The following is a 455613-nucleotide window of genomic DNA, read 5'->3' as shown; positions in this document are numbered from 1 at the left end:
AACCGGCGCCACTACGCGAGCGAGTGCTGGCCAACATGGTCAATGATCCGAAGCTCAACGGGCCGGAGTGCTTGACCCCGGCTTGAGTTTTGCGGCGATTGTACTGGCCTCATCGCGAGCAGGCTCGCTCCCACAGTGGATTGCTGGTGTACTCAAATTTCCCTTATATCCGCGATCTCTGTGGGAGCGAGCCTGCTCGCGATGGCGTCGTGTCAGTCAACCTCAATGCTGGCTGATCTGTCGTCATCGCGAGCAGGCTCGCTCCCACAATAGATTCGGGGGTTACTCGTGATGCGGTTCACCGAGGAAGGTCAACGAGGTGAATACGCCGCGCGTGGCCACGTCCTTGTCGTCCTTGAGCGCAATTTCCATCTGCGCCGCGATCACGTTCAAGCCTTCGTTGCGCACCAACACCTTGGCCCGGCCTTCCGCGTCAGTTTCCGTCGATACGGTGTTTGGCGCGCTGCGGTAGTCGCCCACCAGCTTCACCCCGGCCGCCGGTTTGCCATCCAGCAGCACCCGTACCGGCAATGACTGGCCCGGCCCGACGGTCAGCGGGTCGACTTCCGGCAGGATCACGAACTTGATCGGTGCAAGCGCCGGCAGTTTTGCCCCCGGCTCATAGATCGCCAGGCTGTACTTGAACGTGTGGGTCGATTCAATCGCTCCGGGCACTTTGCTGCGGCCTTCGTTGATCCACTTCTTGTCGGCGGTCTGCGACCACATGCCGTTGTCCAGCGCCACCGCCAGCACGGCCGGCGGCTTGAGCGGTTGCAGGCGGGCGTGGTCCGGCAGGCGCTCCACGGTGACGGGGATCATCTTGCCGCCCAGGTCATAGGCCCAGGCGCCGCTGACTTTTCGCGCTTTGAAGGCATTGTCTTCGGCACCGTGACCGTAGACCACTTCGATGTTGCCGCGCCGCTGTTCGGTCCACAGGCCATGGGCCGAGGCCTGTGTGGCCAGGAGCAGGCCGAGCAGGGCGAAGGTCTTGGGGTGTTTCATGTCGATTTTCCTTTTATAGCGCGAGGGTGAGACTGACAGTGAAGTTGCGCGGCTCGCCGGGGGTGACCCAGTAGTTGCTGTAGGAGCGCTCGTAGTATTTTTCGTCGAAGACGTTGTTCAGGTTCAGGCCCACGGTGACGTCATCGCTGGCCTTGTAATGGGCCAGCAGGTCGACTGTGTGGTAGGCCGGCAGTTCGAAATCCTTGCCGGCCTCGCCCGAGCGATCCCCAACGTAAGTGAATGCCGCACCGACGTCCGAGCCGCGCAGGTGGCCGTCCTGGAATTCGTAGACCCCCAGCACGCTGCCGCTGTGTTTGGCGACGCCGAGGATCCGGCTGCCGGTGGGAATCTGCTGGTCGCCCTTGGTCACTTCGGCATCGATGTAGGCGAAGGCGCCGATCACCCGTACGGCATCGGTCACTTGCCCGGTGAATTGCAGGTCGATGCCTTGGCTGCGAGCCTTGCCCACGGCCCGGCTGAAGTCGGTCCCGGCGACCGGGCTCAGGACGTTTTCCTTCTCTATATGGAACGCCGCCAGGGTGGTGCTCAGGCGGTCGTCGAACAATTCGCTCTTGATTCCCACTTCATAGCCGACGCCTTCCTCGGGATTGAAAGATTTGCCGTCGGCATCCAGACCGTTATTGGGCTTGAATGAAGTGGAGGCGTTGGCGAACAGACCCACCTGGGGCGTCAGTTGATACAGCAGGCCGGCTCGTTGCGTCAGGGCGTCGTGGCGCTGGCGGCTGGTGCGATCACGGGTGTGGTCGTCGATGCTCTGCTCGAAATGCTCGTAGCGCACGCCGAGCAGGCCCCGCAGTTTGTCGGTGAAGACGATCTGGTCCTGCAGGTTCAGCGCGCGGCTTTGCACATGTTCGAAGAAGTCTGTGCCGGTACGAGCACCATTGGGTTTCGGCTGGTCGTAGATCGGCTGGTAGATGTCGATGGGGTAGGTGCCGCCGCCGATGGTGGTCACGCGCTCGTTCTTGCGGTAGTCCTCATATTCGCTGCCGATCAGCAGTTCGTGCTGCCACGGGCCGAGGTCGAACAGGCCACGCAATTCCAGTTGGGTGATGCTGTCGTGCCAATTGTTGTCACGCTCGCGATAGCGGCGGTTCACCGTATGGCCGTCGGCGTTCAGCGGGCGCGCTTCGGAGGCGAAACCCCAGAGTTCACCCTGTTTGTAATGGCTGGCCAGGCGCAGTTGCCAGGTGTCGTTGAGCTGATGTTCGAGGGCGGCCTGGAGCATGTTGTTGTGATTGTCGATATCGCCGTCGTTGGGTTCGCCTAGAAAGGTCGAGCGGGAAACGCCGCTCCAGCGATTGTCCGGGGCGACGATGCCGCGGTCGAAGGTTGAGCTGTGGCGCACGATTTCGCTTTCCACCAGCAACCGCGTGTCGGGGTTCAACTGCCAACTGATGGAAGGGGCGACGAAGACGCGCTTGCTGTCGACGTGATCGCGAAAGCTGTGATTGTCCTCGACCGCCAGGTTGACCCGCGACAACAAGTGGCCTTCGGTATCCAGTGGCGTGTTGACGTCCAGCGCGGTGCGATAGCGATCCCAACTGCCGGCGCTGGTCTGCAGGGTGGTGAAGGCTTCAGGCTGGGGTTTCTTGGTGACGATGTTTACCGTGCCACCCGGGTCGCCTCGCCCATACAGGCTGGCGGCGGGGCCCTTGAGCACTTCGATGCGTTCGATGTTGGCCGCGTCCGGGGTGCTTGGGTAGCCGCGGTTGGCGCTGAAACCATCCTTGTAGAACTCCGACGTCGTGAAGCCGCGCACGCTGTATTCGTAGAGCGTCAGGCCACCGAAGTTGTTTTGTTTCGACACGCCGCCGGCATATTCCAATGCCCGTTCGACGTTGGTGCTGCCCAGGTCCTTGAGCACGCTTGCGGGAATCACGCTGATCGATTGCGGGATGTCGCGCAGGGCCGTATCGGTTTTGGTGGCACTGGCGGAGCGGGTGGCGCGGTAGCCCGTCACGGGGCCGGTGGGCGATTCGTACTCGGATGTGACGCTGATGGCGTCCAGTTCCACGGGCTGGGTTTCTTCGGCGTAGGCGGGATCGCCGAGCAGACCCAGGGCGAGGCTGGCAACGGAAATCCGTTTCAGGGATGACATGTTATGTTGTTCCAAATTTTAGTATTGAAACAATATAACACTACTAATGAGAATTTATGCTATTCCTGATTTTCAGAAAAAGTAGCGGCAGACGCTGTTTTCGTGGCGAGGGAGCTTGCTCCCGCAGGGCTGCGAAGCAGCCCCAACAGGATTGATGCGATCAGTCTGGGTTTTTGCGGTGGCAGGTTCAGGGCTGCTGTGCAGCCCAGCGGGAGCAAGCTCCCTCGCCACGGGGATGGGGGCTGTTGCGGCTTACTGCTCTTCCTTGACCGCCGCTGGTGCGGGCGGTGGGCGCAGGCCGATTTCAGCGGTGAGCTTGAGCTCCTTGCCGTTGCGCATGACCTGGATGGTCACCTTGTCGGTGGGCTTGATCCGCGCCACCTGGTTCATCGAGCGGCGGCCATCGCCGGCCGGTTCGCCATCGATGCTCAGGATCACATCGCCCAACTGCAGGCCGGCCTTCTGCGCCGGGCCGTCGCGGAAAATCCCCGCCACCACGATACCGGGCCGCCCGGACAAACCGAAGGACTCCGCCAGTTCCTGGGTCAGCGGCTGGACTTCAATCCCCAGCCAGCCGCGAATCACCTGGCCGTGTTCGATGATGGACTTCATCACCTCCATCGCCAGCTTCACCGGAATGGCGAAGCCGATGCCCTGGCTGCCACCGGACTTGGAGAAGATCGCCGTGTTGATCCCGGTAAGGTTGCCGTTGGCATCCACCAGCGCACCGCCGGAGTTGCCGGGGTTGATCGCGGCGTCGGTCTGGATGAAATCCTCGTAGTTGTTCAGGCCCAACTGGTTGCGTCCGGTGGCGCTGATGATGCCCATGGTCACGGTCTGGCCAACGCCGAACGGGTTGCCGATGGCCAGGGTCACGTCGCCGATGCGGATGCTGTCGGAGCGGCCGATGGTAATGGCCGGCAGGTTCTTGAGGTCGATCTTCAGCACCGCGAGATCGGTTTCCGGGTCGCTGCCGATCACCCGGGCCAGGGTCTCACGACCGTCCTTGAGGGCCACCACGATCTGATCGGCACCGCTGGTGACGTGGTTGTTGGTCAAGATATAACCTTCCGGGCTCATGATTACGCCCGACCCCAGGCTCGACTCCATGCGCTTCTGCTTGGGCGAGTTGTCGCCGAAGAAACGCCGGAATTGCGGGTCTTCGAACAGCGGATGGCTGGGTTTGTTGATGACCTTGGTGGTGTACAGGTTCACCACGGCCGGCGCGGCGGTGGTCACGGCATCGGCGTAGGACACCGGCCCCTGTTGCACCGCCTTGCTTTGCGGCGCCTGCTGCAAGTTGACGTCGAGGCTCGGCAGCCCGACCCATTCCGGGTAGCGCTGGATAATCAGTAGAGCGACAAGCACGCCGGCCAACAGCGGCCAGCCGGAAAAACGCAGCGCCTTGAGCATTAAGCACGTCCTACAAAGGTTGCAGGCGGTATGAGACCGCCCATAATGTCGCGCATTATACGAGGCCGCGCGCGCCTCTGAACGGGATATTTAGGAGTCTTTTCATGGCCGTAGCCCTGAGCACCCTGGTCGAAGAAGCGGACCGTTACCTGGCGAGCAGCCGGATTGCCGATTACTGCCCCAATGGCCTGCAGGTCGAAGGCGCGCCCCAGGTGATGCGCATTGTCAGTGGCGTCACCGCCAGCCAGGCTTTGCTCGACGCTGCAGTCGAGGCCGAGGCCGACCTGGTGCTGGTGCATCACGGTTATTTCTGGAAGGGCGAGAACCCCTGTGTCACCGGCATGAAACAACGTCGCCTGAAAACGTTGCTCAAGCATGACATCAGCCTGCTGGCTTATCACTTGCCGTTGGACCTGCACCCCGAGGTGGGCAATAACGTGCAACTGGCCCGTCAGTTGGACATCACCGTCGAGGGACCGCTGGATCCGGACAACCCCAAGATTGTCGGCCTGGTCGGTTCCCTGTCCGAACCGATGACGGCGCGGGACTTTGCGCGCAAGGTCCAGGAAACCATGGGGCGCGAGCCCTTGCTGATCGAAGGCGAGCAGATGATCCGCCGGGTCGGCTGGTGCACCGGCGGCGGCCAGGGCTATATCGACCAGGCCGTGCTGGCAGGCGTCGACCTGTACCTCAGCGGCGAGGCCTCGGAGCAGACATTCCACAGTGCGCGGGAAAACGGCATCAGCTTCATCGCCGCCGGGCACCATGCGACTGAGCGCTATGGTGTGCAGGCGCTGGGCGATTACCTGGCGCGCCGCTTTGCCCTGGAACATATCTTCATCGATTGTCCGAATCCCATCTGACTAACGCTGAACTGAATGTGGAAGCGGGCCTGTGGGAGCAAAGCTTGCTCGCGATAGCGGCGTTGCATGTGCCGACGTCATCGCGAGCAAGCTTTGCTCCCACAGAGTTCACTGGCTCCCACAGAGGGCATTGCAATACCCGAACCACCAGGCATATCCATATGCTGTTTCGATCTAGTTGGCGCCCTGATTAGAAGAGGTCGCTGTGCTAGGATTCCCCGCTCGAACACGGCCCGCTGGCCGTTCATAAGAAAGTTTTCGTGAGTAGCCATGGTCGACAAACTGACGCATCTGAAACAGCTGGAGGCGGAAAGCATCCACATCATCCGCGAGGTGGCCGCCGAGTTCGATAACCCGGTGATGCTGTACTCCATCGGTAAAGACTCCGCCGTGATGCTGCACCTGGCACGCAAGGCGTTCTTCCCCGGCAAGCTGCCGTTTCCGGTGATGCACGTCGACACCCGCTGGAAATTCCAGGAAATGTACAAGTTCCGCGATCGCATGGTCGAGGAGCTGGGCCTGGACCTGATCACTCACGTGAACCCGGATGGCGTGGCCCAGGGCATCAACCCGTTCACCCACGGCAGTGCCAAGCACACCGACATCATGAAGACCGAAGGCCTCAAGCAGGCCTTGGACAAATATGGTTTCGACGCCGCGTTCGGCGGTGCCCGTCGCGATGAAGAGAAATCCCGTGCCAAGGAGCGCGTGTACTCGTTCCGCGACAGCAAGCACCGCTGGGACCCGAAGAACCAGCGTCCGGAGCTGTGGAACGTCTACAACGGCAAGGTCAACAAGGGCGAGTCGATCCGCGTGTTCCCGTTGTCGAACTGGACCGAGCTGGACATCTGGCAGTACATCTACCTCGAAGGCATCCCGATCGTGCCGCTGTACTTCGCCGCCGAGCGTGAAGTGATCGAGAAGAACGGCACGCTGATCATGATCGACGACGAGCGCATCCTTGAGCACCTGTCCGACGAAGACAAGGCCCGCATCGTCAAGAAGAAAGTGCGTTTCCGTACCCTTGGCTGCTACCCGTTGACGGGCGCGGTGGAGTCCGAGGCCGAAAGCCTGACGGACATCATCCAGGAAATGCTCCTGACGCGAACTTCCGAGCGCCAGGGCCGGGTCATCGACCACGATGGCGCAGGCTCGATGGAAGATAAAAAACGTCAAGGTTATTTCTAAGGGGCTGTCATGTCGCATCAATCTGATTTGATCAGCGAGGACATCCTCGCCTACCTGGGCCAGCACGAGCGTAAAGAGCTGCTGCGCTTTTTGACCTGCGGTAACGTCGACGACGGCAAGAGCACCCTGATCGGGCGCCTGCTGCACGACTCCAAGATGATCTACGAAGATCACCTGGAAGCCATCACCCGCGATTCGAAGAAAGTCGGCACCACCGGTGACGACATCGACCTGGCATTGCTGGTCGATGGCCTGCAGGCCGAGCGCGAGCAAGGCATCACCATCGACGTTGCGTACCGTTACTTCTCCACCGCCAAGCGCAAATTCATCATCGCCGATACGCCCGGCCATGAGCAGTACACCCGCAACATGGCCACCGGTGCTTCCACCTGTGACCTGGCGATCATCCTGGTAGACGCCCGCTACGGCGTGCAGACCCAGACCCGTCGCCACAGCTTCATTGCCTCGTTGCTGGGCATCAAGCACATCGTCGTGGCCATCAACAAGATGGACCTCAAGGACTTCGACCAGGGTGTGTTCGAGTCGATCAAGGCTGACTACCTGAAGTTCGCCGAAGGCTTGAAGATGAAGCCCACCAGCATGCACTTCGTGCCGATGTCTGCCCTCAAGGGTGACAACGTGGTGAACAAGTCCGAGCGCTCGCCGTGGTACACCGGCCAGTCGCTGATGGAAATCCTCGAGACCGTGGAAGTGGCGGGTGACCGTAACTTCACCGACCTGCGCTTCCCGGTGCAGTACGTCAACCGTCCGAACCTGAACTTCCGCGGCTTCGCCGGCACCCTCGCCAGCGGCATCGTGCACAAGGGTGACGAAGTGGTGGTGCTGCCGTCGGGCAAGAGCAGCCGCGTGAAGTCCATCGTCACCTTCGAAGGCGAGTTGGAGCACGCCGGTCCTGGTCAAGCGGTGACGCTGACCATGGAAGACGAGATCGACATCTCCCGTGGCGACCTGCTGGTGCATGCCGACAACGTGCCGCCGGTGACCGACAGCTTCGAAGCGATGCTGGTGTGGATGGCCGAAGAACCGATGCTGCCGGGCAAGAAATACGACATCAAGCGCGCCACCAGCTACGTGCCGGGCTCGATTGCCAGCATCGTCAACAAGGTTGACGTGAACACCCTGGAAGAGGGACCGGCCAGCGCGTTGCAGCTCAACGAAATCGGCAAGGTGAAGATCGCCCTCGATGCACCGATCGCCCTGGACGGTTACGAGAGCAACCGCACCACCGGCGCGTTCATCGTCATCGATCGTCTGACCAACGGCACGGTCGGCGCCGGCATGATCGTCGCCCAGCCGCTGGCCCATGGCAGCAGCACGCACCACGGCAAACTGGCTCATGTGTCGGTTGAAGAACGCGCCCAGCGCTTCGGCCAGCAACCGGCCACGGTCTTGTTCAGTGGCCTGTCGGGCGCCGGCAAGAGCACGCTGGCCTATGCGGTGGAACGCAAGTTGTTCGACCTGGGCCGTGCAGTCTTCGTCCTCGATGGCCAGAATCTGCGCCATGACTTGAACAAAGGCCTGCCGCAGGACCGTGCCGGGCGCACCGAGAACTGGCGTCGTGCGGCCCACGTTGCCCGTCAGTTCAACGAGGCCGGCTTGCTGACCCTCGCTGCGTTCGTTGCGCCGAATGCCGAAGGGCGTGAGCAGGCCAAGGACCTGATCGGTCGGGAGCGTTTGCTGACGGTCTATGTCCAGGCCTCGCCAGCGGTCTGCGCCCAGCGTGATCCGCAAGGGCTGTACGCCGCTGCTGGTGACAACATCCCGGGCGAATCCTTCCCGTATGACGTGCCGCTGGATGCCGACCTGGTGATCGACACCCAGTCGCTGACGCTGGAAGAAAGCGTCAAGCAGGTGCTGGATCTGCTGCGCAAGCGTGGAGCGATCTAACCAACGCGGCAGTCAATAAAAAGCCCGCAGGTGAGCAATCATCTGCGGGCTTTTCATTTATCTGGAGCCAACTCGGTTAACTGTGGGAGCGAGCCTGCTCGCGATAGCGGTGGGTCAGTCTCCATTTATCCACGCTGAGACACCGCAATCGCGAGCAGGCTCGCTCCCACAAGGGATTCAGTGGCGGTTCGGATACTCGCGATGCATCTGCGCAAGCAGCGCATCCTTGTCCTGCCACAACTGGTTGATCCAGCCCTGGAACTCCAGGCGGTACACACCGTCCTGATCGTAGTTCTTGCCAATGAACTGCGGCGGGATCTTCAGTTCCTGGAAATGCACCACCACCTCTTCCACGTTGCCGCAGAGCAAATCCCAATACCCTGGACGACCGCTCGGATAATGGATCGTCACGTTGATGATCGACTCCAGTTGCTCACCCATGGCGTCGAGTACAAACGCGATGCCGCCGGCCTTGGGCTTGAGCAGGTAGCGAAACGGTGACTGCTGCTGGGCATGTTTGCCTTCGGTGAAGCGCGTGCCTTCGACGAAGTTGAAGATGCCCACCGGATTGTCGCGAAACTTCGCGCAGGTCTTGCGGGTGGTTTCCAGGTCCTTGCCCTTCTTTTCCGGATGTTTTTCCAGGTACGCCTTGGAATAGCGCTTCATGAACGGGAACCCCAGCGCCCACCAGGCCAGGCCGATCACCGGCACCCAGATCAGCTCCTGCTTGAGGAAAAACTTCAATGGCCGGATGCGCCGGTTCAGCACGTACTGCAACACCATGATGTCGACCCAGCTCTGGTGGTTGCTGGTGACCAGGTATGAGTGCTGGTAGTCCAGCCCTTCCAGGCCGCTGAGGTGCCAGCGGGTGCGGCGTAGCAGGTTCATCCAGGCCTTGTTGTTGCTGATCCAGGTTTCGTGGATGTGGCCCATCAACCAGTCGGTGCAGCGCTGGGCAGCGGGGAAGGGCAGTAGCAGTTTGAAAATCGCCACGATGAACAACGGCGTGCAGCAGGCGATGGTATTGAGCGCCAACAGCAGCGAGGCAATCACGCCCCGCAGTGGGACAGGCAGGAAATCCAGCATTTAAATATCCAGGGGGCGGTTGGCGGCTTGGATCGCAGTCAGGGCGATGGTGTATACGATGTCGTCGACCTGGGCGCCACGCGGCAAGTCGTTCACCGGTTTGCGCAGGCCTTGCAGCATCGGCCCGAGGCTGACGCAATCGGCGCTGCGTTGCACGGCCTTGTGGGTGGTGTTGCCGGTGTTCAGGTCCGGGAAGATGAATACCGTCGCCCGACCGGCCACCTGGCTGTTGGGTGCCAGTTGCCGCGCCACGGTTTCGTTGGCGGCGGCGTCGTATTGCAAGGGGCCGTCGATCAGCAAGCCGTGTTGCGCCTCGTGGGCCAGCAAGGTGGCTTCGCGGACTTTCTCCACTTCCTCGCCACTGGCTGACTCGCCGCTGGAATAGCTGAGCATCGCCACCCGTGGGGTGATGCCGAACGCGGCGGCCGAGTCGGCGCTTTGCAGGGCAATTTCCGCCAGTTCCGCGGCGCTGGGGTGCGGGTTCATCACGCAGTCGCCATACACCAGCACTTCTTCGGGGAACAGCATGAAAAACACCGAAGACACGAGGGAGCAACCCGGCGCGGTCTTGATCAGTTGCAGGGCCGGACGGATGGTGTTGGCAGTGGAGTGGATGACCCCGGACACCAGCCCGTCCACCTCGTCCAGGGCCAGCATCATGGTGCCGATCACCACGGTATCTTCCAACTGCTGCTCGGCCATCGGTGCGTTCAGGCTTTTGCTTTTGCGCAACCTCACCATCGGTTCCACGTAACGCTCGCGAATCGAATCGGGGTCGAGAATCTCCAGCCCTGGCGGCAACTCGATGCCTTGGGCACGGGCCACCGCCTCGACGTCGGCCGGTTTGGCCAGCAACACGCAGCGGGCAATGCCCCGGGCCTGGCAAATGGCGGCGGCCTGGACGGTCAACGGTTCGCTGCCTTCGGGCAGCACGATGCGCTTGTTGGCAGCCTGGGCGCGCTGGATCAGTTGATAGCGGAACACGGCCGGCGACAGACGCATTTCCCGTGGCGTGCCGCAGCGCTGGTGCAGCCAGTTGGCGTCCAGGTGGCTGGCGACAAAATCGGTGATGATCTCCGCACGTTCGCGGTCATCGATAGGAATTTCCTTGTTCAGTCCGTTGAGCAGGTTGGCGGTGTCATAGGAGCCGGTGCTCACCGACAGCACCGGCAGCCCGGCCTGCAAGGCGCCTCGGCACAGGTCCATGATGCGTGGGTCGGGCAGGGTATCGCTGGTCAGCAGCAAGCCGGCCAGCGGCACACCGTTGAGCGCTGCCAGGCTCACCGCGAGGATGATGTCGTCGCGATCGCCGGGAGTCACCACCAGCACGCCGGGCTTGAGCAGCTCCACGGTGTTGCGCATGGTGCGCGCGCAAATGATGATGTTGCTCATGCGCCGGGTTTCGTAGTCGCCGGCATTGAGCACCTGGGCGCCCATCAGGTCGGCCACGTCGCGGGTGCGCGGGGCGTTGAGTTCAGGGCGAAACGGGATGCAACCGAGCAGGCGGAAATCGCCGCTGCGCAACAGCGGCGAGTGCTCCTTGAGGCGTGCGGAAAACGCCTCCATGCTTTCGTCGGCGCGGACCTTGTTCAGGATCACCCCGAGGACTTTCGGATCTTTCGGCCCACCGAACAGTTGCGCCTGCAATTCCACCCGGCCGGACAGCTCGGCCAGCACTTCGTTTTCTGGCGCCGACACCAGGATGACTTCGGCGTCCAGGCTCTTGGCCAGGTGCAGGTTGACCCGGGCGGCGTAGCTGGCGCTGCGGGTCGGGACCATGCCTTCGACCACCAGCACGTCTTTGCCGATGGCGGCCTGTTGGTAAAGGGTGATGATTTCTTCCAGCAACTCATCGAGCTGGCCGTCGCCGAGCATGCGCTCGACATGCGCCAGGCCCAGGGGCTGTGGCGGCTTGAGGCCGTGGGTACGGGCCACCAGTTCAGTGGAGCGCTCCGGCCCGGTATCACCGGGGTGAGGCTGGGCAATGGGTTTGAAAAAGCCGACTTTCAGCCCGGCTCGTTCGAGGGTACGCACCAGCCCGAGGCTGATGGAGGTCAGACCCACACCAAAATCGGTGGGCGCGATAAAAAAAGTTTGCATGCGGATTCTCTAAAGGTGCATGGCAAGGGCGAGGCTATAACTGCCGTCTACCGTCAATTCAGTCGCCAAGGTTATCGCTAACCGGGCCCTGCGCGCACCAGCCGCAATCAAAGGGCTGGCCTATTTTTTCAACGCGTTGCGCCGGATCCAGCACCCAGGCCCGGGACTGCCACGGCGGCTGGTGGCGCAGATGCTGGGTGTGGCCACAGGACAGCTCGGCCACCCAGTGTCCGTCCTCGTCCTGATGCAAACCCGTGACCGTCGGTCTGTTCGAGCAGGCCCGTTTGTCCGGGTTCCGTTCGCTTTCGGGCAAATCCTTGTTTAGACTTGTCCGTTCTTCATTCTTATGCAAAAGGTCTCGCCCCATGCTGATCGCCGCCAATAAGGCTGTCTCCATCGACTATACCCTGACCAACGACGCTGGTGAGGTCATCGACAGCTCTGCCGGCGGCGCTCCGCTGGTCTACCTGCATGGCGCAGGCAACATCATCCAGGGTCTGGAAAAAGCCCTGGAAGGTAAAACGGTCGGTGACGACCTGAACGTTACCGTCGAACCGGAAGACGCCTATGGCGAGTACTCCGCCGAACTGGTCAGCACCCTGAGCCGCAGCATGTTCGAAGGCGTGGATGAGCTGGAAGTGGGCATGCAGTTCCACGCCTCGGCGCCCGATGGCCAGATGCAGATCGTCACCATCCGCGACCTGGAAGGCGACGACGTCACCGTTGACGGCAACCACCCGTTGGCCGGCCAGCGCTTGAACTTCAAAGTCAAGATCGTCGACATCCGTGATGCCAGCCAGGAAGAAATCGCTCATGGTCACGTCCATGGCGAAGGTGGTCATCACCACTGATTTCTGCGCTACGCTCAAGTGACCAGTGAACTGAAAAGGCGCCATGCGGCGCCTTTTTAGTCGGTTGCTGTTAGCATCACCCATGGCTGTTTCGAAAAGATCCGCAAACCTGGAGTTCGTCATGAGTGCTTTTCACGACCTTAAACTCAAAGCCCTGGATGGTCAGGAGCTTGCTCTGGCACCGTTCAAGGGGCAAGTCGTGCTGGTGGTCAACGTCGCCTCCAAATGTGGCCTGACGCCTCAGTACGCGGCGCTGGAAAATCTCTATCAGCAATACAAGGCCAAAGGCTTTACCGTCCTGGGCCTGCCCTGCAATCAGTTCGCCGGGCAAGAGCCCGGGACCGAGCAGGAAATCCAGGAGTTTTGCAGCCTCAACTATGGCGTGACGTTCCCGCTGTCCAGCAAGCTGGACGTGAACGGTCATGATCGTCACCAGTTGTACCGCTTGCTCGCGGGCGAGGGGGCCGAGTTTCCCGGGGACATTACCTGGAACTTCGAAAAATTCCTCCTCGGCAAGGACGGCCGGGTGTTGGCGCGATTCTCACCGCGCACGGCGCCGGATGATCCTGCCGTGATCCAGGCGATCGAAAAAGCGCTGAGCTGAAGCCAGGCACTGGACTTCGTGGCGAGGGAGCTTGCTCCCGCTCGGTTGCGCAGCAACCGCAAAAAAGGGGCCGCTACGCAGCCCAGCGGGAGCAAGCTCCCTCGCCACAGATGTCGCATTGAGCCATCGCCTCACTGCTCCCTTTTGATCCTTAATCATTCAAATCAATAGTGCTACCCAGCGCTGTCCATGCTCCATATTATCGTCGTCATATCCGACCTGTGACTTCGTCCCGTGGAGTGCCTCATGCCTGCAAAAGCCCTGTTCAAACCTTTCCACCTCGGCGCGTTCGAGTTGTCGACCCGGGTGGTGATGGCGCCGATGACCCGTTCCTTTTCGCCCGGTGGCGTACCCAATGCCAAGGTGGTCGAGTATTACCGTCGCCGCGCGGCGGCTGGGGTCGGCCTGATCATCACCGAGGGCACGACGGTCGGGCACAAGGCTTCCAACGGCTACCCGAACGTGCCGCATTTCTATGGCGATGCGGCTTTGGCCGGCTGGAAGAAAGTGGTGGATGCAGTGCACGCCGAAGGCGGCAAGATCGTTCCGCAGTTGTGGCATGTGGGCAACGTGCGCCGCCTTGGCATCGAGCCGGATGCCAGCGTGCCGGGTTATGGCCCGAGCGAGAAACTCAAGGACGGCCAGGTGGTGGTCCACGGCATGACCCAGACCGATATCGACGAGGTCATCGCTGCGTTTGCCCAAGCGGCAAAAGATGCCCAGGGCATCGGCATGGACGGCGTGGAAATCCACGGTGCCCACGGCTACCTGGTGGACCAGTTCTTCTGGGAAGGCAGCAACCAGCGTACCGACGGTTACGGCGGCACCCTGGCCAACCGCTCGCGCTTTGCGATCGAATTGATCCGTGCCGTGCGCGCCGCGGTGGGCGAGGGTTTCCCGATCATTTTCCGGTTCTCCCAATGGAAGCAGCAGGATTACACCGCGCGCCTGGTGCAGAGCCCCGAAGCCCTGGGCGAATTCCTCAAGCCGTTGTCCGACGCCGGCGTGGATATTTTCCATTGCTCGACACGGCGCTTCTGGGAGCCGGAGTTCGACGGTTCCGAACTGAACCTGGCCGGCTGGACCCGCAAACTCACCGGCAAGCCCACCATCACTGTCGGCAGCGTCGGCCTGGATGGCGAGTTCCTGCAGTTCATGGTCAACACCGACAAAGTCGCGCAACCGGCCAGCCTGGAGAAGCTGCTGGAGCGCCTGAACAATGATGAGTTCGACCTGGTGGCGGTGGGGCGCGCGCTGCTGGTGGATCCGGACTGGGCGCAAAAAGTGCGTGAGGGGCGCGAGCAGGAGATCTTGCCATTCAGTCGTGAGGCGTTGATGACCCTGGTTTAAGCGGCGCCTTCCAGGGCCTCATCGCGGGCAAGCCTTGCTCCCACAGGATTATCAGCTGTTCACAAGTAATGTGTTCACTGAAGTCCCATGTGGGAGCAAGGCTTGCCCGCGATGCTTTTCAGCGTGGTGATACTGCTTGTGGCAACGGCAGTTCGCTCTGACAAACCCCGCGCAACTGCGCCTCGAACTGCTCGATCACCGACGCCCAGCCCTGGCGGCTGGCGTGTTGGCGGGCATTGAGCCGCACGCACCGTAAGGCCTCGCGCTCATCCAGCAACCAGCGGGCCGCGTCGCAGAAGGCTTCTTCATCCCCCGGCATTGCAAGTACGCCGTTGTAACCATGACGGATGTGTTGCGCCGCCGCGGCCTGATCGTAGGCCACCACGCCCAGCCCGGACGCCAGCGCCTCCAACACCACGTTGCCGAAGGTTTCGGTCAGGCTCGGAAAGACAAACACATCCCCGGACGCATAATGGCTGGCCAGCGCTTCGCCGCGTTGCGAGCCACAAAAGATCGCTTCAGGCAGTTCCTGCTCCAGCGCGGACCTTTGCGGGCCGTCGCCGACCACCACCAGTTTCATCCGTCGCTGCGGGAAAGCGCTGCACAGTGTGGCGAAACAGCGCTTGAGCAACCCGAGGTTTTTCTCTGGTGCCAGGCGTCCGACATGGATCACGGCGATGTCGTCGTCGCCCAGGCCCCACGCCTCACGCAGGCTCGCTGAACGCTTGATCGGATGGAACAGTTGACTGTCCACGCCGCGAGACAGCAGTGCCACGCGCTCGAAGTGGCGTCGCTCCAGTTCCAGGCGCTGGCTGAGGCTGGGCACCAAGGTCAGGCTGGAGCGGTTGTGAAACCAGCGCAGGTAATGGGTGAGCCCGCGACTCAACAGCCCGAGGCCGTACTGCTGGGTGTATTGCTGGAAGTTGGTGTGGAAACCACTGACCACCGAGATGCCCAGGCGTCGTGCCGCGCGCAGTGCCGACAAACCCAGCGGCCCTTCGGTGGCGATGTACAGTACGTCCGGACGATGGCGTTTCCAGCGCCTGAGCAGTTTGTGCATGGACGCCTGGCCCCATTGCAAACCCGGATAGCCCGGTAGCGGCCAGCCCCGGCACAGCAGCAACTGCTCGTCACTGGCCTGGCGTCGGTCGTCGACCTGGCGAGGCCGTATCAGTTCGACTTGATGCCCACGGGCACGCAGGCCGTCGTACAGGCGGCCCAGGGTATTGGCCACGCCATTGATTTCCGGCGGGAAGGTTTCAGTGATCAGGGTAATGTGCAGGGGTGTGGTCATGACCCCAGTGTCGACCGGGGCCATTTCGTCATTGTGACGCCAGGATGATGGATTTGTGACCGACTCAGCCCTGCCGGGCCAACGCGGTCTCGGCGCCTTGCTCGCGCACCCAGAACAACGTCGCCCCAGCCACCGCCGCCGGCATCATCAGGATGTTCACCACCGGGATCAGCAGCACCAGGTACACGCTGCCGCCAAAGCCCAGGCTCTGCCAGCGTTTTTCCCGCAGCCAGGCGAGCATCTCGTTCCAGCCCAGCTTGTGGTTGTCCGCCGGGTAGTCGATGTACTGGATCGCCATCATCCACACGCCGAACAGCAGCCACAGCGGTGCCGCCACCAGGTTGACCACAGGGATGAACGACAGCACGAACAGCCCCAGGGCACGGGGCAGGAAGTAGCCAAGCTTGCGCGCTTCCCGGCCAAGGGTACGCGGGATCATGGCGATCAACTCGCCCCAACTGAACGCCGGGAAGTCGTCTGTGCCGCGGACGACCACTTCGACTTTCTCCGCGAGAAAACCGTTGAACGGTGCGGCGATGATGTTGGCGAGCATGGTGAAGGTGAAAAACACCATCAGTACGACGAGCACCACGAACAGCGGCCAGAGAATGTAGCTGAGGAAACTCAGCCAGTCCGGCAGCGACGGCATCAGCGTATCGACCCACAGGCTGAACTGATGGCCGGCCAGGTAAATCAAGCCGACGAACAGCACCAGGTTGATCGCCAGGGGCAAGAGCACGAACAGGCGCAGGCCCGGGCTCAAGACCAGCTTGAGGCCTTCTCGCAAATATTGCGGGCCGGACAGGACGGGGGCGGGCATAGGTGGCTCCGAGCGAAGGTGAACGCGCCGACCTTACCGGCTTTGCCCCGCCTGGGAAAGCGGCGACATGGCGTGTAACAACGTTTCTTGCGCTGAAGGCGCCTATTGGAAGGACCGCTGGGCATAGAGCTCACCTATGAGCTGGATTGTTAAACCGTATTTCCTTAATCTTCGCTCCCTCGATACGCTGCACCCATTCTTTTTCAGGACTGTCGAAACCAGCCTTCCCCAAGTGCGTCAACGGTCCTTTTTTATTCACGCCGCTCACCCGGCGTTCCGGCCCTCAAGGTCCGGTCAACAGGAGCAGGTCATGTCTGAAGTGCGTCATTCGCGAGTGATTATTCTCGGTTCCGGCCCTGCCGGTTACAGCGCTGCGGTTTATGCGGCCCGTGCCAACCTCAAGCCGCTGCTGATCACCGGCATGCAGGCCGGCGGTCAATTGACCACCACCACCGAAGTCGACAACTGGCCGGGCGACGTCCACGGCCTGACCGGCCCGGCGCTGATGGAGCGCATGAAAGAACACGCCGAGCGTTTCGAGACCGAAATCGTTTTCGACCACATCAATGCCGTGGATTTCGCCGCCAAGCCCTACACCCTGACCGGCGACAGCGCGACCTACACCTGCGATGCCCTGATCATCGCCACCGGTGCCAGCGCTCGTTACCTGGGCCTGCCGTCGGAAGAAGCCTTCATGGGCAAAGGTGTTTCCGCCTGCGCCACCTGCGACGGTTTCTTCTACCGCAACAAGCCAGTGGCAGTGGTCGGTGGCGGCAACACCGCGGTCGAGGAAGCGCTGTACCTGGCGAACATCGCCAGCACGGTCACCCTGATCCACCGTCGCGAAACCTTCCGCGCCGAGAAGATCCTGATCGACAAGCTCAATGCCCGCGTGGCCGAAGGCAAGATCATCCTCAAGCTCAACGCGACCCTGGACGAAGTGCTGGGCGACAACATGGGCGTGACCGGTGCCCGCCTGAAAAACAACGACGGCAGCTTTGACGAGATCAAGGTTGACGGCGTCTTCATCGCCATCGGCCACACCCCGAACACCTCGCTGTTCGAAGGCCAGCTGGAACTCAAGGACGGCTACCTGGTGGTCAAGGGTGGGCGCGACGGTAACGCTACCGCTACCAGCGTCGAAGGTATCTTCGCGGCCGGCGACGTGGCTGACCACGTCTACCGCCAAGCCATCACCTCGGCCGGCGCCGGCTGCATGGCGGCCCTGGACACCGAGCGCTACCTGGATGGCCTGCAGAACGCTTCGTTCTGATCCATCCGCATAAAAAAACCGGCTTCGGCCGGTTTTTTTACTTAGGCTCCACGCAAACCTGTGGGAGCGGGCTTGCTCGCGAATGCGGTGTGTCAGTCAACACTGTGCTGGCTGATCCCCCGCATTCGCGAGCAAGCCCGCTCCCACAAGTTTTTGGTGTGATCAGAAACACCGCATTTCAGGCCAACTTAGCCAGGCACGCTTCCAGAATATCCAAGCCCTCTTCCAGCACCGCCGCCTCGGTCGTCAACGGCGCCAGCAGCCGAATGATATGCCGCGATTTACCACTGGGCATCAGCAGCAAGCCCGACTCCCGTGCCAGGGCCAGCAACTGCGTCAGTTGTGCCGAGGCCGGTGTGCCGTCGGCGTGGGCCAGTTCTATACCGCGCATCGCGCCGACGCCGGTCAGGCGGCCGAGGTAGGGCGTTAGCCCACGACGCCGCCAGGATTCGTAGCGGCTGACGATCGCCTCTTCCTGTTGCGAGCCCCAGGCGTGCAGGTTGGCGTCGGTCATTTCATCCAGGGTCGCCAGGGCGGCGGCGCAGGCGATGGGGTTGCCGGAATAAGTGCCGCCCAGGCCGCCCTTGGGCAGGTTGTCCAGCAGCGCCTTGCGTCCCACCACAGCCCCCAGAGGCACGCCGCCGGCAATACTTTTGCCCAGCAGAATCAGGTCTGGTTCGATGCCCAGTCGCGAGAACGCAAAGCGTTGGCCGGTGCGGCCGAAGCCGGACTGGATCTCATCGATGATCAGCGCAATGCCCTTCTCGTCGCAGAACTGTCGCAGGGCCTGGGCGAAGGCTATGTCCATCGCCAGGAAGCCGGCTTCGCCCTGCACCGGTTCGACAATGAAACAGGCCACGTCACTCACATCGATCTCGACGCTGAACAGCCGCTCCATGGCCTTCAAGGCCTCTTCGCAGGTTACGCCGTTGTCCTGGCTGGGGTAGGGCAGGTGATACACCGGCCCGGGCAATACGCCGACTTTCTGTTTGTAGGGCGCGACCTTGCCGTTGAGGTTGAGGGTCGCCAGGGTGCGGCCGTGAAAAGCACCGTCAAACGCGATCACAGCGGTACGGCCCGTGGCACCACGCACGATCTTCAAGGCGTTTTCTGCCGCCTCGGCGCCGCTGTTGGTGAGCATGCCGCTGACCGGGTAATCCACCGGGACAAACGTCGCCAGGCGCTCCATCAACTCAATGTAGGGGGCGTGGGGAGCGGCATTGAAGGCGTAGTGAGTCAGCCGGGTCGCTTGTTCACGGATCGCCTCGACGATGCGTGGATGACAATGGCCGAGGTTCAACACACCGATGCCGCCGACGAAATCGATGTAGCGTTTACCGTTGGTGTCCCAGACCTCGGCATTTTTGCCATGGCTGAGGCTGACGGGATGCACGATGGAGATCGACTGGCTGATGGTTTCGCTGCTCATGGATGACGGCTCGGACGGAGGAGAAATTTCCGTTATCTAAGCCGCGAGCAGAGGGGGGCGGCAAACGAAATAAAGTTGCCGGGTCAATCTTAAAAGTCGGGATGTGGTGAGGTGCCACTGACTTGGGATGTGCACTGTGGCGAGGGAGCTTGCTCCCGCTGGGGCGCGAAGCGGTCCCGAAACCTGGCAACCCGGAGTGTCAGGCAAATTGAGTTTGACTGTTTGGGGCTGCTGCGCAGCCCAGCGGGAGCAAGCTCCCTCGCCACAAAAGCGGACCCCGTCACAAAAGCGGGACGATCAGCGCCGTTGCAGCGGCTGCGCCTCGAATTGCACACCCGCCAGCCCATGGACCATCAGCGCGCGGATATTGCCGTGATCACTGCCCTCGGGCGTGGCCAGCACCGACCGGTAGTGTTCGCCAAACGCCAGCAGCGCTTCTTCATCGCTCAGGCCTTCGAGCAGGGCCAGGCCCAGGGTCTTGCACGAGCCTTCGTTCTGCCCGGCGGCGTTGTGCACGCCGCCGTTGTCGAAGGCCTGGGGCTGGTAGTCGTAGTAGGCGGCGATAAAGGCCAGGGTGTCGGCGAAGGCATGTTCGCCGCTCTTGAGGCGGGTACGCAGGGTATTGAGATCAGGCATCGGGTTTTCCTTTGGCGAACGCCGCCTGTTGTTCGGCGCTGGCTTCTTTCTGGTATTGGGCTTTCCACTCGGCGTACGGCATGCCATAGACCACTTCGCGGGCGTCGTCGAGGCTGACCTCGATCTGGCGTTCATCGGCGGCGGCCTTGTACCACTTGGACAGGCAGTTGCGGCAGAAGCCGGCGAGGTTCATCAGGTCGATGTTCTGCACATCCTTGCGGCTGTCCAGGTGGGCAACCAGCCGACGGAAAGCGGCGGCTTCGAGCTCGAGGCGTTGTTGGTCGTTCATGATGGTCTCTGACGAACAGCTTCAAGCGGCGTGCTTCAAGCTGTGGGATGGATTGCAGTGACGACAAGCTTACCGCTTGAGGGCTGCGTCTGAAAACGCGCCGCTCAGCGGCTTGCCGCAAGGGTAATCGACACCGACTCGGCGAATCGCAAGGCGTGGGGCTTGTCGACTTCGACTTCGGCGTACAGCACCGACTCGTTGGCCATGACCAGGTCGAGCAATTCCTGGGTCAGGCGTTCGAGCAGGGCGAAGCGGTTGCCTTCCACGTGGGCGATGATTGCCTTGGTAATGGTGCGGTAGTTCAGCGCATGGTCGATGTCGTTGTCGCGCACCGCCTCCTGGGCGGCGTAGAGGATGGTCAGGTTGATCAACACATCCTGCTTGTTGAGGATTTCATCCTCGTTGATCCCGATGAAGGTGCGCAGACGCAGGTCCTTGACCTTGATGCGTGCCATGGCTGGCTGAAGTTGTGGCATTTACTTGCTCCGTCGAATCAATTGCAGGAACTCCTGGCGCGTGGTGCTGGAATCGCGAAAAGCGCCGAGCATCACCGAGGTGTTCATGGTCGAGTTCTGTTTTTCGACACCGCGCATCATCATGCACATGTGCTGGGCCTCGATCACCACCGCCACGCCAGCGGCCTGGGTGACTTGCTGCACCGCGTCGGCGATTTGCCGGGTCAGGTTCTCCTGGATTTGCAGGCGGCGGGCGAACATGTCCACCAGCCGGGCGATCTTCGACAGCCCCAGGACCTTGCCCGTAGGAATATAAGCCACATGGGCCTTGCCGATGAAGGGCAACAGGTGATGTTCGCAGAGTGAATAGAGTTCGATGTCGGCGACGATGATCATTTCATCGCTGTCAGAGGCGAACAGCGCGCCATTGACGATCTGCTCGACGCTTTGTTCATAACCATGGCAAAGGTACTGCATGGCCTTGGCGGCACGAGCCGGGGTATCGAGCAGCCCCTCGCGCTCGGGGTTTTCCCCCAGGCCGATGAGGATCTCGCGGTAGTTCTGGGGCAGGGATAGCGTCATGGTGCATCCTCGAAACAAGGCTATTTGACGTGCCGCCCGCCGTTGACGGTCAGGGTCGTGCCGGTGACATAAGGGTTGTCCAGCAGATAACGCAGGCTCTGGTAGATCACTTCGCTGCCGGGTTCGATACCCAGCGCGGACTTGGCCAGGGCCTTGGCGCGGTAAGTCGCGTCGTCCTCGGGGTTGAACAGTAGCAGGGCAGGGGCGATGCCGTTGACCTTGATCGCCGGTGCGAACTTCGCCGCGAACGACAGTGTCAGGCTTTCCAGGCCAGCCTTGGTGGCGCAGTAGGCGATATGCCGGGCGCTGCCCTTGCGGGTCACGTCATCGCTGATGTGCACGATATCTGCCGGCGTTGAACGCTGCAGTAGCTCTGCGCTGTGCAGGTTGATCAGGTATGGCGCGAGCATGTGCACGCCGAACATGGCGTTGAGGGCCGCCGCTTCGCTGCCCGGACTTTCGGCCAGCCAGGCCGAGGCGTTGTGCACGATGGCGCGCAGCCGGTCGGTGTGCTGCTTGAGTTGTTCGATAAAGGCCAGGATCCCCGCTTCGCTGGATAAGTCGGCGAACAGCATCACCGCGCCCAGGTCCCGCAGCGTCTGCACGCCCGGGCGTTCGGTGCGATAGGTCGCAATCACCGGTTGCCCGTCTTCCAGCAATCGCCGGGCGCAATGCAGGCCGACGCGCTGGGCTGCGCCAGTGATCAGGATCGGAGCGGTGGCGCTGGACATAGGACGACTCGGTTCGCGGCAAGAGCAAAACTATAACAGCGCCGCAGGGTGTGTCCTATGTACAAAGGTGAATCCAGTGCTGTCTTGTGGGAGCATCAGTGATTCTGAGTCGCCGGCAACCTTCGCTGCGGCGCGCCGTTGAGCCAGTTCGCCAGCAGATGGGTCGACATCGGGATAAACAGGTAGACCATCAGCGGCGTCAGGATCAGCGTGCTGATGAACACGCGGCTCAACAAACCCAGTTCGCCCAGCAGCGGCCCCAACAGGAAATTGAACAACAGCGACACGGGAAAGAACGCGAGCCAGATGGCCACGGCCTGTTTCCAACGGGGCGGACGCTGGCCGATCGTGCCAAACCAGCCATCGATGCCACGTACCCGGTGTTCGGAGGGATGGGCAAACAGATCGCTGCCCCGTCCCAGCCAGGCCGTGCGTGAGGCGGAGTGTTCCCAGGCGTGCAGCGTCTGCTCGTCGGCAAAACGGAAGATAATCTGGAATTCATCGTCCTGGGGCGGTGGCGCGAGTACGCCGGAACCCAGGTAGCCGGGAAAATCGGTGGCCAGTTGTTCGCCTTCGCGCAACCAGGCGATCAGATCCTGATAGCGTCCATTGGCGACGCGGCGGGCAACCATCAGGGTGACGGGTGAGGTAGACATTATGCATCTCCGTAAGACAGGCGCGGCACTCCGGGTAGGAGGTTCGCGGGGGACGCCCCGGGGTGGTGGGTAGCGTCTGGTCGCCAAAAGACAGGCAAGGATTATTCCCGATTGCGCATAAAACAACAAAACCGCGCATTATCCTTGTCATGACATGTCTTGGGGGGAGTAAACTGGGATCCAATTTCCCAGCCGGAATTGTCTCCCCCAATGAGTGTGATTACAGAAGATAGCTTTGTTTTCCAGGCATCAAATGCCTTGAAACGGGAAGATCTGTTCCCCATTCGTGAAGTCGCGCGCATGACCGGCGTGAATCCGGTGACCCTGCGCGCCTGGGAGCGGCGCTACGGTTTGATCCAGCCTACCCGCACCGAAAGCGGGCATCGCCTGTACTCGTTGGGCGATATTGATAAGGTGCGCAGCATTCTGGCGTGGATCGAACGCGGGGTGGCGGTAAGCAAAGTAGGAACGATCCTGGCGAAGACCGAGTCGGTGCAACCCGTCTCCACGCTGATTTCATCCGACCTGGTCAGGGCCGATCATGCCCGTTGGCAACAACAAGTGGCGGACGCGGTGGCCTGCTTTGACGATGTGGAGCTGGATCGCGTCTACGGGCAGGTCTTTTCCACCTACACCGTCCCGGTCGTATTCCAGGACATCCTGATGCCGCTCTGGCGCCAATTGATGCAGCGTCAGCAGGCGTTCGGACAAACCAGTGAATGGGTGTTTTTCGATGGTTTCCTGCGTTCGCGCATCATCCAGCGACTCTTGTTCAAGCGCGAAGGTACGTCGCCGCGTGTCCTGGTCTGCGCCATTGCCGATCATTGCCATGAGCTGGAGTTGCTGGTCACGGGGCTGTTCCTGTCCAAGGCGGAAGTGGGCGTCAGGCTGTTATCGATCGGCCTGCCGTTCGAGGAGCTGACCTTGGTGTGCCAGAAGATCCAGCCTGTGGCATTGGTGCTGGTTTCCAATCATGCGCCGGTCCCGGACTTGCCCAAGCGCCTGGGCAAATTGGCGATGAGCCTGGATTGTCCGCTGATGCTGGCCGGTGATGCATCTGACTTGGCGCAGGAAAGCCTGATGGGCTCGTCAATCGGTTGCCTGGGCAACGAAGGAGCGGTGATGCCCCAGCGCCTGCGTCAATTTCTGGCAGGCAACCTGGATACTTGAGTTAGAGATGCATGGTTGGATGGGTCAGGCGATGTTGCTGCAGGATGTACTGGCGCAGGCGTTCCGTCTCGTCCTGGTCATTCTGGCTCAGATGGTAGGCAAACAGGCCTTGATCGGTTTCCCGTTCGAAGGTGCCTCGTAACGAAATTCTCTCGTAGCCCGATGGGCTGAACCACAAGGCAAACTGCTTCGGCGGCTTGGCACGACTGCGGTTTTCCAGCAATACGCCCTTGCAGGACACTTCGTGGACCCACAGCGGTCCCGGTTGCCCCTTGATATTTTCCAGCGCTACCGGCTCTTCGAGCGCCAGGCGCCATGGGCGAATCTTCGGTCCGTCTTCGTAGATGCTCGGCACACCCAAGCGCAGGTGCATCGCATGGAATTCGTCTTCCACCAGATGCAGCGGAAAGGTCATCTGCTGGTTTTCGAAATTGGCTTGCAGCGTAACCTGCTCATTGGCGGCCAGACGTGTCAGCAAGTCACGGATCTGCGACCCACCGTTTACCAGCAAGCTCGACGTGACATCCCGCTCGTTCAACTGCGGGTTGTGTTGCATGGTGCGGATGAAATCCAGTTCATCCTGCGTCAGGAGGGCATCGCGCTGCATGATCTGCTCGAAATGATAATTTACATTTTCACTGGTGATTGTAGTGACTGACCATTAATTCGTGGTTTTGTTTACACCGTTCGTCGCTTCAAGCCGGGCAATTGTCTCTCGTGCTTCGGCCAGCTCCCGTTCCAGCTGGGCGACGCGTTGTTGAGCCTTGACCTGGGCCGTGACATCTTTTTGCACACCCACGAAATAGGTATGCCCGTCAGTCTGGTTTTTTACCGTGGACAGCGACAACTCATTCCAGAACGGCGTGCCGTCCTTACGGTAGTTGCGCAACACCTCGCGGCAAGCACCGCCCTCTTTCAAGGCCTGGCGAATAGGCTCCAGAGAGGCTTGGTCCCGATCACCCGATTGCAGGAACCGGCAATCCTGATAAAGGATTTCGTCGCGCTGATAGCCGGTCAATCGTTCGAAGGCCGGGTTCACGTAGATCAGGATGTTGTCTTCGCCTTCTTTTTCGGCGATGACAATTCCGTCGTTCGAAGCGTTGATGACCAGTTGCATCAGTTGAGCGTTGATCATGGAGAAAATCCCCTTTGAACGTCCGTGTTGGAGCTGCATTCTAGAAGAAATCGTTAGGCTGTCCACTGGCCATTATGGCTGTCGAGAGCCATTCGCAGCCAGGCAGGTGCAACTGTTACTATCCCGGCTCTTTTTTCAGGTTCAGGATCAGATTGATGAAAGTCGCCATCCTTTCCGGCTCGGTATACGGCACAGCCGAAGAAGTCGCCCGGCACGCCGCCAAACTGCTTCGCGATGCGGGTTTTGACGCCTGGCACGACCCTCGCGCGACCCTGGCGGATGTCCAGGCATTCGCGCCAGAGGCGCTGCTGGCGGTGACTTCCACGACCGGCATGGGTGAGTTGCCGGACAATTTGATGCCGTTGTATTCGACCATCCGCGACCAATTGCCAGGTTTTTTTCGCGGCTTGCCTGGCGCGGTGATCGGCCTGGGCGATGCCAGCTATGGGGATACCTTCTGCGCCGGCGGCGAGCAGATGTGCGAGCTGTTCGCCGAATTGGGCGTGCGTGAAATACTGCCGATGCTGCGTCTGGACGCCAGTGAAAGCGTCACACCGGAAACCGATGCCGAGCCGTGGCTCGCGGAGTTGATCGACACGTTGCGCCCTTGAAGCGCAGGCGCTGACTCGTTCGGCCAGTAAGCTGGCTGCCAATGCAACTACCGCCTCTGAAAGACCTGACTAGACTGATTTTCTTGCGTACGACGTTTCGATCGATACCTATAACAAGAAAACAGGGGCAGAGCCGTGAGCGTAGCGCCTATCCAAACGACACTCAGTATCAAGGAACAGGTCAGTGCGGCCGAATGGCAAACCCGGGTGGATCTTGCCGCCTGTTATCGGCTTGTCGCGCTGCATGGTTGGGATGACCTGATCTTCACCCATATTTCCGCGAAGGTCCCCGGTACCGAAGATTTCCTGATCAACCCGTTCGGGATGATGTTCCATGAGATCACCGCCTCGTGCCTGGTCAAGGTCGATCAGGCCGGCAACAAGCTGATGGACAGCCCCTACGAGATCAACCCGGCCGGTTACACCATTCACAGCGCGGTGCATGAGGTGCGCCATGATGTGGCCTGTGTGCTGCACACTCACACCGCCGCTGGCGTGGCGGTATCGGCACAGAAGCAGGGGGTGCTGCCGATCAGCCAGCAATCGCTGTTCGTGCTCTCGAGCCTGGCCTATCACGCCTACGAAGGGGTGGCCTTGAATCACGAAGAAAAGGCGCGCCTGCAGGCGGACCTGGGCCAGAGCAACTTCCTGATGCTGCACAACCATGGCCTGCTGACCTGTGGCGGGACCATCGCCGATACCTTCCTGATGATGTTCACCTTCCAACGAGCCTGTGACATCCAGGTCCTGGCCCAGAACGGCGGGGCCGAACTGATTGCCATCGAGCCGCAGATCTTGGCCGGTGCCCGGGCGATGATCGCCGGGGTGACCAAAAGCGCCCAGGGCATGGGCGGCGCGTTGGCCTGGCCGGCTTTGCTGCGCAAGCTCGATCAACAAGACGTCGGGTATAGAAGCTGATGCCTCCGGCGCAGATTCCCCTGCGTATCTGGCGCCAGCGCAGCCAGATCTTCATGTTCCGTGGCCATGCCATCCGTTACTGGGTGGCGGGGCAGGGCGAGCCGTTGCTGCTGATCCACGGTTTCCCCACCGCCAGTTGGGATTGGCATTACCTGTGGCAACCGTTGGCGCAACGCTACCGGGTGATCGCTTGTGACATGCTCGGTTTCGGCGACTCCGCCAAGCCGACGGATCACGTCTACAGCCTGCTGGAGCAGGCCGATCTGCAACAGGCCTTGCTGGCGCACCTGAGCGTGAAGGACGAACTGCATGTGCTAGCCCACGATTACGGTGACAGCGTGGCCCAGGAGCTGCTCGCACGGCATTACGAAGCGCGCATCCGTCTTGCCAGTTGTGTCTTTCTCAATGGTGGCCTGTTCCCGGAAACCCATCGTCCGGTCCTGGCCCAGAAACTCTTGCTCAGCCCCCTGGGCTGGCTGTTGGGGCGGGCGTTCTCCCGGGAGAGCCTGGTCAGCAGTTTCCGGCAGATTTTCGGCCCCAAGACCCGCCCCACGGAAAGCGAACTGGATGATTTCTGGAGCCTGGTAGAAGCCCATCACGGTCCGCGGATCATGCATAAACTCATCAGCTATATTCCCGAGCGCCGTGTGCAGCGCGATCGCTGGGTACAGGCGATGCAGCGCGGCGATGTGCCGTTGCGGGTGATCGACGGCGCGGTCGACCCGATTTCCGGTGAGCACATGGTGGCGCGCTACGAGGCCCTGATCCCCAACCCTGACACGGTGCTGTTGCCTGACATCGGGCATTACCCGCACACCGAGGCCCCGGTGCAGGTGCTCAAGCATTACCTGGCGTTTCGCGAAGCCATCGCCGCGCCGCGCAGGCAAATGGCCTATTCCTGACGATACCTTGCGGAATCGAGCCCGGGTGGAAGCAATTGTGAATACGGATTTGTGGGCACCGAAAATCCCTTGTGGGAGCGAGCCTGCTCGCGATAGCGGTGCTGCGGCCAGCAAAAGAATCGAATGTGCCGCAGTGGCTCGGCCCGCATCATCCCCCCGCCTTATCGGCCACCATTCACTCGCAACCGTGTTGATTGTGACCGGCCCACTTGTGCCGGACACTCGTGCCCATTGTCCTGTCCGCCTGCTGGAGTTCTGCCATGAGTGAGTCTGTGCGCTTCGAAGATAAAGTCGTGATCGTCACGGGAGCCGGCGGCGGCCTGGGACGCGCCCATGCGCTGCTGTTCGCCAGGCAAGGCGCGAAAGTGTTGGTCAACGACCTTGGCGGCTCGGCCCAGGGCGAAGGGGCCAACGCCTCGGCAGCAGATCGGGTGGTCGCCGAAATCCGCGAGGCGGGCGGCATCGCCGAGGCCAACCACGATTCGGTGACCGATGGTGACAAGCTTGTACAAAATGCCCTCGACGCATTCGGTCGCGTCGATGTGGTGGTCAATAACGCCGGGATTCTGCGGGACAAGACGTTCCACAAAATGGACGACGCCGATTGGGACCTGGTCTATCGCGTCCACGTCGAGGGCGCCTACAAGGTGACCCGGGCCGCCTGGCCGCATCTGCGTGAGCAAAACTACGGGCGGGTAATCTTCACCGCTTCCACCTCTGGCATCTATGGCAACTTCGGCCAATCCAACTACGGCATGGCCAAGCTCGGTCTTTATGGCCTGACGCGGACCCTGGCCATCGAAGGTCGCAAGAACAATATCCTGGTCAATGCCATCGCCCCCACCGGAGGCACCCGCATGACCGAAGGCCTGATCCCGCCGCAGGTATTCGAACAACTCAAGCCTGAACTCGTCAGCCCGCTGGTGGTGTACCTGGCCAGTGAGAACTGTCAGGAAACTTCCGGCCTGTTCGAAGTGGGCGGCGGCTGGATGGGCAAGGTGCGCTGGGAGCGGAGCCTGGGGGCCGGTTTCGATCCGCGCAAAGGTTTTTCACCCGAAGATGTCGCCGCCCATTGGCAGCAGATCTGCGACTTCGAGCACGCGGTGCATCCGAACGACAACCTGGAAGCCTTGAAAGAAATGATGGCGAACCTGCAACGCCACGCCATTTGAGCTTCATTGCCTGGGCCGGTTGCCGTCAGCGGCGGCAACCGTGCTCATGGAAAATACTTTTTCACCAGGGCCGCCAGGTTCGCGGCGGTCTCGATATCTATCACACCGTCATATTTGGCCGGACGAAAGTGCAGCTGGAAGGCGCGCACCAGGCGCTGGAAGCCCGCGCTTGTCGTGGCCGCCGAGGTGTCATAGCCATATTTTTTGAACAGTGTGAGCAATTGTTCGCGAAGAGGGATTCCGCTGGCTTGGTAAGCCTGCAAAAAAGTCTTTTGAGTAGTGTCATCGAACCAGGCGCCGATACCCTTGAGATACAACGCGTGCCAGGGGAACATCGGACCCGGATCACTCTTTCGCCCGGCGGCGATGTCCGAATGCGCCACCACGTTGACCGGGCTGATGTCGGGGTAGCGCTTGAGAATATCCGCCGCGAGATATTCGATCGCCTCGATTTGCTGTTCCTTATAGGGCGGAAAGGTAAATTGCCCCTGGTTATCGGTCGCCAAATTGACAATTTCCACGCCGATCGAGCTGTCGTTCAGGTTGCTGCGATTCCCCCAACTGCTTACACCTGCATGCCAGGCCCGCTGGTTTTCGTCTACCAGGTTGAAAATCTGCGGTTCCTTGAAACCTGCTTTCAAATAGGTGGGATCGCAAAAGTCGGGAATCAGGTAATGGGCGCTGACCGAAGGGCCAGTCAGTGCATTGATGGACGATGTGAAGTTGCCGGCGGTGTAATGGAAAACCAAAAAACGAACGCGACTATTATGGCCTTTTTTTGAGCGATAGCTTGTATTGTTTATTTGCATTCTCGATAACTCGCTGTTCAATAAATCGAAGCGAAGTGCTGCGATTGATTTCAGCGTAACAGTGGATTTTTTATGTGCACGTAGTTGGGTTCTGGTTTTATTGTAGGAACGGGCGCTAAGAGGCTAAGGATTATTAATGATGGCGATAGAAAACCCTTTTGCTGCGCGGGCTGTCAGCAGCAAAAGGGCGTTGATTTATACAGGGTCAGGGCTGCCTGAAGCCTGGTTTTCCGTTGGCAGTACGCCAGCTTTTTATCTCATTTACTATCGCTTCTGAGCTTTCCTTACCGGGCTCTGGATAGAATAGTAAATCTGACCCGGCGGGATGTTCTGAGATTCTCTCGAATTCTAGTACTGCCTCGATATCGGCTTCTTCTGAAGGATAATTTCCCTCTGAGATTTCTACTACAAAGGCGAGGAATTCTTTCTCAGTTATGTCTGTTATTGATTTTTTAATAGTTTGGGCGCTCTATGAATTTCCATGTGTCTTTTAGGGTAGAAAAGGTGCATCTCGTTTTCTACTGATGGGAAAGGGGCCAAATACTACGGGTTCGGTAGATCAATGCGCGGTATTGTGACCCCTGCTGCTTAATCAGCGGCAGGGAGTGTTCAAATATTAGAGAGTCAGGATTGCTTGAAGCACACGCGGTCGTTCATGGCTATTTGCTTAGTCCCCCATCCTGGGCGACCAAGGAAAACTATAAGTTCGATCTCTAAATGCAGGCAGGTGAGCCTTTCCGACAACACTGTAGGAAACAAGAAATTTTAACTTGGAAATAACCCCACATAAAAAAGGCCGCTGCCAAAAGCAGCGGCCTAAACATGACGTTGCAAAGGAGCTACAAACCAACGTCGCTAAGCACGGGATGATGGACCAATAAGCAATCCATCCGAATGACGGTGCGCCAGGCATGAGGGATGCCATGACGACTTGGGCTTGCAGGCCCGTTGCCCTGCAAGCCCGGCCAGCATAGGCATCGAGCCCGGTGGGAAACAGCCCGGATCCGGACATGCACCGTTGCAGGGCGCGTAACAGTCGCAGGCCGGGCATGAATATGCGCGGCGCTGATGACCCATCATCCAGACCGTCCATGCACGGCGCAAAGGCCCGCCGTGCAAGGGCTGTAATCCTTTTTAGGTACAGCGCGAATACCTCCTTGGTGCGCTTATCGCCCATGGCGTGCGGCAGTAGGGTGAAGCCTCTGTCACTCACCGGGGAAGACGCATGACAACAATAACAATGCGCGCCATCTTCAAGCCGCAGGCGCTGGCCGTCGCGGTGGCCTTGGGTTGCTGTGCCCAGGCGCAGGCCGTTTCATTCAACATTGGCGAGATCGAGGGTCAGTTCGATTCGTCGCTGTCCGTGGGCGCGAGCTGGGGCATGCGCGATGCCGACAAGGACTTGGTCGGCACGGTCAACGGCGGCCGGGGCCAGTCCTCCACCGGTGATGATGGGCGGCTGAATTTCAAGAAAGGCGAGACCTTTTCCAAAATCTTCAAGGGCCTGCACGACCTCGAACTCAAGTATGGCGACACCGGTGTGTTCGTGCGCGGCAAGTACTGGTACGACTTCGAACTCAAGGATGAAGGCCGCGAGTTCAAGGACATCAGCGACAGCAATCGCAAGGAAGGCGCCAAGTCCTCGGGGGCACAGATTCTCGATGCCTTCGTCTATCACAATTATTCCATCGCCGATTTGCCGGGCACCGTGCGCGCCGGCAAGCAGGTGGTCAGTTGGGGGGAGAGTACCTTCATCGGTAACTCCATCAACAGCATCAACCCGGTGGACGTGTCCGCGTTCCGTCGCCCTGGTGCGGAGATCAAGGAAGGCTTGATCCCGGTGAACATGCTGTTTGCTTCCCAGGGCCTGACCGACAAGCTCACTATCGAAGGTTTCTACCAGTTGGAGTGGGACCAGACCGTGGTGGATAACTGCGGCACGTTCTTCGGCAACGATGTGGTGGCCGATGGCTGCACCACTGGCTACACCGTGGGCAGCCCGGCGATTGCGCCGTTCGTGCCGTTGACCCAGGCATTTGGCCAGGAGATCCAGGTCTCCAGCGAAGGGGTGATCATTCCCCGTGGCGGTGACCGCGACGCCCGCGACTCCGGCCAGTGGGGCACGGCGTTGCGCTGGCTCGGCGATGATACCGAGTACGGCCTGTACTTCATGAACTACCACAGCCGTACGCCTACCGTCGGGACGACCACGGCGGGGCTCTCGACGCTGGCGGCGTTGCCGGGCATGGTCGCGATTGCCAACGGCCTGGCGCCTGGCAGCGGTGCGGGTCTGGCGCAGAGTGTGATGCTGGGGCGTGGTGGGTATTATCTTGAATACCCGGAAGACATCCGCCTGTACGGCGCCAGTTTCTCCACGACGTTGCCCACCGGCACCGCGTGGACCGGGGAAGTCAGCTATCGTCCCAACGCGCCGGTTCAGGTCAATACCAACGACCTGACCCTGGCCCTGGTCAACCCGATTGCCGGTGGCGCGGCGTCGCCCATCGCAACCGCACCGGGTGCCGACAACACCGGTTACCGGCGCAAGGAAGTGACCCAGGTCCAGAGCACCCTGACGCACTTCTTCGATCAGGTGCTGGGGGCTGATCGCCTGACCGTGGTCGGCGAGGCGGCGGTGGTGCATGTCGGTGGCCTGGAGTCCAAGGACAAGCTGCGTTATGGCCGTGATTCGGTCTATGGCCAGTATGGCTTCCGGGGTGACACCGATGGCTTCGTCACCTCGACGTCCTGGGGCTATCGCGCCCGGGCGATTCTTGATTATTCCAACGTGATCGGCGGGGTGAACTTCAAGCCCAACGTGTCCTGGTCCCATGACGTGGCCGGCTATGGCCCCAACGGTCTGTTCAACGAAGGCGCCAAGGCGGTCAGCGTTGGTGTCGATGCCGATTACCGCAACACCTACACCGCCAGCTTGAGCTACACCGACTTTTTTGGCGGCGATTACAACGTTCTCGAAGACCGCGACTTCCTCGCGTTGAGCTTCGGCGTGAACTTCTGATCTGGCTGACAAGGAAAACCCAATGCGCAAGATGATCCTGCAATGCGGTGCCCTGGCCTTGAGCCTGCTGGCCGCGAACGTGATGGCGGCGGTCTCGCCGGATGAAGCGAACAAACTGGGCACCAGCCTGACGCCGTTGGGCGCGGAAAAAGCCGGCAATGCCGATGGCTCGATCCCGGCCTGGACTGGCGGTATTCCGAAAAATGCCGGAGCCGTGGACAGCAAGGGCTTTTTGGCCGACCCATTTGCCAATGAAAAACCGCTGTTCACCATCACCGCCGCGACCGTGGACAAGTACAAGGACAAACTGTCCGAAGGCCAGGTCGCGATGTTCAAGCGTTACCCGGAAACCTACAAGATCCCGGTCTACCCGACTCATCGCAGCGTCGGCTTGCCACCGGAAATCTATGAGTCGGCCAAGCGCAGCGCCCTTAACGTGAACGCCATCAACGACGGTAATGGCCTGGCCAATTTCACCGGCAACCGCTACTACGCCTTCCCGATTCCCAAGAATGGTGTGGAAGTGTTGTGGAACCACGTCACCCGCTATCACGGCGGTAACCTGCGGCGCATCATCACCCAGGCCACGCCGCAGACCAATGGCAGCTTCACACCGATCCGCTTTGAAGAAGAAATTGCCGTGCCGTTCCTGATCAAGGACGCCGACCCGGAAAAGGCCAGCAACGTATTGACCTATTTCAAGCAGGAGGTGACTGCTCCGGCACGCCTGGCCGGCAACGTGCTGTTGGTGCATGAAACCCTCGACCAAGTGAAGGAACCACGCCTGGCCTGGATCTACAACGCCGGCCAACGCCGGGTGCGTCGCGCCCCGCAAGTGGCTTACGACGGTCCGGGTACCGCCGCCGATGGTCTGCGTACTTCCGACAACTTTGACCTGTTTTCCGGCGCGCCGGACCGTTACGACTGGAAGCTGATCGGCAAGAAGGAAATGTACATCCCGTACAACAGCTACAAGCTCGATTCGCCAAGCCTCAAGTACGACGACGTGATCAAGGCCGGCCACATCAACCAGGACCTGACCCGCTATGAATTGCACCGGGTCTGGGAAGTGGTCGGCACGGTCAAGCCGAGTGAGCGGCACATCTATGCCAAGCGCCACATGTACTTCGACGAGGACAGCTGGCAGGCGGCGCTGGTGGATCACTACGACGGTCGCGGCCAACTGTGGCGTGTTGCCGAAGGTCATGCCCAGTTCTACTACGACCATCAGAACCCGGGCTACACCCTGGAGGCGCTCTACGACATCATCGCTGGTCGCTACATCGCGCTGGGGATGAAGAACGAAGAGAAACACAGCTACGAGTATGGCTTCGAAGCCAGGGCCGCCGACTACACGCCAGCAGCGCTGCGTTCGACCGGGGTTCGCTAAGGTCTGGCAGCCAACTGTGGCGAGGGGATTTGTCTGTGGGGCAAGCCTTGCTCCCACAGTAAATCCTCTCTTCATCAGGTTGTGCCTGACTTGATGATCATGATCGACCGGCAGCGCTCCTGCCGGTCGTTTTTTTATGGGCGCCAATCAGCGCGCTGAATACTTCTCCAAAGCTTGGCGACACAGGACTAGGGTGGTGAGATAACAATAAACAGGATCTTCCCACATGACCGCCATGACCCCGTGTCCGGACCGTCCAGGATTGCTGCCTCGCCTGTCCTCGACGCATGTGCCGCGGCGGTCCCTGAGCGAGCCGCTGCTGACTTCCGAAGCGCGGGTAAAACTGCTCTGCGCGCCGGCGGGCAGTGGCAAGAGTGCATTGTTCGCCGAATGCTTCCTGCAGGCTCCCCCCGGTTGTCGCTTGCATTGGTTGCCCCTGGGGGGCGCGGCGTTGAGCGCGGTGCAAATGTGCGAGCACTTGGCGCAGACCCTCGGCTTGCCGAGGCTGGATGAAGCGGGGCTACTGGCCCACCTGGCGCGTTTGCAAACCCCCACGTGGTTGTTCCTGGATGATTACTGCCGGGTGCCGAATCCAGAACTGGACCAGTTGCTTGACCGTCTGTTGAATAACAGCAGTCCGGCGTTGCATCTGTGGTTGAATGGCCGCCGTCGGCCCCACTGCAACTGGCCGCGGCTGTTACTCGATGACGAGCTGCACGAGTTCGATGCGCAGGCGTTGTTCTTCACCCCTGACGATGTCCTGCCATTGCTTCGTCACCTGCCCGGTCCTCAGGCTGCCCGCACTGCCCGTGAGGTGATCCAGCGCAGTGGCGGCTGGTGTGCCGGGGTACGCATCGCCCTGCTCGAGCGTTGCGAATGGGCACGCAGTCATGCAACGCCAGGGCGGCCCGGGACCTTGCTCGACTACCTGGAGTACGAACTGTTCAGCACGCTGACCCCGGACCTGGCGCAGGCCTGGCGTGTGCTGGCGCGTTTGCCGCGCTTCAATGCCCGGCTGTGCGAGCATCTGTTCGGCGACACCGTGGGCGCTGAGTGCCTGCCGTTGTTGCTGGACCTGGGGTGTTTCATCGAGCCGTGGGAGCAGACATCGGACTGGTTGCAGATATTCCCGGCCCTGGCTCGGCTGGTCCGTGAAGAGCCCTGGTCGCAGGGGCGTTCCTGGCATCGCCGGGCCTGCCAATGGTTTGCTGCCGAGCAGGACTGGCAAATGGCGTTCGAGCAAGCCCTGTTGGCCGGAGAGTTCGAGACGGCCGTGAGTTTCTTGCAGCATCTGAGCTTCGAGCACGTCTTGCAGCGCCGCAACGTCGTGCTGTTGTTGGGCTTGCATGATCAACAAGGCGAAGCGCTGACCCTTGGTACGCCGCAATCGGTGGGGTTGGTCACCGCTGCGCTGCTGTTCGCCGGCCGTTTCGACCAGGCCTCGGCATGTATTGAACAACTGGCCAGGTTCATGCCCCAGCCTTCAGCCTGTCGGCAGCGACAGGTGCTGGCAAGGTGGCAGGTCTTGCAGGGCTGGTTGCTGCACCTCTCGGGCGATGGCGAGCGGGCGCGTGAGCACTTCCTCCAAGCCCAGGGCAGCCTGGACCCCGATGCCTGGGCCCAACGGGTGCTGTGCCTCGGTGGGCTGACGCAACAGGCGCTGCTTGCCGGCGAACTGGCCTCTGCACAATTGATCAACCGACAGGCATTGTGCCTGGCGCGTGCGCAAGGCTCGCTGGTATTTGAAGGGTTGCTGGAACTGGACCACGCCCAAATCCTGGAGCAACGGGGGGCACCGCACCGGGCCGATCATCTGCTGGCCGCCGTTCAGGCGCTGCTGGATAAACCGGGCCAGGATTTTTCTGCGTTGTTGGGGCGTATTGCCCTGCGGCGTGGGCGCCTGGCCTTGCGCATGGGCTTTGAGGAACGGGCCGCCGAACAGTTTCAAGCGGGCCTGGAAACGGGCCTGCACAGCCAGGACAAACAGGTGCTCTACGGCTTTCTCGGCAAGGCTACCCTGGCCGCCAACCAAGGCGACTATGGCGAAGCCTTCATGCAACTGCGCGATGCCGAGCGGATCATGCAGCAGCGGCACATCCCCGACACCGTTTACCGTGGCGTGTTGTTGCAAACCAGTTGCCAGTTCTGGTTGCAACAGGGACGGGCGCAATTGGCCCATGAAGCCTTGACCCGCGTCTTGCGCCATTTTCGCGGACCGCGGGCCAAGCACGCGCCTCCCGCGACCCTGGAGTTGATTGCGCGACTTGAATACCTGCTGGTGCTGGCCGAGGTCTACTTGCAGCGGGCACATGATCCGCAAACTCGACTCAGGGCAATGATCGCCCAGGCACAGGACAGTGAAATGCACAGCCTGGAAACCGAGCTGCATCTGGTGCTGACGGAGGTTGTCTGGTTGTCCGGTGATCGTGCCCAGGCCCGGACGATGCTGCAGGAGGGGTTTGAACGAGTCACCTGCTGGCGGGCCGAGCAAGCTTTGTGTGAGTTGCGCTTGCGCCAGCCCGAGTTCTTGCGTTGGGCACAAATGACGGAGCAAGTCGAGGAGACGACCGTGCTGGCGGTCGAAGAACCGTTACTCAGTCACCGTGAACTGGAAGTGCTGGAGTTGATTGCACAGGGCTATTCCAACCAGCAAATTGCCGAACGGTTGTTCATATCGTTGCATACCGTAAAAACTCATTCGCGGCGGATACATAGCAAGTTGGGGGTGCAGCGGCGTACTCAAGCGGTAGCAAAAGCCAAGGTCATGGGCATGATGGCTTAGTTTCAATCGAGTTCTTTACGCACTCTTACATTTTGCCTTTTTACAATAAGGGGGGAGGCTGAGGTATAACTGAATTGATCGGCCGAACAGGAAGTTCGTGCCCCTGACATGACAAGGATGTTTATGAATACTCAGTTATTTTCTTCTTATTCCGAAAAACTTCGCGCCCTGAAGAACACTCGCGTGGATTTTGCGGTAAAGGTGCTGTTGGGCGATCGTCTGGATGGCTTGGGCGTCAACCCGTTGAACACCTATCTGAATACATTGGCAGATTTTCCCAACACCGAAGTTGGATCTTCCGAAACCCTGTTCGATGAGGCGCTGGCCTGCGTTGTGGAGCAGCGATTGCCCAATTACACACAAGCCGTCAGTAATGTGTTCAGCAAGCGTTATTCCTTTGCCACGGAAGACCGGGTCAAGGCCCTGGATTTAATCGCTTTTGAAAAAATTGTCGTGGATATCGTTACAAGCCTGGCAGAAAAACCTGCAATGGATTTATCCAAGCGCTCCATCCGGCCGTTGGATGCCATGGATGTTCATGCGGCCTTGAAAGCTCATTTGCCCGGCGTCGACCTGGATAAAGTCTACGTCACCAGTTTTGTGCCCCATGACTCCGGTAAACGGATGGTGTCGTCTTCTGAACTACTGGTTGAATACCTACTGGACCATTTCCACCATAATGATATTCCCTACCACTCCAAGGGCGATCATCAGGGTATTTATATGGTTGCCTTCAGTGGCGAAGAGCGTGATAGCCATCCGCGGCTGGTCCCCGCTCATCTCAATGAACTACTGATCAGGATTGTCCCGGATTTCCTGGGCTGATCCCGGACCTGCTTCATACCCCATCCGCCAACTCACGGCCCGGGTCGCCGCCAACAGGCGTTGCGCCGCCGGGCCGTTTTCGTCGGCGTGGAACAGCGAGGTCGGACCGACGATGGTCATCACCGCCTTCACCTCGCCAACGGCATTGAATACCGGAGCAGACAAGGCATCCACGCCCGGCATCAGCAAGCCATGCACATGGTGCAGGCCGCGATTGCGAATCTGCTCGCACAGGGCGGCGTAGGCGCGGTCGTCGGCGAGGGAGTGATGCTCGCTGCCTTGTACTTCCTGTTCGCGCAAACCGATGGTCTCGCGCTCCGGCAGATAAGCGCTGAACACCAGCCCCGTGGACGAACTGAGCAGCGGCAATACCGAGCCCAGTTGCGTCACCACGGTCACGGCCCGCACGGCGGGTTCGATACGCACCACGGTCGCGCCATGGTTGCCCCATACCGCCAGGAAACAGGTTTCGTTCAAGTCGTCGCGCAACTCGGACAAGGGCAGGGCGGCCACTTGCAGCACGTCCATGCCATTGAGCGCCGCCAGGCCCACGCGCAGGGCCTCGCGGCCCAGGCCATAGTGGTTGGTGGCGGCGTTCTGCTCGGCAAACCCGCTGGCGATCAAGGCCTGCAGGTATCGATGCACCTTGCTCGCCGGCATTTGCACGTGTTCGGCCAGCCGCGATAGCGATGTGGAGGGGGACAGTTCCGCCAGCGCCTTGAGGATGTCGGTGCCGACTTCGGCCGAGCGGACTTTCTGTTTACCGTTGCTGAGCGGGGTTTCCATGGTGGCGCAGGGTCCAGAGGCGAATGGGCGTCTTTATAGCTTGACGGTCGCTGTCGAGCAAATTACGTTATGCGTAATTGAATTACGATAAAAATAACCCGGTGCGCCTCAACCACTCCGTTGAGTGACGGGCCGCATTCCTGGAGGCTCCATGAACCTCGATTCCCCAGTGTCGGACCTGGTCTACCAATCAGGCTTCGGTAACGAATTTGCCAGCGAAGCATTGCCCGGTGCATTGCCGGTGGGCCAGAACTCACCGCAGAAAGCTCCGTACGGTCTCTATACCGAATTGTTCTCCGGCACCGCGTTCACCATGGCCCGCAGCGAAGCGCGGCGTACCTGGATGTATCGTATCCGGCCGTCGGCCAATCACCCGGCCTTCACCAAGCTCGAACGGCAATTGGCGGGCGGACCATTGGGCGAAGTCACGCCCAATCGCCTGCGTTGGAACCCGCTGGAAATTCCCGCCGAGCCCACCGATTTCATCGACGGGCTGGTGTGCATGGCGGCCAACGCCGCTGCGGACAAACCGGCCGGCATCAGCCTTTATCACTACCGGGCCAACCGCTCCATGGAGCGGGTGTTTTTCAACGCCGACGGTGAATGGCTGATCGTGCCGCAACTGGGACGGCTGCGGATCGCCACCGAACTGGGTGTGCTGGAGCTGGCACCGCTGGAAATCGCCGTGCTGCCCCGGGGCCTGAAGTTTCGCGTCGAACTGCTCGATCCGCAGGCCCGTGGTTACCTCGCCGAGAACCACGGCGCGCCGTTGCGCTTGCCGGACCTCGGCCCCATCGGCAGCAACGGCCTGGCGAACCCACGGGATTTCCTGACGCCGGTCGCCCATTACGAGAATCTCGCGCAACCGACCCCGCTGGTGCAGAAATTCCTCGGTGAGTTGTGGGGTTGCGAGTTGGATCATTCGCCCCTCGACGTGGTGGCCTGGCACGGCAACAACGTGCCGTACAAGTATGATCTGCGCCGCTTCAACACCATTGGCACGGTCAGCTTCGATCACCCGGATCCGTCGATTTTCACTGTGTTGACCTCGCCCACCAGCGTCCATGGCCTGGCCAACCTCGATTTCGTGATCTTCCCGCCACGCTGGATGGTGGCGGAAAACACCTTCCGTCCGCCGTGGTTCCACCGCAACCTGATGAACGAATTCATGGGCCTGATCCAGGGCGCCTACGATGCCAAGGCGGAAGGTTTCCTGCCGGGTGGCGCGTCCTTGCACAGTTGCATGAGTGCCCATGGCCCGGACGGCGAAACCTGCACCAAGGCGATCAACGCTGAACTTCAGCCGGCGAAAATCGACAACACCATGGCATTCATGTTCGAGACCAGCCAGGTGTTGCGCCCGAGCCGTTTCGCCCTGGACTGCCCGCAACTGCAAACCGACTACGATGCTTGTTGGGCCTCGCTGCCTGTCACGTTCGACCCGACCCGGAGATAACCCATGACTCAACCTTCCCCTGACCGTAGCTGGGTCACCTCCGCCAACGGCCATGCCGACTTCCCGCTGCAAAACCTGCCGCTGGGCATTTTCAGCACCGACGGCGGCGCCCCTCGTAGCGGCGTGGCCATTGGCGAGTTCATCTTCGATTTGCAGGCCGCTTTGCAGGCGGGCCTGTTTGACGGCGCGGCGCGCGAAGCCATCGAGGCCATGAAGGGCGGCCAGTTGAACGGGTTCTTCGATCTGGGCCGCGGCGCTCGGGTGGCGTTGCGTGAGCGCTTGCTGGAGTTGCTGCGCGAAGACAGCTCGCTGCGGGGCAAGATCGAAGCCCTGGGTGCGAAGCTGCTGATCCGCGCAGCCGACTGCCAGATGCACCTGCCGGCCAGGATCAACGACTACACCGACTTCTATGTAGGTATCGAACACGCGCAAAATGTCGGCAAGCTGTTTCGTCCCGACAATCCCTTGCTGCCCAACTACAAGTACGTGCCCATCGGTTATCACGGCCGCGCCTCGACCATTCGCCCCTCCGGCACCGACGTGCGCCGCCCCAAGGGCCAAACCCTGCCCGCCGGCCAGACCGAGCCGGCTTTCGGCCCGTGTGCGCGGCTGGACTATGAGCTGGAGCTGGGGATCTGGATCGGCAAGGGCAATGCCTTGGGCGAACCTATCGCCATCGGCGATGCCGCCGAGCACATTGGCGGGTTCTGCCTGCTCAACGACTGGTCGGCCCGGGATATCCAGGCTTGGGAATACCAGCCCCTGGGGCCATTTCTGTCGAAGAGTTTCCTGACCAGTATTTCGCCGTGGGTGGTGACCGCTGAGGCCCTGGAACCGTTCCGCCGCCCACAACCGGCGCGCCCGGAAGGCGATCCACAGCCACTGCCGTATCTGCTGGACAAGCGTGACCAGGCCCGCGGTGCCTTCGACATCGAGCTGGAGGTCCTGCTGCTGACCGAGGCCATGGTCGAGCAGAATCTGCCGGCCCAGCGCCTGACCTTGAGCAACACCCAGTACATGTACTGGACCGTGGCGCAAATGGTCGCGCACCACAGCGTCAACGGTTGCCAGTTGCAGGCCGGTGATCTGTTTGGCTCGGGCACCTTGTCGGGGCCTGAAAACCATCAATTCGGCAGCCTGCTGGAAATCACCGAGGGTGGCAAAAAACCGATCGAACTGGCCTCTGGCGAAGTGCGCCGCTTCCTCGAGGACGGTGACGAAATCATCCTGCGGGCCCGTTGCCGCCGCGAGGGTTTCGCTTCCATCGGCTTCGGCGAGTGCCGGGGCAAGATCCTGTCGGCGCGTTGAGGGCCAGGGCATGGAACTCTATACCTACTACCGTTCCACCTCGTCCTACCGGGTGCGCATTGCGCTGGCGCTCAAGGGCCTGGATTACCAGGCCTTGCCAGTCAACCTGATCGCCGCGCCGGGGGGCGAGCATCGCCAGCCGGCCTACCTGGCGATCAACCCCCAGGGCCGGGTGCCGGCGCTGCGTACCGATGAAGGCGCGTTGCTGGTGCAATCGCCCGCCATCATCGAATATCTGGAGGAGCGTTATCCACAGGTGCCGCTGCTCAGCGCCGACCTGGCGGTTCGGGCCCATGAGCGCGGTGTGGCGGCGCTGATCGGTTGCGATATTCACCCCCTGCACAACGTCAGCGTGCTCAACAGATTGCGCCAGTGGGGCCACGATGAAACCCAGGTGACGGAATGGATCGGGCACTGGATCAGCCAGGGGCTGGCGGCTGTGGAGCAGTTGATTGGCGATGACGGCTATTGCTTCGGTGCAGAGCCGGGGTTGGCGGACGTGTTCCTGATTCCGCAGTTGTACGCCGCCGAGCGTTTCAATGTGTCCTTGCAGGCGTATCCGCGGATCCGTCGCGTGGCGGCGTTGGCGGCTGGGCATAGGGCGTTCCAACAGGCGCATCCGGCGAAGCAGCCGGATACCCCTACTTGATATTGATGTTGGCTGGTCTGCCGTCTTCGCGAGCAAGCCCGCTCCCACATTGATTCGGGTGTATGCCGATCAAATGTGTGGGAGCGGGCTTGCTCGCGAAGGCGATTCTACCGTCGACAAAGATGTTCAGCCCCACGACCGCTCAATGCACAACCGAATTCGGTGGCAAATGCCCCAGCCGCTCCGTCAGCCGGATCCGCTGGATCGGGTCGTCGCTGAGCATCAGCGCATGTTCCAGGTCGAAGCGTTCGGCATTCGGACAGTCGAGCCGCTGATACAGGCTGGCGCGTGCCAGGTAGTCGGCGGCGCTGGCGTTGCCCAGTTCCAGTACCCGTTCGGCGTCGATCAGGGCCGCGATGTAGTCGTCGTTGGCCAGATGCAGTTGGCGCAGGTTGCGCGACAGGCGCTGGAGCATCTGTATCGGCTCGGCGTTGAGCAGATGCTCGGCCTTGAGCGGCATGTTCGCGCCGTATTGGCGCTGTAGCAGTTCCCGGCAGTCATTGGGGTATAGCCGGCGGCCACCGCATGGATCGAGCAGATGATCGGCCCCGGGTACTTTCAGCAGGAAATGGCCGGGGAAATTGACACCGACCATCGGAATTTCCAGGCCTCGGGCCAACTCCAGGGCAATCAAGCTCAGCGCCAGGGGTTGCCCGCGCTTGCGGGTGAGCACTTGGTTCAGCAGTGCCGCACGTGGGCGCAGCGGCGTGAAATCGTCCTGAGCGAACCCCAGGTCATTGAGTCGTCGCAACAAAGGTTGACCCAGCTCGCTGACCGGCAACATCGGCAGGCCATGGCTGACCTGCTGTTGCAGCTCCTTGAAATCCTTCAGCAAGGCCGGTACGTCCACATCGCTATCATGTTCGGCAGCGATCCACAGCGCCGCTTCGAACAGCGCCGGTGGTGAACGGTGCAAACAGTCAAAAAAGGCTTGGCGCGGTTTCATCAAACTCTCCGGGCTATGCCTCGTTTTAGCCCTGCCTTGGATTTTCGTCCAGTCTCGGACAGACGCGGTTACAGGTTATGCCGAAAAAGACTGGCAATCCCGGCGGCTTATTCCGGCGTGCTCCAGCAAATTTCGGCCGCACGCCTATACTGGCGAAACAAACAAAAGTGATTCGGGAGCCTTACGATGTTTGCTCTCATGCAAAGCTCCCGCCTTGAATCGCTGCACCTAAGCGTAGACCCGACGACCGGGTTGAAGGCGGTGATTGCCATTCATTGCAGCCGTCCCGGGCCCGCCCTGGGGGGCTGTCGTTATCTTGCCTACCCCGACGACGAAAGTGCCGTGGCTGACGCCGTGCGCCTGGCCCAAGGCATGAGCTACAAGGCGGCGCTGGCCGGCTTGCCCGTGGGCGGCGGGGTCGCGGTAATCATGCGTCCGGCCCATGTCGAGAGTCGGGCGGCGCTCTTCGAGGCCTTCGGTCGTTGTATCGAGCAATTGGACGGGCGCTACATCACCGCCATCGACAGCGGCACGTCGGTGGCCGACATGGATTGCATCGCCCAGCAGACTCGCCATGTCACTAGCACCACCGCCTCGGGAGACCCTGCGCCCCACGCGGCAATGGGCGTATTTGCCGGCATCCGTGCCACCGCCATGGCCCGCCTGGGCAGCGATAATCTCGAAAGCCTGCGGGTGGCGATCCAGGGCTTGGGCAATGTCGGTTATGCCCTGGCCGAACAGCTGCACGCGGCGGGCGCCGAACTGCTGGTCAGCGACATCGACCCAGGCAAGGTGCAATTGGCGATGGAGCAACTGGGCGCTCATCCGATCGCCAACGATGCGTTGCTCAGTACCCCTTGCGACATCCTTGCCCCTTGCGGCCTGGGCGGTGTACTCAACAGCCACAGCGTGGCGCAACTGCGTTGCTCGGCCGTGGCCGGCTCGGCCCATAATCAGTTGAGCAACCTGCAGGTGGCCGACCAGTTGGAAAGACGCGGAATCCTCTATGCGCCGGACTATGTGATCAACTCCGGTGGGCTGATCTACGTCGCGTTGAAGCATCGTGGCGAAGAACTGTCGACGATCACCGCGCATTTGTCGAAGATCGGCGCCCGGCTCACGGAAGTCTTCGCTCACGCCCAGGCGGAGAAGCGCTCACCGGCCCGGGTGGCCGATGAGCTGGCGGAGCGTTTGTTGTACCGCTGAAAATCAAAAGGAAGTAATGGGTAGCAGTGAAGCAGCCGATCTGTGGGAGCAAGGCTTGCCCGCGATGCAGGCGTCGCGACTGTTCAGGCTAACCCAGTCATCGTTCATCGCGAGCAAGCTTTGCTCCCACAGCTGCATCACCTCAACAGATACACCGGAAAGCATTCGCACAAATGCATCACCCGGCGCCGGGTGTTATCCAGGCGCGCGGCGTTGTCCGGTTGTTCCAGCAGGTCGGCGATCAAGTTCGCCACTTCGGCGCATTCCGCTTCGCCAAAGCCGCGTGTGGTCAATGCCGGCGTGCCGATGCGAATGCCGCTGGTGATCGCCGGTTTCTGCGGATCATTGGGGATCGCGTTTTTGTTCAGGGTGATGTGGGCACTTTCCAGCAGGGCCTCGGCGTCTTTGCCAGTGATGTTCATCGAGCGCAGATCGAGCAGGAACATGTGGCAGTCGGTACCACCGGACACTACCCGCAAGCCGCGTCGGGTCAGGACATCGGCCATGACGCGGGCGTTGTCGATCACCCGCTGCTGGTAATGTTTGAACCCGTCGCCCAAGGCTTCGTTGAACGCCACGGCTTTGGCGGCGATGACGTGCATCAGCGGGCCGCCCTGGTACACCGGGAAAATCGTCTTGTCGAGCAGGGCGGCATATTGCGCCTTGGCCAGGATCAAGCCACCGCGCGGGCCGCGCAAGGTCTTGTGGGTGGTGGAGGTGATGAAGTCGGCGATGCCAACCGGCGACGGGTAGACACCGGCGGCGATCAACCCGGCGTAGTGCGCCATGTCCACCATCAGGTAGGCGCCGATTTCATCGCAGATCTTGCGAAAGCGCTGGAAGTCGATGGTCCGCGAATAGGCCGAGGCTCCGGCGATGATCATCTTGGGCCGGTGTTCCCTGGCCAGGGCTTCCATCTCTTCGTAGTCGAGGGTTTCGGTCTCCGTGTCCAGGCCATAGGAAAAGGCCCGGTACATCTTGCCGGAAAAATTCACCGAGGCGCCGTGGGTCAGGTGGCCGCCGTGGGCCAGGGACATGCCCAGGATCGTATCGCCGGGTTCGAGTACCGCCAGGAACACCGCCTGGTTGGCCTGGGAGCCCGAATGCGGTTGCACGTTGACGTATTCGCAGTTGAACAGTTTGCGAGCACGTTCGATGGCCAGGTTCTCGACCTCATCGACGACTTTGCAGCCGCCGTAGTAGCGCCGGCCCGGATAACCTTCGGCATATTTGTTGGTCAGTACCGAGCCCTGGGCCTGGAGCACTTCTTCGCTGACATAGTTTTCCGAAGCGATCAGCTCCAGGTGGGTTTCCTGGCGATTGCGCTCGCGGTCGATCAGGCGGGCAATGGCGGGGTCGAAATTTTGCAGGCTCATGGTGTGATTCCTTAGATAAGCGCTTCGGCCGGTGGCGCAGTCACGTGATGCGGCAACGCCCGTGGATGGCTTTTGGTCGAGCTGGACAGAAAAATGGAGGTGTCTTTCAAACCGCTACCGGTAATCAGGATCACGGCGGTTTGCGCCGTGTCGGGGTGTGTTTCTGCATACTTGAGCAGGCCGGCGAAGGCGCTGGCGGCGCCGGCTTCTGGAAACACGCCGGTGCTGGCGGCCAATCGGGAGGCGGCGGCGACAATGCTCGGGTCGCTGACGCAGATGAACTCACCGCCACTGGCGGTAACCGCGCGCATGGCCTTGAGGCGATCACGTGGCAGCGCCACATTGATGCTGCTGGCCAGGCTGGTGGGCGGCAGGCGTTCGGTCTTCTGCATCGAGCGGTCGTTGCGCCAGGCGCGGTACATGAAGTTGCTGTGCTCGGCCTGCACGCCGATCAGGCGTGGAATGCGTTCGATCCAGCCCAATTGCAGCAAGTCGAAAAAGCCCTTGTAGACCGAACCCAGGATGCAGCCGTTGCCGACGGGTACGAACACCAGATCCGGTACCTGCCAGTTGAGTTGTTCGCACATTTCGAAGGCGACGGTTTTCTTGCCTTCGCTCATGTACGAGTTGATCCCGGTGGTGCGGTTGTACCAGCCGTGGTCTTCGCAGGCGTTGAGGCATTGTTCGAAGGCTTCGTCATATTGCCCATCCACCAGCACGATCTCGGCGCCGTAGCCCTGCATCTGCGCAAGCTTTTCGCGGGGCGCGCTCCTGGGCAGGTAAATGACGTTGTGCAAACCCAGGCTGGCGCTCATCCCGGCCAATGCCGAAGCGGCATTGCCGGTGCTGGCCACCGCCACGGTACGCGCACCGGATTGCATGGCGTGGGCCACCGCCAGGGCGCTGGCGCGATCCTTCAACGACCCGGTCGGTTGCCGCGATTCGTCTTTCACGAAGACTTTGATCCGGGCACCTTTACCGAGCAATTCCGGGCGCGAGTACAGCGGCGTGTTGCCCACCAGTAACGGTGGAATGAATTGCGTCGAGCTCAACGGCATCAAGCGGTCATAGCGCCACATGCCACGAGCGTGGTCATGGGCCAGGCTGTCCCGGGACCATTCGCGCTTGAGTGTCGGGTAATCGTAAAGCGCGTCCAGGGCGCCATCGACTTTGCAATGAGGGCAGTAGTAGCTGACCTCATGGGGCTGGTAGCTTCGATCGCAAACCAGGCACTGCAATACATACTCTCTGTACGAATTTTTCATGGTCACCCTCTGAAAGTACGCTGTGCTGGTGCTTTCCTTGCCAACGTCGGTCCAGCTCACCGGACCGACGGGCACTCCGCTGACAGAAGGTGTTTCAAATCACCATGATGGCGTCGATGGCAACCAGGGTATTGCGTGCCAGCGCACTGGCGCCGGCGGTGGTGCGGGCCGGATACGGCTTGGTGAAGTACTCTTCCATGACGCGGTTGAGGGTCGGGAACTCGCTCAGGTCAGTGATGAATGCCGTGACCTTGACCACATTCGCCAGGGTGCCACCTGCCGCTTCGGCCATTTGCACCAGGTTGTCGAGGGTCTGGCGCAGTTGGCCTTCGAAATCCTTGGCCAGCACTTCGTTGTTCAGCGCCGAGACCGGGGTTTGTGCCGACAGGTAGATGGTCTGCCCGTGATTGACCTTGATGCCTTGGGAATAAGTGCCCAGCGGCAGTGGCGCCTTGTCGGTGAAGATCACGTTTTCTTCGCCCAGGAAAGGTTTGGCGGCGGGCTGGATTTGAGCGGTGGTTTGCATGGTGACGTTCCTTGTTAAGTGGATGGGTTAGTGCAAATCGGCAACCTGCTTGACGGCCAGGCTGGAAAATTCCTCGTCGCGGCAACGGGCCGGAGAAAAGTGCTGGTAGTTGAGTTGCAGCGCCGCCAGGTCGTCCGGCATGGCAATGCCCAGCGCCGCATGGCTGCACAGGCGTGCAATGGCGGGGGCTGCCTGGATGCCGTAGCCACCGAGGGCCGCGAGCCAGATAAAACTCTCTTGCTGTGAGTCTTGGCCGAGCACCGGCGAGCGGTCGGCGACGAAGGTGCGCAGGCCTGCCCATTTATTGATGATCGAGCGCGGGCGCAGGCGCGTGGTGTTTTGCAAGCGATCCATGGTGATGGCCAGGTCAAGCTCTTCCGGTAGCGCGTCACAGGGCAGCGAAGGGCTTTCATCGCACGGGGAGACGATCAGTCGCCCGGCTTCGGGCTTGATGAAAATGTCCTCGTCCACCGTCCCCAGGTAGGGCGTGTGGTGCACATCGCATTGTGGATCGACCGCCAGCACGGTGCGCCGCAATGGGCGGACACCGACCTTGGGCACGCCGCAGCGCTCGGCGAGTTCATCGGCCCAGGCCCCGGCGGCGTTGACCACGATGGCGGCTTGCAGTTGTTGACCATCCTGGGTGTGCAAGCGCCAGTGCCCATCGCGATATTCGCCACGCAGCACTTGGGTTTCACGCTTGATCACCCCTCCGCGGGCACGCAGCCCACCGAGGTAGGCACCGTGGATGCCATGTACGTCCAGGTCGAAGGCGCTGGGCTCGTAGATCCCTGCACTCCAGGCGCCTTCGGCGAGGTAGGGGACCAGCTCCAGCACTTGCTTGTCGTCGAGCAGCTCGGCCGTGGGCACTTGCCCCAGTACGGCGCTGAAACGCGCTTTGAGTTTGTCCACCCGAGCCGCCTGGGCCACGATCAGCGCGCCCCGTGGTGCCCATAGCGGATGTTCGGCCAGGCCCTCGGGCGGGTTTTCGAAGAAGTTGCGGGATGCGCAGGTCAGTGAGCGGATCTGTTGGTTGCCGTAGCTTTCCATCGAGATCGCGGCTGAACGCCCCGTGGTGTGATAGGCCAGTTGCTGTTCCTGTTCGAGCAGGCAGACGCTGCCATGGGCCGCCAATTCATAAGCGACAGACACGCCGGCGATGCCGCCACCGATCACAATGAAGTCGTAACGTGCGGTCATGGTCGGCTGCCCTCGGCGATAACGGCGGCTTTGCTTTCGCGGGTGTAAGTCAGAACAAAGTGCGCCACGAGGCCGAAGATCAACCCCCAGAATGCGGCGGCCAGGCCCAGGAAACTCATGCCCGAAGCCGTCACCAGGAAGGTGATCAAGGCAGCTTCACGTTGCTTCTCGTCAGCCATGGCGCCGCTCAGCCCGGCACTGATCGCGCCAAACAAGGCGAGGCCGGCGAGGGATGCGATCAATTCTTTCGGCAGGGCGGAGAACACCGAGGCCAGGGTGGCGCCAAAGGTGCCCATCAGAATGTAGAACACCCCGCAGGCAATCCCGGCCATGTAGCGTTTGTCGCGGTCCTCGTGGGCTTCGCGGCCGGTGCAGATCGCTGCGGTAATGGCCGCCAGGTTAAAGCCGTGGGAGCCGAATGGAGCCATCAGCACCGAGCCAATCGCAGTGACGGAGATGATCGAGCGCGCAGGCGTGTTGTAGCCCGAGGTGCGCAACACCGCCATGCCAGGCACGTACTGGCCGGTCAAGGTCACCAACGCCAGGGGCAGGCCGATGTTGATGATTGCGTGCCAGTTCCATTCAGGGGCGATGAAGACCGGCTGGGCCACGGCAATGGTGATCGAGCTGCTGTTGAGTTCACCGAACGAGGCGGCCACCGCGCAACCGACGATCAATACCGACAGGATCGCGTAGCGTGGCGAAAAGCGCTTGAAGACCAGGTATGCCGCGATCATCGCCAGCACCAATGCCGGCTGCAGCTTGATCGACGTGAACAGCTCGGCGCCAAAGCGGAACAGGATGCCGGCGAGCATGGCGGCGGCAATGGCCTTGGGCAGGCGACTCATCAGCTTGTCGAACGCCCCGGACAGACCGACCAGCGCGATGATCACCGACGCCACCACATAGGCCCCGATGGCTTGGGGCAGGGTCACGGTGGGCAGCATCGACACCAGCAACGCCGCCCCGGGTGTCGACCACGCGGTGATGACTGGAACACGCAGGCGCCAGCTCAGGAACAGGCCGGTAATCCCGCTGCCGATGGAAATGGCCCAGATCCATGAAGACACCACGTCGTTGGGCAGGTGCGCTTCCTTGGCTGCCTGGAACACGATGATGAGCGGGCCGGCGTAGGAGATGATCACGGCGATGAAGCCCGCAATCACCGCTGAGAGGGATAGATCCTTTCTGAGTGTGTCCATGATGTCTCGACTTGGCGCGACAGGAGCGCGCGGTGGATGATTGAGTCGATTGCTTCGATTCTAGATCAGTGTATTTGAATGGATTGAGTTGATTCAATAGGGGGCGGGATTGTTACGAGATATTTTTCTGCTATTACGGGCTGTTTTTGGTTTTATTTTTTATTAACTATTTGATTTTTATAAATATTATTGCTCGTAAAAATTTCTTCATGCCGTGTTGAAAAAGCATTCAATAATCGAATCAATCGACTCAATGTGTTGGTTGTGTCGAATTATTAGTTGCCTAACCTCCATGTGATATGCTCGGATATTCATCATTTCTACGATGGGCAGTGATCATTCATGTGGGTTCCCCAGCTAAGCGAGTTCAACCAGCCGATGTATCTGTCGATTGCCGATGCGTTGGCGCGCGATATCAACAATGGCGTGTTGAACGAGGGCGATCGCCTGCCGACCTTGCGGGAGCTGGCCACCACCTTGAATGTCACGCCGGGCACCATCAGCCGGGCCTATAGCGAAGCCCACCGGCGTCGGTTGGTGCAGGGGGAAGTGGGGCGTGGCACCTACGTGCTCAACCAGAAGCAGCTGGAACTGCCGGCAAGCAACAGTGCCTCCGCGCCGCTGAACCTGGGGCAATCCGAACTGCTCGATCTTTCGATCATCAAGCCCTACAGCGAAACCCTGGAGTACTGGTTGCGCGGTGCGTTGGTGGGCATGGCCAAAAGCACCGATTTCGCTCGCGCACTGGATTACGCGCCGGATGGCGGTCACCCGGCTCATCGCGAGGCGGGTGCGCAGTGGTTGCGCCATTCATTGCCCGACGCGCAATGGCAGCAAGTGGTGATTACCGCAGGAGCCCAGCATGGCTTGATGGTCGCGATGAGCGCCCTGACCAACGCCGGTGACCTGGTGCTCTGCGAAGCGCTTTGCTACCCCGGCATCATTTCCCTGGCCCATGGCCTTGAGCGCCGCCTGCGTGGCGTGCCGATGGATGACGAAGGCATCATTCCCGAAGCATTGCGCGAACTGTGCCTGCGGGAGAAGCCGGCGATGCTGGTCTGCGTGGCGACGTGCCAGAACCCGACGGCGGCGATCATGTCGCAGAAGCGTCGGGCCCAGATCGCTGCGCTTGCCGAGGAATTCGACTTCATCATCCTGGACGATGACATCTATGGTTTCCTGGCCACCGATCCGTCGATCAAGCCACTGTCGGCCTTTGCGCCGGAGCGGTCGGTGTACCTGACCAGCCTGTCGAAATCGGTCATGCCGGCGCTTCGTGTCGGTTACATCTACAGCCCGCCGAAACTGCTGTCGCGCCTGACCTCGATGGTGCGCAGCAGTGTATGGATGCCGTCGCCGTTGACCGCGCAGTTGGCCAGCAATGTGATTACCGAAGGCCTGGACAAGAAACTGATCCGCATCCAGCGCAACGAGGCGGCGGGGCGACAAGCCATCGCCCGGGAAATCTTTGCCAATTTCGAGCTCAAGACCCAGCCGTATTCCTATCACGTCTGGTTGACACTGCCGGAGCCCTGGACCAGCGACGAATTCACCATGCTCGCCCGGGCCAACGGTGTATTGGTGCTCAGTGGCACCCAGTTCCAGGCTGAGCGTTCGGGGACTACGCGATGTGTACGGTTGGTGTTGATGTCGCCCACCAGCCAGGATGAACTGCGCTTCGCCCTGACCAAGCTGGCCAGCCTGATCGATTCAGATCCACGCCGTTATTATTGAAAAAGATCGCCGCCTTGGGCAGCGCCTACGCGGTGTAGGCGCTGCCCAAGGCGGCGATCTCTTGGTCATTCGTCCGACGGGTTGAGCAGTTCGGACAAGGCGTCCGGCTGGCTCTTGAAAGCCTTGGCGAACACATCACGATTCTTCGCCATGTAGATCCCGGCTTCCTCGACCTGTTGCTCGCTCAGCGATGGAACGGCTTTTTGCAACACCTCCGCCAGCAATTCGGCGAGTTCCAGCATTTTGTCATGACGGTCAGCTTCGGCTTTATCCATGAACAAGCGCTCCAGATCTCGGCTGCTGCGGTATACCACTTCGACGGCCATTCACCACCTCACATGCCTTCACATTGGTTGTCTTTGTGACTACTGTATTTATATACAGGCAAAAGAATAAGCGAATCCTTTTGCTTTGGATAGTGGCTTTTTAATGTAGACCGGTTTCTGCATGTGAGCGCGAAGCTAATGTGAGCAAAGCTTGTGTGGGAGCAAAGCTTGCTCGCGATCCGGCCGCATGAAGCCACCAAAAGTGCCGCATACCAGCCTATCGCCATCTCACTCTCAGTCGCTGGCCTTTTTTCTGCATGCAGAACAACCGTCACGTCCAACCCGCATCATCCGGTCGAGCCGACCTAAGGAAACTACATCGTGAAAATCAACTGGGCCGAGAATTTGCGCCAGAACGTCCATCAACTGGCCGAATCCCTGGGAAACCTGTTCGTCGAGACCTTTCACTACCTGGCGCTGTTCGCCATCGGTGCGGTGACCGCGTGGGCAGCGGTGATGGAGTTCTTGCAGATGATCGAGGCAGGACACATCAAGATCGATGACATCCTGCTGTTGTTCATCTACCTGGAATTGGGGGCGATGGTCGGGATCTACTTCAAGACCAACCACATGCCGGTGCGGTTTCTGATCTACGTGGCGATCACGGCGCTGACACGGCTGCTGATTTCCAATGTTTCCCATCACAGCCCACCAGACCTGGGGATCATTTACCTGTGCGGAGGCATCCTGCTACTGGCGTTTTCGATCCTGGTGGTGCGCTATGCGTCGTCGCAATTCCCTTCGGTCAAGATCGAGCACCCGCACCGCAAGGTTGGCGCGGGCTCCAGTGAGCATGCCGAAGTGGAGAAGGGGGAAATCTAGAGGCCGGTGGCTGCGGAGGCTGGCCCCTGTGCGTGCGGTGGTGGCAGCTTGATGTTGTCACCGCCGGTCATTGCTTCGAGGATGGCCACGGCACTGTGGCCCTGTTCGATGGCGATACCGAATTGAATGCTCTGCACCAGGCGCTTGAGCCGCTCCGGATCGTTGCGCTGCTGGGCGCTGATCATGCGTTTGGCGACGACGCGCCCGCTTTTGGACAGGGTCAGCATAATGCTGCCGTCCAGGCCCTGAATACTCAGGTTGATTTGATAATGCGGCGCAAAGGCGTCGGTAATGATCTGAAAAGGGTTGTCCATGATGCGTCACCGCCTGATTGAACGTGCAGTTGTTGACCGGCCGTGATCGGGATTAGTTCGCAACACCAGACCATCGGCCATTCCATGATCGTGTTCATCTCAAGATTCCGGGGCCGGACAGGCCCAGGATCAAAAGACCGCGGCCTGCGGCAGCTCCTGCATAGAGTTAGCAAGTGGCATGCCGGAAAAACTGTCGGACAATGATCGCGGAGCCTGGGCGCCGAACGCTCTGGAATGCGGCCGTGGCCGCTGCCCGTTTCGGGGCAATAACGCGCGGATGTTCGTTGACGGTGCAGGAGGCAGGGACGATTTGCGCTGGATAGGCAGGGCAGGGCAACTCCCGACATTAACAGCGCTTTTGCTCGTTGTCCGGCTTTATTTGCGTATGAATATTTATCTTTTTCCAGGGGTTGAATTGTTCCTCCTCCAGCCCGACTCTGTATTCAAGGGGCCGTTGCATCAACGTCGATGGCCCCCGGCGAGCTAGCTGAAATAAGGGATGAACTATGCAAATCCAAGTCAACAGCGATAACCATATTCAAAGCAGCATCCGACTGGAGGAGTGGGTACGTACTACCATCGAAAGCACGCTCGAACGTTATGAAGAGGACCTGACACGGGTCGAGGTTCATTTGCGCGATGAGAACGGCGACAAGCCGGGTCCCCATGACCTGCGCTGCCAGCTTGAAGCACGGCCGAAGGGCCATCAGCCGATTTCCGTGACGCACAAGGCCGAATCGCTGGAACTGGCGATCGAAGGTGCGGCCACCAAACTTGAAAATGCCCTGGAGCATTTGTTCGGCAAACTGCGCGGCAAGCGCGCCGCCGTTGACAAGCCGAGCGAATCCGTAGCCTTGGCCGATGCGCTGCTGGAAGAAGAATTCCTCGAGAACGAACGGGCTTCGCTTCACGGCTGAAACCCCGTCCATTTCAATTTCGACTGAACAACGGGCCTGCAATTGCAGGCCCGTTTTGTTTTTGTATGTGAACTGTTATCTGGAGAAGCGCAATCGATGGGGGAGCGAGCCTGCTCGCGATAGTGGTGGGGCAGCTTGCATGGATGTTGGATGTGCCGACGTCATCGCGAGCAGGCTCGCTCCCACACTGGATCTTCAGTGGATTTGAGTTTCATGTTCAGCATAGGACTTCTGTGGGAGCGAGCCTGCTCGCGATAGTGGTGGGGCAGCTTGCATGGATGTTGGATGTGCCGACGTCATCGCGAGCAGGCTCGCTCCCACACTGGATCTTCAGTGGATTTGAGTTTCATGTTCAGCATAGGACTTCTGTGGGAGCGAGCCTGCTCGCGATAGTGGTGGGGCAGCTTGCATGGATGTTGGATGTGCCGACGTCATCGCGAGCAGGCTCGCTCCCACACTGGAGCTTCATTGGGTTTGAGTTTCATGTTCAGCATAGGACTTCTGTGGGAGCGAGCCTGCTCGCGATGGCGATAGCCGGGGCTAGCGCAAAAACGCCTGCCGATACTCTCCGGGCGTCGCGCCCAAGGCCTGGCGGAACCGGTTGGTGAAGTGGCTGGCGCTGGCAAACCCGCAGGCCAGTGCTACGTCGCCCAGCGGTTGTGAAGTGGTGCGCAGCAAGTGTTGCGCGCAGGTCAAGCGTCTAGCCAGTACGTACTGGTGAGGCGGCAGCCCGAAGCTTTCGCGGAACATCCGCGCGAAGTGGTATTCGGACAACGCACACAGCGCCGCCAATTGACCGAGACTGATGGCGTCGGCCAGGTGGCTGTCGACGTAATCCACCAGCAACCGCCGCTGGTGAGCGGCCAGGCCGCCCTTGAGGCGAAGCCCTTGGCGCTGGCCCACCTGGCTGAGCAGCAGGTGGTTGAGCAGATCGTGGGCCAGGCTGGTGGTCAGCAGGCGTTCGCCCGGTTCATCCCAGTTCAGCGCAATCAACTGGCGAAAACGCTGTGCCTGTCGCGGGTCGTCGAGGAATGTCTCCTCGTGCAATTGCACCTGTCGAGGCTCGCGATCCAGCAGCGTGACGCACCCCAGGGCGAATTGTTCAGCGCTGAAATACAGGTGGGCGAGGCGAATGTCGCCGTTGATGACCCAGGCTGACTCATGCCCGGCCGGCAGGATGCAGAGTTTGTCCGGTGCCCCCGTGGTGTCGGGCCGTTCGCGGCGAAACGTGCCGGTGCCGCCGGCGATGTAGCACGACAGCGTATGGTGGGTCGGCGCCTCATAGTCCCGGGCGTCGTGATGATTGCTCCACAAAGCGGCCGCCATGCCGTCCCCGAGCTCGGCACTGTGCTCCAGGCGAGCATTGGGCGAGCTGTTGAGGGCTTGAAAGACTTGCAGGGTTTGCAGTGTGGGCATGATCGGTTCTCTCCAACGCCTTGCATCCTACTCCGTCGATGGGGGCGTGCCAGCCTGTCTGTCGACAAAAACCGCAAGTTTACGCAAGTGCCGCAGGCGCAGTGGCGTGACACTGGCTGTCATTGTCAGGAGTCGTCGCCATGAACCTCTCGTTGTATCTGCTCACCGTGCTCATCTGGGGCACCACCTGGATTGCGCTGAAATTGCAATTGGGCGTGGTCGCCATTCCCGTGTCGATTGTCTATCGCTTCGGTCTCGCGGCTCTGATTCTGTTTGCGATGCTCTTGCTCAGCCGGCGCTTGCAGGTGATGGGGCGGCGCGGCCATTTGATTTGCATTGCCCAGGGCCTGTGTCTGTTCTGCATCAACTTCATGTGCTTTCTGACCGCCAGCCAATGGATTCCCAGTGGTTTGGTCGCCGTGGTGTTTTCCACCGCCACGCTCTGGAATGCCCTCAATGCCCGCGTGTTCTTCGGTCAGCGGATAGCGCGCAACGTGCTGTTGGGTGGTGCCCTGGGTCTGCTGGGGTTGGCGCTGCTGTTCTGGCCGGAGCTGGCCGGCCACAGCGCAAGTCCGCAAACCTTGCTTGGGTTGGCGCTGGCGTTGCTGGGGACCTTGTGTTTCTCGGCGGGCAACATGCTCTCGAGCCTGCAACAGAAAGCCGGCCTCAAGCCGCTGACCACCAATGCCTGGGGCATGGCCTACGGCGCGGCCATGCTGTCGCTGTGGTGCCTGTTCCAGGACATCCCGTTCAACATGGAATGGAACACGCGCTACATCGGTTCGCTGTTGTACCTGGTGATCCCGGGGTCGGTGATCGGCTTTACCGCCTACCTGACGCTGGTGGGGCGCATGGGGCCGGAGCGGGCGGCGTATTGCACGGTGTTGTTCCCGGTGGTGGCGTTGAACGTCTCGGCGTTTGCCGAGGGCTATCAGTGGACCGCGCCGGCATTGGTGGGATTGGTCCTGGTCATGCTGGGCAACGTGCTGGTATTTCGCAAGCCGCGACCAGCGCCAGCAAATGTGGTCTTGGGCGCTCGCTGAATCGAAAGGAATGGCAGGCCCGCCCGACAGGGCCTGCCAGGCGGGTTACTTCCAGACCTGCGGGTTGACCAGGTTCTGCGGACGCTCGCCCAGCAAAGCGCTGCGCAAGTTATCCACAGCAAGATTGGCCATGGCTTCGCGGGTTTCGTGGGTCGCCGAGCCGATATGGGGCAGGGTGACGGCGTTCTTCAACTGGAACAGCGGCGATTCGGCCAACGGTTCTTTCTCGTAGACATCCAGCCCGGCGCCGCGGATGCGATTGTTTTGCAAGGCTTCGATCAGTGCCGGTTCATCCACCACCGGGCCACGGGAAATGTTGACCAGGATGGCGCTCGGTTTCATCAGGCTCAGTTCGCGCTGGCCGATCAGGTGACGGGTCTTCTCGCTCAATGGCACCACGAGGCAGACGAAGTCCGCTTCGGCCAGTAACTGATCCAGCTCGCGAAATTGTGCGCCCAACTGGTTTTCCAGCTCGGTCTTGCGGCTGTTGCCGCTGTAGAGGATCGGCATGTTGAAGCCCAGCCGGCCGCGCCGTGCAATGGCTGCACCGATGTTGCCCATACCGACGATACCCAGGGTCTTGCCATGCACATCGCTGCCGAACAATTGCGGCCCGACTGTCGCCTGCCATTGCCCGGCCTTGGTCCAGGCGTCCAGCTCGGCTACGCGACGGGCGCTGCTCATCAGCAGGGCGAAGGCCAGGTCGGCGGTGCTTTCGGTGAGTACGTCGGGGGTGTTGGTGAGCATGATCCCGCGCTCATTGAAGTAGGCCAGGTCATAGTTGTCGTAGCCCACCGAGACACTGGCGACCACTTGCAGGTTCGCGGCGCCCTGCAACTGCTCGCGCCCGAGCTTGCGACCGACCCCGATCAGCCCATGGACGTGGGGCAGGGCTTCGTTGAACTGTGCGTTGATGTCGCCCTTGGACGGGCTCGGCACGATCACGTCGAAGTCCTGTTGCAGGCGCTCGACTATCTGGGGCGTGATACGGCTGAAGGCAAGTACGGTTTTTTTCATCGTGCAAGGCTCGTCTGGGAGAAGATACCAAGCACGCTAACATTCCTGGCGAGGGTTAGGCGAGGGGGAGCTTGACTGGGGTATCGCAAACTCCACCTGTGGGAGCGGGCTTGCTCGCGAAGGCGTCGGGTCAGCTTGCATTGATTTTGAATGCCAGACCGCTTTCGCGAGCAAGCCCGCTCCCACATTTGATTTGTGGTGGGCTCAGATTTTGTAACCACTAAAAAATCTTATGCCGCCCGCAAGGAAATAAAGGCGTAATTGACCGGCGCTTCAGTAACCACCTGTGCGCCACAGGCCGATACCTGGCTGGCCACGTCGTCGCCAGACAGATGGAACTGCCATTGACTGAAGTGTTGTTGCGCCGGTTGCCGGCGCGCCTCATCGAGGGCTGCCACGAATGCGCTCATGTCCGGCAGGTATGCGGTGAAACCGTCGCCCTTGAGGGCCGTCGTGCGGATGCCGAGGGCGGCGCAGATGCGGTCCTTGATGGCGATCTCTTCACGGTCGGCCTGGCGTGAGCGCTCGATCAACCGAGCCAGTTCCTGGTCGACCAGTTCACCGCCGAGTATCAGTTGTGGCCCGGTTTCCCATGACTCGGGAGGGCATTCCTTGACGGCGATATTGAGGGGAATGTGCGGATTGATTTCCATCGGATAGATACGGCACACCAAGGGGCGACGCTCATAGATGCGACAGAGGTTTTCTTCGTCAAGATTCCGACAGCGGCCGACGTTGTAGGCGGCAAAAGTGATCGCCACAAAGGCCTCGGTGCTGCCGCTGTGGACCACCGCCGAGCGGCGCTCGGCATGCTCGCGTTGTACCGTCGGCAGGCCGAGGCCGTTCGGTAGGAAGGCCTCCACCAGGACAATCACCTGGCCGCCATCGTCCGCCCACATGCGGGCCTCGTCGAGGGTCAGGGGAACGTGGTGATCGGTGCAGCATTTGCCGCACCCTACGCAGGAAAACGTTGTGTTCATTGGGCGACCGATGGGGAAGGCTGAAACACGGCGACGGAAACACGCCTATCAGCTGTTGCGAAGCAAGTTATGCGCCATTCACCGGGCGCTATCGGTCGGACGGATCGAGTCCCACTCGGTGACATAGGCTGTCTTGGTTTTCTTGCGATAGAGGCACAGCTCGGTGCCACTCGCGCCTTTCATGTGCTTTTGCGGGTACTGGCCTTGCAGCAGCAACGCGGTGTAACCGACGCGGTCGTCGAATTGTGCGGCAGTGCCTACCGGTTCGGCGTCTTTCAAACTGCTGGCCTTGAGGCAACTGGCGAGTACGGCTTTATCGTGGGCTGCCCACGCGTCGGGACTGGAGGCGTGGGTCTGGGGGGCCAGGGCAGTGAGGCCAAGGAGGATCAGGGTTTGGGGTTTCATCAGCAATGTCCTTATTCTGGGAGGCCAGGGCAGGAGTATGCCTGAATGGTGCCGGGCGACGATCGATCCCAGGCCGCCCGGGACCGATCGGGTGTGCCTCAGTGACCTTGCTCGGCAACAGCCTTGGCCGCCGTGATCAGGCATTTGGTCAGTTCCGGCGAGGAGAACTTGGTGAGCACGCCGTTGGCGCCGGCCAGCCGGGCCTTTTCGCTGTTCATGGCGCTGTCCAGCGAGGTGTGCAGCAACACGTAGAGGTGGGCGAAGTCCGGCGTTTCGCGCAGGGTCCGGGTGAGGGCGTACCCGTCCATCTCCGACATTTCGATGTCGGAGACGATCAGGTTGATTTGTTCGGCCGTGCCTTGCAGGTCCAGCAGGCACTCGATGGCTTCCTTGGCACTGCGAGCGGTGTGGCATTGCAGGCCCAGGTTGCGCAGGGTGTGCACTGATTGTTGCAGCGCGACCTGGCTGTCATCGACCACCAGGATCCGTGCGTTGCCCAGGACTTCGGCGTCTTCCATGCTCAATTCGGTTGGCGCGGTTTCGATCTGCGCCGGTGCTATACCGTGGATGACCTTTTCGATGTCCAGTACCTGCACCAGCGTACCGTCCACCGAGGTCACGCCGGTGATGAACGAGCGCACGCCGCCGGAACCGTAGGGCGGCGGTTTGATGTCGGTGGTCAGGCAATGCACGATCTTGCTCACCGCCTGCACATGCAGACCCTGTTTGGAGCGGCTGACGTCGGTGACGATCAGGCAGCCGCCATCCGGATCTTCCAGTGGCCGCTCGCCAATGGCGCGGCTCAGGTCGATCACCGACAACGATGTCCCGCGCAGGGTGGCGATGCCTTTGACGTGCGGATGCGACTCCGGCAGCTTGGTCAACGGTGGGCAGGGAATGATCTCACTGACCTTGAGCAGGTTGATCGCCATCAGCTTGCCGCTGCGCAAGGTAAACAGCAGAAGCGAAAGTGAATCTGCGCGGGCTTTGTTGGAAGACATAAAAACCTTCTGTGGAAAAAGGTGGGGCGAGCATACCGATCGCCAGAACAGCTTGTGATATTGGGTTATCGACTTGTCGAGGACAGGCTTTAGGGCAAAAGCTTGTCGATAGCATTGATTGCCGTCATCAGGTCTTTGTGCGGGATAGCTTTTGTGGCGAGGGAGCTTGCTCCCGCTCGGCCGCGTAGCGGTCGTAAGATTCGAAACCGCGCTGCCGTTGATAGGGGCTGCTTCGCAGCCCAGCGGGAGCAAGCTCCCTCGCCACAAAAGCACCTCCAGCCACTATTTCAGGCCAAGCCGTTTTGCCATCCGCCCCAGGTTCGCCCGGTCCAGACCCAGCTCCCGGGCGGCGCTGGCCCAGTTGTGCTGGTGACGCTCCAGGCAGGCCGCGATCAGTTGGCGCTGGAACTCGTCCACCGCTTCGCGCAAGTCCCCCCTCACCTGCGCCATGGCCGGTGCCGGACTGAGGGACGAAGGTGCGGGGTTATCCGCAGGAGCCTGGGGCAAATCCAGATCCTGGGCGCTGAGGCTGAGGATTTTCGGGCGTGTCGTGCACCGACCCAAGGCCTTCAGGGCGCTGCGGCCGATCAGGTGTTCCAGTTCGCGCACGTTGCCCGGCCAGTCGTAGGCCAGCAGTGCCGCCTGGGCGTCGCTGGTCAGGCGCAGGCTGCCCAGGCCCATGCGCGAGCGATTTTGCTCCAGGAAGAACCCGCTGATCAGCAGCACGTCCCGCCCACGATCACGCAGCGCCGGCACCTGCAACGGATACACACTCAAGCGATGGTAGAAGTCGGCCCGATATCGGCCGTTGCGCACTTCTTCGGCAAGGTCGCGATTGGTGGCCGCGATCAGGCGTACGTCGACCCGATGTTCCTTGTCCGAGCCCAGGCGTTGCAGTTGGCCGCTCTGCAGCACTCGCAGCAACTTGGCCTGGACGGTCAGGGACAGCTCACCCACCTCATCGAGGAACAAGGTGCCGCCGTCGGCCAGTTCGAATTTGCCGCGCCGGTCGTTCGTGGCGCCGGTGAAGGCGCCTCGTACATGGCCGAAGAGTTCACTTTCCACCAGCGTATCCGGCAGGGCGGCGCAATTGAGGCTGATGAGTGGCTGCTCGGCGCGTTTTGACGCAGCATGGATGGCCTGGGCGACCAGTTCCTTGCCCACACCGGTTTCGCCTGTGATCAGTACGGTCAAGTCACTGCCGCCCACCAGCGCGATCTCTTCCACCAGGCGCTTGTGGGCCTTGCTCTGGCCGACCATGTCGCGAGGTTGCTGGCCGCTGGCCTGGCGATAGACCTCGGCGCGACGGTGCTCGTCCTCGGCCTTCAAGGCCAGCCGCTCGATGCGCTCGGCGGCGCTGACCGTGGCGGCGGCGAGGCTGGCGAAGGCTTGCAGGGCACTCAGGTCGATGGGCTCGAAGCGCTCCGGGTCCAGGGAGTCGAGGGTCAGCAGGCCCCAGGGGCGCTCGTCGACGAACAGCGGACAGCCCATGCAGTCATGGACCTCCAGATGCTCGGCCAACCCTTCGACCAGCCCGTCATACGGATCGGGCAGGCCGCTGTCGGCGGCGAAGCGGGTGGGCTGCGGGTTGGCCAGCAGTGCTTCGAAGCGCGGATGTTCGCTGACCCGGAACCGCCGGCCCAGTGTATCGGTGCTCAAGCCATCCACGGCGAGCGGCACCAGGCAGTCGCCGTCCAGGCGCAACAACGCCGCCGCATCGCAGGGCAGCAGGGCGCGCAAGGTGCCGAGCAGGCGACGATAGCGTTCGCCTTCAGGCAATTCGCGGGACAGATCGGCCACCAGTGGCAGCAGGGAGGTCAGCAGGGCGGTTGCGGTCATAATGACTCCATGTAGTCGTAACGACTATAAAGCGCGCCGTGTCGTTATGACTACAGTGTTTTTAACTTACTGATATTAAATGGAAAAGTTTATGGCATGGAAACTGATAAGGCTTAGGTAACTGTTATCGATCATATGCCAGGAGTCACCCTATGCTCAGTCGAGAAGAACGCGCCATCATTCGCTCCACCGTTCCGTTGCTGGAAAGCGGGGGTGAAGCGTTGATCACTCACTTCTATCGCATGATGCTGTCCGAATACCCGCAGGTGCGCCCGCTGTTCAACCAGGCTCACCAGGCCAGCGGCGATCAACCGCGCGCCTTGGCCAACGGTGTGTTGATGTATGCACGGCACATTGACCAGCTCGATCAACTGGGCGACCTGGTGGCGAAGATCGTCAACAAGCATGTTGCCCTGCAGATCCTGCCGGAACATTACCCGATTGTCGGTTCATGCCTGTTGCGGGCAATCGCCGAAGTGCTGGGCGCAGAGATCGCCACGCCCGAAGTGATTGCGGCGTGGGGCGCAGCCTACAACCAGTTGGCCGATATCCTGATCGGCGCCGAAGCCGACATGTACGACAAGAAGGCCGAGGCGCCGGGCGGCTGGCGTGGCGAACGAGAGTTCATCCTGACGGCCAAGGTCCAGGAAAGCTCGGAGATCACCTCGTTCTACTTTGAACCTGCGGACAAGGGCCCGATCCTGGTGGCCGAACCGGGCCAGTACATTGGCATGAAGCTGATGCTCGATGGCGAGGAAGTGCGCCGCAACTATTCACTGTCGGCGCTGGCGGACAATGGTCAGTACCGTATCAGCGTCAAGCGCGAGCCGGGTGGGCGGGTGTCCAATCACCTGCATCATCATTTCGATGTCGGTAGTCGCATCCAGTTGTTCCCGCCGTCCGGGGATTTCTACCTGACCGCCAGCGACAAGCCGTTGGTGCTGATCAGTGGCGGCGTCGGCATCACCCCGACCCTGGCCATGTTGCAGGCGGCGCTGCAAACCGAGCGGCCGGTGCATTTCATTCACTGTGCGCGCAACGGCAGTGCCCATGCTTTCCGCGACTGGATCGACGACCTGGCCAAGCGGCATCCGCAGCTCAAGCGCTTCTACTGCTACGACGAAGACGACGGCTTGAGCCCGGCGGCCGACAAGGTGGGGCTGTTGAGCCAGGAGCAACTGGCGCAATGGCTGCCGCAGCAACGTGACCTGGACGCCTATTTCCTCGGGCCGAAGGGTTTCATGGGGGCCGTCAAGCGCCACCTCAAGGCCTTGGGTGTGCCGGACCAGCAGAGCCGTTACGAATTCTTCGGCCCGGCGGCGGCGCTGGAGTAAGGTCACGGCTAATCCGGGGAACCGGGTTGGCCTCATCGCGAGCAGGCTCGCTCCCACAGGGGATTTGTGGTGGACACGATTCCTGTGAACGCCACAAAAAACTGTGGGAGCGAGCCTGCTCGCGATGGCATCGGCACATTCAACATCAATGCAAGCTGACCCACCGCTATCGCGAGCAAGCTCGCTCCCACCCTGGATCTGTGTGGTGACAAAATCCGCATTCGCCCCAAATCCCCCTGTGGGAGCGAGCTTGCTCGCGATAGCGGCGGCAGGTCCGCCCCTGTTCAACGGACCCGCATTAATCTGCTCTTAACCTTCTTGCGGTCTATTCCCCTCCAATGTCGACGCCCGCTGCTCGTTCACTGTCATGGTCTGCGTGTAGACTTCGGGCATCCGAGCGCGCACCCGAGTGTTGCCGTGCTGCGCGTCGATCCATGCAGACAAAGGGAAACGCAATGAGTGAGGAAATGATGCGGTTGGGCCGTGAGCGGCGCTACCTGGTGCTGCTGGGGCTGATCTGCCTGGCACTGATCGGCGGTGCGCTGTACATGCAGGTGGCCCTCGGTGAGGCACCATGCCCGCTGTGCATCCTGCAACGCTATGCGCTGTTGCTGATCGCGATTTTCGCCTTCATCGGCGCAGCCATGCGCACCCGTCGCAGCCTGACGATCTTCGAAGGCCTGGTGGTGCTCAGCGCCCTGGCCGGTGCCGGGGTGGCGGGGCATCACGTGTACACCCAGTTCTTCCCCGCGGTCAGCTGCGGTATCGACGTGTTGCAACCGATTGTCGATGACCTGCCGCTGGCGAAGATCTTCCCGCTGGGCTTCCAGGTCGATGGCTTTTGCTCCACCCCCTACCCACCGATCCTGGGTCTGTCCCTGGCGCAATGGGCGTTGGTGGCCTTCGTGTTGACGGCGGTGCTGGTGCCGTTGCTGGTGTCGCGTAACCGTAAACAGATTCGCTGAACCGCCTTAATGAAACGCCCCGGTTTCTCTCCAGGAGAGCCGGGGCGTTTTGCGTTTCACTCTCGAGCCGGGTCGTCCTTGATCCGAGGCAAGAATGGCCTGCGACAATGTGCGACATGTTGTCACATATCTTGAGGCGCTCTGCCTTTGCGAGGCCGATTAAGCGCTTCTCCCTGTAATAAAAAAACGTCTGCTTTCGCAACAAGCGCATCGCTGGCAGCAGGCATTTTTAACAGCGAAGCGTCAGGCGCCAGAGGCCCCGAAAACTGGGCGCTTGCCGGGCAAAAAAGCGCTTGGCGGTCCTCCCGAGCTGTCTAAATCGGGCGTAGTAGGCCTACGTTTTTTGGGGTTCTTGTTGAGAATGAATTTCGATAACATGCTTGCCCGTTGCAATATTGGCAAGAGATTGTTGCCGGATCGGATAAAAATTATTTCGGGATGAGACATGGTCTACAGCGCGTCAGCTCACTACAATCGCCCGCACCGATTTTCCGACCCGGCTCAAGCTTGAGCACGAGAGTGGTCGAAGGGCGCCAGCGCCCCATGCGACCCCAGGTGTCGGTGCCTCCAACTATCCGCACCAAATGGAATTGGGCTTGAACTAGGCCTTTGACCAACGAATAAGAACTCACTGCTGGCCCAGGATGTGTCGAACAGCCGCTGACGTTCGACGGGCAGCCCTTATTCAATCCAAGAAAATGCCAACCCTTGGCAGGGTGAAGTGTTGGCGATCAAAACCCAACTGCATTGCGCAAGCTGCTTTAGAGGTCGTGAGATGAGTAAAAACAGGTACCCCCGATTACTAGGCTTGCTGCCGCTGCTCGGCACGTTGTTGCTGGGAGGCTGCAACATGACCCTGCTCGATCCCAAGGGCCAGGTCGGCCTGGATGAACGAAACCTGATCATCACCGCCACGTTGCTGATGTTGCTGGTCGTCGTGCCAGTCATCGTCATGACTTTCCTGTTCGCCTGGAAGTACCGCGCGACCAACACCAATGCCACCTACACGCCGAAGTGGTCGCACTCGACCAAGATCGAAGTGGCGGTGTGGACCATTCCGGTGCTGATCATCATTGCCCTGGGTTACGTCACCTACAAGTCGACCCACGCCCTGGACCCGTATCGTCCGCTGGATTCCGACGTCAAGCCGATCACCATTGAAGTGGTCTCGATGGACTGGAAGTGGCTGTTCATCTATCCGGAACAAGGCATCGCCACCGTCAACAAGATCGTGTTCCCGGCCCACACGCCGATCAACTTCAAGGTCACCTCTGACACCGTGATGAACTCGTTCTTCATCCCGGGCCTGGGCGGCCAGATCTACGCGATGGCGGGCATGCAGACCAAGTTGCACCTGATCGCCAACCAGAACGCCGAACTCGACGGTATCTCCGCCAACTACAGCGGCGCGGGTTTCACCGGCATGAAGTTCAAAGCAATCGCCACGACCCAGGAAGATTTCGACGCCTGGGTCAACGATGTGAAGAAGGCACCTAAACAGCTTGAAAAAGCTGAATACGAAGCCCTTTCCAAACCGAGCCAGAACAACCCAGTCGAACTCTACTCGTCGGTTACGCCGAACCTGTTCCAGACCATCATCGACAAATATGAAGGGATGAATCCGGGCAAGCCGATGCACCACGAGAAGAACGAGAAGGAAGTGGCTCACAACATGGAAGGGATGGACATGAGCTCGCATTCAGCTGCCGGGGCAGAGGAGTAAACGATGTTTGGTAAATTAAGTTGGGAAGCGATCCCGTTCCACGAGCCGATTGTCATGGTGACCCTCGCCATCATCGCGCTCGGTGGTCTGGCATTGTTTGCAGGCATCACTTATTTCAAGAAGTGGACCTACCTGTGGACCGAGTGGCTGACGTCGGTCGACCACAAGAAAATCGGCGTGATGTACATCATCGTCGCCATGGTCATGCTACTGCGCGGTTTTGCCGACGCCATCATGATGCGTACCCAGCTGGCCATGGCCACCGAGGGTTCGCCTGGCTACCTGCCGCCTGAACACTATGACCAGATCTTCACCGCCCACGGTGTGATCATGATCATCTTCATGGCGATGCCATTCTTCACCGGCCTGATGAACCTTGCAGTGCCGCTGCAGATCGGCGCCCGCGACGTGGCCTTCCCGTTCCTGAACTCCTTGAGCTTCTGGCTGCTGGTATCGGGCGTGGTGCTGATCAACTTGTCCCTGGGCGTTGGCGAATTTGCCAAGACCGGTTGGGTTGCCTATCCGCCGCTGTCGGGCTTGCAATACAGTCCGGGCGTGGGGATGGATTACTACATCTGGGCGCTACAGCTTTCCGGGTTGGGTACGACGCTGACGGGGGTCAACTTCCTGGCCACCGTGGTGAAAATGCGTACCCCGGGCATGAAGCTGATGGACATGCCGATCTTCACCTGGACCTGCACCTGGGCCAACGTCCTGATCGTCGCCTCCTTCCCGATCCTGACCGCTACCCTGGCTTTGCTGACGCTTGACCGTTACATGGATTTCCACATTTTCACCAATGAACTGGGTGGAAATCCGATGATGTACGTCAACCTGTTCTGGGCCTGGGGTCACCCTGAGGTGTACATCCTGATCCTGCCGGCGTTCGGGATTTTCTCCGAAGTCATCTCGACCTTCTCCGGCAAGAAACTGTTCGGCCACCACTCGATGATCTACGCTTCCGGCGCGATCTCGGTGCTGGGCTTCATGGTCTGGCTGCACCACTTCTTCACCATGGGTTCCGGGGCGAGCGTCAACGCCTTCTTCGGCCTGGCGACGATGCTGATTTCGATCCCGACCGGGGTGAAGCTGTTCAACTGGCTGTTCACCATCTATCAGGGCCGCCTGCGTTTCACCAGCCACGTAATGTGGACCCTGGGCTTCATGGTGACCTTCGCCATCGGCGGCATGACCGGCGTACTGCTGGCCATCCCGGGTGCTGACTTCGTGCTGCACAACAGCCTGTTCGTGATCGCGCACTTCCACAACGTGATCATCGGTGGCGCCGTGTTTGGCTACATCGCCGGTTTCGCCTTCTACTTCCCTAAAGCGTTCGGCTTCAAGCTGCACGAAGGTTGGGGCAAGGCCGCGTTCTGGTTCTGGATCACCGGCTTCTTCGTCGCGTTCATGCCGCTGTATGTACTGGGCTTCATGGGCATGACCCGTCGCCTGAACACCACTACCAACCCTGAGTGGGTGCCGTACCTGTACGTCGCCATGTTCGGTGCGGTGATGATCGCCGTCGGTATCGCCTGCCAGCTGATCCAGTTGTATGTCAGCGTGCGCGATCGCAACAAGCCAGAGAACATGTGCGAACACGGCGACCCGTGGAATGCCCATACCCTGGAATGGTCGACCTCTTCGCCACCGCCGTTCTACAACTTTGCCGTGCTGCCAAAAGCGGACGTCATCGACCCGTTCACCGAAGCCAAGGAAAACGGTACCGCGTACCCGGTTCCGGCCAGGTACGAGCCGATCCACATGCCCAACAACACCGCCACCGGTGTGGTCATGGGGGCGCTGCTGACCGTGTTCGGTTTCGCGATGATCTGGCACATCTGGTGGCTGGCCATCGCCAGCCTGGTCGGCACCGTGGTGTATTTCGCCATCCATGCCGCCCGTGACGATCAGGGCTACATGGTGCCGGTGGATGTCATCGAGCGCATCGAAGCCGAGCAGCACAAACGTCTGGTAGCGGCCGGGAAAGTCCCAGCCACCGCCACCCGTGTTGAAACCTCGTTGGAACAGGCTTAAACCATGTCGAACTTAGTGACCAATGTTGGACACGCCCATGGTCAAGACCATGGGCACGATGACCATCACCACGACTCGGGCGAGATGACCGTATTCGGTTTCTGGCTCTACCTGATGACCGACTGCATTCTGTTTGCGTCGATCTTCGCAGCGTACGCGGTGTTGGTTAACAACGTCGCCGGTGGCCCGTCGGGCCACGACATCTTCGAGCTGCCGTACGTACTGGGCGAAACCGCGCTGCTGCTGTTCAGCTCGATCACCTACGGCTTCGCCATGCTGGCGTTGTTCAAGGGCAAGAAAACCCAGGTCCTGGGCTGGCTGGCCATGACCTTCCTGTTCGGTGCCGGCTTCATCGGCATGGAGATCAACGAGTTCCACATGTTGATCTCCGAGGGCTTCGGCCCTAACCGCAGCGGCTTCCTGTCCGGGTTCTTCACCCTGGTCGGTACCCACGGTCTGCACGTGACCAGCGGCCTGATCTGGATGGCGATCATGATGTACCAGGTCCAGAAAAACGGCCTGACTGCCACCAACAAGACGCGCCTGAGCTGCCTGAGCCTGTTCTGGCACTTCCTGGACGTGGTGTGGATCTGCGTATTCACCGTTGTTTATCTGATGGGGACCCTGTAAATGGCTAACGCTCATTCCCATGATGGCCACGACGCCGGCCACGGCAGCGTCAAGTCCTACGCCATCGGCTTCATCCTGTCGGTGATCCTGACCGTCATTCCGTTCGGCCTGGTGATGTACCCAACGCTGCCGAAAAGCCTGACCCTGTGGATCATCCTGATCTTCGCCGTGGTCCAGGTACTGGTGCACCTGGTGTACTTCCTGCACCTGGACCGCTCCGCCGCCCAACGTAACAACGTGGTCGCGTTTGTCTTTGCCGCGATCGTGATCGTCCTGCTGGTTGGCCTGTCGTTGTGGATCATGTTCAGCATCCATACCAACATGATGGCGCACTGAGGAAAATCCGGATGTCCCTGAAGCACTTTATCCAAATCACCAAGCCGGGGATCATTTTCGGTAACGTGCTTTCTGTGGCAGGCGGTTTTTTCCTGGCCTCCAAAGGGCATGTCGATCTGGCCATCTTCCTGGCGGCGATGATCGGCACGTCCCTGGTGGTGGCGTCCGGTTGCGTGTTCAACAACTGCATCGACCGCGACATCGACATCAAGATGGAGCGCACCAAGAACCGCGCCCTGGTTCAGGGCCTGATCCCGGTGCAACTGGCCTTGGTGTTCGCCACGGTGCTGGGCGTGGCCGGTGTCGCGCTGTTGTACTGGGTCGCCAACCCGTTGGCGGCGTTGTTCGCAGTGATCGGTTTTGTCATCTACGTCGGCCTCTACAGCCTGTACCTCAAGCGCAAGTCGGTCCACGGCACGCTGGTGGGCAGTCTGTCGGGGGCGATGCCGCCGGTGATCGGTTACGTCGCGGTGAGCAACAGCTTCGACATGGCGGCGCTGACGCTGCTGGTGATGTTCAGCCTGTGGCAGATGCCGCATTCCTATGCCATCGCGATCTTCCGCTTCAACGACTACCTGGCGGCCTCGATTCCGGTGCTGCCGGTCAAGCGTGGTATTCGGGTGGCGAAGAAGCACATCCTGCTCTACATCCTGGCCTTCCTCGTGGCGACCTTGATGCTGACCTTCAGCGGCTACGCCGGCATGAGCTACCTCGCCGTCGCCGCCGCCATGGGCATGTACTGGCTGTACATGGCCTGGACCGGCTATAAGGCGGTGGATGACACGGTCTGGGCACGCAAGCTGTTCGTGTTCTCGATCTTCACCATCACCGCCCTGAGCGTCATGATGTCCCTGGACTTCAAAGTGCCGAGTGAGTTGTTGCTGACTTACGCGCCTTAAGCTCCAGACGTTGCACAAAAAAGCCCCGCCTTCGAGAGAAGCGCGGGGCTTTTTTTCTAGATGGGCATGGATGGACTGTCATTCGTCGCAATAGATTTTGGTTTGTTGATCTATGCGCAACTTGCCTATAGTTTCCACCATGCGTACCCTATTTTTTGAAACGACCACATTCACCGCCACGGTTGGCCATTACCTGACTGATGATGAGTATCGTCTGCTTCAGTCCTATATGCTGGAGCATCCAGAGGTCGGTGACGTCATGCCACGTACCGGCGGCTTTCGTAAGCTGCGCTGGTTCGATGAGCGTCGTGGCAAAGGGAAGCGCGGTGGGTTGCGAGTCATTTACTATTGGCTCATGAACGATCGTCAGTTTTGGATGTTCGCGATTTATGACAAGGACGAGTTGGTAAACCTGACCTCCGAGCAAGAGAAGACGCTCAAGCGCGCCATAGAAGCTGAGTTGAAAGTACGAGGTACCTTATGAAAAAGCGCGATCTGTTTGCCGAGATGATGCAAGGCGTCGAGGAGATGGCCGCTCACCGCGAGGGCAAGATTACCCTTCGCCAGATATCGATCGAAGACAAACCGGTTCCCGAGGTGTCGGCCCAGGAAATCGTGGCTTTGCGCGACAAGCTCCACATGTCCCAAGCCGTTTTCGCCAAGAGCATCAGGACCAGTCCAGGTACCCTGAGAAATTGGGAACAGGAAAAATCCAAGCCTAACGCCCAGGCGGCTTTGTTGATCAAACTGGTCGAGAAGTTTCCAGATATGGTCGAACGACTTGGCGCTGTTTGAACAGCTGACACCCATGAAAAAGCCCCGCCTTCGAGAGAAGCGCGGGGCTTTTTCATGGGTATTGCCTTGGACTTCTGTGGGAGCGGGCTTGCTCGCGAAAGCGGTGGGTCAGTTGAACTGATGTTGACTGACACGGTGCATTCGCGAGCAAGCCCGCTCTCACAAGGGGAAAACTCAGCGTGGGCTTATTGCTGGGCGATGCTGTAGCCGTCGAATGCCTTTTGCTGTTGCAGGGCGGTGACGATGCTCTTGCGGGTGACCGGTTGTTCGGTGCCGTCGTTGTCCAGGAAGGTTTCGCTTTCCAGCTCGGCTTCTTCGCCTTCGCCGACAAAATTGAAACCGAGGAATTCGAAGGCTTCACGGTCGACGTTCGGCTTGGAGCGTGGTGTGCGCAAGGGCAGGGTGACGCTGATGCCGTCCTTGCTGATGACAAACACTTCGGCTTCCTTCTTGGCTCGCGAGGCCTTGCCCTTGCTGCCACTTGGATTGCTGATGGCCTGGTGGGTCTGGTTCAGCACTTTCAGGGCCAGGCCGTAGACCAATTCCTGGAACGATGGATCGTCCTTGTAGCTGGAGAGAATGCGGCTGATCGGGAAGCGGCTGCTCAGGTCTTCCAGGGCCGCGAAATCGGCGGCTTCGGCGTCCTTGAGCTGCTTGAGCTGGCCCATCAGTTCGTAGGCCTTGTCGTCGTCGAACGCATCGTGAGCCTGGCGGATGGCGTTGCGCAGTTCGCGGATCTGGTCGCTTTCGCGGTTCGACTGGAACGCATCGAGGACCATTTCACTGATGGTTTTGGCCTGGGGCAGATGCTGTGAAAGATTGATGGAGTTTTCGTATTCCGCTTTGGACGACAGGGTGACTACGGATTCAGCGGTATTGGAATCGGACATTGAAATTTCACTACTTCTGTTAGCGGGATGAGGCGAGAAAGGCATTGAGCTTTTTTCCGGTCGCCTAATCTATTGGACGCGGACGGTGTTGTCACGGTCGGACCGGCGACAGGTTGGCTTTTGTTGCCGGTCCTGGCTTCAATCTCGCATCAGCTCCAACAGTCGCAGGGCATTGGGCGTTGCGGCGCCACTGGCAGTGTTGTCAAAGATGCACCAGGTCGGTGTGTCGGCCCCGGTCTTCAATTGCCGGGCGAGCCGTTCCAGCCAGGGCTCATCGTACGGGGAATAGTAAATTCGCGGCGAACCGTGCAACCGGTAGTAACGAACGCCAGGCCAGCCTGCCGGTCGATCGCAACCGGGCAATGGCGAGGGATCGGCGGCGACGCGGCCGATGTGCTGGGCTTGCAGCAGTGCTTGCGCCGTCGGCGCGAGCCAGCTCGGATGCCGGGGTTCAAGCACGGCATGGCCCTGATAACGGTCGCGCAATGCGGTGAAGAATGCTTCGGCCACTGCGGCATCGAAGGCCAGTGATGGTGGTAACTGGATCAGCAGGCAGCCCAGTTTCTCTCCCAATTGCGAGCATTGCCCCAGAAAATCATCCATAAGCCCTTCGCAATCGAGCAGCCGCCGTTCATGGGTGATCTGTTTTGGCACTTTGACCGAGAAGCGAAAGTCCGAGGTGACGCTATCGGCCCACTTTGCGTAGGTGGCGGGGCGGTGTGGACGGTAGAACGAACTGTTGATCTCCACCGCCGGGAAGCGTGCGCTATAGCGCTGCAAGTGGGTGCCCTCGACGGGAAAGGCCAGCCATTGCTCCCGGGGTAACGACCAACCGGCGCAGCCCAGATAAAGGTTAGAAGGGGAGGGGGATCGAGTCGACAAGTGCCCGGACCTGATTGCAAGCGTTACAACCTATGACCGCTGTAAACGCCGCAAAGATGCATTCATTTTTGCCGCGGACCCTGAGCCCGGTTTCATTTGCAGATCACATTCTTGCCGGCCATCTTTGAGCGATACTGCGCCTGGTCCGCCCGGTCCAGCAGCGCCGCTTGTTGTTCATCGTCGAAGCGCTGCACCACGCCAAAGCTCATGGTGATCTGAAAATCGCCCACCGGCAGCAGGTCGGACAATCCACGGCGAATGGTTTCGGCCATCAGGCAGGCGTCGGTCAGGGAGGTGTTGGGCAAGATCATGATGAACTCGTCGCCGCCCCAGCGCACCAGCAGGTCGCCGTCGCGCTCGCAGCGCTGGACCGCCTGCACCACTTGCACCAATGCCGCATCGCCGAAAGCATGTCCGTAACGGTCGTTGATGTCTTTGAAATCGTCGACATCCATGGCGATCAGCGACAAAGGTTCGCGAAAGCGCTGGGCACGTTCGCAGGCCAGTGGCAGCGCTTGCTCCAGGCGATAGCGGTTGGCGACCAGCGTCAGTGCATCGGTCTCGGCGAGTCGACGGTTTTCCTCGAGTTGAATCTGCAATTGTTGGTTGACCCGGGACAGTTCGCGGGTGCGCTCTTCGATCACTGCTTCCAGGGACTTGTTGCGCCGCTCCAGTTGCTCGAACAAGCGCTTCTTGTCGTCGATACTGCGATGGGCGCCGATCATGCGCGCCACCGTGCCGTCAGGGTTGCGGGCGATCACGTAGCCGCGATCCTCGATCCAGATATAGGAACCGTCGCGCGTGCGACAACGGTATTCGGCCTGGTAGCCGTGGGATCTTTGTTCCAGATAGTCGTCGAACAACGCCATGACCCGTGGATAGTCACCCGGGTGGATCACGCTCTCCCAGGTCAGCACGGTGTTGTCCAGGGAGTGAGGCGGGTAGCCAAGCATCGTGTACCAGCCGGGATTGCGGTAGACGAAGCCGGTGTTGGCATTCCAGTCCCAGATGCCATCGCTGACCAGTTCCAGGATGGTGTGCAGTACGCCTTCGTCCAGATCGGACAAGTCGAACCGCAGCATGTCGATGTTCGAGGCATCTCCCATCGTCGTTTCCTCAATCAGCCTTGATATCAAAATGCTCGTCCAAGGAGGAAGAGTAGCTGATGGGGCGCGGGGTCACTAGCGGGGCAGAGCTTCGGATGAACGCTGAACCGTGGCGAGGGAGCTTGCTCCCGCTGGACTGCGTAGCAGTCCCGAGATGGGCCGCTTCGCGCCCCAGCGGGAGCAAGCTCCCTCGCCACGGGATTTATTTTCATCCAACATTCTTCGGGTCAATCCCTCAGGGTTTGCCCCATTTCTCCAACGCAAACTCGACAAAACTGCGCAGCTTCGGCAAACGGTAGCGATCCTGCGCGTACATCAGGCTCATCGGCCGATGGGGCAGCTGGTAGCCCGGCAGCAACGTCACCAGGTGTCCATCCTTCAGGTCCTGGGCCACCAGCGCATCGGGCAGCATCACCACGCCCATCCCGGCCAGGGCGGCGCGATGCAGGCCCGAGGAGCTGTTGATCAGCATCGGTCCGTTCACCGGGATCTTGATCTCGCCTTGCGGGCCATTGATCGGCCAGTGATCCTGGGCAAAGCGCCATTCGTCTGCTGCCGAATAGGCGAACGACAGGCAGTCGTGCTGTTGCAAGTCCGCGGGTTGTTCCGGCGTGCCTCGCCGGGCCAGGTAAGCAGGGGAGGCGCAGATGGTCAGGGTGTAGTCCATCAACGGACGGGCAATCAGTTTCGGATCGGGATGGCCAAGGCGGATGGCCACGTCGAAGCCATGGTCGAGCAGGTCAAGGCGCTGGTTGGTCAGCACCACGTCGAGCTTGACCTGGGCGAAGCGCTGGCTGAATTCGGCCAGCGCCGGCGAAAGGCGTTCGGTACCAAAGGTCAGCGGTGCGGTGATGCGCAGGGTGCCGGTGGGTTCGCCCTGGGCCTGTTCGGCCAGGCGTTCGGAATCGGCCACCAACCCCAACACTTCCAGGCAACGCTGGTAGTAGGCCGAGCCGAATTCAGTCAGGCGCTGGCGCCGTGTCGTACGGTTGATCAGGCGCACGCCGAGGCGTTGCTCCAGCGCCCGAAGATGATTGCCCACCATGGTGGTGGACATTTCGCAGGCCTGGGCCGCCGCTGTCAGGCTTCCGGTTTCTACCACCTTCACGTAAACGGTCATTGCCTGGAACAGGTCCATTATCAAGCTCAGCTTTTAAATGATTGAAGTAAAGTCGCATTTATCCATTTTGAGTGGCTAACCATACTGGAAAAAACCACCCGATGGAGCCTGAGCCATGACCGCTGCCTGCCTGATGACCACTTACCAACCCCTGGCGCTGAATTTCACCCATGGCTTGGGCACGCGCCTGTGGGACCAGGACGGCCGCGAATACCTCGATGCGGTGGCGGGCGTGGCGGTGACCAATGTCGGCCACTCTCACCCTCGACTGGTGGCCGCCATCAGCGAGCAAGCCGGCCTGCTGTTGCACACATCCAACCTGTACAGCATCGATTGGCAGCAACGCCTGGCGCAAAAGCTCACCCAGCTGTCCGGGCTGGAGCGGGTGTTTTTCAACAACTCGGGCGCCGAGGCCAACGAAACCGCGCTGAAACTGGCGCGCCTCTATGGCTGGCACAGGGGCATCGAGCAGCCGTTGGTGGTGGTCATGGACAACGCGTTCCACGGGCGCACCTTGGGCACCATGTCCGCCAGTGACGGCCCGTCCGTGCGGCTGGGTTTCAATCGGTTGCCGGGGGATTTCATCAAGGTACCGTTTGGCGACCTCGCGGCGTTGGAAGAGGTCCGGCAGGCTCATGCCGAGCGCATCGTTGCTGTACTGGTGGAGCCGATCCAGGGCGAGAGCGGTGTGCAGCTCGCCCCGCCGGGTTACCTCAAGGCCTTGCGGCAACTGTGCAGCCGGCGTGCCTGGCTGTTGATGCTCGACGAGATCCAGACCGGTATCGGTCGCACCGGCCAATGGTTCGCGTTCCAGCATGAAGGCATCGTGCCGGACGTCATGACCCTTGCCAAAGGCCTGGGCAACGGCGTGCCCATCGGTGCTTGCCTGGCGCGGGGCAAGGCTGCCGAGTTGTTTACTCCTGGCAGTCATGGCAGCACCTTTGGCGGCAATCCACTGGCCTGTCGGGTCGGCTGCACGGTGCTGGATATCATTGAGCAACAAGCGCTGGTGGATAACGCCAGGCACCAGGGCGAACAATTGCTGAGTCGGTTGCGGATCGAGTTGGCGGACAACCCCAATGTATTGGCGATTCGCGGTCAGGGCTTGATGATCGGCATCGAACTCAAGCAACCGGTCCGCGACCTGACCCTTCGCGCCGCCCGGGACCACGGGCTGCTGATCAATGTCACCCGGGGCCAGACCATCCGCCTGTTACCGCCGTTGACGATCGATGGGCGCGAAGTGGAGATGATTGTCAGGGGCGTGAGCCGCTGTCTGGCGCAGGGTTGAGGGGCGTTCGCCTGGACGCCGGTTTTTATCGGGCAGCCGGGCGAAACGCGACGCAGCGGGACGGAATTTTTAACGATTGCCGTGTTCCAACGCCTGCCAGAGTCGATTGCCTACGCCCTGGCACTTCAGACTGAAAACCCAGGAGCATTCCATGTTCACCTCGCGTCGCTTGATCGTTGTCGCTACTGCTGTGGCCCTGTTGTCCGGCTGTGCGTCGCCTAACCCCTATGACAACCAGGGCCAGGCCTCTACCGAATCGTCGGGTATGAGCAAAACCGCCAAGTACGGCGGCCTCGGTGCACTGGCGGGGGCGTTGGCCGGTGCGGCCATCGGTCACGATAACCGCGGCAAAGGGGCGTTGATCGGCGCGGCGGTGGTGGGGGCTTCCGCAGCTGGCTACGGCTACTACGCCGACCAGCAGGAAAAGAAACTGCGTGCGAGCATGGCCAATACCGGCGTTGAAGTGCAGCGCCAGGGTGACCAGATCAAGCTGATCATGCCGGGCAACATCACCTTCGCCACCGACTCGGCGAACATCGCCTCCAGCTTCTACCAGCCACTGAACAACCTGGCCAACTCCCTCAAGGAGTTCAACCAGAACCAGATCGAAATCGTCGGTTATACCGACAGCACCGGCAGCCGCCAGCACAACATGGACCTGTCCCAGCGTCGTGCCCAGAGCGTGGCGACCTACCTGACATCCCAGGGCGTGAGCGGTGCCAACCTCTCGGCCCGTGGCGCCGGCCCGGACAACCCGGTGGCGAGCAATGCCGACGTCAATGGTCGTGCGCAGAACCGTCGTGTCGAGGTGAACCTCAAGGCTATTCCGGGCCAGAATTACCAGCAGGCACCGCAGCAGCAGGGCCAGACTTACCAGCAATATCCGTAATCGCTGGGCGATAAATGAAAGGGGGGGGCCATGGAAACATGGCCCCCCCCCTTTTTGTGGCTGCCATTTACCCTTGCCACAATGGATCAACAGTGAAGTGAGTGGGATTTGAGGCAATAAAAAGCCCGCCCGATCATATGATCGGGCGGGCTTTTGGGTGTCGCTTGGAGATTACTTCTTCAAACCGTAATGCTCATCGAGCATGCCGGGTGAATTGGGGGCCTTGGGGGCGTAGTCCCGCGGCGGTTCCTGGATCCCTTTTGGTGGGGTCAGGCGTTCCCGTGGAGTCTGTGCTGCATCGGCTTGCAGAGCAGCCAGCAGACGTTGGCGAGTCTGCTCGTCCAGGGCCAGGCGATTGGCACCTTCGGACAGATGATCCTGGACGTCCTGGTAGCTCTGGGTGAGTTTTTTCACCAGGGACGCGGTGCTGTTGAAGTGGGTGACCACCTCATTCTGATAACTGTCGAAACGTTCCTGAATGTCGTCCAGCTGACGTTGCGTGCTGTTGGGCACCGCGTTGGGCAGCAATCGGGCAAGCAGGAATCCAATGGCGACACCGGCAACCAGGGCAAGAGTCGGCAACAGCCAAACTAAGAGCGAGTGTTCCACGAGTCCTTCCTCTATAAACGGCTTTGCTTTACGTTAACGGCTCGGACCTGCGCTGTATACCGCGAAGAACATCGCAATCATGCCAGGCACAGACTTTAGCTAGACGAGTCGACCCTATTCGAGGTCACGGAGTTCTTTCCCTTGCTTATGCGCGAAACCCCTGTAGTCATCGATGGCCCGGTGGGCCAACTGGAAGCCTTGTACCTGGACAGCGAGGCGCCCCGTGGCCTGGCGCTGATCTGCCACCCGAACCCGGTGCAGGGTGGGACCATGCTCAATAAAGTGGTCTCGACCCTGCAACGCACTGCCCGCGATGCTGGGCTGGTTACGTTGCGTTTCAATTATCGTGGCGTGGGTGCCAGTGCCGGTACGCATGACATGGGCACTGGTGAAGTCGACGACGCCCAGGCCGCCGCCGATTGGCTGCGGGAAAAATACCCGCAACTGCCGCTCACCCTGTTCGGTTTTTCGTTTGGTGGTTTCGTTGCCGCGAGCCTTGGCGGACGCCTGGAAGCCCAGGGGCAACCGCTCAAACACCTGTTCATGGTGGCCCCGGCGGTGATGCGCCTGAATGAACAGTCGCCCTTGCCGATGAGTGGCGAGTTGACCGTGATCCAACCGGAAACCGACGAAGTGGTCGATCCGCAACTGGTTTACGAATGGTCCGACACGCTCCAACGCCCCCATGAGCTGCTGAAAGTGGCAGAATGCGGACACTTTTTTCATGGCAAGCTGACCGATCTCAAGGATCTGATCCTGCCGCGCCTTTCGAATTGACAGCAGTCTGACAAGCGATAACCCATGACGACGCGTACCCGTATCCTGACCGGCATCACCACCACCGGCACCCCGCACCTGGGCAACTATGCCGGCGCTATCCGTCCGGCGATCCTCGCCAGCCGCGACAGTAACGCCGATTCGTTCTACTTCCTGGCCGACTACCACGCCCTGATCAAATGCGATGACCCGCTGCGTATCCAGCGTTCGCGCCTGGAAATCGCCGCCACTTGGCTGGCCGGCGGCCTGGACGTGGACCGCGTGACCTTTTATCGGCAGTCCGACATTCCCGAGATTCCCGAACTGACCTGGCTGCTGACCTGCGTCGCCGCCAAGGGCCTGCTCAACCGTGCCCATGCCTACAAGGCCTCGGTGGACAAGAACGTCGAGGCCGGCGAAGACCCGGACGCCGGCATCACCATGGGCCTGTACAGCTACCCGGTACTGATGGCCGCCGACATCCTGATGTTCAACGCCCATAAGGTGCCGGTCGGTCGTGACCAGATCCAGCACGTGGAAATGGCCCGCGACATCGGCCAGCGCTTCAATCACCTGTTCGGCCAGGGCAAGGAGTTCTTCACCATGCCCGAGGCGCTGATCGAGGAAAGCGTGGCGACGCTGCCGGGCCTCGATGGCCGCAAGATGTCCAAGAGCTACGACAACACCATCCCGTTGTTCAGCAGCGCCAAGGACATGAAGGACGCGATCTCGCGGATCGTTACCGACTCCCGTGCCCCGGGCGAAGCCAAGGATCCGGACAATTCGCACCTGTTCACCCTGTTCCAGGCTTTTGCCACTGCCGAACAGTCCGCCGGCTTCCGCAGCGAACTGCTGCAAGGCCTGGGTTGGGGCGAAGCCAAGAACCGTCTGTTCCAGTTGCTCGACAGTGAGTTGGGTGAAGCGCGTGAGCGTTATCACCAGTTGATCGAGCGTCCGGCGGACCTGGAAGACATCCTGCAGCACGGCGCGAAAAAAGCCCGGGCCGTGGCGACGCCGTTCCTCAATGAACTGCGCGAGGCCGTTGGCCTGCGGTCGTTTGTCAGCCAGGTCCAAGTGGCCGCCAGCACCAAGAAGAAAGCCACCAAGGCTGCACGCTTCGTGAGCTTTCGCGAAGACGACGGCAGTTTCCGCTTCCGTCTGCTGGCCGCCGACGGCGAGCAACTGTTGTTGTCCCGCCACTTTGCCGATGGCAAGGCTGCTGGCCAGGTCACCAAGCAATTGCAGTCCGGTCAGCCATTGGATGTTCGTAACGACGGACAGAGTTTCAGTGTCTGGCTCGACGGCGAATGCGTGGCGGACAGCCCGGTTTTCGCAGACAGCGCCGCTCGCGATGCAGGCATTGATGCGTTGCGTGTTGCCCTGACACCTGCCCAGGACTGATTCCGGCGCGTAACTCCGACCATCGGCCCGAATACGGGCCGATTGCCATTCCTTTGGGCCATCGCTACAGTGACGGCCCGTTTTTGTTGCCTTGCTAACGAATATGACGCCCCTAGAACGATATCAAGCTGATCTGAAACGCCCGGAGTTTTTCCACGACGCAGCCCAGGAAACGGCGGTGCGGCATTTGCAGCGCCTGTACGATGACTTGGTCGCGGCGTCGAACAACAAGCCGGGCCTGTTGGGCAAACTGTTCGGCAAGAAAGACCAGACACCGGTCAAGGGCCTGTATTTCTGGGGGGGTGTGGGCCGTGGCAAGACCTACCTGGTGGACACCTTCTTCGAAGCGCTGCCGTTCAAGGAAAAGACGCGGACGCACTTCCACCGCTTCATGAAGCGTGTGCACGAAGAAATGAAGACCCTGGGTGGCGAGAAGAACCCGCTGACCATCATCGCCAAGCGTTTCTCCGACGAGACCCGGGTGATCTGCTTCGATGAGTTTTTCGTGTCCGACATCACCGACGCCATGATCCTCGGCACCTTGATGGAAGAGCTGTTCAAGAACGGCGTGACCCTGGTCGCCACCTCGAACATCGTGCCGGACGGCCTGTACAAGGACGGCCTGCAGCGGGCGCGTTTCCTGCCGGCGATCGCGCTGATCAAGGAACACACCGAAATCGTCAACGTCGACAGCGGCGTGGATTATCGCCTGCGTCACCTCGAGCAAGCCGAGCTGTTCCACTTTCCCCTGGATGCCGCCGCCGAAGAAAGCTTGCGCAAGAGCTTCCGTGCCTTGACGCCGGAATGCACCCAGGCGGTGGAAAACGATGTATTGATCATCGAGAACCGTGAGATCCGCGCCATCCGCACCTGTGACGACGTGGCCTGGTTCGACTTCCGCGAACTTTGCGACGGCCCTCGCAGCCAGAACGACTACATCGAGCTGGGCAAGATCTTCCACGCCGTGCTGCTCAGCGGCGTCGAACAAATGAGCGTCACCACCGACGACATCGCCCGCCGCTTCATCAACATGGTCGACGAGTTCTACGACCGTAACGTGAAGCTGATCATTTCGGCTGAAGTCGAACTCAAGGACCTTTACACCGGCGGTCGCCTGACGTTCGAATTCCAGCGGACCTTGAGTCGTTTGCTGGAGATGCAATCCCACGAATTCCTGGCGCGGGCGCATAAGCCGTAGGGGATTCGGAACAAAAAAGGCCTGCGATTGCAGGCCTTTTTTGTGCGCGCGAGATTTAGCAGTTCACTGCATAACCCTGTGGGAGCGGGCTTGCTCGCGAAGGGGGCGGTATGTTCAGCATAGATGCAAGCTGACCCACCGCTTTCGCGAGCAAGCCCGCTCCCACATTGGATTGCATTCAGCTCCGGTTCACGCCGCCTGCTGAAACTGCTGCCGATACTGGTTCGGCGACAGGTCGGTATGTTGCCGGAACAACCGGGCGAAAAAGCTCGCATCGTCGTAGCCGACTTCATAGCTGATGGTCTTGATGCTCTTGCGGCTGCCGGAGAGCAGGCCCTTGGCGGTTTCTATCCGCAGTCGTTGCAGGTAATGCAGTGGTTTGTCACCCGTGGCGGTCTGGAAGCGGCGCATGAAATTGCGAATGCTCATGCCGTGTTCGCGGGCGACGTCCTCGAAGCGGAATTTGTCGGCGAAGTGCTCCTCAAGCCAGTGCTGGATCTGCAGGATGATCACATCCTGGTGCAGTTTCTGCCCGCCGAAGCCGATCCGTCCCGGCGAATAGCTGCGTTGCACTTCATACAGGATGTCCCGCGCCACGGCCTGGGCCACATTGGCGCCACAGAAGCGTTCAATGAGGTAAATGTAGAGGTCGCAGGCTGAGGTCGCACCGCCAGCGCAGAACAGGTTGTCGGCGTCGGTCAGGTGCTTGTCCTGGTTCAAGTGCACTTGGGGGAAGCGCTCCTTGAAGGCATTGAAGAAGCGCCAGTAGGTGGTCGCCTCCTTGCCGTCGAGCAGCCCGGACTCGGCCAGCCAGAACACCCCGGTGGCTTCGCCGCAGAGCACCGCACCGCGGGCATGTTGTTCCCGCAGCCAGGGCAGGACCTGAGGATAACGTTGGCAGAGGCTGGCGAAATCATCCCAGAAGGCTGGCAGGATGATGACGTCGGTATTTTCCAGGCCACCGTCCACCGGCATGATCACATCGCTGAAGCTGTTCACCGGTTTGCCATCGGGGCTGACCAGGCGGATTTCAAACGCCGGCGTCAGGCCTAGGCCCAGTTGCTTGCCATAGCGCAGGCTGGCCAGGTGGAAAAAATCCTTGGCTTGCATGAGGGTGAAGGCGAAGACCCGGTCGATTGCCAGGATGCTGACGCGCCGCAAGGGCGTGGAGACGTGCATAGACATAATTCATCTTTATTTTTATAGGGGAAAGTGGTCACCAGACGGCTGGATCGTCTTATTTTTTGTCGGATGTGTCCAGTGTCCTGTCGTACACCGCAGGCTTTAGGCTCTATCGGATAACCACGTCCAACAATAATCAAAGGTGCCTCATGATCCCAAGAACACTGTTCAGTCCCGAGCACGAATTGTTTCGCGACAGCGTACGAACCTTCCTCGAAAAAGAAGCCGTGCCGTACCACAGCCAGTGGGAAAAACAGGGGCATGTCGACCGCCAGCTCTGGAACAAAGCGGGGGAGGCGGGCATGTTGTGCTCGCACCTTCCAGAAGCCTACGGCGGGCTGGACGCGGACTTCCTCTACAGCACGGTGGTGATCGAGGAGATCGGCCGCCTGGGGCTGACGGGGATCGGTTTCTCGCTGCATTCCGACATCGTCGCGCCGTACATCCTGCATTACGGCAGTGAAGCGCTGAAACACAAATACCTGCCGAAACTGGTGTCTGGTGAGATGGTCACGGCCATCGCCATGACCGAGCCGGGCGCCGGTTCCGACCTGCAAGGCGTGAAGACCTCGGCGGTGCTGGACGGCGATGAGTACGTCATCAACGGCTCGAAGACTTTCATTACCAATGGTTTCCTGGCTGACCTGGTGATCGTGGTCGCCAAGACCGATCCGAAGGCTGGGTCCAAGGGCACCAGCCTGTTCCTGGTGGAGGCGGGTACGCCGGGTTTCGAAAAGGGCAAGCGCCTGGAAAAAGTTGGAATGAAGGCCCAGGACACCTCGGAATTGTTCTTCCAGGATGTCCGCGTGCCGAAGGAAAACCTGCTTGGCCAGGCCGGAATGGGCTTCGCCTACTTGATGCAGGAGCTACCTCAGGAGCGCCTGACCGTCGCCATTGGCGGCCTGGCCTCGGCCGAAGCGGCGCTGCAATGGACCCTGGACTACACCCGCGACCGCAAGGCGTTCGGCAAATCCATCGCGGACTTCCAGAACACCCGTTTCAAGCTCGCGGAAATGGCCACCGAAATCCAGATTGGCCGGGTCTTCGTCGACCGCTGCCTGGAACTGCACCTGCAAGGCAAGCTCGATGTACCGACGGCGGCGATGGCCAAGTACTGGGGCACCGACCTGCAATGCAAGGTGCTCGACGAATGCGTGCAGCTACACGGCGGCTACGGCTTCATGTGGGAATACCCGGTTGCCCGGGCGTGGGCGGATGCGCGGGTGCAGCGGATCTATGCCGGGACCAATGAAATCATGAAGGAGATTATTGCGCGGTCGCTTTGATGACGTAGTGACTGTTAGACCGCTATCGCGAGCAGGCTCGCTCCCATAAGGGTGTCTGTCGAATCACAAATTGTGGTCAGACATAAATCCAATGTGGGAGTGAGCCTGCTCGCGATGAGGGCTATGAATCAATCAAGGCGCCGGATTCGGCTGGTCCTTGTGAATCGCCTCGATCCCCGCCAGGACTTCATCCGACAGCTTCAGGTCGAAGCTGGCGATGTTGCTGTCCAGTTGCTCCAGCGTGGTGGCGCCGATGATGTTGCTGGTCACGAACGGCTGCTGGGTGACGAACGCCAGGGCCATCTGTGCGGGGTCCAGGCCATGTTCGCGGGCCAACGCCACATAGCGGCTGCATGCTGCTTCCGACTGCGGATTGAAATAGCGCATGAAGCGGCTATAGAGGGTCAGGCGACCCTTGGCTGGCCGTGCGCCGTTTTCGTATTTGCCCGACAGGAAACCGAACGCCAGGGGCGAGTAGGCCAGCAGGCCGCACTGTTCGCGGATGGCGATTTCCGCGAGGCCGACCTCGAAGCTGCGATTGAGCAGATTGTAAGGGTTCTGGATCGACACCGCCCGCGGCCAGCCACGGGCTTCGGCCAGGGCGAGGAATTTCATGGTGCCCCAAGGCGTTTCGTTGGACAGGCCGATGTGGCGGATCTTGCCGGCGCGGACCTGTTCGTCCAGGGCTTCGAGGGTTTCCTCCAGCGGGGTGAACGTTTCGTCGGCCTTGTGCTGGTAGCCCAGTTGGCCAAAGAAATTGGTGCTGCGCTCCGGCCAGTGCAATTGGTAAAGATCGATCCAGTCGGTCTGCAAGCGCTTGAGGCTGGCATCCACCGCTTCGACGATGTGGCGGCGGTTGTGCTTGAGGTTCTGGTCGCGGATGTAGTCGATGGTGTTGCCGGGACCGGCGATCTTGCTTGCCAGGATCCAGTCGGCACGGTCGCCGCGGCTCTTGAAGTAATTGCCGATGTAGCGCTCGGTGGTGGCGTAGGTCTCGGCCTTCGGTGGCACCGGGTACATCTCGGCGGTGTCCATGAAATTGATGCCGGCACCCTTGGCGCGTTCGATCTGGGCGAAGGCTTCGGCCTCGCTGTTCTGCTCACCCCAGGTCATGGTTCCGAGGCACAGGGCACTCACGTTCAGATCGGTACGGCCTAGCTGGCGATAGTCCATCGGGACCTCCTTGGGCAAAACAATCATAAAAGCAGGTTGAAATATTTTTCGCAATCTGCATAATTGCGCACCTCTTTCTGCAGTGGAAGTGATGCGCCGCCGCCGAAGAATCTTGCCGTTGAACGGACGCGCCGACCCGAGCCCCCGAAAGCGTCTGTATCCGGCTGCCTTTGACTTGTCAAAGTACGCACTATTCAGTAAGATCCGCCGTCTAATTTACAGGGCGGCCCCTGAGGCTATAAAGAATGAAAACTTTTACTGCTAAACCGGAAACAGTAAAGCGCGACTGGTTTGTCGTCGACGCTGCTGGTCAGACCCTGGGTCGTCTGGCCACCGAAATCGCGAGCCGTCTGCGTGGCAAGCACAAGCCTGAGTACACCCCTCACGTTGACACCGGTGACTACATCGTCGTGATCAACGCTGAGCAAGTACGTGTTACTGGCGCTAAAACCACTGACAAAATGTACTACTCCCACTCCGGTTTTCCTGGCGGCATCAAGTCGATCAACTTCGAAAAGCTGATCGCCAAAGCCCCTGAGCGCGTGATCGAGACCGCGGTTAAAGGCATGCTGCCTAAAAACCCACTGGGTCGCGACATGTATCGTAAGCTGAAGGTTTATGCGGGCGCTGCTCACCCTCATACTGCTCAGCAGCCCCAAGAACTGAAGTTTTAACGGAATAGTTCATTATGTCGGCGACTCAAAATTACGGCACTGGCCGTCGCAAGACTGCAACCGCACGCGTTTTCCTGCGTCCGGGCACTGGTAACATCTCCATCAACAACCGCTCCCTGGATAACTTCTTCGGCCGCGAAACTGCCCGCATGGTAGTTCGTCAGCCGCTGGAACTGACCGAGACCGTCGAAAAATTCGACATCTACGTCACCGTTATCGGTGGTGGTGTAAGTGGTCAAGCTGGCGCAATCCGCCACGGCATCACTCGCGCCCTGATGGACTACGACGAGACTCTGCGTAGTGCTCTGCGCAAAGCCGGCTTCGTAACTCGCGATGCTCGCGAAGTTGAACGTAAGAAAGTCGGTCTGCGTAAAGCGCGTAAGCGTCCGCAGTACTCGAAGCGTTAATTCCGCTTCCGCTTTCAAAAGGCGCCCAGTTCCTCACGGAGCTGGGCGTTTTTTTATGGGCAAAAGAATTGCTCTGTGACAACTTGCCACATTCGTAGAGCCCCTATACTACAAGGCTTGGCGGTTTGGCCGCTTGGTAATTACCTTGTCAGAATTGGGGCTTTTCATTACCATTCGGCAAAATTTTTATAAGTTCAGATTTTTACTTAGTAGACGCCTGATCTAACAGGCCACAAAGCTGATGGGAGAGGACTGAATGAGCAATGACGGCGTGAATGCAGGCCGGCGTCGCTTCCTGGTAGCAGCCACATCCGTGGTGGGTGCTGCAGGAGCGGTGGGGGCTGCGGTCCCGTTCGTGGGGTCATGGTTTCCCAGTGCCAAGGCGAAAGCTGCAGGTGCACCGGTGAAAGTGAATGTCAGCAAGATCGAGCCAGGCCAGCAGATGATTGCTGAGTGGCGCGGCCAGCCGGTGTTCATCGTCCGCCGTACAGAGGAAATCCTGGGGAATCTGAAAAAGATCGAGGGGCAGTTGTCCGACCCCACCTCCAAGAACTCGACGCAACCGACCTATGTCGATCCGGAGACACGTTCGATCAAGCCAGAAGTCCTGCTTCTGATCGGGATCTGCACGCACCTGGGTTGCTCGCCAACGTTCCGTCCTGAAGTGGCGCCTGCCGACTTGGGCAAGGACTGGGTTGGTGGTTATTTCTGCCCTTGCCACGGCTCCCACTACGACCTGGCCGGTCGCGTCTACAAGTCGCAGCCTGCACCTCTGAACCTGCCAGTTCCCCCGCATTCCTATGAGTCGGATGACATCATTGTCATCGGCGTCGACACGGAGAAAGCGTGATGAGCAAATTCATGGATTGGGTTGATGCGCGCTTTCCCGCGACCAAAATGTGGGAAGACCATCTCAGCAAATATTACGCTCCAAAAAACTTCAACTTCTTCTACTTCTTTGGCTCTCTGGCATTGCTCGTTCTGGTCAACCAGATCGTTACCGGTGTCTGGCTGACCATGAGCTACACCCCGTCGGCGGAAGAAGCGTTTGCCTCCGTCGAATACATCATGCGCGATGTCGAGTACGGCTCGATCCTGCGTCTGCTGCACTCCACTGGCGCTTCGGCGTTCTTCATCGTGGTCTACCTGCACATGTTCCGTGGTCTGCTCTACGGTTCGTACCAGAAGCCTCGTGAGCTGGTGTGGGTTTTCGGCATGCTGATCTACCTGGCGCTGATGGCCGAAGCCTTCATGGGCTACCTGCTGCCATGGGGCCAGATGTCCTACTGGGGTGCCCAGGTGATCATCTCGTTGTTCGGTGCGATTCCGGTCATCGGCGACGACCTGACCCAGTGGATCCGCGGTGACTACCTGATCTCCGGCATCACCCTGAACCGCTTCTTCGCCCTGCACGTCGTGGCCTTGCCGATCGTGATCCTCGGTCTGGTGGTACTGCACATCCTGGCGCTGCACGAAGTCGGCTCGAACAACCCCGATGGTGTGGACATCAAGAAGCACAAGGACGAGAACGGCGTACCGCTGGATGGCATCGCCTTCCACCCGTACTACACCGTGAAAGATATCGTCGGTGTGGTGGTCTTCCTGTTCATCTTCTGCTCCATCGTGTTCTTCTTCCCGGAAATGGGTGGTTATTTCCTCGAGAAGCCGAACTTCGAGCAAGCGAACGCCTTCAAGACCCCTGAACACATTGCCCCGGTCTGGTACTTCACGCCGTTCTACGCGATCCTGCGGGCGATTCCGGACAAGCTGATGGGCGTTATCGCCATGGGCGCGGCCATCGCCGTGCTGTTCGTCCTGCCGTGGCTGGACCGCAGTCCGGTCAAGTCGATGCGCTACAAAGGCTGGCTGAGCAAGATCTGGCTCGTGGTGTTCTGCATCTCGTTCGTGATCCTGGGCGTGCTGGGTGTACTGGCACCGACACCGGAGCGTACGTTGCTGTCGCAGGTTTGCACCTTCCTGTACTTCGCCTACTTCATTCTGATGCCGTTCTATACCAGGCTCGAGAAGACCAAACCGGTTCCGGAAAGGGTGACTGGCTGATGAAAAAGCTATTTGCTGTACTGATTCTTGCTGCTATGCCTGTATTGTCCTTCGCGGCCGAACACGGTGGTCCAGAGCTGGAAAAAGTCGACATCGACGTTTCCGACAAGGCTGCCATGCAGGACGGCGCACGGACGTTCGCCAACTACTGCATGGGCTGCCACAGTGCCAAGTTCCAGCGCTACGAGCGTGTAGCCGATGACCTGGGCATTCCCCATGAAATGATGCTCGAGAAACTGGTGTTCACCGGTGCCAAGCTGGGCGATCACATGACCATCGGCATGCAGCCTGCGGATGCCAAGACCTGGTTCGGCGCCGCGCCGCCGGATTTGACCCTGGTCGCCCGCGTACGTGGAACTGACTGGCTTTATGGTTACCTGCGTTCGTTCTACGAAGACCCTGCGCGTCCATGGGGCGTGAACAACAAGGTCTTCCCGAACGTCGGCATGCCTAACGTTCTGGTCGGCCTCCAGGGGCGCCAGGTGGTAGGCTGCAAACAGGTTCAGATCGTCGAGGGTGGTAAAAAGCAATTCGATCCGCTGACTGGCACCGCTTTGACGCATGAAGCCTGCGACCAACTGACCGTATTGCCGAACACCGGTAGCCTGACCCCGGAGCAGTTTGACGAGAAGGTCAAGAACCTGGTGACCTTCCTGGCCTACTCGGCCAACCCGGTGAAGCTGGAGCATCAGCGCATCGGTACCTATGTATTGCTGTACCTGGCGTTCTTCTTCGTATTCGCTTACCTGCTCAAGCGTGAATACTGGAAAGACGTGCATTGATAAAGCTGTAAGCCGTTGCTGTTAATCGTGCGCGCCCAAGGGCGTCTCTAGAAATGTAACGAGCCTGGTCAGCCAGGTGTTACGGGAGACGCTCTCTGGGCGCGCTCGTTTTTCCGTTTTTCGATAATTTCAACAAGCGAGGAGGATCGCCATGGGCGTGACCAATCGGTTGGCCTGTTACTCCGACCCCGCCGACCACTATTCCCACCGGGTACGCATCGTACTGGCAGAGAAGGGTGTCAGCGCCGAGATCATTTACGTCGAAGCGGGCCGTCAGCCGCCGAAGCTGATCGAAGTGAACCCTTACGGCAGTCTGCCCACACTGGTCGATCGTGACCTGGCATTGTGGGAGTCGACCGTGGTGATGGAATACTTGGATGAGCGTTATCCGCATCCGCCTTTGCTGCCGGTGTACCCTGTCGCACGCGCCAACAGTCGTTTGCTGATCCATCGCATCCAGCGTGACTGGTGCGGGTTGGTGGATCTGATCCTGGATTCCCGGACCAAGGAACCCGCGCGGGTCGTGGCACGTAAGGAACTGCGTGAAAGCCTGACTGGCGTATCGCCGTTGTTCGTCGACAAGCCGTTTTTCCTCAGTGAGGAACAAAGTCTGGTGGATTGCTGCCTATTGCCCATACTCTGGCGTTTGCCGATTCTGGGTATCGAACTGCCGCGGCCTGCCAAGCCGCTGCTTGATTATATGGAGCGCCAATTCGCGCGTGAGGCTTTCCAGGCGAGTCTGTCTGGTGTCGAACGCGACATGCGCTAAGGCTTAGGGAGCCGCTATGAACTCCAGTCGACCTTATCTGGTCCGCGCGCTCTACGAGTGGATTGTGGACAACGATTGCACCCCGCACATGCTGGTCAACGCCGAGTATCCATCGGTGCAGGTGCCGCAGGGTTTTGCCAACGATGGGCAGATTGTCCTGAACGTATCGCCAGCCGCTGTGCGTCACCTGCACATGGATAATGACGCCGTCAGCTTCGAAGGGCGCTTCGGTGGTGTGCCGCACACGCTGTACGTGCCTATTGCTGCGATCCTGGGAATTTATGCTCGGGAGAATGGCCAGGGCATGGTGTTTGAGCTGGAAGCGCCGCTGGACGGTGAAGAAGAGTTCGAGCCGGATGATGACCTGCCGCCACCGGATGACGAGCCGCCGCGTCCTAGCGGGCGGCCTAGTCTGAAAGTGGTGAAATAGATCTGCTGGCTGGTTTGAAGAAAATGCCTGTGTCGTGAGATGCGGGCATTTTTTTTGTGGTTCCGTGGTTGGTGTGTATATCACGCCAGTCAGCCCTGAAATCGAACCCAAAAAAAGGCGCTTTCCCCGCCTGGGAAAAGCGCCTTTTCTGAGCTCGCGCTGTATCAGTCAATGTACTCAAACAACTTGACGATTTTCTGCACCCCGGACACACCCTGCACCAGATTGGTCGCCTGCGCGGCCTCTTGCTTGGTCAGCAGCCCCAGCAGATAGACAATGCCATTCTCAGTCACGACCTTGATGCGCGAGCCGGGAATGCTGGCGTCGGTGAGCATCTGGGTCTTGATCTTGGTGGTCAGCCAAGCGTCATTCTGGCGTGCCAGCAGCGAGGACGGTTGCAACACCTGCAGTTCGTTATGCACGGTCTTGACCCGCTGCACGGCGCTGGCTTCCTGCTCGGCCTTGGCCTTAAGGTCGGCGCGCGGGGTCTGGCCGGCCAGCAATACGACGCCGTTGAAGCTGGTGACGACGATGTGCGAGTTGTTGTCCAGGTCCGGGTCGGCCTTGGCGATGTTCACTCCCACTTTGGTTTCGATCAGGGAGTCGTCGATCTTGCTGCCGAAGGTGCGGGTGCCGCGGTCGTCTTCAATCGGCTTTTCCCGGCTGGCGTTAACCACCGATGTGCAGCCGCTGATGCCGAGGCACAGGGTCAGGGCCAGAAGGCCTAGGCGATTAGGGGTCATTCTTCACTCCCGAACAGTTGGCTGTCGATCAAGTCGCAAAGGCAGTGGATCGCCAGCAGGTGGACTTCCTGGATACGTGCGGTGACATTGGCCGGTACGCGGATCTCGACGTCTTCAGGCAATAGCAGGGACGCCATGCCGCCGCCGTCACGACCGGTCAATGCTACGACAATCATTTCGCGATCATGTGCGGCCTGGATCGCTTGAATAATATTGGCCGAGTTGCCGCTGGTGGAAATGGCCAGCAGTACATCGCCGGGTTGACCCAGGGCGCGGATCTGTTTGGAGAATACTTCGTTGTAGCTGTAGTCGTTGGCGATCGAGGTGATCGTCGAGCTGTCGGTGGTCAGGGCGATCGCCGGCAGGCTCGGACGCTCGCGTTCGAAGCGGTTGAGCAATTCCGAAGAGAAATGCTGGGCATCGCCGGCCGAGCCGCCATTGCCGCACGAAAGCATCTTGCCCTCGTTGAGCAAGGCGTTGACCATCACTTGGCTGGCTTGCTCGATGTGTGGTGCAAGTACGTCCATCGCCTGTTGCTTGGTGTCGATACTGGCCTGAAAAAGCTGGCGAATTCGCGATTGCATGTCCATCAGTGTGACCTTAAGTAGCGCGGCTTATCGGCACAAACGTGTGCGGCGCGCAAAGCAAAGAGCAAAAAAGTTAGGTGAAGGTGTCCGGCTCGGCATGGGCGCTCAACTGTCGAAGGCGTTCTGCAGCCAATTCAACTGGGCGGCGTTGCTGTCGATGGCAACCACGTCGAAGCGGCAGGGATGATCGGCCCAGCGAGACTCGCTTTGCAGAAAGTACTGCGCGGCGAAAACCAGCTTCTGGCGCTTGCGCTCGTCAATGCTGTCGAGCGCGCCACCCCATTGAGTATTTTTTCTGTAGCGGACTTCGACGAATACTACTGTATCGCCGTCAAGCATGACCAGATCAAGCTCGCCGCGTTTACACAACCAGTTCTGCGCCACCAGCCGCAGGCCTTGCTGCTGGAGATGCGCGAGAGCCTGGCCCTCGGCATCCCGTCCGCGTTGCTGGCGTGATCGGTCAGGCATCAGCGCTGGGTATCCGGCAGGCGCTGTACCTGGCCGTTGACGAACTCGGCCCATGGCAGTTGACGCTGTACGCGCTGGGTTGCGGATACTGCCAGGCTGCCCGACAGGCCTTCGATGCGGCTGTCCGGCAGCGTCTTGAGCTGGCCCAGGCGCGGTGCCAGGCGATAGGCATCTACACCCATCGCGTACAACCGACCCAGGCTGCCACCGGCCTGGGGCCACTGGGCGGTGACCTGCTTGCGCAGTGGGTCATTGGCGTCGAGCAACCACGGGGTTTCGCAGAAGCGGATGCCGCTCATGTCGTTGTACTGGTTCTGGTCGCCGCTGGCGCTGAACACCGAAGACGTCGCGTAGACCGGCACGTCACCGGCGTACTGGAAGTTCAGGGTTGGCTTGATCTGCTGAGCCTGTTGCGGCGTCGAGGCCAGGAAGATGAACTCGATGTCCTGGCGACGGGATGGCTGGGCCGCGACCGTGGTGCCAACGGTGTTTTGCAGGCTTTTGGCGCGGCCCTCGCTCTGGCGCAATTGGAACATGTCGGCGATCTGCTGGGCCAGTTGCACTGGCTGGTCGACCCGTTCGATCGCGATGATGGTGCCGCCATTGGCCTGCCAGTCCTGGCTGAAGGCCTTCAGTACACGATCGCCCCATTCACCCTTCGGTATCATGGCGGCGGCACGATGCAGGCCGTCGGCACGGGCGCGACGGGACACTTCGCGCGCTTCATCCTCGGGCGCCAGGCCAAACTGGAACAGTTGCGGTGGCCCTTGTTCGCCTTCGCTGTAGTTCAGCGCCAGGGTGGTGATTGGCAGTTGCGGGCGAGTGCTGATCTGCTTGACCAGTGGTTTTTCCAGCGGTCCGACCACCAGTTGCACGCCGTCGGCCTGGGCCTTGCGGTAGAACTCGTCCATGGAGGTCAGGCTGGAGCTGTCGTAGAACTGGATGCTTGGTGGCTTCTGCCCGGCCTGCTGGGCCTGGTAGTGCGCGGCCATGAAGCCCTCGCGCAAGGCCTTGGCAACCGCGGCCAACGGGCCATTCTGCGGCAGCAGCAGGGCGATCTTGCTCAGCGGCTGGCTCGCCAGTTCCTTGAGCTTGACCAGGGGTGTCGGTAGTTGCAGGGCGGCGGGGTGCTTCGGGTTCTGTTCGCGCCAGTGGTCGATGGCCGCCTGCTGTTGTTCCAGGGTGCCGGCGGTCTTGACGGCTTGGGCGAGGCTCAGCCAGCCGCCCAGATCGTCGTTGCTGGTCGGTTGCAACTGGTCGGTGGGCAGCGAGGCGATCAGTACCCAGATGGCTTCGTGGTTTTTCGCCGCGGCGTCGTTTTCCAGCAGGGGCGCGATGAAGATGCGCTCCTTGGCGGCGGCCAGGGTCTGGCCATCGGCCTCGAGGGCGCGGGCGCGGACGGTGCCGGTGCGGACCTGCTGCTCTACTGGCATTTCGCTCAGGTGTTGCAGGCTTGGGTGGCTCAGGGCAGTCAGTGCCGCCTTGGGCTGGTTGCGGGTCATCGCCAGTTCGGCCGACAGCGTGCTGGCAAAAATCTGCTGGCCGGGCTTGAGTTGCTCCATCGGCACTTGTTGCAGGATCTGTGCGGACTGGCCGGCGTTGCCCTGGCGGTAGGCCAGGTCGGCAGCGCTCAGGCGCAGTAGGGCGGCTTTTTCCGGGTTTTTGCTTTGGTTGGCCTGTTCGAGCAACTGCTCGATACTGGCATCCGGGGTCCGTGGAAGTTCGCCAAGGCTGGACGAGGGCGAGCTGGCGCAGGCCGCCAGGAGGGCAGCGAGGCAGAGGGCGGAGAGCAGCCGCAGGCAAGCGATCATGTAAGTGTTCCTGATACGAGATCAAATTAGCGTCGAATTGTACCCAAGCACTGGCCGGGGCGCGATGTTAGTGGTGTGAATCGATCAATTTAGGTATTTCAAAGGGTGCGGTGCAGCACAAAAGACGCTGCTCGCTCAGGCGGCGGCACTAACCTGTGGCTGATGTGAACCGCTGAGATGATCTACACACGCTACAATGGCGGTTTTTACCGATCATGAGGTGTGCGCTTTGACTGCTCCAGGTGCTTTGAATTCCGCTGCCGGCTCGCTTTATGTGGTGGCGACGCCCATCGGCAACCTGGACGATATCAGTGCTCGGGCGCTGAAAATCCTGCAGGAGGTTGCGCTGATCGCGGCGGAAGACACGCGCCACTCCCAACGCCTGCTGCAGCATTTCGGTATTTCCACGCCATTGGCGGCCTGCCATGAGCACAATGAGCGCGACGAGGGCAGCCGTTTCATTACCCGGCTATTGGCGGGCGATAACGTCGCGCTGATTTCCGATGCAGGGACGCCGCTGATTTCCGATCCTGGCTATCACCTGGTGCGCCAGGCTCGGGCCGCTGGCATCAATGTGGTTCCGGTGCCGGGCGCCTGCGCATTGATCGCTGCACTGTCGGCGGCGGGCCTGCCGTCGGACCGGTTCATCTTCGAAGGTTTCCTGCCGGCCAAGGCGGTGGGGCGGCGCGCCCGTCTGGATGCTATAAAGGAGGAGCCGCGCACGCTGATCTTCTATGAAGCGCCGCACCGCATTCTGGAATGCCTGCAAGACATGGAGTTGGTGTTTGGTCCCGAGCGTCCGGCACTGTTGGCTCGTGAGCTGACCAAGACGTTTGAAACCCTGAAGGGCCTGCCGCTGGCCGAGTTGCGAGCTTTTGTCGAAAGCGACAGCAACCAGCAGCGCGGCGAGTGCGTCGTGCTAGTGGCCGGGTGGACAGCGCCGGAAAGTGAAGACGCTGTCAGCAGCGAGGCGATGCGCGTCCTGAACCTGTTGCTTGAGGAGATGCCCCTCAAGCGCGCCGCTGCCCTTGCTGCGCAGATCACTGGCGAGCGCAAGAACGTGCTGTATCAGGTCGCGCTGGAAAAACAGAAAGGCCAGTGAAACCGGGATATGGGGCTGGCCCAAGGCTTTTAGCGCTTGTTCTTCGGGCGCTCTACCGTTAACCTTCGCGGCGGAGAGTCGATTGGACAGTCGCTGCCCTCTATGAGAATTAGGGGGGGGAGGAAAGTCCGGGCTCCATAGGGCGAAGTGCCAGGTAATGCCTGGGAGGCGTGAGCCTACGGAAAGTGCCACAGAAAATAACCGCCTAAGCGCTTCGGCGCCGGTAAGGGTGAAAAGGTGCGGTAAGAGCGCACCGCACGTCTGGCAACAGTTCGTGGCTAGGTAAACCCCACTTGGAGCAAGACCAAATAGGGTCCCAAGGCGTGGCCCGCGCTGGGACCGGGTAGGTTGCTAAAGATGTCCAGTGATGGCCATCGTAGACGAATGACTGTTCAAGACAGAACCCGGCTTACAGATCGACTCTCCACCTTTTCCCTCCCTGCCGGAATCACTGGCAGACGCAGTTCCTAATACCAAAAAAATCTTACTCTTAACAAATCACTTTAACTTGTGCGCGCAGCCTCCTGTGCTTCCTCGGGTTGAGGCGAAATTTCCTACGTCAGATTCTTGTTACCCCTCCTGAAACGCTCCTAAATCTCCGATCTATAAGGCTTTTCCTTCAATCCGCGCCTTGACGGTGCGGTGGGCGCATTCCTATAGTGTGCGCAAGTGGCGGAAAGTGGCATGAAGTGGGTTTTTTTGAAGGTAAAACGCCAAAAAGTGGAGAAACGCTGACGTGTTTCGCGGAGCTAACGCTATCAGTCTCGATGCAAAAGGCCGTCTCGCCATGCCGAGCCGGTATCGTGACGAGCTCGTTTCGCGAAGTTCGGGGCAGTTAATCGTCACGATCGACGCTGTTGATCCATGTTTGTGTGTTTACCCTCTGGATGAGTGGGAAATCATCGAAACCAAACTGCGCGCACTGCCTTCGCTGCGTGAAGAAAACCGTCGCCTGCAACGCTTGCTGATTGGTAATGCCGTCGACCTCGAGCTCGATGGCAGCGGTCGTTTCCTGGTGCCGCCGCGCCTGCGCGAATACGCCAAGTTGGACAAGCGCGCGATGCTGGTGGGCCAACTGAACAAGTTCCAGCTGTGGGACGAAGATGCCTGGAATGCGGTTTCTGCCGCCGACCTCGCTGCTATTCAACAACCGGGCGCCATGCCTGATGAACTGCGTGATTTGATCCTGTGACTATTGATAGCGGCTTTAACCACATCACCGTACTGCTTGACGAAGCCGTCGAGGCTCTCGCCGTACGTCCTGATGGCTGCTATCTGGACGGCACGTTCGGACGTGGCGGGCACAGCCGGTTGATTCTCAGCAAGCTGGGGCCGGGCGGCCGGTTGCTTGGATTCGACAAGGATCCTCAAGCGATTGCCACCGGGCAAGCGCTGGCGGCCGAAGACGGCCGCTTTGTCGTTGTGCAGCGCAGCTTTGCCGAGTTGGGTTCGGAAGTCGCCGAGCGTGGCCTGGCCGGCAAGGTCAGTGGCGTGCTGCTCGACCTGGGCGTGTCTTCGCCACAACTGGATGACCCGGAGCGCGGCTTCAGTTTCCTCAATGATGGCCCGCTGGATATGCGCATGGACCCGTCCCGTGGCATCAGCGCTGCCGAATTTGTCAACACTGCCCCGGTGGAAGAAATCGCCCGTGTCTTCAAGGAATACGGTGAGGAGCGTTTCTCCGGCCGTATGGCCCGTGCCGTGGTCGAGCGTCGCGACATCAAGCCTTTCGAGCGCACCGGCGATCTGGCCGAAGTACTGAAAGTTGCCAACCCGGCCTGGGAGAAGGGCAAGAACCCGGCGACCCGTGCTTTCCAGGGCTTGCGTATCCACGTCAATAACGAGCTGGGCGATCTGGAAGTCGGTCTCGAAGCGGCGCTTGAGGCACTGGAGATCGGCGGTCGGCTGGTAGTGATCAGCTTCCATTCCCTGGAAGACCGCATCGTCAAGCTGTTCATGCGCAAACTCACCAAGGGCGAAGCCGATAACCTGCCGCGCAACCTGCCGGTGCGTTTCGAAGCCTTCGTGCCGAAAATCAAGATCCATGGCAAAGCGCAGTTCGCTTCCGAAGCCGAGCTCAAGGCCAACCCACGCGCCCGTAGCGCCGTCATGCGTGTCGCGGAGAAGTTGCGGTGAGCAAGCTCTTCGCCAAGCCCCTGCCCGGCGGCAGCTTTTTCATGCTGCTGCTGTTTATCGGCGTGCTCGTGTCGGCCATCGCCGTGTCCTATAGCGCGCACTGGAACCGGCAGTTGCTCAATACCCTCTACAACGAACTGAGCGTGCGCGATAAAGCGCAGGCCGAGTGGGGCCGGTTGATCCTGGAGCAGAGCACCTGGACCGCCCATAGCCGCATCGAAGTATTGGCCACCGAACAACTGAAAATGCGCATTCCCGGCGCCGCCGAAGTGCAGATGGTGGCGCCATGATGAAACTCGAAGGGGCGCTGTTCCCGTGGCGGTTTCGTCTGGTTTTGGGCCTGCTCGGGATCATGGTGGCGGCGATTTCGTGGCGCATCATCGACCTGCAGGTCGTCGACCGTGATTTCCTCAAGGGGCAGGGCGATGCCCGCAGCGTGCGGCACATTCCGATCCCGGCTCACCGTGGCCTGATCACCGACCGCAATGGCGAACCCCTGGCCGTGAGTACCCCGGTGACCACCCTGTGGGCCAACGCCAAGGAAATGCAACTGGCCAAGGAAAAATGGCCGGCACTGGCCGCCGCTCTCGGGCAGGATCCCAAGGCCCTGGCCGAGCGCCTCGAAGCCCAGGCCAACAAGGAATTCATCTATCTGGTGCGCGGGTTGACCCCCGAGCAGGGCCAGAGCGTGCTCGACCTTAAAGTGCCGGGCGTCTACGGCATCGAAGAGTTCCGGCGTTTCTACCCAGCCGGTGAAGTCACGGCCCACATGGTCGGGTTCACCGACATCGATGATCGAGGTCGGGAAGGTGTCGAACTGGCCTATGACGAATGGCTCGCCGGGGTCGCCGGCAAGCGCCAGGTCATCAAGGACCGGCGCGGACGGCTGATCAAGGATGTCCAGGTTACAAAAAACGCCAAGGCCGGAAAGCCCTTGGCGTTGTCCATTGACCTGCGCCTGCAATACCTGGCCAACCGTGAACTGCGCAATGCCATCGTAGAGAACGGTGCCAAGGCCGGCAGCCTGGTGATCATGGATGTGAAGACCGGCGAGATCCTGGCCATGGTCAACCAGCCGACCTACAACCCGAACAACCGCCGCAACCTGCAACCTGCGATGATGCGCAACCGCGCGATGATCGACGTGTTCGAGCCGGGCTCGACCATGAAAGCCGTGTCCATGGCTGCAGCCCTGGAAACCGGGCGCTGGAAACCGAGCGACACCGTCGAGGTGTATCCGGGCACCTTGCAGATCGGCAAGTACACTATTCGTGACGTGTCCAAGACCGAAGGCCCGGTGCTCGACCTGACCGGCATCCTGATCAATTCCAGTAACGTCGGCATGAGCAAGATCGCCTTCGATATCGGCGGCGAGACGATTTATCGCCTGGCCCAGAAGATCGGCCTCGGCCAGGACACCGGCCTGGGCTTCCCGGGCGAGCGTGTCGGCAACCTGCCGAACTACCGCGACTGGCGCAAGGCTGAAACGGCCACCCTGTCCTACGGCTACGGTGTTTCCGTGACGGCGATCCAACTGGTCCACGCATTTTCCGCGCTGGCCAACAATGGCCGTATCGCTCCGCTGACGCTGATCAAAACCGACAAGGCACCGCAGACCACCCAGGTGATCCCGGAGAACGTCGCCAAGACCATGCAGGGCATGCTGCAACAGGTGATCGAGGCGCCACGCGGCGTCTACCGCGCCCAAGTGCCGGCTTATCATGTGGCAGGTAAATCGGGTACCGCGCGCAAGACCTCCGTGGGCACCAAAGGCTACGCCGAGAACTCCTACCGTTCGCTGTTTGCCGGTTTCGGCCCGATGAGCGACCCGCGCTACGCCATCGTCGTGGTCATTGATGAACCGAGCAAGGCGGGCTACTTCGGTGGCCTGGTTTCGGCACCGGTGTTCAGCAAAGTGATGTCCGGCACCCTGCGCCTGATGAACATTACCCCGGATAACCTGCCGCCGACCCAGCAGGCCAATACCGCACCGGTCGTTCCCTTGAAAGCCGAAGGAGGGCGTGGCTGATGTCCCTGAGCCTGAACAAGATTTTTGCCCATGCCGGTCACGATCTGTTGATTCGCGAGTTGGCCCTGGATAGCCGCAATGTACGTGCCGGAGACCTGTTCCTGGCGGTGCCGGGCGCGCGTTTCGATGGTCGCGCCCACATCGCCGATGCCCTCAAGCGCGGTGCGGCGGCCGTGGCTTATGAAGTGCAAGGCGCGACCGTGCTGCCGATCACTGACGTTCCGCTGATTCCAGTCAAGGGCCTGGCGGCACAGCTGTCGGACATCGCCGGGCGTTTCTATGGCGACCCGAGCCGTCACCTGAACCTGATTGGCGTGACCGGTACCAACGGCAAGACCAGCGTCACCCAACTGGTGGCCCAGGCCCTGGATCTGCTCGGCCAGCATTGCGGCATTGTCGGGACCCTGGGCAATGGTTTCCATGGCGCACTGGAAAGTGGCCTGCACACCACGCCGAACCCGATTGCCGTACAAGCGACCCTGGCGGACTTGAAGAAGGCCGGTGCCAAGGCCATTGCGATGGAAGTCTCTTCCCATGGCCTGGACCAGGGTCGTGTGACCGCGCTGGCATTCGATGTCGCGGTGTTGACCAACCTGTCCCGGGATCACCTGGATTACCACGGCACCATGCAGGCCTACGGCGAAGCCAAGGCCAAGCTGTTCGCCTGGAATGATTTGAAATGCCGGGTCATCAACCTCGATGACGAGTTCGGTCGGCAATTGGCTGCCGAAAAGCGCGAGTCCCGGTTGATTACCTACAGCCTGGAAGATGCCAGCGCCTACCTTTATGTACGCCAGGCGCAGTTCACTGACGAAGGTGTTCGCGCCACGCTGGTCACGCCCCAAGGCGAGCATCATCTGCGCAGCACCTTGCTGGGTCGCTTCAACCTGAGCAACGTATTGGCCGCCATCGGCGCCTTGCTCGGCCTGGACTACGCGTTGGACGAAATCCTCAAGGTCTTGCCGAAGCTCGAAGGCCCGGCCGGTCGCATGCAGCGCTTGGGTGGCGGAACGCAACCGCTGGTGGTGGTCGACTACGCCCATACCCCCGATGCCCTGGAAAAAGTCTTGATGGCCCTGCGGCCTCACGCCAAAGGCAAGTTGCTGTGCCTGTTTGGCTGCGGCGGCGATCGTGATCGCGGCAAGCGCCCGTTGATGGCCGAGGTGGTCGAGCGGCTGGCCGACGGTGTGTTGGTCACCGATGACAATCCACGTACCGAAGACCCACTGCGGATTTTCGACGACATCCGTGCCGGCTTCTCGGCGGTGGATAACGTCACCTTCGTGGCCGGTCGCGGCCAGGCCATCGCCCAGTTGATTGCCAGCGCTTCGGCGGACGACGTCATCGTCCTGGCCGGCAAGGGCCACGAGGACTATCAGGAAATCAACGGCGAACGCCATGCTTTCTCCGATCTGGTGGAAGCCGATCACGCCCTGACCGCATGGGAGGTGGCCCATGCTTAAGGCCCTGAAACTCAGCGAACTGACCAACGCCCTGAATGGGCGCCTGCTTGCTGCGGACGCTTCCTTCGATGGCGTCAGCATCGACAGTCGCGCCATCGCCCCGGGACAACTGTTTGTCGCCCTGGCCGGGCCGCGCTTCGATGGTCACGATTACTTGAACGAGGTCGCGGGCAAAGGTGCGGTCGCGGCGTTGGTCGAGCGGGAAGTGACCAACAGCACGTTGCCGCAGTTGTTGGTCAACGACACCCGCCAGGCCCTGGGCCAGCTCGGTGCGCTGAACCGCGCGGCGTTTGGCAATCCGGTCGCGGCCATCACCGGCTCCAGCGGCAAGACCACGGTCAAGGAAATGCTTGCCAGCATTCTGCGCACCCGCGGTCCGGTGCTGGCGACCCGTGGCAACCTGAACAACGACCTCGGCGTGCCGCTGACCCTGCTGGAACTGGCGCCGGAGCATAGCGCAGCGGTCATTGAACTGGGGGCTTCGCGGCTGGGTGAGATTGCCTACACCGTGGCCATGACCAAGCCCCATGTGGCGGTACTCAACAACGCCGGGACCGCCCATGTCGGCGAGTTCGGCGGCCCGGAAAAAATCGTCGAGGCCAAGGGCGAGATCATCGAAGGGCTGGATGCCGATGGCGTCGCCGTGCTGAATCTCGACGACAAGGCCTTTGAAATCTGGAAGACCCGGGCGGGTGAGCGCAAGGTGTTGACCTTCGCCCTGAGCAACCTCGCCGCGAATTTCTACGCCAGCGACCTGGACCGCGATGCCCGTGGCTGCCCGGCCTTCAACCTGCACAGCCCCGATGGCGCCGAGCGGGTCCAGTTGAATCTGCTCGGCACCCATAACGTGGCCAATGCCCTGGCCGCCGCCGCCGCCGCTCATGCCCTGGGCGTGTCGCTGCCAGGCATCGTCGCCGGGCTGAACGCCGTACAGCCGGTCAAGGGACGCTCCGTCGCGCAACTGGCCAGCAACGGCATGCGCGTGATCGACGACACCTACAACGCCAACCCGACGTCCATGTGCGCGGCGGTGGATATCCTCGCCGGTTTCTCCGGCCGTACCGTGCTGGTGCTGGGGGATATCGGCGAACTGGGCGAGTGGGCGCAACAGGGCCATCACGATGTCGGTGCCTATGCGCGCGGCAAAGTCGATGCGCTGTATGCCGTCGGCCCGATGATGGTCCACGCGGTCGCGGCGTTTGGCGAACACGCACAGCATTTCACCACTCAGGCCGAGCTGATCCAGGCCCTGGGCGCCGAGCAAGACCCGAACACCACCTTATTGATCAAGGGCTCACGCAGTGCAGCGATGGAAAACGTCGTCGCGGCGCTGTGCGGCACCCGTATGGAGAAACATTAATGCTGCTGCTGCTAGCGGAGTACCTGCAACAGTTCCACAAAGGCTTCGCGGTCTTCCAGTACCTGACCCTGCGCGGGATCCTGGGTGTGCTGACCGCGCTGTCGTTGTCGCTGTTCCTGGGCCCGTGGATGATCCGCACCCTGCAGAACCTGCAAATTGGCCAGTCGGTGCGTAACGACGGCCCGCAGTCGCACCTGTCCAAATCCGGCACCCCGACCATGGGCGGCGCGCTGATCCTGTCGTCCATTGGCATCAGTACCGTGCTCTGGGCCGACCTGGCGAACCGTTACGTCTGGGTCGTGCTGTTGGTGACCCTGCTGTTCGGCGCCATCGGTTGGGTCGACGACTATCGCAAGGTCATCGAGAAGAACTCCCGTGGCCTGCCAAGCCGCTGGAAATACTTCTGGCAGTCGGTGTTCGGCCTCGGCGCGGCGATCTTCCTTTATATGACCGCCGCCTCGCCGGTGGAAACCACCCTGATCCTGCCGATGCTCAAGGATTACAGCATCCCGCTGGGCGCCGGTTTCGTCGTGTTGACCTACCTGGTGATCGTCGGTTCGAGCAACGCGGTCAACCTCACCGACGGCCTCGATGGCCTGGCGATCATGCCGACGGTGATGGTCGGCGGTGCGCTGGGGATCTTCTGCTACCTGTCGGGTAACGTGAAGTTCGCCGAATACCTGCTGATCCCTTATGTACCGGGGGCGGGCGAGCTGATCGTGTTCTGCGGTGCGCTGATCGGTGCCGGCCTGGGCTTCCTGTGGTTCAACACCTATCCGGCGCAAGTCTTCATGGGCGACGTCGGCGCGTTGGCGCTGGGCGCGGCCCTGGGCACCATCGCGGTCATCGTTCGCCAGGAAATCGTCCTGTTCATCATGGGCGGTGTGTTCGTGATGGAGACCCTGTCAGTCGTCATTCAGGTTGCTTCCTTTAAATTGACCGGCCGCCGCGTATTCCGCATGGCGCCGATCCACCACCACTTTGAACTCAAGGGCTGGCCCGAGCCGCGTGTGATCGTCCGTTTCTGGATCATCACCGTGATCCTGGTGCTGATCGGCCTTGCCACCCTGAAGCTGAGGTAGAACGAGTGTCCCTGATCGCTTCTGACCACTTCCGCATCGTTGTCGGCCTCGGCAAGAGCGGCATGTCCCTGGTTCGCTTCCTGGCGAACCGGGGCGTGTCGTTTGCCGTGGCCGATACGCGGGAGAATCCGCCTGAGCTGGCCACGCTGCGCCGTGACTATCCCCAGGTGGACGTGCGTTGTGGCGAGCTGGATGTCGAATTCCTGTGCCGCGCCGATGAGCTCTACGTGAGCCCCGGCCTGGCCCTGGCGACGCCGGCCCTGCAGGCGGCGGCTGCCCGTGGCGTGAAACTGTCCGGCGACATCGAGCTGTTCGCGCGTAACGCCAAGGCGCCGATCGTCGCCATCAGCGGTTCCAATGCCAAGAGCACCGTCACCACCCTGGTGGGCGAGATGGCCGCGGCAGCTGGCAAGCGTGTCGCCGTGGGCGGCAACCTCGGTACCCCGGCACTGGACCTGCTCAGTGACGACGTCGAGCTGTACGTGATGGAGCTGTCGAGCTTCCAGCTGGAAACCACTGACCATCTGGGTGCCGAAGTGGCGACCGTGCTCAACATCAGCGAAGACCACATGGACCGCTACAGCGGCCTGCCGGCTTATCACCTGGCCAAGCACCGGATCTTCCGTGGCGCCCGGCAGGTGGTGTTCAACCGCCAGGACGCCCTGACCCGTCCGTTGCTGGGCGAGGGCCTGCCGTGCTGGTCCTTTGGCCTGGGCGTTCCGGATTTCAAAGGCTTCGGGCTGCGCGAAGAGAATGGCGAGAAGTACCTGGCCTTCGAATTCCAGAACCTGATGCCGGTGCGCGAGCTGAAGATTCGCGGCGCCCACAATCAGGCCAATGCCCTGGCGGCTCTGGCCTTGGGACATGCGGTCGGTCTGCCGTTCGACGCCATGCTCTCGGCGCTGCGTACTTTTGCCGGTCTCGAACATCGTTGCCAGTGGGTGCGCGACCTCGATGGCGTGGCCTGGTACAACGATTCCAAGGCCACTAACGTGGGTGCCGCGCTGGCGGCCATCGAAGGGTTGGGCGCGGACATCGAAGGCAAACTGGTGCTGATCGCCGGTGGCGACGGCAAGGGTGCCGACTTCAAGGATCTGCGCGATCCGGTGGCGGCCAACTGCCGTGCCGTGGTGCTGATGGGCCGCGACCGCGAGTTGATCGCCCAGGCGCTTGGCGATGCCGTGCCGCTGGTGCGCGTCGCTTCGCTGGATGAAGCGGTGCAACAGTGCCGCGCCCTCGCGCAACCGGGCGACGCGGTGCTGTTGTCGCCGGCCTGCGCCAGTTTCGACATGTTCAAGAACTACGAAGAGCGCGGGCAGTTGTTCGCCCGGGCGGCGGAGGACTTGGCATGAGCCTGATGAACATCATCAAGCCGTACCCGTCGCCATTGATCACCGGGCGTGGCATCGACCTGGATTTCCCGATGCTCGCCGGTTGCCTGGCATTGCTGGGCCTGGGCCTGGTGATGATCACGTCCGCATCGTCCGAAGTGGCCGCGGTGCAGTCGGGCAATACGCTTTACCACATGATCCGCCACCTGATTTACCTGGTGATCGGCTTGGGCGCGTGCATCGTCACCATGATGGTGCCGATCGCCACCTGGCAGCGCCTGGGCTGGATGATGCTGCTCGGTGCCTTCGGCCTGTTGGTGATGGTGCTGTTGCCGGGGATCGGCCGCGAGGTCAACGGTTCGATGCGCTGGATCGGCTTCAGCTTCTTCAACGTTCAGCCTTCGGAGATCGCCAAGGTCTTCGTGGTGATCTACCTGGCCGGTTACCTGGTGCGTCGCCAGAAAGAAGTGCGCGAGAGCTGGATGGGGTTCTTCAAGCCGTTCATCGTGTTGCTGCCGATGGCGGGCCTGCTGCTGATGGAGCCGGACTTCGGCGCCACGGTGGTGATGATGGGCGCGGCGGCGGCGATGCTGTTTTTGGGTGGCGTCGGGCTGTTCCGTTTCACCCTGATGGTGGCGCTGGCGGTGGCGGCAGTGACCGTGCTGGTCCAGGCGCAACCGTATCGGATGGCGCGTTTGATCACCTTTACCGACCCGTGGGCCGACCAGTTCGGTTCCGGCTATCAATTGACCCAGGCGCTGATCGCCTTCGGTCGTGGCGAATGGCTGGGCGTGGGCCTGGGCAACAGCGTGCAAAAGCAGTTCTACCTGCCCGAAGCGCACACCGACTTCGTGTTCTCGGTGCTGGCCGAAGAGCTGGGCGTCGTGGGCTCGCTGTGCACCGTGGCGCTGTTCGTGTTCGTCTGCGTGCGCGGCATGTACATCGGTTTGTGGGCCGAGAAGGCCAAGCAGTTTTTTGCCGCGTACGTGGCGTATGGCTTGTCGTTCCTGTGGATCGGCCAGTTCCTGATCAACATTGGCGTGAACGTCGGCCTGTTGCCGACCAAGGGCCTGACGTTGCCGTTCCTCAGTTATGGCGGCAGCTCCCTGGTGATCTGCTGCGCCTGTCTCGGCTTGTTGTTGCGTATCGAATGGGAGAGTCGAACCCATTTGGGCAGCGAAGAGATGGAATTCCAGGAGAGCGACTTCGCCGAGGAGCCGACTCATGGGCGCTAACGTGCTGATCATGGCGGGCGGTACCGGCGGGCATGTCTTCCCGGCGCTGGCCTGTGCCCGGGAGTTCCAGGCGCGCGGCTATACCGTGCACTGGCTGGGCACGCCACGGGGGATCGAGAACGAACTGGTGCCAGGTGCCGGCCTCGAACTGCACCGGATCGACGCCAGTGGCCTGCGCGGCAAAGGCAAGCTGTCGTTGCTCAAGGCACCGCTGATGCTGCTCAAGTCGATCTGGCAGGCGCGGGCGATCATCCGTCGGTTGCGGCCCGTGTGCGTGGTCGGGTTCGGTGGTTATGTGACCGGTCCTGGCGGTGTCGCGGCGAAATTGGCCGGTGTGCCGGTGATCGTTCACGAACAAAACGCCGTGGCCGGTACCGCCAATCGGTTACTGGTGCCGTTGGCCGCCCGGGTCTGTGAAGCCTTTCCCGACACCTTTACCCTGTCGGGCAGCCGCCGTACCACCGGTAATCCGGTGCGTACCGAGCTGTTTTTCGATACACCGCGTCCGGCCCTGGCTGGACGCAAGGCGCGTTTGCTGGTCCTGGGCGGAAGCCTGGGGGCAGAACCGTTGAACAAATTGCTGCCTGAAGCCCTGTCGCAGGTCGCCCCCGAACTGCGTCCGGAAGTGTTTCACCAGGCCGGCAAGAACCACGATGAAGTGACCGCCGAGCGCTACCGCGCTGCCGGCGTCGAGGCGCAGGTGCAGCCTTTCATCAAAGACATGGCCCAAGCCTATGGCTGGGCCGACCTGGTGGTCTGCCGCGCAGGCGCGTTGACCATCAGTGAACTGGCTGCCGCCGGTCTGCCCTCGATGCTGGTGCCTTTGCCCCACGCGATCGACGATCACCAGACCCGTAACGCCGATTATTTGGCCCGTGAAGGCGCTGCCTTCCTGATGCCGCAAAGAACGACTGGCGCCGCGGATCTTGCCGCCCGCCTGACAGAGGTTTTGATGCAGCCGCAACGACTTGAAGAGATGGCCCGCGCCGCACGCCGCCTGGCCAAACCCGATGCCACGGCCCAAGTGGTCGATACCTGCCTGGAGGTGGCCCATGGTTGAGAATCGCAAAGCCATGCCACAACCGGAAATGCGCCGTATCCGCCGCATCCACTTCGTCGGAATCGGCGGCGTGGGCATGTGCGGGATCGCCGAAGTGCTGTTGAACCTGGGCTATGAAGTCTCCGGTTCCGACCTGAAAGCGTCCCCGGTGACCGAGCGTCTGGAATCCTTCGGCGCGCAGATCTTTATCGGCCACCGTGCCGAGAACGCCGCCAATGCCGACGTGCTGGTGGTTTCCAGTGCCGTGAACACCTCCAACCCGGAAGTCGCCACCGCCCTGGAACGCCGCATCCCCGTGGTGCCACGGGCCGAGATGCTCGCCGAGCTGATGCGTTATCGCCACGGCATCGCCGTCGCCGGTACCCACGGCAAGACCACCACCACCAGTCTGATCGCTTCGGTGTTCGCCGCCGGTGGCCTGGACCCGACGTTCGTGATCGGTGGGCGGCTGAATGCCGCGGGCACCAATGCCCAGTTGGGCACCAGCCGCTACCTGATCGCGGAAGCCGACGAGAGCGACGCGAGCTTCCTGCACCTGCAACCGCTGGTGGCCGTGGTGACCAACATCGACGCCGACCACATGGCGACCTACGACGGTGACTTCAACAAGCTGAAGAAAACCTTCGTCGAGTTCCTGCACAACCTGCCGTTCTACGGTTTGGCGGTGGTGTGCCTGGACGACCCGGTGGTGCGCGAAATCCTGCCGCTGATCAAGCGTCCGACCGTGACCTACGGTTTTGGTGAAGAGGCCGACGTACGCGCCATCAATGTGCGCCAGCAGGGCATGCAGACGTTCTTCACCGTGCTGCGCCCTGATCGCGAGCCGCTGGATGTGTCGGTGAACATGCCCGGCAACCACAACGTGCTCAACGCCTTGGCCACCATCTGCATCGCCACCGACGAAGGCGTCAGCGATGAAGCCATCGTCCAGGGGCTGTCCGGCTTCCAGGGCGTGGGCCGGCGTTTCCAGGTCTACGGCGAACTGCCGGTGGACGGCGGCAACGTGATGCTGGTGGACGACTACGGCCATCACCCGACCGAAGTCGCCGCGGTGATCAAGGCCGTACGCGGTGGCTGGCCGGAGCGCCGCCTGGTGATGGTCTACCAGCCGCACCGCTACAGCCGCACCCGCGACCTGTATGACGATTTCGTCCAGGTACTGGCCGACGCCAACGTGCTGCTGTTGATGGAAGTCTACCCGGCCGGTGAAGAGCCAATCCCGGGTGCCGACAGCCGCCAGCTGTGCCACAGCATTCGCCAGCGCGGTCAGTTGGACCCGATCTACATCGAACGCGGCGTGGACCTCGCGCCGCTGGTCAAGCCGCTGCTGCGCGCCGGCGACATCCTGCTGTGCCAGGGTGCCGGCGATATCGGTGGCCTGGCCCCGAAACTGTTGAACAGTCCGTTATTCGCCGGGGCCATCGTGGCTTCCAGCGCGGGGAAACTGAAATGACTGCTGCCTACGCTAACCTGGTCTCGACCCTCGATCCGAAAGCTTTCGGTCGTGTGGCCGTGCTGTTCGGTGGCAAGAGCGCCGAGCGCGAGGTGTCCCTCAAGTCCGGCAACGCCGTGCTGCAAGCCTTGCAAAGTGCTGGTGTCGACGCATTCGGCATCGATGTGGGCGACGATTTCCTGCAGCGCCTGCTGAACGAAAAGATCGACCGTGCGTTCATCATCCTGCACGGTCGCGGTGGCGAAGACGGCAGCATGCAAGGCCTGCTCGAATGCCTGGGCATTCCCTACACTGGTAGCGGCATCCTGGCTTCCGCCCTGGCGATGGACAAACTGCGTACCAAGCAGGTCTGGCACAGCCTCGGCATTCCGACGCCGCGTCACGCCGTGCTGGCGTCCGAGGCCGATTGTATTTCGGCGGCCACGGAACTGGGCTTCCCTTTGATCGTCAAACCGGCCCATGAAGGTTCAAGTATCGGCATGGCGAAAGTGAATTCGCTGCCTGAGTTGACCGCGGCATGGAAAGACGCCAGTTCCTACGATTCGCAAGTGTTGGTCGAACAATGGATCACCGGTCCCGAGTTCACCATCGCCACCCTGCGTGACCAGGTGTTGCCCCCGATTGCGCTGGGCACCCCGCACACGTTCTACGACTACGACGCCAAGTACGTCGCCAACGATACCCAGTACCGCATTCCCTGCGGGCTGGACGCCGCCAAGGAAAAAGAACTGATGGACCTCACGGCCAAGGCCTGTGAGGCGCTGGGTATTGCCGGCTGGGGCCGGGCAGACGTGATGCAGGACGCCGATGGGCAGTTCTGGTTCCTGGAAGTCAACACCGCTCCCGGCATGACCGATCACAGCCTGGTACCGATGGCGGCCCGGGCCGCTGGCCTGGATTTCCAGCAACTGGTGCTGTCGATCCTGGCCGCCAGTGTCGGCCAACAAGAGCCAAGAGGTTAAGCCATGCAAGGCGCATCGCTTCGTCATCAGCCATCCGCACCCGGTCGCAAGCCGGTGCCGCGGGGTGCCAGCCGAATGGTGGCCAAGGAGCCGATGTCGGCGCGTCTGCCGAAAGCCAACTTTGGCTTTCTCAAGAGCCTGTTCTGGCCGGTGCTGCTGGTGGCGTTGGGGTTCGGTACTTATGAAGGCGCCCAACGGCTGTTGCCTTACGCCGACCGGCCGATTGCCCGGATCAACGTCCAGGGCGACCTGAGCTACATCAGCCAGCAGGCGGTGCAGCAGCGGATTGCCCCGTTCGTGGCCTCGAGCTTCTTCACCATCGACCTGGCGGGCATGCGCACGGAGCTGGAGCAGATGCCCTGGATCGCCCACGCCGAAGTCCGCCGGGTATGGCCCGACCAGGTGTCGATCCGTCTGGAAGAGCAACTGCCGGTGGCCCGATGGGGCGACGAGTCGTTGTTGAACAACCAGGGCCAGGCGTTTACGCCGCGGGAACTGGCCAACTATGAACATTTGCCACAACTGTTCGGCCCACAGCGGGCCCAGCAGCAAGTGATGCAGCAGTACCAGGTGTTGAGTCAGATGTTGCGGCCACTGGGCTTCTCCATCGCGCGCCTGGAATTGCGTGAGCGCGGCAGCTGGTTCCTGACCACTGGCGCGGGCAGCTCGGGGCCGGGCATCGAGCTGTTGCTCGGTCGCGGCAACCTGGTGGAAAAGATGCGCCGCTTCATTGCCATCTATGACAAGACGCTCAAAGAACAGATTACGAACATTGCGCGCATCGATCTGCGCTACGCCAACGGCCTGGCTGTTGGCTGGCGGGAACCTGTAGCGCCGACGACGGCCGTACCCGCCGTCGCGAAGAATTAAGAAGAGGCAGGACCCATGGCAAACGTGCAAAGCGGGAAAATGATCGTCGGTCTGGATATCGGCACTTCCAAGGTGGTGGCGCTGGTAGGCGAAGTCGCGGACGACGGCACGCTGGTCATCGTCGGGATCGGTACACACCCGTCCCGCGGCTTGAAAAAAGGCGTGGTGGTGAACATCGAGTCCACCGTGCAATCGATCCAGCGCGCCATCGAAGAGGCGCAGTTGATGGCCGGTTGCCGGATCCACTCGGCGTTCGTCGGCGTGGCAGGCAATCACATCCGCAGCCTGAACTCCCACGGCATCGTGGCGATCCGTGATCGCGAAGTCAGCTCCGCCGACCTTGAGCGCGTGCTCGACGCGGCCCAGGCCGTGGCGATCCCGGCCGACCAGCGGGTGTTGCACACCCTGCCGCAGGATTACGTGATCGATAACCAGGAAGGCGTGCGCGAGCCCTTGGGCATGTCTGGCGTTCGCCTGGAAGCCAAGGTCCACGTGGTGACCTGTGCGGTGAACGCTGCGCAGAACATCGAGAAATGTGTGCGCCGCTGCGGCCTGGAAATCGACGACATCATCCTCGAGCAACTGGCTTCGGCCTACTCGGTGCTGACCGACGACGAGAAAGAGCTGGGCGTGTGCCTGGTGGACATCGGCGGCGGCACCACCGACATCGCGATCTTCACCGAAGGCGCCATCCGTCATACGGCGGTGATCCCGATTGCCGGCGACCAGGTGACCAACGACATCGCGATGGCGTTGCGCACCCCGACCCAGTACGCCGAGGAAATCAAGATCCGCTACGCCTGCGCCCTGGCGAAACTCGCCGGTGCCGGTGAAACCATCAAGGTGCCAAGCGTCGGCGACCGCCCACCGCGCGAACTGTCGCGCCAGGCCCTGGCCGAAGTGGTCGAGCCGCGTTACGACGAGCTGTTCACGCTGATCCAGGCCGAATTGCGCCGCAGCGGCTACGAAGACCTGATCCCGGCCGGCATCGTCCTGACCGGCGGTACCTCGAAGATGGAAGGCGCGGTCGAACTGGCCGAAGAGATCTTCCACATGCCGGTGCGCCTGGGCGTGCCCCATGGCGTCAAGGGCCTGGATGACGTGGTTCGCAATCCGATCTATTCCACCGGCGTGGGCCTGTTGATGTACGGCCTGCAGAAGCAGTCCGACGGGATTTCCTTCTCGGGCATCGGCAGCCGTGACAGCTACAGCAACGACGAGCCGAAGGCACCGCTGTTCGAGCGGCTCCAGGCTTGGGTCAAAGGCAACTTTTAAACAGTTTCAAAGCTTCAAGCGACAAGTTTCAGGCTTGGCGCTGGAAGACGCGGCAAACGCAGTAGGCGAAAAAACTAGAGAATGAAAGGAGAGGGAAAATGTTCGAACTCGTAGACAACATCCCCGCTAGCCCGGTTATCAAAGTAATCGGTGTCGGCGGTGGCGGCGGCAACGCTGTCAACCACATGGTCAAGAGCAACATCGAAGGCGTCGAATTCATTTGCGCCAACACCGATGCTCAAGCGCTGAAAAACATCGGCGCGCGGACCATCCTGCAACTGGGTACCGGCGTGACCAAGGGCCTGGGTGCCGGCGCGAATCCCGAGGTTGGCCGTCAGGCTGCCCTGGAAGACCGCGAGCGCATCGCTGAAGTCCTGGCCGGCACCAACATGGTGTTCATCACCACTGGCATGGGCGGCGGTACCGGTACCGGTGCTGCTCCGATCATTGCCGAAGTGGCCAAGGAAATGGGGATCCTCACCGTTGCGGTGGTGACCCGTCCGTTCCCGTTCGAAGGCCGCAAGCGCATGCAGATCGCCGACGAAGGCATCCGCGCGCTGAGCGAAAGCGTCGACTCGTTGATCACCATCCCCAACGAGAAGCTGCTGACCATCCTGGGTAAAGACGCAAGCCTCTTGTCGGCTTTCGCCAAGGCCGATGACGTACTGGCCGGTGCCGTTCGCGGTATCTCCGACATCATCAAGCGTCCAGGCATGATCAACGTCGACTTCGCCGACGTACGCACCGTGATGTCCGAAATGGGCATGGCGATGATGGGCACTGGCTGCGCCAGCGGTCCGAACCGTGCTCGGGAAGCCACCGAAGCGGCCATCCGCAACCCGCTGCTCGAAGATGTGAACCTGCAGGGCGCTCGTGGCATCCTGGTGAACATCACTGCCGGTCCCGACCTGTCCCTGGGCGAGTACTCCGACGTGGGTAGCATCATCGAGGCGTTCGCTTCCGACCACGCGATGGTCAAGGTCGGCACCGTGATCGATCCTGACATGCGTGACGAGCTGCACGTGACTGTAGTTGCCACCGGTCTGGGCGCGAAAATCGAGAAGCCGATGAAGGTGATCGACAACACCGTTCAAACCACCATGGCCTCCCAGCCACAGCAACAAGCGGCCGCTCGTCAGGAACAACCGGCTGTGAACTACCGTGACCTGGACCGTCCGACCGTCATGCGCAACCAGGCCCAGGCCGGTGCTGCGACTGCCGCGAAGATGAATCCGCAAGACGATCTGGATTACCTGGACATCCCGGCATTCCTGCGTCGTCAGGCCGATTGATGAAATGTATCAGGGGGATACGGGTGATTGGTGTTCAGCAAAGGTCTGGTCTGCTATCATCGCCAGCCTTTGTTGATACCAGTTCGCAATTTGCGCTGAAGCGGCCCATGCCATGATTAAACAACGCACCCTGAAGAATATTATCCGTGCCACAGGTGTCGGCTTGCACTCCGGCGAGAAGGTCTATCTGACCCTCAAGCCCGCGCCTGTCGATACCGGCATCGTGTTTTGTCGTGCCGACCTCGACCCTGTGGTGCAGATTCCTGCTCGCGCGGAAAACGTTGGTGAAACCACTATGTCGACCACGTTGGTCAACGGTGACACCAAAGTGGACACGGTGGAGCATTTGCTCTCGGCCATGGCTGGCCTGGGCATCGATAACGCCTACGTCGAGCTCTCCGCGTCCGAAGTCCCGATCATGGATGGCAGTGCCGGACCCTTCGTATTCCTGATTCAATCGGCTGGCCTGGAAGAGCAGGACGCGGCCAAGAAGTTCATCCGCATCCTGCGGGAAGTGACAGTGGAAGACGGCGACAAGCGCGCCACTTTCGTCCCTTTCGAAGGTTTCAAGGTGAGCTTCGAGATCGATTTCGATCACCCGGTTTTCCGTGACCGCACCCAAAGTGCAAGCGTGGATTTTTCCAGCACTTCGTTCGTAAAAGAAGTCAGCCGCGCCCGTACCTTTGGTTTCATGAGTGACATCGAGTACCTGCGCAAGCACAACCTCGCACTCGGCGGCAGTGTTGAAAACGCGATCGTGGTCGATTCCGATGGTGTACTGAACGAAGACGGCCTTCGTTATGAAGACGAATTCGTCAAGCACAAGATCCTCGATGCAATCGGCGACCTCTACCTGCTGGGCAATAGCCTGATTGGTGAGTTCAAGGGCTTCAAGTCCGGCCACGCACTGAACAACCAGCTGCTGCGCAAGTTGATTGAGCAGAAAGATGCTTGGGAAGTCGTGACGTTTGAAGATGCCAGTACCGCACCAATCTCTTACATGCGCCCTGTAGCGGCTGTGTAAGCAAAAAAACCTCTCTAGTTTTTTAAGGGCTGCCTTTGGGTGGCCTTTTTTTATGGCTGTTTCTTGGGTAAGCATCGTGCTGGGCGAGAACGCTTTCTGTGGCAAGGGGAGTGATACCGCCACGTGCGGTATATATGTACCACCCTGTCCCAGTATTCCTTCACTACGTTGTTCCTTCCAAACCCCCTCAGGAAGAGAACATGCTGGAGAATATCCCCTTACACACCGCTATCGCCCTGCTGCTAAGCCGACTCCATGCTTCGCAGCAGCAGATGATCCACTTGAACGACGCCGTTCCACGCGCCTCGAAGGTGGCGGCGCAGCATCTGGACTATTGGTTCACGAGAACCTTCCCCGCGCTCACGGGCAAGATGACGGTAAAAGAAATACGCGTGTGCCGGCTGCAGGGCGGCGCCAACTCCGAGCACACAGCCGATGGGCCAGCGTTAACACGCACGGCAGTGGAAACTGTCCCCCTCGACACGCTGTTCTGGCGCGCGGTCGCCGGCCAAATGAGTGCTCGCGAGTTCTTTCTCGAATTGGGCAACATCGACATCGTCGTCGAAAAAGACAGCGTCACCGATCGGCCGGCCTCCCTGAACAGCCGTGACGCCAAGGAGCAAATCAAGCGACTGATCAGCATCACCCCAGGGTCATATGAACGGCTGTTGGTGCGGGCGCTGGATGACTTCTGGGACCGCCCGCCCGACCGCAGCCAGGACACCCCTGTCAGCGATTGGCTGGTCTATGAGTTCGGTGCGCAGCTCAAGGCACAAGCGGATCTTCACCGGCTGGATCGAACGCTGAGCCTGCCAATGCACAAGGCGATTACCGAGGGTGCGCTGGCGGCACTGGACGCGGCGACTCGCGCCTGGCTCGAGGAACGTGTTCGGCCCGGGGTGTATAGCCTGAGTATCACCCCCGAAGGGTGGGGGTTCGACGTGTTGGTGTCGGGCGTCGTGGTACTGACGCAGCATGACAGTCTCGACAACCCGGGGGGTGCGCTGTTGTACAGGCCGGGCAGGCCGCTGGAGGTGTACAGCGACCTGGCGGCGCTGAAGACTAGCCTGAAAGCTGACAATGACGCGTCGGACGAGGTGGACATCGTCCCCATCGCCGAGGACTTTCTTGCCCGTTTGGTCACGGACCTGCGAACGGCGCAGAAAACAGCCGTGAGCGACGCTTTACTTAGAGGCCCGGCAGCGGGAGAGACCATCACTGCCTGGGTGGCGAGGCTGGATGCCGCGGCGAGCGTCAAGCACAGGCTGGACCTGGCCGCCGCCATGGACGAACGCGAACTACGGCTTAACCTGCAAAGACTCGGCGCCTGGCTGCACGGCAACCCGAACGTTATCGGCAGCGACCGCGTGGCCTGGTGGCGCGCGGTGCAGGATCTGCAAAGCGCCACGGCGGATACACCGCCACCAGACCCGGTGACGCTGGCCACCCCTGAAGCCCTTCACGACCGGACCCGCACACTGCTGGCTGGTTTCATCAGCGAGAAATACCCACCGGTCGATCCGGACGATGTGTCGCTGAATATCAGAAGGCAGTTGATTGACTCACACGCCCCCACAGGCGGGTCGCCGTTTGGCTCCGGGATATCGCAAGGCAGCGTGAGGGGGGTTATCGATGATCGGCGCTCCATGACGCAGTGGGCGATGTCGAACCTGACAGATGACGAACGCAATGCGCCTCAACCTACCGTCGAAGGGCCGCTGAGTTTTGCGCAGATTGTAGAGGTCATTGAGAGGGCCAATATCGGTGCCCGGCTTGCGACCGAGCTGCAGCTCGCAGCCCGGGAGCGCCAGGCAGAATGGATGTCTCTGAAAGCGAAGCAAATGCGGGCCCAAGCATGGGCCGCCCATATCTCGGGCGACTTGAGGCACGACCGCGACAATACCGGGCTGAAACTGGTGCTGGAGGCGCTGGACAACCCAACGGCCGCGGGGCGCGGTAAGGTCAACGGGCACGAAGTGGTCGTTCGTCAGTTGTGCTGGGGCGATAGCGTGTTGAAGGAAGTACTGGCGTTTGGGGTGAAGACGGTGGCGAGCCGACCCTCGCTGACGCTGTACACGCCGGGAGCGCCGGACGGAAAAAACTTCAGGGATGTCGATGCGCAAAACGCTCGTGCATTGGAAACGACCCTGGCGCAGACGCTCACCGCCACCTCGGAAATGACCCGCTGGCTCATTTCGCATCTGCCATTGCAGGAGCAGGCCGAGCAGCTTGACAGCCTGGTACCGAACTCGGAAAACCTGACGTTCGAGCAGAAGATAAAGCAAGTCACCCAGTCCGTGATCGGGTGGGCAAAGGACAGGGCACAGAATGATTTCGCGGTGAAAATTTCGTCGCCCGTGGTTGAAGCGAATCTGTTCAGCGTGCTGCATGAAACGCAAATAGCCCATGCGATTAAAACGGCGGACATGCTGACCGTGACGAATGCCGAGCGCGACAGCGCGTCGGTGAGGGAGGGGCGCCGAAACGGCGTCATGCTGCTGACGGGGGCGATGTCGATGTTCCCGGTAGGTCAACTGGGCGGCATTTTGGGGCGCGCGATCCTGCCGACAATGCTGGGCGGCGCCGCGCTTTCGGCCATAGACGATGCGAGCGGAAGCCTCCGTCAGTGGACGAGTGATTTTATTGGTGGGCTGGGCGAGATCATCGCCGAGGCCGGGCAGGACTTGATCATGGCCCGCGTGGGGCGCCGGGGCCAGGCACGCCCGATGCTATCGTCCTTGCCCCGCATGCCCGATCCAGAGTTGGAGCCCTTTGTTCTCAGAGGGTTTGACGGTAAGGGATTGGTGCCCGAGGGGCGCAACCGGTACAGGGACGCCGGCGGGCAGGGGTATCTGGTGATGCACCAGGGTTTTTACAAAACAGCTGTGCAGGGCGGTGAGCGGATCATTTACGCGCCAGACAACCGATCCAACCAGCGCACGGTGACGTGGGAAAAGGGCGAATGGCGGGTTGAAGAGCGCCAGCGCTTGCGCGGTGGTGGCGCGGTACAAAGCCTGCTCGGTTGGCCCTCCGAGACCCCGCAACAGAGAACCTACAATGCTTTAGTGGAGGGGGTATTGGTCAAGAATCGCAACGCCTCCCCCGAGGCCATCAACACGGCAAAGGGCATTTTTAATTCGATGCCCGAGGTGCTGGCCGAACGCATCCTTAGCGAGAGCATGGCGGATACAGGCGCAGCCGATATAAGTACTTACCGTTCACAGATCCGAGACTTGAGTCGGGGATGGGGCAATATGGCTAGACATAAAGCCGCCCATGGAAAGCTGTTAGACAAGATGAACACTTGGGGCATCGTCGTCCTGAGTTGCATGGACATCGAAGCACAGGTGTCCAACATAGCCCTTACCGACGTCCAGAAAATAAAAATATATGACACGATACTGGCTCATCAGAACATGTTCTTTACCCAAGACACCATCCGGATGAACACGACTATCATCACGGACAATCTTACCGGCGCGGTCTTCATGGCCATCACCCCCAAGACTGGGAAAAAAAGGGCAGCCATCGATAAAATAGCGAAAGACACCCGGGAAATGTTAGTGGCCGTAGAGCGTAAAATGGAGGCCAGGGCAACCGCTCTATTCCCGGGAAATGAGCCGCAAGCAATAGCCGCCAAGCGCAACTACATGGCCTCGACCGACTACTATAACGAACTGATCGATGCACTCAGGGAGGAGAAGCAACGCCGGCATAAACCCGGGCTGCTGACCGAGATAAGGAACCATCGAGTGCCTTACATAATCGCCAATCGGGGCAAGACGCGGCGAAACGTCATGTTGATCACCGAAGAAGAAATCACAAATTTTACGAGTACCCTCTCCAACTACGAGCCGTTCGACATCGACCTTGTTACACAGGCCCGAACTCATCGCGTGACCGCGACCCAGCCAAGCGTCACAACCCCTGTTTTACCTGAGCCATCGCCCGCACCGGACAAGTTCACGGTAGGCACCAGCCTGCTGGCTGAAACGCAGATGGCATACGATAACTTTACCGAGACCGCCAGGACGAAAGTCATGGAGATCATGGACGACATTCGTGCCGGCAGGGTGACCACCAAGAGAATCAACAGGTATTACTGGTATGACATGGCTCGGCTAGACCCAGGCCATGGCAGAGGCGCATGGCGCGCCGCGTTTGAACGCCAGGGCGATACATGGACGCTCCAGGGTTTTTATGATTATCACGCGAACAAACCGGCGACCGTCTGGGGGGGCTGAACAAAGCGAAAGCCGGTGCTTACCTTGATCTGGTTTTACATCGCACAAACTACGCGATTACGCCCACTGGCCTTGGCCTGATACAACGCCTTGTCCGCGGCGAACAGGAGTTGTTCGAGTTCGCCATACGGCCCTTGGACCCAAGTGGCGATGCCGATGCTGACGGTCAGGGGCGCGCCACCGGCGATAGCCGGTGGCAGTTGTTCCACCGCCTCGCGGATGTGCTGGGCCATGGTGAACGCGCCGGCGGTGGTGGTTTCCGGCAGTACTACCGAGAATTCCTCACCGCCGTAGCGCGCTGCCAGGTCGGCCGGTCGGCGGACGTGCCTGCTGATCAACCGCGCGAGGGTTCGCAAGGCCTCGTCACCGCCCTGGTGCCCATGGCGATCATTGAACGCCTTGAAGTGATCGGCATCAATCATCATGACCGACAGCGGCTGGCCCGAGCGCTGTGCCCGTAGCCATTCCTGTTGCAGTGCTTCGTCCAGGGCCCGGCGGTTGGCCAGGCCTGTTAGCGAGTCGACGGACGCCAGTTGGGCCAATTCCCGCTCCGCAGCGTGGCGGCGTCGTAGTTCACGGCGCAGCAGCCAGGTGAGCCAGAGTAAACCGATGCACAGTGCGCCGGTAGCGCCGCTGACCAGCAGTGCTGTACGTTGCCATGAAGCAAAGACCTCCTGGGTCGAGAGCGCGACCACCACGATCAACGGCAAGTTGCCCACTTGGGAAAAGGTGTACAGGCGCGTCGTCTGGTCCTGGCCAGACACGCTGGTGAAACTACCATTGCCTTCGCGCAGGATGCGTACGAAGTTCGGTCGGTTACTGAAGTCCTTGCCTGTCAGGTCTTCGGCCAAGGGCGGTTCTTGCGCCAGGAGAATACCGTCTCGGCTGACCAGATTGACCGTGCCGCCATGACCGATGTTCAGGCTCTTGAACAATTGGTTGAAGTAGTTCAAGCGCATTGCTGCCTCGGCCACGCCTATGAACTCACCCTGTTCATCGCTCAGCCGACGGCTGAAACTGATGCGCCAGTCCTGCGCGTGGCTCCTGGACCGAAACGGGCGGCTGATCATCATGTCCAGGCTCGGGTTCTGGACATGGGATTGGAAATACTCCCGATCGGCATAATTGCCTTTGCGCGGTTCGATCGAGGCGGAGTCAGCGATCACATCGCCGTGTTTGTCGAGCAGCAGGATGTCGCCTTTGTAGGGCGCGGCGGTGGCGCGGTCGAACAGCGCCAGATGGCGAATCGTTGGCGAAACGTCTTTCAGATCATCGCGCTTGGCGGCGGCGACCAGACCTTGCAGCGACAGATCGTAGAGCTCCACGTTGCGCAGCACATCGGCATCGATCAGTTGCACGATATTGGTCGCCGCACGCGTCGCTGCCTGTTGGGCGGCGGCGTGTTCACGAATCAGCAGGAAGGTCACGATGCCCAGAATGGCAACGACAACCAGCGAGCTGGCCAGTACGAGTACCCATTCTGAACGTCTGGAAAGCGGGGTGTTGCCGGGTGTCGCACTGCGCGCGCTCATGGTTCCGATGTCTGCATTGTCATGTGGCTGGGATCCGTCCCAAAGGATTGCAAACCGGCAATGAACCAGATGCTGGCCTTTTGCTGATTGTGCTTGGATCGGTGGAGGCGGGCAATCAGTGTTTGTGCAATAAGCCGGTGGGAGCTGCCGAAGGTTGCGATCTGTTGATTTTGATCGAGCTGGCTTTCGCCCAGCATTCAATTCGGGAAAAGATCGAATCCTATGGAGGGCTTCAGGCCGGCAAGCGGATCCCGAACGTGTTGGCGCCCTGGTCGCTGTGCACGAACACATCCCCACCGTGCATCAGTGCAATCGCCTTGACGATGGCCAATCCCAGCCCATGGTTGGCGCCGCTGTTGCTGCGCGAGGCGTCGACGCGATAGAACCGTTCGAACAGGCGCGGCAGATGCTCGCCGGCAATCGGTTCGCCGGGGTTGGTGACGGCAAGGCAGATCTGGTCGCCAAGGGCTTCGATGCGCACGTCGATCACTTGCCCTGGCGCGGTGTGTTGTACGGCGTTGCTCAACAGGTTGATCAGTGCTCGACGCAGGTGGGCGATCTCGATGTTGGCCTGGGCGTCGCCGCTGACCCGGACCCGGACCTGGGCGTCTTCGAGAATGAAGTCCAGGTAGTCGAGGGTGGTCGCCACTTCGCCGGCCAGGGAGGTGCTGGTCAGCTTGGTGGCCTTGCTACCCTGGTCGGCGCTGGCCAGGAACAGCATGTCGTTGATGATCGAGCGCAGCCGTTCCAATTCTTCGAGGTTTGACTGCAACACTTCGAAGTAATGCTCGGCCGAGCGTCCGCGGGTCAGGGCTACTTGGGTCTGGCCGATCAGGTTGGTCAGGGGCGAGCGCAGTTCATGGGCGACGTCGGCGTTGAACGATTCCAGGCGCGAGTAAGCCTGTTCGACCCGGTCGAGGGTGGCGTTGAAGGAACTGACGAACTGGCTCAGCTCCGGCGGCAAGGGCGATAGCTGCAAGCGTCCGGACAGGCGGGGCGGGGCCAGGCGCCGAGCCTCATCGGACAGCTTGATCAGCGGCTTGAGGCCGATACGCGCGACCCAGTAGCCCAGCAATGAAGCCAGGATCACACCGACGATCGCCAGGCTCACCAGCGCCACCAACAGGCGATGCTGGGTCTGGTAGAAGGTCTCGGTGTCGATGCCGATCATGAAGCGTAGCGATGGGCGCAGGTCCTTGGCCGGGAATTGGCTCACCAGCACTTTCATCGGGTAGTGCCGGTGGGGCAACGTCAGGTCGCGTTTGCCCAGGGGGCCTTGGGCAAAGGTACGGATCTGCGCATCGGGATCGCCGTATTCAAAGCGCGGATCGTCACTGACGATCCAGAAATGGATGCGCTTGTCTTCTTCACCGAGCAATCGCAGCTTGTTGTTGATCTTCACCCAGTGTTCAGGCGTGCCGTAGCGGCCGACCGTGGACTCCAGGACGCTGTAGCGGGCATCGAGTTCGGCTTCGGGCAGCAGCCCCAGGCCCTTGGCGACCTGTTGGTACAAGGCACCCCCGATCAACAGGAACACCAACGCCGCCACCAGCGTGAACATGGCGCTCAGGCGCAGGGCGATGCTGTCAGGGAAGCTCATCACTGCGACTCTCCAGCACATAGCCCATGCCGCGGATGGTGTGCAGCAGTTTCTGCTCGAATGGCCCATCGAGCTTGGCCCGCAAGCGTTTGATCGCCACTTCCACCACGTTGGCATCACTGTCGAAGTTGATGTCCCAGACCATTTCGGCAATGGCGGTTTTCGACAGGATCTCGCCCTGGCGACGGGCCAGGACGCTGAGCAGGGAGAATTCCTTGGCCGTCAGGTCCAGGCGCTGGCCGGCACGGGTGGCCTTGCGGCTGATCAGGTCGATCCACAGGTCGGCGATGCTCACCTGCACCGGTTCATGACCACCGCTGCGGCGGGTCAGGGCTTGCAGGCGAGCGACCAGTTCCAGGAACGAGAAGGGCTTGCCCAGGTAATCATCGGCACCGTCGCGCAGCCCCTTGATGCGGTCCTCGACCCGTTCCCGGGCGGTGAGCATGATCACCGGTGTCTGCTTGCGGGCGCGCAAGGCCCGCAGTACGCCGAAGCCGTCCAGGCCCGGCAGCATCACGTCGAGCACGATCACCGCATAGTCGGTTTCCAGGGCCAGGTGCAGCCCCTCGATGCCGTCCGGCGCCACGTCCACGGTGTAGCCCTGTTCGGTCAGGCCGCGGTGCAGGTAGTCCGCGGTTTTTTCTTCGTCTTCGATAATCAGAACGCGCATGGCCCCGCCTCAGTGGTCTGTGCTCGCCAGTGCCGCCGTCGGCGCCGACCCTGGCTGATGGGCGGGCCGATGGAACAGTCGCTCCAGCCACAAGTATATGACCGGTGTGGTGAACAGCGTCAGCGCCTGGCTCACCAGCAGGCCGCCCACTACCGCGATGCCCAGGGGCTGGCGCAGCTCTGCGCCGGGGCCATAGCCGAGCATCAGCGGCAAGGCACCGAGCAGCGCGGCCAGGGTGGTCATCATGATCGGACGGAAGCGTGTCAGGCACGCCTGGAAAATCGCTTCCTGGGGCGCGAGTCCTCTGTTGCGCTGGGCGTCGAGGGCGAAGTCGATCATCAGGATGCCGTTCTTCTTGACGATCCCGATCAGCAGCACCAGCCCGATCAGCGCCATGATCGAAAAGTCCTGGCCCAGCAGCCAGAGCATGATCAGCGCGCCGAGGCCGGCGGAGGGCAGGGTGGAGATGATCGTCAACGGATGCACGAAACTCTCGTAGAGCACGCCGAGGATGATGTACACGGCCACCAGCGCGGCGAGGATCAGCCATGGCTGGCTGGCCAGGGAGCTCTGGAAGGCCTGGGCTGCGCCCTGGAAGCTGCCGGTGATGGCCGCCGGCATGCCGATTTCGTTCTTCGCCTGGTCGAGCAGGCGCACCGCGTCCCCCAGGGCCACGCCTGGTGCCAGGTTGAATGACAGGTTGGCGGCCGGGAACATGCCGTCGTGAGCAATCGACAGCGGGCCGTTGCTCGGCGCATCGAAGCGGGCCAGGGCCGAGAGCGGCACCATTTCCCCGCTCAGGGGCGAACGCAGGTAGAAATACGCCAGGCTTTCGGCCTTGCCTCGTTGCTGGGCGTCGAGCTCCAGGATCACGTTGTACTGGTTGGTCTCGGTCTGGAATTCATTGATCTGGCGCTGGCCGAAGGCGTCGTATAGAGCCTGGTCGACATCGGTGGCGGTGAGGCCGAAACGTGCCGCCGCGCTGCGGTCAATATTGATGTGGGTGATGCTGCCGCCCAGTTGCAGGTCGTTGGAGATGTCACGAAACGCCGGGTTGCCGCGCAGCTTGTCGGTGAGTTTTTGCGTCCAGGCGTTCAGGCTCGGTCCATCGTTGCTCTTGAGCACGTATTGGTATTGGGCGCGACTGGGGCCGGAACTGAGGTTGATGTCCTGTCCGGCCCTGAGGTACAGCACCACGCCGGGGATTTTCAGTAATTGCGGGCGGATCCGGTCGATGAAGCCGCTGGCCGACACGTCACGCTCGCCCCGGGGCTTGAGGGCGATCCAGAAGCGGCCGTTGGCGATGGTCTGGTTGTTGCCCGAGACGCCGACGGAGTGGGAGAAGGTTTGCACCGCCGGGTCGGCGGCGACGATTTCGGCCAGGGCCTTGTGCTTGGCCACCATGTCCGGGAATGACACATCGGCGGCGGCTTCGCTGGTGCCCAGCACCAGGCCGGTGTCCTGTACCGGGAAGAACCCCTTGGGAATGAACACGTAGCCCACCACCGCCAATGCCAGGGTCAGGCCGAACACACCGATCATCAGTTTTTGATGGGCCAGGGCCCGACGCAGGCCGTGCTCGTACCAGCTCAGCAGGCGCTCGCCGAACCCGATCTTGTTGTGGGCATGATGCACCGGGGCGCGCATGAACAGCGCGGCCAGGGTCGGCGCCAACGTGAGCGACACCACCACTGAAATCAGGATGGTCGAGGTGGCGGTCAGGGCGAACTCCTTGAACAGGCGCCCGACCACGCCGCCCATGAACAGCAACGGAATGAACGCCGCTATCAACGAGAAACTGATGGAGACCACGGTGAAGCCGATTTCGCCAGCGCCCTTGATCGCCGCTTCGCGCATGCCGTCTCCGGCCTCCAGGTGCCGGTGGATGTTCTCCACCACCACGATCGCATCGTCCACCACGAACCCCACCGAAATGACGATCGCCACCAGGGTCAGGTTGTTCAGGCTGAAGCCCATCACGTACATCAACGCGAAGCTGGCGGTCAGCGATACCCCCAGCACCGCCGAGACAATCAGGGTCGCCGAGAGCTGGCGCAGGAACAACGCCATCACCGCGACCACCAGCAGCACCGCGATCAGCAAGGTGATTTCCACTTCATGCAACGAGGCGCGGATGGTCTGGGTGCGGTCGATCAGGACCTTGACCTGCACTGCGGCGGGCAACATGGCTTGCAGGGTGGGCAGGGCCGCCTGGATGCGGTCGACGGTCTCGACGATGTTCGCCCCCGGCTGCCGGAAGATCACCAGGTTGACCCCCGGTTCGTTGTCGGCCCAGGCCTGGACGTAGGCGTTTTCCGAGCCGTTGACGACCTTGGCGATGTCCTTGAGGTGAACCGGTGCGCCGTCCTTGTAGGACACGATCAGCTCACCGTACTCCTCAGGTTGGAACAGCTGGTCGTTGGTGGACAGGGTGGAAACGCTCGATTCGCCGTACAGGGCGCCCTTGGCCAGGTTGAGGCTGGCCTGCTGGAGCGCCAGGCGGATGTCCGCCAGGGTCAGGCCGATGGCGGCGAGTCGGTCAGCCGAGGCCTGGACCCGGATCGCCGGACGTTGTTGGCCGGTAATGTAGATTTGTCCTACACCATCGATCTGGCTGATCTGACGCGAGAGCAGGGTCTCGACGTAGTCGCTCAGCTCGGTGCCGGGCATCAGGGTGGAACTGATGCTGAGGATCAGAACCGGGCTGTCGGCGGGGTTGACCTTGCGCCAGGTCGGCAGGTTCGGCATGTCGTTGGGCAGTTTGCCGGCGGCGGTGTTGATCGCCGCCTGTACTTCCTGGGCGGCGGTGTCGATGCTTTTGTCGAGGCTGAATTGCAGGATCAGGTTGGTCGAGCCCAGGGCGCTGCTGGAGGTCATCTGGGTGATGCCGGGGATGGCACTGAATTGCACTTCCAGCGGTGTGGCCACCGACGAGGCCATGGTTTCGGGACTGGCCCCCGGCAACTGCGCGTTGACCTGGATGGTCGGGAATTCCGCCTCCGGCAACGGCGCGACGGGCAGGCGAGGAAACGCGATCACCCCCAGCAGGACCAGGGCAAACGTCAGCAGCACCGTGGCGATGGGGTGGTCGATGCACCACGCCGAAACCGAGCCGCGGCCCTTCATGGTTGCGGCTCCGCGGTCTTGGCCAGGGCGGGCGGATCACTGAGCACCTGGACGTGACTGCCCGGCTTGAGCCGTGACTGACCGTCGCTCACCAACTGGTCGCCGGCGTTCACGCCCTTGATGATGTGCATGTCGCTGTCCTGGTAAACCATCACCACCGGCACGCTCTCGACCTTGTCGCCCTTGATCCGGTACACGAAGTGTTGCTCCAGCCCGCGCTGGACCACGGTGGGAGGCACCACCAGGGCGTCCTTGTCGAGGGCGGTCTGGATCTTCAGCGTCACCAGTTGCCCGGGCCACAGCCGTTGCGCGGCGTTGTTGAATTCAGCCTTGGCCCGCAGGGTCCCGGTGTTGGCGCTGATCTGGTTGTCGATAAGACTCAGGCGCCCCTCGCCCAGCAGGTCCCCGGTGGCACCATCGGCACCGATATAAGCCTTGACCAAGGCTTGCTCGGGCGCCGCGATCAACCGTTGCAAGGTGGGCAGCATCTGCTGGGGCAGGGAGAACTCCACTGCGATCGGATCGATCTGGGTCACCGTGAACAGGCCTTCGGTGTCGCTGGTGCGCAGGAAGTTGCCTTCATCCACGTTACGAATGCCGACACGACCGCTCACCGGGGAGCGGATCTGGGTGTAGGAAAGTTGCACCTGTGCCGAGTCGATGGCCGCCTGGTTACCCTGGGCGGTGGCCTTGAGCTGGTTGACCAGCGCCTGTTGCTGGTCATAGGTCTGTTTCGATACGCCGTCATCGACGCTGAGTAATTTGTAGCGCTTGAGATTGACCTGGGCCACGGCGAGCTGCGCCTGGCTCTCGCCGAGTTGGGCCCGGGCCTGGTCGAGGCTGGCGCGGATCGAACGATCGTCGATGGTCGCCAACAGGTCCCCCTTCTTGACCAACTGTCCTTCCTTGACCAACAACCGGGTGAGGATGCCGTCGATCTGCGGCCGGATGACCACGCTGTGCAGCGACAGGACCGTGCCGATGCCGCTGGCAAAGCGCGGTACGTCTTTTTGCACCACACTGACGGCCCGTACCGGAACAGCGGCGGGAGCGCTGGGCTTGGTGGTCACGGGCTTGAGCACAAACCAGAGGGCAAGGGCCGCCAGGGCGACCAACAGCACGACGAGCAGGACAGTTTTCTTCTGGGTGTGCATGGATATGAAAGGCCGGTTCGGGACACAGGAGTTGGAGCTTTCTTATATAGCGTTACGAGCCGGTCAGGAAGGTGACGGCTAACTGTCAGGCTTGTCAGTTTTGTCCCGGCTTGCTGTCAGATGAATGGTTGTGCTGGATGAAACTGCCCTGCGCGCTGTGATATCGGCCAGGTATACTGCCGCCTTTCGCGGCTCGCTCTTCGGGCCCGACTGGCATGCATGACCCGGAGCCCTACATGAATTCCCCGACATCTTCGCCTGCGGACGAACTCCCTGGCGGCGAACAGGCCGATTTGTCCCACAGCGATGTTTCCAGCGCCGAGGACGTCAAAGCGCCGATTCCGGCCTTCAAATTCCCGTTCAAACCTGGTGAGCTGGCTGCGGCCAAGGGTGCCGGGCAACAGCCGTGGTACAAGAACGGCGCGAAGAATGGCCATACCAAGACCCCGGGCGCTGCGCCTCCCGGCACGCGTCGTTCGATGGGCAAGCGCTGAAATCATCCTTCTTCACGCACGGGGCGATCTCAGTTCGCGACCCGTGCGCCAGCCAGCTTTCCGCTCAATTCGTAAGCCGCCAGCTCAGACTGGTGCGCCGCGAGGATTTCCGGCAACGAGCCTCGCAGGTACTCGACCCAGGTCTTGATCTTCGCATCCAGGTATTGGCGCGACGGGTAGATGGCATAGAGGTTCAGTTCCTGGGAGCGGTAGTTGGGCATGACCCGCACCAGCGTGCCGTTGCGCAAGCCTTCGATGGCGGCGTACACCGGCAGTACCCCCACGCCCATGCCGCTGGTGATCGCGGTTTTCATCGCGTCGGCGGAATTGACCAGGAACGGTGAGCTGTTGATGGTGACCATCTCCTGGCCTTCCGGGCCGTCGAACACCCATTTTTCCAGCGGAATGACCGGGCTGACCAGGCGCAGGCAGGCGTGGTTGAGCAGGTCGCTGGGTTTTTGCGGGCAGCCGCTGGCTTTCACGTAGGCGGGCGACGCGCAGACGATGCTGTAGGTAATCCCCAGGCGCTGGGAGACAAAACCCGAATCCGGCAGCTCGCTGGCGAGCACGATGGAGACGTCATAGCCCTCGTCGAGGATGTCCGGCACCCGGTTGGCCAGGGTCAGGTCGAAGGTCACATCCGGATGCGTCTTGCGGTAACGGGCGATGGCGTCGATCACGAAATGCTGGCCGATGCCGGTCATCGTGTGGACCTTCAACTGCCCGGCCGGTCGCGCGTGGGCATCGCTGGCCTCGGCTTCCGCCTCTTCGACATAAGCCAGGATCTGCTCGCAACGCAACAGGTAGCGTTTACCCGCCTCGGTCAGGGCGATCCGGCGAGTGGTACGGTTGAGCAGGCGGGTTTGCAGGTGGGCTTCCAGATTGGAAACCGCACGCGAGACGTTGGCTGTGGTGGTATCCAGTTGCACGGCGGCGGCGGTGAAACTGCCGGCTTCGGCAACACAGCTGAACGCGCGCATGTTTTGCAAGGTGTCCATGGAGGGCTCTCTTGGGAGGTGGCAAATTGTGACACGAAGTTACAGAGCTGCGGGACCCGACTAATGGATTATCGCGTTAACGGTAACAAAGATTCACAGAAAGGTCGGCTTATCGCCGGGGAGGGCGATGCCTAGAATTGCCGCCAATCCTGGACCTATTGACTCCTTGTGGGAGCGAGCCTGCTCGCGATGGGGGCACCACATCCACCCTCGATGTGTCTGGCCGGACGCCATCGCGAGCAGGCTCGCTCCCACAAGTGTGTTACCAGGCATGCATCCTCATGATCGCTTCATGCCTCTCCATCTCAGGAATTTTGCGCAAGTGCCGCGTTGCATCAGCAGAGAGCTGAAGACTCTCAGTGTTTGGGTTCTGACATTAACCATCAGCGGTTGCATCGGGACAGGAGGGATTGGGCCGCAAAGCCAGGTGTTACCGGCCAACCAATTGGCTACCGATGCGGCCATCCGCGATGCCGCCCGCGATGCCCACTGGCCTACCCACCAGTGGTGGAACGCCTATGGCGACCCGCAGTTGAATCGCTGGATCGACCTGGCCGTGCACGACAGCCCGAGCCTGGCCATGGCCGCCGCCCGGATACGCCAGGCTAAGGCGATGGCCGGTGTCGTCGAGGCCGCCGAGTCGCTGCAGATCAATGGCCAGGCGACCCTCAAGCGTCACAACTGGCCCACCGATCAGTTCTATGGCCCTGGCGAGCTCGCCGACACCACCACCTGGGACAACAACGCCGGCCTGGGCTTGAGCTACGCCCTGGACCTGTGGGGCCGCGAGCGTAATGCCAGTGAACGGGCGGTTGACCTGGCCCATGCCAGTGTCGCTGAGGCGCGGCAGGCGCAACTGGAATTGCAGAGCAACATCGTGCGCGCCTACATCCAGTTTTCGTTGCACTACGCCCAGCGCGATATCGTCGCCGCGACCCTCCATCAACAAGAGCAGATTCTAGAGCTGGCGCAAAAGCGCCTGGATGGCGGCATCGGCACCCATTTCGAAGTCAGCCAGGCCCAGGCGCCGTTGCCTGAGACCCATCGCCAACTCGACGCCCTCGACGAAGCCATTGCCTTGAGCCGCAATCAATTGGCGGCGCTGGCGGGCAAGGGGCCAGGAGAGGGCGCGCGGCTGCGGCGTCCGACCCTGGTCCTCGGCGCACCTTTGAAGTTGCCGTCGGCCTTGCCCGCCGAGCTGCTCGGCCAGCGTCCGGATGTGGTGGCCGGGCGTTGGCAAGTGGCCGCTCAGGCGCGGGGTATCGATGTGGCTCGCGCCGGCTTTTATCCCAACGTCGACCTGGTGGGCAGTATTGGCTACATGGCCACCGGCGGCGGGGCGCTGGAGTTCTTGACCGGCAAGAAGCTCACCTACAACGTCGGACCGGCGATCACGTTGCCGATCTTCGACGGTGGGCGCTTGCGTTCGCAGTTGGGCGAGGCGGCGGCCGGTTATGACATCGCCGTGGCCCACTACAACCAGACACTGGTGAATGCCCTCAAGGGGATTTCCGATCAGTTGATCCGGCGTGAATCGATGGACAAGCAACAAGCCTTCGCCGCTGAATCGGTGGCGGCCGCCCAGCGCACTTACGATATTGCGCTGGTGGCGTTCCAGCGCGGGCTGACGGATTACCTCAACGTGCTCAACGCCCAAAGCCTCTTGTTCAAGCAGCAACAGGTGCAGCAGCAAGTGGAGGCGGCGCGCTTGAGTGCCCATGCCGACCTGGTGACGGCATTGGGCGGTGGGCTGGAAGCCGGTAACGACTCCTCCGACTTGAGCCATGCAGAGTAGTTCTATTGTGATGTCTTTACTCGCTCCTGCCCGCCGGCTCTATCGCCTCGAGTGGCGCCGTGGTTTCTTCGACTGGGCCCGCAGCGACGGGGTGACCTGGGTCTATATCTTCAAGGTCCTGTTTGCTGCGTTTTTGACCTTGTGGCTGGCGATGCGCCTGGAACTGCCCCAACCGCGCACGGCCATGATCACCGTATTCATTGTCATGCAGCCCCAGAGCGGGCAGGTGTTCGCCAAGAGCTTCTATCGCTTGCTCGGTACCCTGGCCGGCTCGGCGGTGATGGTGGCGTTGATCGCCTTGTTTGCCCAGAACACCGAGCCGTTTCTCGGTTGCCTGGCGATCTGGGTTGGCCTCTGTTCGGCGGGGGCGGCGCGTTACCGCAACTTCCGGGCCTACGGTTTTGTGCTGGCCGGCTACACCGCGGCGATGATCGGCCTGCCAGCCCTGGCCCATCCGGAAGGCGCGTTCATGGCGGCGGTCTGGCGGGTGCTGGAGATATCCCTGGGAATTCTCTGCGCTACCCTGGTCAGCGCCGCGATCCTGCCGCAAACCGCCAGCGCCGCCATGCGCAATGCCTTGTACCAGCGCTTTGGGGTATTTGCCCTGTTCGTGACCGATGGCCTGCGTGGGCGCAGCCAGCGGGAGGCCTTCGAGGCGCGTAACGTGGGCTTCATCGCTGAAGCCGTCGGCCTGGAAAGCCTGCGCAGCGTGACCGTGTTCGAAGACCCGCACATGCGTCGGCGCAATGGCCGGCTCAGTCGCTTGAACAGCGAGTTCATGGGCGTCACCACCCGCTTCAACGCCTTGCACCAATTACTCGAACGCTTGCGCAGCAGTGCGGCGGATCACGTGGTCAACGCCATCAAGCCGGGTTTGCAAACCTTGGCTGAACTGCTCGACGGCTTCAGTGGCCGCGCCCTGACCGACGCCGATGCGGCCCGTCTGGCGGTGGCGCTGGCCGACTATAAGGCCGAACTGCCGGCCCAGGTACGACGGCTGCGAGCGTTGTTCCAGGAAACGGAACCCAGTGATGGGCAGCAGTTGGATTTCCATACCGCCTACGAGCTGCTTTATCGCTTCGTCGACGATCTGCATGGCTATGCCCTGACCCATGCATCCCTGGCCGATCATCGCCACGAACGTGAGCGCTGGGACGAACCATTCGTGCCGCAGACCAACTGGTTGGCTGCCACGGCATCGGGTATTCGTGCCGCCTTCATCCTGTTGGTGCTGGGTAGTTACTGGGTCGCCACGGCTTGGCCGAGCGGCGCGACCATGACGATGATCGCCGCCGCCACGGTGGGCTTGTCGGCCGCGACGCCCAACCCCAAGCGCATGGCGTTCCAGATGGCCTGCGGCACGTTGTTCGGGGCGTTGATCGGCTTCGTCGAGATGTTTTTCATCTTCCCGTTGATCGATGGCTTCCCGTTGCTTTGCGTGATGCTGGCGCCAGTGATCATGCTCGGTTCGTTCCTCAGTTCCAGGCCGCAATACGCCGGAGTCGGACTGGGGCTGCTGATCTTTTTCAGCACCGGTTCGGTGCCGGACAACCTGACGGTCTACAACCCCTACGCGTTCATCAACGACTACATCGCGATGATCCTCGGCATGCTGGTTTGTGCGGCGGCTGGGGCAATCATCCTGCCGCCCAACAGCCGCTGGTTGTGGCGCCGGTTGGAGCAGGACCTGCGCGAGCAAGTGGTGTTTGCCATCAGCGGCAAGCTCAAGGGCCTGGCGTCGAGTTTCGAAAGCGGTACCCGCGACTTGCTGCACCAAGCTTACGGGCTGGCGGCGGGGCAGCCCCAGGTGCAACGGGGATTGCTGCGCTGGATGTTCGTGGTGCTGGAGGTTGGCCACGCGATTATCGAGTTGCGCAAGGAGCAGGCGATTTTGCCCGTGCATCCGGCTTATGCCGAAAGCCAGCCGTGGCGCCAGGCGATCCGCGTGATGGGGCGGGCACTGGTGCGGCTGTTCCGCCAGCCGAGCCAGAGCAATCTGGAGCGTGCCCTGGTGGCAGTGGATCACGCCATCAGCCGTGTGCAGGCCACCGACGAACCCTTCGCTCCGCATTTCGACACCTCGGCCCTGCGTCGGGTGAAAAGCTACCTGCATTTCATCCGTACCTCGCTGCTCGACCCGCAATCGCCATTGGCCGGCTATGCCATGCCGCCTGCCACACCGCTGTCCCAGGAACCTGAACATGCCCCGTGAGATCGCCTTCCATGGCGTGTACATGCCCACCATGACCTTGATGTTCTTCATCGCCGCCGCTCTGGCCTGGGCGCTGGACCGCTTCCTGTCGGGGCTGGACCTGTACCGCTTCTTCTGGCACCCGGCGTTGCTGCGCCTGAGTCTGTTTACCTGCCTGTTCGGCGCGCTGGCGCTGACGGTCTACCGTTGAGATCGATGCGATGAAAAAGTTTTTCAGCCTGCTGGCGACACTGTTGGTGCTGGCCCTGGCCCTGTGGATTGGCCGTACGTTATGGGTGCATTACATGAACACCCCCTGGACCCGCGATGGTCGGGTGCGGGCCGACATCATCAACATCGCCGCCGATGTCAGCGGCGAGGTGGTCGAGGTGCCGGTACGCGACAACCAAATCGTAAAAAAGGGCGACCTGCTGCTGCGCATCGATCCCGAGCATTACCGCATCGCCGTGAAGCAGGCGCGTTCCCTGGTGGCGTCGCGCAAGGCCACCTGGGAGATGCGCAAGGTCAACGCCCATCGCCGCGCCGACCTGGACAGCCTGGTGATCTCCCGGGAAAACCGCGACGACGCCAGCAACATCGCCGACTCGGCCCTGGCCGATTACCAGCAGGCCCAGGCGCAACTGGAGGCGGCCGAGCTGAACCTGGCGCGCACCGAAGTCCGCGCGGCGGTGGATGGCTACGTCACCAACCTCAACGTGCACCGTGGCGACTACGCCCGTATCGGCGAGGCGAAGATGGCCGTGGTGGACATGAATTCGTTCTGGGTCTATGGCTACTTCGAAGAGACCAAACTGCCCAAGGTGCGGGTTGGTGATTCGGCGCAGTTGCAGCTCATGAGCGGCGAAATGCTCAAGGGACACGTGGAAAGCATCTCCCGCGGCATCTACGACCGTGACAACCCTGAAAGCCGCGAATTGATCGCCGACGTCAACCCGACCTTCAACTGGGTGCGCCTGGCCCAGCGGGTGCCGGTGCGGATTCATCTTGATGAAGTGCCGGAGGGTGTGCTGCTGGCGGCGGGAATGACTTGCACGGTGGTGGTCGAGCCCCACGACAAGCGCTGAGGCATCGCATCATTTGTGGGTGATGGTGAGATTTGATACACACCACAGATCCCCTGTGGGAGCGGGCTTGCTCGCGAAAGCGTTGGTTCAGCTTGCACTGAGGTTGGCTGTGCCGGCGCCTTCGCGAGCAAGCCCGCTCCCACACCGGATCTGCGGTGAGCATGAGTTTTGTGTTCGCTCCCAATCCTCTCGCCACAGAAGTAATGCCTGTTACTCCTCCGGTACTTACAACGACCGGCCCAACCCAAACCGCTTCATCAACCCCTTCTCCAGCAGCCCCTTGGGCAGCCACCCGGCCATCAAGGGCAGTGACCGGCTGCCGTTGCCCAGGCGCAGCAGGCGCGGAGGCTTGGGTTGTTGCACGGCCTTGAGCAGGCCGGCGGCGAATTCGTTGGCCGGGGTGGGGTTGTCCTGGGAGGCCTTGGCGCGGGCGCGGATGCCGTCGCGCAGGGGCCACCAGGGCGATTGTTCGCTGATCAGCTGTTCGGCTTCATGGCCGGCATTCTTGGCGAAGCTGGAGGCTATCGCGCCGGGCTGGACTTCCATCACGCGAATGCCGAACGGCGCCAGTTCCATGCGCAAGGCATCGCTCAAGGCGTGCACCGCGGCCTTCGAGGCGCAGTAGGCGCCGGCAAACGGCGTGACCAGCACGCCGGACACGCTGCCGATGTTCACTACCAGCCCCCGAGCGCGGCGCAACACCGGAAACAGCGCGCGCGTCACGCCGACGATGGCGAACACATTGGTTTCGAACTGCCGCTGCATGGCCGGCACGCCACCGTCCAGCAGCGGGCCCATGGCACCGTAGCCGGCATTGTTGACCAGCACATCCAGCCCGCCATGCTGCTGATTGATCCGCTCGTTCAGTTGTTCCAGGGCTGGGCCGTCGTTGACGTCCAGTTGCACGGCGGTGAACCCGGCGGTGGCGAGTGTCGCCACGTCGTCAGTCTTGCGCGCCGTGGCCCAGACCTGATAACCCGCAGCCTTGAAGGCGTCGGCGAGGGCGCGGCCAATGCCGCTGGAACATCCGGTAATCAACGCAACAGGCATGGTGCATTCCTTATGCAAAAAAGTGGGGGGCAGGGCAATCAGTTGGAAAAGCTACCGTGCAATCGCTCGGCGCGAAACTCCAGGGTCTGTGGGCGATACCCTGGGCGCAGGGGCGGCAGCGGCAGGCAGTCTTGCCAATCGGCCCCTGCCTGCAATTCGCCCGGGCCACGGTAGCGCGGTGCGTCGTAGGGGCTGTCGGCGAGGTTGATGGTGTCGCCAGGCGCATAGGCCGCGACCCGCCACTGCAGTTCGATCAGCGGCACGTCATTGGTGTTTTTTATGGTCAGCGACAGCGGCCGGTCGGCGGGGCATTGTCCGGGGGCATAGCTGATGCGCAATTCCAGGCGCTCCAGTTGCCGGGTCTCGCGGTTTTCCTGCCAGAGCACCCACGCGGCGACCAGGCCCAGGCCGATGAACGCCGCCAGGGATACCGGCAAGGCCTTGGCCGGGTAGCGCAGCAGCAGGATGAGCCAGGTGATAACCAGCAAGACGCCGATAAGCATGGTTGAAGCCTCCGATACCGTAGGCCCATCCTACCGAAGAGAGTGGCAGGTGTTGAAGCGATGATGCTGCTCGGCATGTGCGGGCAAAAAAAAGCCCCCACCCAACCCACTGCGGATAGGGGACGCAGTGGGCTGGACGGGGGCTTCTCTTTTGCGAAGGTTTACTGCGCGATGGTTTTCACCGAGACGCCGCGCTCAACCGGGGTGGAACGACCGTAGATGTCCTCGAAACGCTCGATGTCGTCTTCGCCCAGATAGCTGCCGGACTGAACCTCGATGATTTCCAGCGGGATCTTGCCCGGGTTGCGCAGGCGGTGGACCGACGCGATCGGGATATAGGTCGACTGGTTTTCGCAGAGCAGGAACACGTTCTCGTCGCAGGTCACTTCAGCGGTGCCGCTGACCACGATCCAGTGTTCGGCGCGGTGGTGGTGCATCTGCAACGACAGGCACGCGCCCGGCTTGACCGAGATGTGCTTGACCTGGAAACGACCGCCCATGTCCACCGAGTCATAGGAACCCCACGGACGATAGACCTCGCAGTGGTTCTGGGTCTCGGTGCGGCCCTGGGCGTTGAGGGTGTTGACCATCTGCTTGACGCCTTGGACCTTGTCCTTGTGGGCGATCATCATGGCGTCCTTGGTTTCGACCACCACGATGTTGTCCAGGCCAATCACCGACACCAGCTTGCCGTTGCCGTGGATCATGCAGTTGCGGCTGTCCTGGACGACCACGTCGCCCTTGGTGACGTTGCCGTTGGCGTCCTTGGCATTGACTTCCCACAGCGACGACCAGCAGCCGACATCACTCCAACCGGCCGACAGTGGGACCACACAGGCGCGCTGGGTCTTTTCCATCACCGCGTAGTCGATGGAGTTGTCCGGGCAGCAGGCGAAGGTGGCTTCGTCGAAGGTGATGGTATCCGGGGTCTGCTCACTGCGCTCCAGAGTCAGCAGGCAGGTGTCGTAGATGTCCGGATCGTGCTTTTTCAGCTCTTCGAGGAAGCGGCTGGCGCGGAACAGGAACATGCCGCTGTTCCAGAAGTAACCGCCGGCCTCGACGAACTCGGTGGCACGCTTGACGTCGGGTTTTTCGACGAAGTGCGAGACGCGGCTCACGCCCTCGGGCAGCAGCGCGTCGTTGGTCGACTTAATGTAGCCGTAGCCGGTTTCCGGTTTGGTGGCCGGTACGCCGAACAGCACCATTTCGCCACGCTCGGCAGCCACGGTGGCCAGGGCCAGGGCGCGTTGCAGGGCTTTCTGGTCTTCGATCACGTGGTCGGCCGGCAGCACCAGCATCAACTCGTCGCGACCTTCGTTGACCAGCATCATCGCGGTCAGCGCCACGGCCGGTGCGGTGTTGCGCCCGAACGGTTCCATCAGGATGCGCTGGGCTTCGAGCTTACGGTTGCTCAACTGCTCGTTGACGATGAAACGGTGGTCTTTGTTGCAGACCACGATCGGCGTGTCCATGCCTTCGAACACCAGGCGCTCGAGGGTCTGCTGGAACAGGGTGTGTTCACCGGTCAGGGCCAGGAACTGTTTAGGGAATTGCTTGCGCGAAAGCGGCCAAAGACGTGAGCCACTACCACCTGACAAGATCACCGGAATCATGTTTGTTACTCCTTGAAGCGAAATGGTTGTTAGAGCTACTGCGTTCTGTCGTTTCACTCTCTTGTTTTTGTTCCGTACCCGAATGACACCCCGATTCAGGGTGGGAGCGGGCTTGCTCGCGAAAGCGGTGGTTCAGCCAACATCAATGTTGAATGTGAGACCGTATTCGCGAGCAAGCCCGCTCCCACAGGGGTACAGCGTCAATCAGGTGAATTCATCAGCGGGTCGACACTGGGCGTTTCACCCACACTGGCGACAGGCTGCTGCCTGAACCGGTGACGTACAGCACGGCCGCTTCGCCGCGTTCCAGGGCCACGGGCTTGAGGTCGCCGACTTTCTTGTCGCCTTCGAACAGCGCCAGGGTCACCTTGACGGGGTTGATTTCACGCTCGCCACGACCTTTGGCCGCGACGTTCGGCACCACTTCGGTCTTGCCATCGGCGGTCTTGAGGGTCAGAGCCTTGTCGCTGAGGTTCTGCACGCGGACCAGGGACTTCTGCTTGTTCTTGAACGGCGGTTCCTCGATCAGTTGAGGCTGGCCGCTGGCGTTGTTGACCAGGGTGTAATAGTGATCGGAAGCCAGTTTCACCGGCACGGTCTGGCTGCCGACCTTGGCGCTGTAGTCGCCACCGGGCATGAAGCTGAAGTCGCTGCTGGCCAAGGGAGCTACGTCGCTGATGTTGGTGCTGCCGACGGTGGCGCTGACTTCGGCGTTGGCGGCGTTATAGACCCGCACGAAGCTCGAGCCTTTTGGCGCGACCGGGCCGTACAGGGCCGAGTCACCGGCAAAGGCTGACAGGGAAAGGGCGCTCATGCTGGCGACGAGGGCAACGGCCTTGAAGGAGCGAGCAGCGAGACGGCGAGGAGTAGTGTTGAAAGTCATGGTGGACCTCTCTTTCAGTTTTGCGCCCGGTCGGGCGTCTCGGATGGGGTGTTGGCGGCTACGTTCTGTTGGCGCGCACCGGCTTGTTTGAGCTCTGCGACCCACTGTGGGTCGGCGTCGCCGATTTCGTTGTTCACGGGCAGATAACGTTCAGGGAACTCCCAGATCAGCACCTGTGGCGGGCTGTTCTTGAAGGCATCGCTCTTGAGGTAGCTGAGCATCGGCAGAATCGGGCCGTGGCCGTCTTCGGCGTAGTTCACGACGTCGCTGTGCAGGGCTTGCTTGAGTGCACCGACGAAGTTCCAGGTAGGGTTGGCGCTGTAGCTGGTGCCGATCAGGGCCACGGGCACCTGGGCGTCGGCGAACAGCGCGTCGTCGCCGGCCGGCTGGTCGTCGGCTTCGCGGGTATTGCGCTTGACCAGCGGTTCCTGGGCCGGCATCAGGTTTTCGAACAGCGGATCCAGGGGCAGGAACTGACGCAGGTCGCCCTTGTGGGTGATTTTCTCCGCAGGCTCGGTAACGAAGCGTTGCGGCTCGCCGTTGAGCGGTGATTTCTCGGCAATGGCCTTGGCCAGGTTCTCGGCAGCGACCTGGGCACCTTCCGGGGTCCAGTGAGTGTCGGTGCGCAGGAACACTTGCTGGCCGCTTTGCTTGGCCTGTTGCAGCGGGCCGAGCAGGTCAGGGGCGAGGATCTTGTCGGCCGCCACGCGAGCGTGGAAGTCCTGGTAAAGGTTGGCGTGAATGCTCGATGGCTTCACGTCACCCAGGTGCTCCGGATACAGGCGAGCCTTGGCCGGTATGATCGCCATCACCAGGGTGATGCCTTGTTCCTTGAGCTTCTGGCGCACGCCTTCGACCAGTGCGTAGTTGCCTTGCAGGTTCAGCTCTTCGTTGACGATCGGGTTGAACTCTTCGTCGCTGTACAGCCACTGGTCACGGCCCAGGACCACGCCTTTACGGCCTTCGTTGAACAGCTTGTAGTCCAGCGCGGCCCAGATGTTGGTGCCCAGGCGCTTGATCGGGAACTCGTCGTCGTAGTGCGTTTCCACGGCCTTGGCCCAGCGCCCGTTGAGCACGGTCGCGTCGGGGTTGGTGTTGAAGCCGAAGAAGCTGCGCATCGACCACAGGCCCAGCGCTGTCAGGATCAGCATGAACAGTGCGATGTAAAAGATGCGTAATGAGCGGGTCATATTCAGATCCCTCAGAACTGGAAGTAAAGGAACGGCGAGAAGCTTTGCGCCGAGAGTTTGAGAATCGAGGCGATGAACAGCAGCAGTACCAGGGCGCGCATCACGTAGCGTGACCAGTCCACGGTCCAGTAGGCAGGTTGCACCTGGGCTTCGACACCCACGGTGTAGCCCGGTTCATGGATCGTCGATGGGTTGTCACCCGGTACGGCCTTGATCATCCCCGGTTGCGCGGTGGCCGGGCCGTTGGCCTCGGTGTTGACCTCGGGCTTGGTCTTGAGCGGCGGACGGTTGGTGTAGAAGTCCCGCAGGCCGAAGAAGGCGAGGGTGATGTAGGCCACCACCAGCGTCGCGATCTGCAGGCCGGTGAGGTTGGCGCGGGTCAGTTCCGATAGCGACCAGTCGCCGAAGCTGAACATGGCGCCGTACATGCGACCGGCCACGTGCAGGTTCTCGGCACGGAAAATCACCCAGCCCATGACCACCAGCAGGAAGGTCAGCGCCCAGCGGATCGGGTTGATGCTGCGTGGTGTGGTGTTGATGCCCACGGCCTTCTCGATGGCCAGCCAGATACCGTGCCAGGCACCCCAGATCACGTAGGTGATGTTCGCGCCGTGCCACAGACCACCGAGCAGCATGGTCAGGAACAGGTTGCGATAGGTCATCAACGTACCTTTGCGGTTACCGCCCAGGGTGATGTAGAGGTAATCGCGCAGCCAGGTGGAGAGGCTGATATGCCAGCGGCGCCAGAACTCGGTGATCGACTGGCTGATGTAGGGCTGCTTGAAGTTTTCCATGAAACGGAAACCCATCATCAGGCCCAGGCCGATGGCCATGTCGCTGTAGCCGGAGAAGTCGAAGTACAGCTGCGCGGTGTAGGCCAGGGCGCCGAGCCAGGCATCGCCCGTGGTCGGGTTTTGCAAGGCGAAGCAATGGTCGGCCACGACCGCCAGGGTGTCGGCGATGAACACTTTTTTGATGAAGCCCTGCATGAAGCGGGTGCAGCCTTCGGAGAACTTGTCCAGGGTGTGGGTACGGTTGTTGAACTGGTCGGCCAGGTCGCGGAAACGCAGCACGGGGCCGGCGATCAGGTGCGGGAAAATCGCCACGAACGCCGCGAAGTCGATCAGGTTGCGGGTAGCCGGTGTGTCACCGCGATAGACGTCGATGATGTAGCTGATGGACTCGAAGATGTAGAACGAGATCCCGATCGGCAACAGCACGTGGGTCAGGATGAACGGGTTGAGACCGAAGCCGGTGATGATTGCGTTGAGGCTGTCCACGCCGAAGTTGGCGTACTTGAAATAGCCCAGGATGGCCAAGTCCACGCCCACGCCGAGCAACAGCCAGCGCTGGGCCGGTTTGGTGCGCACACCCGCGGCGCCGACTTTCAGGCCGATCCAGTAGTTCCACAGGGTCACGCCGGCGAACAGCGCCAGGAAGTCCACTCGCCACCAGGCATAGAACACGTAACTGGCGATCAGCAGCAGCAGGTTGCGGTAGCGTTGCCCGCTCAAGTAGTACAAGCCGAGAAAGATCGGCAGGAACAGGAACAGGAACACGTTGGATGAAAATACCATCCCGATCTCTCCATGTTGAATCAACAGTCAAGGGCCAGAGCCCCCCCAAACCCCCCCATGAAAACCGGGGGGCTTCATTACATTCGGAACAGACCCAACTCCCCTTGTGGGAGCGAGCCTGCTCGCGATGACGGTGTATCAGTCGACATCCTTGGCGAATGTCAGACCGCTATCGCGAGCAGGCTCGCTCCCACAGGTTTCCCTGTCGGCAGGGTGAGTGGTGTCAGCTTCCCTTTTCGCCTTTCTCCCGTGACGGGTCATACACCTTGGTCAAGTCCCCGCCGAGGCGGAAAGTCTTGAACGGTTGCATCTCGTGCTTGCGCTCCAGCACATCCTCGGAACAGGTGTAGAGGCTGCAGAACGGTTCGAGCCAGGCGAATTTCGAATCGATCTTCAGGTCCTTCATGTCCTGCTCGTCGCCGTTCTTCTCTTCGAAGATGTCCGGGTCTTTCACCCCGGCCAGCACCCGATCACCCAGTCGCTTGAGGGCACCGTTGTTTTCCTGGCGCAGGTCTACGCCGTTGACCTGGGCGAAACTGGCGATCATCGCCAGCGGCGGCAACGCGTAGTTGTGGTAGGACAGGGCCCGTTGCTTGCGCTTGAGTTCGTTGGGCAGGAAACCGTCCGCATCGACCTGGTTGACGCCGACCTTGTATTCCTTGACGGCCCAATCGAACAGGTCGCGGCGGTTGGTTGCCACGGACGTCGCCATCACCGACCAGGCGGCCCAGTAGGAGTGGTTGTTGGTCTTGTCCAGTGGCAGGTTGTCCCAGTCGCTGACCACCTGATCGGCCATCCGGCTGAACCAGCCTTCGATCAGTTGCGCCTGCTCCTGATGATTGGCCAGTGGGCGGGACTCGGAGAACTTCAGGCGTACATAGGCCGAAGCCATGCTGCCCAGCGCCCATTTGCGCATGGACTTGCCGGTGTGGTTGAAGTCCTTGGACATCAGTGCATCGGCCTGGGCCCACGCGGTCAGCCAGTTGAGGGTGCATTCCAATTGTTCGGGACGACCGTCACGCATGAATTGCATCACTTGCTTGCTGACGCCACGCTCGATCTTGGTGATGTCGGCGGTGCTGTCACGGAAGGCTTTTTCCGACTGCACGTTCAGGGTCGCGCGGGCCTTGTCGGAGCCCTCGTACTTGCTGCGAAATTGTAGGGAGCCGGTATAGGGTGTCGGCGTGGCATCGCAGCCTTGGGCGGGTTCGCCCACCTTGACCTTCTCGATCGGTGCGAAGTAACCCTGTGGCGGACGCAGCGGGGCCGCCGCCTGCGTGGCCCCGGCGAACATCGCCAGGGTCAGCAGGGACGGCGCCAGCAGCGTTTTCAACGTTCGGGTGCGCATGGTTCTAGTCATGAGACGAGACCTCATTGTCCGATTTGAGCCGTTTGTTCGGCTTGCGGAGATGCGTTGCGTTTGCAGATTTTCGCTTCCACTTGCTGTGGCTCCTTGCCGGCTTCAGGTCCCTGGACTTCTACAGCCAGCAGGTTCTGGGAAGCCCAGTCGTCATCAGTACGCAATTGGAAGGCGAAACGTCCGTCGGTTTCCGAGGTATCCGGTTTTTCGATCTTGATATCCTCGTGGCGCCCATTCATGTACCAGAGGGTGGCTTGCAAGGTTTTCACCGAGGTGTCGGCGAAGCGGATGTCGACTTGGTGGCTGCTGTTACGCAGATCCATGTTCTTGCTATTGACCATCAATTCGTTCTTGCCTGGCTTGAGCGCGGTCTTGCTGCTCATGAGTGCCGGCTTGCCTTCGCAACCGTTGTTGTCCAGCAGCGCCATCATCTGGCGGTAGATGGTTTCCTGGTCCAGGCGATACAGCGGCGAGAATTCCCAGATGAGGATTTTCGGCGGGTTCTTCTGGAACTCTTCACTGCCCAGGTACTGGATCATCGCGCCCTCCAGACCGCCACCAGGGAAGGCGACGTTGAGGATGTCGGCGCCAATGGCTTCTTCCAGGAAACCGGCAAAGTTGTAGTTCTTGCCGCTGTGACTGGTGCCCACGAGGGTGATCTGCGGGTTGCCGGAATCGCCGAACAGGTCGCCGTCGCCCGCCTCGCCCTTGGGTTCGGTGGTGAACTGGTCCATGTACTGGATCGCATAGCTGGTGCCGCACAGTTGCCCGGCCATGTTGTGCAGGGTGCCGGTCTTGCCCATGCGGCCGGACTTCTTGGTCTCGAACTCACGCTTGGGAATGTCGGCGAAGGCCGGGATCTGCTTGACCTTCTCGGCGACGATCTTGGCCGTGCGCTGGGCGCCGTACGGAGTCCAGTGCTGGTCGCCACGGAAATAGAAATCGTGGGCCGGCAGGGTTTCCGGCAGGTTCTCGTTGGTCAGCGGCGACAGGTCCGGCACCACATAGCCCATCTGGGCGAAACGGCCGAGCATGGATTTGTAGTTGGTCAGGGCTTTCTCATAGTCGAAAGCGGCCTTTTCCTGTGGGTTGAGCTTGTTGCGGTTTACCAGGCCCCGGGTTGGCTGGTAGACGATCACCAGCTCGACGCCTTTGGCCTTGAACGCATCGTGCAACTGCTGCATGCGCTTGTAACCGGCGGGGGTGGTGTTGAATTCGGTACGCAGGTCTTCCTGGGTCCGGAACAGCCAGTCACCCTGGGCTTGTACCAGCGTGGTGAAGTTCTGCTGGTAGCGCGTGGTGTAGTTCTTCGCGTCGTGGGCGGCAGGGCACAGGTTGCAGCACGGTTCGGCCGTGAAGGTCGGGGCCTTGATTTCATCGGCGCGGGCGCCGCTTGCGGCGGCGAGAATGCCGGCAGTCAGGGCGGACAGGCCCAGGAGTTTGATCATTTGTGGGTTCATAAAGGTCATCCTCAGTCCCGCATTTCGGTCTGGCGTTCGACAGGGTCGATCAGCACGGCTTTCTGCTGGCGTACCAGCAGGTCGAGAATTTCATCCTGGCGTTCGCCAAGGATCCCCGTGAAGCTGATGCCGCTGGATTTGGTCGGCGCAAGCATGGACACGCGGTACAGCTCGACGCTCAACGGCGAGTCGATGGACAGCGGGCCGCTGCCGTTGGCAGCCAGTTCGCCGCCGACCACGATCAGCGAGACTTCGGCGTCGAACGGGTCGAGCTTGATGTCCCGGTCGGTATCTGACAGGTCCTTGATGTGACCGTAGATACCGGTCAGGCCGTTGGCCATGGAGACGTTTTCGTAGAGGCGGATGTTCACGCTGTTACGAATACGAATACCGTGGCGTTGGTTGCTGATCACTTTGTTGCCCCACAGCAGGTTGTCAGCACTCTCATAGAGCGTGATGCCATCGGTGTGGTTCTTGTAGATCTCGTTGTAGGCGATCAGGTTGTTCACGCTGTTACGGTCGATCACCAGGCCCGAGAGTTTGTTGTCGTAGCTTCTGTTGTTGATGATGAAGCTGTCGTTGACCTCACGGGAAATAATGATCCCGTGCTTCTTCTTGGTCCCGTAGACGGTGTTGTCGGCGATGATCAGCCGATGGGAACGGTCGTGGGGGTCGATGCCGTAGACGATGTTGTCTTTGTAGGTGTTGCTCTTGACGACAAAGTCGCGGGTCTCGTAGCAGTAGAAGCCGTACCACATGTCCGAGAACTCGGAACCGATGATCCAGCCGGTCGGTTCCGGGCGCTTGAGGACCTTGGCCATGTTCGGCGTGTATTGGGAAATACTCACCCCGTACGACTTACTGTTGGCGTAGCCGAAGCTGGCCATCTTGGTGTTGACGATATAGGTCTCGGTGCCGCCCCAGGCCAGCAGGAACGGTCGGAATTCCTTGGGCGAGCGGAACGTGGCGGGGCCATTGTCCTTTTCACGCCAGCCGGTGACCTTGGTGTCGCGGATGAACATCTGGCCATCGTTGACCAGGAACGCACCGCCCTCCTGGGACAGGCGCAGCTCCTGAGTCTGTTTGTCGATTTCCAGGATGCCTTTCTGGCCGACCACGATCGGAATCTTCGCCAGGTAGACACCCGGCGAAGTCTGGATGATGTACTTGGGCTGTTTCTTGGCCAGTTCCTTGAGGTTCATGTAGCCATCGTCGACGAAGATGGCCTGTGGGATGCCGTGCTGACGCACCACCCACTCGGCCATCTTGTTGTCGCCGCCGATGAAGTCCTTCAAGGCGTTTTCCTGCATCATCCGACGCACGCTGACTTTGCCGGGCTTGGTCCGCACGATTTTTGCCGCGGCCGCTTCGGCGGTGTAGCCGGAGAGGTCGGGCAGGGTCGGCTTGGCCAGTTCCAGTGGCGCGGTCGGCGCACTGTTGACGGTGTAGGTCTTGGCCCGTTGCAGTTCCTTGACCACGTTGCCCGGCTTGACCGCCGGTTCAACGTTGGCGAACGCCGGCGCGCCGGCCAGCAGCATCGCTGCGACCAACAGGCTGATCGAACCTTTCATCGCCTGGCTGTTCCTGAGGTAGCGGTTCATTTCGGGCACTCCCATGGCCATTCGCATCAGAAGCGCCAGATCACGTCGACAAAGGCGCGATGCATGTACGAATCGACCTCTTTGCCGTAGGCGTCGCCTGGCTTGAACACGCCGCCACGAAAGCGCACCAGCGCCGACGGCTCATCAATGGACTGACTCAGCGCGGCCGGCAGCAGGCCTTGCTTGAAGTACTTGGTCACCACCAGGTCGACTTCCTGGCCCAGGTCCTTGTTACCGTCACGCAGCGGCAGGGACGAGGTGGACAGGATCGCGCCGGTCACGTCGTCGGTGTTGTTTTCCACGGCGTTGATGCCGTTGCTGCCCACCGGCTTGTTGCCGTCCACGCGCCAGAACTTGTGGTACACCAGGCTGGCGTCGTATTCGTCACGCAGCTGCCAGGAACCGAACAGGCTGGCGCTCTGGGTGTTGGCCATTTCGCCACGGAACGCTTCGCCGAAACGGTGCACGCGCGAGCGGGTGCCGGTGAAGTTCGAGCGGTTGCTTTGCAGGCCGTTCTGTTCGTAGTCCTCGCTGGCGCGGGCATAGGCCGCACCGACTTGCCATTGCGGGTCCAGACGCAGGCGGATACCCAGGTCGGTGGCCCAGCCGTCGACGTCATCACTGTGCTTGGCTTGCGCCGGACGCGTGCCGTCGGCATTGAGCGGGTTGACGGTGTCACGGTCACCGGTCATGCCGGTCAGGCTTGCCCAGTAGTTGACGGTGTTGGTGTTGCGCCAGTTGTAGGCGTCGCTGTTGGCTTCCAGGCCCAGCCAGGAGATGTCGCCGTTCTGGGTCTTGTCCAGGGTATCGGTAGGTTCGCCCGGGGTCGGATAATCGAGGCTGCCGCTGTCGTGGGAATGGTGGGCACGGATACCGGCCCACTGGCCGGGCATCCACTGGTAACCCACGTCACCGTAGACGTGCAGGCGATCCTTGTCCTTGGGGGACAATTCTTTCAGGTCGGTGCGGTATTCGCTGAACCGCTCGGCGACGCCGAGGTTGGCTCGCAGCAAGGTGGTGTCGAAGGTCCAGTTCAGGGCTTCGATGTTGGTGTCGCGCCATTGGCCGTCGTCATTGCGCAGGCGCTGGCGACCGAACTTCAACTGCTCGCCCGGGTAAGGGGTCAGCCCACGGTAGCCAATCCAGAACTCGCGCATGGCCAGGTAGCTTTTCTTGGCTTCGCGATCGCCGCTGTCGGTTTCCTGGGTGCTGCCATCGGACTGCTGCAGGGTGTCGGTCTCGATGATATCGGAGGACGTCACGGCCTGGGCCATGGCGTAGGCGCTCCAGGCACCGCTTTCGCTTTCGCCGTAGACCCAGGGACGCAGGTCCAGGCCGACGCCGTTGACGTCGCCACCGCTCTGGGTGCCGAGGTCACGGTCGTCTTCGGACTGGCCGGTGATCTTCACTTCCAGGCCGAAGTTCTTGGTGTCGGTCAGGGCCGCCAGGGTCGGGCAGGACCACAGCAGGGCACAGGTCAGGCCAATTCCGGCCTGCACAAAAGGATTGAGCTTCAAAGGCTTCATAGAGGTTCCTCGCCGTCATCTTCTTTTAGGGCTTGCAGTTCCAGCGTATCGGGGCTCATCGAGCCGCGAATGGCCTGCTCTTGTTGTAGCAGGCGTTGGGCTTGTGCAAGTTGTTGCGGCGGTAATTGTGTTTCGAGGGTCTGGGCAAGTTCGGTCGCTTGCGGGGTGTTCTGCGCCTTGGCCAACTGGCTGAAGACATAGGCGTTGACCGGGTTGGGCTTGGTGCCCTTGCCCTGGGAGAACAGCTGGGCAATGGCGAAATCGGCGCTGTTCTGGCCGTTGCGGGCGGCCTTGAGCAGGTGGTCCAGGGCTTTTTGCGGGTACACCTGGCCCAGGTAGCCGCGGCGATAGATCTGGCCGAGGTAGTAGTCGGCAGCCACTTCGCGACCAACAGCTTTCTGGAAATGCGCCTCGGCGACCTTGGCATCGGCCGGGACCCACTTGCCTTCGTAGTAAAGCTTGCCTAGCAACAGCTCGGCGCGAGGCTGGTCGGCGGCGCGGCCGTTTTCCAGGTACTGCATCATCTTGTCGACGTCACCCAGTTCGGGGAAGTCGTAGAGCAATTGCGCCAGGCTGACCCAGGCAGCGGGGTAGCCAGGGGCGATGCCTTCGAGCAACGACTGGGCGGTCTTTTCATCGGTCTTGCCCAGGCTGGCATCGGCCAGGACACGGGCGACGCTGTCCACGCGCTGGGCGGATACGACGCCACGGGCGTGACCGTCCTGCATCTGCTTGAGCAACGCGGCCTGCTGTTCCGGCTGGCCGCGTTTCTGATAGACCGTGGCCAATTCGACGTAGCAAATGTCCGTAGTCGCCAGCGCGGCCTTGCAGACCTTCTCGACTTCATCCAGGTGCTGGTCGTAGGTGCCCTGGGTGCGGTAGAGCAGAATCTGCGCCAGACCTGCTTCCGGGTAGCCGGCGCTGCGCCATTGGCTGATCTGCTGCTGGGCGTTGACGTTCGGGAAACTGTGGGGATATTGCAGGTACAGCATCGCCAGCGGGATCAGGGTATTACCTTCACCGTTGGCGAAAGCTTTTTTCAGCAGACCTTCGGCTTCGTGTTTTTCCGCTTCGGTGGAGCCCGGCTTGGCTACCAGCAGGCGACCCAGGCGCGCCTGGGCCCGGGGCGAGATATCGGCCGCGGCGCGATAGGTCGCCTCGGCTTTTTTCATCTGCTCTGGATCACGGCTGTCCACCTGGATATCGGCCAGGCCGACCTGGGCTTCGCTGTAGCCCAGGTCTGCCAGTTGCTGATAGTTCTGCTGCGCCAGCGCCGTGTCGCCGCGCTTGAGGGCTTCGTTGGCCAGGCGTTGATCGGGCAGGCCGGCGCAACCGGCCAGGCTGACGGCCAATGCCAGGGCACAGAGTGTCCCCATGTGGGAACGAGTTTGCGGCATATCATCCTGACCGCGTTGATCCTTTCGCGAGCAAGCTCGCTCCCACAGGGTCTGTGGGGTGTTAAGGATTTTTATAATGGTCACGGGCATATCCTCGACTTAAAGACCGACGGCCATGGCTTTGTCGATCAGCCAGTTCAGGTTCGGGCCACGGTCGCTGGTGACTTCTACCGGACGGCCGGCCAGCGAGCTGTCCAGGGGTTCGTCAGGTTGGATCAACACACGGATATCGGAAGACAGGTCGGCACTTTTCAGGCTGGTGCTGCTGACGATCTTGCCGGTACGGGTACCTTCTTCGCCGGCGACCTGGAAGTTGACGGGCGTACCTGGGCGCACGTCGCCGAACTGGCGATAGGAGAAACGCGCCTCGACGTTGGCTTCGGTGCCCCGTGGAACCAGTTGGAAGATCACGTCGCCCTTGCTGGCGTACTGGCCGTTGGCGACCAGTTGCTGGGCCACGATGCAGTCGCACGGAGACGTCAGGGTGCCGGTCATTTGCTTGCCGAACAGCTCTTCGACCTTGGCTGGCTGCAACTGGTTGTCGTCCAGGTGACCTTTGAGCACATCGAGCATGCTGGTGCTGAAGGTCGCCAGCGGGGCGCCCTTGGCTGCCACGCCGTCGGCCTTGACCAGGCTTTGCACGGTGCCGTCGCGCGGCATGGTGATGGCCGTGCCCGGTACGTTCACCAGGCCCGCCTGGGCGTGGCTGACGAAGTACATGCCGTACACCGACTTGAAGATGAAACCGAACGCCGCCAGGCCAACGATGAAGACCCCGAGGCTGAAGGTCACGGCGCGCAGGCGACCCAAGGCACTCATGCCGCCGTTTTCGTCTTTCTGCTTGCGAGCCTTGGTGAAGTTATCGCGCTGCAGGGTCGCCAGTACGTCACCGACACCGACGATGTCGCCGGCCAGGTGCGAGGTGATGATGTGACGCAGTGTCGAGATGTCCCGAGGCTCCAGGTTCTGGAACTGGCAACCGGTGCGGCCGGTCTGGCGGTCGTAGGAGCGGATCTGCAATTCCACGTCCATGGCCAGGCCAAGGTTGTCGATGACGAACTGCAGGCGACCCTTGTAGGACTCACCGACCTTGAGGGGCATCTGGCCGGCATTGAAGCTCAGGCCACCGGCGGACAGGTCCAGGACCTTGACTTCCATGGGGGTGCGGTCAGGGCCGAAGAAGCGCAGCTTGGCCGGGATTTTGACCCGGGCGTGTTGGCGCTGGGCTTCGGATTCATGCACTACGTTGACATTCACGGCGGTGTTCATAGGGGCGATTTCCTAGTTAATTCATTCAAGTCCGGTCAGACCATCGTCAGCAGCACGGCGACAAAAATGCTGCCGGCGGAGAAGGTCATGGTCCGAGACGACCAAGTGTTGAACCAACGTTGAAAGCTGGCGAGATCACGGGTCAGGTGGGTGGGCTGGCGGGTCCAGGACTGTTGATCGAGGCGGAAGAACACGTAGATCTTCACCAGGGCACCGACGATCTGGTTGTAATAGAGAATCGCCGGGTAGGCAGGGCCGATCCGGTGTCCGGAGCACGACAGCAGCAGGGTCAGGATCAACCGCGTGATGCCGATCCACAGCAGGTACACCAGGATGAACGCGGTGCCGTACTTGAAGCTGGCGATCAGTGCGACGGTCAGGCCCAGCAGCGAGGTCCACATCGACACGCGCTGGTCGAACAGCACCACCGAAGTGAACAGGCCCAGACGGCGCAGCCCCAGGCCCAGGGCCCGGGAGTTCTGTCGCAGGTTGTTGCCGTACCAGCGGAACATCAGCTTGCGGCTGGCCTTGATGAAGCTTTTCTCCGGGGGATGCTCGACGGTGTTGATCGCCGCATCGGGTACGTAGAAGGTGTCGTAGCCCAGGCGCATCAGGCTGAACCAGCTCGACTTGTCATCACCGGTGAGGAACTTGAAGCGACCCAGGCGCCAGTGTTGCAGCGAGTCACTTTCCACGTCGGCGATGAAGTCCGGGTTGGTCACCACGGTGGCGCGGAACACCGACATACGGCCGGTCATGGTCAGCACGCGCTTGGACAAGGCCATGGAGCACATGTTGATATGCCGTTGGGCGAAGCGCAGCTTGTGCCATTCGCTCATGATGTAGCCGCCGCGCACTTCGCAGAACTCGTTGGTGGTCAGGCCGCCGACGTTGCCGAACAGCTGGAACCACGGCACGGTCTTGCGTACGACGCCTTCGGCGAGCACGGTATCGCCGTCGATCACCGCAACCACGGCGCGGTCGTCCGGCAAGTGGCGGGAGATGGCGCGGAAGCCGTAGGCCAGGCCGTCACGCTTGCCAGTGCCGGGAATGCGCACGAAGTCCAGCTTGACCCGCGCTGGCGGGTTCATGCGGGCCCAGAGGCTCTTGACCAGCAGTTCGTCGGACATTTCCACGATGGAGCAGACCACGGTGGTGGGCAGCTCGCAGTCGATGGCCTCGCGAATCACCGAGCCATAAACCTGGGCAGTGGTCAGCGCATCGATCCGGAAGCTGGTGACCATCAGGTACACGTGGGACGGATCCGCCGCCTTGCCCAGCTTGCGTACCTTGCGGCGCAGGTGCGGGTAGACGATGTAGAGGAAGATCATGCCGCGCACGAAATGCGTTGCTCCCATGGAGTAACGCCAGATGCCCACGGCGCCGATCAGGAAGATGAAATCCTTGGATTCGGAGTCGAACGTGGACGTGGGCAGCGCCATGGCGATGCCCATCAATAAACTCAAGTAAAACAGCCAACCGGCGGCCTGAAGCAGGCCGTGCTTTAGCCTGTGCATAATCTGCATCCGTCTCTATCTCGGGCGGGCCTTGTGGGCGGCCCGATGGGTTAAGGCAGGCGAAAGGCCGGCCGGGGCAAGCCCCGGCCGGCAAACAGACTTACCAGCAGATGCCTTCGGTCCGGCCACTCGGGTTGGTGGCCTTGGACATGAAGCCGACCAGGTCGATGACCTGCTTGCCTTCCGGTACGTTTTCGGTCAGCGCGCGGAACTTCTCGTCGCGGTTACCCAGGATGATGATGTCGGAGCTGTCGATCACCGAGTCGAAGTCGGCGTTGAGCAAGGACGAGACGTGAGGAATCTTCGACTCGATGTAATCCTTGTTCGCACCGTGGACGCGGGCGTATTCGACGTTGCTGTCGTAGATCTTCAGGTCGAAACCCTTGCCGATCAGCATTTCCGCCAGTTCCACCAATGGGCTTTCACGCAGGTCGTCGGTGCCGGCCTTGAAGCTCAGGCCCAGCAGGGCGACTTTGCGCTTGTCGTGGCTGGAAACGATGTCGAAGGCGTTCTGCACCTGGGATTCGTTGCTGCGCATCAGCGAGTTGAGCAGCGGCGCTTCCACGTCCAGGGAACCGGCGCGGTAGGTCAGGGCACGAACGTCCTTGGGCAGGCAGGAACCGCCGAAGGCGAAGCCTGGGCGCATGTAGTACTGGGACAGGTTCAGGGTCTTGTCCTGGCAGACTACGTCCATCACTTCACGGCCATCGACGCCGACTGCCTTGGCGATGTTGCCGATCTCGTTGGCGAAGGTCACCTTGGTGGCGTGCCACACGTTGCAGGTGTACTTGATCATCTCGGCGACGGCGATGTCCTTGCGGATGATCGGTGCGTCGAGCTCTTCGTACAGCGATTGCAGAACGTCGCCAGAGGCTTTGTCGAACTCACCGATAACGGTCATCGGCGGCTGGTCGTAGTCTTTGATTGCGGTGCTTTCGCGCAGGAACTCAGGGTTGACCGCGACACCGAAATCGACGCCGGCTTTCTTGCCGGAGCAGTCTTCCAGGATCGGGATGACAACGTTTGCCACAGTGCCCGGCAATACGGTGCTGCGAACCACGATAGTGTGGCGGGTGGTCTTGTCACGCAGGACAAAACCGATCTCGCGGCACACCGCTTCGATGTAGTTCAGTTCCAGGTCGCCGTTCTTTTTGCTGGGTGTACCGACACAGATCATCGACAGGTCAGTATCGCGAATTGCCTCGGCGAAGTTGGTCGTACCGCGCAGTCGGCCTGTTTGAATGCCTTGCGCCAATAGCTCGCCAAGACCAGGTTCAACGATCGGCGACTTGCCGGCGTTGATCATGTCGATTTTGTCTTTGGCGACATCCACGCCAACTACATCATGGCCCCGTGCAGACAGGCAACCGGCACATACTGCACCGACGTAACCCAAACCAAATATGCTAATGCGCATCGCATTTACCTCTGTTTTTCACGCCATTAAATGGCCGGAGTTAATAGTGTTCAGCGGTCATAGTGCACTCGGAAGTGTGGAATGCAGGCGCCACAATGCCGTGTGCAGGCATACTAAGTTCCGAGTGTCTAAATAATTGCACTCAAGTTGTGCGCAAAGCGGCCTAGTTTGTTATGACCTGCCCTGTTATGCAGCCAGTTCCCGTTTTCAGGAACGCTCGTGCAAAAGTCCTTCACTTCCGATCCCTGGCAAAAAGCCCACAAAATCAGAAGCTTGTGTGCTCGGGTGAGCACGTTGTAGGGGCGCAGCCTTGGCCTTGTAGGGGATAGTAATGGTGCGTTATCTCCTGTCCTTTATAAGATGGATCCAAATAGGCGACCGTTTCGCTAAATTGCCATGACAACTTGGTTACTGGGATCGACGGCCTATGTAAGTCTTCTCTTACACGCTCCGTGAGAATCGTTACGGGTGGTATGAGCCGTGCAATTTCACATAGTTCCGATCCGCTCATCGCGATTTTCGAAATTTTTCGAAATATTATCGAAGATGGCACTGCCCTCAATATGATGGCACTTGCCGTTTCATCCTTTATTAATGGGGAGTTAGGAGGGGGAGATAGTTTTGTGCCACTACCGATAAAAAATTTTGGTGCCACTACGCAAAAAACTGACGAGTGTCGAGTGAAAGAAAAGTTAGCGGGGGAGTGGGCCGATTTATTGACGTCATGAAACTGGCGAAACAGGCGGGTAACTAAGATGACAGATCGGGGCTTGATCGAAGCCCCCGATCAGGGGCGATATAAGGTTATGCCTTATTCGGGGGCGTGATCGCGCAAGAACACCAGTTTGTCCTGGCTCGACTGTTGTGCACTGAAGCGATAACCCTGCACATCGAATTGGCTGAGTGCCGCAGGGTCGTTGATCCGTTCCTGAATCACGAAACGACTCATCAGGCCCCGGGCTTTCTTGGCGTAGAAGCTGATGATCTTGTACTGGCCATTTTTCAGGTCTCGGAACTCGGTATCGATGACGCGCGCTTTCAGTGCGCTGCGCTTGACCGCCGAGAAGTACTCATTGGATGCCAGGTTCAACAGGACGTCATCGCCTTGTTCGGCCAGGGCTTCGTTCAGCCATTCGCTAATGCGTGTACCCCAGAAAGCGTAAAGGTCCTTGCCCCGGGCATTGGCCAGCTTCGTGCCCATTTCCAGGCGATAGGGTTGCATCAGGTCCAGTGGCCGCAGCAGGCCATAGAGGCCGGAGAGCATGCGCAAGTGTTGCTGGGCATAGTCGAAATCGGCTTCGCCAAAGCTTTGCGCATCCAGGCCCGTGTACACGTCGCCCTTGAAGGCCAGCAGCGCCTGCCTGGCGTTGGCCGGGGTGAACGCCGGCGTCCAGCTACCGAATCGAGCGGCATTGAGCCCCCCAATCTTGTCGGAAACGTGCATCAGCTCGCTGATCTGTGCCGGCGAGAGTTCGCGCAACTGTTCGATCAGTTCCTGGGAATGATCCAGGTACTGCGGTTGGGTAAAACGCTCGGTGGCCGGCGGTGTTTCGTAATCGAGGGTCTTGGCGGGGGAAATCACCATCAGCATGAAATCGTCTCCTTGAGGGTGCGGCGATTCTAGGGGGTTGTCCGGGTGGACTCCAGCTATTGGGGTGATAGGTGATCGGTGGTGATGCTTTTGTGGCGAGGGAGCTTGCTCCCGCTCGGTTGCGCAGCGACCGCACAAACTCTGGGGCCGCTTCGCAGCCCAGCGGGAGCAAGCTCCCTCGCCACAAAGGCTAATTAGACCTGTTTGCCAGAAGGTGTCGCACCAGGATCGGCTATGATGCCGCGCGGGTTTCGTTATGGAGACATCCCTTTTGCGTATCGCTCTTCTGTTATCGGCCTGGCTGTTGAGCCTGGGCGCCATTGCCGCGCCCAACGATGTCGCCACCCTGGATCGCAGCACGTGGCCGGAACAGCTCACCAGCCCGACGCTGTTCGATGTGGCCTCGCGGGCCGAAATCCTGATGTTCGCCCGGGTCTTGCTGGACGTCGATGCCATGGACGAAATCGCGCTCAAGCAATACCTGGGGCTGCGCACGGTGAATATGGTCGCGATCGACGCGCTTCGCGCCCGGCTGTGGCAGCGTTTGCTGGCCAACTACAACTTTGCCCAGCGCAGCTGCGATCAGGACGCCTCCTTCTGTTACCTGGTCGAGGACATGGCGACCCTGCGCGAAGAGGCGCGCAGGTTCCATCTGGACGACGACTCCTATTACATCAAGTGGGCCGCGCCGAGCCAGATCTTTCATACCCAATACCGCGATGAATTGCTGCGTAAAGCCGCGCTTTTTCCGCAAACCAGCAGCGAAATCGAACGTTTCGGCGATTACGAGCGCAACGGCGAAGATATGAACGACCGCCTGTTCCTGCTGACCTTCGACAGCGCCGCCAACGTTGCGCCGGACAACACCCCGTGGCTGACCGACTACCTGCGCAAGGCCAACATGAATGGCACCTTCTTCGTGCTGGGCAAGGACATCCAGGCGCGGTTGGAAGAGCGCTCGGTCAACAATCTCCAGGCGTTGTATTCAGGACAATGCGTGGGTGTGCAGGGCTGGGAGTTCCGCTCCCATAGCCATTGGCAGGACTGGCAAGACTCGGTCCGGCGCAGTGTCGAGCTGGTCAAGGGCAAGCTGCCGGAGAATTACGTGCCGCTGTTCCGCCCGCCCCAAGGCCAGCGTCGTGGCGATGCGCAAGCGTTCTTCCGGCAGCAGGGCTTGCAAGTGGCGCTATGGGACATCGACCCCCAGGACAGCAACAGTCGGCTCAAGCCTGAGCAAAGCGCCCAACGCGCGCTGACCCTGATGCTGCTGTGGCGCCACGGGGTGATCAATTTCAATGCCAAGCAGGATGGGGTGAAAACGGCGTTGCCCTGGCTCATGACGCAAACGGCGCAAAGCGGAATCGGTTGGGCGGAGTGTCAGGACGCGTTTCGCTGAAACCGGCGAAGGCCCGGAAACATTGGGGGAGGAGAAAAAAACGGCGCACATTCATGACAACCGGACTTCCGACTTTAACGGCGCAACGGCGGTACGCCAAGGGTTATTCGTCACTCTGAAAAATAAACTTCAAAAAAGCGTCAAAGTGCTTTTTCCTGTCATGGTTTTTGGAGTATCAAGAAGTCAGACCGCCGAAACCTGCAACACAGGTGGCGTCTTCCAAGACCCAGATTGTGTGCAGTTCACCTGAAAATCCTCGCGGGTGAATTCGGTGGCTACCTCGAGGCGCAGCACTGTCACGGTATTGCGTCGAATGGCCCCCACATAGGTGACCGAGTATGGATGACCACGGACGTAGCCTTTCCTCCAACCAGCCAATCCTCTATGTACTCGATACCAACGTATTGATCCACGATCCAAACGCACTCCTGAACTTCGAAGAACACCACGTTGCCATCCCAATGACCGTGCTTGAGGAGCTGGACAAGCTCAAGAGCGGGCACCACAGCGTTGCGGCCGAATGCAGGCAGGCGATCCGCCTGATCGACAAGACCCTGGGCGATGCCTCCCCTGAGGATGTAGAGCTTGGCGTGCCGATCCAGCGTGGCAAAAGTGGTCCCAAGGGCCTGCTTTCGATTCTGATGAGCAAGCGCACCGAACCCAACCTGGTGCTGCCTGAACACCTGAACGACAACATCATCATCAACCAGTTGATCGACCTGCACGCGCGCACCAAGGACCAGGCCGTGGTGCTGGTGACCAAAGACATCAACATGCGCCTCAAGGCCCGCGCCTGCGGGATCGCGGCGGAGGACTACAGCACCGACCAACTGGTCGACGACGTCTCGCTGTTGCCCAACGGCTACCACACCATGACCGGCTCTTTCTGGGACCGTGTGAGCAAGGTCGAGACTCGCCAGGACCATGGTCGCACCTGGCACCAGGTGCAACTGATCGACAACCTGCCGGCCGTGCACATCAACGAATTCATCATCGACGAACAAGGATTCGTCGGCTGGATCAAGGAAATCCAGGTCGACAAGCTGCTGATCCTCGACCTGCACCAGGAACCTTTGCTGCACCAGGAAGCCTGGGGTCTCAAGCCTCGCGACATCTACCAGAGCCTGGCCCTGTTCGCCTTGCTCGACCCGGATATCCACTTGGTCAACCTGTCCGGCGCCGCCGGTTCCGGCAAGACCATCCTGGCCCTGGCCGCAGCCATCGAGCAGACCATGGTCAGCAAACGCTACCGGCGCATCATCGCCACCCGCAGTGTGCAGGGCCTGGACCAGGAAATCGGTTTCCTGCCCGGCACCGAAGCGGAGAAAATGGAGCCGTGGCTGGGGGCGATCACCGACAACCTCGAAGCCTTGCACATGGATGACGAAAGCACCCATGGCAGCGTCGACTACATCCTCAGCAAAGTGCCGTTGCAGTTCAAATCCCTCAACTACATTCGCGGGCGCAGCTTCCAGCAGAGCCTGATCCTGATCGACGAATGCCAGAACCTGACCCCGCACCAGATGAAAACCATCATCACCCGTGCCGGTGCCGGTTCCAAAGTGGTGTGCCTGGGTAACCTGGCGCAGATCGACACCCCTTACCTGTCCGCGACCAGCTCCGGGCTGACCTACCTGACCGAACGCTTCAAGGACTTCCCCAACGGGGTCCACATCACCCTGCAGGGCGTACCGCGCTCGATCCTGGCCGAATACGCCGAATCCCATCTGTAACCCCAGGCAAACCGGGCGACCTCAAGGTCGCCCGGTTTTTTACCCTGTCACCATAAGCGCCTGTGGGAGCGAGCCTGCTCGCGATGACGGTGTGCCAGCCACATATTTTTATCTGATAAACCGCCATCGCGAGCAGGCTCGCTCCCACAAAGGGATCTACGGTGTTCAGCAAATTACAGGCCGCCGTGGGTGCGACAATCAACCCTGCCGGAATCTGACCCACAGGTTTACAATCGACACTCCCGATCAGGAGTAACCCTGTGCTGACTCATCTCGATTCCCAAGGTCGCGCCAACATGGTCGACGTGACCGACAAGGCCGTGACGTTCCGTGAAGCCACGGCTGAAGCCTTTGTGCGCATGTTGCCCGATACCCTGCAGATGATCGTCAGCGGCGGCCATCCCAAGGGCGATGTGTTTGCCGTTGCGCGCATTGCCGGTATTCAAGCGGCGAAAAAAACCAGCGATCTGATCCCGCTCTGCCATCCGCTGATGCTCACCAGCGTCAAGGTTGAGCTCAATGCCGAGGGTGAGGACCGCGTTCGCATCGTTGCCCGTTGCAAACTGTCGGGGCAGACCGGTGTGGAGATGGAAGCACTGACCGCCGCCAGCGTTGCCGCGCTGACCATCTACGACATGTGCAAGGCCGTGGATCGCGGCATGACCATCGAAGGTGTGCGGGTGCTGGAGAAACTCGGCGGCAAGAGCGGCCACTTCCAGGCGGATGCCTCATGAAAATCAACGTGAAGTTCTTTGCCCGTTACCGTGAAGCGCTTGGCGTGGATTCGGTAAAGGTGGAAGGTGATTTTGCCACGGTCGACGATGTGCGCGTGTTGCTCGCCCAGCGTGACGGTGCCGAGGTGCTGAAGGAACAAAACCTGATGTGCGCGCGCAACGAGGACCTGTGTCAGCTCGACGAGCCGCTGCTGGACGGTGACGAAGTGGCGTTCTTCCCCACCGTGACCGGAGGCTGAGCCATGGCGATTCGTGTGCAGGCCGATCCGTTCGACCCGGGCGCCGAAGTCAACGCGATGCACGCGGCCAATGTCGGCGTGGGGGCGGTGGTGAGTTTTGTCGGCTACGTGCGTGATTTCAATGACGGCCTCGATGTGTCCGGGATGTTCCTGGAGCACTATCCGGGCATGACTGAAAAAGCCCTGGGCAAGATCGCCACCGAGGCCGAGCAGCGCTGGCCGCTGCTCAAGCTGGAGGTGCTGCACCGCATCGGTGCCCTGGAGCCGGGCGAGCCGATCGTCTTCGTCGCGGCCGCCAGTGCCCATCGCCAGGCGGCATTCGACGCCTGCGCCTTCGTCATGGACTACCTCAAGACCCGAGCGCCGTTCTGGAAAAAGGAAAACACTGTCGACGGCCCGCGCTGGGTGGAAGGGCGCGACAGTGATCATGCGGCGGCGGATCGCTGGAAGCAGTAGGCAGCCTGTCAGTCGTTTGGAGGCTGTGAGTCCGCCTTCGCGAGCAAGCCCGCTCCCACAGGGAATCTGTGTCGTACACAATATTTGTGCTCAACGCAGGGCCTCTGTGGGAGCGGGCTTGCTCGCGAAGGGGCTATCAGCCTTCCATCATTTTCCCGCTTTCCCCAATTGACGATATGTACATTAAAGTCCAGTATGGATTTATAAGTACAAATAGTCGCATCCACCTTTCTCTGCCAAACCAACAACAACCCGCGAGAGATCGATCATGAAAAAATTCCCCCTCATCACCGGCCTGGCCTTGAGCCTGCTGGCCTCCAGCAGTCTGTTCGCCGCCGAGAAAACCTTGCGCATCGGCATCGAGGCGGCTTATCCGCCGTTTGCTTCCAAGACCTCGGAAGGGAAGATCGAGGGTTTCGACTACGACATCGGCAATGCCCTGTGCGTGCAGATGCAGGTCAAGTGCGAATGGGTCGAGGGTGAGTTCGACGGGCTGATTCCGTCGCTGAAGGTGAAGAAGATCGACCTGGCGCTGTCGTCCATGACCATCACCGAAGAGCGCAAGAAATCGGTGGATTTCACTCACAAGTACTACTTCACCTCATCGCGGCTGGTGATGAAGGAAGGGGCGGTGGTCGATGACCAATACGCCAGCCTCAAGGGCAAGACCGTGGGCGTGCAGCGGGCCACCACCACTGACCGTTATGCCACCGAAGTCCTCGAACCCAAGGGTGTGATCGTCAAGCGCTACAGCAATAACGAAGAAATCTACATGGACCTGGCGTCCGGTCGCCTGGACGCGATTTTCGCCGACACCATCCCGCTGGAAGACTTCCTGTCTATGCCCCGTGGCAAGGGCTACGCGTTTGTCGGGCCGGAGCTCAAGGACCCGAAATACGTCGGTGAGGGCGCTGGTATCGCGGTGCGCAAAGGCAATACCCAACTGGTGGCGGACTTGAACAAGGCCATCGATGGGATTCGGGCCAACGGGGAGTATCAGAAGATCCAGGCCAAGTACTTCAAGTCGGATATCTACGGCGACTGATCGATCGCCATCGCGAGCAGGCTCGCTCCCACATTGGATCTCATTGAACACAAATAGCGTGTTTGATACAGACCCCTTGTGGGAGCGAGCCTGCTCGCGATGAGGCCAGGCCTGGCGACAAAAAACCTCAGCCCTTCAACTCCTTCAAATGCTTGTAAACCGTCGCCCGCCCCATGTTCAGCACATTGGCCACATAGTTGGAAGCGCTCTTGCCCTTGAACGCGCCTTCGGCATGCAGCGCCAGCACCAGCTCGCGTTTGTGGTCGCGGGTCAGCAGGTTCAGGCTCAGTTGCCGTTCGCGCATCCAGGCGTGCAGGAAGGTGTTGATCCGCTCCTGCCAGTCATCGCGAAACAGTGAGTCCGGCTGCGGGATCAATTTCCCCGGCGACAGGAACAGGTCCAATGCGGCCTTGGCATTCTCGAACAGCGAAATATTCAGGTTGATGCACAGCACCGCCAGCGGATGCCCATTGGTGTCACGCAGTACGCTGCTGAGGCTGCGAATCTTCTGCCCGTCCCAGTTCAGTTTTTCGTAGGGCCCGATGTTACGTTCGCTGACGTCCTCGCTGAGCATGTCCTCCAGGGACGAATCGTCGCCAATCTCGCGCTTGGACAGGTTGTTGGCGATGTAGTCGACTTTCTGAGTGCGCAGGTCGTGCAGCACCACTTCGGCGTGGGGGTAGAACAGCGTGGCGATGGCGTCGGCGATGGTGCGGAAGTTTTCCAGCGCCGGATCGGGTTGCGAGGCGGTCATGACAGGGCTCCAGGCAGCGTCAGCGCCCCGTGAGACAGGGGCGCGGGGGAGTGTGCCGCAATCGTGGCGATGCGTCACCTGAGTGGGTTCACCCCAAGCGCTTGGGGGAGAGCATGGCGCTGCTCAGGCCGAAACGGGTCAGCGCCTCGGGCAGCGGTTCGCCACGCACCAGCGCCGCGCTGGCCTGGCCCATCGCCGGGGAGGTCTGGATGCCGTAGCCACCCTGGGCCGCGACCCAGAACAGCCCGGGCACCTGTGGATCGAAACCGGACAACAGGTCGCCGTCGTGAACGAAACTGCGCAACCCGGCCCAGGTCCGGGTCGGACGGCGGATGGTCAGGGTGGTGGCCTCTTCGATCTGGTAGATGCCCATGGCGATGTCCAGCTCTTCAGGCTGTACATCATGGGGCTCCACCGGATCGGCGTTGGCCGGCGAACCAAGGAACATCCCGGCGTCGGGCTTCATGTAGAAGGATTCGTCCAGGCTCACCAGCATTGGCCAGTCATGAATATCCACGCCCTCGGGCCCGGCAAAGATGAAGGCCGCGCGCCGCTTGGGTTGCAGCCCTAGCTTCCGGGCGCCGGCCATTTCGGCCACCTGGTCGGCCCAGGCGCCAGCGGCGTTGATCAGTACCGGCGCGCTGAAGGTCTGGCCGGCGGTTTTCACCTGCCACAATCCCTGGTCGTCGCGGCTCAGGCCCAGCACTTCGCTGTCGGTGTGCACTTGGCCGCCGCTGCGACGAATACCGCGCAAGTAGCCCTGATGCAGCGCATCGGTGTCGATGTCGCAGGCCGTGGGGTCGTAGATTGCCCCGTGGACCTTGTCCCGCCGCAGGATTGGCAGCCGTACGCAGGCTTCTTCGGCGCTGAGCAGTTGCATCTGCGGCACCGTGGCCTTGGCGCTGAGGTACTGGTTGTTCAGCTCGGTCGGGTCACCGGTGAAGTCCACGGTCATTTCGCCCCGTGGGGTCAGCAATGGATGCTCGCAGAAGCCGCTCGGCGGGGCGTCGAAAAAATCCCGACTGGCCTGGGTCAACGCCCGCACCTGAGGCGTGCCATAGGCAGCGGTGTACAGCGCCGCCGAGCGTCCGGTGGAGTGGTAGGCCGGATGGGATTCGCGTTCGAGCACAATGACCCGACCGTGAGGCGCCAGCCAGTAACCGGTGGAAGCACCGGCAATGCCGCCGCCGATGATGATGAAATCTGCTGAGGTCATGTAGCTCTCCTGTCGAGCAACGGTGCCGGGCGTTCGTAGGAACCTGTGGAAGCGAGCCTGCTCGCGATAGCGGTGTGTCAGCCACCTATATTTATCTGATACACCGCCATCGCGAGCAGGCTCGCTCCCACAAGGGAAACTGGGGGGTGTCAGTTGTGAAGTCGGTAAAGCGCATTCGCCAACGCAACGTCTTCCAACCCCAGACCAATGGAACGGAAGAACACGTGGCGTTGATAATCGGGACGGGCCACGTAGTCGCTGAGCAGTTCGGGCAAGTCGCCGACGATTTTCGAAACATCCCAGCCGAACTGTTCGCTGGCTATCAGCATTTCACCGGCTGAACCTGGGGTGGTCTGACGATAATCGCAGAACACATCCATATCGTTGAGGCTCTGCGGCGGCACTTCGTGGGCGCGCGGAGCGTTGGTGCTGATGGAGGTGATCAGTGCCGGTTTGCTCAGGGTCTGTGGGTCGAGTACTGCCTTGGCGGACGAGGTGCAGAGCATCACCACGTCGGCGTCATGCAGCGCCGCTTCGAGGCTGTCAGCGATGTGCAGGCGTGGGTCCAGCTTGGTGATCGGCGCGAGCTCTTGTGCCGTTTTGCCCTTCAGGCTCGGTGAATAGAGACTGATGCCTTGCCAGTCCCGCAGGTCCTTGACGTATTGCACGTGGGCCCGGGCCACCGCACCGCTACCGATGACCGCCAGACGCCTGGCCCTGGGAGGAGCGAGGGCATCGACGGCGACAGCCGTGGTGGCGGCGGTGCGAGCGGTGGTCAACTCGGCGGCGTCGCACAGCAGCAGCGGCTGGCCGGTCTGCATCGACATCAACAAGGTCCACGCGGTTACCAATGGGCCTTGCTCGCGCACGATATAGGGCGAGGTCTTGACCCCGTAGACCTGCTCTTCGGCCAGCACGCCCAGGTAGTTGATGAAGTCCCCGGCACCCTGGGGAAACACCACCAGTTGCTGGGGCGGCTGCACCGCTTGCCCGACGGCGAGATCGCGGAACAGCTTGCGCAGGATCTGCGGCACATCGACTTGCCCGAGCAGTTCTTGGGCCTGGGCTTGAGTCATCACATAGGGCGTGCTGGGCATGGGGCCTCCGGAGTGCTTTTGTAAACTAATTTGTCTATTATGGACTTTTAGTTTTATCGAGCAATATCCCGGGCAAAAAAAAGCGCAGCCTGTCTTGGCTGCGCTGATCGTTCCCAAGCTCTGCGTGGGAATGCCTCAATGGACGCTCTGCGTCCGTCTCGATGCTAAGGTCGCTTGCGCTCTACCGGCCGCAACAGGTGGGTCGGTGGCATTTCACAACTGATCTTGCGACCCAACAACGCCTCGATCGACGGCAACTGATAAGAATCATCCTCCCCCGCGAAGCTGATCGATACACCCGCAGCCCCGGCACGTCCAGTACGCCCGATCCGGTGCACATAGTCATCCGGCACTTCCGGCAGGGTGAAGTTGATCACATGGCTAATCCCGTCGATGTGAATCCCACGGCCTGCCACGTCAGTAGCCACCAGCACACGAATCTTGCCCTCGCGGAAACCTTCCAGTGTCTTGATACGCTTGTGCTGCGGCACATCGCCCGACAGTTGCGCGGCGTTGACGCCATCGCGCACCAGGCGTTCTTCGATGCGGCGTACTTCGTCCTTGCGGTTGGCGAAGACCATCACCCGTTCCCAGCCATTGTCGTTGACCAGGTTGTAGAGCAGCTTGTACTTGTCGGCCCCGGCGACGGCGTAGATGTGTTGCTCGACGTTTTCGCTGGCGACGTTCTCGGCTTCGATCTCGACGATGGCCGGGTCGGTGGTCCACTGCTTGGCCAGGTTCATCACATCTTCGGTGAAGGTGGCGGAAAACAGCAGGGTCTGGCGTTCGCTTTTCGGTGGGGTCTGGCGAATGATCTGGCGCACTTGGGGAATGAAGCCCATGTCGAGCATGCGGTCGGCTTCGTCCAGCACCATCACTTCGACCATGTCCAGATGCACGTCGCCGCGCTGGTTGAAGTCCAGCAGGCGGCCCGGCGTGGCGACCAGGATGTCGCAGTGGCGGGCTTCGAGGTGCTTGAGCTGTTTGTCGAAGTCCATGCCGCCCACGAACGTCATGACGTTCAGGCCGGTGTACTTGGTCAGGTCGGCGGCGTCCTTGGCGATCTGCACCACCAGCTCGCGGGTCGGGGCGATGATCAGCGCCCGTGGCTCGCCCATGTAGCGTTCCTTGGGCGGTGGGGTCTGGAGCAGTTGGGTGATGATGGAGATCAGGAACGCGGCGGTCTTGCCGGTGCCGGTCTGGGCGCGGCCGATGGCGTCTTTGCCGGCGAGGGTGTAGCCGAGCACTTGCGCCTGGATCGGCGTGCAGTACGGGAAGCCCAGGTCCTGGATGGCATGCATCAGTTCCGGGGCAAGCTTGAAATCGTGGAAGCGGGTCTTGCCTTCCTGGGGTTCTACGACGAAGTCTTCGAGTTTCCAGGCGACGACCGGCGGTTTTGGTGCGCGTTCGCGGCGTGGCTTGGGGGCTTCGCTACGTGGTTTTTCCGGTTCAGGGGCGCTGACAGGTTGGGCGGCGGGCTCTTTTTTGGCCTGTGCAACAGGGGCGGCGCGGCGCGGTTGTTGCGCATCGGTACGGCTCGGGCCTTGGGTCGGCGCAGTGGAGCCAGGCGCGAGTTGCTCGGCCTCGCTTTTACCGAACATCTTCTTGAGTGCTTTGAGCACGGTCATCTCATCGATTGGTTAAGGAATGTACGCCGGCCAGTGTAATGCAAGAAACGGGCGCGGCGTAGTGTGATGATCAATGCGTTGACCTGGCAATCAGGCCTTCAGCGCAACCGCTCGGCCAGCCAGGTGCCGATGTCGCGAATCTCCTCGGGTAACACTTCGTGGCCCATTGGGTATTCCTGCCATGTCACGGTGACACCATGCTGCTTTAAATACTCTTTCGCGGTGCGGCCCATCGGGTTGAGTACCACTTCGTCGTATTGCCCGTGCAGCGCCAGGACCGGAATGCGTTGCTGGCTGGCCGACAATTGCAGCTCGTCGCTGAAGGTCGGTGCATAAGTAGACAGCGCGATCACGCCGCCCAGTGGGCCTTCCCATTTCACGAAGGCGGTGTGATAGACCACCGCGCCGCCTTGGGAGAAACCCGCCAGGAAAATCCGCGAGGCGTCTATTCCGCTGGCTCGCTGGCTGTCGATCAAGTCAATGACCCGTTGTGCCGAGGCTTCGAGTTGCTGCTCGTCGATGGCCCGCGCCGGGCTCAGGGCACGGATGTCGTACCAACTGGGCATCTCATAGCCGCCGTTGATCGTTACTGGTTGGGTCGGGGCCTGGGGCAGAACGAAACGTGTGGTGAGCAGTTTTTGCTGCAACATTTCGGCAACCGGCAGGAAATCAAAACGATCGGCGCCCAGGCCGTGGAGCCAGATTACGCACGCGTCGGCAGTGCTGCTGGGCTCGAGAATCAAGGGGTCGGACATGGCTGTGCTCCAAATCTGTGCGGGTGCGCTTAATCAGTGCGTGATTACAGTGCGTTCCCGGTGCCTCAGTTAATTAGATGTCGCAAAGTTGAAAGTTTTTGTCTTGACGTGTTTTACAAGGGCTAAGCGCAGCGGTCTGGTACGGGCTTTGCTATGGGGTAGCTGAGTGATGATTCTCACGCTACGCGGTAACACTATCAGTTAGACGCGCCGCATGGGATATCGGAAATCCGGTGATGGATGTTCGCCAATAGCCGCTACGGGGCTTCGCGAACGTGAAGGGCTACAGCCCGTTCGGCCGATTGGTGAGAAGTGGGCATGAACACTGATTGTGGACGTTCTCATTAATAGACTCATAGCGAAGGTCCAGACGTCGGTTGACCCTAAAAAAAGCCAACAAGGGTCGGCAATGCCTCAAAAGGGTGCGACAGGACCCAAGCTCCGACACAACAAGAGCAAAACTGGAGGTTTGAATGAAGTTACTGAAATCCACCCTGGCTGTCGTGACTGCCGCAGCTGTGCTCGGTGTCAGCGGGTTCGCTCAGGCGGGTGCAACCCTGGATGCCGTGCAGAAGAAAGGCTTTGTGCAGTGCGGTGTGAGTGATGGCCTGCCGGGTTTCTCGGTGCCTGATTCGACCGGCAAGATCGTTGGTATCGACGCTGACTTCTGCCGCGCCGTTGCCGCTGCGGTATTTGGCGATGCGACCAAGGTCAAGTTCAGCCAGTTGAACGCCAAGGAGCGCTTCACCGCGCTGCAATCGGGCGAAATCGACATGCTCTCGCGCAACTCCACCATGACCAGTTCCCGTGACGCGGGCATGGGCCTGAAATTCCCAGGCTTCATCACCTACTACGATGGCATCGGCTTCCTGGCCAACAACAAGCTGGGCGTCAAGAGCGCCAAGGAACTGGACGGTGCAACTATCTGCATCCAGGCCGGTACCACCACCGAGCTGAACGTTTCCGACTACTTCCGCGCCAACGGCCTGAAGTACACCCCGATCACGTTCGACACCTCCGATGAAAGCGCCAAGTCGCTGGAATCCGGTCGTTGCGACGTGCTGACCTCCGACAAGTCCCAGCTGTTCGCCCAGCGCAGCAAGCTGGCTTCGCCGAAGGACTACGTGGTTCTGCCGGAAACCATTTCCAAGGAACCCCTGGGCCCGGTCGTACGTAACGGTGACGACGAGTGGCTGGCCATCGTGCGCTGGACTGGCTACGCCCTGCTCAACGCGGAAGAAGCCGGCGTAACTTCGAAAAACGTCGAAGCTGAAGCCAAGTCCACCAAGAACCCTGACGTCGCTCGTATGCTGGGCGCCGACGGTGAGTACGGCAAGGACCTGAAACTGCCGAAAGACTGGGTCGTGCAGATCGTCAAGCAAGTCGGCAACTACGGTGAAATGTTCGAGCGCAACCTCGGCAAGAGCACTCCGCTGGAAATCGACCGCGGCCTGAACGCTCTGTGGAACGCTGGCGGCATTCAATACGCACCACCAGTGCGCTGATGGTTCTATCACCCGGTGGGCCAACCACCGGGTGATGTTCTGTTCCATTCTTTGCGGGGCACTTCATGCAAAATTCAATCGGCGCACCTAAGCAGAGGCTCAGCCTCAGCGATCCACGAGTGCGTGCGTGGGTATTTCAGATCGTCACGGTCGTGGCGGTTATTTCGCTGGGCTGGTTTCTGTTCGATAACACGCAGACCAACCTCGCGCACCGGGGCATCACCTCCGGTTTCGGCTTCCTGGAACGCAGTGCCGGGTTCGGCATTGCCCAACACCTGATCGACTACACCGAAGCGGACAGCTATGCCCGTGTCTTTGTCATCGGGTTGCTCAATACGCTGCTGGTGACGTTCATCGGCGTGATCCTGGCGACCATCCTCGGCTTCATCATCGGCGTGGCGCGGCTGTCGCCGAACTGGATCATCGCCAAGCTGGCGACCGTTTATGTGGAGGTTTTCCGCAACATCCCGCCGCTGCTGCAAATCCTGTTCTGGTACTTTGCCGTGTTCCTGAGCATGCCGGGACCGCGGGCCGCCCATAACTTCGGCGACACCTTCTTCGTCAGCAGCCGGGGCCTGAACATGCCCGCCGCGCTAGTGGCCGAAGGGTTCTGGCCGTTTGTGATCAGCATCGTACTGGCGATTGTCGCCATCGTGCTGATGACTCGCTGGGCCAACAAGCGTTTCGAGGCGACCGGTGAGCCGTTCCATAAATTCTGGGTCGGCCTGGCGCTGTTCCTGGTGATCCCGGCCTTGAGCTCGCTGCTCTTTGGTGCGCCGGTGCATTGGGAAATGCCGGAGCTCAAGGGCTTCAACTTCGTCGGCGGTTGGGTACTGATTCCCGAACTGCTGGCCTTGACCCTGGCCTTGACCGTGTACACCGCGGCGTTCATCGCCGAGATCGTGCGTTCGGGCATCAAGTCGGTCAGCCACGGCCAGACCGAAGCGGCCCGTTCCCTGGGGCTGCGCAACGGTCCGACCTTGCGCAAGGTGATCATCCCGCAAGCCCTGCGCGTGATCATTCCGCCGTTGACCAGCCAATACCTGAACCTGGCGAAAAACTCGTCCCTGGCCGCCGGTATCGGTTACCCGGAAATGGTTTCGCTGTTTGCCGGCACGGTGTTGAACCAGACCGGCCAGGCCATTGAGGTGATCGCGATCACCATGAGTGTGTACCTGGCGATCAGTATCAGCATTTCCCTGCTGATGAACTGGTACAACAAGCGCATTGCGCTGATCGAGCGGTGAGGAAACGCGCATGACGACTCATACTTTCAAACCTGACATGCCCCCGCCGGGCAGCAGCATCGGCGTGGTGGCGTGGATGCGCGCCAACATGTTCTCCAGCTGGATCAACACGCTGCTGACGTTGTTTGCGTTCTACCTGATCTACCTGATCGTTCCACCGCTGTTGCAGTGGGCGATCCTCGATGCCAACTGGGTCGGTACTACCCGCGCCGACTGCACCAAGGAAGGCGCCTGCTGGGTGTTCATCCAGCAGCGTTTCGGTCAGTTCATGTACGGCTACTACCCGGCGGATCTGCGCTGGCGCGTAGACCTGACCGTGTGGCTGGCGGTCATCGGCGTGGCACCACTGTTCATCTCGCGCTTTCCGCGCAAGGCGATCTATGGCCTGAGCTTCCTGGTGCTGTACCCGATCATTGCCTGGTGCCTGTTGCACGGTGGCGTGTTCGGCCTGGACGCCGTGGCGACCAGCCAGTGGGGCGGCCTGATGCTGACCCTGGTGATCGCCACCGTGGGTATCGTCGGCGCACTGCCGCTGGGTATTGTCCTGGCCTTGGGCCGGCGCTCGAACATGCCGGCGATTCGTGTGGTCTGCGTGACCTTCATCGAGTTCTGGCGCGGCGTGCCGTTGATCACGGTGCTGTTCATGTCCTCGGTGATGCTGCCGCTGTTCCTGCCCGAAGGCATGAACTTCGACAAGCTGCTGCGGGCGCTGATCGGGGTGATCCTGTTCCAGTCGGCCTACATTGCCGAAGTGGTGCGTGGTGGCCTGCAAGCCATTCCCAAGGGGCAATACGAAGCGGCCGCGGCGATGGGCCTGGGCTACTGGCGCAGCATGGGCCTGGTGATTTTGCCGCAAGCCCTGAAGCTGGTGATCCCGGGTATCGTCAACACCTTCATTGCGTTGTTCAAGGACACCAGCCTGGTGATCATCATCGGCCTGTTCGACCTGCTCAACAGCGTGAAACAAGCTGCCGCCGACCCGAAATGGCTGGGCATGGCCACTGAAGGCTATGTGTTCGCCGCCCTGGTGTTCTGGATTTTCTGTTTTGGTATGTCCCGCTATTCCATGCATTTGGAACGCAAGCTGGACACTGGCCACAAGCGTTAGGAGTTGACTCATGAGTGAAGCGATCAAACAGCCTGTGAGCCCTGAAGGCATTATTCAGATGCAGGGCGTAAACAAGTGGTACGGCCAGTTCCACGTGTTGAAAGACATCAACCTGAACGTCAAGCAGGGCGAGCGTATCGTGCTGTGCGGCCCGTCGGGCTCCGGCAAGTCCACCACCATCCGCTGCCTCAACCGCCTGGAAGAGCACCAGCAGGGTCGCATTGTGGTCGACGGCGTGGAACTGACCAACGATCTCAAGCAGATCGAAGCGATCCGCCGTGAAGTCGGCATGGTGTTCCAGCACTTCAACCTGTTCCCGCACCTGACCATCCTGCAGAACTGCACCCTGGCGCCAATGTGGGTACGCAAGATGCCCAAGCGCAAAGCCGAGGAAATCGCCATGCACTACCTGGAGCGCGTACGCATTCCAGAGCAGGCGCACAAGTACCCGGGCCAGCTCTCCGGCGGTCAGCAACAGCGTGTGGCCATTGCCCGTGCCCTGTGCATGAAGCCGAAAATCATGCTGTTCGACGAGCCGACCTCGGCCCTCGACCCGGAGATGGTGAAAGAGGTACTGGACACCATGATCGGCCTGGCAGAAGACGGCATGACCATGCTCTGCGTGACCCACGAAATGGGCTTCGCCCGCACCGTGGCCAACCGCGTGATCTTCATGGACAAGGGTGAAATCGTCGAACAGGCCGCGCCGAACGACTTCTTCGACAACCCGCAGAACGACCGCACCAAGCTGTTCCTGAGCCAGATCCTGCATTGATCCAGCCTTAGGCAGCGAAATGAACCCGGACTTGTCCGGGTTTATTTTTTCTGCTTCGGCTGCTCAGGAAGCCGTGAGGGTTTCGTGCTCCTTGTGCACCGTCGTCTTGAAACCTCTCAAGTCCGCGTCTTCGGCCAGGGCTCGCGCATCTGCAAGCAAATGCGGGTAACGGTCAAGCAGACGCATCAGCAAGATCAACGCCTTGGGTGGTACTACCTCGCCGCGCTCGTAGCGGGAAAACGCATTGTGTCCACCGCCCGATAGCAGCAGTACCGCTTCCTTTTGCGATAGATGCAGTTTGCGCCGGACACGTTTGATCTCTTCGCCGATCATTCGCCTGGCCGCGTTGACCAGCTCATCACCTGCGTGGTCGTAGCGATCCGAGCAGCTTGAATCGAGCTCGACTTCGCCGCACATCTGACATTCCCAGCCAGACAAGTCATCGACCCGGCGTTCCAGTCCCTTGACGCTCATGGTTTCGCCGCGACCTTCGAAATGCAACATGCCCTCCGGGGCACCACAGCTGAAGCATTGCTGGTGTTTCATGAGTTTTTCTCCTTGAAGGAAATTACCGGTGGGCCTCCGCTGGGGCGGTACGTCACCTTCAGGTAAATCTGCAGACCGTGTGAATTGGCGTGGTAGACGTCATGCCAGACCCGATGATCGTCATAGGTGGTCATCGATTTGTAGAACTGTTTTCGCTCAAGCCTGTGGATGACCTGCTGCATGTCCGAGACGTTTAAACCAAGTGTTCGAGCAGTGTTCTTCGCAGTGCTGGTGAAAGCTTTCCCTTCAAGCCGTCTGACATCCGCCTGTATCGCCACCAAGGCGTAATGGGGTGTGTTCTTTTCCATGGAACGGTGTGCCTTGTCCTTAAAATTACCCTTAAAGGGTAATGTTGGCTAATCGAAAATTTCGCTCCTTTTCCGTCCCATTGACCCTAGGCGGTTGCCGTCCTACATGAAGCTGACTAACATGTCAGAAAATTCATCCTATGATTGGATGAAAAGGCGAATCCAATGTCAGATAGCTCTCCGTTAATAAAGCGCTCCCTGGTCGATCAGGCCCTGGAGCAATTGCGTCGGCGCATCAGCGATGGCGTGTGGGCCGTCGGCCAGCGCCTGCCTACCGAGCCGGAGCTGGTGGCCGAGCTGGGTATCAGCCGCAACACCGTGCGCGAAGCCATGCGCGTGCTGGCGTTTTCCGGGTTGATCGAGATCCGTCAGGGCGACGGCAGCTACGTGCGGGCAGTGGTCGATCCGCTGGATACCCTCAAGGTGCTGTCGCGCTGTTCGCTGGAGCAGGCCCGGGAAACCCGGCATATCCTGGAAGTCGAGGCCATCGGCCTGGCCGCGTTGCGACGCACCGATGAAGACTTGATTGCCTTGCGCCAGGCGCTGCAAGACAGCGGTGAGCATTACCACGGCGACCTGGAGCACTACATCGCCTGCGACCTGGTGTTCCATCGCCTCCTGGTGGATGCCGCGCACAACCCCGCGTTGAGCGAGCTCTATCGCTACTTTTCCAGCGTCATCGGTGCACAGTTGCGCCAGAGCCTCAACATCACCCCGCGCCATCAACATGTGTTCGACCTGCACGTCGAAATCCTTGAAGCCGTCGAGCAACAGGATCCGCAACGGGCCAAGTCCCTGTGCCGCCAGTTGATCAATGAACCCTGAATCCGAGCTTTCCATGTCCCGCGATCTGCTTGACCCTGCCACCTCGACGGCGCCCAAACGCGCCGCCGAACTTGAAGAACTGTTGATCGACGCCGAGGCCGACGATGAGCAGGCCCAGCAGCGTCCTCTGTTGGTGCGTCGTCCCTGGTTGTTGTTGCTGGGGTTGATCCTGGTGGCGCTGAATCTGCGTCCGGCGTTGTCGAGCATGGCGCCGCTGCTCAGCGAAGTGTCACGAAGCCTTGGCCTGTCGGCTGCCCAAGCCGGTTTGCTGACCACATTGCCTGTGCTTTGCCTGGGCCTGTTCGCGCCGCTGGCGCCGGTGCTGGCACGGCGCTTCGGTGCCGAGCGCGTGGTGCTGGGAATCTTGTTGACACTGGCGGGTGGGATTGTCCTGCGCAGTGCGTTCGGTCAGGTCGGGCTGTTCGCCGGCAGTATCCTGGCCGGTGCGAGTATCGGCGTGATCGGTGTGCTGCTGCCGGGCATCGTCAAGCGCGACTTCGCCAAGCAGGCCGGCGCCATGACCGGTGTCTACACCATGGCGCTGTGCCTGGGCGCGGCGATGGCGGCCGGGGCGACAGTGCCGTTGAGCGAACACCTGGGTCATAGCTGGGCCTTGGGCCTGGGGTTCTGGGTGGTCCCGGCGCTGTTGGCCGCGGTGTTCTGGTTGCCGCAAGTGGGCGAGAAACACGGTGCTCATCAAGTGGCGTACCGGGTCCGAGGCTTGCTGCGCGATCCCCTGGCTTGGCAAGTGACCTTGTACATGGGGTTGCAATCGTCCCTGGCCTACATCGTCTTTGGTTGGCTGCCTTCAATTCTTATTGGGCGTGGCCTGACCCCGACCCAGGCCGGGCTGGTGCTGTCCGGTTCGGTCATCGTGCAATTGATCAGTTCCCTCGCAGCTCCGTGGCTGGCAACGCGTGGCAAAGACCAGCGCCTGGCCATCGTGATCGTCATGCTCATGACCCTGGGGGGGCTGTTTGGTTGCCTCTACGCTCCGCTCGATGGGTTGTGGGGCTGGGCGATCCTGCTGGGTTTGGGGCAGGGCGCGACGTTCAGCCTGGCGCTCACGCTGATCGTGTTGCGTTCGCGGGACGCCCACGTGGCCGCCAACCTGTCCAGCATGGCCCAGGGCTTTGGTTATACGCTGGCGTCGCTGGGACCGTTCGCGGTGGGCGTGGTCCACGACTTGACTGGCGGTTGGAATGCACTGGGCTGGATCTTCGGCCTGGTTGGCCTGGGTGCGATCATCGCGGGCATCGGCGCAGGCCGGGCGTTGTACGTGGGGGTCAGTAGCGAAAAAGTCACCGATCTTCGTTGATGTCATTTTCATGGCGAATGACGATAGTCTTCGCCGCTGTGACAGATTATCGTGCAGGTTTATTGAAGCGAATTTCGGAGCCTGTCCATGAGTGATGCCCACAACGCCTTGATCACCCACTTTTACCAGACCTTCCAGCGCCTGGACGCCGAAGCGATGAGTGCTTGCTACACCGACGATGTGGTGTTCAGCGATCCGGCGTTTGGTGAATTGCGCGGACGTGATGCCGGCGACATGTGGCGCATGCTCACCACCCGGGCCAAGGACTTCTCCCTGACCTTCGATAACGTACGTAGCGATGAGCGTACCGGCGGAGCGCATTGGGTGGCGACCTACCTGTTCAGCCAGACGGGTAACGTCGTGATCAATGACATCCAGGCGCGGTTCGTTTTTCGCGACGGCAAGATCTGCGAGCACCACGACAACTTTGATCTGTGGCGTTGGTCCCGTCAGGCATTGGGCGCCAAGGGCCTGTTGTTGGGCTGGACACCGCTGGTGCGCAACGCCGTCAGGGCCCAGGCGCTCAAGGGGTTGCGGGCGTTCCAGGCCAGTCGCTGATAAGATCTCGGCTTGTCTGTGCCGACCTGTTGAACATCTTTGTGACGAACGCCACCCCATCTCCCGATCTGCCTGCACAAGGCCCGGCCGAACCGGACAAACCCTGGTTCGTCTACCTGGTGCGGGCCGCCAATGGCTCGCTGTACTGCGGCATCAGTGATGACCCGGTGCGCCGTTTCGCCAAGCATCAAAGCGGCAAGGGCGCACGCTTCTTCCTTTCCAGCCCGGCGGTGGCCCTGGTGTATACCGAGGCTTGTCGCGACAAGGGCGAAGCCCTGCGCCAGGAGCGGCTGATCAAAAAGCTCAGGAAAAGCGCCAAGGAATGCCTGGTGGCCAGTGCGCTGTCGCTTCATCAGCCGGACTGATAGGCCTTTATCAGGCCGGTAGGCTGCTCCGGTCAGGCGCGCTAAGCTGCAAGACTTCATTCCTGCAGTGGCGAATCCCATGTCAGAGCTGATCCTTCATCATTACCCGACGTCTCCTTTCGCGGAAAAGGCCCGGCTGTTGCTGGGCTTCAAGGGCCTGTCCTGGCGTTCGGTGAGCATCCCGCCAATGATGCCCAAGCCTGACCTGACGTCGCTGACAGGCGGCTACCGCAAGACCCCGGTATTGCAGATTGGCGCGGACATCTATTGCGATACGTCCCTGATCGCTCGTCGGCTGGAGCAGGAAAAAGCCTCGCCGGCCCTGTTCCCCGAAGGCCGGGAAATGCTGGCCGCGTCCTTTGCTGCCTGGGCCGATTCGGTGGTGTTCCAGCATGCCGTGAGTCTGGTGTTCCAGCCTGAATCGGTGGCGGTGCGTTTCGCCAAGCTGTCGCCTGAAGCTATCAAGGCGTTCATCAGCGACCGCGCCGGGCTGTTCAGTGGCGGCACGACCACGCGCTTGCCCGCTGACCAGGCCAAGCACCAGTGGCCGACGATCATGGCGCGCCTTGAGCAACAGTTGCAGCGCGAGGAAGGCGACTTCCTGTTGGGAGATCCCTCGATTGCCGACTTCGCCATGGCTCACCCGCTGTGGTTTCTCAAGGGCACGCCGGTGACCTCGCCGCTGGTGGATGCGTATCCGGCGGTGTCGGCCTGGTTGGCACGGGTGCTGGGTTTCGGCCACGGCGCGCCGAACGAGATGAGTTCCGAAGAAGCCCTGGAAATTGCCCGCAATGCCACACCGGCAGCGCTGCCGGATGAGGTGTTCGAAGAGCCGAATGGGTTTGCGCCGGGCCAACAAGTGAGCATCGCTGCGACTGACTACGGCGTCGATCCCGTGGTCGGGGAGTTGCTGTTTGCCGGTCGCGAAGAACTGATCCTGCGCCGTGAAGACGCGCGTGGCGGGGTGGTGCATGTGCACTTTCCGCGGTTCGGGTTTCGAATCGAGCCTCGATGAACGACCAATGACCCTGTGGGAGCGAGCCTGCTCGCGATGGCGGTGTGACAGTCAACATCACTATTGAATGTGCCGTCGCTATCGCGAGCAGGCTCGCTCCCACAATGATTCACGGCGGACACGAATCCTGTGGCCACCACAACTCCACTGTGGGAGCGAGCCTGCTCGCGATGAGGACATCAGATCCAACATCGCCGTTAGCGAACAACCCTATGTCGCGGACAACGCCTTGAGAATATTCTCCGGCTCAAACCCACGAATCAACGTGCCATTCACATCGAGGATCGGAATCCCCCGGCCACCCAGTGCCTCATAGGCCTTGCGCGCCTCGGTGTCCTTCTCGATGTCAAACTCGCGAAACGGCACGCCTTTCTCATCCAGGAACCGTCGGGTGGCCTTGCAGTAGCCGCACCAATCAGTGGCGTACAGCGCGACGCGGGCGTTGCTGCGAATCTGCTCGGAAACCATCTGCGAGGGATTGAACACCCGTTCGATCTTGCCCCAGTTCTGGTACGCCACCACCACCAGCAAAATCAGCAGAAACTTCTTCAGCACCCCACCGAGCATCAGTTGCGGCGCTTGAGCTGGTCGGTCAGCGATGTGGGCAGCCCCTTGATGATCAACGTGCCGGCCTCTTCGTCATATTCGATCTTGGAGCCCAGCAAGTGCGCCTCGAAGCTGATGGACAAACCTTCGGCGCGGCCGGTGAAGCGGCGGAACTGGTTGAGGGTACGTTTATCCGCCGGGATTTCCGGCGACAACCCGTAGTCCTTGTTGCGGATGTGATCGTAGAAGGCTTTCGGGCGATCTTCATCGATCAGCTCGGACAGTTCTTCCAGGCCCATCGGCTCGCCGAGCTTGGCCTGGCTGCTGGCGTAATCCACCAGGGTCTTGGTTTTTTCCCGGGCATCGTCTTCCGGCAGGTCTTCGCTTTCGACGAAGTCACTGAAGGCCTTGAGCAGGGTGCGGGTCTCGCCGGGGCCGTCGACGCCTTCCTGGCAGCCGATGAAGTCGCGGAAGTACTCCGAAACCTTCTTGCCGTTCTTGCCCTTGATGAACGAGATGTACTGCTTGGATTGTTTGTTGTTCTGCCATTCCGACACGTTGATCCGCGCCGCCAGGTGCAATTGGCCCAGGTCCAGGTGACGGGACGGGGTCACGTCCAGTTCATCGGTCACGGCCACGCCTTCGCTGTGGTGCAGCAGGGCGATGGCCAGGTAGTCGGTCATGCCTTGCTGGTAATGAGCGAACAGCACGTGGCCGCCTACGGACAGGTTGGACTCTTCCATCAGCTTTTGCAGGTGTTCCACCGCCACGCGACTGAACGCGGTGAAATCCTTGCCGCCGTCCAGGTACTCCTTCAGCCAGCCGCTGAACGGATGCGCCCCGGACTCGGCATGGAAAAAGCCCCAGGCCTTGCCTTGCTTGGCGTTATAGCTCTCGTTGAGGTCGGCGAGCATGTTCTCGATGGCCGTGGACTCTGCCAGTTCGGAGTCGCGGGCATGGAGCACGGCAGGGGTGCCGTCGGGTTTTTTGTCGATCAGGTGGACGATGCAATGACGGATCGGCATGGATTTCTCGGCTGATGAAAGAGAGGAGGGCGCGCTCCCCGAAAAAGGGCCCAGTGTACCGCAATCACTGGTTTTGCAACCCAGCAAAGGCCCTTTCAGCCCCGTCCGACGCCCTATATGCATTTTTTTAACGTTTTAGCGCAAGAAAGCTGACCAAATGGGTAGCTAGAGGCGGATATTTCAGAGGCGTTGTGCTAGTTTTGCCCGGTCTTACGCGAAGTCACTGCGTTAAGCGTGCATTCAGCATCTGTCAGGTCGAACCAAACCCGGTTTTCGGCATCTATTACCCCGATCCGTCGCGGTGATTGCCGAGGGTGCCTGATCAAGAGAGATCGGGCTCGATGGCTGACACTGCACTCTGCAATCCATATGAATTTGATAGGGAAGGAACACTACATGGCTCTTACTAAAGACCAACTGATCGCTGATTTGGCTGAATCTGTAGACGCACCAAAAGCTACCGTGCGTGCTCTGCTGGACCAACTGGGCCAAGTCGTTGCCGATCAGCTGGAAAATGGCGGCGAAATCACTCTGCCAGGCGTTGGCAAGCTGAAAGTCACCGAGCGTCCTGCCCGTACCGGCCGCAACCCTTCGACTGGCGCTGCCATCGAAATCGCTGCCAAGAAAGTGATCAAGCTGGTTGTGGCCAAAGGCCTGACCGACGCGGTCAACAAGTAAGACCGCTGTAAAAAAAAACCGTGCCTCGGAGCGATCCGGGCACGGTTTTTTATTGCCTTGGAAAAAGTTGTGGGAGCAAGGTAGCTCCCTCAGTCCTTGCGCACCCAGCGGGCCTGGCGCCAGGCTTGCTGCTGTGCCTCGGTCTGGAAGGTCCAGGCCACGAAACGACTCTGCTTCTGGCCCTGAGACATCTCCACCACCTGGCTGTGCAGCGCCCCGGCCTTTTTCAGTGCGGCTTGAATCGCCGGCAGGTTCGACGCCTTCGACACCAGGGTGCTGAACCACAGCACTTGCCCAGCCACCTGCGCGCTTTCGCTGATAAGTTGCGTCACGAACCGCGCTTCTCCACCCTCACACCATAGCTCGGCGGCCTGACCGCCGAAATTCAGCACCGGCAGCTTGCGCTTCGGATCGGCCTTGCCCAGCGCGCGCCACTTGCGCTGGCTGCCCTTGGTGGCTTCCTCCAGGGACGCATGGAACGGCGGGTTGCACAGGGTCAGGTCGAACTGCTCGGCATCCTCCAGTAAGCCCAGCAGGATCTGCTTGCGGTTGGTTTGTTGGCGCAACTGGATGGCCTTGTTCAACCCGTTGGACTGGATAATCGCCTTGGCCGAGGCGATGGCCGTCGGGTCGATCTCCGAACCGAGGAAGTGCCAGCGGTAGTCGCTGTAGCCGATCAGCGGATAGACGCAGTTGGCGCCGGTGCCGATGTCCAGCACCTTGACTGCCGCTCCGCGGGGGATTTCACCGTCGTTGTGGCTGGCGAGCAAGTCGGCGAGGAAGTGCACATAGTCCGCACGACCTGGCACCGGAGGGCACAGGTAGTCGGCCGGGATATCCCAGTGTGCGATACCGTAGAAGGATTTGAGCAGCGCCCGGTTGAACACCCGCACGGCTTCGGGGCTGGCGAAATCGATGCTTTCCTTGCCGTAGGGGTTGATGATCACGAACTTGGCCAACTCAGGCGTGGACTTGATCAATGCCGGGAAGTCATAGCGGCCCTGATGGCGGTTACGTGGGTGCAGGCTGGCCTTCTCCCGTGGCGCCACGGGTTTGGTCTCAGTGGCGGACTTGGGCTTCTGGCGGGCAGGTTTGGGTGTGCGGGGGGCAGTCATGGGCGGGTCGATTCGGGGATGGGTTCAAAAAAGTGGCGGGCATTGTCCCACATCCAGCCCGTGTGAACCCAACTGCAACGACCGGCGCGACCCCGTGTGGGAGCGAGCCTGCTCGCGATAGTGGTGGGTCAGCTTGCATCAATGTTGAATGTACCTCCGTCATCGCGAGCAGGCTCGCTCCCACAGGGGGTATCCAGTGTTCGTAAGAAGTGATGGCATGAAAAAGGAGGCCACCAGGGCCTCCTTTTTCAGTAGCGAACCGCCGTTACAGGCTGGAGATCCGCCCATGCTGCTCGGCCAGCTTGCCCAAGGCCTGTTCGGCCTCGGCCAGTTTGGCCCGTTCCTTCTCGATGACTTCGGCTGGTGCCTTGTCGACGAAGCCAGCGTTGGACAGCTTGCCGCCGACCCGCTGCACTTCGCCCTTGAGGCGCAGGATTTCCTTGTCCAGGCGCGCCAGTTCAGCGGCCTTGTCGATCAGGCCGGCCATTGGCACCAGTACTTCCATCTCGCCGACCAGGGCGGTGGCCGACAGTGGCGCTTCTTCGCCGGCTGCCAGGACCGTCACCGATTCAAGCTTCGCCAGTTTCTTGAGCAGCGCCTCGTTTTCGTTGAGGCGACGCAGGTCTTCGGCGCTGGCGTTCTTCAGGAACAAGGTCAGCGGTTTGCCCGGACCGATGTTCATTTCGGCGCGGATGTTACGCAGGCCCAGCATGAAGGTCTTGAGCCATTCGATGTCGTCTTCGGCCGCCGGATCGATGCGGGTTTCGTTGGCCACCGGCCAAGGTTGCAGCATGATCGTCTTGCCTTGGATGCCCGCCAGCGGTGCGATGCGCTGCCAGATTTCCTCCGTGATGAACGGCATGAACGGATGCGCCAGGCGCAGGGCCACTTCCAGCACGCGTACAAGGGTGCGACGGGTGCCGCGCTGGCGCTCGACCGGTGCGTTTTCGTCCCACAGCACAGGCTTGGAGAGTTCCAGGTACCAGTCGCAGTACTGGTTCCAGATGAACTCGTACAAGGCTTGTGCGGCCAGGTCGAAACGGAACTGGTCCAGTTGACGGGTCACTTCGGCTTCGGTGCGTTGCAGCTGCGAAATGATCCAGCGATCGGCCAGGGTCAGCTCATAGGCTTCGCCGTTCTGACCGCAGTCTTCGCCTTTATCCAGCACGTAGCGCGCGGCGTTCCAGATCTTGTTGCAGAAGTTGCGGTAGCCTTCGACGCGGCCCATGTCGAACTTGATGTCGCGACCGGTGGACGCCAGCGAGCAGAAGGTGAAACGCAGGGCATCGGTGCCATAGCTGGCGATGCCCTCGGCGAATTCTTCGCGGGTGGCTTTCTCGATCTTCTTCGCCAGTTTGGGCTGCATCAGGCCGGAGGTGCGTTTCTGCACCAGGGTTTCCAGGTCGATGCCGTCGATGATGTCCAGCGGATCGAGGACGTTGCCCTTGGACTTGGACATCTTCTGGCCCTGGCCATCGCGCACCAGGCCGTGGACGTAGACGGTCTTGAACGGGACTTGCGGCGTGCCGTCTTCGTTCTTCACCAGATGCATGGTCAGCATGATCATCCGGGCGACCCAGAAGAAAATGATGTCGAAACCGGTGACCAGTACGTCGGTGGAGTGGAATTTCTTCAGGAATTCGGTCTGCTCCGGCCAGCCGAGCGTGGAGAAAGTCCACAGGCCCGAACTGAACCAGGTGTCGAGAACGTCGTTGTCCTGTTGCAGCGCCACGTCGGCGCCGAGGTTGTTCTTGGCACGCACTTCGGCTTCATCGCGGCCGACATAAACCTTGCCCGACTCGTCGTACCAGGCCGGGATGCGATGGCCCCACCACAGTTGGCGACTGATGCACCAATCCTGGATATCGCGCATCCACGAGAAGTACATGTTTTCGTATTGCTTGGGCACGAACTGGATACGGCCATCTTCCACGGCGGCAATCGCCGGCTCGGCCAGCGGTTTGGTGGAGACGTACCACTGGTCGGTCAGCCACGGCTCGATGATGGTGCCGGAACGGTCGCCTTTCGGGACTTTCAGGGCGTGATCGTCGACGCTGACCAGCAGGCCGGCGGCCTCGAACGCCGCGACGATCTGCTTGCGTGCCTCGAAGCGGTCCAGGCCGGCGAACTGCGCCGGGATCTGGCCGTCGACGCTTTCGTTCAGCGTGCCGTCGAGGTTGAATGCCTGGGCTGCCGGCAATACGTGGGCGTTCTTGTCGAAGATGTTCAGCAGCGGCAGGTTGTGGCGCTTGCCGACTTCGTAGTCGTTGAAATCGTGGGCCGGGGTGATTTTCACGCAGCCGGTGCCGAATTCCGGGTCGCAGTAATCATCGCCGATGATCGGGATACGCCGGCCAACCAGGGGCAGCTCGACGAACTTGCCGATCAGGGCCTGGTAGCGCTCATCGTTCGGGTTCACCGCCACGGCGGCGTCACCCAGCATGGTTTCCGGACGCGTGGTGGCGACGATCAGGTAATCCTTGCCTTCGGCGGTCTTGGCGCCGTCGGCCAGCGGGTATTTCAGGTTCCACAGGAAACCTTTCTCGTCGTGGTTCTCCACTTCGAGGTCGGAAATGGCTGTGTGCAACTTGGTGTCCCAGTTGACCAGGCGCTTGCCGCGATAGATCAGGCCGTCTTCATGCAGGCGCACGAAAGCTTCTTTCACTGCTTCCGAGAGGCCGTCGTCCATGGTGAAGCGCTCGCGGCTCCAGTCCACGGACGAGCCGAGGCGACGGATCTGCCGGCTGATGTTGCCACCGGACTCGTCTTTCCATTCCCAGACTTTCTCGAGGAATTTCTCGCGACCCAGGTCATGGCGACTCTGGCCCTGGGCTTCGAGGCGACGTTCCACCAGCATCTGCGTGGCGATCCCGGCGTGGTCGGTACCCGGCTGCCACAAGGTGTTGCGACCTTGCATGCGACGGAAACGGATCAGTGCGTCCATGATCGCATTGTTGAAACCGTGGCCCATGTGCAGGCTGCCGGTGACGTTCGGCGGCGGGATCATGATGGTGTAGGAATCGCCCGCGCCTTGCGGAGCGAAATAATTCTCGGACTCCCAGGTGTTGTACCAGGAAGTTTCAATGGCGTGCGGCTGGTAGGTCTTATCCATGCGCGGCGGGACCCTATTGGCATTTATTCAGGAAAAGCCGGGAAGTATAGCGGGGCGTGGGGCGCAGGGCGAGTCGGGGTGGTCGTGATCGCTTCATTCAAACTGAGAAACATTGTGGCGAGGGAGCTTGCTCCCGTTGGGCCGCGAAGCGGCCCCAAAACCAGGCGGCGCCATTGCGACTGCTTCGCAGCCGAGCGGGAGCAAGCTCCCTCGCCACAAAAAGCCTAAGCAACCGGGTCGCAGTGTTATTCGTACTGACTCAACAACCGTTCCATCCGCGCATCCAGCCGGCGCTTGATCTCGGTTTCGATGTGCGGGGCGAAGTCGTCGATGACGTCTTGCAGGATCAACTGGGCCGCAGCGCGCAATTCGCGGTCCAGGTGCAGCAGGGCGTCGGGCCCCTTGGCTTCGGCCTTGGCAGCCGGCTTGGGTTCAGGCTGGCCGTTGATCGGCTCGAACAGCAGGGGGATCTGTTCGTCATGCACCACCTCGTGCACGACCGTATCGGTCAGCAGCGGCGGTTGCAGGTTGTCGTCACCGAGCAACTGGCGGATCGATTCGAGGTCATCCAGCAGGTGCGCGGGCTTTTGTGGCGGTTTTGGAGTGTCCATCGTAGGGCTCAGAGTCGCTGTAAACGGTGGTCTTGCAGAGGATAGCCCTGTTCGCGGTAGAAACGGAAACTCTCCCGCGCGGCTTGTCGGATGGCCGGGTCTTCGACCACCACTTCCGCCACGCGGGCGAAGCGCTGGGCAAAGGCCGGTACTTTCAGGTCGAGGTTGACCAGCAGGTCCTGGTGCGGGCCGCAGTCATTCCCCATCCCCAGCACGATCAACCCTTCGGGTTCGTTTTCGGCCGGGCCGTGGGGCACGAAGCTCTCGCCCTTGAATGCCCACAGGCGTGCGTCCAGGTCCTCGCGCTGGGCGGCATCGCTGCAATGCAGGTAGATGCTGTGCCCCATGCGCCAGGCCTTTTCGACGAGCTTGCAGGCGAAATCCAGCCGCGCCGACGGATCGGCGCTGGGCAGGATATAGAAATCGACTTTGGTCATTGCGGTTCCTGAGCCGTCGCTGATGTCACCCGAGGGCGACACCAACGACGGTCATTGGTGTCAGGCCTTGGCGCGGTCCAGCAGGTACTGGGTCAGCAGGGGCACCGGACGACCGGTGGCACCCTTGTCCTTGCCGCCGCTGGTCCACGCCGTGCCGGCGATGTCCAGGTGCGCCCAGTTCAGGTTCTTGGTGAAGCGCGACAGGAAGCACGCCGCCGTGATGGTCCCGGCTTTCGGGCCGCCGATGTTGGCAATGTCGGCGAACGGGCTGTCCAGCTGTTCCTGGTACTCGTCGAACAGTGGCAACTGCCAGGCGCGGTCGTCGGCCTGTTGGCCGGCACTGAGCAATTGGCCGATCAGTTCGTCGTTGTTGCCCAGCAGGCCCGAGGTGTGGGAGCCGAGGGCGACGATGCAGGCGCCGGTCAGGGTCGCGATGTCGATCACCGCTTGTGGCTTGAAGCGCTCGGAATAGGTGAGGGCGTCACACAGCACCAGGCGGCCTTCGGCGTCGGTGTTGAGGATTTCCACGGTCTGGCCGCTCATGGTGGTGACGATGTCGCCCGGACGCGAGGCCGTGCCGCTGGGCATGTTCTCGGCGCAGGCCAGGATGCACACCAGGTTGATCGGCAGTTGCAGTTCGAGCACGGCGCGCAGGGTGCCGAACACGCTGGCGGCACCGCCCATGTCGTACTTCATCTCATCCATGTTGGCGCCCGGCTTGAGGCTGATGCCGCCGGTGTCGAAGGTGATGCCTTTGCCGACCAGTGCGTACGGCTTCTCGGATTTCTTGCCGCCGTTATATTGCATGACGATCAGGCGCGGCGGCTGGGCGCTGCCCTGGCCGACGGCATAGAACGAGCCCATGCCCAGGTCCTTGATCTTCTTCTCGTCGAAGACTTCGACCTTCAGGCCCTTGAACTCCTTGCCCAGTGCCTTGGCCTGTTCGCCGAGGAATGTCGGATGGCAGATGTTTGGCGGCAGGTTGCCCAGGTCGCGGGTGAACGCCATGCCATTGGCAATCGCGGTGGCGTGGGTCACGGCACGCTGGACCTCAACCTGGGCGGCCTTGATGGTCAGCAGGGTGATTTTTTTCAGGGCGCGGGGTTCGGCCTTCTGGCTCTTGAACTGGTCGAACTGGTATCCGCCGTCCACCAGGGTCTCGGCCAACAGGCGGTTCTTGCCGTAGCTGTCGCGGCCCTTGATCACCAACTCGTCCAATGCCAGTGCCGCATCACTGCCGCCCAAGCCCTTGAGTGTGCCCAGTACGCCGGCGATGATTTTACGGAACGGACGGTCGCCCAGTTCGGCGTCCTTGCCCACGCCCACCAGCAGCACGCGATCGGCCTTGAGGTTGGGCAGGTTGTGCAGTAGCAGGCTCTGACCGACTTTGCCGGCCAGGTCGCCGCGCTTGAGCACGGCACTGATGGCACCACCGCTAAGGGTATCGAGCTGGGTGGCGGCCACGCCGAGCTTGCGGTTTTCACCGACGGCGACTACCAGCGTGGCGGTTTTCAACGTTTCTGGGCTGACGCTTTTTACAACCAGTTCCATTTCCGGATCCCTGAGTCAATGGTCAAGAGGCCAGGCGCCGAGGCAATGGCGCGCTGAGCAAGCTTCTTCTATATAAAAGAAGCGCCGGTTTTTGCCGGCGACAAAGGCCGCAGTTTGAACCCCGGCGCCCGAGCCTGACAACCCTCGGCACCCTTAAGTTTTTTGGCTTTAAGTGCCGGCTTAAAGCGTGCGAAGTGACAGGCGCCTCCAATCACAGGATAATGCGGCTCTTTTTTCGGCGGCTCGCGTTGGCGGGCCGACTCGATACGTTTGCTTGTTTGGCCGCCTTAGCCTGACAACCCTGGAGTGTCTGGTTTGATCGTCTTTCGTTATCTATCCCGCGAAGTATTGCTGACCCTGAGCGCCGTGAGCGCCGTGCTGCTGGTCATCATCATGAGCGGACGCTTCATCAAATACCTTGCCCAGGCGGCCTCCGGTGCCCTGGATCCGGGCTCGCTGTTCCTGATCATGGGGTTCCGCCTGCCGGGCTTCTTGCAGTTGATCCTGCCGTTGGGGTTGTTCCTCGGCATCCTGCTGGCCTACGGGCGCTTGTACCTGGACAGCGAAATGACCGTGCTGTCGGCCACTGGCATGAGCCAGCAACGGCTGTTTCGCATGACCCTGTTCCCGGCCACGTTGGTGGCACTGGTGGTGGCCTGGCTGAGCCTGAGCCTGGCCCCCCAGGGCGCCAACCAGTTCCAATTGCTGATCAACCAGCAGGACGCCATGACCGAGTTCGACACCCTGGTGCCGGGGCGTTTCCAGGCCTTGCGCGACGGTACGCGTGTGACCTACACCGAACAGCTCTCAGACGACCGGATCGACCTGAGCGGTGTCTTCATTACGCAAAAGAACCTGTCTTCGGACACCAAGAAGGACCGTGGCATTTCCGTGCTGGTGGCCGAGAAGGGCCGCCAGGAAATCAATCCCGACGGCAACCGCTACCTGATCCTGCAGAATGGCTATCGCTATGACGGCAAGCCCGGGCAGGCCGATTACCGGGCCATCAAGTACGACACCTATGGCGTGCTGTTGCCCAAGCCCGAGGTCAGCAACGAAGTCACCGACCGCGACGCGATGACCACCGCCAGCCTGCTGGGCAACAAAGACATTCGCGCCCGTACCGAGCTGCAATGGCGCCTGTCCTTGCCGCTACTGGTGTTCATCGTGACTCTCATGGCGGTCCCGCTGTCGCGGGTCAATCCGCGCCAAGGGCGTTTCCTCAAGCTGCTGCCGGCGATTCTTTTGTATATGGCTTACCTGACCATCCTGATTTCCGCCCGTGGCGCCCTGGAAAAGGGCAAGATTTCGCCGACGCTGGGCTTGTGGTGGGTGCATGGCATCTTCCTGGCCATCGGCCTGGGGCTGCTCTATTGGGAACCACTGCGCCTGAAGCTGGCCAGTCGCCGCAGCGCGCTGGAGGTGGCCCGTGGTTAAACTCGATCGCTACATCGGCAGCAGTGTGTTCATGGCGATCCTCGCGGTGCTGGGGATCATCCTAGGCCTGGCGACCCTGTTTGCCTTCATCGATGAAATGAGTGACGTCAGCGACACCTACACGCTGACGGACGTGGCGAGCTACGTGCTGCTGACCGCGCCGCGGCGTTTGTATGACATGTTGCCGATGGCCGCGCTGATCGGCTGCCTGATCGGCCTGGGCAGCCTGGCCAGCAACAGTGAGCTGACCATCATGCGCGCCGCCGGCGTGTCCATTGGTCGGATCGTCTGGGCGGTGATGAAGCCCATGCTGGTGCTGATGCTGGTGGGCGTGCTGATTGGCGAATACATCGCCCCGGCCACCGAAAATACCGCTCAGGCCAACCGTTCCCTGGCCCAGGGCGGCGGTGATGCGCAAAGTGCCAAGCACGGCCTGTGGCACCGCCAGGGCGACGAGTTCATCCACATCAACTCGGTCCAACCCAACGGCATCCTCTATGGCGTGACCCGCTATCGTTTCGACGACCAACGGCACATGCTCTCGTCGAGCTTCGCCAAGCGCGCCAACTTTGCCGAGGATCACTGGCAATTGAGCGATGTCACCACCACCCTGTTCCATGACAAGCGCACCGAAGTGGTCGCCGCCGCGCAAGAGCGTTGGGACGTGTCGATCAGCCCGCAGTTGCTCAGCACCGTGGTGATGGCGCCAGAATCCCTGTCGATTACCGGTTTGTGGGGCTATATCCACTATCTGGCGGACCAGGGCCTGAACAACGGCCGCTATTGGCTGGCTTTTTGGGTCAAGGTGTTGCAACCGCTGGTCACCGCCGCGCTGGTGCTCATGGCGATTTCCTTCATCTTCGGCCCGCTGCGTTCGGTGACCCTGGGGCAGCGGGTGTTCACCGGCGTGCTGGTGGGCTTCACCTTCCGTATCGCCCAGGATCTGCTGGGGCCTTCGAGCCTGGTGTTCGGCTTCTCGCCGCTGTTCGCGGTGCTGGTGCCGGCCGGCGTCTGTGCGTTGGCAGGGCTCTGGCTGCTGCGTCGGGCCGGTTGAACATGCACCTGTAGCACGGGGCTGTGGGAGCAGGGCTATGTGGGAGCAAGCTGTGGGAGCAAGGCTTGCCCGCGATGAAGCCCCTGCGGTCTTCCATAGATCGGGGGCGGCTGTTTCGCGGGCAAGCTTTGCTCCCACTTGCGCGCTGTATCAGGTACAATTCCCGGCTATTTTTCGGCGGGCCATGCCTGCAGCCTTTTTGAGTGTTGATCCGTGAGTGATTTGAGTCATATCCGCAATTTCTCCATCATCGCCCACATTGACCATGGCAAGTCGACGCTGGCTGATCGCTTCATCCAGATGTGCGGCGGCTTGGCCGAGCGTGAAATGGAGGCCCAGGTCCTGGACTCCATGGATCTGGAGCGTGAGCGCGGGATCACCATCAAGGCCCACAGCGTTACCCTCTACTACAAGGCCCGCGACGGCATCACCTATCAGCTGAACTTCATCGATACCCCGGGCCACGTCGACTTCACCTATGAAGTCAGCCGGTCGCTGGCGGCCTGTGAAGGTGCGTTGCTGGTGGTCGATGCCGGCCAGGGCGTCGAGGCCCAGTCGGTCGCCAACTGCTACACGGCCATCGAGCAGGGCCTGGAAGTCATGCCGGTACTGAACAAGATCGACCTGCCTCAGGCCGATCCGGACCGCGTGAAGGAAGAAATCGAGAAAATCATCGGCATCGACGCCACCGATGCGGTCACTTGCAGCGCCAAGACCGGCCTGGGCGTGGATGAAGTGCTCGAACGCCTGGTCACCACCATTCCCGCGCCAACCGGCAACATCGAAGATCCGCTGCAAGCGTTGATCATCGACTCCTGGTTCGACAACTACCTGGGCGTGGTCTCCCTGGTTCGCGTGCGCCATGGCCGCGTGAAGAAGGGCGACAAGATCCTGGTCAAGTCCACCGGCAAGATCCACCTGGTGGACAGCGTCGGTGTGTTCAACCCGAAACACACCGCCACCGTTGACCTGAAGGCCGGTGAAGTGGGCTTCATCATCGCCGGTATCAAGGACATCCACGGGGCGCCGGTCGGCGACACCCTGACCTTGAGCTCCACCCCCGACGTCGATGTGCTGCCAGGTTTCAAACGCATTCAGCCGCAGGTCTATGCCGGCCTGTTCCCGGTCAGCTCCGACGACTTCGAGGATTTCCGCGAAGCCCTGCAAAAGCTGACCCTGAACGACTCGTCCCTGCAATACACCCCGGAAAGCTCCGATGCCCTGGGCTTCGGCTTCCGTTGCGGATTCCTGGGCATGTTGCACATGGAAATCATCCAGGAGCGCCTGGAGCGCGAGTACGACCTGGACCTGATCACCACGGCGCCGACGGTAATCTTCGAGCTGCTGCTCAAGAACGGCGAAACCCTCTACGTCGACAACCCGTCCAAGCTGCCGGACCTGTCGGCCATCGAGGACATGCGCGAACCGATCGTGCGGGCCAACATCCTTGTGCCTCAGGAGCACCTGGGCAACGTCATTACCCTGTGCATCGAGAAGCGCGGCGTGCAGCACGATATGCTGTTCCTCGGCTCGCAGGTCCAGGTGACCTACGACCTGCCGATGAACGAAGTGGTGCTGGACTTCTTCGACCGCCTCAAATCCACCAGTCGCGGCTATGCTTCGCTGGACTATCATTTCGATCGTTACCAATCGGCTAATCTGGTGAAGCTGGATGTGCTGATCAACGGTGAGAAAGTCGATGCCCTGGCATTGATCGTGCACCGTGACAACGCGCACTACAAAGGTCGTGCATTGACCGAGAAGATGAAGGAACTGATTCCGCGGCAGATGTTCGATGTGGCAATCCAGGCCGCCATTGGTGGGCAGATTGTGGCGCGTACAACCGTCAAGGCGCTCAGAAAGAACGTATTGGCCAAATGCTACGGCGGCGACGTCAGCCGTAAGCGCAAGCTGTTGGAAAAGCAGAAGGCCGGTAAAAAACGCATGAAGCAGGTCGGTAACGTGGAAATTCCACAGGAAGCCTTCCTTGCGGTGCTCAGGTTGGATAGTTAGGTCCTATGTCGCTAAATTTCCCGCTGTTGCTGGTTATCGCCGTGTTTGTCTGCGGCTTGTTGGCGTTGCTTGATCTGTTGTTCCTGGCGCCTCGGCGCCGGGCGGCCATTGCCTCTTATCAGGGCAGCGTCAGCCAGCCTGATGGTGTGGTGATCGAAAAGCTCAACAAGGAACCGTTGCTGGTCGAGTACGGCAAGTCGTTCTTCCCGGTGCTGTTCATCGTGCTGGTGCTGCGTTCGTTCCTGGTGGAACCGTTCCAGATCCCGTCCGGCTCGATGAAGCCGACCCTGGACGTGGGCGATTTCATCCTGGTGAACAAGTTTTCCTACGGGATCCGTCTGCCGGTGATCGACAAGAAAGTCATCGAGGTCGGTGACCCGCAACGCGGCGATGTGATGGTGTTCCGCTTCCCGAGCGACCCGAACGTCAACTACATCAAGCGTGTCGTCGGCCTGCCGGGCGACACGGTCCGCTACACCGCCGACAAGCGTCTGTTCGTCAATGGCGAATCGGTGGCCGAACAGTTGCTTGGCTCCGAGCCTGGTACGCTGGGCAGTGCCGAGCTCTACCGGGAAAAACTCGGCGAGGCCGAGCACCTGATCCGCAAGGAAATGAGCCGCTACCGCGCCACGCCGGACCATTCGTGGACCGTGCCGGCGGGGCACTACTTCATGATGGGCGACAACCGCGACAACTCCAACGACAGCCGTTACTGGGATGATCCGAACATTCCCAAGGACATGCTGGGCATGGTCCCCGACCGGAATATCGTCGGCAAGGCCTTTGCGGTCTGGATGAGCTGGCCGGAACCCAAACTCAGTCACCTGCCGAATTTCTCGCGGGTTGGCCTGATCAAGTAATCACACACGGCGCTGTTGAACACAGCGCCGAATGCTTTTCTGGAGCCTGCACAAGGTTGCCCGAAGGCATGAAGCCAACGATAGTCAGGACGTCATTTTTGAACACAGCGTTAATTGTCCCAAGCCAACGGCGCCTCGCCGCCGTAGCGGTGGAATCCAGCCACGAACTCAGCGTGGGTAAACCGTGAGCGTTTCTCTAAGCCGTCTCGAGCGCCAGCTCGGCTACACCTTCAAGGACCAGGACCTGATGCTCCTGGCCCTCACTCACCGCAGTTTTGCCGGGCGCAACAACGAACGCCTGGAATTCCTCGGTGATGCCATCCTCAACTTCGTGGCGGGCGAAGCGCTGTTCGAGCGTTTCCCGTTGGCTCGCGAAGGCCAGTTGTCGCGTTTACGCGCGCGCTTGGTAAAAGGTGAGACCCTGGCCGTACTGGCTCGTGGTTTTGACCTGGGCGAATACCTGCGCCTGGGCTCCGGTGAACTGAAAAGCGGCGGTTTCCGTCGTGAGTCGATTCTGGCCGACGCCCTGGAAGCATTGATTGGCGCGATCTACCTGGATTCAGGCATGGAAATGGCGCGCGAACGCGTGCTGGCCTGGCTGACCTCCGAGATCGACAGCCTGACGCTGGTGGACACCAACAAGGACCCGAAGACCCGTTTGCAGGAATTTTTGCAATCGCGCAGTTGCGAGTTGCCGCGCTACGAAGTCGTGGATATCCAGGGTGAGCCGCATTGCCGTACCTTCTTCGTCGAATGCGAAGTTGTCCTATTGAATGAAAAAAGCCGGGGTCAGGGTGTGAGTCGTCGTATTGCCGAACAGGTAGCGGCCGCCGCAGCACTGATTGCCCTGGGTGTGGAGAATGGCAATGACTGATACAACCGTCACCCGCTGCGGCTACGTCGCCATTGTCGGTCGGCCGAACGTGGGCAAGTCCACGTTGCTGAACCACATCCTGGGCCAAAAGCTGGCGATCACTTCGCGCAAGCCCCAGACCACTCGCCACAATATGCTTGGCATCAAGACCGAAGGCGCCGTGCAGGCGATCTACGTTGACACCCCTGGCATGCACAAGGGTGGCGAGAAGGCCCTGAACCGTTACATGAACAAGACCGCTTCGGCGGCGTTGAAAGACGTCGACGTGGTGATCTTCGTGGTCGACCGCACCAAGTGGACCGAAGAAGACCAGATGGTCCTCGAGCGTGTCCAGTACGTCACCGGTCCGCTGATCGTGGCGCTGAACAAGACCGACCGCATCGAAGACAAGGCAGAGCTGATGCCGCACCTGTCCTGGTTGCAGGAACAGTTGCCGAACGCCCAGATCATCCCGATCTCCGCCCAGCACGGCCATAACCTCGACGCGCTGGAGCGGGTGATTGCCGAGCACCTGCCGGAAAACGATCACTTCTTCCCCGAAGACCAGATCACCGACCGCAGCAGCCGTTTCCTCGCCGCCGAGTTGGTGCGCGAGAAAATCATGCGCCAGATGGGCGCCGAGCTGCCGTACCAGATCACCGTCGAGATCGAAGAGTTCAAGCAGCAGGGCAGGACCCTGCACATCCATGCGTTGATCCTCGTCGAACGTGACGGCCAGAAGAAAATCATCATTGGCGACAAGGGCGAGCGCATCAAGCGCATCGGCACCGAGGCGCGCAAGGACATGGAACTGCTGTTCGACTCCAAGATCATGCTCAACCTGTGGGTCAAGGTGAAGGGCGGCTGGTCCGACGACGAGCGGGCATTGCGTTCGTTGGGTTACGGCGACCTGTAATCCTTCTGGGATACATGAATTCCATTGTGGGAGCGAGCCTGCTCGCGATAACGGTCTGTCAGTCAACATCTTTGTTGAATATCAGTCCCTCATCGCGAGCAGGCTCGCTCCCACAGTGGTTTGTGGTTGTCAGTAAAATTGTGCTTGCTCATTGAGAACCGCGATCCCCATGCCCCCAACCCAACCCATCGCCCAACCCGCCTACGTCCTGCACTCGCGCGCCTACCGCGAAAGCAGCGCCCTGGTGGATTTCCTCACGCCGCAAGGGCGGCTGCGGGCGGTGTTGCGTGGGGCGCGGGGCAAGGCCGGGACGCTGGCGCGGCCATTCGTGCCGCTGGAAGTCGAATTCCGCGGACGAGGCGAGTTGAAGAATGTCGGGCGCATGGAAAGCAACGGCGTGGCGGCGTGGCTCAACGGCGAGGCACTGTTCAGCGGTTTGTACCTCAACGAACTGCTGATCCGCCTGCTGCCCGCCGAAGATCCCCACCCGGCCGTCTTCGACCACTACGCCGCCACGCTGCTGGCCCTGGCCGAAGGCCGTCCTCTGGAGCCGCTGTTGCGCTCGTTCGAATGGCGGCTGCTGGATGACTTGGGCTATGGCTTCGCGCTGAACACAGACCTGCACGGCGACCCCATCGCGGCCGACGGTCTGTACCGTTTGCAGGTGGATGCCGGCCTGGAGCGGGTCTACCTGTTGCAACCGGGGCTGTTCAATGGTGCTGAGCTTCTGGCCATGGCCGAGGCCGACTGGAGTGCGCCAGGCGCCTTGTCGGCGGCCAAGCGCCTGATGCGCCAGGCCCTGGCCGTGCATCTGGGCGGTCGGCCGCTGGTCAGTCGCGAGCTGTTTCGCAAGCCCTGATCTACCCGTATGCTGTGGGCCGAATACTTGTCCCTTCAGGAGCCTTTTCGTGAGCACCAGCAATCGCATTCTTCTCGGCGTGAACATCGACCATGTCGCCACCCTGCGCCAGGCCCGCGGTACGCGCTACCCGGATCCGGTCAAGGCCGCACTGGACGCCGAAGAGGCGGGCGCCGACGGCATCACCGTGCATTTGCGTGAAGACCGTCGCCACATCCAGGAGCGCGACGTGCTGCTGCTCAAGGATGTGCTGCAAACCCGCATGAACTTCGAAATGGGTGTGACCGAAGAAATGATGGCGTTCGCCGAGCGCATCCGCCCGGCGCACATCTGCCTGGTACCGGAGACGCGCCAGGAACTGACCACCGAAGGCGGCCTCGACGTAGCGGGGCAGGAGTCGCGGATCAGCTTGGCAGTGGAACGCCTGTCGAAGATTGGTGCCGAGGTGTCGCTGTTCATCGATGCCGACGAACGGCAGATAGAAGCTTCCAAACGTGTCGGCGCGCCCGCCATCGAACTGCACACCGGCCGTTATGCCGATGCCGAAACCCCCACGGACGTGGCCGATGAGCTGCAGCGCGTGGCCGACGGTGTCGCCTTCGGCCTGGCCCAGGGCCTGATCGTCAACGCCGGCCATGGCTTGCACTACCACAACGTCGAAGCCGTCGCGGCGATCAAGGGCATCAACGAACTGAACATCGGCCACGCGCTGGTGGCCCATGCGTTGTTCGTCGGGTTCAAGTCGGCTGTGTCGGAAATGAAAGCGCTGATCCTGGCTGCCGCCAGATCCTGAACCCATCCCATAACCCCATGTGCCGGCTCACTTGGGCTTGCCTGATCCACTGTGGCGAGGGGATTTATCCCCGCTGGGCTGCGCAGCAGCCCTAAAACCCGGCGCCTCGATGTGTCAGGCAGATTGAGTTGACCTGTCCTGGGGCCGCTTCGCGCCCCAGCGGGGATAAATCCCCTCGCCACAGGTTCATCACAGCATCAGGAGTTGTGTACAGCTTATAGCGGCGGGGTTTCCTGGTTCGGCTTGCTCTTGTCCACACCCGGCACGTGAAGATTGCCCTCGGCCACCTGATTGCCTTCGAGCTGCGGCTGCGTCACCCAGGTCAGGATGTCGTAGTAGCGACGGATGTTCGCCACGAAATGAACTGGCTCGCCGCCCCGGGCGTAGCCATAGCGGGTCTTGCTGTACCACTGTTTCTGCGACAGGCGCGGCAGGATTTTTTTCACGTCCAGCCACTTGTTCGGGTTCAGCCCTTCCTTGGCCGCCAGTTTGCGGGCGTCGTCCAGGTGACCGCTGCCCACGTTGTAGGCGGCGAGGGCGAACCAGGTGCGGTCCGGCTCCTCGATGCTTTCGTCCAGTTGATCCTTCATGTAGGCCAGGTACTTGGCGCCGCCCATGATGCTTTGCTTCGGATCCAGGCGGTTGGACACGCCCATGGCTTGGGCGGTGTTCTGGGTCAGCATCATCAGGCCGCGCACGCCGGTTTTGGACGTCACCGCCGGTTGCCACAGCGATTCCTGGTAGCCGATCGCGGCCAGCAGGCGCCAATCGACTTTCTCCTGCTTGGCGTAAGCCTTGAAATGCTGTTCGTATTTGGGCAGCCGCTGCTGCAGATGCTGGGCGAACGTGGTGGCGCCCATGTAGCCGAGGACATCGACGTGCCCGTAATAACGGTCCTTGAGGCGTTGCAGCGTGCCGTTCTTCTGCACCTTGTCGAGGTAGCTGTTGATTTCGTTGAGCAGGCTGTTGTCTTCGCCGGGGGCCACTGCCCAGCTCTGGCTACGAGCGTCGCCCAGGTCGAAGGCCACGCGCACGTTGGGGAAGTACACCTGGTTCATCGCCACTTCGTTGGAGTCCACCAGGGTCAGGTCGATCTGGCCTTCGTCGACCATGCGCAACAGGTCGACCACTTCAACCGCGTCGGACTCTTCGTATTCGATGCCCGGATACTGCTGCTTCAACTGCGCCAGCTGTTCGGCGTGGCTGCTGCCCTTGAGCACCATGATCTTCTTGCCGGCCAGGGCGGCGGCATCGGTGGGGCGCGACTGGCCGTTGCGGTAGATGACCTGCGGGGTGACTTCCAGGTAGGGATGGGAAAACCGCACCTGCTTTTTGCGTTGCTCGCTGCTGACCAGGCCGGCGGCGGCCAATACCGGGCCGTTGGGCTTGCCGATCTGGCTGAACAGGTCGTCGAGGTTGTCGGCGGTCTCTATCTTCAGTTCCACCCCCAAATCGTCGGCGAAGCGCTTCACCAGCTCGTATTCGAAGCCGGTTTCACCGTTACGATCCTCAAAGTAGGTGGCGGGGCTGTTTCGGGTGACCACCCGCAGCACGCCATCCTCCTTTACGCGCTCCAGTGTGTTGGGTTTCTCAACACAACCACTGAGCACCAGGAAGAGTCCGGTTGCGATCAGCCATCTGGCATATCGCGGACGCAAAGCCGTTGGGGAAAACATCTGCGCAGTATACGCAAACGGCCCCTACCGCCATATCTCGACAGCAAAAGGCCAGTCTGCTAGCCGTTGCAAAACATGTCCGCAGCGCAGGCCGGCCGGCGCGCGGCGGGCTTTGCGTCGCTGAAAAATATCTCTTCGCGAGCATGGGTACCGCTGTCCAATAGCGCCGTGCAAGCAAAGACCGACATTCGGCTCGCACCGCGCGTGCCGTTTCGGGTGCCGTTGCCGGCGGTTTAGGCTAGAATGCACGGCCTCAAAGCACACCCCCTTCCCGAGGCTGTCCCGAAGATGTTGATCCTGCGCGGCGCTCCTGCCCTTTCTGCCTTTCGCCACAGCAAACTCCTTGAGCAACTGAGCCAGAAGGTTCCGGCTGTCAGTGGCTTGTATGCTGAATTCGCTCACTTCGCCGAAGTCACCGGCGGTTTGACCGGCGACGAACAGCAGGTGCTCGCGCGCCTTCTGAAGTACGGTCCCAGTGTTCCCGTCCAGGAGCCGGCCGGTCGTCTGTTCCTGGTACTGCCGCGTTTCGGCACCATTTCGCCATGGTCGAGCAAGGCCAGCGACATCGCCCGCAACTGCGGCCTGGCGAAAATCCAGCGCCTGGAGCGCGGCATTGCGTTTTATGTCGCCGGTGAGTTCAGCGAGGCCGAGGCCCAGTTGATCGCCGATGGCCTGCATGACCGCATGACCCAGGTCGTGCTGGGTAACCTGGAGCAGGCTGCCGGCCTGTTCAGCCACGCCGAACCCAAGCCGCTGACCGCTATCGACGTGCTGGGCGGCGGTCGTGCCGCGCTGGAAAAAGCCAACGCCGAACTGGGCCTGGCCCTGGCCGAAGACGAGATCGATTACCTGGTCAATGCCTTCCAGGGCTTGAAGCGCAACCCCCATGACATCGAACTGATGATGTTCGCCCAGGCCAACTCCGAGCACTGCCGCCACAAGATCTTCAACGCCAGTTGGGACATTGATGGCCAGAGCCAGGAAAAAAGCCTGTTCGGCATGATCAAGAACACCTACCAGATGCACAACGAAGGTGTGCTCTCGGCCTATAAGGACAACGCCGCGGTGATCGTCGGCAACGTCGCCGGGCGTTTCTACCCGAACCCTGAGACCCGCCAGTACGGTGCGGTCCAGGAGCCGGTGCACATCCTGATGAAGGTCGAGACCCACAACCACCCGACCGCCATCGCCCCATTCCCGGGCGCGTCCACCGGTTCCGGTGGCGAGATCCGTGACGAAGGCGCCACCGGTCGCGGTGCCAAGCCCAAGGCAGGCCTGACCGGCTTCACCGTATCGAACCTGCAGATCCCAGGCTTCGAACAGCCGTGGGAAAAGCCTTACGGCAAGCCTGAGCGCATCGTCAACGCCCTCGACATCATGATCGAAGGTCCCCTGGGGGGCGCGGCGTTCAACAACGAATTCGGCCGTCCGGCCCTGACTGGCTATTTCCGTACTTTCGAACAGTCCATCAGCACCCCGCGTGGTGAAGAAGTTCGTGGTTACCACAAGCCGATCATGCTTGCCGGCGGCATGGGCAACATCCGCGCCGAACACGTGCAGAAAGGCGAAATCGTGGTCGGCTCCAAGCTGATCGTCCTCGGTGGCCCGGCCATGCTGATCGGCCTGGGCGGCGGCGCCGCTTCCTCCATGGCCACCGGCACCAGCTCGGCGGACCTGGACTTCGCTTCGGTCCAGCGGGAAAACCCGGAAATGGAACGCCGTTGCCAGGAGGTCATCGACCGTTGCTGGCAGTTGGGCGAACACAACCCTATCAGCTTCATCCACGACGTCGGCGCCGGCGGCCTGTCCAACGCCTTCCCGGAACTGGTCAACGACGGTGGCCGTGGTGGCCGCTTCGAACTGCGCAACATTCCGAACGACGAGCCGGGCATGGCCCCGCACGAAATCTGGAGCAACGAATCCCAGGAACGTTACGTCCTGGCGGTCGGCCCGGCTGACTTCGAGCGCTTCCAGGCCATCTGCGAACGCGAGCGCTGCCCGTTCGCCGTGGTGGGTGAGGCCACCGCCGAGCCACAACTGACCGTCACCGACAGCCACTTCGGCAACAGCCCGGTGGACATGCCGCTGGAAGTGCTGCTGGGCAAAGCCCCGCGCATGCACCGTTCGGCCGTTCGTGAAACCGAGTTGGGCGACGATTTCGATCCGTCCACCCTCGACCTTGCCGAGTCCATCGAGCGCGTGCTGCATCACCCGGCCGTGGCGAGCAAAAGCTTCCTGATCACCATCGGCGACCGCACCATCACCGGCCTCGTGGCCCGCGACCAGATGGTCGGCCCGTGGCAAGTGCCGGTGGCCGACGTGGCCGTGACCGCCACCAGCTTCGACGTCTACACCGGCGAAGCCATGGCGATGGGCGAGCGCACGCCGCTGGCGCTGCTCGACGCCCCGGCGTCGGGCCGCATGGCGATTGGCGAGACCCTCACCAACATCGCGGCTTCGCGCATCGGCAAGATTTCCGACATCAAGCTGTCGGCCAACTGGATGTCCGCCGCCGGCCACCCGGGTGAAGACGCCCGCTTGTACGACACCGTCAAGGCTGTCGGCATGGAGCTGTGCCCGGAGCTGGGCATCACCATTCCGGTGGGCAAGGACTCCATGTCCATGGCCACGCGCTGGAACGACGAAGGCGTGGACAAGAGCGTGACCTCGCCGCTGTCGCTGATCGTGACCGGTTTCGCGCCAGTCACCGATATCCGCCAGACCCTGACTCCGCAACTGCGCATGGACAAGGGCACCACCGACCTGATCCTGATCGACCTGGGCCGTGGCCAGAACCGCATGGGCGCCTCGATCCTGGCCCAGGTACACGGCAAGCTCGGCTCGCAAGCACCGGACGTCGACGATGCCGAAGACCTGAAGGCGTTCTTCGCCGTGATCCAGGGCCTCAACGCCGACGGTCACCTGCTGGCCTACCACGACCGTTCCGATGGCGGTTTGCTGACCACCGTGGTGGAAATGGCCTTTGCCGGCCACTGCGGCCTGAGCCTGACCCTCGACAGCGTCGCCGAATCCACCGCTGAAATCCCGGCCATCCTGTTCAACGAAGAGTTGGGCGCGGTGATCCAGGTTCGCCAGGACGCCACCCCGGACATCCTCGCTCAGTTCAGCGCCGCTGGTTTGGCCGACTGCGTCTCGGTGATCGGCCAGCCGATCAATAACGCCCACATCAATATCACCTTCAACGGCGATACCGTCTTCGAAGGCCAGCGCAGCCTGTTGCAGCGCCAGTGGGCGGAAACCAGCTACCAGATCCAGCGTCTGCGCGACAACGCCGACTGCGCCGAGCAGGAGTTCGACGCGCTGCTGGAAGAAGACAACCCGGGTTTGAGCGCCAAGCTCAGCTACGACGTCAACCTCGACGTGGCCGCGCCTTACATCAAGAAAGGCATTCGCCCACAAGTGGCGGTCCTGCGCGAGCAGGGCGTCAACGGCCAGGTGGAAATGGCGGCGGCGTTCGACCGTGCCGGTTTCAGCGCGATCGACGTGCACATGAGCGACATCCTCGCCGGTCGTGTCGACCTGAACGACTTCAAGGGCATGGTCGCCTGTGGCGGTTTCTCCTACGGTGACGTGCTGGGTGCCGGTGAGGGCTGGGCCAAGTCGGCACTGTTCAACAGCCGCGCTCGCGATGCGTTCCAGGGTTTCTTCGAACGTACCGACAGCTTCACCCTCGGCGTGTGCAACGGTTGCCAGATGATGTCCAACCTGCACGAACTGATCCCGGGCAGCGAGTTCTGGCCGCACTTCGTGCGCAACCGTTCCGAGCAGTTCGAAGCGCGCGTGGCGATGGTCCAGGTCCAGGAATCGAACTCGATCTTCCTGCAGGGCATGGCCGGTTCGCGCATGCCGATCGCCATTGCCCACGGCGAAGGCCATGCCGAATTCGAAAGCGAAGAAGCGCTGCTCGAAGCCGACCTGTCCGGTTGTGTGTCGCTGCGTTTCGTCGACAACCACGGCAAGGTCACCGAAACCTACCCGGCCAACCCGAACGGCTCGCCGCGCGGAATCACCGGCCTGACCAGCCGCGACGGTCGCGTCACGATCATGATGCCGCACCCCGAGCGCGTATTCCGCGCGGTGCAGAACTCGTGGCGTTCGGACGACTGGAACGAAGACGCGCCATGGATGCGCATGTTCCGCAACGCCCGCGTCTGGGTGAACTGAGGCGGTGTACAAGCTCTGCTTCTTCGTCCCGGCCAGCCACCTGGACGTGGTCAAAAGCGCCGTATTCGCCGCCGGTGGCGGGCGGATCGGCGACTACGACCACTGCGCCTGGCAAGTGCTGGGCCTGGGCCAGTTCCGCCCGTTGGACGGCAGCCAGCCGTTCATTGGCGAAGCGGGCCAGGTCGAGCAGGTCGAGGAGTGGAAGGTGGAGCTTGTCGTTGCCGATGAGTTGATCCGTGCGGTGGTGGTGGCGTTGAAGCAGAGCCATCCCTACGAGACACCGGCGTATGAAGTGTGGCGGTTGGAGGATTTCTGATCTTCCGGCCGTTGAATGAGAAACCCGCTGATTGATTCAGCGGGTTTTTTATTGGCGGGATTAGTGCTGAACACGTTACCGCTGGCGCACACGGACCCGTGGCGAGGGAGCTTGCTCCCGCTGGGCTGCGTAGCGGCCCCACGCTTTTTGGCGGTTGCTGCGCAACCGAGCGGGAGCAAGCTCCCTCGCCACGGGGATGGTGTGTATCAGATGTTTGATGTTGCTTGTGCAGGCCTCATCGCGAGCAGGCTATCAGGCAACGAAAATTCAGGCTTTGACACCCGCCTGACGGCTCAGCACCACCGCCTCCAACGCCCGCCACAACCCCGGTGCTTTCTCCCCCAGCAGCAAGTGCCAGACTCCACCGTCCAACGGGCTCACTCCCTGGCAACCCAGTGTTTTGAGCTGGCTCTCCGACAGCCCTTGGCCATCGGCCAGTCGCACCCGTAACCGGCTCGTCGCCACGCAATCGAACTGCAACACATTGTCAGCGCCACCCAGCGCATCCAGCCATTGTTGCGCTTCGGCCCCGGACACGGCGGTCGGTTCAGCAGGTTCAGCCAGCGCAACCACGGGCGCAGTGGCTGGACGCTCGGAAGAGGGCAACGCCAAGCGGATTTCATCGGCAATGCTGTCGGCCATCGGCCCGACCACTACCTGCAAGCTCCCACCATTGCCGGGACGCACCACGGCCATGGCGCCAAGGGCTTTGAGTTGCGTGTCGGACGCTTTGTTGCGATCGACCATGTCCAGGCGCAGCCGTGTGGTACAGGCGCCGACGGTGATCAGATTGTCCGCACCACCCAAGGCCTGGATGTAGGCCTTGGCGCGCTGGTTCTGGGCGATGACCGGTTTGTCCCCGGCCGGCACGTCTTCACGCCCCGGGGTCTTCAGGTCGAAGCGGCGAATGCAGAAGTCGAATACAACGTAATAGATCACCGCATAGACCAGGCCCACCGGTACCACCAACCAACCGTTACTGGACTTGCCCCACCCCAGGACCATGTCGATGAAACCGCCGGAGAAGGTGAAGCCCAGGCGAATGTTCAGCCAATCGGTGATCGCCATCGACAGCCCGGTGAGCAAGGCATGCAACAGGAACAACAGCGGCGCGAGAAACATGAAGGCGAATTCCACCGGCTCGGTGACCCCGGTAAGAAACGACGTCAGCGCCATGGACAGCAAAATACCGCCCATGACTTTGCGCCGCTGGGGCAGGGCATTGCGGTACATCGCCAGGCACGCGGCGGGCAGGCCGAAGAGCATTACCGGGAACATGCCGGTCATGAACTGGCCGCCATTGGGGTCGCCGGCAAAGTAGCGAGTCAGATCGCCCGTGACCACCGCGCCGGTTTGCGGATCGGTGAAGCTGCCGAAGATGAACCAGGCCATGTTGTTGAGGATGTGGTGCAAACCGGTGACGATCAGCAACCGATTGAATACACCGAAGACGAACGCGCCGAAGCTGCCACTGGCCATCAGCAGTTCGCCGAAGCTGTTGATGCCCTGCTGGATCGGTGGCCAGATCAGGCCGAACACCACGCCAAGGCCGACGGCGCTGAAACCCGTGACAATCGGCACGAAGCGCCGGCCACCAAAGAACGCCAGGTACTCCGGCAGCTTGATGTCCTTGAAGCGGTTGTACAGCGCACCGGCCAGCAGGCCACTGATGATCCCGGCGAGCATGCCCATGTTGATGCTGGCATCGAGCACTTTCAGGGTAGCGATCATCACCAGATAACCAATGGCCCCGGCCAACCCCGCCGTACCGTTATTGTCCCGGGCGAAACCCACGGCGATGCCGATGGCGAAGATCATTGCCAGGTTGGCGAAAATCGCCTGCCCGGCATCGTGAATGATGGCGATGTTCAAAAGATCGGTGTCGCCCAGGCGCAGCAACAGGCCAGCAATCGGCAGGATCGCGATCGGCAGCATCAGCGCACGGCCGAGGCGTTGCAGCCCTTCGATGAAATGCTGGTACATGGCGTCTCTCCTTTTATTGTTCTTCGACGTGGCTCAGCCCAGGGGCCAGTGTTGATGACAGGCGCGGCGCACGGCGGCGGCACTGCCCAGGTTCAGCAGCTCGGCGCTGAGGCAAGCGCACTTGACGGTGTCGAGCTGGCGCACGCGTGCCTTGATTTCAGCGATCTGCGGTGGGCTGACCGATAGCTCGCGTACGCCCAGCCCGATCAGCACGGGCGTGGCCAACGGATCGCAGGCCAAGGCGCCGCACACGCCGACCCAGCGTCCATGCTTCGCCGCGCCAGCGCAGGTCTGGGCGATCAGCCGCAGCAGTGCCGGATGCAAGGCATCGACCCGGGCGGCGAGGCCGGCGTGGTCGCGGTCCATGGCGAGGGTGTATTGCGAGAGGTCGTTGGTGCCAATGGAGAGGAAGTCGGCGTGCTCGGCCAATTGTTCGGCCAGCAACGCGGCGGCCGGCACTTCGATCATCACCCCTAGTTGCGGGCGTTCGCTCAGGCCCAGCTCGCTGGCCAAGGTATCGAGGCGCTGGCGGATGTGCAGCAGTTCGTCGACCTCGGTCACCATCGGCAGCAGGATTCGGCAGCGCTGCAGCGGACGGGTTTGCAGCAAGGCCCGCAATTGCTGGTCGAGCAGTTCCGGTCGCAACTGGGCCAGGCGAATGCCGCGCAGGCCCAGCACCGGGTTGGCTTCGGCCGGCAGCGGCAGGTAATCCAACTGCTTGTCGCCGCCGACGTCGATGGTGCGGATGATCACCGGCTTGTCGCCCATGGCATCGAGTACGGCTTGATAGGCCTGGCGTTGCTCTTCTTCGTCGGGTGCGGTGTGACGGTCGACGAAGAGGAATTCAGTGCGCAACAAGCCAACCCCGTCGGCACCGCTTGCCAGTGCCTGGGCCGCATCGCTACGGGAGGCGACATTGGCCGCCACTTCTATATTCACGCCGTCACGGGTATGCGCCGATGTGTGGGCGAGGGCCTCTTGTTGGGCGTGTTGGGTCGCTCGCCGCCGTTGTTCTTGCTGCACCTGGGCCAGGCGCTCGGCGGTTGGCGCGAGTTCGAGGCGGCCGCCGTCGGCATCCAGCACCACCGATTGCCCCGGCGTCTGTACCAGCAGTGCATCGCCCAGCGCCACCAGGCACGGCAGGCCTTTGCCTCGGGCCAGGATCGCCACATGGGAGGTTGCCCCGCCCTCAACCATGCACACACCGGCCACGCCTTGAGCGCAGAGTTGCAGCAGCTCCGACGGAGTCAGTTCCTGCGCGGCAACGATGGCGCCCGCGGGCACGTCGAATTGCCAGGCCTCGCCCAACAGCACGCGCAAGACCCGCTGGTGCAGATCGCGTAAATCATTGGCGCGCTCGGCCAGCAGCGTGCTGCCCAGTTGCTGCAGCACCTTGCACTGCACGTCGATGGAGCGGCTCCAGGCGTGGCTCGCGGCACTGCCCTGGTCGATGGCAAGGTGCGCGGCGTCGAGCAAGATCGGGTCTTCCAGCAGCGCCAGATGGGCGCTGAAAATCGCTTCTTCGTCGCGATGGCGACGGGCCTTGGCGTTTTCCAGGGTGAGCTGGATTTCGCGACGAACGTGCCCCAAGGCACTGTTCAACTGCTGCCGTTGTTCTTCGACGTTGTGGCGGCCAGCGTCCTCGGGCAATTGAATGCCATCGAGCCGAACCAACGGCCCGGCCACCAGACCGGGGGCCGCACACACACCATGCAGCACGCCGGCTTCGGCGCTACGGTGCTGGGCTTTTACCGCAGGCGCCACGGCGTGGGCTTCTTCAGCCAGGGCTGTGGATAACGTGCTCAGCAGGGCGTGCAACGCCGCCTCGGCATCGCTGCCCCGGCAACTGACGTGCACCTCTGCCTGCTCGGTAATGGCCAGGCCCATCATTCCCATCACGCTGTCGCAGGATGCCGTTTTGCCTTGGAAATGCAGCTGCGAACGGCTCTTGAAACCCTGGGCGGTCTGACGAATCAACGCCGCCGGGCGGGCGTGCAGGCCGCCGCGATGGGCGATGCGCACCTGACCGAAAACTTCGATGCCAACGGCCTGTTCTTCGTCTTGCGTCTCAGCCGGGGTCTTGGCGACGACGTGCAACAGCGGCTCGCCGACCTTCACCCCTTTGAGGGTGATAGGCCGCGCCTGGAAGTGCTCGCCGTTGGTGATGACCAACAGGCTGACCAGGCTCTTGCAGCGCAGTGCCACCTTGTCTACGTCGTAACGCAGCAGCGGCTGGCCGTTGCTGACCCGCGCGCCTTCCTTGACCAGCATGGAAAACCCCTCGCCTTGCAGCTCGACCGTGTCCAGGCCCAGGTGCAGCAGCAGTTCGGCGCCGTTGTCGGCGCGCAGGGTCACGGCGTGGCGGCTGCGGGCGACGTGGATCACTTCGCCGGCACAGGGCGCGTAGAGGGTGTCGTTCAGCGGGTCGATGGCGATTCCGTCGCCCATCGCGCCGCTGGCGAACACCGCGTCCGGGACATTGGCGAGGGTGAGCACCGGGCCGCTGAGCGGGGCGCTGAGGATCAGCTCTTTATTATTGTTGGGCATGGGGCGCTCTCATCAGACTCTTTTATTGAAAGAAAGCCGTTGGCTCAGTGCGTACGGGTGACCTTGCTCAAGTGCCTTGGTTGGTCCGGGTCCAGTCCTCGGGCCACGGCCAGGCTCGCGGCCATGCCGTAGAAGCTCTGGATGGCCAGAATCGGGTCCAGGGCCGGGTGTCCGGCGCGGGTCAGCGTCAGGTCGCGTTCGGCGATGTCATCAGGCGCCGCCAGCAGTACCCGGGCGCCGCGCTGGCGCATGTCCGCGGCCAGGCTCAACACCCCGGCCTGCTCGGCACCGCGCGGGGCGAACACCAGCAGCGGGTAGTCGGCATCGATCAGCGCCATCGGCCCGTGGCGGACTTCGGCGCTGCTGAAGGCTTCGGCCTGGATCGCCGAGGTTTCCTTGAACTTGAGCGCCGCTTCCTGGGCGATGGCGAACCCGGCGCCCCGGCCGATCACCATCAACCGCTGGCAGTTGCGCAGGGCTTCGACGGCAACGTTCCAGTCCTGACGGGCGGCATCGCGCAAACCTTCGGGCAGGGCATTGCCCGCTTCGAGCAACTCGGCGTCGTCCTTCCAATGGGCTACCAGTCGCGCACTGGCGCTGAGGGTGGCGATGAAACTCTTGGTGGCGGCGACGCTGCTTTCGACGCCGGCGCACAACGGCACGCTGAATTCACACGCCGCTTCCAGCGGTGAGTCGGCAGCATTGACCAAGGCCACGCTCAAGGCGCCGCGCTTGCGCAGCAGACGCAGGCTGTCGACCAGGTCCGGGCTCTGTCCCGACTGGGAAAATGCAAAGGCCACCTGGCCGCTGACCTTGAGCGGCGCCTGCTGCATGGTCACCACCGACATTGGCAGCGAGGCCACCGGGATGCCCAATAGCTGCATGGTCAGGTAGGCGAAGTAGCTGGCGGCGTGGTCGGAACTGCCCCGCGCCACAGTCATCGCCACTTGCGGCGGTTGACGGCGCAGGCGACCGGCGATTTCCATCAGCGCCGGGTCCAATTGTTGCAACTGACGCTCGACAGCTTCGAACGAGCTCAGGGCCTCTTCAAGCATTTTGCAAGTCAATGGCTTCTCCTTCGACCATCACGTCGGTCAGCGTCAGGGAACGGTCCAGGCGCACGCAGTCGGCCCAGGCACCGGGTTGCAGGCGTCCGCGCTCGGGCAGGCCGAGGTAGTCGGCAGGGAATTGGGACAGGCGTTGCGAGGCTTCGCCGATGGGCAGGCCAATCTTCACCAGGTTGCGCAAGGCCTGGTCCATGGTCAGGGTGCTGCCGGCCAGGGTGCCGTCGGCCAGCCGAACGCCGCCCAGGCACTTGGTCACGGTGTGGCTGCCCAGCTTGTACTCGCCATCGGGCATGCCGGCGGCGGCGGTGGAGTCGGTCACGCAATACAGGCACGGGATCGAACGCAGGGCCACGCGCATGGCGCCAGGGTGCACATGCAGCAAGTCCGGGATCAGCTCGGCGTATTGCGCATGGGCCAGCGCCGCGCCGACGATGCCCGGTTCGCGGTGGTGCAGCGGGCTCATGGCGTTATATAGATGGGTGAAACTGCTGGCCCCGGCGGCCAGCGCGGCGACGCCTTCCTCGTAGCTGCCCAGGGTGTGGCCGATCTGCATGCGCACACCTCGGGCGCTGAGCGTACGAATCAGGGCGTCGTGGCCGGCGATTTCCGGGGCAATGGTGATCACCCTGATCGATGCCAGGGCCAGGTAACTCTCCACCTCGGCCAGCAGCGCGGTGTGGGCGAAATTCGGTTGGGCGCCCAGTTTGCCCGGGTTGATGTAAGGGCCTTCCAGGTGTACGCCGAGAACCCGGGCGTTGCCGCGCTGGCGCTGCTCACAAAACTCGCCGAGGGCCTTGAGCACGCTGGCGATCTCGTCGCTGGGCGCGGTCATGGTGGTCGCCAGCAGCGACGTCGTGCCGAAACGCACATGGGTGCGGGCGATGGTTTCGAACGCCAGGGCGCCTTGCATGATGTCCATGCCGCCACCGCCATGGACGTGCAGGTCGATGAAGCCGGGCAGCAAATAGGGCAGGTCATTGCTCGCCGGATCGCAGGGTTGGCCATCGATGGCCACGATCTTGCCGTGTTCATGGATCAGGTGGCCGCGAACCCAGCCGTTGGGGGTGAGGATGTTGTCTTCGGACATGGGCACTCTCTAGTCGTCTAACGCCGCAGCTCTGCGACAAAGTCGTAGTAGTCGTTGCGGCAATAGGTGTCGGTGACTTCGATGGGGGTGTTGTCTTCCAGGTAGCCGACCCGGGTCATCAGCAACATCGCGGTGCCGGGGGCGATGCCCACCAGGGCGGCGAATTCGTCCGAGGCGTTGATGGCCTGGATGTGTTGCAGCGCGCGCACCACCGGCTTGCCGATGCCGTCGAGGAATTCATAGAGCGAATCGCCCACCGCTTGTGGCTTGGGGATGATGCTGGCGGGCAGGGTGCTCATTTCGATGGCCATGACCGTGTCGTCAGCCTTGCGCAGGCGCTTGAGCCGCACAACCTTGTCGGTGGGTGACAGGCCCAGGCGGATCAGTTCTTCGTGGGTTGGCGGGGTGATTTCCCGCTCCAGCCATTGCGAACCCGGCACGAAGCCCTTGAGCCGCAGCATCTCGCTGAAGCCGCTGAGGCGTGACAGCGGTTGTTCCAGGCGTGGGGTAATGAACGTGCCCGAGCCCTGGTTGCGGCGGATCAGGCCTTGTTCGAACAGCACTTCCAGCGCTTTGCGGGCGGTGACTCGGGAAATGCCCAATTGCTCACTTAAGCTGCGTTCGGATGGCATCGCCTGTTCGGCTTTCCACTGGCCAGCGTGGATGGCGGCTTCCAGGTTGCGTGCCAGTTGCAGGTAGAGCGGGGTGGGTTGGGTGTCGTCGGGGCGTAGGGCCAGGATGTCGTTCATTTGTTTGTCCGATGCGGTTTTGTATGGGCGTTGTCGCTCGGTGATTGGGGTTGAAGCTAATACCACTTGAATACCATGTCAACGCTGGTTCTGGTGGGTTACGAGTGTTTATGGGGTGTTTTTAGAGGGGTTGTTTGAAGTGGTATTAGGGTGGTGGGGATAGTGCGTGAAATTACTTGCTTTGGGCTGGGGGGTTAGAGGTCAGTGGTATGCATGGGGCGCGGGTTTTGAAATTTGATATTTATTTTTGTGGTGACCGGCGGTGGTTTGTTTTGTGTGTATATCCGTTGCTGCGGTAACGGCCACTTAGGGTTCCGCCCTTACGGCGGGTCACTTTTGAGAAGCGCAAAAGTAACCAAAACGCTTTTGCCCCACCACTCGGTGCCTCGCCTAGGCTCGGCATGCCCGAACGCAGGCATTGCTCCGTGGGCCCGCCGCGAAGGGCCATCCATGGCCCAGCGCGGCTACCTCGGCATCCATGCCGAGGTGCCCACTCCGCAATACCTGCGTTCGGCCAGCGTGGTTAACGGGGCGCCGAGATCAACGTCCACCCCACCACGAGGCGGCCTGATAGCCGACCTGGCGCACCCAGTCGTACACCCGTCAGATCTGTGGGAGCAAAGCTTGCTCGCGAGGCGGCCTGACTGCCGACCTGGCTCTCCCGGTCGTACTCCGATTCCCCTGTGGGAGCGGGCTTGCTCGCGAAGGCGGCATAACAGCCAACGAGGATGTTGAATGTACTGGCCTCTTCGCGAGCAAGCCCGCTCCCACAAGGTGTTTGCGGCGTATATGAGTGTTGTGGCTGCTGAAAATCCAATGTGGGAGCGAGCTTGCTCGCGATGGCGGCGGTTCAGTCACATGGATATTGGGTTTGCTGGCCTCATCGCGAGCAAGCTCGCTCCCACAGGAGAAACGCGGTCCCACCAAGAACCAGGTCGGCTGTCAGGCCGCCTCGCGGCGGACGTAGATTTTGGCGCCCCGTTAACCACGATGGCCGAACGCAGGCATTGTGGAGTGGGCATCCCGGCATGGATGCCGGGATAGCCGCGCTGGACCATGGATGGTCCTTCGCGGCGGGCCCACGGAGCAATGCCTGCGTTCGGGCATGCCGAGCCTAAGCGAGGCACCGAGTGGTGGGGCAGAAGCGCTTTGGTTACTTTCGCGCTTTTCGAAAGTGACCCGCCGTCAGGGCGGAACCCTAAGTGGCCGTTACCGCAGCAATGGATATGTACCCAATTCAAACCAAAAAAAGCCTATCTGGGATTTTGTCTGAAACATCCTTGATCAAGTGGACGGTCTGTCAGACGCACCGAAGTTTCCGACATGTTTTTAAGGTTGTCCCTCGGAAGCGAGGGCTCTAGCCTTTGGGTGTCGCTGCCAATTCAGCGACCGGATTTGACCGTCCGAACTCACAAGACGCACCAGCGTACCAGGACCTATTTCAGGCGTTTTTCTTTCGTCTGAGGTATCGTGTCGCGGCGGCTGTGCGCGGGACGTCTTCGGACGTGCCGGTTTCCTTGTGAATCGGTCGGTCAACCCGCGTACAGCTGCCACTTTTTTGTTTGACCGCGAAATGGTGGTGGCTCCATCAACACAAGGAGCTGCACATGATCAAAGAAACCCCCAACCCTCCAAAACCCGCATCCACCTTCCCCTACGGCGACTACGCCCCCGACAAGCTGAAAGAAGCCGCCGACCGTGCGATGGACCATTACCTCAAGCCCGACGACAGCGAACCAGAACCCCAACCCTCGACGCAATTGTTCACCGTCTCGGACAACGTCGATACCGAAGCCCTGCTAGCCAACCTCAGCGAAACCCTGGCCTCGGCCAATGCGATGCTCAGCGATCTGGCCTTCGATCTGGAAGGTTCTCGGCGGCATGTGGCGTTGGGAGTGGCGCAGATGATCGAGCTGGGAGCGCTATTGGCAAACAAGGCTTTGGATCGGGCAGAGCTTCGGACCTGATGCAATAAGTGCCGGCCTCATCGCGAGCAGGCTCGCTCCCACAAGGGACGGGTGTCGACCACAAGTTCTGTGAACACCACAAATCCACTGTGGGAGCGAGCCTGCTCGCGATAAATCGAAAGACGAATACAAAAAAACCGGCAGAGCACTGAAACTGTGGCGAGGGGGACATACAAGCCCCAAGTGACAGCATCAGCCACCCTGCACGGCAGATGGCATGGGCTTGAAAACTATTGATGGCGGTTCTCGAGGCGGCAAACCTCTTTTTCTATGCCGATGCATTCGACCGGTTCGCCCACGCCTTTCTCGAAACGACGGGCGTTCATCAGCAGGCCTCCTTTGATGCCACCGATGAACGCGAAGGCGCCTTCACGTCCGCCTGTGTTACGTCCTGACAAGTCCACGGCCACGCTGTTGGGCCTGACTTCATATACCCAGCCGCCGTTTTGCGCTTGGGCGATGGCCCAGATCTTGGCATCGGTATAGTCGCGAAACGCGACAACGGCCGAGTTGGTAAAAACGGACGACTCTGGATCACTCGCCAATCTCAAGTTCGGTACTTGCGAATTCCAGGCCCGTAATCCTTGGGCAAGTGCATCCGCCCCTTGTACGGAGTTGATTATTGAAGAGCCGACTGCCCAGAGGGATTGCTTACTCGTTACCCAGGCCAGACCCTCTGGGGGCGTGATCCGGCTCCAATCGATGTTCACCGCCGCGACCTCCAATGGGCTTTCATGGCCCGTCGGTTCGCGGTAGTTCGGGTTCGGCTCACAATCGGCAAGGTTGTCTTTCTTGCATGCTTGCTTGATGAACTGGCGCTTGACGCCTCCCGGAAAGCTGATTTCCTGCTCACTGACAGGTCCTCCCGACACATCCTGATCGATACCATGGGGGGCTTTGATCTCATACACCCACTCCTTGGCGAAACGTTGGGCGAGCCCCTGGTCGCGGGTTGTACTGCTGTAGACCGATTTACCTGCGCCAGCCCCGTGGCTCCACCAGTCATACATCCACTCGATGACGGGGGAGCCTACGGCTTTGGGTAAAATCCCGTCCTGGAAGGCCCCGAGTCCCTGATCCGTCGTGTCCCCTCGATAGAGCGTGTTCATGTCGGTACGCCAATGCAACGATGGCTTGGTATCGCGGATCGGCACACTCGAATCCGCGGTAACCTGAAGCCAGGCGGTATACCACGGCTCCTCTTTTCCATCGGCTCCCCACGCGTCTGCGCTCGGTTGCCACACACCCGCCAACACCACCACCGCGACAGCTGTCGCCCGTATGAAATTGTTATTGGTTGTCATGATTTGATGTCTCATCTGGAACGGTGAAGCCCTGTCGAATCACATACGTCATGACTGCCTATGCTTCGACGTGACACATCTCACTTTGGATTCTGCGGGGGGCTGCTGGGCAGAGCCTCGACCTACCGCATCAGTTCTGAGAGTAGATCAAGGCTGGGGGAGGGATTGCGTTGCGGTGCCTGGACTTGTAACAAAAGGCTGATAGCCACCGACTTTTGTGGCGAGGGGATTTATCCCCGTTGGGCTGCGAAGCAGCCCTCAAGCCAGGTAATTCGGTGTGTCAGGCAGATTGAGTTGTTGGCTTAGGGGACTGCTGCGCAGTCCAGCGGGGATAAATCCCCTCGCCACAGGGAACTCATGTGTGGTCGAGTTCTACGGTCGGATTTCGATCATCGTCCCATCCGGCACCAGGTTCCAGACTTCGCGCATGTCCACGTTGCGCATGGCGATGCAGCCGTCGGTCCAGTCCAGCGTATGGAACAACTGTTCAGGGTTCTCTTCCGAATCCGGCGTGCCGTGGATCATGATCATGCCCCCCGGCTCCACGCCTTCGCGTCGGGCGCGGGCGGCGTCGCTGATGTTGGGGTAGGAAATGTGCATCGACAGGTAGAAACGGTCGCTGGTCTTGCGCCAGTCGATCCAGTAGAAACCCTCGGGGGTGCGCTTGTCGCCTTCGATCAGTTTGGGGCCTTTCTTGGCGCCCTTGCCCAGGGAAATACGATAGGTCTTGAGCGGCTTGCCGTCGTTGATCAATTGCAATTGATGGGCAGACTTGAGCACCAGCACTTTTTCGATGACTTTGCCGTTGTAGGTTCCCACGGCGGCGGCCTGGGACACAGCGGTGAACGACAAGCAGAACAGGACAAGCAACCAGCGCATTGAAACGATATCCCTAGAGGTGTCGCGGCTATATTGATTGGTATTTTCAGGTGTTGGCGGGCTGGGCCAGCGGTGGGATCGATTCGGATCGCACCGGGTAATCCTCGGCCCGGCGGTCAGCGTAGAAATATTCCAGGGTACGGCCCACCGTGCGGAAAGCCAGCTCGTCCCAGGGAATATCCGCTTCTTCGAACAATTTCACTTCCAGGCTCTCGGGCCCGGCGGCGAAATCCTCATCCACCAGTTCGGCGCGGAAGAATACATGTACCTGGCTGATATGCGGTACGTCAATCAGCGTATAGATGCTCAAGTTTCGCACCCGGGCGCAGGCCTCTTCGGCGGTTTCGCGCACGGCGGCCTGTTCGATGGTTTCTCCGTTTTCCATGAAGCCTGCCGGTAGCGTCCAATAACCGCGCCGCGGCTCGATGGCGCGCCGGCACAACAGGACTTTACTGCCCCAGGTCGGTACGCAGCCGGCCACTATGTTGGGGTTCTGGTAATGGATGGTATGGCAGGTGTCGCAAACGAAGCGTAGGCGCGAGTCGCCTTCGGGTATGCGCTGGGTCACCGGGTTACCGCACTGGCTGCAGAATTTCATGCTTGGGTTCCTGAATGCTGCGCCTATCTTGGCGTGCGTGGGCCGGTGCGGCAAGTTGTCGTTTCGCGACACGACGCGGTGCGGGGCTTGGGCCGCTTGAATGATTGGTGCATGATGCAAGGTAGCGAATAAATCGAGAAGTCTCATGCTGGACGAGCTACTGCATCGAGTAAGCAACCATACCCCGCAAGACCTGCAGGCCGACCGACGTTTCCCTGAAGCCGCAGTGCTGGTGCCGATCACCCGCAGCGATGAACCGGAGTTGGTCCTGACCCTGCGCGCCAGCGGGCTCTCGACCCATGGCGGCGAGGTGGCCTTTCCTGGCGGGCGCCGCGACCCGGAAGACCCCGACCTGATCTTCACCGCCCTGCGCGAGGCCGAGGAAGAAATCGGCCTGCCTCCCGGCCTGGTGGAAGTGATCGGCCCCCTCAGCCCGTTGATTTCGCTGCATGGCATCAAGGTCACGCCCTATGTCGGGGTGATTCCGGACTACGTCGAATACCAGGCCAACGATGCCGAGATCGCCGCGGTGTTCAGCGTGCCGCTGGAGTTTTTTCGCAAGGACCCGCGCGAACACACGCATCGTATCGATTACCAGGGCCGCAGTTGGTACGTACCCAGCTATCGTTTTGGCGAATACAAGATCTGGGGCCTGACAGCGATCATGATCGTCGAACTGGTCAACCTGTTGTATGACGCCGATATCGACCTGCACACGCCACCCAAAAGCTACATCAATACCTGATGACCCGAGGATCCTCATGAAATACCGCCTGGGCGATGCCCGTGTCGAAACCCACCCACAGAGCTGGGTCGCGCCCAACGCCACGCTGGTGGGCAAGGTTCGCCTCGAAGAGGGCGCCAATGTCTGGTTCAACGCCGTCCTGCGCGGCGACAACGAACTGATCCTGATCGGCAAGCACAGCAACGTGCAGGACGGCACGGTGATGCACACTGACATGGGCTATCCGCTGACCATCGGCACCGGCGTGACCATCGGCCACAACGCCATGCTCCATGGCTGTACGGTGGGCGACTACAGCCTTATCGGCATCAACGCGGTGATTCTCAACGGCGCGAAGATCGGCAAGAACTGCATCATTGGCGCCAACTCGCTGATTGGTGAGGGCAAGGAGATCCCCGACGGCTCGCTGGTGATGGGCTCGCCTGGCAAGGTCGTGCGGGAATTGACCGAGGCCCAGAAGAAAATGCTCGAAGCCAGCGCGGCTCACTATGTCCACAACGCGCAGCGCTACGCCCGCGACCTCGCCGAGCAAGAACAATGACCCCGTCCGAACGCCCGGTTCGCTCGCCCTGTGTGAACGTCTGCGCGCTGGACGATGACGACGTCTGCACCGGTTGCCAGCGCACCGTGGCGGAAATCACCCGATGGAGCCGGATGGATAACGAGGAACGGCGCAGTGTCTTGGCGTTGTGTCATGAGCGGGCCAAGAGCAGTGGGCTGGTGTGGATGTTGCCGGCCAGGCGCTGATGCCGGATATGGAACATAACCCCCTTGTGGCAGAGGATTTATCTGTGGCGAGGGGATTTATCCCCGCTGGGCTGCGTAGCAGCCCCCAAATCCGGCGCCTCGGTGTGTCAGGCAGAGTAAGTTGACAGCTTTGGGGCTGCTGCGCAGCCCAGCGGGGATAAATCCCCTCGCCACAAGAGCATATTCACCAGGCTTCAATGTGTTCGCCCCAACCACCGATCCACCCCCACCACCGCCAACGCAATCCCGACAAACCCCGCCAAGATCCCCCCGGCATTGATGAACACCTGTGGATAACCCAGGTTCGCCACATCAATGAAAGGGTAGGGGTAGGCCGCCAACAGATCCCCGCGCAGCAGGACATAGGCGAAATACACCAAGGGATAGATCATCCACAGCCCGATGTGGCCCAGGCGCAAGGTGCCTTTGGGCACATACAGCCACCAATAGACGATGTACAGCAGCGGCATCACGTCGTGCAGCAACTCGTCGGCCACGAACTGCCAGCCTTCGGGCTGCCATAGATGCCGCAACAGCAGGTTATAGGCCAGGCTGACCAGGGCGATGCTCGCGGCGATACCACTGCGCACGCTGGGCCACAGGAACCAGCGACGGGCTGGGGATTGGCGCGGGTTCAGTTCCCAGGTCAATACCACTGCCACCAAGGTGTTGGTCAGCACCGTGAAAAAACTGAAGAAGTTCACCAACCCGCCCAGCAGGCTCGCGTCCAGCTCCCATCGGCCGAGCAGGATCAGGTACAACTGGATGCTCAAACCCGTCCAGCCGAGCACTGCCGCCACCGCCACGAGCCGCGCGGGACGACGCAGATCGATATCCACGGTTCAGACCGGCCGCTTGGTACGCATCAACTTGATGTACAGGCGCTCGACCTTCTCCCGCGCCCACGGCGTCTTGCGCAGGAAGGTCAGGCTCGACTTGATGCTCGGGTCGCTCTTGAAACAGCGGATGTCGATGCGTTCAGCCAGGCCCGACCATTCGTAATGCTGCACGAGGGCGTTGAGGATCTGCTCCAGCGTCACGCCGTGCAGCGGGTTGTTGTTGGGTTCGGTCATGGAAGGCCTTCGCATGCAAAAGATGTAAAGCCGCGCACCTTAGCCGAGGTGCCCTTGTGGTGGAAGCATAGCCTTCAACATGGCCGCCAGAGCCCGGCGCGCACTGTTACCGAATCCGAGATGATTCATGTCAACAAAAGCCCTTTCTCTATTGATAACAGGACATTATCCTTGCGCCGCCTGCTGAAACGCTTCTGCGCTGTTGGGTGAAGCCTCTGCGTCCGGCTCCTGCTGGAAGATCAAAGATTTTTTATACCTGATGTCCAGGCTCTGAAAGACAGCGCTGTCTTTACCGGCGAGACCTGTGGGAGCGAGCCTGCTCGCGATTGCGATTTCACATCCAGCCACGATGTCGACTGCCAGACCGCAATCGCGAGCAGGCTCGCTCCCACAGGGATTTGCAATAACCGAATACCTTTGACTGAACCATGCCCCCTCAAGATCGTCATCTACAGTGACTACTTGCGCGGGACTCCTTAAAACGTCACGGAGAATCACACTATGAGCACTGAGGGTGCTTTGAGTCGAAGCCGTCTGCTACCGAGCCTGCTCGGCATTCTGCTTCTATTGATGGGCCTGGCCCTGTTGGCCGGGGGAGTCAAGCTGAGCACGCTTGGCGGCTCGTGGTATTACCTGCTGGCCGGTATCGGCCTGGCGCTGACCGGCGTACTGCTGATCATGGCCCGTCGCGCGGCCCTGGGCCTGTACGCGCTGGTATTGTTCGCCAGCACCGTGTGGGCGTTGTGGGAAGTGGGCCTGGATTGGTGGCAACTGGTGCCGCGCCTGGCGCTGTTGTTCGCCCTGGGCATCGTCATGTTGCTGCCATGGTTCCGTCGCCCGCTGTTGAGCGCTGATGCCCCGGCCACGGGAACCCGCGCATTGGGCGCCGCCGTGGTCATCGCCGGTATCGCCGCACTGGCCAGCCAGTTCACCAACCCGGGCGAGATCAAGGGCCAACTGGACCGCGACAGCGTGCCGGGCATGACCAACACCGCCCCGGCCATGCCCGATGGCGACTGGAACTCCTACGGCCGTAGCGCCCATGGCGACCGTTATTCGCCGCTGGCGCAGATCACCCCCGAGAACGTCAGCAAACTGGTGCCGGCCTGGACCTATCGCACCGGCGACCTGCCGGGGCCGAACGACCCGGGCGAGACCACCGCGGAAAACACCCCGCTGAAGGTCAACGGCATGCTCTACGTGTGCACGCCCCACAGCCAGGTGATTGCCCTGGAGCCGGAAACCGGCAAGGAAATCTGGCGTTTCGATCCGAAGCTTTCCACCCAAAAAGCGGAAAACTTCAAGGGCTGGGCCCATATGACCTGCCGTGGCGTGACCTATCACGATGACGCGGTGTACGCCTCGGCCGAACAGAGCCCCACCGGCACCGCCAGCGCCACGCCGGCCAGCACCTCGTGCCCGCGGCGGATCTTCCTGCCGACCGCCGACACCCGTCTGATCGCCCTGAACGCCGACACCGGCAAGATGTGTGAAGACTTCGGCGACAAAGGCCAGGTCGACCTGACCGCCAACATCGGCGGCTTCACGGCCGGCGGTTACTACTCCACCTCGCCACCGGCGGTGACCCAGAACCTGGTAGTGATCGGCGGTCACGTCACCGATAACGTCTCCACCGACGAGCCAAGCGGTGTGATCCGCGCCTACGACGTCCACACCGGCAAGCTGGTGTGGAACTGGGACAGCGGCAACCCGGACGACACCACGCCGATTGCCGAGGGCAAGACCTACACCCGCAACTCGCCGAACATGTGGTCCATGTTCAGCGTCGATGAAAAACTCGGCATGCTCTACCTGCCGATGGGCAACCAGACTCCCGACCAGTTCGGTGGCAATCGCACGCCTGAGTCGGAAAAATATTCCGCCGGCCTGACCGCCCTGGACATCGCCACCGGCAAGGTGCGCTGGTACTTCCAGTTCACCCACCACGACCTGTGGGACATGGACGTCGGCGGTCAACCGACCCTGATGGACATGAAGACCGCCGACGGCGTGAAGCCGGCTGTGTTGGCTTCCACCAAGCAAGGCAGCCTCTACGTGCTCGACCGCAGCAACGGCCAGCCGATCATCCCGATCAAGGAAATCCCGGTGCCGCAAGGCGCGGTGGAAGGCGACCACACTTCGCCGACCCAACCGATGTCCGACCTGAACTTCGTGCCGCCGGTCCTCAAGGAGCGGGACATGTGGGGCGTGACCCCGTTCGACCAGATGCTGTGCCGGATCGACTTCAAGTCGCTGCGTTATGACGGCATGTTCACCCCACCGTCGCTGCAAGGCTCGATCGTCTACCCGGGCAACTTCGGCGTGTTCGACTGGGGCGGCATTTCGGTTGACCCAGTGCGGCAGATCGCCTTCGTCAACCCGAGCTACATGGCGTTCAAGTCGAAACTGGTACCGGCGGCCGAAGTGGCTGGCGGCCCGGGTCGCAAGAGCGAAACCGAAGGCGTGCAGCCGAACAAGGGCGCACCGTATGGCGTGATCCTCGAAGCGCTGCTCTCGCCAATGGGCCTGCCTTGCCAGGCGCCTGCGTGGGGTTATGTCGCGGCAGTGGACCTGACCAACAACAAGACCCTGTGGAAGCACAAGAACGGCACCGTGCGTGACAGCTCGCCGGTACCGATCCCGCTGAGCATGGGCGTACCGAGCCTGGGCGGCACCTTTACCACCGCCAGTGGCCTGGCGTTCCTGAGCGGTACCCTCGACCAGTACCTGCGTGCCTATGACGTGAAAAACGGCAAGCAACTGTGGGAAGGCCGCCTGCCCGCCGGCGCCCAGACCACGCCGATGACCTATACCGGCAAGGACGGCAAGCAGTACGTGCTGGTTGTTGCCGGTGGTCATGGTTCCCTGGGCACCAAGCAGGGCGACTATGTGATCGCCTACAAGCTGCCGGATTAAGCACAACCGGCGCTCATGAAAAAGGCGACACCTTTGCGGGTGTCGCCTTTTTCTTTAGCCCGATGTCATCCCAAGTTAACTGTGGGAGCAAAGCTTGCTCGCGATGCTGGCGCCCTGGTCTTCAGGTGGACCGCGTTATCGTTCATCGCGGGCAAGTCTTGCTCCCACAGATCACCATGAGGCAAACGATACTGCTTACAACTCGATCTTCACCGCCTGGGAAGCCCGGGTCGCCTTGGCGCGGGCGGCTTCGATGGATTCGTCGCGGGCCAGGGCTACGCCCAGGCGGCGCTGGCCGTTGACTTCCGGTTTGCCGAACAGGCGCAGGGCGGTGTCCGGTTCGCTCAGGGCGGCGCCGAGGTTGGCGAAAGCGGTCTGGGTCGACTGGCCTTCCACCAGGATCACCGCCGACGCCGAGGGGCCGAACTGGCGGATCAATGGGATCGGCAAGCCGAGGATCGCGCGGGCGTGCAGGGCGAACTGCGACAGGTCCTGGGAAATCAGCGTCACCAGGCCGGTGTCGTGGGGGCGCGGCGAGACTTCGCTGAACCACACCTGGTCACCCTTGATGAACAGCTCGACGCCAAACAGACCGCGACCACCCAGGGCCTCGGTCACTGCCTTGGCCACGCGCTCGGATTCGGCCAGGGCCACCGGGCTCATGGCCTGGGGTTGCCAGGATTCCTGATAGTCGCCCTTTTCCTGACGGTGGCCGACCGGTGCGCAGAAGGTGGTGCCGCCGACGTGGCGCACGGTGAGCAAGGTGATTTCATAATCGAAATCGATGAAACCTTCGATGATCACCCGACCCTTGCCGGCACGGCCGCCTTCCTGGGCGTAGTCCCAGGCTTTCTGCACGTCATCGGCACTGCGCAGCAGGCTCTGGCCCTTGCCCGAGGAACTCATCACCGGCTTGACCACGCAGGGGAAACCCAGGGTTTCCACGGCCTTGCGGTAGTCTTCCACGGTATCGGCGAAGAAGTATGGCGAGGTCGGCAGGCCCAACTCTTCGGCGGCCAGGCGCCGGATGCCTTCGCGGTTCATGGTCAGTTGCGCGGCGCGGGCGGTAGGGATCACGGTGAAGCCTTCGGCTTCCAGTTCCACCAGGGTGGCGGTGGCGATGGCTTCGATTTCCGGCACGATGAAATGCGGCTTCTCGGCCTCGATGACCGCGCGCAGGGCAGCGCCGTCGAGCATGTTGATCACATGGCTGCGGTGGGCCACTTGCATGGCCGGCGCGTTGGCGTAGCGATCCACGGCAATCACCTCGACGCCCAGGCGCTGCAGTTCGATTACCACTTCCTTGCCCAGCTCACCGCTGCCACACAACAAAACGCGGGTCGCGGTGGGCGACAATGGGGTTCCGATACGGGTCATCTGAAGGTCCTCAAACAGGAGCGGATCATCGCGGGTTGCGCGCCGGGCGAGCTTCCCATGGGAGAAAGCGCGGCATTTTACATGAACCGCGGGGTTTGGCTTCAGCCGGCGACGGTTTGCTTGCGTAAACGCCAGGCCATGATCAACCAGACGACCGTGACTCCGGCGAATTTCGAGGCCAGGGCGGTGATCACCACGGGCGGTGTCAGGGCGTCGATCAGGCCGAAGAAGATAAAGGTGTCCAGGGGGATACTCAGGGCCGAACTGATCCACAGTCGATCATGCAGCGGACGCTTGGTAATGGTGAACACCAGCCAGTCGATGCACTCGGACACCGCAAACGCGGTGGCGCTGGCCAGGGCGATGGTCGGGTCCGAGGTGACATAGGACAACACCAGCGCCACCAGCATCGCCACGATGGCGCCATGGCCGAAACGGGTCTGCACCATGTCCCGCAGGATAAACACCAGCCCGCCCCAGGCCGACCAGATGATGTCCAGGTGCGGTGCGGCAGAGAACGCGAAGTTGATCAGCACGACGCTGGCGATGTAGGCGAGCAGGTAAAGCATGGGGCGGGTACCTGGTGATGACGGATAAGGTATTAAAGGACAGCGATACTCCCTGTGGTGAGGGGATGTATCTGTGGCGAGGGGATTTATCCCCGCTGGGCTGCGCAGCGGCCCCCAGAACAGTCACCCCAATCTTTCTGATCCACCGAGTTGCCTGGTTTTAGGACTGCTGCGCAGCCCAGCGGGGATAAATCCCCTCGCCACAGGAGGTTGACGGTGTCAGTGGATGAAGGGTACTTCAGCCATAAGCCATCCCTCAATCCTCCTCACTGCCCTCCAGCTTCCAATACCCCACCGCTTTCACAAAGTCCTGGTCCAAGCCTTTCTCCTCCAACAACACCTTGCGAATCTGCCGCGATACCTTGCTCTCGGTCGCGACCCAGGCGTACAGCTTGCCACTGGGCATTTCCAATTGCTGCACGGTGGTCAACAGGCTGTCCCGGCGACCTTCGCGCAGTACCCAGATCACATGCACTTGCGCCGGGCTCTGGAGGATCTGCTGTTCGGCGCCGTTTTCCACTTCCACGACTACCAGCGCGCGCCGGTTGGGCGCCAGGCCTTCGAGGCGGCGGGCGATGGCGGGCAGGGCGGTTTCGTCGCCGATCAGCAGATAGCTGTCGAAGATGTCCGGCACGATCATCGAGCCCCGTGGCCCGCCGATATTGAGGTATTGCCCGGGCGCCGCCTGGGCCGCCCAGGTCGCGGCAGGGCCGTCGCCGTGGAGCACGAAATCGATGTCCAGCTCCAGGGTGTCCAGGTCGTAGCGGCGCGGGGTGTAGTCGCGCATCTCGGGCATCGGGCCCTGGGCTTTACCTGCGCCGGGGTTGAAGTTTTCCAGGGCGGCGTGTTCCTCGGCGTTCTGCGGGAACATCAACTTCACGTGATCGTCCGTGCCCAGGCTGACAAAACCGGCCAGTTCCGGCCCGCCGACGGTGATGCGGCGCATGCGTGGGGTCAGGTCCTGTACCCGCAACACTTGCAAGCGACGGCGTTTGATCTCGTGGGTGACGCGGTGAATGGTGTTTGGATCGACTTCGGTCATTGGCTTGACTCCGAGACAGGTGGACGGTCAGGGCCGTCGGTGATGGCTTTGGCGGTGGCGTCGAGCAGATCGCGCACCCGCTGGATTTCTTCCGGGCTCCAGTGGCCATGGTGCTTTTGCAGCGCATGGCGCAGGTTATACACCGCTTCATGGATTTCCGGGGGACGATTGTGGCCGCGCAATGTGCGCTTGCTGATTTCAATGCGTGTACGCACCTCATCCAGCGTTTCGGCCTGGTCCTCAAGGGATAGACGTCCGGCATCGGTCACGCTGTAGCACTTTTTTCCGTCTTCGAGGCCGCAACTGATCATTGCGTTCATTTCCAGGAAGGTCAGGGTCGGATAGATCACCCCGGGGCTGGGGCTGTAGGCGCCGTCGAACATGTTCTCGATCCGGCGGATCAGGTCATAGCCGTGGCACGGTTGTTCGGCAATCAGCGCCAGCAGCAACACCTTCAAATCACCGGGGGCGAAGACCCGGGGGGCCCGGCTGCCACGCGAGCCTGTAGGGCGTCGTTCGAAACCGTCATATTCACGTTTGGAGGAAGAATCGGAATGAGAATAAAGGGCGTTCATATGCTGTCTCCGTTCTGCATATAGATAGCACTCAGATATATCTTGAATAAAAGATATATCTTTTGACTTGATGGTTTTTTGCAAACTAAGATATATCTTTATTTCGCGGCGGGTTATTTGGGTTCAGGGAAAGACCTTACATGAATACTCAATGTATGCGAGGTGTGGTTGCATACATTTGTAATGATTAAAAGCGTGTCAGCTTAAAATGTGGGCTGTTTCTGACAGCTGAACTTAAGTTTTATCGATATCGGGGTATTTTTCGCTCTTCTGCGTGCTGGCTTTACTACAAGCCTATAGGAAATTGCCTGCTTTTTTTTAGTTAAAGAGCGCCGATCATGCTCGGCGTTGGAGGGACAGGCCAAGTTGCTGTTGGTCTGCAATTTCAATCATTTCTCTTTATTGCTAAGAACAGGTGTTAACAACATGCTCAAACAACTTGTATCCGTTACTGCTCTGGCCGTCGCTGCCGTGAGTTCTTCGCTGGCCTTCGCTGCCGACGATGCACGCTCGTCCATCCACATCACGGCGAACATCCCGACCCAGCAGTTCCATGTGCAGCCGCGCAACCCGGACTTCGGTAAAGATGAAACCATGAGCTACAACACGGTCAGCGGTACTTTGACTTCGTTGCGCCAGACCTATGATGTGAAAAACACCGAAGGTTCGGTAAACGCTTATATCGAAGGCGGCCCGGCTGCACTGTACAACGGTAGCGACGCCATCGCCCTGACCACCGCCTTCAACGGCGTCACCCTGACCGCCACGCCTCAGGAAGTGGTGGACGATGCAACCTCCACCCCGGGCACCCAGGCTGACATGACCATCGTCGCGGCCAAGCCTCTGGCTACCCAGAACGGCCTGTACACCGCCGACATGACCGTCATCTTCGACGCCGTGCCTCGCCCGTAAGGCCATTCGTTGCCCGGTGAGTTTCACCTCACCTCCACGGGCATGCCGCAGGCCGACCTGTTCTCCCCCAACGGGTCGGCCCGCACCTGAACGCCCTGATAGCTCGCTGATTAGAGAGTCCGTTGATGTTTTCGATAACACCCATCGCGGGTGCGCTCGCGCTGTTGTTGTGCGCGAACGCATTGGCCGCCCCGGCCGCCCCCGGTACCACTCCCAGAAGCCTGTTGTCCCAGGCCAAGGGCCTGCCGGCGGAGTTTGAAGCGCACTTCTTCGATGTTCCCCTTGCGGTTCGTGTTGAACTCAACCAACAGTACCTGGGTGAAGCCATGGTGGTCTTGACCCGCGATGATCGCATTACCCTTCTGGAGTTTACCGACACGCAAGACAGTTCGATAAAGGCCATTGACCGGGAGCAATGGGAGCAACGACTCAAGCAAGGCCAAGCGCTGGGCGCTTGTGAAACCAATTGCACCGCGGGGCTGCTCGCCGTGCATTACAGTCTCGAGAACTCCTTGGTGTCGATCCTCACTAAAGACGTCGAGCGCACCACCGAAACCAAGCGTTATCACGATCAGCCGGAAGGCGGCAGCCTCGGTCTGATCTTCAATAACCAACTCAATCTAAACGGTGGCCAGGAGCAGGATACCGGCGGGCGCTATGGCCTCAACGCCAGTTCCAGCCTGGGCAACTGGAGCCAGTCGCTGGACCTTCAGCTTTCGCGTCTTGGCGGGCCGGACGACAAGCTCTACCACGCCGTCCATGAGCTCTATACCCAGCGCGAGTTGGAAGGCCATTTCTTTCGCCTGGGTTATTTCACGCCCAGTTCCGATGGTTTGAATCGTCAGATCCGTTCGTTCGGCGCCAACCCGGACACCGCCCTTGGGGTGATGTTTGGCAGCTCCGACAGCCTGGCGATCGACAATCCAAAACCCAGCGTATACCCCATTTATGTCACCGCGAGCCGTCAGGCTTCGGTGGAGATTTATCGCAGCGGCCTGTTGATCAACACACAGGCGGTCAGCGCCGGTTTGCAGAGCCTGGACACCCGGCCCTTGCCCGGCGGTATCTATGAGGTAGAAGTGCGGCTGATCGAGGACGGCCAAACTACCGCCACCAGCCAGGAACTGGTCTACAAACCGAACAATTGGAGCAGCACCGAGGACCGCTGGCGCTACAACCTGTTCGCCGGTCGCGAAACCCGCCTGTGGAGCAACTGGGAAGACCAGCCCTCGGGTTTCAACACCGCGGGGCTCGGCGTCAACTACCTGCTGCACCCACGGGTGATCCTCGGTGCCTCCACGCGCCAAGTGCAGGACAAGCTGCAAGTCGGCACCTCGATCGACTGGACGCTCGCCAGCAGCACCAGCCTGTACGCCAACGTCTACCAGACCCAGCAGTACGGCACCGGCATGGACCTGCAAGGCCTGTACAGCTATGGCCATGGCAGCATCGTCGCCAGCCACAACCGCAGCTGGCTCGACACCCGCAATACCTACGAGACCTTGCCGGACGGCACCCGTGTCCGTCAGCGCAACGTGTTCGTCGGCCATACCAGCAACTCGTCGCTGTCGGTCAACCATCGCTTGAGCAACAAGACCTCCGTCAACGCACGCTTGGCTTACAGCGAAGGCAATGTCCAAGGCACGGGCCTGGACCTGGGCTTGACCCAGCGCGGCAAGCTGCGTGGCAGCGACGCCAACTGGCGGGTGTCGCTGTTCGACCGCCCCGGCACGTCGAGCACCAACGACCGGCGCAATCGCGGCGTGGACCTGAGCCTCAACGTGGCTTTGGGCGGGCCGGGCGAATACTGGTCGGGCACCATCGGCACCCGGACATCCCGGGAGGGCACGCGGGACAACAATGGGTCGCTGACCTATCGCCGCGACCTGGAGGATCACGTGTTGCAAAGCGTCTCCGCCACGGCGCTGGCCGATACCTACGGCGTAGGCCTGTCGGGCATCGCCAGCTTCATGACCGAGTCGATGTATGGCGATGGCTTCGTCCAGCGCTCGTCCTATAACGACAACCTCACCGGCGGCCTGAACCTGAGCAGCACCGTAGCCGTAGGCGGCCAGAAAGCGGCTTTCACCGGCCTGCCCCAGGGGCGCGGCGCGGGCATGATCGTCGACGTGGACACCGACCTGGACGACGTCGTTTTGCGCGCCGACGACCTGACCGGCGGCAGCACCACCTTGCACCCGGGCCGCAACTTCGTGCCCATCACCGCCTACAGGAACAGCCTGGTGACCTTTGACTTCGAGGGCGTGCATCCACCGGCGGCGAACATCGAGCCTTCGCGCACCCGTTATCACCTGAACAAGGGCGGGGTGGACTACCGCAAGATCAGCGTGATGAAAACCGTGACCGTGCTCGGGCGCTTGCTGGACGAGCAGGGGCAACCGCTCAAAGGCCACCACGTGATCAACCACGCCAGCCGCGGTATCAGCGAAGTGGACGGGTTCTTTTCCATGGAGATGAACGCCGCTTCCCCGACCCTGGAAGTGCGTTACGGCAACGAGTTGTTCTGTCGGTTCCGCCTCGATCCGGACAACGCCAGCGTCGAGGGCGATGTGCTGATGATCGGTGACTTGCGGTGCACGCCGGACACCCTGGCCGATACCACGGGGGCCGAGTCTGACAAGGCGAAACAGCGTTCGTGAAGCCCCCTTACTGGCTAATGCCGTTTTATCCAAGAAATACGATGACCCTGTGGCGAGGGAGCTTGCTCCCGCTGGACGCGCGAGCGTCCCCCTACGGTGTGATGGCTGAGATACAGGGGGCTGCTTCGCACCCCAGCGGGAGCAAGCTCCCTCGCCACGGGTGTTCCGACGTTCTTAAGGCAGCGTTACACCCTTATTTGCAGTGATTTGTCTTGATGTATGAGGTTGTATCAATGAAACCCTTTTCGGTTGCAGTGCGCAGCGTGGTCTCGGTGTTGCTGCTTGCGTGTGTACCTATGGCCAATGCCTTGGAGCGGGATATCTCCGCTGTATTCAGACCAGACGCCTCGAAACCCCAGGAGAATGCATTTCTCAATACCACCCCAACCAGTGGTTACTGTGCGCAATATCCGGCGGAATGCAGAGCCGCAAAGATGTTCAGCATTCGGTTACCGCTGACTGCCGCTTCGGCCGGCCCGATTCAAGCCCAGCATGCAGATTATCGGCAAGGTGCGATGTTTAAAGTGCCTGCCAATTGGCGAGCGCTACAGGTCACCCATGCCGAGACGGGGGAGACGGAAACCGTTGAAGTGCGCTGGTCCGGTTTCGGTTCGCAATACGAGCTCTCCCATAACGCAATCGAGCTGGTGGGTGGCGGTGTGAGTCTCCTGAGGGCTCATCAGTTGTTATGGAGTTCCAGCTGGGTGTATGCCGCCTCTCCCTGCCAATACAGCGGCGTAGGGTCATATGGCTCGAAGATCTATACATTTTTCTGGAAGGCGCCGGTAGAAAGCTCATGCGCCAAAAAGGCCCAGTTCTTGATTCCAGGGCTCAGTTTTTCCTACCTGGATTTTGCTTATGAGCTACGCACCCCCAACCCTTTGAAAATGTCGTCCGGGCAATACACGGGGTCGCTGACGTATAGCGCCGGGCCAGGGCGGGACATCGACCTGGGCGATGTCATGCTGCCCAGCGATTCCGCGCTCACCCTCAATTTCAAGTTGACTGTCGAACACACCCTCAAGGTCGAAGTCCCCCCCGGTGGCAACCGCGTCGAACTGGTGCCTCAAGAGGGCTGGCAATCCTGGCTCAACAGCGGTCGCAAACCCACGCGACTGTTCCGCGACCAGCGCTTCCATATCTCCGCTTCTTCCCGCTTCAAGATGGCACTCGAATGCCAGTACATCAGCGGCAATACCTGCGCCATCGCCGAGACCGGCAGCGGCCATGCCGTGCCGGTGGACGTCAGCGTGACCCTGCCCGATGGCTTGACGGACGGTGCCGGCCAGCCGGTCAACCGCCGCCGACTGCTGCGCGATGGCAGTGGCACCGAGCTTTTCCAGCCAGGTTTGTACGTTGATCGGCGCTCGGGAGCGCTGCATTTCGAGATTGCCCGGGGCAGCGTCGAAGCGATGCTCGACGGCGGCGCCACGACCTATACCGGTGACGTCACGGTGATCTGGGATTCGCAAGTTTAAAAGGCGTGGCTTGACCCGTTCGAGCCGATTAGAGGGTGGGTATAGATGAAGCAGTTACCAGTGGCAGTGCAAGGCATGGTTCCAGTGATGTTGTGGGTCTGTGCATCGACGGCCAACGCCGTGAGCCAGGATGTCACAGCTATATTCAGGCCTGACCCGTCGAAGCCCGATGAGAATACTTTTCGCAATACCACGCCGGTCACGGGTTATTGCCAACTGTTTCCGGCGGTCTGCAACAGGGAAAAACTCTCCAGCATTCAACTGCCCATCGTCTCCGAGTCGGTCGGTCCGATTCAGGCGAATCATGGAAGTACCCGGCAAGGTGCGATGTTCGATGTGCCTGCTCAATGGCGTTTGGCGCAGGTGATTCATTCCGGTACGGGTGAAACTGAAATCGTCCAGGTGCGCATTGCCGGTATCGGTACGCGCTACCAAATTCCTGGGGGCGTCGTGGACTTGGTCGGTGGCGGTGTGGGGGCCGAGGCTGCACATGGCATGTTATGGGGCGGTTCCAGCTTTCTTTATGCGCCCTCGCCCTGCCGAGCCACCGGGTTGGCGAGCTATAGCAACCTGACCTTCAACTTTTTCTGGAAGACGCCGACCGAAGGCGTATGCGCCAAACGGTCCAGCTATCTCATCCCCAGCATGTCTTATCGACACCTGGACTTTGCTTATGAGCTGCGTACCCCTAACCCTTTGAAAATGTCGAGCGGCCTGTACACCGGTTCGTTGACCTATGGCGTCGGCCCAGGGCAGGACTTCGACTTGGGCGACGTCATGCTCCCGAACGATTCGGTGATCACCCTCAATCTCAAGCTGACGGTCGAACATACGCTCAAGGTCGAAGTGCCCCCCGGCGGCAACCGCGTCGAGCTGGTGCCCCCGGAAGGCTGGCAAGCCTGGCTGAACAGCGGGCGCAAACCGACGCGGCTGTTTCGCGACCAGCGCTTCCATATATCGGCCTCTTCGCGTTTCAAGATGGGTCTTGAGTGCCAGCACATCAGTGGCAACACCTGCGCGATCAGCGAAACCGGTACAGGCCACGCCGTGCCGGTGGACGTCAGCGTGACCCTGCCCGAGGGGTTGGCGGACGCCGGCGGGCAGCCAGTCAACCGCCGCCGACTGCTGCGCGATGGCAGTGGCACCGAGCTGTTCCAGCCGGGTTTTTATGTCGATCGCAGGCCCGGGACACTGCACTTCGAGGTGGCCCAGGGCAGTGTCGAGCAGATGCTGGACACGGGCGCCAAGGCCTATAGCGGCAATGTCACGGTGATTTGGGATTCGGAAGTTTAGAAAGGCTGGCTCGGCCTGTTCCGAGCCGATTTGATGGTGAGAAATAGATGAAACATTTATCCATGACAGTGCGCGGTGTGGTTTGCGCGTTGTTGTTTACATGCACACCTGCGGTCAATGCGTTGAGCCGGGACATCAGTGCGATATTCAGGCCTGACGCTTCGAAACCGCAGGAGAATATCTTTCTCAATACCACTCCAGTGAGTGGTTACTGTGAAAGTCATTCGGCGGAGTGCCGAACGGCAAAGATGTTCAGCATTCGGTTGCCCATTATCTCCAACGCCATCAGCCCCATTCAGGCCAATCATGGAGACACTCGGCAAGGTGCGATGTTTAAAGTGCCTGCCAACTGGCGCACGGCTCAGATCACCCATACAGGCACGGGCGAAACCGAAGTGGTCGAAGTGCGTTTTTCTGGTATCGGTTCGAGATATCGAATTCCCGCCGGCGTCGTCAATGTGGTAGGTGGCGGTGTGAATCTGCTCACCGCCCACCAGAGGTTATGGCGTGGTTCTTCCTGGGTAAATCCCCCAACGCCCTGTCAGTACAGTGGTATGGGCTTTTACAGCCCTACCGATTATGAGTTTTTCTGGAAGACTCCGACACAAGGGGTATGCGCCAAACCAGCCCTTTATCTGATTCCCGCCATGAGCTACACCCACTTGGACTTCGCCTACGAACTGCGCACCCCCAACCCGTTGAAGATGTCCTCCGGCCAATACACGGGGACGCTGACTTATACCGTTGGTCCTGGGCAGGACCTCGACCTGGGTGACGTCATGATCCCCAACGACTCGGCGATCACCCTCAATTTCAAACTCGACGTCGAACACACCCTCAAGGTCGAAGTTCCCCCCGGCGGTAACCGCGTCGAACTGGTGCCCCAGGAAGGTTGGCAAGCCTGGCTGAACAGCGGGCGTAAACCGGCGCGGCTGTTCCGCGACCAGCGCTTCCATATCTCCGCTTCTTCGCGTTTCAAGATGGCCCTCGAGTGCGAGCGCATCAGCGGCAATACCTGTGCGATCGCCGAAGCCGGCACCGGCCATGCCGTCCCGGTGGACGTCAGCGTGACCCTGCCCGATGGCTTGACGGATGCCGGCGGGCAGCCGGTCAACCGCCGCCGATTGCTGCGTGATGGCAGTGGCACCGAGCTGTTCCAGCCGGGTTTGTACGTCGACCGCCGGCTCGGGATGCTGCATTTCGAGGTGGCCCAAAGCAGTGTCGAGCAGATGCTCGACAGTGGCGCCAAAGCCTATACCGGCAACGTCACGGTGATCTGGGATTCGGAAGTCTGAGTGGCCGACTGGCCGGCAAAATTCAATGAGTTGTGTTTACTGCATGAGGTTGGAACAGCGATGAAACATCTATTGGCATGGGTTGGGATCTATCTGTTTTGCGGCGTGGCCCAGGCTGGGCCGCAGATTGGCGTGGGGGTGGTGTACGACTACCTGGACGGCGACAAAACGACTTACATGAAACGGGTGTTCAACGGCGGGACGTCCACGGCGTTCGTCAAGGTCAACATCCTGGAAATCATCTACAACGAGGACGGTACCTATCAGGAAGTGCCCCTGAAAAACCAGGACAGTGCCCAGGCCAAAGATGGCCTGATGGCCAGCCCGGCGCGGCTGATCGTGCCGGCCAACGGCGTGCAGGGCACACGGTTGGTGTTCATGGGCAACCGCGACAAGGAGCGTTACTTCCGCGTGCGTTTCGTGCCGGTGGTGCCGGAAGCCGAAGACGAGTTCGCCATCAGCGCCGAAGAACGCGAGGAATATAAAAAGGAACGCGTGGAGGCGGGGGTCAAGGTCTTGGCCGGCTACGGCACGGTGTTTTTCGTGCGGCCCAAGGACACCCGTTACGAGACCGTGATCGATAACAGCGCCAGCCGTTACCTCTTGCGCAATAACGGCAACACGGTGTTGGTGATCGATGAGTTCAAGGACTGTGTGGCGCAGAAAGAGAACGACTGCAAGCCAACCACCAAGCATCACGTCAAGAGCGGCCAGAGCTTTTCGTTCGACAAGGAAGCGGGGCGTGAATACCGCTTCACACTGGTCGAAGGCAGCAAGACAAAAAACGTCGAGATCAAAGGTTGATGGCCGCCGTCGCCGAACCGTCGTCGCCAGAGGTAATCAGAATGTTCAAGACCCTATTGTTCAAGGCGTTGTTGTTCAAGTCATTGTTGTTCAAGGCATTGTTACGCCCCCTCGCATTGAGCGCATTGATATTGCCTGGGGCCTCGGCCTGGGGCGCGGTGGAGCGGGAAACGTTCGAACTCTACGTGACCATCCCGACAGTCGACTTCTATGTGTTGCCCCTCGACCCGCAACTGGTCCAGCGCGAACAACGCTTACCCTTCAGCACCATCACCACCAACCTCAGCCCCTTGCGGGCGACCTACGAGGTGAAGAACAGCAACGGCTCCATCGGCGCGCGCCTGGGGGAAGAGGCGTATTTGTCCAATGGCCGTGATCGCATTGACTTGCGAGTGACCTTCAACAACGTGGTGTTGACCCTGGACTCGACCCCGGTGGTCTCGGCCATCGACGCCCGGCCCGGGCGCCAGGTGCCCCTGGAAATCGCCGCCATCAAGCCTGATGACGGCTACACGCCTGGCGACTACTACGGCACGGTGCACATGGTGTTCGATGCCACTGCGCCGTAGGGCCGTCGATGCAAGAGCGTGGAGTGGTGAGGCTCAGGGAGTCGAGCATTTGCACCAAACCCCGTGGCGAGGACACTTGAGCAAGCGCCCTCGCCAGGGGTTTTACTTACTATAAAAAAAGGAGCTACACATGTTGAAAAAAATGGTTTTCGTTACTGCTCTAGGTGCTGCCCTGGGCCCTGCGCCAGGCTTTGCGGCCGACGATGCACGCTCGTCGATTCACATCACGGCGAACATTCCGAACAAGCAGTTTCATGTGCAGCCACGGGATCCGGAATTCGGCAAGGACGAGGTCATGCATTACAACCCGGTGACCAGAAAATTGTCCCCGGTGCGCCAGATCTTCGATGTGAAGAACACCGAGGGTTCGGTCCATGCCCACCTTGATGGGGACTCCTGGCTGAGCAATGGCTCGAATCAGATTGTCATTGGCGTCAGGTTCAACAACGTTGAGCTGTTCAACTCCTTGTCGCAGGAAGTGGTGGATGACGCAACGTCCACGCCAGGTACACAGGCCGAGATGTATATCTACGCACCGTTCCCGACTTCTCGCAGCCAGGCAGGTCTGTACACCGGGCTTGTCACCGTGATTTTCGACGCGGTGCCTCGGGTTAGCCTGTAACTCACCGCGCCACGGGGAGTCTGTACTTCGTTTATTAATCAGAAGAAGAGCAAGTATGTTTAAAAAAATAGTATCCGTAACGGCCCTGGTTATTGCAGCCCTGAGCCCTTCATTAGTGTTGGCTGCTGATGATGCTCGCGCAGCCATCCATATCACCGCGAACATTCCGAACAAACAGTTCCATGTGCAGCCACGGGATCCGGAGTTCGGTAGGGACGAATACATGTATTACGACCCGATAAAAAATGATCTGGGCACCTTGCGCCAGACTTTCGATGTGAAGAATACCGAGGGTTCGATCCACGCCTACCTGCCGGAGGGCCAGCCCGATTTGAGCAATGGTGCGCAAGCTTTTCCCCTGCGTGTCATGTTCAACAATGTGCGCCTCAACACTGCGCCTGTGGAAGTGGTGGACGACGCTTCGTCCACGCCAGGCACCCAGGCAGAGCTGGTTATAAGAGCTGATGCTGTACCTACTCGCCTCCAAGGAGGCTTATACACCACCAGCTTCACCATCATTTTCGACGCAGTGCCTCGGATTAACTTGTAACTCCCTGCATCGCGCCGTGTCTTATTGCCTCGCCACCAACGGCTTGCACTGGGTATGACTCCCCGGTTGCAAGTACGGCGAGAGAAACGGTGCCATACCCTTGAGCACTTGCACCGGCAGGGCTGAGGTGAACTTGAAGTTCTGCGCCGAAGCCCCCGGGACGAAGGCGGTGAGGGTGCCGAAGTGGCTGTCGCCGATATAGAACACGAAGGTGGCGGTGCGGTTGATCGATTTGGAGCTGATCACCCGTCCACCGGAACCGACGGCTTCGATACGGTTGTCGCCGGTACCGGTCTTGCCGCCCATGGCCAGCGGCGTACCGTCGGCCAGTTTGAAACTGCCGGCCACGCGTTTCGCGGTGCCGGCGTCCACCACCTGGGACAGCGCACCGCGCAGGGCCTGGGCCACTTCCACCGGCATCACGCGCTTGCCGTTGTCCGGGTTGTTGACCAACCGCGTTTCGTAGGGCGTATTGACGGCAAAGTCCAGGCTGTCGATGCGCAGCGCCGGCTGCCGGATGCCGTCGTTGAGGATGGTGCCCACCAGTTCCGCCAGGGCAGCGGGGCGGTCGCCGGAGCTGCCGATGGCGGTGGCCAGCGACGGCACCAGATGGTCGAACGGATAGCCGACTTGTTGCCAGCGCTGGTGGATATCCAGGAACGCTTCGATCTCCAGCATGGTGCGGATGCGACTGTCCCGGGCGCTCTTGTGCCGGCTCTTGAACAGCCAGCTGTAGACCTCCTGACGCTCGAACTCACTGGCCTTGACGATCTGGCTGAACTTGGCCTCGGGATTGTTCAGCAGGTAGCCCATCAACCACAGATCCAGCGGGTGGACCTTGGCGATGAAACCCTGGTCCGGCAGGTCATAGGCGCCGGGGCCGTAGCTCTGGTAGAGCCGCTCCAGGCGTTCGTCGGTGAGTTTTTCGGCGCTCTTGGCCGACTTCAAGTGCGCGCGCACGAAGCGGTTGAAGCTCTCCTGGCTGTCGTTGGGAAAGAAATAGCGGTGCACGGCGGCCAGGCGGATCGCCGTAGGACGCATGCCGTCGAGGAAGGTTTCCAGGCGCTGGCCGGTGTCCTTTTTCTGGTACTTCTTCCAGAACCTGAGCAGGAACGAAGTGCCTTCGCGGTCGGCGAACTGGGCCAGGTATTCCTGGCGGCGCGGGTCCTTGTCGTCCTTGAGCAGCTCGGAGCTGTTATTGGGGCCGGCATAGGTGGCGTAGCGCACCAGGTCGCGCATCAGGCGGATGAAGGGCAGGTTGATCGATTCGCGCAAGGAGTCACGCAGCGTGGGCATGCGACCGTCGTCTTCCTTGCGGAAGTTGTGGAAGGTATGCAGCCCGCCGCCAGTGAAGAACGCCTCGCCAGGGCTGGCGGAATACGTGCGATCCAGCGCCGCCTCGAGCATTTTCGGCAGGCTGCGGTCGCTGTTCTGGACCAGGTAGTCGACGGCCCAGCGGGAAAGGCGGTCCTGTTCGGCGATCTCGGTTTTCTTCAACGCCGCCGGGGTCTGCTGGGCATAACGTTCGTGCAGTTCGGCGATGATTTGCAGGTAGGTGGTGAGCACCCGCAGCTTGGCGGTGGAACCCAGCTCCAGTTTGCTGCCTTCGTTGATGTCGAAGGGCTGGTCGGTGCTGTCGGTCTGCACCCGCACGCGCGAGCCATCGGGGGTCAGTTCCAGCAGGGTGAAGCTGTAGCGCACCTGGGTGGTGCTGGTGGGAGTCAGCAGGCGTTCGCCCATCAGGCCGATCTCGGTCGCGAAGGCCGGGTCGGCCAAGCGCTTGAGGTACTCGGTGGCCTGGGCCTGCAAGTCGCTTTGCAAGGTGCTGGTGGCCGAGAGGTCCAGACGATCGAGGTCGTACAGCGGGCGATTGAGCAGCGTGGCGAGGCGACTGCGGGCGGCGCTGATGCCCTTGTTGGTTTCGTTGGGCTGGACCGTCGGGTCCTGGACCCAATCGCGATAACTGACCTTGCTCGCCAGGGCTGCCTCGGACAGCGCCGCATCGATCACGCCGTTCTGCGCCAGTAGCCGGATGTGGCTGTCGGTCAGGCGCGCCAGTTCATCGTGGCCCTTGGACAGGTAATGGGACGGGCGGCGCTGGGCGATCATCAACGACAGCATTTCCCGCAGGGCCAGGCCTTTTTCCGCCAGGCTCTTGGGGTCGTTGGCGGTACTGAACAGGCGTTCATTGGCCCGCTTGAAATCGGCGCCGTACCAGACTCGCAAGCCTTCCGCCATGCCATGGACTTCACCGTGCCCCGGCACGGCGGAGAGCGGCACGCTGTTGAGGTAGTCGCGGATGATCCGTTGCCGCGCCTCGAGGGTTTGCGGGCCGGCCTGGTAGGCCCGCACGCTGGCGGAAATCATCTGGCGGATTTTCTCCCCGCCCGACACCGTGAGGCCCTCGGGAGAGTGACGGTATTTTTCCAGCTGTGTCGCCAGCGTGCTGCCGCCGGCGGACTGCCCCGGCAGGCTCAACAGCTTGGCGACTTGCGACCAGGCCGCCATGGCGAAACGTGGCCAGTCCACTGCCGGGTTTGCCAGCGGTTGCTTGGGGTCGAGCAGAAAGCGGTTCTCGATAAACAACAGGCTCTGCACCACCACGGGCGGGATCGCCTCGAAGTTCGCATACAGTTGCTGCGGGTACTTGAACTGATAGACCGGTGCGGCGCGGCAATCGGTGATGGTCAGCCCGGCCTGGATCTTTTCCGCATAGGGCACGAACAGGCCTTTTTCGACGTAGCCCATCAGCGCCGGCGAAAACCGCGCCTGGGCCTGGATCACGTAGTCGCGCTTGAGCAAGCGCGGCAGGAATTCCCCCAGCGCGCTGTAGCCCAGGCGTCGGTCGAACGGGCCCGCGCCAGGGTAGACGATGGCATCGCTGGGCCCTGGCTGCACCGCATAGTTCAGGGACGCGGCGTACTTGCTGAGCTCCCGGGCCTGAAACCGCGACGTGCGCATCTCCTTGGCCACCGCCAGGCCGACCACCACCACGATAATCAGCAACAACAACCAGAATGCCCGCCAGCCATGCCGTGCGCGGCGTTTTTTTTGAGGTAAAGGCGCTTCTTCCATACGTTCAGTCGGGACCATAGGTTCATTCGAATCGGTTTGCCACAAAGCGCCCATAGTCGACTGATCCATTCACGCAGATTGATCGGACTTGCTTGAAGCTTAGACGGTGGTTGGCGTGGGGGGAGGGGAAATTGTTGGCAGCCAATCCACAAGGGCTCGTTGACGTCATTGTCCAATGGGCTTCTGTGGCGAGGGAGCTTGCTCCCGCTCGGCTGCGCGGCAGACGCAACTGTCGCAGGGCTGAAACACTTTCAGTGGTTGGAAAAACGGGGGCGGTTGCGCCACCCAGCGGGAGCAAGCTCCCTCGCCACAAGAGCTCAATGGCCTTCCAGAGTGGGTAGTCGCCTGCCTTGTGCAGACATCCAATGCATGGGCGTTCGCCAATGTCATGGGCTAACGGGCTTCTGTGGCGAGGGAGCTTGCTCCCGCTCGGCTGCGCGGCAGACGCAACTGTCGCAGGGCTGAAACACTTTCAGTGGTTGGAAAAACGGGGGCGGCTGCGCCACCCAGCGGGAGCAAGCTCCCTCGCCACAAGAGCTCAATGGCCTTCCAGAGTGGGTAGTCGCCTGCCTTGTGCAGACATCCAATGCATGGGCGTTCGCCAATGTCATGGGCTAACGGGCTTCTGTGGCGAGGGAGCTTGCTCCCGCTCGGCTGCGCGGCAGACGCAACTGTCGCAGGGCTGAAACACTTTCAGGGGTTGGAAAAACGGGGGCGGTTGCGCCACCCAACGGGAGCAAGCTCCCTCGCCACGGTACTACGTCGTTTTCGGAAAAGTCGTTCAAGCATCATGGCGTCGGATCGTCGCGGACGAAGCTAACGTAAGTAGGTACCCCAACTACAGGAAGCCAAGGAATGCATCCTCCACGCCCAAACTCTCATCGCCTGCGTCGCGGACGCTTTTCGGAGCGGGGGCGAGGTTACCTCGTCACCACGGTCGTTCATCAACGTGCACCTATCTTTAACGACTGGCACCTGGGCCGCTTAGTGGTTGCAGAAATGCGCCTGGCTCATGAGCGAGGCCAGGTCAATTCGCTGGCCTGGGTTGTAATGCCGGACCATCTGCATTGGCTGGTGCAACTGGAGCAAGCCCAGCTCACTCATGTGATGCAAGCGGTCAAATCCCGCAGCACCCTTACAATCAATCGAGCAAGAAACAGAAAGGGTGCCTTCTGGCAAAGCGGCTTCCATGACCGTGCGATTCGCGATGATGAAGACCTGCTGCCCTTCGCCCGCTACATCATTGCCAACCCGCTTCGCGCAGGGCTGGTGGATCGCATTGGTGATTACCCGCTTTGGGATGCTGCATGGCTCTAGCTGGTCTAGCAGCTCTGTGGCGAGGGAGCTTACTCCCGCTGGGGGGCGAAGCCGCCCTCGCTTTTCCAACTGTTGCGCCATGCCACGGTTGCGGTTGCTGCGCAGTCGAGCGGGAGCAAGCTCCCTCGCCACAGGCTCAGCTGTGTCAAAGAGCCTTGTGCTAGAGCCATCGGTTGCCAAACGCCGTCGTTGTGCCACGGCATGACGCTGCACCATAGCTGTGCAATACTCGTCTGCGTTTACACAACTGAATTATCTGTAATCTCAGGCAATGCATCTCCAGAAACCCAGTTTTTACGGCGGCTTATCCCTGAATTTCCCTGGTTTTACAGTGAAACTCTCTATCCCTGGCTTTTTATACTGCACGGCCCGCTGACCCTGAGGGCGTTGTTCTACAGGGCGGTCTGTCCACGAAGCAGACCGGTTTCGGCAAGGTGGCAGGTTTACCAACCTGCGGCTTTGGAGACTCGGTGGTCAAACCAATAACAAGACGAGGTTGTATCCTATGCCTGTCGGCAATCATCTGCCCCATGGCGAGACCGCCCAGGGCGGTCCGCTCAAACGTGAACTCGGTGAGCGGCATATCCGCCTGATGGCGCTTGGCGCCTGCATCGGTGTCGGGCTGTTCCTCGGCTCGGCCAAGGCCATCGAAATGGCCGGTCCGGCGATCATGCTGTCCTACATCATTGGTGGCCTGGCGATCCTGGTGATCATGCGCGCCCTCGGTGAGATGGCCGTGCATAACCCGGTGGCCGGATCGTTCAGCCGCTATGCCCAGGACTATCTTGGTCCGTTGGCGGGCTTTCTCACCGGTTGGAACTACTGGTTCCTCTGGCTGGTGACCTGCGTGGCAGAGATCACCGCCGTGGCGGTGTACATGGGCATCTGGTTTCCCGACGTGCCCCGCTGGATCTGGGCCCTGGCTGCGCTGGTCAGCATGGGTTCGATCAACCTGATCGCGGTCAAGGCCTTCGGTGAATTCGAATTCTGGTTCGCCCTGATCAAGATCGTCACCATCATCGCCATGGTCATCGGCGGCGTCGGTATCATCGCCTTCGGGTTCGGCAACGACGGCGTGGCCCTGGGTATTTCCAACCTCTGGACCCACGGCGGCTTCATGCCCAACGGCGTGCAGGGCGTGTTGATGTCCCTGCAAATGGTGATGTTCGCCTACCTGGGCGTGGAGATGATCGGCCTGACCGCCGGTGAAGCGAAGAACCCGCAGAAAACCATCCCCAACGCCATCGCCGCGCTGCTGCTGGGCGTGCTGCTCAATTATCTGGTACCGGAAAAAGTCTTCGTCTGGGTCACCTCCATCGCCACCTTCGGCGCGATCTGGACCTGGGTGATGATCCTGCTGGCCCAGCTCAAATTCCGCAAAGGCTTGAGCGCTTCAGAGCGTGCGGCCTTGAAATACCGCATGTGGCTGTACCCGGTCAGCTCGTACCTGGCGCTGGCGTTCCTGGTTCTGGTGGTGGGTCTGATGGCGTACTTCCCGGACACCCGCGTGGCCTTGTACGTGGGCCCGGCGTTCCTGGTGCTGCTGACGGCGCTGTTCTATACCTTCAAGTTGCAACCGACGGATGATGTAGCGGGTTCGGTGCGTTCGGCTTCGTAGGTTTATTGCGATGTATGAGAAAGCCCCGGTCGGATGATCGGGGCTTTTTCTTAGAGTCGAGGACCTGTTAGTTCTTACAGTAGACGTTTTGCTACGAGGAGCCGAGATTGAGTGGTGCCAGCCAAATGCCGGCAGGGTCAGCACCGCCCGTGAAAAACGATATGGGATGATTTTTTCTGCTAATCAATGATTGGGCGGGTCAATAGAGTATTCATTGGCAGATATCCGGCTTGATGTCGCTCCGGTTCGTAGCGTTTCGAGGGCGTTGCGCATGAACGTTCCGCTGATTGTTTACCGCGAACTCAACCGCCGCCAAGTCGTGTGCTTTTTTCTGGCGGCGACTCTACTGTACGTTCTGCCGTTGAACCTCGCGGATTTTCGTTATATCGACGATAGCTGGCGGACACTGGAGGCTGGCAATGGTTGGGCTGGCCAGGGGCGCTGGTTTACTGACCTGTTGTACCAGGTGCTCTCTTTCACCAGCGCCGCGCCGGACCTTTTCCCGCTGCCTTTGTTGTTTGCCGTATTGGCGATGTCCTTGGCCCTGACCCGCCTGACTTACCACTATTTCCCCGAGCCGACGCTAGCCTGCTGTTTCGTGCCCTTGCCCCTCTGGTACAACCCTTTCCTGTTGCAGAACCTGTCGTATCAATACGACGGGCCCGGTATGGCGCTGAGTCTGGTGGCGGTTATTTACGCAACGACTTTGCGTAGCACATCGCCAATGCGCCAGTGGTGGGTACCGGTGGCATTGCTGGTGTTGGCGTTCGGGCTCTATCAGATCAGTTTCAATGTGTTCCTGGGGTTGGTTTGCCTGGACCTGTTCAGGGCCGCATGCAGACCGCTGCCATGGCGCCAGTGGTGGGCCATGCTGGGTAGCAGGTTGGCTCAACTTGGCTTGGCCATTTTTATTTACTTCGTCATGACCCTCTCGTCCATAAGGACGGAGCGGACCGCATTGCTGAACTGGAAAGCTGATCCACTCGGACAGATTGGCTTCAATATCGAAATAGTCCTGGAGAAAATTGCGCTGTTGTTCCACGGTGGATACGCCTGGATTTTTGCCGTGTTGGCGTTGTGTTCGCTAATCGGCGCCTTACGCTTGGGACGGCGAATACTCAATCGTGAAGAGCCGTGGTGGAAAACAGTCGTCTTGAGTCTTTCCTGCTTACTGACACTGTGCCTGTTGGTTTTATTGGTACCTGGTATCACCTTGCTTTTTCGCGATTTCAATGAAGGCGCCCGCACCCTGATGGGGTTCGGGGTGCTATTGATATTGCTGTTTTATCTGGCTTACGTGGCACTGGCTCCGATTCACCGTCGACTGCCGCTGCTGCTGGTCATTCCGATTCTGGCAACGCTTTCGTTGTCCTTCGCCTACGGCCGGGTCCTGACCTTGGAAAAAACCTTCGTCAACGGTGCGCTCTACAGTTTGAGCTATGACATTACTTCGCGCCGAGAGCTGTACAAAGCCAAGCGGATCTATATGTCGCTTACCTATTCATCCCACTGGCTGGTCAGCGCTTGCGGCTCGTTCGAACAGCTGCCGGTTCTGCATTACCTGCTTAACATCGACTACTTCATTCTTCCGGAAAGCCCACCGTTCATGGGCATCACTAACGTGGTGATCGAACGCGAGCGGCGCAACGCGACCCGTGTCGGTTACCAGGGATACACCCCTCTTGTGGACAACCAGTATTACCGGATCTATCTGCTCGGCGATTATGGCTTCATCGTCATGAAGGAACCGTCGCGGCTCAGACCCCCCAGCTGCAATGAGCACGATGTGAAGCGATAGAACACCTGTTAGTTCTTACAGTAGACCCCGTATCGATGGGTCCCTAGATTAAGTATCGCCTGAAGCACCGACCCGGTTGGGGGCAAGGTATGAACGCGATATGGAAAAGTTTTTTTACCTACTCACTGGTTGGGCTGGCCAATACGCTGATCCATTGGCAGATCTTTTTCGTCCTGCGCGTGGGCGTCGGCCTTGATCAGGCGACGAGCAATTTTTTTGCGTTTTGCGTGGCGGCTTCATTCTCTTTTTATGTCAATGCGCTCTATACCTTCGAGGCGAAGCATTCAGCGTCGCGCCATGTGCTTTTTCTCAGCATGATGGGCGTGCTCAGTTTTATCGTGGGTCATCTGGGGGATCACTGGCAGCTCCACGGCCTCCTGACCGTCGCGGTCTTTTCGTTGATGAGTTTGGTGATTGGTTTTCTGTTTTCACGGTTTGTGATGTTTCGCGGGCATCGTGAATGAAGGCTTTGCGCGCTGACTTACTCAAACCTCCTAGCCGGTTTATTGACTGCTCCGCTTTGGTAGTCGTGACTGTCTTTGCGCTGGTCATACGTTTTCATGGAATCACAGTGCCTGCAGTTTGGCTTGACGAGGCTTTCAGCATTTTGCTCGCAAGGTACGAGCCTTGGGATATTTGGTCCGTTACGGCACGCGATGTTCATCCACCTCTTTATTATCTTGTGTTGCATTACTGGATCACTATGTTCGGTGATGGTGTCTTGGCCGTAAGGTCGCTCAGTGCGATCGCTGACGTTGGCACAATCTTGCTGAGCATAAGATTGATGAGTTTGGTTGCCTCCCGAAGAGCAACCTGGATCGCTGCACTATTATTGGCGCTGCTCCCTATTTCTGTTCGTTACAGTCAGGAAGTGCGTATGTACTCGTTACTTGGGTTTTGGTTGATGGGCGCAACCGTAGCCCTGATGTATTGGGTCAAGGAGCGAGAGAAAGTACGGTTTCAGGTCACTTATGTATTATTGATGACAGCAGCTTTCTATACTCATTATTTGGCAGCGCTGTGTGTGCTTGTTCATTGGTTCTATTGATGGTGGGGGCGTTTGGGCGTTTCTCAGACTGCCCTGCTGGTGCGGGCCTGGCTTTTGGTCAACGTTGCAATCGTCATATTGTTCGTACCTTGGCTCCCTAATTTTATTGAGCATTGGACAGTTAAGCCGGGGTGGATCCCACCTGTCACGGAGCAGGCCGTGTTGAGTCTCGTTTGGCAGTTAATTGCCATGGGTGCATGGCGGGCACAGTCGATATTTTTGCGCGTGGTTCCCTTGGGAATAGTTATTACGTGCGCGGTAGGAGTGATTTGGAAAGATAGCAGCCAGCATCGTTACAGTGGTTTATTGGTCGGTTATTTTTTTATCCCTGCTATCGTTCTTGGTCTGATCTCACTGGCAGTTCCGTTGTTTGTTCCTCGCTATCTGGTATTCGCAGCAGTCGGACTTCCTATCGTTGTAGCCGTTGCTCTGGATAAATGGGTGCGACGTCCCGTCGTTCTGGCCTTGGCTATAATGGCAATTGAAATGCAGGGGGTACAGTCGGTATATCGACAAACGGATGATTTGAATGGAACCGATTTACGCCGGGATTTTAGGCTCGACGTGCTGGCACGAGAGCTGGAGCGATGGGTGCGGCCAGGTGACGAAATCGTATTTGAGTCGTTATTTTGGTACCTGCCATTCGAATATTACAATCGGACAGCGATACAGCCGAGACTTCAAATACGTTCGCCGCTTGATACTTTTCTGGCAGTTGCTGATCGCGGTGGTTATGCCGTGATTCCCGAAAGTCTGAAGTGGATCTATTTTGACGATCCAGAGATTCTGAAATGTTATGCGCACAGGGTTTGGTGGGTGACGGTTAAGTCTTCGTCGAACGCCAAGGGTTTATCCGCAGAAGATTGGGAGCAAACATTCACTTTTATTAAGGGAGAGATGGCCGTTTCTCTGTTTACTCTAAAAGTAAAAGCTGCACCGACTCATACCTGTCCACCCGTGAAATCTTAACCGAACAACCCCTGCGCAACCTGTGGCGAGGAGCAAGCCTCCACGCCACAAAAGCCAGTGCGTGCCAGCAAGTACCAACGGTTACGCAGCCACCATTTCCCCCGGCTCAAAACTGTCCGCCCGCGCCATCTGCCACATCCGCGAATAAAACGCCCCATTGACCTCACCCGTCAGCAATTCCCCCGGCTTCAGAAACACATGCAACTGAGAAAACAACTTCACCTCGGTGGCCGACATCCGCCGCACCAGATGCTTGGGCTGCAATTGCGACGGATGCTCGAGCCCGGCGGCGGCGAGCATTTCGGCCAGGGCCTTGAGGGTGTTGCGGTGGAAGTTGTAGACCCGCTGGGCCTTGTCCGGGACGACCAGGGCGCGTTGGCGCAGGGTGTCCTGGGTGGCGACGCCGGTGGGGCATTTGTTGGTGTGGCAGCTTTGGGACTGGATGCAGCCGATGGCAAACATGAAGCCGCGCGCGGCGTTGGCCCAGTCGGCGCCGATGGCCAGGACGCTGGCGATGTCGAAGGCGCTGACGATCTTGCCGCTGGCGCCGAGCTTGATCTTGTCCCGCAGGTTCAGGCCCACCAGGGTGTTGTGTACGAACAGCAGGCCTTCGCGCAGCGGCACGCCGATGTGGTCGGTGAACTCCACCGGCGCTGCGCCCGTGCCGCCTTCCTTGCCGTCGACCACGATGAAGTCTGGCAGGATCCCGGTTTCCAGCATGGCCTTGGCGATACCCATGAATTCCCAGGGATGGCCCAGGCAGAACTTGAAGCCCACCGGTTTGCCGCCGGACAGCTCACGCAGTTGCTGGACGAACTGCATCAGTTCGATCGGCGTGGAAAACGCGCTATGGCGAGACGGTGAAACACAATCCTCGCCCATGAGGATGCCACGGGTCTCGGCGATTTCCCGGGTGACCTTGTGCTTGGGCAGGATGCCGCCGTGGCCGGGTTTGGCGCCCTGGCTCATCTTGATTTCGATCATCCGCACCTGCGGGTTCTGCGCCTGGGCGGCGAAGCGCTCCGGGTCGAAGCGCCCGTCGCTGGTGCGGCAGCCGAAGTAGCCGCTGCCCAGCTCCCAGGTCAGGTCGCCGCCGTGTTCACGGTGGTAGGGGCTGATGCTGCCTTCACCGGTGTCGTGGGCGAAGTTGCCCAGCTTGGCGCCCTGGTTCAGTGCCCGGATCGCGTTGGCGCTCAGGGAGCCGAAGCTCATGGCCGAGATGTTGAATACCGACGCCGAGTACGGCTGGGTGCACTGCGGGCCGCCGACCGTTACGCGAAAACCGCTGGGGTCGCTCAACGGGGCCGGGCGCATGGAATGGCCGATGAATTCGAAGCCGGTCTGGTAGACGTCGATCAAGGTGCCGAATGGTTTATCGGCGCTTTCGTTCTTGGCCCGGGAATACACCAGCGAACGCTGGGCCCGGGAGAAGGGCAGGGCGTCGCTGTCGGATTCGAGCAGGTATTGGCGGATCTCCGGGCGGATGCCTTCCACCAGGTAACGGATATTGCCCAGGATCGGATAGTTGCGCCGCACGGCGTGACGGCTTTGCAACAGGTCGAACAACCCCAGCAGGCTCAACAGCCCGGTCACCAGCGTGATCGGCCAGAGCCAGTCGTGTTGCAGGAACGGCAGGCTGGCGAGGGTGAAGATGACACAGCCAGCAAAGAAGGCGTAACGACTCAGCAGAGACAGGCTCATACGGTTTCCTTGGGGGTGAGCGATGGGCGAGGCGGTGGAGGCATTCTGCGCTGACAGCGAAACGGCGGGCAACCCTATGGCGAGGGGATTGTCATGGGAGCAAGGCTGTGGGAGCAAAGCTTGCTCGCGATACAGGCGCCTCGGTTTCTGAAGTACCGAGTCGTCCCCATCGCGGGCAAGCCTTGCTCCCACAGCTTCTACAGTGTTCTCACCCCAGGTGTGGCTCAGCTCGCCTGCTTCATCTGCCGCACCGGCAATTCCACGCGGAAGGTGGTGCCGACGCCGACTTCACTGCGTACCGTGATCTCGCCGTTGTGTTTTTTCACGATGCCGTAGGACAACGACAGCCCCAGCCCTGTGCCCTGGCCGATGGGTTTGGTGGTGAAGAACGGGTCGAAGATTTTCTGCAAGGTTTCGGGGGGGATGCCCGAGCCATTGTCGGCCACCTCGATCCACACGGTGTCACCTTCCACGCCGTTGCGCAGGGTGATGGTGCCGCGTTCGGGGCCGATGGCCTGGGCGGCGTTGACGATCAGGTTCATGATCACCTGGTTGATCTGCGAGGGCAGGCATTCCACTTCCGGCAGCGGCGTGTACTCCTTGACCACGTCGGCCTTGTACTTGATTTCATTGGCGACGATGTTCAACGTCGAATCCATGCCCTGCTGTAAATTGGCCATCTGCCATTCCTGGCTGGAATCGACGCGGGAGAAGTCCTTCAGGTCCTTGACGATCTGCCCGACGCGGCCGATGCCATCCTTGGATTCCTTGATCAGCAAGGGAATGTCCTCGACCAGGAAATCCAGCTCCACCTGTTCGCGCAGCTTTCTCAAGTTCACCACCAGTTCCGGCGAGGCGATGGCTTCCTCGGCACTGCCGTAGGCGCTGAGCATTTCCTGGAGTTTGCCGAAGTAGCCGTCCAAGGCCCCCAGGTTGGAAGAAATGAAGCCGATCGGGTTGTTGATTTCGTGGGCCACCCCGGCTGCCAACTGACCCAGCGAGGCAAGTTTTTCCGACTGCACCAGTTGGGTTTCCAGCATCTTGCGTTCGTCGATTTCCATTTGCAGCAGCTCGCTGGCCTGTTTGAACGCCAGGGTCCGTTGTTCCACCAGGTCTTCGAGCTTGTTCATTTTCAATTGGGCGCGAGAGGTCATTTCCCATTTGGTGGTCAGGGTATTGGCCATCTGCTGGACTTCGATGTTATCGAAGGGTTTTTTCAGGATCAGCAACCGGTCGTGGCCGTTGAGACGGTCGAGCAGTTCATCCCAGGAATAATCCGAATACGCCGTGCAGACCACCACCTGCAACTGCGGGTCGCGCTTCCAGAGTTCTTCGATGGTCTTGGCGCCATCCCAGCCTTCGGGCATACGCATGTCGACAAACGCCAGGGCATAAGGGCGCTCTTTCGCTGCCGCCTCCAGCAATTTGTTCAGGCCTTCCTGCCCGCCATAGGCCGAGTCGAGTTCGAACACGGTGGCGGCAGGTTTCGGTGCTTCGCCGAACAATGCGCTTTCCATGTCCAGCAAGTCGGCGTTGCTGTCATCCTCCGGGGTGAGGATCTTGCGGAAATCTTCATGAATGGCGGGCGTATCGTCGATCAGCAGGATGCGGCGGTTACTCATGCTATTCATGGCTCACCTTCTGCGAGTTTCAGGGGCACCTGGAGTTGGAACGTTGCCCCCTTTCCAGGCCCCTCACTGTGGGCGGTGAGGTGGCCGTTCATTTCAATGGCCGCCAGTGCGCAGCTGTGCAGGCCAAAACCGTGGCCTTCCTTACGCGTGGTAAAACCGTGGGCGAAGATGCGCGTCATGTTTTCCTCCGGGATACCTTCGCCTTCGTCCTTGACGCTGATTTGCAAGGTCTCGCCATCGATGACGGCGGCCTTCAGGGTCATGTTCCGCGCATGATTGGAAACCCCAGCCATGGCGTATTTGGCATTACTGATCAGGTTGATCAGGATCAACAGCAAGCGGTGTTTGTCGCCCATGATCCGCGGCACCTCGCCGTATTCCTTGATCACCGTAACATGGTGGCGGGTCAGGGCGCCCGAGTTCATGCGCAAGGCATCTTCGAGCAGTTCACTGACCAACAAGGGTTCCAGCAGGCTGTTGGCCCCGGCATAGGATTGCTGGGTGGAGACGATGTCCTTGATGTGGTCCACGCTCTTGCTCAACTGGGCCAGTTCGTCGGTCAGGCCCTGCTGCTCGAGGGCGATAGCCTCGACCAGTTGGTTGAGGTAGCCGGGCAGCAACTTGCCTTTCTCGTCCTGGGTGAGGAAGTGGCCGAGGTCATCGGCGTGTTCGTTGATCAGTTGCATCGCCTTGCCCAGCCCCAAGGCCTTGCTGCTGCGCAGTTTGCGGCTGACCAGGTCGGCGGAGATGTTCACGCTGTTGAGGACGTTGCCGACGTTGTGCAGCACGTTGGTGGCGATTTCCGCCATGCCGGCCTGGCGGGCGGTGTCCATCAATTCGCTCTGGGTGTCCTTGAGCTGGCGGGTGCGTTCTTCGACCCGTTGTTCCAGCTCATCGTTGGCGGTTTGCAGGGCATTGTTGACCCTTTTGATCTCGGCGAAGCTGCGTACCAGGCGGATCGCCAGCCAGATCAGTATCAATACCAGGACCGTGGCGAACACCAGCAGGTAGACGTGGTTACGCTCGTACTTGGCCGCGGCTTTGCTCTGGTCCTTCTCCAGCAGGTCGGTAATGGTGTCCAGGCGATTGGCCAAGGGGACCGCTTCGATGCCCTGCAACAACTCATTGACCCGTGGTTGTTCGCGCAGGATCAGCGCGATGTGCCTGCTCAGGATGTCAACGGGGCCTTGCAGCCCCTGCGGCATGCGTTCCTTGTTGACGTCCAGCCTGTTCAGGCCCAGCAGCACCTCGGCAGCCACCTCCGGGGTGCTGAGCTGGGCGAATTCCATGCTGCTGAGCAACAGGTCGTAGGTGTCGATGGCGACGCTTTGCAGCTGCAGCCGCTCGGTGTCGTTCAGCCGGGCGAATTGCGCCTGGATGTCGTCCTCTGCCGTGGGCAGGAAGGCCATGGAGTTGCGCAGCACCGCGTTGTGGGATTTGAACTGCTCCACCAGTCGGGTTTTTTCCTTGATCGCCTTGAGGTACTCGTCACGTTGGGCTTCCCATAGGGACGACTTGTGGCGCCCGGGCTCCGATTCGATGGCGTCGAGACGCTGCCACAGGCGTGTCATTTCATGCAGGGGCGAAACCAGGGGATCGTAGTCGTGGGTCAGGGCGATCCGCGACTTGAGCACCTCGTTGTCCCAGATGGCGTCTTGCTGCTTGAGCTGGCGGATCAGGTCCCGGGACTCAATGTACGAGGCGGCCTGCTGGGCTCCTGAATTGATGTACATGAACAGCAGGACTGAAGCCAGCAACAGGCCGATGAACGCAAGACCGAGGCGACGGAGAGTTGTCATAGAGGCTTGCCCCCCGATTCACCGGTCAGCGTCTTGAGAAACTCGACGATCAGGGTCGTATCGTTCTTGAGCGGCTCACGCCCCAGTTGGTACTTGAACATCACCTCCACCGCATGTTCCAGGGTCGGCGCCGACGCATCGTGGAAATACGGCGCGGTGACGGCCACGTTGCGCAGGCTGGGCACCTTGAAAACCTGGCGGTCCGCTTCATCGCCAGTGATGTTGAAGCGTCCTTCGTCGGCTCGGGTGGGGTTGCCCCGGTCCTTGATGTAGTCGCCCATGACCCCGAACTTCTGGAACATGTTGCCGCCGATGTTCACGCCTTGATGGCAAGCGATACAGCCGTACTCCTTGAAACGCTGGTAACCGAACTTCTCCCGGGGCGTGAGGATGTCGGTATTGCCCAGCAGGTATTGGTCGAAGCGCGAATTGGGCGTCTGCAAGGTGCGCTCGTAATCCGCCAGCGCGCCTTGGATATTGGGTTTGGTCACGCCGTCGGGGTAAGCGTCCTTGAAGTCCTTGGCATAGCCTGGGTCATCGGCGATGCGCTTGACGACGGATTCCCAGGTGCTGCCCATTTCCACCGGGCTGGTCACGACCGCATGGACCTGTTCTTCCAAGGTGTCGACGCGGCCATCCCAGAACTGGTGGAAGTTCAGGCCGGCATTGAACACGGTGGGCGTATTGACTTCCACGGGCTTGCCGTCGAAGCCCAGGGAAAACGGTTTGTCGTCGGCGCCACCCTTGTCCAGGCGATGGCAACTGGCGCAGGACAGGGTGTTGTTCACCGACAGCCGTGGGTCGTTGAACAGCCGCAGCCCCAACTGGACGCGCTTGGGGTCCAGGGTCGGAATCGGGGGCAGGGGCTTGAGGGGTTCGTCCAGTGGTTCGGCGTGAGCGGTCACGCTTGATCCCACGAGCAGGCCGAGAGCCAGAATCAGTCCATGTGACGCCATGGGGATGCTTTCCTTGAAACTTTGGTTGATGACACTCAGGTGTTCACGAAAACGGGTTCTGGCGTTTTTCCCACTCGATCATCCAGTCGGCGAAGGCCTGCGGTTCCACGGCCTTGCTGAAGTAATAACCCTGGACCTCCTCGCATTGGTGTTTCTTGAGAAACTCCAATTGCTCGAGGGTCTCCACACCTTCGGCAATGATGTGCAGGTTCAGGCTCTTGCCCAGGCTGATGATGGTGCTCACCAGCTTGGCGTCGTTGCTGTCGATGCTCAGGTCACCGACGAACGACTGGTCGATCTTCAACACATCCACCGGAAATTTCTGCAGGTAGCTCAGGCTCGAATAGCCGGTGCCGAAGTCGTCGATGGCCAGGCGTATCCCCAGTTGCTTGATGGCCTTGAGGATGGCGACCGTGGTATCGACGTTCTGCATCAGTACGCTTTCAGTGATCTCCAGTTCTAACTGTGTCGGGTCCAGGCCGGTTTCCTTGAGGGTGCGGGCAATGCCGTCGACGAAGCCGCGCTGGCGAAAATCGATGGCCGAGATGTTCACCGACAAGTACAGCGGCCGCATTCCCTGGGCTTGCCAACGGCAGGCCTGTTGGCAGGCTTCCTGAAGCACCCATTGGCTCAGCGGAACGATCAGGCCACTGTCCTCGGCGACCGGAATGAAATCCGACGGATAGACCAGGCCATGATCCGGCCTGTTCCAGCGTACCAGTGCCTCGACCCCCACCACCTTGCCGCTCTTGAGGTCGAGCTTGGGTTGGTAATGCAACACGAATTCCTTGCGTTGCAGGCCCAGGCGCAGGCCGGATTCGATGGTCTGCTGCTGCCGCGCCCGGCGGTTCATGTCTTCGGTGAAGAAACGGTAGTCGTTGGGCCCGGTTTCCTTGACGTTGCGCATCGCCGTCTCGGCTTTCTTGATCAGCGCCACGGCGTCGAAACCGTCGGTTGGGTACACGCTGATGCCCAGGCTGGCGGTGACGCTCAGGTCATGGCCGTCAATGGGCTGCGGGGTGCTGATGGCCGCCAGCAGTTTTTCGGCCACGCCTTTGGTTTGCTGCGCGTCGACGATGTCCCCCGCGATTACCACGAATTCATCCGAGCCGTAGCGGAACACCGAATCGGATTCACGCACCACGGTTGCCAGCCCCCGGGCCACCCGCTTGAGCATTTCGTCGCCCACCGGATGTCCCAGCGCGTTATTGACGCGCTTGAAACGGTCCAGGCCGATGAACATCACCGCCAGTTGCCGGTCATGTCGGCGACACTGCGCCATTGCCTGGGTCAGGCGATCGCCGAGCAACATGCTGTTGGGCAGCTCGGTGAGCACGTCGTACTGCAACAAGTGAGACACCTTGAGCAGTTCCTGGACCCGCTCTTCAATCGTGCGCTCCAGGCTGCGCATTTTCCTCGCGGCATCCTGGGCCAGTTGCCATTTCCAGGTCATGGCGCTGGCCATCTGACGGATTTCCAGGGTGTCGAAGGGTTTCTTGAGGATCAGCAGTTGGTCGTCGAACTCGATCCGTTCGGACATGGTTTCCCAGGAATAATCCGAGAACGCCGTGCACAGGGCGATTTGCAGGCGCGGGTCGGCTTTCCACAGTTGCTCGATGGTTTGCAGGCCGTCCCAGCCCGGGGGCATGCGCATGTCGGCGAACACCAGCGCATAGGGCTGGCCTTCGGCCTGGGCGCGCTTGACCAGTTCCAGCGCTTCTTCACCCTGATAGGCCGAGTCGATCTGGAATTGCAGCCGGTTGACCTGCGGGGTGCCGAACAGCAGGCTCTCGGTGTCGTCCAGTGAGTCATCGCTGCCGGCGCTGGGGCTGAGGATCTTGCGAAAGTCCTGATGGATTGCCGGCGTATCGTCCACCACCAGGATCCGCCGGTTGGCAGGGACCGACATGGGGTTCATGGATTGCTCTCCGATAGCTGGCTCGCAGGTCGAGTCCAGTGGTCCGTCGCCGGAACGATGGTGCCGGCTTTGAGCAGTTCGGCGGCCTGGCCGCTGTCGACCACGGTACTGAAGTAATGCCCCTGGGCCTGCATCGCTCCGCCACTGGACATCAGCGTAGTGCGCTGGTCCTGGGTCTCGACGCCCTCGGCGATGATTCCGATGCCCACGTCCCGGGCGAAGTTGATGATCGCCCGCAGCGTCGTGGCGTTCTCGGGGTCGGCGTTGGCGCTGTCGAGGAAACGCTGGGCGAGCTTGAGGTGGTTGACCCGGTAGGTCTTGAGGTAATCGAACGAGGAGTACTCGGTGCCGAAGTCATCGATGGCGATCTGCACGCCCAATTCGCAGAGGCGTGGCAAGACGTCGTTGTGGGTCCACTTGGTCTGGGCGAGGGTGGCTTCGGTGACGTCGAAGCGCAGGTCCCAGGGCGCCAGTTCCCAGCGCGCGGTGGTGCGCAGCACATCGTAGATCAGTTCCGGGCCGGTCTTGAGTTGGGTCAGGGACAGGTCGATGGCGATCACCGGGGGCGCCATGCCCTGGTCGCGCCACTGGCGCATCTGTTGGCAGGCCTGGTCCAGCACCCAATGCCCCAGGCCAATGATGATCCCGGTCTTCTCGGCGGCCGGCATGAAGGCCGCCGGCTCCAGCCAGCCACGTTCGGGGTGGTTCCAGCGCACTTGCACGCCCATGCCGAGGATCTTGCCGGTGCCAAGGTCGACTTCCGGCAGATAGTGCAGGTGCAGCTCGTTGTTTTCGACCGCTTGGCGCAGGTCGTTGGCGAGGGCGACCCGGTCGGTAACCTCCTGATTGATCTCCTCGTTATGGAAATGGTACTGGTTGCGGCCCTTTTCCTTGGAACGGTACAGGGCCATGTCGGACTGCGCCATCAGGCTGTCGGCACTCAGGCTCTGCGGGGTGTACAGGGCGATGCCAATGCTCACCGAGATCCGCACATCGTTGCCGTCCAGGGAGTACGGCGCCACGAGGGCATCGCGGATCTTGGCCGCCAGCGCGGCGCAGTGGGTCGCTTCATGGACGTCCAGTTGCAGCAGGGCGAATTCATCGCCGCCCAGGCGCGCCACCACGTCGTTTTCCCGGGTACAGGCCTTGATCCGGGCGGCGACTTCCTGCAACAGCAGGTCACCGATGGGGTGGCCCAAGGTATCGTTGATCCGTTTGAAGTGGTCCAGGTCCAGGTAGAACATGGCAAACGGCGCCGCTCCCCGACGAGCGGCGGCGAAGGCCTGGTGCAGGCGCTCGATCACCGTGGCACGGTTGGCCAGCCCGGTCAGGCCGTCGGTGCGGGCCAGCAGGGCGATCTTCTCTTCGGCCAGCTTGCGCTCGGTGATGTCGAGGATGATGCCTTCCACTTCCAGCAACAGGCCCTGATCGTTGCGCACCGGTATGTAGCGGTTCTCCACCCAGCGGAACGTGTCGTCGCCGGTGCGCATGCGAAACTCGATGGAAGCCCCCGCGGTGTCGCGGTCCAGGACGCGGACCATGGCCTCATGGACTTTGTCCTGGTCGTCGGGGTGGATCAGGGTTTGCGCCCAATCCGGCGCGTTGGTCAGTTGCGCCGCGGAATGACCGAACTTGGTGATGTTGTGGGAGATGTACATCAATGGAAACGGCGGCTCGCCCCGCAGGCGATAGAGAATGGTCGGGCTGTTTTGCACGATGATGTTGGCGTCGGCCAGTTCCCGGGTGCGCTCCTCGACCGCGCGTTCGAGCATGTCCATTTTCAGCGCCGCGTCCTCGGTCATCTGCCATTTGACGGTCAAGGTACTGGCCATCTGGCGGATCTCGATGGCGTCGAAGGGCTTTTTCAGGATGAGCAAGCGGTCGCCCAGGTCCAGGCGATCGGCGATGTCTTCCCAGGAATAATCCGAGTAAGCCGTGCACAGGGCCACTTGCAGCTTGGGGTCGGCGCGCCACAGCCGTTCGATGGTTTCCAGGCCGTCCCAGCCCGGCGGCATGCGCATGTCGATGAACGCCATGGCGAAGGGCTGCCCCTGGGCCAGTGCCGTTTCGACCTTGTTCAAGGCTTCCATGCCCTGGAACGCCGATTCGAGCACGAAACTGGTGCTGGCGACGGCCACCGGCGCGCCGAACAGGGCCTCTTCAGCGCTGCTCAGGTTGTCTTCGGCGTTCATCTGGGGGCTGAGGATCTTGCGAAAATCCTCATGGATGGTCGGGGTGTCATCGACGATCAGGATCCGCCGATTGGTTTTATCCAACGGCAGGCTCATGGCCGTGCACCGTCTTGATGCGGACTATAGAACCCTGGAAACATCTGATATCCCTTTCGCTGGCATGAGTATTCGGCCTGTACATGGCCCTTCATGGGGTACAGCATAGCTGTCTGATCGGGATGCGCTCGTGCACTGATGGCAAATGTGTCTAAATTTTCGCAATCTACTAGCCTGTATTTTGGGGCTAAGGTAGAACGGTTGTCGTGAATTAGGAGGGGGTTTCAAATGGAAGATCAATCGCCGGACGTTCCGGTAAAGAAGCCGACGGTGCTGCTGGTCGATGACGAAGAGTCGATTCTCAATAGCCTGCGTCGGCTATTGCGCAGTCAGCCATACGAAATCCTGCTGGCCGACAGTGGTGCCAAGGCCCTGGAAATCCTCAAGGAACGGCCGGTCGACCTGGTGATGACCGACGCGCGTATGCCGAACATGGATGGCGCCACGCTGCTGGCCGAGATCCGCAAGTTGTATCCATCGACCTTGCGCATCCTGCTCACCGGTTATGCCGATGTGGACATGATGACCAAGGCCATCAACGAGGGGCAGCTTTATCGCTACCTCAGCAAGCCCTGGAACGATGAGGAATTGGTGCAGGCCCTGCGCCAGGCCCTGGCTCACCAGCATTCCGAAAGCGAGCGCCAGCGCCTCGAAGCGCTGAATCGCGAGCAGAACCAGCAACTCAAGACCCTTAACGCCACCCTGGAAAAACGCGTGGCGTCGCGCACCTCCGAGTTGCAGCAGACCGCCGACATGCTCGACCTGGCCTATGACGAGCTCAAGCGCAGTTATGTGACCAGCACCGAGGTGTTTTCGCTGATCGCCAACCTGCGCCTGCCCAAGGCCAAGCAGACCAACCGGCAGATCATCGAGTTGATCAGGGTCTACAGCCGGCTGCATTTCCTCGATGAGTCCACCGACCGCGACCTGACCATGGCCGCGGCGCTCTACAACATCGGTAAGCTGAGCTGGACCGACAACATGATGGTCACGCCCGCCGACATGCTGCACCACACTGAGCTCGAGCTGTTCCGCGCCTATCCGAAGCAGAGCGAATCGCTGCTGATGACCCTGGACCCTATGAAGGACGCAGCGCGGATCATTCGCCACCACCAGGAGCGTTGGGACGGCAGCGGTTTTCCCGAGCACCTAAAGGGCGATGCCATTCCGTTCGGTTCGCGGCTGTTGAAACTGGCGGTGGACTTCATCGAGCTGCAACGTGGCTTGATCCTCGAACGGCAGATGAACAGTGACGAAGCGCTGGTCTACATCCGCAAATACGCCGGCAAGCTATACGACCCGGACATGATCGAGGACTTCATCAAGGCCTGTGGCGAATACCTGGAAGACGTGACCTTGTCGGACCCGACGGTGAAGGTCATGAATACCCGGGAACTGGCGGCGGGCATGATCCTGGCGCGTAACCTCAACGCCGACAACGGCATGCTGTTGCTCAACGCCGGCAAGGTCCTGAGCGCTCCACTGGTGGAAAAACTCATCGCCTTCGAAGCGATGGAGGGGGCCCGGTACAGCGTGTTCGTCAAAATCCCCGAGGAGGCCGACCCTTCGGTGCCGAAGCCGATTTTGGGGTGACAGACCTCTAGCGGTCACTGCGATTCCTTGTGGGAGCGAGCCTGCTCGCGATGGCGGCGTATCAGTTAAAAAAGAAATCGACTGACACTCCGTCATCGCGAGCAGGCTCGCTCCCACAGGGGGCTGTGCCTGTGCCGAAACGGGTGCCAGGCTTTTCTCCCTCCGTCCTGGTCTGTAATCTCCCCGCCATTTCCCCGCCCAAGGCTTTGATCTCCCATGACCACTCCCCTCATCCGTATCGCCGCCGCCCTGCTGCTCGGGTCGGACGGGCGAACCTTGCTGGTGCGCAAGCGCGGCACCCGGGCCTTCATGCAGCCGGGCGGCAAGATCGAGGCCCATGAGCAGCCGGTGCAGGCGCTGGCCCGTGAATTGGAAGAGGAGCTTGGCTTACAGATCGACCCGGCACAGGCCCGACACCTGGGTGTGTTCAGCGCTCCGGCGGCCAACGAACCGGGGTTCGTCGTGCAGGCCGAGGTGTTTTTGCTACGCATCGACGCGCCGGTTTCGCCGGCTGCCGAGATTGAAGAGATTTGCTGGATCGACCCGGCCGGTGACAATGATCTTGTGCTGGCACCGTTGACAGGCGAGGTGATCCTGCCGTTTTATCGAGCGACACATCTCGCCACCTGCTGATTCACGCCTCAAGGACTGATGCTCATGATTCCACTGCCGGACCTGTTGATTTTCGCCGCCGCCGCGTTGCTGATGGTACTGACGCCTGGCCCGAACATGATTTACCTGATCTCCCGTTCGATCTGCCAGGGCCGCAAGGCCGGCGTCACCTCCCTGCTGGGAGTGGTGGCGGGGTTCTTCGTGCACATGTTCGCCGCCGCCGCCGGGTTGACGGCGGTGTTCCTGGCGGTGCCCGTGGCCTATGAGTTGTTGAAATGGGCCGGTGCGCTGTACCTGTTGTGGCTGGCCTGGCAGGCCGTGAAGCCCGGCGCGCGTTCGCCCTTCGAGGCCCAGCAATTGCCCGCGGACTCGACGCGCAAGTTGATCACCATGGGGTTTCTCACCAGCGCGCTGAATCCCAAGATCGCGGTGTTCTATCTGTCGGTGTTCCCGCAGTTCATCAGCCCGGAACACGGTTCACTGTTCACCCAGAGCATTGTCCTGGGGCTGACCCAGATCAGCGTCAGTTTCAGCGTCAACCTGTTGATTGCCCTGTTCGCTGCCGGCATTGCCTCGTGGTTCGTCCACAACCCGACCTGGCTGGCGGCGCAGCGTTACTTCATGGGGTTTGTGCTCGGTGCGCTGGCGTTGCGCCTGATGTTTGAGCAACGGCGTTCGGCGTGAGCATCCGACGGTTGCGGGCCGGCGATGCCCAGGTGTATCGCCAACTGATGCTCCAGGCGTACGCCCTGCATCCGCAGGCCTTCACCTCCAGCGTCAACGAGCGGGCGAAGTTGCCCATCAACTGGTGGGAATCGCGCCTGGGCAGCCGGTTCGATGTGCTGCTGGGGGCGTTTGTCGAGCAAGCGTTGGTCGGCATCGTCGGCCTGGCCCTGGAGCCCCGGGAAAAAGCCCGGCACAAGGCGTTGCTGTTCGGCATGTACGTCGCCGATGAGCATCGCCATCGCGGGCTCGGCTACCAACTGGTGCAGGCCGCCCTCGACGAAGCCCGGCGCTATCCCTTTCTGCGCCTGGTGCAACTGACCGTCACCGCCGGCAACGACCCGGCGGTCAAGCTCTACCAGCGCTGCGGCTTCGTCCTGTACGGCCTCGAGCCAATGGCGATCCGCGTGGACGACCAATACCTGGACAAAATCCACATGTGGCTCGAACTTTGAGCTGACCACTGATTTGAGGGATGGAGCTTTTGTGGCGAGGGAGCTTGCTCCCGCTGGGCTGCGCAGCAGACCCGTTTTGTGGCCGCTTCGCGCCCAAGCGGGAGCAAGCTCCCTCGCCACAAAAGCAGTCAGCGCACGGCACTGACCCCATCCAATGTCGAAAACGAGGTGTCCTTGGCCGTCAGCAGAAAATCGCGCATGTACGGCGCGTCGAGCATGTCGGTTCGCACCGCCGCGTACAGCGTGGCGAACAAGCCTTTTTCCCCCAACCGCTTGGCCTTCACGTAACCCCTTGAGCTGTATTCATGCAAGGCCCAGTGCGGCATGCCGCACACGCCACGGCCGCTGGCCACCAGTTGCATCATCATCACCGTCAATTCAGAGGTGCGGACCTGGGCCGGTTCGATGTCGGCCGGTTCCAGGAAACGGGTGAAGATGTCCAGCCGGTCGCGCTCCACCGGGTAGGTGATCAGGGTTTCGCTGATCAGGTCCTCGGGCACGATATAGGGCTTGCTCGCCAGCCGATGCTGGTTGGCGACGGCGAGCATCGCTTCGTAGGTGAACAGCGGCACGTACGTGATGCCGGCCAGCTCCAGCGGGTCGGAGGTCACCACCAGGTCGAGGTCGCCCCGGGCCAGGGCCGGCAATGGAGCGAAGGCGAAGCCCGAGGCCAGGTCCAGTTCGACTTCCGGCCAGGCATCGCGGAACTGGTCGATGGTCGGCATCAACCACTGGAAGCAGCTATGGCACTCGATGGCCATGTGCAGGCGCCCGGCGGTGCCGCCAGCCAAGCGGGCGATGTCCCGTTCAGCACTGCGCAGCAACGGCAGGGCGGCATCGGCCAGTTGCAACAGGCGCAGGCCGGCGCTGGTGAAGCGCACGGGCTTGGTCTTGCGCACGAACAACTGCATGCCCAGGCGCTCTTCCAGTTCCTTGAACTGGTGGGAGAGGGCGGACTGGGTCAGGTGCAGGCGTTCGGCGGCTTCGACCAGGCTGTCGGCTTCGCGCAAGGCGTGCAGGGTCTTGAGGTGACGGAGTTCAAGCACCGTGGGCTCCATGAGTAAAACTTGTGATCAACACGAAAAGGTTGAGTTTGTCTCATGTGGGCCGTGCTGTCGACAATAGCGCCATCTTTTATAGGAGGACGCACACCATGGCCCTGGCCCACACCCTCGGTTTTCCCCGCATCGGCGCCGACCGCGAACTGAAAAAAGCCCTCGAAGCCTACTGGAAGGGCGACCTGGCCCCGGCCGCGCTGCAAGCGGTGGGACGCGAACTGCGGGCCCGGCACTGGCAATTGCAGAAAGACGCCGGCATTGACCTGCTGCCCGTCGGCGACTTTGCCTGGTACGACCAGGTGTTGGGCCATACCTTGACCCTGGGCGCCGTCCCACAACGTTTCCACGGCACCTTGAATGCCCAGGGCCGACCGACCCTCGACACCCTGTTCGCCATGGCCCGTGGCGCCACGGCCAGTTGCTGCAATGCCGACCACGGCCAGGCGCAATACGCCCAGGAGCTGACCAAGTGGTTCGACACTAACTACCACTACCTGGTCCCGGAATTTTCCGCCGACCAGACCTTCGCCCTGAGCTGGGAGCAGTTGTTCGATGAAGTGGACGAGGCCCATGCCTTGGGCCATCAGGTCAAACCGGTAATCATCGGCCCGTTGACCTACTTGTGGCTGGGCAAGGCCAAGGGTGCGGATTTCGACAAGCTCGGCCTGCTGGAGCGTCTGTTGCCGGTCTACGGGGAAATCCTCAATCGGCTCAAGGCTCAGGGCGTGGAGTGGGTGCAGATCGACGAACCGGTCCTCACCCTCGACCTGCCCCAGGCCTGGAAAAGCGCGTTCGAGCGTGCCTATCACATCCTCCAGTATTCGCCGCTGAAAAAACTGGTGGCGACTTATTTCAGTGGCCTGGAAGACAACCTCGGCCTGGCGGTGAGCCTGCCGGTGGACGGCTTGCACATCGACGCGGTGCGCGCCCCGGAACAATTGGGCCAGGTGCTGGACCGCCTGCCGACCTACAAGATTCTCTCGGTGGGCCTGGTCAATGGTCGCAACATTTGGCGCTGCGAGCTGGAACAGGCGCTGGCGCAACTGCAACCGGCCCAGGAGCGCTTTGGCGACAACCTCTGGGTCAGCACTTCGTGCTCGCTGTTGCACAGCCCGGTGGACCTGGAGCGCGAAGACCGGCTCGATCCGGAACTCAAAAGCTGGCTGGCCTTTGCCGTGCAGAAGTGCGGTGAGGTGGCGGTGTTGCGCGATGCGCTCAACGATCCACAGGCCCCGGGTGTACAGCAGGCCCTGGCCGTCAGCCGTGACGTGCAGACCGGTCGCGCCAGCTCGACGCGCATTCATAAAGCCGAGGTTCAGGCGCGCCTGGCGGCCATCGGGCCACAGGACAGCCAGCGGTGTTCGCCGTTTGCCAAGCGCATCGAGGAGCAGCGTGCCCGACTGAAACTGCCCCCTTTTCCCACCACCACCATCGGCTCCTTCCCGCAGACCCCGGCGATCCGCCTGGCGCGTCAGGCTTATAAGCAAGGCAAGCTGTCGGCCAACGATTATCAGGATGCCATGCATACCGAGATCCGCCATGCCGTGCAGATCCAGGAACGCCTGGGCCTGGATGTGCTGGTGCACGGTGAAGCCGAGCGCAACGACATGGTGGAATACTTCGCCGAGCAACTGGACGGCTACGCCTTCACCCGTTTCGGCTGGGTGCAGAGCTATGGCTCGCGTTGCGTGAAGCCGGCGATCATTTATGGAGACGTCAGCCGACCGAATGCCATGACCGTCGACTGGATCCGCTACGCGCAAAGCCTGACCGACAAGGTCATGAAAGGCATGCTCACCGGTCCCGTGACCATGCTGATGTGGTCGTTCCCCCGCGAAGACGTGTCGCGCCAGGTCCAGGCCCGACAACTGGCCCTGGCCCTGCGCGACGAAGTGCTGGACCTGGAAAAGGCCGGGATCAAGATCGTGCAGATCGACGAGGCGGCGTTCCGCGAAGGTCTGCCTTTGCGTCGCGGGCAATGGCAGGCGTACCTGGACTGGGCCGTGGAGGCCTTCCGCTTGAGCGCATCGGGCGTGGGCGACGAAACCCAGATCCATACCCACATGTGCTATAGCGAATTCAACGACGTGATCCAGGCCATCGCCGACATGGACGCCGATGTCATCACCATCGAAACCTCGCGCTCGGACATGGAACTGCTCGACGCGTTCGAGGCCTTCGACTACCCCAATGACATCGGTCCGGGCGTCTACGACATCCACTCGCCACGGGTGCCGGACACCGCCGAGATGATCGCGCTGATGAGCAAGGCAGTGAAACGAATCGCGCCTGAGCGGCTGTGGGTCAACCCTGACTGCGGGCTGAAAACCCGGGGTTGGCCGGAGACGGAAGCGGCGTTGGTGAACATGGTGGCGGCGGCGCGGCAGTTGCGTAGCCAGTTGGCCTGAAACCGGTACCTTGAGCCGGGACTTGTGGGAGCAAAGCTTGCTCGCGATGAAGCCAACGCGATCTCTCTGGAATCGAGGTGCCTGTATCGCGAGCAAGCTTTGCCCCCACAGATACATCCTTTCCCACAGATACATCCTTTGCGCAGGCAACCACTCGGCAATCTTCATCAAACTGTCACGCAACTGTGGCAGCGCGCTTGAACAAACTTCATCAGACTCGCGCTCTACTGGGGTTCTGCGTTTCGGTGTTTCTTCATGCGTGTATTCATTTTCCTGGCCGCGTTGTTTTTCGGCCTGCCGTCGATGGCGGCGTCTCGTTGTGATGTCAATGTTGCGACCCAACGGGTCGATCTGGATCAGGTGAGCCTGGCCTACCAGAGCGTTGGCCGTGCTTCCGATCCGGCATTGCTGCTGGTGATGGGCCTGGGCGGGCAGTTGATCCATTGGCCGGATGAAGTGGTGGTCGCCTTGTGCGAGCAAGGTTTCCGGGTGATCCGCTACGACAACCGCGACGTCGGCCTGTCCACCTGGCGCCAAGCGCCCGGCAGCGCCAACCTGACCTTCGAAGCCCTGCGTTACAAGCTCGGCTTGCCCGTGGCCGCGCCTTATACCTTGACCGATATGGCTGACGACGGGCTGGGGTTGATGGACGCCTTGCAGGTGCAAAGCTTCCACGTGTTGGGTGTGAGCATGGGCGGGATGATCGCCCAGCACATGGCCGCCATGGCGCCGCAGCGGGTCGAAAGCCTGACCCTGATCATGACCAGTTCCGGTGCCGAAGGCCTGCCCGCACCCAGCGCCGCGCTGGTGCAGTTGCTATCGCGACGCAGTGCGCCGAATCGCGAAGCGGCATTGCAACAACAGGCCGACCTGCTGGCCGCGCTGGGCAGTCCGATGGTGGTGGATGATCGCCAGGTATTGCTGCATCAGGCTGCCGTGGCCTATGACCGGGCCTTCAATCCCGAAGGCGTGAAGCGCCAGATCATGGCGATCATGGCCGAGCCGAGCCGGGTGGCGCTGCTCAACCAACTGCGGGTGCCGACCCTGGTGGTCCACGGCACCGCCGACCCGTTGCTGCCGGTGATGCACGGCGTGCACTTGGCGGCGCACATCCAAGGCAGTCAATTGAAACTGATCCCGGGCCTGGCCCATCGCTTCCAGGATGCATTCAAGGCACCGTTGCTGGGGGCGGTTTTGCCGTACCTGCAGCAGCACCGCGAAGACACTTCGCACTGGGCGCAGATCGAGCCGGTGCAGGCGCCGAATCTGCTCTGATAGCACCTTCTTTTTAAAGGACTGGGCTTTTGTGGCGAGGGAGCTTGCTCCCGCTGGGCTGCGCAGCAGCCCCTAGGGTTCAGCCCGAGGCATCAAGGTGGCTGGGTAGATTATGGGGTTGCTTTGCAACCCAGCGGGAGCAAGCTCCCTCGCCACAGTTTCATTCACCTTTGAAGGGGGAGGGTCAGCCTCTACCGCGCTTGAGCCTGCTCCACCAACCACCCCATCAATTCCTGCAACGGCCCCGATGACTCGGGCTTGCGCGGGTGCACCAGGTGATAGCCCAGCCCGGTCTGGACCTTCAGCTCGAACGGCATCACCAGCCTGCCGGCGCTCAGGTCGTCGCCGATCAACGACCAGTCGCCAATCGCCACGCCTGTGCCCTGGGAGGCCATGGACATCGCCAGGTCCAGGGTTTCGAAGTGCTGGCCCTTGCTGACATTGCTCAAGTGCACATCGGCCGCTTCCAGCCAGGCGTTCCAGTCGCGCTCGTCACGGGTGGGGTGCAACAGCAGGTGTTGTTGCAGGTCGGCGGGTTCACGCAGAGGTACGGAGCCTTCCAGGACCGGGCGAGAACAGACAGGCGTCAGTTGTTCATCGAACAGGTGCAGGCACGCCAATGAGGCATCGGGTGGCGGACCATAGATCACCGCGGCGTCGAAGGCTTCACGCTGGAAATCCACACCGTGCCTGACCGTGGTGGTCAGCTCCACCGGTACGTCCGGCCGTTCCTTCTGCCATTGCAACAGGCGTGGCAGCAGCCAGCGCATCACACAGGTCGGGGCCTTGAGTTGCAGGGTCTGGCGCTTTTCGCCGATCTGCTCCACCGCTTCGCCGATCAGGCTGAACACCTGCTGCACCCGTGGCAGCCACGCCAGGCCCTCGGCGGTCAGGCTCAGGCCGCGCGCCTGGCGCTGGAACAGCGCATAACCCAAATGATCTTCCAGCCCGGCGATCTGTCGGCTCACCGCGCCCTGGGTGATGTGCAACTGCTCGGCGGCCCGGGTGAAGTTGCAGCACTGGGCCGTGATCAGAAACGTATGGAGCGCCGGCAGCGGGGGAAGTCGTTTCATTTCGGATCCAAGCCATGACGTGAGGACATGGCTAGTATGACTTTTTATCCATTGTTGCCGCTATGGTCGGACCGTTCCAATAACGCCATTCCCCAAACAAAAAGGGACCCGCCGCGTGCTGTGCGGAGCCCTTTACAAGAAAAAGGCAATGGCAATGGCGACGTGTGGCGAAGTACTGGTCAAGTTACTCGAAGGTTATGGCGTGGAGCAGGTGTTCGGCATCCCCGGCGTGCACACCGTCGAGTTGTACCGCGGGCTGGCCCGTTCCAGCATCCGCCATGTGACCCCGCGTCACGAACAGGGCGCCGGCTTCATGGCTGACGGCTACGCGCGGGTCAGCGGCAAGCCCGGCGTGTGCTTCATCATCACCGGCCCCGGCATGACCAACATCACCACCGCCATGGGCCAGGCCTACGCCGATTCGATCCCGATGCTGGTGATCTCCAGCGTGCAGTCGCGCAACCAGTTGGGTGGCGGGCGCGGCAAGTTGCATGAATTGCCGAACCAGAGCGCGCTGGTGGGCGGGGTGGCGGCGTTTTCCCACACGCTGATGTCCGCTGCTGAATTGCCCGGCGTGCTGGCCCGGGCTTTTGCCTTGTTCCAGGCCGGGCGGCCGCGACCGGTGCATATCGAAATTCCGTTGGATGTTTTGGTCGAAGACGCTGACGCTTTGCTCGCCAGCACACCGGTGAGCATCAGCCGTGCGGGCGCTGCACCGAGTGCCGTGGAGCAAATGACGGCTATGCTGGCGTCGGCCAAACGGCCCTTGATCCTGGCCGGCGGCGGCGCTCTCGACGCGGCGACCGAATTGACCGAACTGGCCGAACGCCTCGGCGCGCCCGTGGCGTTGACCATCAACGCCAAGGGGATGCTACCGTCCCGGCATCCCCTGCTGATCGGCTCCACCCAGAGCCTGGTCGCTACCCGCGCCCTGGTGGCCGAGGCGGATGTGGTGCTGGCGATCGGCACCGAGCTGGCCGAAACCGACTACGACATCACCTTTGCTGGCGGCTTCGAGATCCCCGGCGCGTTGCTGCGTATCGACATCGACCCGGACCAGACCGTGCGCAACTATCCACCGCGCTTGGCCCTGGTGGCCGACGCACGCACGGCTGCCCGGGCTCTGCTCGACGAGTTGAACGCGCAGCCCTTGGCCGAGCGCTGCGGCGATTGGGGCCCTGCACGCGCCGCGCGGTTGCGGGCCGATCTGGAGGGCGGCTGGGACGCTGCGACCCGCGCCCAGACGCTGTTTCTCGACAGCGTTTTGCAGGCGTTGCCCGACGCGGTATTCGTCGGCGACTCCACCCAGCCGGTGTACACCGGCAACCTGACCTTCAACCTGGAGCGGCCACGTCGCTGGTTCAACTCGTCAACCGGCTACGGCACCCTCGGCTACGCCTTGCCGGCGGCTATCGGCGCCTGGCTCGGCGGCAAGGACCTGGGCCACGGTCGCCCGGCGGTGGTGTGCCTGATTGGCGACGGCGGCTTGCAATTCACCCTGCCGGAGCTGGCCAGCGCCGTGGAGGCGCGCACACCGGTGATCGTGCTGCTGTGGAATAACCAGGGCTACGAAGAGATCAAGAAATACATGGTCAACCGCGCCATCGAACCGGTGGGCGTGGACATCTACACCCCGGACTTCATCGGTGTCGCCAAGGCGTTGGGCTGCGCGGCCGAAGCCATCGACGGCGTAGCGCAACTGCATACCGCATTGCTCGCCGCTTGCGATCGGCAGGGGCCGACGTTGATCGAAATCGACCAGGCAACCTGGATGACGCAGGTGTCGAAATGAATTTCCCTACCACGCAAGACGGGCTCTACATCAACGGTGAGTGGTTGGCCGGCGATCAACCGTTGCGGGTGATCAACCCGGCGACCGAGGCGCTGCTGACCACTGTTTATGGCGGCGACGAACACGCCGTCGATCAGGCCTTGGACGCCGCTACCCAGGCTTTCGGCCCATGGTCGAACACTTCTGGCAGCGAGCGCGGCGCGCTTCTGCGCCGTATCGCCGCTGGCGTGCGGGAAGCCCGTGAGCGGTTGATGCACCTGCAATCGAGCAACAACGGCAAACCGTTGTTCGAAGCGGCCATCGATGTCGACGACGTGGTCGCCACCTTCGAGTATTACGCCGAACTGGCCGAAGGCCTCGACGCCCGCCAGGACAGTCCGCTGGCCTTGCCCAGCGCTGATTTCAGCGCACGCCTGCGCCGCGAACCCTGCGGTGTGGTCGGCTTGATCGTGCCGTGGAATTTCCCGATGGTCACCACCGCCTGGAAACTCGCCCCGGCCCTGGCTGCCGGCTGTTGCGTGGTGCTCAAGCCCTCGGAAGTCACGCCGCTGCCGGAGCTGGAACTGGCATCGATCATCGCCGGCTGCGGTTTGCCCGACGGGGTGTTCAACCTGGTCTGTGGCACCGGCCTGGCAGTCGGGGCGCCGCTGGCGGCGGACCCGCGGGTGGCGAAGATTTCCTTCACCGGCAGCAATGCGGTGGGTGTGCAGGTGATGCAGCGAGCGGCGGAAACGGTCAAGGGCGTGAGCCTGGAGTTGGGCGGCAAATCGTCCTTGCTGGTGCTGGCCGATGCCGATCTGGACCTGGCGGTGGAACTGGCCTGCGGTGGCGGTTTCTTCAATGCCGGGCAGATGTGTTCGGCCACCAGCCGCGTGCTGGTCGCCGATGAACTGGCCGATGAATTCCTGCAACGGCTCAAGACCCGCGCCGAGGCGATCCGCGTGGCCGACCCGTTCGACCCGGACGTGGAGATGGGCGCGCTGGTCAACCAGACGCAATACCAGCGGGTGCTGGGGCACATCGACCGAGGCTTGAGCGTCGGGGCGACGCTGGTGTGCGGTGGACAGCGTCCCGCGCATCTGTCGCGCGGCTTTTTTTTACAGCCGACCATCTTCACTGACGTGCCCCTGGACAGTGCGTTGTGGTGCGAGGAGATCTTCGGGCCAGTGCTGTGCGTACGCCGTTTCAGCACCCAGGCGCAGGCCATCGCCCTGGCGAACGACAGCCGTTTCGGCCTGGTAGCCAGCGTGGTCAGCCGTGATACGACGACTGCCGAGCAGGTGGCCAACGCGTTACAGGCAGGGCTGGTGTGGATTAACGCACCCCAGGTGATTTTCCCCCAGGCGGCGTGGGGGGGTTACAAGCAGAGCAGTCTCGGCCGTGAATTGGGACCTTGGGGCTTGGCGGCGTTCCAGGAAATCAAGCATGTGGTCCGGGCGGTCTGACGGCACGTTATCAGGTCACGCATGCCTCGAAAAAAGGCATGCGCGGGGAACATGGCTTCAATGAGTTTTTTTCGATAGTCAGGGATTTTGCACAACCTCAGGATGGCCGCAGGCGGCGGCAAAGCCCAAGCAATACGGGGGTTTGGTCGACGTCGAACGGTGCGGGCGCAACGGTTTTACCCACCTCATACTTAAAAAAATAAAGGGAGTCCTCCATGGGCGAGCATGATCTGAACAGACGTCAATTCATCAAGACTGCAAGTGTGGTTTCGGTAGCGGCGGCCGCCATGAGCGTGCCCTTCATCAGCGCCCGGGCCAGTGACACGCGGTTCGTTGGCAAGACCCTGCGTTTGCTCACCTGGTCCGATGACACCGGGCTGGCGGCGTTGCGCAACATCGCGGCGACCTTCGAGGCCAAGACCGGCGCCAAGGTCATCGCCGACCGCACCGGCAGCACATCGGAAATGGTCGCCAAGCTCAAGGCCGGAGGCGACCGGCCGCAGTACGACATCATCACCCTGGCAGGCGTCGGGGCCGAGGGCCTGGCTGCTGCCGGGCTGCTGGAAAAACCCGACCTCAATCGCATTCCCAACCTGGCCGACGTACCGGCGCAATACCGCACTGGCGCCGGCGGCCATGGCATCGGTTATCTGCTGTGGTGCAACAGCCTGGTCTACAGCACCCGGACCTTGAAACAGGCGCCGGACAGTTACGCCGCCCTGTGGGACGCGGACCTGGCGCCGAACATTTTCCTGCCGCCGCCGAACTGGACCGAGGCCATGGACCTGATCATCATCGCGGCCAAGCTGGCCGGTGGTGACGAGCACAACATCGAACCCGGCTTCAAGAAACTCGCCGAGCTAAAGGACCGGGTGGTGACCCTGGGGGAAAACCCGAACCAGATCGCCGAATTGTTCCGCACCGGTTCCCTGGACATGGGCGGGTTATACGCGCCGGCGTTTTTTCCCAAGCAGATCCGCGATCCGGCCTACAGCCTGGGGGCGACGTTTGGCATGAAGGAAGGTTTCTACACCGACCTGATGCTCTCGGTCATGCCGAAAAACCGCCCGGGCGACACCGACCTGGCCTACGCCTTCATCGACCACTCCCTCGACCCGCTAGTACAAGGCAAGATGGCCGAAGACATCTTCAACGGCCCGGTCAACGCCAAGGCCATCATCTCCGCCGAAGCGCGCAAGAGCCCGTACATCCTCACCCCGGAGCAAATCGCCGACAAGGCGATCATGCACGACAACGCCTTCCTGGCGACGGTGCATGACCAGTGGATTCGCCGGTACACGGAAATTTTCTCTTCCTGATTCGAACGCCACTGTGTGAGCGGGCTGCTCGCGATAGCGGTGGTTCAGTTGATGGCGATGTTGCCTGTGCCGCCGCTTTCGCGAGCAAGCCCGCTCCCACAGGGAATGGGAGGTGTTCACCGATTTTGTGAGCACCTGAAATCCAGTGTGGGAGCGGGCTTGCTCGCGAAGGCGGTAAAGCAGTCGATGGAGATATTGACTGTGCCTTGCCCTCATCGGAAATGAGTGGATTTGAAATTGTGTTTGTTCTGTCGTTTTCCACTGACGAGACCTTGTTATGGAACACCAACCGTTAACCCATCCCCAAAGTGTTGCGCCGATACGTGCAACCCGGGGCATTTCGCCCACCCGCCGAGCCTGGCTTTTCCTGTCGCCGTCGATGTTGTTTCTCGGCGTGCTGATCGCCGCCAGCCTGTTGGTGCTGCGCATGAGCATCGGCACCAAGGGCGCTGAGTGGAGTGGGTTCAGCCTCGCCAGTTACGGGCAGTTGCTGGAGCCCTATTACCTCAAGTCCCTGCTGCTGACTTTGCGCCTGGCATTGATTAGCGCAGTGATCGCCGTGCTGCTGGCGATCCCCGTGGCCTACACCATGTCGCGTCTCGCTTCGCCGTTGTTGCGACGGGTGTTCCTGGCGGCGGTGCTGTTGCCGCTGTTGGTCAACCTGCTGCTGCAAAGCTATGGCTGGCTGGTGATCCTCGGTCCGGCCGGCATGCTCAACCAGGCGCTCATGGGCCTGGGCCTGATCAAGCGACCGATCATGTTGCTGTACAACCAGAATGGCGTGCTGATGGGCTTGGTCCAGACCGCGTTCCCCCTGGCTGTGCTGCCCATCGCCAGTGCGATGCGTGGCGTGGCCCGCAGTTATGAAGAGGCCGCAGCCACCCTTGGCGCCAGCCGCTTCCAGGTGTTTCGCCAAGTGGTGCTGCCCATGAGCCTGCCGGGGATCATCACCGGCGCGACGCTGGTGTTTGCCTACAACGCCAGCAGCTTTGTCGTACCGCTGCTGTTGGGCGGTCGACGAGTGCCAATGCTGGCCGTGATGGTTCACGACCAGATCGCCCCGTTGATGAACTGGCCCGCCGCATCCGCCGCCGGGGTGGTGCTGATTGTCACCACGCTGATGATCATGACTCTGTCTGAATATTTCACCGGCCGTCGTCGGCGGATGCTGGAGGCTTCTCAATGAGCGCGTTGAGTAAAAAGCGCCAGTCGCTGTTGCCCGGCGAAACCGGGCGCGCCGTCGGGCTGCTGTCGGGTTTCATCCTGTTGCTGGCGGTGCTGCCGATCCTGACCATGATCGTCATGTCCTTCAGCGGTGCGGCGAACCTGGACTTTCCGCCGAGCAGCTACAGCCTGCAATGGTATCGGGCCGCCTGGCACACCTTTGTGTCGCCGGATGCCAGCGATGTGCTGAGCCTGGGCCAGGCCATGGCGACCAGCCTGTTGGTGGCCTGCCTGACCATGGTGTTCGCCACACTGATCGCGGTGCCGGCGGCCTACGCGCTGACCCGTTGCGAGTTCCGTGGCAAGGCCGTGGCGCTGCAACTGATGTCGCTGCCGCTGGTGTTTCCCATGGTGGTGCTGGGCTTGGCACTGCTGCTGGTGTTCGACAGCCTGCCGTTCCAGATGACCACCTCGCGGCTGGTCATTGCCCACGTCATTTTGGCCTTGCCGTTCGTGGTGAAGAACTGCACCGCCGCCATGCTCGGCATCGGCAGTGAAGTGGAAGAGGCCGCGCGCATGCTGGGGGCCACACCGCAGCGGGCCATCGTCGATGTGGTGGTGCCCTTGATGAAGTCGGGGATTCTCGCCGGGATGCTGTTGGCGTTCATCGTCTCGTTCAACGAGTTCACCGTGACCTATTTCCTCTACACCATCGATGTCATGACCGTGCCGATCTGGATGTACAGCCGCACCGTGTCGTCGCTGGACCCCACCGTTTTTTCGTTTGCCGTACTCATCGTGCTGATCGACTTCGTGTTGATCTGGGCGTTGGAGAAACTGGTAGGCGAGGGCGGCGTTTCCTTTTGATTTCGAGGTGAAGACATGACTGGACTGATACTGGAAAACGTCGAGAAACACTACGGCTCGGCCTGCGCGGTAACGGACGTGAACCTGCATTTGCCCGAGGGCAAGCTGGTGTGTTTCCTCGGACCTTCGGGCTGTGGCAAGACCACGCTGCTGCGCATGATTGCCGGCCTGGAAAGCCTCAGCGGCGGTGAAATTCGCCTGGATGGCCAAGACATCGGCCATACCCCGGCGCACCTGCGCAATTTCGGCATGGTGTTTCAATCGTTGGCGTTGTTTCCCCACATGACCGTCGGCGAGAACATCGCCTATCCACTGAAACTGCGCGGCGTGAGCAAGGTCGAGCAACAGGCGCGGGTGGTGGAGTTGCTGGAACTGATCCAGCTCCAGGCGATGATCGACCGGCCAGTGGCGAAGCTTTCCGGCGGCCAGCGCCAGCGCGTGGCGATTGCCCGGGCCATTGCCGCCCGGCCGAAAATCCTGCTGTTGGACGAACCGCTGTCGGCCCTGGACGCCAAGTTGCGCGAGTCGATGCAAGTGGAAATCCGCCAACTGCAACAGCGCTTGAACATCACCACCATTTTGGTGACCCACGATCAGCGCGAAGCCATGACCATGGCCGACATCGTGGTGGTGTTGGGTGAGCACCGGGTGCAACAGGTCGGTACGCCGATCGAGATCTACCGGCACCCGGCCAATGAATTCGTCGCCGATTTCATTGGCTCAGGCAACATCTTTCCGGCGACCACCCTGGGTAACGGCCAGGTCGGGCTGCCGGGTGGGGACACGCTGGACGTGCCGGCCAGCCATAGCGTCAGCGCTGGCGAGAAGATCAAGCTGCTGGTACGTCCCGAAGATTTGCAACTGTCCTCGCCCCAGGTCACGGCGGGCAACCGGTTGCTGGGCAAGGTGACGTTCGTGCGGGACATCGGCGCCACCGTCGAGACCACGGTGGAGTGTTCCGGAATTTCGTTCACGGCGCTGAGCACGCCTTGCCAGGGCATGGACCTGGGCATTGGGCATGCGGTGTCGGTGACCATACCGGCGCAGGCGTGTCGGTTGCTGGGTGCCTGATCTCTAAAGATGTGGTGCTGCGGCTGGCCCCATCGCGAGCAGGCTCGCTCCCACAGGGGATCTTCAGTGAACACAAACTCTATGTTCACCGCAGTTCCAATGTGGGAGCGAGCCTGCTCGCGATGAGGCCGGTACAGACAACTCAAGAATCAGCTCAGACGGTCATCCGCAACCGCGCCAGATCCCGCAGCGGCGGCGCGCCGAACAACCGACTGTACTCGCGGCTGAACTGCGAAGGGCTTTCGTAACCCACCCGATAGCCCGCCGCCGAAGCTTCCAGCCCTTCGGCCAGCATCAGCCGGCGGGCTTCCTGCAAGCGCAGTTGCTTCTGATACTGCAATGGGCTCATGGCGGTCATGGCCTTGAAGCGGTGATGCAAGGTCGAGACGCTGAGGTTCACTTCCCGGGCCAGGTCATCGATGCGCAACGGTTTTTCGAAATGGCCATTGAGCCATTTGATCGCCTGGCTGATGCGATGGCTCTGACTGTTGGCGATGGCGATTTCGTAGAGCCGATAGCCCTGTGGACTGCGCAGCAAACGGTAGAGAATTTCCCGACGTACCAGGGGCGCGAGCATGGCGATGTCTTTCGGGCTGTCCAGCAACCGCGCCAGGCGCAGCACGGCGTCGAGCGTCGGCGTGTCCAGGCGTTCGACATACAGCCCGCGCCCGGCGGGACGGGTCGGTACACCCAAGGGGCCGGCGTCGGCGATCAACGCGGTGATTTCCGCCGGGTCGATGTCCAGGCGCAAGGCCAGGATCGGCTCCTCGGGCGAGACGTTAGCGATGCAGCCACTCAACGGCATCGACACCGAGACCACCAGGTAATGCAGCGGGTCGTAGTTGAAAAATTCGTCGGCCAGGCGCACCTGCTTGCTGCCCTGGGCCATGATGCACAGCGCCGGCTGCGCCAGCACCGGGGCGAACTTCTGGGGCTTGCTGTGGCGCGACAGATTCAGCGAGCCGATGGCCGTGGCGTAGCTGCCGTCCTCGCTGGTATTGCGGTCGATGATCGACGCCAGTTCGGCGCGCTGTTGTTCCAGGTAGGGGTCCAGCGGGACGTGGGCGTGGTCGAGTGGCGACATGCCAGGATCCTCAGGCATAGGGGCGATGGACAAAGCTTATGTTTGTGCAAGGCGCAGCGGTAGCAACATCCTGTTGAAAGCTTGCCTGATCCTGCACGGCGCGAGGGGCCATAACGGTGCAATGCGCTGGAAACTTGCTTGAAACCTTTTGTTTCAACTTTCCGGGCCGTAAGCGAATCGATGGCGGATTTCGTGCTACCGATGCGCAGGATCGTGCAAGGGGTCGGCAGGAATCGACTAACGAAGCTGGCGTCGTGGCGCTTAACCTTTGATCCTGTCGCAGCCTGTCCCCGGCTGCACAACGGATTACCTGGGAGGGTTGAACATGACTACACAGATCCCCGTCAGCCACATGGCTTTTGTCCGCGCCCGCGGCGGTTGCTCCAAGCAACTGGGGGCGCGCCTGAGTACGTTGATCGCGCCTTCGCGCCAGGCTCCCGGTTGCTTGCACTTCGCCTTGCAGCAATCGCAATGCGATGCTGATCTGTGGTTGGTGTCCGGGCTCTGGGTCAACCAACCGTCGATGGACGCCTACTTCAATTCACCGGCCATGGCGATTTTCGCCGAGCTGGTGCAGCACCTGGTGGTGAGCAGCCTGGATTTCCACACGTTCCGCGAAGTCTCCGCCGCCCAGGCGACTGAAGGGTGCCTGGCGCAGGTACACAAACTGGCCGGTTGAGGGTTTAATGAGCGTCATTTTCCACCGCCAGGATGCACGAGATATGGCACGTAAAGCCTTTGAAACCTTTGAAGCTGTTTCCGCGGTCGTTCCCAATGAAGGCGGCGGCTACCATGCCGCCATTGCCACCAAGGCTATTGGCGGCTCCGGTGCGCCGCGTTTCAACAAGGTGCTTGAGGAGCAGACCTTCAAGACAGCTACCGAGGCCGACGATGCGGCCGCCGTGCAGTTGACCCATCTCAAGGGGGTCGACGACGAGGGTGGGTTGGTCTGGTAATCAGTATTTTGGGAGTTGCTTTTGTGGCGAGGGAGCTTGCTCCCGCTTGGGTGCGAAGCACCCACCAAAAAAAGGGGCCGCTTCTCAGCCCAGCGGGAGCAAGCTCCCTCGCCACAGGGGGGCGCGCTGCTCCTACTTTGGGCGGTGCATCTTGAACAAGGCCTCAGGCCCCAACTGGAAGTAATCCGCCGGCCCGCCACCGCGCAAGATCGGCTCGGCGGCGGCAGTGTCGTACACCCCATCCTTCAACAGCCACTTGGCGATATGCACGGCGACCACTTCGCCGAGGATCAGCCAGCTCGGCACCAGCCCCTTGTCCGCTCGCTGCAATTGAATGATCTGCGTGACCTTGCATTCGAAGGACACCGGGCTTTCGGCGACGCGCGGTATCTGGATCACCCGTGACGGGGCGGTCGTCAAACCCGCCAGTTCGAACTCATTGACCTCCGGCGCGACCATCGCGCAACTCTGGTTCATCTGCTCGGCCAGCGGGCGCGTGGCCAGGTTCCAGGCGAACTCGCCGGTCTGTTCGATGTTGTTCAGGCTGTCTTTGCGCCCGACGCTGGAAAAACCAATGATCGGCGGGATGTAGTTGAAGGCGTTGAAGAAGCTGTAGGGCGCCAGGTTCAGGCGGCCCTCGGCATCCTGGGACGAAATCCAGCCGATGGGGCGCGGGCCGACGATGGCGTTGAACGGATCGTGGGGCAGGCCGTGACCGTTGGCAGGTTCGTAGAAATGGATGTCGTCGGGCATGGCGAGTGTTTCCTGGAAGGGCATTCGTAGGCGGCCAATAGTGCAAGGCCGGGCCTTTTATTTCCAGATTTGGTTGATGCAAAAAGATCGCAGCTTTCGGCAGCTTCTACAGATTGAATACGGTCCTGTAGGAACTGCCGAAGGTTGCGATCTTTTGACGTTCAATCATTAACCAATCGCTTCGGCGGTACCGGTCTTGTCGAAACCATCAGCGGCGATGGCGTCGGCGGTACCGGTCTTGTCGAACCCGTCAGCGGCGATGGCGTCGGCGGTACCAGTCTTGTCGAACCCATCAGCGGCGATGGCGTCGGCGGTACCGGTCTTGTCGAACCCGTCAGCGGCGATGGCGTCGGCGGTACCGGTCTTGTCGAACCCGTCAGCGGCGATGGCATCGGCGGTGCCGGTTTTGTCAAAGCCATCGGCGGCGTAGCTACCAGCATGGCTGCGTTCGATGGCAGCGCTGGCGCCCGAACTGAAGGAAGCGGTACCAGTCTTGTCGAAACCGTCGGCGGCGAAGGTGTTGGCAGCCAGTACGGACAGGGTCAGGGCGAGAATCAGTTTGGTTTTCATGGTGGTCACTCCAGGTTCGTTGGCGATGTGTCTTGCATGGGTTGAATGCTACGCCAGTTAAATTGATTAAAAAGCGCAAAATAATGCTAAAAGCTATCGATTAAATCGATGTTAAGGGCGGCACATATAATCCGCTTCAGCAGTCGGAGCGAACCTTGCGCAGGTCATCGATTCAATGAGTTCAGGGTGTGGCAAGTGCATTAACGGGTGATTAATCGCCGTTCAATGACGGATTTTTCATACGTTGCCGACCTGTTTTTCACCGCTGCGATGTCAACTTGCTCCCACGGTTAGCCCCAAGAGTTGGCCGCCATCCTCTGGAGCCTGCGATGAATAAACTGCCTCAAATCACCTTGGCCTTTTGGGTCATGAAGATCTGCGCGACGACCCTGGGCGAAACCGCAGGGGATTTGTTATCGATGACCCTCAATGTCGGTTACGCCATCAGCTCGCTGATTCTGATCAGCGTGTTCGTCCTGACGCTGGTTACACAGCTGATGGCCAAGACCTACAAGCCGCTGCTGTACTGGATCGTGATCCTGTCCACCAGCACGGCGGGCACCACAATGTCCGATTTCATGGATCGCACCCTTGAATTGGGTTACGCCACCGGGTCGATGATCCTGATTGCGATTCTGTTGGCGATTTTCGCAGCCTGGCGCCTGAGCGGTGATTCGCTCAACGTCACCAAGGTGCAGACCTTTCGCGGCGAGATGTTCTACTGGATGGCGATTCTGTTTTCCAACACCTTGGGCACCGCGCTCGGTGATTACCTGGCCGACGACTCGGGGCTGGGATTTGCTGGCGGCGCATTGCTGATCAGCTCGACCATTGCCGTAGTCGTGCTGCTCAAGTACTTCACCAGGATTTCGTCGGTGGTGTTGTTCTGGATAGCCTTCGTGCTGACACGCCCCCTTGGCGCGACGCTGGGCGACTTGATGACCAAGCCTCATGAGAAAGGGGGGCTGGACTTCGGCACCGTCGGCTCATCGGCGGTGTTGGCGGGGATACTGATCGTGATGGTCGCCGGCGCGGCGTATGCGCAGAACCGTTATGGCAACAGGCAGCGTGCGGCTGAGTTGAGCTGATTACCGCGCCGCCGCTCCCACAGGTTCGGCGCAAATCCTGTGGGAGCGAGCCTGCTCGCGATGGGGCCATCACAGCCACCGTTGCAGTGACTGTGGAACCCTGTCAGTCGGTGACGATCCGCGAGTGCTTGCGGGTGTCTTTCATGGTGATGTACACCAGCAGCGACACGGCGATGCACGCCGTCACGTACCAGTAGTAGCCGGTTTCCATGCCGATGCTCTTGAACCACAGCGCGATGTATTCAGCGGTGCCGCCGAAGATCGACACGGTCAGCGCGTAGGGCAGGCCGACGCCCAGGGCGCGGATTTCGGTGGGGAACAACTCGGCTTTTACCACGGCGTTGATCGAGGTGTAGCCGCTGACGATGATCAGTGCGGCCATGATCAGGAAGAACGCGCCCCACCAGGTCTGGATGGTGTGCAGAGTGGTGAGGATTGGCACGGTGCACAGCGTGCCGAGGATGCCGAAGGCAATCAGGATCGGCCGGCGTCCGATCTTGTCCGACAGCCCGCCGATTACCGGCTGCAGGCACATGAACAGGAACAGTGTGGCGGCGGAAATGGTGGTGGAGTCGGAGATGCTCATGCCGACGGTGTTCACCAGGTATTTCTGCATGTAGGTGGTGTAGGTGTAGAACGCCAGGGTGCCGCCCATGGTCAGGCCGACCACGGTCATCAGTTCCTTGGGATGGCGCAGCAAGGTGCGCATGGCGCTTTCCTTGGACTTCTCTTTCTTGGTGAACGACTCGGTTTCCTCCATGCCGCGACGCAGGTACAGCGCCACGATTGCGCACAGGGCACCGATGGCGAACGGGATGCGCCAGCCCCAGGCATACAGTTGTTCGGTGGTGAGGAACTGTTGCAGCACGATCAGCACGCCCAGGGCGATGAGCTGGCCGGAGATCAGGGTCACGTACTGGAAACTGGAGAAGAAGCCGCGACGTTCCTTGGTCGCCATCTCACTCAGATAGGTCGCCGAGGTACCGTACTCGCCACCCACCGACAGGCCTTGGAGCAAGCGGGCAAACACCAGCAGAATCGGCGCGCCGACGCCGATGGTTTCGTAGCTCGGGCTCAGGGCGATGATCAGCGAGCCGAAGCACATCAGGTATACCGACGCCATCAACGCCCGCTTGCGTCCGGCGCGGTCGGCGTACAAGCCCATCAACCAGCCGCCAATCGGGCGCATCAGGAAGCCTACAGCGAAGATCGCGGCGGTGTTGAGCAATTGGGCGGTGGTGTCGCCCTTGGGGAAGAAGACTTTGGCGAAGTACAACGAGAATGCGGCGTAGACGTACCAGTCATACCACTCGACCATGTTGCCGACCGAACCGCTGAAGATCGATTTGATCCGGCTGGCGGTGGTTCTTTCACGGGCGGGCACGGCAGCCGACCCAAGGGGCAGGGCGTTGGAGTTGTCCATTGAAGGATCCTTCGTTTAATTGTTTTTGTGGAGCGCGTGGGAACGCAGCCTGACAGGGCTATAGCAGGAGCTGTGCCAGCGGCTGGAGGGCCGGGCTAGAGGGGGTTGCGGCGTTGGGTGAGCGGAAATCCGCTCATTGTGGCTGGGGGTGTGGGCGGGAATCCGCTTATTCGGGCATGGATGTGTTGTCTGTACCGGCCTCATCGCGAGCAGGCTCGCTCCCACATTTTGGCCGGTGTTCAGATAACCCTGTGGGAGCGGGCTTGCTCGCGAAAGCGGTGTGTCAGCCCATTCAATACCGACTGACTCGACGCCTTCGCGAGCAAGCCCGCTCCCACATTTGTCCGGCGTACACATCACCCTGTGGGAGCGAGCCTGCTCGCGATGGGCCGGTACAGACACAGCAAATTCAGCGGCCCTACAAAAACATCTCCCGACTCAACCCATGCCGCTGCATCTTTTCATTGAAGGTGCGGCGTGGCAGTTGCAGTTCTTCGAGCACCGCTTTCACATCCCCTCTGTGCCGCGTCAGGGCGGCGCGCAGGCATTGGGCTTCGAAGGCTTCCTGTTGGGCGGCGAGGGACTGGCCGGGTTCGGTGTCCAGGGCCTGCGGTTGATCCAGCCCCAACACCTGGCGTTCGGCGACGTTGGCCAGTTCGCGCACGTTGCCCGGCCAGTCGTGGCTGAGCAGGTGGCTCAATTGCGGGCCGCTCAGGGGGGCGGCGGCGCGGCCCAGGCGTTCGGCGGCGTTGTGGGTGAAGTGCTCGAACAGCAGGGGAATGTCCTCGCGTCGTTCCCGCAGCGGTGGCAGGCGCAGCTCGGCGATGTTCAGGCGATAGGCCAGGTCTTCGCGAAACCGCCCGGCCCGGGCTTCGTCCAGCAGGTCGGGCTTGGTGGCGGCGATGATGCGCAGGTCTACTTGAATGCTTTGGTTGGAACCCAGGCGTTCGAGCTTCTGTTCCTGCAATACCCGCAGCAGCTTGACCTGCTGGGCCAGGGGCATGCTCTCTATTTCGTCGAGAAACAGTGTGCCGCCGTCGGCGTATTCGAGTTTGCCGATGCGTTTGCCTTGGGCGCCGGTGAAGGCCCCGCTTTCATGGCCGAACAGCTCGGCCTCGAACAGCGCTTCGGGAATGGCCGCGCAGTTCAACGCGACGAAGGGTTTGCTCGCCCTCGGGCCAAAGTCGTGCAGGCAACGGGCGACCAATTCCTTGCCGCTGCCGGTTTCGCCACGGATCAACACGTTGACCGGCAGCGCTGCCAAGTCCAGCACCTGGCGTCGCAGGTTTTGCAGTGCCCGCGACACACCCAGCAGCGTCCCGTCGAGCCGGGCCCGAGCGTCGGCCTGCTCATGCAGGCGTCGGTTCTCCAGGACCAGGGTGCGCTTGTCCAGGGCCCGGCGCAGGCTGCCGAGCAAGGCTTCGGGGCTGAAGGGTTTTTCCAGGAAATCGTAGGCGCCGTCGCGCATGGCCTCCACGGCCATCGGTACATCGCCATGGCCGGTGAGCAGAATCACTGGCAGGTCCGGATCGCGTCGCTGCACTTCGGCCAGCAGTTCCAGGCCGCTGAGGCCGGGCATGCGCACGTCGCTGAGGATCACCCCGGGGAAATGTTCCGGCAACTTTGCCAGGCATTCATCGGCGCGGCTGAACAGCTGCACCTGGAATCCCGACAGGCTCAACCATTGCTCGACAGCACTGCGAATGCTGCCTTCGTCATCAACGACCATGACTGAATCAAGCATGCAGTTGAGCCTCCTGATCGATGGGCAAGGTCACGCAGAATACCGCGCCGTGCTCATGGTTGTCCGCGCTCAGGCGGCCACCGGATTCATGAATGATCGCAAACGAAACCGCCAGGCCCAAGCCCAGGCCATCTCCCACGGCCTTGGTGGTGAAAAACGGATCGAATACCTGGGCCAGGTGTTCCTCGGCGATGCCGGTGCCGCTGTCACTGACGGTCAGGCGCCACAATTGATCATCGGCTTCCAGGCGCACTTCCAGGCGTTTGAGGGGGTGGCCGGCCATGGCGTCGAGGGCGTTGCGCAGCAGGTTGATCAACACCTGTTCGAGGCGGATCGCATCGCCGCGCACCCACGCCGGGCGGGTCAGGTGCAGCACGGTGCTGACCTGTTCGTCGCGCAGGCGCGTGTCCAGCAGTTGCAGTGCCTGGTCCACCACTGCCGCCAGGTCCAGGCGTTCGCGCAGGCCGCTGGGGCTTTTGCGGGCGAACGTCTTCAGGTGGCCGGTGAGGGCGGCCATGCGGGTCAGCATGTCGTCCACCGGTTTGAGGGCCTTGTAGGCATCGTCGATCCGACCGTGATCCAGTAGTAAGCGCAGGGTTGCCAATTGCATGCGCTGGGCGGTCAAGGGCTGGTTGATTTCATGGGCCAGGGCCGCCGACATCTGCCCCAGTGCCGCCAGCTTGGCCGATTGCACCAGCCCGTCCTGGGCGGTGCGCAGATCCCGGGTCCGCTCCTCCACCAGCCGTTCCAGCTCTTCGCGGCTGCGCTGGCGCAATCTTGCCAGGCGCCAGCGCTGGTTGAGAAACAGCAGCAGAAACACCAGCGCCAACCACAACCCGGCGGCGGCAAGCCCGGCGTTGCGACGGTCTTCGAAAGCGATCTGCGGACGGCGCAGCAAATGCAGCGTCCAGCCTTCGGCGGTCAACGGCAAGGATTCCCACAGGTAGTCCGTCGAGCCGTCGAGGGACTCGACACGGGCCAGATGGCTATTGTCATCGAAGCGCCGCAGCGACTCATAGGCCAGCGGTTGCAAGGGCTGTTTGTCGTATTGACGGGTGGCCTTGAGTTCGGCGCGGTCGCTGTCGCTCAATGGCTGCAAGTGGCGATAACGCCAGCCCGGGCGGTTGGCGATGAAGATGATGCCTCGGGCATCGCTGACCAACAGGGTGTCGCTGCCTTGGCGCCATTCACGCTCGATCTCGGGAAACTCCAGTTTCACGACCATGGCACCAAGAAATTCGCCGTTGTCGCCCGTCACTGCGCTGGAAAGGAAATACCCCGGGATGCCGCTGGTCACGCCCACCGCGTAAAACCGCCCGGTGCCTTGGGTGCGGGTCTGGAGGAAATAGGGACGAAAACCATAGTTGTGCCCGACGTAGCTGCTGGGCAGGCGCCAGTTGCTGGCCGCGACGGCCAGGCCGGTGTGGTCGAGCAGTTCCAGGGTGGATGACTGGGCGGCGCCATTGATCTGTTCCAACTTGCGGTTCAGCGCGTCCTGCTGCGCTGCACTGACGGGGCCCTTGAGGGCCGAACGCAATTCCGGGTCCAGCGCCAGCACGGCGGGCAGGGCGCGGTAACGTTCGATCAGGGTGTGCAGCGAAGTGGCGTACAGCGCCAGTTGCTGGTTTGCGCGGCTGGCATCCTCTTCCAGGGCCGCGCGTTCGGCATGGCGTATGGCGAAGGTGGCGGCAACCGCCGCGCCGGTGAGGATCAGCAAGGTGTACAACGACAGACGCAAGGTACGGGTAGTTGGCAGCATGCTGGCGTAAACCAGTGGAAAGTCGGGCGGGCACGATAGCATGGCAGATCCAACAGAGATGCAAGCTGACCCACCGCTATCGCGAGCAGGCTCGCTCCCACAAGGGATCGGTGGGGGATATCAACTGTTGTGAACAACCCAAAACCACTGTGGGAGCGAGCCTGCTCGCGATGGCTCTGGTACATCCAACAGGGATGCAAGCTGACACACCTCTATCGCGAGCGGGCTCGTTCCCACAAGGGATCTGTGGTGAAGATTAACCGGAGGGGTTGTGGAAAAAAAAAGGCCGGTGAGCTTGTCGCCCACCGGCCGTTTTCGCCGCGCCAAAATGCCTGTTACTGCACTTCGACCGCCAGGTTTTCACTGATCTTCTTCTGCCAGATGGCGGGACCGGTGATGTGCACCGACTCGCCTTGGCTATCGACCGCGACCGTCACCGGCATGTCCTTGACCTCGAACTCGTAGATCGCTTCCATGCCCAGTTCGGCGAACGCCAGGACCTTGGATTTCTTGATCGCCTGGGCCACCAGGTAAGCGGCACCGCCGACAGCCATCAGGTAGACAGCCTTGTTGTCCTTGATCGCTTCGATAGCGGTCGGGCCGCGCTCGGATTTGCCGATCATGCCCAGCAGGCCGGTCTGCTCGAGGATCTGGCGGGTGAACTTGTCCATCCGCGTAGCCGTGGTCGGGCCGGCCGGGCCGACGACTTCGTCACCCACCGGATCGACTGGGCCGACGTAATAGATGAAGCGGCCCTTGAGGTCCACCGGCAAGGTTTCACCCTTGTTCAGCATCTCGACCATGCGCTTGTGCGCGGCGTCGCGACCGGTGAGCATCTTGCCGTTGAGCAGTACGGTTTCGCCCGGTTTCCAGCTCTGTACTTCTTCCGGGGTCAGGGTGTCGAGGTTGACGCGACGGGCCGACGGGCCGGCTTCCCAGACGATTTCCGGGTAGGCGTCCAAGGGCGGTGCTTCCAGCGATGCCGGGCCGGAACCGTCGAGCACGAAGTGGGCGTGACGAGTGGCGGCGCAGTTGGGGATCATGCACACCGGCAGGGAGGCGGCGTGGGTCGGGTAGTCCATGATCTTCACGTCGAGCACGGTGGTCAGGCCACCCAGGCCCTGGGCGCCGATGCCCAGTTGGTTGACCTTCTCGAACAGCTCCAGGCGCATCTCTTCGATACGGTTCTGTGGGCCGCGGGCCTTGAGCTCGTGGATGTCGATGGACTCCATCAACACTTCCTTGGCCATGACCGCGGCTTTCTCGGCGGTGCCGCCGATGCCGATGCCGAGCATGCCCGGTGGGCACCAGCCGGCGCCCATGGTCGGAACGGTCTTCAGCACCCAGTCAACGATGGAATCGGACGGGTTGAGCATGGCCATCTTCGACTTGTTCTCGGAGCCGCCGCCCTTGGCCGCCACGTCCACTTCCACGGTGTTGCCCGGGACGATGGAGTAGTGGATGACCGCCGGGGTGTTGTCCTTGGTGTTTTTGCGTGCGCCTGCCGGGTCGGCGAGGATGGAGGCACGCAGGACGTTTTCCGGCAGGTTGTAGGCGCGACGCACGCCCTCGTTGATCATGTCGTCCAGGCTCATGGTCGCGCCATCCCAACGCACGTCCATGCCCACGCGCACGAACACGGTCACGATGCCGGTGTCCTGGCAGATCGGCCGATGGCCAGTGGCGCACATGCGCGAGTTGATCAGGATCTGCGCCATGGAGTCACGGGCCGCCGGCGATTCTTCGCGCAGGTAGGCTTCGTGCATCGCCTGGATGAAATCCACGGGGTGGTAGTAGGAAATGAACTGCAGGGCGTCGGCAACGCTCTGTATCAGGTCGTCTTGCTTGATCACGGTCATGAGTCGCGCTCCTCTCTAAAGACGGGAACATTCAATAAGGTGCCGGCCGCTTGGGTGCATCGGTCGACGGGCGGCACCTCTATAAGGCACGCCGGGCATGCTGGCGCGACGCTAAAAAGGCGCGGCAGTATATCGCAGGCCGGCACCCTGTGGGAGCGAGCTTGCTCGCGATAGCGACGGATTGAACAGGTGGGAGGTGAAAGCCTGTGGCGAGGGAGCTTGCTGTGGCGAGGGAGCTTGCTCCCGCTGGAGCGCGAAGCGGTCCCGTTTCCGGTGGGCGCTTCGCACCCAAGCGGGAGCAAGCTCCCTCGCCACAGGTAAGTGCTCGCCAGGGACATCAGACAACTGCGTCATTTTGGGCCATTGCTTTGACGCCATTTTTCTGCTCCAGAATTGAATGGTCATTTGTCCTACACGCCACTAAAGTGGCGTCTGGCCTGTAGCGTAGGACGCCTCCTGTCAGTTTCCTTTCCCATGGTGAGTCAACGATTGACCCATAACGCCATTCAACGTCTTTTGCTGAAACGCTTCGCTTTGGCGGCCGCGACTTACGCGCTGGCATTGGTGTTGTTGTGGCTGGCATTTTTCAGTGGTCATTACCTCGATTCGTTGCGCGGTGTCATCATCGGCAGCGTGTTGGTCGTGCTGTGCCAGGCCGGGTTGTTCGCGCTGTTTATCACCGACCGCAACCTGCGCTTCGCCGACCCCAGCCTGACCGAAATACAAGTGTTGATCGGTCTTGGCTGGCAGACCTGGATGATGGCGCACCTGGACCAGGCTCGAGGCGTGTTCCTGGTGTTCTATGTGCTGATCCTGCTGTTCGGGCTGTTCCACCTGTCGCGCCGGGCCTTTGTGCGCTGCGCGTCGCTGGTATTCATCAGTTTCACTGCGATTACCCTCTGGGACGGGTACTTCTTCAGACTTCCCGATCCTACCTTGGCCGGGTTGCAGGTGGCCGTGCTGTTTCTCGTGCTGGTGTGGCTGGTGTTTTATGCCCGCTACGTCCAGACCTCACGCCAGCGCATGCGCCAGCGACGGTTTGCCTTGCAGGCGCACCAGGACACCTTGCGCGGGATGATGCGTCAGCTCGAAGACCTGGTGGCCACCGATGAACTGACCGGGCTGTTCAATCGCCGGCACTTCCTGCGCCTGGCTTCCCGCGAACTCAATACCCTCAGGCCTGGCATCGCCCATGGCCTGGCCTTGATCGACCTCGACCATTTCAAGCGCATCAACGACCTGCACGGCCACGCCGCTGGCGACCAGGTGCTCCAGGCGTTTGCCGCGGTCGCCACGGCGTGCCTGCGCGAAGGCGATGTGCTGGCCCGCTATGGCGGTGAGGAGTTCGTCATGCTGCTGCCTGCCTGCGATCCCTCGCGCCTGACGGCCTGTTGCGAGCGGCTGCGGCTGGCGTTCACCGAAGTCGAGCTGATCGGTCTGCAGGTCGGTGCCCTCAGCCTGTCGGCGGGCATGACGATGCTGGAAATGGGCGATGACCTGGACAACGCGTTGCAGCGTGCCGACCAGGCCCTGTACCGTGCCAAGCGAGATGGCCGCAATCGTTGTGCCGCCGCCTGGGAGAACGTCGATGCCTGAACTGACAGTCGCCGGTCGGCAATGGACGGTGGCGGCGGGCAGTAACCTGCTGGATGCGTTGAACGGAGCCGGCGTGCCGGTGCCTTACAGTTGTCGTGCCGGTAGCTGCCATGCGTGCCTGGTGCAGTGTGTGGGCGGCGATGTACGCGACAGCCGGCCCGACGCCTTGAGCCCGGCACAGCGGGACCAGGGCTGGCGGCTGGCTTGCCAATGCCAGGTGGTCGAGGATGTGCGGATCCACACCTTCGACCCGCAACGCGATGGCCAGGCCGCCCACGTGGCGGCGGTGGATTGGCTGGGTGGCGAGGTGCTGCGCTTGCGCGTCACCCCTGAGCGGCCGTTGCGGTATCGGGCCGGGCAGCATCTGGTGCTGTGGGCCGGCGACGTAGCCCGGCCGTATTCCCTGGCGAGCCTGCCCGAGGAGGACCGCTTCCTGGAATTCCATCTCGATTGCCGCGAGCCGGGGCAATTCATCGATGCGGCCAGGCAGATGAAGGCCGGCGACCCGATCCGCCTTGGCGAGCTGCGTGGCGGTGCCCTGCATTACGACCCCGACTGGCACGACAGGCCGCTGTGGCTGCTCGCTGCCGGCACCGGCCTGGCTCCGCTGTTCGGTCTTCTGCGCGAAGCCTTGCGTCAGCATCACCAAGGCGCGATTCGCCTTATTCACGTGGCCCATGATGCCGCCGGGCATTACCTGGCCAAACCCCTGGCGGCGCTGGCGGCCAAGCATCAGAACCTCAGTGTCGAGCTGCTGACCGCGGCCGAGGCGCCGCCTGCCTTGGCGCAACTGCGGCTTGTTTCCCGGCAAACCCAAGCCTTACTCTGCGGCCATCCCGACCGGGTCGAGGCCTTCGCCAAACGCTTGTACCTGGCTGGCTTGCCGCGCAATCAACTGCTGGCCGACGTCTTCCTGCCCCGTGGTTGAGCGCTGATTTCCAGACGCGAGACCGACCATGACTGAAACCCTGCTGCTGGACCGTGAACGCGGTCTGCTGACCGTGCGCTTGAACCGCCCGGGCAAGAAAAACGCCCTGACCCGGGCCATGTACAGTCAATTGGCCCAAGCCCTGGCGACGGCCGATACCGACCCGCAGATTCGCGCGGTACTGCTCACCGGCTCCAGCGACTGCTTCACCGCCGGCAACGACATCATCGACTTCCTCGAACAGCCGCCGAACGACCTCGATAACCCGGTGTTCCAGTTCATGCTCAGCCTGCTCGATTGCCGCAAACCGGTGATCGCCGCCGTGGCCGGGCCGGCGGTGGGTATCGGCACTACATTGCTGCTGCATTGCGATCTGGTCTACGTCAGCCGGGACGCGCGGTTGCGTATGCCGTTCGTCAACCTGGGGTTGTGCCCGGAATTCGGCTCCAGCCTGATCCTGCCGCGGCTGCTGGGCCAGGCCAGGGCTGCGCAACTGTTGCTGTTGGGCGAGGGGTTCAGTGGTGAACAGGCGGTCGCGTGGGGCATTGCCACCGAGGCGTTGGACAGTGGCGAGGCGGCATTGGCCAAGGCCCGGGAGGTGGCGTTGCGCTTCGAATCGCTGCCGCCTGACGCGGTGCACATCAGCAAGCAACTGATGAAAGCGTCGGATCGGGAACAGCTGCGCAAGGTGATTGAAGAAGAGGGCAAGCTGTTCACCCAACGCTTGCGCTCGCCCGAGGCGGTGGCGGCGTTGTCGGGGTTTATCAACAGGCATTGAGTTCTGTAGTGCAGGGGCTGGCCTTATCGCGAGCAGGCTCGCTCCCACAAGGTTTTCCGGATGCTTACAAATCCATATCCGCTCCCACAGGGGATCTGCGGTGTGAATGAACCTGCGTCCAACACCCACTGTGGGAGCGAGCCTGCTCGCGATGGGGCCGGTCCAGGCAACCTATTTATCAGAAGGTGAAAACCAAAAAGCCCCGCCATTCACATGGCAGGGCTTTTGTTTTTCAGCATTCGGTCACTCAGACCATCGGGTCGCCAACATGCAGGATTTTCATCCCGTTGGTGCCACCGATGGTGTGGTAGCTGTCGCCTTTGGTCAGGATCACCCAGTCGCCGGTCTGCACCACGCCACGCTTGACCAGCTCATCCACCGCCGCCTGGCTGACTTCGCCCGGTTGCAGGGCGGCCGGGTCAAACGGCACGGTGTAGACGCCACGGAACATGGCGGCGCGAGCCTGGGTTTCGCGGTGCGGGGAGAACGCGTAGATCGGCACCGAAGAGCGGATGCGCGACATGATCAGCGGCGTGTAGCCACTTTCGGTCAGGGCGATGATCGCCTTTACGCCCGGGAAGTGGTTGGCGGTGTACATCGTCGCCAGGGCGATGCTCTCGTCGCAACGCTCGAAGGTCTTGCCGATGCGGTGGCTGGAAGTCTTGCTGGTCGGGTGCTTTTCAGCGCCGATGCAGATACGTGCCATGGCTTGCACCGCTTCGAGCGGGTACAGGCCGGCGGCGCTTTCGGCCGAGAGCATCACGGCGTCGGTGTAGTCGAGCACAGCGTTGGCTACGTCGGACACTTCGGCGCGGGTCGGCATCGGGTTCTGGATCATCGACTCCATCATCTGGGTCGCGACGATTACCGCTTTATTGTGGCGGCGTGCGTGCAGAATGATCTTCTTCTGGATGCCCACCAGCTCGGCATCGCCGATTTCCACGCCCAGGTCGCCACGGGCCACCATTACGGCGTCGGAGGCCTTGATCAGGCCATCGAGGGTTTCATCGTCGGCCACTGCTTCGGCGCGTTCGATCTTGGCCACCAGCCAGGCAGTACCGCCGGCTTCGTCGCGCAGTTGACGGGCGTATTCCATATCAGCGGCGTCACGCGGGAAGGACACGGCCAGGTAGTCGACTTCCATTTCCGCGGCCAGCTTGATGTCGGCCTTGTCTTTGTCGGTCAAGGCCGGTGCCGTCAGGCCACCACCGCGACGGTTGATGCCTTTGTGGTCCGACAGCGGGCCGCCGATGGTCACGATGCAGTTCAGTTCGGTGGCGGTGGCGGTTTCGACGCGCATCACCACGCGACCGTCATCGAGCAGCAACTCGTCGCCCACGCCGCAGTCCTTGACCAGGTCCGGGTAATCGATACCCACCACTTGCTGGTTGCCCTCGGTCAGCGGATGGCTGGTGGAGAAGGTGAACTTGTCACCGATCTTCAGCTCGATGCGCTTGTTGGCGAATTTGGCGATACGGATCTTCGGGCCTTGCAGGTCACCCAGCAGGGCAACGAAGCGGCCGTGCTTGGCGGCGAGGTCGCGCACCAGCTTGGCACGGGCCTTGTGCTCGTCGGGGGTGCCGTGGGAGAAATTCAGACGGGCAACGTCCAGGCCAGCCAGAATCAGCTGTTCGAGAACTTCCGGCGAATTACTGGCCGGGCCAAGGGTAGCGACGATTTTGGTGCGACGGACGGACATGCAAGACTCCTCAAGTTCAAGCGCCAGCGAAGGCTACTATGCTCTTTGGGTGTAGTCATTGTTCATATGCACTACTTTTTCGTTTGTTTTTCGAAATGAACATTCCTGAAAATTTTTGCGCTTATATGGTTTTCACATTTCCCCTGTGGCGAGGGGATAAATCCCCTCGCCACAAGAGCAGTCCCCGGCGCCATTTGCAGGCTGAAGATTTTCCCAACCAGGTCGATATAGAGCTCAAGACAGGAGAACCTCCCATGCGATTCGTGCTTTTTGTTGCCCTGGCCCTGAGCGTCACGGGCTGCACCCGTTGGTCGATGAACCATCACATGAACCTGGCCTACAAGGCCTATGAGCGCGGCAATTGCGAGCAGGTCATGCTCGAGCTGTCCCAGGTCGACCGCGCCAGCCGTGCCCGCCGCTATATGCAGCCGGAAGTCTCGATGCTGCGTGGCCAGTGCCTGGAGCGGCAGAAGCTGTTCGTCGATGCGGCGCAGACCTACCAGTTCATCATCACGCAATACCCTAACAGCGAATACGCCTTCCGTGCCCGGGCCCGGCTCGAGACCCTGCAGAGCCTGGGCCATTATCCGACCCGCAGCGCATCGGCGATCCGCCCGACGGCGTCCTGACAGCCCTCCCAAGCCATGGCCGGGGGCGATCCCTGGCCACCAGAGCAACGTATATTTTGTTTATGAAAGGTTTGCGGATGTACTGGCCGCCACACAGCCTTGAGCTATATTTGTACAAATCGTCATTAGAGCTGGGTCTCTAACTTCAAGCGGCACCTGTGACCGGCAGCAGTAGGGCCAAGACGCTTGTAAGCGTCTGGCACCGGGATCGGGGAGAGCGAGCTGGCGTTTGCTCGTTCCGAAGTATTCGGTTGCCCCTGTTTGGGGTCGTCCAAAAAGCGATACAAGACATGTACAAAAAACGGCGAATCGAGCGGCAGCAGCTGCCGTATTTTTTGAGAGTGTTTAATGAAGTCAACGGCAAGCCCATCGGTTTTCTGGGCAATGTTTCTGCAGATGGTCTGATGCTGATCAGCCATTTGCCGTTGATGGTCGGCGCGGACTTTGACTTGCACCTGAAAATCCCCGCCGATGAGGGACCGCAGCAGAACATTGTGCTCCGAGCCAATTGCCTGTGGTGCCGTGAAGATGTGACGCCGCAGCATTTCGACGCCGGTTTCAGCCTGCAGTCTGCACCGCCGGAGTACGCGCAACTGGTCAGTGCGTTGCGGCAGTATTTCAGTTTTCATTCGTTGCCGGCATCGGCCTGAGCCCCGACGCCTTTTAGTGGGATACCACCCTGTGGGAGCGAGCCTGCTCGCGATGGCGCACTTGAAATCGCCATCGCGAGCAGGCTCGCTCCCACAGGTGTTTCACAGTTTCTAAATATTATTCAGTTGCCAGTGCCGGTGCGGTTCTCAGCGCTGAATCTTCGCTTCGTTATCCAGCAGCCGTTCCAGCAACAACACCCCCATCTCGCCCATCTGGTGAATCGCCAGGGCCAGGTTGCGCGGGGCGCCTTCGAGGTCTTCCGATAAATCCAGGATCAGCGTGCTCACCGAGCAGAAGGTTTCGTAGCTGTGGGCAAGCATGCCTTCGGGGTCGGCGTCGGGGGCGACGATGAAGTAGTCCAGTTGTTTGTCGGTTTTCTTGTCGGGTTGGCCGTGGTTGGGCTTGAGGTAGTAGTCCAGGGCTCTTTGGGCGGCTTCGTCGAGCTTTTCGGAGTCGAGGGTTTCGTGGGGGGATAGCGGGTCGGTGTGGGGCGGGTTAGGTGTAGCTTTGAACATGATTAGGTCTCCTTAATGGGCCACCAACCGGTTCGCGACTAAACGAATGTAGGGTGGCGGCTGGACGCAGGTTAGTCGACCGGCGGAGACACGAAATCCGGCGCGCCCGAGGGCGCCCTGCGTACAGCCACCATCAAGTAAGGGATAGGGAAACCCCACTGGATGACGCTTGTGCACATCGTGTCAAACCGCCGGGCGACTAAACCCGATCACTGGATATCAGCGATGCGAATCAAGTTACGGGGCAGAACCAAGGCGCACAAGCCGGCGGATTCTGGCGGATCTGTAGTCCGTTGCGCAAGGCGCTGTAGTTAGCCGGACCTTTGCTGGCTCGCTGTAGGACCTAGGCGGTCCCGGCCTTTTTCCAGGCCAGGTATTGGGTCACCAGGTCCGCGCCTAACTCACTGGGGCGCGAGTCCAGGGCCGGGACGCCGTGGGCGGCCAGCTGCTTGTGCAGCTCGGCCCGGGCGTTCAAATAGTCCACCGTCCCGCAGTAGGCCAGGGCCTCGGGCACGGTTTGCACGGGTTCCTGGCGCAAGCGGTCGAGGGCCTCTTCCCGCAGGCTGGCCACCAACACCCGATGCTGTTGGCCCAGACGTTTCACCGCGGCGAGCAGGTCCGCGTCGTCCTCATCCCGCAGGTTGGTCACCAGCACCACCAGGGCCCGGCGTTTTTGCCGGGCCAGCAGTTGGGTCACGGCCGCCTGGTAATCGGCGGGGCGTTGGCTGCTGTCGAGGTCGTACACGGTGTTGAGCAGGACGTTGAGTTGGCCCGTGCCTTTGACCGGGGCGAGGTAGCGGGTTTGCTCGCTGGCGAAAGTGCTCAGGCCCACGGCATCGCCCTGGCGCAGTGCGGTGTAGCTGAGCAGCAGGCAGGCGTTGAGGGCGTGGTCGAAGTGCGACAACTCGCCGTCCTGGCTGCGCATGCGCCGGCCGCAATCGAGCATGAAGATGATCTGCTGGTCGCGTTCGTCTTCGTACTCCCGGGCAATTGGCGTGCGATGACGGGCGGTGGCCTTCCAGTCGATCTGGCGCAGGCTGTCGCCCTCGCGAAATTCGCGCAGTTGATGAAATTCCTGCCCTTGGCCGCGCCGTTGCCGCTGGCGGATGCCGAGCTGGCTGAGCCAGTTGTCCACCGCCAATAGCTGGCCTTCGTAGAGCCTGGCGAAATCCGGGTACACCCGAGTCTCATCGACCACGTCCAGCCGGCGCTTGCCGGTCCACAGGCCCAATGGGCTCGGCAGGTTGGTTTCGCACTGGGCGAAGGTGAAGTGGCCGCGCTTGAGCGGGCGCACGCGGTAGCCGACCTGGCTGTGCTGGCCGGGTTGAAGCTCGACCGACAGCGGCAGGTTTTCGAAGTCCAGGCCCTGGGGGATGTGGTCGAACATTTCGATGCTCAAGGGCTGGGCGAATTCATGCTGGATTTGCAGGTGCACTTCGCTCCAGCGCCCCAGGGCCAGGCTTCCCGGCATCTGCCGTTGCACCCGGGGCGAGGGCAAGCGCCTGAGGCGCGCCGCGTCGAGTATGGCCAGGACCAACAGGGCCAGCAGCAAGCCCCAGTTGATCGACAGCAACGTCGATGGCACCGCGATGCCCAATGCCCGCAGTGCGCCGAGCGCGATACTCACGGCCAGCAACAGGGCGAGCCAGGTCAGTAGCAGGCGTGAGGGTTTCATCGCAACATTCCCTTTGGAGGAAATGCAGAGCGGGCTTTTGTGCAGAGGGGACTCATGTGGGAGCAAAGCTTGCTCGCGAAACAGGCACCTCGATTTCTGCGAGACCGCGTCGCTTCCATCGCGGGCAAGCCTTGCTCCCACATAAATCCCCTTATCATGCTGGTGTTATTCACAACCGCGGCGCCGGCACTTGATCGAGCAGTTGCCCCAGCACCTGGTCCACCGTCAGCCCTTCGATGTCCAGCTCCGGCGCCAGTCGCACCCGATGGCGCAGCACGGCCAGGGCGCAGCCCTTGATGTCATCCGGCACGACGAACTCGCCGCCGCGCAACAACGCCCGTGCCCGGGCGCAACGCACCAGGGCAATCGAGGCACGCGGGCCGGCGCCGAGGGTCAAGCCCGGCCAACTGCGGGTGGTGCGGGCCAGGCGCACGGCGTAGTCGAGCACCTGGTCGTCCATTGGCAGATCGCTGGCGATGCGTTGCAGCGCTTGCACGTCCTTGGCTTGCAACACCGTGCGCAACGGCTGCACGTCGAGCATGTCGGCGCGGGTCGAGCGACTGACCTGGCGCACCATGTCCAGCTCCTGGTCGGCGTCGGGGTAGTCCATGCGCACCTTGAGCATGAAGCGGTCGAGCTCGGCTTCCGGCAGCGGGTAGGTGCCTTCCTGTTCGATGGGGTTCTGGGTGGCGAGGACCATGAACGGCTGGCTGATGGGCAGGGCCCGGCCTTCGAGGGTGACCTGGCGTTCCTGCATGGCTTCGAGCAGCGCGGCCTGGGTCTTGGCCGGTGCGCGGTTGATCTCGTCGGCCAGCAGCAGGTTGGTGAACACCGGGCCTTTGCGCAGCTTGAACTGCTCGGTCTGCAAGTCGTACACCGCATGCCCGGTGACGTCGCTGGGCATCAGGTCGGGGGTGAACTGGATGCGCGCGAACTCGCCGTTGAAACAGCGAGCCAGGGCCCGCACCAGCAAGGTCTTGCCCAACCCGGGAACACCTTCGAGCAGCACGTGCCCGCCGGCGATCAGTGCTGTGAGCACATCGTCGATCACGCTGGCCTGACCGACCACCGCCTTGCCCAGCTCGGTGCGAATGGCCTGGGCCAACTGACTGGCGCGCTGGCGCTGTTGGGCGGCATGGGCCTGGGCGTCGACAGGTTCGTTCTGTTCAGTCATAAGGCATTCCTGAGAGTTTGCAAATGGGCGACCTGGCGGCAGAACTCTGCGCTGGACATACGCTGTTTCGGTCGTGGGCTCAACGCCTGGCTGATGGCTCGGGTGGGTTGCCGGGTCAGGCGGGCGAGGACCTGCCATTGTTCGGCGACGGCCAGTTGTTCGAAGCCTGGATGAAGGTAGCGCGCCCGGCGCAGCAGGTCTTGTTGCAAGGCGTGCAACAAGTGTTGCTGGCCGTTGTGGCGCAGGTGGAAGCCGGCGCTGGCCTGCACGTGTTCTTCCAACTGACGTCGCGCCTTGGGGGCCGGTTGTTGCAGTGGGCCATGACGCACCGCCGAACGCCAGAACCACAGGGCAATCAAGGCGAGTAGCGCCACCAGCGCCTGGGGAAAGTAGCGCAGCAGCAGGGTCAGCAGGTTGTCATGGTCGGTGTTGTACAGCAGCGTGACGTCGGTGTCGGCACTCAAATACCAGAGCAACCAGGCGTTGTCGTACTGCTCGATGTTCTCGTTCTTCCACAGCTCGGCGTCGGTAATCACGGTGATCGAGCCCAGGCCGAGGTTCAGTTGCATCATGTGGGTCGACAGCGCGCTGTTGGCCCAGGCCTGGGCCAGGTTATGCGGGTCTTCGAGGTGAAAGTCGGTGTCGAAGCCGACATACGCCGGCGCCTCTTCGTCCTCCAGGTAGAGCTTGGTCAGCTCGGGATAACGGTCCTTGATCAGTTCGGGCGCCGGCTCCTTGAGGTCCTTGCTCAACAGTTGATGCAGGCGCACGCGGTCGAGCAGCAAGTCGCCGCTGCTACCGGTGGTCTCGTCCCACAAGGCTTCGGCAACCAAGAGCAAGCGCCCGCCGGCCCGGGTCCAGTTCATCAACTGTTCGACCTCCCGTGGCGTCATGTGGGTTCGCTCGCCCAGCAATAGCAGGCTGTGCTGGCGAGGCTCCAGGGTGGGCAGTACGTTCAGGTTGTTGGCGTGCTCGACGTTGATACCCTGCTGGCGCAGGAAAAGTTCGGCGGCCAGGTAAGGATTGGCCTGGGCTTGCGGGGAGGGGCCGTGCTCGATGGTTTCCTCGTAGGGGACGGCCTTGGCGTAGAGATAGAAGGCCAATGCGCCCACCAGCGCGGCCAGCACGGCGCCGATCAGCCAGCCTGCGTGCCGACTCATCGGGCCGCTCCCGGACCGAACAGTCCGCGCCAGCCGTCACACAGTTCCTGTTGCAGGTGTGCCGGCGGAGGGCGATGCCCGTAGGCAATGTTCTGCCAATGCAAGGTCAGGTTTTTGCTGAAGCCCAGCAGGTTTTCCTGCTTGAGCTGTTCGACGCGTTGCAGCACCTGGCCTTCGGTGTCGGCCGGTTTCAGGGGGATCTTGAAGTCGTGATGCAATCGGCTGAGCAGCGCCCGGTACAGCAGGCCCAGGGCTTCACGGGGCTCTGTGGCCCACAGTTGTTCGACGCTGGCGGCCACGTCGGCGGGCAGGCTCTCTTCGCGAATATCCAGGCCGAACATGCGCGCAGGTGTTGCTCGTTCCGTTGGCGGGCGCTTCGTCGGTCGGCGATTGGCCAGGGTCTTGAATCTTTCACGGTAACGCCAGGCCAGCCAGGCGATCGCCCCCAACAGGCAAGCCCACAGCACCACCTGGATCAGTGCCGCGGCGATGTCGAAGCGTTGGCTGCCGAGCCATTTGAACAGGGCCTTGAGCCAGCTCGGTTTGGCCTCGTTCTCGGTCTCGGTCTCTGGGGATTCGGCGGTTTCTTCGCCGAAACGATAGCGGGTGACGGTCTCGGGGTTCTTGAACGGCGGGGCGTCGAGGATCGCCTTGATGCCGTCCCGGGAGGCTTCGCTGGTGAGGGGCTGGTTGAGTAGTCTTGGGCTGTCGGGGCCGCTGCTGTCCTCGGCGGCAAACGCCGGGGGCGCCAGCGGCAGTAGCATGAGCGCCAGCAGCATCAACACCGTGGCCACGCCGTTCAGGCGCTGACGCAGGCGCCGGAACACCAGCTCGATGTCCCACGCTTCGAGGATCGTGCGTCGGTTCAGGTAGAGGCTGAAGCCGCAGGCGACATACACCGGCTCCCACAGGATCAGCAGCAGCGGGTAGAGGAAGTTGACCAGGTGTTCGAACCACAACCAGTCCCGCTCCGCCGCCGACACCAACATCTCCCAATCCCATTGCAGTTCGACTTGTTGCGGCACGAACAGATAGAACAAGGCCATCAGGCCGAACCACAAGGCGGTTTCCAGATGCGCGCCGATGATGGTCAACCATTGCGCCGCGCCGCGGTTGCGTTGCAGCAATACCCGCAAGCGCTGCGTCCGCGCTTCGCCGGAAAGCCCCTCGAGTTGCACCACCGGCATCAGGAAGCTGCGGCTCAGGCTCAGCCTGCGCCAGGTCAGGCTGGCCAGCAACTGGGGCTTGAGCAGCGCCGGCCACTGGAGCAAGGCCTGCCTCAAGGTGGGGGTTTCGCCGAACAGCGCCTTGGACAGGATGTACAGCGGCAGACGCTCAAAGGCCGGCTTCAACCACCAGAACAGCATCACCACCAGCGACGGTGAATCCCACAGCAGCAGGGATAACAACAGGTACACCGGCAGCGTGATGATCGCCCAACTGGTCATCAGCAGACGTCGATGCTGCTGGCTCATCAGCACGCCCAGGTCCATGGCTTCCCAGGTGGTGCGGGGGCGGATAACGACGGTGGCGTCACTCAGGCGCATGGCGCACCCGTCCGGCAAGCGACAGATAACTGATCACCAACAGCCACAACAAGGTGCCCACCGTGTATTTGGTGGCGGGCGTCACGGCGCTGGAAGACCAGTAGGCCTCGATGAACGCGGCAATGAGCAGGAACAGCATCACGCCGCCGATCATCAGCACGCTTTTGCCCGCGGCGAGCCGCAAGGCCTCGCCCCGGGTCAGGCGCCCCGGCGCGATCAAGGCCCAGCCCAATTGCAGGCCCGCGGCCCCGGCCAGGGCGATGGCGGTGAGTTCGAAGGCGCCGTGGCCGATCACGAACGACCAGAACGTTCCCCCGGAGCCGATCTGGGTCAGGTGCCCGGCCACCGCGCCGATGGTCAGCCCATTGAAAAACAGGAAGAACGCGCTGCCCAGCCCAAACATCAAGCCACTGGCAAAGGTCTGAAAGGCAATGCCGATGTTGTGCATGATGTAGTAGCCGAACATGACCCAGTCCTCGCTGGCGGCCCGTTCGACCGAGCGACCCAGGTGCCCGGAGGCCGGGTCATACATGCTGCGGATCTGGCTGATTTCGTCGGCGCCGAGCACGCTGTAGACCAGTTCCGGGAACAGATAGACCAGTAGCCCGATGCCGACCAGGCTGCCCAGGAACATCAGGCTGGCGACCAGCACGAATCGCCATTGTTCACGCACCAATCGAGGGAAACCGACCAGGATAAAGGCCGAGAGGCTGGCCGATGGTCGGCTGCGGTCCCGGTAGAGTTGCTGGTGACCGCGCAGCGCCAGTTGTTGCAACGTGTCGACCAGCAAGCTGCTGTAACCCCGGGCCTGGGCCAGTGCCAAATGATGGCAAAGCCGTCGGTAGGTGGCAGGGAAGTCGCTGCTCTGGGGCACACTGCGGCTGCGCTCCAGTTGGTCGAGTTGCCGGGACAGCTGCGCCCATTCCCCTTGGTAACGGCTTTCGAACAGGCTTTGCTTCATGTTGGCCCCAACAAGCCGCGGGCGACGCCATTGAGTTCGGCGACGGCGTGCGGCACCTGGACGTTCAGTGGCGCGGCCAGGATGGCCGCCAGTTCGTTGACCCGCGCCTGGGACAGTTCTGCCTGGCGTTCGGCGAAGCCCAGCACTGCGCGTTGTTCCTGCAGGCTCAGGGTGAAAGGCGTTCGTATCGGGGCCGCCATTGGCAATGCGGGGCGTTTGACCGGCTGCTCGCGATACACCACCAGCGTGCCGGCCGCGAGGTCGCCCAGGCGCTTGAATGCCGGGTGTTGCAGGCAACTGATGGCGCCGAAGGTGTAGCCGAAGGGCAGCATGTCGACGAAACGCAGGAGGTTGCGGATCAACGACGCCGACCAACCGATGGGCCGGCCGTCGTCCTGTACCACGCGCAGGCCCATGATCTGTTTGCCGGGAGAGCGCCCCTGGTTGAGCACCTCGAACAGCACCATGTACCACCAACTGACGACAAACAGCAGGATCGATCCCAGGCCGATCCCCAGCTCGCCGAAAAACGCCAGCACCAGGAAGAAAAGCCCCAGGACCAACCCGCGTATGCCCAGGTCGATGGCGAAGGCGATTGCACGCGGCATCAATCCCGCCGGGCGCAGCGGCAGGTCGATGCCTTCGGGCGTTTCAACCTGATAGCGCGTGTCCAGGGGCGCGGGCAGCGTCGCGTTCCTTTGCAGTGCTGGTGTCTCGAGCATGGGCAACCTGTGATGGGCCAGACCGAATGTTCAATCTCGGCCCAGATGCTAGCAGTCTTCGTGCGGGCAAACGATACAACTGTGTATGTCATTTCATGGTTAGCAACGGAATTGAGAGGGCGAGCACTGTCTGTTCCTGACCTACCGCCATCGCGAGCAGGCTCGCTCCCATAGGGGGGCGGTGGGCAGTGCATTCGAGGGCGCCATAGATCAACTGTGGGAGCGAGCCTGCTCGCGATGACGGCGTTACATTCAACATCAATACAAGCTGACTCACCGCCATTGCGAGCAGGCTCGCTCCCACAAGGGGGGGGTGTGGCCCCGCGCATTGGCATTCAAAAGTTACAGGACTGCTGGTCGCCGGCGGGTTCGAACGCCTAGACTTCGCCAGTCTTCAGTTCAGGAACAGCCCGTGACTTCCATTTTCTGGTACGACTACGAAACCACCGGCATCAACCCGCGTTGTGACCGGCCCTTGCAGGTGGCGGGTATCCGAACCGATTTCGAACTCAATGAAATCGACGAGCCGGTGAACCTGTATTGCCGGCCCAGCGATGACATCCTGCCCCATCCGGCAGCCTGTGCGATTACCGGTATCACCCCGGCATGCCTGGTCGAGAAAGGCTTGAGCGAAGCCGATTTCATGACCCGTGTCCACGGACAACTGGCAGCGCCCGGCACCTGTGGCGCCGGCTACAACACCCTGCGCTTCGACGATGAAATGACCCGCTACAGCCTCTATCGGAATTTCTTCGACCCGTACGCGCGGGAATGGCAGGGCGGCAACAGTCGTTGGGACCTGATCGATGTGGTGCGCGCCGCTTATGCGCTGCGCCCCGATGGCATTGTCTGGCCGCAAGAGGATGGTCGCGTTACCCTCAAGCTCGAGCGCCTGACCGCCGCCAATGGCATCGATCATGGCCAGGCCCACGACGCGTTGTCGGACGTGCGCGCGACCATCGCCCTGGCGCGCCTGATCCGGCAGAAGCAGCCCAGGCTCTACGATTGGTTGTTCCAGTTGCGCAGTAAACAGAAGGTGATGGACCAGATCCGCCTGTTGCAGCCCATGGTGCATATTTCCGGTCGCTTCTCGGCGGCGCGCAACTACATCGGTGTGGTCTTGCCGCTGGCCTGGCATCCGAAAAACCGCAACGCCCTGATTGTCTGTGACCTGCACCTGGACCCCCAGGGCCTGCTGGACCTCGATGCCGAAAGCCTGCGCCAGCGCTTGTATACCCGCCGGGAAGCATTGCTCGAAGGAGAGTTGCCGGTGCCGCTCAAGCTTATCCATATCAACAAGTGTCCGGTGATCGCGCCGTTGTCGGTGCTGCGTGCCGAGGACCAGCAGCGATTGGAACTGGACATGGAGGGCTATCAGCAGCGGGCATTGCGGCTAACTGACGCACAGAAAGTTTGGCAGGATAAACTTCAGGCTATTTATGCTCGCGAGGATTTCAGCGCCAGCGAGGATCCCGAGCAACAGTTATACGCAGGCTTCTTGGGCGATCGTGATCGGCGTTTATGTGAACAAGTGCGCATGGCTGATCCGGCGCAATTGGCTCAAGAACGCTGGCCGTTCGATGATGAGCGTTTGCCGGAACTATTGTTCCGATACCGCGCACGTAACTTTCCGGACACGTTGAATCCTGAAGAGCAGGGGCGTTGGAGACTTTTCTGCCAACAACGTCTGTCATCCCCGGAATGGGGCGCGCCTAATACCTTGGAAAGTTTTGATGAAGCGATGGCAGACTGGATGACGCTGTCTACACCAATGCAGCGAGAAGTACTCGCGGAGTGGCAGGGCTATAGCCAGCAATTGCGCAAACGTTTAAGCCTTGAGCCGCGATGAAATAAAAAGATGGCAGGCATAAAAAACGCCAGCAATCGCTGGCGTTTTTTGTTCGCAAAGAACGGTGCGAAGCGCTAAGGCTTAGCCCAGCAGGGTTGCCCAGCCTTCAACCACGTCACCGCCCCACTTGGCTTTCCACTCTTTCAGAGTCTTGTGGTTGCCACCTTTGGTTTCGATGACTTCACCGTTGTGCGGGTTCTTGTATTGCTTAACTTTGCGAGCGCGTTTGGTGCCGGTAGTTTTGACGGCGCCACGTGGTGCTTTGCTCGACTTGGCTTCTGGATCCAGCAGGGCAATGATGTCGCGCAGCGACTTGGAGTATTCGCCCATCAGAGTGCGCAGTTTGCCTTCGAATTCAAGCTCGGTTTGCAGTTTGTCGTCTTGGGACAGATTTTTCAGGCGAGCTTGCAGTTCTTTGATGGCTTCTTCTGTGGCGCGGTATTCATTGATCAAGGACATGTGGACTACCTTATGTAGGACGCGGGTGACAAGGAGACAGTGCGGCAATAGTAATCAGACAGTTTCATCAAGTAAACATTTAACCGGTGTTTTATTTAATTAATTAGTGCTGTGCCACAAAAATGCCTGTTGCAGTTAAATACCGCGACAGATGCCTTCACATCTGTTCACACATATAGCCTGCTTGCCCAGACCGCGCAGGTCGTGACCCGGGGCCGTCGCTGAGAAGGTGGCGTGTCATCGATACTGCAGTTTTGCCGCGCAATGGCTAGAATGGCCGCCTTTGCGAAGTTCTGGAGTTTCCCTAATGCGCACTTTTCGTCTGGTGATTGCTTGCCCGGACCGCGTCGGTATCGTTGCTAAAGTCAGTAACTTTCTGGCGTCCCATAACGGCTGGATCACCGAAGCGAGCCATCACTCGGACAATCAAAGTGGTTGGTTTTTCATGCGTCACGAGATTCGTGCCGACTCGCTGCCCTTCGGTATCGAAGCCTTTCGTGAAGCGTTCGCCCCCATTGCCGAAGAGTTCTCGATGGACTGGCGTATCACCGACACCGCGCAGAAAAAACGCGTGGTGTTGATGGCCAGCCGTGAGTCTCACTGCCTGGCCGACCTGCTGCACCGCTGGCACAGCGATGAGCTCGATTGCGACATCGCCTGTGTGATTTCCAACCATGACGACTTGCGCAGCATGGTGGAATGGCACGGTATCCCGTACTACCACGTACCGGTCAACCCGCAGGACAAGCAGCCGGCGTTTGCCGAGGTTTCGCGGCTGGTCAAGCAGCACGATGCCGAGGTGGTGGTGCTGGCGCGCTACATGCAAATCCTGCCGCCAGCCTTATGCAGCGAATATGCCCATAAGGTCATTAACATCCACCACAGCTTCCTGCCGTCATTCGTCGGTGCCAAGCCGTACCACCAGGCGTCGATGCGCGGTGTGAAGCTGATTGGCGCCACCTGCCACTACGTGACCGAAGAGCTGGATGCCGGCCCGATCATCGAGCAGGATGTAGTGCGCGTCAGCCACAGCGACAGCATCGAAGACATGGTGCGTTTCGGCCGTGACGTAGAGAAGATGGTGTTGGCCCGTGGCCTGCGTTATCACCTGGAAGACCGGGTGCTGGTGCACGGCAACAAGACCGTGGTCTTCTGACTACACTGCAAAGGGCCTGGACGAGCGATCGCCAGGCCTTTTTACTGAAGAACAACGATGTCCGTGGCGAGGGAGCTTGCTCCCGCTGGGCTGCGAAGCAGACCAAAAAATTCAACACCGTGCATCGGGAAAGTAGAGTAGGCAGGTTTTACGACTGCTGCGCAGCCGAGCGGGAGCAAGCTCCCTCGCCACGGTGATTTTCATGCCACCTCACGGAGGAACGCGCCATGACCGATCCATTGGACAAAGCCACTTCCAAAGCGCCGGCGACCCTGGGCGAGGGCTGCCTCAGCCGCTACGACCCCGACGCGTTGGGCCCGGAGGACGGCACTGAGTTTCCCGATGCCGCGCAATTGTGGGAGCAGTTGCATCCCCAGGACGATTCTGAACAGAAACCTTGATCTGTCAGGCTTGCCTGAGCCGGATCAGTTTCTTGATCAACGGCCGCCCGACCATCAGGAAGAACACCGGCCCACCGGCCACCAGATAAAAGTAATAGGTCACCGCCCGCCAGATCAGAATCGCCGCCGCCGCGGTGGATTTGCCCACCATGGGCGCCAGCAGCGCCGCCGAGGTCAACTCCGCCGCTCCGGCACCGCCCGGCAACAGGCTGAACTGCCCCGCGCTCAAGGACAGCATCTGGATCAGGAAACACCAGGCCCATTGCAAATCCGCCCCCAGCCCCCTCAATGCCAGGTACAACACGCTGTAGCGCAACGCCCAGTGCAGGCAGGTCAGGCCGAAGACCTGGAACAGTGTCTGTCGTGGCAACTTCAAGGTGTCGGTGAACGCCGCCAGAAAGCTCAGGATCTTGCGTGCCCAGCGTCGGCGGGTGAGGGGCTTCACACGCAAGTGACGCAGCAATCGAGCGCCCAGCAGAATCAGCTTGCGGTGATAACGGGCCACCAGTACGCAGCCGAACAGCCCGCCGAACAATGAAATCGCGCTCAACACCAGCATCCATTCCATGCGCTGGCTGAGGTTCTGGAACAGCGCGTAAAACAGAATGCCCACCAGGGCGCAGAGGAAGAACAGCAAGTCGCTCAACTGATCCATGGCAAACACCGCGCTGCCATGGGCCGGGCGCACGCCGTTGCGCGCCAGCAGGGCCATCAGCGTCAGCGGGCCGCCACTGCCTCCGGGCGTCGCGCACATGGCGAACTCGGTGGACATCACCACGCCGACGCTTTTCAGTCCGCTGATGCGACCACGATGTTCGCCTAGCAACAGGCGCAAGCGCACGGAGTTCAAGCCCCAGCACAGCACGATCATGCCGAGCATGGCCAGCAGCAGCGACAAGGGAAAACGCTGCACCCGCGACCACATTTCCCCGCCGCCCACCAGCAGCGGAACCAGCAGCGCCGTGAGCAGCGCGGCGCCCAGCCAGATCAGCCGTTTCATGCGGCGCTGCGGGCCCGCAGCCCCTGGGTCGCCAGCCAGTCGAGCTTGGTCATCGGCACGCGGCCGTCGTTGAGCAGGCGTTCGAGGGTGCGCAGCCAATAGTCCCGGGAAAACGTGTGGCGCATGTCCACCGGGTGCAGGCCCAGGCGAATTACCGGTGCCTGGCGCCAGCGTTGTTCACGCTGGTCGCTGATAACTTTCGACAGGCCACGGCGCCAGGCGCTGCGGGCACTCCAGACCAGCCCCGGCGCGTCGATGGCGGTGAAATCGGGCAAGCGATAAAGGTGTTGGGTGTCGCTGGTGTAGCTCAGCGGTAACTGACGCAAGGCCTGGCGCGTACCTTCGCTCATCAGCCAGGCCGGGGCGACGAAACCTTCCAGCGGCCAGTGGTAGCGCTCGAAGGTTTGGATACCGGCGCGCAGGCGGGCGAGGGCCTGCGCCTCGGACAGATGGTAGAACTCCCCCTCATGGGTATAGACCCGGCGCATGAACCAGTCCTTGGGATGAAGGGCGACAGGGCCGTCGTCGCAATGGTAGTAGCCATGCAACACCAGTTCGTCGCCGCGCTCGACCCGGCTGTCGAGCAGGCGCCGAAAGCCGGGGTGAGCCTCCAGGTCATTGGTGCGGTGAAAGTCCGGCACCACCAGCCAGGTCATTGGCACTTGGCCGAGGGCATCCACGGCCTCGACGAAGGGCTGGTAGTCGGGCCAGGTTTGCGGTGCTACGTCGTGCAGCACCAATAGCACGCTGGGCGGTTGATTCATCGACACGGACCTCGCCTCAACCATTGGCCAGCAGCGGCATCTGTTCGCCGAGCACGGCGTAGTAATGCCCCAGCAAGCTGTTGACCACGGAGTCCCAGGCGTAACGGCGCTCCACATGCTGACGCGCCAGAACCCCACGGCGTTGGCAACCTTCGGAGAAAAGCTGCCGCACGGCGTTGGCCATGGCCTGCGGGTTGTTGGGCGTGCACAGCAGCCCGCAGTCTTCATGGACGATTTCGGTGAAGGCCCCGGCCGCCACCGCCACCACGGGAATACCGCTGGCCATGGCTTCGAGGATCACCAGGCCGAAGGTCTCCTGGTCGCCAGCGTGCAACAGGGCGTCGGCGCTGGCCATGAGCCGGGCGACTTGCGGCGCCGGGCAGAACTCATCGATCACCGTGACGTTGTCCGGCACCACGGCGGGCATCGACGAGCCCACCAACAACAGGTGGTAGCGTTCGCCCAGGCGCTTCATGCACTTGAGCAGCACCGGCAGGTTTTTTTCCTTGGAGCCACGACCGGCGAAAATCAGCAGGCGCGTGTCTTCGGCGATACCCAGCTCAGCCCGCAGCTCCGGGTCGCGGGCGGCCGGGTTGAAGGTCTGCAGGTCGACGCCCAGCGGTTGCACGTAGACGTTCTTGACCCCCAACCCGGTCAGTTTGTCGGCCATGACCTGGCTGGGTGCCAGGACCCGGTCGAAATTGCCGTACAACTTGCTGACATAGGCTTCGATGTTGGGGGTGAACCAGTTGCCCATGCGATTGCTCACCAACAGTGGCAGGTCGGAGTGATAAAAGCCGATAACGGGCACGTCGAGCTGACGCCGTGCGTCCAGGGCCGCCCATGCGGTGAGGTAGGGGTCGCCGACTTCAATCAGATCCGGCTGCAGATCACGCAGGACATTGCGCCAGGGGGCCAGGCGAAGTGGGAAACGATAGCCCTTGCCGAAAGGCAGGGCGGGGGCCGGAACCTTGTAGATCCCATCGTGCTCGCTCAAATGCGCGCCGGGGATCAGCAGGCTGTGGCGAATCCCGGGCCGATCGCCCAGGCGTCGGTGCTTGGCATCCAGATAAGTGCGCACGCCTCCGCTGGCGGGGGCGTAGAACATGGTGATGTCCGCTATGTGCACGATGAACGTCCCTCCGGTCTGTGTTCTCCTGTGTTGACCTTTAGTAAGAATAGATGTTCGGTTGGGGTTGTGGTGACGTAGTGGCTATGCCAATGAATATGTGGCGAGGGAGCTTGCTCCCGCTGGAGTGCGAAGCGCTCCCAAGATTTTGGGGCCGCTTCGCAGCCCAGCGGGAGCAAGCTCCCTCGCCACATGAGTGCGGTCAAATGCGGTTTTTATTTCCAGTGCCAGGGCCTTGATGCGCCAGGCATGCTTTTATATAAGCGTGCAAAATGGCGTCATATCGCAAACACCACGGGTGACCATATGCCTGACTCATCGCAACTCATTATTGGCGCCGACCTCAGTGGCCAGCCCATCGCCCAGGCCATGCGCCTGGCGAACCGTCATGGTCTGGTGGCGGGTGCCACCGGTACCGGCAAGACCGTCACCTTGCAGCGCCTGGCCGAAATGTTCAGCGATGCCGGCGTGGCGGTGTTCGCCGCGGATATCAAAGGTGACCTGTGTGGCCTCGGCGCTGCCGGCAATCCCCAGGGCAAAATCGCCGAGCGCATCGCCGGCATGCCTTGGCTCAATCACCGACCCCAGGCTTATCCGGTGACCTTGTGGGATATCCACGGCCAGTCCGGTCATCCGCTGCGCACCACTCTGAGTGAAATGGGCCCGTTGTTGATCGGTAGCCTGCTGGAACTGACGGACAGCCAGCAGTCGGCGCTTTACGCGGCGTTCAAGGTGGCCGACCGCGAAGGCCTGTTGCTGCTCGACCTCAAGGACCTCAAGGCGCTGCTCAATTACCTCAAGGACAACCCCGAGTTGCTGGGGGACGACGCGGCCCTGATGACCACCGGCTCCAGCCAGGCCTTGTTGCGACGCTTGTCCACCCTGGAACAGCAGGGCGCGGACGCGTTGTTCGGCGAGCCAGCCCTGCAATTGGAAGACATCCTGCAACCGGCCAGCGATGGCCGCGGTCGCATCCACTTGCTGGACGCCAGCCGCCTGGTCCATGAAGCGCCGAAGGTCTACGCGACGTTCCTGCTGTGGCTGCTGGCCGAGCTATTCGAGCAGTTGCCCGAGCGCGGTGATGCGGACAAGCCGCTGTTGGCGCTGTTCTTCGATGAAGCGCACTTGCTGTTTGCCGGCACCCCCAAGGCGTTGCAGGAACGTTTGGAGCAAGTGGTACGGCTGATCCGTTCAAAAGGCGTTGGGGTGTATTTCGTGACCCAGTCGCCGGGGGATCTACCAGACGACGTGTTGGCGCAGTTGGGGTTGCGTATCCAGCATGGCTTGCGGGCCTTTACCGCCAAGGAGCAGAAGTCGTTGCGGGCGGTGGCGGACGGTTTTCGGCCGAATCCGCAATTCGATGCCCTGGCGGTGCTCACTGAGCTGGGCATCGGTGAAGCCCTGGTGGGCACCTTGCAGGAAAAAGGTACGCCGGAAATGGTCCAGCGCGTGCTGGTCGCGCCACCGCAGTCGCGCATCGGGCCGCTGAGCGAGGCCGAACGCGCCGGGCTGATCGCCAGCTCGCCGTTGCAAGGGCGTTATGACAAACCTATTGATCGCGAATCGGCCTATGAAGTGCTGATGGGGCGCAAGGGGCTGGAGCCGCAGGCCGAAGTGGCCCCGGGCAAGCCGACGGCCGAAGAGCCGAGCTTCACGGAAAAGGCCGGGGAGTTTCTCGGTACGGCGGCCGGCCAGGCGCTTAAATCGGCGATGCGCCAGGCGGCCAATCAACTGGGCCGGCAGTTGGTGCGCGGATTGATGGGGTCGTTACTGGGGGGCAGCAAGCGCCGGTAGTCAAGACCGAGTCGCCCCCTTCGCGAGCAGGCTCGCTCCCACAGTAGATTTCTGCCAGGCATAAAATGTGTGCCTGCCGCAGATCTATTGTGGGAGCGAGCCTGCTCGCGATGGCGGTTTAGCAGGCGAAGAATAGGCCGACTGACCTGGCGCTATCGCGAGCAGGCTCGCTCCCACAGGGGGAATCTGTAGGGTGAAGGAAATGGTATTCACACCGAAGGTCCATCGTGGGAGCGAGCCTGCTCGCGATAGCGATTGAACAGGCGACGAAAATCTCAGTCCTTGGGCCGCGCATGGGCCGCCAATCGCTCCAGCGCCGCTCGCAGGTTGGGGTCGGTGATGCCGTCCGCCGTGGCCTGAATGGTCGCGGCGGCATCGGTGGACAAATCCAGCGTATGCCCCTTGGCGCCGACCTGGACGGTGGGCGGCTGGACCTTGAACAGGATTCGCGTCAGGTTGGCGAACTCTTCGAATGCCTGCAATTGGCGCAGCAGGCGTTTTTGCTGGTAGCGCAGGCGGGTGGCCCAGTGGCCGTCGGTGACGATCAGCAGCAGGCTGCCTTCGCGCCAGGACGCCACGTGGCAATGCTCGCGGGCGGCCGGCTGCAACTGGCTGTCGAGCAAGCGCTGCAAGTGACCCAGGCGTCTGGCGTGGCCAAAGATGGCTTTCAGCGGCTTGGCTTCGCGCAGCAGAACGGCGGGCGCCTTGGCTGGAAGAGGGCGAAAGGCCATGAATGAATACCGCAAGTGACAGAGGCGCCATGGTAGCAGAAAGCGTCGGATGCGCCTCGACCCTCTCGCCCTGCGGCTTTTGGCTGCACAATCAATGAGTAACTTCTGCGCTTTGTGGGTTGAAGTTCGTGCAAAAGCCCTTATTTTAGGGAGGCCCCGTCACAGCGCTGTGCCAGCATCGTGGAATAACGCCACTTTCCTCTCCATCGTTTCCGGGTAGAATGCTCGTTCGCATGCGGCCATGAGGGCTGCACGGGCGACTCACGGGGCCGCCCTCCATCCCTTTAGTGTGGAAGATCCTGCCGATATGTTTGCGCCTTTGTTAAAGAAACTTTTTGGAAGCAAGAACGAGCGTGAAATCAAGCGCATGCTCAAGACGGTACAGACTGTCAATGCCTTCGAAGAGCAAATGGTGGCCCTTTCGGACGATCAGTTACGCGCCAAGACTGCCGAATTCAAGGACCGCATCGCCAAGGGGGAAACCCTTGACCAGATCCTGCCCGAAGCCTTTGCGGTTGCCCGTGAAGCCGGCAAGCGGATCATGGGCATGCGCCACTTCGACGTTCAGTTGATTGGTGGCATGACCTTGCACGAAGGCAAGATCGCCGAAATGCGTACCGGTGAGGGCAAGACCCTCGTGGCGACCCTGGGCGTGTACCTCAATGCACTGTCCGGCAAGGGCGTGCACGTGGTGACGGTCAACGACTACCTGGCCCGCCGCGACGCCAACTGGATGCGCCCGCTCTACGAATTCCTCGGCCTGACCGTCGGCGTCGTCACGCCGTTCCAGCCGCCGGAAGAGAAGCGCGCCGCCTACGCTGCCGACATTACCTACGGCACCAACAACGAATTCGGTTTCGACTACCTGCGCGACAACATGGCGTTCAGCATGGAAGAAAAATTCCAGCGTGAACTCAACTTTGCCGTGATCGACGAAGTCGACTCCATCCTCATCGACGAAGCGCGTACCCCGCTGATCATTTCCGGTCAGGCCGAGGACAGCTCCAAGCTGTACATCGAGATCAACAAGCTGATCCCGCAGCTCAAGTTGCACGTCGAGGAAGTCGAAGGCGAAGTGACCCAGCCGGGGCACTACACCATCGACGAGAAGACCCGCCAGGTCGAGCTCAACGAGGCCGGTCACCAGTTCATCGAGGAAATGCTCGCCCGCGTCGGCTTGCTGGCCGAAGGCGAGAGCCTCTACTCGGCCCATAACCTGGGCCTGCTGACCCACGTCTATGCTGGCCTGCGCGCCCACAAGCTGTTCCATCGCAACGTCGAATACATCGTCCAGGACGGCCAGGTCGTGCTGGTGGACGAACACACCGGCCGTACCATGCCGGGTCGTCGCTTGTCCGAAGGCCTGCACCAGGCCATCGAAGCCAAGGAAAACCTGAACATCCAGGCCGAGAGCCAGACCCTGGCTTCCACCACCTTCCAGAACTACTTCCGCCTGTACAACAAGCTGTCCGGCATGACCGGTACCGCTGACACCGAAGCGTTCGAATTCCACCAGATCTACGGCCTGCAAGTGGTGGTGATTCCACCGAACAAGCCGCTGGCTCGTAAAGACTACAACGACCTGGTGTTCCTGACCGCCGAAGAGAAGTACGCGGCGATCATCAACGACATCAAGGAAGGCATGGCCCAGGGCCGGCCGATCCTGGTGGGTACCGCCACCATCGAGACCTCCGAGCACATGTCCGCCTTGCTCAACAAGGAAGGCATCGAGCACAAGGTCCTCAACGCCAAGTTCCACGAGAAGGAAGCCGAGATCATCGCCCAGGCCGGTCGCCCGGGTGCGCTGACCATCGCCACCAACATGGCCGGTCGTGGTACCGATATCCTGCTGGGCGGCAACTGGGAAGTGGAAGTCGCCAGCCTGGAAAACCCGACCCCCGAGCAGATCGCGCAGATCAAGGCCGATTGGCAGAAGCGTCACCAGCAGGTACTGGAGTCCGGTGGCTTGCAGGTAATCGCTTCCGAGCGTCACGAATCGCGGCGTATCGACAACCAGCTGCGTGGCCGTGCCGGTCGCCAGGGTGACGCCGGTTCCAGCCGCTTCTACCTGTCCCTGGAAGACAGCCTGATGCGCATCTTCGCCTCTGACCGGGTGAAGAACTTCATGAAGGCCCTGGGCATGCAGCCAGGCGAGGCGATCGAGCACCGCATGGTGACCAACGCCATCGAGAAGGCCCAGCGCAAGGTCGAGGGCCGCAACTTCGATATCCGCAAGCAATTGCTCGAGTTCGACGACGTCAACAACGAACAGCGTAAAGTGATCTATCACATGCGTAACAGTTTGTTGGCCGCCGACAACATTGGCGAAACCATCGCCGACTTCCGCCAGGACGTGCTCAACGCCACCGTCAGCGCCCATATCCCGCCGCAGTCGCTGCCGGAACAGTGGGACGTCGCCGGCCTGGAAGCCGCCTTGCAGAGCGATTTCGGCGTGGCATTGCCGATCCAGCAGTGGCTCGACGAAGACGATCACCTGTACGAAGAAACCCTGCGCGAGAAGCTGCTGGCCGAATTGATCGCCGCGTACAACGAGAAAGAAGACCAGGCCGGCGAAGAAGCGCTGCGCTCCTTCGAGAAGCAGATTGTATTGCGCGTACTGGACGACTTGTGGAAAGACCACCTGTCGACCATGGACCACCTGCGTCATGGTATCCATTTGCGCGGTTATGCCCAGAAGAACCCGAAGCAGGAGTACAAGCGCGAGTCCTACACGCTGTTCTCCGAATTGCTCGATTCGATCAAGCGCGATTCGATCCGCGTGCTGTCCCACGTTCAGGTTCGCCGCGAAGACCCGGCCGAAGAAGAAGCTCGCCTGCGCCAGGAAGCCGAAGCCCTGGCTGCGCGCATGCAGTTCGAACACGCCGAAGCCCCGGGCCTGGAAGTGGTCGCCGAAGAGGGTGTCGATGTCGATGTCGCCCTGGCCACCGCGCCGGTGCGCAACGAGCAGAAGCTGGGCCGTAACGAACTGTGCTACTGCGGTTCGGGCAAGAAATACAAGCATTGCCACGGGCAGATCCAATAAACCCGTTTCAACGCTGAACCACCCGCGCCGCGACCGGCTTCCAGCCGTCGCGGCGTTTTGCCATTTGATTCGCCGTTTCGATGAGGACGGCGTCGATATACATCTAATTTAGGAGCGCATTCATGGCTGTTGGTCTTGGTCCGTTGCCAACGTTGCACCCGGTTGCCGGTTTTGAACTCGGTATCGCTTCGGCGGGCATCAAGCGCCCCGGGCGCAAGGACGTCGTGGTCATGCGTTGCGCCGAAGGTTCGACGGTCGCTGGGGTGTTCACCCTCAACGCCTTTTGCGCAGCTCCGGTCATCCTGGCCAAGCAGCGCGTACAGGGGCCGGTGCGTTACTTGCTGACCAACACCGGTAACGCCAACGCCGGCACCGGCGCGCCAGGCCTGGCCGCCGCCGAGCGCACCTGCGCCAAGCTGGCGGAGCTGACCGGCGTCGATGCCAGCCAGGTGCTGCCATATTCCACCGGCGTGATCGGCGAACCGCTGCCGGTCGAGAAGATCGAGGGCGCGCTGCAGGCGGCACTCGATGACCTGTCGGAAAACAACTGGGCCGCGGCCGCCACCGGCATCATGACCACCGACACCCTGCCCAAGGGCGCGAGTCGTCAGTTCCAGCACGACGGCGTGACCGTCACCGTCACCGGCATCAGCAAAGGCGCCGGCATGATCCGCCCGAACATGGCGACCATGCTCGGCTACATCGCCACCGACGCCAAGGTTTCCCGGCAGGTGCTGCAAGACCTGATGCTCGACGGCGCCAACAAGTCGTTCAACCGCATCACCATCGACGGCGACACCTCCACCAACGACTGCTGCATGCTGATCGCCACCGGCAAGGCCAACCTGCCGGAGATCACCGAGGCCAGTGGGCCGCTGTTCGCCGCCCTGAAGCAGGCAGTGTTCGAAGTGTGCATGGAAGTGGCCCAGGCCATCGTGCGTGACGGCGAAGGCGCGACCAAGTTCGTGACCGTGCAGGTCAATGGTGGTGGCAATCACCAGGAATGCCTGGATGTCGGCTACACCGTGGCCCACTCGCCGCTGATCAAGACCGCGCTGTTCGCCTCTGACCCGAACTGGGGCCGGATCCTCGCCGCCGTTGGCCGTGCCGGCGTGCCGGAGCTGGACGTGAGCAAGATCGACGTGTTCCTCGGTGAAGTCTGTATCGCCAGCCAGGGTGCTCGCGCTGCGACCTATACCGAAGCCCAGGGGGCGGCGGTGATGCAACAGGAAGAGATCACCATCCGTATCGAGCTGGGGCGTGGTGCTTGCAGCGAAACGATCTGGACTACCGACCTGTCCCACGAGTATGTGAAGATCAACGCTGAGTACCGGACTTAATACGCTCGGGTCTGAGTCGCTCCTATCGCGAGCAGGCTCGCTCCCACAGGGGAATTGTTGGGTGACATAGAAAGTGTTCACACCACCAATCTACCTGTGGGAGCGAGCCTGCTCGCGATGGTGCCAGTACAGACACCCCAGAACCATAAGAAAGGAATCCACATGAGCCTGCACCTGATCATCGGCGATAAAGATCTATCCTCCTGGTCCATGCGCGGCGCGCTCGCCCTGGCACTGACCGGCGCGAAGTACACCGAAGAGCTGGTCAGGCTCGACCAACCCGACACCCGTGAGAAACTGCTCAAGTATTCGGCCACGGCCAAGGTCCCGTTGCTCAAGACCGAATTTGGCGTGATCGCCGATTCCCTGGCGATTGCCGAATACCTGGCCGAGCAGTTTCCGGATGCCGGTCTCTGGCCCAAGGATTTGGCCGCCCGGGCCCAGGCACGCTCGGCCTGTGCGCAAATGCACAGCGGTTTTTTCGCTATCCGCAGCAACATGCCGTTTGACCTGTTGCGCGATGCGCCATTGTCGCCCGTGCCGGCTGACGTCCAGGCGGAAATCGAGCGGCTGCTGGCGCTGTGGGCCGAATGCCGTGCCGCGGCAACCGAAGCTGGTCCCTACCTGTTTGGTCGCGTCAGTCTGGCCGATGCGTTTTTTGCCCCTATTGCCGTGCGCTTGCGCACTTATCAGGTGGCCCTGTCGGAGGTCGATGCGGCCTACGTCGAAACCCTTTATCAATGGCCGGCGTTCAAGGCGTGGCAACAGGCTGGCCTGGAGGAAACTGCGCGGTGAAACGAGTTCATGTGGCGGCGGCGGTCATTCGCGATGCCGCCGGCAAAATCCTGATCGCCCGACGGGCCGACACCCAGCACCAGGGCGGCCTGTGGGAATTCCCTGGTGGCAAGGTCGAGGCCGATGAGTCCGTCGAAACCGCCCTGGCCCGTGAACTTCATGAGGAGCTGGGCATTGTCGTCGATGCCGCCCGGCCGTTGATCAAGGTGCGCCACGATTACCCGGACAAACAGGTGTTGCTGGATGTCTGGGAAGTCTCGGCGTTCACCGGCGAGCCCCACGGTGCCGAAGGGCAGCCGTTGGCCTGGGTGACGGCCCGCGACCTGACGAACCATGAGTTCCCGGCGGCCAATCAGCCGATCGTCGCGGCGGCTCGTTTGCCGGGTGAATACCTGATCACCCCTGAAGGCCTTGAGACGCCGGCCTTGCTGCGCGGCATGCAGAAGGCGATCGCTGGCGGGATCAAGTTGGTCCAGCTACGTGCCCCCAACGGCTACGACCCGCAATACCGCGACCTGGCGGTGGATGCGGCGGGGTTGTGCGCCGGCAAGGCCCAACTGATGCTCAAGGGGCCGTTCGAATGGCTGGGGGACTTTCCCTCCGCAGGTTGGCATATCACCGCAGCACAATTGCGCAAGCATGCAGCGGCCGGTCGACCGTTCGGCAAGGATCGCTGGCTGGCGGCCTCCTGTCATAACGCCGAGGAATTGGCTTTGGCGCAGCAGATGGACGTGGATTTCGTGACGCTCTCGCCGGTGCAACCGACCCAGACTCACCCTGATGCCCAGCCCTTGGGATGGGCAGAGGCCGCTCGGTTGATCGACGGTTTCAACAAGCCGGTCTATCTGTTGGGTGGGGTAGGGCCTGGCGAACGGCAAAAAGCCTGGGAAGCCGGGGCGCAGGGTGTGGCGGGGATTCGGGCGTTTTGGCCTGAAGCTTGATTCTGTGGTGAATGGGCAGGCCTCATCGCGAGCAGGCTCGCTCCCACAGGGCGAACTCCGCAGAGCCAGTGTGGGAGCGAGCCTGCTCGCGATGGGGCCCTGACAGGCGACTCATTCAGCTCCCAGGCTTGACCGCCGCCTCCCACAACACCTCCGCCACTCCCTGGCGCCGGGCAATCACCCGCGCCGCGACAAACAGCAGGTCCGACAAGCGATTGATATAGGCCAACCCCGGTCCAGCCAATGGCTCCACGGCGTTCAAGTGCTGGCAACGGCGCTCGGCGCTGCGGGCCAGGCTGCGGCAGACGTGGGCCTGGGCTATCAACGTCGAGCCACCGGGCAGGATGAAGTTTTCCAGGGGGCCCAGTTCCTCGTTCCACACATCGATCGCCGCTTCCAGCCGCTCGATTTCCGCCGCGTTCAAGGCCTGGTAGGCCGGCATCGCCAGTTCGCCACCCAAGTCGAACAGTCGATGCTGGCAAGGCCCCAGCACATCGCTGACCTCCTTCAGGCCCGGGTACCGGGCCGTTTCAGCGGCGAGCCCGGCCAGCAACAACCCCAGCTGACTGTTCAGCGTATCCACTTCACCGATGGCCTCGACCCGTGGGTGGTCCTTTGCCACGCGGCGACCATCGCCCAACCCGGTTTCACCTTTGTCGCCGGTGCGGGTGTAAATCTTCGACAGGCGAAAGCCCATGCTCAGCGCTCCAGTTGTTTGTTTTCCTGCGCCACCATCGAGGTGCCCGCCAGGGGCAGGCGCAAGGTGAAGCAGGTGCCTTGGCCCGGCGCCGACTGCACTTCCATCTGGCCCTTGTGGTTATTGGTGATGATGAAGTACGAGACCGACAACCCAAGGCCCGTGCCCTGGCCGATCTCCTTGGTGGTGAAGAATGGCTCGAAGGTGCGCTTGCGCACGTTCTCGCTCATGCCGATGCCGTTGTCCTCGACCTGGATTTCCGCCCACGGCGGATTCAACCGCGTACGCAGGATGATGCGCCCCGGCTCGCTGTCGTCCTGGCGTTGGTGGATCGCCTGGGCGGCGTTTTTCAGCAGGTTGAGCAGCACCTGTTCCAGCTCGTTGGCGGTGCCGGGCACCGGGCCCAGGTTCGGATCGAACTGACGGATGATCGCCTGGCCCTTGAAGTCGAAGCCGATCGCCAGGTCGAAGTCGTTACCGGCGATTTCCACCGCCTGGTCGATCAGCGCCGGTAGGTCACAGGGCGCCATCTGCCGTGTGCTGCGGCGGCTGAAGCTGAGCATGTGGGTGACGATTTTCGCGGCCCGGGCGCCGGCCTGCTGGATGCCGTCGAGCAACTGCGGGATCTCCCGACCCTGGAGATAGCGATTGACCTCCTGCAACTCGATACCCAATTGCTCGGCCTGTTCAAGGTTCTTGGGCAATTCCGGCGACAGGCGTCGACGGATATTTTGCACGTTATGCAGGATGGCGCCCAAAGGGTTGTTGATCTCATGGGCCATGCCCGCCGCGAGGCCGCCGACCGAGAGCATTTTCTCCGATTGCACCATCATTTCTTCCAGCGACAGGCGTTGGGTAATGTCATCGATGCGGATCACCACGCCCCGTCCGGCGCCGCCCATCAGTGGGTAGAACGTGAGGGCGTAATGCCGGGCTTCGTCGTCCTTGGTCCAGGTGACGCGCTCGATCTTGGCGACCGTATGTTGCTCGACGGTCTGCTTGAGCTGGGGCAAATACGGCTTGAGCGGTTCGAAAGCGAGGAAAATCGGCTGGTTCAAGGCCTCGTCCAGACGCGTGCCGGAGAGGGCGCTGGCCTCCTGGTTCCATTGGGTAACGTAGAGCTGTTCGTCGAGGGCGATCAGCGCTGACGGCATGGAGTCGATGATGCTGTTGAGGTAGTTCTGGAAACCGGTGAGTTTTTTCTCGATCTTGCTGCGCACCTGGACTTCCAGTTCCAGCTTGCGATTGGTATGGCGGGTTTCTTCCGCCAGGCCCTGGGCCTGGTCGTAGGCGGCCTGGGAGTCGTCTCGCGCGCGCTTGAGTTGCTGCTCGCGGGCTTCGATCCGCGACAACATGGTGTTGAACGCCTCGGCCAGGCTACCGATCTCATCGTGATTGCCGCGTGCGGCGCGCAGGGAATAGTTCTCCTCGCGAGTGACCTGGCGCGAGAGTTCTTCGAGTTGATGAATCGGCTGGGTGATCAGGCGTTTGATCTGCTGGGCAATGATCAGCCACAGCAATACGCTGAAAATCAGGATGCCGAGGCTGGCGGTCAGGGTGCCGGTGTAGAACGCGGTTGGCAGTTCGCTGCTGGCCACCAGTAACAGATGGCCCGGCAGCATGCCGGGACGGGGCAGGGTGATGACCTGGTTGCTGCGAAATTCGTTCGCCTGCCAGGCTTGTATATTGCGGTAATGCTCCGGCAGCTTGAGCTTTTCGCCTTGTTGCAGTTGGGCCAGGCGTTCACCTTGGCCATCGTACAGCGCCGCCGCCCGGAGCGGTGCGTAGCTGTTGAGCTCATCGAGCAGGCGCTGGGCACTTTGCGGCGATTGCAGGGCGTCGGAGATCAGGCTCGGGTTGGCCACCAGCCGGCCAATGGTCTGCAGGGCCTGGGGCGCCATGCTTTCCTGGGATATGTAGTAGGCGGCGCTGATAAAGGTCAGGTTGGCCACCAACAGGACAGTGGTCAACAACACCAACAGAGCGGCCAGCAGTTTCTGGCCGACCGGGAGGTTTTCAAGGCGCTGGCGCAATGGCATCAGACTCGTCGCTTAGAAGGAACACGAGGGCCAGCGTAGCCGCTGCTCAGTCGCTGGGCAATCCGAGGTTGTGCAAGTGGACAATCAGTCGCTGGCGCAGTTGTTCCAGGTGCGGCACGGTCAGCTCGTGGCGTTGGGCGACCTTGCAGGCGTAACCGAGCAGGTAGCTGATTTCGGTGCGACGCCGATTGCTGACGTCCTGGTACATCGATGAGTAGTTGGCGGCGGTGGCCTGGATCACCCGTTCGACTTCCGGCTGCAAGTCTTCGGCCGCCGCGGGCTGGCCGCAACGTTCGAGCAGGTCCGTGAGCTCCGCGCACAGGGTCGCCACTTCGCAGCGGTGTTCCTGCAAGCCGCCGTTCTTGCAGTGGTGCAGCACGGTCAGCGGATTGATTGCACAGTTGAGCGCCAGTTTGCGCCAGAGCCGGGTGAGGATGTCGGCGCTCCATGCGTGGGGAATGCCGGCGGCGGCCAGGTCGTCCAGCCAGAACGGCGCCACTGGATGGGCAGGGTCGCCGAGCCAGGTGTAGCCGTGGCCGGCGAATACCACGCGCCAGTCACCGTCGCGGAACGCGCCTTCGGTGCTGGAGGCGCTGATGCACCGGGCCTGGGGCATACAATTGGCCACTGCGTCCTGGCTGCCGAGGCCATTCTGCAACAGGATCAGTTCCGATTCGTCGCCCAGGCGATGGGCCACCGAGCTCACGGCCGCTTCCGCGTCGTAGGCCTTGCAGGCCAGCAGCAGGCGCTTGATCGGCTCCGGGCTGTCTGCCGTTTCACCTGGTATCGGGTAACACTGCGCCTGTCCCTGTTCCACCAGCGTCAGGCCACCGGCGTTTCGGTACGCCTGCAAGCGGGCGTCGTTGCGCAGCACCAGCCGTACCGGCAACCCGGCCCGGGCCAGGCGCGTGGCCCACAATGTGCCGAGACTGCCGGCACCCAGGACATGCCAGGTGGTGGACATCAGTTTTTTACTCGGATTGGCGCAGGCATCTGAGGGCTCGCAGTGTCGGCAGGAAAAGAGCCGTTATAATGAGCCCGATTTTAACCACAAGCCAAGCGCGCGCCGTTGTCACTGGCGCGCCTTTTTATTTGGAGAACACTACATGCCGTCATTCGACGTGGTATCCGAACTGGACAAACACGAAGTCACCAACGCGGTTGAAAACGCCGTCAAGGAACTCGACCGTCGTTATGACCTCAAGGGTAAGGGCAGTTTCGAGTTCAAGGAAAAGGACCTGACCGTGAACCTGACCGCCGAGGCCGAGTTCCAGCTGGAGGCGATGATCGAAATCCTCAAACTGGCGCTGGTCAAGCGCAAGATCGACGTGCAGTGCCTTGAGGTCAAGGACGCCTACGCCTCGGGCAAGCTGATGAAGCAGGAAGCCGTACTCAAGGAAGGCATCGACAAGGAGCTGGCGAAGAAAATCGTCGCTCACATCAAAGATGCCAAGCTCAAGGTGCAAGCCGCCATCCAGGGCGAGCAGGTGCGCGTTACGGGCAAGAAGCGTGACGACTTGCAGGAAGCCATCGCGGCACTGCGCGGCAAGGAATTCGGCATGCCACTGCAGTTCAATAACTTCCGCGATTGACCCACATTTGTTGTGTATAGCCGTGGCGAGGGGATTTATCCCCGCTGGGCTGCGTAGCAGCCCCAGAACAGTCACCTCAATTTGCCTGATCCAACGAGTTGTCTGGTTTCAGGGCTGCTTCGCAGCCCGGCGGGGATAAATCCCCTCGCCACAATGTGTTTCGATTGGTCTTTTTCGCGGTAACAGGAATAAGGAGAGGTAGATGGACTTGAACGCTGAAGTGGACAACCTGGTCAAGGCTTCCCAGACCTGGATCCCCATGATCATGGAATATGGCAGCCGTGTGCTGCTGGCGGTCATCACCCTGGCCATCGGCTGGTGGTTGATCAACAAGGTGACGCAGAAACTGGGTGCGTTGCTGGCCTTGCGTAACGCCGACCTGGCACTGCAAGGGTTTATCAGTACCCTGGCCAACATCATCCTGAAGATATTGCTGATCGTCAGTGTCGCCTCGATGATCGGTGTGGAAACCACTTCGTTCGTCGCGGCCATTGGTGCGGCCGGCCTGGCGATTGGCCTGGCCTTGCAAGGCAGCCTGGCGAACTTCGCCGGCGGCGTGCTGATCCTGCTGTTCCGCCCGTTCCGTATCGGTGACTGGATCGAAGCCCAGGGCGTGGCCGGTACGGTCGACAGCATCCAGATCTTCCATACGGTATTGCGTACCGGTGACAACAAGACCGTCATTGTGCCGAACGGCAATCTGTCGAACGGCATCATCACCAACACCAATCGCCAGCCGACCCGCAAGGTCGTGTTCGATGTAGGCGTGGATTACCAGGCCGACTTGCAAAAGGCCCGGGAGGTGTTGCTGGAATTGGCCAAGGATGAGCGCGTGCTGACTGATCCGGCACCTGAAGCGGTGATTTCCACCTTGGGTGACAGTTCCATCACGGTGTCGCTGCGCATTTGGGTCAAGACCGCGGACTACTGGAACGTAATGTTCATGCTCAATGAGCAGGCGCGGGATCGTTTGAAGGATGCGGGGATTGATATTCCGTTTCCACAACGAGTGATTCGGGTAGTTCAGGAATCGACCTCGGCGTAATGTTCGAAGGGTTGTTGTTTGACCTTTAGGTCAGGCCTTGTGTAAAAAGTTGATCCAATAAAAAAGGCCCATCCGAAGATGGGCCTTTTTTTGATTACCGCAAACTGACTTTCGGCAATTACAGAACCGAAATCGGGTAGTCGACGATCAGGCGGAACTCTTTGACGTCGCCTTCACCTTCGTCAGCGTTAGCGTAGTGCCAGGCTTGACGAACACGGAAGGAAAGATCTTTGGCCGGGCCAGACTGAACAACGTACTTGGCTTCGAAGTTGGTTTCGTTGTGCTTGCCATCGGAACCGTACAGAGGGTTGCCCAGGCTATCACGATACGCGCTGTTGGCAGACAGGTTGGTGCCGTCGATGTCCCAACCTTTTACGTAACGGGTCATGAAGCTCAGACCTGGAACGCCGTACTCAGCCATTTTCAGGTCGTAACGGATCTGGGCAGATTTCTCGCCTGGGCCGTTGAAGTCAGAGTACTGGATGGAGTTGGCGAGGAAGATCGAGTCGCCGCCGCGGTTGTTAGTACCCACACCGATGTAGTCGAACGGAGTGTCGCCGTTGATTTTCTGGAAGGCAACGGTGATGGTGTGTGCCTTCAAGAACGAGAAAGCAGCTGCCAGAGAGTACGCGGTGTTGCTGATGTCGCCGGCCTTGGAGCTACCGGTGTCAGTAGTGCGGTAGATGTTACCGTCCAGGTTCAGCGACTGATCGCCACCCATTGGGATGGTGTAGTTCAGGTTGCCGTAGTACTGGTTCCAGATGTCTTCCAGCTGGGCGCCGTAGATCGATGCGCTCAGGTTGTCGCTGAATGCATATTTGCCGCCAGCGTAGTCGATAGTGTTGGCTTCTACGCCAGCATAGGTTGCGAACAGGCCGCCATTACGGGCGTTGCGATCCTGGCTGGTACCCGAGTAGAAGTGACCGGCTTCGAGGTCCAGGTCTTTGACTTCGCTGCTCTGCAGTTGGAAACCGCTGGCAGTTTGAGGCAAGACGCGGGAGCCACCTACAGCGAACACTGGAGCAGTGCTTGGCTGTTGGTCGCCGATTTTCAGCTCGGTTTTAGAGACGCGGAACTTGATGGCTGCGCCAGCTTTGCCTTGGCTGTCGTTGACGTCGCCATCGGCATCGCGGCTCATGTTACCAGTGCCGCCAGTGCCGTCGCCGCCGTCCAGCTTGAGTGCCAGGTAGCCGAACGCATCAACGCCGACGCCTACAGTACCTTGGGTGTAACCGGAGTTGAAGTTACCCCAGATGCCTTGGGTCCAGTCTTTCTGGTCAGTAGCACCGTCTTTCCGGTCACGGTTGAAGTAGTAGTTGCGCAGCAACAGTTTAGCGCTGGCGTCTTCAACAAAACCTTTGGCTTCAGCCTGGTCACTTACGAAAGGTGCGGCCGAGGCCATTTGAGTACTGGCTGCTGCTGCAACGGCCAGTGCGATCATGCTCCACTTCATCACGCGCATCGTGATTTGCTCCTTTGGTTTTAGAAGAGTACTGCCGTCCCACCTGTTTTATTATCTGGGCGGCTCTTTCTTTTTGTGTCGGCGCAAACTTATATCACGCCGACCCTATTGGCGATACTTGCCCATGTAACCTTTCAGCTTCTTTACGACCATGTCGCCAGTGGCTCGATCCATGTCGCATTTCAGCTGATCCGACGCAACCGTATTCACAACTTTAATGTTGTTTTTCTTTTCCGGCATCGGTGTAAAGAGTCCGTCATTACCGCGCTTGAAGCTCCTGAGGGCAGCCTTGCCACTTTAATTTGTATGTCTGAAAGGTCTCGCTTCCGGCGAGGCCTTTCAGGCGATATGGGGATGAATGCAACAAGCATGCTCAAACCCGAATTTCGTTTACATTTTTTTCACATTTTACCGCTTGTCGTGGTGAAACCTCATGAAACCGGGCTCCAAAGGCCTTGTTTTAAATAGGGTTGACTGCCGTGCGGCTCTCGTGTTTGGCATCGGCAAACGTCGCGAGACAACCCAAAACGTTACCGGTTCACCCTACCCAGTGAGTAAATCACGGATACTTTGTGCACTGAGCGTAGACGCACTGTGCTGTTTTGGTGCAAAAATTTTTCAAGCTGTACGAAAATCTTACAGCTGCGCCGCTTTGCCCGAGCCCTGGCGCGGTCCTGTCAGGGCTGTGTCGTGCCGCTTGCGCTGTGTTGGTGCGCCAGCTTGCACGGGTTGATGCCAGGCGTTGAAAAAAACATTCGAAGTGCGCCATCGAGGCGCTACGCAGTGATCGATCCGGCGTTCGGGGTTATGCTGCTAGCCTGTGTCCGGTACAGGCCTGCGGGTCGTTGCGCCGGGCAGAATCAATAACGAGGAGTACGCGCGGTGTTTGCCTTAGATCCACGACTGCAACAAGACACATTGCCCATCGGCGATTTCCCGTTGTGCCGGTTGCTCTTGTCCAATGACTCCAACTACCCGTGGTTCATCCTCGTACCGCGGCGAGAAAATATCAGTGAATTGTTTCAATTGGATGACGCCGATCAATTGCAGTTGTGGAAAGAAACCACGGCATTGGCCGAAACCCTCAAGGATTCGTTCGATGCCGACAAGATGAACGTTGCAACCTTGGGTAACGTTGTCAGTCAATTGCATATGCATGTCATCGTGCGCAAGCGTGATGATGCCGCCTGGCCTGCGCCGGTCTGGGGCAAGCACCCGGCCCAGCCTTATAATGAAGAGCAGGTGATTGCCATTCGTGAGCGCTTGCGCGTGGCCCTGGCCGATGATTTCAAGTTTCTGGAGGGCTGAACCATGAACCTCGAAGAACGAGTAACCGATCTGGAAAGCCGCCTGGCCTTTCAGGATGACACCATCCAGGCGTTGAATGACGTGCTGGTGGAGCAACAGCGAATTGTCGAGCGTTTGCAGCTGCAAATGGCGGCGCTGCTCAAGCGTCAGGAAGAAATGGCCGGGCAGTTCGAGTCTTTCGAAGAAGAGGCGCCGCCCCCTCATTACTGACCTGGCCGATTGGCAGGCAATAAAAAACCGCGAGCAGCCAGGCTGCATCGCGGTTTTTTTACGCTTGGATCAGCGGCGCGGCAGCGCGGCGATCACATCTTCGGCCTGCAGGCCCTTGTCACGGTTCATGACGGAGAACTCCACGCGCTGGCCTTCCACCAGGACGCGATGGCCTTCGCCACGAATGGCCCGGAAATGCACGAAAATGTCATCGCCGGAGTCGCGGGAGATGAAGCCGAACCCTTTGGAGGTGTTGAACCACTTCACCGTACCGGTATCGCGGTTGGACATGTCGTAGTTCTGCGCTGCGGCGGCCGGCGAGGACTTCTTGTAGAAGCTGACGGCCAGGTGCAGTGCCACGGCGAGCAGTGCTGCGCCCAGGCTGAACAGAATGGCCGGTTGACCGCCGATTTCCGGCATAGGCGCCAGCAGGGCCAGGGTTTGCAGGGCAACGGCCAGCACCAGCAGGGCGCTGACCAGGTTTTGCAGTTGATGACGTGGACCTTTGTTCCAGTAAGGGATAACCGGTGCGAGGGTCAGGTTGAGCAGGCCGAAGAAGGCCAGGTACAGTGCGTCGGGGTGTTGCAGGTAAGGTGTGGCTTCGGAACCCAGGCTAGGGATGAAGGACAGCAGCAGGGCAGCTGCGCCCATTAGCAAGTGGACGATTTTCAACATTTTGATTGGCTCACGGTTAAGACAGATCACAAGGAAGAGCTGGTCGGGGGCGGTTCGCTTCGAAACAATGAGAGGCGTTGGACACGTACCCGAATCAGCCTATGCGCTACGCCCGGGAAAATAAGCGTAGCGACACACTGCCTATTTAACAGCAAAGCCCCGGCCTTCTCAAACTCGTTACGGGCGCGTACCGCGCTGTTCGTCGGCCAGGAAAGACCGCAGGTGCTTGAAGGTGCCAGGCAAACGGCGTTGAATTCCCTGGGGGGGGCGGAACCGCCCGCTGTCCCTGCTTGTCGGTTCAGGAGGGCTGGCGATCTGTCGCAGGCCATAGGCGGCCAAAACCACTAGAGTTTGGGGCGTTGTCGAATTCATCACCGTCAGGAGATCAACCAACATGGCAATTGATATCGGTATCAGTGAAGAAGACCGCAAATCCATCGTCGACGGGCTTTCGCGCCTGCTGTCGGACACCTATGTGCTGTATCTCAAGACCCACAATTTCCACTGGAACGTCACGGGGCCGATGTTTCGGACGCTGCACCTGATGTTCGAGGAGCAATACAACGAGCTGGCCCTGGCGGTGGACCTGATCGCCGAGCGAATCCGCGCCCTGGGCTTTCCGGCCCCGGGTGCCTACTCGGTGTACGCGCGCTTGTCTTCCATCAAGGAAGAGGAAGGCGTGCCTGGCGCCGAAGACATGATCCGGCAACTGGTCGAGGGCCAGGAAGCGGTGACGCGTACGGCTCGTGGCATCTTTCCTTTATTGGACAAGGTCAGTGATGAGCCCACCGCCGACCTGCTGACCCAGCGCATGCAGGTTCACGAAAAGACCGCGTGGATGTTGCGCGCGCTGCTGGAGGGCTAATAAACCCCAGGCAGGTGATGACGCGGTGTGGGCAGTATTCCCTGCCCGTGGCGTGTAGGACGGCGTAATTCGTCGCCTGCCTGCTGTTGGCTTGTCCTACGTCCATGGTCATAAAGTCGTCTGGAACTGGCCATGCCGTTGAGCTTCCATAGAGCCACAGATGGGTTGTCCCAACTGAAAGGCTCGTATGGCAAAGGAGTGTCAACGGTATGATTCAAGGAAAAGAACCGGGGGAGGGTGTGCATGGACGATTGCAGTCCATCAGCGTCGATCCATTCGTCAGGGGATTCGATATGCAGTTGGCCCGTCCCCTGGCCCGATCCATTCGTCTGAACGGGTTCGCCACCTGTCTGCGGCTGGAGCAGGTCTATTGGGATATCCTCGGCGACATGGCCCAGCTCAACAGCTGTTCCATCAGTGCGTTGCTGTCCCATGTGGACAGGGAGGTGCACCTGCGCCATGGCGGCGTGCGCAATTTCAGCGCGCTGGTGCGTGTGGTTTGCGTGGTGCACAGTTTGAAGGACACCGCGTTGGAGGTCGCGGGCAATCATTGACGGGGTACCTGCCCGGTTGATGGCTGGGCCGGACCGCAAACGGCCTGTGCGCTTACGGCTGCACAGGCCGCATTTAATGGATATAATCCCGCTCTTTGCCGCAAAGCCCAGCCTTTGCGCGAGTAACCTGATCGCCGAGACAACCCCATGCCGATGTACGACTATCAATGTGCTTCCTGTGGTCATCAGATGGAAGCCATTCAAAAGATCAGCGCGGCACCGCTGGTCGACTGCCCTGCCTGCCAGGCGCCGGAACTGAAAAAGATGCTGTCCATGCCTGGTTTCCGCCTCGGTGGCACGGGCTGGTACGAAACCGACTTCAAGACCGGCGCCAAGAAAAACCTGGCCGGTGGCGACAAAGCTGATTGAGTTGAACACGCGCGAGTTCTTGCACGGGCAGGGCCTCCAACCGAATTTCGAATTACGAGAAGTGAAACCACTACCATGATGCGCAGCCATTATTGCGGCCAACTGAACGAAAGCCTGGAAGGTCAGGAAGTTACTCTTTGCGGATGGGTCCATCGTCGCCGTGACCATGGCGGGGTGATTTTCCTCGATATCCGTGATCGTGAAGGCCTGGCCCAGGTGGTGTTCGATCCGGATCGCGCTGAAACCTTCGCCGTCGCCGACCGCGTGCGCAGCGAATACGTGGTCAAGATCACCGGCAAGGTGCGCCTGCGCCCGGCCGGCGCCAGCAACGCCAACATGGCGTCTGGCATGATCGAAGTGCTGGGCTACGAGCTGGAAGTACTCAACGAAGCGGAAACCCCGCCGTTCCCACTCAACGAATACTCCGATGTAGGCGAAGAAACCCGCCTGCGCTACCGCTTCATCGACCTGCGTCGCCCGGAAATGGCCGAGAAGCTGCGTCTGCGTTCGCGCATGACCACCAGCATCCGCCGTTACCTGGACGAGAACGGCTTCCTCGACGTCGAGACGCCGATCCTGACCCGCGCCACGCCGGAAGGCGCCCGCGACTACCTGGTGCCGAGCCGTACCCACCCCGGCAGCTTCTTTGCCTTGCCGCAATCGCCACAGCTGTTCAAGCAACTGCTGATGGTGGCCGGGTTCGATCGCTACTACCAGATCGCCAAGTGCTTCCGCGACGAGGACCTGCGTGCCGACCGTCAGCCTGAGTTCACTCAGATCGACATCGAGACCAGCTTCCTCGACGAAAAAGACATCATGGGCCTGACCGAAGGCATGATCCGCAACCTGTTCAAGGAAGTGCTGGGCCTGGAATTCGGCGAGTTCCCGCACATGACCTTCGAAGAGGCCATGCGCCGCTACGGTTCCGACAAGCCGGACCTGCGTAACCCGTTGGAACTGGTGGACGTGGCCGATCAGCTCAAGGATGTCGAGTTCAAAGTGTTCAGCGGCCCGGCCAACGACCCGAAATGCCGTATCGCGGCCCTGCGTGTTCCAGGCGGCGCCAGCATGCCGCGCAAGCAGATCGACGACTACACCAAGTTCGTCGGCATCTACGGTGCCAAGGGCCTGGCGTACATCAAGGTCAACGAGCGCGCCGCCGGTGTGGATGGCCTGCAATCGCCAATCGTGAAGAACATCCCTGAAGCCAACCTCAATGTGATCCTCGATCGCGTGGGTGCGGTTGACGGCGACATCGTGTTCTTCGGTGCCGACAAGGCCAAGATCGTCAGCGAAGCCCTGGGCGCGCTGCGTATCAAGCTGGGTCACGACCTGAAGCTGCTGACCTGCGAGTGGGCGCCAATGTGGGTCGTTGACTTCCCGATGTTCGAAGAAAACGACGACGGCAGCTTCTCCGCGCTGCACCACCCGTTCACCGCGCCGAAGTGCTCGCCGCAAGAGTTGGAGGCCAACCCGGCTACCGCTCTGTCGCGCGCCTACGACATGGTCCTGAACGGCACTGAATTGGGTGGCGGTTCGATCCGCATCCATCGCAAGGAAATGCAGCAGGCAGTGTTCCGCCTGCTGGGCATCAGCGAAGCGGAACAGGAAGAAAAGTTCGGCTTCCTGCTCGATGCCCTGAAGTACGGTGCGCCGCCCCACGGTGGCCTGGCCTTCGGCCTGGACCGCCTGGTGATGCTGATGACCGGCGCCCAGTCGATCCGTGAAGTGATCGCATTCCCGAAAACCCAGAGCGCGGCCGATGTCATGACCCAGGCGCCGGGTGTAGTGGATGCCAAGGCGCTACGCGAGTTGCACATCCGTCTGCGTGAACAGCCAAAGGCTGAGTAAGGCTGGCACCTGAGAGGGCGCATCTTCGGATGCGCCTTTTCATTGGGGTCGATATTTCTGATTGTCGGCCACTGCGTACGCGCAGAGGCGGGCAATGTTCCAAAGAGAAACCGGAGCGAGTTATGGCAGGTCATTCCAAGTGGGCGAATATCAAGCACCGCAAAGAACGTCAGGATGCCAAGAGAGGCAAGATCTTCACCAAGTGGATCCGTGAGCTGACGGTCGCGGCCCGCCAGGGTGGCGGCGATCCGGGTTCCAACCCGCGCTTGCGCCTGGCCCTGGACAAGGCGCTGGGTGCGAACATGAGCCGCGACATCATCGACCGGGCCATCGCCCGTGGCGCCGGTGCGACCGAGGCCGACAACGTTGAAGAGCTGACCTACGAAGGTTATGGCCCAGGCGGCGTGGCGGTGATGGTCGAATGCATGACCGACAATCGCAACCGTACTGCGGCCGCTGTGCGTCACGCCTTCAGCAAATGCGGCGGCAACCTGGGTACCGATGGCTCGGTGGCCTATCTGTTCGAGCGCAAGGGGCAGATCAGCTTCGCGCCGGGCCTCGACGAAGATGCCCTGACGGAGGCGGCCCTGGAGGCCGACGCCGATGATGTGGTCAGCCATGAAGACGGTTCGTTCGACGTGTTCACTTCGTTCGCCAGCTTCTACGCCGTGCGTAATGCCCTGGAAGCGGCTGGGTTCAAGCCGGCCGACGCGGAAATCGTCATGCAACCGACCACCAGCGCCGAGCTGGACCTGGAAGGTGCCGAGAAGGTGCTCAAGCTGATCGATATGCTTGAAGACCTGGACGATGTGCAGAACGTTTATTCCAACGCCGATATTCCGGAGTCGGTGGCTGAACAGCTGGGCTGATAGGTGTAATGCTGCTCACTTAAAGTTTGGTTTGAAATCATCGTGGCGAGGGAGCTTGCTCCCGCTGGAGTGCGAAGCGCTCCCAAAAAAGGTCTGCTGCGCAGCCCAGCGGGAGCAAGCTCCCTCGCCACGGATTCACTGCAAGCCTTTGATGAGCTGTATCCTCTTGCAACCGCATTACCTTTCGCAGGCGCTATGACTTTAATCCTTGGCATCGACCCCGGTTCGCGCATCACCGGCTACGGCGTGGTTCGCGACACCGGGCGCGGCTGCGTGTATGTGGCGTCTGGCTGCATCCGCACCGGTGCGGGTGAGCTGCACGAGCGCCTGCAGATTGTTTATCGCGGCGTGCGTGAGGTTATCCAGACCTACGGCCCAGTCACCATGGGCATCGAAAAGGTCTTCATGGCGCGCAACGCCGACTCGGCCTTGAAGCTGGGACAGGCCCGGGGCGCGGCAATCGTGGCCGGTGCCGAGGAGGCCCTGGAGATTGCCGAATACACCGCGACCCAGGTCAAGCAGGCGGTCGTTGGAACAGGGGCGGCGAACAAGGAACAGGTGCAAATGATGGTCATGCATCTGCTGAAGCTGGTCAGCAAGCCGCAGATCGATGCCTCCGACGCCCTGGCCATCGCCATTTGCCATGCCCATACCCGTTCCAGTCTGTTGCCTCACGGCCTGGGAGCCGCACGCAGTCGTGGCGGGCGCCTGCGTCTCTGATAGCATCAGCGCTTCATTCATGAACCCGAGTAAGTTGTGCCTGTGTCGTCGGCCTTTATGCTCGTGTTGATATTCGCCAGCCTGCGGGCTGGCCAGCACCCAAGGATCTGAAACGTGATTGGACGCTTGCGCGGCACCCTGGCTGAAAAACAGCCGCCGCACCTGATTCTGGATGTAAACGGCCTGGGCTATGAGCTGGAAGTGCCCATGACCACGCTGTATCGCTTGCCGTCGGTCGGCGAGCCACTGACCCTGCACACCCATTTGGTCGTGCGCGAGGATGCGCAGTTACTCTATGGCTTCGTCGGCAAGCGCGAGCGGGATTTCTTCCGCGAGCTGATCCGTCTCAATGGCGTCGGCCCGAAACTGGCCCTGGCCTTGATGTCGAGTCTGGAAGTCGACGAACTGGTGCGCTGCGTGCAGTCCCAGGACACCTCGGCCCTGACCAAGGTGCCGGGTGTGGGCAAGAAAACCGCCGAGCGCCTGCTGGTTGAACTCAAGGATCGCTTCAAGGCCTGGGAGGCCGTGCCGGCGATGTTCGCCCTGGTGCCGAACCAGCCCGACGCGCCTATGCCTGCGGTCAGCGCCGAAAACGATGCGGTCACCGCACTGATCTCCCTGGGTTACAAGCCGCAGGAAGCCAGCAAGGCGATTTCCGCCATCAAGGAAAAAGGCCTGAGTACGGAAGACATGATTCGTCGTGCCCTGAAGGGAATGATTTAAGTGATTGAAGCTGACCGTCTGATCGCCGCCACGGGCGCCCCCCGTGACCGCGAGGAAATCCAGGACCGCGCGATTCGTCCTGTCAGCCTGGCCGATTACATCGGTCAACCGACTGTGCGCGAACAGATGGAGCTGTTCATCCAGGCGGCCCGGGGGCGCAGCGAGTCCCTGGACCACACCTTGATCTTCGGCCCGCCGGGCCTGGGCAAGACCACCCTGGCCAACATCATTGCCCAGGAAATGGGGGTGTCGATCAAGAGCACGTCCGGCCCGGTCCTTGAACGGCCGGGTGACCTGGCGGCGCTGCTGACCAATCTCGAACCCCATGACGTGCTGTTCATCGACGAAATCCATCGGCTGTCGCCCATCGTCGAGGAAGTGCTGTACCCGGCCATGGAAGATTTCCAGCTCGACATCATGATTGGCGAGGGGCCGGCCGCGCGCTCCATCAAGCTCGACCTGCCGCCTTTCACCCTGGTGGGTGCCACCACCCGTGCCGGCATGCTGACCAATCCGTTGCGCGACCGTTTCGGTATCGTCCAGCGCCTGGAGTTCTACAGCAACGCCGACCTGGCGACGATTGTCAGCCGCTCGGCGGGTATCCTCGGGCTGCCGCTGGACCCGGACGGTGCCTATGAAATCGCCCGGCGTGCCCGGGGAACGCCGCGGATCGCCAACCGGCTGTTGCGTCGGGTCCGGGATTTTGCCGAAGTCCGGGCCAAGGGCCACATCACCAAGCCGATTGCCGACCTGGCGCTGAACCTGCTGGACATCGACGAGCGTGGCTTCGATCACCAGGACCGGCGCCTGCTGCTGACCATGATCGAGAAGTTCGACGGTGGCCCGGTAGGCGTGGACAGCCTGGCGGCGGCCATCAGCGAAGAGCGCCACACCATTGAAGATGTGCTGGAGCCGTACCTGATCCAGCAGGGCTACATCATGCGTACCCCTCGTGGGCGCGTGGTGACCCGTCATGCTTATCTGCATTTTGGCTTAAACATCCCGACACGAATGGGTGAGATGCCGGTGGTAGACGAATTCCTCGATGCCGTGGACGATTGAACGAGCTCTGTACGCCGACTTTTTTCCGGTTCGTGCTGTCCCAGACGACGCCTGGAGCGTCAATGCGTTCGAGAATGAAAAAACAGTTGCCTGGCCGATTGGCAACCTGAGGAGTAAGCACTAGAGTATGCGCGCGCAAAACGGGCTGGAGTCGTTCGCACATCGCTGTCGCGTTTATTACGAGGACACCGATGCTGGCGGCATCGTCTACTACGTCAATTACCTCAAGTTTATGGAACGGGCTCGAACCGAACGGCTGCGGGAACTGGGTTTCGCCCAATCCGCGCTGGCAGGGGAGGACCTGTTATTCGTCGTGCATTCCAGCGAAGCGCGCTACCACGCGCCGGCGCGACTGGACGACGAACTGGTGGTAAGTGCCGATGTCATCGAATTGAACCGTGTCAGCCTGCGCTTCAAGCAGCAGGTCAGGCGGGCTACGGATAACGTGCTGCTCTGTGAAGGGCAGTTTTTGGTGGCCTGTGTGCGCACCCATAGTTTGAAACCCCGGGCCATTCCCGAAGCTCTACGTGCGGCCTTTGCCGGCGTGAGCGGCGCGGGTACACACTCAGAGCAGGAGATAAAGCGTGGAAGCTAACGTCGTCGACCATTCCTCCATGTGGAGCCTGGTCAGCAATGCCAGCGTCGTGGTGCAACTGGTAATGCTGACCCTGGTAGCCGCATCGGTGACCTCATGGATCATGATCTTTCAGCGCAGCAACATGCTGCGCGCCGGTCGCCGTGCCCTGGAGAGCTTCGAAGAGCGCTTCTGGTCCGGTATCGACCTGTCCAAGCTCTATCGCCAGGCCGGCAGCAACCCGGACCCGGATTCAGGCGTCGAGCAGATCTTCCGTGCCGGCTTCAAGGAGTTCTCCCGCTTGCGCCAGCAGCCGGGCGTCGATCCTGAAGCGGTGATGGAAGGCGTGGCCCGTGCCATGCGCGTGGCCATTTCCCGCGAAGAAGAAAAGCTCGAGCAGGGCCTGTCGTTCCTCGCCACCGTCGGTTCGGTCAGCCCGTACATCGGTCTGTTCGGTACCGTGTGGGGGATCATGAACTCCTTCCGTGGCCTGGCTTCCGCCCAGCAAGCGACCCTGGCCACCGTGGCCCCGGGCATCGCCGAGGCACTGATCGCCACCGCCATCGGCCTGTTCGCGGCCATCCCGGCCGTTATCGCCTACAACCGCTTCGCTGCCCGCAGCGAAATGCTGACCGGCCGTTACTACACCTTCGCCGATGAATTCCAGGCGATCCTGCACCGCAAAGTGCACACCAGCGAAGAATAAGCAGGTATTTCCCAATGGCTTTAATCGCTCGAGCCCGAAAAAAGCGCAAGCCGGTTGCCGAGATGAACGTGGTGCCCTACATCGACGTGATGTTGGTGCTGCTGGTCATCTTCATGGTGACCGCGCCGATGCTCAATCAGGGCGTGAAGGTCGATCTGCCCAAGGTTTCCAGCGAAGCCTTGCCGCAGGACAACAACACCCAGGTACTGACCATTTCGATCAAGGCTGACAAGACCTACTACTGGAACCTTGGCAGCGAAGTCGATACCGAGAAGCAGCAGGACCGCGCCATGACCTTGCCGCAGATGACTGATGCGGTGACCAAGATCATTCGTGTCGGCAACGATGCCGGCAAGCGCACCCAGGTTTTCATTCGCGGCGACAAGACCGTCGACTACGGTGCGGTGATGGGCGCCATGGGCGGTTTGCAGAAAGCCGGGGTCGGTAACGTTGGCTTGATCACTGAGGCGCCCTGATGCAGCAACAGCGAGAGCCGTCCGCCTCGGAAAGCTACTTCTGGCCCAGTGTCCTGGCAATCGGCCTGCATGTGCTGGTGTTCGGCATGCTGTTCGTCAGTTTTGCCATGACTCCGGAGCTGCCGCCGGCCAAGCCGATCGTGCAGGCGACGTTGTACCAGCTCAAATCGAAAAGCCAGGCTACGACCCAGACGAACCAGAAGCTTGCGGGTGAGGCGAAGAAGTCCGCCGCGCGCCAGACTGAAGTCGAGCAGATGGAACAGAAGAAGGTCGAGCAGGAAGCGATAAAGGCAGCGGAACAAAAGAAAGAGGAAGCGGCTCAAAAGGCCGAGGAAGCCAAGAAGGCCGATGAGGCGAAGAAAGCGGAAGAGGCGAAAAAGGCTGACGAAGCCAAGAAAGCCGATGACGCCAAGAAAGCCGCCGAGGCGAAAAAGGCAGAAGAGAAACAATTGGCTGATATAGCCAAGAAGAAAGCCGAAGAAGAAGCCAAGAAAGCCGCTGAAGAAGAGGCCAAGAAAGCGGCCGCTGAAGAAGCGAAGAAAAAGATCGTCGAGGACGCGAAGAAAAAAGCGGCCGAAGACGCCAAGAAGAAAGCTGAAGCCGAAGAGGCGAAAAAGAAAGTCGCCGAAGACGCGAAGAAGAAAGCCGCCGCCGACGCCGCCAAGAAAAAGGCCCAGGACGCAGCGCGTAAATCCGCCGAAGACAAAAAGGCCCAGGCCTTGGCAGATTTGCTTTCCGACACGCCAGAGCGCCAGCAGGCATTGGCCGACGAGCAGGGCGATGAAGTCGCCGGCAGTTTCGATGATTTGATTCGCGCACGAGCGGCAGAAGGCTGGGCTCGTCCACCTTCGGCGCGCAAAGGCATGACGGTAGTATTGCAAATCGGCATGTTGCCCGACGGTACGGTTACCTCGGTCAGCGTCGCCAAGTCCAGTGGTGACGGTCCGTTCGACGCTTCGGCGGTCGCAGCGGTCAAGAACATTGGGCGATTGACGGAAATGCAAGGAATGAAACCGAGCGACTTCGCTCCCTATCGTTCATTCAAGATGACATTCACACCTGAGGATCTAGCCTTGTGAGAAACCTTCTTCGAGGAATGCTTGTCGTTATCTGCTGCCTGGCAGGGATAGCGGTAGCAGAGGAAAAGAACATCCTGGTCACCAGCGGCAGCGACCGGGCGACCCCGATCGCCGTCGTACCGTTCGGCTGGCAGGGCGGTAGCGTCCTGCCGGATGACATGGCGGAGATCATCGGCAACGACCTGCGCAACTCGGGTTACTACGCGCCGATCCCCAAGCAGAACATGATCAGCCTGCCGACCCAGGCCAGCGAAGTCATCTACCGTGACTGGAAGGCCCTGGGCGCCCAGTACATCATGGTCGGCAGCATCGTTCCGGCCGGCGGTCGCCTGCAGGTGCAGTACGCCCTGTTCAACGTCGCCACCGAGCAGCAAGTGCTGACCGGCAGCGTGTCGGGCAGCGTCGATCAGTTGCGCGACATGGCGCACTACATCTCCGACCAGTCGTTCGAGAAACTCACCGGCATCAAGGGCGCATTCTCTACCCGCATGCTCTACGTGACGGCCGAGCGCTTCTCCGAGAACAACACCCGCTACACCCTGCAGCGCTCCGACTATGACGGCGCCCGTGCGGTGACCCTGCTTCAATCGCGCGAGCCGATCCTGTCGCCGCGTTTCGCTCCAGATGGCAAGCGCATCGCCTATGTCTCGTTCGAGCAGAAGCGTCCACGTATCTTCATGCAGCACATCGACACCGGTCGCCGCGAGCAGATCACCAACTTCGAAGGTCTGAACGGCGCGCCAGCCTGGTCGCCGGACGGCTCGCGCCTGGCGTTCGTGCTGTCCAAGGACGGTAACCCGGACGTCTACGTGATGAACCTGGCTTCGCGTTCGATCTCCCGCGTCACCAATGGCCCGGGCATCAACACCGAACCGTTCTGGGGCAAGGATGGCTCGACCATCTACTTTACCTCCGACCGTGGCGGCAAGCCGCAGATCTACAAGACCAGTGCTGGTGGTGGCGGTGCCGAACGCGTGACGTTCGTGGGTAACTACAACGCCAACCCTAAACTGTCGGCGGACGAAAAGACCCTGGTGATGATCCATCGCCAGGACGGTTTCACTAATTTCAAGGTGGCGGCCCAGGATTTGCAGCGCGGAAGTGTAAAAATCCTCACTGATAGCACTCTGGACGAGTCACCTACTGTTGCGCCCAACGGCACCATGGTAATCTACGCCACCCGCCAGCAGGGCCGGGGAGTCTTGATGCTCGTGTCCATTAATGGACGCGTGAGGCTCCCGCTTCCTACCGCTCAAGGCGAAGTCAGAGAACCGTCCTGGTCCCCTTACCTGAACTGACGCGGCGCTATACGTTTTACTTAACACACTGGGGTTCATTAGGAGTTTCACGATGGAAATGCTGAAGTTTGGTAAATTTGCTGCGCTGGCTCTGGCCATGGCTGTAGCTGTAGGTTGCTCGTCCAAAGGCGGCGACAATGCCGGTGAAGGCGCTGTTGATCCAAACGCTGGTTACGGCGCTAACACTGGTGCAGTTGACGGCTCCCTGAGCGAAGAAGCTGCTCTGCGCGCAATCACCACCTTCTACTTCGAATACGACAGCTCGGACCTGAAGCCAGAAGCCATGCGCGCTCTGGACGTTCACGCCAAGGACCTGAAAGCAAACGGCGCTCGCGTTGTTCTGGAAGGCAACACCGACGAACGTGGTACTCGTGAGTACAACATGGCACTGGGCGAGCGTCGTGCGAAAGCCGTTCAACGCTACCTGGTACTGCAAGGTGTTTCCCCAGCTCAGCTGGAACTGGTTTCCTACGGCGAAGAGCGTCCAGTTGCTACCGGCAACGACGAGCAGTCCTGGGCTCAAAACCGTCGCGTCGAACTGCGTAAGTAATTCGTCATGCGAACGTGCCGTCGTGCTGTAACTGTTCTGGCTCTCAGCCTCGCGCCGCTTGCGGCGTGGGCTGCGGTTCCTGTGGTCGATAACGATGCCGGCTATAACAATAGCGGGAGCAGTTATCCGCCTGCAGGTTACGGTACGAACGGCGCCTATGCCGGGGGAGGGGTTTCGGCCCCTGTCTCGGCACAGGGCCAGCTGTTCAACCAACTGCAGCAAATGCAGGATCAGATATCGCGCCAACAGGGTGTGATCGAAGAACTGCAAAATGATATTTCGCGCATGAAGCAGGAAAACCTGGAGCGATACCAGGATCTTGATCGGCGCATAGGATCCGGCGTTGCACCTGCCGCGACTCCCGAGAATTCTCCTGCCGGTGGCGACTTGAACGCCCCCGGTGCAGCCGCTGGCGCTGGCGCGGGGGCTGCTGCTCCAGCAGCACCTGCCGCCGGTGGCGAGCCCGCTGATCCGGCGAAGGAAAAGCTCTATTACGACGCGGCCTTCGACCTGATCAAGGCCAAGGATTTCGACAAGGCCAGCCAGGCCTTTGCCGCTTTCCTGCGCAAATACCCAAACAGCCAGTACGCGGGCAATGCCCAATATTGGCTGGGCGAAGTGAACCTGGCCAAGGGCGACCTGCAAGGCGCTGGCCAGGCGTTCGCCAAGGTTTCGCAGTTGTATCCCAAGCACGCCAAGGTGCCGGATTCGCTGTACAAGCTGGCTGACGTAGAGCGCCGCCTTGGTCATACCGACAAGGTGAAAGGCATTCTGCAGCAGGTGGTGGCCCAATATCCGGGTACGTCGGCTGCCCAGTTGGCCCAGCGTGATCTGCAACGCATGTAAGCCAGCTTGACCTGTTTTTGAAGAAACCCGCGCCTGTCGCGGGTTTTTTCGTTAGAATTCACGCCCTTTTTATGAAACACGCTTTTTGGGATCTGCGCGTTGGCGGGGTTCCTTGAAGTGCCTGACGGAGGCGGACAGCCTGTTTAGCTGTTACGCCCGTGGCGACTATGCAAGACACATTGAGAATCACCGAAGTTTTTTACTCGTTGCAGGGTGAAACGCGCACGGCTGGGCTGCCCACGGTATTTGTGCGCCTCACCGGTTGCCCGTTGCGTTGCCAATACTGTGACAGCGCCTACGCTTTCAGCGGCGGCACCTTGCGAACCCTCGACGATATCCTGGAACAAGTGGCCAGTTATCGTCCGCGTTATGTCTGCGTCACGGGCGGTGAGCCATTGGCGCAACCCAACGCCATCCCTTTGCTCAAGCAGTTGTGTGATGCCGGTTACGAGGTTTCGCTGGAGACCAGCGGCGCCCTGGATATCTCGGCCGTCGACCCGCGCGTCAGTCGCGTCGTGGACCTGAAGACTCCAGGCTCCAAGGAAGCGCACCGCAACCGTTACGAGAATATCGAACTGCTGACACCTAACGATCAGGTCAAGTTCGTGATCTGTTCGCGGGAAGATTACGACTGGGCCGTGTCCAAGCTGATCCAGTACGGACTCGACCAGCGGGCCGGCGAAGTGTTGTTGTCGCCGAGCCATCACGATTTGAGCGCCCGGGAGCTGGCGGACTGGGTGGTGGCGGATAACCTGCCGGTGCGCCTGCAATTGCAGCTGCATAAATATCTTTGGAACGACGAGCCGGGGCGCTGATATGACTGATTCGAACATTGCGGAAAAACGTGCGGTCATCCTGCTGTCCGGTGGCCTGGATTCGGCCACTGTCGTGGCCATGGCCCGTGCCGAGGGTTACCGCTGCTACACCATGAGTTTCGACTATGGCCAGCGCCACCGAGCTGAACTGCACGCCGCCGAACGAGTTGCCCGGGACCAGGGTGTGGTGGAGCACAAAGTGATCGGCCTGAACCTCAATGGCATCGGCGGCTCGGCCTTGACCGACAGTTCCATCGACGTGCCCGAGGCGCCTGGCGAAGGTATTCCGGTGACGTATGTGCCGGCGCGCAACACCGTGTTCCTGTCATTGGCATTGGGCTGGGCCGAAGTGCTGGGTGCCCGTGACATTTTCATTGGCGTCAATGCCGTGGATTATTCCGGTTACCCGGATTGCCGTCCGGAGTTCGTCGAAGCCTTCGAGCGCATGGCCAACCTGGCGACCAAGGCCGGCGTGGAAGGGCAGGGCTTTCGCATCCAGGCGCCGCTGCAGAATCTCAGCAAGGCCGACATCGTCAAGGCCGGTGTGAAGCTTGGCGTGGACTACGGGCTCACTGTTTCCTGCTATCAGGCCGACGATCAGGGCCGTGCTTGCGGCAAGTGCGACAGCTGCCGCCTGCGTGCGGAAGGCTTCGCGGCCGCGGGTGTAAGCGATCCAACTCGTTATTTTTGATTTATTTCAAATTAAGTGTTGAATAGTCCTTAGAAATCAGTATTATACGCGCCACCACACAGCGGGTCGTTAGCTCAGTTGGTAGAGCAGTTGGCTTTTAACCAATTGGTCGTAGGTTCGAATCCCACACGACCCACCATTTTTTGCAGTTTTAAAAGTCTGGAAGGCCCACGAAAGTGAGGATTTCCGGATTTTTTTTTGCCTGCGAGAAAGTGGCCGGACGAATCCCGAATCTGGCCGGTGTCATGGCAGTCCTTGGGGGACTACGCCATTAACCTGGAAAAAATGGTCTCAGCTCCTAGACTGTTGAAGCCCGCTCCCTGTTCAAGCGCAGCGCGCATCTCGTTCATAAAGTGCGCGAGGTTCGATCAAGGAGGATTCGACATGAAGCTGCGAATTACCCAGTTTGCTCCCTTCGATCAGGTCAAGGATATCAAGGCTGATATCAAGGGCGGATGGTGCGCCGGGGTAACCGCCATGGTCGGCGCTGCCGTGGGTGCTTATGACGTGGAAGGCCAACCCGATTTTGGGCATTGGGTCGAACATGTCGCTTTTGTAAGAGCCAAGGCGGCGTTGCTGAAGATCAATTCCAGCCTCAATACGGCCGAAACGCTGCAGGCCGTCCTGGGCCGATACCAGAAAACCCGCGACGTCTGCGGTGACCTGCATAAACCCGAATATGAAGCGCGAGGTTGCAAAGTTCTCCTGAGCTTATCGGGATGGTTTCCAGTGCTGGGTTATGCGTCCTACCTGAAAAATTCCAAATGGCTGACCAATCATATCGGCTACATCATCCGAGGCGGGGACAAGCTGGTGTTGTTCGACCCCAATTACGGTATCGGTTTGTTTACCATTGAGGATGCGCTGCCGCTGAACCTGAACGAGCTGACCAAGGCGATCGGCATCCTCGCCTGGAAGAGTGGCCTTTCCAGTTACCTGCTGTCCTACACGGCGGCCACTTCCGTTGTTGACGAAGATCCCTTGCAACTGCGCTTGTCGAACGATATCGAGGAGAAAGCCCGGGCCTTGAGAGAGCTCAGCGGTCGTTTTTTTACCGGGACAAAGTAGCAGCGTTAGCGGATGTGTCGCCCATAACCCTTTGGGTCAAACCGCAATACCATCACCATCATCAACGCCATGATCGCCGTGAGCGACCACCAGGCCCACTCGAAACTGCCCAATTGATCGCGGATCATCCCGGCAATCAAAGGCGAGAGCCCGGCGATGAGATAGCCCACACCCTGCACGAACGCCGTAAGACCGCCGGCCCGGCGTGGGTTGTCCAGGTGGTCGAGGGACACGATCAGGCTCATGGGGAACAGGCCGCCGATACCCAGTCCCAGCAGGCAGGGCCAGAGCAGGCTGAAGCGTTCCGGGCTGAGGATCAGGCCGCAGAAGCCGCCGATGATCAGGGCCAGCAGGACGCCCAGGACCAGGCGTTTATCCCGGCTGCTGTTGGCTATCGCCGGAACGACCAGGCCGGACAACACTTCCATGGCCGTAAGCAATCCCAGCAGCAGGCCCGCGTGCTGTTCGCTCCAGCCCTTTTCCACGTAGTACGGCGCCAGCCAGGCCAGCACGCAAGTGTAGGAGGCGGTGCCCAGGCCAAAGAAAATCGCCAGCAGCCAGGCCCGCGCGTTGCTGGAAAACGTTTCGTGATGCCGGGACGCTTCTTCGGGCAAGGAGGTGATGCTCGAGCGTTGGCCGTACCAGCTGCCGAGGGCGATCAGCGCCAGCAATGCCCAGATTGCCAGGCCGAGGCGCCAGCTACCGGTCTGTGCCAGGACAAAAGGTGAAAACGAAGCGGCAATCGCCGCACCGCCCATGATGGACGTGACGTACAAGCCCATGAGCAGCGAGACGTTGTCGGCGAAGCGCGACTTGATCAGTGCCGGCATCACGGCCTGGATCAAGGCGATCCCGAGCCCGGCCACGATCGCACTGGCAATCAGTCCGGCGGCGCTGTCCAGATACAAGCGCGACGCCGTGGCGAGCCCAATGATCAACAGCGACAGCACAATGGTGCGGTGTTCACCGATGCGCAGGGCGATGCGCATGCCCAGGAACATTGCCAGGCCCATCGACATGACGGGCAACATGGTCAACAGCGAGGCGGTGCTGAAATTCAGGGGGACCTCGCCACGAATGGCGGACAGCAGCGGTCCGACCGCCGCCATCGAGGGCCGTAGGTTCAGCGCCACCAACACGATGCTGACCAGCAGCCAGGCGGCGTGGGTGCTTGAGGTTCGAACGTTTTCCATGACAGGGCCTTGGTTGGACAAGGCCCCATTTAGGCCTGGGCGTCTTGCGGCGGGCAAACTGAAAACTGGCTGGTGGTATTGAAAAATTAAATACCGCCCTCGGTTATTCCATCTCCGGGCTCAGCGTCCCCAACCACGCCACCAAGCCGAGAATGACCACTGCCACAGAGAACTCCAGGACCATGCTGCGCCGCAGGGCATTCACCGCGACCCGGTGCTCACCGGTCTGTCGGGCGTTCTCCAGGAGTGGGCTCAGGTGAAAACGGTTCAGCGCGGCGAACACCAGCATGACCGCGAACAAGGTGAGTTTGAGCGCCAGCAACTGACCATAGGTGCTGTCGAGTAGCCCCGTGATACTTGGGCCGACGATGAACAGGTAATTGATCACCCCTGTCACGCTGATGACCACCACGATCACCGCCCCGGCGGTTTCAAACCCGGTCAATGTCCGGGCCAGTACCGCCAAGCGAGGCTCGGACTGGCGAAGCAGCAGGGCGAACGCGGCCAAGGCGCCGACCCAGCCACCCGCCGCCCATAGGTGCAGGAAGTCGGTGATGAAGTGCCAACTGCGGCGTGCGCCTTCGTCCATCGCACCGTGCCCTGCCCAGGCCAGCGTCGCCAAAGCCACGGCTCCGCCCAGCAGGACCAGGCCCAGGCTGGCGGTCGGCCAGCGTTTATTGAGCATCACGGCGAAACCGGCCAGCAGCAGCGCCGCCATGCGCAGGGTCCAACTCAAGCCGACGTCGGTTTCCCATACCATCATTTCAATGTGCGGCCACAGCTCGATCCAGTCCGAAACGCCGCTCATGGCCCAGGTCATGCACACCATGGCGGCGAGGGAGAGCAACCCACCCAGCACCGCCGTGGTCGCCAGCAGCGGCGCGAAAGGCAACTGCGCACCCGACACCCGCTCCTGGCCTCGCAGGCTATAAAGACCGAACGCGGCCAGGCCGAACAGCAACATCAAATCCAGGTACAGGGCAAAGCGCAGCACAATGTTGATCGAATCGCTCATCAACTCACTTCACCTTGAACGTGACGTTGCCGGTGATCGGGTGAGTGTCGGACGATACCGCGCGCCACTGGACCTGATAGGTGCCAGCGGTGAGAGGCGTATTCGGGGTAATGACCATGGTTTTCGGGTCATCGCTGCCGGAGACCTTGGCTGGCATGGGCATCGGCGCATGGGCCGCCATGCCGGGCATCTCGGTCATCATCAGCTTGGCACCGGAGAGTTTGGTCATCAGGTTCTCGGAGAAGTGCAGTTCTATTTTTGCCGGCGCCGCCCCATCGGCGCCTTCGGCGGGGGTGGAGGACAGCAGTTTCGGATGGGCCTGGGCCAGGCCACTGAGCAACAGGCCAGTGGACAAGGCGACGGCAACGACAGCGTTTTTGATGAGTGACATGCAAGGACTCCTACAGCTCGGTTTTTAGTTTTTAGTGAAAAAGGTCAGCGGGTCAGAACCACATGCGCAGGCCCAGTACCAGGCGTGCCTCGCTGCGGTCTTCGCCTTCTTCCCGGGCGTAATCGGCAGTGTTGCCGTAGACGCGGTTCCAGGTGACGCCAATGTAGGGCGCGAATTCGCGGCGTATTTCATAACGCAGCCGCACGCCGAGTTCGCTGTCTGACAACCCTGAGCCGATGCCTCGGGCGGGATCGTTCTTGCCATAGAAGTTGACCTCGGCGGTGGGCTGAAGGATCAACCGATTGGTCAGCAAGATGTCGTAGTCGCCTTCCAGGCGCGCCGCGCTCTGGCCGCCTTCACCGATGAACGCGGTGGCCTCGGCTTCGAAGTTGTACAGCGCCATGCCTTGCACGCCCAGGGCAGCCCAGGTTTGCGGATCGCCTGGCTTGAAGTCCTGGCGCACGCCGGCCACCACGTCCCACCAGGGACTGATGGCGTGGCCCCACAAGGCCTGGAGCTCGGCTTCTTCAGTCTTGCCGTTGAGGCGTTCGCCTTCGGAACGCAGCCACAGACGGTCGATGTCACCGCCGATCCAGCCCGAGGCATCCCAGCTCAGGGCGCTGCCATCGTCGGCGTCCTGCCACTCCAGTTGGTCGATGAGAAAGAACGAGTTGATGGCGCTGTCATGTACCGCGTGTCCGCCGTGATCCTCGTAGACAGCGGCGCGGTCGGCGGCGGTCAGTTCCGGGATCGGCGTGCGACTGGTGGCAGGTGCCGATTGCATGGACTCCATGCCCTGCATCGAGTCCATGCCTTGCATCTGGCTATGGTCCATTCCCGGCATCTGGCTGTGATCCATGCCCGGCATGTCGTTGCTCGCTGCCCAGGCCGAGATGCTGCTGCCAAGGGCAAGGATGGCCATGGGCAGGGCGGGGTACTTCACAATCATGGTCATGGTCGCTTCCTCATTCCTGCACCCGAACTTCACGAAACATCCCCATCTCCATGTGAAACAGCAGATGGCAGTGATACGCCCAGCGCCCGAGGGCATCGGCGGTGACCCGGTAGCTGCGCCGGGAGCCCGGTGGCACGTCGATGGTGTGCTTGCGGACCATGAACTGGCCGTTCTCATCCTCCAGGTCGCTCCACATGCCGTGCAGGTGGATGGGGTGTGTCATCATGGTGTCGTTGATCAACACGATGCGCAGTCGTTCGCCGTACTTGAGCAGCAGCGGTGCGGCGTCGGCAAACTTCACGCCGTTGAACGACCAGACGAATTTCTCCATGTGCCCGGTCAGGTGCAGCTCGATCGTGCGACCAGGCTCGCGGCCGTCGGGGTCGGGAAAAGTGCTGCGCAGGTCTGAGTAGGTCAGCACTTTGCGGCCGTTGTTGCGCAGCCCCATGCCCGGGTCGTCGAGCTTGGGCTTGACGCTCATGGCCTGCATGTCCACCAGGGGGTTGTCTTTCTCGGTGTCGGGGTGCGAGAGCATGCCGTCCATGCCCTGCATGGCACCGTGATCCATACCGGCCATGCCCTGCATCGAGCCATGGTCCATGCCACTCATTTGCCCCATGCTGCCGTGGTCCATGCCTCCCATGCCCATGTCGTCCATGGTCACCAATGGCCGCGGGTCCAGTGGCGGCACTGGCGCTGACAGCCCGGCCCTGGCCGCGAGGGTGCCACGGGCGTACCCGGTGCGGTCCATGGACTGGGCGAACAGGGTGTAGGCCTCTTGGGTCGGTTCGATGATGACGTCATAGGTCTCGGCCACGGCGATCCGGAACTCATCGACGCTCACCGGTTTGACGTATTGGCCGTCAGACGCCACCACCGTCATCTTCAAGCCGGGAATGCGCACATCGAAATAGCTCATGGACGAGCCGTTGATAAAGCGCAGGCGAAGACGTTCGCCTGGCTTGAACAGGCCGGTCCAGTTCATGTCCGGCGCCTGTCCGTTCATGAGGTAGGTGTAGGTGGCGCCGCTGACGTCGGCCAGGTCAGTGGGATTCATCTTCATCTCGGCCCACATCTTGCGATCGGCCACGGTGCTGGCCCAGCCGTTCTTGCCCACATCGTCTATGAAGTCGCCGACGGTGCGCTTGTTGTAGTTGTAGTAGTCCGACTGTTTCTTGAGCTTGCGAAGGATGTCGCCGGGCTCTTCATCGGTCCAGTCGGTGAGCATCACGACGTAATCGCGTTCGTACTGGAAAGGCTCGGGTTCCCTGGCGTCAATCACCAGCGGGCCGTAGACCCCGGACTGTTCCTGGAAACCGGAATGGCTGTGGTACCAGTAGGTGCCGTTCTGTCGGACCTTGAACTGATACACGTACATGCCGTCGGGTTCGATGCCTTTGAAGCTCAGTCCCGGAACGCCATCCATGTTGGCCGGCAGCAAAATACCGTGCCAGTGGATGGAGGTGGTGTCCTTCAAGCGGTTGCGCACCCGCAGGGTCACGGTGTCGCCTTCACGCCAGCGCAGCAGGGGGCCGGGGATGCCGCCGTTGATGGTCTGGGCGGTGCGTGGGCTACCGGTGAAGTTGACCGGGCTTTCGCCGATGAACAGGTCGAATTCGGTGCCTGTCAGCACGTTGGGCTGGCCGGGGCTGGTGACTGCCCAGACGGGCGCGCGCCATAACCCCAGGCCACCCAGGATGCCACCGGCGGTCAGGCCTTTGACGAAGGTTCGCCGGGAAGTTTTTGTTTGCATCGATGGAAGTCCGTCAGTCGATTCGCAGCGAGCACAGGAACAGTTCCCTGTGCAGGTTTGAAAAGAAGATGACATAAGCCAGCGCGACAAGTGATTACATTTCAGTCAGCTTGGCAGGGGCAGAAGTCAGCCATTGCCTTGGTGAATACAAAACTTGTGGCGAGGGGATTTATCCCCGTCGGGCTGCGAAGCAGCCCCGGAAAAAGGTGAATGCAACTGCCCTGATACAGCGCGCTGATTGGGTTTAGGACCGCTTCGCGGCCCAGCGGGGATAAATCCCCTCGCCACAGTTTTTGTGTTCGACCTTATAGCCTTGATGCGTCTGCCAGGACGCAGGTCAGAATGATCTTTTGCAACGGCGGGATATTCTGTAGCCTTGCCGGCTTCACGCTGTCCCGTGCCTGATTGATACCCACTTTCCCGGCGGTACCCGAGTGGTCCGGAGCCGGGTGTATACTCGACTTTCGCGCTAAACGCGCTTGCAGGTCTTGCGAACATGACGCAAATTTCCGAACGCCTTCTGGTCCAGGCCCATCTCGACGCCAAGCAGCCCAAGCCGCTGAGCGCCGAGCAAGAGGCCTGGTACCGCGCCGCCATCGCTGCCGAGCTCAAGGCTCAGGACGCAGTGCTGGTCGCGCACTTCTATTGCGACCCGGTCATCCAGGCCCTGGCCGAGGAGACCGGTGGTTGTGTGTCCGACTCCCTGGAAATGGCCCGCTTCGGCAATGCCCACCCGGCCAAGACCGTGGTGGTGGCGGGGGTCAAGTTCATGGGCGAGACCGCCAAGATCCTCAACCCCGAAAAACGTGTGCTGATGCCGACCCTGGAAGCCACCTGCTCCCTGGACCTGGGCTGCCCGGTGGACGAGTTCTCGGCGTTCTGCGACCAGCATCCGGAGCGCACCGTGGTGGTGTATGCCAATACCTCGGCGGCAGTCAAAGCCCGGGCCGACTGGGTAGTGACCTCCAGTTGTGCGCTGGAAATCGTCGAGAGCCTGATGGACAACGGCGAAACCATCATCTGGGGCCCGGACAAGCATCTGGGGACTTACATCCAGCGCCAGACCGGTGCCGACATGCTGCTCTGGGACGGTGCCTGTATCGTCCACGAAGAGTTCAAGTCCAAGCAGTTGGAGGACATGAAGGCGCTATACCCGGATGCCGCGATCCTGGTGCACCCGGAGTCGCCGACATCGGTGATTGAACTGGCCGATGCCGTGGGCTCCACCAGCCAGTTGATCGCCGCGGCCCAGACCCTGCCGAACAAGACGCTGATCGTCGCCACCGACCGGGGTATCTTCTACAAGATGCAGCAGCTGTGCCCGGACAAGGTCTTCATCGAGGCTCCTACCGCTGGCAACGGCGCGGCGTGCCGCAGTTGCGCACACTGCCCGTGGATGGCGATGAACACCCTGGAGCGCACGCTCAAGAGCCTGCAGGAAGGCGCCAATGAGATATTCGTCGACCCGGCTTTGATTCCCCAGGCCATTCGCCCGCTCAAGCGCATGCTGGACTTTACCCAGGCGGCGCGGATGAAGCTGGCGGGGAATGCTTGAGGCTGAATAAGATTTTCAGGCGCGTAGGGCTTTCTGTGGCGAGGGGATTTATCCCCGCTGGGCTGCGAAGCGGCCCTAAAACCTGACACCGCGGAGTGTCAGAATGAACAAATGGGGCCGCTACGCGCCCCAACGGGGATAAATCCCCTCGCCACAATGTAATCCGCTTACCTGCTTTGGCGGTATCATTTGGTCTTCTTGGGAATCCGCACCAACTGCGTTTCCGAGTAGATGTCATGCCAGCTGCGTTTGCGCTTGTCGAACAGCGCCCAGATGAAGCCCAGCCCCACCAGCAGCAATGACGCAATCGACACCACGAACCGCAACAGCGCCTGCCACAGGCTGATGGCTGTGCCATCGGCATTCTGTACACGGATGCACCACACCTGCATGCCCAGGGTCTGGCCGTTGTGGGTCCAGAACTTGGCGAAAAAACCGAACAACACGAACAGCAGCACAGTGGACAGCAGCGGGTCACCGTCCAGTGCCCCGGCTTCGGTCAGGGCGCGCATTTTTTCTTCGCCGATGATCGCCATCTGGATCATCTTGTAGGCGCCGCTGGTGACGATCAGCAGCGCCGTGCACAGCAGGAAGTCATAAAACATCGCAGCCAGGCGACGACCCAGGCCGGCGGGAGGAAAGTCCCCCTGGGGAGTGAGCAGGTGTTTCGGCATGACGGCCTCGGACAGAAAAAGAAGCCATTTTACGGATTTACGCCCATAAAAAAGCCCCTGATATCAATCAGGGGCTTTTTCGTGTGGGAAAGCTTCAGGCTTCGGCGATAACTTCGTCAGCCTGCATGCCTTTCTGGCCTTGGACGGCAACGAAAGTGACCTTCTGGCCTTCTTTCAGGCTCTTGAAGCCGTTGCCCTGGATGGCGCGGAAATGCACGAACAGATCCGGACCGCTTTCAGGCGTGATAAAACCAAAACCCTTCTCGTCGTTGAACCACTTGACGGTACCGCTCTGACGTTGAGACATTTTCTTATTTCCTTTGACGCTAAAATTGATGACAGCCTCTTTCGCATGAAAGAGTACTGGGGCTGGGTTGCAGGAAAGTAAGAGACGTCGAACGGGATGTAGCGAACTTCATAAGCTACTGCCCAGGTCACGATTCCAAGCGACCCATGCAAACACAGTGACCAAACTCTACGCCAACTACGAATGAAAAAACAACCCCCCGGGGAAGCCCGTATTTACTCAGCTTGCAGGCATTTACATGCCCCGTCGGGGGCGCTTATTCGATAGGCTAGTTCAATTGTTTGCCGCCGTTATAAGCGCTGTTGAGTGCCTAAAAGATATGCACCTTTTTATGGCGGTTGCGTTACACATTAGTGCACGTATAACGCAATCGCGTTACTTATAGAAACAGTCAATCAACCGCGGTAGTAGCGTTGTGGAACAAATGGCATTTTGCTTACAAGCAAAGGCACTTTTTTCCCACGCACGATGGCCCAGACTGGCGTATCCAGTGCGACATAGGCGCTATCCAGGTAACCCATTGCCAACGGCCCGCCCAGGGTCGGGCCGAAACCGCCGCTGCACACCGTACCGATAATCTCGCCCGCCTCGTTGACGATCTCTGCACCTTCGCGCACGGGTGTGCGTTCCTGGGGCAGCAGGCCCACGCGTTTGCGCTTCACGCCGCCCTGTTGTTGGGCGAACACGGTTTCAGCCCCGGGGAAACCACCGGCCCGGGCGCCATCGGCGCGGCGGACTTTGGAGATCGCCCACAGCAGGCTGGCTTCGACCGGCGTCGTCTCGGTGTTCATGTCATGGCCATAAAGACACAGGCCGGCTTCCAGTCGCAGGGAGTCGCGGGCGCCGAGGCCGATGGCCGCGACTTCCGGTTCGGCCAGCAGGGCGCGGGCGAGTTTTTCCGCGTCGGTGGCGGGTACCGAGATTTCGAAACCGTCTTCACCGGTGTAGCCCGAACGACTGACGAAGCAATCCACGCCCAGCAGTGTGACGCGCTGGAACTGCATGAAGGTCATTTTCGCCACCTCTGGTGCCAGGCGGGCGAGCACGGTGACGGCTGCCGGGCCTTGCAGGGCGAGCAGGGCCCGGGCTTCGAACAGCGGCTCGATGCTGCACTGCGCGCCAATGTGGGCCCGCAGATGGGCCAGGTCCTGGTCCTTGCAGGCGGCGTTGACCACCAGGAACAGTTCGTCGTTGCCCAGGTTGGCGACCATCAGGTCGTCGAGGATGCCGCCGTTGTCGTTGGTGAACATGGCGTAGCGCTGCATGCCCACTGGCAGGTCGATGATGTCCACCGGCACCAGGGTTTCCAAGGCCTTGGCGGCACCTGCGCCAATGAGGCGGATCTGGCCCATGTGGGACACGTCGAACAGCCCGGCCTGATCGCGAGTGTGCTGGTGTTCCTTCATCACGCCCAGTGGGTATTGCACCGGCATGTCGTACCCGGCGAACGGCACCATGCGGGCGCCGAGTTCGAGGTGCAGCGCATGCAGCGGGGTTTTCAGCAGTTGTTCGGTGGACATATCAGCTCCTGGAAAAATGTAGAGGGCAGGCAAGTGCGCGTCAGCATTCGATGATGTTGACCGCCAGACCGCCGCGGGCGGTCTCCTTGTATTTGCTTTTCATGTCGGCGCCCGTCTGGCGCATGGTGCGGATGACTTTGTCGAGGGAGACGAAGTGATGCCCATCGCCGCGCATGGCCATGCGCACCGCGTTGATGGCTTTCACCGAGCCCATGGCGTTGCGTTCGATGCACGGCACCTGCACCAGGCCGCCGATCGGGTCGCAGGTCAGGCCGAGGTTGTGTTCCATGCCGATCTCGGCGGCGTTTTCCACTTGCTGCACGCTGCCACCGAGCACTTCGCACAGGGCTCCGGCGGCCATGGAGCAGGCCACGCCGACTTCACCCTGGCAGCCGACTTCGGCACCGGAGATGGAGGCGTTTTCCTTGTACAGGATGCCAATGGCGGCGGCGGTCAGCAGGAACCGCACCACGCCATCTTCGCTGGCACCAGGGATAAAGCGCATGTAGTAATGCAGCACTGCCGGGATGATGCCTGCCGCCCCATTGGTAGGGGCGGTGACAACGCGCCCGCCATAGGCGTTTTCTTCGTTGACTGCCAAGGCGTACAGGTTGACCCAGTCCAGTACCGACAGCGGGTCGCGCAGGGCGGCTTCGGGGTTCTTGCACAATTGGCGATGCAGCGCCGCGGCCCGGCGCTTGACCTTCAGCCCGCCCGGCAGAATCCCTTCGTTGCGACAGCCCGCCGCCACGCAGTCCTGCATCACCTGCCAGATCTTCAGCAGGCCGGCGCGGGTTTCGGCTTCGGGGCGCCAGGCGCTTTCGTTGGTCAGCATCACCTGGCTGATGGACAGGCCATAGGTGGTGCAATGGCCCAGCAGGTCCTTGGCGCTCTTGAACGGGAAGGTCAGGGGCGTGGCGTCTTCGACGATACGGTCGGCGCCGGCCGCGCCTTCGTCGACGACAAAACCGCCACCCACCGAGTAGTACTCGCGGCTGCGCACTTGCAGGCCTGCGGCATCGAAGGCGCGGAAGATCATGCCATTGGGGTGAAAAGCCAGCGGCTTGCGGATCATCGCCAGGTGCAGTTTTTCATTGAATTCGATGGAGTGCTCGCCGAGCAGGTTCAGCCGACCGCTGCTGCGAATCGCTTGCAGGCGACTGTCGACGGTCTCGGTGTCCACGGTATCGGGGTGTTCACCTTCCAGGCCCAGCAGCACGGCCTTGTCACTGCCGTGACCCTTGCCGGTGGCGCCGAGCGAGCCGTAGAGCTCGACTTTGACGCTGGTGGTGACATTGAGCAGGTCATCACGACGCAACCCTTCGGCGAAACGGGCGGCGGCACGCATCGGGCCGACCGTATGGGAGCTGGAAGGGCCGATGCCGATCTTGAACAGGTCGAACACGCTTAACGACATGGTGTTTCTCCGGTTTCTTTTTATGGGGATCGACGGTTTAAGGTCTGACATGGATCCTGTGGGAGCGAGCCTGCTCGCGATAGCGGATTGTCAGGCAACATCTATTGGCTGTTACGCCGCTATCGCGAGCAGGCTCGCTCCCACAGGAGATTTGGAGGGCTGGTAGATCGCCCTCCATTCAGGTCAAGCGTAGCTTTCGATCGACGGGCAGGCGCAGACCAGGTTGCGGTCGCCGAACACGTTGTCGACCCGGCCCACCGGCGGCCAGTATTTGCCATCGACCAACGACGCCACTGGGTACACCGCCTGTTCGCGGGTGTAAGGGTGGGTCCACTCGCCGACGATTTCCGCTGCAGTGTGCGGGGCGTTTTTCAGCGGGTTGTCGTCTTTGTCCAGGCTGCCGTTTTCCACCGCGCGGATTTCTTCGCGGATGCAGATCATGGCCTCGCAGAAGCGGTCCAGTTCTTCCTTGGATTCGCTTTCGGTCGGCTCGATCATCAGCGTGCCGGCCACCGGGAACGACATGGTCGGGGCGTGGAAACCGAAGTCGATCAGGCGCTTGGCCACGTCATCGACGCTGATACCGCTGCTGTCCTTGAGCGGGCGCAGGTCGAGGATGCATTCGTGGGCGACCAGGCCGTTGCTGCCGGAGTAGAGCACCGGGTAATGCTCTTCCAGGCGTCGGGCGATGTAGTTGGCGTTGAGGATCGCCAGTTGCGAGGCACGCTTGAGACCCGCGCCACCCATCATGCGGATGTACATCCAGGTGATCGGCAGGATGCTCGCGCTGCCGAACGGCGCCGCGCACACCGCGCCTTCCTTGCGCGTCATGTTGGCATGACCCGGCAGGAACGGTGCCAGGTGCGATTTGACGCCAATCGGGCCAACGCCCGGGCCGCCACCGCCATGGGGGATGCAGAAGGTCTTGTGCAGGTTCAGGTGCGACACGTCGCCGCCGAACTTGCCCGGGGCGCAGAGGCCGACCATGGCGTTCATGTTGGCACCGTCGATGTACACCTGGCCGCCGTTGTCATGGATGATGCCGCAGATTTCGCGGATGCCTTCTTCGAACACACCGTGGGTGGACGGGTAGGTGATCATCAGCGCCGCGAGGTGTTCGCGGTGCTCGATTGCCTTGGCCCGCAGGTCTTCGATGTCGACGTTGCCGCGGGCATCGCAGGCGGTCACGACCACGCGCATGCCGGCCATGTTCGCGGTGGCCGGGTTGGTGCCGTGGGCCGAGGACGGGATCAGGCAGATGTCGCGACGTTCTTCGCCACGGCTCTGGTGATAGGCGCGGATCGCCAGCAAACCGGCGTATTCGCCCTGGGAACCAGCGTTGGGCTGCAGCGACACCGCGTCATAGCCAGTGGCGGCGCAGAGCATGGCTTCCAGCTCGTCGGTCAGTTGCTGGTAGCCGGCGCTTTGCTCGGCTGGAGCGAACGGGTGCAGGGCGCCGAACTCGGCCCAGGTCACCGGGATCATTTCGCTGGCGGCGTTGAGTTTCATGGTGCAGGAACCCAGCGGGATCATGGTGCGATCCAGGGCCAGGTCCTTGTCGGCGAGCTTGCGCAGGTAGCGCATCAGCTCGGTTTCGGAGTGGTAGCGATTGAACACCGGGTGGCTGAGGATCGCCGACTGGCGCACCAGTTCGGCCGGGATGCAGCTTTGCACGCTGGAGGCCAGTGCGGCGAAGTCTGGCAGCGGCTTGCCGTCGGCCAACAGGTTCCACAGCGCTTCGACGTCGGCCTGGCTGGTGGTCTCGTCCAGGGACAGGCCCAGGCGTTCAGCGTCTACTACGCGCAGGTTGATGCGTTGGGCGCGGGCCTTGTCGTGCAGGGCGGCGGTTTGCGCACCAGTGCGCAAGGTGAGGGTGTCGAAGAAGCTCACTTGCTCGACGCTCAGGCCCAGCGCGCCGAGGCCCTTGGCGAGGATCGCGGTCAGGTGATGGATGCGGTTGGCGATTTGCACCAGGCCCTTGGGACCGTGGTACACGGCGTACATGCTGGCGATGTTGGCCAGCAGCACCTGGGCGGTGCAGATGTTGCTCGTGGCTTTCTCGCGGCGGATGTGTTGCTCGCGGGTCTGCATCGCCAGGCGCAGGGCCGGCTTGCCGAAACGGTCCACGGAAACACCGACCAGACGGCCCGGCATGTCGCGCTTGAAGGCGTCCTTGGTGGAGAAATACGCCGCGTGCGGGCCACCGAAGCCCAGTGGTACGCCGAAGCGCTGGGCGCTGCCGATGGCGACGTCGGCACCGAACTCACCGGGTGGGGTCAACAGGGTCAGGGCTAGCAGGTCAGCGGCAACGGCCACCAGGGCGTTGGCGGCGTGGAAGCGCTCGGTCAGTTCGCGGTAGTCGAACAGGTCGCCGTTACTGGCCGGGTACTGCAACAGTGCGCCGAAGAAACCGCTGACATCGCTCAGTTCGCGCTCATCGCCCACCACCACGTCGATGCCCAGGGGCTCGGCACGGGTGCGCAGCACGTCGAGGGTTTGCGGGTGGCTGTGTACGGAGGCGAAGAAGGCGTTGCTGCCCTTGTTCTTGCTCAGGCGCTTGCAGAAGGTCATGGCTTCGGCGGCGGCGGTGGCTTCGTCGAGCAAGGAAGCGTTGGCGATCGGCAGGCCAGTGAGGTCGCTGATCAGGGTCTGGAAGTTCAGCAGCGCTTCGAGACGGCCCTGGGAGATTTCCGGCTGATACGGCGTGTAGGCGGTGTACCAGGCCGGGTTTTCCAGCAGGTTGCGCAGGATCGGTGCCGGCGTGTGGCAGTTGTAGTAGCCCTGGCCGATGTAGGTCTTGAACAGTTGGTTCTTGGCGGCAATGGCTTTGATCGAGGCCAGTGCATCGGCTTCACTCTGGCCGTCGCCCATGTCCAGCACGCTGGTGCCCTTGATGCTTTCCGGGATGACACTGGCGCTCAACGCTTCCAGTGAGTCGTAGCCCAGGCGCTCGAGCATGGCTTGCTCGTCGCTGGCACGCGGGCCGATGTGGCGGGCGATGAATTCGTTGGCGGTGCCGAGATTAACGGTCATGTTGCGCTCCTCAGGCTTCGGCGTTGGCTTTGATCAGACGGTCGTAGGCGTCCTGGTCCAGCAGTTGGCCAACTTGAGCGGGGTCGGCGGGCTTGAAGCGGAAAAACCAGCCTTCGCCCAGCGGATCTTCGTTGACCAGTTCCGGATTGCTTTCCAGGGCCGGGTTCACTTCGAGCACTTCACCGTCCAATGGCATGTAGACGCCGCTGGCCGCTTTCACCGATTCCACGGTGGAGGCCTCGGCACCCTTGTCGTAGCTTTGCAGTTCCGGTAACTGAACATAGACCACATCGCCCAAGGCGTTCTGCGCAAACGCGGTAATACCGACGGTAACGCTGCCGTCGGCTTCGGTGCGCAGCCATTCGTGATCTTCAGTGAAACGCAACTCGCTCATGGAAACTCCTGGGGCCAGATTCGTCTGGTGGACGCGAAGAAGGCACGGGACTTGGCCCGGCCGAATGGCAATACCCATAGCAAGAATGCGGCCAATGTTGCTAATGGCTTATAGATCAATGAGTTGAGTCGTTTCGTTGAGGCATGGATCGACTTGACTGTAGCGAAATCGCTACAGCTGAGCGCCTGGAAAAAATCGTTGTGGGATCAAAGCCTTAGTTTGCGCTGTTTGGCAGCGGCTGTAGCGATATCGTTCCGCTGTAGCGCTTTCAGTACAGGTGGAGGTCGTTTTTGGCTCGGTTTCAAATATGCCGCTGGCCAAATGTGGGAGGGTGGGCTTATGGCTTGTTGGAAATGCCGTACTTGCGCAGCCGATGGGCAATCGCAGTGTGGGAGGTTTGCAGGCGGCTGGCGAGTTGGCGGGTGGAGGGGTAGTTGACGTAGAGGCTTTCGAGCAGGTGCTTCTCGAAGCTTTCCACGGCCTGCTCCAGGCTTTCGACTTCCACATCGCCCTGGCGCGCCACGGAGGTGCCGGCAATGTCCAGGTCGCCGATATCCACCAGGCTGCTTTCGCAGATGGCGGCGGCGCGGAAGATCACGTTCTGCAATTGCCGCACGTTACCCGGCCAGCGGTTGCCCAGCAGCGCCGGGTAAGTGCCTGGGGCCAGGCGGCAGACCGGGCGCTGGATCTGCGCGCAGGCCTGTTGCATGAAGTAACGCGCCAGCAGCAGGATGTCCTGGCCGCGTTCACGCAGCGGCGGGACTTCGACATTGAGCACGTTCAGCCGATAGAACAAGTCCTCGCGAAACGAGCCTTCGCTGACCATTTTCTCCAGGTTGCGATGGGTGGCGCTGAGGATGCGCACGTTGACCTTGATCTCCCGATCGCCGCCGACCCGACGGAAGCTGCCATCGTTCAGGAAGCGCAGCAGCTTGGCTTGCAGGTACGGCGACATCTCGCCGATTTCATCGAGAAACACCGTGCCCTGGTTCGCCAGCTCCATCAGCCCTGGCTTGCCGCCCCGTTGCGCGCCGGTGAAGGCGCCGGGGGCGTAGCCGAACAGTTCACTTTCGGCCAGGTTCTCCGGCAACGCCGCGCAGTTCAGGGCCAGGAACGGCGCGCTGTGACGGGCGCTGATGGCGTGGCAGGCCCGGGCCACCAGTTCCTTGCCAGTGCCGGTTTCGCCCTGGATCAGCAGCGGTGCATCAAGCGCTGCGACCCGCTGGGCCCGGGTCTTGAGGGTGCGGATCGCCGGAGATTCGCCCAACAGCGCGTCGAAGCCCTCGGCGTGGTCGTGGTGCAGCGCCGACAGGCGTTCGCCGATGCGGTTCGGCTGATAAAGCGTCAGCAAAGCGCCAGCGTCGGTGATGGGCGTGGCATCGAGCAGAAAGGTCTGGCCGTTGAGGGTGATTTCCCGCAGTGGCAGGCGGAAACCATTCTCCAGCAGAGCGCCCAAAAGGGTCTCGTCCCCGAACAGCTCGGCGACGCTTTCCCCGGCCGGTTCGCGCCCGTACAGGGCGATCAGCGCCGGGTTGGCCAGCAATATGTTGCCAGCGCTGTCCAGGGCCAGCACCGGGTCGGTCATGGCGGCGAGCAGGGCATCGAGCTGCAAGTGTCGACGTTGTCCGGGCAGGATGTCCACCACGGTGACCGCTTGCACGCCGCGCACGCTGAACAGTGCTTCGCGCAACTCGTCGAGCACTTGCGGGCTGAGGGTCGGGGCGTCGATGTAGACGTTGGGCGGCACCATCTCCACCGCATCCAGATTGAGATTGCGCCCACCGAGCAGGGCCAGGACTTCCTGGGTGATGCCGACGCGGTCGATGAAACTGACGTGGATACGCATGGGGCGGTTTTGGGTTCTGGACTGCGGAGGGTGGCAAGTATGCCTTGGGGCGGGCTATTGGTGAAATCCTGGCGCAAAGCTTGAGGCCATAACAGATTCCCTGATGTGGGAGCGAGCCTGCTCGCGATAGCGGAGGTTCGGTCACCTTTTATTGATTGAGACACCGCTATCGCGAGCAGGCTCGCTCCCACAGGGGGCATTGTGGCAAATATCGGTTACAACCCAACATCCCACTCCGGCGTCTCGGGAAACTTCAGCACCAGGAAATCCAGCAGGCTACGCAGCGCCGAGGGCATGTGCTTGCGTGACGCATACACCGCGTACATGTTCATCCGACGGGGTTCGGCGTGGGCCAGCAGGCGGATCAGTTCGCCGTTCTTGATGTGGGCGCCGGCCTGATAGCTGGGCAGCATCGCCACGCCGGCACCGGCCATGGTGGCCCGCAGCAGCGTGCTGGCCTCGTTGGCGCTGATGTTGCCCTGCACCGGCACCGAAACCTGCTCGCCGTCCTGCTCGAAATGCCACAGGCTCTTGCCGACGTAGGAGTGGGTCAGGCAGTTGTGCCGACTCAACTCCTCGACCCGCTGCGGTGTCGGGTGGTCGCGCAGGTAACCGGGCGAGGCACAGATCACCGAACGGCAGACCGTGAGGCGGCGGGCGATCAGGTTCGGGTCCAGGTCGTTGCTCATGCGGATCGCCAGGTCGATGCGCTCGTCCACCAGGTTCACGGTGCGGTCGAGCATCTGCAGGTCGACGCTCACCCCAGGGTAGCGCTTGACGTATTCGGCCATGGCACTGGCCAGTTGGGCCTGGCCGAACGAGGTGCTGGCACTGATGCGCAGCATGCCTCGTGGCGCGTCGTCCGGGGTGCTGACCGCCGCTTGCATGTCACCGCACAGCTCCAGCATCTGTCGGCAACGTGGCAGGGTTTCCAGGCCGGCGGCGGTCAGGCTCAGCTTGCGGGTGGTGCGGTGCATCAGCCGGGCGCCGACCCAGTCTTCCAGCTCCGCCAGGTACCGCGATACCACCGGCCGCGACAGGTCCAGGTGGTCAGCGGCTGCCGACTGGCTGCCCAGGTCCACCACCGTGACGAATACCCGCATTGCTTGTAGACGATCCATGATTTGCCCGATTTCAGAAACAAACTATGTTGGATCATCGCATTTTTCGAAATGAACTGGGCCACTAAGCTCCGTCTCATGCCCTTCCGGGCTTTGGACAATGGAGCAAGCATGACCGTATTCACCCCATTCAAGCACCTGCTGCTGGCGACCGCATCGATGGCATTCGCTGCCCACAGCTGGGCGGCCAGCTTGACGCTGGATGTCTACAACCCTGGCGCGGCGGCGATCTTCCCGGTGACCTCGGTACTGGTCAGCGGTGAGAAAGAAGCGATCCTGGTGGATGCCCAGTTCGGCAAGTCCCAGGCGGCCCAAGTCGTGGAAAAAATTCGCGCCAGTGGTAAACGACTGACCACTATCTACATCAGCCACGGCGATCCAGACTACTATTTTGGTCTGGAAACCCTCACCGCCGCGTTCCCTGAGGCCAAGGTGCTGGCGTCCGCGCCGACCGTCGAGCACATCAAGCAAACCGTCGACGGCAAGCTGAAATATTGGGGGCCGATCCTGAAGGCCGATGCACCGGCCAAGGCTGTCGTGCCACAGGTACTCAAGGGCGACAGCCTCACCCTGGAAGGCCAGCGCTTGCAGATCGTCGGCCTCGATGGCCCGCAGCCGGACCGCAGTTTCGTGTGGATTCCATCGATCAAGGCGGTGGTTGGCGGCGTGGTGGTGGCCGAGAACATTCATGTCTGGATGGCCGACACCCAGACGCCACAGTCCCATAAGGATTGGCTGACGACGCTGGCAGGCATTGAAAAGCTGCAACCGGACACTGTGATCCCCGGCCATTACCTGGGTGAAAGTGCCCGGTCCCTGTCCCCGGTGCGCTTCACCGCCGGCTACATCAAGGCCTTCGATGAAGAAACCGCCAAGGCCAAGGATTCCGCTGCGCTGATCGCCGCCATGAAGCAACGCTACCCGAGCCTGGGTGAGGACAGTTCCCTGGAGCTCAGTGCCAAGGTGGCGAAGGGGGAGATGAAGTGGTGACAACCTGATTGTGTGGTGGGGCCTTTAGCCAATGCATCTGCATTGCTGAAGCGCTTTTGTGGCGAGGGAGCTTGCTCCCGCTGGGCTGCGAAGCGGCCCCAACCAGCAAATGGGTTGCACCTGGCACACCGCATGAACCGTATTGCGGCTGCTGCGCAGCCGAGCGGGAGCAAGCTCCCTCGCCACGACGGTGTTCATGTCAAAAGACTTGTCATGTCCGTTTCGAGCAAACGCATCTATGTGTAATCACAGGAGAACATCATGAGCAAAATCGCAATCATCGGCGCCACCGGGCGTGCCGGTAGCCAACTGTTGGAAGAGGCCCTGCGCCGTGGCCACAGCGTGACAGCCATCGCTCGCAATACCGCGAAAATCGGCGAAAGGGCCGGGGTGGTCAGCAAGCAACTGGACGTATTGGACAGCGAGGCGTTGATCGCGGCCATCGATGGGCATGATGTGGTGATCAGTGCCGCTCACTTTGCCAGCGTACCGGCCGACAAGCTCATCGCGCCGGTGAAGGCCGCCGGGGTCAAGCGTTTGCTGGTGGTCGGCGGGGCCGGCTCGTTGCTGCTGCCGGACGGCACTCGTGTGATCGACAGCGATGGCTTCCCGGAAGAATACCTGGCAGAAGCCAGCGCCGGTGCGTTGTTCCTGGATGTACTGCGCCAGGAACAGGATCTGGATTGGACCTTTCTTTCGCCTTCGGCGGAATTCGTCGAAACCGCACGCACCGGCCAATTCCGCCTCGGCAAGGACCACCTGCTGTTCGACGATGCCGGGCGCAGCTGGATCAGCTTTGCCGACTACGCCATCGCGATGATCGATGAAGTGGAAACGCCACAGTTTTCGCGCACGCGGTTTACTGTCGGTTATTGAGCCACAGGCATCAGCCGTGAACCCGCACCCAAACGGTGACCAGCACCGTCGCCGCCATCAGCCAGGCGACGGCGGCGACGGCCAATGAGGCTTCGAGGCGCATGCGGTCGACCATCACGTACAGCGTTGCGAGATAGACGAAATACGGAATGATCGACCACATGCCGAACACAATGGTGGTCTTCAGGTCGTCCACCGAGCGGCCCTTGCCGACGATGTAGTGGGCGATCAGGGCAAAGGTCGGGAACAGCGGCACCAGCCCGGCGATGTAATAGTTCCTGGTCTTGGCCAGCATCGCCAGAATGACCACCACGGCTGCGCCTAGCGCCGCCTTGAAAATCAGGTCCACACGTTCACCGTTAGGTTAATGGCTCAGGCCATATTTTTTGACTTTGTCGAACAGCGTGGTCTTGGCCATGCCCAGTTCCTGGCTGGCCTGGGTCAGGTTGCCACCGCTGCGTTGCAGGGCGTCCACCAGCAGGTTGCGCTCGAAGGCTTCCACTGCTTCGGCAAAGGCCAGGCCCTGGCTGGCGCCACTGGCGCCGGACCTCTTGAACGCCGGCAGGCCCAGGGCATAGCGCTCGGCGACGTTGCGCAGCTCGCGCACGTTGCCCGGCCAGTCGTGGCTCATCAGGTTCGACAGGGTCTGGTTGTCCAGCTCCGGCACCGTACGGTCGAAGCGCAGGGACGACTGCTGGAGGAAGTGTTCGAACAGTTGCAGGATGTCTTCGCGCCGCTCGCGCAGGGGCGGCAGTTCCAGGGTCACTACGTTTAGGCGGTAATACAGGTCGCTGCGAAACTGCCCATTCCGGCCCATTTCGTCCAGGTCGGACTTGGTGGCGGCGATCACCCGGCAATCCACGGCCACGCTCTGGTTCGAACCCAGGCGCTCGAGGGTGCGTTCCTGCAACACGCGCAGCAACTTGATCTGCAAGGGCAGGGGCATGCTTTCCACTTCGTCGAGAAACAGCGTGCCGCCATCGGCGTGCTCGATCTTGCCGATCCGGCGTTTGCCGGCGCCGGTGAAGGCATTGGCTTCGTGGCCGAAAATCTCGCTTTCGAACAGGTTCTCCGGCAGACCGCCGCAGTTCAGCGCGACGAACTGTTTGTCGTGGCGGCGGCTGAAGTCATGCAGGCAGCGGGCGACCAGTTCCTTGCCGGTGCCGGTTTCGCCTTCGATCAGCACGTTGGCCGAGGTGTCGGCGACGTTGGCGATCAGCGCCCGCAGGTGCTGCATGGCCGGCGAGCGGCCAATGATCCGGCCTTCCAGGGAGTCGCGCTCGGCCAATTGCCGACGCAGCGATGACACCTCTCGGGCCAGGCTGCGCTGCTCCAGGGCGCGGCGAGCGACGTCCACCAGGCGTTCCGGAGAGAAGGGTTTCTCCATGAAGTCATAGGCGCCTTTTTGCATGGCGCCCACGGCCATGGAGATGTCGCCGTGGCCGGTGATCAGCACCACCGGCAGGCTGCGGTCCCGCGCCTTGAGGCGGGTCAGCAGCTCCAGGCCGTCGATGCCCGGCAGGCGAATGTCGCTGATGACGATACCGGCAAAGTTATCGTCGACGCGCTCCAGGGCCTCTTCGGCGCTGCCCACGCCGATGCAGGGAATGTCTTCCAGGCTCAGGGCCTGCTGGCAGCCCAGCAGGACGTGGGGGTCGTCTTCGACGATCAGTACGCTCAGGTCGTGGTTCATAGCGGCTCGGCAGGTGAAAGGCTTACCAACGGTAAACTGAGGACAAATGTGGTGCCACGTTCAAGCGGATACTCGACGCCCAGGTGCCCGCCAGCGGCGGCGGCCAGGCTCGCCGAGAGCGTCAGGCCCAGGCCCAGCCCCTGTTCGCCAGGTTTGGTGGTGAAGAACGGTTCGAACAAATGCTTGCGGGCCTCTGGATCGATGCCATGGCCATTGTCCCGCACCCGCAGGCGATATTTGCCATCGGCGGCCTGGCCTTCGAGCCACAGTTTCGGCTCGGGTTGCGTCTGCATGGCGTCCAGGGCATTGCCGATCAGGTTCACCAGGATCTGCTCCAGGCGGGTCTGGTCGATTTGCAATTGGACGTCATCGAAGCCGCTGTGGATTTGGATGTCCAGGCTTTCCAGGCGCCCGGCCAGCAGTTGCAGCGCCGCCTCGACGGCCTTGCCCAGGCTCGCCCGGCCCTGGTCATCGCCGCGCCGGGCGAAGGCGCGCAGGCTGGCGGTGATCCGGCCCATGCGGTCGATCAAATCGTTGATGGTATTGAGGTTGGTGCTGGCGATGTCCAACTGACCGCGCTCCAGGAAGCGCACGGTATTGCCGGACAAGGTGCGCAGCGCCGCCAGCGGCTGGTTGAGTTCATGGGCAATACTGGTGGACATCTGGCCGATGGCCGCCAGTTTACCGGCCTGGACCAGTTCGTCCTGGGCTCGGCGCAACGTCTCTTCGGCCTGGCGCCGCTCGCGGATCTGGCCCTTGAGTCGTTCGTTGCTGGCACGCAGGTCGGTGGTGCGTTCGGTAATCCGACGTTCAAGTTGGTTGTTGGCCTCCTGCAAGGCTTCCCGGGCGGCGAGGCGGGTGGCGATGACCTTGCGCCGCTCGTTCCAGGCGATCAGCAGGAACGCCACCAGGGCGAACGCCACGGCCACCAGGATGCCTTGGTTGATCGCCTGGCGCCGCAGGTCTTCGAGGGGCGTCAGCAGGGTGAAATTCCACGGGGTATCGCTCAAGGGCCGCGTCTGCGACAAATAGCTGATGGCGCGCTCGTCGGACACCAGTTCGCTGTTGGCCGGGAAGGTCAGCTTCTCCATGCCTTCGGCCAGGCGCTCCCGGGCCAGGGGCACCAGTTCATTGAGCGGAAACCAGTAATATTGCAGGCTTCGGGCCAGGCGTTCCTTGGTGTCGTCGCTCAGCGGGCGTACCGACTTGAGCCGTCGCGCCGGGTCGCTGGACAGGATGATGATGCCGTTCTCATCACTGACGAAGGCCTCCAGTCGTGCTCGTTGCCAGCGCTCTTCCATGGCTTCGAGGCGCACCTTGACCACGGCCACGCCGATGATCTTGCCTTGTTGTTCCAGACCATGGGCCAGGTAATAGCCGGGTTCGCCATTGGTGCTGCCGATGCCGTAGAACCGCCCCGGCTGGCCGCGTACTGCGTTCTGGAAATAGGCGCGAAACGACAGGTCCTCGCCCAGGTAACTGTCGACGTCGCGCCAGTTGCTGGTGGCCATCACCCGGCCGGTGGTGTCCATCACGTAGATAGCTCGGCTGCGGCTGCGGCGGTTCAGGCCTTCGAGGTATTCGTTGACGGTCTTGCGATGTTCGGGCGTAGGGTCGTCGAGCAGTTGCGAGACGCTCGATTCAAGCTCCAGCAGGCTGGGCAGGTAGGTGTACTTGCTGATCTCGCTCTCGACCGCACGGGCGTGCAGCTCCAACTGGCGCTCGCCATTCTCGGCGAGGCCACGTACGCCATAGTGTTCGCTGATCCAGAAGCCGAGGTAACCCAGGCCGATCATCAGTGCAATGACCAGGGGCGGCAGGAACAGATGGCGAATCAGGCGGGGTTTCACGGCGAGTGATGGCGGCGCGGCGCGATAGAGGGTGGGGTCGCATTTCATCACAGATGCCTTGGGTCAACCACAACACAAATCCTTATGCCGACATCGATCCCCTTGTGGGAGCGAGCCTGCTCGCGATAGCGGACTTACATTCAACATCGATGTTGACGTGTCGGCGTCATCGCGAGCAGGCTCGCTCCCACAGGGTTTTGCGCAAACGTGCTTTTAGTGCTGCAGGATTTTCTCGAGGAAATGCTGCGCGCGTTCGGAGCGGGCGCTGATGTCGCCGAAGAACTCTTCTTTCTTGCAGTCTTCGATGATCTGGCCCTGGTCCATGAAGATCACCCGGTTCGCCACTTTGCGGGCGAAACCCATTTCGTGGGTCACGCACATCATGGTCATGCCTTCGTGAGCCAGTTGCACCATCACGTCGAGCACTTCGTTGACCATTTCCGGGTCAAGGGCCGAGGTCGGTTCGTCGAACAGCATCACCACCGGGTCCATCGCCAGCGCACGGGCAATCGCCACGCGCTGTTGCTGGCCGCCGGAGAGTTGGCCCGGGTGCTTGTGGGCGTGGGCCGAGAGACCGACTCGCTCAAGCAGTTGCAGGCCTTTCTTGGTGGCTTCTTCCTTGCTGCGCCCCAACACCTTGATCTGCGCGATGGTCAGGTTTTCGGTGATGGTCAGGTGCGGGAACAGTTCGAAATGCTGGAACACCATGCCCACCCGCGAACGCAGTTTCGGCAGGTTGGTCTTCGGGTCGGCGATGGACGTGCCATCGACCACGATGTCGCCTTTCTGGAACGGTTCCAGGGCGTTCACGCATTTGATCAGCGTGGATTTGCCCGAGCCCGATGGCCCGCACACCACCACAACCTCACCCTTGCTGACCTCGGTGCTGCAATTGGTCAGTACCTGGAAGTCCCCATACCACTTGTTGATGTTCTTGATAGAGATCATACGGCGAACCTTTTTTGCAGACGCTTGACCAGCAGCGAGGCGGCAAAGCTGATTGTGAAGTACACGAGACCTGCGATGATCAGGAACTCATTGGAGCGGCCGATGATGTCGCCATTGGCCCGCGAAGCATTGAGGAAGTCCACCAGGCCGACCGTGTAGACCAGCGAGGTGTCCTGAAACAGGATGATGCTCTGTTGCAGCAGCAGCGGGGTCATCTTGCGAAACGCCTGGGGCAGGATGATCAGGCGCATGGTCTGGCCGTAATTCATCCCCAGCGCCTGGGCGGCACCCATCTGGCCCTTGGGGATCGACTGCACGCCGGCCCGGACGATTTCGCAGAAGTACGCCGCCTCGAACATCATGAATGCCACGACGCAGGAGCCGAACGCGCCGATGGGCGTGTCTTCGCCGGTGATCCAGCGCAGCACGAACGGCACCGCCAGGTAGAACCAGGTGATGACCAGCAGCAGCGGAATCGAGCGGAAATAGTTGACGTAGGCGCCCGCGATATTGGAGACCAGCTTGTTGTGGGACAGGCGCATCAGCGCCAGGATCGTCCCCAGAATGATCCCGCCGACGACGCCCAGGGCCATCAGCTTGAGGGTCATCACCATGCCGTTCCACAAACCGGGAATGGCCGGGATGATGCCAGTGAAGTCGAATTCCATTATTTACCCCCCACGGAGATCAGGCCGGGCACCGCGACTTTCTTCTCGACCATGCGCATGAGCAGCATCAGGCTCATGTTCAAGGTGAAATAGATCAGCGTCGCCAGGGTAAAGGCTTCGAACAGGTTGGCGGAGAACTCGGCGGTCTGCTTGGTCTGCGCGAGCAGTTCCATGAGGCCGATCAGCGAGGCCACGGAGGAGTTCTTGAAGACGTTGAGGAATTCCGAGGTAAGCGGCGGAATGATGATCCGGTAGGCCTGGGGCAGCAGCACGTTCCAGTAGATCTGCGGCAGCTTGAAGCCCATGGCGCGGGCGGCGGATTCCTGGCCGCGCGGCAGCGCCTGGATGCCGGTACGCACCTGTTCGCAGACCCGGGCGGCGGTGAACAGGCCCAGGCACACGACGACGCTCAGGTAGGCCGAGGTGGTCGGGTTCAGGTCCTGTTTGTACCACTCCTGCATATCGGCGGGCAGCAGGTCCGGCACCAGGAAGTACCAGATGAACAGCTGAACCAACAGCGGCACGTTACGGAAAAGCTCCACGTAGCACGTGGCGATACCCGACACCAGCCGGTTCGGCACGGTACGCATCACACCCAGAATCGAGCCCAGCAGCAGGGCAATGATCCAGGCCACGACGGCGATGGCGATGGTCCAGCCCAGGCCGGCCACGTACCAGTCGAGATAGGTCTCGCTGCCCACGCCGGTGGACTTGAAGAACACGCCCCAGTCCCAGTTGTAATTCATTAGGGTCTCCCCTCAGATCGTTCGATGTACAAGTGCCCGCCTGGGGAAACTCCGTTCCCGCCCGGCTTGGAGGCCAGGCACACGCGATCGGCTCGACAGCCACCGGTTCGAGTGTTTCCAGATTTGCCAGCAGGGAGTGACCATCCCCTGAAAGGGCCGGGCCCCTTCAGGAGATAAGGTTAGTCAGAAATCAGGACTTCTTGTCGTCAGCCGCTTTGTCGGTCGGGTTGGCGATCAATTTCTTGAGCTCTTCGCTCATCGGGAAGTTCAGGTTCAGGCCTTTTGGCGGGATAGGTTGCATGAACCACTTCTCGTAGATCTTGTTGATCTCGCCCGAAGCGTAGGTCGCCTTGATGGCGTCATCGACAGCTTTTTTGAACGGCTCGTCGCCCTTGCGCATCATGCAGCCGTAGATTTCGTAGGACTGTGGCGTACCGGTCACGGCCCAGTCATCGGCTTTCTTGGCCTTGGCGGCTTCGCCAGCCAGCAGGGCGTCGTCCATCATGAACGCGACGGCACGGCCCGATTCCAGCATCTGGAAGGATTCGCCATGGTCCTTGGCGGAGATGACGTTCATGCCCATCTGCTTGTCGGCGTTCATCGCCTTGAGCAGGCGCTCGGACGTGGTGCCGGCGGTGGTCACGACGTTCTTGCCTTTGAGGTCGTCGAAATCCTTGTACTTGGAATCTTTCTTGGACAGCAGCTTGGTGCCGATCTCGAAGATGCCAACGGAGAAGTCAACCTGCTGCTGACGCTCGACGTTGTTGGTGGTGGAGCCGCATTCCAGGTCCACGGTGCCGTTTTGCACCAGCGGGATACGGGTTTGCGAGGTGACCAGGTTGTACTTGACCTGCAGGTTGGGCAGGTCCAGGTCTTTCTTGATCGCTTCGACGACTTTGAGCTGGATGTCGTGGGAGTAGCCGACAGGCTTGCCGGAAGCGTCTGCGATGTAGGAGAACGGAATGGAAGCGTCGCGATGGCCAAGCGTGATAACGCCGGACTCTTTGATCTTTTTCAGTGTGCCGGTCAGTTCGGCTGCGAAAACCGGAGTGCTGATCAGAGCGGCAGCAATGGCTGCGCCCAGGAGATGGGGAACGATACGCATCGATGTTTCCTCGACATTGTTTTTTTTATTTCGGCCGGTTCGTCGGCCCTGAGTACTTCGAAGTGCCTGGTAGCTCCTGTTGTGTTGGCGAACAGGCATTCGTCTCCAGGAGTGTAGAGCATGACTCGTGCCAGGCCAGGGCGGTCTGTTTAACTTGTTGTTTTATTTAGTAATTAATGTTTTGTTTCAGGTTTCATGCGGGCTGCTTCATCCGGTTAGCCGAACTGACTGGCGGGTCGTGTTCGGAAAACCGAATGGCTCTGGCACCCAACATCAAACCACTGTGGGAGCGAGCCTGCTCGCGATGAGGCATTAGCATCTACATCTAAGGGGCTGACATACCGCTATCGCGAGCAGGCTCGCTCCCACAAGGGATAAGTGATGTATGCCAGAGAGCAAAAAGCCCCTGAATCGCAGGATTCAGGGGCTTTTGGTATCGCGGTCTATTGTTCAGGCCGCTTCGATCTTGCGACGGTTGTGCTCGACCTTGTCCAGGTACTGTTGCAGCTTCTCCTGTTCGACCGCAGTGGTGAACAAGCCCAGTTTGCTGCGGCGCCACAGGATGTCCTGGGCATCGACGGCCCACTCGTCGCTGCACAGATAATCGACTTCGCGGGTATAGAGGCCGGCGCCGATGTGTTCGCCCAGGTCGCCCAGGTTGTGCACGCCTTCGAGCATGCGCCAGGTGCGGCTACCGTAGGTGGTGGCCCAGCGGCGGGCAATCTCGGTTGGCAACCAGTCGAACTTGTCGCGGATCGCCGAGCACAGTGCCTGCGGGGTGGTCATGTTTTCGCCGCCGGGGAGGGCTTCCACGGCGGTCCAGCTCGGACGCATTTGCGTGAAATAGGGGCTCAGTTGCGCCATCGCCGATTCGGCCAGTTTGCGGTAGGTGGTCAGCTTGCCACCGAATACCGACAACAAGGGGGCCTCTTCACCGCCACCCGACAGTGCCAGGGTGTAGTCCCGGGTCACGGCCGATGGGTTGTCGGATTCGTCGTTGCACAGCGGACGCACGCCGGAATAGCTGTGCAGGATATCGTCGCGGCTGATCTGTTTCTTGAAGTGGGCGTTGACCACCTTCAGCAGGTAATCGGTTTCGCCTTCGGTGATCGCCACTTTGGCCGGGTCACCGGTGTATTCGCGATCAGTCGTGCCGATCAGGGTGAACTGGTTCAGGTACGGAATGGTGAATACGATGCGCTGGTCTTCGTTTTGAAGAATGTGCGCATGCTCGCCTTCGTAGAGTTTCGGCACGATCAGGTGGCTGCCCTGGATCAGGCGAATGCCGTAGGGCGATTCCAGCTTCAGGTCATCGCGAATGAACTTGGCGACCCACGGGCCGGCGGCGTTGACCAGTGCCTTGGCGCGGATCGAAAACAGGCTGCCGTCGGCGCGCTCCAGGTGCAAGTGCCACAGGCCTTTGCTGCGGCGGGCGTTCACGCAGCGGGTGCGGGTGTGGACATGCGCACCTTTTTCCCGGGCGGCCATGGCGTTGAGCACCACCAGCCGCGCGTCGTCGACCCAGCAGTCGGAGTATTCGAAACCTTTGGTGATCTCGCTTTTCAGCGCACTGTCGGCACCGAATTTCAAACTCTTGGAGCCAGCGAGCTGTTCGCGTTTGCCCAGGTGATCGTAGAGAAACAGGCCTGCGCGAATCATCCACGCCGGACGCAGGTGCGGACGGTGAGGCAGCACGAAGCGCATTTGCTTGACGATATGCGGAGCCTTGGCCAGCAGCACTTCGCGCTCGGCCAGCGCTTCACGCACCAGGCGAAATTCATAATGTTCGAGGTAGCGCAGACCGCCGTGGATCAGCTTGCTGCTGGCCGATGAGGTGTGGCTGGCCAGGTCGTCCTTTTCGCAAAGGAACACCGAAAGACCGCGACCGGCAGCGTCCGCGGCAATCCCCACGCCGTTGATACCACCGCCAATGACGGCGATGTCGTAGATCTCGGCGAGAGGGGGCGTAGGCAAGGTAGAAGTGGGCATCGGCTGGCCTCGGGCTCTTTTCGTAATATTTGAATTCGAACATAAATGTTCATTTGCGAAAATACTAGCCCATAAAGACGGCAACAGCCAGTCAACTTCGATTGAAAATACTGATCAAGAGAAGCTGAAAGGAAAATTTTCGAACATGGAAGGAAGGGAGAAGGTGCCTGGGCACGCTTTTGTGGCGAGAGGGATTTGTGGGAAAAAGCTTGCTCGCGAAACAGGCGCCTCGTTCTATGTAGAAACTGTGTCGCCTTCATCGCGGGCAAGCCATGCTCCCACAGCACCCTTGCCACAGGGTATTGAGGAGGTCGTCAGACCACTTCCAACCGAATCTTGTGTTGGCTCAGCAATTGCGCCAAAGCCGGCACCGGTTGCTGGTCGGTCACCAAGCAATCGATCAGGCTGATGGGGCCCAAGCGGACCATGGCGTTACGCCCGAATTTGCTGGAATCCGCGGCCAATATAACTTGCCGGGCGTTGGCGATGATGGCTTGGGAGACTCGTACTTCCTGATAGTCGAAGTCCAGCAGGCTGCCGTCTTCATCGATCCCGCTGATGCCCACCAGGGCGAAGTCGACCTTGAACTGGTTGATGAAGTCGACGCTGGCCTGGCCCACCACGCCGCCGTCACGCCGTACGTTGCCGCCGGCGATCAGGACTTCGAAGTCGTCCTTGGCACTGAGGATCGAAGCCACGTGCAGGTTATTGGTGATGACTTTCAGATGGTTGTGATTAAGCAGCGCACGGGCGATGGATTCGGTGGTGGTACCGATGTTGATGAACAGCGAGGCATGATCGGGGATCTGGGCGGCGATGGCTTCGGCGATGCGTTGCTTTTCATCGCGCATCTGATCGGCGCGCATGGCGTAGGCGGTGTTTTCCACGCTTGAGTCGTAGGCGGCGCCGCCGTGGTAGCGGCGCAGCAGGTTGACTTCCGCCAGTTGGTTGATATCACGGCGGATGGTTTGCGGGGTAACGACGAATAGCTGCGCCATTTCCTCGATGCTGACATAGCCGCGTTCGCGGACCAGTTCGAGAATTTGCTGCTGGCGGGGAGGCAGATTCATGGGGCTTCCTTTGGGCTGCCGTACAAAATTTGCCCATGATGCCGCAGGAATCCACTCCCGACCAGTTTCAGAACCTTATCGGGTTTTATTCAGCGTCTTCATGGGGCTCCCAATCACGGGTGCGACTGACCGCCTTCTGCCAGCCGGCGTAGAGTTTTTCCTTCGCCTGTTCGTCCAGTTGCGGTTCGAATTCGCGCTCGATCACCGCTTTGCCGCGCAGTTCTTCCAGGCTGCCCCAGAAGCCACATGCCAGGCCGGCCAGGTAGGCAGCACCCAAGGCCGTGGTTTCACGCATTTTCGGCCGCTCGACCTGGGTGCCCAGGATGTCGGCCTGGAATTGCATCAGGAAGTTGTTCGCCACCGCGCCGCCGTCGACGCGCAGGGCCCTGAGGCGTTCACCCGAATCCTGCTGCATGGCGTCGAGTACGTCGCGGGTCTGGTAGGCAATCGACTCCAGTGCCGCGCGAATGATGTGATCGACCCGTACGCCGCGGGTCAGGCCAAACAACGCGCCGCGGGCATAAGGGTCCCAATACGGCGCGCCGAGGCCGGTGAAGGCGGGCACCAGGTACACGCCGTTGCTGTCCTTGACCTTGTTGGCAAAGTATTCGGTATCCAGCGCGTCGTTGATGATCTTCAGTTCATCGCGCAGCCATTGGACCGTGGAGCCGCCATTGAATACCGCGCCTTCCAAGGCATAGGCCACTTCGCCGCGGGGACCGCAGGCGATGGTGGTGAGCATGCCGTGATTGGATTTGACGGCTTTTTCGCCGGTGTTCATCAGCAGGAAGCAGCCGGTGCCGTAGGTGTTTTTCGCTTGGCCCGGCTCCACGCACATCTGGCCGAAAAGAGCGGCCTGCTGGTCACCAGCGATGCCGCCAATAGCGATGCCGCTTTTGGTGCGGCCGTAAATCTCCGAGGACGATTTCACTTCCGGGAGCATTTCGCGGGGGATGTCGAGGATGTCGAGCATCTTCGCGTCCCACTCCAGTGAGTGAATGTTGAAGAGCATGGTGCGCGAGGCGTTGGTGTAGTCGGTGACGTGGACCTTGCCGCCGGTGAATTTCCAGATCAGCCAGCTGTCGACGGTGCCGAACAGCAGTTCTCCGTTGCGTGCACGCTCGCGGCTGCCTTCGACGTTGTCCAGGATCCACTTGAGCTTGGTGCCGGAGAAGTATGGGTCGGTGACCAGGCCGGTGGTTTCGCTGATGTATTGCTCGTGGCCGTCGCGCTTGAGCTGTTGGCAGATCTCGGTACTGCGGCGGCATTGCCAGACGATGGCGTTGTAGATCGGCCGGCCGGTGGTCTTGTCCCAGACGACGGTGGTTTCGCGCTGGTTGGTGATACCGATGGCGGCCACCTGGTCATGGTGCAGGCCAGCCTGGGCCAGGGCTTCGACCATGACCGCGCTCTGGGTGGCGAAGATTTCCATCGGGTCGTGTTCGACCCAGCCGGCCTGCGGATAATGCTGGGCGAATTCGCGCTGGGCGGTGCAGACCACGTTGGCGTCACGGTCGAAAATGATCGCGCGCGAGCTGGTCGTACCCTGGTCGAGGGCAATGATGTAGTTCTTGTTCTGTATGTCGGTCATGTCGATTGCCTTGGGACGTAAAAAAAGGGAGAGACCATGGCGCACGCTTGAAGGGGCAGGAGCATGCGCCCACTGTATTCAGGACGTTCTGGGCTTACCGTCAATGGAAGGTGTTGCATCCTTTGTAGCAGTTATGGCGCTGGGCAGGTGGCGGGCAATCAAGCCGCGATAGGCCGCGGCACCGAGGCACGCACCCACGATCGGTGCAAAAATCGGCACCAGGAAATACGGGATGTCGCGTCCACCCGTGAGGGAAATTTCACCCCAGCCGGCGAAGAAAGTCATCAGTTTAGGACCGAAGTCCCGCGCCGGGTTCATCGCAAAGCCTGTCAGTGGTCCCATGGAGCTGCCGATCACCGCGATCAGCAGGCCGATCAGCAGCGGCGCCAATGGGCCACGGGGCAAGCCATTGTTGTCATCGGTCAGGGACATGATTACCCCCATCAGGATGGCCGTGATGATCACTTCCACGAGAAAGGCTTGGCCGGTGGACAGCGCTGCGTGCGGGTAGGTGGAAAACACCGAGGCCAGTTCGAGGCTCGCTTCAGTGCCGCGAATCATGTGGCGGGACTGTTCGAAATCGAAGAATAGATTGCTGTACAGCGTGTAGACCAAGAGGGCGCCGCAAAAAGCGCCGGCCACTTGGGAAACCATGTAGAGAGGCAGTTTGCGCTTCTCGAAGTCAGTGAAAATGCACAGGGCAATGCTGACCGCGGGGTTGAGATGGGCGCCGGAAATGCCTGCGCTCAGATAGATCGCCATGCTGACGCCGACGCCCCAGATGATGCTGATTTCCCACAGGCCGAAACTCGCACCCGCGACCTTGAGCGCCGCGACGCAGCCGGTGCCGAAAAAAATCAGCAGGGCAGTGCCCAGGAATTCGGCCAGGCATTGGCTGGGCAGGGACGGCTGTTGTAAAGCAATTGTCATTCAAACCTCGGTTTTTTGTTGTTTTGCTGCGCCTTCGACAAAGCTCGATTGCGCCATCTGCGCCGAGGCAGGATCCCCATCCTGATCTCGGGTTGCTGCTTGAGACCTGCGATATTACTTTCAGTTTCGAAAAAATATAGACAAGAAACGCTGGTGTCAAAGGTCGAAAGTGAACCATCGGTCACATTTCAACTATTCGCGGCGTGAATGACTCTCCCACTGGCGGCGTGTCACCGTGACGGTCGCGGTGTGCCAAGCCTTTTCGTGGGCGATGGCTTAGAATCCGGCCACTCTTTTTTGATTTCCTTGTCAGGAGCGGTCATGACACCCGCGTTGGATTTGCTTAAGAAAGTGCGCGCCGAACATCGCATCCACAGTTATGAGCACGATCCCAAGGCCGCGTCGTACGGCTTGGAAGCGGCGGAAAAGCTCGGCCTGGATCCGGCGCAAGTGTTCAAGACGTTGTTGGCGGCGAGCGAAAAAGGTGAATTGCTGGTGGCGGTGGTGCCAGTGGCCGGGACCCTGGATTTGAAAGGCCTGGCCCATGCCGCCGGGGTGAAGAAAGTCGAAATGGCCGACCCGGCCGCCGCGCAGCGTTCGACCGGTTATCTGCTCGGCGGTATCAGTCCGCTGGGGCAGAAGAAGCGCCTGCGCACTTTTATCGACAGCTCCGCACAGCCGCTCGCCACTATGTTTGTCAGTGCGGGGAGGCGCGGGTTGGAAGTCGAGTTGGCGCCTTCGGTATTGAAGGAGCACACCGGGGCGGCATTCGCTGATATCGGGCGTGCTTGAATAGAGTCGGTGCCTGCTGCGCAGCCAGGCGCAAACAAGTGCCCTCGCCACAAGGGTGTGAAAGGCTAAGCTTGGCGTCAGATCTTCTATCCCCAGGCTGTAGGGTGAAAATTCTGCTGATCTGTCACTGGATAAGCCGTGCCGCTGCGTCGCATGCTGGCGCATAAAAAAGGAGAAGTGCCATGCAGCTTGCGTTTCATCAGGTCGATGCGTTCAGTGATCGGCCGTTCGGCGGTAACCCGGCGATGGTCTATCGGCTCGACGGCTGGCTGGCCGACGACTTGATGCAGAAGATCGCCGCCGAACACAACCTGGCTGAAACCGCGTTTCTGGTGCGTGAAGGCCAGCATTGGCATATTCGCTGGTTCACGCCCACCACCGAAGTGCCGCTGTGTGGGCACGCCACGTTGGCCAGCGCTTATGTGCTGTTCGAGGTCTATCACGAAACGGTCGAGCGCCTGGATTTCATCTGCCGGTCCGGTTCGTTGAGCGTGACGCGTGAGGGTGATCGGCTGTGGCTGGATTTTCCGGCCATCGTGCCTGCCGAATTGGGCGCCTCCCTGGCCGTGCAGAGTGCCTTGGGCGTCGAAGCGGTGGATGTGCTGAGTTCCAACGAACTGTTCGTGGTGCTGGAATCGGAGCAAGCGGTGCTCGATTGCAAACCGGACATGGCGGCCCTGGCGAAACTGCCCTGGCCTGGCGCTATCGTCACCGCACCGGGGAGCAAGCATGATTTTGTCTCGCGCTACTTTGCCCCGGCGATTGGCATCAACGAAGACCCGGTGACGGGTTCGACCCACTGCAGCCTGATTCCATACTGGTCCAAGCGTTTGGGTAAGCACGGGCTGACGGCTTATCAGTGCTCGGCCAGGGGTGGGGCTTTGTTTTGCCGGCTGGAAGGTGAGCGGGTGAAGATTGGCGGGAATGCGACGTTGGTGGCCAGTGGAACGTTGATGCTGGGTTGACTCTGCACTCCAGCCAATGAGATCGAATGTGGGAGCGAGCCTGCTCGCGATGGCGGCGGCTCAGCTTGCATCGATGCTGAATGTGCCTACGTCATCGCGAGCAGGCTCGCTCACACAGAATTTTGCATTTCTTCAGGTTTTAGCTGGAGGTGCTGTGACGCCGCACGCCGCTTTCCACCGGTGGTAGATGCGCCGCCGTGCTGCCCGAGGCCTGGAACAACACCAGGTGTTCAGCCGCGACGCGGATGCCCACACTGGCCTCGACCTGATGGTCGGCATGGCTGGGGAAGATCGATTCCAATTGCGCGCCTGTCGGTAATTGCAGGCGATACAAGGTTGACGCACCCAGGAAAGTCTTGCCGACGATTTTGGCGGTGAGCGGGCTGCCCGGTGCGTAGACGATATCGTCCGGGCGCAGCAACACATCCACCGCACCGCCGATGGGCCAGGTATAGGCACGGTTGCCACGCAGGATGCCCAGCTCGGTCTGCACCGATTCCGGGCTCTCGAGTCGGCCGCGAATGAAGTAGCCCTGGCCAATGAAACTGGCGACGAACGGTGTCAGTGGTTCGTGATACAGGTTGTAGGGCGTGTCCCACTGTTCCAGTCGACCTTCCTTGAACACCCCGACATGGTCACTTACGGCGAAGGCTTCTTCCTGGTCGTGGGTGACCAGGATCGCGCTGGTGCCGCGGGCCTTGAGAATGTCCCGCACTTCATGGCTGAGCTTGCGGCGCAGCTCGCCATCGAGATTGGAAAACGGTTCATCGAGCAACAGCAGCTGTGGTGCTGGTGCCAGCGCGCGGGCCAGGGCCACGCGCTGTTGCTGGCCACCGGAAAGTTCATGGGGAAAACGCTTGCCCAGGTGCTTGAGGTTGACCAGTTCCAGCAATTCTTCGACGACACGATCCTTGTCCGGATGTTTGCGAATGCCAAAGGCGATGTTCTCGGCCACGCTCAGGTGGGGAAACAGGGCGTAGTCCTGGAACACCATGCCGATGCGGCGTTTCTCCGGGGCGAGGGTGAAGCCGGCGCGGGAAATGGTTTCCCCGGCCAGTTGGATTTCACCCTCGTGCACCGGTTCGAAGCCGGCGATGGCGCGCAACGTCGTGGTCTTGCCGCACCCGGACGAACCGAGCAGGCAACCGATATCACCGGCATTGAGGTGCAGGTTGAGGTTCTGGACCACCCGTTGGTCTTGATAACCGCAGGCCAGGTTGTGCAAGTTCAGCAGCAGGGGGTGACTCATGCGTGGTGATACGCCGGCTCGACCAGGAACTCGAGCAGGGCCTTTTGCGCATGGAGGCGATTCTCTGCCTGGTCCCATGCCACCGAGCGTGGATCATCCAGCAGGTCGAAGCTGATTTCCTCGCCACGGTGGGCAGGCAGGCAGTGCATGAACAACACGTCGGCATCCGCCAGGTCGAGCAATGCCCGGTTGACCTGGAGCGGTGCGAACAGCTTGAGGCGCTTGGCGGTTTCCTCTTCCTGGCCCATGGAGGTCCAGACGTCGGTGCTTACCAGATGCGCGCCGGCCACGGCCTGTTTCGGATCGCGGACGATGGACACCCGGTCCGCGGCCTTGGCGAGCAGCTCGGCATTGGGGTCATAACCTTCAGGGCAGGCAATGCGCAGCTGGAAGTCGAATTGAAGCGCCGCTTCTATATAGCTGTTGCACATGTTGTTGCCGTCGCCGATCCAGGCCACGGTCTTGCCCTGGATCGAGCCACGGTGTTCGAGGAAGGTCTGCATGTCGGCCAGTAACTGGCAGGGGTGCAGGTCATCGGACAGGCCATTGATGACGGGTACGCGGGAGTGGGCCGCGAACTCGGTCAGGGTGCTGTGGGCAAAGGTACGGATCATCATCGCGTCCAACATGCTCGACATGACGATGGCGCAATCGCTGATGGGTTCGCCACGGCCCAGCTGGGTGTCGCGCGGCGACAGGAAGATCGCCTGGCCGCCCAGTTGGATCATGCCGGCTTCGAAAGAGATGCGCGTGCGGGTCGATGATTTCTCGAAGATCATCCCCAACACACGGTTTTTCAAGGGCTCGAACAGTACGCCGCGGTTACGCAGGTCCTTGAGCTCCACGCCTCGACGGATCACACCGAGCAACTCATCGGGCGTGAAATCCATCAGGGAGAGAAAGTGCCTTGCGCTCATGATTGACTACCTTTTTGTAACTGACCGCAGATGCTCAAAGCCTTGTTTATTCAAAAAACGGGCGAGACCTGCGGCAAAAGCCGCACGGGGCGACGAAATAGGGGAAGGCGCGATCTTATAATTAAATGTCGCGTCTTACCAATAGGGCTACGGTTTTTGGGGATTTCAGCGAGGCCATCGCAAGACTGCGATGGCGAATTTGTGGCCGGTTTCCTGACAGCAGCGACCCATTTGTACACTGGCGTTGCTCGGCTTGGCAATCAAGCACGGCGGGCGCGCCATGGATGAGGGGCGGTTTGCGCCGTGGCATCCCATCTTTCGCCTGTCTGCCGCTGGTTGTGAAACATTTCCTAATGCAAAGGCCTGGGTTATAAATGAACCACAGTGGCACAGGAGCCCGAAATGGATTCGAAAGAGCAACAATTGATGGAATTGCTGGGGCTGACTGCACGCTCGCTGACGCACCTGACGGCTTCGGTGACCTCGATGTCATTCGAATTGCTGCGCAGCGACGATGAGGTGACCAAGGCCGCGGGTCGTCGAATGATCGATCGCATGGCCACTATCAGTAACGGGCTCGACGAGCATTGGCGGCTGATCGGCGAGCTGACAGGTGTGCCCATCGCCCAGGAGCAGGTGGAAACCGTCGAAGAAATCCAACTGCTGGCGCCGCCTCCCGACCAGCCTTGACGCCATGTCATCGGTTGGCCTGATGCCCGGCAATTCACAGGACGAACGTCGCTGGCGCTGCCGGGAATCACGCGCCATAGTTTTGTTCCCGCGGCCGAAAGCGCCCGCCACGAATAAAACAGAGACTGGCCATGACCAAGACTCTCCACCACCGTGCGTGCCATCTGTGTGAAGCCATCTGTGGCTTGACCCTCGAAACCACCGAGACCGACGGCCAGGGCCTGGCGATCACTTCGATCAAGGGCGATGCGCTGGACACCTTCAGCCGGGGTCACATCTGTCCCAAGGCCGTGGCCCTGCAAGATATCCAGAACGATCCGGATCGGCTGCGCCAGCCCATGCAGCGCATCGGCAATGAATGGCACCCCATCGCCTGGGACGATGCCTTCGCGTTGGTGGCCGAACGTCTGGCGGATATCCAGGCGCGCCACGGCCAGAACGCGGTGGCGGTCTATCAGGGCAACCCCAGTGTGCATAACTATGGGTTGATGACCCACAGCAACTATTTCCTGGGCCTGTTGAAAACCCGCAGCCGTTTCTCGGCGACCTCGGTGGATCAACTGCCCCATCACCTGACCAGTCACCTGATGTACGGCCATGGCCTGTTGCTACCGATTCCGGACATCGATCACACGGACTTCATGTTGATCCTGGGCGGCAATCCGCTGGCCTCAAACGGCAGCATCATGACCGTGCCGGACGTGGAAAAGCGCCTCAAGGCGATCCAGGCCCGTGGCGGCAAAGTGGTGGTGGTCGATCCGCGCCGCAGCGAAACGGCGGCCATTGCCAACCAGCATGTCTTCGTCCGCCCTGGCGGCGATGCCGCGTTGCTGTTTGGCTTGCTCAATACATTGTTCAGCGAAGGCCTGACCCGTGACAGCCATTTGCCTGTGGATGGTCTGGACGAGGTGCGTGAGGCTGTCGCTACTTTTACGGCTGAAGCGATGAGCCCGCTCTGTGCGGTGCCGGCAGCGCAGATCCGCCAGTTGGCGCGGGACTTCGCCGCCGCGCCGTCAGCGGTGTGTTACGGGCGGATGGGGGTTTCGACCCAAGCGTTCGGTACGTTGTGCCATTGGTTGATCCAGGTGATCAACCTGGTCACCGGCAATCTCGATCGGGTGGGCGGGGCGCTGTGCACCGAGCCGGCGGTGGATCTGGTGGCCACCACTTCGGGCGGGCATTTCAATCGTTGGCAGAGCCGGGTGTCCGGGCGCCCCGAATATGCGGGGGAGTTGCCGGTATCGGCCCTGGCCGAGGAAATGCTCACCGAGGGCGAGGGCCAGATCCGTGCGTTGGTCACTGTGGCCGGCAACCCGGTGCTGTCCACGCCCAACGGGCGGCAACTGGAGCAGGCCCTGGACGGGTTGGAGTTCATGGTCAGCGTCGATTTGTACGTCAACGAAACCACGCGCTACGCTGATCTGATCCTGCCCTCGACCTCGGCCCTGGAAAACGATCATTACGACACCACGTTCAACCTGTTCGCGGTGCGCAACGTGACCCGTTTCAACCGGGCCATCCTGCCCAAGCCCGAGGGGGCGCTGCACGACTGGGAAATCTTTGTCGGCCTGGCCAAGGCCTTTGCTGCCCGGACCGGCAAAGAGCTCAAGCCGACCATGCCGCCGGCGCAGATGATCGATTTTGGCCTGCGCAACGGGGCGTATGGCGACGCCTCGCCGCACAAGTTGTCCCTGGCGACCCTGTTCGACCATCCCCATGGCATCGATCTTGGCGCACTCAAGCCTAACCTGGCCCCGCGCTTGAAAACCGAAAACCAGCGGGTGCAGGCCGCGCCGGCGGTGATTCTCGCCGACCTTGCACGCTTTGCCGCGTTGCAGGCGCCAGAACCGGATGAGTTGCTGATGATTGGCCGCCGCCATGTGCGCAGCAACAACTCCTGGATGCATAACTTCCATCGACTGGTGAAGGGCAAGCCGCGTCATCAATTGCTGATGCACCCGGATGACCTCGCCTCTCGCGGCCTTGCCGACGGGCAGCGCGTGACGGTCAGTTCGCGAGTGGGGGCCATCGAAGTCGAGGTGCTGGGCAGCCTGGACATGATGAAAGGTGTGGTCAGCCTGCCTCACGGCTGGGGCCATGCCCGGCCGGGCGTGCAGATGACCATTGCCAGCGCACAGCCAGGCTCCAGCGCCAATGACCTGACCGATGATTGCCAGCTCGATGAGTTGTCCGGCAACGCGGCGCTCAACGGTGTACCGGTGAAGGTGGCGGCTGCGTAAAATTGTCTCTGGAGCACGTTCGGCTTTCCGTTACAATGCGTCACCGTGTCGACAACTTACGTCGCAAAGTTTTAAGCCGAGGTGCTCCATGGATATCATCGAAACGATTAAAGACCAGATTGCCAACAACACCATCCTGCTTTACATGAAAGGCTCGCCGAACGCGCCACAGTGCGGTTTCTCGGCCAAGGCCGCTCAGGCTGTGATGGCGTGTGGCGAGAAGTTTGCCTACGTGGACATCCTGCAGAACCCGGAAATCCGCGCCAACCTGCCCAAGTACGCCAACTGGCCAACCTTCCCACAACTATGGGTTGGCGGTGAGCTGATCGGCGGTAGCGACATCATGACCGAGATGGCCGCTGATGGCTCGTTGCAAGCCACGATCAAGGAAGCGGTAGAAAAAGCGGCGGCGAACAAGACCGAAGCCTGATCCATGGAAGTCGGTTCACCACACCGGTTGTGATGAACACGAAACCTTGTGGGAGCGAGCCTGCTCGCGATAGCGGTGTGTCAGTCAGCAGTTTTTTACCTGAACCACCGCTATCGCGAGCAGGCTCGCTCCCACAGTGGTTTTGGGTAGGCCTGGAATCCAGGCAATAAAAAGCCCCGCCTCTCGAAAGAGGGCGGGGCTTTTTAGTGGTTTGCTTTCGGGGAAGCTTATTCTTCACCCATCTGCGATTGCAGGTAATTCTCAAGACCGACTTTGTCGATCAGGCCCAGTTGGGTTTCCAGCCAGTCGATATGCTCTTCCTCGGATTCGAGGATATCTTCCAGCAGTTCACGGCTACCGAAATCGCCAACGCTTTCGCAATGGGCGATGGCGGCCTTCAGGTCGGCGTGGCCGGTGCGCTCGATACGCAGGTCGCACTCCAGCATTTCCCGGGTGTGTTCGCCGATGTGCAACTTGCCCAGATCCTGGACGTTCGGCAGGCCTTCGAGGAACAGGATGCGCTTGATCAGTTTGTCCGCGTGTTTCATCTCGTCGATGGATTCGTGGTACTCGTGCTTGCCCAGCTTGTTCAGGCCCCAATCCTCGTACATGCGCGCATGCAGGAAGTACTGGTTGATCGCGACCAGCTCATTGCCGAGGATCTTGTTGAGATGCTGGATGACTGTAATGTCGCCTTTCATGATGAGACCTGCCCTGTAATAGCTGTATATAGGGCAGAGTTTGAGCCGCACATTTACGGGTGTCAAACCTAAGTTATTGAATAATAAATGAAAATTAATCGGAATAAGAATGTTTGTGTTCCGCGTCTGGACGCTAAGCAATTGATTTACAGGCATAAAAAAACCGGACATTGAGTCCGGCTCCTTGAAAACTGTTTTTTACGCGGCGGTAAATTCTACCGGGTAGGGGATCGAGGCCTGTGCCGTTTGCACCTTGGCGAGGGTTTCGCGAACCACTTCCTTGGCCAGGCACGCACATTTACCGCATTGGCTGGCTACGCCGGTGGCCTGACGGACTTCGCGATAGCTGCAGCAACCTTCGTAGATCGCTTCGCGGATTTGTCCGTCGGTGACGCCAGTGCAGAGGCATACATACATAAGTTAGAACCGTCGCTGGTTGTGACTCAATTGAGACGGATCTTAATGTTAACGAGAATGATTGTCAAAGTGGTTTCTGAAAACCTTTTGCCAGAGCGACGCCTGGCTGACGAACGGTTTGTACCCCGGCCAGTGACGTGTCATGAAATGCTACAGCGATTTTTCAATACCGCCGAAAAACCGTTGAAGACAGCCCAAATTCGCGGTGTATGATGGTCGGCCCTTGCAAGCGGGTTCGTGTCACAGGGCTGTCGCCTGAGGGTGGCAGGCTGGCCCGGACCTTGTTTTCACGCTATTACATCAGGAGATATCCAATGAGCGTACTCGTAGGCAAACAAGCCCCAGACTTTACCGTTCCAGCCGTGCTCGGCAACGGCGAAATCGTCGACAGCTTCACCCTGTCCTCGGCCATCAAAGGCAAATACGGCCTGGTGTTCTTCTATCCGCTGGACTTCACCTTCGTCTGCCCGTCCGAACTGATCGCACTGGATCACCGCATGGACGACTTCAAGGCCCGCAACGTTGAAGTGGTTGCCGTTTCGATCGACTCGCACTTCACCCACAACGCCTGGCGCAACACCCCGATCAACAATGGCGGTATCGGCCAGGTGAAATACACCATGGCTGCCGACATGAAGCACGAAATCGCCAAGGCCTACGACGTTGAGTCCGAAGGTGGCGTGGCTTTCCGTGGCGCGTTCCTGATTGACGACAAAGGTGTTGTCCGTTCGCAGATCATCAACGACCTGCCGCTGGGCCGTAACATGGAAGAGCTGATCCGTCTGGTCGACGCGCTGCAATTCCACGAAGAGCACGGCGAAGTGTGCCCGGCCAACTGGAAAAAAGGCGACAAGGGCATGAACGCATCGCCTGAAGGCGTGGCTGCTTACCTGAGCGAGAACGGCGACAAGCTGTAAGCGCACCCAGGCATAAAAAAACCGGCCCTCGATAGGGCCGGTTTTTTTATGGGTGTTTCTAGTTGGAGCATGGATCCCGTGGCGAGGGAGCTTGCTCCCGCTCGATTGCGCAGCAATCGCAAAAAAGGGCCGTTTCGCAGCCCAGCGGGAGCAAGCTCCCTCGCCACAAGAGCCACAAGCTTGGATCTGGCGCCGATGTCAGTCGTCGAAATCCTGCCAGCCACCCATCTGTTTCCAGCGGTTGACGATGCCGCAGAACAGCTCGGCGGTCTTCTCGGTGTCATAGCGGGCCGAGTGGGCTTCGCGGCCATCGAAATCGATGTCGGCCGCCTGGCACGCCTTGGCCAGGACGGTCTGGCCGTATGCCAGGCCAGCCAGGGTCGCGGTGTCGAAGCTGGAGAACGGGTGGAACGGGTTGCGCTTCATGTCCAGGCGCGCGACAGCGGCGTTGAGGAAGCCCAGGTCGAAGCTGCTGTTGTGGCCGACCAGGATCGCTCGCTTGCAACCGTTGGCCTTCAGCGCCTTGCGCACGCCACGGAAGATGTCGGTCAGGGCCGTTTCTTCGCTGACCGCCATGCGCAGCGGGTGATCGAGCTTGATCCCGGTAAACTCCAGGGCCGCCGCTTCGATGTTGGCGCCTTCGAACGGTTCGACACGGAAGAAATAGGTGTGGTCAGGGAACACGAAGCCTTTTTCGTCCATGCCAATGGTGGTCGCGGCGATTTCCAGCAAGGCGTCGGTGGCGGAGTTGAAACCGCCGGTTTCTACATCGACGACGACCGGCAGATAACCCCGGAAGCGGGCTGCCATGGGATGACGGGCGCCGCCCGAACCACCATTGCCGTCCAGTTCGTCGTCGAAATGATCTTCACTCACGCGTTTTCCTCCAGCAGGCGCCAGCGCAGTTTTTCACCGGCGCGCAGCGGGATGACAGTCAGCTCGCCGAAAGGCAGGCTGGCGGGGGCGGTCCATTCGTCGCGGACCAGGGTAATACTGTCGGTGTTCACCGGCAGGCCATAGAAACGCGGGCCATGCAGGCTGGCGAAGCCTTCGAGTTTGTCCAGCGCATTGCGCTGTTCGAACGCCTCGGCATACATCTCGATGGCGGCATAGGCGGTGTAGCAGCCGGCGCAACCGCAGGCCGCTTCCTTGGCGTGACGGGCGTGGGGCGCCGAGTCGGTGCCGAGGAAAAACTTGGTGCTGCCGCTGGTGGCGGCGTCGAGCAAGGCTTCCTGGTGGGTATTGCGCTTGAGGATCGGCAGGCAATAGAAGTGCGGCCGGATCCCGCCCACCAGCATGTGGTTGCGGTTGTACAGCAGGTGATGGGCAGTAATGGTCGCGCCAACGTTGGCCGGAGCCTCGTTGACGAACTGCACGGCATCGCCGGTGGTGATGTGTTCGAACACCACCTTGAGGGTCGGGAAGCGCTCCACGACGCGGCGCATGTGCTCGTCGATGAAGATTTTCTCGCGGTCGAACACGTCGACGTCGCCCCGGGTGACTTCACCGTGGATCAACAACGGCATGCCGACTTCGGCCATGGCCTCCAGCGCCGGGAAGATCTTGTCGATGCTGGTGACGCCGGAATCGGAGTTGGTGGTCGCGCCGGCAGGGTACAGCTTGGCGGCGTGGACGAAGCCGCTGGCCTTGGCGTCGCGAATCTCTTCGGGCTGGGTGCGGTCGGTGAGGTACAGCACCATCAGCGGTTCGAAGCGGCTGCCAGCCGGGCGTGCGTCGAGGATGCGCTGGCGATAGCCGTCGGCCTCGGCGGCGTTGCGCACGGGCGGAACCAGGTTCGGCATGATGATTGCGCGCCCGAAGGTGCGCGCGACATCGGCGACGGTATGGGTCAACACAGCACCATCGCGAAGATGAATATGCCAGTCGTCGGGACGCAGCAGGGTCAGGCGGTCAGACATTGGGGGGCTTCCAGGCGGGTCAAACTCTGGGGAATGCTACCGGAAAAGACCGATTCAGGCACCCGCTATCAAGTTCTGCCGCAACTTACCGATAGCTCCTACAGGTGTGCCACGAATCCGTGCAGTGCCCCGGACAGGCGTCATGCCCCAGGCATGCGTCGATCTTTGTATAAAAGTCAGTGGAGCCTCCCGTGCGCCAGCGTTATCTAGCCTTGCTCAGTGTGTTTGCCAGCCTTCCCGCCATGGCGCTCACTTTCCAGACCCGTCTGGAGAGCATTGAGTGGACGGTCGAAGGCGACAAGTTCGAGTGCCGGCTGAGCCAGCCGATCACCGATTTCGGCAGCGGCGAGTTCGTGCGTCGGGCGGGCGAGCAGGCCACGTTCCGCCTCAAGACCTACAACCCGATGCTTGGCGGCGGTTCGGCAACCTTGCTGGCGGCCGCCGCGCCGTGGCAACCGGGGCGAGGCGATATCAACCTGGGTTCGGTCAGGATCGGCAGCGGCGATGTGCTGTTCAACAGCTCCCAGGTCCAGGCCGGCCGGTTGATCAGTGGCCTGATGGAAGGTCGCAGCCCCGTGGTGCGCCGCAACACCGAGGACGGACGGGTCTCGGAAGTGCGCCTGCTGCCGGTGCGTTTCAGCAAGGCTTTCAATGACTATCAAGGTTGCGTGGCGAAACTGTTGCCAAAGAATTTCGAGCAGGTGAAGCAGACCCAGATCGGCTTCCCCGGCGAAGAAGTCGAACTCGATGCCCATGCCAAGGCACAGTTGCAGGTGATGCTCGACTTCATCAAGGCTGATCCAAGCGTTAATCATGTAGAGCTTGACGGCCACTCCGACAACAGCGGCAATCGCCTGACCAACCGTGAGCTGTCGCGCCGCCGCGCCCTGGCAGTTCAGGATTTCTTCAAGGCCAATGGCTTCCAGGAATCGCAGATTACCCTGCGCTTCCACGGCGAGCGTTATCCCCTGGTACCCAATACCAACGCCGCCAACCGCGCCAAGAATCGTCGCGTGGTCGTGCGCCTGGAGCGTGTGGCGCCGACTGAAGTACCGGCACCCCAGGCCCCGGCGGCGCAGCCGGCGGCTCCTGCGGCGCCCGCCAAGGTTCCGGCGCCGGTCGCCGCACCAGCCAAGGCGCCCGCTCCGGCGACTGCGCGCACGTCCTGATTCGATTTTGACCGTCGCGCTCTCGACATAATCTGTCGCTTCGTCGTCATAAGCTGTCGCGCCTCTGTAAATTATCCGCGCTGGACGTTAGACTTCCCGGCTTTCCGTACAACCCGTGGAGTGATGGCATGGCGGACGTAAACAAGGTCGTTCTGGCGTATTCCGGCGGCCTGGACACTTCGGTGATCCTCAAGTGGCTGCAGGACACTTATAACTGCGAAGTGGTGACCTTCACCGCTGACCTGGGACAGGGCGAGGAAGTCGAGCCTGCACGCGCCAAGGCCCAGGCCATGGGCGTCAAAGAGATCTACATCGATGACCTGCGCGAAGAGTTCGTCCGCGACTTCGTGTTCCCGATGTTCCGCGCCAATACCGTTTACGAAGGTGAGTACCTGCTGGGTACCTCCATCGCCCGTCCGTTGATCGCCAAGCGCCTGATCGAAATCGCCAACGAAACCGGCGCCGACGCCATTTCCCATGGCGCCACCGGCAAGGGCAACGACCAGGTGCGTTTCGAGCTGGGTGCCTATGCCCTCAAGCCTGGCGTTAAAGTCATTGCCCCATGGCGTGAGTGGGACTTGCTGTCCCGTGAAAAACTGATGGACTACGCCGAGAAGCACGCGATTCCGATCGAGCGCCACGGCAAGAAGAAATCCCCGTACTCGATGGACGCCAACCTGCTGCACATCTCCTATGAAGGCGGCGTGCTGGAAGACACCTGGACCGAGCACGAAGAAGACATGTGGCGCTGGACCGTCTCCCCGGAGAAGGCCCCCGATACCCCGCAGTACCTGGAGCTGACCTATCGCAACGGCGATATCGTCGCACTGGACGGCGTTGAGATGAGCCCGGCCACCGTGCTGGCGACCCTGAACCGCATCGGTGGCGAACACGGCATCGGTCGCCTGGACATCGTCGAGAACCGCTATGTGGGCATGAAGTCCCGTGGCTGCTACGAAACTCCCGGCGGCACCATCATGCTGCGCGCCCACCGGGCGATCGAATCGATCACCCTGGACCGCGAAGTGGCTCACCTCAAAGACGAGTTGATGCCCAAGTATGCAAGCCTGATCTACACCGGCTACTGGTGGAGCCCTGAGCGTCTGATGCTGCAACAGATGATCGACGCCTCCCAGACCAACGTGAACGGTGTCGTGCGCCTGAAGTTGTACAAGGGCAACGTGATCGTGACCGGGCGCAAGTCCGACGACTCGCTGTTCGATGCCAACATCGCGACCTTCGAAGAAGACGGCGGTGCCTACAACCAGGCCGACGCGGCCGGCTTCATCAAGCTCAACGCCCTGCGCATGCGCATCGCGGCGAACAAGGGTCGCAAGCTGTTCTGACCCTGGCGAGATGAAAAAGCGGCCTGCCATGAGCAGGCCGTTTTTTTGCCCCTTTTTGGCGTGTGCGGGCTTTGCTGCTGCGCGGCCCTTGATCGTTCATTCATCCTGCCCGTGGGCTGCCGGGTCTGCGTTGCTGTAGATGACGTATACGACGATGCGGGTGTGCTTCAAATGTCTTGATCGACAGGTCTCGCTCAGGCGTTCCGATTGGCCGCATAGGAGACAAGGGGAGGCTGGTTCGCGCCTGCGTCGATGAAGGCGTTTTAGCAGCTCTTTGATTTTATCCGCCCGACGTAGCAGTCGTTTGTGCCGGCAGGGCGAGTCAACCATGGTCTTTAAAAAGTGTTTGTTCTTGCGAAAATCCGAGGGTGAATACAGGGAGCGATAATTGAAGTTGAGCGTTATGAAAAAAAGCAGCAATAGATAAAAAGGGAAGCTGATCAGGAACCAGAGGTAATACTCACGATCCTGGTCATCCAGGAATGGCAAGGAAATCGCCGCGGAAGTTTCGGACAAAGTAGCGAATATGGCGATGAGGGTCATAGGGTTGGTTATGGTCTTCGAAGGTTTGTTCATGGTTAATGCTCATGGAATATTTATGCTCGGTGAATAGGCTGGAAAGTGGTTATTAAGATATAGGCGCAATCGCAGCGGCTGCCGATGATGGATGTCGGATGCCAAGCTATTTTATATATGAATTTTTCTTCTTGAAGTGAGCGAGAGGCAGTTTTAACAGTAAATAATTCAGTTACTCTTTATGATTGAAAAGCTTTTTAATGGGCTGCCTGTCGGTGGGCGTCACGGTAAAAGAGCGAATTGTTCACAGGGTTACCGGATTGTTAAGAAAGGTCCATTCTTCTCTGTAGAAAAATTCACGACACATTTTTTCCTGGAGAATTTGTAGGATTTTTCTGTATAGCTTGTAGGTTCTGTCTCTCGGTGCGAGCGTTCAGGGGGGGGCGGCATGCCAAGGTAGAAATGACTAGGCTATTGTGCGTGCTCTAAAAATTCGAACAGCGAAGTTGGATTTGCCCATGAATAAAGTGCTGATCGTGGATGATCATCCCGTCATTCGTCTTGCTGTACGTTTGCTGATGGAGCGTCATGGTTATGAAGTCGTTGCCGAAACCGATAATGGCGTCGATGCGTTACAACTTGCTCGCGAACTTATGCCCGATATCGTCATTCTCGATATCGGTATTCCCAAGCTGGACGGATTGGAGGTCATTGCCCGTCTGGCGGCTATTCCTTCATCGATGAAGGTGCTGGTGCTGACTTCCCAGGCACCGGGACATTTTTCGATGCGCTGCATGCAGACGGGGGCGGCCGGGTATGTATGCAAGCAACAGGATCTTACTGAGTTACTGAGTGCAATCAAGGCAGTACTGTCCGGTTACAGTTACTTCCCCAACCAGGCCTTGCATACGGTACGGTCGAGTCTGGGCAATGCCAGTGAGTCGGATATGGTCGACCGATTATCGGGGCGGGAAATGATGGTCTTGCAACAACTGGCTCGCGGTAAGACCAACAAGGAGATTGCCGATGGAATGTTCTTGAGCAACAAGACCGTCAGTACCTACAAGACACGCTTATTGTTGAAGCTCAATGCCCGTTCCCTGGTCGACCTGATCGAACTGGCGCAGCGTAATGGGTTGGTGTGAGTTTTCGGGTCACGCGTACTCAGTAAAAAGCCTCCATCAGGGAGGCTTTTACGTGTCAGAGGTCAAAGTCGTAATCGGCCAGTTGCTTCTGCAGACGGCGCTCTTCCAGCAGGTTATCAATGGTGCGGCGCTTGCTCAGGTTGGTTTTCGCCACTTCCACGACCACAGGTTCAACGTCGTCGGCCTCAACGGCGATGAATTCGTCTTCTACATCCAGTTGTTCTTTGCCAGTACTCATGGGTTCGACTCCAGGCTAAGACTGCCATTGGCGCTCCTTATATCGATAAACCACGGGCGGGTAAAAAAGATTTTTTCAATCGGTTGATCGATAAAATCAATAGCGCCTCAATCGTCGGAGGTCTTGTGCTTGTATTCGCATAAGTCTTCGATTCGACAGCTGCCACAGCGGGGCTTGCGCGCCAGGCAGACGTAGCGTCCGTGAAGGATGAGCCAGTGATGGGAGTCCAGCAGGAATTCCTTGGGGACGAATTTCATCAATTTCTTCTCGACCTCCACCACGTTTTTGCCGGGGGCCAGCCCGGTGCGGTTGCTGACACGGAAAATGTGGGTGTCGACCGCCATGGTCAACTGCCGAAACGCGGTGTTGAGTACGACGTTGGCGGTTTTGCGGCCCACGCCCGGAAGGGCTTCGAGCGCTTCACGGGTCTGTGGGACCTCACTGGCGTGGCGCTCGATCAACAGGCGGCAGGTCTCGATTACGTTTTTGGCCTTGCTGTTGAATAGCCCGATGGTCTTGATGTACTCGGACAGTCCCTCGACGCCCAGGGCATAGATCGCCTCTGGCGTATTGGCCACCGGGAAAAGTTTGGCCGTGGCTTTGTTGACGCCGACGTCGGTGGACTGGGCCGAGAGGATGACCGCGATCAGCAACTCGAACGGCGAGGAATAGGCCAGTTCGGTCTTTGGTTCCGGGTTGTCCTCGTGAAAGCGACGAAATATTTCCAGGCGTTTTGCGGCGTTCATGGGCGCGGCGTTTCCTCGATAGTTGAAGGGGGAGTGTCAGCCGTCCAAGCCTGTCGGGCCGCCAACAGCAGCCCAAGCAGAATGAACCCGCCTGGGGCGAGCAAGGCCAGGGGAAGGCTGCTGCCGATCAGCCCACGCACGGCGCCCAGGCTGATCATCAAGAGACCGAACAGCCCAACCAGCCTCAGGCGCCCAAGCCAGCGAGACTCAACGAAGAATCCCTCATGCTCCAGCGCCACGCAGCTCAGGGCGATCCAGCCAACGTAAAGGCTCAACGGACGGTACAGTTCCAGCGCCCAGGCCTGGACGATAAAGCCCGTGCAGGTGGTCAGGGTCGCGGCCAGCACGATGGAGGCGAGCAGCCGTTGACGGGTTGTCAGGCGCTGCCGGACAAGCCCCATCGTCAAACCATGGCTGAAGAGAATCAAGGCCCAGGCCAGCCACAACCCCAGCGCGCCGACCAGCGAATGACTCGCGCCGATCAATGGGACGAGCAGCAGGCCGTGTGTCAGCCCCCATGGTTTATTCATTCGCCGCCACCCCCGTCAACTGAGCCTTGTGCTCGTCGAAGTAACGCAGCGCATCGTGCACAGCCTGCAGGACCGCCCGGGATGTCACTGTCGCGCCTGCCAGTTGATCAAATTGCCCCTGGTCCTTTTTCAAGGCCCAGCCGCTGTCTTCAGGCGCTTGACGTGATTTACCGGTGAAAGTCTGCAGCCAGGCGTTCGGCCAACCGGCAATCGCCGCGCCCAACCCGCGTGTTTCGGATTGGCGCAGGGTCTTGACGCCCAGCAACCGGCCCTGTGGATCGATGGCGATCAGCAATTCGATGCTGCCTTCATAGCCCTGCGCCTGGCTACGTAGCAGCACGGCGCTGGGCTGGCCGCTGCGGGTCGCCAGGTAGCCGCCCAGCAGCGTGCTGTGAGCCAAGGTCACCGAGGCTGGGACAATGGGGTGCGCCAACGGCTGGTTGTCATAGCGGTCAGTGGGCAGCACCTCGAGCAAGGCTCTGTTCGCCAACGCTTGCCGCTGGGCCTCGATGCGCCCGGCCGTGCCGAGGTGAGTGAGGTAAGTGGCACCAACGCCCAGGCCGATCACCAGGATCAGGATTGCCACGCCGCCGCGATTATTCATGTCAGTGGCCGCCGTTGTCGCGCTTCGGCAAACCGGTCCAGTGCCGGTACTCCGAGGTTCATCAGCAACACCGCGAACGCCACGCCGTCCGGGTAACCAGCCCAGGTACGGATCAGATAGACCAGCAACCCCATACCTGCGCCAAACAGCAGGCGAGCGAGAGGGGCCTTGGCCCCCGAGACCGGTTCGGTCGCGATAAAAAACGCGCCGAGCATGGTTGCGCCGGTGAACAGGTGAAACAGCGGCGAGCCATGGGAGTCGGAACCCGAACCGTTCCAGCACAACAGGCTGACGATGGACAGGCTCGCCAGCATGCCCACCGGGGCATGCCAACTGAACACCCGCTGTTGCAGCAGAAACAGACCGCCCGCCAGGAAGGCCAGGTTGATCCATTCGACACCACTGCCACCGAAACGCCCGAAGGCCGGATCGTTGGCGAACAGTTCATCGATGGTCAGGCTCGTGTTGGTCCGCAGGCTGTCCAGCGCGGTTGCTCCGGCCCAGGCATCGGGCGTCGGGTGAGTGCCGAATACCTGCTGCAAGCCTTCAAGCAGGCCCATGGCATGGAGCGCCGGCCATTGGCTCATATGGGAGGGAAACGCCACCAACACCACGGCGTACCCAAGCATCGCCGGGTTGAACGGGTTGCTGCCGACGCCGCCCCACAGGTGCTTGCCGAACAGCAAGGCGCAGGCGGCCGCAGTCACGGTCAGCCACCAGGGGCAATAGGCCGGCAAGGCCAGGGCCAGCAGTGTGGCGCTAACCAGCGCGCTGCCATCGTTCAGCTCAGGTTTGAAGGGTCTGCCCCGTAAACGCAGTACCAACGCTTCGACTGCCAGCGCAGTGAGACCGGACAACAGCAGGTTGAGCAGCACGCCCCAGCCATGGAACCACAGCAATGCCAGCAGGCCGGGCAGTGTCGCCAGCAACACACGCGTCATCGCTTGGCGCAGCCGTTCATCCACGGGCTCAGGAAGCGGCATGGGCGTCCACCTGGCGTTCGGCATCCTTCACCGCTTGTTCCAATGCCCGCAGTTGTTCATCCGATACCGTAGCCGCCCGGGCCTTGCTGAGTTCGGCGCGGCGCATCGCCAGTTGGATCTTGGCTCGCTTCAGCTCGGCGCTGTTCGCCGGTGCAGGAGCTGGAGCGGTCGAGGGGGTGGCGTTTTCCAGTTGGCTCAGGGCCTGCTCGGCTGCTTCGAACTGACGTTGCAGCACGATCAGTTGCGACTGTTGCTCGAAGGTTGGCGGATGGCCGAACGCTTTCAAGGATTTGTTCAATTGCGCCCGGCTCATGGCCAGGTCGACCTTGGCTTTTTTCAAGGCAGCATCGGCGGTGGCGGCTTTTTGCGCGCGCACGCGCTCCAGTGCGGCTTGTACGGGGTCGAGTGCCTGGCCCTGTTCCTGGGGTTGAGTCTGGGCTGCGCGTTGGTTGCGAGCCAGGCGTTCGGCCTGGCGCTGTTCTTCTTCGCGGCGTAGACGCGTATTGCGCTGTTCGAAGCGGCGCCGGGCGTGGTTGCGCTTGGCGGTTCGCGCCTGTTGCTCTGCGGCGCTGAAGGCCAGGCCGCCGACGATCGGCAGGGTCGCCGTCGGCAGAGGACGCATTTCAATGCAATCGACCGGACAGGGCGCCACGCAAAGATCGCAGCCGGTGCATTCGTCGATGAGGACGGTGTGCATCAGCTTCGCCGCGCCGACAATCGCGTCCACCGGGCAGGCCTGGATGCACTTGGTACAACCGATGCATTCGGCTTCGCGGATAAAGGCAATCTGCGCCGGGGCACTGCCGCGGCTGGTGTCCAGTTCCAATACTGGCACTTTCATCAGCTCGGCCAGGGCGGCGATGGTTTCGCGTCCACCGGGCGGGCATTTGTTGATCGGCTCACCCTGGGCAATGCCTTCGGCGTAGGGCTTGCACCCGGGATGGCCGCACTTGCCGCACTGAGTCTGCGGCAGCAAGGCGTCGATACGTTGAATCAGGCTCATGTTTTGACCAGCCCGCGCAATCCGAGAAAGGCCACCGCCATCAGTCCGGCACTGATCAACTGAATCGGCAGGCCCCGAAAGGGCAGGGGAATATCGTTATTGAAGACGCGTTGGCGCAAATCATCGAACAGGCTCAGCACCAGCCAGAATCCCAGCCCGGCGCCCAGGCTCGTGGCGATGGCATGGCCCAGGCCCCGATCATCCTGGCTGTTGAGTAGCGTGAGGCCGAGGATACCGGCATTTGCGAGCAACAGCGGCCACAGCCCCTCGAACGGCAATGCCGGCAGCCAGCGCGCCAGCCAGTGCAGCAATGGGCCGATCAACAGCACGCTCAAGGACAACCAGGCAAACAGGCGCAGCGATGTCAGGTTTGCCGGGACCAGCAGCCAGTGGTCCAGCAGATAGCCCAAGGCGCCAACCATCAGCATCAGGAACGCCGTCGCCAGGCCCAAGGCGTGCACCTGCTTTCGACCATTGGCCGCCAGCAGCGGATCGACGCCCAGCGGCCAATGCAACACGAGGTTGTTGATCAGTGCAGCGCTGAACAGCGTGAGGACGATTTCGGTCATGGGCGTGTTGGCAACAAAGGGCCTGTTACAAGATTAGGCATTATCCGGCACGCCGGGAGGGCGGGCCAGATATGAAAATCCCACAGCCGCCTGCGAAGCGACTGTGGGATCGGTGCAACAAGCGGTCGCGTTACTTGATCCGCTGGCCCGGCTTGGCGCCGCTGTCGGGGCTCAACAGGTAGATTTCCTCACCACCGGGGCCTGCCGCCATCACCATGCCTTCGGAGATACCGAAGCGCATTTTGCGTGGCTTGAGGTTGGCGATCATCATCGTCAAGCGGCCTTCAAGCTTGGCGGGGTCCGGGTAGGCACTCTTGATGCCGGAGAACACGTTGCGTTGCTCATCGCCAATGTCCAGGGTCAGGCGCAACAGCTTGTCGGCGCCTTCGACGGCCTCGGCCTTGACGATCAGCGCCACGCGCAGGTCAACGGCGGCGAAGGCGTCGAAGTCGATTTCCGGCGACAGCGGGTCCTTGGCCAGTTCGCCGTTCCCGGCCGGCGCGCCGGTATCGGTCTGGCTGGCGGCCAGGTCTTCCTTGGAGGCGTCGGTCATGGCTTGCACCTTGGTGGCGTCGATGCGAGTCATCAACGGCTTGAACTCGTTCAGCTGATGGTTGCTCAGCAGCGTCTGGTGATCGTTCCAGGTCAGCGGCGCGACGTTGAGGAACGCCTCGGCATCGGCGGCCAGCAGCGGCAGCACCGGCTTGAGGAAAATCACCAACTGGCGGAACAGGTTGATGCCCAGGGCGCAGATCGCCTGGACTTCGTCCTGCTTGCCTTCCTGCTTGGCCAGCGACCAGGGCGCCTTGTCGGCGATCCAGGCATTGGCGCGATCGGCCAGGGCCATGATTTCGCGCATGGCGCGGGCAAAGTCGCGGCTCTCATAGGCTTCGGCGATGCTTGGCGCGGCGGCGAGGAAGGCGTCGGTCAACTCCGGCGCGGCATTGCCCGCAACCAGGACACCGGCGTTGCCTTTGTGGATAAAACCGGCGCAACGGCTGGCAATGTTGACTACCTTGCCTACCAGGTCGGAGTTGACCTTCTGCACGAAGTCTTCGAGGTTCAGGTCCAGGTCATCGACGCCACGGCCGAGCTTGGCCGCGTAGTAGTAGCGCAGGTATTCCGGCGACAGGTGGTCCAGGTAGGTCCGGGCCTTGATGAAGGTGCCGCGGGACTTGGACATTTTCTGGCCGTTGACGGTCAGGTAGCCGTGGACATTGATGCCGGTCGGTTTACGGAAGCCCGCGCCTTCGAGCATGGCGGGCCAGAACAGCGCATGGAAGTTGACGATGTCCTTGCCGATGAAGTGGTACAGCTCGGCGGTGGAGTCCTTGCCCCAGAACGCATCGAAGTCCAGCTCCGGCGTGCGGTTGCAGAGGTTCTTGAAACTCGCCATGTAGCCGATCGGTGCGTCCAGCCACACGTAGAAATACTTGCCGGGCTCGTCGGGGATCTCGAAACCGAAGTACGGCGCATCGCGGGAGATGTCCCACTGTTGCAGGCCGGCGTCGAGCCATTCGGCGATCTTGTTGGCCACGGCGTCCTGCAGGGTGCCGCTGCGGGTCCAGGTTTGCAGCATCTGCTGGAAGTCCGGCAGCTTGAAGAAGAAATGCTGGGAGTCCTTGAGCACCGGTGTGGCCCCGGAAATCGCCGATTTCGGGTCCTTCAGGTCGGTCGGTGCGTAGGTGGCGCCACATTTTTCGCAGTTGTCGCCGTACTGGTCCTCGGTGCCGCATTTCGGGCAGGTGCCCTTGATGAAGCGGTCGGCCAGGAACATTTTCTTTTCCGGGTCGAAATACTGGGTGATCGAACGGGTGGCAATGTGCCCGGCGTCACGCAGCTTCAGGTAGATCTGGCTCGACAGCTCACGGTTTTCTTCGGCGTGGGTGGAGTGGAAGTTGTCGAAATCCACCAGGAACTCGGCAAAGTCGGCGCTGTGTTCAGCCTGGACGTTGGCGATCAGTTGTTCCGGGGTGATGCCTTCCTTTTCCGCGCGCAGCATGATGGCCGAACCGTGGGCGTCGTCGGCGCAGACATAAATGCATTGGTTGCCGCGATGCTTCTGGAAGCGCACCCACATATCGGTCTGGATGTATTCCAGCATATGGCCGAGGTGAATCGAACCATTGGCATAGGGCAGGGCGCTGGTGACGAGGATCTTGCGTGGCTCGGACATGGGGCTCGGCTACTTGATGAAACGGAGGTCGGCCACTATAAAGCGCCGGGAAATATATTTCACCCCACTGGCCTGTTTCCGGATGCGTTGTTGGGAGCGGTATAGACACAACCTGTGGCGAGGGGATTTATCCCCGCTGGACTGCGCAGCAGTCCCAAAACATTCGAACCTGACCAGTCTGATTCACCGAAGCGCCAGGTTTTGGGGTCGCTTCGCAACCCAGCGGGGATAAATCCCCTCGCCACAAAAGGTGTTCGCACCGCGGTAATCGGGTCGCCACAACAGCATGCGCGGCGTAGGATAGCGGCCTGTTTTCAAGTCTTGCTATCGGAGTTGCCCATGAGCGCCGTCAATCGCGCAGCGGTGGAAGCCGTCCTTCGCCAGTACACCGACCCCTACCTGAATCAGGACCCGGTCAGCGCCGGATGCGTGCGCACCATCGACATTCAGGGCGATCGCGTCAGCGTCCAGCTGGAAATCGGCTACGCCGCCGATCTGTTCAAGAGCGGTTGGGCGCAGATGCTGCAAATGGCGATCGAGTCCCTGGACGGTGTAGCCAGCGCCAAAGTCGACATCACCAGCGTGATCGCTGCTCACAAGGCCCAGGCGCAGGTACCGGGGCTGGCGAACGTCAAGAATGTCATCGCCGTGGCCTCGGGCAAGGGCGGCGTGGGCAAGTCCACCACCGCCGCCAACCTGGCCCTGGCCCTGGCCCGTGAAGGGGCCAAGGTCGGGATTCTCGACGCGGACATCTACGGCCCGAGCCAGGGCATCATGTTCGGCGTGGCCGAGGGCACCCGGCCCCAGGTCAAGGACCAGAAGTGGTTCGTGCCGATCCAGTCCCATGGCGTGGAAGTCATGTCCATGGCCTTCCTGACCGACGACAACACGCCGATGGTCTGGCGCGGGCCGATGGTTTCCGGTGCCCTGCTGCAACTGGTGACGCAAACCGCCTGGGGTGACCTGGATTACCTGGTGATCGACATGCCGCCAGGAACTGGCGATATCCAGCTGACGCTGGCGCAGAAAGTCCCGGTGGCCGGGGCGGTGATCGTCACCACCCCTCAAGACCTGGCCCTGCTGGACGCGCGCAAGGGCGTGGAAATGTTCCGCAAAGTGAACATCCCGGTGCTGGGCGTGGTGGAAAACATGGCCGTGCACATCTGCTCGAACTGCGGGCATGCCGAGCATCTGTTCGGCGAAGGTGGCGGGGAAAAACTGGCGAGCCAGTACGGCGTCGAACTGCTGGCCTCGCTGCCGTTGTCGATGCTGATCCGCGAACAGGCCGACGGCGGCAAACCCACGGTCATCGCCGAGCCGGACAGCCAGATCGCCATGGTCTATCAGGAGCTGGCCCGCCATGTGGGCGCGCGGATCGTGTTGCAAGAGGCCGCATCACCGGCGATGCCGAACATCACTGTCAGCGACGATTGATGCTGCACAGCAATTTGAGCAGCTAACCAGGCTGCTCCTTTGAAATGCAATCCCTTGTGGGAGCGAGCCTGCTCGCGATAGCGGTATATCAGCCACATCAAGGCTGACTGACCTGACGCGATCGCGAGCAGGCTCGCTCCCACATTGTCCCACATTGATTGTGTGCAGGTTCTTAGATCCGCAACCCGCCATCCATCTCCAGGATCCGACCGGTGTAATAGTCGTTCTCGAAGATGTACGCCGCCGAATGAGCAATCTCCTCGGGCTTGCCCATGCGCTTGAGCGGAATCCCCGAGGTCATTTTTTCCAGGGCTTCGGGCTTCATGCCCAGGGTCATCTCGGTTTCAATGAAGCCCGGTGCGATACCGGCGACACGGATGCCGTAGCGTGCCAGCTCCTTGGCCCAGGTCACGGTGGCGGCGGCCACGCCGGCCTTGGCGGCCGAGTAGTTGGTCTGGCCGACATTGCCGGCGCGGGAAATCGACGAGATATTGATGATGGCGCCACTGTTTTTCAGCTCGACCATTTTCGCCGCCACTTCACGGGTGCACAGGAATACACCGGTCAGGTTGACGTCGATCACGGCCTGCCACTGGGCCAGGCTCATCTTGGTCATTTCGCCGTCCTTGACCTTGAGCAGCAGGCCGTCGCGCAGGATCCCTGCGTTGTTGATCAGGCCGTGGATCGCGCCGAAATCCTCGGCCACCCGAGCAACCATGTCGGTCACTTGTTCTTCATTGGCGACGTTGCACAGGTAGGCACGCGCCTCGACACCCTTGGCTGTGCAGGCGGCAACGGCCTGGTCGAGTTTTTCCTGGTTGAGGTCCACCAAGGCGAGTTTCGCGCCTTTCCCCGCCAGATACTCGGCCATGGAGCGGCCCAAACCCTGGCAACCGCCGGTGATAATGATTACTTTGTCGGTGAGTTGCATTCTCATGTCCAGATGGCGCAGCGGTGAAGGGGACCTTTTGGGAGGCCTCTCGATTTGCGACGGAGTAGCCCGGCTGCACACGAGAACTGTCCCATAGGCGTACCGGAACATTACTCCAGTCGCCTGACCGTTTTCTAGACGGATTTCATAAAAGGAGTCATAAATTGAGCGTTGAAGCTGCCAAGAATGCCCGGGAACTGCTGCTCAAGGAATACCGTGGAGTGCTCGCCACTCATTCCAAATCCATGCCCGGCTTTCCGTTCGGTTCCGTCGTGCCCTATTGCCTGGACGAACAAGGCCGGCCCCTGATCCTGATCAGCCGCATCGCCCAGCACACGCACAATCTGCAAAAAGACCCCAAGTGTTCGATGCTGGTAGGCGAGCGCGGTGCCGAGGATGTGCAGGCCGTGGGGCGCCTGACCTATCTGGCCGAGGCCCGGAAACTCGAAGACGGCGCCGCCATCGAGGCTGCCGCCGAGCGTTACTACCGCTATTTCCCTGACTCGCAGAACTACCACAAGGCCCATGATTTCGATTTCTGGGTGCTCGACCCGGTGCGCCATCGCTACATCGGCGGCTTTGGTGCCATCCACTGGATCGACCAGCTCACCCTGGCCAATCCCTTCGCCGGCAAAGCCGAAGCCAGCATGATCGAGCACATGAACGCCGATCACGCCAAGGCCATTGCTCATTACGTGGAGTTGGCCGGCCTGCCGAAAAGCGAACCGGCGCAATTGGTAGGCATCGACAGCGAAGGCATGCACCTGCGTATCGGCCAGGGCCTGCATTGGCTGGCGTTTGCGACGCCTTGCAACACGCCGACACAAGTGCGCGAAGCCTTGGTTTATCTGGCTCACGCCGAGCAATGGCCGAAAAATGCGCAAGTCGACGCTTGAATTCACGAAAGAACGACGTCATTTAGGTTTTCATAGCAAGGCATTCTTGCGTTGAGGAACCATTTGATGCGCCCTTTTTTGTTGCTCTTTCTGCTGTTCCCGGTGTTGGAGCTGTTCGTATTCGTCAAGGTCAGCGGTGCGATCGGGTTTTTCCCGGCGCTGCTGCTGGTCATTCTCGGCTCGATGCTCGGCGTGTTCGTGCTGCGCATTGCCGGCCTCGCCACAGCGTTGCGGGCTCGTGAAAGCCTGAACCGTGGCGAGCTGCCAGCCCAGACCATGCTCGAAGGCCTGATGCTGGCCTTGGGTGGCGGCCTGTTGATCCTGCCAGGCTTTATCAGCGACGTAGTGGGCCTGGTCATGCTGTTGCCATTCACCCGTCGGATGCTGGCCAATAAAATGCGCCAGCGCGCCGAAGAGCAGGCGATGCGTCAGCGGGCCTTTGCCGATGACCTGCAACCCCGTGGTGGTCCGGCCCCGCGCCAGCCTGTAGGGCGCGAGCCCAATGTGATCGAAGGCGAGTTCGAACACCGGGATTCCAAGTAAAACCCTCGATACGGCGCCTTCGGGCGCCGTGTTCGTTTTGGCTGCGCGAAGTAAAAAAATTTCTCCCCCCGCCCTTGTAATCCACTTGTACGCCCTTATGTAACGGTCACCGCAAGGTTTCCGGTGGTGACACCGGACAGACTTCCGCGGTTCGACTGACGAACCGCACCCGGCTCTGCCGGCTTTGTTAAACCCGCCGGGACTACACCGGCCGATGAAAACCACAATTAGGAGAGATCGACAATGAAGCTTCGTCCTCTGCATGACCGCGTCGTCGTCCGTCGCAGCGAAGAAGAAAAGAAAACCGCTGGCGGTATCGTCCTGCCAGGTTCGGCTGCTGAAAAGCCAAACCAGGGTGAAGTCCTCGCTGTAGGCCCAGGCAAAGCACTGGAAAACGGTGAAGTACGTGCGCTGTCCGTGAAAGTGGGTGACAAGGTTGTTTTCGGCCCTTACTCCGGTAGCAACACTGTGAAAGTTGATGGCGAAGACCTGCTGGTTATCGGCGAGAGCGAAATCCTCGCTGTTATCGAAGGCTGATTCCCCGCTCATTTTTCCGCGACTACAAAGTATTTAAGGAATATCGATCATGGCTGCTAAAGAAGTTAAATTCGGCGATTCCGCCCGCAAGAAAATGCTCGCCGGTGTCAACGTCCTGGCTGACGCAGTAAAAGCGACCCTGGGCCCGAAAGGCCGTAACGTGATCATCGAGAAGAGCTTCGGCGCTCCGACCATCACCAAGGACGGCGTTTCCGTAGCCAAGGAAATCGAGCTCAAGGACCGCTTCGAAAACATGGGCGCGCAACTGGTCAAGGACGTTGCCTCCCGTGCCAACGACGACGCCGGTGACGGCACCACCACCGCTACCGTCCTGGCTCAATCGATCGTCAACGAAGGCCTGAAAGCCGTCGCTGCCGGCATGAACCCGATGGACCTCAAGCGCGGCATCGACAAGGCGACCATCGCCATCGTCAAGGAACTCAAAGGCCTGTCCAAGCCGTGCGCTGACACCAAGGCAATCGCCCAGGTCGGCACCATCTCCGCCAACTCCGACAGCTCCATCGGCGACATCATTGCCGAAGCCATGGAAAAAGTCGGTAAAGAAGGCGTGATCACCGTTGAAGAAGGCTCGGGCCTGGAAAACGAACTGTCGGTTGTAGAAGGCATGCAGTTCGACCGTGGCTACCTGTCCCCGTACTTCGTCAACAAGCCGGACACCATGACCGCCGAGCTCGACGGCCCGCTGATCCTGCTGGTCGACAAGAAGATCTCCAACATCCGCGAAATGCTGCCAGTGCTGGAAGCCGTTGCCAAAGCCGGCCGCCCACTGCTGATCGTGGCCGAAGACGTCGAAGGCGAAGCCTTGGCGACTCTGGTTGTGAACAACATGCGTGGCATCGTTAAAGTCGCAGCCGTCAAGGCTCCTGGCTTCGGCGATCGTCGCAAGGCCATGCTGCAGGACATCGCCGTACTGACCGGCGGTACCGTTATCTCCGAAGAGATCGGCCTGAGCCTGGAAAGCACCACCCTGGAGCACCTGGGTAACGCCAAGCGCGTGATCCTGTCCAAGGAAAACACCACCGTGATCGACGGTGCCGGCGTCGAGGCTGACATCCAGGCTCGCGTTACCCAGATCCGCGCCCAAGTGGCCGAGACTTCGTCCGACTACGACCGTGAAAAACTGCAAGAGCGCCTGGCCAAGCTGTCCGGCGGCGTTGCAGTGATCAAGGTTGGCGCCGGTTCCGAAGTTGAAATGAAAGAGAAGAAAGCCCGCGTTGAAGACGCCCTGCACGCTACTCGCGCAGCCGTTGAAGAAGGCGTGGTACCTGGCGGCGGCGTGGCACTGGTTCGTGCCCTGCAAGCCATCAGCGAACTCAAGGGCGACAACGATGACCAGAACGTGGGCATCCAGTTGCTGCGTCGCGCTGTAGAAGCTCCACTGCGCCAGATCGTTGCCAACTCCGGCGATGAGCCAAGCGTTGTGGTCGACAAGGTCAAGCAGGGTTCGGGTAACTACGGTTACAACGCTGCCACCGGCGAATACGGCGACATGATCGAAATGGGTATCCTGGACCCAGCCAAAGTGACTCGTTCGGCTCTGCAAGCGGCTTCGTCGATTGCCAGCCTGATGATCACCACCGAGGCGATGATCGCTGAAATCAAGGAAGACGCTCCAGCTGGCGGCGGCATGCCAGACATGGGCGGCATGGGTGGCATGGGCGGCATGATGTAAGCCAGCCTTACCCCTGTAGCGAAAAGCCCCGCCTGCGAAAGCAAGCGGGGTTTTTTATTGCCTTGGATTTATCTCAGGCTTGAAGTTGCACCCATCTGTCTCTGTGGGAGCAAAGCTTGCTCGCGATCGCAGTGGGTCAGCTTGCCAGGATGCTGACGCTGCCCTCGCAATCGCGAGCAAGCTTTGCTCCCACAGGGTTTGTCCGGGGGCTTTCAGGCATTGACCGGATGAGTGACGGCCACACGCTCAGATGTAGAGGCCGGTCGGTACAGGATGTAGTAGTAACACCCCAGGCAAATCAGCCAACAGAACACCGCAGTCCACACGTTGTGGGAAAAGAAATGCGCCCCTTGCATCATCCGACCCAGGGAAAACACCGTTCCCAGCGTGAAGGCGAGTACCAGGGCCCGGCGGGCCAGGCGCGGGCGGCGGTCGCGCAGCACGAAAAACAGCGCAAACAAGGTGAACCCGGTGGCGGCATGACCGCCGGGCCAGCATCGGCCGGGTTTGTCCGTGGCCGGGCGTGGGCTTAGCAGCTCACTGTAGGTTTCCTTGCCTCCGAACTCCTTCAAACTCCAGGGGCATTGCACCGCCGTCACCGCTTTCATCGGTGTGACGAAGGACGTCGCCAGGGCCAGGGACAGCACCAGGCAACCCAGTTCGCGTTTGAATGGCTTGAGCCGAGCGATGAAAAACGTACCGATGAACCCGAGGATCGCCACCATGGAGAATGCGATAACCACCTCTTTGGCTCGGTCGTGCAGGATGTCCTCCAGAAAATAACTGTGCCGACCGATAAATCCACCCGCCATCGGGTCGTAAAACAGTTTGGCCAGGTCCATGTCCAACGTGGTCAGTTCCAGCAACACCAGAATCGCTGCGACAACGGCTGGCAGGCCCAGGGCAATCCAGAAATTCAGGGGCCTGGAAGCGGGGCGGATGGCGGTGGAGACCATGGCAGTACCTTTGATGGGAGTTTTCGTAAGCAGCGCGTTGCGCAGTCTGGCCCGCGTGGCGTCGGGACGGTGTGAATGTTGGGTGAAAAACTCGTCAATGCCCACACAATGCTGCCGTGGGCTCACTCGATCTTTGTGGGAGCGGACTTACTCGCTAGCGCCACCTATACAACTCTAGCCGTGAGCCAGACTTGGCCGTAAGCTGCGCGGGCCAAGATGGCCGTTAACTGTGTACGCAGAGGTGCCCATGCGAATTCTACTGGTCGAAGACAACCGCGATATTCTCGCAAACCTGGCCGATTACCTGGGGCTCAAGGGTTATACCGTCGATTGTGCCCAGGACGGTCTGTCGGGCTTGCACCTGGCCGCTACCGAACACTACGACCTGATCGTGCTCGACATCATGCTGCCGGGCATCGACGGCTACACCTTGTGCAAGCGCCTGCGCGAAGACGCCCGGCGCGACACCCCGGTGATCATGCTCACCGCCCGGGATCAGTTGGACGATCGTTTGCAGGGCTTCAAGTCCGGGGCCGATGACTACCTGATCAAACCGTTTGCCCTGTCAGAGCTGGCCGCGCGAATCGAAGCCGTCATGCGTCGAGCCCAAGGCGGTGGCCGCCGTGCCTTGCAGGTTGGCGACCTGAGCTACGACCTTGACACCCTGGAAGTGACCCGCGAAGGCAAGCTGCTCAAGCTCAACCCCGTAGGCCTCAAGCTGCTGGCGGTACTGATGCAGAAAAGCCCCCACGTGCTGCGCCGCGAAATCCTCGAAGAAGCCTTGTGGGGCGATGACTGCCCGGACAGCGACAGCCTGCGCAGCCACGTCCATCAACTGCGCCAGGTGATCGACAAACCGTTCGACAAACCGCTGTTGCACACCGTACACGGCGTCGGCTATCGCTTGGCCGAGGGCCGCGATGGAGTTTAAGCAAAGCCTTGCCCAACGGATCATCATCGCCTTTGCGCTGATGAGCGCGTTGGTGGCTGGCGCTTTCGCCATGGGCATCGTGGCGACAGTCCATCTGGTCGAAGAGAAACTGATTTCTGCCGGGCTTGGCGGCGATCTGCAACGCTTGCTGTTGATGGACAGTGTCTCGGACTGGAACCATCGGCCGGAACCCGACCAACTGTTTTATTTCAGCGGCGGCCCAGGTGATTTCGAGCTGCCCAAGGACCTGCGCCATCTGGAGCGTGGTTTCCACGAGGTGTTTCGCGAACAGTTGTCGTATCACGCCATGGTCGAGATCGTGGACGGTCGGCACTACGTGTTGCTGCAAGACCAGAGCGACTTCGAAGAGCGCGAACGGGTGTTGTTCGCCGTGGTGCTGGTGGGCTTTGTGCTCAGCCTGGCACTAGCGGTATTTCTGGGCTGGGTCCTGGCACGCCGGGTGATGGCGCCGGTGGTTCGCCTGGCCCGGCAAGTGCGTCATCGCGATCAGCTCCTCGGCCTCGCTCCGCCGCTGGCCCCGGATTATGCCGCCGATGAAGTGGGTGAACTGGCCGTGGCGTTCGACGCAACCCTGGGGCGCTTGCGCCAGGCCCTGACTCGCGAACGATTGTTTACCAGCGATGTGAGCCACGAATTGCGCACACCGCTGATGGTCCTGGCGACCTCCTGTGAGTTGCTGCTGGAAAACCCGGCACTGGACCAGCGCGGTCGGACCCAGGTCGAGCGTATCAACAGGGCCAGTGAAGAGATGCGCGAACTGGTGCAGACCTTCCTGATGCTCGCCAGGGCCCAGCGCGAAGACGGCGGGTCGCCTCGGCTGACCCTGGGGCAGGTGGCCGAGAACCTCCTTGGAGTATGGCGCGGGCCCATCGAGTCCAAAGGCCTGACGCTGATTTTCGAGCCCGGGCAAACCGCCGATACCCTGTACAACGCCACGTTCCTGACTGCCGTGATGGGCAATTTGCTACGCAACGCCCTGCACTACACCGATCAGGGGTTCATTCGCCTTTCGCTGAGCGCTACCGGGTTTGTGGTCGAGGACAGCGGTGTGGGCATCCCGGAGGAGAAGCGCGAGGCGATGTTCGAGCCGTTCGTGCGTGGTAATGAAAAGCGCGGCGAGGGATTGGGATTGGGCTTGTCCCTGGTGCAGCGCATTTGCGAGAACCAGGGCTGGACAGTGAGCCTCAGTACGATGGAGCCCAACGGTTGCCACTTCGAGGTGCAATTGAATCCAAAGGGCTAAGCGTATGCCTTGAAAAGTCTTGTAAACATTGGGGCGCTTATGTGACTTTATTTTCACAAAGGCATGACATTCCGATTCATAAGGTGGGGTCGATCAGTCATGGAGACCCCCTTTATGTCCAAACCTATCAAGCTGGACTTTTCCGAAAAATACGACGAGCAGCACGCCCAGCAATATTTTCACAAGCATCGCAGTGGTTTGAGTCGCCGTCTTTCCAACCAGCGAGACCAGCAACTGGCCCGGCGCGCGTTGGCGCTGGTCGGTGACCCCGGCCTGGTGTTGGACCTACCCTGCGGTGCCGGACGCTTCTGGTCCCTGTTGGCCGAAAAACCGAACCGGGTCATCATCGGTGCGGACAACTCCGAGGCCATGCTCAAGACCGCATTGAAGTCTCAACCGGCCGATGTCGTAAAACGGGTACGACCCTTGCACACTTCTGCGTTCGACATCGCCTTGCCTGATAACGCCGTCGACAGCATTTTTTGCATGCGTTTGCTGCATCACATCGGCGAACCCGCGCATCGACTGGCGATTCTGAAGGAATTCGAGCGTGTCAGCCGTGACAGCGTGATCGTTTCATTGTGGGTCGATGGCAATTTCAAGGCCTGGAAACGCAAGCGTCTGGAGCGTACTCGTGGGCAGAAAGACTACCAGAATCGATTTGTGTTACCGACTGATACAGTAGAAGAGGAGTTTCGGCAGGCTGGGTTTCGCATTCAGGAACGACTGGATTTCCTACCGCTCTATGCCATGTGGCGAGTTTATGTATTACGCAAGAGGTAACAGCATGGTTGTGCAGGCAGTAGAGACAACTGGCATTTCCCGCAACAGCTTCGAACACTTCTGGAACCAGCAAGGTGAGTGGGTAGAAGAACCCAATGTACGACGTGGTGGTGAAAGCGGCGTGCAGCGGATCAACAGCAAGGACGGCGAGCTGCTTTATGCCAAGCGTCAGACCGGACACATTTATCGCAGTTGGCTGCATCCGTTCGGTCGACCGACCGTGTTGCGCGAGCAAGACGCACTGCTGGCCTTGACTCGGCTGGATGTCCGCGTTCCCCAGCTCATTTTTTGTGGTGCCCAGCGTGACCCCGTCCACAAGTGGCGTGCGCTGTTGGTGACCCATGCCTTGGAAGGCTTTGAGGAAATCGAGCACTGGTATGCCGAAGGCGGACGTGAGCGCCATGGCGAAGCGGTGCATGATCGAATCCTCCAGGCATTGGCCGAGAATCTGGCGCGCATGCACAAAGGCCGTTGGCAACACGGCTGCCTCTACATCAAGCATGTCTTTGTGCGTGTGACGGGGGAGGGCGAAGCGGCCAAGGTCGAAGTGGCCCTGCTGGACCTGGAGAAGTGTCGCCAGCGCCTGACTACCCGGCGTGCGGCCGCCCATGACATGAAACAGCTGCGGCGCCATTCGTCGTTCAGCGATGCCGATTGGAAAAAACTCGTCTACTTTTATGAGGCGGCGTTTGGCAGCGCTATCAAAGGTTTATAGCGATGAAACTAGAAATTGCTAGAGGTTTGTTTTTAGTCGGAGCCCTGGCAGTTGCATCGATGGCGGTGGCTGTGTGGGAACAGCCACGCTCGCAGATCCTCAGTGCTTCGAATGCTGATGCGCATTGCCCTTTGCCGCGCGTGGCAAAGGCCAGCGAGGCGATCCGACCGGACAATGATCTGCTGCTGTTCATGTTCAGCCTTTCCCAGGGGATGAGGCCGCAAAGTTGAGAGACATGAAGCCAAAATAAAGGCCTCGCTTGTGCGAGGCCTTTATTTTTGGACTTGTACAAGTGTTCAGTCGAACACAACTGCCTCAGGTTTTGTCCGGCTTGGCCAGCAGCGTGTAGACGCAGGGCAACACGAACAGCGTGAACAGGGTGCCAATCGACATCCCGGTAGCGATCACCGTACCGATGTCGAAACGGCTCACAGCCCCGGCGCCCGTGGCGAGGATCAGCGGCACCATGCCGAACACCATTGCCGCAGTGGTCATCAGCACCGGTCGCAGACGAATCGACGCGGCTTGTTCCACGGCTTCGCGCGGCGTCAGGTTCTGCTCCCTGCGCAACTGGTTGGCGAATTCGACAATCAGGATCCCGTGCTTGCTGATCAGGCCAATCAGCGTCACCAGGCCCACCTGGGTGTAGATGTTCATGCTCGACCAGCCGAGGAACAGCGGAATCAAGGCGCCGCAAATCGACAGCGGCACCGTCACCAGGATCACCAGCGGGTCCCGGAAGCTTTCGAACTGCGCGGCCAGCACCAGGAAGATGATTGCCAGGGCCAGGGCAAAGGTCACCCACAACGCGCTGCCCTCCTGTACGAATTGGCGCGAAGCCCCGGCGTAATCGAAGGCGAACCCTACCGGGGCCTCCTCCCGGGCTATCTGGCGGACGGTCTCGATGGCCTCGCCCATGCTCACGATGGGGAAGCCTGAAATCGTCACCGCATTGAGTTGCTGGAACTGGTTCAGTTGTCGCGGTCGCGCCCGGTCGCTGACCTTGATCAGGGTCGACAGCGGTAGCGATTCACCCTTGGCATTTTTCACGTAGTAGTTGTTCAACCAATCCGGGTTGTCCCGGAAAGGACGCTCGACCTGGGCAATGACCTTGTAGCTGCGCCCCTCGAGGGTGAAGCGGTTGATCTCGGCTTCACCCAACAGTGTCGCCAGGGTGCCACCCAGGTCCTGCATCGAAACGCCCATCTGGGCAGCCTTGGCGCGATCGATATCCACCACGACTTCTGGCTTGTCGAACGCAAGGTCAATGTCCATGAAGGCGAACTTGCCGGATTCCAATGCACGCTTTTTGACCCGGTCGGCAATCTCCAGCAGCGTCGCGTAGTCCTTCGGCGAGTTGATGACGAACGCGAACGGCAAGCCTTCGCCGGTGCCTGGCAGCGAAGGCAGGTTGAAACCGAAGATCTGCAAGCCAGGCACGCTTTCCAGCTTGGCCTGGACCTCTGGCAGGATTTCCATCTGGGTGCGGCTGCGTTCGTTCCAGGGTTTGAGCAGGAAACCGCCGATACCCGACTGCACGCCGTTGTAGCCATTGATCTGGAACGAGGAGTAGTACTCCGGGAACTCCTTGAAGATGGTAATGAAGTGATCGGTGTATGTGTTCAGGTAGTCGAGGTTGGTTGGCTGCGGGGCGTTGGCCATCATGAAAATGATGCCCTGGTCCTCGTCGGGGGCCAGTTCGGACTTGGTGAACATGATCAGCACCGGAATCAGCAGCAGGACGATCACCGCGAACACCAGCACCACCGGCCGGGTGTTGAGAGTGCCGTGAAGCATGCGCTGGTAACGGCTCTTCAAGCGTTCGAAGACCGTGTCCAGCCGATGAGCCAGGCCCGAGGGGTTCTCGTCGTGGCGCAGGAGCATGGCGCACATCATCGGCGACAGGGTCAGGGCGACGATCCCGGAGATCACCACCGCCCCGGCCAGGGTCAATGCGAACTCCTTGAACAAAGCGCCCGTCAGGCCCTGGAGCAGGCCGATCGGTGCATACACCGCCGCCAGGGTGATGGTCATCGAGACCACCGGCATGGCAATTTCCCGGGCACCTTCTATCGCGGCGTCGAACGGGGTCTTGCCTTCCTCGATGTGCCGGTGAATGTTCTCCACCACCACGATGGCGTCGTCCACCACCAGGCCGATGGCGAGCACCATGGCCAGCAGTGTCAGGAGGTTCATCGAGTAGCCCATCAACTGCATGAAGAACATCACGCCGATCATCGACAGCGGGATGGTCACCACCGGGATGACCACCGAACGCAGGGCCCCGAGGAACAGGAACACCACGACGATGACGATCAGCACCGCCTCGAACAGGGTTTTCACCACTTCGTCGATGGAGGCCTGGATGAACAGGGTGGCGTCGTAGGCGATCTCGGCCTTGAGGTTGGTCGGGAGCTGGGCCTCCATGTCCGGCATGATCTTGCGCACTTCCTTGATCACATCCAGTGGGTTCGCGCCGGGCGTGGCCTTGATCCCGATGTACACCGAAGGCGTGCCACCAAAGGAACTGATGGTGTCGTAGTTCTCGGCGCCCATTTCCACGCGGGCCACGTCTCGCAGCAACACGCGGCTGTCGCCGTCGGTCTTGAGCGGGATCGCGGCGAAGGCCTCGGCGGACTTGAGTTCGGTATTGGCGTTGATGCTGGTGACCACATACTCGCCTTTCACTTCACCGGCAGCGGAGAGGAAGTTGTGCTGGCGCACGGCATTGGTCACGTCGGCGGCGGTCAGGCCGAAGCCGGCGAGCTTGACCGGGTCCAGCCACAGGCGCATGGCGAAGACCTGGTTGCCGAGGATCTCCGCCTCGGCCATGCCCGGCAGCGTCGCCAGTTTGGGCTGGACCACCCGTGACAGGTAGTCGGTGATCTGCGGGTTGTTCAGTTCCTTGCTGAAGAAGCTGATGTACATCAGCGCCGAGGCATCGGCGGCCTCGCGGCTGAGAACGGGGTCCTCGGCGTCCTGGGGCAACTGGTTCTTGACCTCGTTGGCCTTGGCCAGCAGTTCGGTAAAGAGCCGGTCGCTGTTGGAGCCGATACGGGCGTAGACCGAAATCACCGAGAAGTTCTGGCGACTGACCGAGGTCATGTAGTCGATGCCCTCGGCGCTGGCCAGGCTCTGCTGCATCGGCTGGGTAATGTAGCCCTGGATGGTTTCGGCGTTGGCCCCGGGGTAGGCGGTGGTCACCGTGATCAGGGCGTTCTCCATTTGCGGATACTGGCGCAAGGGCAACTTGCTCCAGGCCTGGAAGCCCAGCAGCACGATCAACAGGCTGACCACGGTGGCGAGCACCGGACGGCGGATGAATGGATCGGTAAAAGCCATGAGGGTTCCTTGATCAGTCCGCGCGCGGCGGGCTGTTCTGTTCGGTCAGGGTCTTGTCGTCGCTGATGGCGATGGGCGTACCGTTGTCGAGTTTGATCTGGCCGGCGATCACGACTTGTTCGCCACTCTGCACGCCTTTGGAAACCAGCACTTGGCCGTCACGTCGCTCGCCGGTTTCGACGAAGCGCCGTTCGGCGATCAGGACCGGCTGGCCCTTGTCGTCTTTCTCGATATTGCCGTCGGCGGCTTTCTTCTGGCTCACCACGTACATGGAGTTGCCGTAGAGGGTGTAGGTCACGGCGCTTTCCGGCACGACGATTCCGGCGGCCACCTCCGGCAGGATCACCTGCAGGTTGGCGAACATGCCGGGCAGCAGCTTGCCGTCGGGGTTGGCCAGGGTGGCGCGCACCAATACGTTGCGGGTGCTGTCCTCGACCTTGGGGTTGATCGCGCTGATGGTGCCGACGAAGTTCTGCCCGGGATAGGCCGAGACGCTGACGTTGACCGGTTGGGCAACGGCGAGCCTGGGCACGGTTTGCTCAGGGACGTAGAAGTCCACATAAAGGCTGCTGAGGTCTTGCAGGGTGGCGATCACCGTGCCGCTGGCCAGGTAGTCGCCGACGTCCACCTGGCGAATGCCGATGGTGCCGCTGAACGGCGCCAGGATGTGTTTCTTGGCCAGTGACGCCTTGAGTTGATTGACCGTGGCCTGGTTTTTTTTCAGTTGCGCCGAGAGCCGGTCGAACTCGCCCTTGGAGATCGCCTGGCTGCCCACCAGTTGTCGGCCGCGACCGAAATCCAGTTGCGACAGGCCAAGGTCGGCCTCGGCGGTTTCCAGCAGGGCGCTTTCGACGTCGCTGTCCAGTTGCAGGAGTGGCTGGCCGGCCTTGACCTTCTGCCCGGACTGGAATTGCACCTTCTGCACGGTCCCGGCAGTTTCCAGGCTCAGGTCCACGCCTTGCAGCGCCTTGAGGCTGCCAACGGTGGGCAGGCGAGCCTCCCAGGGTTGCTGGGCGGCCGTGGCTACGGCAACGCTGACCGGTGGTTTGGGGGCAGAAAACATCTGGATCTGCTGGTAGACGGAGAAGGCCTTGTAGCCGGCGAGCAACAGCACCACCAGCAGGACAACACCCAACATGATCAGCATGCGGCGTCGCAGCATGTTCCACTTCCTTGGAAAAGAGCTGAGGGAAAATACAGATAGGCGGGCACATTACTCCGAGTGTGCGGGGTATTCCAGATGCTGGCGGGCTGGCAATGCGTGGGATTTTTCCGAAAAATCAGGGAGCTCGGCGCCGATAGGCTTCGCTCCCATGCTCAGGCCAGATGCAAATGGTTGTCCCAGAGCCCTGCCGGTAGATCCAGTGGTTTTGCAACCAGTGGTGTCTGCCGGCAATCGTAATAGCGGCAGCGTCCTTGGCCCGACGTCACGACGAAACCATCGGCCACCGCGCCTACGCCGGCGCAGTCCGGCAGCGGTGCGTCCAGGCGTACGTCGCCACTGTCCAGGTCCCAGATGAAGAAGCGGTTGCCACGAGGGGCGGTCAGGGCCACCAGGCGCAAGTCGCTGTGCACGGCGACGCTGGCGGTGTAGTGCCCCATGGCCTGCAATTGCTCTTCAGGCACCGGGAACGCCTGGAACGGTTGGCCCGGCCGCTTGATCGCCACCAGTTCCGACGACTCGTGGGCAGCGCCCATGAACTGCTGGCCGGAGACGATGGTGCCGTCGCTGGCTATGCCCAGGTGGCGCACGCTGTTCATCGACTGGGCGAGGGTTTCCTTGCTCAGCAGGGTGCCATCGCGTTGCATCAGCACCAGGCTCGGCTCCATGGCGTCGAGGTTCATTTCGACCCGGCTTTCGGCCTCGGTGCGAATGCCGCCGTTGGCGATCACCAGCGTTTCTCCATCGGGCATCCATGACACCTGGTGAGGACCGATGCCATGGGTGGAAATCTCGCCGCTGTGTACCAGCCGCTCGCCTTCGAAACGGTATACGCCCAACAGCCCGCGTCCCGGGTCGGTGGTGTCGTTCTCGGTGGCATACAGCCACTCGCCGCTTTTGTGGATCACCGCGTGGCCATAGAAATGCCGGTTCGGCAACGAGGTGATGGTTTGCAGCAGCGACCCGTCGCGCAGGTCGATCAGATAGCTTTCGGTGCCTGGACGACGGGCGACGAACAGCGCAATCGGCAGTGTTGGATGGTTGATGATGTCATGGCAACGCTGGCCGACCTGGGTGGCGAACACCCGCGTGCCGTCCAGTCGATAGCCGACGGCGTAGTGCTTGCCGTCGCCATCGTCCCGTGCCGAAAGCAGTAGCGGACTCTTGTCCTTTTGCTTGAACAGCGTCCAGCCGCCCAGGGTAACGGCGCCGAGCAGCAAGCTGCCCAGTGCCAGGACCTGACGTCGAAACATGATCAGTCACCGTCGTTGGCGTTGAAGCCCAGTTGAATGCCCAGCGCCTTGGCCAGTTCGCCTTCGTGCAGGCGATGGACGACGTTGAGGCTGTCATACAAATCGTTGAGTTGCTGGCGCCCGGCATCGTCGTTGAGCATTTCGGTCAACGAGCGCTGGCTGCTGGCGAACAATTTCAACGAGGCATCGTAGGCGGCATCGATCTTGTCGGCCAGTGGCTTCTGGTCGCTTGGCAGCAGGCCGCGCAGGCCCTTGTTGTCCACGCCGGCCCAGACGGTCCTGGCCGCGCTCAGGCTGGCCTCCAGGCCTTGCAACGACGACTGGCTGCGCCAGGCATCGGCCTGGAACGGTTGGGGTACGCCTTTGCTCTGGCGGCCCATCGGCGTGCCGAGCTTCTTCTTCAGCGTGTCCAGGGCGGTGACCTGCACACGCAGCAGGTCGGCGATGGCCTCGTGAGAATCGGCGTAGCGCTGGTTGGGGAACTTGCTCATCTGGGCGAGCATGCCGTCGTTGGTGTTCCAGCGCGACAGGATCTCTTCGGCCAGTTGTTTCTGGCGTTCGCCGATGGCGGTGAGCAGTGGGCAGTACTTGGCTTTTTGCGCACTGTCGGCCATGTCGATCTTGGCGTCGAACAGCAGGTATTCATAGGCCGAGAGGCCCTGGACCACGACGCTGGACTTGGCCAGGCCGGCGGCGTCGATCTGTGGCTCGCTGTTGACCAGTTGCTCGACCTGGCGGCCCACCAGGTTTTTCTTGTCCGGCCAGAACTGCACCTGCCAGGCGCGGTTGCCCTCGGCCAGCGGACCGATCAGCAGTGGTTGCAGCTCGGCCCAGGCTTTTTGCGCCTTGAGGAAGTCGGCGCGGGCAGTTTCCAGGTTTTCCTTGCCTTGGCAGAACGCCAGGGCGCTGCTCGCCAGTTGCCGGTCGGCATCGACCCAGCGGCTGTAGGTCGGCAGGATCACTTGCTTGGCGATGGCGGCCGAGGTGACGGCTTGCGGATCCTGGGGCGAGCAGGCGCCAAGGGCGATGGCGGCGAGGCTGGTGAACAACAGCTTGGGACGGAACATGTCGTGCTCCCACTTCTGGAAAAGGCGTTTAAAGGGAATTCAGAAAGGCCAGCAACGCGGCGCGCTGCTCGGCATTGAACGATAAAACCTGGCGCTGCGCCGCTTGTGCTTCGCCGCCATGCCATAGCACGGCTTCGAGCAAGTCACGGGCGCGACCGTCATGCAGGAACTGGGTGTGGCCGTTGACGGTTTCGGTCAGGCCGATGCCCCATAGCGGCGGGGTTCGCCAGTCACGGCCGCTGGCCTTGAATTCGCTGCGGTTGTCGGCCAGGCCTTCGCCCATGTCGTGCAGCAGCAGGTCGGTGTAGGGGCGGATGACCTGGCTTGCCAGCTCCGGTTCGGCAGCGTTGGCGGAGGTGGTGTATTTCGGTGTGTGGCAGGACTGGCAACCGGCCTGGAAAAACAGATTCTTGCCCGCCAGCACCTGGGGCGAGTTCACCTCGCGGCGTGCCGGTACGGCGAGGTTGCGGCTATAGAACAGCACCAGTCGCAGGATGTTGTCGCTGACTTCCGGTTCGCCGTCCGGGCCGTTGCCGCTGGGCGCCCGCTTGCAGTCGACTTGGCTCTCGGTGCAATCGTCGAACGGTCGCAGGCTGGTGGTCAGGCCCATGTCGCCGGAGAACGCGTGGACGTTCTGTTGGTTGAGATTGGGCTGTCCGGCCTTCCAGCCGAACCGTCCCAGGACGGTTTTTTGCTGGGCATCGTCCCAGACCTGGTTGGGACGTCCGGCGATGCCGTTTTTCTCCCGGGCCTGGGCCTCGGCGTTGGCCAGGATGGCTTCGTCGGGAATGGCCTCGAGCAACCCCAGGCCGATCATCGGCGGGGCGACGCGGGCGGAAAAACGTGTGTCCGGGTGCATTGGCCCATAGGCCAGTTGGGTGATCTGCAGGTTCGGCTTGCGCAGTTCCACGACGGTGCCGTCCTTGAAGCGCACCGGGACCGGCGTGTAATCGACCCGCACCTTGCCTTCGGGGGCGACGCCGGGCACGGACATGTCCTGCAACTGCCCACCGTAGACCGGTTCCGGCACCACGCCCAATTGTTCGATGAGCTTGGCGTAAGGCGGCGCATCGGGAATCGACAGGCGTACCAGCATCGATACCGCGCTGGTCGCGTCCGGCGCTGGCGGGTGGCCGCGACCGTCCTTGATATGGCAGTTCTGGCAGGCGTTGGTGTTGAACAAGGGCCCGAGGCCGTCCCGGGCGGTGGTGGTCGAGGGGGCGATCACCCAGGGGCTGCGGAAGAAACTGTTGCCGACGCTGAAGTCCACGCGTCGTGAGGGCGGCAGGTTGGCCGAGGGCAGGGAGAAGGCGTTCTGATCGCTCTTGCGTACCGTCGCGGCGCCACCGGAGCGGGCTTCACCCGGTTCGGCCTGGGTAAAACGCGGGGCATCATCGCAGGCACTCAGGCCCAGGGCCATGAACAGTGCACATAAACGAAGAGGCAACGACGGCATCGGGCGACCTGGGAAATGAGTGAAAACGAGGGCGCAAAGTCTAACAGGGCGGGGCTGTTTGAATAAGAGGAATTATCGTTTGGTTGGTTGGAGAGCCGCTTCGATGTGAGAGAGGAAAGTACTGCTCACTCAAGGATCCGTTGTGATGAGCAAAGTTATACCGCTATGTTGGGAGCAAGGCTTGCCGCGATGAAGGCGATGCGGTCTATCAGAAATTGAGGCGCCTGTTTCGCGAGCAAGCTTTGCTCCCACAGTGGGACTGGCTTTCATCTGCGGAGTTATGGTTGGACAACCGCTCCCGGTACCAACGGCAACTCCAGTGTCGCAATGAAACCGCCTTGGGAATGATTGTCCAGCACCAGCGCGCCGCCATGACGTTCGGCGGCACGGCGGGCGATCGCCAGGCCCAGGCCATGGCCGGCGGCGGTCTGGCCGGGGGCGCGGAAGAACGGTTCGCCCAATTGCCCCAGGTGCGCGGCCTCCACGCCAGGGCCGTGGTCGCGCACGCTGATCAGGATCCGTTCGCCCTGGCGCAGCGCGCGCATCTCGATGGGTTGCCCGGCGGGATTGAAGCGCTGGGCGTTGCGCAGCAGGTTGTCCACCGCCCGCTCAATCATGGTCGGCCAGCCCTTGAGGGTCAGGTCTGCCTCGGTTTCGAGGTGCACGGTTTGTTCCGGTGAAGCCAGTTGCGCATCTTTTTGCAGGGTAACCAGCAAGCCGTTGAGTTCCACCTCTTCGGCGCTGGCGTTGTCGGCATCGACCCGGGCCAACACCAGGATTTCGCTGATCAGCGCTTCCAGGCGATCGCATTCGCGGGTCAGACGCGGCCAGAGTTTCTCGCGCTCCTCGGGGCTGGCCCGTTCAGCCAATGCCAGGGCAATGCGCAGCCGGGCCAGGGGGGAGCGCAGTTCGTGGGACACGTCTCGCAGCAGTTGCCGTTGGCTCCCGATCAAGCTTTGCAGGCGTGCGCCCATGCGGTTGAAGTCGGTGGCCAGTACGCCGAACTCGTCCCGCCGATTGGCCAGTTTGGCGAGGCTGTTCTGCTGATAGGCGGCTTGGCCCAGGTCATGCACCGCGCCGCGCAGACGGCTCAGCGGGCGAGTGATGGAGAGCGTCACCAGCAGACTGAACAGGGTCAGTACCACCAGCGCGATCCCCAGTGCACTGAGGGGCCAGAGCAGGCTGTCGCGGTGCCAGGCGTCCAGTTCGGGATGGGGAATGCGGTAGATGAACAGGTAAGTGTCGCCGGTTTTGGCGCTGGTGAATTCGTCGGTCAGTCGCCGCCAGGGCAGGCGTCGGTCGTTGTCATTCTGTCGAGCTTCGAAGGCCGCGGCGCGATGGGGGAAGGTGCCGCGTACCACCGGGTCGCCGCTTTCGTTGAACACCTGGACATCGATGTGATACTGGCGCTTGCGCTGTTGCAGGATGTCCTGCGCCGCGTCCTCGCCCTGGCTTTCGTAGGTTTGTGTCCACTCTTCGGGCAGGGTATTGAGGCCCGGGTGGCGGCTGAGGATCCAGGCGTCCTGGTTCAACATGTGGCCCATCAGGATCGAAAGTCCTGCAACCAGGGCGATGGCCAGCCAGAAACTGGCCAGGATGCGCCAGAACAATGAACGCACGGTCAATCCTCGAAAACAAAGAAAGCCCAACGGCGATCTGCCGTTGGGCTGGGGAGCTTCAGTGCATTATTGCGCTTTTTGCGGCTGTTGCGCTTTCCAGGCCTTGAACTCGGCCCACTCGGCGCGACGCTCGGCTTGCTTCTTCTGGATCGCGTCGAACTCTTTTTGCTGTTCAGGCTTGAGCAAGCTGCGGATCTGGGCGTCGACTTTCTGGTGCCGCGCTTCCATTTCATCTTGCATGGCTTTCTGGTCGGCTGGTGACAGTTTGGCCAGGTATTTCTCTACCAACTCGCGGCGTTCGTGGCGCTGTTCGCCCATGATCTGGCGGATCTGCTGGCGTTGTTCACGGCTCAGGTTCAGTTCGCTGAACGGACCTTTGTCGTGCATCATGCCGCCGTGACGCGGGCCATCCATCGGACCCATCGGGCCGGCGTCTCCAGGCATGGCCATGGCGACGGTGGGCAGGGCGGCAGCGAACATCAGAGCGATAAGGGTCTTGCGCATGGGGTATCTCCTTGTCTCATTCCCGGTCAGTTCCGGATGTGTGCAGATTACGGAGATCAAGGTCAGCGGCGGTCAGGGGTGGGTAAAGCTTGGGTAAAGACGATTTGGTGTGGAGCTGACAAATCTGCAGGGGGACACAACACCCTGTGGCGAGGGAGCTTGCTCCCGCTGGGCTGCGCAGCGGCCCCAAGCTTTTGCGGTTGCTGCGCAACCGAGCGGGAGCAAGCTCCCTCGCCACAAAAGCCTCTAGGGGCTGTAACAGTGCTCACAGCCTCTAGGGCTGTAATAGCAGCCACAATCTCTAGAGGCTGTAGTAATAGCCACGGCTACGCAGGGCCACGATGCGCGGGCGGCCGTCGGGGTGGGGGCCGATTTTCTTGCGCAGGTTGCTCACGTGCATGTCGAGGCTGCGGTCGTACAGGGTCAGCTTGCGGCCCAGGGCGATCTGCGCCAGTTCCTGCTTGTCCAGGGGTTCGCCCGGCTGCTTGAGCAACGCTTCGAGCAGGCGGCTTTCGGACACGGTGAGGGTCTGTTCCTGTTCATCGATGCTGACCACACCACGCACCGGGCTGAAGGTCAGGTCACCCAGTTCGATCTGGCTGGACACCGCCGCCGGGTGGCTGCGGCGCAACACGGCGCGCAGGCGGGCGGTCAGTTCTCGTGGGTCGCAGGGTTTGGCCAGGTAATCGTCGGCCCCCAGTTCGAGGCCAAGGATGCGGTCCAGCGGTTCGCCACGGGCCGAGAGCATCAGCACCGGCAGCTCCGGGTGATCGTTGCGCAGTTGCTTGAGCAGTTCCAGGCCGCTGCCGTCGGGCAGCATCACATCCAATACCACCGCCGCCGGGGCGGTTTCGGCCAGGGCCTTGCGGGCACTCTGGCCGTCGTGGCAGGCGCGAACCTGAAAACCTTCCTGGCTCAACCAACTTACGAGGAGCTCGCACAGCTCCTGGTCATCGTCTATCAGTAACAGCTCGCTCATGACTCACTCAATTTAGCCATTGCCGACGTTGTCTACGTCCACCGCTGGCAAAGATACCGCAGAGCAGGGCCAATAGCGCTACCCCGGCGCCAATGACAAACCATTGCTGTTGATCGGTCAACAGGCGAGGCAGGGGGCTTGCCTGGGCTTCCTTGAGTTGCAGCTTCAGGCGCTGGTTCTCCTGGCGCAGCCGGGCCAGCAATGCGCTCTCGCGTTCGCTGTCGGCGCTTTGCAATTGTTTGCTCAGTTCTTCGCGCTGGCGTTCGCTGTCTTTCAAGCGTTGCTGCAGTTCGGCGATCTGGCCGCCGGCGCTCAGGGACAAGGGGGTCGAATGATTGGCATCGGTGCTCTCCTCGCCATGGGCGGGTGCCCCGACCGCCAATGTGACCAATAACAGGCACAACGGACCTTTGCGCATTGCAACTCCTGAATTCCAATCGAGATTGGACAGGTTGTCGGCAGGCAAACGAGAAAAATGAGCAATTGAGCGCAATGAGCCGCGAAGGCTCATCGCGTCAGGGGGTTACGGCATGGACTGCTTGAATGGCTTGACCACGACATTGGCGTAGACGCCGGCTGCAACGAACGGGTCGGCCTCGGCCCAGGCTTGTGCCGCAGCCAGGGAGTCGAACTCGACTACCATCAGGCTGCCACTGAAACCTGCGGCGCCCGGGTCATTGCTGTCCACCGCCGGGTGCGGGCCGGCCAGCACGACGCGGCCTTCGGCCTGGAGTTTTTGCAGGCGCTCCAAGTGCGCGGGACGAGCGGCCTGGCGTTTTTCCAGGGAGTTGGCGACGTCGGTAGCAATGATTGCATAGAGCATGTCAGTCCTCGGTTTTTGGCGTGGTGGGGTCTGCATCGTGCAGGTGACGGGACAGGTAGATACCCTGGCCAATCAGGAACAACAGCGTCATGCCCAGGCTACCGAAGACCTTGAAGTCGACCCAGTAGTCCTGGAACGTGAACGCCACGAACAGGTTGGCAGCGCCGCAGAACAGGAAAAAAGCGATCCAGGCGATGTTCAGCCGGGTCCAGATCAGGTCCGGCAGGCTCACGGCATGGCCCATGATGCGCTTGATCAGCAGGCGGTCACCGACGAAGTGGCTGCCGATAAAGGCCAGGGCGAACAGCCAGTTGACCACCGGAGCTTTCCATTTGAGGAAGGTTTCGCTGTGGAAGGCCAGGGTCAGACTGCCGAATACAAGGCAGGCGATCAGCGTCAGCCACTGGCTCTTCTCCAGTTTGCGCTGGGATACGAACAATGCACCGTAGACCACCAGGGAACTGATGATCAGCACCGCGGTGGCGCTGTAAATACCGCCTACAGTCAAGGAATGACCGGCGAAGTCGACGGTCCGGGGATCAAGTTTGTAGACGATGAAAAACAGCAGGAGCGGGATGAAGTCGATGAATTGTTTCACAGTGGCAGCCAGAAGCAGGATGTGGCGGCATAATAACAAACATCCTTGGCCGCGATAGGGCCAGCTGATTTGAGGTAACAAACTCTCGTGAATGTTGATTTGCACTGCCATAGCACGGCCTCCGATGGCGCCCTGGCGCCTGCGGTTCTGGTGGCGCGGGCGTTCGAGCACGGCGTGCGAGTCCTGGCCCTGACCGATCACGACACCCTCGAAGGCCTCGACGAGGCCCGCAGCGCCGCCACGGCGCTGGGCATGCAGCTGGTCAATGGGGTCGAGCTGTCCTGCACCTGGGGTGGGGCGACCATCCATGTGCTGGGCTACGGTTTCGATGTGAATGCGCCAGCGTTGGTCCAGGCCATCGCACAACTGCGCGACGGGCGCTGGCTGCGTTCCGAGGAGATCAGCCGCAAGCTGGCCCTCAAGGGCATGCCCGGTGCGCTGGACGGCGCCCGACAGATCCAGCAGGAACTGGGCGATAGCGGCAACGCACCGGCCCGGCCACACTTTGCCGACTGGATGGTGCGCGAAGGCTTCGTCAAGGATCGCGCCGAAGCGTTCCGCAAATGGTTGGGCGCCGGCAAGCTGGGGGACGTCAAGCAGCACTGGCCGACCCTGGAAGAAACCGTCGAGACCCTGCGGGCCGCTGGCGCCTGGGTCAGCCTGGCACATCCTTGGCACTATGATTTCACCCGCAGCAAGCGCCGTCGCCTGGTCGCCGACTATATTCAAGCAGGGGGCCATGCCATCGAGGTGGTCAACGGCCATCAGCCTGCCGAGCAGGTCGGCAGCCTGGCGATCCTGGCCCGTGAGTTCGGTCTGCTGGTCACCGCCGGCAGTGATTTCCATGGCCCTGGGGGCTGGTCCGAGATTGGCGAATACCGCCCGTTGCCGGAAGATCTGCCACCACTATGGTGTAGATTCAAACATGATCCCGTTACCGCCGCCGTCTGAACAGGTAGAACACGTGAGTCAATTTTTCCAGATTCATCCGGAAAACCCGCAAGCGCGCCTGATCAAACAGGCTGTGGAAATCATCCGTGGCGGAGGTGTGGTGATCTATCCCACCGATTCCGCCTACGCCATTGGTTGCCAGATCGGTGACAAGAATGCCGTGGAGCGAGTAAGACGCCTGCGTCAACTGGACGACAAGCACAACTTTGCGTTGATCTGCAGCGACCTGTCGCAGTTGGGCCTGTTCGCCAAGATCGACACCGGCACCTTCCGCCTGCTCAAGGCCCATTTGCCAGGGCCGTATACCTTCATTCTCAACGCCACCCGGGAAGTCCCGCGGCTGTTGCTGCACCCGAAAAAGCGCACCATCGGCCTGCGGGTGCCTAGCCATCCCATCGCCCTGGCGCTGCTGGCGGAGCTGGGCGAGCCGCTGATGAGCGTGACGTTGATCATGCCTGGCGAGACCGAGCCGTTGACCGATCCCTATGAGATGCGCCAGATACTCGAGCACCAGGTGGACCTGATCATCGACGGTGGTTTCGGCGGCATGTCGGCGTCCACGGTGATCAACCTGGCCGATGGCGAGCCCCAGGTGGTGCGCGTTGGTTGTGGCGATCCGACGCCGTTCATGGTCGAGGCCTGAATGTCCGCCGTGGAAACCGTCGTGGACAGTGCAGACAGCCAGGCCGGCGCGCAGCAGGAACTGCCGTTCGCCATGGTCTACGGCCAGGCGGTCATGGAAATGCCCCTGGACCTGTACATTCCGCCGGATGCGCTGGAAGTGTTCCTCGAAGCCTTCGAGGGCCCGCTCGACCTGCTGCTGTACCTGATCCGCAAACAGAACATCAATATCCTCGACATCCCCGTGGCGGAAATCACCCGCCAGTACATGGGCTACGTCGAGTTGATGCAGTCGGTGCGCCTGGAACTGGCGGCGGAGTACCTGGTGATGGCGGCCATGCTGGCCGAGATCAAGTCGCGGATGCTGCTGCCACGTTCGGCCGAGGTCGAAGCGGAAGAAGACGACCCGCGCGCCGAGCTGATCCGTCGCTTGCAGGAGTACGAGCGCTTCAAGGTCGCCGCCGAAGGCCTTGATGGTTTGAACCGGGTCGGGCGCGATGTGGTGGTGCCCAAGCTCGATGCCCCCGAGGCGCGGGCGCGCAAGTTGCTACCGGATGTGAGCCTGGAAGAGTTGCTGATGTCCATGGCCGAGGTCCTGCGCCGGGGCGATATGTTTGAAAGTCATCAGGTCAGCCGTGAAGCGCTGTCCACCCGCGAGCGCATGAGCGATGTGCTGGAGCGGCTCAAGGGCGGCGGCTTCGTGCCGTTCGTCGAGTTGTTCACCGCCGAGGAAGGGCGCTTGGGGGTGGTGGTGACGTTTATGGCGGTCCTGGAATTGGTCAAGGAATCCTTGGTCGAGCTGGTGCAGAATGAGCCGTTCGCAGCGATCCACGTGCGGGCACGAGCCGAATAACGAGCAAATCAATGAATCTGACTGAACCCCGCGAGCTGGCCCCCTTGCTTGAAGCTTTCCTGTTGGCCTCGGGAAAGCCGCAATCGATGGAAAAGCTGTTCGAACTCTTCGAAGAAGGCGAGCGGCCTGATCCGGCCGTGTTCAAGAAAGCCCTGACACTCTTGGGTAAATCCTGCGAGGGGCGGGCTTTCGAGCTCAAGGAAGTGGCGTCCGGTTATCGCCTGCAGATCCGCGAGAAGTTCGCGCCCTGGGTCGGGCGCCTGTGGGAAGAGCGGCCGCAGCGTTATTCTCGCGCCATGCTCGAAACCATGGCATTGATTGCCTATCGCCAGCCGATCACTCGGGGCGAGATCGAAGATGTGCGGGGCGTGGCGGTCAACAGTCATATCGTCAAGACGCTGCTGGAGCGCGAGTGGATCCGCGTCGTCGGCTATCGTGATGTACCGGGCAAACCGGCGATGTTCGCCACCACCAAGGCTTTTCTCGACCACTTCAACCTGAAGAACCTGGACGACTTGCCGCCGCTGGCCGAACTGCGGGAGCTGGAGCCCGAACCGATGCTGGAGTTCGACGACGTCCCGGTACCCCAGGGCCTACAGGAGCTGGCCGACGCCAGTGCGGAGCCGGAGGAGCCCAAGGAAGAGACCAGTTTCCACTCATTGTTGCTGGAGCTGGACACCATGGAGGAGGGGCTCAAGACCGATTTCGACGACTTGCTGCGTGAAGGTCCTGGCCTCGAGGGCGAGTCGGATGAGTTGGCGGAGCCCGATAGCCCGGCGGGGCCTGCACCAGAGCCAGAAGCGGAATCGGAACCGGAACCGGAACCGGAACCGGAAGAAGACATCCTCGGCGTCGCCGAAGCTCGGGAAAAACTGCTGGCCGCTGTCGCCGCCCTCCAGCCGCCGGAACCCGAACTGAGCGACGAAGAGGCCGAAGCTCGCGCCCTGGCTGAAGCGATCGAAAACGAACGGCGCCAGTTCGACGACTGATTCAACTGGTTTGGAAACGCTGGCTGATCCACCTCCGTTCCCTGTGGGAGCTGAGCTTGCTCGCGATGACGGAGTAACATTCAGCATCAATGCAGGCTGACCCGCCGCCATCGCGAGCAAGCTCGGCTCCACAGGGGGCTTCATTAAGTCCCCACCAAACGGGAAGCCACCGGTCGGCGGAAAAACGCTGAGCGCGCGTCGATCAACTAGTCTTTGATGCGCAATCGCCGCAACGAGCGTATGATTCGCGACCCTTTGGCGATCCCTTCGTCGAAGACCCGTTTTCAAAGTGTCAGGCCGCGTGCCTGGCCCGACCACACCGGGAGGTGCCCAGAATGAAAGACCAAGACCAGAACGACAGCCAGGAAATCGGCCCAGCAGGCGAGAAGCTGCAAAAAGTCCTCGCCCGTATCGGCGTCGGTTCGCGCCGCGACGTGGAAGCCTGGATCACCCAGGGCCGGATCAAGGTCAACGGCAAAGATGCCACCTTGGGCCTGCGTGTCGACATGCACGATGCCATCACCATCGATGGCAAGGTGATCAAGCGTGAAGAGGCCGCCGAAACGGTGCGCCGCGTGATCATGTACAACAAGCCCGACGGCGAGATCTGCACCCGTGACGACCCGGAAGGCCGTCCGACCGTGTTCGACAAGATGCCACGTCCGAAAGAAGGCCGCTGGATCAACATCGGTCGCCTGGACATCAACACCACCGGTTTGCTGATGTTCACCACCGACGGTGAGCTGGCCAACCGTTTGATGCACCCATCCTACGAGATGGACCGCGAATACGCCGTGCGCGTACGTGGCGAAGTCGACGACGAGATGATCGAGCGCCTCAAGGCCGGCGTCGTGCTGGAAGATGGCCCGGCGCGTTTCACCGACATCAAGCAGGCGCCCGGCGGTGAAGGTTTCAACCACTGGTACCACTGCGTGGTGATGGAAGGCCGTAACCGTGAAGTGCGTCGCCTGTGGGAATCCCAGGGGTTGGTGGTCAGCCGTTTGAAGCGCGTGCGTTTCGGCCCGGTGTTCCTCAACTCCGACCTGCCGATGGGCCGCTGGCGTGAAATGAGCCAGTACGAAGTCGACATCCTGGCCGCCGAAGTGGGCCTCAAGCCGGTGGCGATGCCGCAGATGACCGCCAAGAGCAAGGACAAGCTGGAGCGGATGCAGCGTAAGTCTTCGCGTCCGATGGGCAAGACCGAGCGCGTGCGTACGCTGCGTCCGGCTGCTGAAGGTGCGCCGACCGGCCCGCGTCCTTCCCGCGAGCCGCAGATCGAAGGTGAACGCCCGGCCCGCAAGCCGGCGCCACGTCAGGACGGCGAACGCGGCCCGCGCACGCCACGCCCGGCCAATGGCCGGACTGAACGCGGTGAAGGTCGCGGTGCTCCAGCCGGTCGTGGTACGCCAGTGGCCGATCGCCCGGCCGACACCAAGCGCCCGGCCAAGCCGGCGCCGAAAAAGCGCCCGGGTATCGTCCTGGTCGACCGCGACGCGCCATCGGGCAAGCGCCGCGGGGCACCGGCGGGTTCGGGGCAACGTCCGGGGTTTGGGCGTCGCAAGCCTGAGTGAGGCAGCGGTAAGTTTCTAGCTGCTCGCGGCAAGAAAAAACGGCAACCATTGGGTTGCCGTTTTTTTTACCTGACTTTTAGTGATGCGGTATTAATAAGTCCGCCATCGCGAGCAGGCTCGCTCCCACAATGAGACGGCGCCGAGCTCGTATCCCCATTCACTGAAGATCAACTGTGGGAGCGAGCCTGCTCGCGATGGCGTCAGTAGCACCACCATTAAACTCAGCCTACAACACAAACCGCCCATCAAACATCGGCTCATTATCCAGGGCCAACACGCCAGCCTCGAAAATCAGATCCAGGTGATGGCTACCCTTGGCCCCGCCACCAAGCCCCAGGTGCAGGCCGCAATGGCGCTCCTCGAAGCCGGCATTGCGGGCGTACAGGCTCTTGACCCCTTCGTTGGTGCCGATTCCCAGTTCTTCGATGCGACGGTTGGATGGATTGGCGTCCAGGTACTTGTTGAAGTCGTGCTCCAAACCCGGAACGTCGGTGGCGATTTTCTGGATGGTGGAGTCTTCGATCCACAGCTCCAGCGGCGATTGCAGCACACCGTATTTGCGTGCGAACGGGATGGTGCTCAGGAATGTGCCGACGAATTTCACCCGGCCATTGATGGTGTCGCTGTGGGTGGCGATTTCGCCGGGGGCCAGGTCGTAGTTGCCGAGGCCGTTGATGTCGGTCCATTTCTTCACGCTGCCCAGGGCTGTGTCGAAATACGAACCGAGGTCATCCTGGAAGCTCAGGGTCGTCGCTTGGGACATGCGCCGGATCAGGTGACTGTTGAGCCCGGCGATACGCTGGGGAATCACGCTGAAAGTGTCGTAGAAATAGTCGCCGTAATCCTTGAACAGTAGCGATTTCTTCCAGTTTTCGGCCATCACGCCTTGCAGTGCGCGGACAAAGTCCGGGCCGTCGGGTCGAGGGTTGGGCAGGGTGGAGGAGTCGTAGAAGAAAATATACAGATCGCTGTCGGCAATGGCCTTGGACAGGCGTTCCGTGGATTCAAGGTCCAGGCGCATGGCACTGAACCGGAAGGGCGAACAGCTGCCAGCCTGTTCGGCGATGGCGCCGGTCAGCACTTCGTAGTCAGCTGTATGGCCGAGCAGCACCTTGGCGGGCTGGATGCCGGCCAGTGCGGGATGGTGTTCGAGGTAGTAAAGGAAATGTGAGATGGCTCGTTGTGTGTCCATGCTTATTCTTCCCTGACAAGTTCATTTAACTTCCCTGACAACCGGCAAATAGTGGCGGAGTCGACCGGCCGGATCGCCTCCGCCGGGCGATGCCTACAGAGGCCACATCGCCGTGCCGAATGGAACGACGGCGTCGGCTTGCATCATTTCAACGGCGGCTTCATGGGTTGGGGCTTCAAACCATTCGTCCAGTTGCAGTTCGGTTTCCAAGTCTTTGTCCAGTGCTTGCATAGTGAATCTCCTAGATGACTTTTACGGAAATTAGCGGCTCGATTCGGCGAGTGGAAACAGGCCGGCAACGGCACCGCAGAACTTGTCGGCACGATGCCTTGGCAAGTCGCTGAAAACCTAGTCGAGGGTTTTTTGGATTGCAAAAAAATAATTTTATTTTTTCGTTTGAACTTTTTGTTCCATTTTCGCCGTAAAAATTACTCATTCAAAAACAGTTGGCTGTGTAGTTTTTTGCTTAGGTAGCTAGCTACCGTCAATTTGCAGTCGGCTTACAGAAAAATCCCACATGGAAAGTTTGCGTTACGTCTTGTAAAGAAATGCTGACGATTTTTGCCTATCAAGCCGGGTTGAACCGGAGTTTGGCTGCGCTGTAAGAAAAAGCTGCCAAAGAGGTCGGTTTGACGGGGTTTCCGACACTTCGCAGCGCTTGTTTCAAACCAGCGGGACGGGTCAGATGCGCGGCAGACCTGAAGTACGGGATGCGCGGGTGTCTGGTCGCAGTGGGGCAGCGGTGTACAATGCGCCGCGTTTTACTGTGACCCTTCGCGTACCCACGCATTTTCAAGGTTATCCGCCTTGTTCACTCCGCCACGCCACGAGCGTGTCGGGTTCGATTTCGTCACAGATAAAAACAAATAGGTGACGCATGACCGTTGTAGAAAATACGCATTCAGGCGAGCTGAAGCGCGGCCTGAAAAATCGCCACATTCAACTGATCGCCCTCGGCGGCGCGATCGGTACCGGCCTGTTCCTCGGTTCGGCGGGCGTACTGAAATCGGCCGGCCCATCGATGATCCTCGGCTACGCCATTTGTGGTCTCATCGCTTTCATGATCATGCGCCAGCTGGGTGAAATGATCGTCGAAGAGCCCGTGGCCGGTTCCTTCAGTCACTTTGCCCACAAGTACTGGGGTGGTTTCGCCGGTTTCCTGTCGGGCTGGAACTGCTGGATCCTCTACATCCTGGTGGGCATGTCCGAGCTGACGGCGGTCGGCAAGTACATCCACTACTGGGCGCCGGACATTCCGACCTGGGCCTCGGCTGCCGCGTTTTTCGTGCTGATCAACGCCATCAACCTGGCCAACGTCAAAGTCTTTGGCGAAGCCGAATTCTGGTTCGCGATCATCAAGGTCGTGGCGATTGTCGGCATGATTGCCCTGGGCAGCTACCTGCTGGTCAGTGGCCATGGCGGCCCGCAAGCGTCGGTGACCAACCTGTGGTCCCACGGTGGATTCTTCCCCAACGGCGTGAGCGGGTTGGTGATGGCCATGGCGATCATCATGTTCTCCTTCGGTGGCCTGGAAATGCTCGGTTTCACCGCCGCCGAGGCCGACAAGCCGAAAACCGTGATCCCCAAGGCCATCAACCAGGTGATCTACCGGATCCTGATTTTCTATATCGGCGCACTCGTGGTGCTGCTGTCCCTGACCCCTTGGGACAGCCTGCTGACCACCCTCAACGCTTCCGGCGATGCCTACAGCGGCAGCCCGTTCGTGCAGGTGTTCTCGATGCTGGGCAGCAACACCGCCGCGCACATCCTCAACTTCGTCGTGCTGACCGCCGCGCTGTCGGTGTACAACAGCGGCACCTATTGCAACAGCCGCATGCTGCTGGGCATGGCCGAGCAGGGCGATGCGCCCAAGGCCTTGGCCAAGATCGACAAGCGCGGCGTGCCAGTGCGTTCGATCCTCGCCTCGGCGGCCGTGACGCTGGTGGCGGTGTTGCTGAACTACCTGATCCCGCAACATGCGTTGGAGTTGCTGATGTCGCTGGTGGTCGCGACCCTGGTGATCAACTGGGCGATGATCAGCTACTCGCACTTCAAGTTCCGCCAGCACATGAACCAGACCCGCCAGACACCGCTGTTCAAGGCGCTGTGGTATCCGTACGGCAACTTCATTTGCCTGGCGTTCGTGGTGTTCATCCTCGGCGTAATGTTGCTGATCCCCGGCATCCAGATTTCGGTCTATGCGATTCCGGTGTGGGTGGTGTTCATGTGGGGGTGCTACGTCATCAAGAACAAGCGCAGTGCCCGGCATGAACTGGCTGTGGTGGCTGCCGCCAAGTAAGCGACCCCCTAAAACAACAAACCCGGCCGAGCGCCGGGTTTGTTGTTTTAGGGGAAGGTGTTGTCCGGGGGATTCGCGGTATCCTGTGGGGCCTGATACCGGACGCTTTCCATGCTGGCGATTTCCAACACCGTGCACATCCCCGACGCCGAGATCGAGCTGACGGCCATCCGTGCCCAGGGTGCAGGTGGGCAGAACGTCAACAAGGTTTCCAGCGCCGTGCACTTGCGCTTCGACATTCCGGCCTCGTCGCTGCCTGAATTCTACAAGGAGCGGCTGCTGGCCCTGCGCGACAGCCGCATCACCAGCGACGGTGTGCTGATCATCAAGGCACAGCAATATCGCACGCAGGAACAGAACCGGGCCGATGCCCTGGAGCGTCTGGTCGAACTGATCCTCAGCGCCACCAAGGTCGAAAAGAAACGCCGCCCGACCAAGCCGACCCTGGGTTCGAAAAAGCGTCGCCTGGAATCCAAGACCAAGCGCGGTTCGATCAAGGCCGGGCGCGGCAAAGTGGATTTCTAGTTTCTTTCCCGCTCCTGGCGATGCTTTGGCGCCTGTCGGTACAGGTAGATGCTCAATGCCAGGCCACCCAGGGCCGCCAGTGCGGCGAACAAGAAGATCGAGGCAAAGCCAAAACCTGCTGCAATCGCGCCAGCCAATGGCCCGGTGATCCCCAACGACAAGTCAATGAACAGCGAATAAGCGCCCACCGCCGCGCCACGGCTGGAGGCCGGCACCAGGTTGACCGCTTCCACGCCCAGCGCCGGAAACACCAGGGAAAAACCGAAGCCGCTCAACGCCGCGCCCGCCAAGGCCCAATGGGCATCCGGAGCGAGCCACAGCAGCAACAACCCCAGGGTTTCCACCGACAGGCAGGCAATCGCCACGCGAAAGCCGCCCAGGCGGTTGATCAGGTTGCCAAAGAGCAAACGCGCGCCGATGAAGCTGGCGCCGAACAGGCTCAGGCACAGCACCGCGTTGTCCCAGTGCTGCGTTGCGTAATACAGGGTGATGAACGTGGCGATGGTGCCAAATCCGATGGAGCCCAGGGCCAGGCCACAGCCGTGGGGCAGGACGCGTCCCAGCACGTGCATGAACGGCAGGCGCTCGCCTGCGACGATGGGCGCGGCGGTTTTGCGCCAGGCAAGTGCCAAGCCCAGCAAGCCCAACAAGATAATACTGACGCCCATGCTCCACAGTCCCAACGCATTGACCAGCCACACACCCAGCGGCGCGCCAATTGCCAGCGCGCCGTAGCTGGCGATGCCGTTCCAGGAAATCACCTTCGCGGTATTCGCCGCGCCGACCCGGCCAATGCCCCAGCCAATCGAACCGGAGCCCACCAGGCTTTCCGCGCTGCCCAGCACCAGGCGACCGATCAACAGGCTGATCAGGCTGAACACTGGCAGATGGGGCGTCCAGGCAGACACCAGCATGAACACACCGCTCAGACCGCAGCCGGCGAGGCCGAACATGACCGCACGCTTGCTCCCCAGGTTGTCGATGATCTTTCCTGCATAAGGACGGCTGAGCAGGGTGGCCAGGTACTGCACGCTGATCACCAGCCCGGCGATCACCGCGCCGAAACCCAGCTCGCCGTGGACATATCCAGGTAACACGGCCAGGGGAATACCGATGTTCAGGTAGCCAATGAATGTGAACAGGACGATGGAGACGACTTGCAGCGTGACCGCCAGGGGGCGCTGGGAATCTGACATGAGGAAAAGGTCCACGGAGCAGCAGGATAGATAGGCTGCTTATGATAACGGCGAGCGTGGTGGCTGGTCTTGGAAAAGTAAAACTATTTGCCCAATGGTTGCTCAGCGATCGTTTTGTCCGGCGACCAGGTGCGTGGTGACCAGCGCGGCGAGGGCGTTTTCTTCGGTGCCGAAACGAGCCAGCAGGGCAGCTTGTTTCTCGGGAGAAAGGCGTGTCCAGATCTCGACCATTTTCTCGGCGGTGCCGATCAGTACGCTGGCCTGGGCTTCGCTGAAGGTCGGGGTGTCATCGGTCATGGTGCGGGGGCTCGGGATTCAGGCAGTGTGGAAAGCGCATATTAGCGCTTTCCACACGGTCTGGTGGTGCGGGTGAATCAGTCTTCGCTGTCGGCCTGGCGGCGTTCAGTGGCTTCTTTCGGCTCGGGTTGCTGGGCGTCTGGTTGCCCCCCGGCTTGTAGCGTGGTCGTCTGCTCAGTGTCGTGCAGGCTTGGGAAGGGGAGATTAGGGATCTCGTGCATATCGCGCTCCTCGCAAAGTCTGTTGATAGATCTGGTAGATCCGCGCTTTTAAAAAGCCTGGGCAGGATACCCCAGGAGAAATGACAAAAAGACTTTTAAATCCCGTTGTGCCGACAAAAGGGGTTGTCTGGACAGGTCATGTTCAATAGTCGCGGCGCTTGCGAAAGGCCCAGCGGCCAGCAATCAACGTGAAGGTCGCCACCAGCGCCACCAGGATCCAGAAGCCTTCGGGATCACCGGCAAGCGGCACGCCACCGACGTTCATGCCAAAGAACCCGGCAATGATGTTGATGGGCAACGCCAACACTGTGACCACTGTCAGGGTGAACAGGGTGCGGTTGCTTTGTTCGTTGAGGTTGGCGGCGATTTCTTCCTGCAACAGCTTGATCCGTTCGCTCAACGCGGTGAGGTCGTTGATGATCAGGGCGAATTCCTCGGTGGATTTGCGCAGTTCCTTGACGTCTTCTTTCTGCAACCATTGCGGCGGGCGGTTGAGCAGGCGCAGCAACGAACCCGGCTCCAGGGCCAGCAAGCGTTGCAGGCGCACCAGTACCCGGCGGTTGCTGCCCAGCTCGGCGCGGTTGGTGGACAGCCGCGAGGACAGCAACTGATCTTCGACCAGGTCGACGCTGAGGCTGGTCTTGCGCACGATCTGGGTCAGCACCTCGCCCTGGTCGCGCAGCAAGTGCACGAGTAACTCCACGGGCGAGCGAAAGCGCTCTCCGGCCTTGACCGACGAGCGCAGCTTGTCGACCGAGTGCAGGGGCTGCAAGCGTGCGCTGACAAGCAATCGGCTGTGCACGCACACCCACAATGTGGAGACATCCGAGGACACCAGGTTGCTGAGGTTGAACACGACGTCGTTCACCACGGCCAGCAACGCCGAGTCGACATGCTCGATGCGGGTCGAGCGTGAACCTTCGTGCAAGGCTTCGAAAAACTCCTGAGGCAGGGCCAGGTGATTTTTCATCCAACGCTCGCATGCGGCATGAGCCAGGTTCAGGTGCAGCCAGAGGAATTCATCGGCGTCTTGCGGGTGTTGCAGGCTTTGCAGGGCCTGGGCCGAATCGATCTCCCGGCCACGTTCGCCAGGTCGAAAACGAAACCCGTAAAGCAGGCCGAACAGGTCCGGATCGCGATGGCTTTGGTCGATGCTGTGGTTCATGAAGTCTCGCTGGCGGGAAGTGCCTGTCGCAGCGGCCACAGGTTCACTTGTAGGCATCATCGCAAGCTTTCTTGAAAGTTTTGTGACGATTCCATGGGCACCGCCCAACTGGCCCTACCGGTGGTCGCCAAGGCTCAAGCGTGCCCCAGACAGGCCGATGGCTTGTACATATCCCCCCGTATTCGGGTTGCGACGCGGTGTGTTGCGGACATGGAGGTCGGGACATCGTTCCTGTTCTTTTCGCTGCTTAGAGATTGCTCCCCATGTTTTTACAGAAATCCCTCAGAGCCCAGATCCTTGCCCTGTTGAGCGGCAGCCTGTTGGCGATGTTGCTGATCGCCCTGGCGTCCTTTCATTTCCTTTCCAACGGTGTCCAGAACTATCACAACTTGATCGAGGGTCCGTTGCGTGCCTCGCAGTTGATCGATGAGGCCAACCTGCAGTTCAAGGTGCAGGTGCAGGAATGGAAAAACGTCCTGCTGCGCGGCAAGCAACCGGCGGATCTGGATAAATACTGGAAGCAGTTCGAGGAGCGTCAGCGTGATGTCCAAGGCATCCTCGGCGAATTGATCGGGCGTGCTGGTGTGCCGGCACCCGTCAAGACGCGTATCGAGGCCCTGCGCGATGAGCATCGTCAGTTGGGCGCGGCTTACCAAAAGGGCCGTGATGCCTTTGTCGCCTCCGGTGGCGATCCAGCGGCGGGCGATGCGGCGGTCAAGGGCGTGGACCGTGCGGCCAGTGAGCAAATGAGTGCGCTGGTGGTGGAGCTGCGCAAGCTGGGCACCGAGCAATCGATGCTGATCAGCGCCGGTGCCGATCGCACGATCATGCTCGGCACGGTGATCATGCTGGTGTCGGGCATGTTGATTGGGTTGTTCAGCCTGTGGTTGGTCAATCGCAACCTGGTTCAACCGATCCGTAACCTGATCGAATACGTGACCCGACTCAGTCATGGGCGTTTCGCCGAACGTGTGACGAGCAACCGTCAGGACGAACTGGGCAATCTGGCGGTAGCGGCCAACACACTGCGTGATTTCCTTGCCGAAACCTTTACCCGCCTGCAACGCAGTGCCACGGAACTGGACAGTGCCAGCGGTGAGCTCAATGCCATCGCCAGCCTGATGAGCCAGGGCACCAGCGAGCAATTCGAACGCACCGATCAGGTGGCGACGGCGATGAACGAAATGTCCGCCACGGCCCAGGAAGTGGCCCGCCATGCCGCCGACGCGGCGCGGGCGGCCGATGATGCCGATCAATCGGCGCAACAGGGCGAGCAGGTCATGCAAGGGACCATTCGCACTATTACCCAAATGCGCGGTGAGATCGCCAACACGGCTACGGTCATCCGTCAGTTGGAAACCGACAGCGGGCGCATCGGCAAGGTGCTGGAGGTGATCCGCGGGATTGCCGAGCAGACCAACCTGCTGGCCCTCAACGCTGCCATTGAAGCGGCGCGGGCCGGGGAGGCGGGACGCGGTTTCGCGGTGGTTGCCGATGAGGTGCGTAGCCTGGCCCAGCGCACTGCGTCGTCGATCATCGAGATCAACCAGATCATCCAGACTGTACAAACCGGTGCGGTGGACGCGGCCCACGCCATTGAGAGTGGACAGTCCCGCAGCGAAGAAAGCGTGGAGCAAGTGACCCAGGCCGGTGCGATGCTCGAGCGCATCACCCAGGCAGTCGAAGCCATTCGCGACATGAACCGCCAGATCGCCACCGCTGCCGAGGAGCAGACTTCCGTGGCCGAAGACATTTCGCGCAACCTGACTGAAATCACCTGCATAGCCAGCACTAACCTGGACAATGTGCAACGCACCGAAGCCGCCAGTCGGGATCTGCATGGCTTGTCGGGGCAGTTGAATGAAGTGACGGCACGGTTGAGTGCCTGACGGTAGTTCGCGTTAGTTATCGATAAACGCAAAAGAGCCGCGCAACCCCAAGGTTACGCGGCTCTTTTCTACTGATGGATCAAGTGTCTTGCTTGTTGCTCAAGACCTTGCCGGTCGTGGCATCAAAGTCCACGTCGAATTCTTTACCGTCGGCGGTTTTCAATTCGACTTCATACTCATAACCGTTGAAATGATTGTCCAGGTCGGTGTCGGTGATGGTCGCGCCCGGGTGCAACTTCAGGGCTTCTTCGTTCATCGATTCAAGGGACTTGATCTTGCCTTCCTTGACCAGTTGTGGGATCTGGTCGATGCGTACATCGGCCTGGGCCAGGCCCGCGGTGAGGGTCAGGGCGGCAGCGGTGAACAGGGCAGTCAAAGTTTTCATAAGTTCTTTCCTTGGTGTCATTAAGGGGGGAGTCGTTTAAGTGGTGCCAGATTATCTGTGGCAACTTAATTCACCCTTAATTCGAAAAAACTTCTGAAGTGCCGAGTGGGGGCCTATGGGGCAAAGTCCTCCCCCATAGGCGTGTTCGGGTTCAGTAGCCGTTCTTTTCCAGTAACTGCGCGACGCTGCCAGTCTCGGGGCGCTTGAAGTAGTTGAGCAGTTCACTGGCGCGGTTGGTGAAGATGCCATCGACGCCGGCATCCATCACTTTCTTGAAGTCCACCGCTTCATCCACGGTGTAGACATGCACCAGCAGACCCTGGTCATGGGTGTACTGGTTCATCCACGGTTGCACCAGGTCCGAGTAACTCTGGCTACCGCCGTGGGTCAAGGCGGCGGACGGTCCGGTGCCTATCGCACCCTGAGCCTTGGCGTACTGGACCCACTTTTCGAATTCGGCCTTGTCCTTGGGTTCCTGCTTGGCGTAATAGACCGCCTTGTCCGTTTCACCGGATTGGGCAAAAGGCACCTTGGACTTGGGCTCGATGTTGCCTTCGCCCACCCACAACAGCAGGATCTTCGGCACTTTCGGCATCTCTTTGTGCAGCAGTTCGAGGCTGCTCTTTTCAAAGGTCTGCAAGACCACCTTGCCCTTGCCCTGGCCGACCCCGGTGGCGCGTTTGGCCAGTTTCGACCCGGCTGGGCTCAGCCAGCCGCGGTCCTGCAATTTGTCCTTCAGATCACGTTCGATGCCGGGGAACAGCTTCGGCTCCTTGGTCTCGATGTACAGCCCTGGTTTGTGCAGCGGGTTGCCCTCGGCGATGTCGATCACTTCATCCAGGGTGAGGATTTTCAGGCCGGCGAATGAAGGGCGGGCACGGTCCGGGTAGGCGGTGTTGAACCAGCTGCCGGCATCGAGAGTCTTGAGTTCCGCCATGGTGAACTGGTTGGCGGTGCTGTCCTTGCGTTCGGGAAACTTGGCCGCGACATCCGTGGTGCGCAGCAGGCTGTCGTCATGCAGGACGAACAACACACCGTCCTTGCTGCGTTGCAGGTCCAGTTCCAGATAGTCGGCGCCCAGGTCTCGGGCCAGTTTGTAGGCCGCGGCAGTGGATTCCGGCGCGTCGAACGAAGCGCCACGGTGGGCGATGACCGCCGGGTGCGGAATGCCCTGGAGGGCTGCCAGCGCCTTGGGTGACGAGGCCTCGGAGGCTTGTGTCTGGCCGAAGCCGAGCAACAGGCTCAGCACCAAGGCGCTGCGGGTAAAAGTGACAGGCATGCTCGAAATCCTTTCGTGGGTGTGTGCAAAAACCTATCTTTTAGCAACTGAACGCTGTCGGCGCTATCGCCATACCGACATAAACGTGTGCAAAGCAGAATTTTCCCACGCATTTCCAGGATGCTTTGCAGTACCCTTGGCAGCACCAGTTTCCCCGGCAGAGGGAAACCCGAAACCATCGTTCACTTGCCCTGCGTGTAAACCATCGATCAGACGTCCCGAGGGACGCATCCATGAGGTTTACCATGCGCACCACTTCGACATTCATCTGCCAGGCCGCCGACCAGCTCAAGGGGTTTGTCGGTCTGAACCGCAAGACCGGCCACTACATCGTACGTTTCAGCGAAGACGCCTTTGGCATGGACGTGGCCGACGACGGCATCATTCCCGCCAGCGAGTTTGTCTGGGCTGAGGTGGCAGACGGCACCATGGCCCTCAAGCGCGAGCGCATCCAGTTGTTGCTGGACCAGCACATCGACGACCGCATCAACCTCACCGAACCTTTACGGGTGTACATGGCCCGCAGCGACCTGCCGGAAATCGTGGCGGTGCGGCAGTTGGTGACAGGCTGAAGCCGGGATCTCGAGTTGAACAAGGAACACTGTGGGAGCAAGCTCAGCTCCCACAGTGGATTTGTGGTGAAGGAAGGCTCTGTGAACACCCGAGATTCAGTGTGGGAGTGGGCTTGCTCGCGAAGACGGTGGAACATTCAGCACCGATTCAAGCATCAGGTTTGGCGTTGGAACGCATAATCGCGTTCAACCTTGCACACCCGCGTGTGGCAGTAGGCATACCAGGTGGAGCGGCCACGCTCGCGGATCGCGCTATGCTCGGGATGCTGCTTCCAGGCCAGGATCGCCGCTTCGCTGCTCCAGTAGGACACGGTGATGCCCAAGCCATCTTCACCGCGGGCCGATTCGACGCCGAGAAACCCTGGCTGCTCTCGAGCCAAGGCCAACATGCGCTCGGCGGCTTCGGCGTAGCCTTGGTCACCCTCGGTGCGCAGGGAGGTGAAGATCACCGCATAGTAATGGGCACTCATCGTGTTGCCCTGGCGCATGCTTCGACAAACGCGTTGACCAGCGGTGGCATGCGCCCCTCCAGCGCAGCACGCTCAGGTTGGAATAGCGTCGCGACAAAGAATGGATGATCGCGCAGCTCTACCGCCCGCAGGTCGCCAGCCGAATCCCGGGCCACGGCGTGCAGACGCTGGCTCAGCAAGTCTTTTTCAAAATCCGGATTGACCCCAAAACGGCAATGATAGCCCTCGAAAATCGTCTGGCGACCATAGGCCCTGGCGATCAGGGAACCCACTTCGAGCTGGAGGCTGTCGATGGTTTCGACCAAGGCGCAGCTCAGCGGCGTCAACAGGGCCCGCTCAGCCTCGGGAGCGGTTTCGCCATGGGCGGCATCGGCCCAGCCCATCACGTTACGGGCGTATTCCAGCAAGGCATGCTGAAAGCCGCCGCAGGTGCCCAGGAAAGGGCGACGCTGTTCCCGAGCAAAACGAATCGCGTGCAAGGCGCCGCCTTCGCTTCGGTAAGGACTGCCGGGCACGCACCAGACGCCATCGAAGTCATCCAGAACGTTGTTGTCGGCGATGGCGTCGGTTGCCAACCACTGGCAGCTACTCTCTTGTCCGGTTTGCCTGGCGATGAGCTCAAGGGCGCGGGGGATCGCCCGATGGGCCGTTATCTGTGGGTCATAGTCGCCGACCAGAGCGATGTGTAAAGAACGCTGGTTTTCCATGGGATGTTCGCCGCTTGTTGATTGCTGGTCGCCACTATAGATTGGCGTTCACGCAATCAATATTGGCGTTTATCCAAGTGTTCAATGCATCGACGCACTATCGTCTGGACTACCCGGATCTGTCCCTGATCCTCGCGCTGGTCCGTGGTGGCTCACTGGCTCGGGCTGCGCGACTGCTGCAAGTGGATGTGTCCACGGTATTCCGCTCGGTACGCCGACTCGAGGCGGCCCTGGGCCAACCCTTGTTCGAAAAAAGTCGTTCTGGATACCTGCCCACGAGCCTGGCCCAAGCATTGGCTGAGCAGGCCGAGCGCGCGGAGCAGGCTTTGGAGGCAGCGCGGATCGGTGTGGAGCAGGGGGGCGAGGTCGTCAGCGGCACGGTACGACTGACGTGCACCGACTCGGTCCTGCAAGCATTGCTGCTGCCGGCGTTGGCGAGGTTCATGCCCGACTACCCGGCATTGACCCTTGAGCTGAGCACCTCGAACGACTTCGCCAACCTGAGCCGCCGTGATGCCGACATTGCGTTGCGTTTGACCCGTACGCCGCCGGAACACCTGGTTGGGCGAAATCTGGGGCGCGTGACTTACCGGGTATGTGTCGGCGCCACGTACCTGCGCTCGGCGAGTCCGGATGATTTGGCCTCCATGACCTGGATCGCGCCGGACGACTTCCTTCCCGATCACCCCACCGTGGCCTGGCGCCGCCAATCGCTACCCGGCGTGGTGCCTGCTTATCGCTGCAACAGCATGCTTTCGGTCACCGAGCTGGTGCGAGCCGGCTTGGGCGTTGCGGCGCTGCCGGACTTTCTGATCGATGAACGCCAGGGCCTGAGGCCCCTTGGCGAACCGCTGGAGGGGTATGACACGGCCCTGTGGCTCCTGACTCGTCCGGACTGCCGGGCCTTGCGTTCGGTGGTGACCTTGTTCGATGAGCTGGGGCGCAATCTGCGCTGGCGCTGACTTTCAACGGGGCAGGGTGCGCATGACTCTGGATGACGGTCCCCCAACGGTTATAGTGCGTTGAGCACCAGCCCTTGGCAGAGAACATCACGATGACGAAGTCTTCCCAACCCACCCCCCCCGCGCCCGTTGACCACTTGCGTTTTCATCGCCCTCACGCTCATCTGGCGCCGACCTTTGGCAATGATCGCTTTGCGTTGAGAGCGGAGGCGTTCGCGCGTTTTTTCGGGACTCCGATGTTCCTCGGCGCGCAAACCTTGATCGTGCTGATATGGGTCAGCCTGAACCTGTTGGGCGTCGTTCATTTCGATGCTTACCCGTTCATCTTGCTGAACCTGGCATTCAGCCTGCAGTCGGCCTATGCCGCGCCGCTGATTTTGCTGGCGCAGACCCGCCAGGCAGCTCGGGACAAAGCCCAGGCGGAAGCCGATGCGCAACATCGCGAAGCCTTGGCCATCGCCAACAGCGAGCGCCAGGCCCAGGCCGCGCAGAATACGGCGCAGTTGCTCGAATTGTTGGAACAGAACACCCGCCTGACGGAAATGACCAAGGCATTGACCGAGCGTATCGACAGCTTGACTACCGAACTGCATCAGAAGGTCATGCACAACCCATCGATGCAGTAGTCCTCCATTGGCTGATCAGGCTTGGTAACGGCTCAGGAACATGTCGAGGGCCGACTCGATCACCTGGGTCTGCTCATCCAGGGTCAGGCTTGGTTGTCCCATCGAAACCTGCGGCCAAAAGGCGAACGTCTTGAGTAGCCCATGCATTTGTTGGGCGGCAAATGCCGGTTCCACGGGCTTCAAGCGGCCATCGGCCTGGGCCATGCGAATCCAGGCAGTCAAGCCTTCCTCACGTTGTCCCATGCGCGCAACCATGTCTTGGGCGCGCTCGGGGGAGTGGATAGTCGCGGCGATGGCGATGCGCGCCAGGTCGAGGAAGTTCTCGTCTGCGAGCATGTGCAGTTTGGCTTGCAGCAACGTTTGGAGCTGATCCCGTAGCGGCTTTTGCGGGCTGTAGGGCATGTCCTGTTCTGCGGTAATGCTGTTCCATAACCGATTCAGAATTTCGGCAAACAACTCTTCCTTGCTCGGGAAATGGTTGTACACCGTACGTTTCGATACGCCGGCTGTCGCTGCGATCTTGTCCATGCTGGTGATCTCGAAACCGCTGCTACGGAATTCAGCAATCGCGGCCTGGAGGATGGCTTCGCGTTTTCGCTCGGTAAGGCGCTGCGGTGCGGTCATGGGCAATTCGTCGGTTGAGATGATAGAAATTACACTCGGAAGTTTACTTGCTCTCGGGATTCATGCAATCTAGAAACTACACCGAGTGGTGTAGTTTTGAGTCAGACGGCTGAGCGTGCATGCAACGGCCATCCAGCGTCCCACAACGGCGAAGCGCAATTGCGACGACGTCCTTGGAGTTATCGCACCATGACCATTCCCTCTTTTTCCACCGACAGCCCGTCTGCCTTCCCTTCATCCCGGCAGGAACAGGGCAAGTATCGCAACCACGCCTTCACTCCTCGGGAAGGCTTTGGTACCACCCTACGCATCATCTGGAACATGATCTTCCACAAGCCGCGCACCACCCGGCCTGCGGGCGCCATCGAGGTTCAACCGTTGACGCGCGCCGCGCTGTTGGCCGCGCCTAACAACAGCGTCTGGCGCCTCGGCCATTCCACTGTTCTGCTCAAGCTGCGGGACAAATTCTGGCTGACTGACCCGGTTTTTTCCGAACGCGCCTCGCCCGTGCAATGGGTCGGCCCCAAGCGTTTTCATCAGCCGCCCATCAGCCTTGAAGAGCTGCCGCCGATCGAAGCAGTGATCCTTTCCCATGATCATTACGACCACCTCGATCATCAGGCCATCCTCAAGCTGGCGACCAAGACTCGCCACTTCCTGACGCCTCTTGGCGTGGGTGACACCCTGATCAAATGGGGCATCGACGCCGACAAGGTGCAGCAGTTGGACTGGTGGCAAGGTACCGAGGTGGACGGTATCGAGTTCATCGCTACGCCGTCCCAGCACTTTTCCGGACGCGGCCTGTTCGATAGCAACAGCACCTTGTGGGCCTCGTGGGTGATGATCGACGGCGCCAGCCGAATTTTCTTCAGCGGCGATACCGGCTATTTCGACGGTTTCAAACGCATCGGCGCGCAATACGGGCCCTTTGACCTGACGCTGATGGAAACCGGCGCCTACAACGTCGATTGGCCCCATGTGCACATGCAACCGGAGCAGACACTGCAGGCTCATATCGATCTCAAGGGCCGTTGGTTGCTGCCGATCCACAACGGCACGTTCGACCTGGCGATGCATGCCTGGTACGAACCCTTCGACCGCATCCTGGCCCTGGCCTGGGAGCGCAACGTCTGCATCACCACGCCGCAAATGGGCGAGGCATTCACCCTGACGCAGCCGCAACGTGGCCGGGCCTGGTGGCTGGACGTGGAGCCCTCGGCGTATCAGGACCAGGCAGGCATCGCGTAGCGCACGCGGAGCCTGCGCTATTCAATCATTGCGTAATCGGGTCGCCCCATGGGATCCGGCGTCGCGCCCTTGATATTCATGCCGCGACCCGGTGCGAAGCCGGGGAAGAACACCAGGCCCTCGGCTTCCAGGCGAAACGCCAGGGCCAGGCGAGTCACATCGAGCAACTCGCCGCCGGCCTCGAAGCGGCGGATGGCCTGGACCGAGACACCGGATTGGCGGGACAGCTCCTCGACACTCCAGCCCAGCATAGCTCGGGCCTGTGCACTGTGGGCGGGGGTGAATTGATAGACAGCGATGCGTTCCAGAGTGGTTTTGATTGCGAGAGAGGCCATGGGAGTTCTCCAAAGCTGTGGATTCAAAAATACTGTGTTTTTGTACAGTTGTTTTGAGCCCGGATCAATCTCATTTTTTTGATCGGTGACCAGTGGTCTTTTCTAACCAGGCACTCGGGGCGTGGCCCAGGACCCGACGGAACATGGTGGAGAACGCAGCGGGGCTGTCGTAGCCCAGATCAAGGGCTATTCGCGTCACTGCATCACCTTCGGCCAGGCGGGCCAACGCCGCCATGACACACGCTTGCTGCCGCCACTGGCTGAAACTCAGCGTGGTTTGCCGGCTGAACAGACGATTGAACGACCGTAGGCTGATATGCAATTGCGCCGCCCATTCCACGGGCGAGACATGGGCATCGGGATGCTTGAGGAACGCTTGGCACAGGCCGAGCAGGCGTGAATCCTTGGGCAGTGGAAGGTGCAGCGGCAGATGTGCGCTGCGCAGCAGTTCGTGCAGCAACAGATTGATCAGCGCACCGTCCCGCCCAGCCTCGTCGTAATCAGGCGCAAGCTCCACGGCTTCCAACAGCAGCTGGCGCATCAGGGGCGACACATTGATGACCTGGCAGCGGGCATCCATGGCCGTCACCGCCGCCGGCTCGATGTACAGACTGCGGGTGCTGACGCCCAGCATCAGCACTTCATGGGCCACCTCTGGCGGAATCCACACCGCCCGTTGCGGCGGCACCACCCAATTGCCGTCCTCGGTGCTGACCTGCATCACGCCAGTGGCGCCATACAGTAACTGGGCCCGGCGATGGTGGTGCAGCGGCAACAAATGTCCGTGGGGATAATCGGTGCCAATGGCGACGACAACCCTGGGTGTCGCATCCAATAAATCGATCGAGGTGTTGCGCATCGATGAGCCATTCGTGATTGGCGTAAATGCGAACATTATTGGCTGGTTTGCTACAGCAGGCCAGGCTTCGCTTACCTATCGTGGGCGCCTCCCTTTTCATGGATTCGCCTCGATGTTCTATGTATTGCTCGCGTGCTTCGGTTGCCTGAGTGGCGTGACGGCGGTGCTGTTTGGTTTCGGTGGTGGCTTCGTCGTGGTGCCCTTGATGTATCGCATGCTTACAGCTAGCCACGGTGTTGACGACCCCATCGGCCAATCGGCGATGCACATTGCTGTGGCCACCTCCACCTGCGTGATGGTGGTCAACGGGCTGATCGCCACCGCAAAGCATCACCGCGCCGGTAACCTCCTTCGCCGCTACCTTTGGCCGTTGGCCGGCTATATCGGCCTGGGCGCAGTCGTTGGAGCCGTGGCAGCGATTTGGGCGAGCGGCGAAGTGATTCGCTATGGTTTCATCGTTTATCTGGGAATCACGATTCTGGACTGCCTGTTCAGACGCGGTTTTCTTACACACTCTGACGCTGTAGCCCCACGTCCATTGGGCAGGGCAGAAGTATGGGGAGGTGGAGTCGTCATCGGCGCCATTGCTACGTTTTTGGGCGTAGGAGGTAGCGTCATGACTGTGCCGTTGCTGCGTCGTCGTGGGCTGAGTATGTCCCAGGCAACATCTATGGCGAACCCATTGAGTTTGCCGGTCGCGGTGGTCGGAACGCTGACTTACATGGCCATGGCGGGGATTACCAGGGATTTGGGGCCCTGGTTTGTCGGGTATCTGGATTTGCAGGCGTTCGCGGTTTTGACGATAGGATCGTTAGTGGGGATTCGCTTTGCTACGCCTTGGATCGGGCGCATACCGGATCGACTTCACGCTTGGGTCTATCTCGGGTTGCTAGTGGTCGTGATGCTGGGCATATCGGTACAGTAACTCGCTACGCGGCGTTGTTTGAAATCCCATGATAAGGAGTGAAATATCGATTCCGGAGTTCAGATTCGCCATACTCCGCGCCACTCTTTTCCCAAGCGAGCACTCGCTTCTTTCCAGGAAGATTCCATGTTCAAAGGACTGTTACTCCTCGCATCCAGCGCCACGTGCCTGCTCGCGCTCTGTTCGACAGCCAGTGCCGAAGGAAGCAGCCGCGTCTTTACCGGAACCTTGGGCAAGATGCCGATTGTGCTGGGACTCAACACCGCTCAAGAGGACGAAGTCATCGGTCGCTATTTCTATGAGAAATACCATCGTGACTTGGGGTTGAGCGGTTCGCTGCAAGAAAAGACCCTGACGCTGGTCGAGGGCGGTACCCGTTACGACGACGGCCAATCACTGCCAACCCTGACGTTAAAAAAAACGGCCAACGGCTGGCAGGGTGAATGGAAAAGCCCCAAGGGCAAAGTTCTGCCCGTGCAGGTGACCGAAGCCAGGCTCCCGGCTCCTGGGGCCGATCTTCCCCCCGTTATCGCCGAGCTGCAAAAAAGTGACCCTTATGAGTATCTCCGTCTGCAAGGCTTGAAACTCAAACCGGGCAAGAAAGAATCTTTCATGGGCCATGACTTGCAATGGTGGACGGAGCCACAATCCGGTATTTCCATGTTCAGCGTCGAGTCCGGCTACTCGAAAGATGAGCTGCAGCGGGTCAATCGGCAATTGTTGGGGCGCCTCTGGACCGAAGTCATCAGCTACTACGGTTGTTTGTTGCAGGGGGCCGATAATGCCGAGTTCGACCAAGGCGTCGCGCCCAAATACCTATCGCCCGATGTGATCAGCCTGAACATTTCCACCAGCTATTACTGCGGCGGCGTCCACCCGGATTTTGGCAATTCGCCGCTCACGCTCGACGCGCACACCGGCCACACTCTGTCGCTGGAAGACGTGCTCTGGGTTGGCACAGACAAGCCACCGCTGCACGCCGGCCACGACGACGCGGGTGATGCCCCTTTGACCGATGAAGAGAGCAGGGCGCGATACACTTACCAACGCGAAGTATTCGCGCCATGGCTGATCAGGCAATTCACCACGCTGTACCCCGACGAGATGCTGAAACCAACGGATGAGGACAGCTGCGACTACACCGATGAGGGCGTCTGGGGCTATTCCAATTGGTACTTCACCGAAAAAGGTTTGTACCTGGGACCGTTCTTCGCCCGCGCGCAACGCGTCTGTGATGACCCAGGCTGGTCGGTGCTGCCGTATGCTGTCGTAAAACAACACCCCGGTGCGGTCAAACTTCAATTGCCCCAGGATGAGTGACTAGCCCTCAGCCAACCCCGGCGCTTCTCGAATAATGAAGTGATCCAGGTTCTCGATGTTGGCGCTGAACACCCCGAATGTCTGTTCGGGGTTTTTCTTGCTCGGCACCTGTTTCAACTCCGGCGTCACGCCATAAAAGAAGCAATACAACGGCGCATTACTGTCGACAGCATGCTTGATCTCTTCCAGAAACGCTTTGCGCTTGCGGTAGTTGTCGATCAGCTTCTTGCTCAGGTAAACGTTGACCGAGTAAGGCTTCTTCTTCGCCTCGTCCGGTTGCTTGAACCAGACCTTGGCTTCGAAGTCGATGCGAAAGCTCTGGGTGTAATCCTTGATCTCCTTGATCTTGCCCCAGTAAATCAATCCCTTGTTGTCCAGCAGGTAATCGATCTTCTTGAAGAACGAGGCATAGGGCGCCGTGTGCTCGCCAATCTTCAGCGGCATGCGCTTGAGCAGGTCCTTGTTATCGAAGTTCGAGATGAAACACTCCACTGGATGGGCGAAGACGCTGGTCTTGTCGGGTGTCGAATCATGGGCGGAACGAGTGTCATCACCGTGGGACGATAGATTGGGCGACGTAGGCTGATTCGCTTCGACGTCCTTCAACTGATTGAGCGGTTTACGCACGTACTGACGCCGAGTCAGCAACAGCTCCGACGGAAAATGTTCCTCACGGTCGTCATCCGATTCCGCTTCGCCACTCTCCGCACCCAACCCCGGCGTTTTCGGACTGACATAAGGGCAGCCCTCGATATGCTGGGTCGTTGGCTGATTCTTGAAATGCGGCGTGCGGATGTAATTGACGTTCTTGGCGTTGAATGTCGTTAGCCGATTGTCCTCATCAAACGCCGCCCGACAGGCGTCGTTGGGGCACTGAAAGCGCTCCTTGGCCGAATCGAATGCCATGGTCTCGTCGAAATTCAGATCCCGAACGTCATAGATCGAAAGCTTGGCATCGAGGCTGAGGCAGTAGGCGGTGTCGAATTTCATCGGGGCTCGGGTCCGTGAGAGGAAGTGTATTAATACCGAAGGGCGCGGCGGGCTGCACCCCTTGTTTGAATCCACCACAAACCCTGTGGGAGCGAGCCTGCTCGCGATTCCCAATGACACAACACAACCATCAGCCTGGCCCCGACTGGTGGCGAGGGAGCTTGCTCCCGCTGGGCCCTGAGATAACCCACAAGTCACCCATATCGAATAATCTCGACCCAATAAAAAGCCCCGATCGGATCGGGGCTTTTATTTACGTTTCGACGCAGGTAACCATCGTCAAATCGTTATGAGCTCAGGTATCAATCCCAGCTCAAAGCCCCACCCGTCTGATACTCAATCACCCGAGTCTCAAAGAAGTTCTTCTCTTTCTTCAAGTCCATGATCTCGCTCATCCAAGGGAACGGGTTAGTCGTCCCTGGGTACTCTTCCTTCAGACCAATCTGCGACAGGCGACGGTTAGCGATGAACTTCAGATAGTCTTCCATCATCGCCGCGTTCATGCCCAGCACGCCGCGAGGCATGGTGTCGCGGGCGTATTCGATCTCCAGTTGAGTCCCTTGCAGGATCATCTGGGTCGCTTCTTCCTTCATCTCGGCATCCCACAAGTGCGGGTTTTCGATTTTGATCTGGTTGATCACGTCGATGCCGAAGTTCAGGTGCATGGATTCGTCGCGCAGGATGTATTGGAACTGCTCGGCGACGCCGGTCATTTTGTTGCGGCGGCCCATGGACAGGATCTGGGTGAAGCCGCAGTAGAAGAAGATGCCTTCCAGGACGCAGTAGTAGGCGATCAGGTTGCGCAGCAGTTCTTTGTCGGTTTCCGGGGTGCCGGTTTCGAACTTCGGATCGGAGATCGAACGGGTGTATTTCAGGCCCCAGGCGGCTTTTTTCGCGACCGATGGGATCTCGTGGTACATGTTGAAGATCTCGCCTTCATCCATGGCCAGCGATTCGATGCAGTACTGGTAGGCGTGGGTGTGGATCGCCTCTTCGAAAGCCTGGCGCAGGATGTACTGGCGGCATTCCGGGTTGGTGATCAGGCGGTACACGGCCAGGACCAGGTTGTTGGCAACCAGGGAGTCGGCGGTGGAGAAGAAGCCCAGGTTGCGCATCACGATGCGGCGCTCGTCGTCGGTCAGGCCTTCCGGGTTTTTCCAGAGGGCGATGTCGGCGGTCATGTTGACTTCTTGCGGCATCCAGTGGTTTGCGCAGCCGTCCAGGTACTTCTGCCAGGCCCAGTCGTATTTGAACGGCACGAGCTGGTTGAGGTCGGCGCGGCAGTTGATCATGCGTTTTTCATCGACGGCGACACGGGCGGAGGCGCCTTCGAGTTCAGCGAGGCCTTCGGCGACGTCGAGTTTGTCGAGGGCGGCCTTGGCGCGAATGATCGCGGCCGAGTCGCTGGCCGTCACGGCCCGGGCTTCGAGGGCGGCGGCACCGCCGGCGCTGTCGAGGCGGTCCATGTTGGCTTCAGAAGCGTGGCCGGCGTTGGCGCCTTTGACAGCGACTTCGCCGTCTTCTTTGTCGAATTCGTCCCAGCTCAGCATGACGTGTCGTCTCCTGCGTGAGGGCCAGATGCCCGATGAAGGCCTACTGGCCGCGGTGGATCTTGAAAAATCGTTTGTTGCAGCAGCTGACGCAGGCAATAAACAGAAAAATGTACGGGTCATTCTGAAGCGGCGGTGAACGCAAGGAGGTGAATTGGTCCTGGCGTGGGCTTCAGGCTGGCTTGATTCCCTGTAAGGGAATATTGCAGGCCCGTTTGAGGCGGCATTATAAGGACTTTTTTGCCTACGTGCTGCGGCGAAATGGCTCACAGAAGGGACAGCGAAGGGCATACCCGCTTGGGAGCGAGTGTTTACAAGGCTTTGGCCGCCGAAGATTTTTTTTGCATGGATCGGATGGCGGTTTTTTTTGATCAAAAAACGAGCGTTTTTTGCGGTTTTACACTACATGTTGTGTTTGTGGAGGGTTTTCGGCGGTTGCAGACACAACCAGGCCCGATCGAAATCGGGCCATGGAAAATGCCAGTAATGATCAATCGGTATGGGCGGAACCGGTGTGATCGCTGCCATCTGAGGCGACAGTGGTTGGTGTCGTGGTGGTGTAGTCGTCAGTCGCGATGATGGCGGAATCCGCCACGTCGTACCGACTGATCGCGGCGGCTGAACCGGTGCGATCGAACCCGTCGGCAGCGAAGGTGTTGGTGGCCAGTACGGATAGGGTCAAGGCGAGGATCAGTGGGGCTTTCATGGTGGTTGCTCCTGATTCGTTCAAAGATTGATCAGCCGTTGGAGCAACCGTTGCCCATGACGCTGTAGCGCAGGATGTGGCGCTGGCCCTTGGAGTCGTCGTATTCCATTTTCGCCGGGACCACTTCGCAGACATTGGGGATTTCGCTCATGGAGATGACTTTGGCGATGTCCAGGTGGGTGGAGTAGGTGTACTCCTCAATGGCCGGTTTTTGCTGTGCGACGTCGGTCGGGGCCTCGTCTGCCATCGCGGTGGCGCAAAGGCTGCCGAGGACCAGAACCCATAAAGCTTTCATCTAATTCACCTTTCTTGAGGTCGAGTGGGGTCACGCAACCTTTTTGGGGTTGCGTGTGGAGCAAGTTTTGGAAGTTGGATTAACGGCCTTCGTGGGGGCTGTGTTGCGTTAATCGTGTTTGCCGGTTGGCGAGATGGATTTTAGGGGGAGGGGGTGATCGCAAAAAGACCGGGTTTTGATAAACACTGTTGGTTGATCTGGTAATAATCGCTGCAGGTGGCGGGTGTTGTCTGTTGCATCTATGTTGGATTTGCCGCCGCCATCGCGAGCAGGCTCGCTCCCACACAGGAAAACCCCCGCAGGCAGAGCCTTGCACGTTAGTACCGACATTTTGTAGGGACTTGTTACTACCATCGTCGAATGGTTCTATAGGCCCGCCCCGGGCTACAACGGGACCATACAAAAACAACTATGTCTCCGAGGTAAGAAAGATGAGTGCGGCTTCTGTGTATCCCGTTCGCCCCGAGGTTGCGGCTAATACGCTGACTGACGAGGCGACCTACAAGGCTATGTACCAGCAGTCGGTCGTCAACCCGGACGGCTTCTGGCGTGAGCAGGCCAAGCGCCTCGATTGGATCAAGCCTTTCACCACGGTGAAGCAGACGTCCTTCGATGATCACCATGTCGACATCAAGTGGTTCGCCGACGGCACCTTGAACGTTTCCTACAACTGCCTCGACCGTCATCTGGCCGAGCGCGGTGATCAGGTTGCGATTATCTGGGAGGGCGATGACCCGTCCGAGAGCCGCAACATTACCTATCGCGAGCTGCATGAAGAAGTCTGCAAGTTCGCCAACGCTTTGCGTGGCCAGGACGTGCATCGCGGCGACGTGGTGACGATCTACATGCCGATGATCCCTGAAGCCGTGGTCGCCATGCTGGCCTGTGCCCGGATTGGTGCGATCCACTCGGTGGTGTTCGGCGGTTTCTCGCCTGAAGCGCTGGCCGGCCGGATCATCGACTGCAAATCCAAAGTAGTCATCACTGCCGACGAAGGTATTCGCGCCGGCAAGAAGATTCCACTCAAGGCCAACGTCGATGACGCATTGACCAACCCGGAAACCAGCAGCATCCAGAAAGTCATTGTGTGCAAGCGCACCGCTGGCAACATCAAGTGGAACCAGCACCGCGACATCTGGTACGAAGACCTGATGAAAGTGGCCGGCACCGTTTGCGCGCCGAAGGAAATGGGCGCTGAAGAAGCGCTGTTCATCCTCTACACCTCCGGTTCCACCGGAAAGCCCAAGGGGGTGCAGCACACCACGGCCGGCTATTTGCTGTACGCGGCGCTGACCCATGAGCGAGTGTTCGACTACAAGCCGGGCGAAGTCTACTGGTGCACCGCCGACGTCGGTTGGGTCACCGGCCACAGCTATATCGTCTACGGCCCGCTGGCCAATGGCGCGACCACGCTGCTGTTCGAAGGCGTGCCGAACTACCCGGATATCACTCGGGTGGCCAAGGTCGTCGACAAGCATAAGGTCAGCATCCTCTACACCGCGCCGACCGCCATCCGCGCGATGATGGCCTCGGGCACCGCCGCTGTCGAAGGCGCCGATGGCAGCAGCCTGCGCCTGTTGGGCTCAGTGGGCGAGCCGATCAATCCGGAAGCCTGGGACTGGTACTACAAGAATGTCGGCAAGGAACGTTGCCCGATCGTCGACACCTGGTGGCAGACCGAAACCGGTGGCGTGCTGATCAGCCCACTGCCGGGCGCCACGGCGTTGAAACCAGGCTCGGCCACGCGTCCGTTCTTCGGTGTGGTGCCGGCGCTGGTGGACAACCTCGGCAACCTGATCGAAGGCCCGGCCGAAGGCAACCTGGTCATCCTCGATTCGTGGCCAGGCCAGGCACGTACGCTGTACGGCGACCACGACCGTTTTGTCGACACCTACTTCAAGACCTTCAGCGGCATGTACTTTACCGGTGACGGTGCGCGTCGCGACGAGGACGGCTACTACTGGATCACCGGTCGGGTGGATGACGTGCTCAACGTGTCCGGTCACCGCATGGGTACCGCCGAGATCGAAAGCGCCATGGTCGCCCACCCGAAAGTCGCCGAAGCGGCGGTGGTGGGTGTGCCGCACGACATCAAGGGGCAGGGGATCTATGTCTACGTGACCCTCAATGCTGGCGAGGAAACCAGCGAAGCCCTGCGCCTGGAGCTGAAGAACTGGGTGCGCAAGGAGATCGGTCCGATTGCTTCGCCGGACGTTATCCAGTGGGCCCCGGGCCTGCCGAAAACCCGTTCCGGCAAGATCATGCGCCGCATCCTGCGCAAGATCGCCACGGCGGAGTACGACGGCTTGGGTGATATTTCCACCCTGGCCGATCCGGGCGTGGTGGCGCATCTGATCGAGACGCACAAGACCATGAACGTGGCCTGACGGTCGCCAGTAACACCGAAAAGCCCCGCCCGGTATTTGCCGGGTGGGGCTTTTTTATGGTCGCTAGCGCTAGGAGGGCTTGAAGTGTGGTGCCTTTGTGGCGAGGGAGCTTGCTCCCGCTCGGCTGCGCAGCAGTCGTAAACCGGCCAACGCGGTATGACTGAACGACCGCGCTGCCTGGCTTTGGGGCTGCTTCGAAGCCCAGCGGGAGCAAGCTCCCTCGCCACGGGGTCGGTGGATGAATAAATATCGGCGTTTAAAGTAAGAGCTGTCTGAACGTTACCGGTGTTTCGAAATGTGTAACCAAAGGCGCCACAACGGGGCGATGTGAAACGCCAAGCCCCGTCATAGGGCGGCTCCAGGCGTCTTGAAAAATAAGCCGACACGCTGTGCTTGCCGGATTAGAAGGGTTTGCGAATAATGGGCCCGCTATTTGCAGCATAGATCGGTTTCCCTTCTTTTGCTCTTGCATGAATTTGCGAGGCTGTCAATGAGCCTGAACCGCTTTCTCGGTGCTTCTGTAATTTGTTGTCGCATTGAAGAAATATCGGCTTCGGGCCTGTCGTTAGAATGCCGATCACTCGCTCGTCGTGGCTCGCGTTGAATAAACGTGAGCTTCCTAGGACGCAGCACCAAAGTTCGTTCCACCATTCGCATATTGGGCTGTTGCTCACTCTGCCGTTTTCGCCCTTTACCGATGGAGTTCCAAGATGAAGAAACTTGTGCTGCTTGGCGCCCTGGCACTGTCCGTGCTGTCCCTGCCTACCTTCGCTGATGAGAAGCCCCTGAAGATTGGTATCGAAGCGGCTTACCCTCCGTTCGCCTCGAAAGCTCCGGATGGCAGTATCGTCGGTTTCGACTACGACATCGGCAACGCGCTGTGCGAAGAGATGAAGGTCAAGTGCGTGTGGGTCGAGCAAGAGTTCGACGGTCTGATCCCGGCGCTCAAGGTGCGCAAGATCGATGCGATCCTGTCGTCCATGTCGATTACTGAAGACCGCAAGAAGTCCGTTGATTTCACCAACAAGTACTACAACACCCCGGCCCGTCTGGTGATGAAGGCTGGCACCCAGGTCGGCGACAACCTGGCCGAGCTCAAGGGCAAGAACATTGGCGTACAGCGCGGTTCGATCCACGAGCGTTTCGCCCGTGAAGTCCTGGCCCCGCTGGGTGCCGAGATCAAGCCGTACGGTTCGCAGAACGAGATCTACCTGGACGTGGCTGCCGGCCGTCTCGACGGTACCGTGGCAGACGCCACGCTGTTGGATGACGGTTTCCTGAAAACCGACGCCGGCAAAGGCTTTGCGTTCGTCGGCCCGGCCTTCACCGATGAGAAATACTTCGGCGACGGTATTGGAATCGCGGTTCGCAAGGGCGATGCGCTGAAAGACAAGATCAATGGCGCGATCACCGCCATCCGCGAGAACGGCAAATACAAGCAAATCCAGGACAAGTACTTCGCTTTCGACATCTACGGCAAGTAACGACGTCCCGCCACTCGTGCGAAATGGCGCAAGCAACAGGATCTCTGCGGTTTGCGCCATTTTTTCATCCTACTTTCGAGGACCTGAATCATGTTGAAAGGCTACGGGGCTGTCATCCTCGATGGCGCATGGTTGACGCTTCAGCTCGCCTTGTCGTCCATGGCCCTGGCCATCGTCCTGGGGCTGATCGGGGTCGCATTGCGCCTCTCGCCGGTGCGTTGGCTGGCGTGGCTGGGCGACCTGTATGCCACGGTCATTCGCGGTATTCCGGACCTGGTGCTGATCCTGCTGATTTTCTACGGTGGTCAGGACTTGCTCAATCGCTTGGCGCCGATGCTCGGCTATGACGACTACATCGACCTGAACCCGCTGGCGGCCGGTATCGGCACCCTGGGCTTCATCTTCGGTGCCTATCTGTCGGAAACCTTTCGCGGTGCATTCATGGCGATCCCCAAGGGCCAGGCCGAGGCGGGCATGGCGTACGGCATGAACGGGTTCCAGGTGTTCTTCCGGGTGCTGGTGCCGCAGATGATTCGCCTGGCGATCCCGGGCTTCACCAACAACTGGTTGGTATTGACCAAGGCCACCGCGCTGATTTCCGTGGTGGGCCTGCAAGACATGATGTTCAAGGCCAAGCAGGCGGCGGATGCCACTCGCGAGCCTTTCACCTTCTTCCTCGCAGTGGCGGCGATGTACCTGGTGATTACCAGTGTCTCGTTGCTGGCATTGCGTCACCTCGAGAAGCGCTACTCGGTAGGCGTAAGGGCGGCTGATCTATGATCTTCGACTACAACGTCATCTACGAAGCCTTGCCGCTGTACTTCAGTGGCCTGCTGACCACCTTGAAGCTGCTGGCGCTGTCGCTGTTCTTCGGCTTGCTGGCGGCGCTGCCCCTGGGGCTGATGCGCGTCTCGAAGCAGCCGCTCGTCAACATGACGGCGTGGCTCTACACCTACGTGATTCGCGGCACGCCGATGCTGGTGCAGCTGTTCCTGATCTATTACGGGTTGGCGCAGTTCGCGATCGTGCGTGAAAGCTTCCTCTGGCCGTGGCTGTCCAGCGCGACCTTCTGTGCATGCCTGGCGTTCGCGATCAACACCAGTGCCTACACCGCCGAAATCATCGCCGGCAGCCTGCGGGCCACGCCTAACGGTGAGATCGAAGCGGCCAAGGCCATGGGCATGTCGCGCTATAAGTTGTATCGCCGGATCTTGCTGCCGTCGGCCTTGCGTCGGGCGCTGCCGCAATACAGCAACGAAGTGATCATGATGTTGCAGACCACCAGCCTGGCGTCCATCGTGACCCTGATCGACATCACCGGTGCCGCGCGCACGGTGAATGCGCAGTACTACTTGCCGTTCGAGGCTTACATCACGGCCGGCGTTTTCTACCTGTGCCTGACCTTCATCCTGGTGCGCCTGTTCAAACTGGCCGAACGCCGCTGGCTGGGTTACCTGGCCCCGCGCAAGCACTGATAACGCATCGATCCGATCGACTGCTCAACGACTGACGTTTTGTGAGAACCGACCGCATGTACAAGCTTGAAGTCCAAGACCTGCATAAACGCTATGGCAGTCACGAAGTGCTCAAGGGCGTGTCCCTGAAAGCCGCCGCCGGCGATGTGATCAGCATCATCGGTTCCAGTGGTTCCGGCAAAAGTACCTTCCTGCGCTGTATCAACCTGCTTGAGCAACCCCACGCCGGCAAGATTCTGCTCAACAACGAAGAGCTGAAGCTGGTGGCCGGCAAGGACGGCGCCTTGAAGGCTGCGGACGCCAAGCAGTTGCAGCGCATGCGTTCGCGACTATCGATGGTGTTCCAGCATTTCAACCTGTGGTCCCACATGACCGCGCTGGAAAACATCATGGAAGCGCCGGTGCATGTGTTGGGCGTGGCCAAGGCCGAGGCTCGCGAAAAAGCTGAGTATTACCTGAACAAGGTTGGCGTGGCGCATCGCAAGGACGCTTACCCGGGCCATATGTCCGGTGGCGAACAGCAGCGCGTGGCGATTGCCCGTGCGCTGGCGGTGGAGCCAGAGGTGATGCTGTTCGATGAGCCGACCTCGGCCCTCGACCCGGAACTGGTGGGCGACGTGCTCAAAGTGATGCAGTCCCTGGCCCTGGAAGGCCGGACCATGGTGGTGGTGACCCACGAAATGGGTTTTGCCCGTGAAGTGTCGAACCAGTTGGTATTCCTGCACAAAGGTCTCGTCGAAGAAAGCGGCAACCCGCGCGAAGTGCTGGTCAATCCGCAATCGGAGCGCTTGCAACAATTTCTTTCGGGCAGCCTCAAGTAATCGCTCCCGTTACGCACCTGATTTGGGTCATGCTGCGCACCGCGCGCCAGATGGTCTAATTTGGTTGCAGCCGCTTTTGGCTTTAACACTGTTTTCGCTTCGGATTGCCCGCCATGACTGCCCATCGAATAGGTTTCCTGATTTGGCCCAGCACTAAAGCCTTGACGCTGGCGCTGGCCGAGGAGGCCTTGCGTGTCGCGCAGCGGGTGCATCCGGACGTGGTCTACGAATTGTCGTTCTTGCAGGCCGAGCCGCCGGTCGACGGCGCCTGGCAACTGCCGGGCGAGCCCTGGGCCGGCAAGCTCGAGGGTTTCCAGAAGCTGTTCCTGCTGGCCGATGAGCCGCCGACCGCCCTGGCCTCGCCCCTGAGCAGCGCCCTCAAGCAACTGGTGCGCGCCGGTTGTGTGATCGGTGGTTTGTCCGCGGGCGTCTATCCCTTGGCTCAGCTGGGTTTGCTCGACGGTTACCGTGCCGCCGTGCACTGGCGCTGGCAGGATGACTTCTCCGAGCGCTTCCCCAAGGTCATCGCCACCAGTCATCTGTTCGACTGGGATCGCGATCGTCTGAGCGCTTGCGGCGGCATGTCGGTGCTGGACCTGTTGCTGGCGGTGTTGGCTCGCGATCATGGCGCGGAACTGGCCGGTGCGGTGTCGGAAGAATTGGTGGTCGAGCGCATTCGCGAGGGCGGCGAGCGCCAGCGCATCCCGCTGCAGAACCGCCTCGGCTCCAGCCATCCAAAGCTCACCCAGGCCGTGCTGCTGATGGAGGCCAATATCGAAGAGCCGCTAACCACCGACGAAATCGCCCAGCATGTGTGCGTGTCCCGTCGACAACTGGAGCGGATCTTCAAGCAATACCTCAACCGCGTGCCAAGCCAGTACTACCTGGAACTGCGCCTGAACAAGGCCCGGCAGATGCTGATGCAGACCAGCAAGTCCATCATCCAGATCGGCCTGTCCTGCGGGTTCTCTTCAGGGCCGCATTTCTCCAGCGCCTACCGCAACTTCTTCGGCGCCACGCCCCGGGAAGATCGGAACCAGCGGCGCAGCAGCAGCCCGTTCGAACTGTCGTCGGTGCCGTCCGAGCGGGGCTAGGGTTGACACAGCCGCCTTGTGGTGAGTGGGTCTGTGGGAGCAAGGCTTGCCCGCGATGCAGGCGCCACGTTTGTGCAGGCTAACCGAGTTATCGTTCATCGCGAGCAAGCTTTGCTCCCACAGATAAATCCCCTCGCCACAAGTGTTGTGCCTGGCAAGGGGGAAGCGTCTGAATCAAATCTCGAGGCGGGCGCCTCAAATCCGCTGCCAACGTTTAAACTGCGCCTTTGCGACGCTATTTGTCGCATTGCCGTAAACCCGCGAAAAACGTGGGTTGGCGCTATAAGAAGTTGTCGCTTGGCGGCAAGGCCGGGCTGAAAACTGTCCTTACAATCCTTACCAAGCCCGCCAGTTCCAGGCGGGTGTTCCTCATCAGGAGACTCCGATGTCCGTTGAGCAAGCCGCGGTACAACGCGCCGATTTCGACCAGGTTATGGTTCCCAACTATGCACCTGCTGCCTTCATACCTGTGCGTGGTGCCGGTTCCCGCGTATGGGATCAGTCCGGTCGCGAGTTGATCGACTTTGCTGGCGGTATCGCAGTCAACGTACTGGGCCATGCCCACCCGGCACTGGTCGGCGCACTGACCGAACAGGCCAACAAGCTGTGGCACGTGTCCAATGTCTTCACCAATGAGCCGGCCCTGCGCCTGGCCCATAAACTGGTCGACGCAACCTTTGCCGAGCGCGCGTTCTTCTGTAACTCCGGCGCCGAAGCCAACGAGGCCGCCTTCAAGCTGGCCCGTCGTGTCGCGTTCGATCGTTTCGGCAGCGAGAAGTACGAAATCATCGCCGCGCTCAACAGCTTCCACGGTCGGACCCTGTTTACCGTCAACGTCGGCGGACAGTCGAAGTACTCCGACGGTTTCGGGCCTAAAATTACTGGCATCACCCACGTTCCTTACAACGACCTGGCCGCTTTGAAAGCGGCTGTTTCGGACAAGACCTGCGCCGTGGTGCTGGAACCGATCCAGGGCGAGGGCGGTGTGCTGCCGGCTGAACTGGCTTATCTGCAAGGTGCTCGTGACCTGTGCGATGCGCACGACGCGCTGCTGGTCTTCGACGAAGTGCAGACCGGCATGGGCCGCACTGGCGAGCTGTTCGCCTACATGCACTACGGCGTGATCCCGGACATCCTCACCAGTGCCAAGAGCCTGGGCGGTGGTTTCCCGATCGCGGCGATGCTCACCACCGAAGCACTGGCCAAGCACCTGGTGGTTGGCACCCACGGCACCACCTACGGCGGCAACCCGCTGGCTTGTGCGGTGGCCGAAGCGGTGATCGATGTGGTCAATACCCCTGAAGTGCTCGCCGGCGTCAAGGCCAAGCACGATAAGTTCAAGACGCGCCTGGAGCAGATCGGCACGAAATACGGCCTGTTCACTCAAGTGCGCGGCCTGGGCCTGTTGATCGGTTGTGTGTTGAATGATGCCTGGAAAGGCAAGGCCAAGGACATTTTCAACGCCGCCGAACAGGAAGGCCTGATGATCCTGCAAGCCGGCCCGGACGTGATTCGCTTCGCCCCGAGCCTGGTGGTGGAAGACGCCGACATCGATGCCGGCCTGGACCGTTTCGAGCGGGCTGCGGCGAAGCTGACGCAAGCCTGATTGTTTACAGACTGTACCGGCTCCAATGTGGAGCCGGGCTTTTGTGGGAGCAAAGCTTGCTCGCGACGGATCGCCTCGGCCTTGCAGGTAGAACTCATTGCCTGCATCGCGAGCAAGCTTTGCTCCCACAAACCTGCTCCCACTTTTGAGTCAATAGGGAGGCAGGTCCGGTATTTTTTCTCTTTGTCGACCCAACGGTCGAACCCTTTATTTCAAGTTAAGGAGTGACACCATGCTGGTGATGCGCCCCGCGCAAATGGCTGATCTGGGCGAGGTACAGCGTCTGGCTGCGGACAGTCCGATCGGTGTCACTTCCTTGCCGGATGACGTGGAACGCCTGAGCGACAAGATCGCCGCAAGCGAGGCCTCGTTTGCCGCCGAAGTCAGCTTCAACGGCGAAGAAAGCTATTTCTTTGTCCTCGAAGACACCGCGACCGGCAAACTGGCGGGCTGTTCGGCCATCGTCGCTTCGGCCGGTTATTCCGAACCGTTCTACAGCTTTCGCAACGAGACCTTCGTCCACGCCTCCCGTGAGCTGAAGATCCACAACAAGATCCACGTGCTCTCCCAGTGCCACGACCTGACCGGTAACAGCCTGCTGACCAGCTTCTATGTGGTGCCGGAGTTGGTCGGTTCGCCATGGTCGGAACTCAACTCCCGCGGGCGCCTGCTGTTCGTCGCCAGCCATCCGGAGCGGTTTGCCGATTCGGTGGTGACCGAGATCGTCGGCTACAGCGATGAGAATGGCGACTCGCCGTTCTGGGACGCCATCGGTCGCAACTTCTTCGACCTGAACTATGCCGCCGCCGAGCGTTTGTGCGGGCTGAAAAGCCGCACCTTCCTCGCCGAGCTGATGCCCCATTACCCGATCTACGTGCCGCTGTTGCCGGACGCGGCCCAGGAAGCCATGGGCCAGGTCCATCCGCGGGCGCAGATCACCTTCGACATCCTGATGCGCGAGGGTTTCGAAACCGATCACTACATCGACATCTTCGACGGTGGCCCGACCCTGCATGCCCGTGTCTCGGGGATCCGCTCGATTGCCCAGAGCCGCGTGGTGCCGGTCAAGCTCGGTGAGCCGGTCAAGGGGGCGGGCCGGCAATACCTGGTGGCCAACGCCCAGTTGCAGGATTACCGCGCCGTATTACTGGAGCTCGACTACGCGCCGGGCAAGCCGGTGACCCTGGACATGGAAGCGGCCGAAGCCCTGGGCGTTGGCGAGGGTGCCAGCGTGCGCCTGGTAGCGGTTTAACGCCTTACGGCTGAGTTTCGCGGGTGGCGTGAGCGACCCGTTTGAGGAGATAGCATGATCGTTCGTCCCGTACGCAGCAGCGATTTACCCGCTCTGATCGCCCTGGCCCGCAGCACTGGCACCGGCCTGACCACCTTGCCGGCCAATGAAGAGCGCCTGGCCCATCGGGTCGGCTGGGCCGAGAAGACCTTTCGCGGCGAAGCCGGGCGCGGTGACGCGGACTACCTGTTCGTGCTCGAAGACGATGACGGTCGCGTGGTCGGTATTTCCGCCATCGCAGGTGCTGTGGGGCTGCGTGAGCCCTGGTACAACTTCAGGGTAGGCCTGACGGTCAGCGCGTCCCAGGAATTGAACATCTATCGGGAAATCCCGACCCTGTTCCTGGCCAACGACCTGACTGGCAATTCCGAGCTGTGCTCGTTGTTCCTCCATGCCGATTTCCGCAGTGGCCTCAATGGTCGGATGCTGGCCAAGGCGCGGCTGCTGTTCATTGCTGAGTTCCCACAACTGTTCGGCAACAAGATCATCGCCGAGATGCGTGGCATGTCCGACGACAACGGTCGTTCGCCGTTCTGGGAAAGCCTGGGCCGGCACTTCTTCAAGATGGAATTCAGCCAGGCCGATTACCTGACCGGCGTGGGCAACAAGGCGTTCATCGCCGAGCTGATGCCCAAGTTCCCGCTGTACACCTGTTTCTTGTCCGAAGATGCCCGGGCCGTGATCGGCCAGGTTCACCCTGACACCGAGCCTGCGCTGTCGATGCTCAAGAGCGAAGGTTTCAGTTACCAGGGGTACGTCGACATCTTCGACGCCGGCCCAGCGGTGGAGTGTGAAACCGGCAAGATCCGCGCGATTCGCGACAGCCAGGCGCTGGTCCTGGCCATCGGCACGCCGGGCGATGACGCCACGCCGTTCCTCATCCATAACCGCAAGCGCGAAGACTGCCGCATCACCGCCGCACCGGCGCGCTTGGCCGCTGGTACGCTGGTGGTCGATCCGCTGACCGCCAAACGTCTTCAACTCAACGCCGGCGATCAGGTGCGTGCCGTCGCGTTGTCCGCTGCACGGGAGTCGAAATGATGAAGTCGCTGTATATCGCAGGAAGCTGGCTGGAAGGTCAGGGCGACCTCTTTGAGTCGTTGAACCCGGTGACTCAACAGGTGTTGTGGTCGGGCAACGGCGCCACGGCGGCGCAAGTGGAGTCGGCGGTGCAGGCCGCGCGCCAGGCGTTCCCGGACTGGGCACGACGTACTTTGGACGAGCGCATTCAGGTGCTGGAAGCCTTTGCCGCGAGCCTGAAAAAACACGCTGACGAACTGGCCCATTGCATCGGTGAAGAAACTGGCAAACCGTTGTGGGAAGCGGCTACCGAAGTGACCAGCATGGTCAACAAAGTCGCCATTTCGGTGCAAAGCTACCGTGAGCGGACTGGCGAGAAGAGCGGCCCGCTGGGCGACGCCACCGCCGTGTTGCGCCACAAGCCTCACGGCGTGGTAGCGGTGTTCGGCCCCTACAACTTCCCCGGCCATTTGCCCAACGGCCACATCGTGCCAGCCCTGCTGGCCGGCAACAGCGTATTGTTCAAGCCGAGCGAGCTGACGCCGAAAGTCGCCGAGCTGACGGTCAAGTGCTGGGTCGAGGCCGGGCTGCCGGCGGGCGTGCTGAACCTGCTGCAAGGCGCCCGGGAAACCGGCATCGCCCTGGCGGCCAATCCGGGCATCGATGGGCTGTTTTTCACCGGCTCCAGCCGTACCGGCAATCTGTTGCACCAACAATTTTCCGGGCGCCCGGACAAGATCCTCGCGCTGGAAATGGGCGGTAACAATCCACTGGTGGTGGATGAGGTGGCGGACGTCGATGCGGCGGTCTACACCATTATCCAGTCCGCTTTCATTTCCGCCGGGCAGCGTTGCACCTGTGCGCGCCGCCTGCTGGTGCCGGAAGGCGCCTGGGGCGATGCCTTGCTGGCGCGCCTGGTGGCGGTCAGCTCGACCATCGAAGTGGGGGCCTTTGACCAGCAGCCAGCGCCGTTCATGGGCTCGGTGATTTCCCTGGGCGCGGCGAAGGCGCTGATGGATGCGCAAAACCATTTGCTGGGCAAGGGCGCCGTGCCCCTGTTGAGCATGACCCAGCCGCAGGCCCAGGCTGCATTGCTGACGCCGGGTATCCTGGACGTGACGGCAGTGGCCGAGCGACCTGATGAAGAACTGTTCGGGCCGTTGTTGCAAGTGATCCGCTACAAGGATTTCGCCGCGGCAATCACCGAGGCCAACAATACGCAATATGGCTTGGCCGCCGGCTTGCTGTCCGATTCCCAGGAGCGTTACCAGCAGTTCTGGCTGCAAAGCCGTGCCGGTATCGTCAACTGGAACAAACAGCTGACGGGAGCTGCCAGTAGCGCACCGTTCGGCGGTGTCGGCGCTTCGGGCAACCATCGCGCCAGCGCTTACTACGCAGCCGATTATTGCGCCTACCCGGTGGCGTCCCTGGAAACCCCGAGCCTTGTCATGCCGGCTGCCCTGACCCCCGGCGTGCGCATGTCTTGAGACCGCCATCGCGGGCAAGCCTTGCTCCCACAGGAGTTATGAAAACCAGTGGGAGTAGAGCTTGCTCCCACAGGAGCTATGCAAAACCTGTGGGAGCAAGGCTTGCCCGCGATAGTCGCGACTCGGTTGTTATTGATGCCTATAAAAAACAGATTCTCGTGGAGCCTCGCTGATGAAATCCTATGAAGTCAACTTTGACGGTCTAGTGGGGCCGACCCATAACTACGGCGGGCTCTCGTACGGCAACGTCGCGTCCCAGAGCAACAGCCAGCAGTCCTCCAACCCCAAGGAAGCGGCGTTGCAGGGCCTGGCGAAAATGAAAGCGCTGATGGACATGGGTTTCCAGCAAGGTGTGCTGGCGCCGCAGGAGCGCCCGGACGTGGCGGCCTTGCGCCGCTTGGGCTTTGCCGGCAGCGATGCCCAGGTCATCCAGCAGGCCGCGAAAGAAGCGATGCCGCTGCTGGTTGCCAGTTGCTCGGCCTCCAGCATGTGGGTGGCCAACGCCGCCACGGTCAGCCCGAGCGCCGACACCGCTGACGGTCGCGTGCATTTCACCGCCGCCAACCTGAACTGCAAGTACCACCGCAGCATCGAACACCCGACCACCAGTCGCGTGCTGGGGGCGATGTTTGCCAATCAGCAGCACTTCGCCCATCACGCCGCGTTGCCGGCGGTGGCGCAGTTCGGTGACGAAGGCGCGGCCAACCACACCCGTTTCTGCCGCGCCTACGGCGAGGCCGGTGTCGAATTCTTCGTGTTCGGTCGCAGTGCCTTTGATACCCGCTATCCCGCGCCGCAGAAATACCCGGCGCGCCAGACCCTGGAAGCTTCCCAGGCCGTTGCCCGCCTGCACGGGCTGAGGGAGGAGGGCGTGGTGTACGCCCAACAGAATCCATCGGTGATCGACCAGGGTGTATTCCACAACGACGTGATCGCGGTGGGCAATGGCGAAGTTCTGTTCTATCACGAGGACGCGTTTCTCGAGACCGACAAGATGCTGGCCGAATTGAGCAGCAAACTCGCCAAGGTCGGTGGGACATTTCAGTCGGTGTGTGTACCGCGTTCAGCGGTGACGGTCGATGACGCCGTGCGTTCCTACCTGTTCAATAGCCAGTTGCTGTCGCGTCCCGACGGTTCGATGCTGTTGATCGTGCCGGAAGAATGCCGCAGCAACGAACGCGTCTGGCAGTATCTGCAAGGCCTGACGGGCACTGGCGGGGTGATTCGCGAGGTGAAAGTCTTCGATCTCAAGCAAAGCATGCAGAACGGCGGCGGCCCAGCCTGCCTGCGGTTGCGCGTGGCCCTCAATGAAACCGAGCTGGCAGCCGTCAACCCAGGGGTTATCATGACCGCGCCGTTGTACGATTCGCTGACCCAATGGGTCGAGCGGCACTACCGCGACCGCATGACCGAAAACGACCTGGCAGACCCGCAGTTGCTGCTCGAATGCCGTGCGGCGCTGGATGAACTGACACAAATCCTTAAACTTGGCGCGGTTTATCCTTTCCAGATCAATTGAAAGCGCGCGTGACCTGACTACAGTCAAAGCAGGGCGCGTTGCCTTATCCCCAGACGAGAACGTAAAGACATGAGCGATACCCTGCAGCTGATCCTTGAAGACACCGACGGCACCCAACTGGAAACCTCCTGCACCCGCGTCGCGGTAATGTGGCAAGGCAAGGAGTTGTGGATCCAGCAGGACGGTCGCGGCCAGTTGCTGATCGGCGTGGACGTCGAGGAAGGGGACGAGGAATACGCCAACCTGTTGTTGCGTCCATTGGCGACCAACCTGGTCAGCCTGCAACTGGAAATGGAACCGGCGGACGTCGGCGACGATGACCATGTCCATGGCCCGGATTGCGGCCACGACCATTAAGGAAACCGCGCTATGCTCGCCCTCGGCAAACTGCTTGAACTGACCCTCGCCGGCCGTGAACCGGCGGAGAAGACTCAACTGACTGTCGAAGGCGTACGGATGCGCTGGTTGAGCGAGGGCGCGCTGGAGGTCAAGCCGCCCGAAGCCCGGGATAACGGCCTGGACCTGCTGCTGTCGGCCGGTATCCACGGCAACGAAACCGCGCCGATCGAATTGCTCGACCGCTTGCTGCATGACATTGCTCGTGGCGACCTGAAGCCACGGGCACGCATTCTGTTCCTGTTCGGCAACCCCGAGGCCATCCGGCGCGGTGAGCGCTTTGTCGAACAAGACGTCAACCGATTGTTCAATGGTCGCCATGAGCTGAGCGGTGGACCTGAAGCGCTACGGGCTTGTGAGCTGGAGCGGCTGGCTGCGAGTTTCTTCAGTCGGCCAGAACGCAGTCGCCTGCACTACGACCTGCATACGGCCATTCGCGGTTCGAAGATCGAGCAGTTCGCCTTGTACCCGTGGAAGGACGGTCGCCAGCACTCACGCCGTGAATTGGCTCGCCTGCGTGCCGCGGGCATGGAGGCGGTGTTGCTGCAGAACAAGCCGTCCATCGTGTTCAGTGCCTACACCTACGATCAGCTCGGCGCCGAGTCTTTTACCCTGGAACTGGGCAAGGCCCGGCCATTCGGGCAAAACGACGGCGTCAACGTCAGCCTGTTGGAAACCCGCCTGCAACAGATCATCGAGGGCAACGAGCCGGAGCTGGATGAAGGGCTCGATGGCTTGCAGCTGTTCAGCGTGGCCCGGGAAATCATCAAGCACAGCGACAGTTTCCGCCTGAACCTACCGGCGGACATCGAGAACTTTTCGGAACTGGGCAAAGGCTATGTGCTAGCCGAGGACATCGCCCAGACGCGCTGGGTGATCGAAGAAGAGGGCGCGCGGATCATCTTCCCCAACCCCAAGGTCAAGAATGGCTTGCGGGCGGGAATCCTGATTGTGCCGGCGACAGATGAAAACCTGGCCTGACTCAGTTTCAAACTGACCCAAGACCCCTGTGGGAGCGAGCCTGCTCGCGATAGCGGTATATCAGCCGACATCTATAGCGACTGACACTCCGTCATCGCGAGCAGGCTCGCTCCCACATTTGGATCTGCGTCCAGCCTTAGACCGCTACCGCCCGCTGTTCACTGCGCCGCAACACCCGGGTCTTGTGCAACGTATCGGCACAGGTCTTTGCTGCTTCCTGGCCCTTGTGCACGAAATGCTCGAAGAAGAATTTCTGATGCTCTTCCCCAGCATGGAAGTGATGCGGCGTAAGCACGACCGAGAATACCGGCACTTCGGTTTCCAGCTGGACCTGCATCAGGCCGCTGATCACCGATTGGGCGACGAACTCGTGGCGGTAGATGCCGCCATCCACCACCAGGCCGGCGGCGACGATGCCGGCGTAACGGCCTGACTTGGCCAGCAGCTTGGCGTGCAGCGGGATCTCGAAGGCGCCGCCGACTTCGAAGAAGTCGATATCGCTTTCCTGATAACCCTGGTTGATCATTTCAGCGACGAAGCCTTTACGGCTCTGGTCGACGATTTCCTTGTGCCAGCAGGCCTGGATGAACGCGACGCGCTCACCTGGATGACTTTTGCTTTTGCTATCGATTGCAGTGGGTTGCATGTTCTGGTTCCTGTTTGTGTGAAAAACAGGGCGTCATGAATCGAAGGGGATTCGAGGGTACGCCGCGTACAAGACAGTCGCAGTCGGCCCTTGGGTGCCAATCCCGTTCTCTCTTCATCCGGACTATGACCGTCGGCCCCGGAATCACACCGGGTCTGCTGACCTTGTCGCTACACCGTAAAACCGTGTATCGCCAAGCGCTCGCGGGCTATGCACGTTGCGTGCAATTACCGCCGGTGGGGAATTGCACCCCGCCCTGAGAACGTTTTGCCGCCATGGTTTGTGGCAGCGGAGGATTTTTAACACATAACCCCTTGTGGGAGCGAGCCGTGGGAGCAAAGCTTGCTCGCGATGGCGTCGGGTCAGGCAGTATTGATATTGACTGACCCACCGCCATCGCGAGCAAGCTTTGCTCCCACGGCTCGCACACAAGGAGGTTGTTGCCCTTTCCGTCGACCAGACTTGATTATTCCTCGCCATGCCCGCAGTAATTGCCCTTCGAAAGGGAATTCCCCCACCAGCAACCGAGGCCAGATTCATGAGTGTTATCGATCTTCGCAGCGACACGGTCACCCAACCTACCGCCGGCATGCTCGATGCCATGGCCAGTGCGCCGACCGGCGACGATGTGTATGGCGAAGACCCGACCGTCAATCGCCTCGAAGCCGAACTGGCCGCGCGCCTGGGGTTCGCCGCCGCGCTGTTCGTGCCTACGGGCACCATGAGCAACCTGTTGGGGTTGATGGCCCACTGCGAACGTGGCGATGAATACATCGTCGGCCAGCAGGCCCACACCTATAAGTACGAAGGGGGTGGTGCGGCGGTACTCGGTTCGATCCAGCCTCAACCCCTCGAGGTACAAGCGGACGGCTCCCTGGACCTGGCGCAAGTCGCCGCGGCGATCAAGCCTGATGACTTCCACTTTGCCCGCACCCGTCTGTTGGCCCTGGAAAACACCATGCAGGGCAAGGTCCTGCCGCTGGAATACCTGGCCCGGGCCCGGCAGTTCACCCGGGAGCATGGCCTGGCCCTGCACCTGGACGGCGCGCGGCTGTACAACGCGGCGGTCAAGTTGAATGTCGATGCCCGGCAGATCACGCAGTACTTCGATTCAGTATCGGTGTGCCTGTCCAAAGGCCTCGGCGCGCCAGTGGGCTCGGTCCTGTGCGGCAGCGTCGAGTTGATCGGCAAGGCGCGCCGTCTGCGCAAAATGGTGGGCGGCGGTATGCGCCAGGCCGGGATTCTCGCGGCGGCGGGGCTGTATGCCCTGGAGCATCAGGTCCAGCGCCTGGCCGATGACCACGCCAATGCCCAGCGGCTCGCCGAGGGCTTGCGTGCGGCGGGTTATCAGGTCGAGCCGGTGCAGACCAACATGGTCTACGTGCAAATGGGCGAGCGGGCCGAGGCGATCAAGGCATTTGCCGATGAACGGGGCGTCAAGCTCAGCGCGGCACCACGCTTGCGAATGGTGACGCACATGGACGTGAGCGCGGCGCAAATCGACCAGGTGGTCGCCACTTTCGTCGAATTTTCCCGCCACTGACCCGTCAACCGGGCCAATTGACAGTTTCTATCGCATAAACACGCTGTACCCCACGCGCAGGGCCGATATAATGCGGCCCTTTGCCGTTGCTTCGTCTGTTGACGTTTTGCACAGGCCTTTGGCCGCAGCCTCCGTGGAAGAACCTAATGAAAAGCGCAGAAATCCGTGAAGCCTTCCTTCGCTTCTTCGAAGAGCAAGGCCACACCCGAGTAGCCTCCAGCTCTTTGATTCCGGGCAACGACCCGACCCTGCTGTTCACCAACGCGGGGATGAACCAGTTCAAGGACTGCTTCCTGGGCCAGGAAAAACGTGCCTATACCCGTGCGGTAAGCAGCCAGAAATGCGTGCGTGCCGGCGGCAAGCACAACGACCTGGAAAACGTCGGCTATACCGCACGTCACCACACTTTCTTCGAAATGCTGGGTAACTTCAGCTTCGGTGACTATTTCAAGCGCGACGCCATCACCTTCGCCTGGACCTTCCTGACCTCCGACAAGTGGCTGAACCTGCCCAAGGAGAAGCTCTGGGTAACGGTCTACGCCACCGACGACGAAGCCTATGACATCTGGACCAAAGAGGTCGGTGTCCCGGCTGAGCGCATGGTGCGCATTGGCGATAACAAGGGCGCGCCGTACGCCTCCGACAACTTCTGGACCATGGGCGACACTGGCCCATGCGGCCCTTGCACGGAGATTTTCTACGATCACGGTGCCGACATCTGGGGCGGCCCGCCCGGCTCGCCGGAAGAAGATGGCGACCGCTACATCGAGATCTGGAACAACGTGTTCATGCAGTTCAACCGCACCGCCGATGGCGTGTTGCATCCGCTGCCAGCGCCGTCGGTCGACACCGGCATGGGCCTGGAGCGGATCAGTGCGGTGTTGCAGCACGTTCATTCCAACTATGAAATCGACCTGTTCCAGAGCCTGCTGAGCGCGTCGGCCAAGGCCATCGGTTGCACCAACGACAACCAGGCTTCGCTGAAAGTGGTGGCCGACCACATCCGTTCCTGCGGTTTCCTGATTGCCGACGGTGTTCTGCCGTCCAACGAAGGTCGCGGCTATGTACTGCGCCGGATCATCCGTCGCGCCTGCCGTCACGGCAACAAACTGGGCGCCAAGGGCAGCTTCTTCTATCAGATCGTTGCGGCACTGGCGGCCGAGATGGGCGACGCCTTCCCCGAGCTCAAGTCCCAGCAGGCGCACATCGAGCGCGTACTCAAGGCTGAAGAAGAACAATTCGCCAAGACCCTGGAGCAAGGCCTGAAGATCCTCGAGCAGGACCTGGCCGAACTCAAGGGCAACGTGGTTCCGGGCGATGTGGTGTTCAAACTGTACGACACCTACGGTTTCCCGATGGACCTGACCGGTGACATCGCCCGCGAACGCAACCTGACCCTCGACGAGGAAGGCTTCGAACGCGAGATGGAAGCCCAGCGGGTCCGCGCGCGTTCCGCCAGCTCTTTCGGCATGGACTACAACAGCCTGGTCAAGGTTGACGTGGCCACCGAGTTCACCGGTTATGCCGGTACCACCGGCTCGGCCAAGATCGTTGCCATCTATAAGGACGGGCAGTCGGTCGATATCCTGAGCGAAGGCCAGGAAGGCGTGATCGTGCTGGACAAGACCCCGTTCTACGCCGAGTCCGGCGGCCAGATCGGCGACAGCGGTTACTTGCAGGCCGGCAACTCGCGTTTCGACGTGCGTGATACCACCAAGACCGGCGGCGCCTTCCTGCACCACGGCGTGCTGGCTTCCGGCAGCCTGATGATCGCGGCCCCGGTGGCCGCTCATGTCGATGCCGAAGTTCGTCACGCCACGTCGCTGAACCACTCCGCCACGCATTTGCTGCACGCAGCGTTGCGCCAGGTACTGGGCGAGCATGTCCAGCAGAAGGGCTCGTTGGTGGACAGTCAGCGCCTGCGCTTTGACTTCAGCCATTTCGAAGCCATCAAGCCTGAGCAACTCAAGGCGCTGGAAGACATCGTCAACGCCGAGATTCGCAAGAACTCTCCGGTGGAAACCGAAGAAACCGACATCGAGACCGCCAAGCGCAAGGGCGCCATGGCATTGTTCGGCGAGAAGTACGGCGACAGCGTGCGTGTGCTGAGCATGGGCGACTTCTCGGTCGAGCTGTGCGGCGGCATCCACGCCAACCGGACCGGCGACATCGGCCTGATGAAAATCATCAGCGAAGGTGGCGTGGCCTCCGGCGTGCGCCGGATCGAGGCGGTTACCGGCGCTGCGGCCCTGGCGTACCTCAACGCGGCCGAAGAACAACTCAAGGAAGCGGCAACCCTGATCAAGGGCAGTCGTGACAACCTGATCGACAAGCTGTCGGCCGTGCTGGAGCGCAACCGCTTGCTGGAAAAGCAACTCGAGCAGTTGCAGGCCAAGGCTGCCAGCGCCGCGGGCGACGATCTGTCGGCCCAGGCCGTGGACGTCAAGGGCGTGAAAGTACTGGCCGTGCGTCTGGATGGCCAGGATGGCAAGGCGCTGTTGGCGCTGGTCGATCAGCTGAAAAACAAACTCGGCCGCGCAGTGATCCTGCTCGGCAGTGTCCATGAGGAAAAGGTCGTTCTCGTCGCAGGCGTGACCAAAGACCTGACTGGCCAACTCAAAGCCGGTGATTTGATGAAGCAAGCCGCTGCGGCAGTGGGCGGCAAGGGCGGCGGTCGCCCGGACATGGCGCAAGGCGGTGGTACCGACGTCGGCGCACTGGACGCGGCACTGGCCCAGACCGTTGCATTCGTAGAGCAGGGTATTTAAGGCAGCGCTGCGGGCTCGTGGTCTAGTCACGAGCCTGATCGCTGTTGAGTGATTATTGGGCGCCCTTCATGGGCAGAGGCGGCTTTGAAATGGCTTTGATCGTACAGAAATTTGGAGGCACCTCGGTCGGCAGTGTCGAGAGAATCGAACAGGTCGCCGACAAGGTTAAGAAATTCCGTGATGCGGGCGATGACCTGGTGGTTGTGCTGTCGGCAATGAGCGGCGAGACCAACCGTCTGATCGATCTGGCCAAGCAAATCAGCGGCGACCAGCAACCGGTCCCGCGTGAGCTGGACGTGATCGTTTCCACCGGCGAGCAGGTGACCATCGCCTTGCTGGCCATGGCGCTGATCAAGCGTGGCGTGCCGGCGGTGTCCTACACCGGCAACCAGGTGCGTATCCTGACGGACAGCGCGCACAACAAAGCGCGTATTCTGCAGATCGACGACCAGAAGATTCGCAGCGACCTGAAGGCTGGCCGTGTAGTGGTCGTCGCCGGTTTCCAGGGCGTGGACGAGCACGGCAACATCACCACCCTTGGCCGTGGCGGTTCCGATACCACTGGCGTGGCACTGGCGGCGGCCCTCAAGGCCGACGAATGCCAGATCTACACCGATGTGGATGGTGTCTACACCACTGACCCGCGGGTAGTGCCTGTGGCTCAGCGCCTGGACAAGATCACCTTCGAAGAGATGCTGGAAATGGCCAGTCTCGGTTCCAAGGTGCTGCAGATCCGGGCGGTCGAATTCGCTGGCAAGTACAACGTTCCGCTGCGCGTTCTGCACAGCTTCAAAGAGGGTCCGGGCACCCTCATTACTATCGATGAAGAGGAATCCATGGAACAGCCGATCATTTCCGGCATCGCTTTCAACCGCGATGAAGCCAAGCTGACCATCCGTGGCGTGCCAGACACCCCCGGCGTGGCGTTCAAGATTCTCGGCCCGATCAGTGCCGCGAACATCGAAGTCGACATGATCGTGCAGAACGTCGCGCACGATAACACCACTGACTTTACCTTCACCGTGCACCGCAACGACTACCAGTCTGCCGAAGCGATCCTGAAAAAAACCGCTGGCGAGATCGGTGCTCGGGAAGTGGTGGGCGATACCAAGATCGCCAAGGTTTCGATCGTTGGTGTCGGCATGCGCTCCCACGCAGGCGTGGCCAGCCGTATGTTCGAATCCCTGGCCAAGGAAAGCATCAACATCCAGATGATCTCTACCTCGGAAATCAAGGTTTCCGTGGTGATCGAAGAGAAGTACCTGGAACTGGCCGTGCGCGCCCTGCACACGGCTTTCGAGCTCGACGCAGCCGCCCGACAGGGCGAGTAAAGCGTTGTCTTGAGGGCGCGGCTGGACCGCGCCCTTTGTTTT

General features: G+C 60.9%; 417 protein-coding genes, 1 tRNA gene, 1 other RNA gene, 1 pseudogene and 1 riboswitch (1 of these 421 only partly in view). Of the genes and pseudogenes, 221 read left to right on the top strand and 199 right to left on the bottom strand.

The window, feature by feature from the left end:
- On the top strand, nt 1-86 hold the 3' end of the coding sequence (locus PSH86_RS25405) for an SOS response-associated peptidase (RefSeq protein ID WP_109754889.1). It extends 538 nt beyond the left edge of the window; only the last 86 of its 624 coding nucleotides appear in the window; its start codon lies beyond the left edge, outside the window; the stop codon is at nt 84-86.
- Nucleotides 87-282: 196 nt separating this feature from the next.
- On the opposite strand, the gene PSH86_RS25400 is transcribed toward PSH86_RS25405, so the two are convergent.
- The 3 genes from PSH86_RS25400 to algW form a co-directional block, all read right to left on the bottom strand.
- Entirely contained in the window at nt 283-1002 is a 720-nt protein-coding gene (locus tag PSH86_RS25400) for a DUF4198 domain-containing protein (protein ID WP_109754888.1), read from the bottom strand.
- A gap of 13 nt (nt 1003-1015) precedes the next feature.
- On the bottom strand, nt 1016-3121 hold the full coding sequence (locus PSH86_RS25395) for a TonB-dependent siderophore receptor (protein ID WP_305485706.1): 2106 nt from the start codon (nt 3119-3121) through the stop codon (nt 1016-1018).
- A 252-nt stretch (nt 3122-3373) separates the two neighbouring features.
- On the bottom strand, nt 3374-4534 hold the full coding sequence (gene algW, locus PSH86_RS25390) for a Do family serine endopeptidase AlgW (RefSeq protein ID WP_109754886.1): 1161 nt from the start codon (nt 4532-4534) through the stop codon (nt 3374-3376).
- Nucleotides 4535-4638: 104 nt separating this feature from the next.
- On the opposite strand from algW, the gene PSH86_RS25385 reads away from it, so the two are divergent.
- The 3 genes from PSH86_RS25385 (at nt 4639) to cysN (ending at nt 8493) form a co-directional block, all read left to right on the top strand.
- Entirely contained in the window at nt 4639-5397 is a 759-nt protein-coding gene (locus PSH86_RS25385; RefSeq protein WP_109754885.1) for a Nif3-like dinuclear metal center hexameric protein, read from the top strand.
- A gap of 270 nt (nt 5398-5667) precedes the next feature.
- Nucleotides 5668-6585 carry a sulfate adenylyltransferase subunit CysD gene (gene cysD, locus PSH86_RS25380; protein WP_003178041.1) on the top strand — a complete coding sequence of 306 codons (918 nt, stop codon included), beginning with the start codon at nt 5668-5670 and terminating at the stop codon, nt 6583-6585.
- 9 nt (nt 6586-6594) lie between these two features.
- Nucleotides 6595-8493 (top strand): sulfate adenylyltransferase subunit CysN, encoded by a 1899-nt coding sequence (gene cysN, locus PSH86_RS25375; protein ID WP_109754883.1) that lies wholly within the window; start codon nt 6595-6597, stop codon nt 8491-8493.
- A gap of 177 nt (nt 8494-8670) precedes the next feature.
- Here the strand turns inward: cysN and PSH86_RS25370 are convergent, their stop codons facing one another.
- From PSH86_RS25370 to PSH86_RS25360, 3 genes are read right to left on the bottom strand one after another with little or no spacing between them, the layout of a single operon-like run.
- On the bottom strand, nt 8671-9579 hold the full coding sequence (locus PSH86_RS25370) for an acyltransferase (RefSeq protein WP_163856736.1): 909 nt from the start codon (nt 9577-9579) through the stop codon (nt 8671-8673).
- Nucleotides 9580-11679, bottom strand: a complete 2100-nt coding sequence (pta, locus tag PSH86_RS25365; protein ID WP_109754881.1) for a phosphate acetyltransferase — start codon at nt 11677-11679, stop codon at nt 9580-9582. It abuts the gene before it with no gap.
- Nucleotides 11680-11737: 58 nt separating this feature from the next.
- The gene (locus tag PSH86_RS25360; protein WP_109754940.1) at nt 11738-12076 is read right to left on the bottom strand and encodes a DUF3565 domain-containing protein; all 339 of its coding nucleotides are present in this window, start codon (nt 12074-12076) and stop codon (nt 11738-11740) included.
- Here PSH86_RS25360 and PSH86_RS25355 point away from each other — a divergent pair.
- The 3 genes from PSH86_RS25355 (at nt 12045) to PSH86_RS25345 (ending at nt 14484) form a co-directional block, all read left to right on the top strand.
- Entirely contained in the window at nt 12045-12530 is a 486-nt protein-coding gene (locus tag PSH86_RS25355) for a peptidylprolyl isomerase (protein WP_003205467.1), read from the top strand. The two genes, PSH86_RS25360 and PSH86_RS25355, sit on opposite strands and share 32 nt — an antisense overlap.
- A gap of 121 nt (nt 12531-12651) precedes the next feature.
- Nucleotides 12652-13134 carry a glutathione peroxidase gene (locus tag PSH86_RS25350; protein WP_109754880.1) on the top strand — a complete coding sequence of 161 codons (483 nt, stop codon included), beginning with the start codon at nt 12652-12654 and terminating at the stop codon, nt 13132-13134.
- Between the two features lie 246 nt (nt 13135-13380).
- Nucleotides 13381-14484 (top strand): NADH:flavin oxidoreductase, encoded by a 1104-nt coding sequence (locus tag PSH86_RS25345; protein ID WP_305485695.1) that lies wholly within the window; start codon nt 13381-13383, stop codon nt 14482-14484.
- A 118-nt stretch (nt 14485-14602) separates the two neighbouring features.
- Here PSH86_RS25345 and PSH86_RS25340 read toward each other — a convergent pair whose 3' ends face one another.
- Both PSH86_RS25340 and cysZ read right to left on the bottom strand, forming a co-directional pair.
- Nucleotides 14603-15802, bottom strand: a complete 1200-nt coding sequence (locus PSH86_RS25340) for a glycosyltransferase family 1 protein (RefSeq protein WP_116833429.1) — start codon at nt 15800-15802, stop codon at nt 14603-14605.
- A gap of 40 nt (nt 15803-15842) precedes the next feature.
- Complete coding sequence (gene cysZ / locus PSH86_RS25335; protein ID WP_109754877.1) at nt 15843-16598, bottom strand: sulfate transporter CysZ; 756 nt, start codon at nt 16596-16598, stop codon at nt 15843-15845.
- 310 nt (nt 16599-16908) lie between these two features.
- Here cysZ and trxB point away from each other — a divergent pair, with 310 nt between their 5' ends.
- Complete coding sequence (trxB, locus tag PSH86_RS25330) at nt 16909-17871, top strand: thioredoxin-disulfide reductase (RefSeq protein WP_003205459.1); 963 nt, start codon at nt 16909-16911, stop codon at nt 17869-17871.
- 178 nt (nt 17872-18049) lie between these two features.
- Here trxB and PSH86_RS25325 read toward each other — a convergent pair whose 3' ends face one another.
- The 7 genes from PSH86_RS25325 to PSH86_RS25295 all read right to left on the bottom strand — a co-directional run bounded on the left by PSH86_RS25325 (nt 18050) and on the right by PSH86_RS25295 (nt 22649).
- Entirely contained in the window at nt 18050-19300 is a 1251-nt protein-coding gene (locus PSH86_RS25325; protein WP_305485691.1) for an aspartate aminotransferase family protein, read from the bottom strand.
- A 297-nt stretch (nt 19301-19597) separates the two neighbouring features.
- A complete protein-coding gene (locus tag PSH86_RS25320) occupies nt 19598-19936 on the bottom strand; it encodes a HopJ type III effector protein (RefSeq protein WP_305485688.1) in 339 nt (112 codons plus the stop codon).
- On the bottom strand, nt 19929-20225 hold the full coding sequence (locus PSH86_RS25315) for a DUF1244 domain-containing protein (protein ID WP_063324421.1): 297 nt from the start codon (nt 20223-20225) through the stop codon (nt 19929-19931). The genes PSH86_RS25320 and PSH86_RS25315 overlap by 8 nt, the downstream gene beginning before the upstream one ends.
- 104 nt (nt 20226-20329) lie before the next feature.
- A complete protein-coding gene (gene folX / locus PSH86_RS25310) occupies nt 20330-20701 on the bottom strand; it encodes a dihydroneopterin triphosphate 2'-epimerase (RefSeq protein WP_003178065.1) in 372 nt (123 codons plus the stop codon).
- Nucleotides 20702-21262: a GTP cyclohydrolase I FolE gene (folE, locus tag PSH86_RS25305; RefSeq protein WP_109754874.1), complete on the bottom strand. Its 561-nt coding sequence runs from the start codon at nt 21260-21262 to the stop codon at nt 20702-20704.
- A 20-nt stretch (nt 21263-21282) separates the two neighbouring features.
- Nucleotides 21283-21993, bottom strand: a complete 711-nt coding sequence (gene folM / locus PSH86_RS25300; protein WP_116833426.1) for a dihydromonapterin reductase — start codon at nt 21991-21993, stop codon at nt 21283-21285.
- 95 nt (nt 21994-22088) lie between these two features.
- Nucleotides 22089-22649: an antibiotic biosynthesis monooxygenase gene (locus tag PSH86_RS25295; RefSeq protein WP_116833425.1), complete on the bottom strand. Its 561-nt coding sequence runs from the start codon at nt 22647-22649 to the stop codon at nt 22089-22091.
- Nucleotides 22650-22859: 210 nt separating this feature from the next.
- On the opposite strand from PSH86_RS25295, the gene PSH86_RS25290 reads away from it, so the two are divergent.
- Nucleotides 22860-23819 (top strand): MerR family transcriptional regulator, encoded by a 960-nt coding sequence (locus tag PSH86_RS25290; protein ID WP_163856757.1) that lies wholly within the window; start codon nt 22860-22862, stop codon nt 23817-23819.
- Nucleotide 23820: 1 nt separating this feature from the next.
- On the opposite strand, the gene PSH86_RS25285 is transcribed toward PSH86_RS25290, so the two are convergent.
- On the bottom strand, nt 23821-24426 hold the full coding sequence (locus PSH86_RS25285; protein ID WP_109754870.1) for a hypothetical protein: 606 nt from the start codon (nt 24424-24426) through the stop codon (nt 23821-23823).
- A gap of 54 nt (nt 24427-24480) precedes the next feature.
- Nucleotides 24481-24954 carry a PAS domain-containing protein gene (locus PSH86_RS25280; protein ID WP_212801435.1) on the bottom strand — a complete coding sequence of 158 codons (474 nt, stop codon included), beginning with the start codon at nt 24952-24954 and terminating at the stop codon, nt 24481-24483.
- A 155-nt stretch (nt 24955-25109) separates the two neighbouring features.
- Between PSH86_RS25280 and PSH86_RS25275 the strand changes: the two genes are divergently transcribed.
- From PSH86_RS25275 to PSH86_RS25260, 4 genes are all read left to right on the top strand, one after another.
- Nucleotides 25110-25565, top strand: coding sequence for a flavodoxin (locus PSH86_RS25275; protein ID WP_109754868.1), 456 nt, complete (start codon nt 25110-25112; stop codon nt 25563-25565).
- Nucleotides 25566-25700: 135 nt separating this feature from the next.
- Nucleotides 25701-26483 carry a class II aldolase/adducin family protein gene (locus PSH86_RS25270; protein ID WP_163856760.1) on the top strand — a complete coding sequence of 261 codons (783 nt, stop codon included), beginning with the start codon at nt 25701-25703 and terminating at the stop codon, nt 26481-26483.
- Nucleotides 26483-27385 (top strand): alpha/beta fold hydrolase, encoded by a 903-nt coding sequence (locus tag PSH86_RS25265; protein ID WP_305485674.1) that lies wholly within the window; start codon nt 26483-26485, stop codon nt 27383-27385. The genes PSH86_RS25270 and PSH86_RS25265 overlap by 1 nt, the downstream gene beginning before the upstream one ends.
- A gap of 260 nt (nt 27386-27645) precedes the next feature.
- The gene (locus PSH86_RS25260) at nt 27646-28557 is read left to right on the top strand and encodes an SDR family oxidoreductase (RefSeq protein WP_109754865.1); all 912 of its coding nucleotides are present in this window, start codon (nt 27646-27648) and stop codon (nt 28555-28557) included.
- A 44-nt stretch (nt 28558-28601) separates the two neighbouring features.
- Here PSH86_RS25260 and PSH86_RS25255 read toward each other — a convergent pair whose 3' ends face one another.
- Nucleotides 28602-29366, bottom strand: a complete 765-nt coding sequence (locus PSH86_RS25255) for an N-acetylmuramoyl-L-alanine amidase (RefSeq protein WP_163856762.1) — start codon at nt 29364-29366, stop codon at nt 28602-28604.
- A gap of 205 nt (nt 29367-29571) precedes the next feature.
- Nucleotides 29572-29766: a bacteriocin immunity protein gene (locus PSH86_RS25250; protein ID WP_370873832.1), complete on the bottom strand. Its 195-nt coding sequence runs from the start codon at nt 29764-29766 to the stop codon at nt 29572-29574.
- A gap of 825 nt (nt 29767-30591) precedes the next feature.
- Here PSH86_RS25250 and PSH86_RS25245 point away from each other — a divergent pair.
- The 4 genes from PSH86_RS25245 (at nt 30592) to PSH86_RS25230 (ending at nt 37382) form a co-directional block, all read left to right on the top strand.
- A complete protein-coding gene (locus PSH86_RS25245) occupies nt 30592-32385 on the top strand; it encodes a DUF1302 domain-containing protein (protein WP_109754863.1) in 1794 nt (597 codons plus the stop codon).
- Nucleotides 32386-32407: 22 nt separating this feature from the next.
- Nucleotides 32408-33775 (top strand): DUF1329 domain-containing protein, encoded by a 1368-nt coding sequence (locus PSH86_RS25240; protein ID WP_109754862.1) that lies wholly within the window; start codon nt 32408-32410, stop codon nt 33773-33775.
- Nucleotides 33776-34001: 226 nt separating this feature from the next.
- Nucleotides 34002-36557: a LuxR C-terminal-related transcriptional regulator gene (locus PSH86_RS25235; protein WP_305485666.1), complete on the top strand. Its 2556-nt coding sequence runs from the start codon at nt 34002-34004 to the stop codon at nt 36555-36557.
- Between the two features lie 123 nt (nt 36558-36680).
- Entirely contained in the window at nt 36681-37382 is a 702-nt protein-coding gene (locus PSH86_RS25230) for a hypothetical protein (RefSeq protein WP_176689156.1), read from the top strand.
- On the opposite strand, the gene PSH86_RS25225 is transcribed toward PSH86_RS25230, so the two are convergent.
- Nucleotides 37347-38168, bottom strand: a complete 822-nt coding sequence (locus PSH86_RS25225) for an IclR family transcriptional regulator (protein ID WP_176689157.1) — start codon at nt 38166-38168, stop codon at nt 37347-37349. The genes PSH86_RS25230 and PSH86_RS25225 overlap by 36 nt on opposite strands.
- Nucleotides 38169-38319: 151 nt before the next feature.
- On the opposite strand from PSH86_RS25225, the gene hmgA reads away from it, so the two are divergent.
- The 3 genes from hmgA to maiA are packed head-to-tail and all read left to right on the top strand — an operon-like array spanning nt 38320 to nt 41581.
- On the top strand, nt 38320-39624 hold the full coding sequence (gene hmgA, locus PSH86_RS25220) for a homogentisate 1,2-dioxygenase (RefSeq protein ID WP_109754858.1): 1305 nt from the start codon (nt 38320-38322) through the stop codon (nt 39622-39624).
- Between the two features lie 3 nt (nt 39625-39627).
- Complete coding sequence (gene fahA / locus PSH86_RS25215; protein ID WP_305485660.1) at nt 39628-40932, top strand: fumarylacetoacetase; 1305 nt, start codon at nt 39628-39630, stop codon at nt 40930-40932.
- Nucleotides 40933-40942: 10 nt separating this feature from the next.
- Entirely contained in the window at nt 40943-41581 is a 639-nt protein-coding gene (gene maiA / locus PSH86_RS25210) for a maleylacetoacetate isomerase (RefSeq protein ID WP_305485657.1), read from the top strand.
- Between the two features lie 142 nt (nt 41582-41723).
- On the opposite strand, the gene PSH86_RS25205 is transcribed toward maiA, so the two are convergent.
- A complete protein-coding gene (locus tag PSH86_RS25205) occupies nt 41724-42527 on the bottom strand; it encodes a SirB1 family protein (RefSeq protein WP_109754855.1) in 804 nt (267 codons plus the stop codon).
- 186 nt (nt 42528-42713) lie between these two features.
- On the opposite strand from PSH86_RS25205, the gene PSH86_RS25200 reads away from it, so the two are divergent.
- Complete coding sequence (locus tag PSH86_RS25200; protein WP_109754854.1) at nt 42714-43733, top strand: Glu/Leu/Phe/Val dehydrogenase dimerization domain-containing protein; 1020 nt, start codon at nt 42714-42716, stop codon at nt 43731-43733.
- Nucleotides 43734-43870: 137 nt separating this feature from the next.
- Here PSH86_RS25200 and glyA read toward each other — a convergent pair whose 3' ends face one another.
- The 5 genes from glyA to PSH86_RS25175 all read right to left on the bottom strand — a co-directional run bounded on the left by glyA (nt 43871) and on the right by PSH86_RS25175 (nt 49302).
- Nucleotides 43871-45109: a serine hydroxymethyltransferase gene (gene glyA / locus PSH86_RS25195; protein WP_116833415.1), complete on the bottom strand. Its 1239-nt coding sequence runs from the start codon at nt 45107-45109 to the stop codon at nt 43871-43873.
- Nucleotides 45110-45120: 11 nt separating this feature from the next.
- Entirely contained in the window at nt 45121-46374 is a 1254-nt protein-coding gene (gene thrC, locus PSH86_RS25190; protein ID WP_116833414.1) for a threonine synthase, read from the bottom strand.
- Between the two features lie 94 nt (nt 46375-46468).
- A complete protein-coding gene (locus PSH86_RS25185; RefSeq protein WP_109754851.1) occupies nt 46469-46900 on the bottom strand; it encodes a Rid family detoxifying hydrolase in 432 nt (143 codons plus the stop codon).
- Between the two features lie 27 nt (nt 46901-46927).
- The gene (locus PSH86_RS25180; RefSeq protein WP_305485647.1) at nt 46928-48100 is read right to left on the bottom strand and encodes an FAD-binding oxidoreductase; all 1173 of its coding nucleotides are present in this window, start codon (nt 48098-48100) and stop codon (nt 46928-46930) included.
- On the bottom strand, nt 48097-49302 hold the full coding sequence (locus PSH86_RS25175; protein WP_176689162.1) for a benzoate/H(+) symporter BenE family transporter: 1206 nt from the start codon (nt 49300-49302) through the stop codon (nt 48097-48099). Before PSH86_RS25175 ends, PSH86_RS25180 begins: the two co-directional genes overlap by 4 nt.
- A gap of 342 nt (nt 49303-49644) precedes the next feature.
- Here PSH86_RS25175 and PSH86_RS25170 point away from each other — a divergent pair, with 342 nt between their 5' ends.
- Nucleotides 49645-51036 carry a PLP-dependent aminotransferase family protein gene (locus PSH86_RS25170; RefSeq protein ID WP_109754848.1) on the top strand — a complete coding sequence of 464 codons (1392 nt, stop codon included), beginning with the start codon at nt 49645-49647 and terminating at the stop codon, nt 51034-51036.
- Between the two features lie 65 nt (nt 51037-51101).
- On the opposite strand, the gene PSH86_RS25165 is transcribed toward PSH86_RS25170, so the two are convergent.
- Nucleotides 51102-51362: a YebG family protein gene (locus PSH86_RS25165; protein WP_003205410.1), complete on the bottom strand. Its 261-nt coding sequence runs from the start codon at nt 51360-51362 to the stop codon at nt 51102-51104.
- Nucleotides 51363-51683: 321 nt separating this feature from the next.
- On the opposite strand from PSH86_RS25165, the gene PSH86_RS25160 reads away from it, so the two are divergent.
- The gene (locus PSH86_RS25160) at nt 51684-52184 is read left to right on the top strand and encodes a phosphate-starvation-inducible protein PsiE (protein WP_047699631.1); all 501 of its coding nucleotides are present in this window, start codon (nt 51684-51686) and stop codon (nt 52182-52184) included.
- Here PSH86_RS25160 and PSH86_RS25155 read toward each other — a convergent pair.
- A complete protein-coding gene (locus PSH86_RS25155; RefSeq protein WP_109754847.1) occupies nt 52181-52498 on the bottom strand; it encodes a DUF3509 domain-containing protein in 318 nt (105 codons plus the stop codon). The two genes, PSH86_RS25160 and PSH86_RS25155, sit on opposite strands and share 4 nt — an antisense overlap.
- Nucleotides 52499-53004: 506 nt before the next feature.
- Between PSH86_RS25155 and PSH86_RS25150 the strand changes: the two genes are divergently transcribed.
- Nucleotides 53005-53415 (top strand): HPF/RaiA family ribosome-associated protein, encoded by a 411-nt coding sequence (locus tag PSH86_RS25150; RefSeq protein WP_109754846.1) that lies wholly within the window; start codon nt 53005-53007, stop codon nt 53413-53415.
- A gap of 540 nt (nt 53416-53955) precedes the next feature.
- Here the strand turns inward: PSH86_RS25150 and PSH86_RS25145 are convergent.
- Complete coding sequence (locus PSH86_RS25145; protein ID WP_109754845.1) at nt 53956-54831, bottom strand: helix-turn-helix domain-containing protein; 876 nt, start codon at nt 54829-54831, stop codon at nt 53956-53958.
- Nucleotides 54832-54971: 140 nt separating this feature from the next.
- Between PSH86_RS25145 and PSH86_RS25140 the strand changes: the two genes are divergently transcribed.
- A complete protein-coding gene (locus PSH86_RS25140) occupies nt 54972-55874 on the top strand; it encodes a DMT family transporter (RefSeq protein ID WP_305485639.1) in 903 nt (300 codons plus the stop codon).
- A gap of 45 nt (nt 55875-55919) precedes the next feature.
- On the opposite strand, the gene PSH86_RS25135 is transcribed toward PSH86_RS25140, so the two are convergent.
- The 5 genes from PSH86_RS25135 to norR all read right to left on the bottom strand — a co-directional run bounded on the left by PSH86_RS25135 (nt 55920) and on the right by norR (nt 61116).
- On the bottom strand, nt 55920-56891 hold the full coding sequence (locus tag PSH86_RS25135) for a D-glycerate dehydrogenase (protein ID WP_305485637.1): 972 nt from the start codon (nt 56889-56891) through the stop codon (nt 55920-55922).
- A 230-nt stretch (nt 56892-57121) separates the two neighbouring features.
- Entirely contained in the window at nt 57122-57871 is a 750-nt protein-coding gene (locus PSH86_RS25130) for a YkgJ family cysteine cluster protein (RefSeq protein ID WP_109754842.1), read from the bottom strand.
- 78 nt (nt 57872-57949) lie between these two features.
- Nucleotides 57950-58276 carry a hypothetical protein gene (locus PSH86_RS25125; protein ID WP_116833410.1) on the bottom strand — a complete coding sequence of 109 codons (327 nt, stop codon included), beginning with the start codon at nt 58274-58276 and terminating at the stop codon, nt 57950-57952.
- Between the two features lie 98 nt (nt 58277-58374).
- Nucleotides 58375-59277, bottom strand: a complete 903-nt coding sequence (locus PSH86_RS25120; protein WP_109754840.1) for a chemotaxis protein CheV — start codon at nt 59275-59277, stop codon at nt 58375-58377.
- 282 nt (nt 59278-59559) lie between these two features.
- Complete coding sequence (gene norR / locus PSH86_RS25115) at nt 59560-61116, bottom strand: nitric oxide reductase transcriptional regulator NorR (protein ID WP_163856784.1); 1557 nt, start codon at nt 61114-61116, stop codon at nt 59560-59562.
- A 152-nt stretch (nt 61117-61268) separates the two neighbouring features.
- Between norR and hmpA the strand changes: the two genes are divergently transcribed.
- The 9 genes from hmpA (at nt 61269) to PSH86_RS25070 (ending at nt 69832) form a co-directional block, all read left to right on the top strand.
- Entirely contained in the window at nt 61269-62450 is a 1182-nt protein-coding gene (gene hmpA / locus PSH86_RS25110) for an NO-inducible flavohemoprotein (RefSeq protein ID WP_305485632.1), read from the top strand.
- Between the two features lie 455 nt (nt 62451-62905).
- Nucleotides 62906-63415 (top strand): disulfide bond formation protein B, encoded by a 510-nt coding sequence (locus PSH86_RS25105; RefSeq protein WP_109754837.1) that lies wholly within the window; start codon nt 62906-62908, stop codon nt 63413-63415.
- A gap of 775 nt (nt 63416-64190) precedes the next feature.
- The gene (cyoA, locus tag PSH86_RS25100) at nt 64191-65138 is read left to right on the top strand and encodes a ubiquinol oxidase subunit II (RefSeq protein WP_003205397.1); all 948 of its coding nucleotides are present in this window, start codon (nt 64191-64193) and stop codon (nt 65136-65138) included.
- 3 nt (nt 65139-65141) lie between these two features.
- Nucleotides 65142-67172, top strand: coding sequence for a cytochrome o ubiquinol oxidase subunit I (cyoB, locus tag PSH86_RS25095; RefSeq protein ID WP_109754836.1), 2031 nt, complete (start codon nt 65142-65144; stop codon nt 67170-67172).
- Nucleotides 67173-67175: 3 nt separating this feature from the next.
- On the top strand, nt 67176-67802 hold the full coding sequence (locus PSH86_RS25090) for a cytochrome o ubiquinol oxidase subunit III (RefSeq protein ID WP_163856792.1): 627 nt from the start codon (nt 67176-67178) through the stop codon (nt 67800-67802).
- The gene (gene cyoD, locus PSH86_RS25085; RefSeq protein WP_025211927.1) at nt 67803-68138 is read left to right on the top strand and encodes a cytochrome o ubiquinol oxidase subunit IV; all 336 of its coding nucleotides are present in this window, start codon (nt 67803-67805) and stop codon (nt 68136-68138) included.
- Nucleotides 68139-68149: 11 nt separating this feature from the next.
- Nucleotides 68150-69037: a heme o synthase gene (gene cyoE / locus PSH86_RS25080; RefSeq protein WP_109754834.1), complete on the top strand. Its 888-nt coding sequence runs from the start codon at nt 68150-68152 to the stop codon at nt 69035-69037.
- A 139-nt stretch (nt 69038-69176) separates the two neighbouring features.
- Nucleotides 69177-69521 carry a toxin gene (locus PSH86_RS25075; RefSeq protein WP_109754833.1) on the top strand — a complete coding sequence of 115 codons (345 nt, stop codon included), beginning with the start codon at nt 69177-69179 and terminating at the stop codon, nt 69519-69521.
- Entirely contained in the window at nt 69518-69832 is a 315-nt protein-coding gene (locus PSH86_RS25070) for a DNA-binding transcriptional regulator (RefSeq protein ID WP_003205391.1), read from the top strand. The genes PSH86_RS25075 and PSH86_RS25070 overlap by 4 nt, the downstream gene beginning before the upstream one ends.
- Before the next feature lie 185 nt (nt 69833-70017).
- On the opposite strand, the gene PSH86_RS25065 is transcribed toward PSH86_RS25070, so the two are convergent.
- The 4 genes from PSH86_RS25065 to PSH86_RS25050 form a co-directional block, all read right to left on the bottom strand.
- Nucleotides 70018-70722, bottom strand: a complete 705-nt coding sequence (locus PSH86_RS25065; protein ID WP_212801428.1) for a hypothetical protein — start codon at nt 70720-70722, stop codon at nt 70018-70020.
- A 138-nt stretch (nt 70723-70860) separates the two neighbouring features.
- Nucleotides 70861-71604, bottom strand: coding sequence for a DUF72 domain-containing protein (locus tag PSH86_RS25060; RefSeq protein WP_305485618.1), 744 nt, complete (start codon nt 71602-71604; stop codon nt 70861-70863).
- Nucleotides 71605-71696: 92 nt separating this feature from the next.
- Complete coding sequence (locus PSH86_RS25055; protein ID WP_305485614.1) at nt 71697-72710, bottom strand: diguanylate cyclase domain-containing protein; 1014 nt, start codon at nt 72708-72710, stop codon at nt 71697-71699.
- A 235-nt stretch (nt 72711-72945) separates the two neighbouring features.
- Nucleotides 72946-73848, bottom strand: a complete 903-nt coding sequence (locus PSH86_RS25050) for a LysR family transcriptional regulator (RefSeq protein ID WP_163856801.1) — start codon at nt 73846-73848, stop codon at nt 72946-72948.
- A 97-nt stretch (nt 73849-73945) separates the two neighbouring features.
- On the opposite strand from PSH86_RS25050, the gene PSH86_RS25045 reads away from it, so the two are divergent.
- On the top strand, nt 73946-75121 hold the full coding sequence (locus PSH86_RS25045; protein ID WP_305485609.1) for an aspartate aminotransferase family protein: 1176 nt from the start codon (nt 73946-73948) through the stop codon (nt 75119-75121).
- A 151-nt stretch (nt 75122-75272) separates the two neighbouring features.
- Nucleotides 75273-76010 carry an OmpA family protein gene (locus PSH86_RS25040; protein WP_109754827.1) on the top strand — a complete coding sequence of 246 codons (738 nt, stop codon included), beginning with the start codon at nt 75273-75275 and terminating at the stop codon, nt 76008-76010.
- Nucleotides 76011-76181: 171 nt separating this feature from the next.
- Here the strand turns inward: PSH86_RS25040 and PSH86_RS25035 are convergent, their stop codons facing one another.
- Nucleotides 76182-76619: a YhcB family protein gene (locus PSH86_RS25035; protein WP_003205372.1), complete on the bottom strand. Its 438-nt coding sequence runs from the start codon at nt 76617-76619 to the stop codon at nt 76182-76184.
- 147 nt (nt 76620-76766) lie between these two features.
- Here PSH86_RS25035 and PSH86_RS25030 point away from each other — a divergent pair, with 147 nt between their 5' ends.
- From PSH86_RS25030 to zapE, 3 genes are all read left to right on the top strand, one after another.
- On the top strand, nt 76767-77396 hold the full coding sequence (locus tag PSH86_RS25030; protein ID WP_109754826.1) for an alpha/beta hydrolase: 630 nt from the start codon (nt 76767-76769) through the stop codon (nt 77394-77396).
- Nucleotides 77397-77420: 24 nt separating this feature from the next.
- The gene (locus PSH86_RS25025) at nt 77421-78776 is read left to right on the top strand and encodes a tryptophan--tRNA ligase (protein ID WP_116833404.1); all 1356 of its coding nucleotides are present in this window, start codon (nt 77421-77423) and stop codon (nt 78774-78776) included.
- A gap of 103 nt (nt 78777-78879) precedes the next feature.
- The gene (gene zapE, locus PSH86_RS25020) at nt 78880-79974 is read left to right on the top strand and encodes a cell division protein ZapE (RefSeq protein ID WP_163856812.1); all 1095 of its coding nucleotides are present in this window, start codon (nt 78880-78882) and stop codon (nt 79972-79974) included.
- Nucleotides 79975-80163: 189 nt separating this feature from the next.
- Here zapE and PSH86_RS25015 read toward each other — a convergent pair whose 3' ends face one another.
- Nucleotides 80164-81060, bottom strand: a complete 897-nt coding sequence (locus PSH86_RS25015) for a GlxA family transcriptional regulator (RefSeq protein WP_178082494.1) — start codon at nt 81058-81060, stop codon at nt 80164-80166.
- A 245-nt stretch (nt 81061-81305) separates the two neighbouring features.
- Here PSH86_RS25015 and PSH86_RS25010 point away from each other — a divergent pair, with 245 nt between their 5' ends.
- On the top strand, nt 81306-82442 hold the full coding sequence (locus PSH86_RS25010; RefSeq protein ID WP_116833403.1) for an acyl-CoA dehydrogenase family protein: 1137 nt from the start codon (nt 81306-81308) through the stop codon (nt 82440-82442).
- A 132-nt stretch (nt 82443-82574) separates the two neighbouring features.
- Here the strand turns inward: PSH86_RS25010 and PSH86_RS25005 are convergent, their stop codons facing one another.
- Nucleotides 82575-83615 carry an NADP(H)-dependent aldo-keto reductase gene (locus tag PSH86_RS25005; protein ID WP_116833402.1) on the bottom strand — a complete coding sequence of 347 codons (1041 nt, stop codon included), beginning with the start codon at nt 83613-83615 and terminating at the stop codon, nt 82575-82577.
- Nucleotides 83616-83860: 245 nt separating this feature from the next.
- Between PSH86_RS25005 and rplM the strand changes: the two genes are divergently transcribed.
- The 7 genes from rplM (at nt 83861) to PSH86_RS24970 (ending at nt 88738) form a co-directional block, all read left to right on the top strand.
- Nucleotides 83861-84289 carry a 50S ribosomal protein L13 gene (rplM, locus tag PSH86_RS25000; RefSeq protein WP_003205365.1) on the top strand — a complete coding sequence of 143 codons (429 nt, stop codon included), beginning with the start codon at nt 83861-83863 and terminating at the stop codon, nt 84287-84289.
- Between the two features lie 14 nt (nt 84290-84303).
- On the top strand, nt 84304-84696 hold the full coding sequence (rpsI, locus tag PSH86_RS24995; RefSeq protein WP_003228056.1) for a 30S ribosomal protein S9: 393 nt from the start codon (nt 84304-84306) through the stop codon (nt 84694-84696).
- A 256-nt stretch (nt 84697-84952) separates the two neighbouring features.
- A complete protein-coding gene (petA, locus tag PSH86_RS24990; RefSeq protein ID WP_109754820.1) occupies nt 84953-85546 on the top strand; it encodes a ubiquinol-cytochrome c reductase iron-sulfur subunit in 594 nt (197 codons plus the stop codon).
- Entirely contained in the window at nt 85546-86757 is a 1212-nt protein-coding gene (locus tag PSH86_RS24985; RefSeq protein ID WP_003205362.1) for a cytochrome bc complex cytochrome b subunit, read from the top strand. Before petA ends, PSH86_RS24985 begins: the two co-directional genes overlap by 1 nt.
- Nucleotides 86757-87539: a cytochrome c1 gene (locus PSH86_RS24980; RefSeq protein ID WP_109754819.1), complete on the top strand. Its 783-nt coding sequence runs from the start codon at nt 86757-86759 to the stop codon at nt 87537-87539. The genes PSH86_RS24985 and PSH86_RS24980 overlap by 1 nt, the downstream gene beginning before the upstream one ends.
- A gap of 151 nt (nt 87540-87690) precedes the next feature.
- Nucleotides 87691-88308, top strand: coding sequence for a glutathione S-transferase N-terminal domain-containing protein (locus PSH86_RS24975; protein WP_003178195.1), 618 nt, complete (start codon nt 87691-87693; stop codon nt 88306-88308).
- A gap of 16 nt (nt 88309-88324) precedes the next feature.
- On the top strand, nt 88325-88738 hold the full coding sequence (locus PSH86_RS24970) for a ClpXP protease specificity-enhancing factor (RefSeq protein ID WP_058545586.1): 414 nt from the start codon (nt 88325-88327) through the stop codon (nt 88736-88738).
- Between the two features lie 164 nt (nt 88739-88902).
- Here PSH86_RS24970 and PSH86_RS24965 read toward each other — a convergent pair whose 3' ends face one another.
- From PSH86_RS24965 to PSH86_RS24950, 4 genes are all read right to left on the bottom strand, one after another.
- Complete coding sequence (locus PSH86_RS24965) at nt 88903-89481, bottom strand: BON domain-containing protein (RefSeq protein ID WP_030139689.1); 579 nt, start codon at nt 89479-89481, stop codon at nt 88903-88905.
- Nucleotides 89478-90071, bottom strand: coding sequence for a phosphoheptose isomerase (locus tag PSH86_RS24960; protein WP_007928463.1), 594 nt, complete (start codon nt 90069-90071; stop codon nt 89478-89480). Before PSH86_RS24960 ends, PSH86_RS24965 begins: the two co-directional genes overlap by 4 nt.
- Nucleotides 90072-90173: 102 nt before the next feature.
- Complete coding sequence (locus tag PSH86_RS24955; RefSeq protein WP_109754818.1) at nt 90174-90536, bottom strand: YraN family protein; 363 nt, start codon at nt 90534-90536, stop codon at nt 90174-90176.
- Nucleotides 90536-92347, bottom strand: coding sequence for a penicillin-binding protein activator (locus tag PSH86_RS24950; protein ID WP_109754817.1), 1812 nt, complete (start codon nt 92345-92347; stop codon nt 90536-90538). Before PSH86_RS24950 ends, PSH86_RS24955 begins: the two co-directional genes overlap by 1 nt.
- 196 nt (nt 92348-92543) lie before the next feature.
- On the opposite strand from PSH86_RS24950, the gene rsmI reads away from it, so the two are divergent.
- From rsmI to PSH86_RS24855, 19 genes are all read left to right on the top strand, one after another.
- A complete protein-coding gene (gene rsmI / locus PSH86_RS24945; protein ID WP_109754816.1) occupies nt 92544-93449 on the top strand; it encodes a 16S rRNA (cytidine(1402)-2'-O)-methyltransferase in 906 nt (301 codons plus the stop codon).
- Between the two features lie 74 nt (nt 93450-93523).
- Nucleotides 93524-93877: RNase P RNA component class A (rnpB, locus tag PSH86_RS24940), an RNA gene on the top strand.
- A 308-nt stretch (nt 93878-94185) separates the two neighbouring features.
- Nucleotides 94186-94641 (top strand): division/cell wall cluster transcriptional repressor MraZ, encoded by a 456-nt coding sequence (gene mraZ, locus PSH86_RS24935; RefSeq protein WP_003205355.1) that lies wholly within the window; start codon nt 94186-94188, stop codon nt 94639-94641.
- On the top strand, nt 94638-95585 hold the full coding sequence (gene rsmH / locus PSH86_RS24930) for a 16S rRNA (cytosine(1402)-N(4))-methyltransferase RsmH (protein ID WP_162893864.1): 948 nt from the start codon (nt 94638-94640) through the stop codon (nt 95583-95585). Before mraZ ends, rsmH begins: the two co-directional genes overlap by 4 nt.
- The gene (gene ftsL, locus PSH86_RS24925) at nt 95582-95875 is read left to right on the top strand and encodes a cell division protein FtsL (protein ID WP_003178214.1); all 294 of its coding nucleotides are present in this window, start codon (nt 95582-95584) and stop codon (nt 95873-95875) included. Before rsmH ends, ftsL begins: the two co-directional genes overlap by 4 nt.
- Nucleotides 95875-97614 (top strand): penicillin-binding protein 2, encoded by a 1740-nt coding sequence (locus PSH86_RS24920; RefSeq protein ID WP_162893922.1) that lies wholly within the window; start codon nt 95875-95877, stop codon nt 97612-97614. Before ftsL ends, PSH86_RS24920 begins: the two co-directional genes overlap by 1 nt.
- The gene (locus tag PSH86_RS24915) at nt 97614-99077 is read left to right on the top strand and encodes a UDP-N-acetylmuramoyl-L-alanyl-D-glutamate--2,6-diaminopimelate ligase (RefSeq protein ID WP_109754815.1); all 1464 of its coding nucleotides are present in this window, start codon (nt 97614-97616) and stop codon (nt 99075-99077) included. The genes PSH86_RS24920 and PSH86_RS24915 overlap by 1 nt, the downstream gene beginning before the upstream one ends.
- On the top strand, nt 99070-100437 hold the full coding sequence (gene murF / locus PSH86_RS24910; protein ID WP_163856821.1) for a UDP-N-acetylmuramoyl-tripeptide--D-alanyl-D-alanine ligase: 1368 nt from the start codon (nt 99070-99072) through the stop codon (nt 100435-100437). The genes PSH86_RS24915 and murF overlap by 8 nt, the downstream gene beginning before the upstream one ends.
- Nucleotides 100437-101519, top strand: coding sequence for a phospho-N-acetylmuramoyl-pentapeptide-transferase (gene mraY, locus PSH86_RS24905; RefSeq protein ID WP_109754813.1), 1083 nt, complete (start codon nt 100437-100439; stop codon nt 101517-101519). The genes murF and mraY overlap by 1 nt, the downstream gene beginning before the upstream one ends.
- 5 nt (nt 101520-101524) lie before the next feature.
- Nucleotides 101525-102871 (top strand): UDP-N-acetylmuramoyl-L-alanine--D-glutamate ligase, encoded by a 1347-nt coding sequence (gene murD, locus PSH86_RS24900; protein ID WP_109754812.1) that lies wholly within the window; start codon nt 101525-101527, stop codon nt 102869-102871.
- On the top strand, nt 102868-104085 hold the full coding sequence (gene ftsW, locus PSH86_RS24895) for a putative lipid II flippase FtsW (RefSeq protein WP_109754811.1): 1218 nt from the start codon (nt 102868-102870) through the stop codon (nt 104083-104085). Before murD ends, ftsW begins: the two co-directional genes overlap by 4 nt.
- On the top strand, nt 104075-105145 hold the full coding sequence (gene murG, locus PSH86_RS24890; protein WP_109754810.1) for an undecaprenyldiphospho-muramoylpentapeptide beta-N-acetylglucosaminyltransferase: 1071 nt from the start codon (nt 104075-104077) through the stop codon (nt 105143-105145). Before ftsW ends, murG begins: the two co-directional genes overlap by 11 nt.
- Nucleotides 105138-106598 (top strand): UDP-N-acetylmuramate--L-alanine ligase, encoded by a 1461-nt coding sequence (gene murC, locus PSH86_RS24885; protein WP_109754809.1) that lies wholly within the window; start codon nt 105138-105140, stop codon nt 106596-106598. Before murG ends, murC begins: the two co-directional genes overlap by 8 nt.
- Complete coding sequence (locus tag PSH86_RS24880) at nt 106595-107560, top strand: D-alanine--D-alanine ligase (protein ID WP_109754808.1); 966 nt, start codon at nt 106595-106597, stop codon at nt 107558-107560. The genes murC and PSH86_RS24880 overlap by 4 nt, the downstream gene beginning before the upstream one ends.
- A 3-nt stretch (nt 107561-107563) precedes the next feature.
- Nucleotides 107564-108430: a cell division protein FtsQ/DivIB gene (locus tag PSH86_RS24875; protein ID WP_030139675.1), complete on the top strand. Its 867-nt coding sequence runs from the start codon at nt 107564-107566 to the stop codon at nt 108428-108430.
- A gap of 15 nt (nt 108431-108445) precedes the next feature.
- Nucleotides 108446-109705: a cell division protein FtsA gene (gene ftsA / locus PSH86_RS24870; protein WP_003178237.1), complete on the top strand. Its 1260-nt coding sequence runs from the start codon at nt 108446-108448 to the stop codon at nt 109703-109705.
- A 98-nt stretch (nt 109706-109803) separates the two neighbouring features.
- Nucleotides 109804-110997, top strand: coding sequence for a cell division protein FtsZ (gene ftsZ, locus PSH86_RS24865; RefSeq protein WP_109754807.1), 1194 nt, complete (start codon nt 109804-109806; stop codon nt 110995-110997).
- 112 nt (nt 110998-111109) lie between these two features.
- Nucleotides 111110-112021, top strand: a complete 912-nt coding sequence (lpxC, locus tag PSH86_RS24860; RefSeq protein WP_030139673.1) for a UDP-3-O-acyl-N-acetylglucosamine deacetylase — start codon at nt 111110-111112, stop codon at nt 112019-112021.
- A gap of 200 nt (nt 112022-112221) precedes the next feature.
- Entirely contained in the window at nt 112222-116265 is a 4044-nt protein-coding gene (locus tag PSH86_RS24855) for a dermonecrotic toxin domain-containing protein (RefSeq protein ID WP_305485575.1), read from the top strand.
- A gap of 35 nt (nt 116266-116300) precedes the next feature.
- Here the strand turns inward: PSH86_RS24855 and PSH86_RS24850 are convergent, their stop codons facing one another.
- The 5 genes from PSH86_RS24850 to PSH86_RS24830 form a co-directional block, all read right to left on the bottom strand.
- Nucleotides 116301-117797, bottom strand: coding sequence for a sensor domain-containing diguanylate cyclase (locus PSH86_RS24850; RefSeq protein ID WP_109754805.1), 1497 nt, complete (start codon nt 117795-117797; stop codon nt 116301-116303).
- Between the two features lie 232 nt (nt 117798-118029).
- The gene (locus PSH86_RS24845) at nt 118030-119397 is read right to left on the bottom strand and encodes a heavy metal sensor histidine kinase (RefSeq protein ID WP_163856831.1); all 1368 of its coding nucleotides are present in this window, start codon (nt 119395-119397) and stop codon (nt 118030-118032) included.
- A complete protein-coding gene (locus tag PSH86_RS24840) occupies nt 119384-120067 on the bottom strand; it encodes a heavy metal response regulator transcription factor (RefSeq protein ID WP_109754802.1) in 684 nt (227 codons plus the stop codon). Before PSH86_RS24840 ends, PSH86_RS24845 begins: the two co-directional genes overlap by 14 nt.
- Nucleotides 120068-120076: 9 nt before the next feature.
- Nucleotides 120077-123193 (bottom strand): multidrug efflux RND transporter permease subunit, encoded by a 3117-nt coding sequence (locus PSH86_RS24835; RefSeq protein WP_163856834.1) that lies wholly within the window; start codon nt 123191-123193, stop codon nt 120077-120079.
- On the bottom strand, nt 123190-124347 hold the full coding sequence (locus tag PSH86_RS24830; RefSeq protein ID WP_305485565.1) for an efflux RND transporter periplasmic adaptor subunit: 1158 nt from the start codon (nt 124345-124347) through the stop codon (nt 123190-123192). Before PSH86_RS24830 ends, PSH86_RS24835 begins: the two co-directional genes overlap by 4 nt.
- 236 nt (nt 124348-124583) lie before the next feature.
- Here PSH86_RS24830 and PSH86_RS24825 point away from each other — a divergent pair, with 236 nt between their 5' ends.
- On the top strand, nt 124584-124841 hold the full coding sequence (locus tag PSH86_RS24825; RefSeq protein WP_109754799.1) for a hypothetical protein: 258 nt from the start codon (nt 124584-124586) through the stop codon (nt 124839-124841).
- A 29-nt stretch (nt 124842-124870) separates the two neighbouring features.
- On the opposite strand, the gene PSH86_RS24820 is transcribed toward PSH86_RS24825, so the two are convergent.
- The gene (locus PSH86_RS24820; RefSeq protein ID WP_109754798.1) at nt 124871-125839 is read right to left on the bottom strand and encodes a LysR family transcriptional regulator; all 969 of its coding nucleotides are present in this window, start codon (nt 125837-125839) and stop codon (nt 124871-124873) included.
- A gap of 322 nt (nt 125840-126161) precedes the next feature.
- Between PSH86_RS24820 and PSH86_RS24815 the strand changes: the two genes are divergently transcribed.
- The 4 genes from PSH86_RS24815 to PSH86_RS24800 are packed head-to-tail and all read left to right on the top strand — an operon-like array spanning nt 126162 to nt 130910.
- Nucleotides 126162-127634, top strand: coding sequence for an efflux transporter outer membrane subunit (locus PSH86_RS24815; RefSeq protein WP_305490388.1), 1473 nt, complete (start codon nt 126162-126164; stop codon nt 127632-127634).
- Nucleotides 127635-127641: 7 nt separating this feature from the next.
- Nucleotides 127642-129846 (top strand): FUSC family protein, encoded by a 2205-nt coding sequence (locus PSH86_RS24810; protein ID WP_305490387.1) that lies wholly within the window; start codon nt 127642-127644, stop codon nt 129844-129846.
- On the top strand, nt 129836-130036 hold the full coding sequence (locus PSH86_RS24805) for a DUF1656 domain-containing protein (protein ID WP_024617598.1): 201 nt from the start codon (nt 129836-129838) through the stop codon (nt 130034-130036). Before PSH86_RS24810 ends, PSH86_RS24805 begins: the two co-directional genes overlap by 11 nt.
- Before the next feature lie 10 nt (nt 130037-130046).
- Entirely contained in the window at nt 130047-130910 is an 864-nt protein-coding gene (locus PSH86_RS24800) for an HlyD family secretion protein (RefSeq protein WP_305485560.1), read from the top strand.
- Between the two features lie 225 nt (nt 130911-131135).
- Here PSH86_RS24800 and PSH86_RS24795 read toward each other — a convergent pair whose 3' ends face one another.
- The 14 genes from PSH86_RS24795 to PSH86_RS24730 form a co-directional block, all read right to left on the bottom strand.
- Nucleotides 131136-131960 (bottom strand): SDR family oxidoreductase, encoded by an 825-nt coding sequence (locus PSH86_RS24795; RefSeq protein ID WP_109754795.1) that lies wholly within the window; start codon nt 131958-131960, stop codon nt 131136-131138.
- A gap of 38 nt (nt 131961-131998) precedes the next feature.
- Nucleotides 131999-132463 carry a multidrug transporter gene (locus tag PSH86_RS24790; protein ID WP_109754794.1) on the bottom strand — a complete coding sequence of 155 codons (465 nt, stop codon included), beginning with the start codon at nt 132461-132463 and terminating at the stop codon, nt 131999-132001.
- A 161-nt stretch (nt 132464-132624) separates the two neighbouring features.
- Entirely contained in the window at nt 132625-134076 is a 1452-nt protein-coding gene (locus tag PSH86_RS24785; RefSeq protein ID WP_109754793.1) for a mannose-1-phosphate guanylyltransferase/mannose-6-phosphate isomerase, read from the bottom strand.
- Between the two features lie 217 nt (nt 134077-134293).
- Entirely contained in the window at nt 134294-134959 is a 666-nt protein-coding gene (locus tag PSH86_RS24780; RefSeq protein WP_109754792.1) for an alginate O-acetyltransferase AlgF, read from the bottom strand.
- Between the two features lie 14 nt (nt 134960-134973).
- Nucleotides 134974-136149: an alginate O-acetyltransferase gene (locus PSH86_RS24775; RefSeq protein ID WP_116833391.1), complete on the bottom strand. Its 1176-nt coding sequence runs from the start codon at nt 136147-136149 to the stop codon at nt 134974-134976.
- An 11-nt stretch (nt 136150-136160) separates the two neighbouring features.
- Nucleotides 136161-137726, bottom strand: a complete 1566-nt coding sequence (locus tag PSH86_RS24770) for an MBOAT family protein (RefSeq protein WP_109754790.1) — start codon at nt 137724-137726, stop codon at nt 136161-136163.
- Nucleotides 137727-137949: 223 nt separating this feature from the next.
- Nucleotides 137950-139074: a mannuronate-specific alginate lyase gene (locus PSH86_RS24765; protein ID WP_109754788.1), complete on the bottom strand. Its 1125-nt coding sequence runs from the start codon at nt 139072-139074 to the stop codon at nt 137950-137952.
- Between the two features lie 23 nt (nt 139075-139097).
- A complete protein-coding gene (locus tag PSH86_RS24760) occupies nt 139098-140546 on the bottom strand; it encodes an alginate O-acetyltransferase (RefSeq protein ID WP_109754787.1) in 1449 nt (482 codons plus the stop codon).
- Nucleotides 140547-140557: 11 nt separating this feature from the next.
- Entirely contained in the window at nt 140558-142147 is a 1590-nt protein-coding gene (gene algG / locus PSH86_RS24755) for a mannuronan 5-epimerase AlgG (RefSeq protein ID WP_109754937.1), read from the bottom strand.
- Nucleotides 142148-142173: 26 nt separating this feature from the next.
- On the bottom strand, nt 142174-143664 hold the full coding sequence (locus tag PSH86_RS24750) for an alginate export family protein (protein ID WP_176689627.1): 1491 nt from the start codon (nt 143662-143664) through the stop codon (nt 142174-142176).
- Nucleotides 143665-143669: 5 nt separating this feature from the next.
- On the bottom strand, nt 143670-145154 hold the full coding sequence (gene algK / locus PSH86_RS24745) for an alginate biosynthesis TPR repeat lipoprotein AlgK (RefSeq protein WP_305485548.1): 1485 nt from the start codon (nt 145152-145154) through the stop codon (nt 143670-143672).
- Nucleotides 145155-145169: 15 nt separating this feature from the next.
- Nucleotides 145170-146339, bottom strand: a complete 1170-nt coding sequence (locus tag PSH86_RS24740; RefSeq protein ID WP_109754785.1) for an alginate biosynthesis protein Alg44 — start codon at nt 146337-146339, stop codon at nt 145170-145172.
- A gap of 35 nt (nt 146340-146374) precedes the next feature.
- Nucleotides 146375-147856, bottom strand: a complete 1482-nt coding sequence (alg8, locus tag PSH86_RS24735; protein WP_370873689.1) for a mannuronan synthase — start codon at nt 147854-147856, stop codon at nt 146375-146377.
- A gap of 100 nt (nt 147857-147956) precedes the next feature.
- Nucleotides 147957-149273 (bottom strand): nucleotide sugar dehydrogenase, encoded by a 1317-nt coding sequence (locus tag PSH86_RS24730; RefSeq protein WP_057448969.1) that lies wholly within the window; start codon nt 149271-149273, stop codon nt 147957-147959.
- 473 nt (nt 149274-149746) lie between these two features.
- Here PSH86_RS24730 and PSH86_RS24725 point away from each other — a divergent pair, with 473 nt between their 5' ends.
- Nucleotides 149747-150001 (top strand): hypothetical protein, encoded by a 255-nt coding sequence (locus PSH86_RS24725; RefSeq protein ID WP_146206871.1) that lies wholly within the window; start codon nt 149747-149749, stop codon nt 149999-150001.
- Between the two features lie 83 nt (nt 150002-150084).
- Here the strand turns inward: PSH86_RS24725 and yaaA are convergent, their stop codons facing one another.
- Nucleotides 150085-150864, bottom strand: coding sequence for a peroxide stress protein YaaA (gene yaaA, locus PSH86_RS24720; protein WP_249015525.1), 780 nt, complete (start codon nt 150862-150864; stop codon nt 150085-150087).
- A gap of 271 nt (nt 150865-151135) precedes the next feature.
- On the opposite strand from yaaA, the gene PSH86_RS24715 reads away from it, so the two are divergent.
- From PSH86_RS24715 to PSH86_RS24690, 6 genes are all read left to right on the top strand, one after another.
- Nucleotides 151136-152260, top strand: coding sequence for a polysaccharide deacetylase family protein (locus PSH86_RS24715; protein WP_116833390.1), 1125 nt, complete (start codon nt 151136-151138; stop codon nt 152258-152260).
- Between the two features lie 338 nt (nt 152261-152598).
- A complete protein-coding gene (locus tag PSH86_RS24710) occupies nt 152599-153993 on the top strand; it encodes a PhoH family protein (RefSeq protein ID WP_109754781.1) in 1395 nt (464 codons plus the stop codon).
- 260 nt (nt 153994-154253) lie between these two features.
- Nucleotides 154254-154727, top strand: a complete 474-nt coding sequence (gene moaC, locus PSH86_RS24705; RefSeq protein ID WP_030139643.1) for a cyclic pyranopterin monophosphate synthase MoaC — start codon at nt 154254-154256, stop codon at nt 154725-154727.
- Complete coding sequence (locus PSH86_RS24700) at nt 154724-154966, top strand: MoaD/ThiS family protein (protein WP_109754780.1); 243 nt, start codon at nt 154724-154726, stop codon at nt 154964-154966. The genes moaC and PSH86_RS24700 overlap by 4 nt, the downstream gene beginning before the upstream one ends.
- Before the next feature lie 3 nt (nt 154967-154969).
- Nucleotides 154970-155422 (top strand): molybdopterin synthase catalytic subunit MoaE, encoded by a 453-nt coding sequence (gene moaE / locus PSH86_RS24695; RefSeq protein WP_109754779.1) that lies wholly within the window; start codon nt 154970-154972, stop codon nt 155420-155422.
- A 268-nt stretch (nt 155423-155690) separates the two neighbouring features.
- The gene (locus tag PSH86_RS24690; RefSeq protein WP_109754778.1) at nt 155691-156467 is read left to right on the top strand and encodes an ABC transporter substrate-binding protein; all 777 of its coding nucleotides are present in this window, start codon (nt 155691-155693) and stop codon (nt 156465-156467) included.
- A gap of 127 nt (nt 156468-156594) precedes the next feature.
- Here PSH86_RS24690 and PSH86_RS24685 read toward each other — a convergent pair whose 3' ends face one another.
- The 5 genes from PSH86_RS24685 to PSH86_RS24665 all read right to left on the bottom strand — a co-directional run bounded on the left by PSH86_RS24685 (nt 156595) and on the right by PSH86_RS24665 (nt 161917).
- The gene (locus tag PSH86_RS24685) at nt 156595-157221 is read right to left on the bottom strand and encodes a transcriptional regulator (protein ID WP_109754777.1); all 627 of its coding nucleotides are present in this window, start codon (nt 157219-157221) and stop codon (nt 156595-156597) included.
- A gap of 88 nt (nt 157222-157309) precedes the next feature.
- Nucleotides 157310-158437, bottom strand: coding sequence for an FAD-binding oxidoreductase (locus PSH86_RS24680; protein ID WP_305485531.1), 1128 nt, complete (start codon nt 158435-158437; stop codon nt 157310-157312).
- Nucleotides 158438-158586: 149 nt separating this feature from the next.
- A complete protein-coding gene (locus PSH86_RS24675; RefSeq protein ID WP_109754775.1) occupies nt 158587-159534 on the bottom strand; it encodes an ornithine cyclodeaminase family protein in 948 nt (315 codons plus the stop codon).
- Nucleotides 159535-159698: 164 nt separating this feature from the next.
- On the bottom strand, nt 159699-161162 hold the full coding sequence (gene rhlB, locus PSH86_RS24670) for an ATP-dependent RNA helicase RhlB (protein ID WP_109754774.1): 1464 nt from the start codon (nt 161160-161162) through the stop codon (nt 159699-159701).
- A 98-nt stretch (nt 161163-161260) separates the two neighbouring features.
- Nucleotides 161261-161917 (bottom strand): alpha/beta hydrolase, encoded by a 657-nt coding sequence (locus PSH86_RS24665; protein WP_109754773.1) that lies wholly within the window; start codon nt 161915-161917, stop codon nt 161261-161263.
- 473 nt (nt 161918-162390) lie between these two features.
- On the opposite strand from PSH86_RS24665, the gene PSH86_RS24660 reads away from it, so the two are divergent.
- From PSH86_RS24660 to PSH86_RS24645, 4 genes are all read left to right on the top strand, one after another.
- Complete coding sequence (locus PSH86_RS24660; RefSeq protein WP_060740792.1) at nt 162391-163422, top strand: amino acid ABC transporter substrate-binding protein; 1032 nt, start codon at nt 162391-162393, stop codon at nt 163420-163422.
- Nucleotides 163423-163487: 65 nt separating this feature from the next.
- The gene (locus tag PSH86_RS24655) at nt 163488-164669 is read left to right on the top strand and encodes an amino acid ABC transporter permease (RefSeq protein ID WP_249015522.1); all 1182 of its coding nucleotides are present in this window, start codon (nt 163488-163490) and stop codon (nt 164667-164669) included.
- Between the two features lie 10 nt (nt 164670-164679).
- Nucleotides 164680-165777, top strand: a complete 1098-nt coding sequence (locus PSH86_RS24650; RefSeq protein WP_109754771.1) for an amino acid ABC transporter permease — start codon at nt 164680-164682, stop codon at nt 165775-165777.
- A 10-nt stretch (nt 165778-165787) separates the two neighbouring features.
- Nucleotides 165788-166552, top strand: coding sequence for an amino acid ABC transporter ATP-binding protein (locus tag PSH86_RS24645; protein ID WP_003178331.1), 765 nt, complete (start codon nt 165788-165790; stop codon nt 166550-166552).
- A 63-nt stretch (nt 166553-166615) separates the two neighbouring features.
- Here the strand turns inward: PSH86_RS24645 and PSH86_RS24640 are convergent, their stop codons facing one another.
- Nucleotides 166616-167098 carry a type II toxin-antitoxin system MqsA family antitoxin gene (locus PSH86_RS24640; RefSeq protein WP_232201142.1) on the bottom strand — a complete coding sequence of 161 codons (483 nt, stop codon included), beginning with the start codon at nt 167096-167098 and terminating at the stop codon, nt 166616-166618.
- Nucleotides 167095-167406, bottom strand: a complete 312-nt coding sequence (locus tag PSH86_RS24635) for a type II toxin-antitoxin system MqsR family toxin (RefSeq protein ID WP_212801416.1) — start codon at nt 167404-167406, stop codon at nt 167095-167097. Before PSH86_RS24635 ends, PSH86_RS24640 begins: the two co-directional genes overlap by 4 nt.
- A 165-nt stretch (nt 167407-167571) precedes the next feature.
- Here PSH86_RS24635 and PSH86_RS24630 point away from each other — a divergent pair, with 165 nt between their 5' ends.
- The 5 genes from PSH86_RS24630 (at nt 167572) to PSH86_RS24610 (ending at nt 171487) form a co-directional block, all read left to right on the top strand.
- Nucleotides 167572-168231 carry a FadR/GntR family transcriptional regulator gene (locus tag PSH86_RS24630; RefSeq protein ID WP_109754768.1) on the top strand — a complete coding sequence of 220 codons (660 nt, stop codon included), beginning with the start codon at nt 167572-167574 and terminating at the stop codon, nt 168229-168231.
- Nucleotides 168221-169549, top strand: a complete 1329-nt coding sequence (locus PSH86_RS24625) for a CynX/NimT family MFS transporter (RefSeq protein ID WP_176689178.1) — start codon at nt 168221-168223, stop codon at nt 169547-169549. Before PSH86_RS24630 ends, PSH86_RS24625 begins: the two co-directional genes overlap by 11 nt.
- A gap of 87 nt (nt 169550-169636) precedes the next feature.
- Nucleotides 169637-170107, top strand: coding sequence for a nuclear transport factor 2 family protein (locus PSH86_RS24620; RefSeq protein WP_305485522.1), 471 nt, complete (start codon nt 169637-169639; stop codon nt 170105-170107).
- A gap of 41 nt (nt 170108-170148) precedes the next feature.
- Nucleotides 170149-170472, top strand: a complete 324-nt coding sequence (locus tag PSH86_RS24615) for a GIY-YIG nuclease family protein (RefSeq protein WP_109754765.1) — start codon at nt 170149-170151, stop codon at nt 170470-170472.
- A 79-nt stretch (nt 170473-170551) separates the two neighbouring features.
- Nucleotides 170552-171487: a glutathione S-transferase family protein gene (locus PSH86_RS24610; RefSeq protein ID WP_116833388.1), complete on the top strand. Its 936-nt coding sequence runs from the start codon at nt 170552-170554 to the stop codon at nt 171485-171487.
- A 210-nt stretch (nt 171488-171697) separates the two neighbouring features.
- Here the strand turns inward: PSH86_RS24610 and PSH86_RS24605 are convergent, their stop codons facing one another.
- Together PSH86_RS24605 and yejK are read right to left on the bottom strand one after the other, a co-directional pair.
- Nucleotides 171698-172054 (bottom strand): glutaredoxin family protein, encoded by a 357-nt coding sequence (locus PSH86_RS24605; RefSeq protein ID WP_109754763.1) that lies wholly within the window; start codon nt 172052-172054, stop codon nt 171698-171700.
- Entirely contained in the window at nt 172054-173058 is a 1005-nt protein-coding gene (yejK, locus tag PSH86_RS24600) for a nucleoid-associated protein YejK (protein ID WP_014340016.1), read from the bottom strand. The genes PSH86_RS24605 and yejK overlap by 1 nt, the downstream gene beginning before the upstream one ends.
- A gap of 396 nt (nt 173059-173454) precedes the next feature.
- Between yejK and PSH86_RS24595 the strand changes: the two genes are divergently transcribed.
- Nucleotides 173455-173736, top strand: coding sequence for an HU family DNA-binding protein (locus PSH86_RS24595; RefSeq protein WP_058544106.1), 282 nt, complete (start codon nt 173455-173457; stop codon nt 173734-173736).
- 89 nt (nt 173737-173825) lie between these two features.
- Here PSH86_RS24595 and rlmF read toward each other — a convergent pair whose 3' ends face one another.
- The 5 genes from rlmF to PSH86_RS24570 form a co-directional block, all read right to left on the bottom strand.
- Nucleotides 173826-174851, bottom strand: coding sequence for a 23S rRNA (adenine(1618)-N(6))-methyltransferase RlmF (rlmF, locus tag PSH86_RS24590; RefSeq protein ID WP_305485516.1), 1026 nt, complete (start codon nt 174849-174851; stop codon nt 173826-173828).
- Nucleotides 174852-175116: 265 nt separating this feature from the next.
- The gene (locus tag PSH86_RS24585) at nt 175117-177963 is read right to left on the bottom strand and encodes a valine--tRNA ligase (protein WP_232201138.1); all 2847 of its coding nucleotides are present in this window, start codon (nt 177961-177963) and stop codon (nt 175117-175119) included.
- A 245-nt stretch (nt 177964-178208) separates the two neighbouring features.
- On the bottom strand, nt 178209-178574 hold the full coding sequence (locus PSH86_RS24580) for a DNA polymerase III subunit chi (protein ID WP_109754759.1): 366 nt from the start codon (nt 178572-178574) through the stop codon (nt 178209-178211).
- 8 nt (nt 178575-178582) lie between these two features.
- On the bottom strand, nt 178583-179011 hold the full coding sequence (locus PSH86_RS24575; RefSeq protein ID WP_305485513.1) for a DNA polymerase III subunit chi: 429 nt from the start codon (nt 179009-179011) through the stop codon (nt 178583-178585).
- Nucleotides 179012-179071: 60 nt separating this feature from the next.
- Entirely contained in the window at nt 179072-180562 is a 1491-nt protein-coding gene (locus PSH86_RS24570; RefSeq protein WP_305485511.1) for a leucyl aminopeptidase, read from the bottom strand.
- Between the two features lie 315 nt (nt 180563-180877).
- On the opposite strand from PSH86_RS24570, the gene lptF reads away from it, so the two are divergent.
- The 8 genes from lptF to pdxJ all read left to right on the top strand — a co-directional run bounded on the left by lptF (nt 180878) and on the right by pdxJ (nt 189347).
- Complete coding sequence (gene lptF / locus PSH86_RS24565) at nt 180878-181999, top strand: LPS export ABC transporter permease LptF (RefSeq protein WP_305485509.1); 1122 nt, start codon at nt 180878-180880, stop codon at nt 181997-181999.
- Nucleotides 181992-183053, top strand: a complete 1062-nt coding sequence (gene lptG, locus PSH86_RS24560) for an LPS export ABC transporter permease LptG (RefSeq protein ID WP_109754755.1) — start codon at nt 181992-181994, stop codon at nt 183051-183053. Before lptF ends, lptG begins: the two co-directional genes overlap by 8 nt.
- A gap of 213 nt (nt 183054-183266) precedes the next feature.
- Nucleotides 183267-185066, top strand: a complete 1800-nt coding sequence (lepA, locus tag PSH86_RS24555) for a translation elongation factor 4 (RefSeq protein WP_109754754.1) — start codon at nt 183267-183269, stop codon at nt 185064-185066.
- A gap of 5 nt (nt 185067-185071) precedes the next feature.
- Complete coding sequence (gene lepB, locus PSH86_RS24550; RefSeq protein ID WP_109754753.1) at nt 185072-185926, top strand: signal peptidase I; 855 nt, start codon at nt 185072-185074, stop codon at nt 185924-185926.
- A 184-nt stretch (nt 185927-186110) separates the two neighbouring features.
- Nucleotides 186111-186800, top strand: coding sequence for a ribonuclease III (gene rnc, locus PSH86_RS24545; RefSeq protein ID WP_109754752.1), 690 nt, complete (start codon nt 186111-186113; stop codon nt 186798-186800).
- The gene (era, locus tag PSH86_RS24540; protein ID WP_109754751.1) at nt 186793-187695 is read left to right on the top strand and encodes a GTPase Era; all 903 of its coding nucleotides are present in this window, start codon (nt 186793-186795) and stop codon (nt 187693-187695) included. The genes rnc and era overlap by 8 nt, the downstream gene beginning before the upstream one ends.
- 169 nt (nt 187696-187864) lie before the next feature.
- Nucleotides 187865-188554, top strand: coding sequence for a DNA repair protein RecO (gene recO / locus PSH86_RS24535; protein WP_116833386.1), 690 nt, complete (start codon nt 187865-187867; stop codon nt 188552-188554).
- A gap of 49 nt (nt 188555-188603) precedes the next feature.
- Nucleotides 188604-189347 carry a pyridoxine 5'-phosphate synthase gene (pdxJ, locus tag PSH86_RS24530; protein WP_109754749.1) on the top strand — a complete coding sequence of 248 codons (744 nt, stop codon included), beginning with the start codon at nt 188604-188606 and terminating at the stop codon, nt 189345-189347.
- 215 nt (nt 189348-189562) lie between these two features.
- On the opposite strand, the gene mltF is transcribed toward pdxJ, so the two are convergent.
- The gene (gene mltF, locus PSH86_RS24525; RefSeq protein ID WP_212801411.1) at nt 189563-191023 is read right to left on the bottom strand and encodes a membrane-bound lytic murein transglycosylase MltF; all 1461 of its coding nucleotides are present in this window, start codon (nt 191021-191023) and stop codon (nt 189563-189565) included.
- Between the two features lie 288 nt (nt 191024-191311).
- On the opposite strand from mltF, the gene purL reads away from it, so the two are divergent.
- Both purL and PSH86_RS24515 read left to right on the top strand, forming a co-directional pair.
- The gene (gene purL, locus PSH86_RS24520; RefSeq protein ID WP_109754747.1) at nt 191312-195208 is read left to right on the top strand and encodes a phosphoribosylformylglycinamidine synthase; all 3897 of its coding nucleotides are present in this window, start codon (nt 191312-191314) and stop codon (nt 195206-195208) included.
- Between the two features lie 4 nt (nt 195209-195212).
- Nucleotides 195213-195524, top strand: a complete 312-nt coding sequence (locus PSH86_RS24515) for a YqfO family protein (RefSeq protein ID WP_109754746.1) — start codon at nt 195213-195215, stop codon at nt 195522-195524.
- A 267-nt stretch (nt 195525-195791) separates the two neighbouring features.
- Here the strand turns inward: PSH86_RS24515 and nagE are convergent, their stop codons facing one another.
- From nagE to PSH86_RS24490, 5 genes are read right to left on the bottom strand one after another with little or no spacing between them, the layout of a single operon-like run.
- On the bottom strand, nt 195792-197507 hold the full coding sequence (gene nagE, locus PSH86_RS24510; RefSeq protein ID WP_163856875.1) for an N-acetylglucosamine-specific PTS transporter subunit IIBC: 1716 nt from the start codon (nt 197505-197507) through the stop codon (nt 195792-195794).
- Between the two features lie 33 nt (nt 197508-197540).
- On the bottom strand, nt 197541-200054 hold the full coding sequence (gene ptsP, locus PSH86_RS24505) for a phosphoenolpyruvate--protein phosphotransferase (protein ID WP_305485486.1): 2514 nt from the start codon (nt 200052-200054) through the stop codon (nt 197541-197543).
- Between the two features lie 44 nt (nt 200055-200098).
- Nucleotides 200099-201121, bottom strand: coding sequence for an SIS domain-containing protein (locus PSH86_RS24500; RefSeq protein ID WP_212801408.1), 1023 nt, complete (start codon nt 201119-201121; stop codon nt 200099-200101).
- Nucleotides 201102-202208 carry an N-acetylglucosamine-6-phosphate deacetylase gene (nagA, locus tag PSH86_RS24495; protein WP_305485479.1) on the bottom strand — a complete coding sequence of 369 codons (1107 nt, stop codon included), beginning with the start codon at nt 202206-202208 and terminating at the stop codon, nt 201102-201104. Before nagA ends, PSH86_RS24500 begins: the two co-directional genes overlap by 20 nt.
- Before the next feature lie 17 nt (nt 202209-202225).
- Nucleotides 202226-202957 carry a GntR family transcriptional regulator gene (locus tag PSH86_RS24490; RefSeq protein ID WP_305485476.1) on the bottom strand — a complete coding sequence of 244 codons (732 nt, stop codon included), beginning with the start codon at nt 202955-202957 and terminating at the stop codon, nt 202226-202228.
- 1607 nt (nt 202958-204564) lie between these two features.
- On the opposite strand from PSH86_RS24490, the gene PSH86_RS24485 reads away from it, so the two are divergent.
- Nucleotides 204565-204924: a DUF6124 family protein gene (locus PSH86_RS24485; RefSeq protein ID WP_305485473.1), complete on the top strand. Its 360-nt coding sequence runs from the start codon at nt 204565-204567 to the stop codon at nt 204922-204924.
- A 230-nt stretch (nt 204925-205154) separates the two neighbouring features.
- Here PSH86_RS24485 and PSH86_RS24480 read toward each other — a convergent pair whose 3' ends face one another.
- From PSH86_RS24480 to PSH86_RS24470, 3 genes are all read right to left on the bottom strand, one after another.
- Nucleotides 205155-206228 (bottom strand): hypothetical protein, encoded by a 1074-nt coding sequence (locus PSH86_RS24480; RefSeq protein WP_305485470.1) that lies wholly within the window; start codon nt 206226-206228, stop codon nt 205155-205157.
- 372 nt (nt 206229-206600) lie between these two features.
- Nucleotides 206601-207107 (bottom strand): murein L,D-transpeptidase family protein, encoded by a 507-nt coding sequence (locus tag PSH86_RS24475; protein ID WP_072409000.1) that lies wholly within the window; start codon nt 207105-207107, stop codon nt 206601-206603.
- Nucleotides 207108-207153: 46 nt separating this feature from the next.
- Nucleotides 207154-207705: an NUDIX hydrolase gene (locus PSH86_RS24470; protein ID WP_092166299.1), complete on the bottom strand. Its 552-nt coding sequence runs from the start codon at nt 207703-207705 to the stop codon at nt 207154-207156.
- Between the two features lie 145 nt (nt 207706-207850).
- Between PSH86_RS24470 and PSH86_RS24465 the strand changes: the two genes are divergently transcribed.
- The 3 genes from PSH86_RS24465 to PSH86_RS24455 are packed head-to-tail and all read left to right on the top strand — an operon-like array spanning nt 207851 to nt 209197.
- Nucleotides 207851-208450: a CoA pyrophosphatase gene (locus tag PSH86_RS24465; RefSeq protein ID WP_109753727.1), complete on the top strand. Its 600-nt coding sequence runs from the start codon at nt 207851-207853 to the stop codon at nt 208448-208450.
- A gap of 16 nt (nt 208451-208466) precedes the next feature.
- Nucleotides 208467-208991 (top strand): gamma carbonic anhydrase family protein, encoded by a 525-nt coding sequence (locus PSH86_RS24460; protein WP_109753728.1) that lies wholly within the window; start codon nt 208467-208469, stop codon nt 208989-208991.
- Nucleotides 208988-209197 carry a DUF1289 domain-containing protein gene (locus tag PSH86_RS24455; protein ID WP_109753729.1) on the top strand — a complete coding sequence of 70 codons (210 nt, stop codon included), beginning with the start codon at nt 208988-208990 and terminating at the stop codon, nt 209195-209197. Before PSH86_RS24460 ends, PSH86_RS24455 begins: the two co-directional genes overlap by 4 nt.
- Nucleotides 209198-209391: 194 nt before the next feature.
- On the opposite strand, the gene PSH86_RS24450 is transcribed toward PSH86_RS24455, so the two are convergent.
- Both PSH86_RS24450 and PSH86_RS24445 read right to left on the bottom strand, forming a co-directional pair.
- Nucleotides 209392-210003: a Pr6Pr family membrane protein gene (locus PSH86_RS24450; protein WP_305490386.1), complete on the bottom strand. Its 612-nt coding sequence runs from the start codon at nt 210001-210003 to the stop codon at nt 209392-209394.
- Between the two features lie 36 nt (nt 210004-210039).
- Nucleotides 210040-210270, bottom strand: coding sequence for a VF530 family DNA-binding protein (locus tag PSH86_RS24445; RefSeq protein ID WP_003205228.1), 231 nt, complete (start codon nt 210268-210270; stop codon nt 210040-210042).
- A gap of 501 nt (nt 210271-210771) precedes the next feature.
- On the opposite strand from PSH86_RS24445, the gene PSH86_RS24440 reads away from it, so the two are divergent.
- A complete protein-coding gene (locus PSH86_RS24440; RefSeq protein WP_163856891.1) occupies nt 210772-213186 on the top strand; it encodes a glucose/quinate/shikimate family membrane-bound PQQ-dependent dehydrogenase in 2415 nt (804 codons plus the stop codon).
- Between the two features lie 195 nt (nt 213187-213381).
- Here PSH86_RS24440 and purT read toward each other — a convergent pair whose 3' ends face one another.
- The 4 genes from purT to PSH86_RS24420 form a co-directional block, all read right to left on the bottom strand.
- On the bottom strand, nt 213382-214563 hold the full coding sequence (gene purT / locus PSH86_RS24435) for a formate-dependent phosphoribosylglycinamide formyltransferase (protein WP_063324546.1): 1182 nt from the start codon (nt 214561-214563) through the stop codon (nt 213382-213384).
- 101 nt (nt 214564-214664) lie between these two features.
- Nucleotides 214665-215132, bottom strand: coding sequence for a preQ0 transporter (locus PSH86_RS24430; RefSeq protein WP_134925639.1), 468 nt, complete (start codon nt 215130-215132; stop codon nt 214665-214667).
- 256 nt (nt 215133-215388) lie between these two features.
- Complete coding sequence (locus tag PSH86_RS24425; RefSeq protein ID WP_163856894.1) at nt 215389-216174, bottom strand: siderophore-interacting protein; 786 nt, start codon at nt 216172-216174, stop codon at nt 215389-215391.
- A complete protein-coding gene (locus PSH86_RS24420) occupies nt 216171-216749 on the bottom strand; it encodes a helix-turn-helix transcriptional regulator (protein ID WP_116833372.1) in 579 nt (192 codons plus the stop codon). The genes PSH86_RS24425 and PSH86_RS24420 overlap by 4 nt, the downstream gene beginning before the upstream one ends.
- A gap of 426 nt (nt 216750-217175) precedes the next feature.
- On the opposite strand from PSH86_RS24420, the gene PSH86_RS24415 reads away from it, so the two are divergent.
- The 9 genes from PSH86_RS24415 (at nt 217176) to PSH86_RS24375 (ending at nt 226932) form a co-directional block, all read left to right on the top strand.
- Nucleotides 217176-217661: a CS1 type fimbrial major subunit gene (locus PSH86_RS24415; protein WP_232201128.1), complete on the top strand. Its 486-nt coding sequence runs from the start codon at nt 217176-217178 to the stop codon at nt 217659-217661.
- Between the two features lie 125 nt (nt 217662-217786).
- Nucleotides 217787-220321, top strand: coding sequence for a CS1-pili formation C-terminal domain-containing protein (locus tag PSH86_RS24410; RefSeq protein WP_305485453.1), 2535 nt, complete (start codon nt 217787-217789; stop codon nt 220319-220321).
- 233 nt (nt 220322-220554) lie between these two features.
- Nucleotides 220555-221799 carry a hypothetical protein gene (locus PSH86_RS24405; RefSeq protein WP_305485451.1) on the top strand — a complete coding sequence of 415 codons (1245 nt, stop codon included), beginning with the start codon at nt 220555-220557 and terminating at the stop codon, nt 221797-221799.
- Nucleotides 221800-221844: 45 nt separating this feature from the next.
- Entirely contained in the window at nt 221845-223092 is a 1248-nt protein-coding gene (locus tag PSH86_RS24400) for a hypothetical protein (protein WP_305485449.1), read from the top strand.
- Between the two features lie 47 nt (nt 223093-223139).
- Complete coding sequence (locus PSH86_RS30720; protein WP_370873688.1) at nt 223140-224387, top strand: hypothetical protein; 1248 nt, start codon at nt 223140-223142, stop codon at nt 224385-224387.
- Nucleotides 224388-224447: 60 nt separating this feature from the next.
- The gene (locus PSH86_RS24390) at nt 224448-225191 is read left to right on the top strand and encodes a molecular chaperone (protein ID WP_305485445.1); all 744 of its coding nucleotides are present in this window, start codon (nt 224448-224450) and stop codon (nt 225189-225191) included.
- Nucleotides 225192-225277: 86 nt separating this feature from the next.
- Nucleotides 225278-225760, top strand: a complete 483-nt coding sequence (locus PSH86_RS24385; RefSeq protein WP_305490385.1) for a CS1 type fimbrial major subunit — start codon at nt 225278-225280, stop codon at nt 225758-225760.
- A gap of 130 nt (nt 225761-225890) precedes the next feature.
- Entirely contained in the window at nt 225891-226382 is a 492-nt protein-coding gene (locus PSH86_RS24380) for a CS1 type fimbrial major subunit (RefSeq protein ID WP_232201124.1), read from the top strand.
- Between the two features lie 55 nt (nt 226383-226437).
- Nucleotides 226438-226932, top strand: a complete 495-nt coding sequence (locus PSH86_RS24375; protein WP_305485441.1) for a CS1 type fimbrial major subunit — start codon at nt 226438-226440, stop codon at nt 226930-226932.
- 21 nt (nt 226933-226953) lie between these two features.
- Here the strand turns inward: PSH86_RS24375 and PSH86_RS24370 are convergent, their stop codons facing one another.
- Nucleotides 226954-230061: a transglycosylase domain-containing protein gene (locus PSH86_RS24370; protein ID WP_305485439.1), complete on the bottom strand. Its 3108-nt coding sequence runs from the start codon at nt 230059-230061 to the stop codon at nt 226954-226956.
- Nucleotides 230062-230862: 801 nt separating this feature from the next.
- Between PSH86_RS24370 and PSH86_RS24365 the strand changes: the two genes are divergently transcribed.
- From PSH86_RS24365 to PSH86_RS24340, 6 genes are all read left to right on the top strand, one after another.
- On the top strand, nt 230863-231324 hold the full coding sequence (locus tag PSH86_RS24365) for a transposase (protein ID WP_163856915.1): 462 nt from the start codon (nt 230863-230865) through the stop codon (nt 231322-231324).
- Between the two features lie 505 nt (nt 231325-231829).
- Nucleotides 231830-232942: an amino acid permease gene (locus tag PSH86_RS24360; RefSeq protein WP_305485437.1), complete on the top strand. Its 1113-nt coding sequence runs from the start codon at nt 231830-231832 to the stop codon at nt 232940-232942.
- Between the two features lie 271 nt (nt 232943-233213).
- A complete protein-coding gene (locus PSH86_RS24355; protein ID WP_249015507.1) occupies nt 233214-234740 on the top strand; it encodes a glucosyltransferase domain-containing protein in 1527 nt (508 codons plus the stop codon).
- An 89-nt stretch (nt 234741-234829) separates the two neighbouring features.
- On the top strand, nt 234830-235204 hold the full coding sequence (locus PSH86_RS24350; protein WP_249015506.1) for a GtrA family protein: 375 nt from the start codon (nt 234830-234832) through the stop codon (nt 235202-235204).
- A complete protein-coding gene (locus PSH86_RS24345) occupies nt 235201-235788 on the top strand; it encodes a glycosyltransferase family 39 protein (RefSeq protein ID WP_305485435.1) in 588 nt (195 codons plus the stop codon). Before PSH86_RS24350 ends, PSH86_RS24345 begins: the two co-directional genes overlap by 4 nt.
- Before the next feature lie 12 nt (nt 235789-235800).
- Entirely contained in the window at nt 235801-236757 is a 957-nt protein-coding gene (locus PSH86_RS24340; RefSeq protein ID WP_305485433.1) for a hypothetical protein, read from the top strand.
- An 81-nt stretch (nt 236758-236838) separates the two neighbouring features.
- Here the strand turns inward: PSH86_RS24340 and PSH86_RS24335 are convergent, their stop codons facing one another.
- The 6 genes from PSH86_RS24335 to PSH86_RS24310 all read right to left on the bottom strand — a co-directional run bounded on the left by PSH86_RS24335 (nt 236839) and on the right by PSH86_RS24310 (nt 247050).
- Nucleotides 236839-238458, bottom strand: coding sequence for an FMN-binding glutamate synthase family protein (locus PSH86_RS24335; RefSeq protein ID WP_249015503.1), 1620 nt, complete (start codon nt 238456-238458; stop codon nt 236839-236841).
- 224 nt (nt 238459-238682) lie between these two features.
- Nucleotides 238683-240089, bottom strand: coding sequence for an ATP-binding protein (locus PSH86_RS24330; protein ID WP_163856923.1), 1407 nt, complete (start codon nt 240087-240089; stop codon nt 238683-238685).
- Nucleotides 240086-241888 (bottom strand): DAHL domain-containing protein, encoded by a 1803-nt coding sequence (locus tag PSH86_RS24325; RefSeq protein ID WP_305485431.1) that lies wholly within the window; start codon nt 241886-241888, stop codon nt 240086-240088. Before PSH86_RS24325 ends, PSH86_RS24330 begins: the two co-directional genes overlap by 4 nt.
- Nucleotides 241885-242844, bottom strand: coding sequence for a cytochrome-c peroxidase (locus tag PSH86_RS24320; RefSeq protein ID WP_109753750.1), 960 nt, complete (start codon nt 242842-242844; stop codon nt 241885-241887). Before PSH86_RS24320 ends, PSH86_RS24325 begins: the two co-directional genes overlap by 4 nt.
- Before the next feature lie 43 nt (nt 242845-242887).
- Nucleotides 242888-244762, bottom strand: coding sequence for an EAL domain-containing protein (locus PSH86_RS24315; protein ID WP_116833357.1), 1875 nt, complete (start codon nt 244760-244762; stop codon nt 242888-242890).
- Nucleotides 244759-247050, bottom strand: coding sequence for an EAL domain-containing protein (locus tag PSH86_RS24310; protein WP_305485429.1), 2292 nt, complete (start codon nt 247048-247050; stop codon nt 244759-244761). The genes PSH86_RS24315 and PSH86_RS24310 overlap by 4 nt, the downstream gene beginning before the upstream one ends.
- A gap of 228 nt (nt 247051-247278) precedes the next feature.
- Between PSH86_RS24310 and PSH86_RS24305 the strand changes: the two genes are divergently transcribed.
- The 4 genes from PSH86_RS24305 (at nt 247279) to PSH86_RS24290 (ending at nt 250433) form a co-directional block, all read left to right on the top strand.
- Nucleotides 247279-248643, top strand: a complete 1365-nt coding sequence (locus PSH86_RS24305; protein ID WP_305485427.1) for an HD domain-containing phosphohydrolase — start codon at nt 247279-247281, stop codon at nt 248641-248643.
- A 216-nt stretch (nt 248644-248859) separates the two neighbouring features.
- Entirely contained in the window at nt 248860-249276 is a 417-nt protein-coding gene (locus PSH86_RS24300; protein ID WP_109753754.1) for an NUDIX domain-containing protein, read from the top strand.
- A 24-nt stretch (nt 249277-249300) separates the two neighbouring features.
- The gene (locus PSH86_RS24295; protein WP_109753755.1) at nt 249301-249939 is read left to right on the top strand and encodes a LysE family translocator; all 639 of its coding nucleotides are present in this window, start codon (nt 249301-249303) and stop codon (nt 249937-249939) included.
- Entirely contained in the window at nt 249936-250433 is a 498-nt protein-coding gene (locus PSH86_RS24290; RefSeq protein WP_109753756.1) for a GNAT family N-acetyltransferase, read from the top strand. Before PSH86_RS24295 ends, PSH86_RS24290 begins: the two co-directional genes overlap by 4 nt.
- Nucleotides 250434-250561: 128 nt before the next feature.
- Here PSH86_RS24290 and metR read toward each other — a convergent pair whose 3' ends face one another.
- Nucleotides 250562-251479, bottom strand: coding sequence for a transcriptional regulator MetR (gene metR / locus PSH86_RS24285; protein WP_092205136.1), 918 nt, complete (start codon nt 251477-251479; stop codon nt 250562-250564).
- A 107-nt stretch (nt 251480-251586) separates the two neighbouring features.
- Here metR and metE point away from each other — a divergent pair, with 107 nt between their 5' ends.
- Nucleotides 251587-253899, top strand: a complete 2313-nt coding sequence (gene metE / locus PSH86_RS24280; RefSeq protein ID WP_305485425.1) for a 5-methyltetrahydropteroyltriglutamate--homocysteine S-methyltransferase — start codon at nt 251587-251589, stop codon at nt 253897-253899.
- A gap of 255 nt (nt 253900-254154) precedes the next feature.
- Nucleotides 254155-255174 carry an alpha/beta fold hydrolase gene (locus PSH86_RS24275; RefSeq protein ID WP_109753758.1) on the top strand — a complete coding sequence of 340 codons (1020 nt, stop codon included), beginning with the start codon at nt 254155-254157 and terminating at the stop codon, nt 255172-255174.
- Between the two features lie 191 nt (nt 255175-255365).
- Here the strand turns inward: PSH86_RS24275 and PSH86_RS24270 are convergent, their stop codons facing one another.
- On the bottom strand, nt 255366-256247 hold the full coding sequence (locus tag PSH86_RS24270) for a LysR substrate-binding domain-containing protein (RefSeq protein ID WP_116833352.1): 882 nt from the start codon (nt 256245-256247) through the stop codon (nt 255366-255368).
- A 154-nt stretch (nt 256248-256401) separates the two neighbouring features.
- Between PSH86_RS24270 and PSH86_RS24265 the strand changes: the two genes are divergently transcribed.
- From PSH86_RS24265 to PSH86_RS24240, 6 genes are all read left to right on the top strand, one after another.
- A complete protein-coding gene (locus PSH86_RS24265) occupies nt 256402-258039 on the top strand; it encodes a 5-guanidino-2-oxopentanoate decarboxylase (RefSeq protein WP_109753760.1) in 1638 nt (545 codons plus the stop codon).
- Nucleotides 258036-259484, top strand: coding sequence for an aldehyde dehydrogenase family protein (locus PSH86_RS24260; RefSeq protein ID WP_305485422.1), 1449 nt, complete (start codon nt 258036-258038; stop codon nt 259482-259484). Before PSH86_RS24265 ends, PSH86_RS24260 begins: the two co-directional genes overlap by 4 nt.
- A gap of 215 nt (nt 259485-259699) precedes the next feature.
- Complete coding sequence (locus PSH86_RS24255; protein ID WP_109753762.1) at nt 259700-260803, top strand: ABC transporter substrate-binding protein; 1104 nt, start codon at nt 259700-259702, stop codon at nt 260801-260803.
- Nucleotides 260804-261080: 277 nt separating this feature from the next.
- Complete coding sequence (locus PSH86_RS24250) at nt 261081-261989, top strand: ABC transporter permease (RefSeq protein WP_249015498.1); 909 nt, start codon at nt 261081-261083, stop codon at nt 261987-261989.
- Nucleotides 261986-262834, top strand: a complete 849-nt coding sequence (locus PSH86_RS24245) for an ABC transporter permease (RefSeq protein WP_109753764.1) — start codon at nt 261986-261988, stop codon at nt 262832-262834. The genes PSH86_RS24250 and PSH86_RS24245 overlap by 4 nt, the downstream gene beginning before the upstream one ends.
- A 15-nt stretch (nt 262835-262849) precedes the next feature.
- A complete protein-coding gene (locus PSH86_RS24240; protein ID WP_116833347.1) occupies nt 262850-263905 on the top strand; it encodes an ABC transporter ATP-binding protein in 1056 nt (351 codons plus the stop codon).
- Nucleotides 263906-264059: 154 nt separating this feature from the next.
- On the opposite strand, the gene PSH86_RS24235 is transcribed toward PSH86_RS24240, so the two are convergent.
- Nucleotides 264060-264989 carry an AraC family transcriptional regulator gene (locus PSH86_RS24235; RefSeq protein WP_109753766.1) on the bottom strand — a complete coding sequence of 310 codons (930 nt, stop codon included), beginning with the start codon at nt 264987-264989 and terminating at the stop codon, nt 264060-264062.
- A gap of 325 nt (nt 264990-265314) precedes the next feature.
- Between PSH86_RS24235 and PSH86_RS24230 the strand changes: the two genes are divergently transcribed.
- Nucleotides 265315-265668, top strand: a complete 354-nt coding sequence (locus PSH86_RS24230; RefSeq protein WP_305485414.1) for a putative quinol monooxygenase — start codon at nt 265315-265317, stop codon at nt 265666-265668.
- Between the two features lie 43 nt (nt 265669-265711).
- On the top strand, nt 265712-265945 hold the full coding sequence (locus PSH86_RS24225; RefSeq protein WP_116834268.1) for a hypothetical protein: 234 nt from the start codon (nt 265712-265714) through the stop codon (nt 265943-265945).
- 132 nt (nt 265946-266077) lie between these two features.
- Here the strand turns inward: PSH86_RS24225 and PSH86_RS24220 are convergent, their stop codons facing one another.
- The gene (locus PSH86_RS24220) at nt 266078-266698 is read right to left on the bottom strand and encodes a flavin reductase family protein (RefSeq protein ID WP_249015496.1); all 621 of its coding nucleotides are present in this window, start codon (nt 266696-266698) and stop codon (nt 266078-266080) included.
- Nucleotides 266699-266866: 168 nt separating this feature from the next.
- Nucleotides 266867-267268: a hypothetical protein gene (locus PSH86_RS24215; protein ID WP_163856945.1), complete on the bottom strand. Its 402-nt coding sequence runs from the start codon at nt 267266-267268 to the stop codon at nt 266867-266869.
- 329 nt (nt 267269-267597) lie between these two features.
- Here PSH86_RS24215 and PSH86_RS24210 point away from each other — a divergent pair, with 329 nt between their 5' ends.
- Nucleotides 267598-268356 carry a hypothetical protein gene (locus PSH86_RS24210; RefSeq protein ID WP_116833345.1) on the top strand — a complete coding sequence of 253 codons (759 nt, stop codon included), beginning with the start codon at nt 267598-267600 and terminating at the stop codon, nt 268354-268356.
- Nucleotides 268357-268459: 103 nt separating this feature from the next.
- On the opposite strand, the gene PSH86_RS24205 is transcribed toward PSH86_RS24210, so the two are convergent.
- The 4 genes from PSH86_RS24205 to PSH86_RS24190 form a co-directional block, all read right to left on the bottom strand.
- Nucleotides 268460-269779, bottom strand: a complete 1320-nt coding sequence (locus tag PSH86_RS24205; RefSeq protein ID WP_109753772.1) for an MFS transporter — start codon at nt 269777-269779, stop codon at nt 268460-268462.
- Between the two features lie 418 nt (nt 269780-270197).
- On the bottom strand, nt 270198-271523 hold the full coding sequence (locus PSH86_RS24200) for a sigma-54 dependent transcriptional regulator (protein ID WP_109753773.1): 1326 nt from the start codon (nt 271521-271523) through the stop codon (nt 270198-270200).
- Complete coding sequence (locus tag PSH86_RS24195) at nt 271516-273282, bottom strand: ATP-binding protein (RefSeq protein WP_109754015.1); 1767 nt, start codon at nt 273280-273282, stop codon at nt 271516-271518. Before PSH86_RS24195 ends, PSH86_RS24200 begins: the two co-directional genes overlap by 8 nt.
- A gap of 335 nt (nt 273283-273617) precedes the next feature.
- On the bottom strand, nt 273618-275141 hold the full coding sequence (locus PSH86_RS24190) for a fumarate hydratase (RefSeq protein ID WP_109753775.1): 1524 nt from the start codon (nt 275139-275141) through the stop codon (nt 273618-273620).
- Between the two features lie 489 nt (nt 275142-275630).
- On the opposite strand from PSH86_RS24190, the gene PSH86_RS24185 reads away from it, so the two are divergent.
- Genes PSH86_RS24185 through PSH86_RS24175 form a run of 3 tightly spaced genes read left to right on the top strand, consistent with a single transcriptional unit; the run spans nt 275631 to nt 278443 of the window.
- Entirely contained in the window at nt 275631-276737 is a 1107-nt protein-coding gene (locus PSH86_RS24185) for a diguanylate cyclase (protein ID WP_109754016.1), read from the top strand.
- Nucleotides 276730-277665, top strand: a complete 936-nt coding sequence (locus PSH86_RS24180) for an iron-sulfur-binding ferredoxin reductase (RefSeq protein ID WP_232201114.1) — start codon at nt 276730-276732, stop codon at nt 277663-277665. The genes PSH86_RS24185 and PSH86_RS24180 overlap by 8 nt, the downstream gene beginning before the upstream one ends.
- Before the next feature lie 28 nt (nt 277666-277693).
- Nucleotides 277694-278443: an enoyl-CoA hydratase gene (locus PSH86_RS24175; RefSeq protein ID WP_232201113.1), complete on the top strand. Its 750-nt coding sequence runs from the start codon at nt 277694-277696 to the stop codon at nt 278441-278443.
- Nucleotides 278444-278690: 247 nt separating this feature from the next.
- On the opposite strand, the gene pyk is transcribed toward PSH86_RS24175, so the two are convergent.
- The gene (pyk, locus tag PSH86_RS24170) at nt 278691-280142 is read right to left on the bottom strand and encodes a pyruvate kinase (protein ID WP_109753778.1); all 1452 of its coding nucleotides are present in this window, start codon (nt 280140-280142) and stop codon (nt 278691-278693) included.
- 254 nt (nt 280143-280396) lie between these two features.
- On the opposite strand from pyk, the gene PSH86_RS24165 reads away from it, so the two are divergent.
- Together PSH86_RS24165 and PSH86_RS24160 are read left to right on the top strand one after the other, a co-directional pair.
- A complete protein-coding gene (locus PSH86_RS24165) occupies nt 280397-280771 on the top strand; it encodes a tol-pal system YbgF family protein (protein ID WP_109753779.1) in 375 nt (124 codons plus the stop codon).
- A 290-nt stretch (nt 280772-281061) separates the two neighbouring features.
- Entirely contained in the window at nt 281062-281421 is a 360-nt protein-coding gene (locus tag PSH86_RS24160) for a PilZ domain-containing protein (RefSeq protein ID WP_109753780.1), read from the top strand.
- Nucleotides 281422-281568: 147 nt separating this feature from the next.
- On the opposite strand, the gene PSH86_RS24155 is transcribed toward PSH86_RS24160, so the two are convergent.
- The 7 genes from PSH86_RS24155 to PSH86_RS24125 form a co-directional block, all read right to left on the bottom strand.
- Complete coding sequence (locus PSH86_RS24155) at nt 281569-281937, bottom strand: DUF6124 family protein (protein ID WP_305485402.1); 369 nt, start codon at nt 281935-281937, stop codon at nt 281569-281571.
- A 343-nt stretch (nt 281938-282280) separates the two neighbouring features.
- The gene (locus tag PSH86_RS24150; RefSeq protein WP_109753782.1) at nt 282281-283612 is read right to left on the bottom strand and encodes a DUF58 domain-containing protein; all 1332 of its coding nucleotides are present in this window, start codon (nt 283610-283612) and stop codon (nt 282281-282283) included.
- 169 nt (nt 283613-283781) lie between these two features.
- Complete coding sequence (locus tag PSH86_RS24145; protein ID WP_109753783.1) at nt 283782-284786, bottom strand: MoxR family ATPase; 1005 nt, start codon at nt 284784-284786, stop codon at nt 283782-283784.
- Entirely contained in the window at nt 284783-285946 is a 1164-nt protein-coding gene (locus PSH86_RS24140; RefSeq protein WP_305485398.1) for a DUF4350 domain-containing protein, read from the bottom strand. Before PSH86_RS24140 ends, PSH86_RS24145 begins: the two co-directional genes overlap by 4 nt.
- Entirely contained in the window at nt 285943-287493 is a 1551-nt protein-coding gene (locus tag PSH86_RS24135) for a DUF4129 domain-containing protein (protein ID WP_305485395.1), read from the bottom strand. Before PSH86_RS24135 ends, PSH86_RS24140 begins: the two co-directional genes overlap by 4 nt.
- Nucleotides 287480-288454: a stage II sporulation protein M gene (locus PSH86_RS24130; protein ID WP_305485392.1), complete on the bottom strand. Its 975-nt coding sequence runs from the start codon at nt 288452-288454 to the stop codon at nt 287480-287482. Before PSH86_RS24130 ends, PSH86_RS24135 begins: the two co-directional genes overlap by 14 nt.
- Nucleotides 288451-289176, bottom strand: a complete 726-nt coding sequence (locus tag PSH86_RS24125; protein WP_109753787.1) for an RDD family protein — start codon at nt 289174-289176, stop codon at nt 288451-288453. Before PSH86_RS24125 ends, PSH86_RS24130 begins: the two co-directional genes overlap by 4 nt.
- A 412-nt stretch (nt 289177-289588) precedes the next feature.
- Here PSH86_RS24125 and sbcB point away from each other — a divergent pair, with 412 nt between their 5' ends.
- Entirely contained in the window at nt 289589-291025 is a 1437-nt protein-coding gene (sbcB, locus tag PSH86_RS24120; protein WP_305485389.1) for an exodeoxyribonuclease I, read from the top strand.
- 81 nt (nt 291026-291106) lie between these two features.
- Here sbcB and mvaT read toward each other — a convergent pair whose 3' ends face one another.
- A complete protein-coding gene (gene mvaT / locus PSH86_RS24115; RefSeq protein ID WP_003205091.1) occupies nt 291107-291484 on the bottom strand; it encodes a histone-like nucleoid-structuring protein MvaT in 378 nt (125 codons plus the stop codon).
- 307 nt (nt 291485-291791) lie between these two features.
- Here mvaT and purU point away from each other — a divergent pair, with 307 nt between their 5' ends.
- Together purU and PSH86_RS24105 are read left to right on the top strand one after the other, a co-directional pair.
- A complete protein-coding gene (gene purU, locus PSH86_RS24110; protein WP_003178545.1) occupies nt 291792-292640 on the top strand; it encodes a formyltetrahydrofolate deformylase in 849 nt (282 codons plus the stop codon).
- Nucleotides 292641-292867: 227 nt separating this feature from the next.
- On the top strand, nt 292868-293041 hold the full coding sequence (locus PSH86_RS24105; RefSeq protein WP_162893863.1) for a hypothetical protein: 174 nt from the start codon (nt 292868-292870) through the stop codon (nt 293039-293041).
- A 4-nt stretch (nt 293042-293045) separates the two neighbouring features.
- Here the strand turns inward: PSH86_RS24105 and PSH86_RS24100 are convergent, their stop codons facing one another.
- Genes PSH86_RS24100 through PSH86_RS24090 form a run of 3 tightly spaced genes read right to left on the bottom strand, consistent with a single transcriptional unit; the run spans nt 293046 to nt 295913 of the window.
- Nucleotides 293046-294041 carry a lysylphosphatidylglycerol synthase transmembrane domain-containing protein gene (locus PSH86_RS24100; RefSeq protein WP_109753790.1) on the bottom strand — a complete coding sequence of 332 codons (996 nt, stop codon included), beginning with the start codon at nt 294039-294041 and terminating at the stop codon, nt 293046-293048.
- Nucleotides 294038-294805 carry a DUF2334 domain-containing protein gene (locus PSH86_RS24095; protein WP_109753791.1) on the bottom strand — a complete coding sequence of 256 codons (768 nt, stop codon included), beginning with the start codon at nt 294803-294805 and terminating at the stop codon, nt 294038-294040. The genes PSH86_RS24100 and PSH86_RS24095 overlap by 4 nt, the downstream gene beginning before the upstream one ends.
- A 16-nt stretch (nt 294806-294821) precedes the next feature.
- Complete coding sequence (locus tag PSH86_RS24090) at nt 294822-295913, bottom strand: glycosyltransferase family 1 protein (protein WP_109753792.1); 1092 nt, start codon at nt 295911-295913, stop codon at nt 294822-294824.
- A 327-nt stretch (nt 295914-296240) separates the two neighbouring features.
- Between PSH86_RS24090 and PSH86_RS24085 the strand changes: the two genes are divergently transcribed.
- Nucleotides 296241-297728, top strand: coding sequence for a helicase HerA-like domain-containing protein (locus PSH86_RS24085; protein WP_305485385.1), 1488 nt, complete (start codon nt 296241-296243; stop codon nt 297726-297728).
- A 275-nt stretch (nt 297729-298003) separates the two neighbouring features.
- On the opposite strand, the gene PSH86_RS24080 is transcribed toward PSH86_RS24085, so the two are convergent.
- A complete protein-coding gene (locus PSH86_RS24080) occupies nt 298004-298459 on the bottom strand; it encodes a DUF721 domain-containing protein (protein WP_305485383.1) in 456 nt (151 codons plus the stop codon).
- Nucleotides 298460-298766: 307 nt separating this feature from the next.
- Between PSH86_RS24080 and secA the strand changes: the two genes are divergently transcribed.
- From secA to PSH86_RS24060, 4 genes are all read left to right on the top strand, one after another.
- The gene (gene secA, locus PSH86_RS24075; RefSeq protein ID WP_305485381.1) at nt 298767-301502 is read left to right on the top strand and encodes a preprotein translocase subunit SecA; all 2736 of its coding nucleotides are present in this window, start codon (nt 298767-298769) and stop codon (nt 301500-301502) included.
- A 122-nt stretch (nt 301503-301624) separates the two neighbouring features.
- Complete coding sequence (argJ, locus tag PSH86_RS24070; protein ID WP_109753795.1) at nt 301625-302842, top strand: bifunctional glutamate N-acetyltransferase/amino-acid acetyltransferase ArgJ; 1218 nt, start codon at nt 301625-301627, stop codon at nt 302840-302842.
- Nucleotides 302843-303004: 162 nt separating this feature from the next.
- Complete coding sequence (locus tag PSH86_RS24065; RefSeq protein ID WP_305485378.1) at nt 303005-303637, top strand: glutathione S-transferase family protein; 633 nt, start codon at nt 303005-303007, stop codon at nt 303635-303637.
- Nucleotides 303634-304578, top strand: coding sequence for a Nudix family hydrolase (locus PSH86_RS24060; RefSeq protein WP_305485376.1), 945 nt, complete (start codon nt 303634-303636; stop codon nt 304576-304578). Before PSH86_RS24065 ends, PSH86_RS24060 begins: the two co-directional genes overlap by 4 nt.
- 115 nt (nt 304579-304693) lie before the next feature.
- On the opposite strand, the gene PSH86_RS24055 is transcribed toward PSH86_RS24060, so the two are convergent.
- The 3 genes from PSH86_RS24055 to PSH86_RS24045 are packed head-to-tail and all read right to left on the bottom strand — an operon-like array spanning nt 304694 to nt 308278.
- Nucleotides 304694-305275, bottom strand: a complete 582-nt coding sequence (locus PSH86_RS24055; RefSeq protein ID WP_109753798.1) for a cob(I)yrinic acid a,c-diamide adenosyltransferase — start codon at nt 305273-305275, stop codon at nt 304694-304696.
- 2 nt (nt 305276-305277) lie between these two features.
- Nucleotides 305278-307314, bottom strand: a complete 2037-nt coding sequence (locus PSH86_RS24050) for an ATP-binding protein (RefSeq protein WP_305485371.1) — start codon at nt 307312-307314, stop codon at nt 305278-305280.
- 46 nt (nt 307315-307360) lie between these two features.
- A complete protein-coding gene (locus PSH86_RS24045) occupies nt 307361-308278 on the bottom strand; it encodes a putative 2-dehydropantoate 2-reductase (protein ID WP_116833330.1) in 918 nt (305 codons plus the stop codon).
- A 142-nt stretch (nt 308279-308420) separates the two neighbouring features.
- On the opposite strand from PSH86_RS24045, the gene PSH86_RS24040 reads away from it, so the two are divergent.
- Both PSH86_RS24040 and PSH86_RS24035 read left to right on the top strand, forming a co-directional pair.
- Nucleotides 308421-308906, top strand: a complete 486-nt coding sequence (locus PSH86_RS24040; protein WP_060740892.1) for a YajQ family cyclic di-GMP-binding protein — start codon at nt 308421-308423, stop codon at nt 308904-308906.
- A gap of 202 nt (nt 308907-309108) precedes the next feature.
- Complete coding sequence (locus PSH86_RS24035; RefSeq protein ID WP_109753801.1) at nt 309109-309951, top strand: mechanosensitive ion channel family protein; 843 nt, start codon at nt 309109-309111, stop codon at nt 309949-309951.
- Nucleotides 309952-310069: 118 nt separating this feature from the next.
- On the opposite strand, the gene PSH86_RS24030 is transcribed toward PSH86_RS24035, so the two are convergent.
- A complete protein-coding gene (locus tag PSH86_RS24030; protein WP_109753802.1) occupies nt 310070-311413 on the bottom strand; it encodes an OprD family porin in 1344 nt (447 codons plus the stop codon).
- Nucleotides 311414-312295: 882 nt separating this feature from the next.
- Here PSH86_RS24030 and PSH86_RS24025 point away from each other — a divergent pair.
- The gene (locus PSH86_RS24025; protein WP_109753803.1) at nt 312296-312721 is read left to right on the top strand and encodes an HIT domain-containing protein; all 426 of its coding nucleotides are present in this window, start codon (nt 312296-312298) and stop codon (nt 312719-312721) included.
- 3 nt (nt 312722-312724) lie between these two features.
- On the top strand, nt 312725-312931 hold the full coding sequence (locus PSH86_RS24020) for a SlyX family protein (protein ID WP_030140808.1): 207 nt from the start codon (nt 312725-312727) through the stop codon (nt 312929-312931).
- 69 nt (nt 312932-313000) lie between these two features.
- Here PSH86_RS24020 and PSH86_RS24015 read toward each other — a convergent pair whose 3' ends face one another.
- The gene (locus PSH86_RS24015) at nt 313001-313606 is read right to left on the bottom strand and encodes a cold-shock protein (RefSeq protein WP_003205048.1); all 606 of its coding nucleotides are present in this window, start codon (nt 313604-313606) and stop codon (nt 313001-313003) included.
- A 394-nt stretch (nt 313607-314000) separates the two neighbouring features.
- Here PSH86_RS24015 and PSH86_RS24010 point away from each other — a divergent pair, with 394 nt between their 5' ends.
- From PSH86_RS24010 to PSH86_RS23920, 19 genes are all read left to right on the top strand, one after another.
- Nucleotides 314001-314471 (top strand): Dps family protein, encoded by a 471-nt coding sequence (locus tag PSH86_RS24010; protein WP_003205047.1) that lies wholly within the window; start codon nt 314001-314003, stop codon nt 314469-314471.
- A 209-nt stretch (nt 314472-314680) separates the two neighbouring features.
- Nucleotides 314681-315025 (top strand): ribbon-helix-helix domain-containing protein, encoded by a 345-nt coding sequence (locus tag PSH86_RS24005; RefSeq protein ID WP_163856987.1) that lies wholly within the window; start codon nt 314681-314683, stop codon nt 315023-315025.
- A gap of 147 nt (nt 315026-315172) precedes the next feature.
- Nucleotides 315173-315394 carry an FmdB family zinc ribbon protein gene (locus tag PSH86_RS24000; protein ID WP_003178589.1) on the top strand — a complete coding sequence of 74 codons (222 nt, stop codon included), beginning with the start codon at nt 315173-315175 and terminating at the stop codon, nt 315392-315394.
- 75 nt (nt 315395-315469) lie between these two features.
- Entirely contained in the window at nt 315470-317245 is a 1776-nt protein-coding gene (gene aspS / locus PSH86_RS23995) for an aspartate--tRNA ligase (RefSeq protein WP_109753805.1), read from the top strand.
- Nucleotides 317246-317367: 122 nt separating this feature from the next.
- Entirely contained in the window at nt 317368-318114 is a 747-nt protein-coding gene (locus PSH86_RS23990; RefSeq protein WP_018614256.1) for a YebC/PmpR family DNA-binding transcriptional regulator, read from the top strand.
- A gap of 195 nt (nt 318115-318309) precedes the next feature.
- Nucleotides 318310-318834, top strand: coding sequence for a crossover junction endodeoxyribonuclease RuvC (gene ruvC / locus PSH86_RS23985; protein ID WP_109753806.1), 525 nt, complete (start codon nt 318310-318312; stop codon nt 318832-318834).
- Nucleotides 318835-318948: 114 nt separating this feature from the next.
- On the top strand, nt 318949-319557 hold the full coding sequence (ruvA, locus tag PSH86_RS23980) for a Holliday junction branch migration protein RuvA (protein WP_116833326.1): 609 nt from the start codon (nt 318949-318951) through the stop codon (nt 319555-319557).
- Nucleotides 319558-320619, top strand: coding sequence for a Holliday junction branch migration DNA helicase RuvB (ruvB, locus tag PSH86_RS23975; protein WP_109753807.1), 1062 nt, complete (start codon nt 319558-319560; stop codon nt 320617-320619).
- A 127-nt stretch (nt 320620-320746) separates the two neighbouring features.
- Entirely contained in the window at nt 320747-321214 is a 468-nt protein-coding gene (gene ybgC, locus PSH86_RS23970) for a tol-pal system-associated acyl-CoA thioesterase (protein WP_003205037.1), read from the top strand.
- Nucleotides 321204-321899: a protein TolQ gene (gene tolQ, locus PSH86_RS23965; RefSeq protein ID WP_014339916.1), complete on the top strand. Its 696-nt coding sequence runs from the start codon at nt 321204-321206 to the stop codon at nt 321897-321899. The genes ybgC and tolQ overlap by 11 nt, the downstream gene beginning before the upstream one ends.
- A gap of 23 nt (nt 321900-321922) precedes the next feature.
- On the top strand, nt 321923-322375 hold the full coding sequence (tolR, locus tag PSH86_RS23960) for a protein TolR (RefSeq protein WP_161798348.1): 453 nt from the start codon (nt 321923-321925) through the stop codon (nt 322373-322375).
- Nucleotides 322375-323454 (top strand): cell envelope integrity protein TolA, encoded by a 1080-nt coding sequence (tolA, locus tag PSH86_RS23955; RefSeq protein ID WP_109753808.1) that lies wholly within the window; start codon nt 322375-322377, stop codon nt 323452-323454. The genes tolR and tolA overlap by 1 nt, the downstream gene beginning before the upstream one ends.
- Nucleotides 323451-324752 carry a Tol-Pal system beta propeller repeat protein TolB gene (gene tolB, locus PSH86_RS23950; RefSeq protein ID WP_109753809.1) on the top strand — a complete coding sequence of 434 codons (1302 nt, stop codon included), beginning with the start codon at nt 323451-323453 and terminating at the stop codon, nt 324750-324752. The genes tolA and tolB overlap by 4 nt, the downstream gene beginning before the upstream one ends.
- 52 nt (nt 324753-324804) lie before the next feature.
- A complete protein-coding gene (gene pal, locus PSH86_RS23945; RefSeq protein WP_003178634.1) occupies nt 324805-325302 on the top strand; it encodes a peptidoglycan-associated lipoprotein Pal in 498 nt (165 codons plus the stop codon).
- A 6-nt stretch (nt 325303-325308) separates the two neighbouring features.
- Nucleotides 325309-326148, top strand: coding sequence for a tol-pal system protein YbgF (gene ybgF / locus PSH86_RS23940; protein WP_109753810.1), 840 nt, complete (start codon nt 325309-325311; stop codon nt 326146-326148).
- Between the two features lie 167 nt (nt 326149-326315).
- Nucleotides 326316-326963: a 7-carboxy-7-deazaguanine synthase QueE gene (gene queE / locus PSH86_RS23935; protein WP_109753811.1), complete on the top strand. Its 648-nt coding sequence runs from the start codon at nt 326316-326318 to the stop codon at nt 326961-326963.
- 16 nt (nt 326964-326979) lie between these two features.
- A complete protein-coding gene (queC, locus tag PSH86_RS23930) occupies nt 326980-327654 on the top strand; it encodes a 7-cyano-7-deazaguanine synthase QueC (protein ID WP_162893921.1) in 675 nt (224 codons plus the stop codon).
- Between the two features lie 63 nt (nt 327655-327717).
- Nucleotides 327718-327793 (top strand) — tRNA-Lys (locus PSH86_RS23925).
- A gap of 245 nt (nt 327794-328038) precedes the next feature.
- Entirely contained in the window at nt 328039-328722 is a 684-nt protein-coding gene (locus PSH86_RS23920) for a hypothetical protein (RefSeq protein ID WP_109753813.1), read from the top strand.
- A 5-nt stretch (nt 328723-328727) separates the two neighbouring features.
- Here PSH86_RS23920 and PSH86_RS23915 read toward each other — a convergent pair whose 3' ends face one another.
- From PSH86_RS23915 to PSH86_RS23895, 5 genes are all read right to left on the bottom strand, one after another.
- A complete protein-coding gene (locus tag PSH86_RS23915; RefSeq protein WP_305485352.1) occupies nt 328728-329915 on the bottom strand; it encodes a cyanate transporter in 1188 nt (395 codons plus the stop codon).
- A gap of 103 nt (nt 329916-330018) precedes the next feature.
- Nucleotides 330019-330930, bottom strand: a complete 912-nt coding sequence (gene copD / locus PSH86_RS23910) for a copper homeostasis membrane protein CopD (protein WP_109753815.1) — start codon at nt 330928-330930, stop codon at nt 330019-330021.
- Between the two features lie 4 nt (nt 330931-330934).
- Nucleotides 330935-331321, bottom strand: coding sequence for a copper homeostasis periplasmic binding protein CopC (gene copC / locus PSH86_RS23905; protein WP_109753816.1), 387 nt, complete (start codon nt 331319-331321; stop codon nt 330935-330937).
- A gap of 52 nt (nt 331322-331373) precedes the next feature.
- Nucleotides 331374-332243, bottom strand: coding sequence for a copper resistance protein B (locus PSH86_RS23900; protein WP_370873830.1), 870 nt, complete (start codon nt 332241-332243; stop codon nt 331374-331376).
- 43 nt (nt 332244-332286) lie between these two features.
- Nucleotides 332287-334029 carry a copper resistance system multicopper oxidase gene (locus PSH86_RS23895; RefSeq protein ID WP_305485346.1) on the bottom strand — a complete coding sequence of 581 codons (1743 nt, stop codon included), beginning with the start codon at nt 334027-334029 and terminating at the stop codon, nt 332287-332289.
- Between the two features lie 496 nt (nt 334030-334525).
- Between PSH86_RS23895 and nadA the strand changes: the two genes are divergently transcribed.
- Nucleotides 334526-335584: a quinolinate synthase NadA gene (nadA, locus tag PSH86_RS23890; RefSeq protein ID WP_305485343.1), complete on the top strand. Its 1059-nt coding sequence runs from the start codon at nt 334526-334528 to the stop codon at nt 335582-335584.
- Nucleotides 335585-335769: 185 nt separating this feature from the next.
- On the opposite strand, the gene PSH86_RS23885 is transcribed toward nadA, so the two are convergent.
- From PSH86_RS23885 to PSH86_RS23850, 8 genes are all read right to left on the bottom strand, one after another.
- Nucleotides 335770-336258 (bottom strand): RDD family protein, encoded by a 489-nt coding sequence (locus PSH86_RS23885; RefSeq protein WP_109753820.1) that lies wholly within the window; start codon nt 336256-336258, stop codon nt 335770-335772.
- A gap of 94 nt (nt 336259-336352) precedes the next feature.
- Nucleotides 336353-336565: a cold-shock protein gene (locus PSH86_RS23880; RefSeq protein ID WP_011335634.1), complete on the bottom strand. Its 213-nt coding sequence runs from the start codon at nt 336563-336565 to the stop codon at nt 336353-336355.
- Between the two features lie 395 nt (nt 336566-336960).
- The gene (gene gcvT, locus PSH86_RS23875; RefSeq protein ID WP_249015482.1) at nt 336961-338085 is read right to left on the bottom strand and encodes a glycine cleavage system aminomethyltransferase GcvT; all 1125 of its coding nucleotides are present in this window, start codon (nt 338083-338085) and stop codon (nt 336961-336963) included.
- A gap of 40 nt (nt 338086-338125) precedes the next feature.
- Nucleotides 338126-339502 (bottom strand): L-serine ammonia-lyase, encoded by a 1377-nt coding sequence (locus PSH86_RS23870; RefSeq protein ID WP_109753822.1) that lies wholly within the window; start codon nt 339500-339502, stop codon nt 338126-338128.
- Between the two features lie 183 nt (nt 339503-339685).
- Nucleotides 339686-342535, bottom strand: coding sequence for an aminomethyl-transferring glycine dehydrogenase (gene gcvP / locus PSH86_RS23865; protein ID WP_249015480.1), 2850 nt, complete (start codon nt 342533-342535; stop codon nt 339686-339688).
- Nucleotides 342536-342545: 10 nt separating this feature from the next.
- Nucleotides 342546-342929 (bottom strand): glycine cleavage system protein GcvH, encoded by a 384-nt coding sequence (gene gcvH, locus PSH86_RS23860; protein WP_163857015.1) that lies wholly within the window; start codon nt 342927-342929, stop codon nt 342546-342548.
- A gap of 337 nt (nt 342930-343266) precedes the next feature.
- On the bottom strand, nt 343267-344775 hold the full coding sequence (locus PSH86_RS23855) for a sigma-54-dependent transcriptional regulator (RefSeq protein WP_305485338.1): 1509 nt from the start codon (nt 344773-344775) through the stop codon (nt 343267-343269).
- A 215-nt stretch (nt 344776-344990) separates the two neighbouring features.
- On the bottom strand, nt 344991-345896 hold the full coding sequence (locus tag PSH86_RS23850) for a LysR family transcriptional regulator (RefSeq protein ID WP_116833319.1): 906 nt from the start codon (nt 345894-345896) through the stop codon (nt 344991-344993).
- A gap of 111 nt (nt 345897-346007) precedes the next feature.
- Here PSH86_RS23850 and PSH86_RS23845 point away from each other — a divergent pair, with 111 nt between their 5' ends.
- Nucleotides 346008-346886 (top strand): MBL fold metallo-hydrolase, encoded by an 879-nt coding sequence (locus PSH86_RS23845; RefSeq protein ID WP_305485336.1) that lies wholly within the window; start codon nt 346008-346010, stop codon nt 346884-346886.
- 261 nt (nt 346887-347147) lie between these two features.
- Nucleotides 347148-347762: an NAD(P)-dependent oxidoreductase gene (locus tag PSH86_RS23840; RefSeq protein WP_163857024.1), complete on the top strand. Its 615-nt coding sequence runs from the start codon at nt 347148-347150 to the stop codon at nt 347760-347762.
- A gap of 10 nt (nt 347763-347772) precedes the next feature.
- Here the strand turns inward: PSH86_RS23840 and PSH86_RS23835 are convergent, their stop codons facing one another.
- From PSH86_RS23835 to PSH86_RS23785, 11 genes are all read right to left on the bottom strand, one after another.
- Nucleotides 347773-348102, bottom strand: coding sequence for a GlpM family protein (locus PSH86_RS23835; RefSeq protein ID WP_162893920.1), 330 nt, complete (start codon nt 348100-348102; stop codon nt 347773-347775).
- Between the two features lie 24 nt (nt 348103-348126).
- Nucleotides 348127-349407: a sigma-54 dependent transcriptional regulator gene (locus PSH86_RS23830; protein WP_233459560.1), complete on the bottom strand. Its 1281-nt coding sequence runs from the start codon at nt 349405-349407 to the stop codon at nt 348127-348129.
- 44 nt (nt 349408-349451) lie between these two features.
- On the bottom strand, nt 349452-351353 hold the full coding sequence (locus tag PSH86_RS23825) for an ATP-binding protein (protein ID WP_212801375.1): 1902 nt from the start codon (nt 351351-351353) through the stop codon (nt 349452-349454).
- A gap of 165 nt (nt 351354-351518) precedes the next feature.
- The gene (locus PSH86_RS23820; protein WP_003204983.1) at nt 351519-352253 is read right to left on the bottom strand and encodes an amino acid ABC transporter ATP-binding protein; all 735 of its coding nucleotides are present in this window, start codon (nt 352251-352253) and stop codon (nt 351519-351521) included.
- Nucleotides 352250-352921, bottom strand: a complete 672-nt coding sequence (locus PSH86_RS23815; protein ID WP_109753832.1) for an amino acid ABC transporter permease — start codon at nt 352919-352921, stop codon at nt 352250-352252. The genes PSH86_RS23820 and PSH86_RS23815 overlap by 4 nt, the downstream gene beginning before the upstream one ends.
- Nucleotides 352921-353667 carry an amino acid ABC transporter permease gene (locus PSH86_RS23810; protein ID WP_018614191.1) on the bottom strand — a complete coding sequence of 249 codons (747 nt, stop codon included), beginning with the start codon at nt 353665-353667 and terminating at the stop codon, nt 352921-352923. Before PSH86_RS23810 ends, PSH86_RS23815 begins: the two co-directional genes overlap by 1 nt.
- Nucleotides 353668-353857: 190 nt before the next feature.
- Nucleotides 353858-354772, bottom strand: coding sequence for a glutamate/aspartate ABC transporter substrate-binding protein (locus tag PSH86_RS23805; RefSeq protein WP_109753833.1), 915 nt, complete (start codon nt 354770-354772; stop codon nt 353858-353860).
- Nucleotides 354773-355222: 450 nt separating this feature from the next.
- Entirely contained in the window at nt 355223-356761 is a 1539-nt protein-coding gene (gene glpD / locus PSH86_RS23800; protein ID WP_109753834.1) for a glycerol-3-phosphate dehydrogenase, read from the bottom strand.
- Between the two features lie 314 nt (nt 356762-357075).
- Nucleotides 357076-357831 carry a DeoR/GlpR family transcriptional regulator gene (locus PSH86_RS23795; RefSeq protein WP_109753835.1) on the bottom strand — a complete coding sequence of 252 codons (756 nt, stop codon included), beginning with the start codon at nt 357829-357831 and terminating at the stop codon, nt 357076-357078.
- An 85-nt stretch (nt 357832-357916) separates the two neighbouring features.
- Entirely contained in the window at nt 357917-359422 is a 1506-nt protein-coding gene (glpK, locus tag PSH86_RS23790) for a glycerol kinase GlpK (RefSeq protein ID WP_109753836.1), read from the bottom strand.
- Nucleotides 359423-359500: 78 nt separating this feature from the next.
- The gene (locus tag PSH86_RS23785) at nt 359501-360352 is read right to left on the bottom strand and encodes an MIP/aquaporin family protein (RefSeq protein ID WP_163857031.1); all 852 of its coding nucleotides are present in this window, start codon (nt 360350-360352) and stop codon (nt 359501-359503) included.
- A gap of 321 nt (nt 360353-360673) precedes the next feature.
- On the opposite strand from PSH86_RS23785, the gene ybaK reads away from it, so the two are divergent.
- Together ybaK and PSH86_RS23775 are read left to right on the top strand one after the other, a co-directional pair.
- On the top strand, nt 360674-361144 hold the full coding sequence (gene ybaK, locus PSH86_RS23780; RefSeq protein ID WP_109753838.1) for a Cys-tRNA(Pro) deacylase: 471 nt from the start codon (nt 360674-360676) through the stop codon (nt 361142-361144).
- A 182-nt stretch (nt 361145-361326) separates the two neighbouring features.
- Nucleotides 361327-362109, top strand: a complete 783-nt coding sequence (locus PSH86_RS23775; RefSeq protein ID WP_163857034.1) for a PhzF family phenazine biosynthesis protein — start codon at nt 361327-361329, stop codon at nt 362107-362109.
- Between the two features lie 139 nt (nt 362110-362248).
- Here the strand turns inward: PSH86_RS23775 and PSH86_RS23770 are convergent, their stop codons facing one another.
- A complete protein-coding gene (locus PSH86_RS23770) occupies nt 362249-363358 on the bottom strand; it encodes an ABC transporter ATP-binding protein (protein ID WP_305485320.1) in 1110 nt (369 codons plus the stop codon).
- Nucleotides 363355-364275, bottom strand: a complete 921-nt coding sequence (argF, locus tag PSH86_RS23765) for an ornithine carbamoyltransferase (protein ID WP_109753841.1) — start codon at nt 364273-364275, stop codon at nt 363355-363357. The genes PSH86_RS23770 and argF overlap by 4 nt, the downstream gene beginning before the upstream one ends.
- A gap of 402 nt (nt 364276-364677) precedes the next feature.
- On the opposite strand from argF, the gene PSH86_RS23760 reads away from it, so the two are divergent.
- From PSH86_RS23760 to grxD, 3 genes are all read left to right on the top strand, one after another.
- The gene (locus tag PSH86_RS23760; protein ID WP_014339882.1) at nt 364678-364965 is read left to right on the top strand and encodes a hypothetical protein; all 288 of its coding nucleotides are present in this window, start codon (nt 364678-364680) and stop codon (nt 364963-364965) included.
- Nucleotides 364966-365096: 131 nt separating this feature from the next.
- Nucleotides 365097-367205, top strand: a complete 2109-nt coding sequence (locus tag PSH86_RS23755) for a molybdopterin oxidoreductase family protein (RefSeq protein WP_116833312.1) — start codon at nt 365097-365099, stop codon at nt 367203-367205.
- An 88-nt stretch (nt 367206-367293) separates the two neighbouring features.
- Nucleotides 367294-367635 (top strand): Grx4 family monothiol glutaredoxin, encoded by a 342-nt coding sequence (gene grxD, locus PSH86_RS23750; RefSeq protein ID WP_003204956.1) that lies wholly within the window; start codon nt 367294-367296, stop codon nt 367633-367635.
- Nucleotides 367636-367862: 227 nt separating this feature from the next.
- Here the strand turns inward: grxD and bfr are convergent, their stop codons facing one another.
- Entirely contained in the window at nt 367863-368336 is a 474-nt protein-coding gene (gene bfr / locus PSH86_RS23745; RefSeq protein ID WP_109753843.1) for a bacterioferritin, read from the bottom strand.
- Between the two features lie 198 nt (nt 368337-368534).
- The gene (locus tag PSH86_RS23740; RefSeq protein WP_003178704.1) at nt 368535-368753 is read right to left on the bottom strand and encodes a bacterioferritin-associated ferredoxin; all 219 of its coding nucleotides are present in this window, start codon (nt 368751-368753) and stop codon (nt 368535-368537) included.
- 314 nt (nt 368754-369067) lie between these two features.
- On the opposite strand from PSH86_RS23740, the gene PSH86_RS23735 reads away from it, so the two are divergent.
- Nucleotides 369068-369670, top strand: a complete 603-nt coding sequence (locus PSH86_RS23735; protein ID WP_122569349.1) for a peroxiredoxin — start codon at nt 369068-369070, stop codon at nt 369668-369670.
- Between the two features lie 198 nt (nt 369671-369868).
- On the opposite strand, the gene rnt is transcribed toward PSH86_RS23735, so the two are convergent.
- Nucleotides 369869-370546 carry a ribonuclease T gene (gene rnt, locus PSH86_RS23730; RefSeq protein ID WP_109753844.1) on the bottom strand — a complete coding sequence of 226 codons (678 nt, stop codon included), beginning with the start codon at nt 370544-370546 and terminating at the stop codon, nt 369869-369871.
- Nucleotides 370543-371589 carry a dihydroorotase gene (pyrC, locus tag PSH86_RS23725; protein WP_109753845.1) on the bottom strand — a complete coding sequence of 349 codons (1047 nt, stop codon included), beginning with the start codon at nt 371587-371589 and terminating at the stop codon, nt 370543-370545. Before pyrC ends, rnt begins: the two co-directional genes overlap by 4 nt.
- A gap of 191 nt (nt 371590-371780) precedes the next feature.
- Here pyrC and PSH86_RS23720 point away from each other — a divergent pair, with 191 nt between their 5' ends.
- Entirely contained in the window at nt 371781-372758 is a 978-nt protein-coding gene (locus PSH86_RS23720; RefSeq protein ID WP_109753846.1) for an OmpA family protein, read from the top strand.
- A 128-nt stretch (nt 372759-372886) separates the two neighbouring features.
- A complete protein-coding gene (locus PSH86_RS23715; RefSeq protein ID WP_053124536.1) occupies nt 372887-374104 on the top strand; it encodes an argininosuccinate synthase in 1218 nt (405 codons plus the stop codon).
- Nucleotides 374105-374431: 327 nt separating this feature from the next.
- Here the strand turns inward: PSH86_RS23715 and PSH86_RS23710 are convergent.
- A pseudogene (locus tag PSH86_RS23710) lies at nt 374432-374680 on the bottom strand (hypothetical protein); the annotation flags it as partial.
- 458 nt (nt 374681-375138) lie between these two features.
- Here PSH86_RS23710 and PSH86_RS23705 point away from each other — a divergent pair.
- Nucleotides 375139-375765 (top strand): response regulator transcription factor, encoded by a 627-nt coding sequence (locus PSH86_RS23705; protein WP_109753848.1) that lies wholly within the window; start codon nt 375139-375141, stop codon nt 375763-375765.
- Between the two features lie 55 nt (nt 375766-375820).
- Here PSH86_RS23705 and PSH86_RS23700 read toward each other — a convergent pair whose 3' ends face one another.
- The 8 genes from PSH86_RS23700 to metG all read right to left on the bottom strand — a co-directional run bounded on the left by PSH86_RS23700 (nt 375821) and on the right by metG (nt 382614).
- Nucleotides 375821-376003 (bottom strand): PA3496 family putative envelope integrity protein, encoded by a 183-nt coding sequence (locus PSH86_RS23700; protein WP_109753849.1) that lies wholly within the window; start codon nt 376001-376003, stop codon nt 375821-375823.
- Nucleotides 376004-376110: 107 nt separating this feature from the next.
- On the bottom strand, nt 376111-376749 hold the full coding sequence (gene nth / locus PSH86_RS23695; protein WP_109753850.1) for an endonuclease III: 639 nt from the start codon (nt 376747-376749) through the stop codon (nt 376111-376113).
- Nucleotides 376746-377279, bottom strand: coding sequence for an Rnf-Nqr domain containing protein (locus tag PSH86_RS23690; RefSeq protein WP_109753851.1), 534 nt, complete (start codon nt 377277-377279; stop codon nt 376746-376748). Before PSH86_RS23690 ends, nth begins: the two co-directional genes overlap by 4 nt.
- Nucleotides 377272-377883 (bottom strand): RnfABCDGE type electron transport complex subunit G, encoded by a 612-nt coding sequence (locus tag PSH86_RS23685; RefSeq protein WP_116833309.1) that lies wholly within the window; start codon nt 377881-377883, stop codon nt 377272-377274. Before PSH86_RS23685 ends, PSH86_RS23690 begins: the two co-directional genes overlap by 8 nt.
- Complete coding sequence (locus PSH86_RS23680) at nt 377880-378866, bottom strand: RnfABCDGE type electron transport complex subunit D (RefSeq protein WP_109753853.1); 987 nt, start codon at nt 378864-378866, stop codon at nt 377880-377882. The genes PSH86_RS23685 and PSH86_RS23680 overlap by 4 nt, the downstream gene beginning before the upstream one ends.
- On the bottom strand, nt 378853-379869 hold the full coding sequence (gene rsxB, locus PSH86_RS23675; protein ID WP_109753854.1) for an electron transport complex subunit RsxB: 1017 nt from the start codon (nt 379867-379869) through the stop codon (nt 378853-378855). Before rsxB ends, PSH86_RS23680 begins: the two co-directional genes overlap by 14 nt.
- Nucleotides 379866-380438: an Rnf-Nqr domain containing protein gene (locus PSH86_RS23670; RefSeq protein WP_109753855.1), complete on the bottom strand. Its 573-nt coding sequence runs from the start codon at nt 380436-380438 to the stop codon at nt 379866-379868. Before PSH86_RS23670 ends, rsxB begins: the two co-directional genes overlap by 4 nt.
- A 130-nt stretch (nt 380439-380568) precedes the next feature.
- Nucleotides 380569-382614, bottom strand: coding sequence for a methionine--tRNA ligase (gene metG / locus PSH86_RS23665; RefSeq protein ID WP_305485295.1), 2046 nt, complete (start codon nt 382612-382614; stop codon nt 380569-380571).
- A gap of 339 nt (nt 382615-382953) precedes the next feature.
- Here metG and apbC point away from each other — a divergent pair, with 339 nt between their 5' ends.
- Nucleotides 382954-384048 carry an iron-sulfur cluster carrier protein ApbC gene (gene apbC, locus PSH86_RS23660; protein ID WP_109753857.1) on the top strand — a complete coding sequence of 365 codons (1095 nt, stop codon included), beginning with the start codon at nt 382954-382956 and terminating at the stop codon, nt 384046-384048.
- Between the two features lie 172 nt (nt 384049-384220).
- On the opposite strand, the gene PSH86_RS23655 is transcribed toward apbC, so the two are convergent.
- Nucleotides 384221-384979 carry an SDR family oxidoreductase gene (locus PSH86_RS23655; RefSeq protein WP_109753858.1) on the bottom strand — a complete coding sequence of 253 codons (759 nt, stop codon included), beginning with the start codon at nt 384977-384979 and terminating at the stop codon, nt 384221-384223.
- A gap of 164 nt (nt 384980-385143) precedes the next feature.
- Here PSH86_RS23655 and PSH86_RS23650 point away from each other — a divergent pair, with 164 nt between their 5' ends.
- The 4 genes from PSH86_RS23650 to groL all read left to right on the top strand — a co-directional run bounded on the left by PSH86_RS23650 (nt 385144) and on the right by groL (nt 388648).
- Complete coding sequence (locus PSH86_RS23650) at nt 385144-385875, top strand: HugZ family protein (RefSeq protein WP_109753859.1); 732 nt, start codon at nt 385144-385146, stop codon at nt 385873-385875.
- Between the two features lie 66 nt (nt 385876-385941).
- Nucleotides 385942-386418 carry an FxsA family protein gene (locus PSH86_RS23645; RefSeq protein WP_109753860.1) on the top strand — a complete coding sequence of 159 codons (477 nt, stop codon included), beginning with the start codon at nt 385942-385944 and terminating at the stop codon, nt 386416-386418.
- Between the two features lie 243 nt (nt 386419-386661).
- Nucleotides 386662-386955: a co-chaperone GroES gene (locus tag PSH86_RS23640; RefSeq protein WP_003178744.1), complete on the top strand. Its 294-nt coding sequence runs from the start codon at nt 386662-386664 to the stop codon at nt 386953-386955.
- A gap of 49 nt (nt 386956-387004) precedes the next feature.
- On the top strand, nt 387005-388648 hold the full coding sequence (gene groL, locus PSH86_RS23635; protein WP_109753861.1) for a chaperonin GroEL: 1644 nt from the start codon (nt 387005-387007) through the stop codon (nt 388646-388648).
- Nucleotides 388649-388860: 212 nt separating this feature from the next.
- On the opposite strand, the gene PSH86_RS23630 is transcribed toward groL, so the two are convergent.
- The gene (locus tag PSH86_RS23630) at nt 388861-389604 is read right to left on the bottom strand and encodes a phosphatase PAP2 family protein (protein WP_163857051.1); all 744 of its coding nucleotides are present in this window, start codon (nt 389602-389604) and stop codon (nt 388861-388863) included.
- 247 nt (nt 389605-389851) lie between these two features.
- On the opposite strand from PSH86_RS23630, the gene colR reads away from it, so the two are divergent.
- The 5 genes from colR to PSH86_RS23605 all read left to right on the top strand — a co-directional run bounded on the left by colR (nt 389852) and on the right by PSH86_RS23605 (nt 393527).
- Nucleotides 389852-390535 (top strand): two-component system response regulator ColR, encoded by a 684-nt coding sequence (gene colR / locus PSH86_RS23625; protein WP_025215158.1) that lies wholly within the window; start codon nt 389852-389854, stop codon nt 390533-390535.
- Nucleotides 390525-391799: a HAMP domain-containing sensor histidine kinase gene (locus PSH86_RS23620; RefSeq protein WP_163857054.1), complete on the top strand. Its 1275-nt coding sequence runs from the start codon at nt 390525-390527 to the stop codon at nt 391797-391799. Before colR ends, PSH86_RS23620 begins: the two co-directional genes overlap by 11 nt.
- 114 nt (nt 391800-391913) lie before the next feature.
- Nucleotides 391914-392582 (top strand): class I SAM-dependent methyltransferase, encoded by a 669-nt coding sequence (locus PSH86_RS23615; RefSeq protein WP_163857057.1) that lies wholly within the window; start codon nt 391914-391916, stop codon nt 392580-392582.
- A gap of 4 nt (nt 392583-392586) precedes the next feature.
- Nucleotides 392587-393297, top strand: coding sequence for a lipopolysaccharide kinase InaA family protein (locus tag PSH86_RS23610; RefSeq protein WP_163857060.1), 711 nt, complete (start codon nt 392587-392589; stop codon nt 393295-393297).
- 2 nt (nt 393298-393299) lie between these two features.
- On the top strand, nt 393300-393527 hold the full coding sequence (locus PSH86_RS23605; RefSeq protein WP_109753868.1) for a hypothetical protein: 228 nt from the start codon (nt 393300-393302) through the stop codon (nt 393525-393527).
- 85 nt (nt 393528-393612) lie between these two features.
- Here the strand turns inward: PSH86_RS23605 and PSH86_RS23600 are convergent, their stop codons facing one another.
- The 11 genes from PSH86_RS23600 to PSH86_RS23550 form a co-directional block, all read right to left on the bottom strand.
- On the bottom strand, nt 393613-396639 hold the full coding sequence (locus PSH86_RS23600; RefSeq protein ID WP_163857063.1) for a multidrug efflux RND transporter permease subunit: 3027 nt from the start codon (nt 396637-396639) through the stop codon (nt 393613-393615).
- A gap of 13 nt (nt 396640-396652) precedes the next feature.
- The gene (locus PSH86_RS23595) at nt 396653-397801 is read right to left on the bottom strand and encodes an efflux RND transporter periplasmic adaptor subunit (protein ID WP_163857065.1); all 1149 of its coding nucleotides are present in this window, start codon (nt 397799-397801) and stop codon (nt 396653-396655) included.
- Nucleotides 397802-397956: 155 nt separating this feature from the next.
- Complete coding sequence (locus PSH86_RS23590; RefSeq protein ID WP_176689227.1) at nt 397957-399054, bottom strand: DUF1513 domain-containing protein; 1098 nt, start codon at nt 399052-399054, stop codon at nt 397957-397959.
- 2 nt (nt 399055-399056) lie between these two features.
- Complete coding sequence (locus tag PSH86_RS23585; protein WP_116833304.1) at nt 399057-400121, bottom strand: imelysin family protein; 1065 nt, start codon at nt 400119-400121, stop codon at nt 399057-399059.
- A 28-nt stretch (nt 400122-400149) separates the two neighbouring features.
- Nucleotides 400150-401577 (bottom strand): di-heme oxidoredictase family protein, encoded by a 1428-nt coding sequence (locus tag PSH86_RS23580; RefSeq protein WP_109753873.1) that lies wholly within the window; start codon nt 401575-401577, stop codon nt 400150-400152.
- A 278-nt stretch (nt 401578-401855) separates the two neighbouring features.
- Nucleotides 401856-403196 (bottom strand): HAMP domain-containing sensor histidine kinase, encoded by a 1341-nt coding sequence (locus PSH86_RS23575; RefSeq protein WP_305485275.1) that lies wholly within the window; start codon nt 403194-403196, stop codon nt 401856-401858.
- 66 nt (nt 403197-403262) lie between these two features.
- Nucleotides 403263-403700: a Spy/CpxP family protein refolding chaperone gene (locus PSH86_RS23570; protein ID WP_109753875.1), complete on the bottom strand. Its 438-nt coding sequence runs from the start codon at nt 403698-403700 to the stop codon at nt 403263-403265.
- A 301-nt stretch (nt 403701-404001) separates the two neighbouring features.
- The gene (locus PSH86_RS23565; protein WP_003178772.1) at nt 404002-404679 is read right to left on the bottom strand and encodes a response regulator transcription factor; all 678 of its coding nucleotides are present in this window, start codon (nt 404677-404679) and stop codon (nt 404002-404004) included.
- A gap of 7 nt (nt 404680-404686) precedes the next feature.
- A complete protein-coding gene (locus tag PSH86_RS23560) occupies nt 404687-405097 on the bottom strand; it encodes a translation initiation factor 2 (RefSeq protein ID WP_109753877.1) in 411 nt (136 codons plus the stop codon).
- A gap of 105 nt (nt 405098-405202) precedes the next feature.
- On the bottom strand, nt 405203-405502 hold the full coding sequence (locus PSH86_RS23555; RefSeq protein WP_109753878.1) for a YciI family protein: 300 nt from the start codon (nt 405500-405502) through the stop codon (nt 405203-405205).
- A 1-nt stretch (nt 405503) separates the two neighbouring features.
- Nucleotides 405504-406100 (bottom strand): septation protein A, encoded by a 597-nt coding sequence (locus tag PSH86_RS23550; RefSeq protein WP_305485268.1) that lies wholly within the window; start codon nt 406098-406100, stop codon nt 405504-405506.
- A gap of 87 nt (nt 406101-406187) precedes the next feature.
- Between PSH86_RS23550 and PSH86_RS23545 the strand changes: the two genes are divergently transcribed.
- From PSH86_RS23545 to rluB, 5 genes are all read left to right on the top strand, one after another.
- On the top strand, nt 406188-407051 hold the full coding sequence (locus PSH86_RS23545; protein WP_003204872.1) for a PHP domain-containing protein: 864 nt from the start codon (nt 406188-406190) through the stop codon (nt 407049-407051).
- A 13-nt stretch (nt 407052-407064) separates the two neighbouring features.
- Nucleotides 407065-407694: an L-threonylcarbamoyladenylate synthase gene (locus tag PSH86_RS23540; protein WP_109753881.1), complete on the top strand. Its 630-nt coding sequence runs from the start codon at nt 407065-407067 to the stop codon at nt 407692-407694.
- A gap of 132 nt (nt 407695-407826) precedes the next feature.
- Nucleotides 407827-408525: a ScpA family protein gene (locus PSH86_RS23535; protein ID WP_165826070.1), complete on the top strand. Its 699-nt coding sequence runs from the start codon at nt 407827-407829 to the stop codon at nt 408523-408525.
- Between the two features lie 11 nt (nt 408526-408536).
- Nucleotides 408537-409514, top strand: coding sequence for an SMC-Scp complex subunit ScpB (gene scpB, locus PSH86_RS23530; protein ID WP_305485261.1), 978 nt, complete (start codon nt 408537-408539; stop codon nt 409512-409514).
- 335 nt (nt 409515-409849) lie between these two features.
- A complete protein-coding gene (rluB, locus tag PSH86_RS23525; RefSeq protein ID WP_109753884.1) occupies nt 409850-411085 on the top strand; it encodes a 23S rRNA pseudouridine(2605) synthase RluB in 1236 nt (411 codons plus the stop codon).
- Nucleotides 411086-411311: 226 nt separating this feature from the next.
- Here the strand turns inward: rluB and PSH86_RS23520 are convergent, their stop codons facing one another.
- On the bottom strand, nt 411312-412277 hold the full coding sequence (locus tag PSH86_RS23520) for a leucyl aminopeptidase (protein ID WP_305485257.1): 966 nt from the start codon (nt 412275-412277) through the stop codon (nt 411312-411314).
- A 93-nt stretch (nt 412278-412370) separates the two neighbouring features.
- Complete coding sequence (locus tag PSH86_RS23515; RefSeq protein WP_003178782.1) at nt 412371-412508, bottom strand: hypothetical protein; 138 nt, start codon at nt 412506-412508, stop codon at nt 412371-412373.
- Nucleotides 412509-413154: 646 nt separating this feature from the next.
- On the opposite strand from PSH86_RS23515, the gene PSH86_RS23510 reads away from it, so the two are divergent.
- Together PSH86_RS23510 and arfB are read left to right on the top strand one after the other, a co-directional pair.
- Nucleotides 413155-414576, top strand: coding sequence for an amino acid permease (locus PSH86_RS23510; RefSeq protein ID WP_249015471.1), 1422 nt, complete (start codon nt 413155-413157; stop codon nt 414574-414576).
- Nucleotides 414577-414687: 111 nt separating this feature from the next.
- Nucleotides 414688-415101 carry an alternative ribosome rescue aminoacyl-tRNA hydrolase ArfB gene (gene arfB, locus PSH86_RS23505; protein WP_025215135.1) on the top strand — a complete coding sequence of 138 codons (414 nt, stop codon included), beginning with the start codon at nt 414688-414690 and terminating at the stop codon, nt 415099-415101.
- Here arfB and PSH86_RS23500 read toward each other — a convergent pair.
- From PSH86_RS23500 to PSH86_RS23485, 4 genes are all read right to left on the bottom strand, one after another.
- Nucleotides 415098-416297, bottom strand: a complete 1200-nt coding sequence (locus tag PSH86_RS23500) for an MFS transporter (protein ID WP_116833299.1) — start codon at nt 416295-416297, stop codon at nt 415098-415100. The two genes, arfB and PSH86_RS23500, sit on opposite strands and share 4 nt — an antisense overlap.
- Before the next feature lie 102 nt (nt 416298-416399).
- Nucleotides 416400-416594, bottom strand: a complete 195-nt coding sequence (locus tag PSH86_RS23495) for a hypothetical protein (RefSeq protein ID WP_109753888.1) — start codon at nt 416592-416594, stop codon at nt 416400-416402.
- A 77-nt stretch (nt 416595-416671) separates the two neighbouring features.
- Nucleotides 416672-416815 (bottom strand): hypothetical protein, encoded by a 144-nt coding sequence (locus PSH86_RS23490; protein ID WP_162893862.1) that lies wholly within the window; start codon nt 416813-416815, stop codon nt 416672-416674.
- Between the two features lie 142 nt (nt 416816-416957).
- A complete protein-coding gene (locus tag PSH86_RS23485; protein ID WP_305485250.1) occupies nt 416958-417980 on the bottom strand; it encodes a transporter in 1023 nt (340 codons plus the stop codon).
- Between the two features lie 263 nt (nt 417981-418243).
- Here PSH86_RS23485 and PSH86_RS23480 point away from each other — a divergent pair, with 263 nt between their 5' ends.
- Nucleotides 418244-419869, top strand: a complete 1626-nt coding sequence (locus PSH86_RS23480; RefSeq protein ID WP_163857079.1) for a methyl-accepting chemotaxis protein — start codon at nt 418244-418246, stop codon at nt 419867-419869.
- 79 nt (nt 419870-419948) lie between these two features.
- Here the strand turns inward: PSH86_RS23480 and PSH86_RS23475 are convergent, their stop codons facing one another.
- Together PSH86_RS23475 and PSH86_RS23470 are read right to left on the bottom strand one after the other, a co-directional pair.
- Entirely contained in the window at nt 419949-420254 is a 306-nt protein-coding gene (locus tag PSH86_RS23475; protein WP_053124450.1) for a PepSY domain-containing protein, read from the bottom strand.
- Nucleotides 420255-420405: 151 nt separating this feature from the next.
- Nucleotides 420406-421533, bottom strand: a complete 1128-nt coding sequence (locus PSH86_RS23470; protein ID WP_305485243.1) for a glycerophosphodiester phosphodiesterase — start codon at nt 421531-421533, stop codon at nt 420406-420408.
- Nucleotides 421534-421778: 245 nt separating this feature from the next.
- On the opposite strand from PSH86_RS23470, the gene PSH86_RS23465 reads away from it, so the two are divergent.
- A complete protein-coding gene (locus PSH86_RS23465) occupies nt 421779-422105 on the top strand; it encodes a DUF2025 family protein (protein ID WP_109753892.1) in 327 nt (108 codons plus the stop codon).
- Nucleotides 422106-422260: 155 nt separating this feature from the next.
- Here PSH86_RS23465 and PSH86_RS23460 read toward each other — a convergent pair whose 3' ends face one another.
- Complete coding sequence (locus PSH86_RS23460; protein WP_109753893.1) at nt 422261-422575, bottom strand: antibiotic biosynthesis monooxygenase; 315 nt, start codon at nt 422573-422575, stop codon at nt 422261-422263.
- Entirely contained in the window at nt 422572-423282 is a 711-nt protein-coding gene (locus tag PSH86_RS23455) for a CTP synthase (protein ID WP_305485238.1), read from the bottom strand. Before PSH86_RS23455 ends, PSH86_RS23460 begins: the two co-directional genes overlap by 4 nt.
- 14 nt (nt 423283-423296) lie before the next feature.
- Here PSH86_RS23455 and PSH86_RS23450 point away from each other — a divergent pair, with 14 nt between their 5' ends.
- Nucleotides 423297-424244, top strand: coding sequence for a LysR family transcriptional regulator (locus tag PSH86_RS23450; protein ID WP_212801362.1), 948 nt, complete (start codon nt 423297-423299; stop codon nt 424242-424244).
- Between the two features lie 92 nt (nt 424245-424336).
- The gene (locus tag PSH86_RS23445) at nt 424337-424870 is read left to right on the top strand and encodes a DUF1003 domain-containing protein (protein ID WP_305485234.1); all 534 of its coding nucleotides are present in this window, start codon (nt 424337-424339) and stop codon (nt 424868-424870) included.
- A 15-nt stretch (nt 424871-424885) separates the two neighbouring features.
- Here the strand turns inward: PSH86_RS23445 and PSH86_RS23440 are convergent, their stop codons facing one another.
- Entirely contained in the window at nt 424886-425494 is a 609-nt protein-coding gene (locus PSH86_RS23440; protein WP_109753897.1) for a TetR/AcrR family transcriptional regulator, read from the bottom strand.
- 189 nt (nt 425495-425683) lie between these two features.
- Here PSH86_RS23440 and PSH86_RS23435 point away from each other — a divergent pair, with 189 nt between their 5' ends.
- Entirely contained in the window at nt 425684-426742 is a 1059-nt protein-coding gene (locus tag PSH86_RS23435; protein WP_116833291.1) for an MBL fold metallo-hydrolase, read from the top strand.
- 17 nt (nt 426743-426759) lie between these two features.
- On the opposite strand, the gene PSH86_RS23430 is transcribed toward PSH86_RS23435, so the two are convergent.
- Both PSH86_RS23430 and PSH86_RS23425 read right to left on the bottom strand, forming a co-directional pair.
- Nucleotides 426760-427077 carry a helix-turn-helix transcriptional regulator gene (locus tag PSH86_RS23430; RefSeq protein ID WP_060740988.1) on the bottom strand — a complete coding sequence of 106 codons (318 nt, stop codon included), beginning with the start codon at nt 427075-427077 and terminating at the stop codon, nt 426760-426762.
- Between the two features lie 70 nt (nt 427078-427147).
- Entirely contained in the window at nt 427148-427936 is a 789-nt protein-coding gene (locus PSH86_RS23425) for a helix-turn-helix domain-containing protein (protein WP_305485228.1), read from the bottom strand.
- A gap of 112 nt (nt 427937-428048) precedes the next feature.
- Here PSH86_RS23425 and PSH86_RS23420 point away from each other — a divergent pair, with 112 nt between their 5' ends.
- Together PSH86_RS23420 and PSH86_RS23415 are read left to right on the top strand one after the other, a co-directional pair.
- On the top strand, nt 428049-428861 hold the full coding sequence (locus PSH86_RS23420; RefSeq protein ID WP_176689635.1) for a sulfite exporter TauE/SafE family protein: 813 nt from the start codon (nt 428049-428051) through the stop codon (nt 428859-428861).
- 126 nt (nt 428862-428987) lie between these two features.
- Nucleotides 428988-430181 carry a hypothetical protein gene (locus tag PSH86_RS23415; protein WP_305485227.1) on the top strand — a complete coding sequence of 398 codons (1194 nt, stop codon included), beginning with the start codon at nt 428988-428990 and terminating at the stop codon, nt 430179-430181.
- On the opposite strand, the gene PSH86_RS23410 is transcribed toward PSH86_RS23415, so the two are convergent.
- The 4 genes from PSH86_RS23410 to PSH86_RS23395 all read right to left on the bottom strand — a co-directional run bounded on the left by PSH86_RS23410 (nt 430182) and on the right by PSH86_RS23395 (nt 433722).
- Nucleotides 430182-431171, bottom strand: coding sequence for a hypothetical protein (locus PSH86_RS23410; protein ID WP_305485225.1), 990 nt, complete (start codon nt 431169-431171; stop codon nt 430182-430184). It abuts the gene before it with no gap.
- A gap of 302 nt (nt 431172-431473) precedes the next feature.
- Nucleotides 431474-432721, bottom strand: coding sequence for a ribonucleotide-diphosphate reductase subunit beta (locus PSH86_RS23405; protein WP_024776511.1), 1248 nt, complete (start codon nt 432719-432721; stop codon nt 431474-431476).
- A 490-nt stretch (nt 432722-433211) separates the two neighbouring features.
- Nucleotides 433212-433427 (bottom strand): hypothetical protein, encoded by a 216-nt coding sequence (locus tag PSH86_RS23400; RefSeq protein WP_109753903.1) that lies wholly within the window; start codon nt 433425-433427, stop codon nt 433212-433214.
- Nucleotides 433428-433458: 31 nt separating this feature from the next.
- A complete protein-coding gene (locus tag PSH86_RS23395) occupies nt 433459-433722 on the bottom strand; it encodes a DUF2790 domain-containing protein (protein WP_053147209.1) in 264 nt (87 codons plus the stop codon).
- A gap of 431 nt (nt 433723-434153) precedes the next feature.
- Between PSH86_RS23395 and acs the strand changes: the two genes are divergently transcribed.
- The 13 genes from acs to astE all read left to right on the top strand — a co-directional run bounded on the left by acs (nt 434154) and on the right by astE (nt 449283).
- Nucleotides 434154-436109, top strand: a complete 1956-nt coding sequence (acs, locus tag PSH86_RS23390; RefSeq protein WP_109753904.1) for an acetate--CoA ligase — start codon at nt 434154-434156, stop codon at nt 436107-436109.
- A 710-nt stretch (nt 436110-436819) separates the two neighbouring features.
- Nucleotides 436820-437593: an ABC transporter substrate-binding protein gene (locus tag PSH86_RS23385; protein ID WP_109753905.1), complete on the top strand. Its 774-nt coding sequence runs from the start codon at nt 436820-436822 to the stop codon at nt 437591-437593.
- Between the two features lie 90 nt (nt 437594-437683).
- Nucleotides 437684-438373 carry an ABC transporter permease gene (locus PSH86_RS23380; protein ID WP_109753906.1) on the top strand — a complete coding sequence of 230 codons (690 nt, stop codon included), beginning with the start codon at nt 437684-437686 and terminating at the stop codon, nt 438371-438373.
- Complete coding sequence (locus PSH86_RS23375) at nt 438370-439068, top strand: ABC transporter permease (RefSeq protein ID WP_109753907.1); 699 nt, start codon at nt 438370-438372, stop codon at nt 439066-439068. The genes PSH86_RS23380 and PSH86_RS23375 overlap by 4 nt, the downstream gene beginning before the upstream one ends.
- 56 nt (nt 439069-439124) lie before the next feature.
- The gene (locus tag PSH86_RS23370) at nt 439125-439889 is read left to right on the top strand and encodes an ABC transporter ATP-binding protein (RefSeq protein ID WP_134925474.1); all 765 of its coding nucleotides are present in this window, start codon (nt 439125-439127) and stop codon (nt 439887-439889) included.
- Between the two features lie 113 nt (nt 439890-440002).
- Nucleotides 440003-440983, top strand: coding sequence for a GlxA family transcriptional regulator (locus PSH86_RS23365; RefSeq protein WP_109753909.1), 981 nt, complete (start codon nt 440003-440005; stop codon nt 440981-440983).
- A 385-nt stretch (nt 440984-441368) separates the two neighbouring features.
- On the top strand, nt 441369-442589 hold the full coding sequence (locus PSH86_RS23360) for an aspartate aminotransferase family protein (protein ID WP_116833276.1): 1221 nt from the start codon (nt 441369-441371) through the stop codon (nt 442587-442589).
- 232 nt (nt 442590-442821) lie between these two features.
- Entirely contained in the window at nt 442822-443841 is a 1020-nt protein-coding gene (gene aruF, locus PSH86_RS23355) for an arginine/ornithine succinyltransferase subunit alpha (protein ID WP_047228784.1), read from the top strand.
- A 54-nt stretch (nt 443842-443895) separates the two neighbouring features.
- The gene (astA, locus tag PSH86_RS23350; RefSeq protein ID WP_058543460.1) at nt 443896-444921 is read left to right on the top strand and encodes an arginine N-succinyltransferase; all 1026 of its coding nucleotides are present in this window, start codon (nt 443896-443898) and stop codon (nt 444919-444921) included.
- Nucleotides 444918-446387 (top strand): succinylglutamate-semialdehyde dehydrogenase, encoded by a 1470-nt coding sequence (astD, locus tag PSH86_RS23345; protein ID WP_176689238.1) that lies wholly within the window; start codon nt 444918-444920, stop codon nt 446385-446387. Before astA ends, astD begins: the two co-directional genes overlap by 4 nt.
- Nucleotides 446388-446559: 172 nt before the next feature.
- The gene (gene astB, locus PSH86_RS23340; RefSeq protein WP_305485207.1) at nt 446560-447906 is read left to right on the top strand and encodes an N-succinylarginine dihydrolase; all 1347 of its coding nucleotides are present in this window, start codon (nt 446560-446562) and stop codon (nt 447904-447906) included.
- Between the two features lie 69 nt (nt 447907-447975).
- Entirely contained in the window at nt 447976-448263 is a 288-nt protein-coding gene (locus PSH86_RS23335) for a hypothetical protein (protein WP_003178862.1), read from the top strand.
- A 12-nt stretch (nt 448264-448275) separates the two neighbouring features.
- Nucleotides 448276-449283 (top strand): succinylglutamate desuccinylase, encoded by a 1008-nt coding sequence (gene astE / locus PSH86_RS23330; protein ID WP_109753913.1) that lies wholly within the window; start codon nt 448276-448278, stop codon nt 449281-449283.
- A 136-nt stretch (nt 449284-449419) separates the two neighbouring features.
- On the opposite strand, the gene PSH86_RS23325 is transcribed toward astE, so the two are convergent.
- Complete coding sequence (locus PSH86_RS23325) at nt 449420-449929, bottom strand: 6,7-dimethyl-8-ribityllumazine synthase (RefSeq protein WP_109753914.1); 510 nt, start codon at nt 449927-449929, stop codon at nt 449420-449422.
- A 101-nt stretch (nt 449930-450030) separates the two neighbouring features.
- Nucleotides 450031-450197, bottom strand: a riboswitch (FMN riboswitch).
- A 270-nt stretch (nt 450198-450467) separates the two neighbouring features.
- Between PSH86_RS23325 and ltaE the strand changes: the two genes are divergently transcribed.
- The 3 genes from ltaE (at nt 450468) to PSH86_RS23310 (ending at nt 455571) form a co-directional block, all read left to right on the top strand.
- Nucleotides 450468-451472: a low-specificity L-threonine aldolase gene (ltaE, locus tag PSH86_RS23320; RefSeq protein ID WP_163857107.1), complete on the top strand. Its 1005-nt coding sequence runs from the start codon at nt 450468-450470 to the stop codon at nt 451470-451472.
- 146 nt (nt 451473-451618) lie between these two features.
- Nucleotides 451619-454240: an alanine--tRNA ligase gene (gene alaS, locus PSH86_RS23315; protein WP_176689240.1), complete on the top strand. Its 2622-nt coding sequence runs from the start codon at nt 451619-451621 to the stop codon at nt 454238-454240.
- Between the two features lie 89 nt (nt 454241-454329).
- Nucleotides 454330-455571 (top strand): aspartate kinase, encoded by a 1242-nt coding sequence (locus PSH86_RS23310; protein WP_109753917.1) that lies wholly within the window; start codon nt 454330-454332, stop codon nt 455569-455571.
- Nucleotides 455572-455613 lie beyond the last annotated feature (42 nt).

The sequence above is a fragment of the Pseudomonas sp. FP2300 genome (assembly GCF_030687595.1).
Taxonomy (GTDB): domain Bacteria; phylum Pseudomonadota; class Gammaproteobacteria; order Pseudomonadales; family Pseudomonadaceae; genus Aquipseudomonas; species Aquipseudomonas bijieensis.
This window is presented reverse-complemented; position numbering and strand designations above follow the sequence as displayed.

What these genes read in the sequence shown, in the direction of transcription:
- copC (WP_109753816.1), bottom strand. Translation starts at nt 331,321, where the DNA reads ATGTCACTCATCAAAAACGCTGTCGTTGCCGTCGCCTTGTCCACTGGC.
- PSH86_RS23810 (WP_018614191.1), bottom strand. Translation starts at nt 353,667, where the DNA reads ATGAATTACAACTGGGACTGGGGCGTGTTCTTCAAGTCCACCGGCGTG.
- PSH86_RS25105 (WP_109754837.1), top strand. Translation starts at nt 62,906, where the DNA reads ATGAGTGAGGAAATGATGCGGTTGGGCCGTGAGCGGCGCTACCTGGTG.
- PSH86_RS24350 (WP_249015506.1), top strand. Translation starts at nt 234,830, where the DNA reads ATGAACGCGATATGGAAAAGTTTTTTTACCTACTCACTGGTTGGGCTG.
- PSH86_RS23885 (WP_109753820.1), bottom strand. Translation starts at nt 336,258, where the DNA reads ATGCCGAAACACCTGCTCACTCCCCAGGGGGACTTTCCTCCCGCCGGC.
- PSH86_RS24965 (WP_030139689.1), bottom strand. Translation starts at nt 89,481, where the DNA reads ATGACCCCTAATCGCCTAGGCCTTCTGGCCCTGACCCTGTGCCTCGGC.
- PSH86_RS23685 (WP_116833309.1), bottom strand. Translation starts at nt 377,883, where the DNA reads ATGAATAATCGCGGCGGCGTGGCAATCCTGATCCTGGTGATCGGCCTG.
- PSH86_RS25245 (WP_109754863.1), top strand. Translation starts at nt 30,592, where the DNA reads ATGACAACAATAACAATGCGCGCCATCTTCAAGCCGCAGGCGCTGGCC.
- nagE (WP_163856875.1), bottom strand. Translation starts at nt 197,507, where the DNA reads ATGTACCAGCATTTCATCGAAGGGCTGCAACGCCTCGGCCGTGCGCTG.
- PSH86_RS23690 (WP_109753851.1), bottom strand. Translation starts at nt 377,279, where the DNA reads ATGAATAAACCATGGGGGCTGACACACGGCCTGCTGCTCGTCCCATTG.
- PSH86_RS24335 (WP_249015503.1), bottom strand. Translation starts at nt 238,458, where the DNA reads ATGAGCCTGTCTCTGCTGAGTCGTTACGCCTTCTTTGCTGGCTGTGTC.
- PSH86_RS25225 (WP_176689157.1), bottom strand. Translation starts at nt 38,168, where the DNA reads ATGGAAACCCCGCTCAGCAACGGTAAACAGAAAGTCCGCTCGGCCGAA.
- PSH86_RS24585 (WP_232201138.1), bottom strand. Translation starts at nt 177,963, where the DNA reads ATGGATAAGACCTACCAGCCGCACGCCATTGAAACTTCCTGGTACAAC.
- ptsP (WP_305485486.1), bottom strand. Translation starts at nt 200,054, where the DNA reads ATGCCCAACAATAATAAAGAGCTGATCCTCAGCGCCCCGCTCAGCGGC.
- PSH86_RS23855 (WP_305485338.1), bottom strand. Translation starts at nt 344,775, where the DNA reads ATGCGTATCCACGTCAGTTTCATCGACCGCGTCGGCATCACCCAGGAA.
- PSH86_RS24105 (WP_162893863.1), top strand. Translation starts at nt 292,868, where the DNA reads ATGACCGATCCATTGGACAAAGCCACTTCCAAAGCGCCGGCGACCCTG.
- PSH86_RS25295 (WP_116833425.1), bottom strand. Translation starts at nt 22,649, where the DNA reads ATGTCTACCTCACCCGTCACCCTGATGGTTGCCCGCCGCGTCGCCAAT.
- PSH86_RS24345 (WP_305485435.1), top strand. Translation starts at nt 235,201, where the DNA reads ATGAAGGCTTTGCGCGCTGACTTACTCAAACCTCCTAGCCGGTTTATT.
- PSH86_RS25055 (WP_305485614.1), bottom strand. Translation starts at nt 72,710, where the DNA reads ATGGGAGATGCCTCGAACATCGACATGCTGCGGTTCGACTTGTCCGAT.
- PSH86_RS24660 (WP_060740792.1), top strand. Translation starts at nt 162,391, where the DNA reads ATGAAGTTACTGAAATCCACCCTGGCTGTCGTGACTGCCGCAGCTGTG.
- PSH86_RS24650 (WP_109754771.1), top strand. Translation starts at nt 164,680, where the DNA reads ATGACGACTCATACTTTCAAACCTGACATGCCCCCGCCGGGCAGCAGC.
- PSH86_RS23805 (WP_109753833.1), bottom strand. Translation starts at nt 354,772, where the DNA reads ATGCGTATCGTTCCCCATCTCCTGGGCGCAGCCATTGCTGCCGCTCTG.
- ftsW (WP_109754811.1), top strand. Translation starts at nt 102,868, where the DNA reads ATGAGCCTGATGAACATCATCAAGCCGTACCCGTCGCCATTGATCACC.
- PSH86_RS24665 (WP_109754773.1), bottom strand. Translation starts at nt 161,917, where the DNA reads ATGTCCGACCCCTTGATTCTCGAGCCCAGCAGCACTGCCGACGCGTGC.
- PSH86_RS24225 (WP_116834268.1), top strand. Translation starts at nt 265,712, where the DNA reads ATGGCACGTAAAGCCTTTGAAACCTTTGAAGCTGTTTCCGCGGTCGTT.
- PSH86_RS24645 (WP_003178331.1), top strand. Translation starts at nt 165,788, where the DNA reads ATGAGTGAAGCGATCAAACAGCCTGTGAGCCCTGAAGGCATTATTCAG.
- PSH86_RS23630 (WP_163857051.1), bottom strand. Translation starts at nt 389,604, where the DNA reads ATGGTCTCCACCGCCATCCGCCCCGCTTCCAGGCCCCTGAATTTCTGG.
- ybgF (WP_109753810.1), top strand. Translation starts at nt 325,309, where the DNA reads ATGCGAACGTGCCGTCGTGCTGTAACTGTTCTGGCTCTCAGCCTCGCG.
- PSH86_RS24690 (WP_109754778.1), top strand. Translation starts at nt 155,691, where the DNA reads ATGAAAAAATTCCCCCTCATCACCGGCCTGGCCTTGAGCCTGCTGGCC.
- PSH86_RS23510 (WP_249015471.1), top strand. Translation starts at nt 413,155, where the DNA reads ATGACCGTTGTAGAAAATACGCATTCAGGCGAGCTGAAGCGCGGCCTG.
- PSH86_RS24610 (WP_116833388.1), top strand. Translation starts at nt 170,552, where the DNA reads ATGTCAGAGCTGATCCTTCATCATTACCCGACGTCTCCTTTCGCGGAA.
- purL (WP_109754747.1), top strand. Translation starts at nt 191,312, where the DNA reads ATGTTGATCCTGCGCGGCGCTCCTGCCCTTTCTGCCTTTCGCCACAGC.
- scpB (WP_305485261.1), top strand. Translation starts at nt 408,537, where the DNA reads ATGAATCTGACTGAACCCCGCGAGCTGGCCCCCTTGCTTGAAGCTTTC.
- cyoE (WP_109754834.1), top strand. Translation starts at nt 68,150, where the DNA reads ATGTCCCTGAAGCACTTTATCCAAATCACCAAGCCGGGGATCATTTTC.
- PSH86_RS23600 (WP_163857063.1), bottom strand. Translation starts at nt 396,639, where the DNA reads ATGGCTTTTACCGATCCATTCATCCGCCGTCCGGTGCTCGCCACCGTG.
- PSH86_RS24150 (WP_109753782.1), bottom strand. Translation starts at nt 283,612, where the DNA reads ATGAAACCCTCACGCCTGCTACTGACCTGGCTCGCCCTGTTGCTGGCC.
- PSH86_RS24320 (WP_109753750.1), bottom strand. Translation starts at nt 242,844, where the DNA reads ATGGCGTCACATGGACTGATTCTGGCTCTCGGCCTGCTCGTGGGATCA.
- PSH86_RS23410 (WP_305485225.1), bottom strand. Translation starts at nt 431,171, where the DNA reads ATGAAATTCGACACCGCCTACTGCCTCAGCCTCGATGCCAAGCTTTCG.
- PSH86_RS25325 (WP_305485691.1), bottom strand. Translation starts at nt 19,300, where the DNA reads ATGAGCAGCGAAACCATCAGCCAGTCGATCTCCATCGTGCATCCCGTC.
- PSH86_RS25205 (WP_109754855.1), bottom strand. Translation starts at nt 42,527, where the DNA reads ATGAAACCGCGCCAAGCCTTTTTTGACTGTTTGCACCGTTCACCACCG.
- PSH86_RS24575 (WP_305485513.1), bottom strand. Translation starts at nt 179,011, where the DNA reads ATGACCAAAGTCGATTTCTATATCCTGCCCAGCGCCGATCCGTCGGCG.
- astA (WP_058543460.1), top strand. Translation starts at nt 443,896, where the DNA reads ATGATCGTTCGTCCCGTACGCAGCAGCGATTTACCCGCTCTGATCGCC.
- PSH86_RS24845 (WP_163856831.1), bottom strand. Translation starts at nt 119,397, where the DNA reads ATGAGCTTCCCTGACAGCATCGCCCTGCGCCTGAGCGCCATGTTCACG.
- PSH86_RS24365 (WP_163856915.1), top strand. Translation starts at nt 230,863, where the DNA reads ATGCATCCTCCACGCCCAAACTCTCATCGCCTGCGTCGCGGACGCTTT.
- PSH86_RS24160 (WP_109753780.1), top strand. Translation starts at nt 281,062, where the DNA reads ATGTACAAAAAACGGCGAATCGAGCGGCAGCAGCTGCCGTATTTTTTG.
- PSH86_RS24595 (WP_058544106.1), top strand. Translation starts at nt 173,455, where the DNA reads ATGGCTCTTACTAAAGACCAACTGATCGCTGATTTGGCTGAATCTGTA.
- ftsZ (WP_109754807.1), top strand. Translation starts at nt 109,804, where the DNA reads ATGTTCGAACTCGTAGACAACATCCCCGCTAGCCCGGTTATCAAAGTA.
- PSH86_RS24980 (WP_109754819.1), top strand. Translation starts at nt 86,757, where the DNA reads ATGAAAAAGCTATTTGCTGTACTGATTCTTGCTGCTATGCCTGTATTG.
- queE (WP_109753811.1), top strand. Translation starts at nt 326,316, where the DNA reads ATGCAAGACACATTGAGAATCACCGAAGTTTTTTACTCGTTGCAGGGT.
- PSH86_RS24640 (WP_232201142.1), bottom strand. Translation starts at nt 167,098, where the DNA reads ATGAAACACCAGCAATGCTTCAGCTGTGGTGCCCCGGAGGGCATGTTG.
- copD (WP_109753815.1), bottom strand. Translation starts at nt 330,930, where the DNA reads ATGAGCGATTCGATCAACATTGTGCTGCGCTTTGCCCTGTACCTGGAT.
- ruvC (WP_109753806.1), top strand. Translation starts at nt 318,310, where the DNA reads ATGACTTTAATCCTTGGCATCGACCCCGGTTCGCGCATCACCGGCTAC.
- purU (WP_003178545.1), top strand. Translation starts at nt 291,792, where the DNA reads ATGCGCACTTTTCGTCTGGTGATTGCTTGCCCGGACCGCGTCGGTATC.
- PSH86_RS24230 (WP_305485414.1), top strand. Translation starts at nt 265,315, where the DNA reads ATGACTACACAGATCCCCGTCAGCCACATGGCTTTTGTCCGCGCCCGC.
- rplM (WP_003205365.1), top strand. Translation starts at nt 83,861, where the DNA reads ATGAAAACTTTTACTGCTAAACCGGAAACAGTAAAGCGCGACTGGTTT.
- PSH86_RS24785 (WP_109754793.1), bottom strand. Translation starts at nt 134,076, where the DNA reads ATGATTCCGGTGATCTTGTCAGGTGGTAGTGGCTCACGTCTTTGGCCG.
- PSH86_RS25010 (WP_116833403.1), top strand. Translation starts at nt 81,306, where the DNA reads ATGATCCCAAGAACACTGTTCAGTCCCGAGCACGAATTGTTTCGCGAC.
- PSH86_RS23570 (WP_109753875.1), bottom strand. Translation starts at nt 403,700, where the DNA reads ATGCGCAAGACCCTTATCGCTCTGATGTTCGCTGCCGCCCTGCCCACC.
- gcvH (WP_163857015.1), bottom strand. Translation starts at nt 342,929, where the DNA reads ATGAGCGAGTTGCGTTTCACTGAAGATCACGAATGGCTGCGCACCGAA.
- PSH86_RS24085 (WP_305485385.1), top strand. Translation starts at nt 296,241, where the DNA reads ATGCCTGACTCATCGCAACTCATTATTGGCGCCGACCTCAGTGGCCAG.
- PSH86_RS25040 (WP_109754827.1), top strand. Translation starts at nt 75,273, where the DNA reads ATGTTCACCTCGCGTCGCTTGATCGTTGTCGCTACTGCTGTGGCCCTG.
- PSH86_RS24250 (WP_249015498.1), top strand. Translation starts at nt 261,081, where the DNA reads ATGGAACACCAACCGTTAACCCATCCCCAAAGTGTTGCGCCGATACGT.
- PSH86_RS23705 (WP_109753848.1), top strand. Translation starts at nt 375,139, where the DNA reads ATGAATAAAGTGCTGATCGTGGATGATCATCCCGTCATTCGTCTTGCT.
- PSH86_RS25045 (WP_305485609.1), top strand. Translation starts at nt 73,946, where the DNA reads ATGACCGCTGCCTGCCTGATGACCACTTACCAACCCCTGGCGCTGAAT.
- PSH86_RS23620 (WP_163857054.1), top strand. Translation starts at nt 390,525, where the DNA reads ATGGAGTTTAAGCAAAGCCTTGCCCAACGGATCATCATCGCCTTTGCG.
- PSH86_RS24100 (WP_109753790.1), bottom strand. Translation starts at nt 294,041, where the DNA reads ATGAAACGGCTGATCTGGCTGGGCGCCGCGCTGCTCACGGCGCTGCTG.
- PSH86_RS25005 (WP_116833402.1), bottom strand. Translation starts at nt 83,615, where the DNA reads ATGGACTATCGCCAGCTAGGCCGTACCGATCTGAACGTGAGTGCCCTG.
- PSH86_RS24915 (WP_109754815.1), top strand. Translation starts at nt 97,614, where the DNA reads ATGTCCCTGAGCCTGAACAAGATTTTTGCCCATGCCGGTCACGATCTG.
- ltaE (WP_163857107.1), top strand. Translation starts at nt 450,468, where the DNA reads ATGAGTGTTATCGATCTTCGCAGCGACACGGTCACCCAACCTACCGCC.
- PSH86_RS25260 (WP_109754865.1), top strand. Translation starts at nt 27,646, where the DNA reads ATGAGTGAGTCTGTGCGCTTCGAAGATAAAGTCGTGATCGTCACGGGA.
- PSH86_RS23990 (WP_018614256.1), top strand. Translation starts at nt 317,368, where the DNA reads ATGGCAGGTCATTCCAAGTGGGCGAATATCAAGCACCGCAAAGAACGT.
- PSH86_RS24130 (WP_305485392.1), bottom strand. Translation starts at nt 288,454, where the DNA reads ATGAAGCAAAGCCTGTTCGAAAGCCGTTACCAAGGGGAATGGGCGCAG.
- argF (WP_109753841.1), bottom strand. Translation starts at nt 364,275, where the DNA reads ATGAGCGCAAGGCACTTTCTCTCCCTGATGGATTTCACGCCCGATGAG.
- PSH86_RS24155 (WP_305485402.1), bottom strand. Translation starts at nt 281,937, where the DNA reads ATGTTCAAAGCTACACCTAACCCGCCCCACACCGACCCGCTATCCCCC.
- PSH86_RS24840 (WP_109754802.1), bottom strand. Translation starts at nt 120,067, where the DNA reads ATGCGCGTTCTGATTATCGAAGACGAAGAAAAAACCGCGGACTACCTG.
- PSH86_RS23895 (WP_305485346.1), bottom strand. Translation starts at nt 334,029, where the DNA reads ATGCAAACAAAAACTTCCCGGCGAACCTTCGTCAAAGGCCTGACCGCC.
- PSH86_RS24880 (WP_109754808.1), top strand. Translation starts at nt 106,595, where the DNA reads ATGACTGCTGCCTACGCTAACCTGGTCTCGACCCTCGATCCGAAAGCT.
- PSH86_RS25090 (WP_163856792.1), top strand. Translation starts at nt 67,176, where the DNA reads ATGTCGAACTTAGTGACCAATGTTGGACACGCCCATGGTCAAGACCAT.
- rluB (WP_109753884.1), top strand. Translation starts at nt 409,850, where the DNA reads ATGAAAGACCAAGACCAGAACGACAGCCAGGAAATCGGCCCAGCAGGC.
- PSH86_RS25140 (WP_305485639.1), top strand. Translation starts at nt 54,972, where the DNA reads ATGAACCTCTCGTTGTATCTGCTCACCGTGCTCATCTGGGGCACCACC.
- PSH86_RS24245 (WP_109753764.1), top strand. Translation starts at nt 261,986, where the DNA reads ATGAGCGCGTTGAGTAAAAAGCGCCAGTCGCTGTTGCCCGGCGAAACC.
- PSH86_RS24325 (WP_305485431.1), bottom strand. Translation starts at nt 241,888, where the DNA reads ATGACAACTCTCCGTCGCCTCGGTCTTGCGTTCATCGGCCTGTTGCTG.
- PSH86_RS24725 (WP_146206871.1), top strand. Translation starts at nt 149,747, where the DNA reads ATGAGCCGTGCAATTTCACATAGTTCCGATCCGCTCATCGCGATTTTC.
- thrC (WP_116833414.1), bottom strand. Translation starts at nt 46,374, where the DNA reads ATGAAAAATTCGTACAGAGAGTATGTATTGCAGTGCCTGGTTTGCGAT.
- PSH86_RS23560 (WP_109753877.1), bottom strand. Translation starts at nt 405,097, where the DNA reads ATGCGCAAAGGTCCGTTGTGCCTGTTATTGGTCACATTGGCGGTCGGG.
- PSH86_RS23335 (WP_003178862.1), top strand. Translation starts at nt 447,976, where the DNA reads ATGAGCGATACCCTGCAGCTGATCCTTGAAGACACCGACGGCACCCAA.
- PSH86_RS24415 (WP_232201128.1), top strand. Translation starts at nt 217,176, where the DNA reads ATGCTCAAACAACTTGTATCCGTTACTGCTCTGGCCGTCGCTGCCGTG.
- folX (WP_003178065.1), bottom strand. Translation starts at nt 20,701, where the DNA reads ATGCCACAACTTCAGCCAGCCATGGCACGCATCAAGGTCAAGGACCTG.
- arfB (WP_025215135.1), top strand. Translation starts at nt 414,688, where the DNA reads ATGCTGGCGATTTCCAACACCGTGCACATCCCCGACGCCGAGATCGAG.
- PSH86_RS25170 (WP_109754848.1), top strand. Translation starts at nt 49,645, where the DNA reads ATGTGGGTTCCCCAGCTAAGCGAGTTCAACCAGCCGATGTATCTGTCG.
- cyoA (WP_003205397.1), top strand. Translation starts at nt 64,191, where the DNA reads ATGAGTAAAAACAGGTACCCCCGATTACTAGGCTTGCTGCCGCTGCTC.
- rpsI (WP_003228056.1), top strand. Translation starts at nt 84,304, where the DNA reads ATGTCGGCGACTCAAAATTACGGCACTGGCCGTCGCAAGACTGCAACC.
- PSH86_RS23395 (WP_053147209.1), bottom strand. Translation starts at nt 433,722, where the DNA reads ATGAAAGCTTTATGGGTTCTGGTCCTCGGCAGCCTTTGCGCCACCGCG.
- PSH86_RS24780 (WP_109754792.1), bottom strand. Translation starts at nt 134,959, where the DNA reads ATGACTTTCAACACTACTCCTCGCCGTCTCGCTGCTCGCTCCTTCAAG.
- PSH86_RS25235 (WP_305485666.1), top strand. Translation starts at nt 34,002, where the DNA reads ATGACCGCCATGACCCCGTGTCCGGACCGTCCAGGATTGCTGCCTCGC.
- PSH86_RS23580 (WP_109753873.1), bottom strand. Translation starts at nt 401,577, where the DNA reads ATGCCGTCGTTGCCTCTTCGTTTATGTGCACTGTTCATGGCCCTGGGC.
- PSH86_RS24680 (WP_305485531.1), bottom strand. Translation starts at nt 158,437, where the DNA reads ATGACCTCAGCAGATTTCATCATCATCGGCGGCGGCATTGCCGGTGCT.
- secA (WP_305485381.1), top strand. Translation starts at nt 298,767, where the DNA reads ATGTTTGCGCCTTTGTTAAAGAAACTTTTTGGAAGCAAGAACGAGCGT.
- PSH86_RS23565 (WP_003178772.1), bottom strand. Translation starts at nt 404,679, where the DNA reads ATGAGCGAGCTGTTACTGATAGACGATGACCAGGAGCTGTGCGAGCTC.
- PSH86_RS23360 (WP_116833276.1), top strand. Translation starts at nt 441,369, where the DNA reads ATGTCCGTTGAGCAAGCCGCGGTACAACGCGCCGATTTCGACCAGGTT.
- murC (WP_109754809.1), top strand. Translation starts at nt 105,138, where the DNA reads ATGGTTGAGAATCGCAAAGCCATGCCACAACCGGAAATGCGCCGTATC.
- PSH86_RS23465 (WP_109753892.1), top strand. Translation starts at nt 421,779, where the DNA reads ATGCGCACCACTTCGACATTCATCTGCCAGGCCGCCGACCAGCTCAAG.
- pyk (WP_109753778.1), bottom strand. Translation starts at nt 280,142, where the DNA reads ATGTCCGTCCGTCGCACCAAAATCGTCGCTACCCTTGGCCCGGCCAGT.
- folM (WP_116833426.1), bottom strand. Translation starts at nt 21,993, where the DNA reads ATGTCCAGCGCCACCGCTCCGATCCTGATCACTGGCGCAGCCCAGCGC.
- glyA (WP_116833415.1), bottom strand. Translation starts at nt 45,109, where the DNA reads ATGAGCCTGCAAAATTTCGACCCCGCCATTGCCCGCCTGATCGACCGC.
- PSH86_RS24315 (WP_116833357.1), bottom strand. Translation starts at nt 244,762, where the DNA reads ATGAACCCCATGTCGGTCCCTGCCAACCGGCGGATCCTGGTGGTGGAC.
- rsxB (WP_109753854.1), bottom strand. Translation starts at nt 379,869, where the DNA reads ATGAGCCTGATTCAACGTATCGACGCCTTGCTGCCGCAGACTCAGTGC.
- alg8 (WP_370873689.1), bottom strand. Translation starts at nt 147,856, where the DNA reads ATGCACAGGCTAAAGCACGGCCTGCTTCAGGCCGCCGGTTGGCTGTTT.
- mvaT (WP_003205091.1), bottom strand. Translation starts at nt 291,484, where the DNA reads ATGTCCTTGATCAATGAATACCGCGCCACAGAAGAAGCCATCAAAGAA.
- metG (WP_305485295.1), bottom strand. Translation starts at nt 382,614, where the DNA reads ATGTCCGAGCCACGCAAGATCCTCGTCACCAGCGCCCTGCCCTATGCC.
- PSH86_RS24470 (WP_092166299.1), bottom strand. Translation starts at nt 207,705, where the DNA reads ATGAAATTCTGCAGCCAGTGCGGTAACCCGGTGACCCAGCGCATACCC.
- PSH86_RS23615 (WP_163857057.1), top strand. Translation starts at nt 391,914, where the DNA reads ATGTCCAAACCTATCAAGCTGGACTTTTCCGAAAAATACGACGAGCAG.
- PSH86_RS23760 (WP_014339882.1), top strand. Translation starts at nt 364,678, where the DNA reads ATGGATTCGAAAGAGCAACAATTGATGGAATTGCTGGGGCTGACTGCA.
- PSH86_RS25200 (WP_109754854.1), top strand. Translation starts at nt 42,714, where the DNA reads ATGTTTGCTCTCATGCAAAGCTCCCGCCTTGAATCGCTGCACCTAAGC.
- recO (WP_116833386.1), top strand. Translation starts at nt 187,865, where the DNA reads ATGCCCCCAACCCAACCCATCGCCCAACCCGCCTACGTCCTGCACTCG.
- cysN (WP_109754883.1), top strand. Translation starts at nt 6,595, where the DNA reads ATGTCGCATCAATCTGATTTGATCAGCGAGGACATCCTCGCCTACCTG.
- astD (WP_176689238.1), top strand. Translation starts at nt 444,918, where the DNA reads ATGATGAAGTCGCTGTATATCGCAGGAAGCTGGCTGGAAGGTCAGGGC.
- PSH86_RS24805 (WP_024617598.1), top strand. Translation starts at nt 129,836, where the DNA reads ATGCCCCGTGAGATCGCCTTCCATGGCGTGTACATGCCCACCATGACC.
- PSH86_RS24465 (WP_109753727.1), top strand. Translation starts at nt 207,851, where the DNA reads ATGCTGGACGAGCTACTGCATCGAGTAAGCAACCATACCCCGCAAGAC.
- PSH86_RS24200 (WP_109753773.1), bottom strand. Translation starts at nt 271,523, where the DNA reads ATGCTTGATTCAGTCATGGTCGTTGATGACGAAGGCAGCATTCGCAGT.
- PSH86_RS24685 (WP_109754777.1), bottom strand. Translation starts at nt 157,221, where the DNA reads ATGACCGCCTCGCAACCCGATCCGGCGCTGGAAAACTTCCGCACCATC.
- PSH86_RS25400 (WP_109754888.1), bottom strand. Translation starts at nt 1,002, where the DNA reads ATGAAACACCCCAAGACCTTCGCCCTGCTCGGCCTGCTCCTGGCCACA.
- era (WP_109754751.1), top strand. Translation starts at nt 186,793, where the DNA reads ATGACTGATACAACCGTCACCCGCTGCGGCTACGTCGCCATTGTCGGT.
- PSH86_RS25180 (WP_305485647.1), bottom strand. Translation starts at nt 48,100, where the DNA reads ATGACCGCACGTTACGACTTCATTGTGATCGGTGGCGGCATCGCCGGC.
- PSH86_RS24375 (WP_305485441.1), top strand. Translation starts at nt 226,438, where the DNA reads ATGTTTAAAAAAATAGTATCCGTAACGGCCCTGGTTATTGCAGCCCTG.
- PSH86_RS24740 (WP_109754785.1), bottom strand. Translation starts at nt 146,339, where the DNA reads ATGAACACCGCCGTGAATGTCAACGTAGTGCATGAATCCGAAGCCCAG.
- metE (WP_305485425.1), top strand. Translation starts at nt 251,587, where the DNA reads ATGGCCCTGGCCCACACCCTCGGTTTTCCCCGCATCGGCGCCGACCGC.
- PSH86_RS23380 (WP_109753906.1), top strand. Translation starts at nt 437,684, where the DNA reads ATGTTGAAAGGCTACGGGGCTGTCATCCTCGATGGCGCATGGTTGACG.
- algG (WP_109754937.1), bottom strand. Translation starts at nt 142,147, where the DNA reads ATGAACCGCTACCTCAGGAACAGCCAGGCGATGAAAGGTTCGATCAGC.
- PSH86_RS24040 (WP_060740892.1), top strand. Translation starts at nt 308,421, where the DNA reads ATGCCGTCATTCGACGTGGTATCCGAACTGGACAAACACGAAGTCACC.
- PSH86_RS23430 (WP_060740988.1), bottom strand. Translation starts at nt 427,077, where the DNA reads ATGGCCTCTCTCGCAATCAAAACCACTCTGGAACGCATCGCTGTCTAT.
- PSH86_RS23435 (WP_116833291.1), top strand. Translation starts at nt 425,684, where the DNA reads ATGACCATTCCCTCTTTTTCCACCGACAGCCCGTCTGCCTTCCCTTCA.
- PSH86_RS23815 (WP_109753832.1), bottom strand. Translation starts at nt 352,921, where the DNA reads ATGGAATTCGACTTCACTGGCATCATCCCGGCCATTCCCGGTTTGTGG.
- petA (WP_109754820.1), top strand. Translation starts at nt 84,953, where the DNA reads ATGAGCAATGACGGCGTGAATGCAGGCCGGCGTCGCTTCCTGGTAGCA.
- PSH86_RS24960 (WP_007928463.1), bottom strand. Translation starts at nt 90,071, where the DNA reads ATGGACATGCAATCGCGAATTCGCCAGCTTTTTCAGGCCAGTATCGAC.
- PSH86_RS25030 (WP_109754826.1), top strand. Translation starts at nt 76,767, where the DNA reads ATGCGCGAAACCCCTGTAGTCATCGATGGCCCGGTGGGCCAACTGGAA.
- astE (WP_109753913.1), top strand. Translation starts at nt 448,276, where the DNA reads ATGCTCGCCCTCGGCAAACTGCTTGAACTGACCCTCGCCGGCCGTGAA.
- PSH86_RS25320 (WP_305485688.1), bottom strand. Translation starts at nt 19,936, where the DNA reads ATGCCTGATCTCAATACCCTGCGTACCCGCCTCAAGAGCGGCGAACAT.
- PSH86_RS23595 (WP_163857065.1), bottom strand. Translation starts at nt 397,801, where the DNA reads ATGCTGCGACGCCGCATGCTGATCATGTTGGGTGTTGTCCTGCTGGTG.
- PSH86_RS25285 (WP_109754870.1), bottom strand. Translation starts at nt 24,426, where the DNA reads ATGCAGCGCGATGCCCTCCTGACGCAGGATGAACTGGATTTCATCCGC.
- PSH86_RS24210 (WP_116833345.1), top strand. Translation starts at nt 267,598, where the DNA reads ATGAATAAACTGCCTCAAATCACCTTGGCCTTTTGGGTCATGAAGATC.
- PSH86_RS24175 (WP_232201113.1), top strand. Translation starts at nt 277,694, where the DNA reads ATGACTGAAACCCTGCTGCTGGACCGTGAACGCGGTCTGCTGACCGTG.
- PSH86_RS24035 (WP_109753801.1), top strand. Translation starts at nt 309,109, where the DNA reads ATGGACTTGAACGCTGAAGTGGACAACCTGGTCAAGGCTTCCCAGACC.
- PSH86_RS23400 (WP_109753903.1), bottom strand. Translation starts at nt 433,427, where the DNA reads ATGAAAGCCCCACTGATCCTCGCCTTGACCCTATCCGTACTGGCCACC.
- PSH86_RS25070 (WP_003205391.1), top strand. Translation starts at nt 69,518, where the DNA reads ATGAAAAAGCGCGATCTGTTTGCCGAGATGATGCAAGGCGTCGAGGAG.
- PSH86_RS24090 (WP_109753792.1), bottom strand. Translation starts at nt 295,913, where the DNA reads ATGTTCTACGCCCCCGCCAGCGGAGGCGTGCGCACTTATCTGGATGCC.
- PSH86_RS24220 (WP_249015496.1), bottom strand. Translation starts at nt 266,698, where the DNA reads ATGCCCGACGACATCCATTTCTACGAACCTGCCAACGGTCACGGCCTG.
- PSH86_RS24215 (WP_163856945.1), bottom strand. Translation starts at nt 267,268, where the DNA reads ATGAAAACCAAACTGATTCTCGCCCTGACCCTGTCCGTACTGGCTGCC.
- PSH86_RS23735 (WP_122569349.1), top strand. Translation starts at nt 369,068, where the DNA reads ATGAGCGTACTCGTAGGCAAACAAGCCCCAGACTTTACCGTTCCAGCC.
- hmgA (WP_109754858.1), top strand. Translation starts at nt 38,320, where the DNA reads ATGAACCTCGATTCCCCAGTGTCGGACCTGGTCTACCAATCAGGCTTC.
- PSH86_RS23795 (WP_109753835.1), bottom strand. Translation starts at nt 357,831, where the DNA reads ATGAATCTGCCTCCCCGCCAGCAGCAAATTCTCGAACTGGTCCGCGAA.
- PSH86_RS23365 (WP_109753909.1), top strand. Translation starts at nt 440,003, where the DNA reads ATGACTGCCCATCGAATAGGTTTCCTGATTTGGCCCAGCACTAAAGCC.
- PSH86_RS30720 (WP_370873688.1), top strand. Translation starts at nt 223,140, where the DNA reads ATGAAACATTTATCCATGACAGTGCGCGGTGTGGTTTGCGCGTTGTTG.
- PSH86_RS24485 (WP_305485473.1), top strand. Translation starts at nt 204,565, where the DNA reads ATGATCAAAGAAACCCCCAACCCTCCAAAACCCGCATCCACCTTCCCC.
- PSH86_RS24455 (WP_109753729.1), top strand. Translation starts at nt 208,988, where the DNA reads ATGACCCCGTCCGAACGCCCGGTTCGCTCGCCCTGTGTGAACGTCTGC.
- PSH86_RS24970 (WP_058545586.1), top strand. Translation starts at nt 88,325, where the DNA reads ATGAACTCCAGTCGACCTTATCTGGTCCGCGCGCTCTACGAGTGGATT.
- yaaA (WP_249015525.1), bottom strand. Translation starts at nt 150,864, where the DNA reads ATGCTGATGGTGATTTCCCCCGCCAAGACCCTCGATTACGAAACACCG.
- PSH86_RS24000 (WP_003178589.1), top strand. Translation starts at nt 315,173, where the DNA reads ATGCCGATGTACGACTATCAATGTGCTTCCTGTGGTCATCAGATGGAA.
- PSH86_RS25165 (WP_003205410.1), bottom strand. Translation starts at nt 51,362, where the DNA reads ATGGCCGTCGAAGTGGTATACCGCAGCAGCCGAGATCTGGAGCGCTTG.
- PSH86_RS24985 (WP_003205362.1), top strand. Translation starts at nt 85,546, where the DNA reads ATGAGCAAATTCATGGATTGGGTTGATGCGCGCTTTCCCGCGACCAAA.
- ftsA (WP_003178237.1), top strand. Translation starts at nt 108,446, where the DNA reads ATGGCAAACGTGCAAAGCGGGAAAATGATCGTCGGTCTGGATATCGGC.
- PSH86_RS23755 (WP_116833312.1), top strand. Translation starts at nt 365,097, where the DNA reads ATGACCAAGACTCTCCACCACCGTGCGTGCCATCTGTGTGAAGCCATC.
- PSH86_RS23820 (WP_003204983.1), bottom strand. Translation starts at nt 352,253, where the DNA reads ATGATCTCTATCAAGAACATCAACAAGTGGTATGGGGACTTCCAGGTA.
- PSH86_RS24835 (WP_163856834.1), bottom strand. Translation starts at nt 123,193, where the DNA reads ATGAAGGGCCGCGGCTCGGTTTCGGCGTGGTGCATCGACCACCCCATC.
- PSH86_RS23585 (WP_116833304.1), bottom strand. Translation starts at nt 400,121, where the DNA reads ATGTTCCGTCCCAAGCTGTTGTTCACCAGCCTCGCCGCCATCGCCCTT.
- cysD (WP_003178041.1), top strand. Translation starts at nt 5,668, where the DNA reads ATGGTCGACAAACTGACGCATCTGAAACAGCTGGAGGCGGAAAGCATC.
- PSH86_RS24570 (WP_305485511.1), bottom strand. Translation starts at nt 180,562, where the DNA reads ATGGAACTGGTTGTAAAAAGCGTCAGCCCAGAAACGTTGAAAACCGCC.
- PSH86_RS24410 (WP_305485453.1), top strand. Translation starts at nt 217,787, where the DNA reads ATGTTTTCGATAACACCCATCGCGGGTGCGCTCGCGCTGTTGTTGTGC.
- PSH86_RS25150 (WP_109754846.1), top strand. Translation starts at nt 53,005, where the DNA reads ATGCAAATCCAAGTCAACAGCGATAACCATATTCAAAGCAGCATCCGA.
- PSH86_RS24920 (WP_162893922.1), top strand. Translation starts at nt 95,875, where the DNA reads ATGAAACTCGAAGGGGCGCTGTTCCCGTGGCGGTTTCGTCTGGTTTTG.
- PSH86_RS23770 (WP_305485320.1), bottom strand. Translation starts at nt 363,358, where the DNA reads ATGAGTCACCCCCTGCTGCTGAACTTGCACAACCTGGCCTGCGGTTAT.
- PSH86_RS25185 (WP_109754851.1), bottom strand. Translation starts at nt 46,900, where the DNA reads ATGCAAACCACCGCTCAAATCCAGCCCGCCGCCAAACCTTTCCTGGGC.
- mltF (WP_212801411.1), bottom strand. Translation starts at nt 191,023, where the DNA reads ATGTTTTCCCCAACGGCTTTGCGTCCGCGATATGCCAGATGGCTGATC.
- glpK (WP_109753836.1), bottom strand. Translation starts at nt 359,422, where the DNA reads ATGACCGACATACAGAACAAGAACTACATCATTGCCCTCGACCAGGGT.
- PSH86_RS23555 (WP_109753878.1), bottom strand. Translation starts at nt 405,502, where the DNA reads ATGCTCTATGCAATCATTGCTACCGACGTCGCCAACTCCCTGGAAAAA.
- PSH86_RS24480 (WP_305485470.1), bottom strand. Translation starts at nt 206,228, where the DNA reads ATGACAACCAATAACAATTTCATACGGGCGACAGCTGTCGCGGTGGTG.
- PSH86_RS23900 (WP_370873830.1), bottom strand. Translation starts at nt 332,243, where the DNA reads ATGGCCATCCTTGCCCTTGGCAGCAGCATCTCGGCCTGGGCAGCGAGC.
- PSH86_RS24275 (WP_109753758.1), top strand. Translation starts at nt 254,155, where the DNA reads ATGCGTGTATTCATTTTCCTGGCCGCGTTGTTTTTCGGCCTGCCGTCG.
- PSH86_RS23415 (WP_305485227.1), top strand. Translation starts at nt 428,988, where the DNA reads ATGTTCAAAGGACTGTTACTCCTCGCATCCAGCGCCACGTGCCTGCTC.
- astB (WP_305485207.1), top strand. Translation starts at nt 446,560, where the DNA reads ATGAAATCCTATGAAGTCAACTTTGACGGTCTAGTGGGGCCGACCCAT.
- PSH86_RS24630 (WP_109754768.1), top strand. Translation starts at nt 167,572, where the DNA reads ATGTCAGATAGCTCTCCGTTAATAAAGCGCTCCCTGGTCGATCAGGCC.
- tolA (WP_109753808.1), top strand. Translation starts at nt 322,375, where the DNA reads ATGCAGCAACAGCGAGAGCCGTCCGCCTCGGAAAGCTACTTCTGGCCC.
- groL (WP_109753861.1), top strand. Translation starts at nt 387,005, where the DNA reads ATGGCTGCTAAAGAAGTTAAATTCGGCGATTCCGCCCGCAAGAAAATG.
- PSH86_RS24420 (WP_116833372.1), bottom strand. Translation starts at nt 216,749, where the DNA reads ATGAACGCCCTTTATTCTCATTCCGATTCTTCCTCCAAACGTGAATAT.
- yejK (WP_014340016.1), bottom strand. Translation starts at nt 173,058, where the DNA reads ATGCCGATCCGTCATTGCATCGTCCACCTGATCGACAAAAAACCCGAC.
- PSH86_RS24820 (WP_109754798.1), bottom strand. Translation starts at nt 125,839, where the DNA reads ATGGACACCTTGCAAAACATGCGCGCGTTCAGCTGTGTTGCCGAAGCC.
- PSH86_RS24580 (WP_109754759.1), bottom strand. Translation starts at nt 178,574, where the DNA reads ATGGACACTCCAAAACCGCCACAAAAGCCCGCGCACCTGCTGGATGAC.
- PSH86_RS24235 (WP_109753766.1), bottom strand. Translation starts at nt 264,989, where the DNA reads ATGTCGCCACTCGACCACGCCCACGTCCCGCTGGACCCCTACCTGGAA.
- cyoD (WP_025211927.1), top strand. Translation starts at nt 67,803, where the DNA reads ATGGCTAACGCTCATTCCCATGATGGCCACGACGCCGGCCACGGCAGC.
- PSH86_RS23470 (WP_305485243.1), bottom strand. Translation starts at nt 421,533, where the DNA reads ATGCCTGTCACTTTTACCCGCAGCGCCTTGGTGCTGAGCCTGTTGCTC.
- PSH86_RS24490 (WP_305485476.1), bottom strand. Translation starts at nt 202,957, where the DNA reads ATGAACGACATCCTGGCCCTACGCCCCGACGACACCCAACCCACCCCG.
- PSH86_RS24045 (WP_116833330.1), bottom strand. Translation starts at nt 308,278, where the DNA reads ATGTCCACCACCTGGCATGTCCTGGGTGCCGGCAGTCTCGGCACATTG.
- gcvT (WP_249015482.1), bottom strand. Translation starts at nt 338,085, where the DNA reads ATGTCCACCGAACAACTGCTGAAAACCCCGCTGCATGCGCTGCACCTC.
- argJ (WP_109753795.1), top strand. Translation starts at nt 301,625, where the DNA reads ATGGCTGTTGGTCTTGGTCCGTTGCCAACGTTGCACCCGGTTGCCGGT.
- PSH86_RS23880 (WP_011335634.1), bottom strand. Translation starts at nt 336,565, where the DNA reads ATGTCTCAACGTCAGAGCGGTACCGTCAAGTGGTTCAACGACGAGAAG.
- PSH86_RS24050 (WP_305485371.1), bottom strand. Translation starts at nt 307,314, where the DNA reads ATGCCATTGCGCCAGCGCCTTGAAAACCTCCCGGTCGGCCAGAAACTG.
- PSH86_RS25345 (WP_305485695.1), top strand. Translation starts at nt 13,381, where the DNA reads ATGCCTGCAAAAGCCCTGTTCAAACCTTTCCACCTCGGCGCGTTCGAG.
- nagA (WP_305485479.1), bottom strand. Translation starts at nt 202,208, where the DNA reads ATGTCCGAAGACAACATCCTCACCCCCAACGGCTGGGTTCGCGGCCAC.
- PSH86_RS25280 (WP_212801435.1), bottom strand. Translation starts at nt 24,954, where the DNA reads ATGATCAACGCTCAACTGATGCAACTGGTCATCAACGCTTCGAACGAC.
- aruF (WP_047228784.1), top strand. Translation starts at nt 442,822, where the DNA reads ATGCTGGTGATGCGCCCCGCGCAAATGGCTGATCTGGGCGAGGTACAG.
- PSH86_RS25120 (WP_109754840.1), bottom strand. Translation starts at nt 59,277, where the DNA reads ATGTCTTCCAACAAAGCCCGCGCAGATTCACTTTCGCTTCTGCTGTTT.
- PSH86_RS24190 (WP_109753775.1), bottom strand. Translation starts at nt 275,141, where the DNA reads ATGACCGTGATCAAGCAAGACGACCTGATACAGAGCGTTGCCGACGCC.
- hmpA (WP_305485632.1), top strand. Translation starts at nt 61,269, where the DNA reads ATGCTCAGTCGAGAAGAACGCGCCATCATTCGCTCCACCGTTCCGTTG.
- PSH86_RS25075 (WP_109754833.1), top strand. Translation starts at nt 69,177, where the DNA reads ATGCGTACCCTATTTTTTGAAACGACCACATTCACCGCCACGGTTGGC.
- ybgC (WP_003205037.1), top strand. Translation starts at nt 320,747, where the DNA reads ATGCGCGCGCAAAACGGGCTGGAGTCGTTCGCACATCGCTGTCGCGTT.
- trxB (WP_003205459.1), top strand. Translation starts at nt 16,909, where the DNA reads ATGTCTGAAGTGCGTCATTCGCGAGTGATTATTCTCGGTTCCGGCCCT.
- PSH86_RS24655 (WP_249015522.1), top strand. Translation starts at nt 163,488, where the DNA reads ATGCAAAATTCAATCGGCGCACCTAAGCAGAGGCTCAGCCTCAGCGAT.
- PSH86_RS23785 (WP_163857031.1), bottom strand. Translation starts at nt 360,352, where the DNA reads ATGACAATTGCTTTACAACAGCCGTCCCTGCCCAGCCAATGCCTGGCC.
- PSH86_RS24625 (WP_176689178.1), top strand. Translation starts at nt 168,221, where the DNA reads ATGAACCCTGAATCCGAGCTTTCCATGTCCCGCGATCTGCTTGACCCT.
- PSH86_RS23495 (WP_109753888.1), bottom strand. Translation starts at nt 416,594, where the DNA reads ATGACCGATGACACCCCGACCTTCAGCGAAGCCCAGGCCAGCGTACTG.
- PSH86_RS23680 (WP_109753853.1), bottom strand. Translation starts at nt 378,866, where the DNA reads ATGCCGCTTCCTGAGCCCGTGGATGAACGGCTGCGCCAAGCGATGACG.
- cyoB (WP_109754836.1), top strand. Translation starts at nt 65,142, where the DNA reads ATGTTTGGTAAATTAAGTTGGGAAGCGATCCCGTTCCACGAGCCGATT.
- PSH86_RS24475 (WP_072409000.1), bottom strand. Translation starts at nt 207,107, where the DNA reads ATGCGCTGGTTGCTTGTCCTGTTCTGCTTGTCGTTCACCGCTGTGTCC.
- PSH86_RS25135 (WP_305485637.1), bottom strand. Translation starts at nt 56,891, where the DNA reads ATGAAAAAAACCGTACTTGCCTTCAGCCGTATCACGCCCCAGATAGTC.
- lpxC (WP_030139673.1), top strand. Translation starts at nt 111,110, where the DNA reads ATGATTAAACAACGCACCCTGAAGAATATTATCCGTGCCACAGGTGTC.
- grxD (WP_003204956.1), top strand. Translation starts at nt 367,294, where the DNA reads ATGGATATCATCGAAACGATTAAAGACCAGATTGCCAACAACACCATC.
- nadA (WP_305485343.1), top strand. Translation starts at nt 334,526, where the DNA reads ATGACGCAAATTTCCGAACGCCTTCTGGTCCAGGCCCATCTCGACGCC.
- PSH86_RS25370 (WP_163856736.1), bottom strand. Translation starts at nt 9,579, where the DNA reads ATGCTGGATTTCCTGCCTGTCCCACTGCGGGGCGTGATTGCCTCGCTG.
- pta (WP_109754881.1), bottom strand. Translation starts at nt 11,679, where the DNA reads ATGCAAACTTTTTTTATCGCGCCCACCGATTTTGGTGTGGGTCTGACC.
- PSH86_RS23370 (WP_134925474.1), top strand. Translation starts at nt 439,125, where the DNA reads ATGTACAAGCTTGAAGTCCAAGACCTGCATAAACGCTATGGCAGTCAC.
- lepB (WP_109754753.1), top strand. Translation starts at nt 185,072, where the DNA reads ATGTCGCTAAATTTCCCGCTGTTGCTGGTTATCGCCGTGTTTGTCTGC.
- PSH86_RS24700 (WP_109754780.1), top strand. Translation starts at nt 154,724, where the DNA reads ATGAAAATCAACGTGAAGTTCTTTGCCCGTTACCGTGAAGCGCTTGGC.
- PSH86_RS24095 (WP_109753791.1), bottom strand. Translation starts at nt 294,805, where the DNA reads ATGAATCAACCGCCCAGCGTGCTATTGGTGCTGCACGACGTAGCACCG.
- PSH86_RS24270 (WP_116833352.1), bottom strand. Translation starts at nt 256,247, where the DNA reads ATGAAACGACTTCCCCCGCTGCCGGCGCTCCATACGTTTCTGATCACG.
- PSH86_RS24950 (WP_109754817.1), bottom strand. Translation starts at nt 92,347, where the DNA reads ATGATCGCTTGCCTGCGGCTGCTCTCCGCCCTCTGCCTCGCTGCCCTC.
- PSH86_RS24030 (WP_109753802.1), bottom strand. Translation starts at nt 311,413, where the DNA reads ATGCGCGTGATGAAGTGGAGCATGATCGCACTGGCCGTTGCAGCAGCA.
- PSH86_RS24445 (WP_003205228.1), bottom strand. Translation starts at nt 210,270, where the DNA reads ATGACCGAACCCAACAACAACCCGCTGCACGGCGTGACGCTGGAGCAG.
- PSH86_RS24775 (WP_116833391.1), bottom strand. Translation starts at nt 136,149, where the DNA reads ATGACCCGCTCATTACGCATCTTTTACATCGCACTGTTCATGCTGATC.
- PSH86_RS24010 (WP_003205047.1), top strand. Translation starts at nt 314,001, where the DNA reads ATGGCAATTGATATCGGTATCAGTGAAGAAGACCGCAAATCCATCGTC.
- PSH86_RS24405 (WP_305485451.1), top strand. Translation starts at nt 220,555, where the DNA reads ATGAAACCCTTTTCGGTTGCAGTGCGCAGCGTGGTCTCGGTGTTGCTG.
- PSH86_RS23645 (WP_109753860.1), top strand. Translation starts at nt 385,942, where the DNA reads ATGCGCCCTTTTTTGTTGCTCTTTCTGCTGTTCCCGGTGTTGGAGCTG.
- PSH86_RS24255 (WP_109753762.1), top strand. Translation starts at nt 259,700, where the DNA reads ATGGGCGAGCATGATCTGAACAGACGTCAATTCATCAAGACTGCAAGT.
- PSH86_RS25130 (WP_109754842.1), bottom strand. Translation starts at nt 57,871, where the DNA reads ATGAACACAACGTTTTCCTGCGTAGGGTGCGGCAAATGCTGCACCGAT.
- PSH86_RS23715 (WP_053124536.1), top strand. Translation starts at nt 372,887, where the DNA reads ATGGCGGACGTAAACAAGGTCGTTCTGGCGTATTCCGGCGGCCTGGAC.
- PSH86_RS23845 (WP_305485336.1), top strand. Translation starts at nt 346,008, where the DNA reads ATGACCGTATTCACCCCATTCAAGCACCTGCTGCTGGCGACCGCATCG.
- PSH86_RS23515 (WP_003178782.1), bottom strand. Translation starts at nt 412,508, where the DNA reads ATGCAAGCACTGGACAAAGACTTGGAAACCGAACTGCAACTGGACGAA.
- purT (WP_063324546.1), bottom strand. Translation starts at nt 214,563, where the DNA reads ATGACCCGTATCGGAACCCCATTGTCGCCCACCGCGACCCGCGTTTTG.
- PSH86_RS24145 (WP_109753783.1), bottom strand. Translation starts at nt 284,786, where the DNA reads ATGACTGAACAGAACGAACCTGTCGACGCCCAGGCCCATGCCGCCCAA.
- aspS (WP_109753805.1), top strand. Translation starts at nt 315,470, where the DNA reads ATGATGCGCAGCCATTATTGCGGCCAACTGAACGAAAGCCTGGAAGGT.
- glpD (WP_109753834.1), bottom strand. Translation starts at nt 356,761, where the DNA reads ATGCCCACTTCTACCTTGCCTACGCCCCCTCTCGCCGAGATCTACGAC.
- PSH86_RS24015 (WP_003205048.1), bottom strand. Translation starts at nt 313,606, where the DNA reads ATGTTGAAAATCGTCCACTTGCTAATGGGCGCAGCTGCCCTGCTGCTG.
- PSH86_RS24875 (WP_030139675.1), top strand. Translation starts at nt 107,564, where the DNA reads ATGCAAGGCGCATCGCTTCGTCATCAGCCATCCGCACCCGGTCGCAAG.
- PSH86_RS23455 (WP_305485238.1), bottom strand. Translation starts at nt 423,282, where the DNA reads ATGGAAAACCAGCGTTCTTTACACATCGCTCTGGTCGGCGACTATGAC.
- PSH86_RS24260 (WP_305485422.1), top strand. Translation starts at nt 258,036, where the DNA reads ATGAATTTCCCTACCACGCAAGACGGGCTCTACATCAACGGTGAGTGG.
- PSH86_RS24975 (WP_003178195.1), top strand. Translation starts at nt 87,691, where the DNA reads ATGGGCGTGACCAATCGGTTGGCCTGTTACTCCGACCCCGCCGACCAC.
- PSH86_RS24305 (WP_305485427.1), top strand. Translation starts at nt 247,279, where the DNA reads ATGGAAGATCAATCGCCGGACGTTCCGGTAAAGAAGCCGACGGTGCTG.
- PSH86_RS24730 (WP_057448969.1), bottom strand. Translation starts at nt 149,273, where the DNA reads ATGCGCATTAGCATATTTGGTTTGGGTTACGTCGGTGCAGTATGTGCC.
- mraY (WP_109754813.1), top strand. Translation starts at nt 100,437, where the DNA reads ATGCTGCTGCTGCTAGCGGAGTACCTGCAACAGTTCCACAAAGGCTTC.
- PSH86_RS24955 (WP_109754818.1), bottom strand. Translation starts at nt 90,536, where the DNA reads ATGCCTGACCGATCACGCCAGCAACGCGGACGGGATGCCGAGGGCCAG.
- algW (WP_109754886.1), bottom strand. Translation starts at nt 4,534, where the DNA reads ATGCTCAAGGCGCTGCGTTTTTCCGGCTGGCCGCTGTTGGCCGGCGTG.
- PSH86_RS24240 (WP_116833347.1), top strand. Translation starts at nt 262,850, where the DNA reads ATGACTGGACTGATACTGGAAAACGTCGAGAAACACTACGGCTCGGCC.
- PSH86_RS24265 (WP_109753760.1), top strand. Translation starts at nt 256,402, where the DNA reads ATGGCGACGTGTGGCGAAGTACTGGTCAAGTTACTCGAAGGTTATGGC.
- PSH86_RS23590 (WP_176689227.1), bottom strand. Translation starts at nt 399,054, where the DNA reads ATGTTTCGACGTCAGGTCCTGGCACTGGGCAGCTTGCTGCTCGGCGCC.
- PSH86_RS23440 (WP_109753897.1), bottom strand. Translation starts at nt 425,494, where the DNA reads ATGACCGCACCGCAGCGCCTTACCGAGCGAAAACGCGAAGCCATCCTC.
- PSH86_RS23325 (WP_109753914.1), bottom strand. Translation starts at nt 449,929, where the DNA reads ATGCAACCCACTGCAATCGATAGCAAAAGCAAAAGTCATCCAGGTGAG.
- PSH86_RS24080 (WP_305485383.1), bottom strand. Translation starts at nt 298,459, where the DNA reads ATGGCCTTTCGCCCTCTTCCAGCCAAGGCGCCCGCCGTTCTGCTGCGC.
- PSH86_RS25145 (WP_109754845.1), bottom strand. Translation starts at nt 54,831, where the DNA reads ATGCCCACACTGCAAACCCTGCAAGTCTTTCAAGCCCTCAACAGCTCG.
- PSH86_RS25315 (WP_063324421.1), bottom strand. Translation starts at nt 20,225, where the DNA reads ATGAACGACCAACAACGCCTCGAGCTCGAAGCCGCCGCTTTCCGTCGG.
- PSH86_RS23500 (WP_116833299.1), bottom strand. Translation starts at nt 416,297, where the DNA reads ATGTCAGATTCCCAGCGCCCCCTGGCGGTCACGCTGCAAGTCGTCTCC.
- PSH86_RS25355 (WP_003205467.1), top strand. Translation starts at nt 12,045, where the DNA reads ATGCTGATCGCCGCCAATAAGGCTGTCTCCATCGACTATACCCTGACC.
- PSH86_RS24055 (WP_109753798.1), bottom strand. Translation starts at nt 305,275, where the DNA reads ATGGGCTTTCGCCTGTCGAAGATTTACACCCGCACCGGCGACAAAGGT.
- PSH86_RS24770 (WP_109754790.1), bottom strand. Translation starts at nt 137,726, where the DNA reads ATGGTATTTTCATCCAACGTGTTCCTGTTCCTGTTCCTGCCGATCTTT.
- acs (WP_109753904.1), top strand. Translation starts at nt 434,154, where the DNA reads ATGAGTGCGGCTTCTGTGTATCCCGTTCGCCCCGAGGTTGCGGCTAAT.
- PSH86_RS24620 (WP_305485522.1), top strand. Translation starts at nt 169,637, where the DNA reads ATGAGTGATGCCCACAACGCCTTGATCACCCACTTTTACCAGACCTTC.
- PSH86_RS25155 (WP_109754847.1), bottom strand. Translation starts at nt 52,498, where the DNA reads ATGGACAACCCTTTTCAGATCATTACCGACGCCTTTGCGCCGCATTAT.
- PSH86_RS24825 (WP_109754799.1), top strand. Translation starts at nt 124,584, where the DNA reads ATGAATTCCCCGACATCTTCGCCTGCGGACGAACTCCCTGGCGGCGAA.
- bfr (WP_109753843.1), bottom strand. Translation starts at nt 368,336, where the DNA reads ATGAAAGGCGACATTACAGTCATCCAGCATCTCAACAAGATCCTCGGC.
- PSH86_RS25290 (WP_163856757.1), top strand. Translation starts at nt 22,860, where the DNA reads ATGAGTGTGATTACAGAAGATAGCTTTGTTTTCCAGGCATCAAATGCC.
- PSH86_RS24180 (WP_232201114.1), top strand. Translation starts at nt 276,730, where the DNA reads ATGCCTGAACTGACAGTCGCCGGTCGGCAATGGACGGTGGCGGCGGGC.
- pyrC (WP_109753845.1), bottom strand. Translation starts at nt 371,589, where the DNA reads ATGTCTGACCGCCTGACCCTGCTGCGTCCCGACGACTGGCATATTCAT.
- PSH86_RS24635 (WP_212801416.1), bottom strand. Translation starts at nt 167,406, where the DNA reads ATGGAAAAGAACACACCCCATTACGCCTTGGTGGCGATACAGGCGGAT.
- PSH86_RS23610 (WP_163857060.1), top strand. Translation starts at nt 392,587, where the DNA reads ATGGTTGTGCAGGCAGTAGAGACAACTGGCATTTCCCGCAACAGCTTC.
- colR (WP_025215158.1), top strand. Translation starts at nt 389,852, where the DNA reads ATGCGAATTCTACTGGTCGAAGACAACCGCGATATTCTCGCAAACCTG.
- moaE (WP_109754779.1), top strand. Translation starts at nt 154,970, where the DNA reads ATGGCGATTCGTGTGCAGGCCGATCCGTTCGACCCGGGCGCCGAAGTC.
- PSH86_RS24310 (WP_305485429.1), bottom strand. Translation starts at nt 247,050, where the DNA reads ATGAGCCTGCCGTTGGATAAAACCAATCGGCGGATCCTGATCGTCGAT.
- rlmF (WP_305485516.1), bottom strand. Translation starts at nt 174,851, where the DNA reads ATGACTGCCCCCCGCACACCCAAACCTGCCCGCCAGAAGCCCAAGTCC.
- PSH86_RS23775 (WP_163857034.1), top strand. Translation starts at nt 361,327, where the DNA reads ATGCAGCTTGCGTTTCATCAGGTCGATGCGTTCAGTGATCGGCCGTTC.
- PSH86_RS25050 (WP_163856801.1), bottom strand. Translation starts at nt 73,848, where the DNA reads ATGGACCTGTTCCAGGCAATGACCGTTTACGTGAAGGTGGTAGAAACC.
- PSH86_RS23460 (WP_109753893.1), bottom strand. Translation starts at nt 422,575, where the DNA reads ATGAGTGCCCATTACTATGCGGTGATCTTCACCTCCCTGCGCACCGAG.
- PSH86_RS24790 (WP_109754794.1), bottom strand. Translation starts at nt 132,463, where the DNA reads ATGCTTATCGGCGTCTTGCTGGTTATCACCTGGCTCATCCTGCTGCTG.
- PSH86_RS23385 (WP_109753905.1), top strand. Translation starts at nt 436,820, where the DNA reads ATGAAGAAACTTGTGCTGCTTGGCGCCCTGGCACTGTCCGTGCTGTCC.
- PSH86_RS25255 (WP_163856762.1), bottom strand. Translation starts at nt 29,366, where the DNA reads ATGCAAATAAACAATACAAGCTATCGCTCAAAAAAAGGCCATAATAGT.
- PSH86_RS25275 (WP_109754868.1), top strand. Translation starts at nt 25,110, where the DNA reads ATGAAAGTCGCCATCCTTTCCGGCTCGGTATACGGCACAGCCGAAGAA.
- murG (WP_109754810.1), top strand. Translation starts at nt 104,075, where the DNA reads ATGGGCGCTAACGTGCTGATCATGGCGGGCGGTACCGGCGGGCATGTC.
- PSH86_RS25065 (WP_212801428.1), bottom strand. Translation starts at nt 70,722, where the DNA reads ATGTCCGATTCCAATACCGCTGAATCCGTAGTCACCCTGTCGTCCAAA.
- PSH86_RS23915 (WP_305485352.1), bottom strand. Translation starts at nt 329,915, where the DNA reads ATGGAAAACGTTCGAACCTCAAGCACCCACGCCGCCTGGCTGCTGGTC.
- PSH86_RS25025 (WP_116833404.1), top strand. Translation starts at nt 77,421, where the DNA reads ATGACGACGCGTACCCGTATCCTGACCGGCATCACCACCACCGGCACC.
- norR (WP_163856784.1), bottom strand. Translation starts at nt 61,116, where the DNA reads ATGACCGCAACCGCCCTGCTGACCTCCCTGCTGCCACTGGTGGCCGAT.
- PSH86_RS24440 (WP_163856891.1), top strand. Translation starts at nt 210,772, where the DNA reads ATGAGCACTGAGGGTGCTTTGAGTCGAAGCCGTCTGCTACCGAGCCTG.
- PSH86_RS23445 (WP_305485234.1), top strand. Translation starts at nt 424,337, where the DNA reads ATGACGAAGTCTTCCCAACCCACCCCCCCCGCGCCCGTTGACCACTTG.
- PSH86_RS23405 (WP_024776511.1), bottom strand. Translation starts at nt 432,721, where the DNA reads ATGCTGAGCTGGGACGAATTCGACAAAGAAGACGGCGAAGTCGCTGTC.
- PSH86_RS24425 (WP_163856894.1), bottom strand. Translation starts at nt 216,174, where the DNA reads ATGACCGAAGTCGATCCAAACACCATTCACCGCGTCACCCACGAGATC.
- alaS (WP_176689240.1), top strand. Translation starts at nt 451,619, where the DNA reads ATGAAAAGCGCAGAAATCCGTGAAGCCTTCCTTCGCTTCTTCGAAGAG.
- PSH86_RS24800 (WP_305485560.1), top strand. Translation starts at nt 130,047, where the DNA reads ATGAAAAAGTTTTTCAGCCTGCTGGCGACACTGTTGGTGCTGGCCCTG.
- PSH86_RS25340 (WP_116833429.1), bottom strand. Translation starts at nt 15,802, where the DNA reads ATGGCCCCGGTCGACACTGGGGTCATGACCACACCCCTGCACATTACC.
- PSH86_RS23310 (WP_109753917.1), top strand. Translation starts at nt 454,330, where the DNA reads ATGGCTTTGATCGTACAGAAATTTGGAGGCACCTCGGTCGGCAGTGTC.
- PSH86_RS24605 (WP_109754763.1), bottom strand. Translation starts at nt 172,054, where the DNA reads ATGCTCGGTGGGGTGCTGAAGAAGTTTCTGCTGATTTTGCTGGTGGTG.
- nth (WP_109753850.1), bottom strand. Translation starts at nt 376,749, where the DNA reads ATGAACGCCGCAAAACGCCTGGAAATATTTCGTCGCTTTCACGAGGAC.
- PSH86_RS25395 (WP_305485706.1), bottom strand. Translation starts at nt 3,121, where the DNA reads ATGTCATCCCTGAAACGGATTTCCGTTGCCAGCCTCGCCCTGGGTCTG.
- PSH86_RS24065 (WP_305485378.1), top strand. Translation starts at nt 303,005, where the DNA reads ATGAGCCTGCACCTGATCATCGGCGATAAAGATCTATCCTCCTGGTCC.
- PSH86_RS23425 (WP_305485228.1), bottom strand. Translation starts at nt 427,936, where the DNA reads ATGCGCAACACCTCGATCGATTTATTGGATGCGACACCCAGGGTTGTC.
- PSH86_RS24760 (WP_109754787.1), bottom strand. Translation starts at nt 140,546, where the DNA reads ATGAACCCACAAATGATCAAACTCCTGGGCCTGTCCGCCCTGACTGCC.
- PSH86_RS25265 (WP_305485674.1), top strand. Translation starts at nt 26,483, where the DNA reads ATGCCTCCGGCGCAGATTCCCCTGCGTATCTGGCGCCAGCGCAGCCAG.
- PSH86_RS24795 (WP_109754795.1), bottom strand. Translation starts at nt 131,960, where the DNA reads ATGCCTGTTGCGTTGATTACCGGATGTTCCAGCGGCATTGGCCGCGCC.
- PSH86_RS23420 (WP_176689635.1), top strand. Translation starts at nt 428,049, where the DNA reads ATGTTCTATGTATTGCTCGCGTGCTTCGGTTGCCTGAGTGGCGTGACG.
- PSH86_RS24430 (WP_134925639.1), bottom strand. Translation starts at nt 215,132, where the DNA reads ATGCTTTACCTGCTCGCCTACATCGCCAGCGTCGTGCTGATCAACTTC.
- PSH86_RS24125 (WP_109753787.1), bottom strand. Translation starts at nt 289,176, where the DNA reads ATGCTCGAGACACCAGCACTGCAAAGGAACGCGACGCTGCCCGCGCCC.
- maiA (WP_305485657.1), top strand. Translation starts at nt 40,943, where the DNA reads ATGGAACTCTATACCTACTACCGTTCCACCTCGTCCTACCGGGTGCGC.
- PSH86_RS23640 (WP_003178744.1), top strand. Translation starts at nt 386,662, where the DNA reads ATGAAGCTTCGTCCTCTGCATGACCGCGTCGTCGTCCGTCGCAGCGAA.
- PSH86_RS24195 (WP_109754015.1), bottom strand. Translation starts at nt 273,282, where the DNA reads ATGCTGCCAACTACCCGTACCTTGCGTCTGTCGTTGTACACCTTGCTG.
- PSH86_RS23480 (WP_163857079.1), top strand. Translation starts at nt 418,244, where the DNA reads ATGTTTTTACAGAAATCCCTCAGAGCCCAGATCCTTGCCCTGTTGAGC.
- PSH86_RS24135 (WP_305485395.1), bottom strand. Translation starts at nt 287,493, where the DNA reads ATGCGCCTGAGTGACGCCACCGTCGTTATCCGCCCCCGCACCACCTGG.
- PSH86_RS23825 (WP_212801375.1), bottom strand. Translation starts at nt 351,353, where the DNA reads ATGAAATGCGACCCCACCCTCTATCGCGCCGCGCCGCCATCACTCGCC.
- apbC (WP_109753857.1), top strand. Translation starts at nt 382,954, where the DNA reads ATGAGCGCCGTCAATCGCGCAGCGGTGGAAGCCGTCCTTCGCCAGTAC.
- murF (WP_163856821.1), top strand. Translation starts at nt 99,070, where the DNA reads ATGCTTAAGGCCCTGAAACTCAGCGAACTGACCAACGCCCTGAATGGG.
- PSH86_RS25240 (WP_109754862.1), top strand. Translation starts at nt 32,408, where the DNA reads ATGCGCAAGATGATCCTGCAATGCGGTGCCCTGGCCTTGAGCCTGCTG.
- PSH86_RS23740 (WP_003178704.1), bottom strand. Translation starts at nt 368,753, where the DNA reads ATGTATGTATGCCTCTGCACTGGCGTCACCGACGGACAAATCCGCGAA.
- pal (WP_003178634.1), top strand. Translation starts at nt 324,805, where the DNA reads ATGGAAATGCTGAAGTTTGGTAAATTTGCTGCGCTGGCTCTGGCCATG.
- folE (WP_109754874.1), bottom strand. Translation starts at nt 21,262, where the DNA reads ATGACGCTATCCCTGCCCCAGAACTACCGCGAGATCCTCATCGGCCTG.
- PSH86_RS24005 (WP_163856987.1), top strand. Translation starts at nt 314,681, where the DNA reads ATGATTCAAGGAAAAGAACCGGGGGAGGGTGTGCATGGACGATTGCAG.
- PSH86_RS24205 (WP_109753772.1), bottom strand. Translation starts at nt 269,779, where the DNA reads ATGGACAACTCCAACGCCCTGCCCCTTGGGTCGGCTGCCGTGCCCGCC.
- PSH86_RS24360 (WP_305485437.1), top strand. Translation starts at nt 231,830, where the DNA reads ATGCCTGTCGGCAATCATCTGCCCCATGGCGAGACCGCCCAGGGCGGT.
- PSH86_RS23375 (WP_109753907.1), top strand. Translation starts at nt 438,370, where the DNA reads ATGATCTTCGACTACAACGTCATCTACGAAGCCTTGCCGCTGTACTTC.
- PSH86_RS23670 (WP_109753855.1), bottom strand. Translation starts at nt 380,438, where the DNA reads ATGACCGAAATCGTCCTCACGCTGTTCAGCGCTGCACTGATCAACAAC.
- PSH86_RS23850 (WP_116833319.1), bottom strand. Translation starts at nt 345,896, where the DNA reads ATGGATCGTCTACAAGCAATGCGGGTATTCGTCACGGTGGTGGACCTG.
- PSH86_RS24020 (WP_030140808.1), top strand. Translation starts at nt 312,725, where the DNA reads ATGAACCTCGAAGAACGAGTAACCGATCTGGAAAGCCGCCTGGCCTTT.
- PSH86_RS23870 (WP_109753822.1), bottom strand. Translation starts at nt 339,502, where the DNA reads ATGTCGTTAAGCGTGTTCGACCTGTTCAAGATCGGCATCGGCCCTTCC.
- PSH86_RS24380 (WP_232201124.1), top strand. Translation starts at nt 225,891, where the DNA reads ATGTTGAAAAAAATGGTTTTCGTTACTGCTCTAGGTGCTGCCCTGGGC.
- PSH86_RS24675 (WP_109754775.1), bottom strand. Translation starts at nt 159,534, where the DNA reads ATGCCCAGCACGCCCTATGTGATGACTCAAGCCCAGGCCCAAGAACTG.
- PSH86_RS23840 (WP_163857024.1), top strand. Translation starts at nt 347,148, where the DNA reads ATGAGCAAAATCGCAATCATCGGCGCCACCGGGCGTGCCGGTAGCCAA.
- PSH86_RS24855 (WP_305485575.1), top strand. Translation starts at nt 112,222, where the DNA reads ATGCTGGAGAATATCCCCTTACACACCGCTATCGCCCTGCTGCTAAGC.
- rhlB (WP_109754774.1), bottom strand. Translation starts at nt 161,162, where the DNA reads ATGACCGTGCTCAAAGCACTCAAGAAGATGTTCGGTAAAAGCGAGGCC.
- PSH86_RS25350 (WP_109754880.1), top strand. Translation starts at nt 12,652, where the DNA reads ATGAGTGCTTTTCACGACCTTAAACTCAAAGCCCTGGATGGTCAGGAG.
- PSH86_RS24765 (WP_109754788.1), bottom strand. Translation starts at nt 139,074, where the DNA reads ATGCGCACCCGAACGTTGAAAACGCTGCTGGCGCCGTCCCTGCTGACC.
- PSH86_RS23605 (WP_109753868.1), top strand. Translation starts at nt 393,300, where the DNA reads ATGAAACTAGAAATTGCTAGAGGTTTGTTTTTAGTCGGAGCCCTGGCA.
- PSH86_RS24165 (WP_109753779.1), top strand. Translation starts at nt 280,397, where the DNA reads ATGCGATTCGTGCTTTTTGTTGCCCTGGCCCTGAGCGTCACGGGCTGC.
- PSH86_RS24355 (WP_249015507.1), top strand. Translation starts at nt 233,214, where the DNA reads ATGAACGTTCCGCTGATTGTTTACCGCGAACTCAACCGCCGCCAAGTC.
- cysZ (WP_109754877.1), bottom strand. Translation starts at nt 16,598, where the DNA reads ATGCCCGCCCCCGTCCTGTCCGGCCCGCAATATTTGCGAGAAGGCCTC.
- PSH86_RS24390 (WP_305485445.1), top strand. Translation starts at nt 224,448, where the DNA reads ATGAAACATCTATTGGCATGGGTTGGGATCTATCTGTTTTGCGGCGTG.
- PSH86_RS24330 (WP_163856923.1), bottom strand. Translation starts at nt 240,089, where the DNA reads ATGAATAGCATGAGTAACCGCCGCATCCTGCTGATCGACGATACGCCC.
- PSH86_RS24850 (WP_109754805.1), bottom strand. Translation starts at nt 117,797, where the DNA reads ATGAGCGCGCGCAGTGCGACACCCGGCAACACCCCGCTTTCCAGACGT.
- PSH86_RS24300 (WP_109753754.1), top strand. Translation starts at nt 248,860, where the DNA reads ATGACCACTCCCCTCATCCGTATCGCCGCCGCCCTGCTGCTCGGGTCG.
- PSH86_RS24400 (WP_305485449.1), top strand. Translation starts at nt 221,845, where the DNA reads ATGAAGCAGTTACCAGTGGCAGTGCAAGGCATGGTTCCAGTGATGTTG.
- gcvP (WP_249015480.1), bottom strand. Translation starts at nt 342,535, where the DNA reads ATGACCGTTAATCTCGGCACCGCCAACGAATTCATCGCCCGCCACATC.
- PSH86_RS25385 (WP_109754885.1), top strand. Translation starts at nt 4,639, where the DNA reads ATGGCCGTAGCCCTGAGCACCCTGGTCGAAGAAGCGGACCGTTACCTG.
- PSH86_RS23655 (WP_109753858.1), bottom strand. Translation starts at nt 384,979, where the DNA reads ATGCAACTCACCGACAAAGTAATCATTATCACCGGCGGTTGCCAGGGT.
- PSH86_RS25125 (WP_116833410.1), bottom strand. Translation starts at nt 58,276, where the DNA reads ATGAAACCCCAAACCCTGATCCTCCTTGGCCTCACTGCCCTGGCCCCC.
- ybaK (WP_109753838.1), top strand. Translation starts at nt 360,674, where the DNA reads ATGACACCCGCGTTGGATTTGCTTAAGAAAGTGCGCGCCGAACATCGC.
- PSH86_RS23485 (WP_305485250.1), bottom strand. Translation starts at nt 417,980, where the DNA reads ATGAACCACAGCATCGACCAAAGCCATCGCGATCCGGACCTGTTCGGC.
- PSH86_RS23920 (WP_109753813.1), top strand. Translation starts at nt 328,039, where the DNA reads ATGAAGCTGCGAATTACCCAGTTTGCTCCCTTCGATCAGGTCAAGGAT.
- rsmI (WP_109754816.1), top strand. Translation starts at nt 92,544, where the DNA reads ATGGCGGTTTTTACCGATCATGAGGTGTGCGCTTTGACTGCTCCAGGT.
- PSH86_RS24460 (WP_109753728.1), top strand. Translation starts at nt 208,467, where the DNA reads ATGAAATACCGCCTGGGCGATGCCCGTGTCGAAACCCACCCACAGAGC.
- PSH86_RS25360 (WP_109754940.1), bottom strand. Translation starts at nt 12,076, where the DNA reads ATGGAGACAGCCTTATTGGCGGCGATCAGCATGGGGCGAGACCTTTTG.
- PSH86_RS24295 (WP_109753755.1), top strand. Translation starts at nt 249,301, where the DNA reads ATGATTCCACTGCCGGACCTGTTGATTTTCGCCGCCGCCGCGTTGCTG.
- PSH86_RS24140 (WP_305485398.1), bottom strand. Translation starts at nt 285,946, where the DNA reads ATGAGTCGGCACGCAGGCTGGCTGATCGGCGCCGTGCTGGCCGCGCTG.
- PSH86_RS23490 (WP_162893862.1), bottom strand. Translation starts at nt 416,815, where the DNA reads ATGCACGAGATCCCTAATCTCCCCTTCCCAAGCCTGCACGACACTGAG.
- fahA (WP_305485660.1), top strand. Translation starts at nt 39,628, where the DNA reads ATGACTCAACCTTCCCCTGACCGTAGCTGGGTCACCTCCGCCAACGGC.
- PSH86_RS25175 (WP_176689162.1), bottom strand. Translation starts at nt 49,302, where the DNA reads ATGGACACACTCAGAAAGGATCTATCCCTCTCAGCGGTGATTGCGGGC.
- PSH86_RS25230 (WP_176689156.1), top strand. Translation starts at nt 36,681, where the DNA reads ATGAATACTCAGTTATTTTCTTCTTATTCCGAAAAACTTCGCGCCCTG.
- PSH86_RS24710 (WP_109754781.1), top strand. Translation starts at nt 152,599, where the DNA reads ATGGATGACCACGGACGTAGCCTTTCCTCCAACCAGCCAATCCTCTAT.
- PSH86_RS23700 (WP_109753849.1), bottom strand. Translation starts at nt 376,003, where the DNA reads ATGAGTACTGGCAAAGAACAACTGGATGTAGAAGACGAATTCATCGCC.
- PSH86_RS23475 (WP_053124450.1), bottom strand. Translation starts at nt 420,254, where the DNA reads ATGAAAACTTTGACTGCCCTGTTCACCGCTGCCGCCCTGACCCTCACC.
- zapE (WP_163856812.1), top strand. Translation starts at nt 78,880, where the DNA reads ATGACGCCCCTAGAACGATATCAAGCTGATCTGAAACGCCCGGAGTTT.
- PSH86_RS24370 (WP_305485439.1), bottom strand. Translation starts at nt 230,061, where the DNA reads ATGGGCGCTTTGTGGCAAACCGATTCGAATGAACCTATGGTCCCGACT.
- PSH86_RS24830 (WP_305485565.1), bottom strand. Translation starts at nt 124,347, where the DNA reads ATGCACACCCAGAAGAAAACTGTCCTGCTCGTCGTGCTGTTGGTCGCC.
- PSH86_RS23520 (WP_305485257.1), bottom strand. Translation starts at nt 412,277, where the DNA reads ATGGACACACAACGAGCCATCTCACATTTCCTTTACTACCTCGAACAC.